The 461,373-nt window shown below is 40.6% G+C and carries 381 protein-coding genes, 4 tRNA genes and 1 riboswitch (1 of these 386 only partly in view); of the genes, 219 read left to right on the top strand and 166 right to left on the bottom strand.

Going from position 1 to position 461,373, the window contains the following annotated elements; translation table 11 throughout:
* A protein-coding gene (locus V2H41_RS09445) for a Cthe_2314 family HEPN domain-containing protein (RefSeq protein WP_330974904.1) crosses the window boundary here: on the top strand, positions 1 to 601 show its 3' portion. Its footprint begins 116 nt before the window's first position; only the last 601 of its 717 coding nucleotides appear in the window; its start codon lies beyond the left edge, outside the window; it ends in the stop codon at positions 599 to 601.
* A gap of 218 nt (positions 602 to 819) precedes the next feature.
* On the opposite strand, the gene V2H41_RS09440 is transcribed toward V2H41_RS09445, so the two are convergent.
* Positions 820 to 1,146, bottom strand: coding sequence for a DMT family transporter (locus tag V2H41_RS09440; RefSeq protein ID WP_330974903.1), 327 nt, complete (start codon positions 1,144 to 1,146; stop codon positions 820 to 822).
* Positions 1,147 to 1,196: 50 nt separating this feature from the next.
* The gene (locus V2H41_RS09435; protein ID WP_330974902.1) at positions 1,197 to 2,570 is read right to left on the bottom strand and encodes an aldehyde dehydrogenase; all 1,374 of its coding nucleotides are present in this window, start codon (positions 2,568 to 2,570) and stop codon (positions 1,197 to 1,199) included.
* A gap of 138 nt (positions 2,571 to 2,708) precedes the next feature.
* Between V2H41_RS09435 and V2H41_RS09430 the strand changes: the two genes are divergently transcribed.
* A complete protein-coding gene (locus V2H41_RS09430) occupies positions 2,709 to 3,149 on the top strand; it encodes a nucleoside deaminase (RefSeq protein WP_330974901.1) in 441 nt (146 codons plus the stop codon).
* Positions 3,150 to 3,194: 45 nt separating this feature from the next.
* Here V2H41_RS09430 and V2H41_RS09425 read toward each other — a convergent pair whose 3' ends face one another.
* Both V2H41_RS09425 and V2H41_RS09420 read right to left on the bottom strand, forming a co-directional pair.
* Positions 3,195 to 4,667: a RagB/SusD family nutrient uptake outer membrane protein gene (locus V2H41_RS09425; RefSeq protein ID WP_330974900.1), complete on the bottom strand. Its 1,473-nt coding sequence runs from the start codon at positions 4,665 to 4,667 to the stop codon at positions 3,195 to 3,197.
* A gap of 48 nt (positions 4,668 to 4,715) precedes the next feature.
* Positions 4,716 to 7,907, bottom strand: a complete 3,192-nt coding sequence (locus tag V2H41_RS09420) for a SusC/RagA family TonB-linked outer membrane protein (RefSeq protein ID WP_330974899.1) — start codon at positions 7,905 to 7,907, stop codon at positions 4,716 to 4,718.
* 234 nt (positions 7,908 to 8,141) lie between these two features.
* Here V2H41_RS09420 and V2H41_RS09415 point away from each other — a divergent pair, with 234 nt between their 5' ends.
* Positions 8,142 to 8,747, top strand: coding sequence for a superoxide dismutase (locus V2H41_RS09415; protein WP_330974898.1), 606 nt, complete (start codon positions 8,142 to 8,144; stop codon positions 8,745 to 8,747).
* A gap of 91 nt (positions 8,748 to 8,838) precedes the next feature.
* On the opposite strand, the gene V2H41_RS09410 is transcribed toward V2H41_RS09415, so the two are convergent.
* Positions 8,839 to 9,525: an SIMPL domain-containing protein gene (locus V2H41_RS09410; protein WP_330974897.1), complete on the bottom strand. Its 687-nt coding sequence runs from the start codon at positions 9,523 to 9,525 to the stop codon at positions 8,839 to 8,841.
* Positions 9,526 to 9,776: 251 nt separating this feature from the next.
* Here V2H41_RS09410 and V2H41_RS09405 point away from each other — a divergent pair, with 251 nt between their 5' ends.
* The 4 genes from V2H41_RS09405 (at position 9,777) to V2H41_RS09390 (ending at position 13,830) form a co-directional block, all read left to right on the top strand.
* On the top strand, positions 9,777 to 10,997 hold the full coding sequence (locus tag V2H41_RS09405; protein WP_330974896.1) for a beta-ketoacyl-[acyl-carrier-protein] synthase family protein: 1,221 nt from the start codon (positions 9,777 to 9,779) through the stop codon (positions 10,995 to 10,997).
* 101 nt (positions 10,998 to 11,098) lie between these two features.
* On the top strand, positions 11,099 to 11,356 hold the full coding sequence (locus V2H41_RS09400) for a phosphopantetheine-binding protein (protein ID WP_330974895.1): 258 nt from the start codon (positions 11,099 to 11,101) through the stop codon (positions 11,354 to 11,356).
* Positions 11,357 to 11,548: 192 nt separating this feature from the next.
* Entirely contained in the window at positions 11,549 to 12,586 is a 1,038-nt protein-coding gene (locus tag V2H41_RS09395) for a glycosyltransferase family 2 protein (protein ID WP_330974894.1), read from the top strand.
* Complete coding sequence (locus V2H41_RS09390) at positions 12,583 to 13,830, top strand: glycosyltransferase (RefSeq protein WP_330974893.1); 1,248 nt, start codon at positions 12,583 to 12,585, stop codon at positions 13,828 to 13,830. The genes V2H41_RS09395 and V2H41_RS09390 overlap by 4 nt, the downstream gene beginning before the upstream one ends.
* A 93-nt stretch (positions 13,831 to 13,923) precedes the next feature.
* Here V2H41_RS09390 and V2H41_RS09385 read toward each other — a convergent pair whose 3' ends face one another.
* The 3 genes from V2H41_RS09385 to V2H41_RS09375 form a co-directional block, all read right to left on the bottom strand.
* Positions 13,924 to 14,649, bottom strand: a complete 726-nt coding sequence (locus V2H41_RS09385; protein WP_330974892.1) for an RluA family pseudouridine synthase — start codon at positions 14,647 to 14,649, stop codon at positions 13,924 to 13,926.
* 98 nt (positions 14,650 to 14,747) lie between these two features.
* Positions 14,748 to 15,095, bottom strand: coding sequence for a gliding motility protein GldC (gldC, locus tag V2H41_RS09380; protein ID WP_330974891.1), 348 nt, complete (start codon positions 15,093 to 15,095; stop codon positions 14,748 to 14,750).
* Positions 15,096 to 15,139: 44 nt separating this feature from the next.
* Positions 15,140 to 16,177 (bottom strand): glycosyltransferase family protein, encoded by a 1,038-nt coding sequence (locus V2H41_RS09375; RefSeq protein ID WP_330974890.1) that lies wholly within the window; start codon positions 16,175 to 16,177, stop codon positions 15,140 to 15,142.
* A 109-nt stretch (positions 16,178 to 16,286) separates the two neighbouring features.
* On the opposite strand from V2H41_RS09375, the gene V2H41_RS09370 reads away from it, so the two are divergent.
* On the top strand, positions 16,287 to 16,970 hold the full coding sequence (locus V2H41_RS09370) for a DUF4290 domain-containing protein (protein ID WP_330974889.1): 684 nt from the start codon (positions 16,287 to 16,289) through the stop codon (positions 16,968 to 16,970).
* A 114-nt stretch (positions 16,971 to 17,084) separates the two neighbouring features.
* On the opposite strand, the gene V2H41_RS09365 is transcribed toward V2H41_RS09370, so the two are convergent.
* The 13 genes from V2H41_RS09365 to V2H41_RS09305 form a co-directional block, all read right to left on the bottom strand.
* Positions 17,085 to 17,471 carry a DoxX family protein gene (locus V2H41_RS09365; RefSeq protein ID WP_330974888.1) on the bottom strand — a complete coding sequence of 129 codons (387 nt, stop codon included), beginning with the start codon at positions 17,469 to 17,471 and terminating at the stop codon, positions 17,085 to 17,087.
* A 113-nt stretch (positions 17,472 to 17,584) separates the two neighbouring features.
* Positions 17,585 to 18,058, bottom strand: a complete 474-nt coding sequence (locus V2H41_RS09360) for a cytochrome C oxidase subunit IV family protein (protein WP_330974887.1) — start codon at positions 18,056 to 18,058, stop codon at positions 17,585 to 17,587.
* Between the two features lie 64 nt (positions 18,059 to 18,122).
* On the bottom strand, positions 18,123 to 19,007 hold the full coding sequence (locus V2H41_RS09355; protein WP_330974886.1) for a cytochrome c oxidase subunit 3: 885 nt from the start codon (positions 19,005 to 19,007) through the stop codon (positions 18,123 to 18,125).
* 14 nt (positions 19,008 to 19,021) lie between these two features.
* Positions 19,022 to 19,597 carry a cytochrome c oxidase subunit 3 gene (locus V2H41_RS09350; protein ID WP_330974885.1) on the bottom strand — a complete coding sequence of 192 codons (576 nt, stop codon included), beginning with the start codon at positions 19,595 to 19,597 and terminating at the stop codon, positions 19,022 to 19,024.
* Between the two features lie 39 nt (positions 19,598 to 19,636).
* Entirely contained in the window at positions 19,637 to 20,533 is an 897-nt protein-coding gene (gene cyoE / locus V2H41_RS09345; RefSeq protein ID WP_330974884.1) for a heme o synthase, read from the bottom strand.
* A gap of 81 nt (positions 20,534 to 20,614) precedes the next feature.
* Positions 20,615 to 22,426, bottom strand: coding sequence for a cytochrome c oxidase subunit I (locus V2H41_RS09340; protein WP_330974883.1), 1,812 nt, complete (start codon positions 22,424 to 22,426; stop codon positions 20,615 to 20,617).
* A 39-nt stretch (positions 22,427 to 22,465) separates the two neighbouring features.
* On the bottom strand, positions 22,466 to 23,518 hold the full coding sequence (locus tag V2H41_RS09335; RefSeq protein WP_330974882.1) for a cytochrome c oxidase subunit II: 1,053 nt from the start codon (positions 23,516 to 23,518) through the stop codon (positions 22,466 to 22,468).
* A gap of 67 nt (positions 23,519 to 23,585) precedes the next feature.
* The gene (locus V2H41_RS09330) at positions 23,586 to 24,845 is read right to left on the bottom strand and encodes a quinol:cytochrome C oxidoreductase (protein WP_330974881.1); all 1,260 of its coding nucleotides are present in this window, start codon (positions 24,843 to 24,845) and stop codon (positions 23,586 to 23,588) included.
* Between the two features lie 30 nt (positions 24,846 to 24,875).
* Positions 24,876 to 25,496 carry a c-type cytochrome gene (locus V2H41_RS09325; protein WP_330974880.1) on the bottom strand — a complete coding sequence of 207 codons (621 nt, stop codon included), beginning with the start codon at positions 25,494 to 25,496 and terminating at the stop codon, positions 24,876 to 24,878.
* Between the two features lie 60 nt (positions 25,497 to 25,556).
* Complete coding sequence (locus tag V2H41_RS09320) at positions 25,557 to 26,144, bottom strand: DUF3341 domain-containing protein (protein ID WP_330974879.1); 588 nt, start codon at positions 26,142 to 26,144, stop codon at positions 25,557 to 25,559.
* A gap of 141 nt (positions 26,145 to 26,285) precedes the next feature.
* A complete protein-coding gene (gene nrfD / locus V2H41_RS09315; RefSeq protein WP_330974878.1) occupies positions 26,286 to 27,734 on the bottom strand; it encodes an NrfD/PsrC family molybdoenzyme membrane anchor subunit in 1,449 nt (482 codons plus the stop codon).
* 102 nt (positions 27,735 to 27,836) lie between these two features.
* Positions 27,837 to 31,055 (bottom strand): TAT-variant-translocated molybdopterin oxidoreductase, encoded by a 3,219-nt coding sequence (locus V2H41_RS09310; protein WP_330974877.1) that lies wholly within the window; start codon positions 31,053 to 31,055, stop codon positions 27,837 to 27,839.
* A 144-nt stretch (positions 31,056 to 31,199) separates the two neighbouring features.
* Positions 31,200 to 32,486: a c-type cytochrome gene (locus V2H41_RS09305; protein WP_409966483.1), complete on the bottom strand. Its 1,287-nt coding sequence runs from the start codon at positions 32,484 to 32,486 to the stop codon at positions 31,200 to 31,202.
* 483 nt (positions 32,487 to 32,969) lie between these two features.
* On the opposite strand from V2H41_RS09305, the gene purN reads away from it, so the two are divergent.
* The 3 genes from purN (at position 32,970) to V2H41_RS09290 (ending at position 36,015) form a co-directional block, all read left to right on the top strand.
* Complete coding sequence (gene purN / locus V2H41_RS09300) at positions 32,970 to 33,536, top strand: phosphoribosylglycinamide formyltransferase (RefSeq protein ID WP_330974876.1); 567 nt, start codon at positions 32,970 to 32,972, stop codon at positions 33,534 to 33,536.
* A 74-nt stretch (positions 33,537 to 33,610) separates the two neighbouring features.
* Complete coding sequence (locus V2H41_RS09295) at positions 33,611 to 34,393, top strand: hypothetical protein (protein WP_330974875.1); 783 nt, start codon at positions 33,611 to 33,613, stop codon at positions 34,391 to 34,393.
* A 35-nt stretch (positions 34,394 to 34,428) separates the two neighbouring features.
* Complete coding sequence (locus tag V2H41_RS09290) at positions 34,429 to 36,015, top strand: N-acyl-D-amino-acid deacylase family protein (protein WP_330974874.1); 1,587 nt, start codon at positions 34,429 to 34,431, stop codon at positions 36,013 to 36,015.
* 645 nt (positions 36,016 to 36,660) lie between these two features.
* Here the strand turns inward: V2H41_RS09290 and V2H41_RS09285 are convergent.
* From V2H41_RS09285 to V2H41_RS09255, 7 genes are all read right to left on the bottom strand, one after another.
* On the bottom strand, positions 36,661 to 37,209 hold the full coding sequence (locus tag V2H41_RS09285) for a hypothetical protein (protein WP_330974873.1): 549 nt from the start codon (positions 37,207 to 37,209) through the stop codon (positions 36,661 to 36,663).
* A 243-nt stretch (positions 37,210 to 37,452) separates the two neighbouring features.
* Positions 37,453 to 37,881, bottom strand: a complete 429-nt coding sequence (locus V2H41_RS09280; protein WP_330974872.1) for a pyrimidine dimer DNA glycosylase/endonuclease V — start codon at positions 37,879 to 37,881, stop codon at positions 37,453 to 37,455.
* Positions 37,882 to 37,988: 107 nt separating this feature from the next.
* Positions 37,989 to 39,557 (bottom strand): hypothetical protein, encoded by a 1,569-nt coding sequence (locus V2H41_RS09275; protein ID WP_330974871.1) that lies wholly within the window; start codon positions 39,555 to 39,557, stop codon positions 37,989 to 37,991.
* A gap of 719 nt (positions 39,558 to 40,276) precedes the next feature.
* Positions 40,277 to 40,945, bottom strand: a complete 669-nt coding sequence (locus V2H41_RS09270) for a TapB family protein (protein WP_330974870.1) — start codon at positions 40,943 to 40,945, stop codon at positions 40,277 to 40,279.
* A gap of 77 nt (positions 40,946 to 41,022) precedes the next feature.
* A complete protein-coding gene (locus V2H41_RS09265; protein ID WP_330974869.1) occupies positions 41,023 to 41,892 on the bottom strand; it encodes a pirin family protein in 870 nt (289 codons plus the stop codon).
* A 124-nt stretch (positions 41,893 to 42,016) separates the two neighbouring features.
* Positions 42,017 to 42,601, bottom strand: a complete 585-nt coding sequence (locus tag V2H41_RS09260) for a Crp/Fnr family transcriptional regulator (protein WP_330974868.1) — start codon at positions 42,599 to 42,601, stop codon at positions 42,017 to 42,019.
* Between the two features lie 24 nt (positions 42,602 to 42,625).
* On the bottom strand, positions 42,626 to 44,656 hold the full coding sequence (locus V2H41_RS09255; RefSeq protein ID WP_330974867.1) for an alpha-ketoacid dehydrogenase subunit alpha/beta: 2,031 nt from the start codon (positions 44,654 to 44,656) through the stop codon (positions 42,626 to 42,628).
* A gap of 140 nt (positions 44,657 to 44,796) precedes the next feature.
* Between V2H41_RS09255 and V2H41_RS09250 the strand changes: the two genes are divergently transcribed.
* Complete coding sequence (locus tag V2H41_RS09250) at positions 44,797 to 45,855, top strand: DUF4421 family protein (RefSeq protein WP_330974866.1); 1,059 nt, start codon at positions 44,797 to 44,799, stop codon at positions 45,853 to 45,855.
* A 1-nt stretch (position 45,856) separates the two neighbouring features.
* Here V2H41_RS09250 and V2H41_RS09245 read toward each other — a convergent pair whose 3' ends face one another.
* From V2H41_RS09245 to V2H41_RS09235, 3 genes are all read right to left on the bottom strand, one after another.
* The gene (locus V2H41_RS09245; RefSeq protein WP_330974865.1) at positions 45,857 to 47,131 is read right to left on the bottom strand and encodes a M16 family metallopeptidase; all 1,275 of its coding nucleotides are present in this window, start codon (positions 47,129 to 47,131) and stop codon (positions 45,857 to 45,859) included.
* A gap of 72 nt (positions 47,132 to 47,203) precedes the next feature.
* Positions 47,204 to 48,445, bottom strand: coding sequence for a M16 family metallopeptidase (locus V2H41_RS09240; RefSeq protein ID WP_330974864.1), 1,242 nt, complete (start codon positions 48,443 to 48,445; stop codon positions 47,204 to 47,206).
* 49 nt (positions 48,446 to 48,494) lie between these two features.
* Positions 48,495 to 49,781, bottom strand: a complete 1,287-nt coding sequence (locus V2H41_RS09235) for an aspartyl protease family protein (protein ID WP_330974863.1) — start codon at positions 49,779 to 49,781, stop codon at positions 48,495 to 48,497.
* Between the two features lie 300 nt (positions 49,782 to 50,081).
* On the opposite strand from V2H41_RS09235, the gene mqnC reads away from it, so the two are divergent.
* The 3 genes from mqnC to V2H41_RS09220 are packed head-to-tail and all read left to right on the top strand — an operon-like array spanning position 50,082 to position 53,031.
* A complete protein-coding gene (mqnC, locus tag V2H41_RS09230; protein ID WP_330974862.1) occupies positions 50,082 to 51,206 on the top strand; it encodes a cyclic dehypoxanthinyl futalosine synthase in 1,125 nt (374 codons plus the stop codon).
* 50 nt (positions 51,207 to 51,256) lie between these two features.
* Positions 51,257 to 51,691, top strand: a complete 435-nt coding sequence (locus V2H41_RS09225) for a carboxymuconolactone decarboxylase family protein (protein WP_330974861.1) — start codon at positions 51,257 to 51,259, stop codon at positions 51,689 to 51,691.
* Between the two features lie 56 nt (positions 51,692 to 51,747).
* Positions 51,748 to 53,031: an NAD(P)/FAD-dependent oxidoreductase gene (locus V2H41_RS09220; RefSeq protein ID WP_330974860.1), complete on the top strand. Its 1,284-nt coding sequence runs from the start codon at positions 51,748 to 51,750 to the stop codon at positions 53,029 to 53,031.
* Positions 53,032 to 53,108: 77 nt separating this feature from the next.
* Here the strand turns inward: V2H41_RS09220 and V2H41_RS09215 are convergent, their stop codons facing one another.
* A complete protein-coding gene (locus tag V2H41_RS09215; RefSeq protein ID WP_330974859.1) occupies positions 53,109 to 54,686 on the bottom strand; it encodes a beta-N-acetylhexosaminidase in 1,578 nt (525 codons plus the stop codon).
* A 334-nt stretch (positions 54,687 to 55,020) separates the two neighbouring features.
* Here V2H41_RS09215 and V2H41_RS09210 point away from each other — a divergent pair, with 334 nt between their 5' ends.
* The 10 genes from V2H41_RS09210 (at position 55,021) to V2H41_RS09165 (ending at position 68,714) form a co-directional block, all read left to right on the top strand.
* The gene (locus tag V2H41_RS09210; RefSeq protein ID WP_330974858.1) at positions 55,021 to 55,698 is read left to right on the top strand and encodes a response regulator transcription factor; all 678 of its coding nucleotides are present in this window, start codon (positions 55,021 to 55,023) and stop codon (positions 55,696 to 55,698) included.
* Position 55,699: 1 nt separating this feature from the next.
* Positions 55,700 to 57,037, top strand: a complete 1,338-nt coding sequence (locus tag V2H41_RS09205; protein ID WP_330974857.1) for a sensor histidine kinase — start codon at positions 55,700 to 55,702, stop codon at positions 57,035 to 57,037.
* An 87-nt stretch (positions 57,038 to 57,124) separates the two neighbouring features.
* A complete protein-coding gene (locus tag V2H41_RS09200; protein WP_330974856.1) occupies positions 57,125 to 58,384 on the top strand; it encodes a TolC family protein in 1,260 nt (419 codons plus the stop codon).
* A 1-nt stretch (position 58,385) separates the two neighbouring features.
* Complete coding sequence (locus tag V2H41_RS09195) at positions 58,386 to 59,486, top strand: efflux RND transporter periplasmic adaptor subunit (protein ID WP_330974855.1); 1,101 nt, start codon at positions 58,386 to 58,388, stop codon at positions 59,484 to 59,486.
* On the top strand, positions 59,483 to 62,578 hold the full coding sequence (locus tag V2H41_RS09190) for an efflux RND transporter permease subunit (protein WP_330974854.1): 3,096 nt from the start codon (positions 59,483 to 59,485) through the stop codon (positions 62,576 to 62,578). Before V2H41_RS09195 ends, V2H41_RS09190 begins: the two co-directional genes overlap by 4 nt.
* Before the next feature lie 190 nt (positions 62,579 to 62,768).
* On the top strand, positions 62,769 to 63,350 hold the full coding sequence (locus tag V2H41_RS09185) for a (2Fe-2S)-binding protein (RefSeq protein WP_330974853.1): 582 nt from the start codon (positions 62,769 to 62,771) through the stop codon (positions 63,348 to 63,350).
* On the top strand, positions 63,347 to 64,324 hold the full coding sequence (locus tag V2H41_RS09180; RefSeq protein WP_330974852.1) for an FAD binding domain-containing protein: 978 nt from the start codon (positions 63,347 to 63,349) through the stop codon (positions 64,322 to 64,324). The genes V2H41_RS09185 and V2H41_RS09180 overlap by 4 nt, the downstream gene beginning before the upstream one ends.
* Before the next feature lie 95 nt (positions 64,325 to 64,419).
* Positions 64,420 to 66,636: a xanthine dehydrogenase family protein molybdopterin-binding subunit gene (locus V2H41_RS09175; RefSeq protein WP_330974851.1), complete on the top strand. Its 2,217-nt coding sequence runs from the start codon at positions 64,420 to 64,422 to the stop codon at positions 66,634 to 66,636.
* Positions 66,637 to 66,852: 216 nt separating this feature from the next.
* A complete protein-coding gene (locus V2H41_RS09170; protein ID WP_330974850.1) occupies positions 66,853 to 67,347 on the top strand; it encodes an asparaginase domain-containing protein in 495 nt (164 codons plus the stop codon).
* A 95-nt stretch (positions 67,348 to 67,442) separates the two neighbouring features.
* On the top strand, positions 67,443 to 68,714 hold the full coding sequence (locus V2H41_RS09165) for a TCR/Tet family MFS transporter (RefSeq protein WP_330974849.1): 1,272 nt from the start codon (positions 67,443 to 67,445) through the stop codon (positions 68,712 to 68,714).
* On the opposite strand, the gene V2H41_RS09160 is transcribed toward V2H41_RS09165, so the two are convergent.
* Positions 68,704 to 69,063, bottom strand: a complete 360-nt coding sequence (locus V2H41_RS09160) for an arsenate reductase family protein (RefSeq protein ID WP_330974848.1) — start codon at positions 69,061 to 69,063, stop codon at positions 68,704 to 68,706. The two genes, V2H41_RS09165 and V2H41_RS09160, sit on opposite strands and share 11 nt — an antisense overlap.
* Before the next feature lie 252 nt (positions 69,064 to 69,315).
* On the bottom strand, positions 69,316 to 71,010 hold the full coding sequence (locus tag V2H41_RS09155; RefSeq protein ID WP_330974847.1) for an OmpA family protein: 1,695 nt from the start codon (positions 71,008 to 71,010) through the stop codon (positions 69,316 to 69,318).
* A 257-nt stretch (positions 71,011 to 71,267) separates the two neighbouring features.
* Here V2H41_RS09155 and V2H41_RS09150 point away from each other — a divergent pair, with 257 nt between their 5' ends.
* The 3 genes from V2H41_RS09150 to V2H41_RS09140 all read left to right on the top strand — a co-directional run bounded on the left by V2H41_RS09150 (position 71,268) and on the right by V2H41_RS09140 (position 73,145).
* On the top strand, positions 71,268 to 71,864 hold the full coding sequence (locus V2H41_RS09150; protein ID WP_330974846.1) for a NifU family protein: 597 nt from the start codon (positions 71,268 to 71,270) through the stop codon (positions 71,862 to 71,864).
* Positions 71,865 to 71,949: 85 nt separating this feature from the next.
* Positions 71,950 to 72,582, top strand: coding sequence for a nicotinamide riboside transporter PnuC (gene pnuC / locus V2H41_RS09145; protein WP_330974845.1), 633 nt, complete (start codon positions 71,950 to 71,952; stop codon positions 72,580 to 72,582).
* Positions 72,579 to 73,145: an AAA family ATPase gene (locus V2H41_RS09140; RefSeq protein ID WP_330974844.1), complete on the top strand. Its 567-nt coding sequence runs from the start codon at positions 72,579 to 72,581 to the stop codon at positions 73,143 to 73,145. Before pnuC (V2H41_RS09145) ends, V2H41_RS09140 begins: the two co-directional genes overlap by 4 nt.
* On the opposite strand, the gene trxA is transcribed toward V2H41_RS09140, so the two are convergent.
* From trxA to V2H41_RS09120, 4 genes are all read right to left on the bottom strand, one after another.
* Entirely contained in the window at positions 73,142 to 73,435 is a 294-nt protein-coding gene (gene trxA, locus V2H41_RS09135) for a thioredoxin (protein WP_330974843.1), read from the bottom strand. The genes V2H41_RS09140 and trxA overlap by 4 nt on opposite strands.
* A gap of 58 nt (positions 73,436 to 73,493) precedes the next feature.
* Positions 73,494 to 74,192 carry a monofunctional biosynthetic peptidoglycan transglycosylase gene (gene mtgA, locus V2H41_RS09130; RefSeq protein WP_330974842.1) on the bottom strand — a complete coding sequence of 233 codons (699 nt, stop codon included), beginning with the start codon at positions 74,190 to 74,192 and terminating at the stop codon, positions 73,494 to 73,496.
* A gap of 89 nt (positions 74,193 to 74,281) precedes the next feature.
* Positions 74,282 to 74,917 carry a LysE family translocator gene (locus tag V2H41_RS09125; RefSeq protein ID WP_330974841.1) on the bottom strand — a complete coding sequence of 212 codons (636 nt, stop codon included), beginning with the start codon at positions 74,915 to 74,917 and terminating at the stop codon, positions 74,282 to 74,284.
* Positions 74,918 to 74,957: 40 nt separating this feature from the next.
* Positions 74,958 to 76,490: a GH3 family acyl-acid amido synthetase gene (locus tag V2H41_RS09120; RefSeq protein ID WP_330974840.1), complete on the bottom strand. Its 1,533-nt coding sequence runs from the start codon at positions 76,488 to 76,490 to the stop codon at positions 74,958 to 74,960.
* A 548-nt stretch (positions 76,491 to 77,038) separates the two neighbouring features.
* Between V2H41_RS09120 and V2H41_RS09115 the strand changes: the two genes are divergently transcribed.
* The 3 genes from V2H41_RS09115 (at position 77,039) to V2H41_RS09105 (ending at position 80,495) form a co-directional block, all read left to right on the top strand.
* The gene (locus tag V2H41_RS09115) at positions 77,039 to 77,809 is read left to right on the top strand and encodes an inositol monophosphatase family protein (RefSeq protein WP_330974839.1); all 771 of its coding nucleotides are present in this window, start codon (positions 77,039 to 77,041) and stop codon (positions 77,807 to 77,809) included.
* Between the two features lie 114 nt (positions 77,810 to 77,923).
* Positions 77,924 to 78,955 (top strand): thiamine-phosphate kinase, encoded by a 1,032-nt coding sequence (gene thiL, locus V2H41_RS09110; RefSeq protein WP_330974838.1) that lies wholly within the window; start codon positions 77,924 to 77,926, stop codon positions 78,953 to 78,955.
* A gap of 52 nt (positions 78,956 to 79,007) precedes the next feature.
* On the top strand, positions 79,008 to 80,495 hold the full coding sequence (locus V2H41_RS09105) for a S41 family peptidase (RefSeq protein ID WP_330974837.1): 1,488 nt from the start codon (positions 79,008 to 79,010) through the stop codon (positions 80,493 to 80,495).
* Here V2H41_RS09105 and V2H41_RS09100 read toward each other — a convergent pair.
* Positions 80,489 to 81,313: a nitrilase family protein gene (locus V2H41_RS09100; RefSeq protein ID WP_330974836.1), complete on the bottom strand. Its 825-nt coding sequence runs from the start codon at positions 81,311 to 81,313 to the stop codon at positions 80,489 to 80,491. The genes V2H41_RS09105 and V2H41_RS09100 overlap by 7 nt on opposite strands.
* Positions 81,310 to 81,786: a regulatory protein RecX gene (locus V2H41_RS09095; RefSeq protein ID WP_330974835.1), complete on the bottom strand. Its 477-nt coding sequence runs from the start codon at positions 81,784 to 81,786 to the stop codon at positions 81,310 to 81,312. The genes V2H41_RS09100 and V2H41_RS09095 overlap by 4 nt, the downstream gene beginning before the upstream one ends.
* Before the next feature lie 181 nt (positions 81,787 to 81,967).
* On the opposite strand from V2H41_RS09095, the gene dnaN reads away from it, so the two are divergent.
* The 7 genes from dnaN to corA all read left to right on the top strand — a co-directional run bounded on the left by dnaN (position 81,968) and on the right by corA (position 89,630).
* A complete protein-coding gene (gene dnaN / locus V2H41_RS09090; protein WP_330974834.1) occupies positions 81,968 to 83,083 on the top strand; it encodes a DNA polymerase III subunit beta in 1,116 nt (371 codons plus the stop codon).
* A 221-nt stretch (positions 83,084 to 83,304) separates the two neighbouring features.
* Entirely contained in the window at positions 83,305 to 85,578 is a 2,274-nt protein-coding gene (locus tag V2H41_RS09085) for a S9 family peptidase (protein WP_330974833.1), read from the top strand.
* Between the two features lie 140 nt (positions 85,579 to 85,718).
* Positions 85,719 to 86,117 carry a putative signal transducing protein gene (locus tag V2H41_RS09080; protein WP_330974832.1) on the top strand — a complete coding sequence of 133 codons (399 nt, stop codon included), beginning with the start codon at positions 85,719 to 85,721 and terminating at the stop codon, positions 86,115 to 86,117.
* 88 nt (positions 86,118 to 86,205) lie between these two features.
* Positions 86,206 to 86,736 carry an SRPBCC family protein gene (locus tag V2H41_RS09075; RefSeq protein WP_330974831.1) on the top strand — a complete coding sequence of 177 codons (531 nt, stop codon included), beginning with the start codon at positions 86,206 to 86,208 and terminating at the stop codon, positions 86,734 to 86,736.
* Between the two features lie 111 nt (positions 86,737 to 86,847).
* The gene (locus V2H41_RS09070) at positions 86,848 to 87,672 is read left to right on the top strand and encodes a sterol desaturase family protein (RefSeq protein WP_330974830.1); all 825 of its coding nucleotides are present in this window, start codon (positions 86,848 to 86,850) and stop codon (positions 87,670 to 87,672) included.
* 62 nt (positions 87,673 to 87,734) lie between these two features.
* On the top strand, positions 87,735 to 88,463 hold the full coding sequence (kdsB, locus tag V2H41_RS09065) for a 3-deoxy-manno-octulosonate cytidylyltransferase (protein WP_330974829.1): 729 nt from the start codon (positions 87,735 to 87,737) through the stop codon (positions 88,461 to 88,463).
* 60 nt (positions 88,464 to 88,523) lie between these two features.
* Complete coding sequence (gene corA / locus V2H41_RS09060) at positions 88,524 to 89,630, top strand: magnesium/cobalt transporter CorA (protein ID WP_330974828.1); 1,107 nt, start codon at positions 88,524 to 88,526, stop codon at positions 89,628 to 89,630.
* Between the two features lie 14 nt (positions 89,631 to 89,644).
* On the opposite strand, the gene V2H41_RS09055 is transcribed toward corA, so the two are convergent.
* The 4 genes from V2H41_RS09055 to V2H41_RS09040 all read right to left on the bottom strand — a co-directional run bounded on the left by V2H41_RS09055 (position 89,645) and on the right by V2H41_RS09040 (position 93,245).
* The gene (locus V2H41_RS09055) at positions 89,645 to 90,148 is read right to left on the bottom strand and encodes a DUF2480 family protein (RefSeq protein WP_330974827.1); all 504 of its coding nucleotides are present in this window, start codon (positions 90,146 to 90,148) and stop codon (positions 89,645 to 89,647) included.
* A gap of 105 nt (positions 90,149 to 90,253) precedes the next feature.
* The gene (locus V2H41_RS09050) at positions 90,254 to 92,392 is read right to left on the bottom strand and encodes a peptidylprolyl isomerase (RefSeq protein WP_330974826.1); all 2,139 of its coding nucleotides are present in this window, start codon (positions 92,390 to 92,392) and stop codon (positions 90,254 to 90,256) included.
* A gap of 167 nt (positions 92,393 to 92,559) precedes the next feature.
* Positions 92,560 to 92,790, bottom strand: coding sequence for a 4a-hydroxytetrahydrobiopterin dehydratase (locus V2H41_RS09045; RefSeq protein WP_330974825.1), 231 nt, complete (start codon positions 92,788 to 92,790; stop codon positions 92,560 to 92,562).
* A gap of 11 nt (positions 92,791 to 92,801) precedes the next feature.
* On the bottom strand, positions 92,802 to 93,245 hold the full coding sequence (locus V2H41_RS09040; protein ID WP_330974824.1) for an IPExxxVDY family protein: 444 nt from the start codon (positions 93,243 to 93,245) through the stop codon (positions 92,802 to 92,804).
* A 135-nt stretch (positions 93,246 to 93,380) separates the two neighbouring features.
* On the opposite strand from V2H41_RS09040, the gene feoB reads away from it, so the two are divergent.
* On the top strand, positions 93,381 to 95,498 hold the full coding sequence (feoB, locus tag V2H41_RS09035; protein ID WP_330974823.1) for a ferrous iron transport protein B: 2,118 nt from the start codon (positions 93,381 to 93,383) through the stop codon (positions 95,496 to 95,498).
* A gap of 92 nt (positions 95,499 to 95,590) precedes the next feature.
* Here the strand turns inward: feoB and V2H41_RS09030 are convergent, their stop codons facing one another.
* Positions 95,591 to 96,928, bottom strand: a complete 1,338-nt coding sequence (locus V2H41_RS09030) for an OmpA family protein (protein ID WP_330974822.1) — start codon at positions 96,926 to 96,928, stop codon at positions 95,591 to 95,593.
* A gap of 236 nt (positions 96,929 to 97,164) precedes the next feature.
* On the opposite strand from V2H41_RS09030, the gene V2H41_RS09025 reads away from it, so the two are divergent.
* Positions 97,165 to 97,608 (top strand): viral A-type inclusion protein, encoded by a 444-nt coding sequence (locus V2H41_RS09025; protein ID WP_330974821.1) that lies wholly within the window; start codon positions 97,165 to 97,167, stop codon positions 97,606 to 97,608.
* Between the two features lie 45 nt (positions 97,609 to 97,653).
* Here V2H41_RS09025 and V2H41_RS09020 read toward each other — a convergent pair whose 3' ends face one another.
* Positions 97,654 to 98,238 carry an adenylate kinase gene (locus V2H41_RS09020; protein WP_330974820.1) on the bottom strand — a complete coding sequence of 195 codons (585 nt, stop codon included), beginning with the start codon at positions 98,236 to 98,238 and terminating at the stop codon, positions 97,654 to 97,656.
* Between the two features lie 268 nt (positions 98,239 to 98,506).
* Here V2H41_RS09020 and msrB point away from each other — a divergent pair, with 268 nt between their 5' ends.
* The gene (gene msrB / locus V2H41_RS09015; RefSeq protein WP_330974819.1) at positions 98,507 to 98,977 is read left to right on the top strand and encodes a peptide-methionine (R)-S-oxide reductase MsrB; all 471 of its coding nucleotides are present in this window, start codon (positions 98,507 to 98,509) and stop codon (positions 98,975 to 98,977) included.
* A 5-nt stretch (positions 98,978 to 98,982) separates the two neighbouring features.
* Here the strand turns inward: msrB and V2H41_RS09010 are convergent, their stop codons facing one another.
* Together V2H41_RS09010 and V2H41_RS09005 are read right to left on the bottom strand one after the other, a co-directional pair.
* Positions 98,983 to 100,146 (bottom strand): PepSY-associated TM helix domain-containing protein, encoded by a 1,164-nt coding sequence (locus V2H41_RS09010; RefSeq protein ID WP_330974818.1) that lies wholly within the window; start codon positions 100,144 to 100,146, stop codon positions 98,983 to 98,985.
* An 18-nt stretch (positions 100,147 to 100,164) separates the two neighbouring features.
* Positions 100,165 to 102,633, bottom strand: a complete 2,469-nt coding sequence (locus V2H41_RS09005) for a TonB-dependent receptor (RefSeq protein ID WP_330974817.1) — start codon at positions 102,631 to 102,633, stop codon at positions 100,165 to 100,167.
* Between the two features lie 160 nt (positions 102,634 to 102,793).
* Here V2H41_RS09005 and V2H41_RS09000 point away from each other — a divergent pair, with 160 nt between their 5' ends.
* The gene (locus V2H41_RS09000) at positions 102,794 to 104,119 is read left to right on the top strand and encodes a Gfo/Idh/MocA family protein (protein ID WP_330974816.1); all 1,326 of its coding nucleotides are present in this window, start codon (positions 102,794 to 102,796) and stop codon (positions 104,117 to 104,119) included.
* Positions 104,120 to 104,125: 6 nt separating this feature from the next.
* Here V2H41_RS09000 and V2H41_RS08995 read toward each other — a convergent pair whose 3' ends face one another.
* Complete coding sequence (locus V2H41_RS08995) at positions 104,126 to 105,286, bottom strand: aldose epimerase family protein (protein WP_330974815.1); 1,161 nt, start codon at positions 105,284 to 105,286, stop codon at positions 104,126 to 104,128.
* A 220-nt stretch (positions 105,287 to 105,506) separates the two neighbouring features.
* On the opposite strand from V2H41_RS08995, the gene lysS reads away from it, so the two are divergent.
* Positions 105,507 to 107,030 carry a lysine--tRNA ligase gene (gene lysS / locus V2H41_RS08990; RefSeq protein ID WP_330974814.1) on the top strand — a complete coding sequence of 508 codons (1,524 nt, stop codon included), beginning with the start codon at positions 105,507 to 105,509 and terminating at the stop codon, positions 107,028 to 107,030.
* Between the two features lie 134 nt (positions 107,031 to 107,164).
* The gene (locus tag V2H41_RS08985; RefSeq protein ID WP_330974813.1) at positions 107,165 to 108,808 is read left to right on the top strand and encodes an FMN-binding glutamate synthase family protein; all 1,644 of its coding nucleotides are present in this window, start codon (positions 107,165 to 107,167) and stop codon (positions 108,806 to 108,808) included.
* A 107-nt stretch (positions 108,809 to 108,915) separates the two neighbouring features.
* Here the strand turns inward: V2H41_RS08985 and V2H41_RS08980 are convergent, their stop codons facing one another.
* Both V2H41_RS08980 and V2H41_RS08975 read right to left on the bottom strand, forming a co-directional pair.
* Entirely contained in the window at positions 108,916 to 110,202 is a 1,287-nt protein-coding gene (locus V2H41_RS08980) for a glycoside hydrolase family 88 protein (RefSeq protein ID WP_330974812.1), read from the bottom strand.
* 70 nt (positions 110,203 to 110,272) lie between these two features.
* Positions 110,273 to 112,219 (bottom strand): heparinase II/III domain-containing protein, encoded by a 1,947-nt coding sequence (locus V2H41_RS08975; RefSeq protein WP_330974811.1) that lies wholly within the window; start codon positions 112,217 to 112,219, stop codon positions 110,273 to 110,275.
* 91 nt (positions 112,220 to 112,310) lie between these two features.
* On the opposite strand from V2H41_RS08975, the gene V2H41_RS08970 reads away from it, so the two are divergent.
* Positions 112,311 to 113,198 (top strand): dienelactone hydrolase family protein, encoded by an 888-nt coding sequence (locus V2H41_RS08970; RefSeq protein ID WP_330974810.1) that lies wholly within the window; start codon positions 112,311 to 112,313, stop codon positions 113,196 to 113,198.
* Between the two features lie 47 nt (positions 113,199 to 113,245).
* Here the strand turns inward: V2H41_RS08970 and asnS are convergent, their stop codons facing one another.
* On the bottom strand, positions 113,246 to 114,685 hold the full coding sequence (gene asnS, locus V2H41_RS08965; protein WP_330974809.1) for an asparagine--tRNA ligase: 1,440 nt from the start codon (positions 114,683 to 114,685) through the stop codon (positions 113,246 to 113,248).
* Between the two features lie 419 nt (positions 114,686 to 115,104).
* On the opposite strand from asnS, the gene rho reads away from it, so the two are divergent.
* Entirely contained in the window at positions 115,105 to 116,850 is a 1,746-nt protein-coding gene (rho, locus tag V2H41_RS08960; protein ID WP_330974808.1) for a transcription termination factor Rho, read from the top strand.
* 98 nt (positions 116,851 to 116,948) lie between these two features.
* Positions 116,949 to 117,656, top strand: a complete 708-nt coding sequence (locus V2H41_RS08955; RefSeq protein WP_330974807.1) for an NUDIX hydrolase — start codon at positions 116,949 to 116,951, stop codon at positions 117,654 to 117,656.
* A gap of 18 nt (positions 117,657 to 117,674) precedes the next feature.
* Here V2H41_RS08955 and V2H41_RS08950 read toward each other — a convergent pair whose 3' ends face one another.
* Both V2H41_RS08950 and V2H41_RS08945 read right to left on the bottom strand, forming a co-directional pair.
* Complete coding sequence (locus V2H41_RS08950; RefSeq protein ID WP_330974806.1) at positions 117,675 to 117,986, bottom strand: YtxH domain-containing protein; 312 nt, start codon at positions 117,984 to 117,986, stop codon at positions 117,675 to 117,677.
* Between the two features lie 120 nt (positions 117,987 to 118,106).
* Positions 118,107 to 120,269, bottom strand: a complete 2,163-nt coding sequence (locus tag V2H41_RS08945; protein ID WP_330974805.1) for a S46 family peptidase — start codon at positions 120,267 to 120,269, stop codon at positions 118,107 to 118,109.
* Positions 120,270 to 120,861: 592 nt separating this feature from the next.
* On the opposite strand from V2H41_RS08945, the gene nadA reads away from it, so the two are divergent.
* A complete protein-coding gene (gene nadA / locus V2H41_RS08940) occupies positions 120,862 to 121,872 on the top strand; it encodes a quinolinate synthase NadA (protein ID WP_330974804.1) in 1,011 nt (336 codons plus the stop codon).
* 1 nt (position 121,873) lies between these two features.
* Here the strand turns inward: nadA and V2H41_RS08935 are convergent, their stop codons facing one another.
* Genes V2H41_RS08935 through V2H41_RS08925 form a run of 3 tightly spaced genes read right to left on the bottom strand, consistent with a single transcriptional unit; the run spans position 121,874 to position 124,644 of the window.
* Positions 121,874 to 122,590 (bottom strand): 3'-5' exonuclease, encoded by a 717-nt coding sequence (locus tag V2H41_RS08935; protein ID WP_330974803.1) that lies wholly within the window; start codon positions 122,588 to 122,590, stop codon positions 121,874 to 121,876.
* A gap of 5 nt (positions 122,591 to 122,595) precedes the next feature.
* A complete protein-coding gene (locus tag V2H41_RS08930) occupies positions 122,596 to 123,678 on the bottom strand; it encodes a mannose-1-phosphate guanylyltransferase (protein WP_330974802.1) in 1,083 nt (360 codons plus the stop codon).
* 3 nt (positions 123,679 to 123,681) lie between these two features.
* Positions 123,682 to 124,644 carry a KpsF/GutQ family sugar-phosphate isomerase gene (locus V2H41_RS08925; RefSeq protein ID WP_330974801.1) on the bottom strand — a complete coding sequence of 321 codons (963 nt, stop codon included), beginning with the start codon at positions 124,642 to 124,644 and terminating at the stop codon, positions 123,682 to 123,684.
* Positions 124,645 to 124,888: 244 nt separating this feature from the next.
* Here V2H41_RS08925 and recQ point away from each other — a divergent pair, with 244 nt between their 5' ends.
* Together recQ and V2H41_RS08915 are read left to right on the top strand one after the other, a co-directional pair.
* On the top strand, positions 124,889 to 127,153 hold the full coding sequence (gene recQ, locus V2H41_RS08920) for a DNA helicase RecQ (RefSeq protein ID WP_330974800.1): 2,265 nt from the start codon (positions 124,889 to 124,891) through the stop codon (positions 127,151 to 127,153).
* 74 nt (positions 127,154 to 127,227) lie between these two features.
* Positions 127,228 to 127,300 (top strand) — tRNA-Phe (locus V2H41_RS08915).
* 282 nt (positions 127,301 to 127,582) lie between these two features.
* On the opposite strand, the gene mnmG is transcribed toward V2H41_RS08915, so the two are convergent.
* Together mnmG and ybeY are read right to left on the bottom strand one after the other, a co-directional pair.
* A complete protein-coding gene (gene mnmG / locus V2H41_RS08910) occupies positions 127,583 to 129,451 on the bottom strand; it encodes a tRNA uridine-5-carboxymethylaminomethyl(34) synthesis enzyme MnmG (protein WP_330974799.1) in 1,869 nt (622 codons plus the stop codon).
* Positions 129,452 to 129,650: 199 nt separating this feature from the next.
* On the bottom strand, positions 129,651 to 130,088 hold the full coding sequence (gene ybeY, locus V2H41_RS08905; RefSeq protein ID WP_330974798.1) for an rRNA maturation RNase YbeY: 438 nt from the start codon (positions 130,086 to 130,088) through the stop codon (positions 129,651 to 129,653).
* 50 nt (positions 130,089 to 130,138) lie between these two features.
* Here ybeY and V2H41_RS08900 point away from each other — a divergent pair, with 50 nt between their 5' ends.
* Together V2H41_RS08900 and nadD are read left to right on the top strand one after the other, a co-directional pair.
* Positions 130,139 to 130,369 carry a FeoA family protein gene (locus V2H41_RS08900; protein WP_330974797.1) on the top strand — a complete coding sequence of 77 codons (231 nt, stop codon included), beginning with the start codon at positions 130,139 to 130,141 and terminating at the stop codon, positions 130,367 to 130,369.
* An 8-nt stretch (positions 130,370 to 130,377) separates the two neighbouring features.
* Complete coding sequence (gene nadD / locus V2H41_RS08895) at positions 130,378 to 130,950, top strand: nicotinate (nicotinamide) nucleotide adenylyltransferase (protein ID WP_330974796.1); 573 nt, start codon at positions 130,378 to 130,380, stop codon at positions 130,948 to 130,950.
* On the opposite strand, the gene V2H41_RS08890 is transcribed toward nadD, so the two are convergent.
* The 3 genes from V2H41_RS08890 to fabG all read right to left on the bottom strand — a co-directional run bounded on the left by V2H41_RS08890 (position 130,938) and on the right by fabG (position 133,632).
* Positions 130,938 to 132,179 (bottom strand): chromate transporter, encoded by a 1,242-nt coding sequence (locus V2H41_RS08890; RefSeq protein ID WP_330974795.1) that lies wholly within the window; start codon positions 132,177 to 132,179, stop codon positions 130,938 to 130,940. The two genes, nadD and V2H41_RS08890, sit on opposite strands and share 13 nt — an antisense overlap.
* A gap of 90 nt (positions 132,180 to 132,269) precedes the next feature.
* Entirely contained in the window at positions 132,270 to 132,830 is a 561-nt protein-coding gene (locus V2H41_RS08885) for a DUF5715 family protein (RefSeq protein ID WP_330974794.1), read from the bottom strand.
* A 46-nt stretch (positions 132,831 to 132,876) separates the two neighbouring features.
* The gene (fabG, locus tag V2H41_RS08880) at positions 132,877 to 133,632 is read right to left on the bottom strand and encodes a 3-oxoacyl-[acyl-carrier-protein] reductase (RefSeq protein ID WP_330974793.1); all 756 of its coding nucleotides are present in this window, start codon (positions 133,630 to 133,632) and stop codon (positions 132,877 to 132,879) included.
* Positions 133,633 to 133,882: 250 nt separating this feature from the next.
* Here fabG and V2H41_RS08875 point away from each other — a divergent pair, with 250 nt between their 5' ends.
* Complete coding sequence (locus V2H41_RS08875) at positions 133,883 to 135,004, top strand: formimidoylglutamase (protein ID WP_330974792.1); 1,122 nt, start codon at positions 133,883 to 133,885, stop codon at positions 135,002 to 135,004.
* 74 nt (positions 135,005 to 135,078) lie between these two features.
* Complete coding sequence (locus tag V2H41_RS08870) at positions 135,079 to 136,611, top strand: M28 family peptidase (protein ID WP_330974791.1); 1,533 nt, start codon at positions 135,079 to 135,081, stop codon at positions 136,609 to 136,611.
* 213 nt (positions 136,612 to 136,824) lie between these two features.
* Here the strand turns inward: V2H41_RS08870 and V2H41_RS08865 are convergent, their stop codons facing one another.
* Positions 136,825 to 137,799: a deoxyhypusine synthase family protein gene (locus V2H41_RS08865; protein ID WP_330974790.1), complete on the bottom strand. Its 975-nt coding sequence runs from the start codon at positions 137,797 to 137,799 to the stop codon at positions 136,825 to 136,827.
* A 130-nt stretch (positions 137,800 to 137,929) separates the two neighbouring features.
* On the opposite strand from V2H41_RS08865, the gene V2H41_RS08860 reads away from it, so the two are divergent.
* The 5 genes from V2H41_RS08860 to V2H41_RS08840 are packed head-to-tail and all read left to right on the top strand — an operon-like array spanning position 137,930 to position 141,177.
* Positions 137,930 to 138,223, top strand: coding sequence for an autorepressor SdpR family transcription factor (locus tag V2H41_RS08860; protein WP_330974789.1), 294 nt, complete (start codon positions 137,930 to 137,932; stop codon positions 138,221 to 138,223).
* 11 nt (positions 138,224 to 138,234) lie between these two features.
* Positions 138,235 to 138,888, top strand: a complete 654-nt coding sequence (locus V2H41_RS08855; protein WP_330974788.1) for an SdpI family protein — start codon at positions 138,235 to 138,237, stop codon at positions 138,886 to 138,888.
* Positions 138,889 to 138,925: 37 nt separating this feature from the next.
* Positions 138,926 to 139,861, top strand: a complete 936-nt coding sequence (locus V2H41_RS08850; RefSeq protein WP_330974787.1) for an alpha/beta hydrolase — start codon at positions 138,926 to 138,928, stop codon at positions 139,859 to 139,861.
* A 3-nt stretch (positions 139,862 to 139,864) separates the two neighbouring features.
* Positions 139,865 to 140,458: an acyl carrier protein phosphodiesterase gene (locus V2H41_RS08845; RefSeq protein ID WP_330974786.1), complete on the top strand. Its 594-nt coding sequence runs from the start codon at positions 139,865 to 139,867 to the stop codon at positions 140,456 to 140,458.
* 47 nt (positions 140,459 to 140,505) lie between these two features.
* Positions 140,506 to 141,177 carry a DUF2911 domain-containing protein gene (locus V2H41_RS08840; RefSeq protein ID WP_330974785.1) on the top strand — a complete coding sequence of 224 codons (672 nt, stop codon included), beginning with the start codon at positions 140,506 to 140,508 and terminating at the stop codon, positions 141,175 to 141,177.
* A 147-nt stretch (positions 141,178 to 141,324) separates the two neighbouring features.
* On the opposite strand, the gene V2H41_RS08835 is transcribed toward V2H41_RS08840, so the two are convergent.
* Positions 141,325 to 141,780 (bottom strand): hypothetical protein, encoded by a 456-nt coding sequence (locus tag V2H41_RS08835; protein ID WP_330974784.1) that lies wholly within the window; start codon positions 141,778 to 141,780, stop codon positions 141,325 to 141,327.
* Between the two features lie 564 nt (positions 141,781 to 142,344).
* On the opposite strand from V2H41_RS08835, the gene V2H41_RS08830 reads away from it, so the two are divergent.
* The 3 genes from V2H41_RS08830 to V2H41_RS08820 all read left to right on the top strand — a co-directional run bounded on the left by V2H41_RS08830 (position 142,345) and on the right by V2H41_RS08820 (position 145,656).
* Positions 142,345 to 143,484 carry a cystathionine gamma-synthase gene (locus V2H41_RS08830; protein ID WP_330974783.1) on the top strand — a complete coding sequence of 380 codons (1,140 nt, stop codon included), beginning with the start codon at positions 142,345 to 142,347 and terminating at the stop codon, positions 143,482 to 143,484.
* 122 nt (positions 143,485 to 143,606) lie between these two features.
* The gene (locus tag V2H41_RS08825; protein WP_330974782.1) at positions 143,607 to 144,878 is read left to right on the top strand and encodes a Fic family protein; all 1,272 of its coding nucleotides are present in this window, start codon (positions 143,607 to 143,609) and stop codon (positions 144,876 to 144,878) included.
* The gene (locus V2H41_RS08820; protein ID WP_330974781.1) at positions 144,871 to 145,656 is read left to right on the top strand and encodes a TIGR02757 family protein; all 786 of its coding nucleotides are present in this window, start codon (positions 144,871 to 144,873) and stop codon (positions 145,654 to 145,656) included. Before V2H41_RS08825 ends, V2H41_RS08820 begins: the two co-directional genes overlap by 8 nt.
* Positions 145,657 to 145,712: 56 nt before the next feature.
* On the opposite strand, the gene V2H41_RS08815 is transcribed toward V2H41_RS08820, so the two are convergent.
* Positions 145,713 to 146,384, bottom strand: coding sequence for a sterol desaturase family protein (locus tag V2H41_RS08815; protein ID WP_330974780.1), 672 nt, complete (start codon positions 146,382 to 146,384; stop codon positions 145,713 to 145,715).
* A 140-nt stretch (positions 146,385 to 146,524) separates the two neighbouring features.
* On the bottom strand, positions 146,525 to 147,823 hold the full coding sequence (locus V2H41_RS08810; RefSeq protein ID WP_330974779.1) for a serine hydrolase: 1,299 nt from the start codon (positions 147,821 to 147,823) through the stop codon (positions 146,525 to 146,527).
* Between the two features lie 89 nt (positions 147,824 to 147,912).
* Here V2H41_RS08810 and gcvT point away from each other — a divergent pair, with 89 nt between their 5' ends.
* The 4 genes from gcvT to V2H41_RS08790 all read left to right on the top strand — a co-directional run bounded on the left by gcvT (position 147,913) and on the right by V2H41_RS08790 (position 154,146).
* Positions 147,913 to 149,001, top strand: coding sequence for a glycine cleavage system aminomethyltransferase GcvT (gene gcvT / locus V2H41_RS08805; RefSeq protein ID WP_330974778.1), 1,089 nt, complete (start codon positions 147,913 to 147,915; stop codon positions 148,999 to 149,001).
* A 68-nt stretch (positions 149,002 to 149,069) separates the two neighbouring features.
* Complete coding sequence (locus V2H41_RS08800; RefSeq protein ID WP_330974777.1) at positions 149,070 to 149,795, top strand: 2-phosphosulfolactate phosphatase; 726 nt, start codon at positions 149,070 to 149,072, stop codon at positions 149,793 to 149,795.
* 259 nt (positions 149,796 to 150,054) lie between these two features.
* Positions 150,055 to 153,792: an SNF2-related protein gene (locus V2H41_RS08795; RefSeq protein WP_330974776.1), complete on the top strand. Its 3,738-nt coding sequence runs from the start codon at positions 150,055 to 150,057 to the stop codon at positions 153,790 to 153,792.
* A 75-nt stretch (positions 153,793 to 153,867) separates the two neighbouring features.
* Positions 153,868 to 154,146, top strand: a complete 279-nt coding sequence (locus V2H41_RS08790) for a hypothetical protein (RefSeq protein WP_330974775.1) — start codon at positions 153,868 to 153,870, stop codon at positions 154,144 to 154,146.
* Here the strand turns inward: V2H41_RS08790 and V2H41_RS08785 are convergent.
* Both V2H41_RS08785 and V2H41_RS08780 read right to left on the bottom strand, forming a co-directional pair.
* Entirely contained in the window at positions 154,139 to 154,855 is a 717-nt protein-coding gene (locus V2H41_RS08785) for an anti-sigma factor family protein (protein ID WP_330974774.1), read from the bottom strand. The genes V2H41_RS08790 and V2H41_RS08785 overlap by 8 nt on opposite strands.
* Before the next feature lie 6 nt (positions 154,856 to 154,861).
* A complete protein-coding gene (locus V2H41_RS08780; RefSeq protein ID WP_330974773.1) occupies positions 154,862 to 155,413 on the bottom strand; it encodes an RNA polymerase sigma factor in 552 nt (183 codons plus the stop codon).
* 127 nt (positions 155,414 to 155,540) lie between these two features.
* Here V2H41_RS08780 and V2H41_RS08775 point away from each other — a divergent pair, with 127 nt between their 5' ends.
* From V2H41_RS08775 to V2H41_RS08755, 5 genes are all read left to right on the top strand, one after another.
* Positions 155,541 to 157,511, top strand: a complete 1,971-nt coding sequence (locus V2H41_RS08775; RefSeq protein ID WP_330974772.1) for a PKD domain-containing protein — start codon at positions 155,541 to 155,543, stop codon at positions 157,509 to 157,511.
* Entirely contained in the window at positions 157,499 to 160,114 is a 2,616-nt protein-coding gene (locus V2H41_RS08770) for a CHAT domain-containing protein (protein ID WP_330974771.1), read from the top strand. The genes V2H41_RS08775 and V2H41_RS08770 overlap by 13 nt, the downstream gene beginning before the upstream one ends.
* A 62-nt stretch (positions 160,115 to 160,176) precedes the next feature.
* Complete coding sequence (locus V2H41_RS08765) at positions 160,177 to 161,253, top strand: hypothetical protein (RefSeq protein ID WP_330974770.1); 1,077 nt, start codon at positions 160,177 to 160,179, stop codon at positions 161,251 to 161,253.
* Between the two features lie 420 nt (positions 161,254 to 161,673).
* Positions 161,674 to 162,180, top strand: a complete 507-nt coding sequence (locus V2H41_RS08760) for a hypothetical protein (protein ID WP_330974769.1) — start codon at positions 161,674 to 161,676, stop codon at positions 162,178 to 162,180.
* Positions 162,181 to 163,590: 1,410 nt separating this feature from the next.
* Positions 163,591 to 165,162: a hypothetical protein gene (locus tag V2H41_RS08755; protein ID WP_330974768.1), complete on the top strand. Its 1,572-nt coding sequence runs from the start codon at positions 163,591 to 163,593 to the stop codon at positions 165,160 to 165,162.
* Here the strand turns inward: V2H41_RS08755 and V2H41_RS08750 are convergent, their stop codons facing one another.
* From V2H41_RS08750 to V2H41_RS08710, 9 genes are all read right to left on the bottom strand, one after another.
* A complete protein-coding gene (locus tag V2H41_RS08750) occupies positions 165,163 to 166,218 on the bottom strand; it encodes a Gfo/Idh/MocA family oxidoreductase (protein WP_330974767.1) in 1,056 nt (351 codons plus the stop codon).
* Between the two features lie 48 nt (positions 166,219 to 166,266).
* Positions 166,267 to 166,719 (bottom strand): ribose 5-phosphate isomerase B, encoded by a 453-nt coding sequence (gene rpiB, locus V2H41_RS08745; RefSeq protein ID WP_330974766.1) that lies wholly within the window; start codon positions 166,717 to 166,719, stop codon positions 166,267 to 166,269.
* Positions 166,720 to 166,730: 11 nt separating this feature from the next.
* The gene (gene tatC, locus V2H41_RS08740) at positions 166,731 to 167,594 is read right to left on the bottom strand and encodes a twin-arginine translocase subunit TatC (protein WP_330974765.1); all 864 of its coding nucleotides are present in this window, start codon (positions 167,592 to 167,594) and stop codon (positions 166,731 to 166,733) included.
* 135 nt (positions 167,595 to 167,729) lie between these two features.
* The gene (locus V2H41_RS08735; RefSeq protein WP_330974764.1) at positions 167,730 to 168,977 is read right to left on the bottom strand and encodes a hemolysin family protein; all 1,248 of its coding nucleotides are present in this window, start codon (positions 168,975 to 168,977) and stop codon (positions 167,730 to 167,732) included.
* A gap of 84 nt (positions 168,978 to 169,061) precedes the next feature.
* A complete protein-coding gene (gene gmk, locus V2H41_RS08730) occupies positions 169,062 to 169,637 on the bottom strand; it encodes a guanylate kinase (protein WP_330974763.1) in 576 nt (191 codons plus the stop codon).
* A gap of 89 nt (positions 169,638 to 169,726) precedes the next feature.
* A complete protein-coding gene (locus V2H41_RS08725) occupies positions 169,727 to 170,620 on the bottom strand; it encodes a bestrophin family protein (RefSeq protein WP_330974762.1) in 894 nt (297 codons plus the stop codon).
* 38 nt (positions 170,621 to 170,658) lie between these two features.
* Positions 170,659 to 171,963 (bottom strand): UDP-N-acetylglucosamine 1-carboxyvinyltransferase, encoded by a 1,305-nt coding sequence (gene murA, locus V2H41_RS08720; RefSeq protein ID WP_330974761.1) that lies wholly within the window; start codon positions 171,961 to 171,963, stop codon positions 170,659 to 170,661.
* 101 nt (positions 171,964 to 172,064) lie between these two features.
* A complete protein-coding gene (locus V2H41_RS08715) occupies positions 172,065 to 172,607 on the bottom strand; it encodes a DUF420 domain-containing protein (protein ID WP_330974760.1) in 543 nt (180 codons plus the stop codon).
* Positions 172,579 to 173,397 carry an SCO family protein gene (locus V2H41_RS08710; RefSeq protein WP_330974759.1) on the bottom strand — a complete coding sequence of 273 codons (819 nt, stop codon included), beginning with the start codon at positions 173,395 to 173,397 and terminating at the stop codon, positions 172,579 to 172,581. The genes V2H41_RS08715 and V2H41_RS08710 overlap by 29 nt, the downstream gene beginning before the upstream one ends.
* A gap of 222 nt (positions 173,398 to 173,619) precedes the next feature.
* On the opposite strand from V2H41_RS08710, the gene V2H41_RS08705 reads away from it, so the two are divergent.
* Complete coding sequence (locus tag V2H41_RS08705; protein ID WP_330974758.1) at positions 173,620 to 174,867, top strand: PQQ-dependent sugar dehydrogenase; 1,248 nt, start codon at positions 173,620 to 173,622, stop codon at positions 174,865 to 174,867.
* An 83-nt stretch (positions 174,868 to 174,950) separates the two neighbouring features.
* Entirely contained in the window at positions 174,951 to 175,979 is a 1,029-nt protein-coding gene (locus V2H41_RS08700; RefSeq protein WP_330974906.1) for an SDR family NAD(P)-dependent oxidoreductase, read from the top strand.
* A gap of 42 nt (positions 175,980 to 176,021) precedes the next feature.
* Here the strand turns inward: V2H41_RS08700 and V2H41_RS08695 are convergent, their stop codons facing one another.
* The 6 genes from V2H41_RS08695 to V2H41_RS08670 all read right to left on the bottom strand — a co-directional run bounded on the left by V2H41_RS08695 (position 176,022) and on the right by V2H41_RS08670 (position 180,987).
* The gene (locus V2H41_RS08695; protein WP_330974757.1) at positions 176,022 to 176,795 is read right to left on the bottom strand and encodes an outer membrane beta-barrel protein; all 774 of its coding nucleotides are present in this window, start codon (positions 176,793 to 176,795) and stop codon (positions 176,022 to 176,024) included.
* A gap of 94 nt (positions 176,796 to 176,889) precedes the next feature.
* Entirely contained in the window at positions 176,890 to 179,196 is a 2,307-nt protein-coding gene (locus tag V2H41_RS08690) for a TonB-dependent receptor plug domain-containing protein (protein ID WP_330974756.1), read from the bottom strand.
* Positions 179,197 to 179,210: 14 nt separating this feature from the next.
* A complete protein-coding gene (locus V2H41_RS08685; RefSeq protein ID WP_330974755.1) occupies positions 179,211 to 179,603 on the bottom strand; it encodes an MGMT family protein in 393 nt (130 codons plus the stop codon).
* Positions 179,566 to 179,766, bottom strand: coding sequence for a C1orf53 family protein (locus V2H41_RS08680; RefSeq protein ID WP_330974754.1), 201 nt, complete (start codon positions 179,764 to 179,766; stop codon positions 179,566 to 179,568). The genes V2H41_RS08685 and V2H41_RS08680 overlap by 38 nt, the downstream gene beginning before the upstream one ends.
* On the bottom strand, positions 179,747 to 180,457 hold the full coding sequence (gene trmB / locus V2H41_RS08675; protein ID WP_330974753.1) for a tRNA (guanosine(46)-N7)-methyltransferase TrmB: 711 nt from the start codon (positions 180,455 to 180,457) through the stop codon (positions 179,747 to 179,749). The genes V2H41_RS08680 and trmB overlap by 20 nt, the downstream gene beginning before the upstream one ends.
* Positions 180,458 to 180,498: 41 nt before the next feature.
* Positions 180,499 to 180,987 carry a SixA phosphatase family protein gene (locus V2H41_RS08670; RefSeq protein WP_330974752.1) on the bottom strand — a complete coding sequence of 163 codons (489 nt, stop codon included), beginning with the start codon at positions 180,985 to 180,987 and terminating at the stop codon, positions 180,499 to 180,501.
* Positions 180,988 to 181,166: 179 nt separating this feature from the next.
* On the opposite strand from V2H41_RS08670, the gene V2H41_RS08665 reads away from it, so the two are divergent.
* From V2H41_RS08665 to V2H41_RS08655, 3 genes are all read left to right on the top strand, one after another.
* Positions 181,167 to 181,346 (top strand): hypothetical protein, encoded by a 180-nt coding sequence (locus tag V2H41_RS08665; RefSeq protein WP_330974751.1) that lies wholly within the window; start codon positions 181,167 to 181,169, stop codon positions 181,344 to 181,346.
* A gap of 301 nt (positions 181,347 to 181,647) precedes the next feature.
* Positions 181,648 to 184,893, top strand: a complete 3,246-nt coding sequence (locus V2H41_RS08660) for a SusC/RagA family TonB-linked outer membrane protein (protein WP_330974750.1) — start codon at positions 181,648 to 181,650, stop codon at positions 184,891 to 184,893.
* A 69-nt stretch (positions 184,894 to 184,962) separates the two neighbouring features.
* A complete protein-coding gene (locus V2H41_RS08655) occupies positions 184,963 to 186,678 on the top strand; it encodes a RagB/SusD family nutrient uptake outer membrane protein (protein WP_330974749.1) in 1,716 nt (571 codons plus the stop codon).
* 74 nt (positions 186,679 to 186,752) lie between these two features.
* Here the strand turns inward: V2H41_RS08655 and V2H41_RS08650 are convergent, their stop codons facing one another.
* Positions 186,753 to 188,600: an amidophosphoribosyltransferase gene (locus V2H41_RS08650; protein WP_330974748.1), complete on the bottom strand. Its 1,848-nt coding sequence runs from the start codon at positions 188,598 to 188,600 to the stop codon at positions 186,753 to 186,755.
* 145 nt (positions 188,601 to 188,745) lie between these two features.
* Here V2H41_RS08650 and V2H41_RS08645 point away from each other — a divergent pair, with 145 nt between their 5' ends.
* Positions 188,746 to 189,858: a DUF3667 domain-containing protein gene (locus V2H41_RS08645; RefSeq protein ID WP_330974747.1), complete on the top strand. Its 1,113-nt coding sequence runs from the start codon at positions 188,746 to 188,748 to the stop codon at positions 189,856 to 189,858.
* A 2-nt stretch (positions 189,859 to 189,860) separates the two neighbouring features.
* Here V2H41_RS08645 and V2H41_RS08640 read toward each other — a convergent pair whose 3' ends face one another.
* From V2H41_RS08640 to alaS, 5 genes are all read right to left on the bottom strand, one after another.
* Positions 189,861 to 191,033: a TlpA disulfide reductase family protein gene (locus V2H41_RS08640; protein WP_330974746.1), complete on the bottom strand. Its 1,173-nt coding sequence runs from the start codon at positions 191,031 to 191,033 to the stop codon at positions 189,861 to 189,863.
* Between the two features lie 36 nt (positions 191,034 to 191,069).
* The gene (gene gatB, locus V2H41_RS08635) at positions 191,070 to 192,521 is read right to left on the bottom strand and encodes an Asp-tRNA(Asn)/Glu-tRNA(Gln) amidotransferase subunit GatB (protein WP_330974745.1); all 1,452 of its coding nucleotides are present in this window, start codon (positions 192,519 to 192,521) and stop codon (positions 191,070 to 191,072) included.
* 191 nt (positions 192,522 to 192,712) lie between these two features.
* The gene (locus tag V2H41_RS08630; RefSeq protein ID WP_330974744.1) at positions 192,713 to 193,660 is read right to left on the bottom strand and encodes a PDZ domain-containing protein; all 948 of its coding nucleotides are present in this window, start codon (positions 193,658 to 193,660) and stop codon (positions 192,713 to 192,715) included.
* 107 nt (positions 193,661 to 193,767) lie between these two features.
* Complete coding sequence (locus tag V2H41_RS08625; RefSeq protein WP_330974743.1) at positions 193,768 to 194,661, bottom strand: ion transporter; 894 nt, start codon at positions 194,659 to 194,661, stop codon at positions 193,768 to 193,770.
* A gap of 88 nt (positions 194,662 to 194,749) precedes the next feature.
* Positions 194,750 to 197,389: an alanine--tRNA ligase gene (alaS, locus tag V2H41_RS08620; protein ID WP_330974742.1), complete on the bottom strand. Its 2,640-nt coding sequence runs from the start codon at positions 197,387 to 197,389 to the stop codon at positions 194,750 to 194,752.
* Positions 197,390 to 197,577: 188 nt separating this feature from the next.
* Here alaS and V2H41_RS08615 point away from each other — a divergent pair, with 188 nt between their 5' ends.
* Together V2H41_RS08615 and V2H41_RS08610 are read left to right on the top strand one after the other, a co-directional pair.
* Entirely contained in the window at positions 197,578 to 198,321 is a 744-nt protein-coding gene (locus tag V2H41_RS08615; RefSeq protein ID WP_330974741.1) for a MerR family transcriptional regulator, read from the top strand.
* A gap of 44 nt (positions 198,322 to 198,365) precedes the next feature.
* Positions 198,366 to 198,881, top strand: coding sequence for a thioredoxin family protein (locus V2H41_RS08610; RefSeq protein WP_330974740.1), 516 nt, complete (start codon positions 198,366 to 198,368; stop codon positions 198,879 to 198,881).
* A gap of 11 nt (positions 198,882 to 198,892) precedes the next feature.
* Here V2H41_RS08610 and V2H41_RS08605 read toward each other — a convergent pair whose 3' ends face one another.
* On the bottom strand, positions 198,893 to 199,972 hold the full coding sequence (locus V2H41_RS08605) for a mechanosensitive ion channel family protein (protein WP_330974739.1): 1,080 nt from the start codon (positions 199,970 to 199,972) through the stop codon (positions 198,893 to 198,895).
* Positions 199,973 to 200,069: 97 nt separating this feature from the next.
* On the opposite strand from V2H41_RS08605, the gene V2H41_RS08600 reads away from it, so the two are divergent.
* From V2H41_RS08600 to V2H41_RS08530, 15 genes are all read left to right on the top strand, one after another.
* On the top strand, positions 200,070 to 200,948 hold the full coding sequence (locus tag V2H41_RS08600) for an LpxL/LpxP family acyltransferase (RefSeq protein ID WP_330974738.1): 879 nt from the start codon (positions 200,070 to 200,072) through the stop codon (positions 200,946 to 200,948).
* A 50-nt stretch (positions 200,949 to 200,998) separates the two neighbouring features.
* Positions 200,999 to 201,415 carry a hotdog family protein gene (locus V2H41_RS08595; RefSeq protein ID WP_330974737.1) on the top strand — a complete coding sequence of 139 codons (417 nt, stop codon included), beginning with the start codon at positions 200,999 to 201,001 and terminating at the stop codon, positions 201,413 to 201,415.
* Between the two features lie 11 nt (positions 201,416 to 201,426).
* Positions 201,427 to 202,068, top strand: coding sequence for a hypothetical protein (locus V2H41_RS08590; RefSeq protein WP_330974736.1), 642 nt, complete (start codon positions 201,427 to 201,429; stop codon positions 202,066 to 202,068).
* The gene (locus tag V2H41_RS08585; RefSeq protein WP_330974735.1) at positions 202,068 to 202,487 is read left to right on the top strand and encodes an acyl-CoA thioesterase; all 420 of its coding nucleotides are present in this window, start codon (positions 202,068 to 202,070) and stop codon (positions 202,485 to 202,487) included. The genes V2H41_RS08590 and V2H41_RS08585 overlap by 1 nt, the downstream gene beginning before the upstream one ends.
* A gap of 120 nt (positions 202,488 to 202,607) precedes the next feature.
* Complete coding sequence (locus V2H41_RS08580; RefSeq protein WP_330974734.1) at positions 202,608 to 203,738, top strand: beta-ketoacyl synthase N-terminal-like domain-containing protein; 1,131 nt, start codon at positions 202,608 to 202,610, stop codon at positions 203,736 to 203,738.
* A gap of 94 nt (positions 203,739 to 203,832) precedes the next feature.
* A complete protein-coding gene (locus V2H41_RS08575) occupies positions 203,833 to 204,918 on the top strand; it encodes a class I SAM-dependent methyltransferase (protein ID WP_330974733.1) in 1,086 nt (361 codons plus the stop codon).
* 52 nt (positions 204,919 to 204,970) lie between these two features.
* The gene (locus tag V2H41_RS08570; protein ID WP_330974732.1) at positions 204,971 to 206,248 is read left to right on the top strand and encodes an NAD(P)/FAD-dependent oxidoreductase; all 1,278 of its coding nucleotides are present in this window, start codon (positions 204,971 to 204,973) and stop codon (positions 206,246 to 206,248) included.
* 6 nt (positions 206,249 to 206,254) lie between these two features.
* Positions 206,255 to 206,887, top strand: a complete 633-nt coding sequence (locus tag V2H41_RS08565) for a beta-ketoacyl-[acyl-carrier-protein] synthase family protein (RefSeq protein WP_330974731.1) — start codon at positions 206,255 to 206,257, stop codon at positions 206,885 to 206,887.
* Positions 206,874 to 207,146 carry a phosphopantetheine-binding protein gene (locus V2H41_RS08560; RefSeq protein ID WP_330974730.1) on the top strand — a complete coding sequence of 91 codons (273 nt, stop codon included), beginning with the start codon at positions 206,874 to 206,876 and terminating at the stop codon, positions 207,144 to 207,146. The genes V2H41_RS08565 and V2H41_RS08560 overlap by 14 nt, the downstream gene beginning before the upstream one ends.
* A 23-nt stretch (positions 207,147 to 207,169) precedes the next feature.
* Positions 207,170 to 208,387 carry a beta-ketoacyl-[acyl-carrier-protein] synthase family protein gene (locus V2H41_RS08555; protein WP_330974729.1) on the top strand — a complete coding sequence of 406 codons (1,218 nt, stop codon included), beginning with the start codon at positions 207,170 to 207,172 and terminating at the stop codon, positions 208,385 to 208,387.
* Between the two features lie 123 nt (positions 208,388 to 208,510).
* The gene (locus V2H41_RS08550; RefSeq protein ID WP_330974728.1) at positions 208,511 to 208,864 is read left to right on the top strand and encodes a hypothetical protein; all 354 of its coding nucleotides are present in this window, start codon (positions 208,511 to 208,513) and stop codon (positions 208,862 to 208,864) included.
* 166 nt (positions 208,865 to 209,030) lie between these two features.
* Positions 209,031 to 210,122, top strand: coding sequence for an efflux RND transporter periplasmic adaptor subunit (locus tag V2H41_RS08545; protein WP_330974727.1), 1,092 nt, complete (start codon positions 209,031 to 209,033; stop codon positions 210,120 to 210,122).
* 83 nt (positions 210,123 to 210,205) lie between these two features.
* On the top strand, positions 210,206 to 213,304 hold the full coding sequence (locus V2H41_RS08540; protein WP_330974726.1) for an efflux RND transporter permease subunit: 3,099 nt from the start codon (positions 210,206 to 210,208) through the stop codon (positions 213,302 to 213,304).
* A gap of 100 nt (positions 213,305 to 213,404) precedes the next feature.
* The gene (locus V2H41_RS08535; protein ID WP_330974725.1) at positions 213,405 to 214,874 is read left to right on the top strand and encodes a TolC family protein; all 1,470 of its coding nucleotides are present in this window, start codon (positions 213,405 to 213,407) and stop codon (positions 214,872 to 214,874) included.
* Between the two features lie 61 nt (positions 214,875 to 214,935).
* Positions 214,936 to 216,969 (top strand): family 10 glycosylhydrolase, encoded by a 2,034-nt coding sequence (locus V2H41_RS08530; RefSeq protein WP_330974724.1) that lies wholly within the window; start codon positions 214,936 to 214,938, stop codon positions 216,967 to 216,969.
* 62 nt (positions 216,970 to 217,031) lie between these two features.
* Here V2H41_RS08530 and V2H41_RS08525 read toward each other — a convergent pair whose 3' ends face one another.
* Positions 217,032 to 218,396, bottom strand: coding sequence for a TrpB-like pyridoxal phosphate-dependent enzyme (locus V2H41_RS08525; protein ID WP_330974723.1), 1,365 nt, complete (start codon positions 218,394 to 218,396; stop codon positions 217,032 to 217,034).
* Between the two features lie 163 nt (positions 218,397 to 218,559).
* On the opposite strand from V2H41_RS08525, the gene V2H41_RS08520 reads away from it, so the two are divergent.
* Genes V2H41_RS08520 through V2H41_RS08510 form a run of 3 tightly spaced genes read left to right on the top strand, consistent with a single transcriptional unit; the run spans position 218,560 to position 220,716 of the window.
* Entirely contained in the window at positions 218,560 to 219,594 is a 1,035-nt protein-coding gene (locus V2H41_RS08520) for a beta-ketoacyl synthase N-terminal-like domain-containing protein (protein ID WP_330974722.1), read from the top strand.
* Positions 219,588 to 220,352 carry a polysaccharide deacetylase family protein gene (locus tag V2H41_RS08515; RefSeq protein ID WP_330974721.1) on the top strand — a complete coding sequence of 255 codons (765 nt, stop codon included), beginning with the start codon at positions 219,588 to 219,590 and terminating at the stop codon, positions 220,350 to 220,352. The genes V2H41_RS08520 and V2H41_RS08515 overlap by 7 nt, the downstream gene beginning before the upstream one ends.
* Positions 220,342 to 220,716, top strand: coding sequence for an ApeI family dehydratase (locus V2H41_RS08510; RefSeq protein ID WP_330974720.1), 375 nt, complete (start codon positions 220,342 to 220,344; stop codon positions 220,714 to 220,716). The genes V2H41_RS08515 and V2H41_RS08510 overlap by 11 nt, the downstream gene beginning before the upstream one ends.
* Before the next feature lie 20 nt (positions 220,717 to 220,736).
* Here V2H41_RS08510 and V2H41_RS08505 read toward each other — a convergent pair whose 3' ends face one another.
* Genes V2H41_RS08505 through V2H41_RS08495 form a run of 3 tightly spaced genes read right to left on the bottom strand, consistent with a single transcriptional unit; the run spans position 220,737 to position 223,425 of the window.
* Entirely contained in the window at positions 220,737 to 221,324 is a 588-nt protein-coding gene (locus V2H41_RS08505; RefSeq protein WP_330974719.1) for a TetR/AcrR family transcriptional regulator, read from the bottom strand.
* A 44-nt stretch (positions 221,325 to 221,368) separates the two neighbouring features.
* Positions 221,369 to 222,379, bottom strand: coding sequence for a zinc-binding alcohol dehydrogenase family protein (locus tag V2H41_RS08500; RefSeq protein ID WP_330974718.1), 1,011 nt, complete (start codon positions 222,377 to 222,379; stop codon positions 221,369 to 221,371).
* 32 nt (positions 222,380 to 222,411) lie between these two features.
* Complete coding sequence (locus V2H41_RS08495) at positions 222,412 to 223,425, bottom strand: aldo/keto reductase (protein WP_330974717.1); 1,014 nt, start codon at positions 223,423 to 223,425, stop codon at positions 222,412 to 222,414.
* A 202-nt stretch (positions 223,426 to 223,627) separates the two neighbouring features.
* On the opposite strand from V2H41_RS08495, the gene V2H41_RS08490 reads away from it, so the two are divergent.
* The 3 genes from V2H41_RS08490 to V2H41_RS08480 all read left to right on the top strand — a co-directional run bounded on the left by V2H41_RS08490 (position 223,628) and on the right by V2H41_RS08480 (position 226,137).
* Positions 223,628 to 224,416, top strand: coding sequence for a carboxylesterase family protein (locus V2H41_RS08490; RefSeq protein ID WP_330974716.1), 789 nt, complete (start codon positions 223,628 to 223,630; stop codon positions 224,414 to 224,416).
* A 214-nt stretch (positions 224,417 to 224,630) separates the two neighbouring features.
* Positions 224,631 to 224,843, top strand: coding sequence for a hypothetical protein (locus tag V2H41_RS08485; protein ID WP_330974715.1), 213 nt, complete (start codon positions 224,631 to 224,633; stop codon positions 224,841 to 224,843).
* A 205-nt stretch (positions 224,844 to 225,048) separates the two neighbouring features.
* Positions 225,049 to 226,137: a metallophosphoesterase gene (locus tag V2H41_RS08480; RefSeq protein ID WP_330974714.1), complete on the top strand. Its 1,089-nt coding sequence runs from the start codon at positions 225,049 to 225,051 to the stop codon at positions 226,135 to 226,137.
* Here V2H41_RS08480 and V2H41_RS08475 read toward each other — a convergent pair.
* Genes V2H41_RS08475 through V2H41_RS08465 form a run of 3 tightly spaced genes read right to left on the bottom strand, consistent with a single transcriptional unit; the run spans position 226,127 to position 228,627 of the window.
* The gene (locus V2H41_RS08475; RefSeq protein ID WP_330974713.1) at positions 226,127 to 227,158 is read right to left on the bottom strand and encodes a beta-ketoacyl synthase chain length factor; all 1,032 of its coding nucleotides are present in this window, start codon (positions 227,156 to 227,158) and stop codon (positions 226,127 to 226,129) included. The genes V2H41_RS08480 and V2H41_RS08475 overlap by 11 nt on opposite strands.
* A gap of 7 nt (positions 227,159 to 227,165) precedes the next feature.
* Positions 227,166 to 228,356: a beta-ketoacyl-[acyl-carrier-protein] synthase family protein gene (locus V2H41_RS08470; RefSeq protein WP_330974712.1), complete on the bottom strand. Its 1,191-nt coding sequence runs from the start codon at positions 228,354 to 228,356 to the stop codon at positions 227,166 to 227,168.
* A 7-nt stretch (positions 228,357 to 228,363) separates the two neighbouring features.
* Positions 228,364 to 228,627 (bottom strand): phosphopantetheine-binding protein, encoded by a 264-nt coding sequence (locus V2H41_RS08465; RefSeq protein ID WP_330974711.1) that lies wholly within the window; start codon positions 228,625 to 228,627, stop codon positions 228,364 to 228,366.
* Between the two features lie 166 nt (positions 228,628 to 228,793).
* Here V2H41_RS08465 and V2H41_RS08460 point away from each other — a divergent pair, with 166 nt between their 5' ends.
* Together V2H41_RS08460 and V2H41_RS08455 are read left to right on the top strand one after the other, a co-directional pair.
* The gene (locus V2H41_RS08460; RefSeq protein WP_330974710.1) at positions 228,794 to 229,408 is read left to right on the top strand and encodes an SCO family protein; all 615 of its coding nucleotides are present in this window, start codon (positions 228,794 to 228,796) and stop codon (positions 229,406 to 229,408) included.
* Positions 229,409 to 229,413: 5 nt separating this feature from the next.
* Positions 229,414 to 229,845 carry a Fur family transcriptional regulator gene (locus V2H41_RS08455; RefSeq protein ID WP_330974709.1) on the top strand — a complete coding sequence of 144 codons (432 nt, stop codon included), beginning with the start codon at positions 229,414 to 229,416 and terminating at the stop codon, positions 229,843 to 229,845.
* 92 nt (positions 229,846 to 229,937) lie between these two features.
* Here the strand turns inward: V2H41_RS08455 and V2H41_RS08450 are convergent, their stop codons facing one another.
* Positions 229,938 to 230,288 (bottom strand): phage holin family protein, encoded by a 351-nt coding sequence (locus tag V2H41_RS08450; RefSeq protein WP_330974708.1) that lies wholly within the window; start codon positions 230,286 to 230,288, stop codon positions 229,938 to 229,940.
* Between the two features lie 136 nt (positions 230,289 to 230,424).
* Between V2H41_RS08450 and V2H41_RS08445 the strand changes: the two genes are divergently transcribed.
* From V2H41_RS08445 to V2H41_RS08430, 4 genes are all read left to right on the top strand, one after another.
* Positions 230,425 to 231,336 (top strand): diacylglycerol/lipid kinase family protein, encoded by a 912-nt coding sequence (locus V2H41_RS08445; RefSeq protein WP_330974707.1) that lies wholly within the window; start codon positions 230,425 to 230,427, stop codon positions 231,334 to 231,336.
* A complete protein-coding gene (locus V2H41_RS08440) occupies positions 231,333 to 231,953 on the top strand; it encodes a ribonuclease HII (protein ID WP_330974706.1) in 621 nt (206 codons plus the stop codon). Before V2H41_RS08445 ends, V2H41_RS08440 begins: the two co-directional genes overlap by 4 nt.
* 94 nt (positions 231,954 to 232,047) lie before the next feature.
* Positions 232,048 to 232,377, top strand: coding sequence for a hypothetical protein (locus V2H41_RS08435; protein ID WP_330974705.1), 330 nt, complete (start codon positions 232,048 to 232,050; stop codon positions 232,375 to 232,377).
* Between the two features lie 133 nt (positions 232,378 to 232,510).
* Positions 232,511 to 232,777 (top strand): hypothetical protein, encoded by a 267-nt coding sequence (locus V2H41_RS08430; protein WP_330974704.1) that lies wholly within the window; start codon positions 232,511 to 232,513, stop codon positions 232,775 to 232,777.
* 19 nt (positions 232,778 to 232,796) lie between these two features.
* Here the strand turns inward: V2H41_RS08430 and V2H41_RS08425 are convergent, their stop codons facing one another.
* The 5 genes from V2H41_RS08425 to mutL all read right to left on the bottom strand — a co-directional run bounded on the left by V2H41_RS08425 (position 232,797) and on the right by mutL (position 238,639).
* Positions 232,797 to 233,684: an NAD kinase gene (locus V2H41_RS08425; RefSeq protein WP_330974703.1), complete on the bottom strand. Its 888-nt coding sequence runs from the start codon at positions 233,682 to 233,684 to the stop codon at positions 232,797 to 232,799.
* A gap of 7 nt (positions 233,685 to 233,691) precedes the next feature.
* A complete protein-coding gene (locus tag V2H41_RS08420; protein WP_330974702.1) occupies positions 233,692 to 235,158 on the bottom strand; it encodes a POTRA domain-containing protein in 1,467 nt (488 codons plus the stop codon).
* A 70-nt stretch (positions 235,159 to 235,228) separates the two neighbouring features.
* Positions 235,229 to 235,888: a CBS domain-containing protein gene (locus V2H41_RS08415; RefSeq protein ID WP_330974701.1), complete on the bottom strand. Its 660-nt coding sequence runs from the start codon at positions 235,886 to 235,888 to the stop codon at positions 235,229 to 235,231.
* A gap of 30 nt (positions 235,889 to 235,918) precedes the next feature.
* Entirely contained in the window at positions 235,919 to 236,701 is a 783-nt protein-coding gene (locus tag V2H41_RS08410; RefSeq protein WP_330974700.1) for an alpha/beta fold hydrolase, read from the bottom strand.
* Between the two features lie 90 nt (positions 236,702 to 236,791).
* Positions 236,792 to 238,639 (bottom strand): DNA mismatch repair endonuclease MutL, encoded by a 1,848-nt coding sequence (gene mutL, locus V2H41_RS08405; RefSeq protein ID WP_330974699.1) that lies wholly within the window; start codon positions 238,637 to 238,639, stop codon positions 236,792 to 236,794.
* 285 nt (positions 238,640 to 238,924) lie between these two features.
* Between mutL and V2H41_RS08400 the strand changes: the two genes are divergently transcribed.
* The 10 genes from V2H41_RS08400 to V2H41_RS08355 all read left to right on the top strand — a co-directional run bounded on the left by V2H41_RS08400 (position 238,925) and on the right by V2H41_RS08355 (position 255,706).
* Positions 238,925 to 241,852, top strand: coding sequence for a serine hydrolase domain-containing protein (locus V2H41_RS08400; RefSeq protein ID WP_330974698.1), 2,928 nt, complete (start codon positions 238,925 to 238,927; stop codon positions 241,850 to 241,852).
* Positions 241,853 to 241,870: 18 nt separating this feature from the next.
* Entirely contained in the window at positions 241,871 to 242,911 is a 1,041-nt protein-coding gene (locus V2H41_RS08395; protein WP_330974697.1) for a hypothetical protein, read from the top strand.
* Positions 242,871 to 245,282 carry a hypothetical protein gene (locus tag V2H41_RS08390; RefSeq protein WP_330974696.1) on the top strand — a complete coding sequence of 804 codons (2,412 nt, stop codon included), beginning with the start codon at positions 242,871 to 242,873 and terminating at the stop codon, positions 245,280 to 245,282. Before V2H41_RS08395 ends, V2H41_RS08390 begins: the two co-directional genes overlap by 41 nt.
* Positions 245,283 to 245,352: 70 nt before the next feature.
* Positions 245,353 to 245,426 (top strand) — tRNA-Ile (locus V2H41_RS08385).
* A gap of 557 nt (positions 245,427 to 245,983) precedes the next feature.
* Positions 245,984 to 247,072 carry a mandelate racemase/muconate lactonizing enzyme family protein gene (locus tag V2H41_RS08380; protein WP_330974695.1) on the top strand — a complete coding sequence of 363 codons (1,089 nt, stop codon included), beginning with the start codon at positions 245,984 to 245,986 and terminating at the stop codon, positions 247,070 to 247,072.
* Positions 247,065 to 247,829, top strand: coding sequence for an SDR family NAD(P)-dependent oxidoreductase (locus V2H41_RS08375; protein WP_330974694.1), 765 nt, complete (start codon positions 247,065 to 247,067; stop codon positions 247,827 to 247,829). Before V2H41_RS08380 ends, V2H41_RS08375 begins: the two co-directional genes overlap by 8 nt.
* Before the next feature lie 882 nt (positions 247,830 to 248,711).
* A complete protein-coding gene (locus V2H41_RS08370) occupies positions 248,712 to 250,454 on the top strand; it encodes a DUF4091 domain-containing protein (protein ID WP_330974693.1) in 1,743 nt (580 codons plus the stop codon).
* Positions 250,455 to 250,912: 458 nt separating this feature from the next.
* Positions 250,913 to 253,642 (top strand): TonB-dependent receptor, encoded by a 2,730-nt coding sequence (locus tag V2H41_RS08365; protein WP_330974692.1) that lies wholly within the window; start codon positions 250,913 to 250,915, stop codon positions 253,640 to 253,642.
* Between the two features lie 151 nt (positions 253,643 to 253,793).
* Complete coding sequence (locus V2H41_RS08360; RefSeq protein ID WP_330974691.1) at positions 253,794 to 254,933, top strand: hypothetical protein; 1,140 nt, start codon at positions 253,794 to 253,796, stop codon at positions 254,931 to 254,933.
* Positions 254,934 to 255,400: 467 nt separating this feature from the next.
* Positions 255,401 to 255,706, top strand: coding sequence for a hypothetical protein (locus V2H41_RS08355; protein WP_330974690.1), 306 nt, complete (start codon positions 255,401 to 255,403; stop codon positions 255,704 to 255,706).
* 42 nt (positions 255,707 to 255,748) lie between these two features.
* On the opposite strand, the gene V2H41_RS08350 is transcribed toward V2H41_RS08355, so the two are convergent.
* Positions 255,749 to 256,960, bottom strand: a complete 1,212-nt coding sequence (locus tag V2H41_RS08350) for a hypothetical protein (protein ID WP_330974689.1) — start codon at positions 256,958 to 256,960, stop codon at positions 255,749 to 255,751.
* Positions 256,961 to 257,142: 182 nt separating this feature from the next.
* Between V2H41_RS08350 and V2H41_RS08345 the strand changes: the two genes are divergently transcribed.
* From V2H41_RS08345 to V2H41_RS08315, 7 genes are all read left to right on the top strand, one after another.
* A complete protein-coding gene (locus tag V2H41_RS08345) occupies positions 257,143 to 257,565 on the top strand; it encodes a discoidin domain-containing protein (RefSeq protein ID WP_330974688.1) in 423 nt (140 codons plus the stop codon).
* A gap of 67 nt (positions 257,566 to 257,632) precedes the next feature.
* On the top strand, positions 257,633 to 258,493 hold the full coding sequence (locus V2H41_RS08340) for a bifunctional helix-turn-helix domain-containing protein/methylated-DNA--[protein]-cysteine S-methyltransferase (RefSeq protein ID WP_330974687.1): 861 nt from the start codon (positions 257,633 to 257,635) through the stop codon (positions 258,491 to 258,493).
* Positions 258,480 to 259,082, top strand: a complete 603-nt coding sequence (locus tag V2H41_RS08335; protein ID WP_330974686.1) for an alpha-ketoglutarate-dependent dioxygenase AlkB family protein — start codon at positions 258,480 to 258,482, stop codon at positions 259,080 to 259,082. Before V2H41_RS08340 ends, V2H41_RS08335 begins: the two co-directional genes overlap by 14 nt.
* A 127-nt stretch (positions 259,083 to 259,209) precedes the next feature.
* Complete coding sequence (locus tag V2H41_RS08330) at positions 259,210 to 259,785, top strand: DUF4256 domain-containing protein (protein WP_330974685.1); 576 nt, start codon at positions 259,210 to 259,212, stop codon at positions 259,783 to 259,785.
* 118 nt (positions 259,786 to 259,903) lie between these two features.
* Positions 259,904 to 261,421 carry a glucose-6-phosphate dehydrogenase gene (gene zwf / locus V2H41_RS08325; protein ID WP_330974684.1) on the top strand — a complete coding sequence of 506 codons (1,518 nt, stop codon included), beginning with the start codon at positions 259,904 to 259,906 and terminating at the stop codon, positions 261,419 to 261,421.
* Positions 261,422 to 261,600: 179 nt separating this feature from the next.
* Positions 261,601 to 262,875, top strand: coding sequence for a DNA polymerase Y family protein (locus V2H41_RS08320; protein ID WP_330974683.1), 1,275 nt, complete (start codon positions 261,601 to 261,603; stop codon positions 262,873 to 262,875).
* Between the two features lie 110 nt (positions 262,876 to 262,985).
* Positions 262,986 to 264,278 (top strand): Na+/H+ antiporter, encoded by a 1,293-nt coding sequence (locus tag V2H41_RS08315; protein ID WP_330974682.1) that lies wholly within the window; start codon positions 262,986 to 262,988, stop codon positions 264,276 to 264,278.
* A gap of 64 nt (positions 264,279 to 264,342) precedes the next feature.
* On the opposite strand, the gene V2H41_RS08310 is transcribed toward V2H41_RS08315, so the two are convergent.
* Positions 264,343 to 265,029: a zinc metallopeptidase gene (locus V2H41_RS08310; RefSeq protein WP_330974681.1), complete on the bottom strand. Its 687-nt coding sequence runs from the start codon at positions 265,027 to 265,029 to the stop codon at positions 264,343 to 264,345.
* Between the two features lie 553 nt (positions 265,030 to 265,582).
* Between V2H41_RS08310 and radA the strand changes: the two genes are divergently transcribed.
* The 4 genes from radA (at position 265,583) to V2H41_RS08290 (ending at position 271,406) form a co-directional block, all read left to right on the top strand.
* Entirely contained in the window at positions 265,583 to 266,974 is a 1,392-nt protein-coding gene (gene radA, locus V2H41_RS08305) for a DNA repair protein RadA (protein WP_330974680.1), read from the top strand.
* 36 nt (positions 266,975 to 267,010) lie between these two features.
* Positions 267,011 to 267,718, top strand: coding sequence for a ComF family protein (locus tag V2H41_RS08300; RefSeq protein ID WP_330974679.1), 708 nt, complete (start codon positions 267,011 to 267,013; stop codon positions 267,716 to 267,718).
* A 74-nt stretch (positions 267,719 to 267,792) separates the two neighbouring features.
* Positions 267,793 to 268,314 (top strand): glutathione peroxidase, encoded by a 522-nt coding sequence (locus tag V2H41_RS08295; protein ID WP_330974678.1) that lies wholly within the window; start codon positions 267,793 to 267,795, stop codon positions 268,312 to 268,314.
* A gap of 155 nt (positions 268,315 to 268,469) precedes the next feature.
* Complete coding sequence (locus V2H41_RS08290) at positions 268,470 to 271,406, top strand: M16 family metallopeptidase (protein ID WP_330974677.1); 2,937 nt, start codon at positions 268,470 to 268,472, stop codon at positions 271,404 to 271,406.
* 83 nt (positions 271,407 to 271,489) lie between these two features.
* Here the strand turns inward: V2H41_RS08290 and gnd are convergent, their stop codons facing one another.
* Positions 271,490 to 272,944 (bottom strand): decarboxylating NADP(+)-dependent phosphogluconate dehydrogenase, encoded by a 1,455-nt coding sequence (gene gnd / locus V2H41_RS08285; RefSeq protein WP_330974676.1) that lies wholly within the window; start codon positions 272,942 to 272,944, stop codon positions 271,490 to 271,492.
* A 146-nt stretch (positions 272,945 to 273,090) separates the two neighbouring features.
* Here gnd and V2H41_RS08280 point away from each other — a divergent pair, with 146 nt between their 5' ends.
* Entirely contained in the window at positions 273,091 to 274,728 is a 1,638-nt protein-coding gene (locus V2H41_RS08280; RefSeq protein ID WP_330974675.1) for an amidohydrolase, read from the top strand.
* Between the two features lie 2 nt (positions 274,729 to 274,730).
* Here the strand turns inward: V2H41_RS08280 and V2H41_RS08275 are convergent, their stop codons facing one another.
* Positions 274,731 to 275,765 (bottom strand): endonuclease/exonuclease/phosphatase family protein, encoded by a 1,035-nt coding sequence (locus V2H41_RS08275; RefSeq protein WP_330974674.1) that lies wholly within the window; start codon positions 275,763 to 275,765, stop codon positions 274,731 to 274,733.
* Positions 275,766 to 275,948: 183 nt separating this feature from the next.
* Between V2H41_RS08275 and V2H41_RS08270 the strand changes: the two genes are divergently transcribed.
* The 5 genes from V2H41_RS08270 to V2H41_RS08250 all read left to right on the top strand — a co-directional run bounded on the left by V2H41_RS08270 (position 275,949) and on the right by V2H41_RS08250 (position 283,189).
* Positions 275,949 to 278,462 (top strand): TonB-dependent receptor, encoded by a 2,514-nt coding sequence (locus V2H41_RS08270; protein ID WP_330974673.1) that lies wholly within the window; start codon positions 275,949 to 275,951, stop codon positions 278,460 to 278,462.
* Between the two features lie 14 nt (positions 278,463 to 278,476).
* On the top strand, positions 278,477 to 280,519 hold the full coding sequence (locus V2H41_RS08265) for a DUF5689 domain-containing protein (protein WP_330974672.1): 2,043 nt from the start codon (positions 278,477 to 278,479) through the stop codon (positions 280,517 to 280,519).
* Positions 280,520 to 280,629: 110 nt separating this feature from the next.
* Positions 280,630 to 281,520, top strand: a complete 891-nt coding sequence (locus V2H41_RS08260; RefSeq protein ID WP_330974671.1) for a DMT family transporter — start codon at positions 280,630 to 280,632, stop codon at positions 281,518 to 281,520.
* A gap of 158 nt (positions 281,521 to 281,678) precedes the next feature.
* Positions 281,679 to 282,368 (top strand): UDP-2,3-diacylglucosamine diphosphatase, encoded by a 690-nt coding sequence (locus V2H41_RS08255; RefSeq protein WP_330974670.1) that lies wholly within the window; start codon positions 281,679 to 281,681, stop codon positions 282,366 to 282,368.
* On the top strand, positions 282,365 to 283,189 hold the full coding sequence (locus V2H41_RS08250; RefSeq protein ID WP_330974669.1) for a hypothetical protein: 825 nt from the start codon (positions 282,365 to 282,367) through the stop codon (positions 283,187 to 283,189). The genes V2H41_RS08255 and V2H41_RS08250 overlap by 4 nt, the downstream gene beginning before the upstream one ends.
* Positions 283,190 to 283,197: 8 nt before the next feature.
* On the opposite strand, the gene V2H41_RS08245 is transcribed toward V2H41_RS08250, so the two are convergent.
* Genes V2H41_RS08245 through V2H41_RS08235 form a run of 3 tightly spaced genes read right to left on the bottom strand, consistent with a single transcriptional unit; the run spans position 283,198 to position 288,868 of the window.
* Entirely contained in the window at positions 283,198 to 287,040 is a 3,843-nt protein-coding gene (locus tag V2H41_RS08245) for a 1-acyl-sn-glycerol-3-phosphate acyltransferase (protein WP_330974668.1), read from the bottom strand.
* 50 nt (positions 287,041 to 287,090) lie between these two features.
* Complete coding sequence (locus V2H41_RS08240; protein WP_330974667.1) at positions 287,091 to 288,305, bottom strand: DUF2062 domain-containing protein; 1,215 nt, start codon at positions 288,303 to 288,305, stop codon at positions 287,091 to 287,093.
* Between the two features lie 32 nt (positions 288,306 to 288,337).
* Positions 288,338 to 288,868: a hypothetical protein gene (locus V2H41_RS08235; RefSeq protein ID WP_330974666.1), complete on the bottom strand. Its 531-nt coding sequence runs from the start codon at positions 288,866 to 288,868 to the stop codon at positions 288,338 to 288,340.
* A gap of 158 nt (positions 288,869 to 289,026) precedes the next feature.
* Here V2H41_RS08235 and V2H41_RS08230 point away from each other — a divergent pair, with 158 nt between their 5' ends.
* From V2H41_RS08230 to darH, 5 genes are all read left to right on the top strand, one after another.
* Positions 289,027 to 289,515, top strand: coding sequence for a hypothetical protein (locus tag V2H41_RS08230; RefSeq protein WP_330974665.1), 489 nt, complete (start codon positions 289,027 to 289,029; stop codon positions 289,513 to 289,515).
* The gene (locus V2H41_RS08225) at positions 289,515 to 290,438 is read left to right on the top strand and encodes a hypothetical protein (RefSeq protein ID WP_330974664.1); all 924 of its coding nucleotides are present in this window, start codon (positions 289,515 to 289,517) and stop codon (positions 290,436 to 290,438) included. The genes V2H41_RS08230 and V2H41_RS08225 overlap by 1 nt, the downstream gene beginning before the upstream one ends.
* A 120-nt stretch (positions 290,439 to 290,558) precedes the next feature.
* On the top strand, positions 290,559 to 291,707 hold the full coding sequence (gene darB / locus V2H41_RS08220) for a dialkylresorcinol biosynthesis protein DarB (RefSeq protein WP_330974663.1): 1,149 nt from the start codon (positions 290,559 to 290,561) through the stop codon (positions 291,705 to 291,707).
* A gap of 128 nt (positions 291,708 to 291,835) precedes the next feature.
* Positions 291,836 to 292,237 (top strand): flexirubin biosynthesis protein DarG, encoded by a 402-nt coding sequence (gene DarG, locus V2H41_RS08215; protein WP_330974662.1) that lies wholly within the window; start codon positions 291,836 to 291,838, stop codon positions 292,235 to 292,237.
* A 69-nt stretch (positions 292,238 to 292,306) separates the two neighbouring features.
* On the top strand, positions 292,307 to 293,386 hold the full coding sequence (darH, locus tag V2H41_RS08210; protein WP_330974661.1) for a BtrH-related acyltransferase DarH: 1,080 nt from the start codon (positions 292,307 to 292,309) through the stop codon (positions 293,384 to 293,386).
* A gap of 54 nt (positions 293,387 to 293,440) precedes the next feature.
* Here darH and V2H41_RS08205 read toward each other — a convergent pair whose 3' ends face one another.
* From V2H41_RS08205 to katG, 4 genes are all read right to left on the bottom strand, one after another.
* On the bottom strand, positions 293,441 to 294,160 hold the full coding sequence (locus V2H41_RS08205; RefSeq protein WP_330974660.1) for a TerC family protein: 720 nt from the start codon (positions 294,158 to 294,160) through the stop codon (positions 293,441 to 293,443).
* A 15-nt stretch (positions 294,161 to 294,175) separates the two neighbouring features.
* The gene (locus V2H41_RS08200) at positions 294,176 to 294,793 is read right to left on the bottom strand and encodes an HAD family hydrolase (protein ID WP_330974659.1); all 618 of its coding nucleotides are present in this window, start codon (positions 294,791 to 294,793) and stop codon (positions 294,176 to 294,178) included.
* Between the two features lie 46 nt (positions 294,794 to 294,839).
* Positions 294,840 to 297,686: a DNA polymerase I gene (polA, locus tag V2H41_RS08195; protein WP_330974658.1), complete on the bottom strand. Its 2,847-nt coding sequence runs from the start codon at positions 297,684 to 297,686 to the stop codon at positions 294,840 to 294,842.
* Between the two features lie 198 nt (positions 297,687 to 297,884).
* Positions 297,885 to 300,152, bottom strand: coding sequence for a catalase/peroxidase HPI (gene katG, locus V2H41_RS08190; RefSeq protein ID WP_330974657.1), 2,268 nt, complete (start codon positions 300,150 to 300,152; stop codon positions 297,885 to 297,887).
* Between the two features lie 441 nt (positions 300,153 to 300,593).
* Between katG and V2H41_RS08185 the strand changes: the two genes are divergently transcribed.
* Together V2H41_RS08185 and V2H41_RS08180 are read left to right on the top strand one after the other, a co-directional pair.
* On the top strand, positions 300,594 to 301,397 hold the full coding sequence (locus V2H41_RS08185) for a glycosyltransferase family 2 protein (protein ID WP_330974656.1): 804 nt from the start codon (positions 300,594 to 300,596) through the stop codon (positions 301,395 to 301,397).
* An 8-nt stretch (positions 301,398 to 301,405) separates the two neighbouring features.
* Entirely contained in the window at positions 301,406 to 302,215 is an 810-nt protein-coding gene (locus tag V2H41_RS08180) for a glycosyltransferase family 2 protein (protein WP_330974655.1), read from the top strand.
* Here V2H41_RS08180 and V2H41_RS08175 read toward each other — a convergent pair.
* Positions 302,212 to 303,396 carry a glycosyltransferase gene (locus V2H41_RS08175; protein WP_330974654.1) on the bottom strand — a complete coding sequence of 395 codons (1,185 nt, stop codon included), beginning with the start codon at positions 303,394 to 303,396 and terminating at the stop codon, positions 302,212 to 302,214. The genes V2H41_RS08180 and V2H41_RS08175 overlap by 4 nt on opposite strands.
* 100 nt (positions 303,397 to 303,496) lie before the next feature.
* Between V2H41_RS08175 and V2H41_RS08170 the strand changes: the two genes are divergently transcribed.
* Genes V2H41_RS08170 through V2H41_RS08145 form a run of 6 tightly spaced genes read left to right on the top strand, consistent with a single transcriptional unit; the run spans position 303,497 to position 309,035 of the window.
* The gene (locus tag V2H41_RS08170; protein WP_330974653.1) at positions 303,497 to 304,720 is read left to right on the top strand and encodes a glycosyltransferase; all 1,224 of its coding nucleotides are present in this window, start codon (positions 303,497 to 303,499) and stop codon (positions 304,718 to 304,720) included.
* Positions 304,721 to 304,765: 45 nt separating this feature from the next.
* Positions 304,766 to 305,401: an LON peptidase substrate-binding domain-containing protein gene (locus V2H41_RS08165; protein WP_330974652.1), complete on the top strand. Its 636-nt coding sequence runs from the start codon at positions 304,766 to 304,768 to the stop codon at positions 305,399 to 305,401.
* 53 nt (positions 305,402 to 305,454) lie between these two features.
* A complete protein-coding gene (locus tag V2H41_RS08160; RefSeq protein ID WP_330974651.1) occupies positions 305,455 to 306,183 on the top strand; it encodes a type III pantothenate kinase in 729 nt (242 codons plus the stop codon).
* Entirely contained in the window at positions 306,176 to 307,576 is a 1,401-nt protein-coding gene (locus tag V2H41_RS08155) for a BamG family beta-barrel-assembly machinery protein (RefSeq protein WP_330974650.1), read from the top strand. The genes V2H41_RS08160 and V2H41_RS08155 overlap by 8 nt, the downstream gene beginning before the upstream one ends.
* Positions 307,577 to 307,621: 45 nt before the next feature.
* On the top strand, positions 307,622 to 308,167 hold the full coding sequence (gene lptC / locus V2H41_RS08150) for an LPS export ABC transporter periplasmic protein LptC (protein ID WP_330974649.1): 546 nt from the start codon (positions 307,622 to 307,624) through the stop codon (positions 308,165 to 308,167).
* 28 nt (positions 308,168 to 308,195) lie between these two features.
* Positions 308,196 to 309,035, top strand: coding sequence for an SDR family oxidoreductase (locus tag V2H41_RS08145; protein WP_330974648.1), 840 nt, complete (start codon positions 308,196 to 308,198; stop codon positions 309,033 to 309,035).
* Between the two features lie 231 nt (positions 309,036 to 309,266).
* Here the strand turns inward: V2H41_RS08145 and lptB are convergent, their stop codons facing one another.
* Positions 309,267 to 310,040 (bottom strand): LPS export ABC transporter ATP-binding protein, encoded by a 774-nt coding sequence (gene lptB, locus V2H41_RS08140; RefSeq protein WP_330974647.1) that lies wholly within the window; start codon positions 310,038 to 310,040, stop codon positions 309,267 to 309,269.
* 77 nt (positions 310,041 to 310,117) lie between these two features.
* Positions 310,118 to 311,635, bottom strand: coding sequence for a GH3 auxin-responsive promoter family protein (locus V2H41_RS08135; protein WP_330974646.1), 1,518 nt, complete (start codon positions 311,633 to 311,635; stop codon positions 310,118 to 310,120).
* Between the two features lie 334 nt (positions 311,636 to 311,969).
* On the opposite strand from V2H41_RS08135, the gene V2H41_RS08130 reads away from it, so the two are divergent.
* The 10 genes from V2H41_RS08130 (at position 311,970) to V2H41_RS08085 (ending at position 325,714) form a co-directional block, all read left to right on the top strand.
* Entirely contained in the window at positions 311,970 to 313,541 is a 1,572-nt protein-coding gene (locus V2H41_RS08130; protein WP_330974645.1) for a glycerol-3-phosphate dehydrogenase/oxidase, read from the top strand.
* Between the two features lie 137 nt (positions 313,542 to 313,678).
* The gene (locus V2H41_RS08125; RefSeq protein WP_330974644.1) at positions 313,679 to 316,957 is read left to right on the top strand and encodes a SusC/RagA family TonB-linked outer membrane protein; all 3,279 of its coding nucleotides are present in this window, start codon (positions 313,679 to 313,681) and stop codon (positions 316,955 to 316,957) included.
* Between the two features lie 11 nt (positions 316,958 to 316,968).
* Positions 316,969 to 318,537: a SusD/RagB family nutrient-binding outer membrane lipoprotein gene (locus V2H41_RS08120; protein WP_330974643.1), complete on the top strand. Its 1,569-nt coding sequence runs from the start codon at positions 316,969 to 316,971 to the stop codon at positions 318,535 to 318,537.
* Between the two features lie 27 nt (positions 318,538 to 318,564).
* Positions 318,565 to 320,184: a DUF5689 domain-containing protein gene (locus tag V2H41_RS08115; RefSeq protein ID WP_330974642.1), complete on the top strand. Its 1,620-nt coding sequence runs from the start codon at positions 318,565 to 318,567 to the stop codon at positions 320,182 to 320,184.
* Between the two features lie 10 nt (positions 320,185 to 320,194).
* Positions 320,195 to 320,677 (top strand): glycerophosphodiester phosphodiesterase family protein, encoded by a 483-nt coding sequence (locus V2H41_RS08110; RefSeq protein WP_330974641.1) that lies wholly within the window; start codon positions 320,195 to 320,197, stop codon positions 320,675 to 320,677.
* Positions 320,678 to 320,715: 38 nt separating this feature from the next.
* Positions 320,716 to 321,090, top strand: coding sequence for a glycerophosphodiester phosphodiesterase family protein (locus tag V2H41_RS08105; protein ID WP_419784738.1), 375 nt, complete (start codon positions 320,716 to 320,718; stop codon positions 321,088 to 321,090).
* A gap of 104 nt (positions 321,091 to 321,194) precedes the next feature.
* Positions 321,195 to 322,685 carry a glycerol kinase GlpK gene (gene glpK / locus V2H41_RS08100; protein WP_330974640.1) on the top strand — a complete coding sequence of 497 codons (1,491 nt, stop codon included), beginning with the start codon at positions 321,195 to 321,197 and terminating at the stop codon, positions 322,683 to 322,685.
* 61 nt (positions 322,686 to 322,746) lie between these two features.
* Positions 322,747 to 323,454, top strand: coding sequence for an MIP/aquaporin family protein (locus V2H41_RS08095; protein WP_330974639.1), 708 nt, complete (start codon positions 322,747 to 322,749; stop codon positions 323,452 to 323,454).
* Positions 323,455 to 323,861: 407 nt separating this feature from the next.
* Positions 323,862 to 323,960: riboswitch (TPP riboswitch) on the top strand.
* A gap of 49 nt (positions 323,961 to 324,009) precedes the next feature.
* Positions 324,010 to 324,639 (top strand): nicotinamide riboside transporter PnuC, encoded by a 630-nt coding sequence (gene pnuC / locus V2H41_RS08090; RefSeq protein WP_330974638.1) that lies wholly within the window; start codon positions 324,010 to 324,012, stop codon positions 324,637 to 324,639.
* Positions 324,620 to 325,714, top strand: coding sequence for an acyl-CoA dehydrogenase family protein (locus V2H41_RS08085; protein WP_330974637.1), 1,095 nt, complete (start codon positions 324,620 to 324,622; stop codon positions 325,712 to 325,714). The genes pnuC (V2H41_RS08090) and V2H41_RS08085 overlap by 20 nt, the downstream gene beginning before the upstream one ends.
* On the opposite strand, the gene V2H41_RS08080 is transcribed toward V2H41_RS08085, so the two are convergent.
* Together V2H41_RS08080 and V2H41_RS08075 are read right to left on the bottom strand one after the other, a co-directional pair.
* Positions 325,701 to 327,932: an FUSC family membrane protein gene (locus tag V2H41_RS08080; RefSeq protein ID WP_330974636.1), complete on the bottom strand. Its 2,232-nt coding sequence runs from the start codon at positions 327,930 to 327,932 to the stop codon at positions 325,701 to 325,703. The two genes, V2H41_RS08085 and V2H41_RS08080, sit on opposite strands and share 14 nt — an antisense overlap.
* A gap of 24 nt (positions 327,933 to 327,956) precedes the next feature.
* Positions 327,957 to 329,051: a mandelate racemase/muconate lactonizing enzyme family protein gene (locus V2H41_RS08075; protein ID WP_330974635.1), complete on the bottom strand. Its 1,095-nt coding sequence runs from the start codon at positions 329,049 to 329,051 to the stop codon at positions 327,957 to 327,959.
* Positions 329,052 to 329,166: 115 nt separating this feature from the next.
* Between V2H41_RS08075 and V2H41_RS08070 the strand changes: the two genes are divergently transcribed.
* The 3 genes from V2H41_RS08070 to V2H41_RS08060 all read left to right on the top strand — a co-directional run bounded on the left by V2H41_RS08070 (position 329,167) and on the right by V2H41_RS08060 (position 333,611).
* The gene (locus V2H41_RS08070; RefSeq protein ID WP_330974634.1) at positions 329,167 to 329,616 is read left to right on the top strand and encodes an SET domain-containing protein; all 450 of its coding nucleotides are present in this window, start codon (positions 329,167 to 329,169) and stop codon (positions 329,614 to 329,616) included.
* Between the two features lie 70 nt (positions 329,617 to 329,686).
* Positions 329,687 to 330,694 carry a GTPase ObgE gene (gene obgE, locus V2H41_RS08065; RefSeq protein WP_330974633.1) on the top strand — a complete coding sequence of 336 codons (1,008 nt, stop codon included), beginning with the start codon at positions 329,687 to 329,689 and terminating at the stop codon, positions 330,692 to 330,694.
* A gap of 208 nt (positions 330,695 to 330,902) precedes the next feature.
* Positions 330,903 to 333,611, top strand: coding sequence for a family 78 glycoside hydrolase catalytic domain (locus V2H41_RS08060; RefSeq protein WP_330974632.1), 2,709 nt, complete (start codon positions 330,903 to 330,905; stop codon positions 333,609 to 333,611).
* An 87-nt stretch (positions 333,612 to 333,698) separates the two neighbouring features.
* On the opposite strand, the gene V2H41_RS08055 is transcribed toward V2H41_RS08060, so the two are convergent.
* A complete protein-coding gene (locus V2H41_RS08055; RefSeq protein WP_330974631.1) occupies positions 333,699 to 335,852 on the bottom strand; it encodes a PspC domain-containing protein in 2,154 nt (717 codons plus the stop codon).
* 15 nt (positions 335,853 to 335,867) lie between these two features.
* On the bottom strand, positions 335,868 to 336,194 hold the full coding sequence (locus tag V2H41_RS08050) for a PadR family transcriptional regulator (protein ID WP_330974630.1): 327 nt from the start codon (positions 336,192 to 336,194) through the stop codon (positions 335,868 to 335,870).
* 180 nt (positions 336,195 to 336,374) lie between these two features.
* Here V2H41_RS08050 and V2H41_RS08045 point away from each other — a divergent pair, with 180 nt between their 5' ends.
* Complete coding sequence (locus V2H41_RS08045; protein ID WP_330974629.1) at positions 336,375 to 337,352, top strand: 2-hydroxyacid dehydrogenase; 978 nt, start codon at positions 336,375 to 336,377, stop codon at positions 337,350 to 337,352.
* A gap of 30 nt (positions 337,353 to 337,382) precedes the next feature.
* Positions 337,383 to 338,042 carry a YceH family protein gene (locus V2H41_RS08040; protein ID WP_330974628.1) on the top strand — a complete coding sequence of 220 codons (660 nt, stop codon included), beginning with the start codon at positions 337,383 to 337,385 and terminating at the stop codon, positions 338,040 to 338,042.
* 2 nt (positions 338,043 to 338,044) lie between these two features.
* Here V2H41_RS08040 and V2H41_RS08035 read toward each other — a convergent pair whose 3' ends face one another.
* The gene (locus V2H41_RS08035; RefSeq protein ID WP_330974627.1) at positions 338,045 to 339,262 is read right to left on the bottom strand and encodes a glycoside hydrolase family 10-like protein; all 1,218 of its coding nucleotides are present in this window, start codon (positions 339,260 to 339,262) and stop codon (positions 338,045 to 338,047) included.
* Positions 339,263 to 339,295: 33 nt separating this feature from the next.
* Positions 339,296 to 339,751: a MarR family winged helix-turn-helix transcriptional regulator gene (locus tag V2H41_RS08030; protein WP_330974626.1), complete on the bottom strand. Its 456-nt coding sequence runs from the start codon at positions 339,749 to 339,751 to the stop codon at positions 339,296 to 339,298.
* Between the two features lie 139 nt (positions 339,752 to 339,890).
* Between V2H41_RS08030 and V2H41_RS08025 the strand changes: the two genes are divergently transcribed.
* The 19 genes from V2H41_RS08025 to V2H41_RS07935 all read left to right on the top strand — a co-directional run bounded on the left by V2H41_RS08025 (position 339,891) and on the right by V2H41_RS07935 (position 363,749).
* Positions 339,891 to 340,790: an aldo/keto reductase gene (locus tag V2H41_RS08025; protein ID WP_330974625.1), complete on the top strand. Its 900-nt coding sequence runs from the start codon at positions 339,891 to 339,893 to the stop codon at positions 340,788 to 340,790.
* Positions 340,791 to 340,863: 73 nt separating this feature from the next.
* Positions 340,864 to 340,937 (top strand) — tRNA-Asn (locus V2H41_RS08020).
* Between the two features lie 299 nt (positions 340,938 to 341,236).
* Positions 341,237 to 341,839: a TetR/AcrR family transcriptional regulator gene (locus V2H41_RS08015; RefSeq protein WP_330974624.1), complete on the top strand. Its 603-nt coding sequence runs from the start codon at positions 341,237 to 341,239 to the stop codon at positions 341,837 to 341,839.
* A gap of 6 nt (positions 341,840 to 341,845) precedes the next feature.
* Positions 341,846 to 343,186, top strand: a complete 1,341-nt coding sequence (locus tag V2H41_RS08010; protein WP_330974623.1) for a TolC family protein — start codon at positions 341,846 to 341,848, stop codon at positions 343,184 to 343,186.
* Positions 343,187 to 343,200: 14 nt separating this feature from the next.
* Positions 343,201 to 344,277, top strand: a complete 1,077-nt coding sequence (locus tag V2H41_RS08005) for an efflux RND transporter periplasmic adaptor subunit (RefSeq protein WP_330974622.1) — start codon at positions 343,201 to 343,203, stop codon at positions 344,275 to 344,277.
* 42 nt (positions 344,278 to 344,319) lie between these two features.
* Entirely contained in the window at positions 344,320 to 347,472 is a 3,153-nt protein-coding gene (locus V2H41_RS08000; protein ID WP_330974621.1) for an efflux RND transporter permease subunit, read from the top strand.
* A gap of 385 nt (positions 347,473 to 347,857) precedes the next feature.
* Complete coding sequence (locus V2H41_RS07995) at positions 347,858 to 348,058, top strand: hypothetical protein (protein ID WP_330974620.1); 201 nt, start codon at positions 347,858 to 347,860, stop codon at positions 348,056 to 348,058.
* A gap of 64 nt (positions 348,059 to 348,122) precedes the next feature.
* Positions 348,123 to 348,725, top strand: coding sequence for a YciE/YciF ferroxidase family protein (locus tag V2H41_RS07990; protein WP_330974619.1), 603 nt, complete (start codon positions 348,123 to 348,125; stop codon positions 348,723 to 348,725).
* Positions 348,726 to 348,807: 82 nt separating this feature from the next.
* Positions 348,808 to 349,206, top strand: a complete 399-nt coding sequence (locus tag V2H41_RS07985) for a hypothetical protein (protein ID WP_330974618.1) — start codon at positions 348,808 to 348,810, stop codon at positions 349,204 to 349,206.
* A gap of 216 nt (positions 349,207 to 349,422) precedes the next feature.
* A complete protein-coding gene (locus tag V2H41_RS07980) occupies positions 349,423 to 350,349 on the top strand; it encodes a hypothetical protein (RefSeq protein WP_330974617.1) in 927 nt (308 codons plus the stop codon).
* Between the two features lie 6 nt (positions 350,350 to 350,355).
* Positions 350,356 to 352,338 carry a TonB-dependent receptor domain-containing protein gene (locus V2H41_RS07975; RefSeq protein WP_330974616.1) on the top strand — a complete coding sequence of 661 codons (1,983 nt, stop codon included), beginning with the start codon at positions 350,356 to 350,358 and terminating at the stop codon, positions 352,336 to 352,338.
* Positions 352,339 to 352,377: 39 nt separating this feature from the next.
* Positions 352,378 to 353,241 carry an MbnP family protein gene (locus tag V2H41_RS07970; protein ID WP_330974615.1) on the top strand — a complete coding sequence of 288 codons (864 nt, stop codon included), beginning with the start codon at positions 352,378 to 352,380 and terminating at the stop codon, positions 353,239 to 353,241.
* A gap of 63 nt (positions 353,242 to 353,304) precedes the next feature.
* Positions 353,305 to 354,324, top strand: coding sequence for a cytochrome-c peroxidase (locus V2H41_RS07965; RefSeq protein WP_330974614.1), 1,020 nt, complete (start codon positions 353,305 to 353,307; stop codon positions 354,322 to 354,324).
* Between the two features lie 165 nt (positions 354,325 to 354,489).
* Complete coding sequence (locus V2H41_RS07960) at positions 354,490 to 356,040, top strand: sodium:solute symporter family protein (protein WP_330974613.1); 1,551 nt, start codon at positions 354,490 to 354,492, stop codon at positions 356,038 to 356,040.
* Positions 356,041 to 356,309: 269 nt separating this feature from the next.
* Entirely contained in the window at positions 356,310 to 356,576 is a 267-nt protein-coding gene (locus V2H41_RS07955) for a ligand-binding sensor domain-containing protein (protein ID WP_330974612.1), read from the top strand.
* A gap of 156 nt (positions 356,577 to 356,732) precedes the next feature.
* Positions 356,733 to 358,823 (top strand): sulfatase-like hydrolase/transferase, encoded by a 2,091-nt coding sequence (locus V2H41_RS07950; protein WP_330974611.1) that lies wholly within the window; start codon positions 356,733 to 356,735, stop codon positions 358,821 to 358,823.
* A gap of 116 nt (positions 358,824 to 358,939) precedes the next feature.
* Entirely contained in the window at positions 358,940 to 361,303 is a 2,364-nt protein-coding gene (locus tag V2H41_RS07945; protein ID WP_330974610.1) for a glycoside hydrolase family 2 TIM barrel-domain containing protein, read from the top strand.
* 121 nt (positions 361,304 to 361,424) lie between these two features.
* Positions 361,425 to 362,147: an alpha/beta hydrolase gene (locus tag V2H41_RS07940; RefSeq protein WP_330974609.1), complete on the top strand. Its 723-nt coding sequence runs from the start codon at positions 361,425 to 361,427 to the stop codon at positions 362,145 to 362,147.
* Between the two features lie 81 nt (positions 362,148 to 362,228).
* Entirely contained in the window at positions 362,229 to 363,749 is a 1,521-nt protein-coding gene (locus tag V2H41_RS07935) for a sulfatase-like hydrolase/transferase (RefSeq protein WP_330974608.1), read from the top strand.
* Positions 363,750 to 363,783: 34 nt separating this feature from the next.
* On the opposite strand, the gene V2H41_RS07930 is transcribed toward V2H41_RS07935, so the two are convergent.
* The gene (locus tag V2H41_RS07930; RefSeq protein WP_330974607.1) at positions 363,784 to 364,866 is read right to left on the bottom strand and encodes an N-acetylmuramoyl-L-alanine amidase; all 1,083 of its coding nucleotides are present in this window, start codon (positions 364,864 to 364,866) and stop codon (positions 363,784 to 363,786) included.
* Positions 364,867 to 365,051: 185 nt separating this feature from the next.
* Between V2H41_RS07930 and gndA the strand changes: the two genes are divergently transcribed.
* The 3 genes from gndA to pgl are packed head-to-tail and all read left to right on the top strand — an operon-like array spanning position 365,052 to position 368,735.
* Positions 365,052 to 366,449 (top strand): NADP-dependent phosphogluconate dehydrogenase, encoded by a 1,398-nt coding sequence (gndA, locus tag V2H41_RS07925; RefSeq protein ID WP_330974606.1) that lies wholly within the window; start codon positions 365,052 to 365,054, stop codon positions 366,447 to 366,449.
* A 46-nt stretch (positions 366,450 to 366,495) separates the two neighbouring features.
* Positions 366,496 to 368,019: a glucose-6-phosphate dehydrogenase gene (gene zwf, locus V2H41_RS07920; RefSeq protein WP_330974605.1), complete on the top strand. Its 1,524-nt coding sequence runs from the start codon at positions 366,496 to 366,498 to the stop codon at positions 368,017 to 368,019.
* Positions 368,016 to 368,735 (top strand): 6-phosphogluconolactonase, encoded by a 720-nt coding sequence (pgl, locus tag V2H41_RS07915; protein WP_330974604.1) that lies wholly within the window; start codon positions 368,016 to 368,018, stop codon positions 368,733 to 368,735. The genes zwf (V2H41_RS07920) and pgl overlap by 4 nt, the downstream gene beginning before the upstream one ends.
* 25 nt (positions 368,736 to 368,760) lie before the next feature.
* On the opposite strand, the gene argH is transcribed toward pgl, so the two are convergent.
* From argH to tsaB, 8 genes are all read right to left on the bottom strand, one after another.
* Complete coding sequence (gene argH, locus V2H41_RS07910; protein ID WP_330974603.1) at positions 368,761 to 370,101, bottom strand: argininosuccinate lyase; 1,341 nt, start codon at positions 370,099 to 370,101, stop codon at positions 368,761 to 368,763.
* Positions 370,102 to 370,216: 115 nt separating this feature from the next.
* On the bottom strand, positions 370,217 to 371,290 hold the full coding sequence (locus tag V2H41_RS07905; RefSeq protein ID WP_330974602.1) for a M20 family metallo-hydrolase: 1,074 nt from the start codon (positions 371,288 to 371,290) through the stop codon (positions 370,217 to 370,219).
* Positions 371,290 to 372,114: an acetylglutamate kinase gene (gene argB / locus V2H41_RS07900; RefSeq protein WP_330974601.1), complete on the bottom strand. Its 825-nt coding sequence runs from the start codon at positions 372,112 to 372,114 to the stop codon at positions 371,290 to 371,292. The genes V2H41_RS07905 and argB overlap by 1 nt, the downstream gene beginning before the upstream one ends.
* A gap of 74 nt (positions 372,115 to 372,188) precedes the next feature.
* Positions 372,189 to 373,166: a Rossmann-fold NAD(P)-binding domain-containing protein gene (locus tag V2H41_RS07895; protein WP_330974600.1), complete on the bottom strand. Its 978-nt coding sequence runs from the start codon at positions 373,164 to 373,166 to the stop codon at positions 372,189 to 372,191.
* 161 nt (positions 373,167 to 373,327) lie between these two features.
* On the bottom strand, positions 373,328 to 374,488 hold the full coding sequence (locus V2H41_RS07890) for an aspartate aminotransferase family protein (protein WP_330974599.1): 1,161 nt from the start codon (positions 374,486 to 374,488) through the stop codon (positions 373,328 to 373,330).
* 94 nt (positions 374,489 to 374,582) lie between these two features.
* Entirely contained in the window at positions 374,583 to 375,227 is a 645-nt protein-coding gene (locus V2H41_RS07885) for a rhodanese-like domain-containing protein (protein WP_330974598.1), read from the bottom strand.
* 20 nt (positions 375,228 to 375,247) lie between these two features.
* Positions 375,248 to 375,586, bottom strand: a complete 339-nt coding sequence (locus V2H41_RS07880) for an ArsR/SmtB family transcription factor (RefSeq protein ID WP_330974597.1) — start codon at positions 375,584 to 375,586, stop codon at positions 375,248 to 375,250.
* A 78-nt stretch (positions 375,587 to 375,664) separates the two neighbouring features.
* On the bottom strand, positions 375,665 to 376,324 hold the full coding sequence (tsaB, locus tag V2H41_RS07875) for a tRNA (adenosine(37)-N6)-threonylcarbamoyltransferase complex dimerization subunit type 1 TsaB (RefSeq protein ID WP_330974596.1): 660 nt from the start codon (positions 376,322 to 376,324) through the stop codon (positions 375,665 to 375,667).
* Between the two features lie 125 nt (positions 376,325 to 376,449).
* Here tsaB and V2H41_RS07870 point away from each other — a divergent pair, with 125 nt between their 5' ends.
* Entirely contained in the window at positions 376,450 to 376,830 is a 381-nt protein-coding gene (locus tag V2H41_RS07870; RefSeq protein WP_330974595.1) for a RidA family protein, read from the top strand.
* Positions 376,831 to 376,832: 2 nt separating this feature from the next.
* Here the strand turns inward: V2H41_RS07870 and V2H41_RS07865 are convergent, their stop codons facing one another.
* The gene (locus V2H41_RS07865; RefSeq protein ID WP_330974594.1) at positions 376,833 to 377,438 is read right to left on the bottom strand and encodes a trimeric intracellular cation channel family protein; all 606 of its coding nucleotides are present in this window, start codon (positions 377,436 to 377,438) and stop codon (positions 376,833 to 376,835) included.
* Between the two features lie 58 nt (positions 377,439 to 377,496).
* Here V2H41_RS07865 and V2H41_RS07860 point away from each other — a divergent pair, with 58 nt between their 5' ends.
* The 3 genes from V2H41_RS07860 to V2H41_RS07850 all read left to right on the top strand — a co-directional run bounded on the left by V2H41_RS07860 (position 377,497) and on the right by V2H41_RS07850 (position 379,868).
* Complete coding sequence (locus V2H41_RS07860) at positions 377,497 to 378,276, top strand: enoyl-CoA hydratase/isomerase family protein (protein ID WP_330974593.1); 780 nt, start codon at positions 377,497 to 377,499, stop codon at positions 378,274 to 378,276.
* 99 nt (positions 378,277 to 378,375) lie between these two features.
* A complete protein-coding gene (locus V2H41_RS07855; RefSeq protein ID WP_330974592.1) occupies positions 378,376 to 378,984 on the top strand; it encodes a hypothetical protein in 609 nt (202 codons plus the stop codon).
* 113 nt (positions 378,985 to 379,097) lie between these two features.
* Positions 379,098 to 379,868, top strand: coding sequence for a glycoside hydrolase family 25 protein (locus V2H41_RS07850; RefSeq protein ID WP_330974591.1), 771 nt, complete (start codon positions 379,098 to 379,100; stop codon positions 379,866 to 379,868).
* A gap of 4 nt (positions 379,869 to 379,872) precedes the next feature.
* Here the strand turns inward: V2H41_RS07850 and V2H41_RS07845 are convergent, their stop codons facing one another.
* The 3 genes from V2H41_RS07845 to V2H41_RS07835 all read right to left on the bottom strand — a co-directional run bounded on the left by V2H41_RS07845 (position 379,873) and on the right by V2H41_RS07835 (position 382,574).
* On the bottom strand, positions 379,873 to 380,781 hold the full coding sequence (locus tag V2H41_RS07845) for a hypothetical protein (protein ID WP_330974590.1): 909 nt from the start codon (positions 380,779 to 380,781) through the stop codon (positions 379,873 to 379,875).
* An 89-nt stretch (positions 380,782 to 380,870) separates the two neighbouring features.
* Positions 380,871 to 381,476, bottom strand: coding sequence for an L-threonylcarbamoyladenylate synthase (locus tag V2H41_RS07840; protein WP_330974589.1), 606 nt, complete (start codon positions 381,474 to 381,476; stop codon positions 380,871 to 380,873).
* 72 nt (positions 381,477 to 381,548) lie between these two features.
* Positions 381,549 to 382,574, bottom strand: coding sequence for a 2-oxoacid:ferredoxin oxidoreductase subunit beta (locus tag V2H41_RS07835; protein WP_330974588.1), 1,026 nt, complete (start codon positions 382,572 to 382,574; stop codon positions 381,549 to 381,551).
* A gap of 87 nt (positions 382,575 to 382,661) precedes the next feature.
* Here V2H41_RS07835 and V2H41_RS07830 point away from each other — a divergent pair, with 87 nt between their 5' ends.
* On the top strand, positions 382,662 to 383,048 hold the full coding sequence (locus V2H41_RS07830) for a c-type cytochrome (protein ID WP_330974587.1): 387 nt from the start codon (positions 382,662 to 382,664) through the stop codon (positions 383,046 to 383,048).
* A gap of 1 nt (position 383,049) precedes the next feature.
* Here V2H41_RS07830 and V2H41_RS07825 read toward each other — a convergent pair whose 3' ends face one another.
* Both V2H41_RS07825 and V2H41_RS07820 read right to left on the bottom strand, forming a co-directional pair.
* A complete protein-coding gene (locus V2H41_RS07825) occupies positions 383,050 to 384,843 on the bottom strand; it encodes an acyl-CoA dehydrogenase family protein (protein ID WP_330974586.1) in 1,794 nt (597 codons plus the stop codon).
* A gap of 52 nt (positions 384,844 to 384,895) precedes the next feature.
* Positions 384,896 to 385,336, bottom strand: a complete 441-nt coding sequence (locus V2H41_RS07820) for a MarR family winged helix-turn-helix transcriptional regulator (protein WP_330974585.1) — start codon at positions 385,334 to 385,336, stop codon at positions 384,896 to 384,898.
* 147 nt (positions 385,337 to 385,483) lie between these two features.
* Here V2H41_RS07820 and V2H41_RS07815 point away from each other — a divergent pair, with 147 nt between their 5' ends.
* Positions 385,484 to 386,614 (top strand): glycosyltransferase family 2 protein, encoded by a 1,131-nt coding sequence (locus V2H41_RS07815; RefSeq protein WP_330974584.1) that lies wholly within the window; start codon positions 385,484 to 385,486, stop codon positions 386,612 to 386,614.
* Between the two features lie 54 nt (positions 386,615 to 386,668).
* Complete coding sequence (locus V2H41_RS07810) at positions 386,669 to 387,745, top strand: ABC transporter permease (RefSeq protein WP_330974583.1); 1,077 nt, start codon at positions 386,669 to 386,671, stop codon at positions 387,743 to 387,745.
* Positions 387,746 to 387,782: 37 nt separating this feature from the next.
* On the opposite strand, the gene cysK is transcribed toward V2H41_RS07810, so the two are convergent.
* Together cysK and epsC are read right to left on the bottom strand one after the other, a co-directional pair.
* Positions 387,783 to 388,694, bottom strand: coding sequence for a cysteine synthase A (cysK, locus tag V2H41_RS07805; protein WP_330974582.1), 912 nt, complete (start codon positions 388,692 to 388,694; stop codon positions 387,783 to 387,785).
* 30 nt (positions 388,695 to 388,724) lie between these two features.
* Positions 388,725 to 389,558, bottom strand: coding sequence for a serine O-acetyltransferase EpsC (gene epsC / locus V2H41_RS07800; protein ID WP_330974581.1), 834 nt, complete (start codon positions 389,556 to 389,558; stop codon positions 388,725 to 388,727).
* Positions 389,559 to 389,765: 207 nt separating this feature from the next.
* Between epsC and V2H41_RS07795 the strand changes: the two genes are divergently transcribed.
* The 4 genes from V2H41_RS07795 (at position 389,766) to V2H41_RS07780 (ending at position 392,394) form a co-directional block, all read left to right on the top strand.
* Complete coding sequence (locus tag V2H41_RS07795) at positions 389,766 to 390,437, top strand: DUF2461 domain-containing protein (protein WP_330974580.1); 672 nt, start codon at positions 389,766 to 389,768, stop codon at positions 390,435 to 390,437.
* A gap of 107 nt (positions 390,438 to 390,544) precedes the next feature.
* A complete protein-coding gene (locus tag V2H41_RS07790; protein WP_330974579.1) occupies positions 390,545 to 391,069 on the top strand; it encodes a YceI family protein in 525 nt (174 codons plus the stop codon).
* A gap of 114 nt (positions 391,070 to 391,183) precedes the next feature.
* Complete coding sequence (locus V2H41_RS07785; RefSeq protein ID WP_330974578.1) at positions 391,184 to 391,507, top strand: DUF4157 domain-containing protein; 324 nt, start codon at positions 391,184 to 391,186, stop codon at positions 391,505 to 391,507.
* Positions 391,508 to 391,599: 92 nt separating this feature from the next.
* On the top strand, positions 391,600 to 392,394 hold the full coding sequence (locus tag V2H41_RS07780; protein WP_330974577.1) for a glycerophosphodiester phosphodiesterase: 795 nt from the start codon (positions 391,600 to 391,602) through the stop codon (positions 392,392 to 392,394).
* A gap of 43 nt (positions 392,395 to 392,437) precedes the next feature.
* On the opposite strand, the gene V2H41_RS07775 is transcribed toward V2H41_RS07780, so the two are convergent.
* The gene (locus tag V2H41_RS07775; RefSeq protein WP_330974576.1) at positions 392,438 to 393,220 is read right to left on the bottom strand and encodes a biotin--[acetyl-CoA-carboxylase] ligase; all 783 of its coding nucleotides are present in this window, start codon (positions 393,218 to 393,220) and stop codon (positions 392,438 to 392,440) included.
* A gap of 78 nt (positions 393,221 to 393,298) precedes the next feature.
* Between V2H41_RS07775 and rsfS the strand changes: the two genes are divergently transcribed.
* The 5 genes from rsfS to uvrB all read left to right on the top strand — a co-directional run bounded on the left by rsfS (position 393,299) and on the right by uvrB (position 399,101).
* Entirely contained in the window at positions 393,299 to 393,700 is a 402-nt protein-coding gene (gene rsfS, locus V2H41_RS07770; RefSeq protein WP_330974575.1) for a ribosome silencing factor, read from the top strand.
* A gap of 60 nt (positions 393,701 to 393,760) precedes the next feature.
* Positions 393,761 to 395,812 carry an ATP-dependent zinc metalloprotease FtsH gene (gene ftsH / locus V2H41_RS07765; protein WP_330974574.1) on the top strand — a complete coding sequence of 684 codons (2,052 nt, stop codon included), beginning with the start codon at positions 393,761 to 393,763 and terminating at the stop codon, positions 395,810 to 395,812.
* A gap of 3 nt (positions 395,813 to 395,815) precedes the next feature.
* Positions 395,816 to 396,460, top strand: coding sequence for a LutC/YkgG family protein (locus tag V2H41_RS07760; protein WP_330974573.1), 645 nt, complete (start codon positions 395,816 to 395,818; stop codon positions 396,458 to 396,460).
* An 18-nt stretch (positions 396,461 to 396,478) separates the two neighbouring features.
* The gene (locus V2H41_RS07755; protein ID WP_330974572.1) at positions 396,479 to 396,919 is read left to right on the top strand and encodes a gamma-glutamylcyclotransferase family protein; all 441 of its coding nucleotides are present in this window, start codon (positions 396,479 to 396,481) and stop codon (positions 396,917 to 396,919) included.
* Positions 396,920 to 397,061: 142 nt separating this feature from the next.
* Positions 397,062 to 399,101, top strand: a complete 2,040-nt coding sequence (gene uvrB / locus V2H41_RS07750) for an excinuclease ABC subunit UvrB (RefSeq protein WP_330974571.1) — start codon at positions 397,062 to 397,064, stop codon at positions 399,099 to 399,101.
* Between the two features lie 91 nt (positions 399,102 to 399,192).
* Here the strand turns inward: uvrB and V2H41_RS07745 are convergent, their stop codons facing one another.
* The 6 genes from V2H41_RS07745 to V2H41_RS07720 all read right to left on the bottom strand — a co-directional run bounded on the left by V2H41_RS07745 (position 399,193) and on the right by V2H41_RS07720 (position 410,380).
* The gene (locus V2H41_RS07745; RefSeq protein WP_330974570.1) at positions 399,193 to 400,467 is read right to left on the bottom strand and encodes a sugar MFS transporter; all 1,275 of its coding nucleotides are present in this window, start codon (positions 400,465 to 400,467) and stop codon (positions 399,193 to 399,195) included.
* 102 nt (positions 400,468 to 400,569) lie between these two features.
* Positions 400,570 to 403,212, bottom strand: coding sequence for an MGH1-like glycoside hydrolase domain-containing protein (locus V2H41_RS07740; RefSeq protein ID WP_330974569.1), 2,643 nt, complete (start codon positions 403,210 to 403,212; stop codon positions 400,570 to 400,572).
* Between the two features lie 168 nt (positions 403,213 to 403,380).
* Positions 403,381 to 407,004 carry an efflux RND transporter permease subunit gene (locus V2H41_RS07735; RefSeq protein WP_330974568.1) on the bottom strand — a complete coding sequence of 1,208 codons (3,624 nt, stop codon included), beginning with the start codon at positions 407,002 to 407,004 and terminating at the stop codon, positions 403,381 to 403,383.
* 63 nt (positions 407,005 to 407,067) lie between these two features.
* Positions 407,068 to 408,279 carry an efflux RND transporter periplasmic adaptor subunit gene (locus V2H41_RS07730; protein WP_330974567.1) on the bottom strand — a complete coding sequence of 404 codons (1,212 nt, stop codon included), beginning with the start codon at positions 408,277 to 408,279 and terminating at the stop codon, positions 407,068 to 407,070.
* Positions 408,280 to 408,305: 26 nt separating this feature from the next.
* A complete protein-coding gene (locus tag V2H41_RS07725; protein WP_330974566.1) occupies positions 408,306 to 409,709 on the bottom strand; it encodes a TolC family protein in 1,404 nt (467 codons plus the stop codon).
* An 11-nt stretch (positions 409,710 to 409,720) separates the two neighbouring features.
* Positions 409,721 to 410,380 carry a TetR/AcrR family transcriptional regulator gene (locus V2H41_RS07720; protein ID WP_330974565.1) on the bottom strand — a complete coding sequence of 220 codons (660 nt, stop codon included), beginning with the start codon at positions 410,378 to 410,380 and terminating at the stop codon, positions 409,721 to 409,723.
* A 178-nt stretch (positions 410,381 to 410,558) separates the two neighbouring features.
* Between V2H41_RS07720 and V2H41_RS07715 the strand changes: the two genes are divergently transcribed.
* On the top strand, positions 410,559 to 411,152 hold the full coding sequence (locus V2H41_RS07715) for a DUF502 domain-containing protein (protein ID WP_330974564.1): 594 nt from the start codon (positions 410,559 to 410,561) through the stop codon (positions 411,150 to 411,152).
* Between the two features lie 10 nt (positions 411,153 to 411,162).
* Positions 411,163 to 411,723 (top strand): UbiX family flavin prenyltransferase, encoded by a 561-nt coding sequence (locus V2H41_RS07710; RefSeq protein WP_330974563.1) that lies wholly within the window; start codon positions 411,163 to 411,165, stop codon positions 411,721 to 411,723.
* Positions 411,724 to 411,744: 21 nt separating this feature from the next.
* Here V2H41_RS07710 and V2H41_RS07705 read toward each other — a convergent pair whose 3' ends face one another.
* The 4 genes from V2H41_RS07705 to V2H41_RS07690 form a co-directional block, all read right to left on the bottom strand.
* Positions 411,745 to 412,197, bottom strand: a complete 453-nt coding sequence (locus tag V2H41_RS07705; protein ID WP_330974562.1) for a protein-disulfide reductase DsbD domain-containing protein — start codon at positions 412,195 to 412,197, stop codon at positions 411,745 to 411,747.
* Between the two features lie 41 nt (positions 412,198 to 412,238).
* Complete coding sequence (gene purQ / locus V2H41_RS07700; RefSeq protein WP_330974561.1) at positions 412,239 to 412,952, bottom strand: phosphoribosylformylglycinamidine synthase subunit PurQ; 714 nt, start codon at positions 412,950 to 412,952, stop codon at positions 412,239 to 412,241.
* Between the two features lie 145 nt (positions 412,953 to 413,097).
* Positions 413,098 to 414,087, bottom strand: a complete 990-nt coding sequence (locus tag V2H41_RS07695; protein ID WP_330974560.1) for a hypothetical protein — start codon at positions 414,085 to 414,087, stop codon at positions 413,098 to 413,100.
* Positions 414,088 to 414,180: 93 nt separating this feature from the next.
* A complete protein-coding gene (locus V2H41_RS07690) occupies positions 414,181 to 415,755 on the bottom strand; it encodes a hypothetical protein (protein WP_330974559.1) in 1,575 nt (524 codons plus the stop codon).
* A gap of 250 nt (positions 415,756 to 416,005) precedes the next feature.
* Here V2H41_RS07690 and V2H41_RS07685 point away from each other — a divergent pair, with 250 nt between their 5' ends.
* Positions 416,006 to 417,976 carry a KUP/HAK/KT family potassium transporter gene (locus tag V2H41_RS07685; RefSeq protein WP_330974558.1) on the top strand — a complete coding sequence of 657 codons (1,971 nt, stop codon included), beginning with the start codon at positions 416,006 to 416,008 and terminating at the stop codon, positions 417,974 to 417,976.
* An 8-nt stretch (positions 417,977 to 417,984) separates the two neighbouring features.
* On the opposite strand, the gene recJ is transcribed toward V2H41_RS07685, so the two are convergent.
* Complete coding sequence (gene recJ / locus V2H41_RS07680) at positions 417,985 to 419,682, bottom strand: single-stranded-DNA-specific exonuclease RecJ (RefSeq protein ID WP_330974557.1); 1,698 nt, start codon at positions 419,680 to 419,682, stop codon at positions 417,985 to 417,987.
* 34 nt (positions 419,683 to 419,716) lie between these two features.
* Complete coding sequence (locus tag V2H41_RS07675) at positions 419,717 to 420,679, bottom strand: polyprenyl synthetase family protein (RefSeq protein WP_330974556.1); 963 nt, start codon at positions 420,677 to 420,679, stop codon at positions 419,717 to 419,719.
* Between the two features lie 198 nt (positions 420,680 to 420,877).
* On the opposite strand from V2H41_RS07675, the gene V2H41_RS07670 reads away from it, so the two are divergent.
* On the top strand, positions 420,878 to 422,515 hold the full coding sequence (locus V2H41_RS07670) for an OmpA family protein (protein ID WP_330974555.1): 1,638 nt from the start codon (positions 420,878 to 420,880) through the stop codon (positions 422,513 to 422,515).
* A 558-nt stretch (positions 422,516 to 423,073) separates the two neighbouring features.
* Here V2H41_RS07670 and V2H41_RS07665 read toward each other — a convergent pair.
* Positions 423,074 to 424,369 carry a hemolysin family protein gene (locus tag V2H41_RS07665; protein ID WP_330974554.1) on the bottom strand — a complete coding sequence of 432 codons (1,296 nt, stop codon included), beginning with the start codon at positions 424,367 to 424,369 and terminating at the stop codon, positions 423,074 to 423,076.
* Positions 424,370 to 424,385: 16 nt separating this feature from the next.
* Entirely contained in the window at positions 424,386 to 424,985 is a 600-nt protein-coding gene (locus V2H41_RS07660) for a phosphatase PAP2 family protein (protein WP_330974553.1), read from the bottom strand.
* A gap of 436 nt (positions 424,986 to 425,421) precedes the next feature.
* On the opposite strand from V2H41_RS07660, the gene V2H41_RS07655 reads away from it, so the two are divergent.
* The 7 genes from V2H41_RS07655 (at position 425,422) to V2H41_RS07625 (ending at position 431,098) form a co-directional block, all read left to right on the top strand.
* Positions 425,422 to 427,020, top strand: coding sequence for an LTA synthase family protein (locus tag V2H41_RS07655; protein ID WP_330974552.1), 1,599 nt, complete (start codon positions 425,422 to 425,424; stop codon positions 427,018 to 427,020).
* A gap of 205 nt (positions 427,021 to 427,225) precedes the next feature.
* Entirely contained in the window at positions 427,226 to 428,617 is a 1,392-nt protein-coding gene (gene glmM / locus V2H41_RS07650) for a phosphoglucosamine mutase (protein ID WP_330974551.1), read from the top strand.
* A gap of 98 nt (positions 428,618 to 428,715) precedes the next feature.
* Positions 428,716 to 429,072, top strand: coding sequence for a 30S ribosomal protein S6 (gene rpsF / locus V2H41_RS07645; RefSeq protein WP_330974550.1), 357 nt, complete (start codon positions 428,716 to 428,718; stop codon positions 429,070 to 429,072).
* Positions 429,073 to 429,076: 4 nt separating this feature from the next.
* Positions 429,077 to 429,340 carry a 30S ribosomal protein S18 gene (gene rpsR, locus V2H41_RS07640; RefSeq protein WP_330974549.1) on the top strand — a complete coding sequence of 88 codons (264 nt, stop codon included), beginning with the start codon at positions 429,077 to 429,079 and terminating at the stop codon, positions 429,338 to 429,340.
* 122 nt (positions 429,341 to 429,462) lie between these two features.
* A complete protein-coding gene (rplI, locus tag V2H41_RS07635; RefSeq protein WP_330974548.1) occupies positions 429,463 to 429,909 on the top strand; it encodes a 50S ribosomal protein L9 in 447 nt (148 codons plus the stop codon).
* A gap of 217 nt (positions 429,910 to 430,126) precedes the next feature.
* Entirely contained in the window at positions 430,127 to 430,462 is a 336-nt protein-coding gene (locus tag V2H41_RS07630) for an RNA recognition motif domain-containing protein (protein WP_330974547.1), read from the top strand.
* A 117-nt stretch (positions 430,463 to 430,579) separates the two neighbouring features.
* On the top strand, positions 430,580 to 431,098 hold the full coding sequence (locus V2H41_RS07625) for a hypothetical protein (RefSeq protein WP_330974546.1): 519 nt from the start codon (positions 430,580 to 430,582) through the stop codon (positions 431,096 to 431,098).
* Positions 431,099 to 431,440: 342 nt separating this feature from the next.
* Here the strand turns inward: V2H41_RS07625 and V2H41_RS07620 are convergent, their stop codons facing one another.
* Positions 431,441 to 432,355 (bottom strand): S66 peptidase family protein, encoded by a 915-nt coding sequence (locus V2H41_RS07620; protein WP_330974545.1) that lies wholly within the window; start codon positions 432,353 to 432,355, stop codon positions 431,441 to 431,443.
* A gap of 32 nt (positions 432,356 to 432,387) precedes the next feature.
* The gene (locus tag V2H41_RS07615; protein WP_330974544.1) at positions 432,388 to 433,413 is read right to left on the bottom strand and encodes a S66 peptidase family protein; all 1,026 of its coding nucleotides are present in this window, start codon (positions 433,411 to 433,413) and stop codon (positions 432,388 to 432,390) included.
* Positions 433,414 to 433,560: 147 nt separating this feature from the next.
* Between V2H41_RS07615 and metG the strand changes: the two genes are divergently transcribed.
* From metG to V2H41_RS07595, 4 genes are all read left to right on the top strand, one after another.
* Entirely contained in the window at positions 433,561 to 435,648 is a 2,088-nt protein-coding gene (gene metG, locus V2H41_RS07610) for a methionine--tRNA ligase (protein WP_330974543.1), read from the top strand.
* A gap of 128 nt (positions 435,649 to 435,776) precedes the next feature.
* The gene (locus tag V2H41_RS07605) at positions 435,777 to 439,703 is read left to right on the top strand and encodes an AsmA family protein (RefSeq protein WP_330974542.1); all 3,927 of its coding nucleotides are present in this window, start codon (positions 435,777 to 435,779) and stop codon (positions 439,701 to 439,703) included.
* A gap of 125 nt (positions 439,704 to 439,828) precedes the next feature.
* On the top strand, positions 439,829 to 440,953 hold the full coding sequence (locus V2H41_RS07600) for a cysteine desulfurase family protein (RefSeq protein ID WP_330974541.1): 1,125 nt from the start codon (positions 439,829 to 439,831) through the stop codon (positions 440,951 to 440,953).
* A gap of 136 nt (positions 440,954 to 441,089) precedes the next feature.
* Entirely contained in the window at positions 441,090 to 444,428 is a 3,339-nt protein-coding gene (locus V2H41_RS07595) for a vitamin B12-dependent ribonucleotide reductase (RefSeq protein WP_330974540.1), read from the top strand.
* Positions 444,429 to 444,545: 117 nt separating this feature from the next.
* Here V2H41_RS07595 and V2H41_RS07590 read toward each other — a convergent pair whose 3' ends face one another.
* From V2H41_RS07590 to V2H41_RS07580, 3 genes are all read right to left on the bottom strand, one after another.
* A complete protein-coding gene (locus V2H41_RS07590; RefSeq protein ID WP_330974539.1) occupies positions 444,546 to 445,229 on the bottom strand; it encodes a gluconate 2-dehydrogenase subunit 3 family protein in 684 nt (227 codons plus the stop codon).
* A 68-nt stretch (positions 445,230 to 445,297) separates the two neighbouring features.
* The gene (locus V2H41_RS07585) at positions 445,298 to 446,977 is read right to left on the bottom strand and encodes a GMC family oxidoreductase (RefSeq protein ID WP_330974538.1); all 1,680 of its coding nucleotides are present in this window, start codon (positions 446,975 to 446,977) and stop codon (positions 445,298 to 445,300) included.
* Between the two features lie 187 nt (positions 446,978 to 447,164).
* A complete protein-coding gene (locus V2H41_RS07580) occupies positions 447,165 to 447,587 on the bottom strand; it encodes a hypothetical protein (protein WP_330974537.1) in 423 nt (140 codons plus the stop codon).
* A 185-nt stretch (positions 447,588 to 447,772) separates the two neighbouring features.
* Here V2H41_RS07580 and V2H41_RS07575 point away from each other — a divergent pair, with 185 nt between their 5' ends.
* Both V2H41_RS07575 and aat read left to right on the top strand, forming a co-directional pair.
* A complete protein-coding gene (locus V2H41_RS07575; RefSeq protein ID WP_330974536.1) occupies positions 447,773 to 448,066 on the top strand; it encodes an ATP-dependent Clp protease adaptor ClpS in 294 nt (97 codons plus the stop codon).
* 30 nt (positions 448,067 to 448,096) lie between these two features.
* Complete coding sequence (aat, locus tag V2H41_RS07570) at positions 448,097 to 448,741, top strand: leucyl/phenylalanyl-tRNA--protein transferase (protein WP_330974535.1); 645 nt, start codon at positions 448,097 to 448,099, stop codon at positions 448,739 to 448,741.
* A 15-nt stretch (positions 448,742 to 448,756) separates the two neighbouring features.
* Here the strand turns inward: aat and V2H41_RS07565 are convergent, their stop codons facing one another.
* Positions 448,757 to 449,488: an esterase family protein gene (locus V2H41_RS07565; RefSeq protein ID WP_330974534.1), complete on the bottom strand. Its 732-nt coding sequence runs from the start codon at positions 449,486 to 449,488 to the stop codon at positions 448,757 to 448,759.
* Between the two features lie 77 nt (positions 449,489 to 449,565).
* Here V2H41_RS07565 and V2H41_RS07560 point away from each other — a divergent pair, with 77 nt between their 5' ends.
* Positions 449,566 to 450,345 carry a class I SAM-dependent methyltransferase gene (locus V2H41_RS07560; protein WP_330974533.1) on the top strand — a complete coding sequence of 260 codons (780 nt, stop codon included), beginning with the start codon at positions 449,566 to 449,568 and terminating at the stop codon, positions 450,343 to 450,345.
* Positions 450,346 to 450,354: 9 nt separating this feature from the next.
* Here V2H41_RS07560 and V2H41_RS07555 read toward each other — a convergent pair whose 3' ends face one another.
* The 4 genes from V2H41_RS07555 to V2H41_RS07540 all read right to left on the bottom strand — a co-directional run bounded on the left by V2H41_RS07555 (position 450,355) and on the right by V2H41_RS07540 (position 455,669).
* On the bottom strand, positions 450,355 to 451,563 hold the full coding sequence (locus tag V2H41_RS07555; protein WP_330974532.1) for an anthranilate synthase component I family protein: 1,209 nt from the start codon (positions 451,561 to 451,563) through the stop codon (positions 450,355 to 450,357).
* Positions 451,564 to 451,632: 69 nt separating this feature from the next.
* Positions 451,633 to 451,956 carry a hypothetical protein gene (locus tag V2H41_RS07550; RefSeq protein WP_330974531.1) on the bottom strand — a complete coding sequence of 108 codons (324 nt, stop codon included), beginning with the start codon at positions 451,954 to 451,956 and terminating at the stop codon, positions 451,633 to 451,635.
* Positions 451,957 to 452,034: 78 nt separating this feature from the next.
* On the bottom strand, positions 452,035 to 453,297 hold the full coding sequence (locus V2H41_RS07545) for an adenylosuccinate synthase (protein ID WP_330974530.1): 1,263 nt from the start codon (positions 453,295 to 453,297) through the stop codon (positions 452,035 to 452,037).
* Between the two features lie 125 nt (positions 453,298 to 453,422).
* Positions 453,423 to 455,669, bottom strand: a complete 2,247-nt coding sequence (locus V2H41_RS07540) for a RelA/SpoT family protein (protein ID WP_330974529.1) — start codon at positions 455,667 to 455,669, stop codon at positions 453,423 to 453,425.
* A 207-nt stretch (positions 455,670 to 455,876) separates the two neighbouring features.
* Between V2H41_RS07540 and V2H41_RS07535 the strand changes: the two genes are divergently transcribed.
* Positions 455,877 to 455,958, top strand: a tRNA-Leu gene (locus V2H41_RS07535).
* An 81-nt stretch (positions 455,959 to 456,039) separates the two neighbouring features.
* Complete coding sequence (gene tig, locus V2H41_RS07530) at positions 456,040 to 457,428, top strand: trigger factor (RefSeq protein ID WP_330974528.1); 1,389 nt, start codon at positions 456,040 to 456,042, stop codon at positions 457,426 to 457,428.
* A 428-nt stretch (positions 457,429 to 457,856) separates the two neighbouring features.
* On the opposite strand, the gene V2H41_RS07525 is transcribed toward tig, so the two are convergent.
* A complete protein-coding gene (locus V2H41_RS07525) occupies positions 457,857 to 461,078 on the bottom strand; it encodes a ligand-binding sensor domain-containing protein (protein WP_330974527.1) in 3,222 nt (1,073 codons plus the stop codon).
* Between the last annotated feature and the right edge of the window lie 295 nt (positions 461,079 to 461,373).

Raw genomic sequence — 461,373 nt, 5'->3', positions numbered from 1 at the left:
CCCTGCATTGTTTGATTATTTTTTTCAAAATAAGCCATTAGATAAAGCGCAACAAGAAGAAGACGTATTCTGGTGGGCGAATTGCTTTAACAACAAATTAGGAAAACTAAGAGAAACTTACGTATATCTTCAAACTCATTATTTAAGACTTCAAAACGTTCAAGACTGGAACACAGAAAAACATTATACAAATCAATTTTTACTTGAGTATTATATCGAGATATTTTATTATTTCTATTTTTCAGTTAGGGATGTTTTGGGACAATTAATAAACGTTACACAAAACTTGAAATGCGAAGAAGATAAAATTCGCTTTAATCAAGAATTTATAAAAAAGATACCTTCTGAGGAAATAAAAATTGCACTTACCGAGTTTATAGAATCAACAAAAGATTCTTATAACATTAGAAATGCCTTTAATCACAGGTTTACACCAACTCTTATAGATAATAGAGCTCAACAAAGAATAAAACAAGAAGGGAGAAAAACCGCGTATTTCCCTGCGAAAGAAATAAAAATTGAACAATTTATAAAAGATATTGATAATTTAATGCAACAACTTAAATTATTAATGGATAAGCTTACTCCGTTAATCAAATAACATTACAAAGGGTTCCCTATATAGCGATAGGTGATTATTATAATTTATAAATGATATTTTCTTTATAAGAAAATCTTTAACACTATTCAAGTCTTCTTTTATTCTTGAATTCAGAATAATATTTTAATCAAATAATCATCATTCTTCAAATTGAATATTATCAGACTTAAAATATTTATGCCTGTATTATAGACAAAAACTACTATAATAATCTTGTATCAATGCGATACCGCCTTTAAACCCACTACACTGGCAATAAGGGTTGCAATAAAGAACAGTCGCCAAAACGTGGCCGGTTCCTTAAATATCAGTATACCGATAATGGCCGTTGTAACAGCTCCGATACCGGTCCACATGGCATAAGCCGTACCAATAGGAAGTTTTTGTGTGGCAATGTATAACAGCACCATGCTAATGGTTAAAGACACTAAAAAGCCGATAAGCCATAGTACAGACTCCTTGCCTTTGGTTTGATTGGCCATACCTAAACAGGTGGCAAACAAAGCCTCAAACAATCCGGCTACGATGAGAATTATCCAGTGCATAGTTACTTTATTAAAAACGGAAAGATATCATTTGTTTTTAAATCGCTCCGTTATCTGATGAGCTTTTTAAATATGCCGATCTTTCCTTGATAAGGTGGATAGGCAAATGTCGGATCGGGCCATGTAGCTGCTTTTAGCACCGCCTTTTGATGGCTGAACGTCTCGAAAGAATAGGCGCCATGATAACGTCCTATGCCGCTATTGCCCCTACCCCCAAAGGGCAAGCTCTTATTTAAATAATGTCGAGCTACCGTATTTACACAGGCCCCACCCGAGGGAACCTGCTGTAACCAATCATCGGCTTCTACTTTATTATTGGTAAATACATAAAATGCTAGTGGGTCGGGATTCTGGCGAATAATTTGTAAAGCCTCGTTATCATCGTTATAAGTTAGTATTGGTAAGATGGGGCCAAAAATCTCTTCTTGCATAATGGGTAAACTGGTATCCGTAACTTCTAGCAATGTAGGCGCAATGTAAAGCAGTTCTTCATTATGCGTACCTCCAGCAAGCACTTTGCCTTGATGCAGGTATTGCATCAGACGACTGAATTGTTTTTTACTCACAATTCGGCCATAATCATAGCTTTCAACTGGCTGTTCACCATAAAATTTATTGATCGTCTCTTTCAACAAAGCCACTAATGTATCTTTAACCGATTGGTGCGGCAGCAAATAATCCGGCGTAATACACATCTGACCTGCATTGGAAAACTTAGCCAATGCAATGCGGCGTGCCGCTAATTTCAAATCGGCATTTGGGGTCACTACGCAGGGGCTTTTACCGCCCAGCTCCAATGTTACAGGAGTGAGTTGTTCTGCCGCAAGACGATAAATAATTTTTCCAACAGCAGTACCTCCGGTATAAAAAACATGGTCAAACTTAAATTGCTGCATCATTTCCGGAATCACTGCTGCACCCTCACCCGTAACGTAAGAAACATAGTATGGCTCAAATGTTTCGGCAATAATCTGCTGCATCACTGCTTCCGTTGCCGTAGTAATTTCGCTAGGCTTAAGTACAATGCAATTACCCGCAGCAATAGCGCCTACCAAAGGCAGAAACAGTAATTGAAATGGGTAGTTCCAAGGAGCAATAATCAATACTACACCCAACGGTTCATACATCACATAGCTTTTGCCGGGCATATTGATGAGATTAGTACTTACCCTTCGGGGTGCTGCTAAATCGTCTATCTGTTTTAAAAAATAATTAATCTCCGAAAGCACTAATCCTGTTTCAGAGAACCACACTTCTTCCTTGCTTTTCTTTAAATCTTTATATAAAGCCTCATTCAGCGCTCCTTCATATTGGAGAATTGATTGCCTTAATTGTTTCAGCTGTTGCTTTCTGAATGCAATAGGGCGGGTTGCTCCACTTAAAAAGTATTCCCGCATTTTATTTAGCTGCAATAAGGAGCTCATAGCTATTTTTATTTAAGTGCGATGCCATACATCGCTATTGTTTTCAACCTATTTTTGTTTGAAGTTAAAACACAATCATCAAAACAAGCGAAATACATCGCCTTTTAACATTGTGATGTAAGCGTTCAAACGATACTCATGTATACCGACGAATATTTTATGCGGCTGGCTCTTAAAGAAGCCAAACAGGCGCTGGAGGAAGAGGAAATACCCATTGGTGCTATTGTAGTACAGGATAATAAAATACTGGCACGAGGTCATAATATGACCGAAAAACTAAATGACGCCACCGCACATGCTGAAATTATTGCACTTACTGCTGCATTCAGCAATATGGGTTCGAAATATCTGCCTGATGCAACTTTGTATGTAACAGTAGAACCCTGCGTCATGTGTGCCGGGGCTTTGTATTGGAGTAAAATAAAACGAGTGGTTTGGGGCGCTTCGGATCCTAAAAATGGTTTCTCACGTGTAAAGCCCGGGGTATCGCCTTTTCATCCCAAGACCGAAGTTGTTTCAGGCATCTTGGAAACTGAATGTGTGCAACTCATCAAAGAGTTTTTCAGAAATAAAAGATAAAGCCATCCTTAAGGGATGGCTTTATGGTATTTAGTATAACCTGAGTTAATATCCCGAGTTTTGTTGTTGTCCGATAGCCGGATTGGCGTTGATCTCACCGATAGGAATAGGTAGAATGGTTTTCTCAAATGTTCTGTCTATTGTTTTAGGGCGTGTAGGGATTGTAATGCCCAGAATTTCATCATTGAAAGTAATGGACTTGTTCAGACGCAGCATGTCGAAGTAACGCTGGCCTTCTGCAAACAACTCCTTACTTTTTTCATCCAAGATCATATCTAAAGTAATAGTTCCGGAGGTAGCAGCAGGTAGTGCAGGAGCTCTTTTTCTGATTTCGTTGAGATAGCTAGCCGCTTTTGTTTTATCAGTAGGTAGCGCCGCTTCGGCTGCTATCAGATACATTTCTGACAGGCGAATTACTTTTATATTAACTGCCGTAGAGGTAGATTTTCCATCACCGGCTAAGTCCGTACTTCCACTGTATTTATAACATGATCCAAGTCGTGGATTAGATGAAGTAGAGAGTTCATCGGCGGCCATAATACCCCAACGTACATCGGTAGGATCTTCATTCAAACGTGCAAGGAAATAATCACTAGCCCCGAAAAAGCCCAATGCACTAGTACTTCCATGACCTTTTCTTCTTAAATAAAAACCTAAAGAAGCGGTGCCTAAATCAGCTTCTGTAGGCAGTACAGCCAACTCAAAAATAGACTCGGAACCAAACTGTGTTTTCCAAGAAGCCACCCAATCGGCTGGAGTGTATAGGCTGTAGCCTCCATTTTGGATGACATCCTCTGCTGCAGCTAATGCTTGACTGTAATTACCCATGGTAAGATATACCCTGGCCTGGATAGCTCTATTGGCATAATAGTTAATGAATCCGTTGTTTTTGGCCTTAGGCAATAAGGGTGCTGCGTCGGTTAAATCTTTAATGATCTGATTGTAGTTTTCTTCAACCGTAGCGCGTAAGGGTTGCGCCGATGCTTCCAAGGGGGTAGTTACATTAGGCACACCATAAGAAGACTTATCATAAGTATACGGCTTTCCGTAAATACGCACCAGATCAAAATACATCAATGCCCTTAAAGTTAATGCTTGTCCTTTGTAAACATCGAAGTTTTCGGTAGAGCCTTCATTCTTCAGCTTTTCAATATTAGCCAGCAAGCTGTTCGCCTGCAAGATGTTGTTATAAATAGTCGACCAAAATCCGCCATAGTTATTGGTATTGGCCGTATGGTTGAAGGTGTACAATGCATCCAGCCCCCTTCCCTGCGAGTACAGGGTAAGGTCGCCGCCTTTGGCATCTCCATACATGAAGAAGTTACGACCGTAATAATTTGAGCTGAGCAGATTACGCATCATACCGGTGACCATCACTTTGGCATCGGCCGCTGTACGTACCGATGTAGGTGCGCTTACAGAGTTGGTAGGTGTTACGTCCAAAAAACCCTTGCCACAGGAAGACAGTAACACGGTTGTTACTACCAAAGCAAGTATGTGTATAGTTGATTTTTTCATTATCGTGTCTTTTATAGTTTGGGGAATCATGGTTTCTGAATTTTATTATCAAAAACTAACTTCCAAGCCGAATGTATAGGTTTTGGTAAACGGCGTTTCCCAACCCCTAGTAGCATAATTGTTTACTTCGGGATCTGCTATTTTGTATTTTGAGAAAGTAAGCAGATTGGTGGCGTTAAAGAACACACGCAGATTATTAGCACTAATTTTATTAATCCACTGTTTTGGAAGACGATATGCCAAAGTAAGATTCTTCAGTCTTAAGAAAGTGGCGTCGTGTAGCTGACGAGTACTATACTGCATGGGATCGGTAAGGTCGCTACCACTCAGCATGGGCATGGTACCGGATTTGTTGTCATGAGTCCACATATTCTTATAATAGATCTCCGATCTGATTCTTTCCCAGTAATACCCATCGTCGGCAACATCCTTATATGCGCCATCATACAGTTTACCTCCCAGTTTATAGATAAAATTCAGATTTAAAGAAAGTCCCTTCCATTCCAAATCGGAAGTAATGCCTCCGAATAAATCAGGAATACCACTTCCAATAATGATACGATTGGCTTTACTGTAAGAATAAGTGGCACCACGTCCGTTAAAGACGAAGTCTCCTGCTGTAGGGTTATTAGGATCGTTTACATACCAAACGTTACGTCCATTTTCAGGATCTACTCCGGCCCATTCGTACCCATAAAAAGCCAGCGTTGACTCGCCCTCGCGATAAATAAACTGGGCGCGGGCATCGCCACCGGTAGGATCATTCCAAATAATATCCTGGCCCTTATCAGCTCCAGGTTGCTTATATAGTTTTACTACTTTTGATTTCAGTGTAGTGGCGTTTAATCCTACATTCCAACGCCAATCAGCGTTTCGGACAATATCAGCTCCTAGTGCAAACTCCCATCCGCGGTTATTGATTTCTCCGATATTTCGGAGTGTAGAACCAAAGCCCGTTACCATGGAAATAGGTACATCCTGAAGAAGATCTTTTGAATTGCGGTTGAAGAACTCTATAGAACCGGTAAGCCTGTGATTCAGCAAACCAAACTCCAATGCTATATCGGTATTATAGTTGGTTTCCCAGGTGAGGTTTTCATCGCCGATAGAAACAATGCTACCGCCGGGTAACTCCATGTACCTGTCTGTAAAACTGGTCAAAGTTCTCCATCCATAATTGGCCGAAGGAACTGTACCATTAATCCCGTACGAACCTCTCAATCTAAGATCGTTGATTATTTTATTGTTGCTAAGGAAAGATTCTTTGGCAATATTCCATGCAGCACCTACCGACCAAAAGTTAGCCCATCTATTAGCCGGTCCAAAACGGGAGCTACCGTCTCTTCTGAACGACGCAGAAAGGAAATATCTTTCGGCATAATTATATTCTGCACGAGACAATACTGATTGCATATTATAACCCCAACTATATGCATTGGCCGTGGTTTGACCGGCAGTAACCACCGTAGGTAGCGTGCTGGAAGGCAAATTGGTTCCCGAAGACCGCATATAGTCGGTCACATTTTTTTCCGCTTCATAACCGGCCAATACATCTAAGTGATGCTCATTGAAGCTTTTGTTATAATTCAAAGTAGTGGAGGATACCATTTTATTATAAGTAGTGGACATCTCATTAACACTACCGTTGGTATTTACTCCATTATAGTGAACTGCACTATAGTAAATATGCTCTCTTACATTTGAATTATTGTAAGAGAAAATTGTTTTACCTGTAAGTCCGGGTAAGATGTATACCGATAAAGCTTCTACCACCGATACATTCAGCTTACCAGATGTATTATCCCATTCGTTATCGTAGAACAGGTTGTTCTGAGCCAAGCTTCCGAAACGATCGGTAAATGGCAATTCGCTTTTATAGTCGGTAGGCCAGTATAAAGGCCAAAGTAGGTTTCGTGTTTGCATGAAGTAGTTGGCTGTGGTATTGCGAGTATCATTGTAGCCGGATACGTCGTCCTTGCTGATACCGATATTACTGGAGAGTTCCAACAGCCTTCCGATTTTTTGGCTTACATTCAGACGTCCGCCTATACGCTGGAATTCATTAACGCGTATCCTACTTTTATCCTGTGTAAAAGACAGAGAACTGTAATAGGTAGTTTTATCATTACCACCGCTTACCGAAAGATCGTTGGTGGTATAATACCCCGTTCTGAATAAGGCTTTTTCCCAATCAAAATACTTTCCTTCGCGGTTTTCCAATCCATCGGTCATTCCTTTAATCATTACATTTTGATAACGACCGGGACCTGCTGTTTCGAAATAATAACCGTGTTTGTTAAATCGAGAGTTTAACCGACTTAGGGCATCGTTGGTAGCGTATGCTTCATCTCTACCTCCCGTAATGTTATAATCAAAAAACACCTGATAAAGCATGTTTACTTGTGCCTGTACGTCCGCAGCTTCATAGTTATCGGTAGCCCAAGAAGGAGAAAAACCATGCGATGTTTTAAAGCTGATGGTAGGTTTTCCGGACTTACCTTTTTTGGTAGTAATAATTACTACCCCGTTGGCAGCCCTAGAACCATACAAAGATGCCGCTGCCGCATCTTTTAGTACTGTAACCGATTCGATATCATCGGGGTTAATGCTGGACAAAGCGTTATTATTACTGGTGTATATATAATCGCCCATTTGCCCTACGGCACCGGAGACTACCGGAACTCCATCTACCACAAATAATGGCGAGTTGGAAGCATTCATAGAACCGATTCCGCGTATGCGGATAACAGGGGCGGTTCCCGCCTGACCTGAACTTTGGGTAACCTGTAGACCCGGAACTTTTCCGTTCAAGGCGTTTTCAAAAGAAGTTAGCGGGTAATCCTTAATTTTTTCCGCGGTAACGTTTACTGCCGAACCGGTAAAAGTACTTCGCTTAGCTGTACCGTAGGCTACTACAAAAACCTCATCCATTTGAGTTTTTGCACTTTCCACCAACACGACCTTCAATAACGAGCGAGAACCCACTGTGACAGTGGTGGTGGTATAGTCTACCGCCGAAACCTGTAATACAACCGAGGAGCCCGATACTGTAATGGAAAATTGTCCATTCTCATCGGCAGCTACTACATTATTGGTACCTACCTGCTGAACAGTGGCCCCTGGAATGGGTGCTTCTTGTTGATTCACTACTGTTCCTGTAATTTGTCGTGTTTGAGAAAATGCTAATACAGGAAAAAAGAGTAGAAAGAGGAATAGAGGCGCAGTAAGAATGTTTTTCATGAGCGCAAGGTTTTGTTTACGATATGTTAAATTTAATATAATAAGCTGAAAAAACCTGCAAAATCTTGTACTATCTTGCAATGATTATTGCAAATAATTATCATTCATCGCTTAATATATATAGAAGCTGGCTGAATTTTTGTGCTGAATATGAAAACCTGAGAACTATAAGCGTTTAAATTTGTAGTATTTACATAAGGTATTTATTTAATCACTCTAAAACTTATAAAGATCATGGCATTTACATTACAGCCCTTGCCCTATGCTAAAGATGCATTAGAGCCTTATATCGATGCTCAAACGATGGAAATTCATCACGACAGACACCATCAGGCATATGTGGATAATCTGAATAAGGCCATTGAAGGGACAGAGCATGCTGAAAAATCGTTAGAAGAACTGGTAAAAAATGCCGGAAGTATTTCCGCTGCCGTAAGAAACAATGCCGGCGGGCACTGGAATCACACTTTCTTTTGGGAAATATTAACTCCGGGTGGTGCTAAAGAACCATCAGGTGCACTGGCTGCTGCCATCAACGAAACTTTTGGTTCATTAGACGCACTGAAAGAAAAAGTAAACACAGCCGGAGCTACCCGTTTCGGAAGTGGTTGGGCTTGGCTAATCGTTAAAGACGGTAAGCTGGAAGTAACTTCTACTCCCAACCAAGATAATCCTTTGATGGATGTTGCAGAAGTAAAAGGTACTCCTATTCTGGGTATTGATGTGTGGGAACATGCTTATTACCTGAAATATCAGAACAAAAGACCAGAGTATCTGAAAGCTTTCTGGAATGTAGTAAACTGGGACAAAGTTGCTGAAAAATTTGAAGCGGCTAAATAAACGTTAAAACGTTTATTATATGACCTACTGAGAAAAGCCGGCATGTATCGTATGCCGGCTTTTCCTTTATGCAACTAATAGTTTCAAGGATTTATAATATTTCAAAGCGGCATAATACGCGAGCCTCTACCTTTAAACTCTCAAAGTTAAGGTCTGCAGCATCTGCAGCTTCTTTGGCACGGGCAGCATACATCACCGTATTGGCATATATCGGACGAGCCATAATTTCCTGTTCTTGTATGTACAGCGCCCTTCCTGCCTTTTGTCCGATAGTATTGCAAAGCAGTGATGCTTTCTCTTTTGCAGCCTGAATGGCCTTTATTTTAGCTTCTTGCCGATATTCCTCTATTTTTGAGCTTTCCAGCTTTTCAATAGAAGCATTGGAAATGCCTATTTCTTCCAGCGCCAAAAATACCTGCCCTGCAGTTTTACCATCTTTTACAATAATCTGGTATTGCTTGTTCAGCAAAATATCTTTTGATAAAAACCCGGTTTTAAGATTACTGGTTAGGTCTTTAATCAACACATCCTTTTTGGTATCAATTCCCAGCTCCTGTAGTTTTTGTAGCATTTGTTTTTCCTGAACACTCAATGCGTTCTTGTTTTTACTATCCTTTTCGGCCAGCACCACCTGAATATATATTTTGTCAGGGATGATTTCAATCTCCGATGTACCTGTTACTTCAATGTAATTTTTATCGATAAAATTTTTTTCGCCAATTTGTGCAAATGCACTTATCGAAAATAAAACAGCTAAAGCAGTTAAAACTTTTTTCATCAGATTAAAATTTAAATTGTACTAATGGAATTATTTTTCAATAAAGACGAGGCGAAAACATAAATTGCATACTTGTTTACAAAACTTTAGGCTTTGGCCATTATTATCATAAATATTCCTAAATTCTTAATTTGCTTGCAACCCTGTCTTTAGTTGTGAATATTACACAGATAACAAAATTTAGGGAGTTGTCAAACAAAGCAGCTGCTTTTACTATATGGTACGAATTAAAATAATATACATTTGTATTTATGAATAGAGTGGTGATTACCGGTATGGGGATTTATTCCTGCATCGGGAAGAACTTAGAAGAAGTAACAGCATCGCTTAAGGCAGGAAAATCAGGAATTATTTTCGACCCTGTGCGAAAAGAATTTGGATATCGCTCTGCATTGACGGGTTGGGTAGAGCGACCATCTTTAAAAGGGTTGTTGGACAGGCGTTCGCGCATCATGCTACCCGAAGAAGGCGAATACGCTTACATGGCTACTGTAGAAGCGTTGCGCAATGCGGGTATAGATGAAAACTATATTGCAGCTGCTCAACCCGGGATTTTATACGGCAACGACAGTTCTGCAAAGGCTGTTATCGAATCTACCGATTTAATTCGTGAGAAGAAAGATACCATGTTGGTAGGTTCGGCCGCAGTATTTCAGACGCTGAACTCTACCGTTACCATGAACCTAGCCACTATCTTCAAGCTCAAAGGCATTAATCTTACGGTAAGTGCCGCCTGCGCCAGTGGTTCACATGCCATAGGCCTGGCATATATACTCATCAAGATGGGTTTGCAGGATTGTATAATTACCGGTGGAGCCCAGGAAATCAACCACCTTTCTATGGGTACTTTTGATGCACTGGGAGCTTTTTCGGTGCGCGAAGATATTCCGGAACAAGCTAGTAGGCCTTTTGATAAAGATCGTGACGGACTCATTCCCAGTGGCGGAGCTGCCACAGTGATTCTCGAAAGTCTTGAAAGCGCTCAAAGACGGGGCGCCAACATTATTGGGGAAGTTTTGGGTTATGGTTTTTCTTCCAATGGAGAACATATCAGCAATCCCACAGTAGAGGGACCCGTAAAATCACTTACAATGGCTTTGAAAGAGGCGGGTTTGCAACCCCACGATATCGATTATATCAATGCCCATGCCACCAGTACTCCAGCGGGAGATGCTAGCGAAGCACTGGCCATTCATAAAGTTTTTGGAGATTGTAATACTCCCATAAGTTCCACCAAATCAATGACGGGACACGAATGCTGGATGGCCGGAGCCAGCGAAATAGTGTATTCATCTCTCATGATGCAACATAATTTTATTGCACCTAACATCAACTTTACAAAACCCGACGAGCAAACCCGACATATCAATATCATAAAAAATACTACAGAAAAAAATATAAATGTATTTTTGTCCAATTCTTTCGGGTTTGGAGGAACCAATTCTACCCTGATTGTCAGGAAATGGAGTTAACCCTTTATTCTTTATCTATATCCCAACTGAGATAATGAAAAAAGGACGCCCATTACTCGTTACAAATAAGCACAATAACTAAAGGCGAAAATGTGGTAAATATGAACATGCAGGAAATTATAGATATATCCAACTCATTTTTAGTAGAGGAGTTTGAGGCTGACGCATCACTCATCAAACCAGACGCCAACCTGAAAGAGGTTTTAGACTTAGATAGTCTGGATTATATTGATTTGGTAGTTGCATTGGAAAATCATTTCCACTTTAAAGTGCAACCGGGCGATTTTGCTCCTTTGGTTACTTTCCAAGATTTTTACAATTACATTCAGGCACAGATTGAGAAGAAAGTAACTGCATAATGCAGTTACACTGCTGATCCTCGACTTTATAGAAGTATCGGAATTCCTTTGCCGGCTACTGTTTTCGTGTGTTGACGCGTAATACAAGAGTGTATACTAATTCGACCGGAAAAAGGAATACTTTTTGAATAAGCATAGTGTAGTTTATCTTTACCTAACAGCTTTACATCCCATATACAATTTAAACTCTTGATGACCGCCTCATTACAAACACCTTTGGTATCGGTTATAATGCCGGTATATAATGTTGAAGACTATTTGGCGGCAGCAATAGAAAGTGTATTACAACAAGATTTTCCTTCTATCGAACTAATACTGGTAAACGATGGCAGTACCGATACGTCGGATATCATTTGCCGACACTATCAGCAAAAAGATGAGCGCATTACATATCTATATCAGAAGAACAGTGGTGTATCCATAGCCCGCAATTACGGGCTATCACATGCTAAAGGTGCTTACGTGTTCTTTATGGACTCGGATGATACCATTGACAAGAACTTCATACGCTCCTCATACGAGATCGCTCAACAAAACGATAGTGATATTGTAGTAATTGGTGAGTACTTTATGAGAAGATTGCCCAATCCTCCGGCACTTCCCACATGTGCTCAATTGATTCGCCTGTCTTTTCTAAACCAATACCCAGATATTCGTTTTCCCGAAGGCATACAACCTTGTGAAGATGGTCTCTTCTCTCATCAATTATTGGCACTTACTCAGAAAGTAGCAGGAAACCCACAAGGAGTATATTATTATCGACAACATGAAAAACAAAATCACCGCGCTATCAATAAAAACACAGAAAAAGTAGTTCTTCAAATACCACGCTGGTTGGAGCTTTTGGAAAATTTCTATACCCAACACGCATTATTTGAAAGCCGCGCCTTACATCTTGCCCGATTCATAGAACATGAACCGTTTGAATTCAGATATATCAGCATGCCCTTAAACGCGGCGCAGAAGGCGTTTTTACACGAACTGCTTAAAACCTTCATGCATAAAAATGTTTTCCCATATTTAAAAAAACAAGAGCTAGCTTCGCTCTCAAAGCCGTTTTTAGCATTTCTCAAAGCCGACACACATCAGCAATTTGACCGCTATTATGCCCGATATAAAATCCGAAGAAGAAAATTGAAAAGGTGGTACATATTTCTCGCAGAATTCGTCTTTATTAAAAAACTGAAAATAAAACTGAGGGAAAACATCCGCAAAAAGTTCGATGAATGAAAATTGTGCTTATACAACACAGAGCCTTTCTTGATGGCTCGGGAGGAACTGAAAAAATTTGCACTTTTTTAGCTAACCAATTTGCGGCTGCCGGACATAGTGTTACTATTGCAACCTATGACGCCAATACAAATGGTAAGCCTTTCTTCCCGTTAAATGAGAATATACAGGTTGACAATATTTATAGCACATCCATTATTCAAAAAGTCGCAAAACCTATATACAATTACAAAGGCAACAATCCACTGTTTTGGATAAAACATAAATTGAAGAAAAAATATGCCAAAGCTTATAACTATTTTCTGTATAAAAAAGTAAACGGGCCAGATGGTTTGTATACTTATAATCTTTTGCAACGTGCCCAAGCCTGGAATCGTTATCTGCAACAGCTGCATCCGGATGTAATTATTACCATGTCTATCGAAACGCTGCTGGAAATTACCTATCAGCAGCATTATGATGCCGTTATCATCAACTCTACCAATGGTAGGCCCGATTATGATTATACAGACTTATTGTGGTATCGAAGTCGGCAAGAGATGCAGCTTCTAAAAGAAGCTTATAAGCATCTTTCTGCTATACAAGTATTGTTTGATAGCTATAAACAGTTTATACCTGATTCCTTTACGGGAAAAAGTTATGTCATACCCAATCCCGCACCTCAAATTCCTGACGAACACATCGTCCATCATACGAAAACTAAAGAGCGTTATAAAATTATTCAAATAGGCTCTTTAGTAACAGATTGCAAACAGCAACATCTCTCTATAGAGGTATTTTCAAAAATTGCGCATAAATATCCTCACTGGGACCTTTACTTTTGGGGACAGGGGCCCGATTATACATCTTTGAAAGAAAAGATTGCTGCTTTAGAGATGGAAGACCGGATTCATCTTATGGGGCTCACAGATGATCCTCTCTATGAATTATCTAACTCCGATATTTTTTTATTCCCCAGTAAATATGAGGGACTTCCATTAGCATTGCTGGAAGCCATGTCTGCAGGACTCCCTTCATTAGGATTTGCTTCCTGCTCAGGTGTGAACGAATTGATCCAGCACGGTGAAAACGGTTTCTTGGCTAATGATATCATTGAAATGCAACAATATCTTGAACTATTAATAAATGATGCTCAGCTACGCGAACGTATGGGCTTTAATGCACACAACAAAATGAAAAGTTTCAGTGCCGACATCATTAGCAATAAATGGAAGACTTTGCTTGATGAGGTTACGGGTAGATAAAGTGTCTGTAGTAAATGTTTTTTATAAAAAAAGATCCAAACTTATCGAAGTTTCTTTTTTGAATAAAGGCCGATGATCTCCATAGAAATTCACTTACTGCCGCCATTTCTCCAGTTGCTTTAGGGTAGCTGTTAAATCCTTGTGTAAAGGAGCTTCCAAGGTTATAGCCTTCCCCTGCAAATCTTCTATTGTAAGCTGATAGGCGTGTAGCGCCAATCTATTGAGCAAGGGCTTTTCTTCCAATGCATCCTTGCTCAGTTTAAACCTGTTTTTGATGGAGGAAAGTAAGATAGGTTGTCCGTCTCCGTAAATTTTATCTACAGCCAACGGATGCCCCAATTCTTTGGCGTGCACCCGAATCTGATGTGTACGCCCCGTGTGTATCTGAAACCAAACCCAGCTATATTGTTTAAAATCTTTCAGCACTTTATAATCGGTACGTGCAGGTTTGCCCCGACGATGTACCATCATAGTGCCCCGTTTGCTCGTGTTTTCGGCAATGGGAACATCAACAACGCCATCTGTTTTTGCCAAAGAGCCCAGGAGCAGTCCCAGATAAATTTTTATGGTTTTACGATTTTCAAATTGCAGGCTGAAGTGTCTATGTGCCGCAGCATTTTTAGCAAAAATTATCAAACCACTAGTATCTCTGTCAAGACGATGCACGATATAAACTTCAGGATATCGTTGTTGCAGTATATCCTTAAGGCTCTGTTCTTTTGCTTCCCTGTCGGGAATGGAAAGCATGCCCGAAGGTTTATTGAGCGCTATCAGGTCCTCGTTTTCGAATATGATTAAATCCTGCAGTTTGTTCTTCAATTGAGTAACTTTTTTACAGTCTATACAAGGTTGCTACCAACCATCAGGGTAGAAAATATCCCGTATGCTTGCGGTAAAACAAGGGTATATACGCAGGTTTAGCCAGCTTTATTCTGTTCCAGCTGAATGGTCTGAAATTTTTTATAAAATTCTCTTGCAAAATTTTTGATATCGTTTACCTGCTCTGTATACTTTGTTGCCCTTCCGTAGGTATCAGCCATCGTCATAAAGGTCTGATAAAAAAAGTTAGCCATTTCATCCACCATCATATCCTTGGTCCATAAATCGATACGTAATGCGGCTTTATCAGCACCATCCCAGAAAGAAACCATCATTGCCTTTGCTTTTTGAGGTCTGCTGGCCGTACTTTCAGTAGCACTCCACTCAATTGCATCAGGAATGCGGTTCTCGTCCATTTTCACATCAATGGTTATCGTAGACTTCATTATTTCAAAATTTAATGTGCAAAAGTAAGTATTTATCCTTGCCGCTATGTATTTGTTAGCACTTGTTTTAGTGCCTTTATAAAGCTTTCCTCACCATATGAACTCTTGCGTCCGGCAATACGTTTTGCTAAACTTTGTCGGTAGGTTTCTCCTTTGTACATCAGCATCAGCATATCACCGATAGCATCATGGTTTGAGTCTAAAGGATACACCACTATATCGCCGTACATATCTTTTAAGGCTTGTGTAGGAAGGGCTATTGCAGGGGTGTTTACCTGAAAAGCTTCTTCTACAACCACCGGAAATTTTTCTTCTTTGTCCACACTCACAAGTGCATAAGCAGCGGCTATTTTTTCATATAGTTGTTCATCATCTGTTATTACCACATCGGCTCGGTATTTATAGGTGGAGATCAGCTCCAGAGCCATATTCATAATGGTTTCGTCTCCGAAACGCACCACAATCATGAGTTTCCAGCTGCTTTGCTGCATCTTCTTCAATCGGGAAAAGGACTTTAGTAACAGTATTAGCTTTTCTTTACTCCAATCAAAATCGGTGGCTATAAAAAACTCAAGTCCTTCGGTAAATTGTTCTTTTATATGTTGTTGCTGCACATCATCAGGCAATATTTCGGGGCCGGTTACAAAACCTTCGGCCAGAAATATTCTTGATGCCAAAGTCGGCAGTTGTGTTGAAAATTCGGTTTTTAAGGATACGGTCGTCAATCCTATGGCCTCGGCCCGAGACCAATCTTTTTCCTGAATCTTAGGGTTGTGTGTCGATATCAGCAGCACCTGCTTTAATGGTATAGAGGTCTTCAATGTACGGGTAAAACTGATAAAAACAGAAGCATTTTGTGCGCGTAACCACTTATCATTCTTCATTTTAAGAAAAAGCCCCTGGATGGGAGGAAAGGTTGTGGTGGTTACGTTTTTCAAACTATTTAAACCATAATCTTCATTATTGGGGGCAATAAATTTTTCTGTTGGCAAAGCTTTTGCCAATGCACCGAAAAGTGTTTTTTCTAAATATCTTTGATATGCATCGCCCTTATGATACTGGACGTCTAAAATAATAGCCATTAGTAATAAATAAGATGATTTTCCTCTATCTTTGCCCAACAACTGCAAAGGTATAGTACTACACAAGATTTAGTTGCAGATACATTTTTTGCTTCATCCAAAATTTTTTATGGAATATAATACAACGAGAAATCCCCTGGCTATGCGCGAGTATGGCAGGCATGTTCAAAAAATGGTAGAGCACATCCTGACCATTGAAGACCCCGAAAGAAGACAAAAAAACGCAGAAGCCGTAATAGAATTGATGGGATTTTTAAATCCGCACCTGAAAAATGTTGAAGATTTCAAGCACAAGCTTTGGGATCATCTGTTTTTAATATCGGATTTTAAACTGGACGTAAAATCGCCTTATCCCATTCCTACACGAGAAACGCTAAGAGCAAAACCTAAGCCACTTCCTTACCCTAAACGTTCATCCAAATTCTCGCATTTAGGTAAAAATCTGGAAGATGTGATTAATAAAGCGCTGGAAGAACAAGATCCGGAAAAAAGACAGGGTTTTGCTAATACCATCGCTTACTACATGAAATTGGCCTATAATAACTGGCACAAGGAGATAGTGCATGACGATGCTATTCAAGCCGAATTAAGCAGTATTACCAGAGGTAAGTTAGAGTTTACCAATACTCCGTATGTAAAATCATTCCGTCAGCAGGAAGCTAGCAACAAAAACAACAACTTTGGTAAAAAAACCAAGTTTCAGCAACAACAACGTAATGGCAATGGCAACCGTCGCAACGGCAATAACGGTAACAACGGAAACAACGGCAATTACAAGAAGAAAAGATTTTAACTTAATATAGATAAAGTTTGTAAGCAAAAACGCCTACTTTATAATTTATGATAAAGCAGGCGTTTTTTTTATTTACTAAAAGAAATGTCACTTTCTCAACAAAGCACCAATCATCTATTTCAGCTCGTAGCGTTCATTCTTTTCATACAACCATAGTAAAAACATTAAACAGATCGCATGGACCAGTTGGGCCTGAATAGCCCCCCAGTTTTCAATCATGCTACTACCGAAAATCAACGTAGTGATTAAAATAATGGAAGCTGCAATGGTATATCGGGGTTTATAGCCTAATATTAGCAATACCCCCAGCAACGCTTCTGCAAACGGCAATATATAACTATACGGTATGAGTAATATTGAGGGTATTCCTGATGGCTCCATTTCCTGCACCATCCAATTGCTGAATGCCTGAAGTTTAGGAATTCGTACCAGCCCATGTCCTAAAAATGACATGGCGATGGGCAATCTAATTATAAAGAAAAACTGTTTACTGAGTGCCATACTTTCTTTTTTGTAAATATAAGAAGTTGTGATGCTCATGTATTTTCCCCTTCAAAATAAAAAACGGCTATGCAGTTTATGCATAGCCGTATTATCTTAAAATTAATACGATCTTACTTTTGAGGTTGCTCAGCAGCTGGAGGTGTATGTGGCTGAGGCATAGTGGTTTCTTCGTGATGTTTATCGTAAGTATTACGAAGATTTTTGTAAGAGTTACCGTCGGATAGAAACGCAATAATAAACCATATAAACAACAACAACGGAACCACTATAGTAAGTATGAAATTACGTATCTCATCGCCTAGGTGCATAAATACGGCTACAATGTAATACGCTTTAGCCAGCGTAAGGATACATACCACACCTTTCAAAAATAAAATAAATGCAGGGCTAGGTGTGCCGTTTAAAAACAGTTTATATATCAGCAATCCTATCAGCAACTCTACCACAGTTACAATAGAAAGAATGATAGTAGTTCTTTTTACGCGGCGGTAAAAACTTTTATCATCGTGATGTTGATGAAAAGTTACTTCAGGATATGCTGCTGAAGGAGAAATATCTTTAGTAGGATCGTAATGTTGACTCATAATGCTGTTTTATATTACTCGGATCACAAAATTTTTATCATTCAGATTAGCTTGTTAAGCCCTATTAAATCAGGTAGAAGCATAAGAACACGAATACCCACACTAGGTCTACGAAGTGCCAGTATAATCCGGCTTTTTCAATCATCAGGTAGTGTCCTTTTCTTTCAAACACATTTGCTCTAGTCATCAGCAGCATAATAATATTGATAATTACACCACTGAATACGTGGAACCCGTGGAAGCCGGTAATCTCGTAGAAGAAACCACCAAAAGCTACAGGGCCGGGTTTACGCACGTGGAAATCGGAGCTACTGCTGAGCAATTGAATCAGTTGCTCTTTAGGCGCCTTCATTAGTTCGGCATGTGTTTGAGTAGATAAATGATGTTCTTCTACCAGCTTGGCAAGAACATGTGTATCGGTATTCTGCAAAGCAGCTACAACTTCCTGACCGGCAACCAGCTCACCCCAAGGGTTGCGCTTGGTAGTTTGCCCAATCAGCTCAATTTTACCATCAATCAATGTAGCATGCTCTCCTGTGATAAGGTGATGCCACTCCCATGCCTGACAGCTGAGGAACGCTAAACCACCTATGATAGTCCAAATCAACCATTTTTCAACTCCTTTTTTATCCCTGTTGTGTCCGGCGTGTACAGCCAATACCATGGTAACCGAACTGATAATAAGGATAAAAGTCATCACACTCACAAATGCCAGAGGCAGGTTTGCGTGGCCGGCTCCAGGGAAAGCGTTGAATACAACGTTAGGATCGGGCCAGTAATTATGGCTGAATCTGATGGTACCATATGATATAAGGAACGCGCCAAAAGTGAAAGCATCGCTCATTAAAAAATACCACATCATCACCTTTCCGTACTCTATATTAAACGGGCTTTTACCGCCGCTCCACCATTTAGTACGATGTGTGTTTACTGTTGCTTCGTGTGCCATTCCTTAATAAAGTTTTATCCAACAATTATAAAAAAGATTAATAAATATAACCACAATATATCTACAAAGTGCCAATACATGGCCATTACTTCCGATGGTATAGGACTATATACTTTTATTTTACCAATAAAAGATCTGATAACCATTACAGCCATTGCTACTACCCCACCCAGTACGTGTAGAGCGTGCAATCCGGCAATAACATAGAAGAACTGTCCTGCACCGGAAGATCCTCTAAATCGAACATTCTGTTCCCATAGCTCGGTGAATCCGATAATCTGGCAGATAACGAAGCCAATTCCCAATACAAAGGTGATGGTCAGTAAGGTGCGGTACTTACTCATGTCCCGATCCTTGAAGGCCCTTACAGCCATTTGCACGGTAAGGCTACTTGCCAATATTACCACAGTAGAGATCCAAAAAATTCGAGGTAACTCAATGGTTCTCCACCCGGTGAGATTGCTCTTTACAATGAACGCACTGGTAAGACCGGCGAACATCATAATGATGCTTGCCATTGCAACCCATAAAGTAAATTTATGGGGGTGCAATTTCTTATGCTGTTCGTTGCTCATTGTAGTTTGTAACATTCTTTATTTCCTCTTTACGTTGTAGGATGTATGCTCCTTCTAAGCTTTTGCCAATAATAATGCTAAGAGTATTACTGGTAGATATAGGTAGCTACCAAACATCACTTTCCGTGCACTCGCTACATCCATTTTGTTATATAATATCACACTACGCACGATCATAAATATGTTGGCGAGTATGACGAATATCAATGCGGTAATTCCTTTAGTCCCTGCAGTAGTACTAATGCCTGTAAAAAAGGGAGCTAATGTTACCGGCACCATTAGTAAAGTATATACCAATGTTTGTAATGCCGTGAATTTTGTGGGCCCCTTGTCACTGGGCAACAGTTTAAATCCAACCCTACTATAATCCTGATGTGCCACCCAAGCTATTGCCCAAAAATGAGGGAACTGCCAGAAAAACTGGATACCAAACATGATAATTCCCCCTAACCAGGCAATCTCCTGTCCGGGAAGAAATCCAGCTACCCATCCAATAAGACATGGTAAAGCCCCCGGCACAGCACCTATCAATACGGCTACAGAATTTATCTTCTTTAGCGGAGTATATACAAAAGCGTATAAAAACAAGCTGAACGCAGCCAACAATGCCGCCGTCCAGTTAAAGTAATACCCCAGAATAAACACACCTAAAGCTCCAGTAAGTACTGCAAATCCCCAACCTTGCTCAGGCGTAATACGCCCGCTAGCAATGGGTCTTTTGGCAGTTCTTTTCATCAGCGCATCGGTATCCTTCTCCACAACCATATTGATGGTATTCGCGCTGCCTGTAACCAGCATACCACCTGCAAAGAACAAAATAATCCGCCACCAATCAATCAACACCCCGGGTACCAGCAGATAACTAATTACACTGCTGAAAACCACCATTATACTTAAAGAGGGCTTAATAAGTAATATATAATCTTTTAAGCCTGCTCTTGATTGTTCCAATTTATTATTTATTAATGGTTCGTAATTATAGCCTATTCCGAAACAAACTGGCTGTTTCGTTTTATGGACAATTCATTGCTATTAATGCGAACTTTCTTTTTCTCCTATAGGCTCTGTTTGAGGAATAAAATCTCTTCCGTCTTTACCGTAATCGTAAGCCCAACGATGCACTTCAGGAATTTCGCCTTCCCAGTTGCCATGGCCAGGACGAATAGGAGTGGTCCATTCCAGTGTTGTAGCACCCCATGGGTTTTGAGATCTTACTCTTCTGCCCTTATATATTGAATAGAAGAAGTTGAACACAAACAGAAGCTGTATAGCAAATACCAATACGGTCACTACGGTAATCATAGCATCCAAGCTATCGAATTGGCTAAAGCTTACCCAGCTACTCTTATCCAAGTATCTTCTTGGCATACCGGCTAAACCTTGATAGTGCATCGGCCAGAAAATCAGGTAAGCACCAACCAGTGTTACCCAAAAGTGAATATAACCTAAAGTGTTATTCATGTAACGGCCGAACATTTTCGGGAACCAGTGATAAATACCTGCAAACATTCCAAAGAATGCCGATACCCCCATCACAATGTGGAAGTGTGCAATTACGAACATGGTATCGTGCAGGTGGATATCGATGGTTGAGTTTCCTAAGAATATACCGGTTAGACCTCCAGAGATAAACAGGCTCACAAAACCTATTGAAAACAACATAGCAGGAGTGAAGCGAATGTTACCACGCCATAATGTTGTCAGCCAGTTAAACACTTTGATAGCTGAAGGTACCGCGATAAGCAGTGTCAGCAATACAAACACCGATCCAAGGAAAGGATTCAAACCGGTTACGAACATGTGGTGTGCCCATACTAAGAATGCCAATACACAGATACCAAACATAGAGAACACCATCGCCATATAACCGAAGATTGGTTTGCGCGCGTTGATAGACATTACCTCTGATACCAATCCCATGGTAGGCAGAATGATAATGTATACCTCGGGGTGACCTAAGAACCAGAACAAGTGCTGGAACAGGATAGCGCTACCTCCTTCATTAGGTAAGGCTTGTCCGGCGATGAAGATATCGCTCAGATAGAAGCTGGTACCCAGATGACGGTCAAACAGTAGCAATACCACACCAGACAACAACACAGGGAAAGATAATACACCCAGTATTGCAGTGAACAATAGCGACCAAATTGTCAGTGGCAAACGGGTCATTGACATACCCTTGGTACGCATGTTCAAAATGGTTGCAATGTAGTTGAGACCACCAAACAGCTGAGATATGATAAACAGGGCCATACCGGCAATCCAATAGTCCATACCGGCTTTGGATCCCTCAGATGCCTGTCCTAACGCACTCAAAGGAGGATAAATAGTCCAACCACCGGAAGCAGGGCCAGTTTCGATGAATAAAGAAGCCAGCATTACCACGCTTCCTGCAAAGAAGAACCAGTAAGAGAGCATGTTCATTATGGGCGAAGCCATATCACGTGCTCCTATTTGCAGAGGAATGAGTAAGTTGGCAAAAGTTCCACTCAATCCGGCAGTAAGTACAAAGAACACCAGCACGGTACCGTGCATCGTAGTTAATGCATAATAGAATTCAGGTTTAATGCGTCCACCCTCAGCCCATTTTCCAAAGAAGGTTTCCAGAATGGGAAATGTCTGATCCGGAAAACCCAATTGTAACCTGAATAACACCGAAAACAGCCCGCCAATGATTGCCCATATAATACCAGTAACCAAAAATTGCTTAGCAATCATTTTATGGTCCTGGCTAAAGATATACTTTGTAATAAAAGTTTCTTTATGATGTGCATGCACATGGTGATCAGCCGCGTGATGGCCGATGCTCGCTGTTTCCTGGTAGGTATGTAATGTATCGCTCATAACAATATCTTGATTTCGGATATTAAAGGTATAACTAAATTATTTGTTCTCGTCTGCAATGCTAGCTACTGCTACAGCCGCTGTGCTATCTGCCGCAGGCTCTTGCTTATCCAACACGGCTATCTGATACTGAGGCTTTTGAGTAGCCATCCACTGATCATATTCTTCTTGAGTTTCTACAATAATTTCTCCGCGCATTGCAGTGTGACCCGCACCGCACATTTGATCACAGGCAATTTCAAACACAAAATTTTCATTACCTGTTTCTTCTATCATTTGTTTAGTGGTTTTCAACGGAGTAAACCACAGTGTAGTAGGCGTACCTGGTACAGCATCCATTTTCAAACGGAAGTGCGGCAAACCTACACTATGTATTACGTCTTTCGAGCCAATGACCAGCTTTACGGGTTTACCAACAACTAAGTGCAGCGGACCACCCGAAACAATGTCGTCGTGAGTAGCTACATCATCCCAGATTAAACCCAAAGAGTTGTCCTGACTCTCATCAATATATTTGTAGTTTTTCTTACCCAATACGCCATCTTTTCCGGGATAGCGGAACTCCCATTTAAACTGACTACCGGTAATTTCCACAGTAGCAGCATTTTCAGGAGCCGGACCTGTAATCTGGAACCAATATACCAGACCAAATGCAATTAATATGGTGAGCACAATCGCCGGCACTACGGTCCACAACATTTCCAGCTTATTGTTATGCGGGAAGAAGTAAGGTTTTCTATTTTCTCTCTCTTGATATCTGAAAGAATACCAGAATAACAGAATTTGAGTAACAAAGAATACCAGACCAGTAGCAATTAAAGTGTAAGTAAGCATTTTGTCCACTTTAATTCCATGGTCAGACGCCGCCGTTCCTAGTTTCAGGATTTTGTCGCCCAGCGTATGATGCGCCCAATACACACCAAACAGACCTACAAACAGGAAGATCAATAACAGTACCGCATTGATGCGATTGCTTTGCTTCCTTGTTTTTTCCTCACCCTGAATTATCGATACAAACTCAGTCGCCCTCGCAATCTGAACGGTGATAATAAACCCTAATACTAAAATCACTACTAATAAAAAGGTATGCATACTATGTGTTGTTCTGTTATTATCTAAATATTTTTATTACTCAAACACTCAAAATTTTAAGCACCAATTATGTATGGTGGATAACGCTTTCCTTGATGAAAGGATGGTTTTTCACCTCTAACGGATACTTGCTTAAAGTGCGACCTACTACCAGCATAATCAATCCCACAAAGAACAGCGCAATACCCATATCGTAAACAATTGCAGGTACTTTGTCCGGAGATACTGCAGGGAATACCATTTGATAGAAGTCTAACCAATGGCCAAACAGAATAATCACGGCTACAAAAGTCACAATTGTATAGTTACGCTTGGAGTCGCGGCTCATTAAAATCAGAATAGGAGCCACAAAGTTAATAATGAGCATTGTCCAGAAGATACCGGCATAATGACCAGGTCTTTCTGCATTGCCAATTCTGTTTATAAAGTAAATGGTTTCCTCTGGCTGGTTACTATACCAAATGAGCATGAATTGAGAGAACCATAAATACGTCCAGAAAATAGAGAATGCAAACATGAATTTTCCTAAATCATGCAGGTGCTCTTTGGTTACTGTAGCCAACAAACCATTGTTTTTAAGGAACACTACATAGAGCGTCAACAGAGCCATGCCTGCTACAAAAGTACTGGCGAAAGTATACCAGCTGTACATTGTACTGAACCAGTGTGCATCAATACTCATCAGCCACAACCAAGGTAATGAAGACATAATGGTTAAGGCAAACACCACAATATACAATGCAGCCACTACAGTGTTATCCCAAATGAACTTCTTTTTCTCTTCTAAAGTTCTGGGCGGATTCGTATCCAGACTGCGAGAGCGCTGACGCATTTTCCAACCCAAGAAAGACCAGAAGATTACGGTAAATAAGGTTATGACAGTATAGAAGGTCTTATTCAAGAATCCTTTCTTAAAATTAAGTATCTCGTCATGTTTTACATGCTCTGTATCGGTCCAGTGATAAATTACATGGTTGTCGCCGAATACAATAGAAAGTAATATTACTGCAGCAATTACACCAATCACCGGTACGGCGGACGATACAGCTTCAGTAACTCTAGAAAATGCAAGCTGCCAAGACCCCCACGCCAACGTAGTGGCACACATAAAGAACATCGCGGCATTTACTACCAGCAGGAAGTAAACACTATTCTGCAATAAGCTGGCCCAGAAGCGTGCATGATTTCTGTGCGCTTCTTCTTCACTAGCTGCAGCACCATGCGTAGAAATATATAATGCGATAGCTGTAATCAATCCTACTGCTATTAACGCATACGCAATAGTGTTATATTTTTTTGTAGGTATAAACTTTTCTACTGTTGACATCCCTATTCTATATTAAATAAGTTCAAATAATTATTTCGATTCAGTACTCTCGGTCGAAGCGTTGGCTGGTGCTGACGCTGCTGTTTTAGATTTGATATATGATACAATTTCCCAGCGTTGCTTAGGCGTCAATTGAGAAGCATAGCTACCCATTTGCCCTTTACCATATGTAATGGAGAAATACATGGTGCCGGGAGCCATAGCTACCATTTCCGGATCTTTAAAGTTTTTCGGAGCAGCTGTGTAAGGTCCTTCTCCTCCGTTAAACAGCGGACCATTACCGTCCAGATCTGCACCATGGCAAATTCCACAGTGGATGAGGTAAAGCCGCTCAGCTTCTTTCAGGTCAATCTTGGCACCTGCAGTATCCAGAGGATTCTTCAGGTAAGCTGACTGTGCATAACCTGCCGAATCGTTTTTCAGATTAAAGTAAAAAGCAACATCATCATTTCTGGATATGGTTCCAGGTACAGGCTTTCCATCATAGTGCGCGCCCGATTCTTTTAATCTTTCGCCTGCAGGGGCATATGTTTCATATGCCACACTATAGAACATGTCGGGCATATACGCATACCCGGGGTCCTTACCTGCGCCACAACCTGCAGCCATCGCGCCAAGCATCACAACTGCTATGTAAAAGAATTTGTTCATATTAATTATTCGATTCTTGAAACTTAATTTTTTTATTACCTCCATTAACTTTCAGCTGTCTTATACTTGTGGCACTTTTTTACCAAAACGCACGGTTTCTCTATCGTAGCGACCAATCCACCAATCAGCTTCGCGATGCTGCACCTCTACGTCCTGTGCTCCTACACTTTGTAAAAAAGCAATGGCTTCAGCTTCATTGGTTTTATCAGTACACTCAATTGCCATGGTGAAAGTATCATCTGTGCTACGCGGATTAAAATGATCTTTCTTCACAAAAGGAGCCAACTGACACAACCAACAGAAGGTAAGTACCATGCCCACCGCTGCAAATAATACGGTTAACTCAAACGTAATTGGAATCCACGCCGGCAACGAGAAGTGAGGCTTACCACCAAAGTTGAGGGGCCAATCACGTGTCAGCATCCAGGTAATAAATCCCAGAGCAGTGGAAGTACCGGTAATACCATAAATAAACCCGGCAATGTGAAGGTCGGTATCCTTCAGTCCCATCGCTTTGTCCAGTCCGTGAACAGGGAAGGGGGTATACACATCGTGTATTTTATATCCCGCACGACGCACTTTGGTCACAGCGGGGAACAACACCGCTTCGTCGTAAAAATTACCTACAACAAATTTTTTAACGTTCATATATTATTTGTTACTGGTTTGGGGTTACCGGATATTGATTCAATACCGTTTTCCAATCCTTTGTCTAATTGATAACCTTTCAAAAATCTATCCTAACTTTTTCATCGTTTTATGCACGCCTCACAATTCCAGCAGGAACTATTAATGATGATGTGCATGCTCCTTCACGAATTCGTCATATTCTTGACCTTCTTCTTTATCCATTTGCGCTTTGTAGCTATCACCGCTGCGTTTCAGAATGCTCTTAATTTCTGCAATGGCAATAACCGGGAAGAATTTGGCAAATAAGAAGTAGCAAGTAAAGAACAGACCGAATGTACCCAAGTAGAAGCCGATTTCCCAAATAGTAGGAGTATAGTAAGTACTCCAAGAACTTGGTAAGAAATCGCGATAAATAGAGGTAACGATAATCACAAATCTTTCGAACCACATACCAATATTTACCAGAATACTCATGAAGAAGGTCACCAGCAGATTACGTCTCATTTTACGGAACCAGAAAATCTGTGGCGAAATCACGTTACAACCCATCATGAGCCAGTAGCTCCAGCCGTAAGGGCTGCTCAGGTTCACACGGTTTTCTCTAAATACAAACCACTCGTATGGAGAAGCACTATACCATGCAATGAATAGCTCGGTTAGGTAAGCGATACCCACAATCGAACCTGTCAACACGATAATCTTGTTCATTACATCGATGTGCTCTATTGTAATGTATTCTTCCAGATTCAGTACTTTACGGGTAATGAGCAGCAGGGTCTGTACCATTGCGAAACCACTGAATACCGCACCCGCAACGAAGTAAGGAGGGAAGATAGTTGTGTGCCAACCCGGAATTACCGAAGTTGCGAAGTCGAACGATACGATAGTGTGTACTGAAAGTACTAGTGGCGTAGACAAACCTGCCAATACCAATGACAGCGCTTCGTGTCTTTGCCAGTGCTTAGTACTACCGGTCCATCCAAAGGATGCCAGACCGTAGAAGAACTTTCTCCATTTCAATTTGGCACGGTCGCGGAGCGTTGCCATATCGGGCAATAAACCGGAGTACCAGAATAACAGTGATACGGTAAAGTATGTAGAAATTGCAAATACGTCCCAAAGCAACGGAGAGTTGAAGTTTACCCACAGCGGACCGCGAGTGTTAGGGTAAGGTAATACGAAGAACGCGTTCCACACACGACCCATGTGCCATATAGGAAACTGTCCCGCACACATTACCGCAAAGATGGTCATCGCTTCTGCGGCACGGTTTACACCGGTACGCCAGCCTTGGCGGAAAAGCAATAGGATGGCCGAAATCAGGGTACCTGCGTGACCAATACCTACCCACCACACGAAGTTGGTAATGTCCCATCCCCAACCAATTGTTTTGTTAAGGTTCCACTGGCCGATACCATATACGACATCCATATAAATCGATACCACACCGAAGCCTAATAATCCCAGGGAGATGATAAAACCAATCCACCAGAGCTTACTGGGTTTGGCTTCTACGGGACGGCAGATATCTTCCGTTACATCATGGTAGGTCTTATTTCCTTCCACCAATGGCGCCCTTGCCTGCGATTCGTATCTGAGTAATGACATAATACTTTATAAAATTCTAATTCTCAATATTTATTTTATCGTCTTGCTAGGTCTTTCGACCATCTCCCGCTATTCCAAAAACCTTCGGAGACACTGCGGATATTAATGGTGTGCTCCTTCGGCTGCAGCTTCATGTTTTTCTGAAGCATGGCCGGCTTCTTTATGATCGCTGTCACCGTGATGATCGTCGCTCGCTATAATCTCGTCTGTGTTTCTGATTTTCGCTAAGTAGTTCACGTTAGGCAGCACGTGCAATTGCTCCAGTACATAGAAGGTGCGCAGCGGATTGTTTTCACGCTCTTTGCTGATAGCACTTTCTGGATCGTTTACATTTCCGAACACAATTGCATTAGCAGGACAAGCTGTTGCACAAGCAATTTTCACGTGTTTATCGCTCAGCGGCTCACCGTTCTTCTTGGCATCCAGTTTGCCGTGTTGTAAACGCTGAATACAGAATGAGCATTTTTCCATCACACCTCTTGAACGCACTGTTACATCAGGGTTCAGCACCATGCGAGTAAGCTCATCATTCATGTAGAATACAGCCGGATCGAACTTACCTACCAGCTTCTGATCTTGGTTATTCGGGAAGCTGTCTGCTCCGGTATAGTCTAACCAGTTGAAGCGACGTACCTTGAATGGACAGTTGTTGGCACAGTATCTAGTACCGATACAACGGTTGTAAGCCATTTGGTTCAGCCCTTCGTTACTGTGGTTAGTTGCAGCTACCGGACATACGTTCTCACAAGGAGCGTTGTCGCAGTGCTGACACATTACCGGCTGGAATACCACGCCTTTCAGTTCGTTAGGATCGTTTTCGTCAGACACATAGTAGCGGTCGATGCGCAGCCAGTGCATATCGTGATAACGTAGCACTTCGCTCTTACCTACCACAGGTACGTTATTTTCTGCATGACAGGCTATAACGCAGGCACCACACCCGATACAAGCGTTCATATCGATGCTCATACCCCACTTGATGCCTTCTGCACGATGCTCTTTATAAAGTGTACCTGCTTTTACGAAGTCTTCGCGGGTAGCGCCTTTTTTGCCTGTAAATGTTTCGTACAGTTTATCTGCGTGATCTTTGAACTGATTTTTATCTTTCAGAAAGGTGGCCATTGTGGTTTCTCTTACCACTTCCACACGACCTTCGTAACTGTTGTGAATTTGAGTTTGAGCCAGCTTATATTTCTTTCCTGTATTGGTAAGCTCGGCATTGATGGCAAAATGATTAACGGTAGTACCGTTGAAGGATGCTAACGGATATACATCCACACCCAGTTTGCCGTCTTCTTTATTCTCATCTACATAAGTAGCACCTAAGGTAGTAGTACGGCCGTAACCTAATGCTACTGCAATAGTATCGGCATCCATACCAGGAACTACGATGATGGGTAACTCCAGTTCTTTTCCGCCAACTTTTACATTAATAATCGGTTTGTGCGGATAGTATTCGTAGTCGTTGCTCTTATAGTCGATCTTGAGTTCATCTGCGATAGCTACAGAAATCATAGCGTAGTTGTCCCAAGTAATCTTGGTAATAGGATCGGGCAACTCCTGTAGCCATGGGTTGGCCGGATGCGTACCGGCACCTATCGCATTGCTTTGATATAATACAACTTCTTTTTGAGTGGATTTAGGTGCGGCGTTGATAGCAGCCACTGCAGCTTCAAGACCACTAGCGCTGTAAGAGCCGGCGGATGCACCGGTAGACTCGGTTTGCCATACACCATCCTGCAGACATTTGATATATGCAGTTTCTCCTCCTAAACGACTAATCCAATAATTTCTGAAGTAATCTGCATATGTTTCGGATTTTCCGGCCCATACTAACAGGCTTTCCTGCCATTGTCTGGTTTTGAACAGAGGAGCAATGGTTGGCTGCATGAATCCAATTTTACCGGGAGCAGCTTCACCGTCACCCCAACTTTCCAGATAATGATGGGTCGGCACTAAGTAGTCGCAGTATGCAGAAGTTTCGTCTTGTTTTTCGTTAAAGGAAATTTTCAGTTTTACTTTAGCCAGCGCTTTTTTCACGCGCTCCTGATCGGGCCATGTATATACAGGGTTGGCACCATAAATGAGCAGCGTACCCACTGCACCATTTTCCATTTCGGTGAGCAGATCAGCAAAGTCTTTATCGATACCTTTACGATAGTTTACGGGAGCTGACCAGTCGATAGTAGTGCCGTAAGCTCCAATGGCTGCGTTGATGGCATTTACTACCACCTGAACGTTTACATCATTGCTGCCGCAAACCACAAGGCTTTGGCCTTTATTATTCAGAAGGTCTTTTGCAACCTTTTCAATTCCTGCTTTCAGTTTCGGGTTAGCAATGGTAGGAGCACTTATTCCTGGAACGCCTACCGCTGCCGCTAAGGCTAAAGCTACCAAACCGGTTTCGGACTGACGGTGGTTGAATCTTTCGTCAGCATTAGCACCGGTAAGGCTTAAGAAGCTTTCGAACTGGTAGTGCTTACTCATTTGCGGATTGTTCTCATCGATTTTACGATTCTGAACATATCCCTGCTGAAAGTCTACGGGGCTCAGCCATGTACCTAGGAAATCTGCACCCAGGCTTACTACTACTTTGGATGCATTTTCAAATCGGTAAGAAGGAATAGCTCTCTTGCCGAAGCTGATTTCGTTAGCCAGCAGTAATGCTGAGTAAGACACTGCGTCGTACTGAATATGTTTAAAGTTCGGGTAAGCGGCTTTGAAATCATCGATTACCTTGAGGGCAGAAGGAGAGTTGATGGTGCTGGTGAGCAATACCACTTGTCCTCCTGCGGCCTTAATAGCCTCGATAATATTTTTATCTAATGCCTCAAAAGTGGGCACTTCGTTTAATTTATCACCTACGCGATGCTTAGGGTGCGTGATTCTGTATTTATCGTACAGGTCCAGCACCGAAGCCTGAATACGAGGAGTGGTACTACCTTTTGTGAAAGAAAGGTCATTGCCTTCTATCAAAATAGGTCTTCCATCCCGTACACGAGCTAATACAGGCACTACATCACCATCTTGTACAAATGTTGTTGCGTAGTACTGCGCCTCGCCCGGCACAATATTTTCGGGCTTGAAAGCGTAAGGAATGGCTTCGCGCACTTTTGTTTTACAGCTGGCCGCGAGCGTAGCAGCCGCAGTGCTAAAACCAAGGTACTTCAAAAAATCCCTACGTGGGGTCTTTGCATCTAATAAACCCTTACTATCAAAATCTTCGAAGGGAAGTTCATCGCGAAATTCATCACGTACCCTCTTCTGAAAATTTTCAGGGTCATTGATTTCTCCGAAACCTTGCCAGTACTTATTACTCATATTACCCTAATCCCTTAAGGGACTTTTAAACTCCAGGTTTGCATTTTTTAGGCAGCGCCTGGAGATAGTTAAAAAATAATTCTGTTTTATACTGTTTATATATATTGTATCACCCTCCGCTTCATTACACCGAAGCGGCCGGAATTAATAGTGACATTTCTGACATTCAAGACCACCGATATCTTTCACTGTTACACTATCCATTTTTCCGGCTTTGATATCGTTGTGGAATCTTTCGTAAATGCTATAAAACTGATTGCCTGTTGCAGAGTCAACGTTGAAGTTCACTTTTGTTTCTCTGTGACAGTTCACACACCAGCCCATGCTCAGCTCAGAGAACTGTGCCACTTCATCCATAGCGGTAATTTCGCCATGACAGGTCTGACACTGTACGTTTCCAACTCTCACGTGCTGGCTGTGATTGAAATAAACGTGATCGGGTAAGTTGTGAATTTTTACCCAAGGAATAGGCTTAGCTTTTGAAGGATCCCAGTCGTTAGGATTATTAGGATCGAAACCTGCGTATTCGTACAGTTTCTGAATTTCACGGGTACCATCCACCACATTTCCGTGTCTGTCCTTCAGCTCAGGACCGGTATACTTCTGAATGGTTTTATGACAGTTCATACACACATTTACAGAAGGTATAGCTGCGGTTTTGCTTTCCCAGGCATTACCATGACAGTATAAACAGTTGATCTGATTGATACCTGCGTGAACTTTGTGAGAATAGAAAATAGGTTGCTTAGGCTGATAATCAATTTGTCTATTAACATTGATCATGGCCTTGGTGATGTAATAACCACCGATGATAAACAATACGATAGCTACAATAGCAATGTAAGTCTTATTGCGATATATCGGAAGTGAAGGAGCTGATTTTACACCTTCTGCTTCACGGGCAGCTTTTTGCAGGTTGTAGTTTACATATATTAATACTAATGCAACGAGGGCTAGTATCAGCGATACAACGCCATACATCAGGTCGTTTTGGGTAGAAACGCCGGAGCCTGCAGCCGCACCAGCACCTCCATCTTTAGGAGTATCTAATTTCCCAGAGGCTTTTGCATCAACATACGCCAAAATGCTTTCTATCTGATCATCAGTAAGATCCGGGAAGGTAGTCATAACAGTCGGGCTGAACTTAGACGCCTCAACCGCTTTTGGATAACCAGATGCGATCAGCTTTTGGTTATTTCTAATCCACTCGAACAATTTTCCTCTGTCTTCCCAACGGTCTTGTACCCCAGCCAGTGCCGGTCCGGTACTGTTAGACTTCATATCACCTGAGTGACAGCTCTGACACTTGCTTATATACAAAGTCTTACCCTCCTGAATATCGCCACCCTGTCCAAAAACCGGGGCCACGGACACTAAAAGCGCTATTACAAGTGAGGTTAGTTGGTTAAATAAACACTTATTATTATTCATAAAACACATAAAATCTAAAATGTGGAAAAAACCTCTGATTGACTGCAAAAATAAGGCTCCACGTTAACATTCCAGCAACAATTTGAAAATTTTTTAAACCCGCATCCAGACTGCATTTCAGCGAATTTTGAGGCTTTTTTTAAAAAATTGAAAAATGAATTGTCATTTAAAAGTCATCTATTTTTGCCACCAAAAGATGTGAATATCTCTTTTTAGATGTCTTGATATTGTCATATTTTACAATATATTAACAGTTTTTAACGATTTTCCTCGAACGAAAAAACTTTAGAAAAAACAGTTATTTATTTTTTACCTGAATTTCAATAAATAATTCGCAAATCTTAAATGGATTTTTCAAAAACCCACTTGCTATCGGCCACAAATAGCCACTTTTGCCATTTTTGGGCATTTTCATAAAAATTTGGGGAAAGAAATCATGGTTTTCGGCAGAATATCTATATATATGCATTCATTTTGCAATTTATGAGTAAGAAACTAGCCATTTTCGCCAGCGGGGCAGGCAGTAATGCCCAAAAAATCATCGATTATTTCAAAAACAGCTCTACCGCAGCGGTCACATTAATATTGTGTAATAAACCGGGTGCAGGTGTTTTATCGATAGCCGAAAGGGAGGGGATTGAACATGTATTGATTGAAAAAGCGCAATATAAAATCGACGGCTATGCCTCTTTTTTAAAGGAAAAAGGGATAGATTTTGTAATTCTTGCCGGTTTCTTGTGGAAAATTCCACAAGCCCTTATCGATGCGTATCCTAATCGCATTGTAAATATTCACCCTGCTTTGCTACCCAAATACGGAGGAAAAGGCATGTATGGTGTCCATGTACACGAAGCTGTAATCAAGAATAAAGAAAAAGAAAGCGGTATAACCATACATTATGTAGATGAGCATTACGATCATGGAGACGTTATTTTTCAGGCTAAATGTACGGTAGCGCCTGATGATACACCCGAAACACTGGCTCAAAAAATTCACCAACTCGAACACGCTCATTTTCCACGCGTAATAGAATCGTTAATTACGAAATAAAGACCGAACTTTCATCAGTTTTTTACCAAACTATTTGCAATTTCTTTGTTTGTTTTGACATCTTATTGGTGCTCTTGAAAAGATTTGCATACATATTATTCCTACTGATGGGGTTGGGCCTAGATGCAGATGCCCAAATTGTCATCCGAGGTACCGTGTATGATAGTACGGGAATGTACCCGGTGCAGTCGGTATCGGTATTAGCTACCAGTGGAGTGGGAACTATTACCGATGCCAATGGGGATTATGAAATAAAGGTATCCGAAAACGACTCCATCTGGTTTAGCTATCTGAATAAACCCACACGTAAGTTTCCCGTAAGAACCATTAGCACCCCATATGCATTTGATATATCACTTCAAACCTTTGTTACGCTGTTGCCGACTGTGAAAACTCGCAATAGATATTATAGACAGGACTCGATTCAAAATCGGCAAGATTATGCCAAAATATTTAATTACGAAAAACCAGGGCTTCGGGTAAGCTCGTTGAACGACGGATCCGTAGGTTTCGATCTGGATGCCCTTATCAGTTCTTTTCAGTTTAAGAAAAACCGGCGTATGCAGGCATTCAGGGACCGGTTGATAACACAAGAGCAAGAAGCTTTCATCAGACACCGGTTTAACAAAGCCCTTATCAGGAGAATTACACAGGCTACAGACGACAGTGTGATTACGGCATTTATAGAAATGTATTTTCCATCCTATCTGTTTACTTCTACAGCAAGCGATTATACATTCCACAAGTACATCAAGGATTCTTACAACCGCTTTCTTCAGGGATTACTGCCGCCGCCGCTCTGGCGAGAAGGTGCTACTTCGGAAGAAGATTTGATCCTTTACAGAAAGGAGGATTAATTGCAGAAACCCGCGATTCTTTTTAAATTGCAGGTATGCGCTACATCAAAATCACCCTCCTGTTCGTTATTACTTCACTTACAACTTACGCTCAAACCTTCTGCGATGTTCTTATCAAAAACGGAAAAATCATCGATGGTACCGGCAACAATTGGTTTTACGGCGACGTTGCTATCAAAGATGGTAAAATACTAGACGTAGGAAGAAGTCTTCAATATATCACAGACAAAACCATCGATGCTTCAGGACTGATTGTAGCACCAGGCTTTATTGATGTGCATACGCATATCGAAGGTGATGATGCCAAAAACCCCACGGCCGACAACTTTATTTATGATGGAGTAACCACTGTAATAGCCGGCAACTGCGGTTCCTCCAACGTGCAGGTAGGAAAGTACTTAAACTGGGTAGATTCTTTTAAGCTATCCATAAATGTGGCCACACTTATTGGACATAATGATGTGCGTAGAGCGGTGATGGGTAGAGCCAATCGAGATGCCACACCCGAAGAGCTGAAAAAAATGGAAGCACTCGTAGAAAAAGCTATGCAAGAAGGCGCAGTAGGCCTGTCTACCGGGCTCATCTATATCCCCGGTACGTATGCTAAAACCTCCGAGATCCTGGCATTGGCCAAAGTAGCGGCAAAATACAACGGCATATATGCATCGCATATACGTAACGAAGGCGACAGAGTGGTGGATGCCATCAACGAAGCGCTACATATAGGACGCGAAGCGAAAATACCGGTACAGATCTCTCACTTTAAACTTAGTGGACAGCAAAATTGGGGGCGTAGCAAGGAAACAATACCGTTGGTAACAAAGGCGCGCAGCGAAGGTATTGAGGTTACCATAGACCAGTATCCTTATACTGCCAGTAGCACTTCCATTAGCACTTTGCTACCCGGTGCCCTACTTGCCGATGGGCAGGACAGCATAAGAGCTCGCTTACAAAGACCCGAAGTAAGAAAGCATGCCACTGAAGTAATGTTGAAAAATCTTAAAAAAAGAAAACTGAAACACTTCAGCTATGCCGTAATTGCCTATTACAAGAATGACACTACTTATAATGGCAAAAGCATAGAAGAAATCAATCGTATGATAGGGCGCAAGCATAAGGCCAAAGAAGAAGCTCAAACCATTATGGATATTGCAATGAATGGTGGTGCCAGTGCCGTATTTCATGGCATGAGTGAAGAGGATGTAAAACGCATCATGCAATACCCCTTTAACATGTTTGCTAGCGATGCCTCTATACGTTTGTTTAATGTAGGCATGCCACACCCCCGCGGTTATGGCACTAATGCACGTGTGCTGGGCAAGTATGTAAGAGAAGAAAAGGTGCTCACGCTGGAAGAAGCCATTCGCCGTATGACATCGCTTCCGGCACAAAAGTTTCAGTTAAATGATCGTGGCCTTATCCGAAAAGGAATGGCTGCCGATATTGTCATTTTTGATGAAAAAACGGTTACGGATAAAGCTACTTTTCAACAACCGCATCAATATTCCAAAGGCTTCCACTATGTGTTGGTTAACGGTGTGATTACGTTGGAAAACGAAAAACACACTGGAGTCCGCGCCGGTAAAGCATTGTACGGACCGGGAAAGAACCCTGTTTGGTGAGAAATGAAACAGATTGTATAGGTACATTATTAATTGCTGCCTAGCACAAGATTGCGACAATAGAGACCTTTTATTTATGATCGTTATCCACCAACGCGTTTAAAAAAATCCCCAAATAATAAAAAAGAACTTCTATTACTATTCTCAGTAAAATGTTCTCAATGATTTTAAGATTAACGTTTTGAAATAAGTCTTAGATCTCCAATAATTCGGTGGGTAAGTGAAAGTAGTAATGATTATTCGCAATGCATCCTAGTCGCGAATGTTGCTGCTTTGAAACGACAGATACGCGCTACCCAACTCAGCAGCCTCCAGAAAACAGCTCAATAAGCATTGCTCTCAATGGAGAAGTTTCCTTTTTGGATATCCAGCTGGGTGCAATCACCCATACAATTGTAGCAGCAAATGTTACGAAAGCGTGCAACATCAATACTATCTTTTAAGGTTTCATCAATAACTGTCGAAGAGAGTTTACTCACATGAGCTGCAGTGATTCATAATACATACACCTAGCCGATCCAGGATTGGCAAGGACGACTATTCCCTCTAGTTTCTGAAAAAACGCAATGATATACTTGATGGCTTAAGCCATTCGAGAGGCTTCATGGGTAAATGAAAGCAAACTGTTAGCAAATGTAGAAGGCCTTACAATAATCTGATTTTAAAAAACTGGTCAGCGAGAATTAAGGCTGAGCTGACAAACATGACAATTAAGGTGTTCGCGAGCTGGAATTTCCAGCTTAGATGATATTGCTTCGATATTCTCCGAACCATTAAAAATAAAAGCACACAAACAATTATCGGCAATGTGAAGGTGCCCCATCCCAGATAAGCGCTGATACGCCCCTCATCATTAGGGTTGATACCATTCATCAGTCCTGCTAGGAAACGCATGTAGCATGCTGTGAAAAGCAACAAGTATCCATACTTATCCCATTTTTTGTTTTTGAGCAATAGGAAAACAATCCATCCCTGAAGCAGCGTAACAGCGGGACCTGTAGCAGAGATAATGACTCTATGTAAGTCGTTCGGCTTATTATCGCCTAAGGTCGAGCTCGCATTTAGATACATCGCTGTGTCATATCCCAAAAGCTCGCTTGTAAGCCAGTGTGCAAACTCATGAAATGTCCAGGTAAAGAATACAACAATAATTCCGATCAGAATATATTTTAACGTGATTCGAGTGTCGTTCATTCGGCTTCTTATTTTATTGTTATTACATGCCAGGGGTACGGCATGGCCAAAGCGGGAGGGGGTATTTCTTCCGAAAGAACGTCTGCCGAATCCTAATTTTTATCGAAAACAGGGAAAAGCCGGATATAAAATTTGCTTAAATGAGAGGGTTGGATAGTGAGATAAAAAATAGATGATACCGATTATTTCATTTGCCAAAACCCATATTGCCCACAAGCATACACGGTGTGCGTAATTATATTGTTAGATTATTTCCCACGCTTCTATGCCGCCCTTGACAACTTTAAACATAGGATGGGGGTCGATTTTACTTATTGCTTTTACGAGATCAGATCTTTGAGGATCACGCACATTAAGTTTTCGGAGTAAGTGCTCTTTTTCATATTGCAATTGCCCGCTGGTTACTTTCATTAAAGAAGATGAAAAATTCCAGTCAATCTTTTCTTTGTCAAATGTATACCCTCTACGCGTTGCCTCCTCATATACGGTTGCCAAATATTGGTTTATTCTATCTAATGGATGGTCAGATTGTTTAAATCTGATAAGTTGAGGGTGGTTTCGGTATCCTTTGGTTCGGCCTTCAAGAACGTGCTTGGCAAGAATCGTTTCCCGCCATAATGCCACAAGCCCTTTTGTATCTAAATATTTTGGATGAACCGACCAGATTCGCATATCTTTTTATGTCTTTCATTATTGAAAATGTAGATTGATAAGACGAGGGAGGAAAAATAGATATATATCAGCATATTTATTATGACAAGCTTTGTGATACAAGTATATTATTGAATTGCACTTTTTCCTATTATTAATTTTAATTGATTAAAGGTTTCTGTATCATTTATATTTTGCCAATATTTTTCAAAAGCTGGTTGAAAACGGTCAAAGAGACCTTTTCGTTCTTTATATATTATTAATCTTTCTTTGTCGCAAATTCCGAACATTGAAGACTTCATCATTCTTGCATAAGATAATGCTTGATTATAGGATTTTGTTCTTTCAATATTCGAACTTATATCAAATTTCGCTTCTATAATCAGAGGAGCGTTCTGAAAATATAATTCCCCTTTAGGAAGAAATACAAAATCGGGAACTGCTTTTAAGTTTCTTCCTACTTTTTGAGACAATTGTCTTGTCCAATCCCCTTCTGTATATCCTAATTTCGTTAGTAGTGGAATCAGTAGTTTTTCTTCCACATCTTTTTCGTTTTTAATATCACCTTCGATTTCCAAGTTGGGCTTGTACAATTGTGGCAAGAGAGAAATATCAAATCCCTTTTCAGATAATAATCGTTGAAGTTCTTTATAATCTTTGGCCGTAAATTTTACTCCATTTACTCCTTGAAAGTTTTTCCTTACAATTCCAAGCTGCGAAAAATATTGGTCTGCTTTTAGCTCGTTAAGTGTTATGGGAGAAATCAGAATTCCACTTGTAACTCTTGTTCTACTGTTATAATAATTGAATGGAGTATAAACTCCGTCCATATCTGATCGCCAAATGGATTGAATACAACTATACGGGGAAAGAACATACATTATAATAATGTCGCCCCGTTTAGTGTTCTCATTACAAGTCCAAATGGCTTTTGCATCTTTAATTGGATTTTTCAAGAAATTTTTATAATCTTCTTTACAAGCACCAGTTAGCCAAATGTTAGTTGGCTCGGGCATTTCATCTTTAGTTTGATTATCTTCTAATAGCATAAGTGCAAAATCATAAATACAAGCACATGTTTCTTCTGCTGTTAGATCATGCTGCTTTGAAAAAGCATAAATATTTTTCACCAGCTCTTTATAAAATAACAATCTTCCTCTTTTATCTGGTTTTGTGGGAAGTTCTGGCATTGAAATTTCCAATACATCAAGAATTCTCATGAACACATCAAATCGTTCTCGAAAAAGTATTGGAAAAAAAACATTTGGATATAAGTAAAATAAGGCCAGAGAAAGCTCTGGAAGAATGGAACAAAGAGACTTATAGTTTTGCTTATGTAGATATATTATTCTATCCTTTTCCTTATAAAGGCGTCTTTCTTCCTCATTTACCTCTACTTCTGAAAGTTCAATATTATCAATTAACCTTTCATAATAATCATCGATCCCTTCATTCTCTTTTAGCTGCAAGTTATCAGCCCAAATACACATTAGTATGATACAAAAATTATTAATGCAAGAGTTTAGCATCCTTTCTTTATTATACCCTCCAACTTGCTCACCTAAATATTCGACATAATTTTTAAAAACTTGCTCTGCCCAATTCAGCTCATCATCTTCTTCATGTACGGTAAATAGTTTAATCACACTCTTTCCTCTGTCTGAATTTTTGTATAAACTCCAAATGTTTTTGTTCATTATACGTAAATTTTTATTTACAGTTTTAACTATAGGAAAAATCTTTGTATAACATCATTCTCTACGAATTTAACAAATTATCATACATTTCAACTACAATTCTAGTTGAGTAAAAAGCTGATTGTATTACTCTTATCTAATTTTCCAAATTTTATTTTACTAGCGACAAAACCTTCACTATACAATTTATCTATTGCCGAAAAACGACAGAGATATGAAAGCTTTTGGTAAATGAAATACAAAAACTTCTACTGGATCTTTCAACATCAACTTTCCCCTACTACCACAAGGTAATAGCCATGCAAAGACATCAAAGATTTTCGCTATGTATTGGTTAAGGTATGGCGATTTCTCGAAAATGTAAACTCACAATAACGAGGGGACTTTAAAATAGGATAGCAATTAAGTGCTAGATGTATGATAAAAATTGCCTGGGTATAGGGAAGAATAGCCGGAAAGCAATGTAATTACTGAATGGCTATTCCACCGGAATGATGACGACCTCCGGTCGTACCACAAAAACCCGATCAAATAGCTTTCATAAAGTGTCTAAACATATTCTTCATCACCTATACCCATGAGCAACTACCGAACTCCATAGGCATTAATGGTTTGGTTAAAGTGAACAACAGATACGGGTTTCGAAAATCTCAACCCAGCATTTACAAACCTATCCTTAGAATAACAAAGCTTTTACTGTATAAAATTACAAATATTTTTTATTCTATAGACAACAATTCCTGCGTACCGGACTTAGAGCTGCTTTTTACCACCCCAAAACCCGGAACGAACCACTCGGTCATATCTACGTTTACTGGTATTGATATCCCCATGGTAATCACCATTTTAGCGTTGTAAGAAATTTTATATGCATCCCAAGATCCGGCCTTGGTAGTTACTCTTTCTTTATCTAAAACTTTTCTGTTGGTTACCTCCATGGACAATTTGGCACGCATGCCTTTTTGCATGGTTACATCCATATCAAACTTTCCGTCTGGTAGAGTTTGGCCAACTTTTATATTACCGGGATACTCGAGGTAGGAAATTTTTCCGTCTACATCAGCATCTTTAAACTGTTGCATTTGCGAGCTAGTAACCAATGTTTTCATATCCAACATCAGCACACCATTCTTACACTGCATATTTCCTTGCATAGCCACAATCGACTTTCCCTTTTTATCAAAGGCTTCGGATTTTATTTTAGAAGTGACAACACCGCCGCTATTACTTACATCCAACACCTTATAAACAAATCTTCCGTTTTCTTTTCCACTTTTGTCAAAAGAGCCCATGGTGATGGTTTTATTATTTTGCATATAATAATAACCGCATTGGGCATAAGCATTCACACCAATGTACAAAATTGCAAGCAGAAATATAAGTCTCATATCCTGAAGTTTTAAAGCTGCAAAATACATACAGCTTTACACTCCGGCAATCCCTCGAATAGGCGATAGACGCAGGCTTAGGCAAGTACGCCGTAAGCACCGCGCTGAAACTCTTTTATCGCTTCCACTATTTCATCCTGCGTGTTCATTACGAACGGACCGTAACTGGCAATGGGTTCTTCTATAGGGGTACCGCTCAATAATAAAACCACTGCATCGGTATCGGCTTTAATCTCTACTGATGTTCCGTCGTTATTAAACAAAACAAAATCGTGTTGATGTACTGGGCGATCATTTACTGTTACATTTCCCTCCACCACCAGTAGGGCGGTATTGTGCGTTGCAGGAATGGTAGCCGATACCTGTCCTTTTGCATGCAGCTTAATGTCAAAAAGGTTTACAGGTGTATAAGTAGTTGCCGCACCATTCTGACCGTTGAAACTCCCGGCAATTACATTTACTTCTCCACCATCATTGGGTAATAAAACTTTGGGAATGCGGTCTGCAGTCAAAGCCTGATAATGCGGATTTACCAACTTGTATGCTTTAGGTAGATTTACCCAAAGCTGAACCATCTCAAAAATGCCTCCCTCAGCCGCAAATTGTGCATCATGATACTCTTTATGCAGCAGGCCTGAGCCGGCAGTCATCCACTGCACATCACCCGGATGTATCACACCACTGTTGCCGGCACTGTCATGATGGGCCACACTGCCTTTATATGCTATAGTAACTGTTTCAAATCCTTTGTGAGGATGTGCATCCACGCCTCGGGGTGTATCTGTAGGCGAGAAATAATGCGCCGCGGCAAAATCCATCAGTAAAAATGGGCTCAACCTATGTTGCTCTATGCCTCCCCTGGGAATATAATTGTAAACTCTAAAACCATCTCCTACCATTCCGGCATGCCTGGGTCTTGAAACTACTTTTTCTATTGTCTTTTTCATCGTCTTAAGTTTTAAACAAAGCTACCCACATGCCTTACCCCCATACAATAATCTGGATTAAGCAAAAAGCTTAATCTAGATTAATGATTACAGCGAACAAAAAGCTCACAAGATTGTTTTAGGGCTATTTGCGCTTCATAGGCTGGCTAAGCATTTTGCTAAAAAACTCCGGTGTTACACCTATGTACGAAGCAATATATTTCTGCGGCATCGACTGAATAAGAGAAGGATATCTTTTGCAAAAATTACTGTAACGTTCTGCAGCGGTAAGACTGAGGGCATCGATGAGTCTTTGTTGAAAAGTAGCCAGTGCTCGTTCTGCTAGTATTCTAAAATAACGCTCCAAGGCAGGTATTTTCTCATACAGTTGTTCTTTGTCATGTTGGCTGATCCATACTATTTCGCTATCCTCTATGGCTTCTACATTTAAGGTGGCGGGTTCGTCATAGAGGACGCTGCGCATATCACCAATCCACCATCCGGCCGGAGCAAACTGGATAATATGTTCATTACCGTTTTTATCAATAGCATAGCTGCGCAAACAACCACTGCTCACAAAAGACACCTGCTGCTGCATGTCTCCTTCCAAAAAAAGAAAATGCTTTTTTTTCACCTTCTTTTCTTTCAGAAAACTTTTCAAAACAGCAATGTCGTCTTCACTCAATGTTACGTGTTTTGAAATGCTTTGTATCAACAGATCATATGCCATAGTAATGATTTTATTAAGCTAGCATTAATAAGCCAGCAGTTCATCCATACATTTTTCAAGTCTTGCTACAGCCATAAAATTCTTTTCCAATGCTTTGTTAAACGGTACAGGTGTATCTAGCGAAGCACAACGCATTACCGGAGCATCCAACATATTAAAACAGTGTTCTCCAATCCAGGCGGCAATCTCCGCCCCGATGCCTCCCGTCAGTGTATCCTCATGCAAAATTAGTACGCGGCCTGTTCGGGCTGTCGTATTTCTGATGGCATCATAATCTAGGGGCAGCAAGCTTCTCAAATCCAATATCTCCACATCTACTTCGGGGTGTGCTTCGGCATATTGCTGCGCCCATATAACACCCATGCCGTAAGTAATAATGGAAACATCTTCTCCGGATTGCACCAAACGTGCTTTTCCGATTTCCACTTCATAGAAGGCGTTGGGCACCCGCTCGGTAAGACTGCGATAAAGGGCTTTGTGCTCAAAGAAAAGCACCGGATTGGGATCATTGATGGCTGCTATTAGTAATCCTTTAGCATCACGTGGAGAAGCGGGATACACTATTTTTAATCCGGGAACATGGGCAAACCAGGCCTCATTGCTCTGACTATGAAAAGGGCCAGCCCCCATACCGCCGCCAGTAGGCATGCGCACCACCACGTCGGCCGGTTGTCCCCATCGATAATGAATTTTTGCAAGATTATTTACAATTTGATTAAAGGCCATGGTTACAAAATCGGCAAATTGCATTTCCACTACCGACTTGTACCCCTCCAAAGCCAATCCCAGTGCGGCTCCTACCACACCACTCTCGCAAATGGGTGTATTGCGAATTCTTTTTTTTCCAAAGATGTTCACTAGACCCTCAGTAACCTTAAAGGCTCCGCCATATTCTGCAATATCCTGACCCATGATGATGAGCTTTTCATGCTCTTTCATGGATTGAATAAGACCTTCCTTTATGGCATCTATAAAACGTTTTTCCGATGCATCATTTTCATCCACATTCAGTAATTCTTCACTTTGCTGATGTGGATAGTACACTTCATCCAGCTCAAGTTTTGTATCAATAACGAAGTAAGATTTTTCTTTTTCCGCTGCAGCCAGTTCTTCTTCTATCTGGGTTTTAATTTCATCCCGCACAGCCTGCAGACCTTCCTGCGTAATGATTTCCTGCTCTTGCAAATACTGTTCAAAATTGTTAACGGGGTCTTTTTGCTGCCACAGCTCAAATAAGGAAGATGGTACATAATGCGTGCCACTAGCTTCTTCATGGCCACGCATGCGAAAAGTCACACACTCTACCAGATAAGGTTTTTGGTAGGTGATACAATATTCCCTCACGCCTTTGATGGTATCGTATACTGCCAGAATATTGTTACCGTCGATTCGTACGCCCTCCATGCCATATCCTTTGGCCTTGTCTACCAAATGCACACAGCGGTATTGCTCATTCGTAGGAGTGCTTAAGGCATAGCCATTGTTTTCCACAAGAAAAATGACTGGCAGGTCCCACACTGCTGCAATATTGAGAGCTTCATGAAAATCGCCTTCGCTGGTTCCCCCTTCGCCCGTGAAAGCTAAAACAGCTTTGTTTTGTTCTGCCAGCTGATAAGCGAGCGCTACCCCATCCGCCACTGCTAGCTGAGGCCCCAGATGCGAAATCATGCCACAGATATAATGATCGCTGCTACCGAAATGAAAGCTACGTTCTCTTCCTTTACTGTACCCGTCCTGCTCGCCCTGCCACTGCTTAAAAAGCTTTCGTAAAGGCATTTGTCGGGTGGTAAATACACCCAGATTACGATGTAGTGGCATTATCCACTCATCCTGTTGCATAGCCATTGTTGCTCCCACAGCGATAGCCTCCTGACCGATACCACTAAACCATTTGCTTATTTTTCCTTGACGTAGCAAAATGAGCATTTTTTCTTCTATAAGGCGGGGGTATAACAGACTTCGATGCAACTGCAGCAACTGCGCATTGGACAAGTCTTTTCGGTCGAAAAACATATTACAAACGTAAGTTTTTTTATCGATAGCAAATATTAGCATTTTGAACACTTACCTGATGTGAACCTTCACACCCCAAGACTTTTCGATAGTGTGCCCATACGGCTATCTCCGTTCCTCTAAGTAAAATATTTTTTAATACAGAACCGAAAATATTATTGTAATTTGTGATACCTTATCATATGAAGAAGTTTATTATTGCATTCCTAAACCTAGCGAGTTCCATTGCAACATACGCACAATATCAAGCCGAACGATACGATACCAGTTATTATGTATCTTATCGAGATAAACTTACGCTGGGGCCATTATTGGCTAAAAAAAATACGGCGTTCAAAATGAATGCTAGTGAATCGAATGCATTAAGATACTTCTCTAACAATCCCTCTCGGATAGGATTATATGCCAATCACGATTTCTTAGCGCTATCTGGTACTATAGGTGTAGGTCGTCTGGACCCATCTAGTTCCAAAGACAAAGGAAAAACTAAGCAATTAAATCTTCAGCTCAGCTTCACAGGACGTAAGGTGCTAGCAGATATTTATATTCAGCGTTATAAAGGTTTATATGCCAATATCACCCATGCCGACATCGGCAACAGTGGGAAATATTATGTACGTCCTGATATCGCCACAAGCCTTTATGGAACCACAATTACTATTATTGACAATAACCGCAGATTTACCGCACAGGCTCCTTTCTTACTGGATTCGCGACAAAAGAAATCGGCCGGCTCGTTATTGTATGGAGGTGAAATTTATTATGGTAATGCTACTGGCGACAGCGCATTTATTCCTTCACAACAAGCAGAAGACTATCCTCACTCCGATATACACAAAATTCACTTTATCACAATAGGACCTGGCGTAGGCTATGGCTATACTTTCGTGACAAAGCAATACCTTTTTCTTACAGGTATGCTTTCTTTAAATGGAGATATTAGTTATATCACCGAACACAATCTCAACAATGAAAAGCACACGGGATGGAAATTCAATCCTAATTTAAAAATGAAAGCAGCCGCCGGCTATAACACAGAAAAATGGGGTATATCGCTATCGTACGTTTCCAATCGCATCTTCTTTACATCAAAAGAAATAGATGCGCGCTATCTGAATTATAACGATAATTACAAGCTGATGTATGTACGCAGAATCAATGCAGGCAAAACCATTCCTAAAATAACCGGTTTTGCCAAAAATATAATCAATAAAGTAGGCTTGGGTTTTCTGGTAAACTAGCTTATATCACTATCAATTCGTAAAAATCTTCCGGTATCAGATACTTTTCGGCGGTCTGCTGTAATGTTTTAGCAGAAATGGATTTGATATGGGAGATATATCTATTAAAGTAATCATTGTCCAGTTCATTCAATATAATATTTTTCCATCTTCCTATGATCTGAAACGGACCATCCAAATCGCCCAGAATAGTCCCCATCATAAAGTTCTTTACAAGCATCAATTCCTCTTCGTCAATAGGCTCTTCCCTCAATCTATGCATTTCTTTATACACTTCCTCGATGGTGGCTTCGCTTACATCCCGACCGGCCTCGGTAGTAATCATCCAGCCATTCTCTTTTCTATTGCCCAGCAGATAGCTATGAATACCATAGGTATACCCTTTGTCTTCGCGAATATTCATCATCAATCTACTCCCGAAAAAGCCACCAAACAGTACATTTAATACCTGAGCATTTAAAAAATCAGGATGATGTCTGTTGCCGAAAGGTCGCGCCATACGTATAGATCCCTGGCTGCTGTTGGCATCATTTACTACGCGATGCTTTTTTTCCTGTGCTGGTGTTGCAGCATGCACTATGGTATTAGGGGTTGCGTTTTTAAAATCTCCAAAATACTGGTTCAGCACTGTTGAAAGATGAGGGGGCAGTTTTCCGGCAATAAAAATTTTAAAAGAACCTTCTTTATAATATTTATTGTAAAATGCAACTAAATCATCTCTGGTCAGTTTATCAAAATCCTCATGACGGCTGAAGCGACCATAGGGGTGCTCTCCTCCAAACAGATAAGCATCAATTAGCCTTCCTGCCACGAAACTGCTTTTTTTCAGATTAATGTCTAATTTTTGCTTCATGTTTTGAATGGCAATATCCATTTCTGTTTGCAGTAAGGCTGCTTCGGAAAGAATTTCGCGCACCACAGGTAAAAGCATCTCTGTATGTTTGGTAAGACAGTGCAGTGTAAGCGTAGCAAACTCCGCTCCGCAATGACGGTTTAAATAAGCACCGTAGTACTCAAAATGTTCGTTGATTTCAAGTGCCGATTGTTGATGCGTACCGTTTTTCAGCAAATAGTTGGTAACAGCTGCCACCAGATTTTTCTGCTCATACCAATTACCCGCGTCAAATACCCATTCGATTTGCAATACCTCCTCCGTACCTGCATCTATCGCATACACTTCCACACCATTATTTAAAATATACTTCTGATACGGCTGTAATTGCAGATTAAAATTAACTGGATGCACAATCGTGGGCGCTACAGATCTATTCAGCATGAGCAAATATTTATTTTCAAAAATTAGAAATATCGATAACAACTGTCATGAAAGAACCGCTTTTCAAGCTTTCTATCTATTTTTTGCCAGATAATAAAGCGTACTACTATTGGAGTCTCTGAAAACCTTATTGGCAGTTTCATGAATATCCGACACGGTTACGGAGGCATACTGTTGCAACTCCGTATTCATCATGTTGGCATCACCTAGTAGTTCGTAAAACGCTAGGCTGGAGGCACGATTTAACACACTCATATCTTCGAAAGCCAGCATGCTTTCTGTTTTGTTTTTTACTTTCTGTAATTCTTTATCGGATATGATCTGTTCCTTAAACTCCTTTAGAATGGCTTCAACAGCGGCTTCGGCGGCTTTAATGTCTACCCCTTTCACTAGCTTACCTTCGATACAAATGATGCCAGGGTCCAAACTCCCGAAATGGTAGCATTGTATGTTTACGAAAAGCTGCTGTTCTTTTACTAATTTTTGATAAAGCCTAGAAGACTCGCCTCCGCCCAAGATATCGGTGATTAGATCCGCCACATAATATTCTTTATTCAGACGCCCGCCAATATGCCAGCATTTATAAAAAGCATCTAGCGGTACATCGGCTGTTACTTCCAACCGACGGGCTTCGGTTTGTTCCGGCTCTTGCGGAAGTTGACGCACATATTTTTCTCCCGATTCAATATCACCAAACCATTTTTCCGCTAATCGTTTTACTTCCTCCACATCAATATTGCCTGCCACTACTAGAATAGCATTTACCGGACGATAATGCTTAAAGAAAAAAGCTTTTACATCGCTGAGCTGTGCCTGCTCAATATGAGCCAGCTCCTTGCCTATGGTCATCCAACGGTAAGGATGCTGTTTATAAGCCAACTCTCGCATTTTAAACCAGGCATCGCCATAAGGCTTATCTAGATAATGCTCTTTAAACTCTTCGCATACCACCTTCCGCTGTACTTCCAAGCTTTTTTCGCTGAAGGCTAGCGAAAGCATACGGTCGCTTTCCAGCCAGAAAGCTGTTTCAAGATTTTCGGCCGGAAGCTGTATATAGTAATTAGTAAGATCGTTGGTTGTATAAGCATTGTTTTCTCCTCCGGCCATTTGCAAAGGCTCGTCGTACACCGGAATGTTTACCGAACCTCCGAACATTAGATGCTCAAACAAATGCGCAAAGCCCGTGCGCTGAGGATCCTCATCTCTAGCCCCCACATCGTACAACACGTTCATCACCGCCAGAGGGGTGGATTTGTCTACATGCGCTATCACACGCAAACCATTGCTTAAAACAAATTTTTCAAATTGAACCATGCAGCGAAAGTAGTTTTGATTTTTGAAACAGTCAAAACCCTCCTAAAGTTCATTCTAGCGGTGGGGTGGTATATAAATCGCTGCCCGATTTTATCCGAATTTTTTCTCTGAAAGTATTGGGAATGCTTTGATTGGAGATATATTTTCCATTCAGGATGTTGATAATTTTCATTTTTTTCATTTGTAATTCATTGTTCCTTCTAATAAGAATATTAATGATACCATAAGTGGATTGCAGCATCTGCTTCATTTCATTCAACGTCATCCCGAAACGATTATTCACGGCAATCACCTCATCCCCAGCCTTAAGACCTGCCCGATCCGCGGGCGAACCATTAGGTATATCACCGATTATAGGTCTACCGTCGATCAGATATAACTCCAAACCCGAATAAGCATAATCAAATGGATCTCGAAAAAACTTATTAGGGGTGATGTAAATCTCTTTTTTATTATAGTTTAGAATACAGTTAAATCTACGGAAGATATCGTTTCCAATTAAGCCACCATATGTGGGGTAGGAAGTGATATTGTGGGTATCATCGAAAATATTTAAGGGCACATATCGGAACTTATACGGACCAATTCTTAACTTTTTCATTACGCTGATATACATGTCTACCTTACCTCCAAGCCCCTCACCTTGTTTTAGGTACTTCCGTCTCTTCTTTTTAAGAAAGGCGCTATCTTCCATATATTTCTTGGAAAACAGTACGGTAAGGCCAGCCCCAATATCATACAGATAATAAAACTGACGTTTTACATGATCTTTAACCTGGGACTGTAAATAGGGAAGCGTATTTAATTGTGGTTGCAATAAATAGCCTCCACGTGGATATTTTATACTACCATTGGAACAAAATGTTATTTCTTGCTTTTCATAATCTATTTTTAGGATAAACCGGCTTAATACAGCATACCCAACAATGCCGTCAATTTTTTCCCCATACAATGCCGAAAGGATCTCATAATCCACTACATGAAAATTAAGACTGTCAATCTCTAGACCATTAACGGTTAGCTTTCTGTTCTTGAGCACGCCCACTTTTTGTACACCACCAACCCCTCGAACCAGACGCTCCGGAGCCGGTGGCTCTATACCCAACTCGCGTACAGTGGTAGAATCCAGCGATATACCACCACTTCCGGTATCCAATATAAACAACAGCGAGTCCTTTTTATCGTCTAACAGGGCTTTAAAACAAATGACACCTCCCGTAAATTGTATAAACTTAATAGTGGTGAGTTCCTGACTAGACGGCTCTTCGAAGGAATCCTGTGCGGCTACCCGGAAAAACAGTACAATCAAGGGCAAACTGGTAAAGAGTATTTTCATTAGGTAAAACAATCCGATTAAAATTACTTCTTTTTATAAAAGCGCCTATTCATTTATGATGAAAGGAATGCTAAAGGGCTCACTGTACCTGTTCAAACGAAGCAACTTACCCGTAAATCCTTAATACTCCGATTATTTACAATGATAAAAACAAATAAAGCGCTTCGATGGTTATTATTAACAATATTAAGAACGGAGCGGTGCCTTCCAGTGTTGCAAAATTATCTATATCGTTGATGTTGATGAGAATGAAATGCTTTATCATTCATTTCGTACCTTAGCCTATAATTTACTCCGCATATGGATTTAGAGGATCTTTATAAAAAAGCGTTGAATTTTGAGTTTCTAAGTGTAGAGGAAGGTGTATTCCTGTATCACAACGCCCCGCTGAGTGAGCTCATGTATGTAGCAGACGAGCTGCGTAAAATACAGGTACCCCATGGAAAAGTAACCTGGCAGATCGATCGTAACGTAAATACAACCAATGTTTGTATCGCCAACTGTAAGTTTTGCAATTTTTTTCGCATTCCCGGACATCCTGAGGCTTATATAACCGATATGGACACCTATCGCCAAAAGATTCGAGAAACCATCCAATACGGAGGCGATCAATTGCTACTGCAAGGAGGCCACCATCCCGAGTTAGGATTACAATTTTATGTAGATACGTTTCGTGCCATAAAGGCCGAATTCCCTGATATCCGCCTACACGCTTTAGGGCCACCCGAAATAGCACATATCACCAAACTGGAAAAGAGTACTCACCGTGAAGTGCTGATGGCTTTGAAAGAGGCCGGATTGGATTCTCTTCCCGGAGCGGGAGCGGAAATATTAGTAGATCGGGTACGTCGTCTTATCAGTAAGGGAAAATGTGGGGCGCAAGAATGGCTAGACATTATGCATGAAGCGCATAAGCTGGATATCACCACCTCTGCAACCATGATGTTCGGCCATGTAGAAACTATAGAAGAACGCTTTGAACATTTAGTGAAAATACGCGAAGTGCAAAGTCGCAAACCCGAAGGCACCAACGGATTTCTGGCTTTTATTGCCTGGACATTTCAGGATGTAGATACATTGTTGGCACGTATTAGAGGTGTACACAATCTTACCACTGCAGAGGAGTATGTGCGTATGGTAGCACTGTCACGCATTATGCTACCCAATATTAAAAATATACAGGCTAGCTGGCTAACCGTAGGAAAAGCTACAGCGCAGGTATGTCTCCATGCCGGAGCTAACGATTTCGGTAGCATTATGATTGAGGAGAATGTAGTAAGTGCTGCAGGTGCACCACACAGGTTTACCTATAAAACCATTCAAGAAGCTATTCGCGAAGCCGGCTTTGAACCACAATTACGCAATCAGTTGTACCAGTGGCGTGAAATTCCTGAAACCATACAGGAACAGGTAATCGATTATTAGCCAACACTGAGAAAAGATCAAAGATCATTATAAGTAAAAATATAAAGAATATGCGTATTGATTATGGAACTGTGGCTCCCGAGGGATATAAGACTTTATTGGCGATGTATGGCTATTTAAAGCACACAGCATTACCAGCATCTTTACTACATATTGTTTATTTAAGAGTATCGCAAATCAATGGTTGCCCTTATTGCATAGATTTACATTGGAAAGACGCCATCAACAGTGGGGAAGACGCACGTAAATTAAATGCGATAGTAAAATGGAAAGACATGCCTTTCTTTTCCAAAAAAGAAAAAGCAGCTCTAGCCCTGGCCGAAGCAATGACGATATTAAAAGATCAAGAAGTGCCGGAAGCTATTCTTAACGAAGCGCGTCAGCATTTTAATGAAAAGGACTTAGTAGACTTAAGCTTTGCTATAGCACACATGAATATGCTGAATCGTGTAGCAATAACTTTTCACAAAGTTCCCGAAAAATAATCCGACGGTATTTATTACTGTGGGGTTCAATAAATATTAAAGTAATAAACATTCTTATGGCTGATGCTATTAAAAAAGTGGTGGTTGTTGGCGGTGGTTTCGCCGGCGTTAATTTCATAAAGAAACTGGCCAAGAATCCTGCGTTCGATATTACGCTGGTGGATTTGAATAATTATAACTTCTTTCCACCTTTATTATATCAGGTGGCAACAGGTTTTCTGGAGCCCTCCAGTATCAGTTATCCGTTCCGGAAATTTCTGAGAAATAAATCCAATGTACATTTCCGGATGGGAGAGATGAAAAAAGTTCTTCCTGCTGAAAACAAAATTATTCTTTCGAATGGAGAGCTGGAATATGATATACTGGTAATAGCCACGGGTGCTGTTACCAATTTTTTTGGTATGGAGAACGTAAAGCGGTATGCCATTCCAATGAAAACATTGAGTGATGCGCTGGCTATGCGTAACCTACTACTCAACCGCTTAGAAGAAGCGTCCCGCACTACAGATATTGATTTAAAACGAAGATTGCTCACTACTGTGATAGCAGGCGCCGGACCTACAGGTGTAGAGGTGTCTGGTATGTTTGCCGAAATGCGGCAGACTATTATCCGTAAGGACTATCCCGAACTAGGTAAAGGGCTAAGCGAAATTATTTTGGTAGATGGTGGTCAAGCAGTACTGTCTCCCATGTCTGAATCTTCACAGAAATACTCCAAAGAATCTCTGGAAAAGCTGGGTGTGAAAGTAATGCTGAATACCAGAGTAAAGGATTTTGACGGAGAAGAAGTAACCCTCTCTGACGACACGGTTATCAAAACCAAAAATCTGATTTGGGCCGCAGGAGTTTCTGCCGTTGCTTACGAAGGTATCCCCGAAGAAAGCATTGGTCCCGGAAAACGAATGTTGGTGGATGAATACAATAAAATTTTAGGCACCGAGAATATTTATGCGATAGGAGACACCTGTCTTCAAACTTCAGACCCCAATTTTCCTAAAGGGCATCCGCAGGTAGCTCAAGTAGCCATACAACAGGGTAAATTATTGGCTAAAAATTTAACCAAACCCGCATCCGAAAGAACCCCGTTTAAATATAACGACAAAGGCTCTATGGCTATCATCGGCCGTAATAAAGCAGTTGCGGATATTCCTAAGCCAAAATTTCACTTCAACGGATTTTTGGCATGGGTAGTATGGCTATTCATACACGTAATGTCGCTGTTAACAGTAAAAAATCGGTTAAGAACTTTCACCAACTGGGTGATTGCTTATTTTAGCAAAGACCAATCGTTCCGTATGATTATTCGTCCCGAGGATAAAGAAAAAAATCTTTCAACCTAAACGACTTTTCTTCATATACATATTATGAGAAATGCTCCGATATTGACGGAGCATTTCTTTTTATCATAATAACAACTTTATAAACGCATATTGAAGGGATCGAAATAATGAATCTTTTCTTTTTTATACAAATCAAAATGTTGTTTTAATTTCCTAACAAATGCATCGTAGTCTTTCTTATCGGTCGGGGTCCAGGCCGCTTCTGATAAAGCTGCAATTCTCGGGAAAAGCATAAAATCCAAACGGTGCGTATCGGCAATGGTTTCAGTCCACAAGTTGGCCTGTATGCCCAATACTTGACGATAATTAGCGTCATTAATTACTGATAGATTGCGAGCGTTAAAATCATACACCCCTTTCAAGGAGCTATAAGCTTTACCCCATTTGCGCCCAATGGAATGCGTGCTATCTTGCACAAAATCGAAATATAAAGGAATGCGTGGACAAAGCACCGCACTATATCCTTTCCTCAATGCCGTATCCAGCTGGTAAAGTCTGTCGTGTCGCCACCAGAATACAATCGTTCTGTCTCGGGAAAAATTCATATTGGCTACTTCATCCCATGCCAACAGTTTTGCATTCATTTTAAAAACAGAGTCGGCCATTCGCTGCATGAAATATTGTTCCACCTCCAGCACATTGTTGAGCTTATTTTGGGCCATCAGCTTTTTTACTTCCGGATCAGACAGCCATTGTTGATTGCCAAAGCTTACTTCATCACCGCCCAAATGCAACATCCCTGAAGGGAATAAAGCATTTACCTCTCTCAGTATATCAGTGAGATAGGAATAAGTAGCCTCCTTACCGGGATGAAAAGTAAAATTGGGATATTTTTCACTACCTCCACCGCTAAACTCAGGATAGGCACGATTGGCAGCAGTGGCATGTCCGGGCATATCAATCTCGGGTATTACTGTAATATTTCTTTCAGCAGCATAACGAACGACTTCCGCAATTTGATCCTGTGTATAATATTGAGCCGGCGTATTGGGATCGGTGTGTGAACCTACGCCTCCTACCAGAGCCAATCGTGGATATTTTTTAATTTCTATACGCCAACCGGGCTCATCTGTGAGGTGCCAATGAAAACGGTTCAGCTTATACAAAGCCATCCAGTCTAAAATAGATTTTACCTTATTAATACCGAAAAAATGTCTTGACTCGTCCAACATGAGTCCGCGCCACGCATACAACGGAGCATCTTTAATATTCCATCCGGCTAAGACAATTTTTTGGTCTTTTTTACTACCTGAGGCTGCTAACTGTAACAAACTAGAAATTCCGTTAATTACTCCTGCGGTAGAATTTCCTGTAATAATTACTTTTTTATCTGTTACGGATAATAGATATCCTTCTTCGTTGGCCGTAGCATTATTACTTAAGCGCAATTCTACTACATCGGCAACAGGGGTAGTGGGCGTGGGGATTAACGGTATCGCAAACATATGCAGCATGCGAAACTGCAAATAGCCGGCAGCAGATCTTAGTTCCGGTTTTTCAATAAATAACTTAGTCTGTGAGCTAATGATGAAGCTATCTTTTGTTTTAACAGCTTCCAGTGGTTTTGGTATAATAGGGCATTGTTGTGCCGATATATTATTATAATACACTATCAGCAAACAAGCGAAAACGAAATGGAATATCGGTTTCAGCATATCGGTTCAATTATGAATAGATGTTTAGAAAACATTTCATTGGCAATACATCGTCAAAGTAAACGATTTTACTTGTAGGTATATGTAAAAATTGTTGCGCCCCATTGAAACATTTATTATTGCGCTTACCTCTCGGGCTTTACTATGTATGCTTTTTTGATGGAAATTATTTTGAAATTATAAGATCCTTTTATCAATGAAAATTTATTTTCTTTAAAGAGGGGCCAGTACTTTTATTAAAAAATTAATACTTTACCATTTTCAAAAGAATAAATATTTGTCAATTTTGAATAAGTGCAAATATCTACTGTTTTAAATAAGTTGAATAATAATTATGCAAATATTGATTGTTGAAGACGACAGAAGGATAAGTGATTTTTTAGTAAAAGGCCTTGAGGAGGTCGGTTATGTAATTACTTTATGCAAATCGGGCGAAGAAGTCCTTCAGCAATATCTTTCTCTGAGTTTCGATTTAATGATTATAGACGTAATGCTGCCCGGTATTGATGGTATTCAATTGGTACAAACTATACGGTATAAGAAAATTTTCACCCCAATTCTTATGCTGAGTGCATTGAATAGTGTGCTAGACAAAACCACCGCCTTAGATAGCGGTGCAGATGATTATATGACCAAACCTTTTCATTTTGATGAATTGCTTGCACGCATAAAAGCACTCACACGAAGAAATCAATACGATCAATTAGACACCTCAAAGCATATACAAGATTTTGGGCCTATTCAAATCGACACTCACCAATATAAGGTGCACTTAAATCAAAACCCAGTCGACTTGTCTCCCCGCGAATTCAAATTACTTAAATATTTATGCGATAATTACGGCAAAGTGGTTACTCGGCAGCAAATTCTAAATGCAGTATGGGGCATTCATTTTGAAAACCCTTCAAACGTTGTAGATGTTTACATTTCTTATCTGAGAAATAAACTCGAATCTAAGCAAAAATTTATCCACACGGTAAAAGGAATAGGCTATCTATTTAAGGTAGAATAATATGAAATTAAAACAACGGCTTTCCTTATATGCAGTTATCTTGTTCAGCATCCTTATTATCGGGGTATCGGCAATTATTTATTTTTCTTTTGCAGCCGTAATGGAACGTAAAGAAATGCAGGGATTGGAAAGCAAAACCTTATTGGCAGCTTTATACTATCTGGAAAAAGACGAATTATCTATTGGAGATCATGAAAACATCAAAAGTCAGCTTTTAAAAAAAATATCACGTAAAAACATTGCCATCTTTGATAGTCTATACCATCAGGTATATGGAGATATGTCTCCCACATCCGACATTCAACGACAGTTTATTGATCAGATCAGAGAGAATAATAGTGAACATTTTGCAACAAAAGATTTTTTTTATCACGGAATATATTATCAAGACAATCAGGGTAATTTCATAGTTATTGCTCGTGAGCCTAAAACAGAGTTTAAAACGCAGCTACAAAGTCTTTTCCATATTTTGTGGGTGGCTTCGGCTATTAGCATCCTTATTATTTTTTTCATCGCCAGATATTTGAGTAAATGGGCTTATGCCCCCATTATTAAAATCACTAAGCAGATTAAAAATCGTGATGCACAAAATTTTCATCAACCCATTAAAGTTGAAAAAACATATCAGGAGTTACAAGACCTAGTAGAAAACTACAACTACCTAGTCAACCGTATATCTGAAACTTTTTCCGTACAAAAGAATTTTATCGACTATGTTTCTCATGAATTAAAAACACCTATATCCGCTTTACTAGGAATACTAGAAGTAACTGGACAAAAAGCACGATCAGCACAGGAATATCAAATTGTATTACAAAAATCAAAACAATACGTACACGATCTCGAAGATGCATTAAACAATATGCTTCTTTTATCAGGTGCAAACCCTTCTTTTGAATTTACTACAACTCGCATAGACGAAATTATATGGAAGGTTATTGAAAACGCAGTTATACATCATCAAGCCAAGATTGAAGTGAATATGGCTGTCGAGGATCAATCGATGCTCGAATTGAAAGGAAATGCTAAACTTTTAGAAATTGCCTTAACAAATATTGTTGAAAACGCTATTAAATACTCTCACAATAAACCTATTCAATTTAAACTTTTGATAGTTGACCAAAAATTACATATTTATATCATCGATCGCGGAATAGGCATACCTGAAAAAGATTTGCCAAATATCACACGCAATTTTTATAGAGCAGCAAATGCCAAAAATCATAGAGGCAAAGGAATTGGCCTTTCATTAGCTAATATTATATTCTCACTACATCATATCGGGATGGCTATTCACAACGAGCCAGAAGGAGGTACTAGGGTTACATTAATTTTCTAACTAAATTCTAATCCGCTTTCAATATATTTTTAATGCAGCTCCAAAATTCCTTTAATCTACCATAGATAGTTTTGCAAAAAACTGTCTATGGCGCGTTTCGCTCTTTTGGTGATTAATATTATTTTATGCTACAAGGTACTATGGGCTCAAGAATATTCACTACGTGATCTACAAAACGCTTTAACCGAGCATAACTTACAAATACGCGAACAATCTTTAAACATTGAAAAAGCCGCTGCAGAATTACAACAAGCCAAGGCCCATGAGAATCCAACTTTATCCTTACAAGAGGTAAACTTTTGGAAAACTTTCGATATAGAATCTCAACGTAGACTATTTGGTAACTATGGGAAATATCAACAATTTGGTATTGAGCTAGAACAAAAAATAGAAACCGCAGCTAAACGCAAAAAGCGCATTCAGGTAAATACCCAAGCACTACAAACACAACACATACAAAAAGATGCTTTAACAGCTCAATTACAGTACGAACTTAGAGTTGCTTATTACACATACTACATCCTAACGAAAAAAGAAAAAGTAAATGCAAGTTTATTAAATGAAATTAGCCGTCTGGTAGAAAAATATCAAAGACAGTATAACAATCGAAATGTTCTGTTGCCAGAATTAATGCGTGCCCAAAATACTTTCTCACAGTTACAAAAAGAAGCATTTTCAGCGGAAGAGGAAAAAAAAGAACTGCTTAATGAATTAAAATATTTAACCGGATTAAACACTTTGTCAGAAAGCAACATTGTTTTTGATACTTTATCACTTAACTATACCTCACGTATCCCCTCCAACGTATTGGAATTGGCACTGCAAAATAATCACGTCTTAAAACATCAAACACAAATGCAACGACTTGCTGATGCTAACATTGCACTGGAAAAAGCAATGGCTGTACCCAGTGTAACACTTCTAGCAAATTATGACCGTGGAGGAAATATCATGAAAGATTTTGTGGGATTCGGCATTTCGATTGATCTACCCATTTTCCATCGCAACAAAGGCAACATATTAGCGGCCCAACACCAAAAAGCTATTGAGGAAAATAAATACCAGAGCATTGTAACGCAACTGGAACAGCAAATTAATAATTGCATTACACAAATAAAAAAATGGGAACAATATCTATCACAATACTCCAATAACTTTCTTAAAGACGATTATCAAAGTATACTAGCACAGTTCTGGCAACGCTTGCAACAAAAACAAATTACATTGACACAATATATCGATTACATAGAATCTCATCAATCAACAGCTATTGCTTATTGGGATGCCGCATTAACATACTTAAAATTGATTGAACAGTTACAACTTCTCGTAGGAAAACATTTTTAATATGAACAAATGGTATATCATAACAGGAATCATCTGCGGGATGATTATATGCTTCTCTTGTAAAGGAAAAGTATCTAAAATAGATGATTCTATCACTACTGTTTATTGCTTAACTGAAGAACTAAAGAAAACAACAGCAATTGCCCCTGTATCCATTCAGCCTGTACATGAACAAATAACTATGTCGGGCAAAATCGAATATAATGAAAACGACTTGCTGATATATCGATCATTACTAAAAGGAACTGTTGAGTCTGTAAACTTCGAACTAGGAGATTACGTTCATAAAGGTCAAGTGTTGGCAACCCTACATTCGGAAGAAGCTCAAGAGCTATTTCAGCAAAAAAGACTCTACGAAACGCAAGTCGAAATGCTAAAAAACGAACTGCAATTATCTAATGATCTTTTGAGAGATGGTTTATCTGTAAAAATCGATGTACTGAAAACAAAGCACGAACTCGAAATGGCAAAAATCTCGTTACAAAAGGTACAACAAACCTTGGCCATGTATCGAGTTAGAAAGGACGGATACTTTGATATTATATCTCCTCAAAATGGGTACATCATTCAGAAAACCATTAATCGAGGGCAAAATATTACACCTGAAAGCGAACCTCTTTTTTCGATTTCTAATTTAAAGCAAGTCTGGGTGATGGTAAATATTTATGCCAGCAATCTAAGAGAAATTAAAGTGGGAGATACAGTGAAAGTAAGAACCGTCGCATATCCTGACGAAATATACATTGGCAAAATCGATAAAATATATAATGTTTTTGATGATGACGAACATGTTTTGAAGGCCCGAGTAGTTCTTGACAATAAAAACCTACAACTCATGCCAGGGCTAAGCGCCGATATCATCGTGAATAAACGAACTGTTCTAGACAGTGCTTTAGCTATTCCTCAAAGTGCTGTTATCTTTTATAACGATAGGGAATATATAATCACCCATAAATCGGATTGTGATTTAAAAGTTCGCCATGTCCATAAAATAGCCAGCAATGATGAATATTATTATGTAAAGGAGGTGTTGGATCCCGACGAAAGAGTTGTAGTAACGAACGTTTTGTTGTTGTTTGAGGAGCTAAAAAATAAGGCATGAAAAAACTGGTACAACATATAGTCACTTTTTCACTGAGGCGAGCCTCATTAATCTTGTTCTTAACTTTTGCCTTATTATGCTATGGTATTTATTCCTTAAAGAATACTACCATTGAGGCATTCCCTGACGTGACCAATACACGTGTAAGAATCATTACACAATGGCCTGGTCGAAGTGCTGAGGAAGTTGAAAAATTGGTCACACTTCCAGTCACCAAGGAAATGAACACCATTCCCCAAAAAAAACAAATTCGCTCGGTATCTCTGTTTGGTTTATCCGTGGTGACAGTACAGTTTGCAGATACAGTTGATGATTTTTACGCCCAACAAAATGTTGCGAGCAAAATTGGAAAAGTAGAACTACCGGATGGTGCGTCTTTTAGCATAGAACCGCCTTCGGGAGCTACGGGCGAAATATTTCGATATATTATTAAAAGTAGTCTGCCTCTAAAAGAAACAACAACTCTTCAAAACTGGGTAATTGAAAGTGAGCTGTTGAGTGTACCGGGCGTAGCAGATGTTATTAGTTTTGGTGGAGAAGAAAAGATTTATGAAATACGTATCAATCCTACCGAATTAAAAAACTTTGATCTTTCTCCTTTAGATGTTTATGAAGCAGTATCTAAATCCAATATCAACGTAGGTGGAGATATTATTCAGCAGGGAGAACAAGCATATGTGGTTAGAGGTGTAGGACTTCTCGATAAATTAGAAGACATTAGAAATATTACTATAAAACTAAATGGCTCTACTCCCATTCTGATCAAAAATGTCGCCGATGTTGTAATGTCAAGTAAACCTCGTCTGGGACAAGCAGGGTTTAACGAAATGGACGATGTAGTAGAAGGCATTGTCGTTATGCTGCGAGGGGAAAACGCATCTGAAGTAATCAAACATCTAAAGGAGAAAGTCAATTTACTAAATGAACAGCTATTACCCGATGGTGTTAAAATCGTTCCCGTCATCGACCGTACCATCTTGGTATATAGCACCGTCAAAACAGTTTCGCGCAACTTAATCGAAGGCATTTTACTAGTAGCGTTAATTGTTGGTATCTTCCTTAATAATTGGAAATCCACTTTTATTGTTGCTTCTGTAATTCCTTTATCTTTTTTGTTTGCCATTATTATGCTGAAGTGGCAGGGCATGCCTGCCAATTTGATTTCCATGGGAGCTTTAGATTTTGGACTGCTATTAGAAGGAACTTTAGTAATGGTAGAAACAATTTTTGTTTCGCTTGCCGCCATGCAGCGAGCACTAGGTGCTGAGCGGTTTGCCAAAATGAGCAAGTCAGGTATCATTCGCAAACAAGCGAGCTCCGTAGCCTCATACATATCCTTTGCCTTATTGATTTTAATCGTTGCTTTATTACCTATTTTCTCCTTTCAAAAAGTAGAAGGCAAAATGTTCATTCCCTTAGCTTATACTTTGAGTTATGCCTTGTTAGGTTCTTTATTATTAAGCTTAACATACGTGCCCGCAATGTGTAAATATTTGTTCAATCAAAATATAGAAGAAAAAGAAAACATAATAACTCGGTTCTCTCATCAGCTTATTTATTCACTCCACCTACTTTCTTTTCGATATAAACGACTAACTCTTGGAGCTTTTTGTATATTGCTTCTTATATGTATTGTACGTTTTTTAAATTATGGTACCGAATTCTTGCCGCAACTTAATGAAGGTGCAATCTATATTAGAGCGACTTTACCTAATAGTATTAGCCTAACTACATCAACTCAGCTCACTAAAGAAATGAAAGAGCTAATGCTTGCCAATTGTGAAGAAATTGATTTCATTCTAACCCAAACCGGACGACCTAACGATGGAACTGATCCTACAGGCTTTTTTAATGTAGAGTTTCATGTCCAATTAAAAAACGAAAAATCATGGAAGCGTAAAATTACCAAAGCCGAAATTGTACAAGAACTAAGAGAACTATTATCTCAATACCCGGGAATCAATTTCGGCTTCAGCCAACCTATTCAAGATAATGTTGAAGAATATGTAGCGGGTGTAAAAAGCTCTTTGGTAGTCAAAATATTTGGAAACGATCTGGAAGAACTCGAAAACCAGGCGCATAAAGTAGCAAACATCATACGTACTGTAAATGGTATTACTGATGTAAACGTTTATAAAAACATAGGCCTGCCAGAATTGCGCATTCAACTACATGATTCTAAAATGGCAAAATATGGTATTCAGACGTCCGATGTGCAAGCAGTTATCGCTATGACTATTGGTGGTCAAGCTGCGAATAAATTTTATGAGGGGGATCGGCATTTTGATATCGTGTTACGCTTTCAAGAAGACTATCGCAATTCGCCAGAAAAAATTGGCAATATTCTCATTCGTACCTCCAATGGTAATAGTATTCCATTAAAGGAAATCGCTTCTATTGGTTATAAAACAGGACCTGCCTTTATTTATCGCGAAGGAAATAGTCGTTATAGTGCTGTAGGATTTAGCATTCAAGGACGAGATTTAGGTAGTACGATTGCTGAAGCCAAGGCTAAAGTTGAAAAAAGAATGGTATTACCTAAAAATCAACACATGGAATGGGCCGGAGAATTTGAAAGTAAAGAACGCGCCACCAAACAATTAATGACAGTTATTCCAATATCATTGATATTGATATTAATCTTATTATATAGCAACTTTGGAAACTTGCGCGACACGATTCTATCGTCAATAACATTGCCTTTTGCTTTTATAGGAGGTTTTCTGTCTATTTGGATCACACAAACCATTTTTGGTATATCTGCAGGTATCGGCCTAATTATATTGTTTGGAGTAAATACCATTAACGCGCTTATTTTGATCACTGTTATGAAAGAATACCTTAAGAAAAATTCCTTATTAGATGCTATTACTAAAGCCGTTCAGTCTAAAATTCGACCTGTATTAATGATAGCTCTAATGGGCTCAATGGGATTACTACCTGCAGCTATGTCAAACAGTATGGGATCTGAAATTCAAAAACCCTTAGCAATAATGATTGTTGGAGGAATGCTGATAAGTTTAGTTTTATCGTTTACAGTCATCCCTATTTTGTTTTATTATACCTATCGAAAAATAACTTCTCCCAAATAAAAAAATTGGTTCTAATACCTTACAAATTTTAAAATAAATCAGGTATTCCAAGATTTTACACAGCATTCATTTTCATTAACGCATTTCTTTTTTCCAACAAAGCCGCTTGATATAAGCGGCTTTTTAATTATATTTATGCAATCGAAAATTTCATAAAGACAATCTAGGTCTTTGTTTAATATCTGCTCATATGAAAAGTTCGCGTCGTTCTTTCCTAAAAATATCGGGAGCATTAGCAGCCTTGGCTGCATTACCTTCTTCCGTAAAAGCTTTTTATAAGGATGTTAAGAACTTTATCATCCCTCCCAAACATACAACGCCAATAAGCATTACGGTTAATAAAAAAACATATAAAGTAACCGCAGATACTCGAACAACGCTGTTGGACCTCTTAAGAGAGCAGCTACATCTTACAGGAGCTAAAAAAGGCTGTGACCATGGACAATGCGGAGCCTGTACAGTTCATATCAACGGCAAACATGTTTTAAGTTGTCTCACACTGGCTGCACAAGCAGCTGGCAAGGAGGTTACCACCATCGAAGGCTTGGCCGAAGGCGATAAGCTGCATCCCATGCAAAAAGCATTTATCGAATGCGATGGCTTTCAGTGTGGCTATTGTACCCCGGGACAGATTATGTCGGCTGTAGCCTGCGTAAACGAAGGCCATACCAAGTCTTTGGCCGCCATCAAAGAGTTCATGAGTGGTAATCTATGTCGTTGCGGAGCCTATAACGGTATTGTTGAATCAATTCAAAAAGTAGCCGCATTATGAGACCTTTCAGCTTTAACAAATCAGCCAATATTACCCAGGCGTTAACGATAAAGAAAGACAATACGCAATTTATTGCAGGTGGCACCAATTTGGTGGACCTAATGAAGAAGCACATCGCACAGCCTGAGAATTTGATAGATATCACCGATGTGCTTTCCGATAAAATAGAAAACACTGATAATGGCATACGCATCGGCGCTATGGTGCGCAACAGTGCTTTAACCACAGATAACAAAATTCTTTCTGACTATCCACTCATCGCTAAAGCCGTGTTTGCCGGTGCATCCGCACAAATTCGCAACATGGCCAGCACCGGAGGTAATTTGTTGCAACGCACGCGTTGCCCTTATTTCTACGACGTAAGTACTCCCTGCAACAAACGAACGCCGGGCTCAGGCTGCAGTGCGCTCCAAGGTGATAATCGCATGAGCGCTATCATTGGTTACAGCGAGCATTGTGTGGCGGTACATCCTTCTGATTTATGTGTAGCGTTGGCGGCTTTAGAAGCACGCGTAAATATTATCGACAAAAAACAAAAAGCATCCGTAATTCCGTTTAAAGATTTTCACCGTTTGCCGGGCAGCGAACCGCATCTGGATCACAACTTACCGTCACATGCCTTGATTACTTCTATAGACATAAGTCGCAATCCATTTAACAAACATTGTGCATACTTAAAGCTGCGCGATCGCGACTCTTATGCATTTGCATTGGTATCCGTAGCAGCAGCCTTGCATATTGAAAGTAACAAAATCATGGAAGCCCGCTTAGCATCGGGAGGTGTAGCGCATAAACCTTGGAGATGGTTAGCTTCCGAAGCTTATTTAAAAGGCAAAGAACCAAGTATTGAGCACTTTGCAAAAGCGGCTGCCATTGCAGCCGACGAGGTAAAACCGCTAGCAGGCAATGCATTCAAAGTGCCGTTGCTGAAAGGCGCCATTGAAACAGCTTTGCAAAATTGTTTACGTAATTAATTTTTTATGAAGCCAGCTTCGTGCACGCATGTAGCATCGTTGCGTCGCACACTTCAGCTGCAACAATACTTATCGGCAAAAATAAAAATTGAACTATGGCATTCTTTGATGAACCATTCGATATAGTCCCTAGCGAAGGAAGAGTAGAAGGCATTGCCAAAGTAACCGGCAAAGCCAAATACGCTGCAGAATACAATATAGAGGGACTGTGTTATGCCGTATTGGTAGATAGCACCATTGCATCAGGAACTATAAAAAGCATCCATACAGAAAAAGCTAAACAAGTAGCAGGAGTCTTAGACATCATTACACATCAACATAAACCTTTTGTACCAGGTTTTGCCGACGAAGTCAAAATTAAAGAAACACGTTTCGGCTTACCCGTGTTTCACACTGATAAAATTTATTTCAAGGGGCAGCCCATTGCCATGGTCATTGCCGAAACCCTCGAAGACGCTACATATGCAGCCTCTCTCATTACAGCCGAATATGAGTCGGCTCCTTTTAAAGTAGATTTCGAAAAAGAACATCTCCATCACCCTCTGGTCGCAGCCGGAAGAGAACGGGGGTCTATGGATGCATGGAATAATACACCTCTTGTGATAGAGGCGGAGTACAACATAAAAGCAGAAGTGCATAACCCCATGGAAATGTATGCGACCATTGCACATTGGATATCGGACAATCAACTTAAACTCTACGATAAAAACCAGGGTGTAAACAACGTGCAGCGCACTTTTGCACGAGTCTTTAATATTCCTGAAAAAAACATTGAAGTAGTGAGTGAGTATGTTGGAGGAGGTTTTGGTTCCGGACTACGTGTGTGGCCTCATGCCATTGCGACGGCCATGGCTGCAAAGCAAGTCCAGCGTCCTGTAAAGCTAATGCTGACTCGTCCGCAAATGTTTTACTCGGTAGGATATCGACCGGCTTCATGGCAAAAAGTGAAAATGGGTGCCGACGAAAAAGGCAACATCATCGGCGTATGGCATGCCGCTAAGCATAGTACTTCGGTGTATGAAACCTTCACAGAAGGCATTACACGTGTAACCAGATTGATCTATAAATTCCCTAATCTGAAAACAGAATCTGCCGTTGTACCCTTAAACCTTTCCACACCTACATGGATGAGAGGTCCAGGTGATTGCACAGGAGCCTTTGCTATTGAAAGTGCTATAGATGAACTGAGTTATAAATTAAACATGGACCCTGTGGCGCTTCGTTTGCAAAATCTGTCTTTAGACAAAAATCCCGATAATGGCCTGCCGTGGTCTACTAATTATCTTAATGAATGTATCGAAAAAGGAGCAGCACTCATCAATTGGTCACAACGAAAAGCTCAGCCCCGAGCCCTCAAAGAAGGCGATTGGTTTATTGGTTATGGTATGGCTTTGGGCATGTGGAATGCCGGACGTAATAATGCCAGCGCAGGTATAGAAATGCAGCAAGACGGCAGCATTACGGTTCAAACAGCTATGACAGACATTGGTACCGGTACCGCTACAGGCATGTATAACATTGCTCATGAAAGCACCGGTATTCCTCGCAATAAAATAAAAGTAGAACTAGGACACTCCTCACTACCGCCAGCACCCAGTCAGGGCGGTAGCACAGGTTTATCTTCGATAAGTGGAGCTGTAGTGGCGGTATGTAATGCCTTGAAGCTAAAGTTAGCTGAATACGCAGCGGCCATCAATGAAAAGTATAAAACCGCAACCGAAAAAGATATATTACTCGGCGACACCGGCATTTCTTACCAAACACCCAATAACGAATTTGTTTCCTATCAGCAGTTATGGGCTCAACATAATCTTAAAACTATTTATGTGGAAGCTAGCTCCGGTCCTGGGGAAGAAAGAAGACAGTACGCCTTCTGCTCGGGCGCAGCTCACTTCTGTAAAGTAAAAGTACATCCTTCCACAGGAAAAGTGAAAATAGAAAGAATGGTTTGTGTGGCCGATGGAGGTAAGATTGTGAATGAAAAAGCAGCCGCCAATCAGATATCAGGAGCCGCAGTGGGCGGAATAGGAATGGCTTTGATGGAAGAACAAATCGCAGATGCCAACCTAGGAGGTTTGATAGGCCACGATTTTGCCGGATATCATTTTCCGGTAAATGCCGATGCACCTATTATTGAAGTAGCTTTCATTGGAAAACCGGATGCAAACATTAATCCTACAGGTGCAAAAGGATTGGGAGAAGTAGGTATCATAGGTGTTGCTGCAGCCATTGCCAATGCTATTTACAACGCTTCCGGCAAACGATTGAGAGATTTGCCCATTACGCCAGATAAGGTTGTTACAGCTTCTTAATGCCTGTACTACTAACAAATTATCTCAGCGTTTTATTTTTTCAAAATGTTAAACGGATATATATAGTTTCCTGTAGCTTGCTATAAACAACATTGAATGAATTATAAGAATTCATATCTTTTCTTTTATGTCGTTCAGCAACTAAAAGTATATTCATCAAAGAAATGAGACGTACCCACTAAACTTCACTACTTTTGATGCCCAAATTATTAGGATATGGCGGTCAGAATATTTATAACAGGAGGAACTTTTGATAAGGAATATAACATGCTCTCCGGGCAGCTATACTTTAAAGATACTCATTTACCAGAGCTGTTGGAAAAAGGTCGTAATACTGTTCCTGTTGAAATACGCACCCTGATGATGATTGACAGTTTGGAGATGACCGATGAAGATCGTGAGCTGATTGCTTATCAATGCGAGCAATGTGAAGAAACACAAATCATCATTACACATGGCACCGATACTATGGATAAAACAGCCAAAGTGTTGGCTGAAAAAGTAAAAAACAAAACGATTGTAATTACCGGCGCCATGATTCCTATTAAGTTTGGAAGCTCCGATGGATTATTCAATCTAGGAAGTGCATTAGCATTTGTACAAACACTCCCTCACGGTGTTTATGTAGCTATGAACGGCCGATACTTTAACTGGGACAATGTTCGCAAAAACAAACAAACCGGCGTTTTTGAAGAACTAAGAAAGGCCTGAGTGCAATAAATTGCTACTATGCCTTACATATCTTTTCTTATGGCAAGCAATTCTTTGCTTTCTTTTCTGCATCTTTGCAGGCCTAATTTTTTCTTATGAAAAGCTCTAGTAATGCCGCTATAGGATTTATTTTTGTCACCCTTACAATTGATGTTATTGGCTGGGGATTGATTATTCCTGTTATGCCACAGTTATTGGTAGAACTCAAACATATCCCTCTTAACGAAACAAGCCGCTGGGGTGGATATCTCGTATCTGTGTTTGCTGCAATGCAGTTTTTATTTGCACCGTTGATGGGCAATCTCAGCGACCGCTTCGGAAGAAGGCCTATTATTTTGCTATCACTACTGGGATTTTGTATAGACTACATTATTCTGGCACTTGCCCATAACTATGCATTACTTTTTGTAGGTCGTGTACTGGCGGGCATTACAGGAGCTAGCTTTACTGCAGCAAGTGCTTATATCGCTGATATCAGCACTAATGAAAACCGTGCAAAAAACTTCGGTCTTATTGGTGCAGCTTTTGGACTGGGATTTGTACTGGGTCCGGCATTGGGTGGATTGCTCGCCGGATGGGGCATAAGAGCTCCGTTTTATGCTGCCGCAATTCTTTGTTTTGTAAACTTTCTGTACGGCTTCTTTGTGTTACCCGAATCTCTGAAACCTGAAAACCGTAGACCTTTTGATTGGAAAAAGGCCAATCCGATAGGTTCTCTCAAGTTTTTAAGAAAGTATAAAACCATTAGCGGTCTATTTGTGGCTTTCGGCTTCATGTTTCTAGCTTCTCATGCCGTACAAAGTAACTGGAGCTATTTTACTATGTACGTATTTAATTGGACCGAAAAACAGGTGGGCATTTCACTTGCCTTGGTAGGTGTATTAGCCGGTGTAGTACAAGGAGGTTTGATCCGGTACGTCAATCCCAGACTGGGTGATGAAAAAAGTGTGTATACAGGCATGCTTCTTTATGTATTAGGCCTCATTCTTTTTGCACTTGCTACGAAGAGCTGGATGATGTATGCATTTTTAATTCCTTACTGTTTAGGAGGAATAGCTGGACCAGCCCTACAATCTATCATTACCAAGCATGTGCCGGCTAACGAACAAGGCCTACTGCAAGGAAGCCTAACCAGCATCATGAGTCTTACCTCTATATTCGGTCCGTTAATTATGACCGGATTATTTAACTATACAACTCAGGAAGATTCTCTTATTCATTTTGCCGGTTCTCCATTCTTACTGGGAGCTGTTTTCATGCTGATTTGCGTAACAATATGTCGATCCGTATTGCAAAAAGAACATCGCGAAAATCCAGAGTTGGCCAAACATTTCGAGGAGCCCTCAGAGACACCTGTTATACACTAAGGGCTTCTTTAAGTGCCTGTATGGTTTTCTTTTCGCTACCAATAAAAATACGGTCATCCAGAATTACAACAGGACGCTTCAAAAAAGTATCGTATTGAAGAATATAGTTTTTGTAATCTTCTTCGGTAAGCTTTTTATCTTTTAAGCCTAGCTCTTTATATTTCAAAGAACGGCGGCTGAAAAGTTTTTCATAAGAGCCTGCCAGCTTTTGCATATGCTCGAGTTGTGCAGGGCTTATTTTTTGTGTACGGATATCCTGTAACTCAAAGCCTGTTGCTTCATTGATATTAGCATCTTTCATTATTGCTGCGCAAGTACTGCAGGTAGACAGATAATAAATCTTCTTCATGCCCCAAAGATAATTGTTGCCCATGGTGTACAAAAAACAAGGCTGCTTCAGTTACGAAACAGCCGACAAAGGATAATAGAACAGTTTAATGGTAATATTTTATTTCTGTATAATTATTTTCAACAAATCCATAAACATTCAAAACAATACGCTCAGTTCGGTAAGAGGATGCATTGCTATTGCATCTTCTCAACTTTTGAGTTTTTATTTAAGTTTTCTTAAAGAAGGGAGGTAACGAAATACCTCCCCGGTTTATGGATTGTTTGGACAGATTATTTTCATTTCGGTGCGACGGTTCAGCTGATGCTCCTCTTCACTACATGGCACACCATCTTTGCATTTATTAAGCAATTTGCGCTCTCCATATCCCACCGGAATCAGTCGATCGCGGGAAATTCCCTGTGCAACCAAATATTCTACGGCTGCATTAGCGCGATTTTGTGATAAGGTCATGTTATAACTGTCTGAAGCTCTCGAATCGGTATGGGAGGCTAGTTCCACTTTTACCTCAGGATTGTCCTTCATGAATTGCGCCAGTTTATTCAGTTCCGGTTTGGCATCTTCACGGATAAAGTATTTATCCAAATCGTAATGAATATTCTTTAGTGTAATTGCTTTTCCGCAATCGGTTTTTTCCATGCACACTTCGAGTTTTACAAAGAGTGTCTTATTTCTGTCGAAATGGTTGGTTGTTATGGTTTCTGTCTGAGAAAAGTAGTTGTTCTTTTTTGCATACACATCGTAAGTAGCGTTCTGCAATGCATGAAAAACAAATCCTCCTTTATCATCTGTATTCGTATTTTTTTGTTCTGCAACAGCTTTATTAATCAGTACTACCGAAGCGCTAGTTAACGGATGAGCTGCATTACATTCAACAACTATACCCCTCAGTATAAATCGGTCATCAGCGTATACAATTTCCTTATGAACATTGCCGTTGGTTTTAAACTCTGATTCTAGAGTTACGGCTCCTTCCAAATCCACCTCATACAATTTTCCGCTTATAGCATATTTTCCGGGTTTGATATTATTAAATATCACCACGCCATAGCTATTGGTGGTACCCGTACCCATAATTTCCCCATGTATATTCTTTACTATTACATCCGTATTGGGTAATACCTCTTTGGTGTACTTATCCCTCGCGGTTACTGTAAGTGTATACACATCGCAGTTATGACATTCAGGCTGAGGAACGGGTTTGGGCTGCGAACGACGTTTTGGAATTCTGACACTGATACCTGCAAATGCCCCCAACGAACTTATGTCACAATTACAAGGATTGTTTCGAACAAGAGGGTCGGGTTGCTTAGGGTCCGCTTTAACCGGCACATAGGCGGCAGTAAGCCCATAGTTAGGATCAGTAAGCTCATTTACCTTAAAATGATTCAGGTAATAGGCACCAGCATGCAGGCCTATCGCTGGAGAAAAATAATAGTTGAACTGCAGTTGCGCTTTAGCCGAAAACACCGACCGGTCATCATATCCGGCATGAAAGTTTAATAATTGGGTAGGTGGAGCAGAAGCCACTTCGGTATAACCGCCTTTTACTGTTCCAAGTCCAGCGCGCAAGAATAACTCTGCCGCAAAGTTGCGCGTAGGTTGATATTTAAATGAGGGACCCACCCCATAAAACATTCGGGTGATTTTGTCCTGGGTTAAAACCGATGCCGTACCGGCAGGATACGTGCTTTCTGGTCGATTTTGGATGTAATCGAAATCTCCACCCAACCCAATCCATCTCCAATAATAATTGATGGAGGCGCCGGCTGCCATTCCACCTTTATAAACTATGTAGGGTGTGTTATTATTGTTGTAAAAGGGTTTTATATCATACCCTCCGCGAAAAGAAGCAAACCAACCGGAGGTCTCTTTATCTGAAATCTGCCCCTTTGTTTGTAATAACGAGGCAAATAGTATTATAGGTATAAGTACAATCTTTTTCATAACAATCTGTTTTAAATCTGTTTCATTCTTTACTCTATTCATCATCCAGAGTCTTGTTTATAGGTATATCAGTACTAATAACCCTTTGTTACCCCCCTTTTGCTAAAACTTTTTATTAAGAAGGAATCTTTGTAACCTCATCCTCGTATACTTAATGCCTTGAAATGATGGCAATTAGAACCGCTTTGGGGAGTCAGTACGGATTTCCAACCTTTCCCCGAAAGATTTGTTATCTTTGTGTATTAATTTTTTGAATTATGATAAAGACAGGAAACCCAGTAATCAGTATCTATACGGAAATGACACCCAACCCGGAAACAATGAAGTTTGTCGCCAACAAACTTTTGTATCCCGGAAAAAGCATTGATTTCCCAGATGCGGAAAGTGCAAAACCTTCTCCGCTGGCCACTGAATTATTCGGTTTTCCTTTTATCAAGGCTGTATTTATTGCCAGCAATTTTGTTACTCTTACAAAAACTCCCGATGCGGAGTGGATGGATGTTACTCCCTCTATTCGTCAATTCTTAAAAGACTATCTCGAAGAAGGAAAGCCCGTTATTAACGAAGATGAAATTGTAGAAGTGAAGAAAGAGGGTAGCAATGAGGTTTTAGCCGACGACGATGATGTGGTAAAACGTATTAAAGAACTGCTGGAAAACTATGTAAAACCTGCTGTAGAAATGGATGGCGGTGCTATTCAGTTCAAAAGCTATAAAGATGGCGTGGTAAATTTGATGATGCAGGGTAGCTGTAGCGGTTGTCCTTCTTCTATGATCACGCTAAAAGCCGGTATCGAAGGAATGATGAAGCGTATGATTCCTGAAGTGAAGGAAGTAGTGGCAGAAGCTGAATAATATATTTCTATATAAAAATATTTTGAAGTCGTGCACATTGTTGTACGGCTTTTTTGTTTGTTATATTTGAGAAAAATTAAGCCTTTTGCCTGTCCAGGAAATCTTCAACCAATTTATTGACGGACTCAGAGCAACTACTTTACCTGAGTATATTGCAGTAATTGCAGGCATTACCAGCGTTTGGTATAGTAAAAAAGAAAATATATGGGTATATCCTACCGGTCTGCTCAACACCAGTATTTACATCTGGCTCAGTTTCAAATACCACCTGCTCGGTGAAGCATCGGTAAACTTTTATTACACCATCATGAATATATATGGATGGTACTTGTGGACAAGAAAAGATGCCGCTCAAAAGCCAGTACTCGCTATAAAGTTTTCTACTCGCAAAGAGTGGATCAAAGAACTGCTCTTCTTTGCGTTCTTCTATTGCGGTATTTACGGGGCGTTGGTATTTCTGAAAAAAGAGTTTGCGCCCGGAGCCATTCCTTGGGCAGATGCCTTAGCTTCGGCAAGCGCATTTACAGGAATGTGGTTAATGGCTAAAAAGAAGGTAGAAAGCTGGTATTGGTGGATTATTACCAATATCTGCGGAATGCCTTTGTATTTCGTAAAGGGATTAGTATTTACCAGTGTTTATTATTTTATATTACTGCTTATCGCCCTCGGTGGATTGCAGGAGTGGAAAAGAAAAGCAGCACAAAACAACGCAGAATGATTAAGAAGATTGTTATAGTAGGCCCCGAAAGTACCGGAAAAAGTACACTTTGTGAGCAGCTAGCAAAACACTTCAATACCCTATGGTGCCCCGAATATGCTAGGGAATATCTGCTCAAGAACGGTACTAATTACAGTTTCGACGATCTTGCCGATATTGCCCGCGGGCAACTTGCACTGGAAGAACAGCATATCGCACAAGCCGAACGAATAGCAAAAGATCGCCTTTCATCTACCCATCCTGTTCCTCTCTTTATAGATACAGATATGTATGTGATGAAGGTGTGGTGTGAGTTTGTGTTTGGTAAATGCCACAAATTTATTCTTGATGAAATTGTAGCAAGAAAATACGACTTGTATCTGCTATGTAATACCGACCTGCCGTGGGTAAAAGATGAATTAAGAGAATATCCCGATCTGAAAACACGAGAAACACTCTTTTACATCTATAAAGATTTGCTCATAAACCAACAGACGCCGTGGGTGGAAATAAAAGGTAGTCATGAACAACGTATTCAGATGGCTATTGAGGCTGTAAGCCGATTACTGGCTACCGTTACTTAAACGTGTTGTCTGATAACCTTTTCCAGTTCCTCTAGCGAACGTACTCCTGACTGACGCCATACCGAACGACCATTTTTAAACAGAATTAATGTGGGCACGCCCTGTATCTGATATTGCTGAGCAGCTTGCGGACTTTTATCCACATCTACCTTAATAATCGTGGCAACATCCCCAATGCGGTCTTTGAGCTCTTTTAGCATGGGCGCCATCATTTTGCAAGGACCACACCATTCTGCAAAAAAGTCTACCAATACGGGCTTATCTTGATTGATAATTTCCTGAAACGTCATTAGAATTATTTCTTATTGAATAAATCAAGCAAAAAACGGACCACGAGAAAACCCATAACTATTGTTTATTACTAATGATGGCCTGAATATCTCTGTCGGGTCTCAGAAAATTCATCTGTTGCAATATCTTTTTGCTGCGCGAGGATACATATGAGCTCATGGGCTTTATCTGATATTTTTTTGGACTAGGCAATATGGCTGCAATAGCCGCAGCTTCTCGTGCTGTAAGGTCACGAGCCGGTTTATTAAAATATCGCTGGGCCGCCTCCTCGATCCCGAATATTCCTCTACCCATTTCGGCTACATTCAGATATATTTCCAGAATGCGTTGTTTTCCCCAGATGCGTTCAATCATAAACGTAAAATAAGTTTCCAAGCCTTTCCTGATCCAGCTTCTACCTTGCCATAGGAAAACATTTTTGGCTGTTTGCTGGCTGATAGTACTACCGCCTCGCACACGCCCCGGTTTCTTTTTGTTATACTCAATAGCTTTTTGAATACTTCGCCAGTCAAATCCGCTATGATCGGGAAAAAGTTGATCTTCCGATGCAATAACAGCTAGCTTGGCTTCTTCAGAAATATCTTTCAGCGGCACATACTCTTTTGTAAGGCCTTCTCCATTCATCCAGCTTACAATTTGCGTAATGGTAATAGGAGGGTTGATCCATTTTAAGGCAACAATATATGCAAGTTGTAAAATGAAAAGAACGATGAATAGTCTTTTAAAAAACCTCCATATCCATTTTATACTTTTCATCGAACGTAATTTAAATTAAATCTGATTCTTGCTATAGCAACTTTTATGTTTTGGTATCCCTTATCTCAGATAGACGTTTAAAACAGCTATTAGGTTGTAGTTTTATAAAAAAGCAGCCCTATAATTAAAGCAATGGAAAAACCAATGAGTATGATTCCATTTATCCGATTAATAAGTTGAATGTTATGTGGTGTAAGACGATTGCGAATTTTTCCTGCCAACATTACTTTAGTAATATCGGCCGCTAATACCAGCAGCAGACAGGTTGTAAAAATGGTAATTCTTTCCTGAATAGTATGACTGATAAAAGAGGTAGAAGCTGTGAGCCAGAAGAGGAATACGGAAGGGTTCAAAGTGTTCATCAGGTAGCCGGAGAGAAACATTTTGGCGTAATCGCGTTTTCGGAAGTGAATTTGCTCGGCCTTGCCCTCTTCGTTTATTTTCACCTTTTTGAAAAAAAGAAAATATATACCGATTCCCATCAAAAAAGAACTTCCGATGATGCCTATGATCTGTTTGTGTTCCACCATCACTTCAAAAAGTGCGGAGAACGCATTGCTTATAAAGGCCAGAGAAATATCGCTCATTGAAACGCCGGCAACAAAAGCAAGCCCTCCTTTGTGCCCAACATTGATGCTATGCTTGATGATGGAAAACAATACGGGGCCTACCGCAATACTTAACAGTAATCCCAGGGTTAATCCTTTTAGTAAGGCTTCAATCATACTCCCGGCAAGATTAGTAAAGTTTTTTTATCCCATGATGTTAAATTTTTCCGGTCGACAGAAACTTATCCCAACTTTGCAACAGATTGCCTTTCATAACCCGGGGGAATTTGTTTTGACTACCCAATTTGCCACGAAGCTCCATAAATTTTAAAAACTTCTCTTCAGGCAATATTTCTATAAACACGTCTTTAAGAGCGCTGGCTCTTTCTGTAGCATAGTCATCATTGATAGACTTGAGCGTATTGTCAATAAAAGTGAGCAGCTCCTGCGGGTCTACGGGGTCATCGGTAGCGATGTACCACTTATGAGCAAAATAGTTTTTATAGGGAAAGCCGGTTACTGTATACTCCGGAATACTGATGTTGAAATGATTGTTGGCTTCTTCAATAGCGCGATTCATGTTTTCTACACTCAGGTGCTCACCTACCAAACTCAGGAAATGTTTGGTGCGTCCAGTAATAATGAGCTCACACCGCCGGGTATCGAGAAAGCGTATCGTGTCGCCTATTAGATAACGCCAGGTACCGGCATTGGTACTTAACAAAATGGCGTATTCTTTTTCTTCTTCTATTTCATTTATAAGAACGGCTTTGGCATTAGGAAGCAAATTACCATCTGCATCAAAGTTGTTGCTGTCGAAAGGAATAAATTCAAAGAAAATATTATTGTCAGTAATTAGCTGCATGCCTTGTGCATGTTCGCGCATTTTATAGCCTATAAATCCCTCGCTGGAAAGATAATTCTCTACATATACAATAGGCTTGCCTAACAATCGTTCAAAGGATTTCTTATACGGCTGAAAAGCTACACCTCCATGTACGAACACCCCAAAGTTGGGCCATATTTCGTGTATGTTTTTCAAATTGTACCTTTCTATAATCATTTCCATACACATCTGGCACCAAGCTGGTACACCTACGATATAGCCAATATCCCAATCTCGAGCATGTTCTACTATTTCATTGAGCTTTTCATTCCAGTCGCGTAAAGCAGCAATACGCCCTCCGGGTTTATAAAATGTCTGAAACCAGAACGGACGTTTTTTAGCCAGTATCCCACTGAGATCGCCGGCATACCATCCTTTATCGCTTTTCTGCAGATCGGTAGCACCACCAATTATCAGAAAACTTTTACGCAGCGACTTTTTGTTGGCCTCCTGATAGGTAAATACGCTGATAAGTTGTTTAAGATAATTAATAGTATTGCTGCGTAAGAGATCTTTAGTTACGGGAATATATTTACTTGAGGCTTCGGATGTTCCGGAGCTCAATGCGTAGTATTCTATTTTACCGGGCCAGGTAACATCGGGAACACCGTCCAATGTTTTTTTCCACCATTCATTGTAAATCTTGTTATAATCATGAATGGGTACCGATTGCTGATACGCTCTTTCTATATCCTTACTCAAAAGGATTTTATCAAATTCATACTTTTGGCCAAATTCGGTAAATCTTGCCTTTTTAAGTAGCTTTTTAAGAACTTTTCGCTGCTGTCTGCTTACATCACCATTAGGAAGGCCAAAGACCTTCGCAATCGTTCCCGGTAGTTTAATATCAATAATTGAAGCCATAATACATTCCCTGCTATCCCTGCAAAACTGCAATATACGACTTTGTAAAAAATGAGTGTTTGTAAGCTTTTTATGTTCCTCCTAAACAGTATTGCGGAGTCTAATTTATGAAAAAATGGCATTTGTTTCTACTATCAGAATTTGATGAATAGAAAAACTCAGTAGAAACAGGAATAGGCGAGGAAATATTTCAGCATCAATAAAAAATACCTAAAAAACCATCATCAGGCCATATATGATAAGCCCCAGAAAACAGGTGAAGATCCCCAGTAAAAATACCTTTAACAGAAACAATTGACGATCTGTTTTAAATATGTCACTCGAGCGCAGCTGTTTTTCCTTTTCCATCATTATGTGCAACCGTTTTGATAAAGGTTTGTTAGTTATAATATGTGGTGAGAGCTTTACCAATTTAGAGAAAATAATTACGTTTCAAAGAAACAATAAATTTTGTCTAAAGGAAACGGGATTTTTCCCCTTTCTTAAGGGAAGATACTACACATACAGTAAACCAAGCGATATAGTAAATCAATGTTATCTTTGCCCTTATGCTAAAATCAGTATTACATGAAGCCGTTATGGCCGGTGCGGAACAGGTAGTAAAATATTTCAATCAGACTTTTGATATCAAGTACAAGGAAGGTCGTAACAATCTCGTTACAGAAGCCGATGAAGCCTCAGAAAAAGCGATTATCGAAGTCATAAAAAAAACCTATCCCGATCATCATATTTTAACCGAAGAAAGTGGCGATCTGCCCCAACAGTCTGAATATAAATGGATTATTGATCCCATAGATGGAACCATCAATTTTGCCCACGGCATTCCTATCTACTGTATTTCAGTGGCGGTGGAAAAAAGCGGCGAAATGATTCTGGGAATGGTGTACAATCCTCATATGAACGAGTTGTTCTTTGCCGAAAGGGGAGGCGGTGCTACGCTTAACGGAAAACCCATTAAAGTGAGTAGCGAAACCGACGCCATGAAAAGTTGTCTGGTTACAGGATTCCCTTATACTTATATCCACGAGCAAAACGGGCCTCTGCAGGTTTTCGAACGTCTTATTACCGAAGGAGTGCCGGTGCGTCGTTTAGGAGCTGCCGCCATAGACCTTTGCTGGGTGGCTTGTGGCAGATTGGATGGTTTTTACGAACACAGATTACAACCCTGGGATAGCGCAGCAGGATTTCTGATTGTTGAAGAAGCAGGAGGTAAGGTTACCGATTTTGATGGAAACCCTTACAGCCCTTACCAACACCGGATTTTGGCCACCAATGGTCTGATTCATGAACAAATGTTGAAGGTGATCCACAATCAGTAAATAATTCTAACGAAAAAAGAAAACTTAGATAAAGTTATCAGCGCTTCGTAATAATTATTGTATACAATCCTACATTTGATACACGCATTAGAAGCGACTTTTATACACATATATATGAGTGAACAAAGAACTGAAATAGCCGATTTGGGAGAGTTTGGTTTAATAGACCACCTCACCAAAAACATCGAATTGCAAAACGCTTCTACACTGGTGGGAGTAGGTGATGATGCTGCCGTTATTGATCATTTCGGTAAGCAGACCGTCATCACAACCGACCTGTTGCTGGAGGGTATTCACTTCGACCTGATGTATACGCCATTGAAACATCTAGGTTATAAAAGTGTCATCGTAAACCTGAGCGATGTATATGCCATGAATGCCACTCCTACTCAAATTACACTAAGCATTGGCGTTAGCAATCGCATGAGCCTTGAGGCTTTGGAAGAGTTTTACGAAGGCGTATATGTGGCCTGCAATAAATATGGAGTGGACCTCGTCGGAGGCGATACCACAACTTCTCAAAAAGGGTTTGTAATATCCGTAACCGCTATTGGAGAAGTCACTCCTGATACATTTGTAAAACGCAGTACTGCTAAAAAAGGAGATCTAATTTGTGTGTCGGGAGATTTGGGAGCCGCTTATCTTGGCTTGCTGTTTCTGGAAAGAGAAAAAAAGATATTTCTGGAAACACCATCCGTACAGCCAGATTTAGAACAACAAACGCATGTAATCGGACGCTTATTAAAACCCGAAGCACGAAAAGACATTGTGGAGTTTTTTGCAGAAAAACAAGTTGTTCCTACTTCTATGATCGATGTAAGCGATGGCCTTAGTTCCGAAGTTTTACACATCTGCAAGCAAAGCAATCTGGGGTGTGTATTATATGAAGAAAAAATTCCCATTGCGGAAGATTCCCGATTGGCAGCGTTTAAGTTTGAACTAGATCCAACTTTATGCGCTCTCAGCGGCGGTGAGGATTATGAGCTTTTATTTACTGTAGCGCAGGATGATTATGATAAAATAAAAGATAACGATCAAATCAGCATTATTGGATATATGGCCGATATAGAAGAAAGTTGCCATATCATCACCAAAGGCGGAGCCAAACACAAATTAGTAGCACAGGGCTGGAACCCGATTCAATAAAATGATTCTTTTCGTTGTTGATGTTTTTATCCGACGGATTATTGACCCGCCTATGTTAGGGCAAACATATTTTTATCGATGGTGCGGTCTGTTGCTGCTAGCAGTATGGGTTTGCTCCTGTTCCCCAACAAAAAAAACTTTTCATCCTGCCCAAAAATACAGCGCAGCCGCATTACAGGAAGATTATACTTTGTTCCAAAATATATTGGAAGAAAGACATCCCAGCCTATATTGGCACAGCTCCAAGGCATATATGGACAGCGTATTTGATGCTGGTCGAAAACTGATTACTGATAGCCTCACCGAACAAGAATTCAGGAAAATACTCATGGCCGTGTCCTCTCAGATTCAGTGCGGACATACCACCGTAGAGCCTTCCAAAAGCTATTCGAAGTACTTCCAAAAGAATAAACCTCCCATTAATTTTCCTCTTTCCATCAAAACCTGGAACGACACAGCAGTGGTAGTAGCGTCCCGACTCAAAAATATTCCCATCAATTCGGGCGACCTGATCGATTCCCTTAATGATACTCCGGTAACAGCGATCATTGATACAATGTTTCGCTTTGTTGCCGCGGACGGTAATAATCCGGTAGCAAAAAGTCAACGAATCAGCTTCGATTTCGGTAATCTGTATGCCCTGCTGTATGGCACAAGGTTTATCCGGCATCTGAGTTTCAAAGATTCAACCGGTCAACCTCACCGCTTTTATTTTAAACCTATTGCTGCAAAGAAAGACTCGCTTGATGTAAAACCGGCTTCTAAAACCCCAAAAATTTCCCGCAAAGAAAAATTGAAACAAGCACGTTCTTTTGAGATAAAGGCAGCAGAGGGATATGCCATTATGGAGCTCAACAGTTTTTCGGAAAAGCTACAGCTCCAATCCTTCCTTCGGCGATCATTCAAAGAACTGCATAAAACAGGTATACCTCATTTGATTCTTGATCTACGTTTGAACGGAGGCGGAAGACTTAGCAATGCTAATGCTTTGTTGAGATACTTGACCGACCATTCCTATAAACTCGCAGATTCTATCTACGCCATTACTTCAAAGTCCGCGTACAGCAAATACATCGAAAAGGATTTTTGGAATAAACTGATTATCAAATTAGGCACCCAAAAACGCAATGGCAAACTGCACTATACCCATCTTGAAAAACAGGTGTTCAAACCTAAAAAGAAATATCATTTCGACGGACAAGTGTTTTTGCTGAGTGGCGGTTTTACTTATTCAGCCAGTACTATTGTGTTGAATATCCTGAAAGGACAATCCAATGTGCAAATTGTAGGCGAACCATCGGGTGGGGGTGCTTATGGCAATACGGCCATGCTTATTCCGGATGTAACATTACCGCACAGCAAAGTGCGTTTTCGGTTGCCTCTCTTCCGTATGGTAGTGAATAAAAATGCAGCCCTAAAAGGGCAAGGTGTACCGCCCGATGTATTTGTAGGGCCAAGCCTTGAAGCCATCCGACGCAGAGAAGATTACAAAATGAAAAAAGCCATTGAACTGATTAAAAATGCGCAGCACGTTCAATAAATCTTAAACTGGTCCGCATCTTTCCAAAATGGAAACTTCTGGCGCACCGTATTCAAATGTTCTTTATCCAGCGTAATAGTGAAAATATCTTCTTCGTCCTTTTTATCATACAATATGGCTCCCAATGGATCCACCACCATACTGTTTCCGGAGTAATGGATACCCTTGCCATCAGTACCCACACGGTTAACGCCTATTACATAGCATTGATTTTCTATCGCACGCGCCTGAAGAAGCGTTCTCCAAGCATGTACACGCGTTTCGGGCCAGTTGGCTACATATACTAGCACATCGTATTCGGGCGCTATCTCCTGTCGGGGTGTTTGTGAGGCTATAACCTGACGTGCCCAAACCGGAAACCGCAGGTCATAACATACCTGCAGATTCAGCTTCCAGTTGTTTACAGATGCTATTAGTCTTTTTTCACCAGCAGTATAGGATTCATCTTCTCCAGCAAAGGCAAACAAATGCCTTTTATCATAATATCCGTACTGCCCCGTAGGTAACATCCATATGAGACGGTTATAATAGGAGTGTTTATTCGCCCCAAAGTCTTCTTTTATTATCAAACTTCCCGTCAGCACTACTTTTTTCTGCGCAGCCATTGTTTTCATCCAGGCAACGGTAGGACCATCCATGGTTTCCGCAAGAACGGGAGCATTCATACTAAACCCTGTAGAAAACATTTCGGGGAGGATGATTATATGCGTTTTTTCCTGAAGGCCTTCTATCTTTTGCTGCAGCTTGTTCAGATTGGCCGCCTTATCTTCCCATGCCAATGCTGTCTGAATGAGTGTGACCGTTAGTTTGTCTTTCATGATAAATTCTTAAAAAGTTCATTAATCAGGGCCGGTTCATACCCTTTCTGTATCAGATAATCCGATACTTTTCGCATTTTTATAAAGCGATTACGTTCCCGGTTCAGGCTGCTCCATTTTTCCTCAAAAAGCCGCTCCAGTGTATGCATGTATGCTTCCTCATCTATTTCTTTCATAGCCACTGTGATACAATAATCGCTGATATCCTTTTGTCGCAATGCCTGAATAATCTTGTTGCGTCCCCATTTTTTAATTCGAAAATGGCCGCCGGCAAACTGCTTTGCAAATCGTTCTTCGTTCAGGTAGTTTTCTTCGATGAGAGTGGCAAGAATTTCATCGTGGTCTTTTTTACGCACATCGAGTTCATATAGCTTATTAATCACATCTTTATGGCAGCGTTCGGCATAGGCACAGTAGTGCCTGAGTTTTTGCAATGCCTGTTCCCTAGTCAGCTGTTCGCCATAGTTGCCCATCCATTAACTACTTTTAACCCCCTATCTCCGTATTGAAACGCTGTGAGGGAGGTGAAAGATACAAAGCTTTTGAGTTGGGAGCGCTCCAATATTCTGAAATAATTTATATTGCGTTAAATCTTTTTTATAGTAGTTTCGCTGCACCCCAAATCGGGGCAAAAATTATAAAATTTTTATTCGGATGAAATTTATCGCATCATCAAACGCGTTGCTTAAACAGCTGCAAAACCTCTCAGGCGTCATCAACGCAAATACCGTTTTACCGATATTGGAGGATTTCCTTTTTGAAATCGAAGCCAATAAGCTTACCATTGTCGCTACGGATCTGGAAACAGTGATGAGAACCGAAATGGAAATTGAGGCTAAGGATAGCGGAAGAGTATGTATTCCGGGAAAAATTCTGATTGATTCATTAAAAAATATTCCGGATCAGCCGCTGACCTTCACCATCGATAAAAATTTCGGAGTGGAAATAACCAGCGATAGCGGTAAGTATAAAGTAATGGGTGAAAACCCCGATAATTTCCCGAAAGAACCATCAGCAGATGATACTACCTCTTTCAAAATGACTGCTTCTGCCTTAGTAACGGCAATTAACAAAACCTTATTTGCTACTAGCACCGACGATTTGCGCCCCGCGATGACCGGCGTATTTTTCGAACTCAGCAAAAACGGTGTACAGTTTGTAGCTACAGACGCTCACAGATTGGTGCGTTATAAACGTAACGACGTAGAAGCAGCAGGCAACGACAGCTTTATTGTTCCACGTAAACCGTTGAACCTACTGAAATCGGCTTTGCCCGACAATGACGACGAAATCATCCTGAACTATAATAGCAACCACTTCTTTGTTACACATGGCTCCACCCGATTGAGCTGTCGCTTGATAGATGCGCGTTTCCCCGATTACAAAGTGGTCATTCCTGCCGAAAATCCATACAGATTAACTGTAAACAGACAAGAGTTTCTAGGAGCGCTGCGCCGTGTAAGTGTATTCAGTAACAAAAGTACTTATCAGGTGGCCTTAACCATCAGCGGCAGTGAACTACAGCTAGCAGCACAAGATGTTGACTTCAGCTTCGAAGGTAATGAGCGCATGAAGTGTCAGTACAATGGCGAAGACATCCAAATTGCTTTCAATGCTAAGTTCCTGATTGAAATGCTCAACAGTACACAAAGCGAAGATGTATACTTGGAACTTAGCACACCTACTAAAGCAGGGCTTATCAAGCCTGTTGAACAGGACGAAAATGAGGACCTGTTGATGCTGGTAATGCCACTTATGCTGAATCAATAAAAATAGGTTTAAAAAGGCAATGTACAGTAGTACATTGCTTTTTTTAAAACGTACCCGGGATTATTGATAAATACACTAACCTATTTTTCGACTGGATTGAGTTATTCATTCAGATTCTATTGATAAAAGATTTCAAAAGCCAAAACACCGAGCTGTGTGAACCCCACATGGCAATGAGTTTTTGCATCTTTGCATTTACAATAATTCGAAAAAATTATATTATGTATAAACATACAATACTGATTATGGCCATTGCAATTGGTCTTTCACAGGAGCTTATGGCACAAATATCCGGCACCTGGAAAGGAACATTAGAAGGAATGGGTCAAAAGATAGAAATGACCTTTAATGTAGAAGAAAATAAAGACGGAACACTAGCGGCTAGCTTGGATATTCCCGCTCAGGGAGCAACAGGGTTGCCACTGGACAAAGTAGAGTTTAAAAACCCTGAAGTGACCTTAGGGCTCTCTCAGTTCGGTATTACTTACAAAGGAGTATTGAAAGGAGAGGTTATAGAAGGAAAATTCTTTCAAAGTGGTGTAGAAATTCCTTTACAGTTGAAAAAAACAAAAAAAGAATTGCCAGGAGATCCATCGCTACCTTCTTCTGAAGAAGAAATTCAGAAGTTGATGGAAATGGATAAAGGCTCTTACAAATATTCCGTAGAGGATTATTTCAGAAAACCTAAATCCTCGCAGTTTCAGCTATCGCCCAATGGAAAATATCTTTCCTACATGGAGAAGGACGAAAACAACAAAAGACATGTATATGTGAAAGAGATTGCAACGGGCAAGGTTACGCGGGCCATTGAAGAAAAAGATGAGCTTATTAAAGGATATGGATGGGTAAACGATAATCGACTTTTGTATGTAATGGACAAGGGTGGCGATGAAAACTATCATCTCTATGCAGCCAATTTGGACGGGTCACAAACCATTGATCTGACTCCATTCGAGGGCGTACAGGCTAATATTATCAGCGCTTCCAGAGATTATAAAGACTTTATCATTGTGGGCCTAAACAAGGATAATAAACAAATTCATGAACCCTATAAGATCAACGTCAACACAGGAGCCATCGAAAAACTATTTACCAATGAAGACCCGTTGAACCCTATTGCCGACTATGTATTCAATCGCTTCGGGGAGCTGAAGGCTTATTATAAAATGAAAGATGGTATCAAAACGCAGTTATATTACCGTCTGGATGGAGAAAAAGACTTTAAGCTGATTACAGAAAGCAACTGGTATGAGGGATTCTCTATTTTAGCTTTTAATTATGCAAGTGGTAATAAAGACGAAGCGTATGTATTGACCAATCTTGATTCAGACAAAAGCAGGATTGCACTATACGATTTTAAAACACAAAAAATCATTAAAGAAGTTTTCGCACATCCCAATTACGATGCAAGCATTTTAAGCCTTTCCCGAAAAAGGAATTGGGAGCTAGATTATTATGGTTATGAAGGAGAAAAAGTAGAAATTATTCCGGTAAGTGAAACCTTTAAGAAGATTCACCAAAATCTTTCAGCGCAATTTAAAAACTATCAGTTCAATATTGCAGGTAAAACTGATGAAGAAGATAAGTACCTGGTGATTGTACAGAGCGATAAACTGTACGGCAGATATTATATCTACGACACAAAGTCGGGGAAGGCCGAGTTGCTATACGATCTGATGCCGCAGCTGAACGAAGCGGATATGGCCGAAATGCGACCGATAACCTTTAAAAGCAGGGATGGACTTACCATTCACGGATATATTACCTTGCCTAAAGAAGCATTGCAGGGTAAGAAAGTTCCGGTAATTGTAAACCCCCATGGCGGACCACAAGGCATTCGTGATAGCTGGGGTTTCAATCCCGAGGCGCAACTGTTTGCTAGCAGAGGGTACGCAACCCTTCAAGTGAATTTCAGAATTTCGGGAGGATATGGTAAAGACTTCTTGAAAGCCGGATTTAAGCAAATCGGTAGAAATGTTATGGCCGATGTAGAAGACGGTGTACAATACATTATTAAACAAGGCTGGGCCGATAAAGACCGCATTGCCATTTATGGGGGCTCACATGGAGGATACGCAACCCTTATGGGTATGATTCGAACCCCGGAGCTCTACCGTTGTGGTGTAGATTATGTAGGAGTATCCAATATCGAAACCTTCTTTGCATCTTTCCCCGAATATTGGAAACCTTATACCGAAATGGTAAAAAGCATTTGGTACGACCTAGATAACCCTGAAGAAGCTAAAATTGCTAAAGAGGTTTCTCCCGTATATCAAATCGATAAAATCAAAAGACCCCTCTTTGTGGTACAGGGTGCCAACGACCCCCGAGTAAAGATTGCCGAATCGGATCAAATCGTAAAGGCCCTGAGATCAAAAGGATTCAATGTGCCTTATCTTGTAAAATACAACGAAGGACACGGATTCTATAAAGAAGAAAACCAAATTCAGTTCTATAAAGCAATGATGGGCTTCTTCTATCAGAATTTAAAATAGATGCAATAAAAGCGATGTATAAAAGCAGGAACAAAGATTCCTGCTTTTTTTTATTCAATTAAAACGGGGTTATCAGACTTTTTAGAAACAATCCACTCTACTTCGCTCAATTCATTGAACAAATTTTCTTAAATTTAGTCATGGACTACAAGGTGGCTGCAGTTTTTGATAATTATATCAGCGCACATCTGGTCTTAGGACGCTTGCAAATGGAAAATATCAGTTGTTGGTTAAAAGATGAAAATACCGTAACTGTTGACCCGATTCTCACCAATGCTGTAGGGGGTATTAAACTACTGGTAGCGGAACCTCAGCTGGAAAGAGCGTTGAACTTGATTCGCCAAAATCGAGAAGCGTATCAGTTACGAAATGCATGTCCCAAATGCGGTTCATTGAATATAGAGGTAGTAAGCACACCTCGAAGCATCCGTAACTGGCTAGGAACAATTGCAAACATTCTTTTAAATGTAGGAGCGCCGTTGCCGATCAAAAAAGTGAATCACTGCTTCGACTGTAATCACGAGTATGACATAGCATAAGCATTTTCCTGCCAAAAGACAAGTGAAAGCTTTATGGCTATTTTTATTTTTGAATACCCCTTTTTCTTACATTTTCAATTTGGGTGCTATGAAATTTTTAAAACGCTTGCTCTTTGTATTACTGGCCATTATCGCCCTAGCATTGATTGTGGCGCTATTTGTGAAAAAAGAGTTTTCGATTTCCAGAGAGATTGTCATTAACAAACCTGTATCCGAAGTTTTTGGCTACGTAAGGTATATTAAAAATCAGGATCATTACAGTGTATGGAATCAGCTAGATCCTAGCATGAAAAAAAGATTCACCGGAACTGATGGTACTCCGGGATTTATTTATGCTTGGGATGGCAATAAAAACGCAGGAAAAGGCGCACAAGAAATAAAAAATATTATCGAAAACCAAAAAATCGATATTGAGCTCCGGTTTGAGGAACCTATGCAAGTCACCAATATGACTACGATCAGTACAGAGGCCGTTGCTACCGATAAAACCAAAGTAACCTGGAGCATGTACGGTACTAGCGCCTATCCTTTTAATCTGTTGAATTTATGTATGGATGCCATGGTAGGAAAAGACCTTCAAAAAAATCTGGAAAATCTCAAAGCTGTTCTTGAAAAATAAAAGTGTTGCTGCTACAGACATAAACCCGGCCCATCATATTTATGACCGGCCGGGTTTAATTATTCCGTAACTTCAATACGAAAATGCTGTAGGCTTTTTAAAAACGATTGTATGGATCGGATTATCGCCTATTTCTCCACCTTGGAACAACGTCCGCTGGAGCGCATGGCACTGCTGGTAGCAGGCTTGTTGTTCTTCTGGATTCTTGAGGGAGCCATTCCTTTGTTTCGATTGAATTATCGCAAAAACAAACTGCAACATGCATTAGTGAACTTTGGCTTTACGGTAATGCATCTGATTATTCACACAGGGCTTGCTGTTTTCATCGTTATGTTAAGCGACTGGTGCAAAGCAGCTAATTGGGGATTGGTATACTGGTTGAATGCGGGAGTGGGCGGCGCCATCGCCATTGGTGTGCTGGCGCTTGATTTTAGCAGCTGGCTAGTGCATTGGGTTATGCATAAAAATGCCTATTTATGGCGTTATCATCTTATTCATCATAGCGATAATAAAGTAGACGTTACTACAGGATTAAGACATCATCCAGGCGACAGTTTGTTACGTGGTATTTTCTTTTTGTTGCTGATTTTTGTAAGTGGTGCGCCTATGTACAGTGTGATGATTTATCAAACGCTCGTTGTTGTAACCACAGCATTTACTCATGCCAACATTAGTCTGCCCCCACTGCTGGATAAATCATTAAGCTATATACTAGTGTCTCCCAATATGCATAAAGTACATCATCACTGGAAGCAGCCTTATACCGATAGCAACTATGGAGCGGTGTTTTCGATTTGGGATCGTATGTTCGGTACATTCTCCTCTTTAGAGCCTTCACAAATTCGCTACGGATTGGATCGTTATTACCCTAACGAAAAAGATGAAGATTTTATCAGCCTTTTAAAAGATCCTTTTATCAGAAAAAACGAATCTTAAGCAATGTTACCAACTATGTTCATGGTTCCGTTGCCACTCATAATTTTCCCTACTTTTGATATATGAGTAAAGTAATTGCGATGATTCCCGCCCGTTATGCAGCTACGCGATTTCCTGCCAAGCTGATGAAAATGTTGGGTGATAAACCCGTCATCACACATACTTATGAGGCTGCTGTAAATAGTGGTTTATTTCATGATGTATATGTGATTACCGACAGCGATATTATTTTCCAAGAAATCAGTTCACGAGGCGGTAAAGCCCTTATGAGTCGGGAAGAACACGATAGTGGTACAGACCGCATTGCCGAAGCTGTACGCTCTCTCGATGTGGATGTAGTGGTAAACGTGCAGGGCGATGAGCCTTTTATTCAAAAAGAGCCTTTAGAAAAATTGGTGCGCTTATTTGAGAATCCAGAAGTAAAAGTAGCCTCTTTAATGCGAAAAATGGATAATTCGGCAGATGCTTCGAACCCCAACATGGTAAAAGTGGTAACGAACAAGTACAACAAAGCGCTGTACTTCAGCCGTAGTATGATTCCGTATCAACGAGATGCGAATACAGAGGTTCATTACTATCTGCACATTGGTGTATACGCATTTCGCAAAGCGGAATTATTGCATTTTACTACATTGCCCAAAGCACCATTAGAACAAATTGAAAAACTGGAGCAGCTACGGTTTTTATATAACGGTATAGATATTTACATGGCCGAAACTGATTATAAGAATATAGCGATTGATACGCCTGAAGATCTGGAAAAAGCGCTACACTTGATAAGCAGCCAGTAATGCAATGTGAGGAAGGAGTACTGTTTTTACTTCAACAACATAGTTAAAAAAACAAATATTATGCGTCCGGAAAAATATCTGAAGTACCTCTTTCTCCCCAACTTATTAGAACTTTTCAGTACTGAACGTACCAAAGAAATACTTTCCGTCAATCCTACTATTGTACCTGTGCGGGAAGAAGCTACCAACGTTATCATTACTGCGTACGTTTATAATAAAGAGGATATTCGGGAGTATAAAAACATATCTGTTGAAGAGGTATTAACACTGAAACAGGATAATCATATAGTGTGGATAAATATCGATGGCTTGCGTAAAGATGATGTGGATAAGGTGGGAGAGTGTTACGGTATTCATCCGCTGCTTAGAGAGGATATCCTCAGTCTTCATCAGCGCCCTAAAATGGAAGAGATTGATGATATTCTTTTCTGCCTGACGCATATGTTGTATTACAACGAAGAACGAAAATCGGTGGGGTATGAGCAGATTAGCCTTGTACTGGGCAAAAATTTCATTATTACCTTTCAGGAAGATCCTACCAGAGACATGTTCACTTCATTAAGGGAGCGGTTAAAACTTCCTACCAGTAAAACCCGCGGGAAGGAAGCCGATTACCTGTACTATACGCTGATGGACACCATCGTGGATAATTATTTTATAGTGATGGATAAGTTGCGCGATAGTATTGAAGACTTGGAGGAAGAGATCATACGTCATACCACCAAACGCTCACTGGCACATATCAATGCCTTGCGCAAAGAGCTCATCGTTCTAAAACGCAGCGTGTTTCCCATGAGAGATGTTGTCAGCGGCCTTATTAAAAGCGATAGTGATTTGCTTACGGAGTTCAACGAGCGATTTTATAAAGATGTTTACGACCACATCATACAAGCTATAGATTTGGTGGAAAACTATCGCGATATGATAATGGGACTACAGGACCTGTATATCAATAACGTAAATCTAAAGATGAACGAAGTGATGAAAGTAATGGCTATCGTAACCTGCTTATTAGCGCCGGCAACGGTTATAGGTGGCATCTTTGGAATGAACTTCACCAATATTCCGATGTCTGACTTCCACTGGGGATTTTGGATTGCTGTGGCCGCTATGCTGCTGATTCCTGCATGGATGTTGTTACTATTTAAGAAACGAAAATGGTTTTAATACTGCCGCAACAATTATTTTCTTTTAAATACAGGAACTGTACTGCAAGGCTCGCCATACATAAGGCTTTTTACAACAGGTAATAGTACTCGGGTTATTTCTGCATAAGCAAATGCATCAATAGATACATCCCCGCAGCCTTTTATCACTACGCGCTTATCTGAAAAGGATGCTGTGTCCAGATTATTAATATTATGCAATAGGATGCGTTTTTTCAGCTCTTCTGCATCTCCTGCAGCTACATATTGTGCAACAGGCTGCAGATAGCTTACAATAAGCATGTATGCCCAATGAGGAATAATAGCATCGGCCGTACAAATGATTCCCACATTTTTTCCGGCATATTGCTGCCAATCGTGTTGCTTCAACGCTTCACGGAAATCCTTTTCTTTCAATATCATTTCCATAAACAAATAATCCTTGATATCGAAAAGAACGATTTCCTCCTTAGGCAAATATTCCTCAAGATTTAAAGTAATGATGCCACTTTCAGCTACCTTATTTCTGATAACATCCATACGCTAAATTAACATATATGCCGGCAACTTGTTCAATCTGTAATAAAAGCAAAATCCCGACACTGTGTCGGGATTTTGGTATATCACACTATTACAATTGTATTATTAATAGAACTTAGCCCGGTAGTCTTTAATAGAGGCAGCCTCTTTAAGAGCCTGGAAGGTTTGATACTGCGCCTGCTGTTTGCCTTGCATGTAACGCATTTTTCGAGTTTCTTCTACATTAGCAGCTTCTACGGGTGTTGCAGTCAGGTTATCAATTCTTACTACATATACACCTTGTGTACCTGCAATAGGCTCATTTACTACTTTGTTCACATTTTCCTTATTAAAGGCGGCTCCGATAACCTTCGGTTCAAAACCGATTGACTGAGCAAACTGACCGCTGAAACGAAGACTGTCGGCCACTTCAATTGGCTTTTTCAGTTTTTCGGCTACAGCTTCAAGTGTTGTAATCTTGCCTATTTTCTGAGAGATAAGCTCAGCTTTTTTCTGGTTTATCAATAAAGGTTCTACCATGAATCTTGCTTTATCTACGCTCATGGTCCCTTCTTTATTCACTTCGGTAACAATGGCTACAACATAGTAGTCACCTACACGCTCGGGCTGAACAATTTCTCCCAGTTTTGCATTATAAATACTTTTCACAAAGGTGCGGGATGCCCCCAAACCGGGAACAAAAGATGCGGTTGGTGCAATATCCTGAGCAACAGATCGGTAAACGCCTTTTTCTTTCTGCAATTTATCCGCAGCCTCTTCGAAAGATTTTCTGTCTTTTACCTGTGCTGCAAATTTGGTAGCCTGGCTGTTAGCAGCCATATCGGTTTCGGCACTTGCCTCAATAGGCTTGTTCAGATATGCAATTTTATAACCAGTACTGCTACCTTTTTGAGAAAGAATTTCTATATAGTGATATCCGTAATCTGTTTTTACAACCCCTTTTGCTCCTACTGGATTGGTAAAAATAAAGTCGTTAAACTCTGGAACCATTTGTCCGGAAGGCACACCATCATACACCCCACCGTTATTCACACTTCCTAGATCGTTAGAGAATTTTACAACAAGAGAATCAAAATTGGCTCCGTTGCGAATGGCAAGTGCAATGCTATCGGCCAGTTTTTTGGCGGTAGAATCATCTCTGATTGGAATTTGCTGACCAGTTTGCGGATCCATTTGCATTGTACCTACCAGTATATGTCTGATTTTTACGGTATCAGGAATATTTCTTTGTGCCACCACTTTAGCCAGCACATAATTACCGGCATCAATGTAGGGTCCATAAATATTGCCTATGCCAACTTTAAAAATGGAATCCTTCATAGGCACTTGAATGCGATTAGCGCTGATATAACCATCGTAATAGTTATTGACCCCCTGATTTCTTAGGAAAGCTTTGACATCTGTTACGCTATCAAAAGCTGGTTTAAGCGCTAAAAGACTTTCACGAATTTGAGCACTATCGGCAGCACTAGGCTCTGCATTGAAAGCTACATAGCTAATACTGCGACTTTCAGTTTGCTTGAACTCTTCTTTGTGTTTGTCAATGTATTTCTGAATGTCTTCATTAGTCACTTTTACTGTAGAGTCCGGAATGCTGCTATAAGGTTCCCGCACAAAAGAAATTTTGGAAAGCAGACTGTTTTGTGCGTTTTCCTTTTCAATCATCCATTTTGGAAAGTTGATGCTTGTAGTGAAGAGTGCATCAAACTTCTCGGCCAAACGCTGGAATGCCATCTGTTCCAGAAAAGCATTTAGCTGCGCTTTTTGCTCTTCTGTTCCTTTGGTTTTTATTTGATTAATTTGTTGCTGAGCCAGCGCCGGATTATAACGTCCAGTTTGCGGATCCTGGAAAGCTTGAAGCAGCTCCTGAGGAGGATTGGATCCAAATAAAATATCGTTCAATTCTTTTTTACCTACATCGATACCCAGCTTACCGGTTTCCTGATTCAGCAAAATTCTTGCAATTTCGCCATTCCAGGCTTGTTCCAGTGCCTGCTGGGATACAGCCTCTCCGGAGCCCATTCCTCTTTGTTGCAACATCATAGTTTGTTGCTCCACCTGGATTCGAAAGCGGTCGTAGTCTATTACTTCGCCGTTTACTTTACCCACGGTCGTTACATCGCCTCTAAATAAAGTTCCGCCATTCTCAAAAGCAAGCATTATTACAAATACAATAAGCGCAATGGCAATGATTACCGCCATTACCTTGGCGTACTGGTCCTGGATTTTCTGTATAATCGACATAATATATTACTATAAAGGACGGCAAAAATAGGGTATTTGAAAATATCAACAAATTGTGGAAAAATAAGATGGGGCGTTTTGAACAATGATTTTGGCAATTTCTTTAATTCCGTCGCCACAGTATGCTCCAAAATACAGTGAGATAAAGAGTAGGGGCTTCCAAAGCTTTACTGTAATTGGTCAATTTTCTCTGCGAGCAATCGGTCTTTTTCGGTAATGATATCACCAGCATCATGTGTGCTAAGCCATATTTCTACCGTATTATACACATTTTTCCACTCCGGATGGTGGTTCATTTTTTCGGCTTCTAGCGCCACCCGCGTCATGAAAGCAAAAGCTTCGCTGAAGGTTTTAAAAGTAAATTTTTTAAACAGCTTATTGTTTTGCTCCTGCCACATGATGATGATTTTTAAAAGATAAGATATTCTTTGTTTTTGATTTTTTCATTGGTAAGCTCAGTTACCAGCTGTACTCCCGGAATGCTGCGAAGCATGATTTTTATCTGATCTAGATAGTCCTCTGTTACCGTATCGTTCTTCATCAGCCACAAAAAATCCAGATTTTTAAACTCCGGCAACAAGTACTCTCCGTCATATAAATTATTGTACAGATAATGGCACAGTGCACTATGGGGCTCGCGATATTCGTATACAGAGAAGAAATAGGTTCGTTTTTTTCTTACCAGCTTTATTTCTATATCGTGATTGATGCGAAAATTAAGGCCCAGCATATTGTTGAGGTTCCAGCAAAAACGGTAATCCTTTACGGTAGTTACTATACCTAACAGCTTTGTTTCGTCAAAAAAACTGTCAATGATGTTCTGGGTATCTAACTCTAATTTCACGCTGGCCATTCTTGTATTATTTTGCGAGCGAATTTTGAGGTAAAGTTAGAACAAATACACGGGCGGAGGGACTTAATTTGCATAATTCTCCGTAATTCGTAAACATTATTACCCTTAAGGCGGTTATTTTTGCGATTTTACATCTTGAAGACTATAAACTTACATATCGCTTTAGCAGGAAATCCCAATAGCGGCAAAACTTCGCTATTCAATGCGCTTACCGGACTTAACCAGAAAGTGGGCAACTTTCCGGGTGTTACAGTTGATAAAAAAACGGGCATCACCCAAATTGGTAATCGCGCTGCTACGGTTATTGACCTGCCGGGAACCTATAGCTTGTATCCACGTCGTTTGGATGAAGAGGTGGCATACAAAGTGATTATTGGACAAGACCCACACATCCATCCCGATGTAATTGTGGCTGTGGCCGATGCGAGCAGCTTGAAAAGGAACCTCCTGTTTTGCACCCAAATTATCGACTTGAAACGTCCGGTAGTTGTTGCATTAACCATGACCGACATCGCCCGCAAAAAGGGTATACAAATCGATATTAATGAAATGGAGCGGGAGCTGGGTGTGCCGGTTGTGGCGGTAAATCCGCGCAAGAATAAAGGAATTGATGCCTTAAAAAAAGCAATAGAGCTGGTTTCGGGCAATCTATACAAACCCACACCTCGCAACTTTATTGATGTCTCCTCTTTGGCCCCTGAAGCCATAAGGCGAGTTCAGCAAATTTTGCCCGGAGTGGGCGAGTACGAAGCCGTACATTACCTTATCAATCATGAAACCTTTGCACTGAACAATGATGTTCAAGAGCAGATTGAACAAACAGAAAAAGATTATCAGTTCAACCCCACACGCACACAGGCCGAAGAGATTCTACAACGTTATACAAGAATCAATCATATACTGAATGTGGCGGTAACCTTCCCCGATCCGCAAAAGCAATCCAGAATGACAGAAAGGCTGGACAATATATTCCTGCATCCTTTCTGGGGATATGTGATTCTACTGGGAGTATTGTTTCTGCTGTTTCAGTGTGTTTTTTTGCTGGCATCCTATCCTATGGATTGGATTGATAGTGGCACGGCCGCATTTAGCAACTGGCTGAGCTCGATATTGCCTGAAAATAACTTCTCGGACCTGCTAATTAATGGACTCGTTGCCGGACTGGGAGGCATTGTCATTTTCATTCCGCAGATTATGATTCTGTTTGGGCTAATTACCATACTGGAAGACACCGGGTACATGGCACGCATCAGTTTTCTTACTGACAGAATCATGCGTTCCGTAGGATTGAATGGTAAAAGCGTTATGCCAATGATTAGCGGCTTTGCCTGTGCGGTGCCGGCTATTATGAGTGCACGTAATATCGAAAATCGTAAAGAACGCCTGCTTACCATTCTGGTAACACCTTTAATGAGTTGTTCTGCCCGGCTTCCGGTGTATCTGATTCTAACGGCCATCGTTATTCCTCGAACCTATATTGCCGGCTTTATCAGTGTGCAGGGGTTGGTGATGATGGGACTGTATTTAATAGGTATTGTATTTGCCATGCTGGTAGCTTATGTGGCCAAATGGTTTGTGAAAATACAAGAAAAAAGCTTCTTCATTCTTGAGTTGCCGGTATACCGTGCTCCTCGCTGGAAGAATGCCTTCCACACAATGATTGAAAAAGCGAAAATTTTTGTGTTTCAGGCAGGTAAAGTTATTCTGTTAATCAGCCTTGTGTTGTGGTTCCTAAGCTCTTTTGGACCTAAACAAAAAATGGAGCAGGTACATCAGCAATACGAGCAACAACTGGCTCAACCCGGAGCCGACACCACGCTTATTGAGGAACAATACGGAACAGCCAAGCTGGAGAACTCTTACGCCGGCCTTATGGGTAAGGCTATAGAACCTGTTATTCGTCCTCTGGGTTACGACTGGAAAATTGGTATTGCACTCATTACTTCCTTTGCCGCTCGGGAGGTTTTTGTGGGTACAATGGCCACATTGTACAGTGTGGAAGATGACGGCGAGGAAAACCTTGCCTTACAGCAAAAAATGCAACAAGCGACCTTCAGCGATGGGTCCAAAGTGTTTACGCTAGCAACCGGAATTTCCTTAATGCTCTTCTACGTTTTTGCAATGCAGTGTATGAGTACACTGGCCATTGTAAAAAGAGAAACCGGCAGTTGGAAATGGCCCCTCATTCAACTGGTATACATGACCGGTCTGGCCTATATCGTTAGTTTTATCGCCTATCAGTTATTGAAATAGTTTTTTGTCGATACTAATTTTTCGTTTCTCCCTTAACAAAAAAGAGCGGGTGCAATACCCGCTCTTTTAATGAAGTTAATGGCTGGGATGAATTACATTTTGATAAATTCTACCCGTCTGTTGTTTGCTTTACCTTCCGGAGTATTATTAGGACTTACCGGTTCAGACTCTCCTTTTCCATCGGTTACCATTCTGCTCTCGCTGATACCAAATTTAGAGACCAGTGTGCGTTTCACCGATTCGGCTCGACGTTTGGAAAGTGCTAGGTTAGATGCATCATCGCCATCACTATCGGTATGACCTACGATTTTCACTTTCACGCTTTCATTTTCCTGCAATACATTGGCAATCTCTTTCAGTACTCCATAGCTTTCAGGCTTAATTTTATCACTATTTACATCAAATAAAATTCCAGTAGTAACAAATTTTCCTTCAGTTATCAATTTGTTTCTTGTATCAGGTGCGCCCACAGCGACGCGCAGATTGCTGATGAAGAATGCTTGGTCGTCTTTCCCTGAGCCATCGTTTCTGAAATAAATGGAATTAATTACCGCTCCATCATTTAATGCTCTAGGAATATCCCAAATTTTTACATCATTAAGATATACTCTTACTCTTCCTTTTTGACGCCAGATGCTAACATGCGCAAACAAATCCCTTCCCATGGATTTAAACACGCTCTGCTCTGCATCATTCTTTATAATTTCTTTTCCACCTCCAAAGCTGTGAAATACGGTTCTTCCTTTTTGACCGCCGGCACTAGTAGGATGAAACGCCACTTCCACATTGGCTTTGGGCTCGGCTCTATTGCCAAATCTTTTGAATAGACGCCAGTTGGCTCCTACATTAGGCTCGCTTGTGAAACCCACAATGAAAAACCCGTTGTAAAAGCTGAAATTGGGTGAAGCGACCAGATCAAACTCAACAGTAAAGTTCTCCGGCAATTTTTTAACAAACTCCGGATAAAACACTACTTCGCTAGATGTTTTTAAAAATTTCGAAGATTGATCTCCCAAACGTACTAATTCTCCGGACCCGTTCGTATTCCACTTTGCAGGAAAATCTCCCAATGCGTCTTGGCTAAAATCTTCAACAACAATAACTTTTTCCCCAGGAACAAAATCAAATTTTCCGGATACCGAAAAATCGTCATTCCCGCTTGATGAAGAACCGCCTCCGTTACTCCCCTTGTTTCCAGAGGAGCTTTGCTTACTGGTTCCTTCGTCGTTGTTACTATTTTTTGACTTTTTCTTGAAAATATTTCCGATGCCTTCTTCTACTTTATTCAAGCCTTTATCAATTCCCTGATCGATGCGATTATTCACCCTGTTTTCTGCAGCCCTTTTAGCTTTAACTTTCGGATCGAAAATTTGTCCGTACAATACGCTTGTACAACAAACAAAAGACAGAAGTAATAATAGTGCTCTCATGTTATTTATTTTAATTATTTTTATTTCCAACAGGAACGGTGTTTAGTCAGAAAATTTTTATATAAACCTTATTATTAAATTAAGGTCTTTACATTTGCTTTAATACAATATAAAAGTATAGCTAATACATCAAATAAACCTTACAATCACCTGAATTAGGGATATGTAGTATATGGCTATTTTTGCTTTTCATTGGGAAAAGATTAGCCATTGTAAATCGTAAAAAACCATATTAGATGAGAAAATTCGCGTTGGCCATTTTTGTTTGTGCTTTTCTATCCTGTGAGAATCAGTCTTCCGGAGACAACGATAGCGATATGTCTTTATCAGATAGTCTTCTTTCAGAAGTTCTGGCCGGACACGACGTAGCTATGCCAAAAATGGCAAAACTAAATCGGTTGCTAAAGCAGGCACAATCGGAGTATGATTCGCTTAAAAATCTCCCGCGTACAGAAGTGCATAAAAAAAGAATGGCATTGTTAGACAGTACTATAAAAGACCTAAACTATGCCGATGCCGCCATGAACGAATGGATGGACGGCTTTAAGTACGACTCATTAAAGAATGATGAAACCCAACGCCAAGCTTATTTGAGAGTGCAACTGACCTCGGTAAATAAAATGAAGGATGTTGTACTTTCCAGTATCGCCAAAGCCGATTCGGTATTATCTAGTAAATAACTGAATAGAAAAAATAAAGCCCGCGAGTTGCGGGCTTTTATGCTTTTATTGCTTAGCTGTTGCGGAATCTATTTCCTTACACAGTGCATCAAAAATTTCGTCTATCGAACCTTCACCAAAGATTGGCTTAAATTTACCTTGCTCTTTATAATAAGCCGCTACTGGAGCGGTATCGTTGCTATATACTTGGAATCGCTTTCTGATTACTTCTTCACTGGTATCATCGGACCTTCCAGAGGTTTTTCCTCTTTCGAGCAATCTTCTTACCAACTCGTTTTCGTTTACCTCCAATGCTAACACCAGATTAATTCCGGTAGCCTTTTCCACCAATAGCTTATCCAAAGCTTCTGCCTGTTTAAGTGTACGAGGGAATCCGTCAAATAAAAAGCCGGTGGCTCCTGTATTTTTCTCTAGGCAATTATTAATAATGCTTATTACGACCTCGTCAGGTACCAGCTGACCACTGTCCATTATTTTTTTGGCTTCAAGTCCCAGCGGCGTCTGATTAGCAATTTCGTTTCTTAACAGATCGCCGGTGGAAAGATGTACCAGCTTATATTTTTCAATTAATTTTTGTGCCTGAGTGCCCTTACCACTACCGGGCGGTCCAAATAGAACTAAATTAAACATTTACGCAATTTTAATTTGATGTAAGTGAACAAATATACTGTATCATCGGATAATTTCATTAGTTGATGGACCTTTTATTGTAATTTTATTATATAAATAGGTTTTTTCTATACAATTTCTAATAATAAGATTTAATGCAAAACTTTTTTCAATTCGGATTTGTTTAATAAATATGAAATCGTCTGCGATTATATTGATTCTTATAGGTTGTTTTTTTCATCAATGCCAATCGCAAACGAAATCTTCTCATCCTAAAGACACAACCATCATGGATAAATCAAAAAATCCGGTTTACTCCCGTACCGATACTACCCCGGTAAAACTGAGTAATGAAGAATGGCAGAAGATTCTATCACCGGAGGTGTATTACATAGCTCGACAAAAAGGTACGGAACGTCCTTGGACCAGCAAATTTGAGAATTTTAAAGAGGTAGGTACTTATTATTGTGCCGCCTGCGGCAATCCCTTATTTAAAAGCGATACTAAATTTGATAGCGGCTGTGGCTGGCCTAGCTTTTATGAGCCGATTAGCAAAAACAGTGTAATCTATCTGGAAGACCGCTCGCATGGTATGATTCGTACCGAAGTACAATGCGGTCGCTGCCAAGCGCATTTAGGACATGTATTTGACGACGGTCCGCCCCCAACCGGATTGCGCTATTGTATCAATGGCGTTATTCTCGACTTTGAAAAAGCGCAGGATATCGAAAAAGAATACAAACAACAGAAAAAGTCTTAAGCACTTTATGGTGTCACACAATAGTTTTGTGGGAAATCCTGTTTAGCAATAGACAGGATTTTCTTTTTTCTTCTACCGTACCAGATATAAAACCCGGTAACAGGAAGGCTGGCTGCAATCAAACTTGCAAAAAACACCAGCAGTTTGCCCGGAAAGCCCAGTATGGCCCCCACATGAATATCGTAATTCATCCGCTGAATCTTATCGGCCAAAGAAGCATCCTTAAACTTGCCCGCCCAAATACCTTCTGCAGGCAATTCCTTTCCGGTGTATTGGTCATAATGATAAAAATCGACGTTATAATAACTGTCCAAATTATGGTTAACAAAGCCTTCCAATGCATCTGTTTCATCTTGTGGAAACACAATCCCCACCTTATTGTCGCTTCGTTTTTGCTGCATTAGCTCCAGCCATACAGTATTAACAACTTGTGAACGATCTGCCGAAAGAGCCAATGCGCTATCCGATACAGGATGCTCATGAGGAGGCATCGTTTGGCCTCCGGAAGAAACAAAATAAACAGAGCGGGCAAACCACTGGAATCCCATAATTAGTCCGGTAATGGCAAGAAAAATAGCCACCCAGGTCATATAAAATCCTAGCACGTTGTGCAAATCGTAGTTTTTCCGTTTCCATCGGGTGGAGGGCTTCCACTTAAATTTAAACCGCTGACGAGCTGCCGCTTTGTTTCGCGGCCACCACAACACTACACCTGTAATCATCAATATCAGAAAAATAAGCGTAGCTGTTGAAACGATAACTCTTCCCGGCTTTCCCATCCACAATTCGTAATGGCCCATGGTAATAATGCGAAAGAAGTCTTTTCGCATATTCTTCACCTTCTGCACATGGCCAGTGTAAGGATTAATGAAAACCTGATAGTAAACGCTGTCATCATAATAATAAGCTAAGGCCGCATCGCGAGGACCCAGATACTCGAGTATTATAGTTTCTTTTCCGTTCAGATACTTATCCACCGAATCTTTCAATACAGTAGGAGGTAGATATTTTGTTCCCGGATTTTCTACATATCTAAACTGCTCCACCGCACGAGTGATTTCTCGCTCAAATGCAATCAAACAGCCGGATATTCCCAACCAGAAGACAATAAGGCCGGAAGCGAGTCCCAGCCATAAATGAATTTTTCCTATTGCCTTTTTTATTCTCATCTCCTACACCTATTCAGTTTAAAATCTATACGTTACGGATACTCTAAAGTTTCTGGGAGGGTCCACCTGCCAAGAATAAGCTGCTACATTATAATCGGGATAATTCCAGTACTGGGTATAATAAGAGCCGCTGTACAGATATTTATCCAGAATATTAAACACATTGGCGGTTACGGATACTTTTTTACAACTCCAGAATAGTCCACCATCCAGTTTAAAATAATCGCCCATATTGCGTTCGGGATGATCCATGCTATAGCCCCATCCTACACGTCCAGCTAGATAAGTAAATCCTCCATTGATGCCGAAGCCTTTAAGCGGTCCTCTTTGAAGAGTGTAGGTGAGCCAAGTGTTTACCGTATTTTTTGCAAAACTGGGAACATATTCACCCTTTTTAAGCGTGGTAACTCCTTCGGCCACTTTGGTCACTTCACTGATTGTATAAGCATAGTTAGCGATAGCAGTAAATCCGGGAAGAATTTCTCCTCTTAAGTCGAACTCAAATCCTTTCGCCTCTTTCTCGCCAATTACAATACTATAGTTTTCGTTAGCGGCATTGGAGGGATCTGCCGTAAGCTCGTTTTTCTTTAGGATACGATAGGCAGCAAGTGTGGTATTCCATTTTCCGCCAAACCAGTCTTTTTTAATACCCAGCTCTATATTATTACCCGTAATGGGTTTGGCTGTTTCGCCGCTGCGCAATATTCCGGATTGCGGGGTAAATGCTTGGTCGAACAAAGTGTACACATATGCATTTCCGGGCAGAGAGTAGCTGATACCTGCACGTGGAGTAAAATGTGCTTTCTGATAAGGTGCTCCACCCCACTGATATTGTTTTAAATAGCCAAAACGACCGGCCAGCGTTACACGCAGTTTATTTTGAAAAAAGCCTAACTCATCTTGTGCATATCCGCTAACATACTCCTGCCCCATAGTGCCGCCACCGGCTTTGGCGCGCTGAGATAAAGGAAGCGAACGATCGAATTGCGGATATCCGTTGGCAGGAGCTCCATAATCGGGATTATTTACATCAAATGGCTTATCAGGAGTGTCGAGAGGGAAGGACTGACTCCAATCGGCTTCATAATCCTTTTTCCCAGCATCAATCCCTAACAACAGTCTGTGACGAATGGCGCCAGTTTGCACTTCACCGTTTACAAAAGCCTGTCCTAATTTCATATTGCTGCGTGCATCCCAAATACCATAGCCTCTGATTATTTGGTTCGGGCTGAGTGTTCCATCAATTACGCCATCATAATCCAAATCATAGTCTCCGGGTCCTACGGCTGTAGGCCAGCTATTGCCCCCTGTTTGATCGTAATAAAAATAAGCCCCTTGAATAGTCAGCTTCCAGTTTTGAGCCAATTGTTGCTGATAATTGAGATAGATGCTGTGATCATTGATTTTGGAAGGTTCTGTTCCAGGCTGCGCCAGTGTAAAGTTTCTGGGCAAAGAAGCAAAACCATTGGGAGAAAATACGTAATAGGATCCTACATCTGTCATCTTCGCATGCTGGAGTGTATACTCTAGTGTCAGCTTTGATTTCTCAGAAAATGCATAACTGAATACGGGAGCCACAGATATACGGTCGTTATGCTCAAAGGGACGGAAAGAGCCTTTTTTCTGATAAGCACCGTTAAAGCGGAACAACAGTTTTCCATCGGCAGTCAACTTTCTATCCAGATCAATCGTTCCTCTGTACAAATCGTAACTGCCCACCGCAAAGGACACTTCTCCTTTATTCTCTCCAGTAGGTTTTTTCGTAACTACATTGTATAACCCTCCCGGTTCACCGGTTCCCAGCATGAATCCTGCTGGGCCTTTTACAAATTCCACGCGCTCTACCATGCTCATGTCTTCTGTAAGAGGGCCCCAAGAAGAGTTTACCACATTAAATCCGTTGCGAAAAGCCTGCACACGCGAACCACGCATATTTACGTTGGTATATAAATCACCCCAGTGCTCCGCACGAAGTAATCCGCTAACATTCCGCAACAATCCGTCGCTGGTGCTTATAATCTGCTGTTCTGACAATACTCTTCCAGTAATCACCTGTACATTTTGTGGTAACTCCAGTAAAGGAGTCTGCACGCGTAAGGAGCTTGAGGCTGTTTGTGTATGCAGCCCGTTTTTGCGTCCGGTTACAATAACCTCGCTTAACTCCCGAGCATTTACTCCAAGCACTATGGATATAGAAGTGGTAGCTCCTTCTGTAACAACAGCTTCTTTTTCCACATCATTATATCCCACCAAAGAAACTTTCAAGGTATAATTTCCCGGATTCAGTTTGTTAAAGCCAAAGCGGCCTCTAGCATTGGCCGCTGTTGCGTAATCTGTTCCCACAATCACAATCGTCACACCTTCTGCGGGTTGATTATCTTCGGTAACAACAGTCCCTGTAATTTTTCCAAATCCTGTTTGAGCGAAAACCTCCAAACTAATTAGTGATATCCACACCAAAGCCAAAAAGTAAACTATGTTTCTCATGAATCATTTATTTGAGGCGCAAAAATAGCAGCACTCATCTTCGTCATATTTACGAAATGCGGAAAAAATCATAATTCTTAGTAACTGTTGACAGTTTTCTGACAAATAAGACGTCTTATGACATTGACATTGTTTTTATATATTTGAAAAAACGATTTGCATGAATAGCCGTAGAAAATTTATTTATCAGACATCAGCGCTTGCCCTTGGGTCGTTAGCCCTTCAGTCTTTCAATTCCAAAAATTTTTCCTTCATCAATAAGAGCGCTTCGGATGCTATTAAGATTGGCGTTATCGGAATAAAAGGTATGGGGTGGTCCAATACGCAGTCCATCCTAAAAGTGCCGGGGACCCAAATTGTAGCACTATGCGATGTGGATAAATCCGTTCTGGATGAAAGGATGACGGAGCTGCAGAAAAAAAACATTGATACCAGCAAAATCAAAACTTATGGTGATTACCGAAAGCTCCTGGAAAATAAAGACGTGGATGTAGTAATCATTGGTACTCCGGACCACTGGCATGCTCTAATGATGATTGATGCCGTAGCTGCAGGAAAAGATGTATATGTAGAAAAGCCTGTAGGTAACTCTATTGAAGAATGTAAGGCCATGGTGGCGGCACAAAAAAAGTACAATCGCATTGTGCAGGCCGGACAATGGCAACGCAGCCAGCAACATTTTAGAGAGGCTGTTGAATTTGTTCAAAGCGGCAAACTGGGTAATATCAGGACCGTGAAGGTGTGTTGCTATCAAGGCTGGATGAAACCTGCACCTGTGGTACCTGACAGTGCTCCTCCTCCCGGTGTAGACTATAAAATGTGGCTGGGCCCGGCCAAAACAAGGCCCTTCAACAGCAGTCGCTTTCATTTTAACTTCCGCTGGTTCTGGGATTATGCAGGAGGATTGATGACGGACTGGGGTGTACACTTAATGGACTACGCACTTCTGGGTATGAAAGCATCACTTCCCAAAACAGTAAGCGCATTGGGAGGAAAATTTGCCTATCCCGAACTGGCACAGGAAACACCCGATACACTCACCGCACTTTATGAGTTTGACGGCTTCAACATCATCTGGGACCATGCCATGGGTATTGATAACGGCAATTACAACCGCGACCACAGCATCGCCTTTATCGGCAACAACGGAACGCTGGTACTAAGCCGTGGTGGCTGGGAAGTGATTGAAGAAAAACGCAGCGAAAACAAAGTGCTGGTACCTTTCAAAGGCAGGTCTGACAACGGATTGGATAAGCACATGGAAAACTTTGTTGAGGTGCTGCGCTCTCGCAAACAATCAGACCTGAACTGTTCCATTGAAGCCGGAGCCCATATTGCCACTGTGTGTCAAATTGGAAACATCGCTTTCAGAAGTGGCCAGAAATTAGTGTGGGACAAGGCCGCAGGTAAGTTTACTGATGAAAAAATCAATCAGCAATACCTCATGGCTCCTTATCACAACGGTTACAAACTGCCTAAAATTTAATCAGGCTTACTGAGTAAGCAGCTGATAAATCGTTACAGACTGAAATTGCTCACCAGGGGATAAGAGCGTTGATGGAAAGTTGGGATGATTGGGTGCGTCCGGGAAGTGTTGGGTTTCAAAACAAAATGCTTCCCGGGCATTAATAGGTTTTCCGTTACGATCCTTATCTACACCTTTCAAAGTGTTTGCGGTAAAAAACTGTATCCCGGGCTCGGTAGTAAAAACTTTCATTAATATCCCGGTTTTGGGACTGTAGGCTGTTGCGGCCAATTCGGGTGTTTTACCGCCTTTTTGTTTGTTCAAAACAAAATTGTGATCAAACCCACCTCCATATTTTAATTGCGGATGAGGTGCATCTACTACACTGCTGATAATAGTGGGCTTTCTTAAATCAAATGGAGTATTGGTTACCGGTACAATTTCTCCGGTAGGAATCATCGCTTCGTTAACGGGTGTGTAATGATCCGCATTGATATATACCTGATATCCGGTTACCGAACCTCCTCCTTCGAGATTAAAATAGCTATGATTAGTAAGATTTAGAACAGTCTTCTTATCCGTTTCGGCAGTATAGGCAATTTTTAACTCATTTTGATCATTGAGCGAAAAAGTTATCTGCACTTTTAGATTTCCTGGAAATCCGTTCTCCCCGTCTTTTGAAAGATAGGCAAGGGTTACTGCGCGATCTGACTTTTCCACCCAGTCCCAAACCTGTTCGTTAAAACCATTGGGGCCTCCATGAATATTGTTCCCGTTATTGTTGAGTGGTAGCTGATAGGTAGTGCCATCTAGTGTAAATTGTCCTTTTGCCATACGATTGGCATATCTTCCTACAGTAGCTCCATAATTTCGGCCCACAGCCTGAATGTATGCATCAATCGAATTAAATCCCACTACTACGTCTACAGGGTTTCCTGTTTTGTCGGGAACAATGACACTTACCAAACGTGCTCCAAAATTGGTAATGGCCACCGTCATGCCCTTCTTATTTTTCAGAAAAGCAATCCCGGTTTTTTTACCATTTATTTCTTTTTCAAACTTTTGAGGATTGAGATAAGGATGGGGTACGCTTTGCGCATGCATCACTAATGTCCACAACAAACTGGCTAAAACGCCTGATAAACGCAATATAAATCCGGATTTTACGGCAAGCAATTTATTTTTCATATCGGCAATATACACAATCGCATTTACAAGAACCTGCAATATCTATTTATTCTGTTCTCTCACTGGCTTGTCCACAAAGAATTTTATCAAAATTGTTGATGTTGAGAATGTTATACGCTGATAAAGGACTTCTTTTGCCACAAAAGCACTTGGAAAAATCCGATTCCGTCAAAATGTTAAATACCAGCTATCTTTGCAGCCTATTTGAATTTAAGAGTATATGAGTGTGCAACAATTATCGGAACAAGAAATTATCAGAAGAGAAAAATTGCAAAAATTAAGGGCTGCCGGTATTGATCCTTATCCCGCACCCTTATTTCCGGTAACTCACTATTCCGAAGATGTTAAAAAGAACTTTTCTGAAGAGACGAAAGATCAGTTCGCGGAAGTAAGTGTCGCCGGCCGTATCATGAGCATCAATGATAAGGGCAAGGTGTTTTTTATAAAAATTCAGGATAAACAGGGCATTTTTCAATTATACGTAAAACGGGATGAGCTATATCCCGGTGAGGATAAAAGCGAGTGGGATACACTGGTAAAGCACGGATTGGATTTGGGTGATTTTATCGGAGCTTCTGGATATGTATTTATTACTAAAACCGGAGAAACCTCTCTGCACACAAAACAACTTACGCTTTTGGCCAAATCTTTAAAACCGTTACCGGTTGTAAAGCGCGATGAGCAGGGAAATGTATTCGACGAAGTCACCGACCCAGAATTCCGTTATCGTCAGCGTTATGCCGATTTGGTTATTAATCCTTCGGTAAAAGAAGTTTTTGTAAAACGCACAAAAATGATCAACTCCATCCGCGAGTTTTTGAACGAACGCGGAGCTTTGGAGGTAGATACTCCGGTTCTACAATCTATTCCGGGTGGTGCTGCTGCAAGACCATTTATTACCCATCACAATGCCTTAGATATTCCTTTCTATCTGCGTATTGCTAATGAATTATATCTAAAACGCCTGATTGTGGGTGGCTTTGACTGGGTATACGAGTTCAGCCGCAACTTCAGAAACGAAGGAATGGACCGTACGCACAATCCAGAGTTTACCGTTTTGGAATTCTATGTGGCCTATAAGGATTATTTCTGGATGATGGAAACTACCGAACAACTTTTGGAAAAAGTAGCGCTGGATGTGAACGGTACCACCGATGTTACTGTGGGTGATAATACTATTTCTTTCAAAGCACCATTCCCGCGTGTATCCATTTATGATGCTATTAAAGAGCACACCGGCATTGATATCAGCAATATGGATGAAGCCGCATTGAGAAAAGTTTGTAACGACTTAGGCATTCATGTGGATAATACCATGGGTAAAGGAAAATTGGTGGACAAAATCTTCGGTGAAAAATGTGAACACCACTACATTCAGCCCACATTCATCATCGATTATCCTGTAGAAATGAGCCCACTTACCAAAAAACACCGTTCAAAAGCCGGACTGGTAGAACGTTTTGAGCTGATGGTAAACGGTAAAGAGATTGCCAATGCATACAGTGAGCTGAACGACCCACTGGAACAACGCGAGCGTTTCGAAGAACAGGCAAAATTGCTCGAGCGCGGCGATGAAGAGGCCATGTATATCGATTACGATTTTTTGCGTGCTCTGGAATACGGTATGCCTCCAACTGCGGGAATCGGTTTTGGAATCGACAGATTATGTATGTTGATGACCAATCAATCATCGATACAGGATGTACTATTCTTCCCTCAGATGAGACCCGAAAAGATGGATTAATCAAAAGTGCTTCGGATAATACTAAAAAGCACTCTTTAACCGGAGTGCTTTTTTATTTTTACATTGATTGCTTGCTTCAACGTTTGAGAAACATTTAATCTCTACATTCGTTGTATAAATAAATATCTTTTATCATGAGACGAATATTTGTCATTGTATCCGTTCTCTCCATTATCATTTCGCTTTTACTGTCGATTTATATCAGTAAAAACTGGTATGTGGTCTTTGCTGCCGTGTTTGTGCTTTCGTGCTTAGGCTATTACGACATGTTACAAACGCGCCACAGTATCCGCCGTATTTATCCGCTATTTGGCCGGCTGCGTTATGTAATGGAAGAATTGCGCCCTAAGATTTATCAGTATTTCATTGAATCGGATATTGACGGTAGACCCTTGAACAGAGTGGATCGTTCTACCGTGTACCAACGTGCTAAGCTGGACAATGACACCATGCCCTTTGGTACACAGCTGGATGTATATGCACCGGGGTATGAATGGATTTGTCATTCCGTAGCTCCAGTAGATTTTAAGCAGCTGGACCATAATCCGAGAGTTTTGTTTGGAAATAAAGATTGCAAACAACCGTATAACGGAAGTATTCTCAATATTTCTGCCATGAGTTATGGTTCGCTGAGCTCCAATGCTATTGAGGCGATGAATGGCGGCGCTAAAATTGGGGGCTTTGCTCATAACACCGGCGAAGGAGGTCTTAGTGATTATCATTTAAAACAAGGCGGAGACTTGATTTGGCAAATAGGTACCGGTTATTTCGGCTGCAGGGATGAACATGGTAATTTCTCTCCGGAATTATTTGCCGAAAAAGCAAAGATTCCAAACGTGAAGATGATAGAAATAAAAATTTCGCAAGGCGCCAAACCGGGCCATGGGGGTATTTTGCCGGCGAGCAAAAACACACCCGAAATAGCAAGAGTTCGTCATATTGTTCCGGGAACAACGGTTGAGTCGCCCCCCTATCATACTGCATTCTCTTCTCCGAAGGAGCTCATACAATTTATCAAACAACTAAGAGAATTATCGGGCGGAAAGCCTGTTGGATTCAAATTATGTATCGGTCATAAGAGCGAGTTTATGGCAATTTGCAAGGCTATGATAAATGCCGATACTTATCCTGATTTTATAACCGTAGACGGGGGAGAGGGAGGAACTGGTGCGGCTCCGCAGGAGTTTTCTAACTATGTAGGAGCACCTTTATTAGATGGTTTGGCTTTTGTGGATGATGTATTAAGAGGATTAAACATCAGGCATCACATAAAAATTATTGCATCAGGAAAAATTACTACCGCCTTCCATATTGCACGGGCTGCAGCCTTGGGGGCTGATGCCTGCAACTGTGCACGCGCTATGATGCTGGCCGTAGGTTGTATACAAGCGCTGTTGTGCAATACCAACCGGTGTCCGACCGGCGTGGCTACACAAGATCCAAAACTTACGAAAGGCTTAGTGATAGACGATAAAAAATATCGTGTAGCTAATTATCATAAAAACACAGTGAAAGCCTTTGTAGAACTAATGGCTGCCGCCGGATTGAGAAGCATGGATGATATCACACGCTCGCACGTGTACAGAAGAGTATCGCTTACCGCCATGTACACATTCGAAGAAATATTTCCATCGGTAAGAGAAGGATGTTTTCTCGAAGGTGATATACCCGAAAAGTATAAAAGAGACTTCTTAATGGCCGATGAAAATCATTGGGGTGTACATTCTGTGGGAAGCTGGAGCGAAGCTACTGGTTATAACAAGATAACTGCGGGCTAATATCCTATAAACTTTAAGGTATCCGGAAGCATGTGGTTTTTGATATAGTTAGGACCACAAAGCTTCCGGATTTTTTATATTGTTTTTAATCTCTCCGATGTTAAATATTAAAAAAGTTTCTGCCCTTTTAACAATTTATCATATCGGTGTAAGGCTTCGAGGAAGTAATAGTCGGCATATACCAAGGGAACATCAATTTCAGAATTATGCGGAATACTCCCAACACAATGTTTTAAAATAAAATTGCCATTGGTTCCGGGTTTAGCCCTGTATGCATCCGAAGACAAGGAACGCAGAATTTTCACGGCCATGGCTTTATACTGCTTGCTTTTCGATGCATCCGCATAAGTACTTAATTCAAGCAATGCAGAGGCTGTTATTGCCGCGGCCGATGCGTCTCTGTACAAGACAGAAATATTTCTTGCATTGGAGCGAGCTCCAGGCGTAAACCCTTGTTCATAAGCATTAAAATCCCAATAAGGAATACCATCTTCTGGCAAGTTCTTATTATTGACAAAATAATCGGCCAATCCTATAGCTTGATTTAAAAAGCGCGGATCACCCGTTTCGCGATAAGTCATCGTAAAGCCATAAATAGCCCAGGCCTGACCCCGACTCCAAGTAGAATTGTCGGCATATCCTTGTGCAGTTTGCTTGGTAAGCACTTTGCCGGTTGTACTGTCGTAACATACTACGTGATAAGAACTGTTATCAGGTCTGAAATGATTTTGCATTGTTGTTTCAGCATGTTTAATTGCTATTTTTCTGAAATGGTCATCCCCCGACACCTTGGAAGCAAAAAACAGCATTTCCAAATTCATCATATTATCAATAATCACAGGAAAATAAAATTCATCCGTATTATGCCAAGACCTAAATACATTCCACGATTTAATAGAGCCTGTGGTTTCATTAAATCGCGTACTTAAAGATTTTGCTCCATTGATGAGCAACTGCTTATATTTTTCATTTTTGGTTATTCTGTAAGCATTGCCATAGCTACAGTACATCATGAATCCCAAATCATGATGTCTTGTAAAAGTTTGCAGGGGTTCCAATTTTTCGGTCCATTTTAAAGCTTCGGCCTTTAACGTCTCGTCTTTTGTGTGTTCATATACATACCACAAACTGCCGGGAAAGAATCCCGATGTCCAATCGTACATATTTGTGGTAACTAATTTTTCTTCTTTATTTATCGTGCGCGGATAAGCCCCTCTTTCTGCATCGAATTTTTCATTAGCCGTCTTCAGTAGTCCTTTCAGCATTACGGAAGCATGTGAAAAGTTTTCCTTCACGAACTCATCAGCTAATGCGGTTTGGGATTGCTTTTTTGCAACACAAGCAGAAAAAACAATAACAAAGGATAATGCAATTACAATCGTTTTTTTGTACATATACTGTATTGGATTTTTTTATAAAAAATTGCGGCTTTTGTAAAAAGCCTATCTGTTTTCTTGGTTTGGGTTATTTATTTTTTTGAATCGTATAAACATATTTTCCTTTTATGTGAGTGGATTTGGCTACTAATTTTATCCGATATAACTCCTTACCCCAGACAGAAGAAAGCTTCTTATCTGTAAGTTCGATTGTATCCACTTCCACATCAAATTGTTGATAAGGATAGTGCAGTATTACTTCTTTGCCTTCTTTACGTAAGCTGATAATTCCTTTTTTAACGGTATCCGGTTTTGCAGCTACAAGAAAGTTGATGATGTGAGGTTGTTTTGTTGTTGTAAGTTCAAAAGCATCTTCTATCTTCAATTCTTTGGAAGACAAAGTATACGTTCTATACCATGTTTTAACTGCTGCTTCTTTTGGATAAGCCTTACTAATATCTAAACTAAATCTATTATAGCGATTATCAAAACGGGCATCAGAAGATTTATAGTTTGCCCCGTTAAGCTGAGCAAACCCATTAATAGTGGGCAAATTGTGATAATTGCTTTGCATCGTCCAGATAGAATATCGCTCACTGCCGAATGTTTGTCTCATATAAGTACCCACGCCGGCATCCACAAAAAATGGAATCGTATCTACATATAAAGAAAAAGTTCCTACGTCGTTGTGATTATGGCTTTCATTATTATGTCCTCCTTTTGCAGCTAGAAAATAGTGGACGTTTTTAACATATAAAAATTCGGTTTGCGGATACCATGTATAAGAAGCCGTAGGCAGTGAAGGCGCTGTATTGATCACTTCTTTATTATGAGCAATACTTTCAAGTATGCGAAATACATCTCTGAATTCTTTAGGCTTTAAATTATCTCTACTTTCTTTTATTAGATAGGATGCAAAGGCTGTCATTTCCTTACTATTCACGGCTTTTCCATAGCGATAAATAAGCGCTGCATCGCCGCCGCCTCTTGCCGTAGCATCCGCAAAGTTCACAACCCAACCATTCCCCACATAGCTCCGACAAATGTATTCTCCCATATTTTTTATTAGCGGTTCATGAAAAATCGATATTTGTCCGCCTGTAATGTTGTGTAGGAATTGTAAATAATCATATAGCTTGCCTGCAGCGTGTCCCCAATACGAAGGTCCTTCTTCACAGGCGCCATCTTCATGAACATAATTTATGAACCGGTCTACGGAACGCATGGTTTTATACACCGCCTGTGCCAGTTTTTCTTGATCTTCTTCCATTAAAGCAAAAGTTTGGAGCACGTTACTATTGCACCACACATTCCAATTATTCACCAACTGCGATGGATTGGTACTAAAGCCCATCCACCAAAAGCGATCGGTTTCCATATAAGGATCTAAAACCCGCTTTTTAATTTCAAATCTTATACGTTCGCTGATGAGTTTGTTTTCTTTATCAAATTCTTCTTTCAAAAAATAGTGAATCCAGGACAGCATAGACCCTACATCTCCTACAAACAGATCGATTATGTTCTGCTGATGATCGGGAAACCTTTTATTATTGCCCTGTTGTAAAGAAAGATGGGCCGATAAAGACCATGTAGTCATTTCACAAAGAGCAAACACACCATTGATAAGCTGATCCATAAATCGCTTGTTACCTTCAGCCATTTCTGCAAGAAATAATGTAGATATGGCTTTGAGGTTTTTATTAAAAGGTTCTTCCATTATCGTACGCGAACCGCTTCGAGAATATTCCAAATAATCCGTAGCCTTAACAATAAGCCACTGATAGGTCAAATATTTTTCCCCTTCTTGGATGAGCTCTTGTTTATAATCTCCTAAAAAAAGATTCCAAGCATTCCGGTCGCGATATGCGGGATAGGGCATCCACTTTTCTTTAGCAAGTAATACTTTTTTTACAAAATTTACATCGCCTTGTTGTTGTAGCAAATTACGAGGTTCGCCGGCTTGCACACGTCCGGTAATCCATACTAAAAGGCAAAGCAATACGCAATTTCTTTTAAAAAAGTAGAGTAAATTCACAATAAAATCTTTTTAGGAAAGTTCTTAAAGATAAGAGATTATACCTCTCAGGATTATTTCAAACGTTTGCTTTAATTAAAAACCCTTCATTATGGCCGACATCAAAAAAGAAGATATTAAACAAGAAGTTTTTGATCTGTACGATGACTATGCCCACAATCGTATAGATAGACGCGAATTTGTTCAAAAGCTTTCCCTGTACGCAGTAGGAGGGCTTACCGTTTCTTCGCTCATGAGTTTTTTAATGCCTGATTACAAGAACCGCACGCAGGTTAAGGCAGATGACCCGCGCATTCAGGCGGAATATATCACCTATGCTTCTCCCAAAGGTGCCGGTACAATGAAAGGCCTGTTGTGCATGCCTTCTGATGTTAAAGAAAAATTGGCGGGCGTAATTGTAGTGCATGAAAATCGCGGACTGAATCCTTATATCGAAGATGTGGCTCGAAGAACAGCTCTTGCCGGATTTGTGGCATTAGCTCCGGATGCTTTAACACCATTAGGCGGATATCCGGGTAATGATGATGAAGGTCGCGCCTTGCAGGCTAAACGTAACAGAGAGGAAATCTTAGAAGATTTTATCGCCGGATACGATTATCTAAAAAAACATCCGAAATGTACAGGGCGTATAGGTGTGGTAGGGTTTTGTTTTGGCGGATGGGTGGCTAATATGATGGCTGTGCGTGTTCCGGATTTGGGAGCAGCTGTTCCTTTTTACGGAGGACAGCCTAAGGACGAAGATGTTCCAAAAATTAAAGCTCCTCTACTCATTCATTATGCAGAATTGGATACTCGGGTAAATGAGGGATGGCCTGCTTATGAAAGCGCACTTAAGGCGCACAATAAGGAGTACACAATGTATATGTACCCTAAAGCCAATCATGGGTTTCATAACGATACCACACCACGCTACGATAAAGAATCAGCCGAGTTGGCGTGGAAAAGAACAATAGACTTCTTCAACCAAAAACTAAAATAGTGTGGTCTTTGCCACACTATTTTTTATTATTTAAAACCAACTCTTTTTTAAAACTCAGCGTTCTTAGGTGTTCTAGGGAACGGTATTACATCACGGATATTGTTCATCCCGGTAACAAACTGAATCATACGTTCAAATCCCAGTCCGAAACCAGCATGAGGAACTGTTCCAAATCTACGGGTATCTAGATACCACCATAGTTCTTCATCGGGAACGTTCATATCCTTCATTTTTTTCAGCAGCACATCCAGTCTTTCTTCACGCTGCGAACCGCCAACGATTTCACCAATACCCGGCGCCAAAATATCCATTGCGGCTACTGTTTTTCCGTCATCATTCATGCGCATATAAAATGCCTTGATTTGGGCCGGATAATTCATCAATATCACAGGTTTTTTGAAATGTTTTTCTACAAGATAACGTTCGTGCTCGCTTTGCAAGTCCATACCCCATCCTGTAATAGGATACTGGAATTTCTTTTTCTTATTATAATTACTATTCGCCAGAATGTCGATGGCTTCGGTATAGGTTAATCTTTCAAACTGATTGTTTAGCACAAATTCTAGTTTTTCAATCAATCCCATTTCCGAGCGTTTGTCCTGGGGTAACTGCTTTTCTTCATCGGCCAAACGCTTAGCCAGAAAGTCCAGATCCTCAGCATTATGATCCATTACGTATTTTATGATGTACTTGATGAATGCCTCGGCTAAGTTGGCATTATCTTCCAAATCATAAAACGCCATTTCCGGCTCTATCATCCAAAACTCCGCCAAGTGACGTGTAGTATTGCTGTTTTCGGCTCTGAAAGTAGGGCCAAAAGTATAGATCTCGCCCAGTGCTGTAGCTGCTAGTTCTCCTTCCAACTGGCCACTTACTGTAAGATTGGTCGATTTTCCAAAAAAATCTTCTTTAAAATCTACCGATCCGTCTTCGTTGCGAGGTGTATTATCGAAGGGTAATGTGGTTACTCTGAACATTTCTCCTGCACCTTCAGCGTCACTAGCAGTAATGATAGGAGTGTGTATGTAGACGAATCCTTTTTCGTTAAAAAACTTATGAATTGCAAAGGCCAATGCATGACGTACGCGAAATACCGAAGCAAACGTATTCGTACGAAAACGCAAATGCGCAATCTCTCTCAAAAACTCCAAAGAATGTTTCTTTGGTTGTAGAGGATATTTCTCAGGATCGCTATCTCCTAGTATTTCAATAACTCTCGCTTTCAGCTCCACTTTTTGTCCTTTACCCAAAGAGGGGACCAGCGTTCCTGTTACCTTCAAAGAAGCTGAGGTAGTGATTCTTTTCAGAAGCGATTCTTCGAACTGGCCCAATTCTGCCACTATTTGTAGATTGGTATTGGTACTTCCATCGTTCAATGCAATAAATTGATTATTACGGAAAGTACGCACCCATCCCATTACCGTAACTTCCTGCTCCTGAGGTTCCTGTTGTAGCAGCTCTTTTATTTTAATCCTCTTATTGAACATTTGCTTTTATTTTGGGCGGCAAAGATAATATTAATATCCTCCACCTTGGCCTGTATTTATATTATTTGGACGAGAAAAATTACATTAACAAGGAATAATTTTTAGAAAAAATATATCAAAATAGGCAAAAAATTTGTTTTCTTGTTAATTATGCGTTCTATTTTAAACGATATTATCAAGAGAAGCCACACCAAGTGTTAAGCCTTTTTAATAACTTAAAAAAAGTCAAAATTTTTTATATGTTTTGTTTTTTTTGATAAAAACACATTATTTTCGCAGCAGAAATGACCTACGGCTTGTGATCATCTCTGCTAATTATTGATTTCCATTTCAATAAGATTCACCTAAAACAATTTTCATTATTTTTTATTGTTAATCAGCATGCGAAAGCCGGTATTTGATTAATTAAGTTTACCCCTATGTATGATATTTTACAATTGAACGACATGCTCGTTCCGGAATTGTTGGACATTGCCAAACAGTTAAATATTCCTGATGCGAAAAAACTGACGAAGCAAGAGCTTGTATACCGTATCCTTGACAGCCAGGCGATAGCGGGTTCTAAGGAAGAAACAACTGAAACAAAACCGAAGAGAAAACGCATCGTAAAAGCTACCACTTCAGTAGGAACGGAGGAAGCTTTTGTGGAAGACGAAGGAACTGACACACAGGAAGAAGAAACCAAAGAAAAGAAGGCCAAAGCGCCAGCTAAAAAAGCTAAAGCTGCGGCTAAAAAGAAAAAAACTACAACGAAAAAAGAAGAAGAAGAAACTGTAGCAGAATCCGAAGAAAAAGAAACCAAAAAGAAGAAAGAGGAAAAAACCGAGGTAGAAGAAGCTACTACCGAAGCATATAGCGAACAAGAAGATGAAAATGAAGGGAAAGATTTCTCTTTCGATCCAGCTACGCTTTCTTTTATTGAAAAAGCCCTAAAGGCCACAGAAAAATACGCCAATCCGACTCCTGTAATTATAGACGAAGTAGCTCCTCAACCCAGCAAAGCGAAAAAAGAAAAAGAGAAAGAAAAAGATGCTGCTTTCAATGTAGAGTTTGATGGTGTGATTTTGAGCGAGGGTGTGTTGGAGATGATGCCAGACGGATATGGTTTTTTAAGATCTTCTGACTATAACTATTTATCCAGCCCTGACGATGTATATGTATCTCCTTCACAAATCAAATTATTTGGATTAAAAACAGGTGATACTGTACATGGAGCTGTTCGTCCTCCGCGCGAAGGCGAAAAATATTTTGCGCTCTTAAAAGTGGATACCATCAACGGTAAGAGCCCGGAAGAAGTGCGCGACCGCGTACCTTTCGATTATCTGACACCACTATTCCCTTACGAAAAATTAAACCTCTTTACCAGACCGGAAGATTATTCCACACGCATTATGGACCTCTTTACCCCCATTGGTAAAGGACAAAGAGGTTTGATCGTAGCTCAGCCCAAAACTGGTAAAACCATGTTGTTGAAAGCAGTAGCAAATGCTATTGCCCAAAATCACCCTGAGTGTTACTTAATGGTGGTACTGGTAGATGAAAGACCTGAAGAGGTAACCGATATGGAAAGAAGCGTGAAAGCCGAAGTTATTGCTTCCACCTTCGACGAGCCGGCCGAAAAACACGTAAAAGTGTCTAACATGGCCTTGCAGAAAGCTAAAAGACTGGTAGAATGTGGACACGATGTAGTGATCCTGCTCGACTCTATCACTCGTTTGGCAAGAGCTCATAATACCGTATCGCCCGCTTCAGGAAAAGTACTAAGTGGTGGTGTGGAAGCCAATGCCATGCAAAAACCCAAACAGTTCTTTGGTGCCGCCCGTAAAATTGAAAACGGAGGTTCTCTTACTATTCTAGCTACAGCCCTTATCGATACCGGAAGCAAAATGGATGAAGTGATCTTTGAAGAATTCAAAGGTACCGGTAACATGGAACTGCAGTTGGATAGAAGACTGGCTAATAAACGCATTTACCCTGCAATTGATCTCACAGCGTCTTCTACACGCCGCGACGATCTGTTGCTTGATAAGGACGTGCTGCAAAGAATGAATCTGCTTCGCGTATATCTGGCCGATATGAAGACAGAAGAAGCGATGACAGAACTCTTAAAACGCATGAAGGGCACCAAGAGCAATGAAGAATTCCTTGCTAGCATGAACTCATAAGTCTTAATATTAATATAAAAAGGCTGGTTCTTTCTCAAAAGTTCCAGCCTTTTCCTTTAGCTTTACTACTTATAAGCTTTTATTTACTAATTACTTCGATGAGAAAAAAATATTCCGTAGGCACTAAAATGAAGGTTGCCGTGGATTGTATCGTTTTCGGATTTGACGGTAACCGATTGAAAATACTACTAATAAAAAGAGGATTTCAACCCGAAAAAGGTAAATGGAGTCTGATGGGTGGTTTTGTGAATAAAGATGAAAGTGCTGAAGATGCTGCCAAAAGAGTCTTGAAAAAACTTACCGGTCTGGATGGTATTTATCTGGAGCAGTTTCACACCTTTACGCGTCCGGATCGCGACCCGGTACAGCGTACCATATCTATCGGTTATTTCGCACTGATCGATATTAATAAATACAAAGACTCATTACACGATAACTTTAAAGCACATTGGTTCCCTATAAAAGAATTTCCTTCTCTCATATTTGACCATAATGAGATGGTGATGATGGCTCAAAATAGGCTGCAATATAAAGCTGCATCACATTCTATTTTATTTGAGTTATTACCCGAAAAATTCACCATCCCTATGTTACAAACACTTTTCGAGGACGTGTTTAACACTGTCTTCGATAAAGGAAACTTCAGCAGAAAGATGCTCTCTACCAACCTTCTTATTAAACTAAAAGAAAAGGATAAAAGTAATTCTAAAAAGGGAGCCTTCTACTACAAGCTGGATAGAAAACACTATCAGCAGAACTTACACAAGATATTGAAGCTGGTACCTAATCCCAACGATTTACTCTAAGTACGTATCATAAGCCGATTAGGCACCTGTAGCAGATGACTGTTCTTCGGTATCGGGGTTTTCCTTTTTCCCGAAAATATCATTAAACCATTTTTCGGCTTCAGGAAAATACTCTTTCATAGCTTCTTTTCCTTTAGAAGCTAATTCTGAAAAATAATCTTTTGCTTGTTCTGCGGTTTTACCGGCCTCTTCTTTAAGCTTATTGGCCTTTTCCTTCAAATCATTCATCATTTTTTCTTTTTCTTCTTCGCTCATATTGGCATATTTTCCAGCCGCAAAACCTGCCAATGCACCTAGAATAAATGTAGCTATATGTTTGTTGTTTACCATAGTACGAATATTTTATACAAGTTAAAAAAATCCTGAGAAATTGCAAGCACACTAGTGTATAAACAAAAAGCCTGCCCTTTTTTATGAGCAGACTTTTTACTATTGCTTTTAAAATTCGATTTATTTTTTGGCAGTAGGATATACCAGCTTCATTTCCTTTATTAAATGATCGGCACCGGCAAATTTATCTATAATGAAAAGTACATAACGAATATCTACCATAATATTTCGGCAGATGGAAGGATCATAATTAATATCACTCATCGTACCTTCCCACACGCGGTCAAAGTTTAGTCCTATCAAATTTCCATAAGCATCAAGTGCGGGACTACCACTATTTCCTCCTGTAGTATGATTGGAAGCAATGAAACATACTGGCATTTTACCATTAACGCCATATATGCCATAATCCTTCTTTTTATGCAGTTCTATCAGCTTTTGGGGTACATCAAATTCATAATCTCCGGGCTTATATTTTTCCATCACACCATCTAAATAAGTATAATAATCATATTTCTTACCCGACGGGGAGTTATATCCACTTACATTACCAAAAGCCACTCTTAAAGTACTGTTAGCATCGGGATAAAATGTTTTATGAGTAAATGCATCCATCTGTGCTTGCATATACAAGCGCTGTAACTTATTGATATCAGCCTGAATTTTATTAACCTTTAACGCAACATCATTATCATACATATTTGCGATTTCAATAAGCAATTTGGCCGCAACATCTGTATTTAATGCATCATACAATCGTTCGGGCTGATTTGTTAAAGCATCCATTACTTTTTGCTTATCGGCAAATACGCTTTTGCTATAAACATCGTCAGCCCATTTAGCATAATCATTATATTGATGATATTGCTCTTTGGCATAAGTAGCTACATAGCTCGGTTCTTGCTTTTCTATGTAAAGTTGCATCATAGCAGCAAAGAGCTCCTTATCTACATTAATATTGAAATCTTTCCAAAATTTTTCAAACCAGCTAATGTCAGCGGCCAAAGCTTCTGCATAACCCTGTTTGTCTTTTCGCGATTTTAATGCACGTATTTTGTTGACAACTGTAAATAATTCTACTTTACTAGTAGTTTCTAAATAATAATCGCGCGCTAGTGCATAAGGTTTTATCTCCTTATGCTTTTGAATCAGCTCGGGTAATACTTTACCATATTTAGTTTTTAATGTAGGATTTTTCTCCAGCAATGCTGTAAATTCTTTTTCGTAGTTCAATTTTTTCTGAACTGCATTAGTAGTAGTAAGCCCCAATACTTCGCCTTGCCATTTCTTCCAAGCATTACTGATTCCGGCATATTTCGATGCATATTGAATCTTTATTGCCTCATCACTACGCATGTATTTATCAAGAATAGATAAGGCTTTATCTCTTATTGAAATTTTAGCCGGATCATACACTGTCATAATTTGTTCTACAGCTTCACTAGGCAAATACTCGGAGGTGCGACCCGGAAAACCAAACACCATTGTAAAATCACCTTCCTTTACACCACTAAGCGAAATAGATAAAAATTTTTTTGGCTTATAAGGAACATTTTCCGGACTATATTTTGCCGGCTTATTATCTTTTCCAGCATAGATTCTGAATAGACTGAAATCGCCCGTATGGCGCGGCCACATCCAGTTGTCTGTATCTTTTCCAAAGTTCCCAATAGAGGAAGGAGGTGCACCTACCAATCTTACATCATGATAGGTTTCGGTAACAAACAGGTAAAATTTATTTCCTTCAAAGAAAGGACGCACATATGCATCCTGATAAGTTTCTTTTTTAACATTATTCAATAACCCACGAACATTTCTAGCTATTTGCGACTGACGTTCGTTTTCAGCCATCGATTCAGATACATTTGTTAGTACCTGAGCAGTTACATCATCTATTCTTACAATAAATGTTACAAACAAGTTCGGGTTGGGTAATTCTTCGGCATAATCTCTTGCCCAAAAACCGTCTCTTATAAAATTTTTATCAATAGTAGAATGACTCTGAATAGCACTGAATCCACAGTGATGGTTTGTCAACAATAATCCTTTGTCCGATATAACTTCTCCGGTACAAAATCCTCCAAAGCTCACTACGGCATCTTTCAAACTTGCCTTGTTAATACTATAAATATCACTAGGACTCATTTTCATACCCAGCTCTTTCATTCTTTTAGCATTAAGTGCTTCTAGAAGCTGAGGCAACCACATACCTTCATCTGCCTTTGCTACTGAAAAGAGTAATACGCAGATGAACACTGATAATATTCTTTTTACGTAAATCATAACTTATGTAATTAAGATGTTTTTTACAGAACAGGGTAACAGATATATATTGTGTCGTTCCTAATTTGTGTTTTTAGGACTTCATTATTGTGAAAAATAGCCCATTAACCAAAAATTTCTCCCCAAAGATATGTGAATAGCAATGGATTTATGTGGATAACCCTGCGTGAAACGTTTATATGAAACATAATTGTTGGGTTATAAATTTTAAAATATTGTGGAAGCCCTTTTAGTCGGTGAGTTACTTTAAAATTATACTATCGGATATCCACATCAATCCGTAGTGAAGCAAAAATTTTTTATGTACATTAATGATATCCACATAATTGTGGAAAACCTTCCAAAATAAGCAAGATCTAATACCTTTCATGTTAATTAGATGTCAAATTGTGTGGAAAACAATTAACTTTTAAATTTGTAATAGAACTAAAATGGAAGTTATCCACTAATTCACAGCCGTAATAGTAATAGGTTTTTTTTTAAAAAAATAATAAAATAGTTATTAATAGTGTTATAATAGCAATCGCAAAAATTTGTTTCCGAAAATTTGCCATTGCATTGTATCATTGCATATCGAATTTAAATTTTTATCATGGAATCAGCTATCTTGGAAACAGCACAGCAGGAATTGGACGTAAAGGGATTTTTGGATATTGAGGTAGATCCAACGCTGGATTTATTTGAAGAAATTAGCAAATTAAAGAAGGAAAAAAATGCAGTTATTCTAGCGCATTATTACCAGGAAGCTGATATTCAAGATATAGCTGACTACATTGGCGATAGTCTAGGATTGGCTCAGGAGGCCGAGAAGACAAATGCCGATATGATTGTTTTTGCGGGTGTGCATTTCATGGCCGAAACGGCAAAAATTCTCAATCCAACTAAGAAAGTTGTTATTCCCGATTTTAAAGCCGGTTGTTCACTGAGTGATAGCTGTCCTCCTCCCATGTTTAAGTTGTTCAAGGAACAACATCCCGATCATGTTGTGGTAAGTTACATCAACTGCAGCGCCGGTATTAAAGCGCTGAGCGATGTAATTGTTACCAGTAGTAATGCCCGCATTATTGTGGATAGTTTTCCAAAAGACCAAAAAATAATTTTCGCTCCGGATAAGAATTTAGGAGCCTACATCAATAAAGTTACAGGTCGCAACATGTTGTTGTGGAACGGTGCATGTATTGTGCATGAAATATTTAGTCTTGAAAAAATCGTAAAGCTGAAACAACAGCATCCGAATGCTAAATTTATTGCCCACCCCGAGTGTGAAGAGGAAGTGTTGAAGCTGGCTGATTTTATAGGTTCCACAACAGGATTATTGAAGTACACTATGGAAAGTGATGCAGATGAATTTATCGTAGCTACCGAAACCGGTATTCTGCATCAGATGGAAAAAGCCAGCCCGCATAAGAAATTTATACCTGCTCCTCCGGATAATGGCTGTGCATGCAACGATTGTCCACACATGAAGCGCAATACATTGGAAAAAATATACCTGTGTATGAAATATGAGCTTCCCGAAATTACAATGGATGAAGAACTGCGTCTGGCAGCTAAAAAGCCTATTGACAGAATGCTAGAAATAAGTAAGCAAGCCGGATTGTAATTTATTTGAATTCTATATTAGTATTTTCAATTTGTTTTTCTCCGTTAAAACGTAGAAATATTTGCGCAGTTGTAATTACGTCTTTCTGACAATAAGTTACAATGCGGTCAATATCTTTTTCCTCGTAATATACTTTGGCTACCATACTGCCATCGATATCATCTTTGGGTGTGCTAATACCTAAAGTGCGGGCTAGCAGATTTAAAGATGTATAACTTTTGTAATCACCGAATTTCCACATTTCCATGGTATCGAGATGATTTATCTCCCATGGTTTTTTACCGGCAATATTAAGTAGTACGGGAATAGGAAGATTGTTTATAATTAATCTTCTACAGATATAAGGAAAGTCAAATTCTTTACCGTTATGTGCACAGAGATATTTGGGTTCATTACTGCTCCATCGGTTTAGCATTTCTGTAAAATCTGCTAGAATCTTTTTTTCATCATCTCCTGCAAAGGATTTTATAACCAGCTTTCTTTCATTCTCCGATCCATGTATTATTCCACAACTGATGCAAATAATTTTTCCGAATTCGGCATAAATACCTGCTCGTTCATATATAGTTTCGGAGGTTTCGTTTTCATAGTTTTTTAAAAGAAAGCTTGCTTTAGTATCCCATAGTTTTTTCCACTCTTCATCCAATAATTCATAACTGGCTTTTTGCGGAACAGTTTCCACGTCCAGAAATAATATGTTTTGTATTGGATAATTCATGTCTGTTATAGATATTTATCTCCTTTGGTTCTTTTTACTTCAGCAACGTAATCTTTAATTTCTTGTTCTTTATCTTTCTTGCAAATTAAAAGTACATCTTCGGTATCTACAATTATATAATCCTCCATACCCTGCACAAGTACTAATTTTTTTTCAGGAGCATGAATCACAGAATTGTGAGTATCAAATACAATTACATCACTACCTGCCACTGCATTTCCAAAATAATCTTTTTCCATATTGGCATAAGCACTGTTCCATGTTCCCAAGTCGGTCCATGTAAAGTCGGCCGGGATAATGTATACATTGCTCGCTTTTTCCATAATTCCAAAATCAATGGAAATGCTTGGACATTGTGAGTATATTTCTTCTATTATTTTTTCTTCTGCGGGAGTATTTAATTTTTCTTTTTCACTATAGAATAGCTCGTATATTTCCGGTAAATGTTCTTCAAAGGATTTGATGATGGTTTTACATTTCCATGTAAAAATGCCACTATTCCATAAGAAATCACCACTTTTAATAAAAGCTTTGGCTAATTCCAAATTAGGCTTTTCAGTAAATGTTTTTACTTTATAAATACCAGGCGCCACTTCTATATCTTCATGTTGAATATAGCCGTACCCTGTATTGGGATGTGTAGGTTTGATGCCGATGGTAGTAAGCGCATTAATATGGGATACAAAATCCAGCGCTTTGTTAATCACTACCGAAAATTTCTCAAAATCGGGAATATGATTATCAGCAGGTGCCGCAATCATTACAGCATCTGGATTTTTTTCATGAATTTTAAATGCAATGTAAGCAATACAAGGTGCCGTATTTTTTCTGAAAGGTTCGGCAACAATGTTTTCTTTTGGTAATGAGGGCAGCTGTGATGCTACAATATCTGTATAATCTTCTGAAGTAACTACATAAATATTTTCAGTAGGTACAATTTTACTGTAACGTTCGAAAGTAGCCTGTATGAGGGTTTTTCCGGTGCCTAGGATATCCAGAAACTGTTTGGGGTATGAAGTTCTACTTTTTGGCCAGAAGCGGCTTCCGATACCGCCGGCCATTATAGCTACATAATTATTTTTATTCATGACTTATATCAATCCTTCTTTTAGTAAATCGTGAATGTGAATAATACCAGAATATTTTTTATTGTCGGTAACAACCAATTGGGTGATGGCGTTTTTCCGCATTATATCTAGGGCTGTAATGGCCAATTCATCCTTTGAAATATGTTTTGGATGTATGGTCATGATGTCTTTCGCTGATATATGTTCAATATCGGTATTTTTTTTCAACATTCTTCTTAAATCTCCGTCGGTAATTATTCCAACCAGATTTTGTTCCTCATCAATAACGGCAGTAACACCCAGTCTTTTTTGTGTCATTTCTACAATAACTTCTTTTAAAGACTGATGGGGGTACACAGCCGGTTTTTCATTGTGAACAAATACATCGGCTACCCGTAGGTACAATTTTTTGCCTAGTGTACCACCTGGATGAAATTTAGCAAAATCTTCATCCTTGAAGCCTTTTATTTCCATAAGACACACGGCTAGGGCGTCGCCTATTACCAACTGAGCTGTAGTACTGGTTGTAGGGGCCAGGTTGTTGGGACAAGCTTCATTAGGTACTGTGGTATTTAAAAATATATCTGCCTGCTTAGCCAAATCCGAATGTTCATTACCACATATGGCTATGAGGCTATTGCCAAAATTTTTAATGAGTGGAATGAGCGCTTTTATTTCAGGGCTGTTTCCACTTTTGCTAAGAATCATTACTACATCCCCTTCCTGTATAATCCCTAAATCGCCGTGTAAAGCATCTGCGGCATGCATGAAAATAGACGGTGTTCCTGTAGAATTAAAAGTAGCAACAATCTTCTGGGCAATAATAGCGCTTTTACCAATGCCGCTTAAGACAATACGGCCTTTGCAATTGAGTAAAAGTGCTATAGCTCTTTCAAAGTCATCATCGACGAACTTTTGAAGAGTTGCTACTGCAGCAGCTTCCTGTGCTATAACACGCTGTGCAATATCCTTACAATTGGGTTTCATACACAAGGGTAACAAAAAGCAAAAGTATTGGTTTATATGTCAATTCCGAAAGGTTTATCCACCTTATTTCAGAGGATATAAATTAAGGTTGGAGATAATAAAATTTAACCAATTTTGCTTAGTAGAGTTCCTTTAAGAGCAGTAACTTAGCAACCCCCAAAAAGATTATTTTTTTTTTAATAATATCTGGCGTATCTTTTTTACGCATGATTTTGCTTAAGTTAAAATACTGAATATAGATAAAATGGGTGTCAAAAGTGGAAAAGCTGCCCCAAAAAAAGCCAAAAAAGAGCCTGGGCAGGCTGCGAAGAAGACAAAGGTTGATTTGCACGAAGCGCTGCAGAAATACTTTGGTTTTAAACAATTTAAAGGAAAACAGCAGGAAATAATAGAATCTTTACTGTCTGGTAAAGACACTTTTGTGATTATGCCAACAGGAGGAGGTAAAAGCCTGTGTTATCAGCTTCCGGCTATGATATCGGACGGCGTAGCCATTATCGTATCGCCTCTCATAGCCTTAATGAAAAACCAAGTGGATCTGGTAAGAGGATATAATAGCAATGACGAGATTGCACACTTTTTAAATTCGACTTTAACCAAAAAGGAAATAAAGGCTGTTCATGACGATTTGATTTCCGGAAAAACCAAACTTTTATATGTGGCTCCGGAAACACTAACAAAACCCGAAAATCTTTCATTCTTCAGCGATCTGAACATTTCTTTCTTTGCGGTAGATGAAGCGCATTGTATAAGTGAGTGGGGACACGATTTTAGGCCGGAATATCGCAGACTGCGCGAAATGATGGATAAGATTAATCCTAATTTGCCGGTTATCGCTCTCACCGCTACTGCTACACCTAAGGTTCAGAGTGATATTATTAAGAATCTCGATCTTAGAGAACCCAACATATTTATCTCTTCTTTCAACAGGGAAAATCTTTATTATGAAATCATTCCCAAAATCAAAAAATCTCAAACACACGAAAGCATTGTGCGCTTTATAAAGGGAATGAAAAATAAAAGTGGTATTATTTATACCCTTAATCGCAAAACTACTGAGGAACTAGCCGATATTTTACAAGCAAATGGTATCAAGGCGGTTGCTTATCATGCGGGGTTGGATGCCAAATTGCGGGCTAAAAGACAGGACGATTTTCTAAGTGAGGATGTCCAGGTGATTGTGGCCACTATCGCTTTTGGTATGGGAATCGATAAGCCCGATGTACGGTTTGTGATACATTATAATATTCCAAAGTCGATCGAGAACTATTATCAAGAAACCGGTAGGGCAGGACGCGATGGATTAGAAGGAAAATGTATTCTTTATTACTCACATAAAGACGTAAGTAAGCTAGAGCACCTTATGCGGGATAAGCCGTTAAGTGAAAGAGAAGTAGGTGCACAATTAATAAATGAAACCGTGGCATATGCCGAGAGCGGCGTGTGTAGACGTAAAGTAATACTCAGTTACTTTGGCGAAGAGTTTCCGCAAGAAAACTGTGGAAACTGTGATAATTGTAAAAATCCAAAGGAGAAGATAGAGGCCAAGGAAGATGCTGTCATTGTATTAAAGGCTATCAAGGAGCTGGGTGAAAAGTTTGCTACAGATTATATGGTCACTATTATCACCGGCAAGCTAACACCTCAGGTTAAGATGTTCCGCCATGAAGGACTTTCCAGTTTTGGTATCGGTAAGGAAAAAAATGCACATTTTTGGAACTCGCTTTTCCGACAAATGATTTTAGAAGGATTGCTGCGCAAGGATATTGAAGAATATGGTGTATTGAAGATAACCGATAAGGGAGCAGCGTTCCTCAAAAAACCAAAATCTTTCAGCATTGTCCTGAACAATAATTTTGAAGAGGCCATGGGAGATGATGATGAAGGTATGGATAATGTGGAAGATGGAGCGGTTGTAGATGAGCGTCTTTTTGAAATGTTAAAAGAACTGCGGCAGAAAGAAGCTAAAAAAATTGGACTCGTTCCCTGGGTTATTTTCTTGGAAACATCTCTGCAAGATATGGCAACACTGTATCCTACAACTTTACAGGAGCTGGAAAAATGCCAGGGTGTTAGTGGTGCTAAAGCACGTCGTTACGGAAAGCCCTTTGTGGAGTTGATTGCTCGGTATGTTGAAGAAAACAACATAGTAAAACCCGACGATTTCGTGATGAAGAGTGTTGTGAATAAAAGCGGTGATAAAGTGTATATCATTCAACAAACCGATAAGAAAATTCCTTTGGAAACAATTGCCAAGAATAGAGGGTGGGAAACTGCTGAACTGCTAGAAGAAATGGAAACCATAGCTGCCAGCGGTACTAAACTCAATATCGGTTATGCCATCGATGAGATGCTTGATGAGAATGAGCAGTATGAAATTATGGAGTACTTCAAAACTTGCGAAACCTCCTCTCTTGAAGTGGCACAAAAGGAATTGGCAGAATTCGATTTCAACTGGGAGCAGTTAAAAATTATGCGTATCAAATTCCTTAGTGAGTATGGTATGTAATCCTGCAAGAAATTTTCATAAAAAATAGATTTTTAATTAAAAACCTTTATTTTTGCTGCCCCGTTAAAACGGTCGGTGCGGTAGCTCAGTTGGTAGAGCAAAGGACTGAAAATCCTTGTGTCGCCGGTTCGATTCCGGCCCACACCACAACCCTTGCTAATCGGCAAGGGTTTTTTATTTTCTTATTTATTTATTCGTTTTATTCTTAGAAAGGCCGATAAAAAATCCCGTTTAGCTTTATTGATTATCCTATCATACTACGTTAGCAATAGGAAAATTCAGGAAGGGGCGAAGAGAAATTATTTATAATTAATATATTATTATAATTTAATATAATACTATTCTTTATAAGAAGGGATAAAAATACCTAGAACATCAGCAATGAAAATATAGTATGTTCTAGGTATTAGTAATAGAAAACAAAGGGGCTTATCTACCCATGTACACCATTAAAATTTGTATATCACTTGGGTTAATGCCAGGGATACGGGTAGCCTGACCTAAAGTACGCGGCTTTACTTTGCTTAATTTTTCGCGTGCTTCGTTGCCTAAAGAGCTGATTTTTGTATAATCAAAGTTTTCAGGAATGACCAGATTTTCCATCTCGCTCATACGTGCCACAATTTCTCTTTCTTTTTCGATGTAAGTCTGATATTTTACTTGTATTGCAGCTTGCTCAATTTCTTCTTTATTGTATTTTTTAAGAGCTTCTCCAAGAGCGGGCACAGCCTGTGCCAAATCTTGCAATTCCACACTAGGTCGGAGAAGAATTTTATCAGCTTTTTGCTTTTCTACAATTTCAGAAGAGTTGATGTGTTTTAGGAATGGATTGATATCCTCGGGTTTGAAAACTGTGCTTTTTAGAATAGCAATAATGTTAGCCACGTTTTCGTTCTTTTGGGTCACTCTTTCCATTCTCTCTTCACTGGCCAAGCCTAATTTGTAACTGATGGGAGTTAAGCGTGCATCTGCATTATCTTGTCTGAGCAGGGTACGATATTCAGCACGGGAAGTAAACATTCTATAAGGCTCTTCAGTACCCTTGCTGATAAGGTCATCTATCAATACGCCAATGTATGCTTCACTTCTTTGTAAGACTAACCCATCTTTTTCCTGTACTTTAAGATGCGCATTAATACCGGCCATTAGGCCTTGGCATGCCGCTTCTTCATACCCGGTTGTACCGTTGATTTGCCCAGCAAAGAATAAGTTGTCTATCAACTTCGTTTCAAGTGTATGTTTAAGCTGTGTAGGTGGGAAGTAGTCGTATTCGATTGCATAACCCGGACGAAACATTCTTGCATTTTCAAAACCCGGTACATTCCGGAGGGCTTCATATTGTACTTCTTCTGGTAAAGATGTAGAAAATCCATTCACATATATTTCTACAGTATTCCATCCTTCGGGCTCTACAAATAATTGGTGACGATCCCTCTCTGCAAAGCGATTAATCTTATCCTCGATGCTGGGACAATATCGGGGACCTACACCATCTATTCTACCGGTAAACATCGGGCTCCTGTCGAATCCGGTTTTTAAGATATCATGCACCTTTGTATTGGTGTAAGTAATCCAGCAGCAACGTTGTTGTTTGGGGTTAAGTTTAGGAGTATCAGTAAATGAAAAGCCTATTATTTCTTCATCTCCGTTTTGGATTTCCATTTTGGAATAATCCAAACTGCGACCATCAATTCTAGGAGGTGTTCCAGTCTTTAACCTATCACTTTCAAATCCTAGTTCCACTAGCTGCTCCGTAATACCACTAGCTGCTTTTTCAGCCACACGACCACCGCCAAACTGCTTTTCCCCTATATGAATTACACCATTCAGGAAGGTTCCATTGGTTAAAACAACTGTTTTTCCTTTAATTTCATGCCCCAATCCGGTAATAACACCGCATACACGCTTATCTTTTACTAATAAACCTTTCACCATATCCTGATAAAAATCCAGGTTAGGTGTTTGTTCCAGCATTTCCCTCCATTTTGCAGAAAAAAGCATTCTATCGCTTTGTGCACGAGGGCTCCACATAGCCGGGCCTTTAGATCGATTCAGCATTCTAAACTGAATCATAGTATGGTCCGTCACAATCCCTGAGTAGCCGCCCATTGCATCAATTTCACGGATAATCTGACCTTTTGCAATACCTCCCATTGCAGGATTACAGCTCATTTGGGCGATAGTTTGCATATTCATGGTTACCAATAGGGTCTTGGAGCCCATATTGGCAGCAGCCGCTGCTGCTTCACAACCGGCATGTCCGGCACCAACTACTATAACATCATATTCTGGAAACATAAGGGTGCAAAAGTAACAATTATTAAAACGACTGCAGCCTCCTATGTGTGAAATGACAATATTAATACGATAAACTATGTTTCACGTGAAACAGAACGAAATTTTGAAGAGAGTTTAAGGTTCCACGTGGAACATAATAAGTAGTTTGAAAAACAAAGTGTTTCACGTGGAACGTAAAGTAAAAATGTATTTTGAAAGATTAAGAAAGGTAGGTTTTTAACCATTGTTCCTCCATCGATCTCATTTGAGCTTGATCTTCTAAGGTTTTATCCTTATAACCTATGAGATGTAACACGCCATGAAAAATTACACGCAATAACTCTGTGTTTTGCGGCACATTAAAAGCTTTCGCATTGTCTTTTACCCTGTCTGTGCTGATATAAATATCAGATACCAGATTTGGAGAATTTTTTTCTGAAAGATCGAACGTTATAATATCAGTATAGTAATCGTGATTTAGATTTGTTTGATTTATGGAAAGAAGTTCTTCATCTGAGCAAAACACATAATTTATTTCAGCTCCGGTTTTTCCAACCTTGCGTAATTGCTGTATCAAAAAATCTTTTAGTCGCCTTCTTTCTTTTAAAGTAATAGGCTTCTGAAAGCAAAATCGAATAGAAAAATTTTTTAACGACATGTTCCAAAATTCGTAAACAAAACACAAACAACAATGCTTAGCTTTGCATTATGGAATTATTATTGTCTGATTTAGAACCGGGCCAGATAGCAACTATCGTGAAATTTACTACCGAGGAAATTTTTTTGAAGTTAATGGAAATGGGGTGCTTGCCGGGCGAAAAAATTGAAGTAGTACAAAAGGCATTGTTCAATGACCCTATGTCTGTTTCTGTGGCGGGCTATCTGCTAAGCCTTAGAACAGATGAAGCAAAACATATTGTTGTACATACTGGCGAATAATAACCCTAATGAAAATCGGACTTTATTTTGGTTCCTTTAATCCTATCCATCACGGCCATCTCATCATTGCAAATCATATCTTGAATGAAGAATGGGTAGAACGTGTATGGTTTATAGTATCTCCTCAAAACCCATTCAAAGAATCTGCATCTCTGCTCAACGAAAATCACCGCTATCATTTAGTCAATCTAGCTATTGAGGGCGATATTCGAATGAAGGCCAGTGATATTGAATTTACTTTACCGCGACCTTCTTACACAGCAATTACTCTAGCACATCTCACTGAAAAATATCCACAGCACGAGTTTGCTATCATTATGGGTGGGGACAGCTTCCAAAATATACATCGTTGGAAAAACGCCTCTTACATATTAGAAAATTATGAAATATTAGTATATAATCGACCAGGTTTTGATATTTTTGTCGATTCTACATCAAAAGTAAAAGTATTGGAGGCTCCATTACTTGAAATTTCTGCTACGCATATTAGGCGTTTAATCAAGGAAAGAAAATCAGTAAAATACCTTTTACCCGACAACGTTATTGAAGAAATTGAAAAGGGCGGCTATTATAGAAAATAACCCAATGCAATACTTACTGCTACCAGAATGGGTGGTGGAACGCGAGTAAATATCAGCGCAAAGGCCGAACCGAGAATGATGGCAATATTCCAAAATCCCAAAGTGCTTCCGTCAAACAATATCACATCCTTCAGAATGTAAAAAGTAGAACCAATCATAATACCTAGTACGGCAGCATTAATACCTTCGAGAGATCGATAAATTACGGCATATTTCTTCAACATATTCCAAATAGGAAAAAAGAAAAGCACCAGCAATGCACTAGGAAGAAAAATGCCAATCATTCCAATCACTCCTCCCAGAATTTGCATAGATGGTCCCATGTCTTTCAGGGCTAGTCCGCCCGAATAGGAAGCAATGGAAAAAACCGGACCCGGTACGGCACGCACAATACCGATACCGGTAAGCATTTCCTTTTTTCCTATTTGTATAACATTAGGGTTTTTGTTTTTCACTGCTTCAGGTCTTACGCTAAACTGTTCATACATTATCGGCATCAACACATTTCCGCCACCGAAAACCAGACTGCCCATACGATACGTATGTTCGAATAAATTGATAGGCTTGCGATAAGTCCAGTCGTTTTTACGCGCAGTTTCACTAAGCACACCCGCAATAATGAAAATAATTGCAAAGAGCCAGATGTTCCACCATCTGATTTTTCCGGGTTTGGTGTCTGTTTGCGGTATACGCTTGCGACTCAGATTGGTGACAATTCCACTGGCAATAATAAGAATAGGAACTATATAGGGCTTGCCAAAGAATAGAAATGTAGCAATGGCGGTAATTACAGCAATTACTCCGGTTATCAAATTTTTTACGGAGTAAGGTAAAGAGCTGATACAGGCAAAGATTAGAAAGCCTGCCGCCATGGGTACTATAAATTTAAAAATATCTGTGTGCCGAGATGAACCTTCGATATACTCTACAAAAAAGGAAAGCGCACACATGATAGTGCATGCAGGTAAAATCCATACAAGCAAGGTTAATATAGCCAGTACTGGACCTCCTCGTTTAAACCCAATTAATGTAAGCGTTTGAGTAGAAGAAGCTCCGGGTAACAGCTGGCAAAAAGCAGTATACTCCATCAATTCCTGCTCAGTAATATACGGCCTTTGCTTTACAAAAGTTTTCATCATCATTGCCAGATGCGCTTGGGGCCCACCAAAAGCCGTAAGGCCGTGTATGAAAACCAGCTTTAAAAATTCTAAGTGCCGCAAATACAACATGAGCGCGGAAAAAAATGAGTTGTGATGAATATTGTTTTTAAAGATAACGGATAAATATGAATCTAATTTCGCAAATATGAATAATAATTGCTATCTAACAGTAATATGAAAACATTTTTCGCGGTATTCTTTAATAAAGTACAGCTTGCCCTGTTTTTGATATTCGGTCAGAATGGTTTCCAACAATTTTTCCAATCGCGTATTGGGAGCTTTACGATTATTGAATCTTATATAAGAAATATCAAAAGAACAGCCGTAATTATGGGAGCTGGGTTTGGTAGTAACAGCATTAGTATTTATACGCGATAATCGTTTCTGATCATATAATGTACGCGTAACCGATGTAACTGTAAAAGTTTTCTTTTTGCTTCTTGTATAAAAAGTATTGCCGAGGTCTTTCAAAACTTTATAGGAGCGAGGGGTAAGGTAAGGTTTGCTATGTGTAAGTCTTGCAATAGTATAGCCACGATGCACACCTACTTTAACCAGCTTTTTTTTACTTACAAGAGCGTTTAGCTGAGAATTGTTCTGTATAAGTGGTATACCAGATCTCTGTGCGGCCTGAAGATGAGTATCATATACTGTTTGACCTGCTGCGTTGTATAGAACTAAAACAAATAACGGAAGTAGTAAGCGTTTTTGAAATTTCATTAATTTGATTCGAGTTTCTGGCAAAAGGGCAGCCAGAAAGACTGCCCTAAATATTTAATCCGCCACAGGCGCTAATCGTCTGACCCGTGATATAACTACTCAAGTCCGAAGCTAAGAACAGCGCCAGATTGGCAATGTCCTCAGGTTTTCCAAATCTGTTAAGAGGAATGTCTGCTAAATATTTTTCTGCCCCGGAATTTTCATTCAGATAGCTGGTCATATCGGTTTCTATAAATCCGGGAGCGATGGCATTACAACGAATATTCCGGCTTCCCAATTCTTTCGCCACGCTTTTGGTAAAACCAATAATACCTGCTTTACTTGCCGCATAGCTAGCTTGACCGGCATTTCCCATTACCCCAATTACAGAGCTCATGTTAATGATGCTGCCGCTTCTGGCTTTCATCATGGGTTTTAGAACCTGCTTGGTCATGTAGAAAACGCTGTTCAGGTTGGTATTTAATACTTCTTCCCATTGTTCCGGGCTCATCCGAAGCAAGAGATTATCGCGAGAGATACCGGCATTATTAACGCAAATATCTATTTGTCCGAATTCACTTAAAACATCAGCAACCAAACTTTCACACTGCTCAAAATTGCCCGCATTGCTTTTATAGGCTTTGGCTTTTACGTTAAGTGCTTTCAGTTTTTCTTCAAGGGCCGCTGCACGCTCTGCACTGCTATCGCTTACATAAGTAAAGGCCACATTTGCGCCCTGTTCTGCAAATTTTACGGCAATGGCTTCGCCAATTCCGCGGGCTGCACCGGTTACGATGGCTACTTTGTTTTCAAGAAGTTTCATGTAGTGATGAATTTTTGTGCGCTGCAAAATAAGTAATTATTTGTATGTAGGCGGTAATTAGCGGCAGATATTGAAATTATATCACTGCATTGAGAAGGGTTTGGAAGATTGTTTAATTTTATAAAAGAGTCATTACATCACTAATGCGAAATGATTTATATAACGGTGTCTTCTGTTTCTGCAAGGTAGTGTAATGTGTTGTGCAACAGAATATCCGTTATTTATTTTAAATTAAAGCTATCTTGCACACATGTCAATTCAGGATTTTTTAGTACCGGTAAACATACTGGAAATTACCGGCGATGAGCGTTACAAGCCCGGACAGCTGGGAGATACCATTAATATATATACCGAAACGTTTCCCGATGTGGAACAAGCCGAACTTATAATTGTGGGTTGTGGAGAACAACGCGGAGGCGGTATCATTGGTTCGGTTTCACAGGCTCCAGATATGATCCGAAAAAAATTTTATCAGTTGTTTTATTGGCATGAAAAAATAAAACTAGTCGATATTGGTAATATTCAACAAGGAGCTTCTTACAACGATACGCTTGTGGCCCTACAAATGGTCATTAGCGATCTCACTGCTCTGGGCAAAACAGTGATTATATTGGGCGGCTCGCACGATCTAACCCTTTCGCAATACAATGCCTATAAGAGCGCAGAACAGCTGGTAGAAGTAACAGGTGTTGATGCCTTAATTGATCTGGATATGGAGTCTCCATTCAAAAATGATAATTTTTTGATGGAGATGTTTACCTCAGAGCCTAACTATGTGAAACATTATAACCATATCGGTTTTCAAAGCTATCTGGTTCATCCCGGTATGTTGCAAACGCTGGACAAACTGAAATTTGATTTTTATCGGGTAGGACATGTGAAGGAAGATATGGATGAAGTAGAACCGGCGATTCGTAGCAGCCATATTTTTTCTTTTGATATCAATGCGATTGCTAATGCTTATGCGCCAGCCAACCTGCTTACACCCAATGGCTTTAACGGTGAAGAAGCTTGTAAGCTAATGCAGTATGCCGGAATGAGTAGTAATATGCAGTCTATCGGTATTTATGGATACAATCCGCAACAGGACAGGGAGGAACTTACCGCAATGCAAATTGCCCACATGTTATGGTATATTATAGATGGGCGACATCGTCGAAGCAAAGAGGCCGACATCAGCGATTTGGATAATTTCAACGAGTTTCAAATTGCATTTTCTGAAATTGAAACCTCTTTTCTGCAAAGCAAGAAAACAGGAAGATGGTGGATGCAGCTTCCTAACAAAAACTATATACCCTGCAGTTATAAGGATTATTTAATGGCGAGTAGAGATGAAATTCCTGAACGTTGGTTTAGAGCGCAACAGCGGTAATGGGCTATAATTATTGATGAACGGTAACAATTGGTTGGGCGTTTTTTCTACATTTACATTATAATTTTAAATATATGGTTAAGCAATTCTTATTGATAACATTAGGTTTTGTAGGCCTAAGTGTACAGGCTCAAAAAACAGCCGATCCAGTTCCCTTTGCTAAAACGATTACCGAAAAAGATCTGCAAAAGCATCTTACCATCATCGCCAGTGAAGAAATGGGCGGACGCGATACGCCCTCTCCAGGACTGGAAAAAGCAGCTCAATACATTGAGCAACAGTTTAAGGCTTTCGGGTTAAAACCCGGCAACAAGGGTTGCTTCAGACAACCCTTTATTCTGGAAAAAGACAGTGCTACACATTTAAAGCTGGAAATGGGAGAGGCGTCATTTAGGCCTTATGTAGACTTTGCTCCTTGGATTAGTATGCCACAACAGGCTTCTCTACGCTTCTCAGAATATGTATTTGTAGGATATGGAATTGTAGATGAAAATCGCGATGACTATAAAGATGTGGACGTAAAAGGCAAATTAGTTGTATTTCTCAACGGTCAGCCCGAAGGGTTTCGATCTAATAAACCCCGCAGACAATCTCCTGTATTTATTTCTAACAAGATTGCCAATGCCAAAAAGAAGGGGGCCGCTGCGGTGCTAATTATATCCGAGATGCTGCCATCGCGACAAATACTGGACATGTACCGTCCCAAAAATGAGCAGGCCGTATCAGAAGAAAATAGCGCCATCCCTGCCTTCTATATTAATGATAACGTATTGACTCGTAAGGGCTACACAATCAATCAAATAAAATCTCTTGTTGGCAATCAGGTAATAGATCCCATGATTGAAGAAGCCCAGGTAAATATTGAATACAAATCTGGAAAAGTAACAGCTACCGTAAGCAATGTTATTGGTATCGTAGAAGGTACGGACAAAAAAGACGAATATCTCTTTGTGACCGCACATTATGATCATGTAGGAACAGATGAAAAAGGTAATATTTATTATGGTGCAGATGATGATGGTTCCGGTACTGTTGCTGTAATGAAAATGGCCGAAGCTTTTGCTAAAGCCAAAAAAGCCGGAAAAGGACCTCGTCGTAGTATAGCATTTATGCTGGTGTGTGGTGAGGAGAAAGGTTTGTGGGGTTCAGAGTATTATTCCGATAATCCCATTTATCCACTTGAGAAAACAACCGCTAATCTGAACATCGATATGATTGGACGTATCGATACCGAAAGATTAAGCGCTGATACACTAAACTATGTATACGTAATTGGTCATAATAAATTAAGTACCGATTTGCAGCCAATTTTGGAAGGGATGAATAATAAATACACCAAATTGGTACTGGATTATAAATTCGACGATCCCAATGATCCACATAGGATTTATTATAGAAGCGATCATTACAATTTTGCCAGAAAAGGCGTTCCTATTTTATTCTTCTACGATGGCATGTTGCAGGCTGATTACCACAAGCCTACCGATACCGTGGATAAAATCAACTTCCCACTATTAGCTAAAAGAGCACAGCTGGTGTTTTATACAGCCTGGGATATGGCCAATAGGGATGAATTGCTGAAACGCGATCTGAAGTTAGATCAATAGCGAATCCTTTTAAAAAGCATATTATTAAAAGCCCGGTTACACCCGGGCTTTTATGTGCGTATATAAAAAGTGAAGAGATTTCAACAATAACGATACAGTTAAACGCTGTGAATAAATATTACTTGCAATAAAAAAGTTTTTACCAAAAAATGTAATAAAAAAACGGTTCCCAAACATTTGGGAACCGTTTTAAAAAGTATACTAACACAAATTTTACCAACCCAAAACCCAAGCGAAAATCAACGGAGCAACAATTGTTGCATCGCTTTCTACAATAAACTTGGGAGTGTGAATATCCAGTTTACCCCAGGTAATTTTTTCATTAGGAACAGCACCACTGTATGAGCCATAGGATGTAGTACTGTCGCTGATCTGACAGAAATAACTCCAGAAAGGAACATCTTCCCAACCCAGATCTTGATACATCATGGGTACTACACATATGGGGAAGTCTCCAGCAATGCCCCCTCCAATTTGGAAGAAGCCTACACCCTTGCCACCGCTGTTAGCGCGGTACCATTCTGTCAAGTAAACCATATATTCGATACCGGTTTTAACAGTGCTGGCCTGGAGTTCGCCTTTGATAACATAGCTGGCAAAAATGTTTCCTGTTGTACTGTCTTCCCATCCCGGACAAACAATAGGAAGGTTTTTTTCTGCAGCAGCTACGATCCAGCTGTCTTTAGGATCAATTTCATAATACTGCTCCAGCTCTCCACTAAGGATAATCTTATACAAATACTCATGTGGAAAATACCGTTCGCCCTTGGCTTCTGCTTCTTTCCATTGTTTTACCAGATGGCTCTGCAAACGACGGAATGCTTCTTCTTCAGGGATACAAGTATCGGTAACCCGATTATAATGATTTTCCAATAAGTCCCATTCATCTTGCGGCGTCAGATCTCTGTAATTAGGTACTCTTTTATAGTGCTTGTGTGCCACCAGATTCATTACGTCTTCTTCCAAGTTGGCACCAGTACAGGAAATGATATGTATCTTATCCTGCCGAATCATTTCTGCCAGCGATAACCCTAATTCGGCTGTACTCATGGCTCCGGCAAGTGTCACCATCATTTTTCCGCCCTCCAGCAAATGTGCTTCATAAGCTTTGGCGGCATCCATCAATGCGGCAGCATTAAAATGTCTGTAATGATGCTGAATAAAATTAGAGACAGGTCCTTTACTCATGATATAAACTTTTTTTATTCGCCTTCAGATCACAAAACTGTGAGACAATGCGGATGACAAAAGTACTGTTTATACCACAAAACATAAAACCTCAAAAAAGGATTGGTTTTGTGAAAAAATATTTAGATATTTGTCTAAATATATAAATGTTGAAGTGACGATTAATACTGTTTTCAAAGCGCTGAACGACGCCACCCGCAGGGAAATATTAGAACTACTGCGAAAAAGAGATATGACTGCGGGAGAGATTGCCGACCATTTCAGTATTTCAAAACCCAGCATTTCCCATCACCTGGAATTACTGAAGCAGGCCGATTTGGTGGTATCTGTCAAGAAGGGGCAATTTGTAGAGTATTCTCTGAATACGACCGTCATAGACGAAATGCTAAAATGGTTGATACAACTAAAAGACAATCGGAAATAAAACATACCAATATGAAACAACTGTTGAAAATGCTTTTATGGGTAGTTTTTATGGCACCATTGATATATCTCATGAATATATGGAATGAACTACCTGAGCGCGTACCACTCCATTTTGATATAAATGGAAATGCCGATAGATATGGCAGCAAAACTGAACTGGCTGCGATAGTAGGTATAATGGTTGTGGTAAGCATACTAACTACACTACTTATCAGAAATATCCACCGTATAGATCCTAAGAAGAAATATACAGCCGATAGTTTGAAAAAAATGAAAGAATTATCCGTTATCATGGCTGTATTTTTATCTGCACTTGCAGCGGCAATTATTTACAGCGCCTCCAATGGTACTACACTTTCAACCGGAAAGTTTATCTTTATAGGAGTAGGATTATTGTTTGCAATTTTGGGCAACTATATGTATAATATAAAGCCGAATTATTTTATAGGCATCCGAATTGCAACCACACTTGAAGATGAAAATAACTGGAAAGCAACCCATCGTTTAGCAGCTCCGCTATGGCTTGCAGGAGGCGTATTGATTGTACTGCTGGCATTGGTGCTCCCACTAAAGCCAGCTTTGTATGGTATGGGTATTGTGTTTCTGTTGATTATTATTGTGCCCATTGCATATTCTATTTATTTATACAAAACAGGTAAGTAGTTTTAAAAACAGTACATTCACTTTTTAATACCATACTATGAAAAACTTTTTATTATTCTTTTCACTGATACTATGTAGTGTAGCATTTGCACAATACAAGGAAGACTCTCTTACTTTACACACATCCTCTGGCGATTTATATGGAAGTCTCATTGTTCCTGCCAATACCAACTCATTCGATGTAGTCATCATTCAACCAGGATCCGGACCTACCGACAGAAACGGAAATAACCCAATGGGTGTAAAAGCCAATAGTTATCGTATGCTGGCCGATTCGCTGGCAAGATACGATATAGCCACATTGTTAATTGATAAGCGCGGTATTGCTGCAAGCGCTAAATCTTTTACAGATGAATCCAAAATAGTTTTCGAAGATTATATAAAAGATTTAGAAGAGTGGTCACAATTGTTAAGAAAGGACAGCCGGGTGAAGCAGATCGTTTTAGCCGGTCATAGCGAAGGCTCTCTGATTGCTATGGTAGCCGCGCAACGAGTAAAAGCTGATAAATATATTTCCATTGCCGGCCCTTCCAAACCCATTGATGAAATTCTCAGTTGGCAGTTGAAACAACAAGCGCCAGCATTAGCATCCGCTGCCGATTCTATTCTACCACAATTGAAAAATGGACAAACTGTAGCAAACATTTCTCCTGAGTTGAATATACTATTTAGACCTAGTGTACAGCCATATCTCATTTCATGGATGAAGTATAATCCTTGCGAAGAAATCGGTAAATTGACCATCCCCGTGCTAATTATTCAAGGAACAACTGATTTGCAGGTGCAGCAAAGCGAAGGAGAAGCTCTTCATACTTGCAATAAACAATCGTCTTTATCAATGATCGAAGAAATGAATCATGTTTTAAAAAAAGCAACAGGAAACAGAATAGCACAAGCCGCGTCCTACAGTAGCCCCGATTTGCCCATTCCCCAGCAATTGGTTGCAGATATAGTAACATTCATTAAGAAATAATATATGAACTATTTGGCACATGCATATTTATCCTTCAACCATGAACAGATTTTACTGGGGAATATGATCAGCGATTTTGTAAAGGGCAAACAACAATATAATTATCCCCAATCTGTTCATAAAGGGATTGTATTGCATAGAGCCATCGATGCATTTGCCGATATTCATGCTGCAACTAAAGAGGCTAAAACTGTTTTTAAAAAAGCCTATCGTTTATATAGCGGAGCGTTTATTGATGTAGTAAACGATCATTTTCTTGCTTTAGACACCGCAACCTTTACCAAAGACTCGCTGTTCGAGTTTTCCCAAACAACGTATCATCTTTTAGAAAAACAAGAAGCTGTTATGCCCGAAGCTTTCCGGCGCATGTTTTTCTATATGCGTAGCCAGAACTGGCTGTATAGTTACAGAACAAGAGAAGGAATTTATCAAAGTTTTGGTGGCTTAGTAAAAAGAGCCGCATATTTGCATGACAGTTCGCAGGCTGTGGAAATTTTCGAGCTGCATTACGACTTCTTGAAGGAATGTTTTGATGCGTTGTGGCAGGACATGAAACCCTTTGCCCGCTATACTTTTGAAACGTTATTGCAGCAATAAAGAATTAATAATATTTATTAGCAAGAAACATTTGTAAAATCTTTAAGATGAAGAGTCTTTCGGTTGCTGTTTTGTTTTTATGGATACTCGTTTCCGGTTGTAAGGAAAATAGTAAGACTGCCGCTGAAAATATGGATGCGGAACAACAGGTGAAGAATGATAGTATTGCTAACTTAACACCTCAGCGGCCCCAACCGCTACAACAAACAGAAGAAGAACCAGGAATTTATGCAGAAGTAGACCTTTCTCCAATGGATATGAGTTATTATCCGCATAAATTTCCGCAATTAAAAATGGCAGGTTCCGGAGATTCCCTACCCGTGATGAGGGTAATATATAGTCGTCCTCATTTGCAGGGGCGTAATCTTTTTGAAGATATAATAAAGTTCGGTGAAAATTGGCGTTTGGGTGCCAACGAAGCTACAGAACTCGATATATTTCAACCGGTTACTATCGGAGATAAAAAACTAGCCCCCGGTCGTTATACATTATATGCTATTCCCAAAGCAGGCTATTGGACAATTGTGGTAAACGAAGAGCTGGACATGTGGGGATTAAAGCAAAACGAAGCCAAAGATTTAGTGAGAGTGCAGGTACCGGTTACTTACTACAATCCGCAACTGGAATATTTTACTATGGTTTTTGAAAAAGCCGATTATGGAGCGAACCTGATAATTGCATGGGATGATGTTGTAGCCAAGCTTCCTATTAAATTTTAGAACAGGCTTTAACACTTTTAAAAGAGTAAGACATTTCTTATGTAAAAACAAAAAGGGAGGAGATAAGAATACCCCCTCCGTATAGTTTTACATGAGAAAAAAAAGTTCATATTTGTCTTATGAAAGACAAAAAGTGTCTATTCTAGGCTATTTTTTGGTGGAATCCCCTCTTTTGTATTTTCCGGCAAGTTCTAGATCCCCGTTGCTATTAGCATTGAGATGGATATAATGACTGTTATCCTTTAATACAATTTGGTATTGAGTCCCAAATTTATTGGATATTTCTGTTACACCAAAAATTTCTTTTCCTAAATATTGATTTTTAACATTATAAAGGATGTTTGCTGGCAATTCGCTTTCCCCGTAATAACGAATGGTCTGCACCAGTCTTCCTTTTTGATCAATAGTAACCCGGGTTTTAATAGACGCCAGCGTGAAAAATGCTTCATACTGTTTTCCTACGTTGTTCCATGTAACATTACTAGCTCCTTTAAAAAGCTCATTAAACGTTTTCACCACTTTTTCGTTGTCGGGAAGATTTATGGAAGCAGCGTTGGCAGCAACGCTAACAAATAATACAGCAGACAGAATTAAGGCTTTCATCTCTTAAAAGTTTAAAGGTTGTTTAATTGTTTTTTGTTTATTGTAACACAAACATACTTCAGCAAGGCTCCTTCAGTCAAGTGTTTACTGGTAAAACCCCTGTAAATACTCGGTGAACGACGTTTTTTCGACCGTGAAAAGATATTTTTATCATCACCGATGTGTGCTTGTATAATCAAAGAGCGCTCCTTGTTCATTGTAAAGGTAAAGCCGGCAGTTACCTATATACAAGCGAAATGAGGACCAGCGGTATGCTGAGCTTTGTTAAACAATTTTAAAGAATAAGAATTCGTTGTTTTTTCTCAACGAACGGTTTTATTGTTTTTTAAACGGCAACAAAACAAAATCAGATTTTTTATTATGATTTTGATTTTTGGATGCACGGTTATAAGAGCTCTTCACAAAACCATTTATGCTCATTGACATTTCTTATACGTGAGAGAAGGCTCAAATGTTACACGTTAAAACCGAAAAAATTTTGAGAATGTAATCAATTAACATTTTTGTAGAGGTTATTCGGGTTGCTATTTTTACTACCTTCAATGTTCTTAAAAGAATAATGAGATGAATCGCGATACTAAAATCATTCATGCCGGGGTAGAGCCAGATCCCTCTACCGGAGCTATTATGACTCCCATATTTCAGTCTTCCACATTTGTGCAGAGTGCCCCTAATGAACACAAAGGATATGATTATTCCCGTGCCGGAAATCCAACGCGTACGGCATTGGAAAAAGCTTTTGCCGAATTGGAAAATGGTAAATATGGTTTGGCTTTTAGTAGTGGGGTAGCTGCTACCGATGCTGTATTGCGACTGTTGAAACCGGGAGATGAAGTGATTGCTGCAAAAGATATGTACGGAGGCACATACCGATTGTTTGCTACGCTCTGGGCCGATTTTGGTATTAAGTTTATTTATGTTGATACAACGGATGTGGCTAATGTGGAAAAAGCCCTAACTCCCAACACCCGAATGTTATGGGTGGAGACGCCCACCAACCCACTAATGAAAATTACCGATATCGAAGCGATGGCTGCTCTTTCTCAAAAAGCCGGGGCATTGCTCGTTGTGGATAATACATTTGCTTCGCCCTATTTGCAGAACCCATTAGATTTAGGAGCTGATATTGTTATGCATTCTGCCACAAAATATCTGGGTGGCCATAGTGATGTGATTATGGGTGCGCTGATGATGAACAGCCAAGAGCTGCGCGATAAATTATATTATATTCAAAAAAGCTCCGGAGCGGTACCCGGACCCTTCGATTGCTTTTTGGTATTAAGGGGTATCAAAACGCTACACGTACGCATGCAGCGGCATTGCGAAAACGGAAGAAAAGTAGCACAATTTTTAAAAGCTCATCCCAAAGTAAAAAATGTGTATTGGTGCGGATTTGAAGATAGTCCCGGATATCAAATAGCCAGAAAGCAGATGCGTGATTTCGGTGGAATGATGAGCTTTGAATTAAAAGACGCCTCCATCGAAGCGGCCTTGAAAGTTTTAAAGGGAACCAAAATTATAGCCCTAGCAGAAAGTTTGGGTGGAGTCGAGTCTTTAATCAACCATCCTGCCTCCATGACGCACGCTTCTGTTCCCCGCGAAGAAAGACTCGCCAACGGCTTAAGCGATTCGCTCATGCGTTTGAGCATTGGTATCGAAGATGCTGAAGATTTAATTGCCGATCTGCAGCAAGCTATCGGGTAAGATCGTTATAAAAGAGGATGCTTGTTATTATAAATAATGCACCGCATTATTACAGGGCTTTGCTGCTCTAAAAGTGAAGCAAACCAGCTAATTTTGCATTTATTTGCCCATATTTATCAATAATGGAAGGAGAGAATCATAGATCAACGATAGAAGATCCATTACGTTTGTTTATTCAAAACTTAAATAATAATTACGTTCATTGGGATAAGTTCAAGGATATGCAGTTGCCCCTTTCTGGAAACAGAGAGGAGATTTGGCAACAAGTGGTGAAAGAGAGAGAACAGGGCTATACTCGAAAACTATATTATCACAATCAGCATATTTCTTGGTGGCTTAGCAATGCCTTGGAGGCTCAGCTACATCGCATGGATATTGATCTGGCTGGAGGGCGAGGGATGGATGTATTGTTAGAAAACAAGCAAACCCATCGGCACAAAACTCACGCCTTACTCGAAGAAAGCATTACCTCTGCATTGCTGGCCGGCATTTCCGTTTCTAAAAAAATGGCTAAGGAAATGCTGTTGAAAAAACGTCCTCCTCAAAATACCGAAGAACAAGTCTGTGTAAATATTTATCGTACTTTACAGTTTGCTTTTTCACAAAAGGACGAAGTGCTCACAGAAGCGTTGTTGCTTCAGATACATCAAACACTTACTAAGGACACCATTAAGCAGAAAGGTATTGGACGCTATCGTACCAATAATAAGGTAGATGAAAGCTTGATTGATGGGGCAGCCGGATACAAACCACCACAAGCAGCCCAGCTGAATCAACTCATGTCTGTTGTATTTGAGTTGTATAATAATGATCAAACACCCTTTTTTATTCATCCATTGGTAAAAGCTGGCATTCTTCATTACCTCATCCTGAGTATTCGTCCATTCAAAGACGGCAACGGACGAATGGGGCGCATTCTGGCACAAATGTATCTGCTGAAAAAAGGCTATTGGGTTGCTGAGTTTTTATCAGTGTCCAATGTAATATCCAAGTTGCGCACCCAATATCATAAAGCGATTGTACAGTCGCAGACCGATGGAAACAATATTGGATATTTTATCCATTTTTATATTCAGTCGCTTCAAATGGCCTTGCGTTCATTGAAGGATCTTGTACAACGCATCACTAAAGAAAAGTCGGAAAGTGCTGCCGTCAAGCTGCCGGGTTATAATGAACGTCAAACCGCCGTAATACAATGGCTGAAAGAAGATGCCGAAAAAGTTGTTACTATTCGTGAACTGCGTTCGGTATACGGTATTTCCAAAGAAACAGCTCGTACCGATTTGATTGCGCTGGTAAACAAAGGCTGGATTAAGTATTATCATATCAACAAAAAAACTTACGCCTTCGTCAAAGGCGATCAGTACGAACAACTGATGCAAAACAATGGATAGCGGACTCAAGGAGTTTTTGGATAAAAAGGCTGCCCAATACGAACAGGCCGGTTTCATAAAAGACGACCCTATTTGTATACCGCATCGGTTTACGAAAAAGCAGGATATCGAAATTGCCGGATTCTTTGCTGCCATTTTAGCCTGGGGAAATCGTAAGAGTATTATCAACTCTTGCGATCGGTTGCTTCATGGGATGGATCATGCGCCCTATGATTTTATCATGAACTTTGAAGAAAGTGATTTACGTCCTTTTGTAAATTTTGCGCATCGTACCTTTAATGCTACAGACCTTTTTCATTTTTTCGATTTTTTGAGATGGCATTACAGAGATCGCGGGGCAGCTACTCTTGAAACGGCATTCACTGCGTTCATGCAAAAGGACGATGAAAATGTAGAGCAGGCGCTTACCGACTTTCACTATTCTTTCTTTAATGAAAAACTTTTTCCCGACTTCCCTCGACGCACGGTAAAACATATTGCTTCGCCTGCTAAAAAATCGGCATGCAAGAGATTGAATATGTTTTTAAGATGGATGGTACGTAGCAATAAAAAGGGTGTCGATTTTGGTATTTGGAAAAACATACAACCTTCTCAGCTGGTGTGTCCTTTAGATGTGCATGTGGAAAGAGTAGCTAAGCACTTTCAGCTATTGCAACGTACTCCTAATGATTGGCAGGCTGCAGTAGAGCTGACGAGAAATTTAAAACAACTCGATGCAAAAGATCCTGTAAAGTACGATTTTGCTTTATTTGGATTGGGCGTAATAGAAAAATACTGAAGGGTAGTATCGTCCTTCAGTATTTTATATATGAAAAGAAAAATGTGTAATGTTGTTTATTTTCTTTTTTTCTCAAACATCAACTCTTTTACCTTTTCCTTATCTTCTTTTTCTTTTTTCAAATCAAACATGGTTCCAAACACATGGTCCCATAATGTACTGCTCACCCCAAAGCCCTTGCTTTCGTCTTTGTAGTGATGCAAGTGGTGGTTACGCCACAAACCTTTCATCCATTTAAACGGCGGGTTCCAGGCATGAATGGCATAGTGCATGGTTCCGTACATCAGATAACCGAGGATAAACCCGGGGAAGAACATGAAAGCATGCTGGCGCATGATCAGGTAAAATATGCTGAACAAAACCGATGCAATGATGATGCTGGGAACCGGAGGCATAAATAAACGCTGCCTATCGCGCGGATAATGATGGTGATTACCGTGCAGCACATAAGAGATTTTCTGAATAGTAGGATTATCACTCACCCAGTGGAAAATAAATCTGTGGGCTAGGTATTCAAAAAAAGACCAGAAAAACATGCCACAGAAGAAGATTAAAAATACGAATCCGGTTGAAAAGTGTAAATGCGTAGCACTGTAGTATAGCATATATGTAATCACCGGAATATACATGCCCCAAATCACCAGCGGGTGGGTTTTGGTAAGCATTTCCAGATAGTCATTCTTAAAAAGTCGGGCCTGCCCTTTGTTATGAATCTTATCAAATTTCATAGCACAAAAATATAGTAAAACTTGTCTACTCTGTTTAGGTTTAAGAAAACGCTAAGATCTTCAAAATTTGTTTGCTTATATATGACAAAAATTTGTCCGAAATGTTGATTTTTATCAATGATGACATTCGCGTACTTAGTTTAATCGTATTTCAGCTTCCATTGTTCCAGATTGGGACGATGAGACCGTTTTCGCTGAAGCTCATATTGATAAATTTTTTCACCTACCTCTCGAAAAAACGGGTATCCTATTTCTTTGTATTCGTATTTATTGTCGTTTAATACACCGTCGCTGTTTACATAAATATTTCCACTGAGCATAAACTCCACATTATTTTTGAAATCTACGATATAGCATACATCTGTAAGAAAACCATGGCTCCAGCCGGTTTTATTAAAGCTGCGGATGTAATCCGGAATTTTGCGTTCTCCGTCTCTAAAGAAGAAAAACTTGGTATAGCTATCGAAAAATGCAGAGGTATCGTATTGGGGATAACGGCTCTCCGAAGGCTTTTCAGACATATACTGATATAATTTCTGATAGTCATCTTCCGTTAAAGCAAATCTGCGCTGCGGTGCTACCGACTGTGGAAATAGTATTGAACGCATCATCAGCAGCAAATCTTCCAGAGTAGCTTTGTTGTGCATGGTAAAATCATAGGGTTCGTTGATGATGTTATCATCGGCGTCCCAGTGAGCATGTCCCATTAGTATTTTCTTACTGAAATCAAACTGGGCCTTACTTGTGGCTGGAGGCTGTGTATAAATAGTGTGTCCGTCTTTTACAAAGCGAATTTGATTGGTGTGTTTGTTTTCTTCAAAAGTCATTTTCACAAAACGGCGCGTAATACGCATGTCTTTATATCCTTTAGCCCAAAGCGTTTCGTTAAGATATTGTTGTCCGCAAAACTCATAGAGGCGGTTATAGGCATCATTGTCGCTTACAACAAAAATCTTTTTAATATAGTGGTCGATAAATGGCAATCCTGTAGGAGAGGTGCTGTCTTCGATTACGGCAGTTTGGCCGCTATAACTACTATCCGTAAGCATCGCGGTATATTTATCTATGCCTTTCTGTTTCAACGAATTAATTTTTTCCAACGCAACCAGTGCCGTGGGTAGCTTTACCATAGAGGCGGGGTAGAAATACCTCTCATTATCGACATTTAAGTAATAGTTGGTAAAATGCGGCTGATTGTTAGCATCGCGGTCAATACGGGTATAAATAACCTGATACCGATACTCCTCGGGCCGGTCCAGCACGCTTTGTAAAAGCGGTGAAGCCTGATTCCTCAAAAGGTCTTCCAACCACTTGTCGTTTTTAACCTGAGCGTTAGTGTTCATTGTCATTAAAAATACAAAATAGAAAAGGAGTAGTAGATAGGGGTGCATTTCCATTGGATACAACATTTGTACAGGGCTGTCGGCATTTTTTTTCATAGGTAAAAGATAAGTCAGAAAACTGAAATGCAAATCAGAAATAGCAATTACCTTTAGCGCGCGAAAAAATCTTTCTTAAAAAAGAACCGATGAAGTCAACTCCGTTTACACAAAAGCATATGGCGTTGGGAGCAAAAATGGCTCCTTTTGCTGGGTACAACATGCCCATCAGCTACAGCAGTATTAATGAAGAACACCATACCGTACGAAAAAACGCGGGGGTTTTTGATGTAAGCCACATGGGCGAATTTATTCTAAAGGGCGAGAATGCCTTACCGCTTATTCAGCGTTTGACAACTAATGATGCATCAAAGCTAAAAAGCGGACAGGCACAATACAGTGCCCTGACCAACGAAAAGGGCGGTATTATTGATGATTTGCTGGTATACTGCATCGAAGAGAATAAAGTATATATGTTAGTGGTGAATGCCGCGAATATTGAAAAGGATTGGAACTGGATTGTCCAGCACAATACAGAAGCTCCTGCAGAAATACACAATATCTCTGATAAAACAGCACTGCTGGCGGTGCAAGGGCCTATGGCTACTGCTATACTGCAACCTTTGACGGACTTGGATATTATCAATCTTAAATATTATACATTCACGAAAGGCAAATTTGCTGGTGTAGACAATGTATTAATAAGTGCCACGGGATATACCGGAGCCGGCGGTGTGGAAATTTACTTTGAAGATAAAGATGATGCAGCCGAAAAAATCTGGAACGCTATTTTTGAAGTGGGCACGCCGAAAGGGCTGAAGCCAATAGGATTGGCCGCGCGCGATACTCTTCGCTTGGAAATGGGATATTGTCTGTATGGCAATGACCTGGATGATACCACCACACCACTGGAAGCTGGCTTAGGATGGATTACGAAATTTACTAAAGACTTTACCGCTAAAGAAATACTGCAAAAACAAAAAGCCGAAGGTGTACAACGCAAACTCATTGGTTTTGCGCTGGTTGACAAAGGTATTCCTCGCCATGGCTATGAAATTGTGGATGATACAGGTAGCACCATTGGTGTAGTAACATCCGGAACGCAATCTCCTACTTTAGGCAAAGCCATTGGATTAGGCTATGTACAAACTGCTTTTGCCGAAATAGGTACTCGTATTTTTATAAAGGTTCGTGACAAGCAGCTCGCCGCCGACGTAGTAAAGATGCCGTTTGTCTAAGAAACGACTGAATATTGAATAGACAAACGTTGTTTGTGCTTTTAGATATTAAAATCTGGTAATTCTGTATGAGTGAAAAACCTACCCTTTTTACTTCTTTGTCTCCGGCGTTATTGCATTTATACGATTTGACGGATGCTGTTGTAGTAATCATCGATGTATTTCGTGCAACATCTACCATAGCATCGGCTTTATATAACGGCGCTCAGTATGTGATACCTGTAGATGCAGTGCCTGCGGCAATTGAAATAGGTAAGAAAGTAAACGGCATTGCTGCGGGTGAGCGTGATGGAAAGTTAGCCGAGGGGTTAAGCCACGGCAACTCTCCGCTTGAATACACTCCCGATTTTATTGGTGGAAAAATACTAGTGCTCACTACTACCAACGGAACCAAATTGCTGCATATGGCTCTAGCTAATGGTGCAGATGATATCGTTACAGGTTCCTTCCCCAACCTGTCTGTAGTTTGTAACTATTTAATTCATAAAAAGAAAAATGTAGTGTTGGCCTGTGCCGGTTGGAAAGATCGCTTCAATATGGAGGATACGCTTTTTGCTGGGGCTGTAATACATCGTGTTAAAGAACACTTCACCATTCATTGCGACAGCTCGTTTATGGCAGAAGGACTGTATGCACAGCACAAAGGTCATTTGTTGGAATTTTCAAAAAACTTTACGCACTATCATCGCCTTGTAAACCGGTTTGGATATATTGATGATATTGAGTTTTGTCTTACAGAAGATATCGCCAATGTGTTGCCGTTATATCAGGATGAAAAGTTGATAAAAGGATAACACCGGATTTTCGCAAATAGCTCAATAGGATACATTCCAAAAGGGAAAAATCTGTAAAGGTACTACATTCTCTGCATCAGTTTTCCTAAAATAAAATATTCCTTAAAACATTAGGAAGAGCGGAAATCTTTCTTTTATTTTTGCCGATTGACCTTTCTAAGAAGGTCTGTTTTGTTTTCTCATAACTAAAAAGATACGTGCCCGAAAAAGGATAGATCGTTCTTGGCAAAGAGCGGGTACACAAGGCAGGGCAAGGATTATGGCATTACCGCATATTTTAAAATACGTTTATACCAACGGCACTGATGAAGTAATCAGACGCGGAAAAAAAACGCATGCCTTGGGTTTTGCAGAACTGGTAGAGTTTGATAAGCTAACCGGCAATCTCTCTTTTCGTGTTAAAGATGATACCTACAGCAGCTTTTATAAAGTGTACATACAGAAGTACAGCGACCCTAAGCTGATTTCGCTTCGTTGTACGTGCCCATATAACCTAGGTGATATCTGCAAACATGAAGTAGCCGCATTGTTTCAGTTGCAAGAACTATTAGACAAAGGCCAGTTGGGCGAAGATGTATATTATGACCAACGTCATACTGTTGTAAAACTTCGCAACCTAGATTTACGTTCTTTGCGACTACTGTGCAGTAATGAAACTTTTAATGAAGCCGAAAGATATCTGCAAAAGCATAAAGCCAAAATTGTTTCGGCTAAGGATGAAACAGTAAAGGCTATTGTAACACTGGGCGAGCAAGAATATACTGTGGTCATCCGCAAAAATGAAGAACGCAACTTCGATACCAGCTGTGATTATGAAGACACAGAATATCCGCTATGCCTGCCCAAGGTAATTGTGTTCATGCAGCTGATTAAACAACACGGTCCCAATTATTTCGATACCATTCGTAACCGTGATGTAGAAAAAAACAAGTTGTTGGAAGCTTACGGATATTCGCTTGCCGATGACCTAAAGGGGAAGTTTGAATTTGTTTTTAAAGACGGAAAGCCCTTTTTACGTGTACTCGATCCGAGTATTAAAAGAATCACTCCTTCTGCCGATGGTTCCAAACCCAAGCCGGTGCAGCCTAAGCAAGAAGCTGTAGCTGAATCGGAAGTAACCACGGAAACTTCTACCATTACCCGCCGTCTGGGGATTGTCTTTAATTTTAATAAAAAAGAATATCCTTATTTCTCGGTGGAAGTTGTTTCGGGAGAGGCCGATGAAAATCAGAATCAGTTTGTCGGAAAAGTCGAAGTACTGGATATCTCTAAGTACATCGACACGACCACGTTTAATGAAAAAGATATTTCGCTTCTGAATACAGTAAGAAAACTTCAGGATACGGAAGTAAAAAAATATATCACACGAAACACACCGTTTGAAAATCTTTTAGACGAGCAAGAAGGAAAAGAGGATAAAAAGCTAATAAACGAATACCTGTTACCACGCATTAAAAAACTTTTGTGCGAGCCTGGGGAAAATCCCCTGGTGTACGTATTACCACAAGGGAAAAAATTTATAACACAAAATCTGCAAAGCGTAGACGCTATCGACACGCCCGTTTCTCTGGAGTTTTTCATCGACAAAGAGGGCGATACCTATACTTGCGAATCGTTGATTCGCACCAAAGGCATTGTACACGGGCTTGAAGAAAACGAGGCGCCATCACCACTTATCTATTTGTATAATCACGAGATCTTTGCCATGCCCGATGCAGACGCTGTGGAGCTGGTACAACGCTTTTTACCAGATGGTAAGATCCGCATTTCAAAAGCAGAATGGCCTCAGCAATTGCATGAGTTTGTGCTGCCCCTGGCAAAAGAATATAAGACCGATTTTGATACATCACTTTTACAGGTAATAAAAGGTGTAGATCCGGAAATAAAACTTTTCCTTGCCGAAAAAGGAGAATATCTTGTTTTCACGCCTGTGTTTTCTTACAATGGACATGAGACCAGTACCGCAGGAAGACAAGTTATGCTGATTCCTGATCAGGAAAAAATCTTGGCGATTCATCGTAATCGTGATAAGGAAAATGCTTTTGTTCAAAAACTCCAAAACCTGCATTCCAACTTTATCGTAAATGAGGAAGATGGTACACTTGCTTTGAAAGGCAAGGAGATTTTAAAAGAAAACTGGTTTTTTCTGTTTGTGGACGCGATGAAAGAAATGCAGGTTCCTGTATTTGGTCATGAGGCGCTTCGCAACTTCAGGTTTAATACAGCCAAACCGCAAACCAAAATATTTATCAGCAGCAATACCGATTGGTTCGATGCCAAAGTGGATATAATGTTTGGCGACCAACGTGTTTCCATTGCTGAAGTAAAGAGGGCTCTGGCAGCTAAGCAACAATATGTGCAGCTGGGTGATGGTACATTAGGTATCTTGCCCGAAGACTGGATTAAGAAATATGCTTTACTATTCAGAGTAGGAGAAGGGAACAATAATAAGCTGAAGCTTTCTCAATATCACAGAAGTGTTATTGACGAGCTGTATGAACTGCGCAATGAAGAAGAGTTGCAGTTTGAACTAGAAGAGAAATACAACCGCCTGAGAGATTTTGATAAAATACCGGAAGTAGAACCTCCAGAACAGTTACGGGCTGTATTACGACCCTATCAGCTAGCCGGTTTCCAGTGGCTGAATTATCTTAATAAGGTAAACTGGGGTGGTATTTTAGCAGACGATATGGGTCTGGGGAAAACGGTACAGGCTTTATCATTCTTGCAGTATTATAAAAATCAGCATCCCAACATGAAAGCCATGGTGGTATGTCCCACTACGCTTATCTACAACTGGGAAAATGAAATTAAAAAATTTACGCCGGAACTTACTTATTATATTCATCACGGTGCTGCCCGCACCCGCAATACGGCGGATATTTTACAATACGATATCACCATTACCACGTACGGCACATTGCGCAGCGATATTAAGTTTTTCTTAAACCTTCAGTTTGATTATCTGTTGCTCGATGAAAGTCAGGCAATCAAAAATCCGGCTAGCAAGGTTACACGTGCTGCATCGTTGCTGAACGCAAAGCATCGTTTGTGCATGAGCGGTACGCCGTTGCAGAACAATACCTTCGATATTTACGCGCAGATGAATTTTCTCAACCCCGGTATGCTGGGTAGCATCGAGTTCTTCCGTCAGGAGTTTGCTATTCCTATCGACAAGCTGGGTGAAGCCGATAGAAAGGAACACCTGCGAAAGCTTTTGTATCCTTTCATTTTAAGACGTACAAAAGAGCAGGTAGCTAAAGACTTACCCGAAAAGCAGGAAATGATTTTATGGTGTGAAATGGGTGATGAGCAACGTCGCATTTATGATGCCTATAGAAATGATTATCGAAATAAGATTTTAGGGTCGATAGATACTCAAGGTATTGCTAAATCGCAACTAACCATTCTACAGGGGTTGTTAAAGCTGCGTCAGATTTGCGACTCACCGGCGATCTTAAACGAAGATGAAGTTTTTGAAAATCACTCCATCAAAATTGAAGAGCTTGCCCGCGAGATTACCGAAGACATGAGCGATCATAAAGCACTCGTCTTCTCTCAATTCCTGGGAATGCTGGGCCTGATCCGTAAAAAACTCGATGAGTTGGGTGTGAAGTACGAGTATTTCGACGGAAGTACATCTGCTCCCGAACGCGAAAGAGCGATTCAAAACTTCCAGACTAATGATGAAGTACGCGTATTCCTTATTTCACTGAAAGCCGGAGGGGTAGGTTTGAACCTTACTGCAGCGGACTATGTGTATATTGTGGATCCCTGGTGGAATCCGGCAGTAGAACAACAGGCAATAGACCGTACGCATCGTATTGGTCAAACCAAGAATATTTTCGCGTATAGGATGATTTGTAAAGACACGATAGAAGATAAAATTCTACAACTTCAGGAAAAGAAAAAGGCGTTGGCCAAAGATCTCATCTCTGACGAAACCGGATTTGTGAAATCGCTTACCAAAGAAGATGTAGAGTATTTGTTTAGTTAATTCGTCTGAAGCATATATACTATAATGTCTACTTGTGCGTTATGGTATAATAAAAGTCCTTTTATTTGAGATCATATGAAATTCAGAAGACTGATATCGTTATTGATTATAGCTGCCATATTAATTGCCTTTTTTACCAATCCTAAAGAGGCCGATTTTTATAGTTTTATTCAGCCCACACTGGGTAAAACGGGATCTCCTCCGCTGATTGAGTACAAAAGCCATCTGATTTATTCCGAGGGCGATGTAACTTATTTCAATCCTACATCTATTGATGGAAAAAAAATAGCGGCTGCTACTAAAGAAAAATACATTGGTCTTTTCGGCAGATTCTGGAAAACACAAACTAATTAAGCTTCCTGATAATTTTCTGAGCTTTTTTGTAATAAGGGGAGTGTTCGCTCACCTGTTGAGCATATTTTAAGGCAGTATCATTACGCTGCAGTTTATATGCTGCCAGCGCAGTAAAAAATGCAGCATCTTCCTTATATGCCGAAACTCCCTCGCTCAGTCGTTCCAGAACGGGTAGTGCGATTTCGTATTGAGCGGTTTTTATGAGAGCAATTGCATAAAAATATTGGATAGTTGCATCCTCCGGATTGTGCTCGGCTTGTTGTTTTAACAAAGGCAATGCTTTTTCATATTCGCCTTTATTGAACAGTTGTGCGCCCTCGTTCGATAAATCTTCGGCTCCTCTCACCACGGCTTGGGGCATTATGGGAACCTGATAATTGTCGATTCCTCCTGGAATGGACAAGAAAATAATAAGGATAGCCGCCGCTGTTGCCGCTGCAATAATATATTTCTTAAAGGACACCACTTTACCTTGCGGTTTTCTTTCAACTTTAAAATATTTGCGGGTAAGCGGAGTAAGTATATTTTTTAATTCCTGTGTTTTTTCATCTGCAGAAAGTTGTTTTTGGAGCACACGTTCGGTGTAAAGCCAATCTTCATAATCTTTTCTCAAAGCCTCATTGGTTTGCAGCTCGGCTTCAAACGCAGCACGCTCTTCCTGCGTCATCCAGCCCTCCAGATATGCTTCTATTTTTTCAAAATTGTTCATGCTGCATTATTTGTGGTTTCTAACAAGGTTAATCAGTTCGGCCATGCACAGCGATTTCTTTTTACGGAGATATGCATAGCTTACGCCCATTTGTTCCGCGAGTTGTTGTTGGGGTATTTGAGAATAGCTGGCCACAATGATTTCTCGACAACGTTCACTTATTTTTTCTAGCATCTCTAGTACACGCTGTTCTTTCTCGAATGTGTCGGCATACAGAGTGGTTGCGCTGTCATCGCTCGCGGCTATATGCGTATATCCGTCATCGATGCTTTTTGTTACCCCGCGTCGGGCATTTTTTTCAACAATATTGATCCATTTGCGCTTACATATCAGTAGAAGAAAGGCCTCCAAAGGGCAGGTCAATACGAAGTTGTCATCTTGAGCTAGCTTATACAAATCAATCAGCGCTTCTTGAAAAACGTCTCCCGCTTCTTCTTCCTTAGCTCCTTTTGAAATCAAATACGCTCTAATACCCGGAGCTGTTTTGCTATAAATTTCTTCGATAAGCCGAGCATCGTGCTTTTTAAGAGCCTCTATGTATTTATGGTCGGTATGCAAAAGCTTGATTTTGTAGCTAGCAATGTAATAAATATTTTTTAGCGCTGCGTTTTTAATCTAAATTTATACACGCTATATCAGGTAACATTTTGTCAATTTTTTTGATATACCAGAAAATACTGTTCCAGTGAGATATATTATTGCGACTTTACTGTATATAGCATTATGCAGAAGTGCTATAGCACAGCAGGCCGATAGTACCATTATTGCTAACATGGATAGCACCAATAAAGTGTCCTTTTCCATAGCATTGCCTCCACTCACTCAAATACCGGGAGCTCCAGAACCTTTTTATACTTATCTATGGGACTTTGGTGATGGACACTTCAGTACTGCCGAAAGTCCAGAACATATTTATGCCAAAGAAGGGGTGTATGATGTATATCTGTACGCAGTGAATAATTATGACGACGGAAAAAAACCCCAGCGAAAAAAGCAAAGGGTTGAAGTCAAAAAACCAGCCCCGCCGGGTTCTTTCATTGCTTCTGCTGCAGAAAGGGATTTTTTTAAGGCCAATGGTATTTTTGAGCTGAAGTATAATTGTATGGCCAAGCCCGACGATACTATGGTGCTAATAGCAGGGTGGCGTAATACGGGGCCGGAGCCTGTTAAGGGTCGGTTTTATTTATTGCTAAATGAAAAACAGTTTGAACAAACCTGTTTTGATACATCAGAGTTCAGAAGTTATGATTATACATCTCCATTAATGGCGTATAACAAAGACACTGATTTCCCCTTTGCGTTGCAATCGGCTTTACTGGTTACAGAGAGCGGGAGTCCAGCCTCTAATTTCAGTAAAACAGTAGAAGCAGAGGAAGCTTCTTCGCTTTTGTCCAGTACTTTTTCTTTATATAAAAGCGTCTTTACTGCCGATGTTAGGAATATCGATGCGGGGCAAACGGCATTTTCATTTCTACAACTGTATGTAACCCCCGATATGTTGAAGGATACCAATGCTACGCTTACCATAACCGGTGTGTATGTTCCTGAAAAAGGACAACCGGTAATGCATAAGTTGAACATCCCTGTAGTAAACTCGCACGATCCCAATAAGATGAACATTAAGGGAGGGCGCATCAGTTATCGCTTTTTGAAAAAATATAAACCCCTACATTATAAGGTTCGTTTTCAAAACAATGGAAAAGGGCCTGCCCGAAAAATTGCACTGGATATAGACTTAGCTCCAGTCCTCAATCCTGAAACTATACAGATTACCGATATGTCACCTTTCTGTCCTCCCTGTGATAGTCTGGCTGCCGTAAAACGCGGTTGCTGGGAGCTTCAGAAAAAGGAAAACGGGGCCATCTTTACTTTCCATGGCATTTACTTGCCTGGAACCAACCAGAAAGGTGTAGAAGATAAGGACAGTACTAAAGGATTTCTGGAGTTTAGTGTAGTTACCCGAAAGAAATTAGAAAACAAACCCTTTAAGTCGCGTACGGCAATTTATTTTGATAAAAACGAGCCGGTAATTACTAATTATGCCACAGGTCGTTTCAAGAAAAGCCCCTCGCCCATTTTTATGGCGGGATATGAAAAGGCTTTTGGCAACGACGCCAAGGTAAGCGATGGTATCGTAACAGGAATCGGGATAGCCCCACTGGCACCGTATCTCCCCTATTTTCAGACAGAGTTGTATTATAAAGCTGCGGTACGTACTACTACCACCAGAATCTCTGTTCAAGAAGAGGGCTCTATTTTTATTGATTCGCTTATGAAAAGATTGGGGTACGATAGGATAGATTCGTTACAAACTACCAAAATCAGTCAGATTAAACTAATACCACTGCAGTTGCGATACAACATCAACGATTATATTTCTATCGGAGCCGGGGCTGTTGTGACGGCGGATATTGCCGGAGAGATAGAAGGAAGTAAAACGTATCATCTATTAGTAGTAAACGATCCTAATGCTCCACGAAATCCATATACCCTTTTCAATAAAGAAAAAATTAAAGCTTTCAGTAACTGGCGCGCCCGTCCGTTCTTTGACCTGCAATTAGGAAAAGTAAAACTGGGCCCCCATATAGGTTTTAGATATTATTACAACGGTAAAAACAGTAGCTTTGGGTACTTTTATGCAGGATGGCGATTGTAAAACAAGCAATACGACAGTGTAAGAAGCCTTTGCTTTTGGCGGGCACTGTGATAATGCTGTTCTTTATTTACGCCACTACTTTTCAAGACCTGATTTTCAAAGATTACAACGAACTTAAGACACAAGACGCACTAACGGACTATTTGAATCTGGCTTTTGACCAAATAGATGAAGCTCCTGTTTTGGCCAATAAAGCAGATTCTATTGTTGCCAAAATTTGGCGAAGTCCTATCACCGATGAGGAAAAATTAGCCTACTATCATTTACTCACCAATATCGCGTATCATTTGCTGCAAAGCGGGCAGATACAAGCTTCTACTCGGTGGTACGAGCAAGCATATGCTTTTTATCGGCAAGAAAAAACCAACGGTACTTTGGTGCAAGAAATGGAGGTAGAGGAATATGTTTGCAAGCCTTTGGGAAATAATTATACGCGCATTGGAGATTTCAGCAAAGCCATCCTCATACAACAGACGGCTATAGCTTTAGCCATCGAAAACGGTAAATATGAAATGCTACCGGCTTTGTATGCCAATATGGCCACTACACACTTGAATATGCAGGAGTATGAAGTGGTACAGGAAATCTGCAACAAGGGAATTAGTGCTTTACAGCAAAACGATGGGACCGCTGTATTGCTATACAACTTGAAAGCCCAAGCCTATCTGGAAATGCAGCAAAAAGATAGTGCCCGTTTATGGAACGAAAAAGCACTTCGTTTTAATTCATCCAATATCAATAATAACTGGATTGTTACTTCTTTAATTGATCGTGCACATATTCTTACTGTTGAAGACAAGCAGTCAGAAGCTTTAGGCTATTTGCTTAAAGCTTGGTCGCAGAACGATTTGCTGGCTACACGAGAAAGAGCTAAGGTGGCCAACGAGATAGGCATTTGTTTACTTTCGTTGCATCGTTTTGTCGAAAGCAAAGACTGGTTTTCTCAAGCTTTAAATAACTTTAAGTTAGACACCTTAGGCTTATATCCTGATTATACAGTTACTGCATCCATGTTTGGATTGGCGAAATGCTATGAGCAACTGCACGATATAGACAGTACATCTTATTGGTATGAACAGGCGGTGCTGAACGATTATTATACGCAACAGCTCATTGACACTTGGTTGTTCAGCGAAGGAAGTATTTATTTCAATGAAACCAATACAGAGCAAGCCATAGCATGGAATCATTCTTTATACGATGCCACAAAAAAAGAAGCCTATTTAATAAAAGCCTTATGGCTTGCTGAGTTGTCAAAAGGACGAAAGCTGATGTATGAGCAACAACGTACGAGGCAGTGGCAATCGGACAGTAGTGTCACCACCTATTTGTTTGAAGCGCTTCGGGAGGACTATTTTTTGTTGGCACAAACAACCGATGAAGAACAAAAGACGCTTATTAAAAAGCGTATCGCCGAAAAAGAGTATCAGCTTAGTTTGAAGGGAAACGTATTTGCTCAGTCATTATCTGCACCATCTTATCAAAAATTCGTAGACTGGCTTAATGAGATTCGTAGAGATAACACCGTAATTAGCTATTACTCTGGTAATCGTTCATTGTATATTGTTTCTGTATCAAAAGAGGACGTTAGTCATACCGTCGATACCACGAGCAGCTTCGCTGATATTTACGACTTTGTAAATACTTATTTTTATGAGGGGCCGACTGCGTTTAATAATAATCCGTATGCATATGCAAAAGCTTCTCATGCTTTGCTTCAAAAATACCTTCCTGGCATTGGTATAACTAATAACACGTCACTTATTGTATCTCCTGCGGGAGCGCTGCATCTGTTGCCGTTGGAAGCCCTCTGTTTATCAGAAAATACATTTACCTATTTAGGGTTGCAGCAGGCAGTGAGCTATCAATATTCTTTATTACAGTTGCTCAATGCACATTCCGATGAAGTATGCGCAGTTATTAATGCTTTTGCTTTTGAAAAGCCACATCTAGGGTTTCCGGCATTGCCTTCTTCAAAAGATGAAGTTGATTTTCTAGCAAAACATTTTAAAACCCAAAAATATGCTGCGGCAAAGACAGCAAATAAGGTTTTTTATGATGCGCTAAACAGTAACGACATTATACACTTGGCATCCCATGCTGTGGCGGATGATAATACCCACCAGCCTTATATTGTTTTAAAGGAAAAGCTGTATCTGGGACAGATACAATTTAACACAGCCCGATGTCCATTGATGGTGCTAGCCGCTTGTGAAACAGGAAAAGGAACAATGATACAACATGAAGGCATGCAGAGTTTGGGACGTTCGTTGCTTAGCAAGGGTGTAGGAGGTGTGCTTTCGTCGCGCTGGGCAGTAGATGATGCTGCAACGAAGACACTAATTCAGCATTTTTATAAAGAACTTGAAAAAGTAAAAACACCGGCACAGGCTCTAAAAAATGCACGCATCGCGTATTTGAAAAATCATACTCATGTGGCTGCTCAAAACCCCTGGCTGTGGGCTGCGTTTTATTATCAAGGGGTGAATCAGCCCATTATACTTCAGTCCAAAATACCTTATGGATACATTGTCATCGCCGTCGCAATGCTACTAGTTGGCCTATTTTTTATACGCCAAAAAAAATTTTTGAAAAGGGGGTAACAAATGTTTCAAAGTGTTGATATACCCATGAACAACATTTTGAAACATAAAACTAGAATCCCATGAAAAAGATATTATTATTGGCAGCGATAGCGGCAACTGTGATAGCCTGTAAAAAGAGCGATACACCCATCATGCCGGGAGCAAATGATAAAGCATCGGCCCGCATGATGGACGAATTCTTTAAAAAATACGCCCCTAAAGAAGAGGCTTTTGTATTGGATGCAGCAGCCGGCGGTACCATCACATTAAGTAGTGGAACTACCATCACTTTTCCGGCTGGCGTATTTAGAACAAAAGGAGGGGCTCCCGTAACCGGCAATGTAAATATTTCCGCAAGAGATATCCTAAAGGCCTCAGACATGATTTTGGCTAACCGTCCTACGCTTACTTCGAGCGGAGAAATGCTGGAGTCTTTCGGAGAAATCATTGTTCGCGCCAGACAAAATGGTGAAGACTTAGTGCTTGATGCCGTAAAACCTCCGTCTGTTGTAGTACCCATTGGTCTTGCAAATGCTAATGGCGAACAACCTCAAAGAATGGAAGTTCCGATGTGGGAGGGAGATACAGTTATTACCTATACTGTATCCGGACATAATCATGAAAATCAGCTTGTTACCGGTACAACACAAGTGTCCGTAAACCGCGGTATTGTTTGGGATCAAATTCCTGGTGTCGGCTTTGCTTCTGCAACATCTACTATCTTCCCGTTAGATAGGCTGGGTACCTGGTTGAATTGTGATGCATTGTATGTCGATCCTCGCCCGAAAACTACTGTATTGGGCTACTTTGGGGATAAATTTAACTGGGAAACCGGCAATAATTATACATCCAATGATCCTACATTATTGTTCTTTAAAACCAAGAATACTAATACGCTCATAAAGTTGTACAATGTAATTCTGTATCCGGCTCCTGGTAAAGAGGGCTTGTTAAGTTATCAAAACTCTATTCCGGTGGGTCAGGAAGGTACATTCCTTGCAATGAGTGCCAAAGACGGAAAGTTCTATGCTGAAATGCGCGATGTGACTATTCCTACTCCGGAAAGCGGTAAAAACTATGTTGCATATACTTTTAATCTGACAGAAGTGTCCGAAAGTCAATTGTTGAATTTGATTGACCAAATGAGCACCAAATAAACAATATATCCTCAACCCGAATCTCAAAAAGCTGCTGCAAAGCAGCTTTTTTTGTTGTCATTTATTCGGACATGAAGAGGGAATAATAAAATTGATGATTAATGAAATTAGATGCCAACAGTGTGTTGCGTTGTTCATTCTCTTATTACTTTTTAACGGTGTCAGGTACGAAAATTATATTACCATATGCAAATATGGTGTTGTAGGCCTTTTGCCTATTCAAATCTGATAGAGTCAAAAAAGATTGGGAACCGTAATAGAGTTTATTTTTCTTATCATCATTACTTTAAAAGCATTTTAAATACTTCCTTTCTCAATAATACATTCTTTCTCAGTCGAGATTCTCTAATAAACAAAGTCTCATCTGATATTAACTTATCGCTCGATATTTAAAGAGTATTGCTATCAATTTCTTCGCTGATGAATATTACCATATCGGGCAGGTATGGTAACAGATACAGTAAAATAAATGAGCAGATATATAATAATAAAATCACACAACTGGAGCTTGATTTTTCCTTGAAAAGAAATTGGGCTAAAAAGTACTATATTAAGTTTTATAGCAATGCCAATCTTAATTTTTCTTACTCAAATCAGATGAAACCGATAAGCGGTTTTAACGGTAAAATTTTAAACATCAAGAATGCACTTGGGCAGACATTCATGGTTGATAAAAAAATGAACATAGTGCTTCTTGCAGAGAATTATGTAAATAATATCTTCTCTTCTTATCAAAATAATCTCAGCTTCTTCGAGTTAAAGTCGAATTATAATATCAATAAAAAATGGAGCTGCGGTCTTGTGTTTTCCAATATAACTTACGAAAAAGGTTATAGTCATTTTATCAATACTCCATTAGTGCAATCCTTTACTCACGTTCCCCTTATTCCCAGAAGCATTCTTATAAGAGTAGGCACTAATTTTTAATGCTATTATTAAAGAGGTCGAAATTCTACCCAAAGCGTATCTTTTCTAGCGTATCTGGGCCTTCGGGTTAGGGGATATGCGCACTATTAAAAAGTAAAAGCGGATATGGCTTCTATTATAAATCTTTATGTTAAGATTATGGGTAGATGGAGAGATGGGCTTAATTTCTTGGCTAAGTTGTTTCAAGCAAAGTTCCAAAAACAAAAAAGGTCCTTCCGTAGACACGGACTGACCTCTAACGATTGCTTGCCATATGAAAAAACTTAAAAAACTTCTTTCTTGTAGATTCGCTTACGCCTGATTCTTGCACTTTATCTTTCTCTCGGTGTTGAATCTGGCACAAAGTTACCACGCTTTATGGCCTGCTCAAAACCAACTTCTGCTTGATTTTGATATATTCAAGCTCTTAATATTTTTATAAAAGCCAATACAGTACTGTGTTTTAGGAGTTTTTATTATTTATGTCCAAGGTTTATTTAAACAGAATAATACACTGAAAAATGCCCTGTCCAATGCTGCTTTCGAAACCGGCAATAATGTAAAAAAGATATTTTTCAACAAAATGAAGAGAAGGGGCTAAAAACAAAAAAGGTCCTTCCGTAGACACGGACTGACCTCTAACGATTGCTTGCCATATGAAAAAAACTTAAATCCTAATATCTTTAAAAGCCTTGCGCTTTTGTTGCACAAAGATACAACGGATACAGTGTGCGTATTAATAAGTTAATGTTAATTTTTAGACATCAAACCCTTAAAAAATCACCCACAAATCAGTCCTGTATTGTATTTCAGGCTGTGTCTTTAATTATGTCCAACCACCTGTTCAAAAGGTGGGATGTTGATCTAAAACAAGAAAAATTGCCATTTTTTTGAAAAAAAGCATTAAAAAAAAGTTAACTGATATTAAAAATTATTATACCTTAGCAGAACCGAATAATAAAAAACATCGTTTTAGATGTTTTTAACGAACATTTTCTGAACGTGGGAAATGTTTATGACGACCTCTAATTGATTGCCTCTGACGATTGCCTGCTTATGAAAAGGTAAATGTACTGTTCCGGGTTTCATCCCGGATTTTTTATTTTGAAAGCTGATAAAACTCCCAAAACAAAAAAGGTCTTTCCGTAGAAACGGACCGACCTCTAACGATTGCTTGCCATATGAAAAAACTTGAATCCTAGTCTTGCCTTATTCTTTTTCTTTGCTGCCTGTACGCTCGTTTATCAGAATCACAACACAAATTTACGCTGTGTTTTTATGCTTTCATTTACATCTTTTCGCCTTAATTCGCATATCAAACAGCAGTTTTCATTGTTGAAACCCTTGTATTTCGGCCAATTTTGAGGAAAACTTCCATTATATCTACCATAAATTATTGTTTTTGTTATTAAGAACTTTAAATTTGTTTTAATGCCGAAGAAACCAAGTGACATTCTGTTTCAGCTGATCCGCTCTTTAGAAAAGGCGGAGAAAAGGCATTTTAAGCTCTATATCACCCGCAGTTCTGGAAATGAGGACCTTAAGATTATCAAACTCTTTGATATTCTTGATAAGATGAGCACTTATGATGAAGCGGTGTTGCTGAAAAAAATGAAGAATGTTACAAAACCGCAGCTGGCTAATCTGAAATCCCACCTATACAAGGAAGTACTAGCCAGTCTTCGGCTACTGAAAAGCAATGATAGCCTTGACCTTCAGCTGAATGAGCTATTCGATACGGCCCATATTCTTTATAAAAAGGGTTTATTTTTCCAAAGCCTTCGGGCTATAGACAAGGCCAAGGAGGTAGCTCGTAATAATCAGAAGTATTTCTTTTTACCCCTCATTCTATCGCTGGAAAAACGTATTGAGGCTTTGAACGTAACTGATACCTTCAAGAGCCGCATAGAAGCGCTTTCCGAAGAGGCTAACGAAGCCAACCAAAAGGTAGATATGATTACCCGTCTGTCTAATCTGTCATTGCAGATGTACGGCTTCTTTATCGCCAATGGTCACGCGCGGAATGAGGAGGAAGAGAACAAGGTGAAGAAGTTTTTCAGACAGTCGCTGCCTACGGGTTCTGCCGAGCAAAAGGGTTTCTACGAGCGGCTGTATTATTATCAAAGCTATACTTGGTATGCGTTTATACGTCAGGACTTTTTGATGTACTATCGTTATGCCCAGAAATGGGTGGATCTGTTTAAGGAAATGCCCAACATGCAGCGCGTGGAAACTGGCCACTTTATTCGGGGCTACCACAGCTTACTGAATGCGCATTTCGACCTCCGAAATTACCGCGAGCTAAGCCGTGTGCTGAAAGAGTTTGAAGCATTTTCACAAACGAAACGTGTGCAAGACAATGAAAATTTTACGGTTCAATCCTTTGTATATATTGCCAGCGCCAAAATTAATTTTTACAATATTACGGGGCTTTGCGAGCAAGGCCTCAAGGTGATTCCGGAAATTGAGCAGAAGCTGAAAGAGTATGAGCTTTTCCTCGACAAGCACCGCATTATGGTAATTACGTACAAAATTGCCATGTTGTACTACCTGTCGGGGGATTATAGTACCAGTATTGATTATTTGCAGCGGATTATCAACGATTCTTCCGATTTACGTACCGATTTGCAATGTTATTCGCGACTGATGCACCTGCTGGCGCATTATGAGTTGGGCAATCTGGAGCTGATGGATTCACTCACGCGCTCGGTATTTCGTTATATGTCGCGCATGAAGAACCTCACCGTTATAGAAGAGGAGATGTTCCGGTTCCTGCGCAACTCCTTCAAGTTTTCGACCCGTCAGTTGAGACCGGAATTTGAAAACTTTCTCCAAAAAGTAAAACACCTGGAGGGCGACCGCTTCCAGACGCGTTCCTTTGCTTATTTGGACATTATTTCATGGCTGGAAAGTAAAGTGGAAGGACGGCCCATGCGTGATGTCATTCATGACAAATACAAGAAAAGTAAGCGTAGCCTGGACCCGTCCGAAGAAACACCTTAACTAGAGCGTTATAACCCTTTTTTCCGCACTGCTCTTTAAAGCTGCTTCAATAATACGCATGGTAAGCACGGCCTGCGATGCCGGAACCGGATTGGGTGCTCCGTTTACCAGCGCTTGGTATACATCCTCATAATAATCCATGTAATTACCCATGGTAGAGCGGGTTTCTTTGCGTACGGGCTCTCCGTTGATTATTGTATGTAGTATACCATCATGCCCTTGCGGGGTAGGAATCCAGGTGCCCAACGAAGGAACCTCGTCGGCCATTAGGCGGGCTTCTTGCAGGTCAGAGCGTTGTTGCATGAACGTACCGTTTTCCCCTTGTAGAATATAAGCATAGTACTGTTCACGTGCAAATACAGTTCCTTTGATTCTTACCCTGAAAGGTCGCGGATAGTACAACAATACTTCGAAGTAATCGTTGGCAATCATGTCTTTCCGCATGGTGAATACATCGGCAAACACGGCTTCAGGAAATCCAAACAGTTGAATGGCCTGATCAATTAAATGGGCTCCTAAATCGTGCAGGTTGCCGGCGCCGGGTTTATCGCCCTCTTTATGATCCTTACCGCTATGTCCGGGACGATAGCGGTCATAGCGAAGTTCGGCTTCTTTTAGCTCGCCTAGAAGATTTTCGCTCACTACGTCTTTCAGCGCTTTAAAGTCGCCGTCGTATCTACGGTTTTGATATACGCTTAGAAAAAGGTTTTTTTCTTTTGCCAGATCATCCAGTATTTGTGCTTCCTCTGCTGTTACGGTAAAGGGCTTTTCAACAATCACATGCTTTCCTGCGTTTAGGGCGGCTTTGGCATATTCGAAATGCGTCTGCACCGGTGTATTTACCACAATGAGTTCAATATCCTTATCGGCCAGTAGCTCCTCGAAAGAGCGATACAGTTTGGAATCAGGGTATTTTGCCCGCGACTCATCGCGGTGCCTTTCCACAATAGCGCTTAGGTTAAATAAAGGATGCGCGTGTATAAAGGGAGCATGAAAAATCTTACCACTCATACCATATGAGCAAATACCTGTATTGATGATTCTGTTATTGAGCATGATATAATATTATAATAATTGACAGGAAATTGTAGAAATAGCCGATTATTAACAGGAAATTTTATTTACCCGATTAGCATGTCGACCTCCTTCGAAAGCTGTTTTAATGAAAACATCAATCATTTCTTCAGCAACGCTTTCCGACACGAACCGGGCAGGAATACAAATGACATTAGCATTGTTGTGTTTTCTGGCAAGGGCGGCAATTTCTTCGTCCCAGCAGAGTGCGGCCCTAATTTCCTGATGCTTATTAGCAGTAATAGCAACGCCATTCCCACTGCCGCAAAGCAGAATACCAAATGAAAAAGCCCCACTAGCTACAGCTTCGGCAACAGGATGTGCAAAGTCGGGATAATCGGCAGATTCCGCCGAATGTGTTCCAAAATCCTTAAAGGCCAAGCTCTTGCCCTCCAGATATGAGATCACAAATTCTTTCATCTCAAACCCTGCATGGTCCGAGCCTATGGCAATGGGTTTCGTAAGATCCAATGTTGTTTCCATTACATGTGGTTTTAGCTCCATTCTTCAATGGATTCAGCGTTTGCTGCTGCTTTTTTCTCTCCGCGGGCGGCCAGAGAAATGCTGATTTCAAAAAGCATATATAACGGCATAGCCACTACGGCAAGACTGAAGGGGTCGGTAGTGGGAGTAATAATGGCCGCTGCTATCAAAATTACAACAAATGCATGACGTCTGTATCGGCGGAGTGTTTTGGAGGTGATGATGCCCGCTCTTGACAAAAGCAGGATTAGTAAAGGCAATTGAAATAGCAAGCCTATACCCACTGTAGTATAGAGCAGGTTTTCCAGATAATCTGAAAATGTAGGGCGGATATCAATCATCTCACTCAGCTTATAGTTAAAATAGAAATTAACCATAAGCGGTGTTAGAATAAAATATCCGAAAGCTACCCCTAAGAAGAATAGCACCGAAACCCAAAAGATGATGCCGCGGGTCTGGCGCTTTTCTGTATCGGATAAAGCGGGTTTCACAAACTGCCATAACTCCCAAAATACATAGGGAAATGCTAGGATAAACCCACCGATGAAGGCTACCGTAAACGATGCAATAAACTGTCCGGTTAGTGTTGTTTCCTGAAATCGAATGGGTGTATCATTATTAAAACAAAGCGCTTCGCCCACACCTACTGCATGGCCGGTACGGCATAACCATTCGATGGAGACAAAGCTGGGCTTAGTAGGCCCGAATACGATATCGTCTACAAAAAAATCGGCAAACACAAACACCATAACGGCACATATCACTACGGCAATAATCGAACGTATTAAGTGCCAGCGCAGTACTTCCAGATGGTCTACAAAAGACATTTCATCATTGCCGTTGCTCCGTTTATTAAAAAAGTCCATCAAAGCCATAGTACGCAAAAATAAGTACGCAAAGATGCGGTATAATTACCGATTTGGGATGAAGTAGTGATATTTTTTGCCCCAAAGGAAGTTTTGGGGCAATTGGTGAGGGGAATGATGGCTTATCGGATATGTTATAATACCCTATTTCAGCTTTTTAAGCTTGACCATTTCAATTCTGGTGTGGGTTACTTCCAGAATATCGAACTCATAGTCGTCGATAATAATACGTTCTTTCTGATTCGGGATGGTTTCGTGATGGGAGATGATATAACCCGAAAGAGTTTCGGTTTCGTGTCCTTCGAATTTGAGATTGTATTTTTTTTCCAGATAATCCAGCTCTAATCGCCCGGAAAAAATGTATTCTCCTTCTCCTACTTCCTTTTCTACAAACTTGTCGGTATCATACTCATCTCTTATATCACCGAAAATCTCTTCCAGCACATCCTCCATGGTAATAATACCTGCAGTACCTCCAAATTCGTCCACCACCCATGCAATGCTTTTGGCTTCATTACTGAATTTGTAAATGAGGTCTACCGCATTCATGCTTTGGGGAACCGCAATAATATCTATTAGGATACTTCTAATATCTGTGGGTTTTTTGAAAAGGTCCAGTTGATGTACGTATCCAAGAATATTATCGATAGAGTCTTCGTAAATGATGATACGGGTGCGCTTAGTTTCTGCAAACTTCTGAACCAGTTCGTTGATAGGAGTTTTTGCATCTACTCCAATAATCTCCTTACGAGGTACCATGGACTGCCTGATTTTTATATTAGGCAGTTCCTGGGCGTTTTCAAGCAGTTGGGCACTGGTATCTGCCTTGGTATTATCCTTCATGCCGTCGGAGAAGACAAAGCGCAATTCGTTTTTGCCCAAAGGGGATTGGTTTTTATCCAGTCTTACATTGAATACATATTTTAAAATCCAATTGGATAGATGAAATAAACCGCGTACAAAAGGAGCAAACAGCGAAAAGAAAAGGTTCATTATAAAGGAGAATCCGCTTAAAAGAGCATCACTTTTGGCACGGAACAGCGCTCTCGGAAAGAACTCGGCTATGATTAATACGATCAACGCGTTCAGCAGTATTTCCAATACGATTTGTGTGCCTCGTGAGTAAATGTGCAACTTTTGCCAAAGTGGCTGAGTAACTTCTGCAGTAAGTAATACAAAAATGGTTAAGGCAATAATGTAACCTACTATTGCCACACCTAGGAATACGGCAGGCGCGTCGATAAAACGACCCAGACGTAAGCCTGCGGCGGTTTCCTGCTTACGTTTTAACTCTATGTTTAATCTGCTTGCGCTGTAAAAAGCCATTTCTATCCCCGCAAAGAACATCATAAACAGTAGCGCTGCAAGCCAGGCAATAAGGGTTCCGTCCATGTCCTAAAGATACAAAAGGGGTTTTATATTAAAATCCAGCTCTCATAAATTATTAAAGACGAAAGGAACTGTCTTTTGCAACCATTATTTGTTCAGAAATTCACTAACTAGTTTTTCCGCTTCTTCACAAGCTTCTTGTAAATCGTCGTTTACAACTATATGATCGAAATGATGGCTGAAAGACATTTCATATTCGGCCTTATTGATACGGGTTTGTAAAGATTCTTCAGTTTCTGTACCGCGACTGGCCAGCCTACGTGCTAGCTCTCTTACGGATGGAGGCTCAATAAAAATCGATAGGGTACTGTCAGGATATTGTTGCTGGATGTGGATAGCGCCTTTAACATCAATATCCAAAAGCGGACATTTTTTTTCTTTCCAGAGGCGTACTAATTCTGTTTTCAAGGTACCGTAATATTTGCCTTCGTACACCATTTCCCACTCCACAAATTCGCCGCTTTGTATTTTTTGCTTAAATGCGTCTATGCTGATGAAGTAATAGTCTTTACCGTCCACTTCATTTTCGCGCGGGCTGCGTGTAGTGGCAGATATAGAAAAAGACAACTGCGGAAAGCGTTCCAGCAGATATCGGGTAATGGATGTTTTACCAGCTCCGGAAGGAGCCGTTATAATGATGATTTTTTTATTAGCAGAAGCCATAGCACAAATTACGGTATTTGCACCCGGAGTAAAAAATTTGAATAATGGGTTTTTCTGAAAACAAGTCGTTACCCGGTTTTTGAAATTGATTATAAAATCTCTTCCACACTTTTGCGGATATTTTCAGACATCTTATAGGTGGGTAGATCGTTTTCGTCATTGCCAAATGGGTCTTCAATTTCTTCGGCAATCAGCTCGAGGCTGGTCATCACATAAGCAATCACTACCACCACCGGAATTACCCAGTAGCCCAACTGAAATACATAACCCCAAGGCAATGTAAGCAGATAGATTAGAATAAACCTTTTAATAAACACTCCGTATGAGGACGGAATGGGTGTATTTTTAATGCGCTCGCAAGCACCGCAGATGTCGGTAAACGATTGCAATTCATTGTTTAAAAACAATAATACTTCGCCGCTGATCTTTCCATCTCGATACAGCTTTTTTACATTCTCATAAATTAAACCTGCTACCTGATTGGGAACATGTTTCTCTGTATCGATAGATTGGATAACCTTTCGAGTTTGTGCATCTTCATCAAAGAGCATTATGCGGGTACGTTCTTTCTGCAGATGTTGATGCAATGCTAATGCATATCCCGGGATGAGTGTTTTGAATAATGTTCTTTCTTCTTTTTCATCTTCTTTTAATACAACGGATAGTTTCAGCGCTAGATTCCGGGAATTGTTCATCAATGCACCCCACAGTTTTCGGCCTTCCCACCAGCGGTCATACGCGGTATTCGTTCTAAATACCAGCACTAGCGAAATAGCGAAGCCCAGCAACGAATGCATGATGGGAATATTTTTCAGCACACTTTTATCTAACTCCGACAGTTTCCAATACTCCAGCTCCAAGTACGCAATGAAAAAAGAATAAATGGCTATTACAAGCAGGATCCACCATAGTTTTCGCAATACATCGGCTCTGGTTACTCTGAACAAAGTATGTAGCCAGTCCTTGGTATTGTAGTAACGCATGTAAAAATGGATTTGTATTAATAATACCTGCTTTGTTTTTATATCCTCTTAATATCCGCTCCTAAAGCTTGTAATCTGGTGTCAATATATTGGTACCCGCGATCAATTTGTTCAATATTCTGAATAGTGCTTTTGCCTTCGGCGCTTAATGCGGCAATCAGCAAAGCCACACCCGCTCTGATGTCGGGGCTACTCATGGTAATGCCTCTGAGCTGTGTTTCGCGTTCCAGTCCGATAACAACAGCACGATGCGGGTCGCAAAGAATGATTTGTGCCCCCATTTCTATTAGCTTATCTACAAAAAACAGGCGGCTTTCAAACATTTTTTGATGGATAAGTACACTGCCTCGTGCTTGAATGGCTGTTACGAGTACAATGCTTAGAAGATCTGGTGTAAAGCCCGGCCAAGGATGATCGTAAATGGTAAGTACACTGCCATCGAGGTGGCGCTGAATGGTATATAGCTCCTGAGAGGGAATGTAAATATCATCTCCTCTAAACTCCATTTCAATACCCAGTTGACGGAATTTTTCGGGAATGATACCTAAATCGTTAATGCTCGCATTTTTGATAGTGATTTCGCTTTGCGTCATTGCGGCCAGGCCAATGAAAGAACCCACTTCAATCATGTCGGGAAGCATGGTGTGCTCGGTACCATGAAGATAATCGACGCCTTCAATAGTAAGTAGGTTACTGCCAATACCGCTGATTTTAGCACCCATGCGGTTCAACATTTTGCATAGCTGTTGTACATAAGGTTCGCAAGCAGCATTGTAAATAGTAGTAGTACCCTTGGCCATAGTAGCTGCCATAACAATATTGGCAGTTCCTGTTACCGAAGGTTCGTCTAATAACATGTAGGTTCCCTTTAGTTCATCGGCGGTAAGATGAAAGAAGCCGTCCTCAGCATTATAGTTGAACTGTGTACCCAGTTTCTGAAATCCGATGACATGTGTGTCCAATCTTCTACGGCCGATTTTATCACCACCTGGTTTGGGGATAAATGCTTTTTTATAACGTGCCAGCAGTGCGCCAGCCAGCATAACACTACCGCGTAATCGTCCGCTTTTCTTTTTGAATTCGGGACTATGTAGATAATCGATGTTTACTTCATCAGCCTGGAATTTACAGGTGCTTCTGCTTACACGATTTACTTTCACGTTCATATCGGAAAGCAGTTCTATCAGCAGGTTCACGTCCAGTATATCGGGGATGTTATGAATCGTTACTTCCTCCGGAGTGAGCAGTACTGCACTAATAATCTGCAATGCCTCGTTTTTTGCACCCTGAGGAACAATGGTTCCTTTCAGTCGATTTCCTCCATTTACTTCAAAAACGCTCATCGGTGTTTATTATTTGGTATCGAAAACGAAGATAATAGAAGATGTTATAATCCCTATATCTTCTTTAAATATTTATAGCACTTCAAACGAAGGTCTGAGCATTATGTATAATAAGGGCTAATCAAGATGTATACCAATACTCCGGTAATGGCTACATACAACCACAGAGGCCAAGTAATACGTGCGATTTTTTTATGGCGTGGATATTCTCCTATAAGCCCACGATAAGCTGTATATAAAATAAATGGAAGAATAAATCCGGCTAAAGGAATATGTGTGAAAAGAATGATGTAATAGAATGTTTTTATGGCTCCGGTACCTCCAAATTTAGTGTCGCCGGCTAGCAGGTGATGACAAATATAGCTTACCAAAAACAAGATGGACAATACCATCGCCCACATCATAATTTTTTTGTGTAAGGCATAATTTCTTTTTTTAACGGCAATTAATGCGGCAATAAGTAGGATAGTCACCGCAGAATTGATGACAGCGTTAATTTGTGCAAAGATGTGAACATCAAAACCTACATTTACATTAAGCTGAACACGACCTAAAGCAGCAACCACCAGAAACACAATTATCGAAAAACTTATAATAAGCCAATTGGCTTTTGTATCATTTTTTTTCCAAGTAGGAGTTAGCATTACTCTTGTTTTTAAATAATATCATAAATAGGCCTACTGCAACAGCTGCTATAACAAAAAAGATAGCTAATGATTTTACAGGAAGACCACTCTTTTTATTACTATCTTTCTCAAGTGTAAGTAATACTGCATCGCGGGATAAGCGTTTCAGGTCTTTTTCTTCCAAACCATGATAATAACCCCGAATATGACGATTGCCGTCGATGAGTACAAAATGATCGGTATGGATGAAAGCGGTATCAACGCCCTTGCCATCTACTATACCCAGTTTGAAATCATTAAGCGCAAGGTCGTAGATAATTTGTTTATCGCCGGTGAGTAAATCCCATTGCTCGGGATTTACTTGAAAACGATCTGCCCATTTTTTCAATTGGGGTACCGAATCTCTTTCTGGATCAACGGAGAAAGATAAAAAACGGATGTTATAATTGGTTTTATCGCCCACTCTTGAAGCATTGGTAATAGCAGATGCTAACTCCTTCATGTTGGAGGTAAGTTTGGGACAAATAGTAGGGCAGTGTGTAAAAAAGAAGTCTGCGATAATTACTTTACCTTCATAATCGCTCAATTTTACTTCTTTCCCCAGTTGATTCGTAAGCGTAAAGTCTGGTATTTTGTGCCAGATGGTATCTTCAATTAGTTTTCCGTTTTCTAGGCGGGTTACCGTACTATCGGGCATATAGTAACGAGGCATGGATAGCGATTCGCTGCTATAATGTTTGACGATAAAGTAACAAACCAACGGTAATAAAGAAGCCAATAAAACTGCGTATAGTCCTCTTTTGCTCAATTTTATTATGATTTAATTTTATCCAATGTTTTGACAACATAGAATAAAAAGGTGCTGCAAAATTCGTAAAATAAAGGATAGGCTGTGCTTTTTTTATTTTTGTAAGACAACAAGCATCGTCTTGCCCGGTTATTCGTATATTGCCACATTCTGAACATATTAACGAATGATAAAACAGATTGTTCTCTGTTCATTTTATTAATTATTGCTTAAATTTTTTTTATGCGTCTTACATTGAAATATATACTGCCTGTCACAGCGCTAATGGGCAGTCTCTACGCTTGTAATGGCAAATCTTCGGCTGATCAAACGAAGCCTGATGCGGAATTACCCAATTTACCTCCTGTGGAAACCAATCCGCCTAATACAGATTATAAACCGGCCTTCGAAGGACAAACTCGAGCTCCCGGCATGAAAACAACCACTGAGTTGGATATACAGATTTTAACAGAAGATCTGGTAAATCCTTGGGGTATTGCGGTATTGCCCGACGGAAGATTACTTATTACAGAAAATGGCGGTACCATGCGTATTGCTACAACTAAAGGAGAACTTTCTGCTCCTATTGTAGGATTACCACCTGTAAATTCAAACGGACAGGGAGGTTTGCTGGGATTGACCATCGATCCTGATTTTAGTAACAACCGCATGGTGTATTGGTGTTTTTCGGAAGATATTGATGGCGGAACTCTTACGGCGGTAGCCAAGGGTCGTTTATCTGATGATGAAAAAACAATAGAGAACCCTGTAGTGATTTATCGTGCTACACCGGCTTTTGCAGGTACTTTACATTATGGCGGCAGAATATTGTTTGATAAGGACGGCAATCTCTTTGTTAGTACCGGTGAAAGATCCGATCTGAAAACAAGACCTAAAGCGCAGGATTTGAGCACAGGGTTGGGCAAAATTGTACGTATCACGAAAGAGGGTAAGCCTGTAGCAGACAATCCTTTTATCAATACACCCAATGCCATGCCCGAAAACTACAGCTATGGTCATCGTAATGTTCAAGGCTTGGCCATACATCCTGTAACGGGCGATTTATGGAACTGTGAATTTGGTCCCCGAGGTGGCGATGAAATTAATCGCATTGAGCCGGGCAAGAATTACGGATGGCCTACCATTACTTATGGTATTGAGTACTCTGGAGAGGCTATAAATAACGGGCTTACGCAAAAAGAAGGAATGGAACAGCCTGTATATTACTGGGATCCGGTGGTATCGCCCAGCGGTATGACCTTCTATAGCGGCGATCTGATACCGGAGTGGAAGAACAACTTGTTTATCGGTTGTTTGAGTGGCTCTCATATTCTGCGACTGGATATCCGAGATAATAAAGTAGTAGGAGAAGAAAGATTACTCACCGGCCAGCAACAACGTTTCAGAGATGTTCAGCAAGGAAAAGACGGAGCCTTGTATGCTGTATGTGATGGAGCACATGGTCGTCTTTATCGCATCGGCAAGAAATAACTACACATCCTACTGTTAGCATCCACATAAGCTGCATCGAGACAACGAGCGCCTGTAAAGATGCAGCTTATCAATCTTCTTAAATCGCTATTTTCGCGCAAAATCATACGGGTATAAGTCAGGCATCTAAAATATTAGTAACCGGAGGAACCGGTTTTTTGGGAGCCTATATTCTTAAAGAATTGGTTCAACAAGGCTATAACGTTCGAGCGATAAAGCGTTCGTCGTCTCGACTACCTTTTTTTATAGATGCCGAAGTTCTCCGCAAAGTAGAGTGGGTAGAGGGTGATATTCTGGATGTGATTTCTTTAGCAGATGCGATGGAGGGTGTCGATACCGTAATCCATTGTGCAGCGATTGTTTCGTTTCACCACTCTGATCGTTCCCAAATGTATCGAGTGAATGTAGAAGGTACAAAGAATGTGGTAAATGTTGCGCTGGAGCAGCAAGTGCAGCGCTTTGTATACATCAGTTCTGTTGCTGCTATCGGGCGCAAAATAACTGGTACCGTAGTAGATGAATCCGCCAAATGGGAAAATAATAAGGCCAACACGCACTATGCCATAAGTAAGTTTTATGCAGAACTGGAAGTATGGCGAGGGTTTTCCGAAGGATTGCAAGGAGTGATCTTAAATCCGGCTACTGTATTGGGATATGGTGATTGGAATCAAGGCAGCTGTGGCCTTTTCAAAAGCGCCTACAACGAATTTAAATGGTATAGCAGAGGTGTGAATGGCTTTGCGGATGTAGAAGACGTAGCCCGGGCCACTGTAGCTTTAATGGAGAGTGATATTACGGACGAACGGTTTATTATATGTAATGACAATTGGCCATTTAGAAAATTGTTTGACACAATGGCTGATTGCTTCGGGAAAAAACGACCATCGAAAGAGGCAACTCCTTTTCTAGCTGGTCTGGCGTGGAGACTGGAAAAGGTAAAATCAATAGTTACCGGAAAAAAACCATTACTAACAAAAGAAAGTGCAAAGGTTGCCAACAGCTTCACAAGATTTAGCAATGAGAAACTATTAAAAGCGCTGCCCGGTTTCAGTTATCGTCCTTTGGAGGAAACCATAAAAAGAGCGTGTAAAATGTATATGCAAGCGAAATAAAAAAGCGGCCATTCGGCCGCTTTTTGCTTATGAAAAGCTCTTTTATAAGCCACTAAACGTTATACCAATCGTATAGGGGCGCAACTGCGGTCCTGCTCCAGTTTTGAGCACAGAGGTCAGCTGATAAGTACCAAATAAGCTGAGATGTCCGTATCCCACACGAGCAGTTCCTACAATACGAGTTGTGTTGAAGTATTGTTTGTTAGCCTCTTTCAGGAGGTAGTTGGGATAGGATGTCGGGGTGGTAATACGACTGCGTGTACCCCCTCTTAACATCGTACCCACTTTTACACCTACGGCTGCCTTAAAACTTTTATCTGTGTTTTCGGGATTTGCCGTATAACGAAGTTCGAGAGGAACTTCCAGATAAGTAGTTACCACCTTAGTTTTCTTAATACTTACATTGGCGGTATCTAAAAATCTCATGGTGCTTGTTCTTCCTTTTACGTCTGCAAAAACATCATCCAGGAAAACATGATCCGAACCAACACCTAACCCAATGGCTGCACTTAGTTTGGGAGAAGATTTGAACGGGAAGTCAAACATGAAATAAACATTCACACTGCGGGAAAAACCTCTTGTAGGAATACTATCAGGGGTATTTGCCCAATTGGTATATCCCAACTGAACCATAAAGTGATCGCTGGCTCGGTTGCTAAGATTGTATTTTTTCTTTGGTTTTTTTGCAGGCTTGTTTACTTCAAGAGTTGTCTTTTCGGTTGTATCTCTCAACTGAACAGACTGTGCAGTTTCATCTTGCGCAAACAGACAGGCTGTTATCAATAATGAGAGGGTAGCAAATAGAATTTTCTTCATAATATTATTAAGATTCGCGCAAATATATTTTTATTTCGGTTAAAATTAGGTTAATGCCGCTAAATCATAAAAATTAAACCTCGATAATCTGCTATTATTTCAACGAGCATTGAATACCTCCCTGTAACCACCTTCCGGGCATTACACTCCCTAGAAGATCACTATATTGACGATTAAAGATATTATCTGCTTGGAAGAAAATACCCAGCTTTCTCGGAAGGATATGGTATAAAATGCTTCCGTTCAGTACAAAATAGTCTTTATTTACATAGGCATTAATACCAGCCGCCTCTTGCGGGTTGCGGTTTTTATATAATCCTGTGAAACTAAGTGTAAGATTGCCCACCGTGTATACTGCATTGAAATTGCCCAAGAACTTCGCATGGGAAGAAATATAAAAGGATGGGGCGCTTTCGGTGCTTTTGCTATACAACCATACCATGCCTGCATTCAATGTGAGGTGATGATTTTCTGCAAACTGCTCCAGATATCGGATATCTGTCTCAAAACCGGATGTATTCACTTCTGCAATATTTTTTGCAAGTGCATACATGCCCGAAGGATCCAAATTGTCTTTTCTAGGCATATCTTCGTAAGTGGTGTTTACCCAATCAATCAGCTTGCTATGAAAGCGTTGAAAAAAGGTGGTGGATAATTTCAGGCGCGATTTAAAAAACCAATCAAATCCTGCTTCATAAGTCCAAGCGGTTTCGGGTATTAGCCCTGGATTACCAATGCTACCGCTGGTCACAAGAGGTTTATTGTAGTTGCTATATCGTTCTGTAAAGTCTGCATCACGAATAGTACGACCTCCACTGGCTCTAAGCTGTAAGTTTTGAATATGATAAGAAGCATTTAACTGGGGAAGTATTTCTGCGTTATGGCTACCAATCCATTCTATCCGCAAAGATGGCATCAAATTAAATTGCGGACCTATTTTTTGAATGAGGCCTGCGAACGGAGCAGCGGTATTCAAAGAATGATCACCTCTATCGTTGGAAATGATGGATTTATTCTGAAAATTAAATCCTGTAACCAGAGAAGTGTTTTCTCCTAATTTCTGCTGATACAGTAATAAGGCTTGCAGTAATTTGGAAATATTTTGATTGGGAGAAGCGGCACTATTGTAGGCGTAAGTGTCGTCCAGTTTTTTGTATCCTACGTTTAAGCTCAATTCTGAACGATTTTTTTTGTAATGAGCCTGCAATTGATGCCACCAGCTGTTTACACGCTCCGTTGCAGTGTCAGAAGCAAAAGTGGTATAAAAGTTTTGTGCAGCAAAGTGGCGACGGTCTAGTGCTGTTCTTGCCGAAAGACGCCAATAATCATTCAACTGATAACCAATACCTGCTGAGGCAGATGTATTATGAAAAAATCCGTTGATACCTCTTTGAGGAACGCCTGTGGAATGATTAGATAAAACACCAGCGTCAATAATCAGACGGTCCTTTTTGTAAAAGCCTCCCACATTGGTGTTCACAAGATGATGAGCACCTGCGCCCACACGTGCGTGTATTGCCTGTGCATTAGCATTAGATGCAGATTGAGCTGTTTTGGTAATGATATTAATGACGCCTCCTACGGCATCTGCACCATATACTGCAGCAGAAGCGCCTTTTAATACCTCGATGCGTTCAATTTGTGCCGGAGTAATGGGAATGTATGCGGTAAAATGTCCTGTATTGGGATCATTGATACGAAGTCCGTCTAAAATAATTAATATCTGCTGAAAGGTTCCTCCGCGAAGGCTGATATCACTTTGTGCACCTTGTGGACCGCGCGATTGTACTTCTATACCAGGTAGATATCGCAACAGTTCATCAAGTGAATGTACTGGCAAAGAAGCTATACTTTCTCCAGAGAGGATAGTGATGTTGCGTCCGGTTTCCGAACTTCTTTTTTCAATAAGAGAAGAGGTAATGGTAACCGGGTCTAGTGTTTGTTCCTGTGCATAAAGCCCTTTGAATAAAATACATCCAATCAGTGTAATCCATACTTTTTTCATGTGCTGTTTTGTTATGAGGGTTGTAAAAAATAAAAAGGCTGAAAGCGACTGTACAGCCACTTTCAGCCTTCGTGAGTATATAAAATCGTTAATACCGACTATCGTTTCACAATCAGTTTTTTTTCTGCAAACCACAGGAGCCAGTAATGCCAATTGTAAGGATGGAGGATTCGTTGGCTCTTCGGGTGCTTCTACAACGTCTGTTTTTAAATCAATAGTAATGCCCTTGGTGGTGGTAGCAATAGTATTTTGCTTACGCAAAAGCGTATCGGCAACGACGCCTTTTACTTTGCCGATGGTAATATGTTTTCCGATGCTATGGAATGCCGCATACGATTTGCGTCTCCAACCTTTAAAGCGTAATGATGGTGATTGTATTTTTTTCTTTGAAAACATGAGGCAGCGCAAATTTATAGTTCTTCCATAGGATCCCAGAAATATTTTTTAAAATGTATTACCTTATTATTTTTTACAACGATGCCTTCTTTTTCTAGTAGCTCCTGCATCAGAGTGGGTGTTTTAAAAGCATGCCTACCTGATAGAACTCCACTACTATTTACGACGCGGTGTGCGGGAACTTTGGGTGCTGCATTACTGCAGTTGCTTAATGCCCATCCTACCATGCGTGCGGATTTTTCCATGCCAAGGCTTTGAGCAATAGCACCGTAAGAAGTAACCCTTCCTTTAGGTATTTGCCGTACAATTTCAAAGACCAGTTGAGAAAAATTATGGTCCTTTTTTCCGGAGGGTGTAATGCTTGGTAATTTACTGTTCGGGGTTTTTATTTTTCTGTTTTCTTTCATTAAGCAAGAGGGTTCTTCTAGGTTCAGGAACAGCTTTATAATCGTATGGGCAATGCAGACATCCATTGCCACAACAATAGCCGCGGCGTAAATGATAGAGTTCGGTAAATACTACCTGCCCCTTATCATTGATGTAAGTATACTCATCCTTCATTGAGCTCATATCTGATGGCTTCTTTAAGTTGTAGGTCCATTTCTGTGCCGGCCAATTGCTCGGGCAATGAAAAGCATAGGTAATGTACCCGGTTGCTTTGTGCAATATCCAGCGACTCGTAATAAGTTTTAATCTTCAGCTCTTCGCTTCGTTCTTGCCATTGATACAGATCGTCAACATCGGTATGTGTAATGCACTGATACATGTTTAACACCTCTTTGGTAAACCGATATAAATTAGGACTGTCGGTTTTCAGGTGAATCTTCCCGCCCGGTTTCAGAATCTGCTTATATATTCTTAAAAAGCGAGGATGGGTCAATCTTTTCTTTGCTCTTGAATAACGGAGCTGAGGATCAGGAAAAGTAATCCATATTTCCTCTACTTCGTTAGGAGCAAAGAATTGCGCTAGTTGTTCTATTTGTACTCTTAAAAAAGCTACATTATTCAGGTTCTCAGCCAGCGCTTTTTTAGCCCCTACCCACAAACGGTTTCCCTTGATATCTACGCCAATAGTATTGATGGTGGGATTTAATCGGGCCAGCCCTAAAGCATATTCGCCTTTACCACAAGCCAATTCCAATACTATAGGATTGGAATTATTAAAATGTTTATTCCAGTTTCCTGCCATATTTTCAGGGAACTGTAAAACGTTTGGAAATGTTTTTAACTCTGCGAATCTAATTAGTTTTTTATGAGCCATCCTTTTATATTATTGCACTTATCATTGAGATGCCGCCAAAGTTAAGGTGTTGGCAAAAGAACTTCAACCAAAGTTTTGTTTGCTGCTTCGAACTGTGTCCAATCGTCGCAGTGGGCCTTGATGACGGCTATGCCTGCAGGAGGGAGTATTACAGAATATGAATGGGTTACACTACAACTGAAATGTGTCACACCGGGATTATGGCCCACAATGGCAAGGGTTTGCACTTCATCCTGAACGTGGTAAAGGGTTTCCACAATGTGGGAAGCATCGCTCAGATATAATGAATCGAAGTATTGAATGCGGTCGTCTTCAACCTGATGAATAAGCGCGAATATTTTTGATGTTTGACGTGTTCTTTCAGCAGAACTTGAAAAGATTTTTTCAATTTGATAGTTTTTTTCCAACAGCCTCTTTGCCATGTTTTCAACTTCTAGTATTCCCGAACTCGTCAATTTTCTTTTGCTATCTAATTCTCCGAACTTCTTTTTTTCCGCCTTACCATGACGAATAACAATCAATGTTTTCATAAAAATGAAGGCATTTGCTAAAAGATACGCTTCAAATATATCCCATCCAAATTTGTTGCTATCAATTTTTTAAAACATGATGTTGAACAAGTTTTTGATGAATTTAGCAAAACCGATTTTTTTGTATTGAATTTGTTTTATATTTACTGTGATTACTTAACCTTATCCTCTACGAAGCCATGAAAAAAACCACTCACCTCTTTATTGCATGTACTTGCCTTCAACCTAGTTTGAATTGTCAAACTCAATTTCAAAAAAATGCAGCCATTGCTATTACACCGCTGCAACAAATTCTTTCTAAATCATTCGTGCTCGATGAAGAGCGACTGGGTGCTACAGTAAAAGAAGCCCCGCGCTAAAGAGTTGCATATATCATCTCTTGTTCATTCCTTTTGTACTAATTAGTCACTTTTAATTTAAAAGTAGCCATATGAAAAAAGTAATACACGCTGTCGTCGTGTGCATATGCCTTTGTACATTGGTATATGTACAGGGTGTAGTTCTTAACTATACAAGCGAGATATGCCATGAAAACACACAACTTGTTGCTGATATTGTCGTCTGCCTCACATACCCTGTAATATCGGTGGTGACGTAATCGCACGACCTCCCCATTTCTAGTGTTCTTGTCAATTGTTTAACTATTCTAAATGTAATCGTATGAAGCGATCTATGCACGCTATTGTCGTGTGCATTTGCCTTCTTTTTGGAGTTGGCTATGCGCATGCCCAATCTACTACCATTAATGGTGTAGTAACCGATGATAAAAAACAGTTACTTCCAAATGTGTCTGTACTTATTAAAGGTACTAACAACGGCACCGTAACAGATAACAACGGGAAGTTTACCATTAATGCCTCTAAAGGTGATGTACTCGAATTTTCTAGTGTTGGATATAAGGTAACAACTTATACTGTAGGCGATGCTACGGAATTGGATATTGTTCTTATTCCTGAAGTAGAAAATCTGGTAAGTGTTGTTGTGGTGGGATACGGCACGCAGCGAAAAAGAGATTTGACAGGTGCCGTTTCAGTAGTAAATATGAATGACTTGAAAAAGCAGCCCTCCGCCAGCCCTATAGAGGCTTTGCAGGGTAAAGCCACAGGTGTGCAGATTATCAATGATGGTGCACCAGGTGCCACACCACAGATACGTATACGCGGCTTTAGTACCATCAACAATAACGATCCTCTATATATTATTGATGGAATGCCTTATGAAGGTAAACTTAGCTGGCTTAACTCCAATGATATAGAAAGCATGCAGGTATTGAAAGATGCTTCTGCGGCTTCTATCTATGGTGCCCGCGCTAATAATGGGGTGGTTATTATCACTACGAAGAAAGGAACTAAAGGAGCACCCAAAGTTTCCCTTGATATGTATTATGGTATGCAAAGCCCCAACAGAAGCCGATTTCCTAAATTTCTAAATCCGCAACAGTATGCAGAATATGTATACAAGCGTTTTAAAAATGCAGGAGAAACTCCTGGCACCCTTGAAACTACAGGCTCTAATTATGGTACGGATCCCAATAACCCTACACTACCCGACTATCTGTTGGCAGGCAGCAAAACCGGGCAGCTAATTACTCCGGAAGATGCCGACCCTTCCAAATACAACTATGTTATGGATCAAAGCCAGTTTTATCAAATCACTCGGGCCAATAAAGAAGGTACCAACTGGTTTAGAGAAATCACCCGGAATGCGCCTATGCAAAATTATCAGCTTAGTGTACAGGGAGGGGGCGAAAACTCCACCTATGCCATCAGTGGAAGTTACTTTAAACAGGATGGAACCTTTAAGTATACAGGTTTCGAAAGATATACGGTACGAAGCAATACCAGCTTTACATTTCTGAATAACCGTGTTACTATTGGCGAAAACATGCAATACTCTTTTACTAAAGGAGTGGGCTTTGGAGTAAATGTAAATACTGCCGGCTCCTACCAGGGAGAAGGGTCGCCAATAGGATGGGCTTATAGAATTCAAACCATTATTCCTGTGTATGACATTAAAGGCAATTTTGCAGGTACACGTGGAGATAAACTGGGAAATGCTGATAATCCACTGGCCGTATTGTATCGTGCAAAGGACAACGTGGGTAAAAGTGGACAGTTTTTTGGAAGTGCCTTTGCTGATGTTAAGCTATGGGAAGGTTTAAACTTTAGAACTACTTATGGTATTCGATATGAAACATATAATGGAATATCCATTGAGTATCCTAATCCTGAGCGCTCGGAAGGAAGTTTTACCAACAATAAGCTTACCGAAACTCATGGCTATAACTCTGAGTGGACCTGGACCAATACATTAACTTATAAAAAATTGTTCAACAATCTGCATAATCTCACGCTCCTCGCAGGTACAGAAGCTGTGGAATCGGACTGGCGTGAGCTGCGAGGAAATGGTAGCGACTTTTTTATTGCAGGAGATTTGAACTATTATTATCTGAATACTGCTGCAACTACCAATGCAGGAAGCCAAGGATCAATTGGTGCATTATACTCCATATTTGGTCGAGCAGATTATGGTTTTGCAGATAAATATTTGGTTTCCGCAACCTTACGTCGTGACGGCTCTTCCAACTTTGGAGCGAACAATCGCTATGGTGTTTTTCCCGCGGGGAGCGTAGCCTGGCGTTTGTCCAAAGAAAACTTTATGCAATCCGTTTCATGGGTGAAAGATCTTAAATTGAGAGCAGGATTTGGCGTTACGGGTAACCAACGTATTCCCACATTCCAGTACCTGCGTCGTTATGCATCTTCCATCAACAGTTCTTTCTATCCTATTACAGGTGGTGATTTGGCTAGTGGATTATGGACCAGTAATTATGATAATCCCGACATTAAATGGGAAGAGCTGAAATCGTTAAACGTAGGATTGGATTTTACGCTCTTTGGTAATAAAATTGATGGTGCTATAGACTGGTTCAATCGTAAAACCACCGGTGTGCTATATCCGGTACCCCAACCTTCGGCAGCGGTGGGAACAGGAAGTTCGCCATATATCAACTCCGGTACTATTCAAAACAAAGGATTTGAAGTGTCTCTGAATTATCACTATATGGGTAATGGCGGAGACGATGCCTTTCAATTTGATATTGGCGCTTTCTTCTCAAAATATACCAATAACATTATTGAGCTGGCACCTACTGTAAAAGAACAGCCTTATTTGACCCTCAGAGGTGTAACCACTTCTGTATTGAAAGCGGGGGCTCCACTAGGTGCTTTTTATGGATATAAAGTAATAGGGCTTTATAAAAGCGAAGAGGAAATTGTCAATAGTCCCTCCTATGACGGAGCTCGTGTGGGTGGATTTAAATTTGCTGATGTATCGGGCCCGGATGGGAAGCCAGATGGTGTAATTGATGGATTTGACCGTACTGTTATCGGTAACCCACATCCAGACTTCATTTATTCCTTAAACTTTAATGCTTCTTACAAGCGTTTTGATATAAGCATGTTCTTTAACGGATCGCAGGGAAATGATCTGTTTGACTTAACCCGTCAGTATACCGACTTTTATGCTTTCCCCGGAGCGGTTAGTGTTCGAACATTAAATGCATGGGATCCGGTAACCAATCCCAATAGCCAGATGCCTTCGCCTCACTCCAAAGCACCCACTATTGAGTATCAATCATCGAGCTATTATGTACAGGATGGCAGCTTCTTCCGTATGAAAAACTTACAGATTGGTTATACATTTCCTGCTGAGAAAATGTTCAAAGGACGCATTTCCCATCTTCGCTTATATGCAAGCGCAACAAACCTTTTTGTGATTACTTCCTATAGTGGTATGGATCCCGAAGTAAGTCAGTATTCATCCACATTTACCGCACCCGGTGTAGATATGGGTGTGTATCCCGTTCCCCGCCAGTATTTGCTGGGGCTCAACGTTACTTTTTAATTTATGTGATGCGTTTGCATCATGAGTGTTCAAGGTATAAGATCTGAAAACCACTAAAAAAATTTTGCAATGAAACGATTATTAACATATCTGATACTTTTAGCTGTAGCAGGGGCCTCCTGTGGAAAAAGCTTTTTAGAAAAAAGTCCTCAGGGACAACTTACCGAGGAGCAACTCAATAGCACCAAGGCCGTGGAGTGGTTATTAATAGGTGCTTATGGCCTTATGAATGGAAACCGTGATGGTACCTGGGGTAACTATGCCTCTGCACCTAGTCAGTGGCTTTTTGGAGAAGTGGCTGCAGACAATGCACATAAGGGGAGCGAACTGGGCGACCAGGCCGTCATGCTAGATATAGAAAAGCATATGCCCATTAGCGTAAATGAGCATCTTTCTACCATGTGGAATAATTACTATGAAGGAGTCATCCGTTGCAATACCACCTTACGGCAGTTAAAGGTGCTACAGGAATCAGGCAGTAGCGATGTATTCTCCGAACAACGCGCTAAAGAAATAGAGGCTGAGGCACGCCTACTGAGAGGCCATTATTACTTTTTCCTGTGGCGGGTGTTTAAAAACATTCCTTATATCGATGAGACAATGTCTACTACCGATGCTGCCAAGGTTCCCAACAATATAGATGTGCTACCGAAAATTGAAGAGGATTTCAAATTCGCGGCTCAGACATTAACCGCTCAAAAACCTAAAAACGAAGTGGGAAGAGTGGACGGTATTGCAGCGAAGGCATACCTTGGAAAACTGTATTTGTATCAAAAAAATTTTTCCGAAGCTCTCACTTTGTTCAAAGATGTCATTGACGCCCGACCTGATCTGGAAACGCTACCATTCCTGAACAATTTTGATGTAAAAACCGAAAACGGTCCCGAGTCTATTTTGGCGGTACAGCATGTCATCAACCCTGATGGTTCAGGAGATAACGGCAATGTGGGCGATATGCTGGGGGGCTTATACGGCTCCGCACCTGTAGCTTGTTGCGGATTCTTTAATCCCAGTTTCGACCTGGTAAATGCTTACAAAGTAACGTCTGATGGATTGCCCATGCTGGATAATTCTTATCGGAACAATCCGTATAAGTCAGATTTTGGTCTTTCGGGAAATGATAAGCTGAATTATCAGTTGAATCAATCTATTGCTTTTGATCCTCGGGTGGACTATACAGTAGGCCGCAGAGGCGTTCCCTATCACGATTGGGGTATCATGCCCGGCGATGCATGGTTGCGGGACCCTTCGTTTGGTGGCCCCTTTGTAGGATATAAACATATGATTGATAAAGCGGACTTTCCGGGTAATGTGGCCAGTGGCGCAGAACAAATCACTTCGCTCAATGTAAATATCATCCGCTTGGCAGATGTATACTTAATGGCTGCTGAATGTGCTGCAGAAACCAATGACCTGGATTATGCACTCCAGCTCGTGAATAAGGTACGAAACCGTGCCGCTCAATTACCGGTGAAAATGGTAAATGGTAGCCCTGCAGCGGCTTACAAGGTAAATCCTTATCCATCATTCCCGAATAAGGAGTATGCTTTAAATGCTATCCGCTTTGAAAGAAGGCTGGAGCTGGCTCTCGAAGGGCATCGATTCTTTGATCTGGTGCGCTGGGGCATCGCCAAACAGGTGCTGGAGTCTTATTCGCAGTTCGAGGGAAGTCTTATTGCCGTTTACGGTGGGCTGACCTTTGAAGATAGGGATACTTATTTTCCTATCCCGCAGGATCAGATCGACCGCAGCGGTGGCGCATTAATTCAAAATACAGGATATTAATAGCTGTGTTCTTAGTAAAACAAAAATCCACGAGCAATAGACTCGTGGATTTTTTTATGATAACACACAACGAATTAATAGCCTCGTTCGTTTTTGCCTTCCATAAAATTCATGAAAGCTTGGTTCACTACTCGGTTACCACCCGGGGTAGGATAGTTGCCTGTAAAATACCAGTCGCCCAGATTATTGGGACAGGCTTTATGAAGGTCTTCAATGCTTTGGAAAATCACCTGTACAGGAATGTTCAAATCTTTTGGGGTAATCATCTCGGCAATTTTCTGTGAAATCTCTTCTGTAGTGCTACGCTTATAAAGTTGTTTTACCACATTCTCTGTATGTAACAAACCTTTTGCTTTCAGGTCTTTACATTTTTCCCAAAGTTCCTGTAATATGTGTTCTTCACCACGGTCTTTCAATATTTCAACTGCAGCGTTGAAGGCAATGAAATCGCCCAGTTTGCTCATATCGATACCGTAACAATCCGGATAGCGGATCTGTGGTGCTGAAGAAAGGATGATAATTTTTTTCGGCTGAAGACGGGCCAGCATCTTGATGATGCTTTGTTTGAGTGTAGTACCACGTACAATGGAGTCATCGATTACTACAATTGTATCAATGCCGGGTCGAACGGTTCCGTAGGTCACATCGTATACGTGCTGTACCATTTCGTTACGGCTGGCGTCTTCGGTAATAAAGGTGCGCATTTTTACATCCTTAATAGCAATTTTGCCTACCCGGATGCGCCTATTGATCATTTCGCTTAGCTTCTCTTCATCGAAGTCTTTACCCCAGCTTAAAATGCGCTCGATTTTTACTTTATTGAGATACATCTGCATTCCCTTCTGTAGGCCTAGAAAAGCCACTTCGGCAGTATTGGGAATGTATGAGAAGATGGTATTTTTTAAATCAAAATCGATGGCCTTCAATACCTGTTCGCTCAGGTTAAAGCCCAATGCTTTTCTTTCTTTATAAATTTTTTCATCGCTACCGCGTGAAAAATAAATGCGTTCAAAGCTACAGGCTTTGCGCTCTTTAGGCTCTGTTACTTCCGAAACTTCGTACTGACCGTCTTCATATACGATTAATGCGTTGGCTGGCATCAATTCTTTTACCTCGTTTTCGCCCACATTGAAGGTGGTGCGAATAGCTGCTCGCTCAGAGGCTGCAACGATTACATCATCGTCAATATAATAATAGCAGGGTCTGATACCGTGCGGATCTCTGAACACAAATCCTACGCCGTCTCCGGTAATACCTCCTACCACAAATCCTCCGTCGAATTGTGGGATTACATCCTTTAATAACTGTTTGATATCGGGTTTAGCTGGTGATTGTTCATCCGCTTCCACTAATCGTTTGTGCACGATTTCCATCATGGCGGCCAAGTCGCTTTGTTTCTGGAAGGGACCCGGTTCTATTCCCAGTTTCTGGAACAGCTCTTCGGTATTCACCAAATTAAAATTACCCGCCAATGCAAGGTTGCGGGTAGTAATGGTGTGTCTTTTTATAAAAGGATGACAAAACGCTACATTATTTTTTCCCTGAGTGCCATAGCGCAGATGTCCCAACAACAGCTCTCCCAGAAACTTCACATGCCCTTTCATCAGGCCAGGATGGTTCACAATATCAGGATTGTACTTAGCGAGCTCGTTTACTTCTTCTGCGATGGTTTGGAATAGAAGGGAAATGGCCTGTGGTTCAGCGCTTCTGATGCGATGCATGAAGGGATGTCCGGGCTCCACATTCAGCTTAACAGCAGCTATCCCTGCCCCGTCCTGACCTCGGTTATGCTGTTTTTCCATAAGAAGGTACAGCTTGTTAAGCCCCCACATTACTGTACCATATTTCTTTAAATAATGGGAAAATGGTTTTCGCAGTCGGATAAATGCTAAACCACACTCGTGTTTAATTGGATCGCTCATAAATTGGAAAAGAGATGCAAATTTACGAGAATAGTTCCGAATGAAGTGTGAATATAACTGCTCTTACAGAATAAACTTTTGCAATTGAAGCAAAAATGACGATAATCGACTATTTTCACTGCGTCATTTAGGTCTGTTAAATGTTATGCGTCATCATCTGAGAAAAGAGAAACAATGCCTTAACTGCGGGCAAGAAGTGGAAGAGCGTTTCTGTACCCATTGCGGGCAGGAGAATATTGAGCCTCACGATTCTTTATGGCATTTGATCGCGCATTATTTTCAGGACCTTGTACATTATGACAATCGGTTTTGGCATACATTCAAGAATCTTTTTACACAACCCGGTTTTGTTGCCAAGGAATATTTAGAGGGAAAGCGAGTAAGAAATCTCAAGCCTATTCAGCTATATGTATTTGCTTCTACGGTATTCTTTATCGTATTTTCTTTCGTAAAACATACCGATTATAAACCCGGAACCGATATCCGTGATTTTCGCAAACGGCTGTACAATCTTGAAAGGGAGAAAGAATATCTTAAAGACTTTCCACAAGCTGTTTATGTGGACTCTGTAGCCAATGCCATCAAACAGCAGCAACAAACACTGCGTTTAAAAGACGAAAATACAACGGCCGATTCGGCGCTAAAGCAAACTCTGAAAGAGCTACAGGATGAGGGCATATCACTTGGCGGGGATGCATTTAAAGTGCAGATTAGCAGAGATTCGGCAAATAAGAAGGCTTCGGGAGTAGGTAAAAAACGTGGCTGGTTGTCGAGAAAACTAAAGGATGTAAAAAACCAAAAGCTACAGGAGCAGTATGAGGGAGATGAAAAGAGAATGATTGTGGATTTAGTGGAAAATCTTAAGAAAAAACTTCCACTAATATTTTTCCTGAGCCTTCCTTTCTTCGCGTTCTTTTTATGGTTGTTACACCGCCGTAAAACCAAAAAGACCTACGTTGAAAACTTTATTTTTTCGGTGTATCAATATGCTTATGTATTCGTAATAGGCCTTTTTACCATACTACTGGGGTATGTGTTTGAAAAGATATTCAGTAATCACGTGGCCGAAACTCTTACCAACTGGCTCAATGTGGCAGTGTTTGTGTACCTTTTCCTGTACCTCACTTTTTCTATGAAGCGGTTCTTTGGTCAAAGCTTCCGAAGAGCCTTCTTTAAACAACTCATAGTGTGTTTTCTCACCTCGGTATTGGTAGGTTTTTTAACTGCAGGGGTGTTATTGGTGTTGTATATTTCTTAAGTTTATTGCAACACTTCTGCTAGTTTCTTTTCTAATTCAACTCCGCGCAGGCCCTGCGCCAGCACTTTACCGTCGGGATCGAGAAGTACATTAAAGGGAATGCCGTCAAAGCCGTATAAATCCACAACTGAGGACTCCCAAAATTTAAGGTCGCTAACATGCAGCCAAGTAAGTCCGTCGTCTTTGATAGCTTTTTCCCACGCTTCTTTGGTCTGGTCGAGCGAAACACCCAGAATAGTAAAGTTTTTATCCTTAAATTTATTATATGCAGCTACTAGGTGGGGGTTTTCTATACGACAGGGACGACACCAGCTAGCCCAAAAATCCACCAGCACATATTTCCCTTTTAAAGAGCTCAGTGCTAAAGGTTTGCCGTTGATATCGGGCAATACAAAATCCGGCGCCTGTTTCCCTACCCAGTTGCTTTTATTCAAGCGTTCCATCTCGGCCTGCATACTTTTATGCAGACTCGCCAATCCGCTATGATTGGGGTTTTTCTTTACTAAATCGGCAATAAGTGCGGTTACTTGCTCATTATTCAAGGGTTCTAAGCCAAAACCCGGATTATTGGCGGTAGATTGATAGTAACCCAGCTGAAACATGGTCAACGCTACATTATCCGATTTTTTCATTTCGCTAAGGGTATACTCTTTTAAGGTGGATGCATCGTTAGCGATAGCCTGTTTCAGGAATTCGATTTCACTTTCCGAAGCTTTGCTGTTATGGAGGCTGTCTACCTGTTTTAATCTGGTAAAGATGCTTTGCAGTTTTTCATTAAAACGGGTAGTAAAAGTTTTCATTGCCTGGCTGGCCGGAGAGCCTTTTACTTCGTATTTTTCGGAGAACAAATTATTTTCTTTACTCATTTCCACTTCTACTTCTACTTTGGGGTGGTCATTGATAACCGCTACCACAGGGTAGAAATTCTGATCTATCCGTATATTGTAAATGGCCGACTCCGAAGACGGGGCTTGAAGCGAGAATGTTCCGTCGGGTGATAAAGGAGCAGAGTCTACAATAACCGGATCCATAGTGCCCACAGGTACTTCTTCCAGATATAGCATTTTTCCGGTAGCATTGCTGATTTTTCCCGACAGGGTAAATGTATTTTTAGATTTATTATCGCAAGCGACTAATAATAAGGCAGCTACCGCTGCAAATAATATCTTTTTCATTATTGCTGATTTTAGTTCAGTGTGAATGAACTATGTTTATTGTTTAAGTTTTTCAAGAATCATCTGGTTGGTTTTTTTAGGATCGGCTTTTCCTTTAGTGCGCTTCATTACTTCTCCTACAAATAAAGAAATCAATCCTTTTTTACCTTTTTTATAGGCAACAACTTTATCGGCCAATTGTTCCAATACTTCATTGATTACAGGTTCTAACTCAGCAGAGTCGGACTGCTGAATCAGATTGTTTCTTTCTGCCAGCACGGCAGGATTTTCCTGAGGATTTTGCAGCAGCAATTGCAACAGCTTGGTGGATGCTGTAGAGAAACTCAATTTTCCTTCCTCCACACATTGGATTACAGCTGCAATTTGTGCAGGAGGAATTGGGAAAGCATCAATTTCTTTTCCGTGATCATTTAGCCAGCTTTTGATGGGTCCCAGCATCCAGTTGGCAGCTGCTTTATAATTTTTTGTATGTTGAATAACAGTTTCAAAATAGTCGGCAAAAGCCCTTTCTTCAGTCAGTACTTGCGCATCGTAATCGTTGAGCTTATATTGTTCTTTATAAATACTAATTCGCTCTGCTGGTAAAGCGGGAATAGATTGACGAATGTTTTCGATAAAATCATCCTTAAGATCAAACGGAGTCAAGTCGGGGTCGGGGAAGTAGCGGTAATCTTCCGCATCTTCCTTGTCGCGAATGGCGAATGTGGTACCGGTGTTGGCATCAAAACTGCGCGTCTGTTGTCGGATGGTTTCTCCGTTCTCCAGCATTTTTATGAGTCGTTGACTTTCGAAATCAATGGCGCGTTTTACATTGCGAATAGAGTTGAGGTTTTTGACCTCCACTTTGGTACCCAGTTGGGTATCGCCTTTACGCCTTACGGAGATATTGGCATCACAACGCAAACTACCTTCTTCCATATTACCATCGCACACTCCTAGGTATCTTACCAGTTTTCTCAACTCGGTAAGATAGGCAAACGCTTCATCGCTACTACGAATATCCGGCTCGGTTACGATTTCGATTAGCGGTGTTCCTGCACGGTTATAATCTACGGCAGTACTATACTCGCTCACATCGTGCAAGCTTTTACCGGCATCCTCTTCAAGATGGATGCGGTTCAAACGAATATTTTTTTCTCCCTGTGCTGTTTTAATGGTGATATAACCATTTTTACAGATGGGTGTAGTATGCTGTGATATTTGATATCCCTTGGGCAAATCGGGATAGAAATAATTTTTACGAGCAAAGTAATTTTTTCTTTCTATCTCGCAATGGCAGGCGAGCCCCATTTTGATGGCATGACGAATCGCCTCCCGATTCATTTTAGGTAATGTGCCGGGATGCCCCAAAGTAATAGGACTTACGTGTGTATTGGGTTCGGCACCAAAAGCGATGCTGTCGCCACAAAATAGTTTGCTCTGCGTGAGCAGCTGGGCATGCACTTCAAGCCCCACCACAATTTCGTATTGATTGTATTCCGGATTCATGAATGGCCGTAAAAATAAGACGGATTTCTTATTTGAAATTTTAAATCTGGAAAATATCAATATTTTAAGAGATAGATAAGCAAAAAGCCCAGAGATTTTGACTCCGGGCCTCACTAACCCCATTAATACCATCCAGATATAATCTAACAAACAACGTACACAACACGGTTTTTGTTTAAAATAGAAGCATATTATAGGGTCGCTGTTTTAATTTTTTTGCTGAGATGCACTTCAACATTTTCGGTACGTCCGTTTCGATCTACTTTCAGCTTTAATGTATCCCCGCTACGACTTTTTCGCATTTGAGCGAGCATGTCGTCCGTGGTGCTGATGGTATTGCCATTCGCTTCTTTGATAATATCACCTTCTTTCAGGCCTGCTTTAGAAGCATCTGAATCTTTTTGCACTTTGATGATTTTCACGCCGCTACCTTTTTCTAAGTCTTGTATTTCAATACCTAGTTTGGGGGTATTGTCAGAAAAGCCTCGAATTATAATATTTCTAGAACCATCTCTAAGATTTTGAGGGATGCGGTCGAAAAGCTCACGCATTTCTATGCGCGGAAAACCTTCAAAGGTCATTGCTTGAGGCGCTTTCCATTTGGTGAGCGTGGCGGTGACAGTATTTTTTTTGCCATCTCTGATGTAGGAAATATTCACTTTGTCGCCCGGTTCTTTGTCTTTTAATGCTTTGGACAGCTCGTCAGGCGTAGTGATTTTTTCAGAGTCCACAGCTACAATAATGTCCCCCACTTTTAAGCCTGCTTTTTCTGCAGCACTTTCTTCATTTACAGAAATTATTTTAGCGCCTTCCTCTACTTTTTCGGTCATTACCCCCAACATAGCCTTATTTGTGGATGGTAAGGAGAAGCTCCTGACATTGAAATCAGCTGACGGCCACTCGCGGTAACTGTCTAAGTCTTTTATCTTGATGCGTTTTACAGTTATTTTACCATTTTCATCATCCTTCAGGGGTTTGCCATTGACGATGATTTCTTCTCCATCTACAACAATATTGAGTTTTTCTTTATCATTACCTTTTTTAGTAATGATAATGCGTTCAGCTTCCTTGCTTTCCTTTTCCTGAGCCAAGAGGAACCCGGGCATAGCTAGCATGGTAATTAGGAATATTTTTTTCATTGTACAAAATTTTAGATCTACGTCGATTTTCGTATTTCAAAGATAGGGGAATTTGTATAATACGAAGTGTTTCGGAATTGTTAAAAGCCGTAGGAGTTGTGTTAAACTTATTTCTGCTTCATATTGTCCGATAGTGGGGTACCACAAATTTTGCAGTAAAGCGCATCTGATGCGTTGTTTTTATTATGACAGTGAGGACAGGTGCGTGAGGCATTATCCATGTCTCTGTACTTAGTAACCACTGCTGCCGATAGCATTCCGGTAGGTACGGCAATAATGGCATAACCCAGAATCATGATAAAAGATGCAATCATTTTGCCTCCAATAGTCATAGGGGCTACATCTCCATAGCCTACGGTGGTAATCGTCACAATAGCCCAGTACACACTTTGCGGAATACTGCTGAATCCGGGATTATATGGGGATTCTATTACATACAGCAAGACGCCTAGAAACAAGGTGAGTAGTACAATGAAAAACAGAAATACCAAGATTTTATTGAAGTTGCGCAATAGCGCCAGCATCATGTAGCGGCTTTCGTCCAACAGGCGCACCATACGAAAAATGCGAAATATACGCAGGAGCCTGAAGCAACGGAATGCCATCAACATATGCCAGTTAGGGAGGAAAAATTCCATATACGAAGGCACAATGGCTAGAAAATCGATGATTCCGTAAAAACTGAGTGCATATTTTTTTGCATCCCGTACACAATAGAGTCTTAATAGGTATTCAATGGAGAAAACGATCAGAAAAACATAATCTATAATGTCGAATACTTTATCATATGCAATGGAGATGGATTCAACGCTTTCTAGAATGAGCAGTATGATACTGGCAAAAATGAATAGAAATAGGCCTACATTAAAAAGTCTGCCAGCACGCGTGTTATTCTGAAAGATGACTACATACAGCTTATGTCTGAAACTATTTTTGTCTTTGGGTGCATTATGGTCCTGAACTACATCGTGTCTGTCGGGGATAATATGGAAAAGAGACATAACCCTGAGTATTTTACTTTAAAGGTAATTCTTAGAAAAGAAAAACCTCACGTTTAAAGCGTGAGGTTTATATAGAGTCCGTTTTTTATTACTGAAGGAGATTTCTTACAGTATCGATAACTTGTTGCAGGTTCCCTACTTCCTTACCGCCCGCAGTAGCCAGCGTTTTCTGACCACCACCTCCTCCGTTAACCAGCGGAGCTACCTGCTGTTTGATAATCTGCCCCGCATCGAGATTTCTGGCAGCTACCACATTTTCAGCAATGCTGACGGCTACAAAAGCCTTGCCGCCAATATTGGCACAGAGTACTACCACGAAATCCTTCAACTGATTTTTAAGGTCGAGGCATAATCTTTTTAATGCGTCAGGATTGCTTACTTCTACGATATCTCCTATGAAGTTGATCTGATTGATGATTTCGTCTTTGCGTAGCAATTCGTTACGAATACTAACCAACTCTTTTGCTTCCAGGCGCTCTACTCTTTTTTCGAGAGTGGCTTTATCTGCAATAAGCTTTTCAACAGCCTTAATGGGATCACTAGTCTTGAGCAATTCGGCAAGCGCCTTATTCTGCGCCAGCTTATCATATACATATTGCAGTGCTGCGGGCCCTGTTAATGCTTCAATACGACGTACGCCTGCTGCCACAGCCGATTCGCTGGTAATAACAAACAGGCCAATCATACCGGTATGAAGAACGTGTGTTCCTCCGCACAGCTCTGTTGAAAAGCCGGATCCGATGCTTACGACCCTTACGATATCGCCGTATTTTTCTCCGAACAATGCCATGGCTCCCATTTGCAGGGCTTCATCTTTAGGCATTTCTTTGATGATAACCGGCAAGTTTTCTCTAATCTTGTCGTTTACTATACGTTCAACCTCCCTAATTTCTTCATCGGTGATTTTGGCGAAATGCGACACATCAAAGCGAAGTATATCGGGCGATACTAAAGAGCCCTTCTGATTGACGTGCGATCCTAGTACCTGTTTTAAAGCACTGTGCAACAGATGGGTGGCAGTGTGGTTATATGCCGCATATAGTCTTTTTTCTGCATTCACTACAGCACGCAATGGCTGCGAAACATCCGAAGGCAGTTTATCGGTAAAGTGAATGATAAGATCGTTTTCTTTCTTAGTATCGGTAACAGGAATTTCTTCGCCGTTCTCAAAAATCAGTTTTCCTTTATCTCCCACTTGACCTCCGCTTTCGGCGTAGAAAGGAGTGATATCCAATACCAGCTGATATTGTTCTTTGCCCTTAGCCGAAACCTTGCGGTATTTGATCACTTTTGCTCCTGCATTCAAATCTTCGTATCCTACAAACTTTACCGGCACTTCCGCTGCCACCTGTACCCAATCCTGCGTATCAATGGCAGTAGCGGCCCGCGAGCGATCTTTTTGCTGTTTCATTTCATTTTCAAATCCCGCTTCATCCACCTTCAAGTTGTTTTCGGTGGCAATCAGCCGTGTAAGGTCAGCAGGAAAACCGTAGGTGTCATACAGTTCAAAAGCATCTTTACCATTAATGATTCCGCTTTTGGCAGAGGCCGCAATAATATCATCCATTCTTCTAAGGCCTTTCTCCAGCGTGCGTAAGAAAGATTCTTCTTCTTCTTTAATTACTTTTTCAATAAAGGCCTGTTGTTGTTTTACTTCAGGGAATACCTGTTCAAACTGTGCGGCAATCAGTTTTACCAGCTGATATAATAAAGGCTGCTTGTAATCTAGATAAGAATAGTAATAACGAACGGCACGACGCAGAATGCGACGGATCACATAACCCGCTCCGGTATTGGAAGGTAACTGTCCGTCTGCAATAGTAAAAACAATAGCCCGAATATGGTCCGCTACAACTCTTAATGCAATGGCTTGTTTGGTGCTGCTTTCGCCCAGCAATCCACCAGATGGATTAGGCAGCGCTACCATTTTTTCTATCTCTGCAATAGTACCGGTAAAGATATCGGTATCGTAGTTACTGTTTTTACCCTGTAGAACACGCACCAGACGCTCAAATCCCATTCCTGTATCTACATGTTTAGCAGGTAAAGGCTCTAGTGAGCCGTCTTTCTTTCGGTTGAACTGGATAAATACGTTGTTCCAGATTTCGATCACCTGTGGATGGTCGGCATTAATCAGCGTTTTGCCATCAATCGCTTTTCTTTCTTCATTCGAACGGCAGTCTATATGTATTTCGGAGCAGGGGCCACAGGGACCTGTATCGCCCATTTCCCAGAAATTATCTTTTTTCTTGCCTTTGAGGATGCGATCCTTGCTAATCCATTTGGCCCATTCATCGTAAGCTTCTTGGTCGAACGGTAACCCTTCCTGCTCATCACCCTCAAATACAGTTACGTATAAACGATCCTTATCAATTTTATATACTTCGGTAAGAAGTTCCCAACTCCATTCGATAGCTTCTTTTTTAAAATAATCGCCAAAGCTCCAGTTTCCCAGCATTTCGAACATGGTGTGGTGATAAGTATCCACGCCAACTTCTTCTAGGTCATTGTGCTTTCCACTCACACGCAGGCATTTTTGTGTGTCGGCCACACGTGGATGCGGGCTTTGTTTGTTACCCAGAAAATAGTCTTTAAACTGATTCATCCCCGCATTGGTAAACATCAGGGTAGGGTCGTTTTTTACCACAATAGGAGCCGAGGGCACAATGGTATGGCCTTTGCTCTTAAAAAAATCAAGAAACCGTTGTCTTATTTCACTGCTGGTCATTGTACTATTTTAGGCCTGCAAAGATACGGTGCAGCCGTGGTATGATGGTGAATTAGAACATTTATTAAAATGTTTTGCGTAGTTTCATACAAGTACTACAATATACGGAATGTTAAATCGTTTAATAGAAAATAAAGAAAAGGTCATTCATTATATTTTTGCATAATACAGACTTTGATAAAGCAATCATGTCAAAAAGCAAATCACAAACGCAGGGAGCTTTTTCCTTTCTTGATGAAGTAGAGAAGGTAGAACCGCAACCTAAGCCCAGGAAGCACGTATTAAAACCTCCGGCTCAGATTGTGATTGAAACCGACGACACCCCTTCACCACACATCGATGATACGGCATCGATGAACGAATCACTGCCTGTGTCCCAGGTGTCGGACAGTGCTGAGCCTTCCCTTGAATCGAAACATACTGAAGTGTTGCGTGCACAAGATGATACCACTGAGTTGAGCAGCGCTGATGTGGCCAAGCCATCAGAAGCGTCAAGTACCGAAACTGAGGCGGAACTCGAAGAGCCGGGCGAGGTGAGGAAAAATACGCGAGGGCGTAAATCTGCTAAAGAGCACAGTATTGCAGCAAGCATGGTAGAAATACCGGAGGATGAGGTGCTGTTCTCTAAGCAATATTACAGTATGGGGGAGGTAACGGCCATGTTCAAGGAAAGCCACTCGCTGATACGCTATTGGGAAAGTGAATTTGATATTTTGAAGCCTCGGAAAAACGGTAAGGGCGATCGCTTTTTCCGTCCGGTAGATATAAAAAATCTTTATCTGATTTATGACTTGCTGCGGCGCAGAAAGTTCACTATTGAAGGGGCTCGCGAGTATTTGAAAAATGATAAAAAAGCAGAAAATAAATTCGCCGCTATTCAGTCTTTGCAAAAAATAAAAACGTTTTTACTGGAATTGAAAGCATCTTTGTAGAGTACAAAAATTGCGACCACAGGAATATTAATTAGTGAATGTTAATGAGATACCTGCTTGTAACTTTATTTATCGGGATAAGTGTTTTGAGTGCGAAAGCACAACAGTATGAAGTAGTAAAAGACCGTACGGGAAAGAATTTGCTCAAAGGATTTGTTACTGACAGTATTTTACGTGCAGATACAATCAATTATAAGTGGTTTGGAGAACATCAAGCGGCGTATACACCGCCAGAAACTGTTGTAAAAGCGTTTGCTGATACGAAAGACAATGTATCTATCTTAATATTCTTTGGTACTTGGTGTGCCGATTCGCACTATGTGATTCCCCGGTTTTATAAAATCTTGGAGCAGGTCGGGTTTGATAAAAATCGGCTTACTGTATTTGCATTGGATAGAACCAAAAAAGACAATGCACATTTTGCCACCAATATGAATATCGCGCATGTCCCTACCATTATTATTTTAAAAGATGGAAAAGAACTAGGCCGTGTGGTGGAATACGGTCCCTCCGGAAAGTTTGATGAAGAACTGGCTACTATTTTGAAGAAAGCTATGTAAAGGGCTTTTCATTAAGTATAACTTACATTGGTAGTTCTACCACAAACATGTATACCCAATTCCTTCATCAATTGTAATATATCTACATTAATGGCATTTTTTAGTACCGGAAAACTACTCACTTCTGCTGTGCTAGCATAATAGTCCGAAACAATAATAATAGCATTGGAGCTGATGTCATTAATATATAAACTGAAGGTGCGCACATTGTGTTTTTGGAATATCTCACGAATACCCTTGAGTAGCTCCTGCACTTTTTCTAAGGGAGTCTCCGGTTCTATTTCCAGTTTAATATCTCCACGGAAAAGTGTTCTATTGGTGAGGTTATCTAGTACACTATCCACCATTTGTTTGTTAGGAACTGTAATGTAAGTTTTGGCATCGGTGCGAATGCGAGTGCTGCGCAATCCAATTTTCTCTACCACGCCGCTAAAGTTGCTGCCCTTCACACTGTCGCCCGTTTTAAAGGGTTTATCAAAAAATATAATAAATGAAGCGATAAGGTTTTCCAAACTTTCCTTCAAAGCGAGAGCAACGGCAGCTCCTACGATACTTAATCCTGTTACCAATCCTTTTACATCGTAGTGAAAGACATATTTCAGCAATAGCAAGCCACCTAGCAAACCGATGAGTACTTTAATAAAATCTTTGAAGAAGTAAACCAATTGATGGCTGCCAGAATCACCCTGTTGCAGATAGCGCTCTTTTAAGAGAATAATAATGAAATCGACTGTTTTAATGAGAAGTCGGGTAAAAGTGATAATAATAAGCGCTGTTCCCATCATCCGAAGCAGCTCATGCAGCCGTATTCGATAAATTTTGATATCCAGAGCTTCTGGGAAGTTCAGTTTGTCTAATGCAGCTACCGTAATAAACGTAGCGATAAATAATCCCAATGGTTTTGCAATGAGGCTTTTAAAAGCCACCTTGTCCAGATTTCTATATCTTTTTCTTAAAAGAAAAAAGAAAAAAGAAGCTACATAATGAGCAATGTATCTTTTAAATAAAAACACAATAAGAATCAACGTCCCAACGATACAGTAACTTTGTAGCGTATTATCTAGATATGTTTGTTGGAGAAAATCCTTCATTTTTAAAAATTATAATCAAAACTAAAGAGTATTAATTAAAAGTATCCCTTAGCTTTTTCTTTGTTTTATACCTTTAGCCCAAAGTTTAGAGCAATATATGGCAGCATGGGAAGGAAAATCCAAAGGTAATAAATTAGGCTATGGCATATTTATCGCGTTATTAAAATATGCCGGAGTGCTGCCTGCATATATTTTATTAGTTTTTGTGGCCGGTTATTATTATCTGTTCAGCTGGAAATCGTCCCGAGCTATCTGGTATTATTTTAGAAAAAGACTCAATTTTTCATTTTTTAAATCATTATTAAAACTGTACAGCAACTATTACTGGTTTGGTCAGGCCATTATTGATCGCATTGTTATGATGGCCGGCATTAGCAATCGATTTACTTTCAATTTTGATGGCGAAGCACATTTGCATGAGATGGTGCGTCGGGGAAAAGGAGGCCTGTTGTTAAGTGCGCATATCGGAAATTGGGAAATTGCAGGGCACCTTTTAAAAAGACTTCAGACGAAAATCAATATCGTCATGTTCGATGGTGAACACGAACAGCTAAAGCAGTATCTGGAAAATACTACCGGACAAAGGAATGCCAATATTATTGTTATTAAAAACGACCTATCACATATTTACGAGATCATAGAAGCGTTGAACAAAAGTGAGCTCGTGTGCATGCACTCCGACAGGTTTCTCCCCGGAAATAAAACTTTTGATGCCATGTTTCTTGGCGAGAAAGCCCGTTTTCCTCAAGGACCATTTCTGCTGGCATCTAAGCTGGAAGTACCGGTATCATTTGTGTTTGCTTTAAAGGAAACGCTATATCATTACCACTTTTTTGCCACAAAAGGAGTGATATATAAAAACATTTCGGGAAATACACCTCAGCATATATTGAATGCTTTTACCGAAGCGATGACCGAAAAGGTAAAAGCTTACCCGTCTCAATGGTTTAATTATTATAACTTCTGGAGGGCATAATATCAGTAAGTTTATTTACTTTTAGCCTCCTCAATCTAAACAAGATTATTGTGAGCCTGACCGTAGATATTTTATCCTGTATTCCTCAGCGTTCACCTTTTGTGATGGTGGATACATTAGAAACTTGTGATGAGAACGGAGCTACTACTTCATTTCTCATAAAGAAAGAAAATATTTTCGTGCAAGACGAATGGCTTACGGAGCCAGCGCTTATAGAGAATATTGCGCAGACGGCGGCAACCAGAGTAGGATATTTATGCATGCAAGAGCAAAAACCCGTACCTGTTGGTTTTATAGGCGCTGTACAAAATTTAAAAATATTTCGCTTACCCAAAATTGGGGATGTGCTCTTTTCTAAAGTTGCTATAAAAAAGCAGATCTTTAACGCCACAATTATTGAAGGAAGCATATCTGTGAACAACCAGGAAATTGCTTCCTGTGAAATGAAAATTTTTATAGATCCTTAAAACCAAATTGTATGAAACGTGTTTTTGCTTTTGTTTTAGTGGCTGCTTTTTTATCTGCGAGCTTAACATTAGAGGCGCAATCCTTAAAAGATGTTTTTAATGATAAGGATGTTCCTATTTTTTATTATGGAATAGATTTTACTAAAGCAAAACTTATTAACGACCCATCGGCTAATACGCGTGATATTGTAGAGAGACAATTTGCCGCCATCAATGCACTAATGATTAATGAGCCAAAGAAATATGATATTGCAGGTGCATTCAGAAGGAAAGAGTTAGATACAGACTTAAAATATACTGATAAGCGCAATGAAAAACGTGATCCGGATGATATCTTATCTTCCAACACCGGCGACTACAATCATTTGAGTGAGTCGGACATTAGTACTTTGATAAAAGGATTTGATGGAGGAAATAAATCTGGGGTGGGATTGCTCTTTATTGTCGATGCTATGAGCAAAACCAAAAAAGCTGTTTCCCTATGGGTAACTTTATTTGATATTAAATCCAAAAAAGTATTACTTACAGAACGTATGGAGGGTGCGGTGAGTGCAGGCTTTACTTTTAGAAACTACTGGGCAAGTGGTTTTAAGAAGATTATAGACCAAATTGAAAAAAAGAAATATAACGAGTGGAAATCAAAATATAAATAATGCCGGAGCTGAGCCACACTATCAAAATATTAGTTCGTTTCAACGAGGCTGACCCTTTGGGCATCGTGTGGCACGGCCATTATATTCGTTATTTCGAAGACGGGCGCGAAGCTTTTGGGAAAAAATACGGCATTAGCTACCTGGATTTTTTTCAGGAAAACGTAGTGGTTCCAATAGTGCATGCCGAGTGTAACTATAAAAAATCGCTGAAGTTTGGAGATACGGTAATTGTGGAAACAACCTATCATCCTTGTGAAGCGGCTAAGATTATTTTTACATACAAGCTTTACAGAGAGGCCGGCAATAGCCTTGTTGCTACTGGAACCACTACTCAAGTTTTCTTGGATAAAGATACTCAAACGCTATTGCTTAACACCCCCCCATTCTTTGATGCGTGGAAAAAGCAGCAGGGTATATAAATTTTTTATGCCTGAAAAGCCAGTCCTACCGTTTTTTATTAATATTATTGTATCCGCTGCAAAAGTGTTACTTCTTTAATATTAATTTGTAACACGCAAACTTTTGAGCGGGGAGGAGTAATGAAACCTGTTTATGTCATTGCAAATAATATTATTTCGCCACTGGGCGATACTACAGAAAAGAATTTTTCACTGTTGCGGCAGGGGGTAAGCAGTGTGCGGTTACATGAAGCTGGAAATAGAAGCCCTATTCCTTTCTATGCTTCCTTATTTCCGGAAACCTTCTGGCAGCACCATCACACAACATTTACTAAGTTCGAATATCTGCTTGCTCAATCTGTAAATAAAGTATTGGAACAGGCTTCGGTAAATCCTGCTCATCCCAAAACAGGACTTATTCTTTCTTCCACCAAAGGCAATATTAGCCTGCTAGAAGAAAACGCTATTACTCCGCAACTGAAAGCGAAAATTAGCTTTACACAGTCTGCGAAAAAAATTGCAAAGCATTTTGGTTTTATCAACACTCCTGTGGTGATTTCGCACGCTTGTATTTCGGGTTTGGTGGCTCTCATTACGGCCAAAAGAATGTTGGAAGCAGGTTTGTACGAGAATGTAGTTGTAGCGGGAGCAGATATTATCACACGCTTTATTTTGTCGGGATTTCAGTCTTTTCAAGCTGTGAGCGATGCGCCGTGTAAGCCTTTTGATGCCAACAGAAATGGCATCAATTTGGGGGAAGCTGCGGCTGCGATTGTTTTATCCGTACATAAGCCACTAAATGATGCCCCCATTCTGTTGGCTGGAGGTGCGGTAAGTAACGATGCTAATCATATTTCTGGACCTTCGCGCACAGGTCAGGAATTATTCTTTGCCATCAGCAATGCTATGCAAGAGGGTGCGGTGAGTGCAGCCGATATTGGCTTTGTTTCTTTACATGGAACGGCTACTGTGTATAACGATGATATGGAAAGCAAAGCTATTACACTGGCAGAGCTGCAGCAGGTTCCTGTAAATAGTATTAAAGGATATTATGGACATACCTTAGGTGCTGCGGGATTGTTGGAAACAGTTATCAGCATTTGCTCTTTGCAGGAAAATATAATGATTCCAACCAAAGGATATTCCACACCGGGCACAGCACAGCAAATGAATGTTTGCACTGTTTTGCAGCCCATCGAGCAGGAAGCCTGCCTAAAAACCGCATCGGGTTTTGGCGGATGTAATGCAGCGATTGTCTTAAAAAAACAATGAGCAACATTGCCGGATAATATTAAAATTAAGATAAACGATTAAGCTGAATTCATAAAAAGTGTTGGAAAATACCCAGAGAAAATAACGGAACTAAATGGCACATCTTTACAATAAGGACAAACGAACTGCTTTGGAGGCAAAACATCTTGCGCAGCTCATTGCTCATGGGCCTATCGTATTTCAGGTGGCAAAAGTGCTAAGAGACAAAGGTATTCTGCGCATTATTGAAGAGGCCCGTACGGGCATTACGCTTGCTGATATTACTGCAAAAAGCGAGCTTTCGGAATATGGAGTGCGCGTGCTGCTCGAAGCAGGTTTAGGCATGGAAATGATAACAGTGGATGAGGAGGGGAAATATTATCTTGCCAAAACCGGATATTTCATATTACATGATGCCCTTACCAATGTAAACATGAATTTTGTGCATGATATCTGCTATAAAGGTGTGTATCATTTGGAGGAAGCTATCGAAACCGGTAAGCCGGCCGGATTGAAGGAATTAGGAAATTGGAATACCATATATGAAGGTCTTTCTCAATTACCATCACAACAGCAGAAAAGCTGGTTTGAGTACGACCATTTTTTTTCTGATATTGCTTTTCCTCGTGTATTGAAACATGTATATAAACCAGAGAATCAGATAAAAAAGTTACTGGAAATAGGCGGCAATACCGGAAAATGGGCATTAGCTTCTACACAGTTTGATAAAGAAGTTAAAATAACCATTGTGGATCTGCCGGGGCAGGCTGCAATGGCCAAGAAAAATATTGAAGCCCTAGGGTTGAGCGAGCGAGTGGATTTTTACCCGGCCAATGTGTTGGATGAAAATGTTCAGTTTCCTACAGGTTATGATGTGGTTTGGATGAGTCAATTCTTGGACTGTTTTTCTGAAGAAGAAATTGTGAGCATCCTACAGCGTTGTGGTAAGGCGATTCACGAAGAAGGCGCTATTTATATTTTGGAAGCATTCTGGGATAACCAGCGTTTTGAAACGGCAGCATTTTGCTTACAGCAGCTCTCCATCTATTTTACGGCCATTGCCAACGGCAATAGCCAGATGTACGACAGTCGTGTATTTAAAAAATGTATCGAAAAAGCAGGTTTTGATATCGTCGAAGAAATTGAAGGTATCGGATTAAGTCATACCTTGCTAAAGTGTAAAAAGAGACAGTTGCATTAAAACGCTTTAATCCGAACATTGAAACGTTAAACTCCTAAATAACCATTAAACAATGCAATCCGAACAAACAGATGTACTCGTTATAGGAGCTGGTCCTGCCGGTACTGTTGCCGCCGCCCTAGTAAATAAAGCGGGTTTTAAAGTAAAAATTGTAGAAAAGCTAAAATTTCCTCGATTTGTAATTGGCGAGAGTCTTTTGCCCCGCTGTATGGAATCATTAGAAGAAGCGGGATTGCTGAACAAAGTGCTGGAACAAGGATTCCAACGTAAAACGGGTGCAAAGTTTGTTCGAGATGGAGTGGTCTGTGATTATTCGTTTGCCGATCAGTTTACCAAAGGTTGGGACCATGCCTATCAGGTAACTCGTGCCGACTTTGATAAGGCGTTGGCCGATGGTGTACAGGAACAGGGTGTAGAAGTGGAGTATGAAACCGAAGTAAAGGCTATTGATTTTAAGGAAGATGGAAGCTCTGTTACTACTGTGGCAGATGCTACAGGGAATACCAAGCAGATAGCAGCTCGTTTTATCATTGACGGCAGTGGATATGGCCGGGTGATTCCCCGTTTGTTTGGATTGGACAAACCGTCGAATTTACCTCCGCGCAAAGCCGTTTTTGTCCACATAAAAGATGTAAAACGACATATGGATGATGAGCCCGACAGAATTACCATTGTAGTGCACAAACCCGATGTGTGGGTGTGGGTGATTCCGTTTTCTACAGGAGTAACATCTGTGGGTTTTGTAGGAACGCCGTCGTTCTTTGATAAATATACCGGCACTCTTGAAGAGCAGATGCGAGGACTTATTGCCGACGAACCCTATGTCGCTCAACGCATGGAAGGTGTGGAGTTCTTATGGGAGCCAAAGGTATTGCAGTCTTGGTCTACCACTACGCAAACATTCTATGGGAAAGGCTTTATACTTACAGGGAATGTAACAGAGTTCTTGGATCCTGTTTTTTCTTCAGGGGTGACATTGGCTACGGTATCCAGTCAGCTGGCGGGAAATCTAGTGATAAGGCATCTGAAAGGCGAAAACGTAGATTGGCATAAAGAATATACCGAAGTGATGATGCAGGGTGTCAATACATTCAGAAGTTATGTAAACGGATGGTACGATACTACATTACACACAATATTTTTTGCTAAAGATCAAGATTCTAATATTAAGCGTAAAATATGCTCGGTATTGGCCGGTTATGTATGGGATTTAGAAAATGATTATGTGAAGTATCATGATACCGCGTTAAGAAAACTGGCTAAAACTATTCATCTGAGAGACAGTATTTCTTACATTAACAACGGGTTTAAAGACTCTGAAAAAAAATAAGAAGCATTGTTACAAGATAGCAGCGTGCATATTACCTCCTTTTGTAAGATTCGAAATCATAAGGTTTGGAGGAATGAGGAGTTAATTTATGAAAGGAAAACAGAGGGGACAGATATTCTGCAGGACATGTATGACCAGCTGACTCTAAATTATCCGAAGTTTTTCAAAATGGATAATTTATGTAAGCTAGGAACGCTGGCGGCACATGTATTGTTGCATCATTTACGTTTAGAAAACTATCAACCGGAAGACATAGGCATCGTATTATCTAACAGCAATGCCAGTATTGAGGCGGATGTAAAGTATTATGAGTCGTCAAAAGCCTATCCTAGCCCAGCGCTCTTTGTATATACGCTGCCCAATATTGTAATTGGAGAAATAAGTATACGATACGGATGTAAGGGAGAAAATGCATTTTTCGTAAGTGAGCAATTCGATGCAAGGCTACTGCATTTTTATGTTATGGACCTATTACGGCATCAACGTATAAAAGCCTGTATTTGTGGTTGGTCCGATGTTGTAAACGATACAATGGAGGCCTGCCTTTTCTTTGTTGAAGTAGGAAATCATAATGGCGTTAACTTTACTGCCGAAAACATAGATAAATATTACAAACAAGATTTGAATGGAAAGGAATGAGCTGATACAGCAGTTGAAAGAGCAGATTATAAAACAACTGAATTTGGTTGATAAAAAACCTGAAGATATCGGAGACGATGATCCGCTGTTCGTGGAAGGATTAGGTCTTGACTCGATCGATGCTTTGGAACTAATTGTATTGCTACAACAGGAATACAATATAAAGCTGAATAATGCAGAAGAAGGGCAAAGTATCTTTCGTTCTGTAAGTACCATGGCCGATTATATTCTCGAACGTCAGGCAGGATCAGCCAACTAAAAAAACTTTTCGAAACAGCAACCATGGAGAGTCAGCCAAAATCCGTTGGAAATGCCGTGTATGTTGCAGGTACAGGTGTAGTTTCAGCAATTGGAAATAATGTACAGGAAAATCTGTCTTCACTGATTTCCGGCAAAGCCGGAATCGATGCCATGCAGCGCCTGCACTCGGTGCATAAAGGAGCATTGCCTGTTGCAGAAGTTAAACTGTCCAATGCGGAGCTGGCCGAGCGTACCGGGTTGTCCGAACGGATCAGTCGTACGGCTCTATTAAGTACACTGGCTGCAATGGAGGCTGTCGAAAACGCTGGAATTGATATAAAAAAATGGCGTACCGGATTCATTTCTGCCAATTCAGTCGGCGGAATGGATAAAACGGAAGATTTCTTTGAAGGATTTTTGACGAATTCCCATGCCGGTCGTCTGCATCAGGTTGTAAATCACGAATGCGGTGCCATTACCGAAATTACTGCCGATGTATTGGGCATAAAAGATTTTGTAACCACTATAAGTACGGCCTGTTCTTCTTCGGCCAATAGTATTTTTCTAGCGGCGCGTTTGATAAAGCAAGATAAGCTGGATGTGGTAATCGCCGGAGGTGTGGATTCGTTAACGCGGTTTACGCTGAATGGTTTTAATACATTGATGATTTTAGACAACCAGCCTTGTCAGCCTTTTGATGAAAACCGTCGAGGATTGAACTTAGGAGAGGGCGCCGGATACGTGGTATTGATTTCGGAAACAGTAGCTGCAACTTTAGCAAAGAAACCTTCGGTTGTTCTTAGTGGATGGGCCAATGCAAACGATGCTCATCACCAGACCGCCTCTTCTCCTGAGGGAAAAGGAAACTTGCTGGCAATGAAAAAAGCACTTGAAAAAGCCGGTTTGCAACCCTCGCAGATAGATTATATCAACCTTCATGGTACTGGTACCAACAATAATGATATTGCAGAGGGTACTGCCATAAAAACTTTATTTCAGGAGCCTTATCCTTCTATGAGCTCCACCAAATCATTCACCGGTCATACGCTGGGAGCCAGCGGTGGCATTGAAGCGGTTTTCTCTACGTTGGCTATTGAACAAGGCCTTGTCTTTCCTAATCTACGCTTCGAAACACAGATGAAAGAACTACCCTTCACTCCTGTTGTAGAGCTGCAACACCGGCCATTACAACACGTGCTTTCCAACTCTTTCGGGTTTGGGGGGAATTGCAGCAGTTTGGTTTTTAGTAAAATTGTATGAACAATTGAGCTAAAAATTCTAACGTTATTGAGAAAACTAAGCTTGTGCCGACTCGCATTTTATTAGTACCTTCGCGCAAAATTTGATCCTGTAGTATAAGCATCGTACGATATAGATAGAGCCATGAGAGGGCGTTGGTTAAAAATATTGTTGTTTTTATTTACCGGTTTTGTCAGCGCTTTAAATATTTTACAGGCAAGCGACTCACTAACCGGATGTGTAGAAAACGACGACGTATCGTTTCATGTTTCTGTCGTTCAAAAATTACAAGATGCTGATGGCGATGTTCTTGATGCCATAATTGTTCAACAACGCATTCGAAATTATTTTCAATTTAATGCTATTCATCAGAATAGCGGGGCCGATTATCTGAATGCATTGATAATCGGAAATAAATCACTGCAGCATCCGGTATATCACTCTAAGCCGCAACAGAAAGCCGGATATGGTATTTTATACTTGTATTATCTATACTGATATCTCTTCCATTTTGAAGTTTCTTGTTTAGAACCGTTTATTTCGGGATTGTCTATTCTCTTCATTTTAGCTAAAGATTTGTTTGCCATTCGAAAAAGAAGATGCGTTCTTTTTGTGTCTTCGAGTGGAGGGATTTGTTTTTATCATCACTTAAAAGTTCTATAAAATGGAATTGAGATATATAGTATATATAGTATTTATCAGTATAGTAATTGCTGCGTGCTCATCAAATGCTACACAGACTTCTTCCGAGTTAAGAGATTTTCCTGTCATAAGAGTTGAACCCAGAGATACTGTAATCAGCAAAACGTATGTGGCAAATATTGAAGCTGCTAAAAATGTTCGGGTACATGCAAGAGTAAGTGGCTTAATTAAAGCCGTATTAGTCAGTGAAGGGCAACACGTGCAAAAAGGGCAGCCACTTTTTAAAATCAATGATGATGTATTGCGTGTGGAACTTGAAAAAACTAATGCAGCTTATCATGCGGCCGAAGCGGCTGTAAAAATGGCTCAGGTGGAGCTTTCGCAGATAAAAGCCTTATTCGATAAAAAAATAGTTGCCAAAAGTGAATTGGATATTGCCCAAGCGAAATATGAATCTGCCTTGGCTCAAAAGAATCTGGCGAAAGCTGAACAACACGCCATTCAGCAAAAAATAAATTTTACAACCATTACTGCTCCTTTCAACGGTGTGATAGATCGTATTCCTTTTAAAGAAGGAAGTTTGGTTAATGAAGGTGATTTACTTACTACCATTTCCGACCTATCCCATGTTTATGCGTATTTTTCTATTCCGGAAGATGAATATTTCGAGCTTTTAGGTAATAATGAAAGTATTTTTGCTCAGCGGATTCAATTACAGCTACCTAATGGAGAGGTGTATCGTTATAAGGGAGAACTGCATAAGGCTGAGAGCGAAATTGACCGCATTACAGGTTCTATTGCTTTTAAAGCAAAATTTTCTAACCCAGATGGGTTAATCAAACACGGAACATCCGGAAAACTACTTCTTTCCAAAACTCAAGAAAAAGCCATTCTAGTTCCACACAAATCTGTTTTCTCCATTCAGGACAAAAACTATGTGTTTCTTGTAAGCCAAGACAATAAAGTAAAAATGCACCATGTAGTTTTAGGCGCAACACTTGATGGGGTTTACATTGTGGATGCCGGCCTGAATGGTAACGAGCTCATTGTATATGAAGGAATCCAAACCCTTCGCGAAGGCGATGTTATAAAACCCAAAGCTTATTCTTTTTAATAATTGAGCGAATGAATAGTGTTTCTGAAAGCGTCAGCGGCGCTTTGCATTTCCTTTTTTTTAAGTAAAACTGAAAGTAGACGATGATTCAAATGTTTTTGAGACGGAAAGTCCTGTCTCTGGTGATCTCCATATTCATAGTATTAATTGGATTATTGGCGCTGTTTCGCTTACCGGTTACGCAGTTTCCGGATATTGTGCCGCCTTCGGTTGTCGTGAATGCTACGTATACGGGGGCAAATGCAGAAGTTGCTGCAGAGGCAGTAGCCTTACCGTTAGAACGCGCCATTAACGGTGTGCCGGGAATGACCTACATGACCACCGTTACCAGCAACGATGGTAAAGTGATGATTCAGGTATTCTTTGAAGTTGGTACTGATCCTGATGCTGCGGCAGTAAATGTGCAAAACCGAGTTACAACCATATTAGACGAGCTACCGGAAGAAGTAACACGAGCGGGAGTAACCACGGAAAAAGAAGTGAACAGTATGCTGATGTATCTCAATATCATCAGTACAGACTCTACCATGGACGAACAGTTCATTTACAACTTTACCGATATAAACATTTTGCAGGAATTAAAACGCATCGATGGTGTCGGTAGAGCCGAGATTATGGGTCAAAAGGAGTATTCGATGCGTGTGTGGTTGCATCCCGACAAAATGCTGGCGTATAATGTATCTACCGATGAAGTAATCAATGCACTTCAGCGACAGAACGTTGCTGCAGCTCCAGGAAAAATTGGTGAAGAGTCAGGAAAAGAAAGAACGCAGTTGCAGTATGTTCTTAAATATACCGGAAAGTTCTCCACTCCGGAACAATATGAAGAAATTCCTATTCGCTCACAACCCGATGGTTCGATTTTAAAATTAAGCGATATAGCCAATATCGAGTTCGGCGCACAAAGCTATGGAATGATTTCAAAAACCGATGGAAGTCCTTCGGCCTCCATCATGCTGAAACAAAGACCGGGATCCAATGCTAGTGATGTAATTGAGCTGGTAAAGGAAAAGATGGAGGAACTTAAAAAAACTTCTTTTCCGCCAGGCATGGATTACAATATGGCTTATGATGTTAGCCGATTTCTGGATGCTTCTATCCATGAAGTAATTCGTACGCTTATCGAGGCATTTATTCTAGTGGCTTTGGTTGTATTTATCTTCCTACAGGATTGGCGTTCGACGCTGATTCCTATATTAGCAGTTCCTGTTGCATTGATAGGTTCTTTTGCTTTTATGTCCTTAATGGGATTCTCCATTAACCTGCTTACTTTATTTGCATTGGTACTGGCAATAGGAATCGTAGTGGACAACGCAATCGTAGTGGTGGAAGCTGTTCACGTAAAAATGTCTGAAGGTAAGTTATCTCCACCCGAAGCCACTGCTGCCGCAATGAAAGAAGTTGGAGGAGCTATCATCGCCATTACGATTGTTATGTCGGCAGTATTTATTCCTGTGGCGTTTTTATCGGGTCCTGTGGGTGTGTTTTACCGACAGTTCTCCCTTACATTAGCAGTATCTATTATTATCTCCGGTATTAATGCGGTGTCCTTAACCCCTGTTTTATGTGCTATACTGCTGAAGCCTCATAATAATCACTTAGCACAAGGCGTTCTTGGAAAGTTCTTTGCTGGCTTCAATAAAGCGTTTGATGGACTTACAGTTAAATTCAGTCGTTTTCTAAGAAAATGGGCTCCCAAAAAATCGGTGACTATATTAGCTACAGTACTATTGATTGTTCTCACTGTAGGAATGAACAAGCTCATCTCTTCTGGCTTTATTCCAATGGAAGATCAGGGAATGATATATGTAAGCGTCACCACTCCTCAAGGAGCCACCGTGAGCCGCACAGAGGATATACTCACACAGATTACCGAAATCAGTAAGAAAAATCCCGCAGTTGATAATATAACTACATTGGCCGGCTTCAGCATCGTAACAGAGATAGCTGGTGCTAATTATGGTATGGCGATGATTAATCTGAAACCATGGGGAGAACGCTCGGTATCTGTAAACGATGTTATTGCTGAGCTCAATCAGAATGTACGAAATATTACAGATGCCAAGATTGAAATATTTGCCCCCCCCACTGTTCCTGGTTTTGGTAATACAAGTGGTTTTGAATTACGGCTCAATAACCGTAGTGGTGCATCAATAAGTGAAATAAGTGAAGTTGTGCAGCAATTTGTGGATTCTCTCAACAGCAGCCCGGTGATACAGGGAGCCTTTACCAGTTTTGATGCGAGCTACCCTCAATATCTCATTCACGTAGATTATGACCTAGCTGCAAAAAAAGGAGTTTATGTAGAAAATGCTATGCGCACCTTACAAACCTTTCTCGGAAGCTATTATGCTACCAACTTTATTCGCTTTAAACAGATGTACAAGGTAATGGTGCAGGCCGATCCACAATATCGAAAAAATGTCAATGATATTTTGAGGCTATATGTAAAGAACGAGCATGGAGAAATGGTGCCATTTTCTACTTTCTGCAAAATCGAACCTGTGCTAGGGCCAGACGTACTTACTCGTTATAATATGTATACATCGGCCATGATCAATGGCGAAGCAGCTAAAGGATATAGTAGCGGCGACGCTATAGCAGAAGTAGAGCGCATTTCTCGAAATACTCTTCCCCGTGGTTACAGCATCGAATGGAGTGGAATGACCAGAGAGGAAATTCTGTCCGGAAATCAAACATTATTCATCTATGCTATTGTATTGATTTTCGTATACCTATTACTAGCGGCACAATACGAAAGCTTCTTGTTACCATTTCCAGTATTATTGAGCCTACCACCTGGTATGTTGGGTGCGTTAATGTTTTTGAAGCTAACAGGACTAGATTATAACATTTATGCTCAGGTAGCACTGGTAATGTTGATAGGGCTTCTTAGTAAGAATGCTATTCTGGTGGTGGAATTTGCATTACAGCGTCAAAAAGAAGGTGTTGCAGTACTACAGGCGGCCATCGAAGGAACCAAATCTCGATTAAGACCGATTTTAATGACATCCTTTGCTTTTGTAGCCGGATTGATTCCGTTGTGTATAGCCACGGGCGCTGGGGCTATGGGTAATCGTAGTATCGGTATTGCTGCGGCAGGAGGAATGATTATAGGAACTGTTTTCGGACTGTTAGTGATTCCGGGATTATACTATCTATTTGCTTCCCCAAAAAAATAGAGAGCAACAAATGCTTAGATAAAAATTAACGATTTCAAGAATAAAAGATAGTTGCCTTAAGCCAGAATTTTTTAAAACAAAAACTCGGAAAGAATAAAACATGAAACGTAATGTTTATACATATATTGGAAGTGCCTATTGTATACTGTGGATGGGTACAATGGGGTGTAAAACACCACAAGTAGCCCAAATTCCACAACTGAAGGAGATTCCTTCTCATGAAACTCAAACTACTACACAGGATATTCCTGACTTAACATTAAAACAATTTTTTAAAGATGATTATTTAATACAACTATTGAAGAAAGCACAAAAAAACAATCCAGACATTCATATTCTCCAACAAAATGTTTGGATTGCGAGTACAGTACTACAACAAAGTAGAAAAGCATTCTTTCCTATTTTAAGTATAGATGCCCTAACTTCTGGAACTAAATATGGTAAGTATACCATGGAAGGTGTAGGAAATTTTGATACAAACCTATCTGATAATATCGAAGAAGATCAGAAAATTAAAACTAATCCTACGCCCAACCATTGGCTGGGTTTAAAAACAAGTTGGGAAATTGACTTGTGGGGTAGATTGAAACAACTGAAAGAATCGGCTCAAATGCAATATTTTTCTACAAAAGAAGGGCTACGGCTGATGCAAAATGAAATTCTGGGACAAGTTGCCGATTTATACTTTGATTTGATTGCACTCGATAATAAAGAAAAGATTTTGCAAAGAAACGTTACTCTGCAAAACGAAATTCTGAACATTATTAAAATACAACGTGAGGTGGGTAAGGTTACCGAGTTGCCGGTAAAGCAGTTTCAGGCTAGCGTTGTGAATAGTGAGGCCCATCTTGAAGAAGTACGCGCTGAAAAAATCAGAACAGAGAGAGCGCTGCTGAGTCTAATAGGTGAGTACGAAGGAGATATATTATTCGACACTACATTTAAAAATATTTCTCATGAATGGCTTACGCATTTGAGACATCTGGAAGATTTGATTCACAAGCGTCCTGATGTACAGCAAGCATATTATCAGTTGCAAGCCAGTCATGCAGACGCCAAAGCAGCCCGTTCAGCTATGTTACCTCGACTAGAATTAGGCGGCTACTGGGGGCTAAACTCTTTTTCTGCAGCTACCTTTATTAATCCGGCATCAATGGCTTGGCAATTATTAGGAAACATAACAATGCCTGTTTTTCAACAAAAACAATTAGCAAGCCAGTTTGCTATTCGCAATTACGAACAACAGATAGCATTCTATAAATATCAGCAAGCTGTTACGCGTTCTTACAATGAATTACAATCAATTATTGGCCAAGCTCGACAATATGAAAAAATTTTGGCATTAAAACAACAAGAAAGTCTTTATCTTGATTCGGCCATTCATATTTCAAACGATTTATATACCACGGGGTTTGCAAATTATCTTGAGTTGTTAACATCTCAAAAAAATAAACTGGATGCAGATTTACTTTTAGTGGATTATCAGCTACAGCAAGCAAAGCTATATGTATTATTATTTAAAGCTCTGGGAGGGCTAATGCTGCGCGATGAAGAGGATAAACTGTCATAGGCTATTAGCGCTTTTTTTTAATAAAAACGATAAATTTAGCCTTTACTTTAAGCATATGCACATGAGATACTTCCCCCTAATCGCCTTTTTGTGGCTGATGGCTGCAGGTTGCGCCTCTTCGGGCAAAACAAAAAATAAAGAAGCATCTATTGCGGTTCAACATTCATCAGCCATACCTTCGGCACCTAGAGAGTTTCGTGCCGCCTGGGTAGCTACGGTAGCGAATATCAACTGGCCGAGTAAGCCCGGACTCTCTACTGCACAGCAGCAGCAGGAAGCTATTGCGTTGCTTGATTTTCTTAAGGCCAATCATTTTAATGCTGTGATTTTTCAAGTAAGACCGCAGGCCGATGCCTTGTATAAAAGCTCGTTAGAGCCGTGGTCCTACTACCTCACCGGAGAGCAGGGAAAAGCTCCCGATCCGTATTACGATCCGCTGGAGTTCTGGATTGAAGAAGCGCACAAGCGCGGATTGGAGCTGCATGTATGGCTAAATCCTTATCGAGCCCACCATGTTTCAGGCGGACCAGTAAGTGAGCATTCTATTGTAAAGAAAAAGCCCGAGTTGGTCGTACATCTTAAAGAAGGTTACTGGTGGTTCGATCCTTCATTGAAAGAAACACAAGATCATGGAGTAAACGTGATAATGGATATTGTAAAACGATACGATATTGACGGTGTACATTTTGACGACTATTTTTATCCTTATCCTTCCTATAATAATAACGAAGACTTTCCCGATAGTGTAAGCTGGAAACGTTATCAACAATCAGGCGGCACCCTTTCTCGAGGAGATTGGCGCAGGGAAAGTGTCAACAAATTTATTCAGCGTGTGTACACAGAAATAAAGAAAGAGAAGAAGCATGTAAAATTCGGACTAAGTCCTTTTGGTATCTGGAGACCGGGTTATCCAGAGTCGGTAGAGGGGTTTGATCAATACGATGTTTTATATGCAGATGCCAAATTATGGTGGAATAAAGGATGGGTGGATTACTTCGCTCCCCAACTGTATTGGCCTATTACACGGTATGGACAAAGTTATCCCGTATTATTGGGATGGTGGGCACGTGAAAATACGATGAAAAGACACTTGTGGCCAGGCATTAGTGTAGGAAGAGATACCAGCGTACGTAACACAACAGAGGTGTTAAATCAGATTATGATTGCTCGCGGCATGTTGCCTAAAAGTAGCGGTGTGATTCATTGGAGTATTTCTTCTGTTACCAGAAACCCCGGTTTAACAAAAGCCTTGAAGGAAGGTCCGTACCAAAAACAAGCTTTAATTCCTGCCAGTCCTTGGCTTGATAATCAGCCCCCGTTAGCACCTTCCGTTACGTTAAGTAAAACAGCAGACAGTGTGACCGCTTCTTGGACGCACAGTGATCCTAATGACGTTTTTCTTTGGGTTGTATATTGCAAGTATGGAAGTAAATGGGAGTATCAGATTCTTAGTAAGATAAATAATACAGTAACATTATCTGCTGTAAAAGATGGACAAACACTTAATGGCGTTGCTGTTTCGGCAGTAGATCGCTGTGGCAATGAAAGTGAAAAGCATGAAGTATTCCCCAATGTTGTACGAATTATGCCACGAAGTAGCTGGCATGCCAGCACTCCAAAACCCTATAAAAAGCACCAGCCTGTGCGTATTACTGTTCATCACGAGGGAGGTAAAGTATTGGCCGATACGGCTGATGCAACCATTAGATTGAAAAATGTTCAGACGTGGTGTATGGGGCCCGATCGCAACTGGGCGGATATTCCATATCACTATTTAATTGCTCCTGATGGCACTGTATACGAAGGGCGCGATCCGTTAACTGTTGGAGAAACGAACACAGAATATGACCCTACCGGTCATCTGCTCATTTGTTTTCTGGGAAATTATGAACGTCAGGAGCTAACGCCGCATTTAGTGGATGTTCTTACTAATTTAATTGTGCATTTCTGCATAAAATACAACATCAGTCCCGATAATATTGCCACTCACCGTGACTATAGTAAGATTACAAATTGTCCTGGGAAAAACATTTACCCATATTTTCAAAATGGAACGATTGTGAACCGAGTGAAACAACTTTTACAAAGAGCATGACAAATGCAGATAATAAAAAGCGAGCCGTTAAAGCTCGCTTTTTATTTGAATAAGCTGCGACATTATCCTATAACAGGAGTATCCAGTGCTGCCAGTGATTTTTGAATGTCTTCGTCTGTAAGTTCATGACGTACAATTTTACCTTCGAAATAATCCTGATAGGCTTTCATATCAAAATTACCATGTCCGCAAAGGTTGAATAAAATGGTTTCGCTTTTGCCTTCGCGTTTGCAGCGCTCCGCTTCTCGGATAACTGTGGCGATACCATGTGTAGCTTCAGGAGCAGGAATGATACCTTCGGCTTTAGCAAATTTGATACCGGCTTCAAAAACCTCAACGTTATCGTGTGCCTGAGCCTCGATCAATCCATCTTTCAGTAACTGACTTACGATGGCTCCTGCTCCATGATAACGCAATCCCCCCGCATGAATAGGCGCCGGCACAAAATTGTGGCCTAACGTATACATAGGTAATAAAGGAGTCATGCCTACAGTATCGCCAAAATCATAACGGAATACACCACGCGTAAGTTTCGGACAAGAAGTGGGTTCGCTAGCGATACAACGAATTTTTTTGCCTTCATCAAAATTGAGACGTAGGAACGGGAAAGAAAGGCCCGCAAAATTGGAGCCTCCCCCGAAGGGTGCAATCACCACGTCTGGTAAATCTCCTGCTTTCTCCAGTTGTTTATAGGCTTCTAGTCCGATAATGGTTTGATGCAGCAATACATGGTTCAATACGCTTCCCAATGCATATTTGGTGTCTTCGCGCTGGGCCGCCATTTCTACTGCTTCAGAAATTGCAATGCCTAAAGAGCCGGGACTGTTAGGGTCTTCTGCCAAAATCTTTCTGCCCGCTTCGGTAAACTCAGAAGGAGAGGGAATTACTTTAGCGCCCCAAGTATTCATCATTACTTTTCGATAAGGCTTGTGTTCGTAAGAAAGCTTTACCATATACACTTCACACTCTAGGCCGAAAATATTGCAGGCAAAGCTCAAAGCACTACCCCACTGGCCGGCCCCCGTTTCGGTGGTAATGCGCTTTACGCCTTCTTTCATATTGTAATAAGCCTGTGGTACGGCCGTATTGGGCTTGTGTGACCCTGCAGGACTTACTCCTTCGTATTTATAATAAATTTTTGCAGGAGTATCTAAAGCTTTTTCCAGTTCATATGCACGGAATAAGGGAGTAGGTCTCCAGATGCTATATATATTGCGAACTTCTTCCGGAATGGAAATCCATTTTTCAGTGGAAACTTCCTGCTGAATTAGCTCTTGTGGAAAAAGCGGCGCCAGTGCTTCAGGACCGATAGGCTCTTTTGTACCGGGATGAAGAGGAGGTAAAGGCTTGTTGGGCATGTCGGCCACAATGTTGTACCAGTGTTCCGGAATCTCCTGTTCCGAAAGTGTAATTTTTCTTGTTTTCATATGAAATAATCGTTATTTACTATTTCTATCAAATATATTTGATTATACTCAAATAGTGAGTATGGATACCAGATTTATGTTAGAACAACAATATCAAGGAGGGTATAGATATTATTCGTGTAACTAGCGGCTTTATTATAAATTCGCAGCATATCTTAGCATCATGTCTTTACAGCAACCCGTTTATATCAATGCGGCCTATGCCGTGTCACCTCAGGTTTCGTTTGAGCAAATGCTGCAGGAACCCGTTCGTTATAATGGTGATCGGTTAGCGTGTGTGGAGCCTGATTATACAAAATATGTAGACGCGAAATTGATTCGCCGCATGAGCCGTATTATCAAAATGGGCGTTGCGGCTGCATCAGAAGCATTGCAGCAAGCCGAAATTAAAGAACCCGATGCCATTATTACCGGTACTGCTTACGGTTGCTTAGCCGATACGGAGCAGTTTCTTTCTCGAATGGTAGAGTTCAAAGAAACCTTATTATCACCCACAGCTTTTATTCAATCTACGCATAACACTGTGGCAGCACAAATTGCACTGATGCTACAATGCCACAGCTACAACAATACTTATGTGCATCGTGGCGCCTCTTTCGAATCGGCATTGACTGATGCGCGCTCTTTATTGGAAGAAGGCGATGCAAAGTATGTGCTGGTAGGTGCTGCAGATGAAATCATTGATAAAAGCCACGCTATTTTAAAGCGTTTTGGGTTGTACAAAACTTCGGGTGATAATCTCTCCCTCATAGGCAGCGGTACTAAAGGAACCATGGCAGGAGAAGGGGCTGCATTTTTCGTATTAAGTACAGATAAACAGAAAGGAAAAGCAGTAGCGCTTTCCGCATTTGAAAATCTGTATAAACCCCAAAGAGATGCTGCGGACATTATTAGTAATTTTTTAGCTCAGCGTGAGTTAGCACCTTCGGCAATTGATCTGGTGATTATGGGTAATAACGGCGATGAAAGAGAAGATCGGCATTATGAAGCCATACAGCAGCAATTGTTTTCGGATCATACAGTTATAACGTATAAACAGTTTTGCGGAGAATATCCTACAGCTGCGGCTTTTGCAGTGTGGATGGCTTATTGTATTATAAACAGAGGTGTTTATCAAAATAAGCCCGTAAAACGTGTGCTGATTTATAATAACTACATGCAGCATTATCCGGTGTTGTATCTTTTATCTGCATGCTGAATTTCAGAAATACAACAGTTGCATTTGCAGTAGTACTAATATTGCTTATCACCACAAATGTTGGTTGGGGATGGTATTTATTGCTGTTGGTAGTATATCTCTCTATTCTTTTTTACGGCAGCTATTCGATTCACTCGCAGTTTTTCGTAAAAACCATCTGCAGCGGTAGTACAAACGAAAAAAAAATTGCCATTACCTTCGACGACGGTCCGCAACAACAGTTTACCCCACAGATTCTAGAGCTACTCCTAAAGTACAATGTGAAAGCCACATTTTTTTGTATTGGTAAAAATGCTGCATCTCATCCGCTATTATTAAAGCAGATATATGAACAAGGCCATCATATCGGCTCGCATAGTTATGCGCACGGATTTTGGTTTGATTTGCTTACTGCTCGGCAAATGCAGGCCGACTTGCAGCAGGTACACGAACTTTTCCAAAAAGAGTTGAGCGTAAATATAAAATGGTTTCGTCCACCGTACGGTGTTACCACACCTCCTATGAAAAAAGCATTGCAGCAAATGAATTATACGGCGATAGGGTGGAGCGCAAGAAGTCTGGACACGATGATTCAAGATGAAGAAAGGTTGTTTTTAAGATTAAAACGATTTTTAAAACCGGGAGCCATATTTTTGTTTCACGACTGCAGTGCTATAACAGTACAGGTATTACCACGTTTTTTGGAGTATGTGCAAGAACAGGGATTTGAAGTAGTACCATTGTTTAATCTCATAAATTTGCCGCCTTATGCTGATTGAAAATTTATACACGCTGGATAGTTATACTCACGAAGGAAATAAAATTATCGCCATCATTACTATTAATGCCACACATAAAATATTTGCCGGTCATTTTCCCGGCCAGCCGGTACTTCCGGGCGTGTGTCAGCTACAGATTGTAAAAGAAATGCTGGAACGAGGTGTAGGCAAACCGTTATTGCTATCTGAAGCCGGCGTGTGTAAATTTTTGCGGATGATTGATCCTGAAAAAACCAATCTACTTACGGTGACAATAGACTACAATGCCAGCGCAGCTGACATCGGTTGTAATGCTGTTATCAGCAGTGGGGAGGTGGTTTATCTAAAAATGAACGGCAACTTTAAAGTACTTTCCTTATCCTGAAGGTCTTCACAGTAAAGACATTATCTTTTGATGCCGCCAATCAGGTGTGCTACCATGTTCTCTTCTATCTCTTTTGCAGAATGACTTTTTGCACTACGATGCCAGAATTCCAATCCTCTTACAGCAGACAGAATATTCAATACTACTACATAAGGCATTATAGGCTTTAATTCTCCTTTATCAATGCCCTCCTGCACGATCGCTTCCATACGTTTTACATACTCTCTTCTTGCTTGTGCAAACAGATTAAGTTTGTCCTTTTCGAGATGCATCCATTCGTTCACCATTACGGAGTACTCTTCGAAATGATGAATCATCATGTTGGTGTGGAAGCGTATTAAAGATTCGATCTTTTGCAGCGAAGTGCTATTGTTTTTGTCGATATTGATTAGATGGTTTTTGCACAGTTCTGCTACGCCGGTGATGATCTCTTCCAAGATTTGAGCCTTGGACTGAATATGGTTGTACAGGCTGGCTGCTTCAATGCCGATTTTCTCTGCCAGATCGCGCATGGAGCTGGCAGCAAAACCTCGTTCTCGAAACATTGTTGCCGCCGTTTTAAGAATGAGTTCCTTTTTTGCAGACCTTTTGCGATCAACGGTATCCATAGGCCAAAACTAACTTTTTTATACCAATGAAGTCAATGAAATTATTACAAATGCACCATGGCTTTAATAACGCCTGTTTCTGGGCGTAACCAAGATTCAAAATGCTCCTTCACTTCGTCGAAGGTTACAGTATGTGTTATATAATTTTTCGGATTAATTTTTCCTGCTTTCAGGTTTGCAATTACAAATTTAAAATCTTCTTTGGTAGCGTTGCGGCTGCTCATGAGCGTAGTTTCTCTTTTATGAAATTCTGGATGACTAAAAGAAAAAGCTTCTTTTTGTAAACCGATCAGCACATAATTACCTCCGTGGGCTAGATAATGAATGCCGTTATTAATGGCTTTGAGGTTGCCTGTTGCATCAATAACTGTAGTAGGCATATCATTGTTAGTGAGTGCTTTTATTTGTTCCAATGCATTATTGTCCGTTGCATTGATCGTAGCATGTACACCAAGCTGCTCTTTACAGAACTTCAGTCGGGTTTCATTAATATCTAATGCAATCACTTTTGCGCCGGATACGGCAGCTAACTCCATCGTTCCGATACCTATGGGTCCCGCACCGATTACGAGAACAAAATCTTCGGGTTGTAAACCCGCTCTTCTCACCCCATGTGCACCAATAGCAAGTGGTTCTACCAGGGCTAACTCATCATAATTTAAACCTTCGCCGTGGATGAGATATTGGGTTGGGACTGATATGTATTCTTTCATACCGCCGTCGATATGCACACCAAAAACGTTGATTTGTGCACAACAGTTGGGTTTACCGCGACGACAGGCAATACAGCTACCACAACTAAAATAGGGCATAATCGTAACAGCGTCTCCTATTTTGAATGCTGTATCATCACACGCCACGATTTCTCCAGAAAGCTCGTGGCCTAAAATGCGTGGGTAGCTGAAAAAAGGCTGAGTACCTTCGTAGGCGTGCAAATCGGTACCGCAAATACCTACACGTTTTATTTTGATGATTGCATGATTTTTTATGGGTTCCGGTTCTGGAATTTGTGCGTATTCAAATTGTCGAGGAGCGGAGCAGATTAATGTTTTCATTTTTGTCTTTTGCGCAATATTTTTATAAGGAATTATAAATAAGGATAATCTTCATCGATCAGGCCATCTTCTTTCATTCTGTTCCAGAAATCTCTCGGAATTTCAATATTAGCCATAGCGATGTTTTGTCTTACCCGATCGGGATTACTACTGTTCAACGCAATACTTTTTATTCCCGGTACATGAAGGGCAAAGTAAATAGCTGCTGCTGCTGGTTCGACATTGTAGGCTTTACACAGTGTAAAGAACCGATCGCGCCAGTCGTAATACTTTTTATGTTCAGGAAGATCTTTATTCAGCTGTACATAATTGAAATAATCACTGCCCATCAGAAATCCGCCGTGAAAAACTGCGGAATTGATAATCGTAATACCTTGTTGATGCAGCCAGGCTATAAAATCTATCAATTCTTTTGGATGGCTATAAATTGTATAGCTATTGGCTATCATTACCCAATCCAGCTGAATATCTTTTGATATCAACTGTATGGCTTTCCAGTCTTTGGCACCAATGCCTACACCTGTTACCATTCCCTTATTTTTCAATTCGACCAAGGCCTGATAAGCTTCAATGATATCATTGTATCGTTTTTTATAATCGTTTTCGTCCTTAGCTGCTGCGAGGTATTCATCCGGGTCATGTACCGAAACTATTTGTGCCCTATAATCACCCAATAGTTCATTCCCCTCTTCAAAACAGCGTAAAATGCCTTTGTAACTGATGTTTTGTTCCGCGTCATGGGTGAGATTGTGCCAGATACCTCGTTCAAACATAGGTTCGGGTGTGGTTAGAGGTTTTCTTACCCAAGCTAGTTTATTGCTGATAAGTACTTTGTTTTTCTCAACCGCTAGCTCTTTTAAGCATTTGCCCAGTGATTCCAGAGCCAAGCCGGCGCCATATTTACCGGCACAATCAAACATGGGTGTCCCCTCACAAGCTTCTATATAAGCAGCCACAATGGCCTTTTTTGCATCATGTGGTAGTTCTCTGTAAAGATTGCCCAGTAGACTGGTTCCGGATATCACCTTAGGTATATCGATATTCATATAACTACGTGCTCAGATTTTGTAAGTTGAGAGATTCCCACAAAGATAATTGTCTGAGAATGTTAAGACCGTATGAAATTGGGAATATTCGTATAATTATGCAGAATGCAAATTAAATTGCAATAACCACCGAAAGAATCGGTACACTGTTTGCCTTAAGAGTAATAGGGTGATATTTATTTCGATTATCAAAATTTGAAATATGAAAAAGATTGCATTGCTACTAATCCTTCCTTGTTTGCTGTTGTCATGGACTGGATTACAGGCTCAGCAGTTTGAGCTATTTGAAAAACATTCTTTTGTTCAGGGAAGCGACACCTTACCTTATCGTGTGTTGTTACCTGAAAATTACGATGCCAGCAAGAAATATCCGCTGGTGCTGTTTTTACACGGGGCGGGAGAACGTGGTAGTGATAATGAGAAACAACTCACTCATGGAGCAGCATTATTTCTCCAAAAAGAAAATCGTAGCCAATTTCCGGCCATCGTTGTATTTCCGCAATGTAGTAGAGCGTCCTTCTGGAGTAATGTAAAAATAAGCAGTGATGAAAACGGCCGTCGCTTTGACTTTGAGGATGGTGGAACGCCTACAGTAGCTATGAAACTTGTAATGGGATTGCTAGAGCAGTTAATGGTGCAGTATCCTATTCAAAAAAAGCAGGTATATGTAATGGGATTAAGTATGGGAGGTATGGGAACCTTTGAACTGGTAAACAGAAAACCCGATTTGTTTGCTGCTGCAGTACCTATCTGTGGCGGTGCTAATCCTATTATTGCTAAAAATTTAAAATCGGTAAAATGGTGGGTGTTTCACGGAGCAAAAGATGATGTTGTACCACCGAAATACTCTGAAGCAATGGTGACTGCTATGAAGAGCCAAAAAGTAGATGTTAAGTTTACGTTATATCCGGAAGCTAATCACAATAGCTGGGATGCCACATTTGCCGAACCCGAGCTACTTCCATGGCTTTTCAGCTGTAAAAGAAAATAACGAACCAACACTCCTAAAATTTGTTATATGGGTAAGAAATGCCCTATGAAAAAAGACGCTTATGTTGATGGTTTGATGCGTTTTTTTAAGTAAATTTGGTAGGGCCTGACTCCGATATATGCCTGCATTATCATATATCGGTTTTTGTGATAAACCATCCTTATTTCTTGTTTGCTGAGTAAGTTATTTTGTTTATCGTGTAAAGATTTATTGAATGAAGAAGTATACAGTATTGGGATTAGCGATTGTATTAGGACTGGCAGCTGCGGCTGTTGCTAAAGAGGTTTGTGAAAGACGCAGACGTAGGGCGTTTGAAAGACTTTCTGCAGCTTCAGAAGAAGGATATGAGCTTGCTCATGATATTATCTTTCCCGATAAGTATCCTTCAAAGCGTAATAAAAAATTGCGCTACGGACCGGTTTTTTAATTGGTGAATGTTTATTAAAATCCATTATACCCTAATCTGAAACAGATATATTCCCCGATTGCAGCCGTTTACGAAAATTTATTGTTGTATTGCTACGGATTTTCATTGAGAAAGAATGAGCTATGGTTTATAGCTGGGGCACTGGTATAGCGAGCAATGTGCAAACGAGGTGCATTATTAAACCGAGGGGTTCTTATTTTTGATTATGCGTACGCTCCTGCAGCAGCTGCTCCGAAAACCCATTCTTTGGCTTTCCGAAAAGTTCTCTTCTCGGCCGGATAAAGACAGGATTTATCATGCACTTTCAAAGCTGTATAACGATATTATTGAAGATCCAGGCAAGAAAGGACCTTTTATTCCAATAGACCCGTTTAGAGACCGCTTTATTATTTTTTCAGATCAGCATAAAGGTAATAGAAATGGTGCAGACGATTTTGTAGCATCCGAAAAAAGCTACATGGCAGCTTTGGAGTATTATGAGCAAAAAAAGTTTTGTTTTATAGCACTGGGAGATAGTGAAGAACTTTGGGAAAACCTTTTCTGGCAAGTAAAGAAAGCATATGCCAATACTTTTGAAGCCGAAAGAAGGTTTTTAGAACGTAAAGCATTCATTAAGATCTTCGGAAATCATGATTTGTATTGGGCGAACGATCCTTTGGCTTCCTTAGAATTGAGAACGATTTATGGTAGTGAAGTGCCCATATATGAAGGGGCCGTTTTGCAGATGGAGGTGAAGGGAAAGCCTCTGCATATATTTTGTACGCATGGGCACCAGGGCGATTCCAATAGCGACGGTAGCTGGTTTGCCAAGTTTTTTATAGCCCGCATCTGGGCTCCGCTACAGGCATTTTTGCGGATTAATCCCAATGAGCCATCGAACGATGCGTATAAAAAAACGATTCACAATGAAATTATGTATCAATGGAGCGCTACGCAACAGAATATGATACTCATTACGGGACATACCCATCAACCCGTTTTTGAATCGTTAACACATCTGGAGCGCCTCCATCGGAAAATGAAGTTTGCCGAATCGCAACAGGACGAGGATGCGCTTGCCAAAATCAATGATGAAATAAAGAAGTATGAGAGGCGGTTTGATACGCTTGATGAAGATTACACTAAAATTGTACCCACCTATTTTAATACAGGCTGTTGTTGTTATTCGGATGGTGATATAACGGGAATAGAACTGGAAGAAGGTTATATCCGCTTGATAAAATGGCAAAACAAAGCAGAACCTCCTTCACGCATCATCCTTGAAGAACGACTGTTGGCCGATCTTATCCAGTAACCAGCATTAAGCTGTGCTGTTTGCCGTGATAGTGGTTGTATAATAGAAAGTTTTTAATGGGAATATCGGTCCCTTTTCTTTTGTAAAAATGAGTAGGAAGGGGTTGTTGTGTTTGCAGCATGTGACAAGCCAGCCACAAACCGTATGCTATAGCTGTGGGGTACTCTCCTACAATGTGTTTAAATCGAATAATAGGGATGAAAGTGTCTAATATTGCTTCGCAATGTTCATAAAACGGTAACGCGCGAACATCTCCGTTTTCACCGCTGATAAAAATAGTTTCATTTAGGGCTACATCATGCTGTTTCAAAAAATCAGCCACGCGCTGTTGTACATATGTAGCATCAGTAGCATGAAAAAACTCTATGGCGGATACTCGTGCCACCGCATTGTGGGGCACACCGCTCACCATAAACATGGTGGCTCCTTCTCCGGCAATGGTAGCGGGCAATTGGGCCATGTACAAGTTTTCATTGGTAAGTCTGGTATCATACCACCCTCCCAGCGTTTCAATGTTATAATTATAAGATGAAATTTCATCTACGCCCCCCAGCAAATAAGATGTTTGAGGATTGTCTTTTATCAGCATAAACGCATCTAGCAATGCATTCTCAAAGGACAATCCGTTATGCACATGAGTAGCATTATAGTTTTGATTTTTGGTAATCAAGCTCAATTGTCCAGCAATGGCATTGGGCGTACCTTGTACAAAGGTACCTGGAGTTAGCAGCCCTTCTTCGAAATCTATTATCTGATTTAAAAATTTAATGCAGTCTTCCATGCCGCCATTGGCGGTTCCTATGATAATGCCATTGGGTTTATTATCTTTTATCAGCGGCAGTCCGGCGCCAATACCAATCCTTACCGATTTGCTCATGCGGCGCACCATGCCCGGCGGTACACCTTGCAATACGGGTTCTTGGGCAAGATATTTACCATCTTGCGACGGTACAATATGTTCCAGATTGACGTTTTCGTCTTTTTGTTGTGGCGATATGCAGGTATATTGATGAATATACATGTACTGTTTACAATTTTGAAAATATCAAGGATGTACAATTGCCGCCAAATCCAAAAGAATTAGACATTACGTGCCGCAAGGGTTGCTTTTGATATTCTCTGTTAGGAACCAATCGGGTAGTAGGTATAGGCTCTTCAAAATTTAAGGAAGGATATACTTCTTGATGATATAGGCTCAACACACTATACACTGCTTCCACAGCTCCGGCCGCTCCGAGGGTATGTCCAGTGAAAGACTTAGTGCTAGCAAATGCAGGAGGCTTTTCGAAAAGCCTTATCATTGCCACACTTTCCGTTTCGTCGTTGTTTTCTGTAGCCGTTCCGTGGGCATTGATAAAGTCAATATCAGCAGGTTTAAGTCCTGCAGTAATTAGCGCTCTCTGCATGCTAAGATAGGGGCCGTCTCCTGTATCGGATGTAGAGGAGGGGTGAAAAGCATCATTACTGTTGCCGTAGCCTTTTATTTCGGCATAAGCCTTTTTATGCTTTGCGGCTTCTTCTTTTTCTAAAACAAGAAAAGCAGCAGCTTCTCCTAGGTTTAAACCCTTTCGATGCGCATCGAAGGGGCGGCAGGGAGCATCCGATAATATCATTAAAGCATTAAATCCGTTGATAGTGAATTTAGATAAGCTGTCTACACCTCCTACAATGGCCCTTTCGGCAAAACCATGCTGAATCAAGCGGGCTCCGTACATAATAGCATTGGCCGAAGAGGAGCAGGCTGTATTAAACGTATTGATGACCCCGCCAATAGCATAGTATTGTTGTAATAGCGTGGTGTTAGCGCTGTTAGAGTAGGCGTGTATATATGCCGAACCTTTACCATCTTTCCGATTGGCATCTTCGTACATAATATCCGTTAGACACATACCGCCCACCGTACAGGCATTTACAAGTGCCGTACTTTTTTCTTGCAGTAAGTCTTCGGAGAGGGCGGCATCGGCAATGGCTTGTTGTAAGGCATATAAGGCCAGTAAATCGGTTCTCGTAATACCCGGCTGAGAAATATTCAGTTGAGCAGCAAGCTCCTCTGTAGCATGCTTTACTTCTGCCAATGGTAAAATATCCACAAATCGGGACTGCACATAGGTAGCTTTCCCAATACCACTTTGCTTATTGATAAGGGCATGGCGGTTGGCCGCTGCCGAATCGCCGACAGCTGTGATAAGTCCCATTCCTGTAACAACAACCCTGCTCAATGGAAAATTATTTTGTGCGATGCTGCTCAATATAATCGACCATTGTGTTTACGCTGGTAAGAACTTTACGGCCTTCCTTGGGGTCCTGAATATTGATGCCGTATTCTCTTGATAGCATAACAATCAGTTCTATCGAATCGATAGAGTCGAGCCCGAGGCCTTCTCCAAACAAAGGTTCGTCATCTTTAATATCAGCAGGATTTACGGTATTCAGATTTAAAAACTTGACAATCTGTTCCTTGACCTGCTGTTTCAGCGCTTCTCTTTCCATATTATTTTTTTATAATGTCAATCCTCAAAAATAACAACTTCACTACAAATCCTTTCAATTATTGATCTAGTAATTTCAATATATATGCCGATTTTCCAAAAAGTTAAAAAGAATGGCTACTTGACAACTATGTGGTAACTTTGCAGCATAATTAAAAGCAATCGAAGTGCGTAAGAAACTTATTTATTATCTGGTATTTTTTTCGGGTCTAACCGTTATTTTTTATGCTATAGTGTCCTGGCTTATACCGGGTTATAACGACAGAAAACTGGAACCCATAAGCATTGTACAACCTTTTAGCTTTACCAATCAGGATGGAAAACCGTTTACCAATAAAGAGGTAGATGGGAAAGTGTACGTGGCTGAGTTTTTCTTTACTACTTGCCCGGGTATATGCCCAATGATGAACGATAATATGAAAAAAGTGTATGCCGAGCTGAAAAACGAACCCGATTTTTTAATTCTTTCCTATACATGTGATCCGGATACCGATACCCCCGAAAGGCTAAAAGTGTACTCTGATTCGCTGAATGTGGATACCCAAAAATGGGTTTTTCTTACAGGCAGGAAAGACAGCTTATACAACATGGCTCGCTTTAGTTATTCAATAGATGATGTAAATAATAATCTGGTAAGCATAGAGGACGACTTCATACATAGTCAGTTTTGGGCATTGGTAAATCGCAAAGGCGAAGTGATTGCTATTTATGATGGCCTAAAACAAAAAGAAGTGAATGCGCTGATAAAAGATGTTCGCAAAGAGCTTACACGAAAGTTATAGCACTTATGAAGAATGATACTGCATCCATATTGAGAGCAAGTAACCTCAGCGTTACACCGGGAAGGCAGAAGATATTGCAGTTATTTCTCGATAGCGATGGGGCACTCGCTCATTCAGATATTGAAAAAGGTACAGGAGAACATTTCGATAGAGTTACCATTTACCGCACCCTACAGGCATTTGTGGAAAAAGGACTCATTCATGTTATTCCTTCTACAGATAATTCAGTGAAATATGCTTTGTGTAGAAACGAATGTACCGAGGGCCATCATCATGACCATCACATACATTTTGTATGCGAACGATGTAATACTACCTATTGTTTAGATAATGTGATAACGCCGCAAGTGCATTTGCCCGAAAGCTATATTCTATCACAAGTGGAAGTTGTTGCTAAAGGTATATGTAAAGATTGTGCTGCAATAAAAAAGCCCTGATGTAGAAACATCAAGACTTCTGATTAATGTTTTGACTGTTTGCAAGCTAGAATATTTTAAAATGACTGCCAAAAATTTTCAGCAGCCTTTTGTTAATTTTTAGAACCACCTCCCAAAAGCGAATATAAGATGGAGGAGCCTATCGATAGTAAAATACTGAATGCCAGTGCCCACCAAAATCCATCTACCTGAGCTCCATTAAAAAAACTTTCTGCTAGCATTACCATTAATGCATTAATTACTAGTAAAAATAACCCCAGCGTAATCATCGTCACCGGAATGGTTAAAATTACTAGAATGGGCTTTACAATAGCATTCAAGAGTGCCAAAACCAGCGCAAAAAGTGCTGCTGTTTTCATGTCTTTGAAATGCACGCCGCTCAAAATACCCTGCAGCAAATAGGCTATAACCCCGGTAATCAGCACTTTTAAAATGAAGTTCATTTAACTTAGTTTTAGAGTATAAAGATAAATACTATCGCTGAATGATTTGATATTCATCTTTTCACATTAAAAGAACAAACGTGTGCCCACGTAAACGAGCCCCACATATATATCGAATATAAAATACATTTGCACCGTGCATCGTAAGATTATATATATCATCAATCCGATTTCGGGTACACGTTCAAAACAACGTGTTCAAAACATCATTGCGAAGGAAACGGCAAAGGCAGGCATCGATTTTCAATTTATGCCTTCGGTAGCCAGCGGGGATTATTCTTATATCGAGCAGATAATAATTGAAGAAGGTATTACCGATGTCGTCATTGTAGGAGGAGACGGAACTGTAAGTCAGGTGGTTGATAGTCTGATGCATTTGCCCATTCAGTTTGGTGTCATCCCATGCGGTTCGGGAAACGGATTGGCTTTTAGTGCCGGCATTCCTAAAACGCCACACAAAGCACTGGATGTGATTTTTAATAATCAGGCCCATCGTGTGGATGGCTTCCGGGTGAACAAGCATTTTGCTTGCATGTTATGCGGCATTGGCTTCGATGCACAGGTAGCGCATGATTTTGCAAAAGCCAATCAGCGCGGACTTACAACGTACATAAAAAAAATATTTACCAATTTTTTTTCAGCTAAAGCCTATTCGTTTAAGATTAAGCTTAAGAATAAGAGTTTTTCTACCAGTGCCTATTTTATCAGTATCGCTAACAGTAATCAGTTTGGCAATAATTTTACCATTGCTCCTAAAGCATCGCTCAGCGATGGCTTGCTGGACGTCGTTATCGTTACTGACCAGCCTAAGTTTACGCTGTTGTACAATACGATTAAACAGGTTGGTGGGCTAAATTCTTTACAGGCGAAAGAAAGTATCGATGCCAACAAAGGCGTGATTTATTTTCAGACGGATGAATTAACGATAGAGAATATCGATAATGCGCCGGTGCATATTGATGGTGATCCTGCGGAAACGCAATACAAATTGCATGTGGTTATACAGCCCGATTGTTTTAAATTGCTCGTAGGAAAAAAATCTATATGAAAAAGAATGCAGGTGTAACATTGCCCAACCGTTATCAACAAGGAGTACTCGACGCCGGATGTGATGAGGCGGGTAGGGGCTGCTACGCCGGACCTGTATTTGCAGCTGCAGTTATTTTACCCGAAGATTTTTATCATCCATTGCTAAACGATAGCAAACAAGTATCAGCGAAGGTGCGAGAAACGCTGAAAACTTATATAGAAGAACATGCGCTGTCCTACAGTGTGGCCATGGTAGATGTAGATGAAATTGATAGTATTAATATCCTTAAAGCATCTCAAAAAGCCATGCATCTGGCATTAGACGGACTACATATACGCCCTGAATTTATTTCGGTGGATGGTAATTATTTTATCTCCTATCAAAACATTCCACATCAGTGTATTGTGAAAGGCGATGGCCGCTATGCGCATATAGCAGCAGCCAGTATTTTAGCTAAAACCTATAGAGATGCATATATGTGCCAACTGCACGAGCAATTTCCGCAGTACAACTGGTACGCCAATAAAGGATACGGTACTGCCGAGCACCGAAAAGCCATAGAAGACAACGGGCTCTCCATTCATCATCGCAAAAGTTTTCGTATTACACCATCTCAATTAAGTTTTTTCGAGTAAAATTTCGGACAGCTTTAGGTTTTAGGGTATTTAGGCAAAATATTTGAAGTGGAAAAGATTGTCGTATTTAGTTACCTATTAAAAACACTGTAAGATGAAAGCATTTTTAATGATTGCCTTCTTAGGTTTTGCTACGAGTACGGTGTGGGCTCAGTCTGCAGAGAAATCTTCCTCCGAAGAAACAAAAGCTGAACCTGCTAAAAAGTCGGAAGATCCAGAAAGTCGGCATGAGAAGAAAAAATCGGCCATGCGACGTTTCGGTGAAGCGCAGCGTGATTTTTGGAAGACGGAGCATGAAAAACGTGTAGCCGAAAAAGAAGCAAAAGAAAAAGGTGAGACTGTAAAAAAGAGCGGTCCTCCTAAGCCTCCTAGTCCTTTTAAGAAAAAGAAAAAAGAAAAAGAAGCTGCTGAAGAAGACGAATAATTCTTTGAGTATCAGCTAATGCCCGTCCAACGCAGATGGGGAGGCATATACAATGCAACCATACAGATAATTATACCTGTCTATAAGTAGGAAGGATAAAACATTTATTAGTTGATTGGTAAAATTTATCGGTATGAAAAAACTTATAGTAATCGCATCGGTTGTATTGGTTACGCTGATTTATAGTGATGCATTTTCGCAAGTAAGACCTCCCTTGCCGCCTCATCCTCCACATCCGCACAAGGTGATTCACAAACATCATAAAAAGATAGCGAAGGCGCATAAGCATCATATAAAAAGAAAAGTGCATCCTCCACATCCGCACTATTATTCCAACAAGTATTATCGCACCCATCCCCAAAGGGTAGTAGTTATTAATCTACCTCCCATAGTGCTGTAAAAAACTGATGCTGGACAAATTAGGGATAAGGGTTTCTTCTATCAAGTCCCCAGATGAGCTTGGTTTGAATGGTATGCAAGAAATTGTTCTCACTTAAGCGAATCAGATTTACGGAGAACTTTTCTTTTCGTACGGCTAGAGAAACGTTTTTGGAAATAATTTCTTTACGAGAATCCAGCGCACAGATAATTTCGTCCCATCGGCTCTCGATTTCAAAAGAAATAATACTGTTATCGTTCACTACCAGCGAGCGCACATTGAGGTGGTGTGGGGCTACAGGTGTGATGACAAAGTTTTCAGAGTCTGGAAACACAATAGGTCCACCACAACTTAATGAGTAACCTGTAGAGCCCGTAGGCGTAGATACAATGATGCCGTCGGCCCAATATGTATTGAGCAGCTCACCATTGATGTAAGTGTGAATTTTCAGCATTGATGCAGTATCGCGTTTGTGAATGGCAAATTCGTTGAGACCAAAGGGGATATCGCCAAAAATGGGGACATCTGCATCTACATGTATGAGTGTTCTTTTTTCACTGATATAAGTGCGAAGCGCCAGCGCTTTTATAGCAAGGGCCAGATTATCGCGTCCTATGCTAGAGAGGAAGCCCAATCTGCCAAAGTTAATTCCCATTATCGAAATGGGTTTATCCTTAATCAGCGTGATGGTATCTAGTAAAGTACCGTCTCCTCCCAGTCCTATAATAAACTCCACATCACTGTCAAGGTCTTCCGATACGGTAAAAGTAGGTGTGCGGTCGCTCAGGTTCAAAGGCTCTTTTAGTTCTTCATACAGGGGTTTATAAAGCACATACTTGAGTTTGTAATGCCTCAGTTCTTCGAAGAATGTTTTAACATCCTCGTATGTAGAGGGGGCGATGCCTCTGCTGTATACCGCTACTTTCATTCCTTGATTAAAATAATGTCTTCTTATGTAAAAATAACCCGTTTTGTCCTAATTGGTTAAACGAAAACTCAAACTTAAAAGTAAAGTCGTTTACGGTCCATAGATCAAAGCCTACACCTCCACCCAGCAACAATCGATTGGGCAGTCTGTTATCACCCGGTTCGGGATGATACACATAACCGGCATTGCCGTAAACTTTTCCATATATCTTTAATGGGATCAAACGGTCGGTAAGCCATCTGAGGGCTGGAATACTAAAACTGAAATTAGTAAGCTGTTTGAAAAGCGTCACATTTACGAGTCCTCCGGCTACACCGTCCACCACATAAGGTTCATAGCCGCGCAGGTTCATATCGTTATAGCCCAGAATTGGTAAATTATAATAAGGTTGTTTGAAGGGAAACTTTACTGTACCTAATGCTGAAATATTGTAAAAGGTTCGATATCCCAGATGCCAGTAGCCTTGCGCCTTAGCCGTAATTTGCCAGAGGTTGTGTTTGGAATTTACTCCTTGCTTTGTAACAAATAACTCGCCTGCATGACCGCTGGTGGGGTAGGGTATATAATCCAAGTTTTGGTAGAGAAGCCGGTAGTAAAACTCCGGATACCAAACTTTCTTTGCTCCGTTTTTAAAATAATTGGGATTGGTGATAAGAACGGAATCTCCCACTCGCACCACATTGTAACCAAAGCCAAAAAAGTGTTTAGTGAAAAAAGCAGGACGATAGGTTGCCTCAACGGTACCTTTGAAAAAGTTGCGGATATAATCGGCGGTATCTTTTATAAATAGCTGTTTATCGTTAAGAGTAGTGGCATTGATTTCATGCGTTTTCCCAAGCGATAGATTAATGCTGGCACCCCATTTCATGTCTTTATCTACATAGGGTGTAGTATAGCTCAGTAATAGTTGTCGTGTATAACCGGTAATCAGAAAAAAGCGCAGTTTGTCGTTGTTTCCGGTAAGGTTATCATAGTTCAGTTTAATACCATAATCAAGTCTTTGAATACTGGCTGAGTTTTCAAAAAGCCATTCGTTCAAGTTGCGGTCGATAGGTTTTACATAAGGAATTGGATAGATATACCATTTTTCCTTTACAAAAATGCCTACATCGATATTGGCATCCTCAACATTTTTTATGAATACTTCCGCACGGTGGAAAAGCGTGGTATTCATGATTTGTATTTTGGACTGCGCAAAGATTTCGGGCAAGTGGTATAAGCGCACACTATCGCCTTCCTTAAAAGGTAGCTCGCGAAGTAATATGGCCGGACGTGTGCGTTTATTGCCCTCGATGATGATACTACGAACGTAAAGTTGCTTATCGCCAATGATATCTTTTAGACTGTCGAGACTAAAGCTGTTAGGTGCAATGGGAGAAGGATTGCTTTCAATATCTTCCTGGTGTTCAATGCGTGTAGTATCCTCCTGAGCAACAACTGTTGTACAGGTGCCGAAAATTATTAAGAGCCACAACAAATATTTTTTAATGTTAATAAAATGCATGCTACCTCACAGATCTTCAGTGATACTTACTGGTGGTGCATTAAACGTTGAGATAACTCATCAAGTTCTCATAGTTGCTCTTCAGCTCATTGGCATACAGCTCTTCACCAAAATAGTATTTTACTTGATAATCGTATCGCTGAAAGGTAGCGACAATATCCGATACTTCAAGCTTATTTACCTTAAGCGTAATGAACATTTTTCCTGTTTCCTTATCTCGGGTAGTGTTGAGTTGCGTAATCTGGGCATCGTTAGACTCTACAAGCCGTGTAATTTCTGAGAAGGAGTATTGTATGGAGTCAATTTCCAGAACAATAAGTGCGCCGGGCTCTTCCAGTTCCATAAATCCGGCAACTTCTGCTAGTAGTTTGGAAGATTCTACAACCCCTTTAAAATGATGGTCTACATCAGTAACCGGCAGGATGCTCAGGTGTGACGTTACTGCCAATGACACGGCTTTTAACAGATGGTCATTGACATTAATGGATATTTGGATGAGTTTGTGTGCGATATCCTTAATGATCTGGGTTTCATCGGCGTTCAGTAGGGTTTCCTCGCGTATCAATCCTACGAACTCCTCATTTTCCACCACCGGAAGTTCCTGTACATGGCATTGGTACATTTGTTCCAGAACATAATCTACCCTGTCAGACAACCGGATCTGAGGTAGTTGTTCGTAGGATAAATTATTTACTAACATAGTGCCTTTTTTATTATAAGACTAAAATCTTCAGGCTTCTGTTGCAATCGCGGAGTGTTTTTTTAGGAAATTAAATAATATCCGGTTGAATTCGTCGGGAACTTCCATCATGGGGGCGTGGCCACATTTGTCTATAAAATGCAGTTCGCTATTGGGCAACAACTTATGAAACTCCTCGGCTACAAAGGGAGGCGTTACATTGTCGTTTTTTCCCCATATCAATAGGGCCGGAATTTGAATATTTTGTAATTCCTTTTCAAGATTGTTGCGGATAGCACTTTTGGCTAGTGCAATAATCTTGATAACCTTGAGGCGATTGTTGGTGATGGAAAAAACCTCGTCTACCAACTCTTCGGTAGCCATAGCCGGGTCATAGAAAGTATACTCTGTTTTTTTGCGAATATATTCCCTATCGCCTCTTTTGGGGTAGCTATCCCCCATGGCACTTTCAAAGAGTCCTGAGCTACCTGTAAGGGTTACCGTTTTCACACGATTTTTGTTTTCGTATTTCAACAGGTATACTAGCCCTACGTGGCCGCCCAATGAGTTACCTAGTAGATGAATATTTTTATAGTCCCTCAGTTCGATAAACTTGTGCAGATACTTGGCTAAACCGCTTACGCTGGTATGCAAAATATCCATATCCAACAGCGGAAGCATTGGAACAACTACCTTATTATAACGCTTAAAGAAATGAATAAGCTCGGTAAAGTTGCTCAATGCACCAAAAAGACCATGCAACAACACGAGGGGTTGTCCTTCTCCTTCCTCAATAAAACTGAATTTGTCGTGTTGTTTTATTTCGTATTGCATCTATAGTATCATTATCGCTGCTAATATATTGATTTTAATAATTGCTACACCAATTACTAATTTTTTTGTCCGAAGCAGCTAAAATAGACATTAGCGCCCAAACATGCGTTCTATCTGTTCTTTTTTAAACTCCAGATAAATGGGATTGCCATTAGGAGCAATATTGTATACAGAGCAGGCAAAAAGATTTTTTAGTAATTGTCTCATTTCCTGTTCGGTAAGTCGGGTACCGGTTTTTACTGCACGTTGTCGGGCCAGCGAGCGAATCAGTTTTTCTCTTTGGCTGAGTTTAAGCTCACTGTTGAAATGTTTGTATTGCTCGATGGTAAAATCGATAATCTGTTTTTCTTGGCCCGGCTCCAAGTCGGCAGGGGTACCTTGGATTACAAAACTATTTTTCCCAAACGGCTCTATAAGATAACCCAAAATTTTGAAATGTGGCAGCAATTCGTTGAGAATGACGGCATCGCTGGGCGTAATATCCAATGTGATAGGAAACATACTCCTTTGTACCGTAATGGGTTGCTGCTCCGAGGCTAGACTCATCTGTTCGTACAATACTCTTTCATGTGCTGCTTGCTGATTTACCAGCAAAAAGCTTTCCGTGGTGGGAAAAAGGATATACGACTGTAGTACTTGTGCCAATTCCGTATTTTCATCCACAGTAAAACCCGAACTAATTGGGGGGCTGATGAATGTGGGTGCGGAGTTTTCTTCTTGATGGTCGAAAAAAACAGGCTTTTTTTGAATAGGCTCGTAAAAATCTTTCCAGTGCTTTAGCTCCGAGGCGGAAGGTCTGTCGATAAAATGAGCCTGATTTTTTTGCGTAAACCCTTTATAAAGCGGCGAAGTTGTGACGATTTCTTTTTTGTCCTGTGTAAAAGGTTGTGATACCGAAGGTAGTTGCTGAATAGAGGCGTCTAGATCAAAATCAAGCGTAGGCGTGATACTGAACTGTGCTAGCGCATGTTTTACGGCTGCTTGCACAAAGGCGTATACAATTTTTTCGTCCTCAAATTTTATTTCCTGTTTGGTCGGATGCACGTTTACATCTACCTGACTAGGATCAATATCGATAAACAGCACATACATGGGAAAACTGTCTGCCGGAATCATTTCCTGATAGGCCGACATCACCGCATGATTCAAATAAGCACTTTTGATGAAGCGGTTGTTGACGAAGAAATATTGATCGCCCCGTGTCTTTTTAGCGGTTTCGGGTTTGCCCACAAAACCGTGAATATTCATATAGTCTGTTTCTTCGTTTACAGCCACCAGTTTGGCATTGTAGCTATTACCTAGCAGTTGTACGATACGCTGCTTCAGGCTGCCTTTTTCCAGATAAAACAGTTCTTGTCCGTTAGAAGTAAGTGTAAACCGAATTTCAGGAAAGGCCATGGCTACCCTTGTAAACTCCTCTACAATGTGCCGCATTTCGGCCGCATTGCTTTTTAGAAAGTTGCGTCGAGCCGGAATATTGAAGAACAGGTTTTTCATGGCAATATTGGTGCCTTTGGGTGTGGCTACCGGTTCCTGCCTTTGTACCACGCTGTTTTCAACTTCTAGTAAAGTACCGGCCTCGTCTTCTTCGCGACGCGTTTTAAGGGTAACTTGAGCTACGGCTGCAATAGAAGCCAATGCCTCGCCCCGAAATCCCATTGTTTTGATATGAAACAGATCGTCGATGTTCTTAATCTTGGAGGTAGCATGCCGTTCAAAACACATACGAGCATCGGTTTCGCTCATGCCGCAACCATTGTCAATAACCTGCAATAAGGTTTTGCCGGCTTCGGATACAATCAGCTTTATTTCCGTAGCGCCTGCATCTACAGCATTCTCCAATAGCTCTTTTACTGCACTGGCAGGGCGTTGAATCACCTCGCCGGCAGCGATTTGATTGGCAATATTATCGGGTAATAAAACGATTTTGTCAGACAATGTCTTTACAATTTTGAACAGACGAAGGTACGAGGAAAATACAAAAGCGAAAACCTTCTGCAGCAAGTTTTAAATGAATTGTAAGAAAAAGTACAGAGAATACATTTAGCGATAAAAATATTACTCTATACAGAAAAGAAATCTAAAAAAATTTTCTTGCCTAACGATCCTTATAATTTTTTGACACATGTCGCTAGACGTGTTGAAATAGTAGAATGTACTCTGCATTTCCTCTCATTTTATAAATATTAGGCGTTACATTTGTAATGCACCTATAAAATAGTAATGATGAAAAAGTTTGGTTTGTTTTTGCTGGCTACAGCCTGTTCTTTTTTTTCCTATGCACAAAATGATGCCGCAGCTCATAAGTGGGTGGAAGAAACCTATAAGAAATTGACCAATGAAGAACGCATCGCCCAACTGATTATTATTAGGGCTTATTCCAATAAAGGGGTAGAGCCTAATGTAGTTAACAGTATTAAGAAATATAACGTAGGTTCAATTTGCTTTTTTCAGGGAGGTCCGGTAAGACAGGCAAAACTGACCAATTATTATCAGAGCATTGCCAAAACTCCTATTCTTATTACTATCGATGGTGAGTACGGTTTAGGTATGCGTCTAGACAGTGTTACACAATATCCTTATGCTATGACGCTAGGTGCCGTCGCTGATCCTTCGCTGGTATATCGTACAGGTAAAGCCATCGGTGCGCAGCACAAACGTCTAGGAGTGCATGTAGACTATGCTCCAGTAGTAGATATTAATAATAATCCCAATAATCCTGTTATCGGCTTTCGCTCATTTGGAGAAGATAAATATCGTGTTGCCAAAATGGGTGTGGCTTATATGAAGGGAATGCAGGATGCCGGCATTATGGCTTGTGCCAAGCATTTTCCCGGACATGGTGATGTAGATGTAGACTCACACTTGGATTTACCAGTGATTAATAAATCGCGTGCCGAACTAGACGATATGGAGCTGTATCCTTTCCGTGAAATGATTAAGGCTGGCGTACAAAGTGTAATGGTAGGGCATCTTTCTGTACCTTCTATTGAAAAAGGAAAAAACCGTGCTACCTCTATTTCGGCTAATGCTGTAAACGGTATTCTCAGAAACGAATTAGGCTTTACCGGGCTTACTTTTACCGATGCCCTAGAGATGAAAGGTGTGGCAAAATTCTTTCCTGGTGGCACCATTGCCGTGGAGGCGCTGATTGCCGGTAATGATATGCTATGCCTGCCCGAAAGTGTAGAAGGAACGATTAATGCAGTGAAAGAAGCTATCAAGCAGAAACGCCTTTCTTGGAAAGACATTGAAGCTAAAGTAAAGAAAGTATTGAGGGCAAAATATAATTTAGGCTTGGCTCATCAGCAGCCCGTAGTGCTGGACAATTTGCTAGCAGACCTAAATGCAGAAACCAATGCTATCAGACAGGAAGTGGCCAAAAACGCTTTGACACTATTGAAACTTACCAATACTACTACCTTCAGAAATGAGTTTTTCTCTTGGCCTTTAAAGAAGGATCGTAAGATTGCTTATGTGGGATTCGGTACAAAGGAAAACAAAGCTCTGGGGGAGCGTTTGAAAAAAGATTTTAATGCTGATGTGTTTTATATCAAATACAACGAGCCTGCTAGTAAAGGAGGCATGGTGGTAAAAGCAATTGAGGAAGGGAAGTATGATGATGTGATCATCGGTTTTCATGATCTTACCTTGAGAAATACCAAGAACAACAATTATGGCATCACTCAGGAAGCACTGAAAAGCTGGTATGCATTGAATAAAACCAATGCTATTACTCTGGTGTTTGGTAACCCACTGGCCATAAATAGCCTCTGTGGAGCCCAATCTTTAGTAGTATGTTATGAAGATGATGATATCTTTCAAAATGTAGCGGCAGACTGGCTTCGCGGCGACTTTGTCGCTCAGGGGTCGTTGCCGATGAGTGTGTGTGCCTATAAAGCCGGCGATGGAAAAATTATTACAAATCCCGAAACGGCAATATTAGAGCCTATAGGCGACGAGCGTTTTGCTGAAGTTGATTCGCTGGCACAAGCTGGCATCAATAGAAGAGCTTTTCCCGGATGTGTAATACTTGCTGCCAAAGACGGCAAGATTGTTTATCACAAAGCTTTCGGAAACTATGAGTTCGAAAATGCTCCTGCTATGCAGCTCCACAGTATTTTTGATCTGGCTTCGGTTACTAAAATATCGGCAGTAACGGTATCCATCATGAAACTGGTGGAAGAGGGAAAGGTAGATTTAAAAAAAAAGCTGAAGGACTATCTACCGTTTACTCGAAAAACGAACAAAGCAGATCTGACTCTGGAAAACATATTGCTGCATCAGGCCGGTATGGTACCTTTCATTCCTTTTTATAAAGCCACCCTTGATGAGGATGGCAATCCTAGAACTGATCTTTATCGTTCTGCTCCGGAGCCCGGGTTTACCACACCTGTAGCTAGAAACCTTTACATACGCGACGACTGGAAGGATACCATCTGGGCGAGTATCTTGCAAAGTCCTGTTGTACCACAGGGTAGAAAGTACGAATATAGCGATAACGATTTTTGGTTTCTGGGAAAAATTGTGGAAACCGTATCCGGAAAGGCATTGGAAGAATACGTTCGGGATAATTTTTATATTCCGTTGCACATGACTACTACAGGGTATCGCCCTTTGGAACGTTTTCCTCTCGAACGAATTGTACCTACCGAAATAGAGTATGGTTTTCGCAATCAATTGATTCATGGCACAGTACATGATGAAGGCGCAGCTTTGGGAGGTGGTGTTGCTGGTCATGCAGGTTTGTTTTCCAGTGCATACGATCTTGGTAAACTGTATCAGATGTTATTGAACGGAGGAGAGCTGAACGGCCGTCGTTTTCTGAAATGGGAAACCATACAAAATTTTACGGCTTATCGTAGCAGCATCAGCCGCAGAGGCTATGGTTTTGACAAGCCCGAAAAAGATAATGACACTCGCCAACGTCCCTATCCAAGCCAGCTAGCCTCACCACAAACTTATGGGCATACAGGGTTTACCGGCACTTGTGTATGGGTAGATCCTAAGTATAACATCCTTTATGTTTTCCTTTCCAATAGAGTGTATCCTTCACGCAATAGCCAAGGCCTAGTTATCGATGGTAAAGATATTCGCGGCCAAATTCAGGATGCTATTTATCGGGCACTTGGTGTAACAGGAATATCCTAAGTTATTATAGGATGACAGATGAACAAGAGCCCTGCCATAAAGATACTTGCTGCTATTATTATTGTATGTATTATCGGCAGCTGTAGGCAGCATACTCGTCATGTGGAGCCTGCATTTTATTACTGGAAAAGCCAGTTTCAGCTATCTGGATTTGAAAGACTTCGTCTCGACAGCTTGCAGGTAAGTACACTTTACGTGAAGTTATTTGATGTGGTGTGGGATGAGCTTGCACAAAGGGCTTCGCCCGTTGCAAAGCTTGTAGTAAGGGATACCGGTTTTCTTAAAAATATCAATATTATTCCTACGGTATTTATCACCAATGAGGTTTTTTATAAGCTGGATAGTACTGCAATTCGAGTGCTGGCGCGTAATGTCACTTCGCTCATAAAAAAATATCAGCAACTGTACCGATTGACTACTTTTAAAGAAGTGCAAATGGACTGCGACTGGACTACTACCACTAGGCGCAAGTATTTTTATTTTTTAGAGGAAATAAAGCGGGAGTACTCAGAGCCGGAGCTATCTGCTACCATACGTCTACATCAGGTAAAATACACCGGCTCTGCGGGGATTCCTCCGGTACAGAAAGGTTTGTTGATGTGCTATAATATGGGTACACTACAGCAGAGCGATGCGGTGAATTCCATTATTAGTGTAAAGGAGTTTCAGCAATATGCAGGAGCTATAGATACATATCCTTTACCGTTAGATATTGGTCTTCCACTTTTCGATTGGTATGTGCTGTTTCGCGATAACAAATATGCCGGACTCTTTATGTCTATCAAACCTTCATTATTAAGCCGGTTTCGTCAAACAGATAAAAACCTTTTCGAAGTAATAGAAGATACGCTAGTGGATGGGCGACGATTGAAAGTCGGCGATAGGCTACGTTATGAAAACAGCAATATTGAAACCGTGCAGGCCGTTGCCTCCTTGCTAAATAAAAAATTGAAAGCTTCCCGATTACGTGTGGTACTGTATCATTGCGATTCAGTAACTTTAAGTAAATATCCATCGCATGAGCTGGAAAGTATTTACCGCAGTATGCAGCATTATTAGTGCTGCGTTGATATCTGTTCCTCAGAATATCATCGGATGCGGAGGCGGCATAGATCCCTATGATTATTATATCAGCTTTTTTAACCAATACGCTACATCACAAATTCGCTATAGACCTTTCTTTTATACGAATGAACTGTTTTTGTTCGATTATAACGAGCCGGTAAATACGCAAGAAACGCTGGTAAAGGAATGGGTATCATTTACGGGTAATACAGTGCCTGAGAAAGATGTGAGAGCTTTCATCATGAAATTTCCTGCAAAAGACATTCATACCCTGTATTATCATATTGAAAGAAAAACGCCCCCGACGCTTCCTGATTCAATTAGTCGCAATGGTATGTCGCAATTTTTCCTCAAGAAAAAAGACTTGGAAGCGCTCGGATATATTTTGTATGCGAAAAAAGTAGAGCCTCATGTATTGCCTACAGATGAGTGGGAACCGGTAACGCGCGATAGTATTACTATGGACAAGCTTATCAAAAACGGATTGCAACTATATAAAGTGGCAAAAACAGATTTGTTCAGGTTGAAATATGGTTATCAGATTGTCCGACTCGCGCATTACAATAATCATTATCAGGATGCCATTAGATACTATGATGAACTGGTGGCGGGCAATCCCGAGAAGAGCATCCTGCAGCCCATGAGCCTTGCTTTAAAGGCGGGAGCTTTGTTCCGATTGAAACAGCATAAAGAGTCGGCTTATCTCTTTTCCAAAGCCTTTCACATGAGCCCGGTGAAAATAGTTTCTAATTATTACGGTTTTAACTGGGCTGTGGTCAAGGAGGCGGACAGAGCATCATATCTATCATTGTGTGGCAACGATAGGGAAAAAGCAGAGATGCTTTCGTTGTTTGCGCTGCAGACACCTGAACCAGATTTGAATACACTGAAATCCATTTATCGTCTTTGGCCATCGACTGATATATTTTCTACGCTTGTAGTAAGAGAAATCAACAAATATGAAGAAGATTACCTAACGCCGCGCATGAGCAAGGAATACGAGGATCAGTTAAACGGCATTTATTATTATTACTACTACTATTACACCCCAGCCGAGCGCGATAGTCTTTTACATATCAGACAAGAACCTTTAAGAGATTTTGTGAACTTTCTGCAGCACATTGCAACAGAGAAAAAGGTGAAGGACCCGGCGCTCATGTATCTGGCTGCCGCGCATGGAGCGTATATGCTGAAGGATTTTGCTACTGCTAGATCACTATTAACCAAAGCAGGACAAATGTCTTTGTCTCCTCGCTTGAAAGACCAATGGATGCTTACCAATCTGCTGGTAACTATTAGTCAGCAGGAAGTCATAGATGCGGCTTTTGAGGCCAATATACTGCCCTCAATAAAATGGTTGTATGAAAAAGCTTCAGAAGGAACGCGAAGAACTTCCGAGGGGGTGTTGTTGTATGAAAGCAACTCCGAACCCGCACAATGGTATCGCTTTTACAGAAACTTGATGATGGATGTGCTGGCTAAAAGATATGAAGCACAGGGCGATCGTGTAAAAACTTTGTTGGCCATGGGCTCCTCTGAAAGTCTGGGTATTGCAGGGTATAAGAGTGCCATCAGCTATTTGCGTAATTCTTTTGATAGCCCGCAAGCTGAAAAGCTTTATGATTTTTTGAGCGGTAAACAGTTTACGCCATATGAAGCATTTCTGGTAGCTAACAATACTATAAAGCTTGCCGATGTTCAGGAGTTTGTAGGTACGGCTTATTTGCGCGAATATCATTACGATAAAGCCGTGAGCTGGCTGCAGCAGCTGCCTCAGCAAAGAATTATTGAGAAAAATCCGTTTATCGATTTATGGTTTGACAGGGAAGAGCGTCTGCCCGGAGATACGGTAACCACTACTCAACTCGCTTACGCCCTTGAAATGAAAAAGCTACATGAGCTTGCTAAAACTGATAAAGCCAATGCAGCACAACATCTGTACAAAATTGCATTAGGACTTTACAATGTAACTTACTACGGCTATGCCTGGAATCTGGTGGAATATTTTCGCAGTGGTTCAGATGGCTATTTCGTTCCCCCAAATGCTACTCCTTTTCAGCGGGAGTACTACACGGCTGCTACGGCCGAATCTTATTTTAAAAAAGCACTGGAGGCCAGTGCAGATCCCGAGTTTAAAGCCAAATGCTTGTTTATGATGGCGCGCTGCAGTCAGAAACAGGTGGCAAAACCGCGTTATGGAGATTACGCGGATTACGATACATATGAAAAGCTAACTGATCGATATTATTTTGATTTCATGAATAATAAATATTACAGCTTATTGAAATCCCAATACGGGCAAACCGCATTTTATAAGGAGGCGTTGACGCGCTGTTCCTATCTTAGAGATTTTGTGGGGAAATAAAAATTTTTCTATACTTTTGCCCTCCTCTTAAGCAAAAGTTCTTTTTTAGAATTTGCCGTTTTTCGGCATCGGTCCTATAGCTCAGCCGGTTAGAGCACCTGACTCATAATCAGGGGGTCCCTGGTTCGAGCCCAGGTGGGACCACGATGGAAAGCCCCAGCGTTTGTTGGGGCTTTTTTTATGGATGTAGGCTATTATGACTTATGATATTCTCTAAATCAGCAGTGAGGGTACATCGGTTTTACTCAGACGCCATGAGAGGCAAGACTTCAGCATCATAATAATACCTTTTATGCCCAATCATTTACGGCCAACATACAAGAAGGGAAGCTTTTCTTTTTCAATCGTATGAGATATCTTCAGTCAAATCTTAAAGATAGAGGAGCATATTAAGCGCATTAAACGCAGAAAGTATCTTCCGAGTTTGCAGCGATAATTATAATAACCATTCTAGGCAACTTCAAACGATGGGATAACTTTATCCTTGGCCTCACAAGCCAAACTTTCCTGTATAATTCACGCAGGAAAATTAAAAGGTTTATTATTAAGATAATCGCTCGCTAACGAAGTCTTTTTTCACACGTACATTTCTTTACATCGAGATGATGAAAATAGGAGAGGCTATATTCTTCAAGGGCTAATAATAATTTATTGAAAGCCTTGAGAAGGGCTGTATTATATTTGCTGCCAAAATATCCATTATGTATACGATTATAGATTATTCTATATATACAGCCAAGGCAGAGCTTCCTTATAATATAGCCGATGCTACGCATACGCTTACCGAACTTTCCTTTATCGTATTGCGCATACAGGTATCGAATGGAGTTATTGGTGAGTCGTATTTGCTGAGCTTTCAATACAGTCCGGAGGCCATTGTTGGGGCATTAAAAGATATTGGAAGTCTCGTTGTAGGTGAGCAAGTTCATGATACCATTAAAGTTTTGAAAAAAGCAGATGAGGCGAGTGAATACTTTGGCAAAGAAGGTATAAATCGCTGGGCACAAGGAGCATTTAATATTGCAATGTGGGATGCTTGGGGTAAAATACTGGGTCAGCCGATATGGAAATTGTGGGGTGTATCGGTAAATAAAGTGCCTGTATACGGAAGTGGAGGTTGGTTGTCTTATTCGATTGAGGAGCTGATAGCAGAGGTGAAGGCTTATAAAGATAGAGGTTTTAAAGCTGTAAAAATAAAAGTTGGTAAGCCAGACTGGAGAGAAGACCTAGAAAGGTTGCGACTGGTGAGGGAGGCTGTCGGAAATAATGTAGATATTATGATGGATGCCAATCAGGGTATGACGGTGTCCAATGCTTTATTGCTGGCAAGAGCTGCCCGCGATCTAAATATTCAGTGGTTTGAAGAACCCATAGACCATACAGACTTTCAGGGATATCAGTTTTTGCGAAACCAAGCAGGAATTTCTTTAGCTATGGGTGAGCGGGAATACTCGATGGTTCCGCTACGTGAGCTATTAATAAGAAATGCCATTGATATATGGCAACCCGACATCCTTCGTTTGGGAGGGGTAGAAGGTTGGAAAGCAAGTGCTGCACTGGCACAGAGTTACGGCATCCCTGTTTTGCCACATTATTATAAAGACTATGATGTTCCTCTTTTGTGTACTATACCTAATGGGGTAGGAGCCGAATCGTTTGATTGGATAGATCCGCTTATTGATTACCCTCTGGAAATTAGCAATGGTATGGCAAAGCCTCGTACAGAACCGGGATGGGGTTTTCAATTTAAAGATCAATTCTTGACCCAAATATTTAAGTATCGTGAATAAGCTTGAGCTACTTTTCTCATTAAAAGGAATTACCATTATTGTAACCGGTGCATCAAGTGGGCTGGGACTAGATCAGGCTATTACACTGGCCGAATGTGGTGCGAGGGTATATGCCCTTAGTCGTACTGGGAACATCAAAACAAGGCAGGAAAGAGAAATACCGGATAATCTGATATTTAAGAAACTCGATGTAACGGATAGAAGTGAAGTAAGCGCTGTTTTCAAAGAAATAGGCGACCAGCATGGTATTGATGTGCTGGTTAATAATGCAGGTATTACCAAAAGGACGAGAGCAGAACACGTCACTGCAGAAGATTGGGAAGCCATTCATCGGGTAAATACCGATGCTGTATTTTATTGTTGTCAGGCAGCTTATCCCTATTTGAAGAAATCCAAACATGTGGGGCGCATCATTAATATCTCCTCCATGGCTTCTTATCTGGGCTTTTCAGAAGTAGTTCCTTATAATTCAAGTAAATCGGCCGTATTAGGTATTACGCGTGGCCTAGCCGTTGAATGGAGTGCAGACAATATCTTGGTAAATTCTGTGTCGCCTGGCTGGTTTCCTTCTGAAATGAACCTGCAGGTAATGGATGCGGACAGAAAAGAAAAAATTTTATCACGGATGCCTTTGCATCGTTTTGGCAAGCCTATCGAATTGTCTGCAATGATTTGTTTTCTAGCTTCTCCATCCGCTACTTATATTACCGGTCAAGATTTCAGTGTAGATGGTGGGGCACTTGCTTTTGGATACTAAAGTAAATCATTATTAAGCAGCAATAGTATAGACTCTTTTATTAGCATTTCTACATCTTTTCTGTATAGTATCCCCCAATCTTCTCGAATGTTACTGGCTGCTCCGCAAATAACCCCATTATGCCGAAGTTTCTGTAGAATAATTCTTGATGAATGTGGGCTTGAGAACGACTTACAGACGTTTCTACTATCTGCCGTGACCACGGTATGGATGAGAGTAATATCTTTTATAATAGTCTATGTGTTTTTATTTATAATGTTGTAATAGCGCCGTCTTTTCACGCCTTCTTGGAGAACCATAGGAGAGTTGGAGTATGCCCCTTTGCTTTTTTAATTTATAGCTGAAAAATCTTTATGAATTTTTGATAGGAAAATGGAAGCTCGACTATCAATCAGAGCAAGAACCGGGTGATGCTGTGTAGTAATCAATCGAATAATAAAATGGATGCTTTACTGAATTAATTATGAGCAATTGTATTAAACATTCGAGACATCTTTTTTAATTCAGAAAAAGAAGAAAGATTTTAATAGTCAGCTCTCTGGCGTTCGTTTTGCTTATGAACTTCTATTTTTACTACAAATCTGAGTTGCATTTTAAGTTCTTTTTTGCGAGTATATAAAAAAGAAGATAAGGGAGGCTTTCATAAGATTAACGGGGTGCTTTTATGTAAATAAAAAATGCGTAGAAAAGTTCATCCATGAAAGTGAAGGAATATAAAATATTTACATGCAGCCCCCACCGTGCAAACGTTAGCACAGTAATTTGTCTTGTAAAAGTTTTTTTGCCCCTACGATTTCTGCTATCTTTCAATTTGATCTGGATTGCCTGAAGAATAGCCATCCAACCTCTGTATTGCTTTGTTAAATCGATAATTTTTGAGTCATGAAAATTCTGAAAATCGGGATACTGACGATTTTTTTAAATCTTTTCGTTGGCGCCCTCGCGCAGGATGTGAGTCTAAAACTGCAAAAATCTATAAAACTTACGGAAGCAGCCCGTTTACAACGGTGGCAGCAACTGAAACAACCCGTGTGGGTTGGTTTTGGTACTACGGCTATTCGTTATCAACAAGACATTCCTCCGCTGGAAACGCTTCAAAACAGCTGGAGCGCAGCGGCATGGAAGAATGAAAAAGTTCACACACAAATTGTAGTGGCTTCAAAAAAGAAACTGGAGCGCATGAGCATATCCACAGAAGATTTAGTGCATACTACCGGACATCGTATTCAAAGTGAAAATATCACAGTGGGATTTGTGCAATACGTGCTGACTGATGAATTCGGCAATGGATGCGGACGCCGTAAGTCAATGGATTTTGATTCTTCGTGGGTGGCAGATATTATCAATACCGAGCTTACACAGATTGCGGTAGCAAGTTATAATACACAACCTATATGGATATCGATAAAAATTCCGCACAATGCACGGAACGGGAAGTACAGCGGTTTCATTACCGTAAAAGCCGATAAAGATTATCGCTTACCGATTACTATAAACGTTATCAATCGAACATTGCCTTCGCCACAGGACTGGTCGTTCAGATTGGATTATTGGCAACATCCGGCAGCCATTGCACGCGTGCATCAGGTGCCGCTTTGGAGTGATAAGCATTTTGAGTTGATGCGTAAATATTATACCATGCTCGCAGAGGCCGGCCAAAAGATTATTACGGCAAGCATTGTAGAGGAACCCTGGAATCATCAAACCTATGATGATTTTCCGAGTTTGATTCAATGGACTAAAAAAGCTGATGGTACGTGGAAGTACGATTACTCTCTGTTTGATAAATATGTTGCTTTTGTGATGAGCTGCGGTATCAACAAGCAGATTAATTGTTATAGCATGGTTCCATGGAAAATAGCTTTTAAGTATTATGACGAAGCTTTACAAAAAGATACTGTCTTCACTGGTAAAATCGGCACTCCCGAATACAACGAGTTCTGGCGCAACATGCTTACCGATTTTACTGCTCATTTAAAAGCAAAGGGATGGTTTAACATTACTACCATTGCCATGGATGAACGTCCGATGGAGTCCATGCAAGCAGTGATTAGATTATTAAAGTCCATCGACCCCGAATGGAAGGTTTCGCTGGCCGGAGATTATCATGCCGAAATTGAAAAAGACATTTTCGATTACTGCATTGCTTCTAAATGGCAATATCCGGAGGAAATACTGAGAAGCCGTAAACAACAAGGTAAAGCGAGTACTTGGTATGTATGTTGTACTGAAAAGTACCCCAACATGTTTACTTTTTCACCGCCTGATGAAGCGGTATGGGCAGGTTGGTACACGGCGGCTACTCGTATGGATGGATTTCTGAGATGGGCTTTTAATAGCTGGACCAGAAGTCCACTTACCGATAGTCGGTTCATCACCTGGCCGGCGGGCGATACTTATCAGGTTTATCCCGGTCCACTTACTTCTATTCGTTTTGAAAAATTGATAGAAGGTATACAGGATTTTGAAAAAATCAATCAACTTCGAAAAATGTATCAGCAGCACGGCGAAACAACGAAATTAAACCAACTGGAAGCTGCTTTGCAAACTTTCAAAATAGAACGATTATCAAAAGAATCGTCCCGACAGATGATAGAGCATTACAAGCATTTGTTAAATGAATAAATTAATATCTGACAGATCCTATACCCTGAAAAATTAGAATGGTAACTATATACGTGTTGGGACAAACAGATTATGAAATAAGCCACTTAAAATAGTGGCTTTATTTTTACTACTTCTTTTCAGTCTTTTTTACTCCCTTTCCAGTCGTGCTAATCTTCACCATATCTTCAAATGAGCCTTCAAACTTTACTTTAGGCTCGTAAGTTTCTGCACGTTTTTTAGGAGCTTTCTTTTTTGCTGCTTTTGCCTTAATAATTCCTTAATATTGGTTGGGGGTAAAAAAGGCTGATAGGTTAATAAATTAACGTGTGGTAAAGCGCAGAACCTCCTTCATCTATATTCATTTATTCACTTCTTTTAACTCGTTAATCTTAAGCTAACATTGGCGTTACAATTTGGTAATATGGCCGTAATAATGTGTTAACACAGCATGTTCACCTTTGCAGCAAATTTAAAGTGTGAAAAGAATTTTACTCGGCTTGTTTTTGTTAGTACTCGTTGTTTTTGCAACCGCCGGTCAGGCGCAAGGCCCCGTTAAGTTTAGCGGACAAGTGAAAGATACAGTTTCTGCAACACCCGTCGCCGGCGCTACCTTGACGATAACAGGCGCTGGCACTTTCAATACGCAAACAGATAGCCTGGGGCGTTTTGTTTTCAACATACCTGCCGGTAATTACAACCTGTCCGTTTCCAATGTTGGCTACGTAACTTATACTGAAGCAGTGGTAATAAACAATCAGGACAATGCTTTTAAAGAAATAAACCTTATAAAAGATAATAAGACCCTGCAGGGAATTGTTGTTACTTCAAAAGTCAATCGGGAGTCGGAAACCAGGCTGCTTACCGAGCAAAAAAAGGCGGTAGTAGCGATACAATCTATCGGAGCGCAGGAGCTTTCGCGAAAAGGTATCAGCAATGCTGAAACCGGCGTTACAAAAATTTCAGGTGTTTCTAAACAGGATGGATTAAAGAATGTATTTGTGCGCGGATTGGGCGATCGTTATAATTCCACTACGCTTAACGGGTTTGCCATTCCTTCCGAAGACCCGGAGTTTAAGAATATTTCACTGAGCTTTTTCACCAACGATATGATCCAATCCATAGGGGTAAACAAAGTATTTACAGCTTCTATGAATGGTGATGTGGGCGGCGCACTTATTGATATAAGATCTAAAGAACTTACAGGCAGGTCTGAACTACAGGTAAGCCTGTCATCCTCCATAAACAGCCAGGTACCGGGTAGCAGCTTTTATCTTCCGGACGGTGTGAATAAGCTTGGATATTCTTTTGCCTCCAAAGGACCCGCCCAAAAAGACCAACAATTCATTACAGATTATTCCGCCTTTAACACTTCGCTTGATCCTATAAAGAAAAGCACACCGATCAATAGCAGTATTGCCATTTCCGGCGGGAAAAAATTCTCGAACCGGCATAGCTTTTATCTTGTCGGTGCCATGAACAATACTTTTCAATACGAGGAAGGCGTAACACGCTTTATTACTGCAACCAATCCTCAGGATCCATACAGGGATTTAACCTATCAGCAATCCGAAAGAAATGTTTCTCATCTTTTAATGGGCAATCTGCAACTCAATTTTGAAAAAGGAAAACTGTTTTATAATTCTATGTATATGCATACAGGATCGGCATATGCGGCAGATTTTTATGGTAAAGAATCCGAAATTTTTCAGGTAGCACAGGACTATAACTATGAGGGGCTTATCAGGCGTCTGCAAATCAATGATAATACTCTTTTTATTAATCAGTTGATGTGGAGCGGAAACTTTTCTGACAGGTTAACCTATAATATAGGAGCCGGCGTCAACTACATATCCGGCGAAGAGCCTGATCGCAGAATACTAATGTTTCCTTCCATTGGCAACGGAATGGTACAACTGGCGGCAGGAGAAGGCAGAAACCAGCGGTTTAACAGCATGATAACCGAAACAGCTGTGCTGCCCAAAGTAAATGTTCAGTATAAACTTTTACCTAACAGTGAAAAGGTTTCTTATGTTGAATTAGGGTATGATGGAAGAATCAGTTCTAAAGATTTTTCAGCGCCGATATACAATCTTATATGGGCCGGAGGACAAGCCAATTCCCCTAAGTTTGACCGGAATAACATAGAACTTGATCAATATTTTAATCAGGAAAACTTAACCAATGGCTCTTTCCGCGTTGAACATTTCAATGATAAATACGATGTTAAGCGAAACAACCATGGAGCTTATATTGACCTGGTGCATCAGCTAAACGGCAAACTCACTTTGAACGCCGGGCTAAGAGCCGACAATATTTTTACCAAAATTAATTACGAAGTAAACCGCGGAGTAAATATAGGCTCAAACACCATCGAAGGATTCTTCTTTTCGCCCAGTTTAAATGCAAAGTATGAACTAAACAGCGAGCATCAGTTAAGAGCAGGTGTAAGCCGCACGTTTACGCTGCCGCAGGATAAGGAAATATCTCCTTTTATTTATTTGGGTATTGATGGAAACGAGAATGGTAATCCTAACCTGGAAGTTTCTACTAATTACAACTTTGACCTTAAATGGGACTGGTATATTTCTAATAGTGAAATGCTGACTTTAAACGGATTTTATAAATACATCGTGGATCCTATAGCCAGGGTGGATCAGGGCAATTCTGCAGGGTTAAGAACTTATGATAACGTATCTGATAACGCTGTTGCTGCCGGTGTGGAACTTGAGCTGCGCAAGCAAATACTGTCGCTTGCATCCAACAAACACCGCTTTAGTTTAGGCATGAACGGATCCTATATTTATACAAACGTAAAGCTGGACCCACAATTTTTTGTACAAAACACATCGTCTCAGCTCGAAGGAGCAGCACCCTATATTTTAAATGCCGATGTAACGCATAATCTGACAACGGATAAATTAAAGATGACCTCCACGCTGGTGTTTAATTATTTAAGCGACAAAGTGCATACCATAGGTACACGTGGGTATAACAACCTTATTGAAGAAAGTGTATCTACCTTGGATTTTGTAAGCCTGATAAACGTTAATAAACATTTAGGGTTCAGTTTTAAAGCAAAAAACTTATTAAACCCCGATTATAAACTTACCAGGAAAGGTGCTACAGAAACGAATATCCCCGCGGCGATAATACGCAGTTATAAGAAAGGTATGACATTCGATTTAGGGGTATCCTACAAATTTTAGTGCATTTCACCAGTGTGCCTGTTTAAATAACAATGATTCATTTTTAATTTTTTGGAAATTATATTTTAAATCAAGGGTTAACAATTTGTTCATGGTGTGATAACATTCTGTTGTTATACCTGTGATAATTTCGCCCAATAAAACGTAAATTATGAAAAGAATTCTCTTGAGCGTGGCTGTTGCAGCCTTATTCTTAGTATCGTGTGATAAGGACAACGACGATCCTACTCCAAAGCCAACTGCAGAAAACCTGAGTGGAAATATCTCTACAGATATGACGCTGGATGCGAGTATTACATACACATTAACAGGTACTGTGAAAATATTGAACGGCGGTAAACTCAGAATTCCTGCCGGCACCGTTATTAAAGCTGAAAAAGGGTTTGACAAATATATCCTTGTAGAGCAGGGTGGTCAGATATTTGTAAATGGTACGGCCGATAAACCTGTAAAAATGACTTCTGCTGCTGCAACTCCTGCTCCCGGCGACTGGGGCGGCTTAATTATCAACGGTAAAGCAAAAATTTCCGGTCCTTCAGGTACAACGCCTACCGGTACTACCGAAATCAACCCTGAAGTGCCTTACGGAGGCAGCGATGATGCTGATAATTCCGGTACGCTACAATATTTGATTTTGGAATACACCGGTGCAAAATCTTCTGCTAATATTGAACACAATGGTTTAACGCTTAACGCCGTGGGCAGCGGTACAATAATCGAAAACATTTACATACCTTATACTGCTGATGATGGTATAGAATTTTTTGGAGGTACTGTAAACGTAAAAAATTTACTGGTTGTAAATTCTGATGATGATATGTTTGATGGAACACAAGGCTGGCGCGGTACATTGGACAATGCTTATGGTGTTTGGGGAACAACATTTACAAGTGACGAAGAAGATCCTCGTGGTATAGAGTTTGACGGCAACTTAGATGGTAATACTCCCGCAGATATAAACCAGTCTAACGGTACTTTCAAAAACATTACCATTGTAAGCAAAGCGGCAAATATTGAAATGCAGGATGCCGTTAAAATAAGAAGAGGCGCCACAGCCACTATTACTAATCTTTTGATTAAAGGCACTAAATTTACAGACCTTATTGACCTGACAGATGGAAAAGGTACTGCTAACGTGGCAACCAATATCTCGTACAAAAAAGATGTTACTACGATATCAGGTAAAGAACTGAATAATACCGGCGTAACTGGTGCTACTGTAACTGCTAATACAACTAATACAGGCGCTAATACTTCAGTATTTGCCTGGACAGGGTTTACTGATTTCTAAATGAAGCTGTATCATATTTATAAAAAGAGTGGTCATAAAAGATCACTCTTTTTTTATAGATAGTTTTCTTATAAGCATATAAAGGAGCTGTATCAAAAGTTCAACTGGAACATTTGCCTGGAAATAGGTGAGCATTCCTGTTCAATGACTATTTTCTTCGGCTTTTCCGTTTTCCCCGCTATAAATATCTTTTGCCCCAACCTCTTTTTGCGCTATAACTTCATATTGCCAACTGTTGCACTTTTTAACAGAAGATCGTTATATAGAGAAAATGATTACAAGATGTATTTAAGAACAATTTTTGCTACTATTCATTGTATCTTGTAAAAAGCGGTCCCGGAGAGGACTTCGGATAGGCGTGAGGCAGAAGAGATTGCCGCAAAAAAAAATATTCTTGAGTTTTTTACGCTATGGGAAGTTGGAGGAGGCTGGACTCCTGTTAAAACCGGAATGAAATTGGGTATGAAATGACTATTGCTTTAAACCGTGACCAGTCCTTTATTAAACAAATTAAAACCGGGTCAGGTATCATTATACTTAACGGTGATTTTAAAGATACCACTATCAACAACCTTCCTTTTGTAGTACTGCATTTTCAAAATCTGTCCGATTCAGGAATACCAGCTACTGTCAGCTATCATTTAATACAGGCTTACGGAAATATTTATGATGACCGGGAATTGTTAGAACGGAGTGGCGTAGATAGTAGTGGGCTTGTATCATCCCCGTTCTCGATCGATGGCGCATATTTTTCTTACCGTAAAGAAAAATAGTATTTTTATACTGAAAAGCCGGTAATATACAGAAGAGGAGAGTTATAGGTGTTGGGGTATATAGACATACACGATCGATGATTGCTGTTGTGCATACTTTAAAGGGATTTCACCCACTTTCAGCTCCTCCTCCTGTGGTGTAGGCTCGCAAAACGTGTATTGTTCGCCATTATAAGCTATAGTAGTTCCGATCGGAGTATCAAATTTTACGGCAACAGTTACATGTTCAGGATATGCCACCACTATCATAGGTAGATTGTACAGCTCCTTTACTAAAAAATAAAACAAGCTCACGCGGTCTTCACAATCGCTGTTTTCGGCCAGCAAAGTTTGTTCCGGCGTAAATCTTCTGTCTGTGCCATAGGCTTTTGTATCCGGCTCGTAAACGAAGGCATAGCGTACAAAATGCAATAAATAATCAATACCATCCGTAGTGCTAAGCGCCTTCACTTTGTTTTTAAGCAGAGGCAGCAGCGATTCTTTTGTTTCTTCGCTTACCGGCACATTCAGCCGCATATCATAGTCTACCACCGGGTAATTTTTGAATATCGTTTTTACATTGGGATTTACTTTTATCCTGAAAAAATATTCATTATGAGGCATGCTGAAATTGAGCTTTTTGACCACATAATCGTTTTTACTGAAATGGGGCAGTTTGGATATTCTGTAGGAAAACGCTTTCAGCGGAATATCAGGATCCTGTTGCAGGGAAAGCTCTTCAAACTCTTCTCTTTCAAAATCAAATTGCCCGTCGTAATCGTGGTAATTGATGCAGATATAGGCTTTATTATTTCTTACCCTGAATAACATGTTATAGATATTGTCATCCGACTGTATGAAAAAAACGATTTTAGAAGGATTAATGGCAAGTATAGGATCGTACCCTGATCTATACATCAGGAAGAATTTGTACAGTGTGTACTGCCAGTAGTTTTTTGTTTTAGGACTTAAAGTTTCGGCAATACGGCGTACCAGTTGGTAGTACATCCAATCATCTGGCTGTTGTGTCAGCCTGTAGGTGGCCAGCGCTTTAAAAACTTCCGTAAAATCGGCGTTATCCATTAGCGATATAAACCGGCCAGCATTTGCCCCGCTGCGGTCGTTATCATTAAACTGCTGAAACATGCTTTTATTAACACTGTATTGCACCGGAGCTCCATAAAAATCAAAAGCAATAAGCTTTGGCTCTTTTTGCGCTGCTGTAATATATATACTTGTCAGTAATAACCATATGGTGCAAACACCCTTTATCATTTTCTATAAAGTTACAAAGGATAACAATTATTTAATATTAAATTTTGGGGCAGACATAAAAGTCATCGGCATTTTCTCCGAAGGCACTTTTTTAAATGTTAAAACTGCTGTTGCAATAAAACCATTAGCGGACGGAAACGTCTATAAAAAACGATCAAAAAGGAGAAACAGTAACCGAAGAGTTGACTATACCTAAAAACAACTGGAAAATTATAAAAACCAGTAGCGAACAGGATAAGCATACAGCCCTGATGTCCATCGATGAAAACAAGCAAACGTGGTGGCATTCGAGGACTTCAGGAAATGGACATTATATCACTATTGATTTAGGGGCATCTTATTCTTTAAAAGCATTTGCCTATACGCCACAGCAAGTGCATGCACAGGGTATGATGGCAAAAGGTGTAGTGGAAGTAAGTGAAGATGGAAGAACATGGGCTACGGCCGATAGTTTTGAATTCGGCAATCTGATTAATGATCCCAGTACCAGGAAACATATATTTAGCCAAGTCGTAACTGCTCGTTATGTGCGTATTACCGCCACGGAAATTGCTGGTGGCGATAACACATTGGCAATTGCCGAACTCGACTTTTTTGAAAAATAAAATTTAGCAAGAATCGGATTTTATAATTGTTGTGGTATGCTGACCTTTGCATTAAAGTATCTGAACCATGGATGTTCAATCTCATATAAATTATCAAAGGATAGCTGAGGCGATACAGTATCTGCGAGAGAATTTTAAATCACAGCCCAATCTCAATGAAGTGGCAGCAAAAGTGCACCTCAGCCCTTCTCATTTTCAGCGGTTGTTCACCGAATGGGCAGGTACCAGTCCCAAGAAATTTTTACAGTATATCAGTGTAGAATATGCCAAGAAAATACTGCAAGAACAACAGGCTAGCCTGGTGGATACGGCTATAGCAACCGGACTTTCCAGCACCAGTCGTTTGCACGACTTATTTGTAAATATCGAAGGCATGACTCCCGCCGAATATAAAAACGGAGGAGCACAGCTTGTCATAAATTATAGCTTTGCCGAAACCCCTTTCGGTAAAGTAATTGTGGCATCTACACATAAAGGGGTTTGTTATATGGCATTTGAGGAGGATGAAAAAAAATCCTTCGAAAGGCTTAAAAGCAAGTTCCCCAACGCTACTTATCAAAAGCAGACAGATGTCTTGCAACAGAACGCTTTGTCGGTTTTTCATAGCGATTGGAGCAAATTGCATGAAGTAAAATTACATCTGCGCGGTACCGGTTTTCAGTTAAAAGTATGGGAAAGCTTGCTCAAAATACCCATGGGCACTTTGGCCACATATGGTACCATTGCGCAACAGATAGGCAACCCTCATGCCTCGCGCGCTGTAGGTACTGCCGTAGGGAGCAATCCTGTAGCTTTTCTCATCCCCTGTCATCGCGTGATTCGCTCTTCAGGTGTTTTAGGCAATTATATGTGGGGCGCAACCCGAAAAGCAGCTATTATTGGCTGGGAACAATCCAAAACCAATGAACCGCAACATGAAGCTATTTGAAGGAAACTATACCCATGAAAACATTTTGCCAAAAGAAGGCTTGGTGCGGTATTACGGCACTGTACTTTCAAAGCCGGAAGCCGACAAATATTATCAGCAATTATTGCAAAACATAGCATGGAAGCATGATGAAGCTGTTATTTACGGAAAGCGCATTGTTACTAAACGCAAAGTAGCTTGGTATGGTTCGGAGCCTTTTGCCTATACCTACTCCAAAACCACAAAATATGCGCTTCCTTGGACAGCAGAGCTGCAAGCATTAAAAACTTTAGTAGAAGCCATCACCCACGAAACCTATAATTCTTGCTTGCTGAATTTGTATCACAATGGTGAAGAAGGAATGAGCTGGCATCGCGATGCAGAAAAGGACTTAAAAAAAGATGGAGCTATTGCTTCGCTGAGTTTAGGCGCCCCACGCCGATTCGATTTTAAACATATTCAAACAGGAGAACAAAGAAGTTTGATTTTAGAACATGGAAGTTTACTGGTAATGGCCGGCCCTACACAAACCTATTGGCTGCATCGGCTTCCTGTAACTAAAAAAGTAACTACACCACGCATTAATCTAACATTTCGAACGATTGAATAACCTTCTTTCCTCAAATTAAGCTTACTCCCCACTGAATTTAAGTATCTTTATGCGTCTGTAGCAGTGATGGAAAAGTATTCTTTCTATCACACGCATAACAAATTTATTATTTGATTGTTTTTTATTTATGGCTTCATCGGAAAAGAATAAAAAAACATTATCGGCTCAGCAGCGCGATGAGCTGATAAGTCTATTAAAGGCAAGATTCGAAACCAATATGAGCCGACATAAAGGACTGAAATGGGAACAGGTGCAGGAAAGGCTGGAAAAGAATACTGAGAAGCTGGCTATATTGTATGAAATGGAAATTACGGGTGGGAAACCGGATGTTGTAAAATATGATAAGAAAACAGATGCTTACATATTTTACGACTGTGCTGCGGAAAGTCCCGATGGGCGGAGGAGTCTGTGTTACGATCGTGCAGCGCTTAGCTCCCGAAAGGCCAACAAGCCTCAAGGAAGTGCTGTGGAGTTAGCCGAATCTATGGGAATTGAAATACTGACCGAGGAACAATATCGCGAGCTACAAAAGCTAGGCAAATTTGACCAAAAAACTTCGAGCTGGATTAAAACCCCTCCGGAAATCCGTTATCTCGGAGGTGCCTTGTTCTGCGACCGTCGTTATGACAAAGTGTTTACCTATCATAATGGAGCAGCATCCTATTACAGTTCTCGCGGATTCAGAGGATGGATAAATGTATGATTATGAAAAATTGAGTTTGCAAGCATTGTTTAGTGGATTTTTCAAATTCCCTGCGGACAGCTACTTTTGCACGGCCGCTATAATGCTTGGCAAAGAGAATTAAAAGATAAACGATATTATGCAAAAGAATAATAACAGTAAGAAGCCCGAACCTACCATACTATTTATATTTGGCGGCAGCGGCGATTTGAATCAGCGTAAATTAACTCCGGCTTTGTTTAATCTGAGTATAGATGGCTTTATGCCGGAAAAGTTTGCCATTATTGGCACCGGGCGCACCGATTACGGCAATGAAAAATTTCGCGAACATTTATTAGGCGGTATAAAAAAGTTTTCCCGTCGTAAGGAGAATCCTCCGGGTAGCTGGGAAAGTTTTTCTGCGCATATTTCTTATCTGCGGATGGATGTAGATCGCCCCGAGTCTTATCTGCCCATCAAACAAATCATTGCCGATTATGAAGCAGAGTGGGGACTGTCGGCACATGTAATTTTCTACCTAGCGGTAGCTCCGCAGCTGGTTCCGGAAATTACCACTAATTTGTATAATCTACAGCTGAATAAAGAGAAAGAAAAACTGCGCATTGTAGTAGAGAAGCCTTTCGGACATGATTTGAAGAGCGCGCAGGAACTCAACAAGCTGCTCACAGATATGTTTGATGAAAGTCAGATTTATCGCATCGATCATTATCTGGGGAAGGAAACCGTACAAAACATTCTGGCATTTCGTTTTGCCAATGCCCTGTTCGAACCTATATGGAATCGTAACTATATCGACCATGTACAGATTACCGCAGCCGAAACTGTAGGTGTAGAAGACAGGGGCGGGTATTATGAGCGATCTGGTGCTTTGAGAGATATGGTACAAAACCATATTCTGCAACTGTTGTGTATGGTAGCCATGGAAGCGCCCGTATCATTTGAAGCGGATGAAATCAGAAATAAAAAAACCGATGTTCTCAACGCCATTCGTCGGATAAAAAAAGAAGAAGTTCAGCAATACGCCGTACGCGGTCAGTATTCCGCTGGCTGGATACAGGGCAAACAAGTAAAAGCCTACCGCGAAGAAAAAGGCGTAGATCCGCAATCTCCGGTAGAAACCTTTGCTGCTGTAAAGTTTTATATCGATAACTGGCGCTGGCAGGGCGTTCCGTTTTATGTGCGTACTGGTAAATATTTGAAAGAAAAAACCACTCTTATTACCATACAATTTAAGGATGCGCCTAAATATGCATTTCCACCCGAAGCTTCAGAAACTTGGCGCGCCAACAGGCTTACCATGAGCATTCAGCCCGAAATGGATATCCGGCTCCGTTTTCAGGCCAAACGTCCAGGCCAGACCATGTCGCTGAATCCGGTAAACATGGTGTTCAATTATAAAGACACTTATCACGAAGAACAGCCGGAGTCTTACGAAACATTGCTGCTGGATGCTATGATTGGTAATCCTACACAGTATATGCGCGGTGATCAGGTGGAGATAGCTTGGCGTGTAATCGAGCCTATTTTGGAGACATGGGAACAACGACCTCCGGTAGATTTCCCCAATTATGCGCCCGGAAGCTGGGGACCGGAAGATGCCGAGGCATTGATTGCCAGAGATGGCAGGAACTGGATTATGTTGCCGCCCCGACAATAAGAGGTCTTCACAACAGTTGTAATAACATATACGAGCTTCAGAACCCCTTCGTTCCGAAGCTCTTTTTTGCAGCAAAATGCTAAAATTTTTAGTATTTTTGGTATATGGCAGTGGTGTCTTTTCGAAGAAACGCAAATTCGTTGCATGGAAATGGCCGTTCATTGATTATGTATATAGATATGAACAGCTATTTTGCCAGCTGCGAGCAGCAGCTGCAGCCGCATTTGCGCGGAAAGCCCATTGGTGTATGTCCCTACGAGGGGCCGAATGCGGTGGTCATTGCCGCTTCGCGGGAAGCTAAGGCTATGGGTATCAAAACGGGCATGCATGCATCCGAGTGCAAAGCTCTCTGTCCCGATTTCATCATGGTACCCACACGACCCTTTTATTATCGCCGCATTCATGTAGAGATTATGAATATTTTGCGTTCTTATTGCGATGCAAAACATGTGATCCCCAAAAGCATTGATGAAGCTATTGTGGACCTCACGCATTATACTTACGTATATAAAGATGTAATGGCCTTGGCCCAACAAATTAAAGAGGATATTCGTACAAAAATCGGTACTTACATAACTTGCTCTATAGGTATTGCTGCCAATGTGTTCTATGCCAAGCTTGCTACGGAAATTCAAAAACCCGATGGATTGATTCATATTACACCGGAGAATGTAGATGGCTATCTGAGCCACTTAAAGCTTACGGATATTCCCGGCATCGGTGAGCGTAGCGCGCAGCGTTTGAATCGAGCAGGAGTTTATACCACCATAGCACTACGCAACGCCTCGGAATCGTTGTTGCGAAAAGTGTTTGGAGGTGTGGTAGGCAACTATTGGTATTATCGGTTGCACTTTAAGGAAGTAGATCTCTATACTTCGGACTATAAGCATATGAGTGCGATGCGCAGCCTTTCTTTAAAAAACCGCTCCAGTTATGAAGCTTTACGCTCTATGCTGATTTCGTTGTGTACTTGGCTGGAACAACGAATGGTAAAACAGAATGTTTTTTGCCGCGAACTTAGTTTTTACGCTCATTATTACAATGCACCCGAGTGGAAAGTACATATTAAACTGCTTCAGCCCCTGCAGGATGCGATGGAGATGCTTCAATATATAGAACATCGTATCAGCGAATATGAAAAATATGGTGGCTTGAGAGTATTGCGTAATGATATGATGGATATGGGTGTTGTAGTTGGTAATTTTATAGCTTCGGATGAAGTGCAGTATGGTCTTTTCGATAATAAAATGCAGGCGGACAGATTACGAAAAGTAATGTATACCATCAAAGATCAGTACGGAAAAAATATGGTGCGCAAAGCTTCTGAAACAATTGAATCCGGCCAAATGAAGGATGCGATTGGTTTTGGCTCTGTAAAGGATTTATATCAGAGCATTGATGATAAGATGTTCAATAATTTTTTATTAGAAGAAGATAAAGAAATGCTGGGTTAGGCTTCATCAGCTTTTAAGAAGCTATTCTACTATTTTACGGTTTACTTTTTCTTTTTAAGCAAAATAATTATTGTAGTTTTACTTATAAAGCCTTATTCACCACTTCTTATATGCAATATTATACGGTTATTCTTATCATCATGTCGCTGATGTTAGGAGCATCGGCTTTTGCGGAGAAACTTAAAATACCTTCCCCTATATTTTTAATTGTAGTAGGCATGGTCTTGGGTTTTATTCCTGCAATGCCTCTGGTGGATTTGAATCCAGAAGTTGTCATGCTTTTGTTTCTGCCTCCATTATTGTACGATGCGGCTTTTAATATCTCATTCAAGGATTTTCGTACACATATTAGTACGATTAGCACATTGGCAATAGGATTAGTATTTATTACCACGGCAGGCATTGCCATTGTAGCATATTGTCTGATACCTTCTCTTACCTGGCCTGTAGCATTTGTATTAGGGGCCACACTTTCTGCAACAGATGCGGTGGCTGCAATAGGCATTACTAAAGGGTTAGGATTATCGCACAGAACGGTTTCTATACTGGAGGGAGAAAGCTTGGTGAATGATGCTTCGGCGTTAGTAGCTTATCGATTTGCAGTAGCCGCCGTAACGGGCGTTGCCTTTGTGTGGTGGGATGCATTGCTGGATTTTGTATTGGTATTGACGGGAGGTTTTTTGATAGGGCGGATTATTTCAAAACTACTGGAAAAAGTATTGTATTATTTCCGGGATAACGATATGTTGGTCATCAGCCTCACTTTGCTGATGCCCTTTGTTACTTATTTGGTAGCGGAACATTTTGATGTATCGGGTGTGATTGCTGTTGTGGTACTAGGTTTACAGATGTCACGTTTAAGTAAGTCTAATTTCCCGGAAGCATTAAAACAACGCTCTCGTCATTTTTGGGATGTTATAATCTTCCTCCTGAATGGCCTGATATTCGTGTTGATAGGGTTGGAGTTTCCTTGGATATTAAGAAAAATACATGAAACGCATATCTGGCATTATATCGGTATTGCAGCCATCATTACCGTAGCTACTTTCATTATTCGTTGGGCACATGTGTATTTGCAGCAACGTAGTTTGCGCAAGTCCTATATGGGTAAATATCGCTGGCGTCGTGTAAGTAAAGATGCATTGCTAGATTCTCAAACCAGTTTGATAATCGCTTGGGCTGGCATGCGTGGTATTGTTTCTTTGGCTATAGCATTGGGATTGCCACTATATCTAGATAATGATGCTCCTTTCCCAATGCGGAATGAAATTATTTTTATTGCTATTTCTGTAGTGTTGCTTTCTTTATTGGGACAGGGCATCACTCTGCCTTGGGTGGTGAAGAAAGCGCGTGAATGGAATAAACCGACCGTAGTAAGTGAAGAACGATACGAATTGGAATAAGCATATATAAAAAAAGAATAGTGCTTGTACAAGCACTATTCTTTTGTATAATAATTATTCTTAATTAATCTCTTCTTCCCAGATAAATCATAATATATTGAACCAAGGTTACTACGGCTGCCAAGGCGGCCACCACATAAGTAGTTGCAGCCCATTTTAAAGCATCTTTAGCCATGGGGTATTCTTGAGTAGTAGTAACATTGGTCCCCTGCAACCAAGCGAGAGCTCTTCGGCTGGCATCAAACTCCACCGGTAAGGTTATTACACTAAACAATACGGTCACAGCCATCAGTAGGATTCCAATCAGCAATAAAGTGGTATTTCCAGAAGCGGCCATCACTAGACCGGCTAACAATACCCAGTTTACAATCATGGAACAAAATTGTACCGCTGGTACCAATTTACTACGCATTTCCAGTGGTGTATAAGCTGTAGCATGCTGTATCGCATGTCCACATTCGTGAGCAGCCACAGCTGCTGCCGAAACGCTTCTACCTTCGTATACTTCAGGACTCAGATTTACCGTTTTTTTAGTAGGGTCATAGTGGTCGGTAAGAAAGCCGGGTGTGGAAATTACCTGAACATCATATATGCCATTTTCACGCAGCATTTTTTCGGCTATCTCCTTGCCACTCATCCCATTAGATAACGGAATGCGGGCGTACTTATTAAACTTACTCTTCAGAATCATGGATACAACCATACTGATTCCCACAAAAATCATCGATACTAGGAAAATTGATGGAGTCATAGTACAAACAGAATTTTAACTTTTGATAATCAAATAAGACGCCACACGCAAATTACATTAAAAATGCGACTTTTTGTCATGCAACGAATTAATTTAAGAGATTTTTAGCCAAAACGGTATTATTTGTTAATAGATGAAAATCAATTTTTTGTGAGCGTTATCGGCCTTTTTTCTAAAGCAATTTGAGGCAGACTGAAGCTGAAAAGGGAGAATTTCATTTTTTAATCTTAATCTCAATTTGTACCTTAGTAGCAGAATTTAATGGGTTAGTAAGTAAAAGGGCCGAGCGTTAGCGAGGCCTTTTTACTTTTAGCAGCTTTCTATGTAAGGGAAAACAATAGCGCCATTTTCTTTTATATATATCCTTCCTTATTGTCTTTATTGATAATTGAATTGTGGGGACTTCTTTACTTTCCTTCCTGTGTGATATTTATCTTTTTAAATCTGTCAGATCTTAAACGTTGTTCTCTTTTTATTAGATAAGTTTCAGTCTTTCTTAATTCCCTCAGGCAACAAATCCTTCAATACCTACCCTATTCGTTAATTTTGTTGGATGAGTAAAATAAAGAAATCATTCTTTTGTCAAAACTGTGGATATGAAAGTGTGAAATGGTTGGGGCAATGTCCGGCTTGTGGAACATGGAATAGTTTTGTGGAAGAAGTCATTGAAAAGACCAACGGAAAACAAAACTGGAGCGACTATACATCATCTACTAAAAATCGTACAAGCAAAGCTGTTTCTTTATCTGAAGTTACAAGTAGCGAAGAAAAACGTATTATCACTCCAGATACAGAACTAAATAGAGTTTTGGGAGGAGGCATTGTTGCCGGCAGTATTACACTGGTAGCCGGCGAGCCAGGAATCGGAAAAAGCACCCTGTTTTTACAGAATGGCTTATTACTCTCGAACTATAAAGTACTTTATATAAGTGGCGAAGAAAGTGAGCAACAAATAAAGATGCGGGCCGACCGTTTATTCAATGGCAATGCATCCTTGGATAAAAATCATTTCTTTTTGCTTACAGAAACTTCTACACAGGTTATTTTTCAGGAAATCAAGAAGCTAAAGCCTGATATTGTTATTGTGGATTCGGTGCAGACGTTACAATCGCCCTTGATCGATTCTTCGCAGGGCAGCATCTCTCAGATTAAAGAATGTGCTGGAGAATTTCAACGGTATGCCAAAGAAACCAACACCCCTGTATTTCTCATAGGACATATTACCAAAGAAGGAGGTATCGCCGGCCCTAAGATACTGGAACATATGGTAGATGTGGTGTTGCAGTTTGAAGGCGACCGGCATTATGCTTACCGTATTCTGCGTACACTTAAAAATCGCTTTGGCAGCACTAGCGAATTGGGTATTTATGAAATGACCGACAAAGGAATGCGTGGAGTTACCAATCCCAGCGAAATACTTATTACGCAAAAAGAAGAGCAATTAAGCGGTATTGCCATTGCAGCCACCATAGAAGGTGCTCGACCATTGTTGATAGAAGTGCAATCGTTAGTGACACAGTCTGTTTATGGGACACCACAACGTACGGTTACTGGGTTCGACTTACGCAGACTTCAGTTGCTGCTGGCAGTGTTGGAAAAACGTGGCGGCTTTCATTTCGGTGTAAAAGATGTATTTTTAAATATAGCCGGAGGCATTAAGGTAGAGGACCCTTCCATCGATCTTGCGGTATTATGTGCTTTATTATCTTCATACGAAGATGTACCGCTCCCGCAGAACATCTGTTTTGCCGGAGAAGTGGGTTTGAGTGGCGAAATAAGGGCAGTGCATAAGGTGGACCAGCGCATTGCTGAAGCCGAAAAGCTGGGATTTGAAAAAATCATTGTATCCAAATATAACCAATCGATACGCCAAAATCAGGCAAAGTTTAATATAGAAGTAGTAGCAATGGGACGAGTGGAAGAAATCTATCAATATCTATTTTAGATACTTCCACAAACGTGTTGTGAAAATTTGTAGACTATGAAAACGCTGATGCGCACCATTGGCGATGCAGTGTTGCATCTTATTTATCCGCACATCTGTGCCGGTTGTGGTACAGATACGCTGCCTTCGGGAAGCAGGTTATGTATTAAATGCCTACATCAATTGCCAGTAACCCACTTTGAAGTTCAAATTAACAATCCTGTGGAGAAAATCCTGGCAGGTAGAGTACGATTTGAGCGGGCTACGGCACAGTTTTATTTTCATAAGAACGCTTCATTGCAGCGCATGATGCATCAGTTTAAATACAGAGGAATCAAAGATATTGGTCATCAGTTAGGGACAATAATGGGGCATCAACTTTTGCATAGCGGGCGCTTTGATGATATAGATATTTTGATTCCAATGCCGCTTCATGAAAGCCGGGAGCGTAAAAGAGGGTACAACCAGGCAAAAGTATTATGTGATGCCATTGCTCAGGTGTTAAATAAACCTGTTATTGAGAATGCAGTACAACGTGTAGTAGCTACGGATACTCAAACAAAGAAAGATCGGATAGCACGCTGGCAAAATATGTCCAAGAAATTTAGTCTTATAAATGCTGCTGTTTTGGAAGGTAAACATGTATTGCTGGTAGATGATGTGATTACTACAGGGGCCACTATAGAAGCCTGCGCCGAGGCGCTGTATACAGCAAAAGGAGTGCAACTAAGTATTGCAACTTTATGCTATGCATCATATATTTAAAAAATGGGATTTGTTTCCTAACTTTATAATCTCAACTTCACCGCTTCTTAGGTAAGAGGCTAAAGATAATTTTTATGAAAACCGTACTTGTTTGTTTGTTATTAGCCGGCACCCTGTTTATCGCAAGGTCGATATATGATTTTAAAGTGGATGGTCTTACCGGGGGCACTATCAATTTTGCAGATTTTAAAGGAAAAAAAATTCTGATCGTCAATACAGCTAGCAAATGTGGCCTTACTCCGCAGTATGAAGAGCTGGAACTGTTGTATAAAAAGCATAAAGACAAACTGGTGGTGGTAGGATTTCCTGCGAATAACTTCCGCGAGCAGGAGCCTGGTACTAATGAGGAGATCGCGGAGTTTTGTAAAAAGAACTACGGCGTTACTTTTCCTATGGCTGCTAAGATTTCTGTAAAAGGAAATGATATAGCACCCATCTATAAATATTTGATAGAAGAGGCAAAGAAAAAAAAATTGGAAAACCCAGTTACTTGGAATTTTGGCAAGTTCTTAATTAACGAAAAGGGTGAGTTAATTGCCACTTTTTCTCCAAGAACCAAACCTATGAGTAAGGATATTCTGAAGTATTTAAACTAAATATTCAGAGCCTTTAAGAAAAACCCCGATAATCTATACCTAAAAACTAAAATGCATAAATCTATGCGTACCTACACTTTTTAAGAACGGAGAATAAAATCTTCAGAAGGGTGTATGGCACTAAGGCAACTATTAAAGAGCATAAACATATATACATGAAAAAAGGCACACTGTTTCTTTTACTGTTTACCTTTTTATACCAGACTGCGTGGGTTCAAAATAAATACGTTTGGAAAGAAGGTAAATCCGGCAATTACACGTATAAGTATGTGGAAGGCGATCCATTGAATGTTCGTATCTACACTTTATCCAATGGTCTTACGGTTATGTTGAGTCCCAATAAAAAGGAGCCTCGCATTACCTATCGTATGGCCGTAAGAGCCGGTAGTAATACCGATCCCAAGGATCATACGGGATTGGCACACTATCTAGAGCATATGCTCTTTAAAGGAACCGATAAGTTTGGTTCGCTTGATTGGGCTAAAGAAAAACCGCTTCTAGACAGTATTGATGCACTTTACGAGCTGTACAATCATACCACAGATTCGGCAAAGCGCAAAGCTATATACAAACAAATCGACGAAGTATCGGGGCGAGCTGCTAAATATGCCATAGCTAATGAATATGATAAAATGATGAAAGCTATGGGATCGCAGGGTACCAATGCACATACATGGGTGGAGGAAACTGTTTACGATGAGGATATTCCTTCCAACGCGGTAGATCGTCTACTTGCTGTACAGGCAGAACGCTTCCGCAATCCCATACTTCGTATTTTCCATACCGAGTTGGAAGCTGTGTATGAAGAAAAAAATCGCACACTGGATAATGACTCCTGGAAAGTATCGGAAGCGGTGCACGCGGGACTTTTTCCTACTCATAACTACGGGCAGCAAACCACCATTGGCACTATTGAGCATCTGAAAAATCCCTCGTTAAAAGCCATTAGAGAATACTATCAACAATACTATGTGCCCAATAATATGGCTGTGATTATGGCCGGAGATTTTGACCCGGATGAGTTGATCAAGAAAATTGATAAGGCCTTCAGCTATATGAGGCCGAAGCCTGTAAAAGAATATAACCCCGGTCCTGAGCAGCCTATAAAAGGGCCAGTGATAAAAGAAGTATTTGGTCCCAGCGCAGAAAACTTGACCATTGCTTTTCGAACCGGGCCATACGGTACTAGAGAAGATCTGCTTATAAAAGCCATCGATCGTATACTGGCTAATGGTAAAGCCGGACTGCTGGATCTTAATCTTAATAAGCAACAAAAAGTACTGGGAGCAGGCTGCGGTATTCGTCAATACAAAGATTATGGAGTATTCACTTTCTATGCATCACCCAAACAAGGGCAGACCTTAGACGAAGTAAAAGCCTTACTGCTCGCACAGATTGACTCGATAAAGCAAGGTAAGTTCGATGATAAGCTTTTAGATGCCATAATTGCCAACTATAAGCTTAGCGAACTTGAGGCTCAGGACTACAATGTATATCGTACCAGCTTAATGGTGGATAATTTTATTAAAACCAAAGGAAGCGGATGGAATATTCGTGTGGCAGAGCTGGATGAAATGAAGCGAATAACTAAAAAAGAAATTGTTGATTACGCTAATCAATTCTTCAGAGACGATAATTATGTAGTAATTTATAAAAGAAAAGGGGAGGATAAAAGTATCGTAAAGGTAGAAAAACCGCCTATTACTCCTGTTGAAACCAATCCGGATAAGCAATCCGACTTTTTGAAGCAAATCAATAGTATGCCCCTTTCATCTATTACTCCTAGATGGCTGGATTTTAATGTCGATTTGCAGAAAGGGCAGATAGACGATATGGAGCTCCTGTATGTACCTAATAAGCAAAACAGTCTTTTCGATCTGTATTTTCGGTACGAAATGGGAAGCTGGAATAACAAGAAACTGCCCATTGCATTGAGCTATTTGCAATATTTGGGTACAGATAAGTATTCTGCGGAAGAGATTACTAAAGAGTTTTATCAACTAGCTTCTAATTTTTCGGTAAGAAGCGGAACAGAGGATTCTTACATACAGCTAAGCGGCCTGAACGAGAATTTTGAAAAATCGCTGCAGTTATTAGAGCATCTTATCAGAAACTGTAAACCCAATGAACAGGCGCTCGCTGAGCTGAAGAATCGCCTGCAGAAATCTCGTGCTAATGCCAAAACCAATAAGAGTAGCATTTTACAAGGTTTGAACAATTACGCATTATATGGACCTTCAAATCCATTTAATTATACATTAAGTGATGAGGAGCTAAATAATCTTACCGCTGAAGAATTGGTACAAATTATACATAGCCTACCCAGCTTCAAGCCGCAAGTGATGTATTATGGCCCTATGTCTACCGCTGATTTGACGGCACATATTAGAAAAGCTCATCCCAAACCTGCATCATGGGCTACAGTACCACCTAAAGCAAAATTCACTCGTGCAGAGCAAACTGAGAATAAAGTATTTCTGGCTTATTACGACATGGTGCAGGCCGAAATGACTTGGGTGCGCAATTTGGCTCCTTATGATTTTAATAAAGAGGCGGTAGTGGATTTGTTCAATAATTATTTCGGATACGGTATGGGTTCGTTGGTATTCCGTACCATTCGGGAATCCAAAGCATTGGCCTATTCTACATATGCACGTGTAACAACACCTTCCAAAAAAGAAGACCCCTATTATATAGTGGCCTATGTGGGTAGCCAGGCTGATAAATTGCCAGAAGCGGTAAATGCAATGAATGAGTTATTAAATCAGCTTCCGGAAAATGAAAAGTCTTTTGAGGATGGGCGTGTCAGTGCTTTAAAAGATATTGAAACGGAGCGTATTCAAAAGACCGACATTCTGTTCTCTTATCTGGCTACCAAGCGTAAAGGTCTTAATGATGATCCTCGCAAGGCAAAATACGAGAAGCTAAAAAAATTAAAATTTGAGGACATCAAATCGTTCCACAACAATTATCTGGCTAATAAACCATATAGCTTTGCTATCATCGGAAGCGAAAAAAACATGAGGCCTGAGGAACTTTCAAAATATGGAACTGTGAAAGTGGTAAGTTTGGAAGAACTCTTTGGATATTAATAAAAAGTAATGTGAAAATGTTAACGGCCCTTTGCTTTAAGCAAAGGGCCGTTCTTTTATGGGGACAACTAAGCTGAATACTATTAAACCACATAGGTGGTAGAAGCTGTATCCCCGCCTCTTCCTGTCCAGTTGGTGTGGAAGAATTGACCTCGGGGCTGATCTACTCTTTCATAAGTGTGAGCTCCGAAATAATCACGCTGTGCTTGCAACAGGTTGGCTGGCAGTCTTTCTGCGCGATAGCCGTCATAGTAGTTAATGGCAGCGCTCAGACAAGGAACCGGAATGCCGTTTAACATAGCTGTTGCAGTAACAGTTCTTAAACCTTCCTGACAAGCTTGCATTTTTTCGGAGAAATAAGGATCGAGCAATAAGTTTACCAAATTGGGATCCTTATCAAATGCTTCTTTGATGTTGCCCAAGAAGCGCGAACGAATGATACAGCCACCTCTCCACATCAGGGCAATATTGCCGTAATTCAGTTCCCAGCCATATTCTTTGGCGGCAGCACGCATCATCTGGTAGCCCTGTGCGTAGGAGATGATTTTGGCGGAATATAATGCATCACGTAACTGTTCTATGAATTTTTTCTTATCACCGGTAAATGTTGGTTTTGGACCAGCCGTAAGCACTTTAGATGCTGCAACGCGTTCGTCTTTGATTGCAGACAAACATCTTGCAAAAACTGATTCGGTAATTAATGTGAGGGGAATGCCTAGCTCCAGAGCTACGGTTCCGGTCCACTTACCGGTGCCTTTTTGTCCTGCTGTATCTAGGATTTTATCAATAAGCGGTTCTCCGTTTTCTTTATATGCTAAAATATCACGGGTGATTTCAATAAGATAACTGTCAAGCTCGCCTTCATTCCACTCCTTAAACACTTCATGCATTTCATCGGTCGACATGCCTAAAAGGTCTTTCATGATTTGATATACTTCACAAATCAGCTGCATATCGCCATATTCAATACCATTATGTACCATTTTCACGAAATGTCCTGCACCACCGTCTCCTACCCAGTCACAGCAAGGAGATCCGTCATTAACTTTAGCCGCGATGCCTTGAAAGATAGTTTTTACCTCAGGCCATGCGTTTTTAGAGCCGCCGGGCATGATGGAGGGCCCCAGCAAAGCACCTTCCTCACCGCCCGATACTCCGGTACCGATGAAGTATAAGCCTTTGCTTTCTACATACTTCACCCTTCTTTCGGTATCGGGGAAGTGAGAGTTGCCTCCGTCTATGATAATATCACCTTTTTCAAGATGTGGTAATAGCAAGTCGATAAAATCATCTACGGGCTTGCCGGCTTTTACCATTAGCATAATTTTACGTGGTGTTTTCAGTGAGGCTACTAGCTCCTCTATGGAATGAGCTCCTTGTATGTTTTTTCCTTTAGCTCTTCCGTTTATGAAGTTGTCAACTTTATCTACTGTACGATTGTAGGCAGTAACGCGAAAACCCTTGCTTTCCATATTCAAAATAAGGTTTTCACCCATTACTGCCAGGCCTATAACACCTATATCTGATAATTGCGCCATAGTTTGAAGAGGTTAAATGTGATATAAAATTTTTTATCAATAAAAATAAAGTGCTCAAACTTACATGAAATTTTTCATCTTAACTTACAGCCTAAAACAATTTCGGCATGCTGACCCAATATTTACCACCGATAAATTTGATCTTTATGCGACAGATTTTAATATGTTTAATTCTGTATATAACAATGACTACTGGTTGTACATCTAAACAACAGGCAGATCTTTTTGTTTACAATGCCACCATATACACCGTTGATCCTGCTTTTAGCAAGGTGTCGGCTATGGTGATAAAAGACGGAAAGATTCTTGCAACTGGCGATAAGGATAAGCTTCAGCATCAGTATGAGTGCAAGGAAATGCTGGACGCAAAAGGAAAGTACATTTATCCTGGATTTATCGATGCCCACGCGCATTTTATTGGGTATGCACAATCTTTAATAGGAATTGATTTGGTAGGCACCCAAAGCTGGGATGAAGTACTGCAGAGGGTTGTAAATCTTGCGGACACTCAGGATAAAAATAGTTGGATTATAGGGCGAGGGTGGGATCAGAACGACTGGCAAGAAAAAGAGTTTCCTACTAATGAAAAGTTGAATGAACTATTTCCCGATAGACCGGTTTATCTTATACGGATAGATGGGCATGCCGCAATTGCAAATAACAAGGCTCTGGAAATAGCGGGCATACAGCCGGGAGATACGATTAGTGGCGGTTCTTTTTTAACCCATCAGGATAAGCTCACGGGTGTTCTGATTGATAATGCGATGGATAAAGTGGTGGCCCATATACCCGAACCTACTACGATTCAGCTGGAGCGCGCATTGCTGCGCGCGCAGCAGAATTGTTTTTCTGTAGGCTTAACAACCTTGCATGATTGCGGATTAAATTATGAAACAATAGAAGCGATCAAGTCTTTGCAAGATAAGCGTACGGTAAAAATCAGACTGTATGCGTTACTCAGCGATAATAAAAAGAATTATGATTATTTGTTGCGCAACGGCATTATTAAAACTTCCCACTTGCATGTAAGAGGATTTAAACTATTCTCCGACGGAGCTTTGGGATCGCGGGGTGCCAGTCTTCTGGAGGATTACAGTGACCAGCCGGGATGGAAAGGATTTTTATTGAGTAATGCAGAACATTTTGATTCCATTGCAGCATTGATTGCCCAACATAATTGGCAGATGTGTACCCATGCTATCGGCGATAATGGAAACAGAATGATGTTGCAGATTTATGCTAAGTATCTTAAAGGGAAGAACGATCTCCGCTGGCGTATTGAGCATGCCCAGGTGGTAAATAAAGACGATTTTCACTATTTTGGAGATTATAATATTGTTCCCTCTGTACAACCTACGCACGCTACTTCCGATATGTATTGGGCGGGTGACAGATTAGGAGTAGAAAGATTAAAGAGCGCTTATGCCTATAAACAACTATTGGAACAAAATGGCTGGATTCCGCTAGGCACCGATTTCCCGGTGGAAGATATTTCTCCCTTCAAAACCTTTTACGCCGCTGTAGTACGCAAAGATGCACAGGGTTTTCCTGAGACCGGTTTTCAAAAAGAGAATGCTTTAACCCGAGAGCAGGCTTTGCGTGGCATGACAATATGGGCTGCAAAGGCCGCATTTGAAGAAAACGAAAAAGGAAGTTTAGAGCCCGGAAAGGTTGCCGATTTTGTGATACTGGATAACGACCTGATGCATGTTCCAGAGCATGAACTATTACAGTTAAGAGTTTGGCGCACTTATTTGGGCGGTGCTATGGTGTATTCTCGATAATATTATTGTTTTTTTAGTAAAACGATATAAGTAGGGAAATGATCGCTGTATCCACCGCGATACACATCCCCATTGTAAGAACGTTTGGGATACCCTTTGTATCTGCCTGTATTCTCAATCAGGTAATCGGCTTTAAAAATATTGTTCTTGTAAAAGAAAAAACCTTGTCTCTTTTTGTCTAAGAATGAAGAAGAAATAATAATCTGATCGAACAAACTCCAAGCATCTTGATAGGCAAGAGTACCTATTCCTTTTTTGTACAGCGTAACCCAAGGATTGAACAACTCATCCTGCTGGAGTTTATTGACTTCACCCCCTGCCTTAAGTCCCTTTGTAATACTGTTATTATTAGGATCATCATTTAAGTCGCCCATCACTACAATTTTGGAGTCTGGATTGATAATGAGCAAAGAGTCGATAATATACCGAACGGTGCGCGCTGCAGCCATACGCGCCGGGGCGGATCGTTTTTCTCCGCCTGCTCGGCTGGGCCAGTGATTGACAAAAACATGAATCGGCTCTCCATCAAGCTTGCCTTTCACCCAAAGAATATCTCGTGTAAATATTGCCTCTTTCGATCCTTCAGGGATTTTTACAAAAAGTGGGCGACTTTTCTCCACTTTAAAATATTTCGGATTGTATAAAAGTGCCACATCAACTCCCCGTGCATCGCGCGAGTCGTAATGTACATATTTGTAGTTGCGAGATGCAATAAGAGGATGACGGACAAAAGTGTCTAATACAAATTTGTTTTCAATTTCAGCAACACCTAGAAGTGCCGGCCCATCGGGATTAATATCTCTACCTATTTGAGATACTACTGTAGCTAGTTTGTTTAGCTTATCATTAAACACCTGGCTTGTATAAGCTTTGCTACCACTAGGTGTAAATGCTATATCATCATGGCTACCATGAAAGATAGTATCATAAAAGTTTTCGAAATTGTAAAATGCAATGACAGCAGATTTATAAGCACTTTGTGCAGGCAGCAAAATGGCGCGAAAGCCAATTATCAAAAGCAATAATCCTTTTTTCATGTATGATTTATTTTTTTATACAAAATTATTTATATTTGTGTTAGTGGCTTATAACTACATTAGGAGTTTAATAGTTGATTTTCTCTTACCCTATGAATAACATCAGCTATGATTAAACACCTGTTATCAACGTGCGTGCTGCTTTTGTTTTTATACCCATGCCCTGCACAAATTACTCCTGCAGTGGACAGTGTATGGATTGTGGATTCTGCCTATCAGGATATTAGAAGCGAGTTGCAAGAACATATTCCTACTATTACTTTAAGTGATGAAGAAATGGAGGAAGGAGGAAATGCTACAGTGTCTTCCATTTTGACAGCCGGACGAGATCCTTTTCTTGCAGCGGCTGCATTTAATTTCAGTGTACTTCGCTTTAGACTGAGAGGTTATGAAAGCCACGGCGACGCCATTTTTATTAATGGAATTGAATTCAACGGCTTGGAAAATGGTTATGTGCCTTATTCTTTATGGGGAGGACTAAATAATGTCATGCGGATGCAGCAAAATGCATACGGATTACAAGCCAATGAATTCACTTTTGGTGCGCTAGCTTTAAATACCAATGTGGATTTGCGAGCTGCAGCTCAGCGAGTACAGACTCAAATTGGATATGCACTTTCGAATCGCAATTATAGACATCGTGTTACTCTTAATCATGCCAGCGGATTTAATAAAAAAGGCTGGGCATACAGCTTTGCACTAACTGGTCGCTATGCTCCCGAAGGATATATTCCTGGAACTTATTATGAAAGTGCCTCTTATTATGTTGCGGTAGATAAACGTATAAACCCACGCAATACTTTTTCATTTATTGCATTTGGCGCCCCTACTGAAGTAGGACGGCAGGGCGCATCTGTACAGGAAGCAATGAACCTTGCAGGAACAAATTACTACAATCCTTCCTGGGGCTGGCAAGGCAGCAAAAAACGTAATGCTAATGTGCTACAGGGTTTTCAGCCTGTGTTTATCGCAATGTATGAACATCGGCCTCATGAAAAAGTACACTGGCTTACCAACGTGGCTTATTTATTTGGCAAGAGAAAAACCAGCGCATTGGATTGGTATAATGCTCCTGATCCACGTCCTGATTATTATCGTTACTTGCCCAGCTATTATATGCAGGACAACCCAGCTCTGTATGTATCCTTATATTCTTTCTTTATTAACAATCCTGATGCACTCCAGATTCAATGGGAAAAACTTTATGAAGCTAATCGAGGAAATTTGCGCACCATTCCTGATGTAGAGGGTATACCGGGCAATGATATTACTGGTAATCGCTCCGTGTATATTTTATCCAATCGTGTAAACGACCAACAACGCATAATTGCCAATACGATATATAATTTAAAACTCAGTAGTATTAGTACTTTTACCGGAGGCGCCAGTTATCAGCAACAGATAAATCATTATTATCAGGAAGTAAAGGATCTGCTAGGCGGTGATTTCTGGGTAAATATTAATCAGTTTGCCGAACGGGATTATCCCAACAATATCGACGTGGTGCAACATGACTTGGATCGTCCTAATCGTCTTGTAAAGGAAGGGGAACAATATGGGTATAATTACAAGATAACACTTAGTCAGGCTGCGCTTTGGGCACAACTACTTTTTGTTTTTAAAAAACTCGATGTATTTGCCGCCGGAAAAATTTCCCAAACTGCTTTTTTTCGTACGGGTTTTAATCGCAATGGTCTTTTTCCGGAATCTTCTTACGGAAAGTCTTCGGTACAAAATTTTTTTAATCCAGCAGTAAAGGCGGGTGTTACATATAAGATGAATGGCCGCAATTATTTTTTCATTAACGGAACTTACAGAACCATACCACCCTTTTTTGAAAATGCCTACATATCGCAACGTACTAGAAATGATGTACAAGAAGGCTTGAAAAGCGAAACGATTATTTCGGGAGAAGCCGGATATAAATTGAGTGCTCCTCGTGTAAAACTGAGTATTACGGGATATTATACAAAAAACACTGATGGGGTGGATGTGCTTTCGTTTTATCACGACCAATATCAGAGCTTTGTCAATTATGCTTTAAGTGGAATTGACAAAGTTTATTTTGGGGGAGAGCTTGGGGCAGAGATTAAGTTGAGCTCTACTGTAAGCTTTAATGGAGCGGCGTCGGTAGGGAGTTATTATTACGACAGCCGTCCCCGTGCCATTATTACTGCCGATAATAGTGCTGCAATGTTGGGTAAGCAGACCATTTATTTAAAAAACTATCGTATTGCCTCCTCTCCTCAACAAGCATATAGCGCCGGATTCTTCTATCGTTCTCCAAAGTTCTGGTATGCAAGTATTACGGCGAATTATTTTCAGAATATGTGGTTATCCCTCAATCCTATTCGTAGAACGGCTGAAGCGATTGCTGATACGGAGCCGGATAATCCCGTGTCGGAAGCTATTAAACAAAGCATATTAGCGCAAGAACGCTTTGAGGATGTTTTTACGATAGATCTTTTTGGGGGATGGAATAAACTGCTTCATAGGAAATATTACATCAAGAATCGTCGTACCTATCTTTTGTTTACAGTGGGAGTAAATAATCTGCTTAATAATAGAAACCTTAAATCCGGAGGCTTTGAACAGCTACGGCTAGACTTCGAAGAGAAAAACGTTAATAAGTTTCCGCCTAAATATTACTATGCATACGGGATTAACTTTTTTGCCAGTATCGGTTTGAGGTTTTAATAAAACGTATCACTATGAAAAAACTTTCTTTTAATAAAAAAGCAATAGGATTGCTAGGATGTCTTTTACTGATCATTGCATCCTGTAATCGAAAATTTGATGTTCCTCCATCTAATGCTGATCCGGAAATAGATGTGACAATGACGATTATGGAATTAAAAGCACGCTATACGGCAATAGGCGACTTTAAACGCATTGATGAGGATGAAATTATTTCGGGTGTAGTAATTGCAGATGATGCATCGGGCAACTTTTATAAACAAGTCGTTATTCAAGACGAAACAGGAGGACTCCCTGTGCTGTTGGAGGGAAACAATCTGTACACACAATTTCCGGTGGGTCGTCGTATTTTTCTAAAGCTAAAAGGACTGATGCTGGGTGATTATGGCGGTACCATTCAACTCGGCATTGATTCTTCACGATCGGACGACGGCCGTTTTCTAAATCTGACCGGTATTCCTCAAGCCATGTTTGATCAGTATATTATTAAAGGCTCGTTTCATAATACCATCATACCTAAAGTTGTAAAGCCTTCTGATTTTACAAAAAGTTTGAATGATCCGTTGTTGAGTACGCTAGTGCAAATAGAAAATGCGGAGTTTAAAGATGCCGATATTAATAAAACTTATGCAGATCCTTCTAAAAACACCAGCGCGATAAATTTTACAATTAATACTTGCGATAGACAAAGTATCGTGTTGCGCAACAGTAGTTATGCTCGCTTTGCAGGAATAAATGTTCCGGATGGAAATGGTGTGCTGATTGGGGTGCCCTCGGTATTTAATGGCACGCTACAAATCTTTATTCGGGATACAGCAGATGTACAGTTTTCGGGAATACGTTGTAGTGGTCAAGCACCTATACCTACCTTAATGACTATTGAAGAAGTAAAAGCGTTTGCTGGAGGCGACTCTTCTATTCCTGCGGGTGTTTATATCAAAGGAGTTGTAGTATCTGATACAAAAAATGAAGCAGCAGGAAACTATCGTTTGCAAGATGCAACAGGAGCTATTCAAATACGTTTTGCTAATGCAAGTGTAAACCCTAACGCCTCTTTGGGCGATTCATTAACAGTAACGGTGGGAGGGCTGTCGCTAAGCACATTCAACGGTGGTTTGCAGATTAGTGGTGTGACAGTATCCGAAAAATCAGGAGCAGGTATTATTACACCTAAATCGACTACCATATCGGAAATAATAGCTAATAACCGCACTTGGGAATCATCGGTAGTAACCATAAATAATGTTTTCATTACAATACTCGAAACGAATAGCACCGGTACCAACTATCTGATAACAGACGCCACCGGATCGCTAAAGTCTTTTGTGAGAAATACGGCAGAAATTGTAATGCCCGCTTCGGCAGAGCGTATTACGGGTTATGTGTCCATCTACCAATCTACACCTGATGCAGCATTGGAAACACAACTTACATTACGCCGTCAAGAGGATATTGAAGGCGGTTTTGGAGGAGCTTTTGCTGCAGTGTATACTTTTAACGATGTTACTAACACTTCGGGAGCAGCTGATCCTACTCCCTCACCAGCTGTAGATGGATTGATGTTCGGTTCCTTTACTGCTGTAGGTGTTAGTGCTAACTCTTCAGCAAGCGGAAGATTTTCTTTCACGGGATGGCCATTGGGAGCTACAAATGGTTCGGATAACTTTACAGGAAACCTTGATACTACACGCTATTACGAGGTGACCATTACTCCCGCTGTAGGGAGACAAATGGATCTTTATAAAATTGCCTTTACGTTACAGCGTTCGGGAACCGGTGTAAGACAGGTCGCCGTTCGATCCAGTATAAACGGATTTGCCGATAATTTGCCTGTAGCTATTGATCCACCTAATAGTAATTTAACCGTGGTGGACGAAAAGGTTGTTCAAATAAGCGATGCGGCCACTACTGCGCAGAATGGATGTGTTGTAGTTTTAGATGCTACGTATACCAATATTACCACAGCAGTCACCTTTAGATTTTATGGTTTTAATGCGGAAAGCAGTGGTGGAACATTTAGTATTGATAATGTTCGTATGGAGGGGGTGGTGAAATAAATACTTTAGTGGGCCGTTCTCCTAAGGTGCGGGTTAACAAAGGCTGCTTGCCAAAGGGCAATGCGGCCTTTTTGGTTAATGCTTTTGGGTGTACCTTCGCACGGTTTAAGATGAATACGAAGATCTCCTGGCTGTTAACCGGCCTGTTATTTACCATATTGTGGTCCTCTGCGGCAACTGCAACGAAAATTGCGTTGTTGGATGCCCAACCTTTGGTTGTTGCTGTATGCAGATTTGGCATTGCCGCATTGCTGATGCTTTTTATAGCACATGGTATATTACGACAAAAGTTACCCAATCGTATAGAACTAAAACAATTAGCCATATACGGTTTACTGAACATCACTATCTATCTGGGCATTTATGTTATAGCTATGAAGGAAGTGACAGCGAGTATTGGGGCGTTAACCATAGCGGCAAGTCCGGTATTTATCAGTTTTCTATCGGTATTTGTGTTGAAGAAGCCAATCAGCGTTCAAGTGTTATTGGCATTGCTCATTTGTTTGTTCGGTTTTGTTGTTGTAGCCTGGCCGTTGTTTGACGGGGTATCGGTTACCGTAAAGGGATTGATTTTACTTGTTAGTTGTATGTTTTCCTATTCGGCAGGGACAATTTATTTCTCGTCTAAGAAATGGGACGGACTGCATTTGCTCACTATTAACGGCTGGCAGACATTATTGGGCGGTATATTTTTATTTCCGATAATGTTGATTACTTATAAGTCAGGGGCCAATCATTTTGATAAAAACTTCTGGATTGGTATCATTTGGTTGGCTACACTGGTTTCGGTGGGGGCGGTATGGCTTTGGCTGAAGCTGATTAAAGAAGATGCTGTAAAAGCCGGATTATGGTTATTCCTCTGTCCTATATTTGGTATTATTATAGCTGCCATTTTAGTAAAAGATCGCATTAGCTGGCACACCTTTGCAGGCGTGGCTTTAGTATTGTCAGGGCTAGCACTAAGTCAGTATGAAAAAAGAACAGAAACACCCATGGAATAAACCTGCAATTCTATACTATATTTGTTTTTAATTACGATTCGATATTCAATAAACGCTATTACATCACCTTGCAGACGAAGAAGAACATATACTTTTTATCGGACTTTCATTTGGGTGCACCTTCATATGAAGCAAGTCGAATTAGAGAAAAAAAGATAGTGGCGTTTCTAAATGAAATAGCCGATGGTGCTTCCGAAGTATTTTTGGTGGGGGATATGTTTGACTTTTGGTATGAGTATAAATACGTAGTCCCAAAGGGTTATTTACGTTTGTTAGGGAAACTGGCCGATTTGTCTGATGTAGGTGTAAAGCTTCATTTTTTTGTGGGCAATCACGATATGTGGGTGAGCAGTTATTTTCAGCAAGAGCTTGGTATGGCGGTTTATTTTGAACCGAAAGAATTTGAATGGAGCGGTAAAAAATTTTTAATCGGCCATGGAGATGGTTTAGGTCCGGGAGATAAGGGGTATAAGCGCTTGAAAAAAGTATTTCGCAATCCTGTGAGTCAATGGTTGTTTGGTGTACTGCCTCCACAAATAGGCATTGGCATAGCCAATTATATGAGTAAAAGAAGTCGTATTAAAACCGGTAGCTCCGAAGATGTGTTTTTGGGTGAGGACAAGGAATGGTTGGTTCAATATTGTAAAAGCAAGTTGGCTGAAAAACCCTACGATTATTTTATATTTGGTCATAGACATCTTCCGATAGATTTTAAGTTGAGTGAGCAAAGTCGTTATATCAATCTGGGAGACTGGATTAAGTTTTTTACATATGCGGTTTTTGATCATGAAGATGTGCACTTGCTGACATATCATAGTGATCCGTCTAAAATCAACCGTAATTATTGAAAAACGCACTTTACATATTACTCTTTTGTTTGTTCAGTATCTACTGCTTTGCGCAACAGTTTCCGGGAGGGCAAAAAATAAAAACTATTCCCGGCAACTATGTTTCTTTCTCCATCGATAATCTGGATAACATTTATCTGGTAAGTACTTCTAATCAGCTTAAGAAGCTAAGTGCCGTAGGCGATGAGGTTTCGGTGTTTAATGAGATTAAAAAATTTGGAGAAGTAACATGGGTAGATGTTTCTAATCCGGTAAGATTATTGCTTTACTACAAAGGTTTTTCTTCTATTGTATTATTGGATGGTATGCTAAACCAACGAGCAGCAATAGATCTGCGTCGGAAAAATCTTTTTAATGTTTCGGCCATAAGCTTGTCTTACGATAATAAAATATGGCTATACGATGAGATGGATAACAAGCTGAAGAAAATAGATGAGGAGGGGAATGTAATTTTTGCAACAGCGGATTTTAGACAGCTTTTTGATAAGGCCCTTAGTCCTATAAGAATATTCGATCAAAGTCAATACGTTTATCTTTATGACTCACTGCAGGGTATTTATGTTTTTGACTATTACGGTACCTATAAAAGTAAGATAGATATTGTTCGCTGGCAGCATGTATCTGTTAGTGATAAAATTATTTATGGTACTTATGATGGAAAATTATGTCAATACAATACTGCTACGCTGAAACTATCAGAGTGGCCAATTCCCGAGGCTTTTCGAGGATACAAACAGATTTTCAAAAAGAATAATAAACTGTATGCTTTGGGAAATGATGGCTTAGAAATTTATCTACTTAACGAAACCGCTTCTTTTTGATAAATTATTTAAGGTTTTCTCAGTACCCATATTACATTAGAAGTATATTTTGTATGATCTATGCGTTGTATTGCTATTTGCTTGTTTTTAGCAATATTTTCAATGCTTTTGCCTGATAGATAGTAAAGCGCATGTGTGGTTTTATTGAATGAAAATATTTTGGTAGACAGTTGCTCTGTGAGTTGGGTTCCTTTGTGTTTTCTTTTCAGGTCAATATCTCCATCGCGTATGATGAGTACACCGTTAGGCAACAGCGCGTCAATAGCTTTTTCAATCACTTGTTGTTGTTGTTCGGGATGGAGATAATGCAGTACATCACTTATGATGATGCCGTTGTATTTATCCAACTTAAATGCGGCAATGTCTTCACAGACAAAGTTTACATCTTCTGTTCTACTGAAACAGTGTTGTGCTGTATCTATTTTTTCTTCGTCATAATCTACTCCTGTAAATTTTCTTTTACCTTGACTGGCCCAATGCAAGATATAACTCATAAAACCATAACCACAACCCAGATCCAGAAATGTTCCTTCTTCCGGTAGTAATTCATGGAAAGGTTGGTAATAGTTTTCCAGTCTTAATTTTACTTTGAGATACCATTCCAGTACAGGGCCTTTGTAGATATAATTGAAGAATAAATGTTCTTTGAAATATTCAGGCTGCTCCAATTCTTTAGTTAAAGCTTCATGTTGTTGTTTAAAATATCGAGAGATAGATTTTGTTCTTTCTTGATAAGTGTTGCCCCAAGTACGGTCTTCATAGCTGATGCGGGGTAGATATTTAGCAGTAATAGGGCCATTTTTCAGCAAATAATCTCCTTTTGTCATGGTGTACCCTAACCCATGAAAAAGAATCGGAACAATATCCAGTTTTAACTGTTCGGCAAGATAAAAAGCCCCTTTATGGAAACGTTTCATCGGTGGATGTGACGTGCGGGTTCCTTCGGGAAATACAGCTATGGAATAACCTTGTTCTACTTGTTTGCTCAATAGATCTATACTGTTCTCTATACCGTTAGCAACCGGGTAAAAATCTGCCATCTTAACCGCCCATCCAAATACCGGTGATTTCCACACCCAATTATTGGTTAATAAAATAAGTTTGGGATTAAGCATGGCCATTTGCAAAATGTCTAGAAAAGATTGATGATTGGCTATTACAACAGCAGGTTTCTCAAATTTTTCGTTATACGGATTGATTTGCCGTTTTCTAAAATTGCCCATGATATAGAGCACAGACATACAGAACTTCGAAAGCAAATAGTGATATACTGCTTTACCCTTTTTTCTTCCCAGGAGGTTAAGCTTGATAAGAAAAATACCGATGATAGTAAGTAATATGCTTACAAAACCAAAATAGCAAAAGGAAAAAACAGAGCGGCTCCAACTCCAAATAGTCCACGGATGGAAACCTTTTTGTATACGATTCTTGATAACTATTGAAAAGAAAAACGGAATCAATATTTGCGCCATCAATACCACACACAAAATGCCAGTAACGGAAATAAAAGCAATGGAGCGTAACGCAGGATGTTGGGCGAATATGAGTACACCTAATCCCGTAATAGTAGTAATGGCAGAAAGTAATATAGATGATTTATAGGCAGCTAGATTCTTTTTGCCTGTTTTGTACTCATTCAATAAACCGTCCATTACAAACAGGCTATAATCATCTCCCAAACCGAATATTAATGCGGAGATGATAATATTTACAATGTTGAATTGAATGTTGCAGATAGCCATAATACCCAATATCCAAATCCAGCTAAATAGCATGGGGATAAAGGTCATCAGCATCAGTTCTATTCTTCCATAAGTGAACAGCAATACTCCAGCAACAATTAAGGAAACTATCCATGCGATGCGATTGAAATCTTCATTCACAATTTCTGTCAATCTTTCGGTAAGGTACTGTCTATCTAAAACTGTGACATGAGGTAATTGTTCCAGTTGGGAGATGGTCTTTGATTTGTATTGCTCCGGAACCTTTACTAAAGTGACGACCGAGGCCAGTTCTTCTTTCTCCGAAATATAATCATCCAAAAAACTATTGCGCAGGCTTTGCAATTGAGAAAACTGTATTGGCTGGTAATCTTTTTCAATCAGTGCTCTGAAATTATTAATACCATCTTCAGTAAAGCCGTTTTTTGGTGCTAGCGAAGTAAGCTCTTGCAGTACTGCCTGTTTTTTAGAATCACTCCAGAATGTTTTCCATTGTTGTATTCTTTGCTGCTGCAGGGTTGCAGACACAAAAAGATTGGCCACTCCCGAGCTACTGTAAACGATGCCCTCGTTTTTAAGAGTATGTATATGCTGCTGCAGGGCTTCGTTCTTCTGCAACGCTTCATTTAGGTCATTTCCTTCGCTTACTATGTAAATAGATTTTAAGGCAGCACCACTAATACTGTTAAGTTTGTTTTCTGCTGCTTTAACTTTCTCGGACATGTAATTCAGCTGCGTCATATCGGGCTCAAAAGATACTTTACCAGCAAATCGGTAAAGAATAATAGTAATAATGAAAATCGCAGCAACCAACCATTTATTATGCTCAAAACGAATGGAGGAAATCTTGTCGAGCCAGGTAGGACGAGGCGTAGCATTATATTTATGGGTAGTAATAAAATGCGGTAGGAATATTAGAGAGCATAGGGCGGCGCCAATCAAACTAAAACCACCAAACAACCCCAAGTCCTTCAACATGTCTGAAGTGGCATATTGCAGACTAAAGAACCCCAGAATAGTTGTTGCGCTTCCGATGGTTAACGGGAATGAAAGATCGGCAATAACCTTTCTTAGATCTCCGGTATGGCGATAATGATTAATAACATGCAATGAATAGTTGACCGCAATTCCCAGCACCAGCGAACCGGTGCCCAACGCAATGACTGAAATACTACCCTTTATAAAACAAATAGCAGCCAGCGCCAGCGAGGCTCCATATACCACCGGCACCAAAATGAGCAAGGGCGCTCTTTTCTTTCTGAAGTAAAAACCCAAAAATAAAACGATTAACAGTACGGTGATGCCCTGAGTTAATAGCGTGTCTTGTCTTAATTGTGCAGCATTGCTCTGCGATACTACTGCTGCTCCAAAATATTTTGTATCGATATTACCAAACTGCGATTGTGACAGTGAGTCCGTGATGCGATCTATAATTGAGAAAAAATCTTTATTAGCTCCGGTGTTTCCGGCAGGATAAGCCGGAGTGATAAAGAGTAGTATTGTTTTTTTATCTCGTGTGACGAAATGATTGTTGTGTAAAGTAAAATTATCTTCGTATTGTAGTTGCTGTAGTTTCTTTAATGCTAGAAAAGAAATACCCGAAGGATCATTGAGTACAACATTCTTTATAGGTGCAGGACCGGGAATACTTAATATAGAACTACTTCGAGCTAGTGATTTGGTTAGCTCGGGTGCTTGTAGTAGTGTATCTATTTTTTTATAATCATCTTCTGTAAGAAAAACCGGAAGATGATGCTGCATGGTTTCAAAAAGAGTATACGTGAAATCCTCGTCAATTTTATAGCGTAGATTTTTGATGTAGGTACTTGCTTGGTGTTGCAATGCTTCTGCAAATGCATCGGCATAAGCAACCAAGCTATCAGGCTGTGTGGCGGCAGTGTCTTTTACGGAAGCCATCACTACTAGCTTGTCTGCAAATTTGGAATTCTCAAAAATCTGGGTAAGTTTTTCCGTTTTATGATCTTTCGGAAGAATGGCGTAAATATCCTCTACGAATTTAATTCTGGAAGCAAAGAAAATAAAAACTGCCAGTGTAGAAAAAAAGGAGCAGTAAAGAGCAGTCTTGTTCTTTCTAAAAAAATCAAATATCGATGTAAATATCTTTTGCATATAGCCGTTGCTTGAAGTCCGATGGTGTGAGCAATCCTAATACTGCCGTGTTAAGAATAAGTACGCTTTTTTAATTTGCGGACTTTCAAAAATAAAAATGTAATCAACCCAAACAGTATTCCGATTATGATGGCAAGAACCATGCTTCCGTAAATATACTGTTCTATATTCAGCCAAATTTTGGTAAGTGTCAACTCCTTGTTGAAAGAAATGTCTACCGCTCTGCCCCCCATAAAGGGTTTGCCTAGTTTATAACTTAGGAAAACGATAACGGGAATCAAAGGTGGAATGCTAATGTGCACAGCGAGTACAAATAAGGCTTTATTCAGTCTAAACAGATGTGCCAGCGCAATGCCTACTAGTAATTGAAATCCCCATATGGGTACAATACCCATAAAGCCTCCAAAGGCTGTGGAACAGGCTTTTACGATATCGGGCTCTCCGGGTTTTAGCAACAAATTTTTAAGTTCTTGTCGCCAGTTTTGCTTGGTAAACCGACGAAAGAAATTGCGTGGCCAAATGTAGCAAAAGCAGATGGTTACCAAAACTGTATTTACAATACTGATACGTGTAAAATCTTTAAAAGGCCTGAAATGCGAAATCCTTTCGTCTTTTGGAGGGTAGTATACAGTGATGGGTACCGATACTACCTTTACTCCTGCCCATGCAAGCCGCACAATCACTTCAATTTCGAACTCATATTTGCGCGTAAAGAACTTCATTTTTTTTAGAGCCTGGAGCGGGTACAATCTATAACCCGTTTGAGTATCGGGTAGCGCAATGCCCGTTTCCACCTTATACCAGAAATTGCTGAACTTATTGCCAAAGCTACTTTTTCCGGGAACATTGTCTGCTGTATCCATATTGCGCGCTCCCATAATCAGTGCCGGTCCTTCTTCTTGGAGTTTATGAATAAAAACCGGAAGATCTTTGGCAAAATGCTGCCCATCGGAGTCAATAGTAACGGCATAATCGTATTGCAGCTCTAGCGCTTTTTTGAAGCCGGTGCGCAATGCCATTCCTTTCCCTGCATTGGGGGTATAGGATACAATAGTAATATTGTCAAATTCTCTGAGAATTTGTTCCGTATTATCAGTAGAGCCGTCGTTTACAACAATTACATTATGTGTGTATTGCAATACATCGCAGATAACAGATTGAATGGTTCTGGCGTTATTATATGTAGGAATAATAACGCAGACCCTTAAATTATTAAAGGTATTTCTGATATCCTGATAATATGTAGATGGAGCTATCTTTTCCAAGCTCCAAAAATAAAGCTTGCAAAAGTATAAAACTAAAAAGTATATCGCACCGCCACCCCTAAGGTGCCTATCTGAAGCGGTGAAAATGAATCCGGAGCAGATAAGTAAACGGTCGGTCGCCAGTCTGCTGTAAGATTGAGCGGTGTATTTTTAAACTTGTAGTCAATGCCGCATGTTCCGAACAAGCCAGCACCGAATCCTTCATAAAAATTGTTTTTAGAAAAAATATGAAATAAGATTAAACCACCGCCGGCAAACCAACGTAGATGTTCATTTGTAGCAGTTTCAATATCTACATGATACTGATAAGCGCCTGCCAAGCTGATACCGGGAGAAAAACTTTGCCCCGAAGTGCCAGGTACATACATGTTGCGACCGCCAAATCCTAGGTTGAACTCTAATGCATCGTGATTAGCTAAAAAGCTTTTATAAGATAATGCTAGCACATCATAACCTATATAGGTGTTGAACCGAACACCTACAGCATTTTTGTAACCATTTTGAGCACAGAGAAAATTTGTTAATAACAAAAACAGTGCAACCGGCAGAAGAGTTTTCTTCATCTTCATAATAATGGAGTGTTTTTGTATTTAAGGGGCTAATGTAAAATATCCCACAAGGGGAATATTTAATACAATGTTTAATAGAGGGCCAGTGTGCTTTTCACACTCTTCAGTAAATAAAAAATACTTTTATTTTATAAATTTACGCATTTTTTAAAATGAATTATTGGAAATTACTTGTAACTGTTTTTTTCTTTTTTCTGATAAATAATCCTACATTAGAGGCTCAGGGATTGGATCGGACAAATTTGTATAAAGCGTTGGAAACAGGACAATCTGAAGCGATTGATCATCAATTGTCAGTGTTGAAAGATATAAAAGGAAACGACAAAACTGCTTTTGAGGGCGCTTTACTGATGCGTAAGTCTGCTTTATTAAAAGTTCCGGCTCAAAAGCTGAATACGTTTAAGCAGGGGCACAGACAACTGGAATTGGCAATCCGGGCAGAACCCAAAAATGTGGAATATCGTTTCTTAAGGTTGATGATTCAGGAGCATGCACCTAAAATGCTTCATTACAAGGGGAATTTATTAGAGGATAGTCAACTAATTGCTAAGGGGTTCAAATCTTTACAACCAACATTAAAAGCTATTGTATTGAATTATAGCAAAACCTCAAAAGCTCTGCCAGAAAGCTCTTTAAAATAATGGATAAGAATGTATTAGCAGTTTATTATACCCAGTCGGGGCAGTTAAAGCAAATATTAGATAATTTTGTGCAGCCTTTTATAGACGCTGGACATACAGTGGAGTTTTTGGAAATAAAACCCACAAAACCATTTCCTTTTCCTTGGCCGATAGCCGATTTTTTTGATACAGTTCCGGAATCCGTAGAGGTAATTCCTACTTCGTTACAGCCTTGGGAAACAAAGCGCAATCAATACGATTTGGTGATTTTGGGTTGGCAACCGTGGAACTTATCGCCCAGCATTCCTTTTAATTCCATCATGCAGGATGAGAAGTTCAAGGCAATTATTAAGGATACCCCAGTTATTACCATCAGCGGGTGTCGCAATATGTGGATTAATGCTCAGGAAAAAAATAAAAAACTGATCCATGCGGCAGGCGCACGTCTGGTAGGAAATATTGCACTGGTCGACAGACATCTCAATCATTTGAGCTATGTAACGATATTTCACTGGTTAGGTACTGGACGTAAAGACAGAAAATGGGGGATATTTCCCAAACCTGGTGTATCTGATGAAGATATTCGGGGTGCATCGCGGTTTGGTGAGGTTGTGAAGGATTTTCTTCAGAAAAATAGCTGGGATGGGCTTCAGGAGAGCTTGCTGCAACTAGGTGCGGCTCGTGTCAAATATTCCCTAATGTTTATTGAGCGTAAGGCAGGAAAGATTTTTCAGAAATGGGTGAACATCATTAATAAATACCCTCAGAAAAGGAAAAAAATACTTGTACTATATAAATATTATCTTGCCATTGCATTACTGGTAGCATCACCCATAATATTATTGGTAGATTTATTATTTTTCAGGGCATTTTTACAAAAAAGAATCAAGAGGCAAATGGAATATTATAGAGGCGTTGCTTATCATCCTGAAATTCACGCGTAAAGCTGTTGTTTTTTTATTTTAATTATTTGTTATTCGTAAATCAGTTATATTGGGCGGTGAAATAAAGGAGTTTTCTTGCCTAAATTTCATTCCTGATTATTTTAAAAGAGAAAAAAGAGTATGTCATTAAACGAAGTCTATATTACCCGTACCTCACATTATTTTCCTAACCAACCTGTAGGAAATGAGGAGATGGAAGAGTATCTGGGGTACATCAACGGAAAACCCTCCAAGTCGCGTAGAATTGTATTAAGAAACAATGGGATTACTAACAGATATTATGCTTTGGAGAAAGGTGGAAAGGTTACCCATACCAATGCCCAACTCACTGCAGAAGCTATAAAGGAACTTTTTAAAGACGACCCAGAAGGGTTCAAATCGGTAGATGTGTTGGCTTGTGGTACATCCTCACCCGATCAGATCATGCCCTCGCATGCAGTAATGGTGCATGGTTGGTTGCCTGAATTAGGTAAGCTGGAAGTAGTTTCCCCAAGCGGTGTATGTTGCGCCGGTATGCATGCATTAAAGTACGCTTACATGGCGGTGAAAACCGGAGACGCCCAGCATGCTATCGCTACCGGTTCGGAGAGATTTTCTGCTTCTTTAGTCGCCCACCAGTTCGAGGATGAAGTGCATAAGTTGGAAGAGTTGGAGCAAAATCCATATATCAGCTTTGATAAAGAGTTTTTACGTTGGATGCTGTCTGATGGTGCATCCGCCTTCTTGTTAAGCAATAAACCTAATCCGGAAGGATTAAGCTTAAAAGTGGAGTGGATAGAAGGACTTTCCTATGCCGATGATATGGAGCCCTGTATGTATTGTGGTGCTGAGAAGTTAGAAGACGGTACGCTGAAAAGCTATCTGGAATTTACACACGAAGAGCTGGGCGAAAAATCCATCATGAGTATTAAGCAGGATGTCAAGCTGCTAAGTCCCAATATCGTTCCGTTGGGAGGACGCCCACTGCCCGAGCTTTTCGAAAGAAGAGGGCTTAATCCGGATGATATTACCTGGTACTGTCCACACATGAGCAGCAACTTCTTTAGAGATAAGATTTACGAAGAGCATTTGAAATTAGGCCATCATATACCTTACGAAAAATGGTTCGTGAATTTGAGCTATGTAGGAAATGTGGGGGCCGCATCGGTATACCTAATGGTGGATGAACTGCTGCATAGTGGAAAATTGAAGAAAGGCGATAAAATATTTTTACTCGTTCCCGAAAGTTCAAGATTCAGCTATATGTATGCGCTACTTACCGTAGTATAAAGGCATATAACAATATTTAGAAAAGGTGGAGGCTTACAGCTTTCACCTTTTCTATTAGTAGGAGAAAACCTTAAATTCGTAGGAGAAAAGCAGGTTTGTTAAAGAATTGCTTTCTGAAATACAGTAAAATGAAAAAAGAGGAAATACCGCAGGACAACGGAGCATTGGGGCGTATTGCCAAAGAGGTTACCTACGTCATTGATGAAACAGGTAATTACACTATTGGTAAAAGCACAGGCTGGGAAGTAAAAACCGAAGCGTTAAATGTGGCCTGGAGTGAGGTAGAGAAGAAGATTGAAGCGGCACGCCAAAAAGTATTGAATGGCGAGGCTAGTCCTATCTTGTATTTCATGGAAAAAAAGATAATGGATATTTCTATTTTATCTTCCTATACCGGTTTCTGGAAATGGACCGTAAAGCGTCATCTAAAACCTTCTGTATTTAAAAAGCTATCAGATCAAAAGCTTCAGAAATATGCGGAAATATTTGAAATAAGTATTGATGAACTGAAAAATCCATTTGGGAAATAATTGTTGTGCCGAATGGAGCTTTGTTCATAGCTTTACCGCTTCTTAAGCATTAAAAAACTTACAGCAATTTTGGAAACAAGTCATCAAGCACATCATACTGAAGAATCTTTGGATAACCTGCATAGTGGTTTTCATCATATGCAGGCGGCGCATTGTGAAAATGGCGTTACAACGGCATTACTAAAGCATTACGGTATTCATAAGCTTACCGAGCCCTTGGTTTTTGGTATTGGATCCGGATTGTTTTACATTCAATTGCCTTTTATGAAGGTAAACGGAGGTCCGGCGATTTCCTTTCGTACCATGCCTGGACTGATTTTTAAAAGAACCTGTACAGCGTTAGGTGTTCCTGTTACACGTAAGAAATATACTTCTCCACAGAAAGCTATGCAGGAACTGGATGAACGTCTGGCACAGGGTAAGCCTACTGCGTGTCAGGTAGGAGTGTTTTATCTAACTTATTTCCCAAAGGAATATCGCTTCCATTTCAACGCTCATAATTTGATAGTTGTAGACAAGCAAGGCGATAACTATATCATTAGCGATCCCATCATGGAAACCTTGGTTTCCATGACCAGTTACGAATTACAGCGTGTGCGTTTTGCCAAGGGCGCATTTGCACCACGCGGGCAGATGTATTATCCGGGGGATAACCTAACCGAAGCTACTGATGAGCAGATTCGTAATGGTATTATTAAAGGCATTAAACGTAACTGTCGCGATATGCTGCTGATTCCCGGCTCCTTTGCCGGTGCAAAGGGTATTGCATACACCGGACGGCAGATAAAAAAATGGAAAAATAAACTCGGTGATGACAAAGCGCGCGCTTATTTGGCCCAGCTCGTGCGTATGCAAGAAGAAATTGGCACCGGGGGTGGTGGATTTCGTTTTATTTACGGGGCTTTTTTGCAACAAGCCCATGCTTATCTTCCTATCGACGAGTTACTCGATGTGTCACAACAAATTACTGTTACCGGCGATAAATGGAGGGGTGCTGCTATACAGGCTGCTGGTATTTATAAAGGACGCCTCGGCTCTCAAGCAGACTACGACGATATGGGAAACCGACTCATCGAAATTGCCGAACTGGAGAAAAAAGCCTTTAAAAACTTGCAAAATGCAATTAAAAAGGCAAAATCTTTAGTTTAGTATAGATGGAGTAGCGTCAAGTATCTTACCGATCGTTTCCGATAAAACATCTGATTATTGTTTTGGCGCATCCTGCGAAGAACTGTTTCTTCCAATTGTTTTCATTTGTATTAAATCAACCAGGAATGAGAATCCCATGGCAAAGTAAATATAGCCTTTGGGAATTTTTATTTCGAAGCCTTCAGCAATCAGTGTAAAGCCAATCAGCATCAAAAAGCAAAGCGCCAGCACTTTGAAGGACGGATGCCTACTGATGAAGGATGCGATAGGTTTAGACGCCACCAACATAATGCCTACTGTTACAATAACGGCGGTGTACATAATCCACAACTCATTTACCATACCTACCGCGGTAATAATGGAGTCGATGGAGAAAACCACATCCAGTATGATGATTTCTGACAGAAATTTTCCGAAGCTACCCGATTTTATCTGAGTGGGTGCATTAGGATTTTCCTGTTCGGTCTTATGATAAATTTCTTTAGTGCTTTTATACAATAGGAAAATACCTCCTGCAATCAGAATGAGCTCTTTCCCTGTAAATGGCATTCCGAAGAGGATGAACAATGTTTTATCCAACTTCAGAATCCAAGAAATGATGGCCAGCAAAATGAGGCGCATTACCATTGCCAAACCTATACCCCATAGACGCAGTTTGTTACGTTGTTGTTCAGGTAGTTTATCTGCAAGGATGGAAATGAAAATAATATTGTCTATTCCTAGCACTACTTCAAGCGCAATCAACGTAATAAGTGGAATAATAGCGTCAGCCATACAGAATACATTACGTTAATAATTATCGTAGTCAATATTTTCAATAAGCATGCCTGGTTGTAGTAGAACGGTTTTTATGCCCAGTTTTTCTGCATTGGGAAGATTGCCGATTGTATCATCTACAAAAATCGTTTCTTCGGCTTTAATACCTGCATCGTTCAGCACAAATTCATAAGCATCAGTGTTAGGTTTACGTAACCCGATGCCATGCGAGTAATAGGCCTTAGTAAAGAAGCTTTCCAGCGATGGATAAGATGTTTCTTTGCGAAGCTGTGCTGAGAAATAATCGTAATGAATGGCATTGGTATTGCTCAACAGATATAAGTTGTATCGTTCTTTTAGTTCTGTAAGAAATTGCAGACTACTTAATCGGTAATTTAATAGCAAGGCATTCCAAGCATCTCTTATCTGCTCATCGGTAATAGGTTGCGGAGCTTGATTTTTTATCTGTTTATAAAATTCTTGAGGAGTGATTTTTCCTGTTTCTAGATTTTGAAAAAGCGCATTAGCATGATGTTGCGAAAACATGTCGTCGAAATTGCTAAATCCCAACGCTTCAAAAGCTTCAAAAGTTTTTTTGAAATCTATATTGTAGATAACACCTCCAAAGTCGTAAATAATATTCTTAATCATAAAACGAAGATAAGGCAAATGCGTTTGGTGGATTGTTGAATCTATGTTAATGCGCTTCCAGCCAGTTTTCTCCTTCGCCACATTCTGCTATTACCGGTACTCCATGAGGTAGATTTAATGCAGTTTGCATATTTTCAATAACCAGCGGCTTTAGTTCATTCACTTCATCTTTTCGAGCATCAAACACTAATTCGTCATGCACTTGCAAAATCATTTTGCTTTTCATACCTGCCTTTTTCATTGCTGCATGTATTTTTTGCATTGCCAGTTTAATCATGTCTGCTGCGGTACCTTGTATAGGAGAGTTGATGGCATTGCGCTCGGCAAAGCCTCGTACCGTAAAGTTGCTGGAGTTGATATCTTTTAGCCAGCGCTTTCTTCCCATTAGTGTTTGTACATATCCGTGTTCGCGCGCGAAATTGATGGTATCGTCCATATAGCGCTGAATACCGGAAAATTCTTTTTTATAACTATCAATGATGGCTTTAGCCTCGGTTCTTGAAATGCCTAAGTTATCCGCCAACCCAAAAGCGCCTTGACCATAAATAATTCCGAAATTGACGCTCTTAGCTTTGTAGCGCATTTCTTTGGTAACTTTTTCTGGCGACACATTAAATACTTTAGCAGCCGTGGCTGTGTGAATATCGGAGCCGCTTTTAAAAGCAGCTACCATGTTTTCATCGCCACTAATACCAGCCACAATGCGCAACTCTATCTGGGAGTAGTCTGCCGAAAGTAGTATGTGATTTTTATCGCGTGGAATAAAAGCTTTTCTTATTTCTCTTCCTCTGTCTGTGCGCACCGGAATATTTTGCAGATTGGGATTATTGCTAGCCAACCTTCCCGTAACGGCTACCGCTTGGCCGTAAGTAGTATGTACGCGTCCGGTTTTAGGATTGATCAGTTGTGGTAAGGCATCCACATAGGTGGATTTTAGTTTGGTCAATTCTCGATAGGCAATAATTTCTTCAGCAATGCTGTGTCCTTTGGCCGCCAGTTTTTGAAGGACCTCTTCGCCGGTTTGGTACTGACCTGTTTTAGTTTTTTTTGCCGAAGCATCTAGTTTCAGTTTTTCAAACAAAACTTCTCCCAGTTGTTTGGGCGATGCCAGATTAAAACGCACGCCGGCTATTTCAAACACTTTTCTTTCTGCCTCTGCCGCCGCTTTTTCCAGCTCTAGCGAATAGGCTTTTAAAAATCCTTCATCAATGCGCACGCCTTCGTATTCCATATCCATCAGCACTGGTACCAAAGGATTTTCCACTTCATGAAAAACACGCTCTACTTCTTTTTTCTTGAGCAAGGGAGTGAAGACATTTTTCAGCTGCAGGGTGATATCGGCATCTTCTGCAGCGTAGTCTTTAATCTTTTCCAGCTCCACCTCTCGCATACTTTTTTGATGTTTGCCTTTTTTGCCGATGAGTTCTTCAATATGTATAGGTTCGTAACCCAGATATTTGGCACTAAGCTGATCCATACCGCGTTTACCATCGGGCTCTATAACGTAATGCGCCAACATAGTATCAAAGAGTTTTCCGGCAAACTCTACTCCGTACCATTTCATGATGAGGAGGTCGTATTTCAAATTCTGCCCTACCCAGGTTTTTGAAGGATCTTCGAATAAAGGTTTGAATGCTTCAATAAGCTGTTCTGTTTCCTTACGCTCTGGAGGGCAGGGTACCCAATAAGCCATTCCAGGCATAACCGAAAAGCTCATCCCTACCAGCTCTGCAAGGTTGGCGTCGATATCCGTTGTTTCGGTATCAAAGCATATTTCGTCGTACTTGCTTAATTCTTGAACCAGCGATTGTACAGCTTCTTGTCCGATGACGGCTTTGTAATCGTGGGGTACATCGGTAATTTTTTTCAAAGAGGAAAAGGCAGGAGCGTCAGCTTCCTCTTCCATTACAGGTGTAGCTGGGGCTGCGCTTGTTTCTCCCCCAATAATATTTCCAAATAAATCTATCTGTACACCTTTACTTGTAGTACTGGATATGGTAGACTCGGTAGGCGCCGTAACTTCTTCACCCAACAATCTTTTGCCCAGGGTTTTGAATTCCAGCTCTGCAAATATTTCTCTCAGTACCTCTTTATTCCATTCCTTTACCCGAAAGGTTTCTTCATGAAAATCGATGGGTACATCGGTAATAATGGTGGCTAACTTTTTGGATAATATCGCCAAATCTTTTCCTTCTTGTACTTTCCGTCCTAATGCTCCCTTGATATGTTCGGCATTGGCCAGCACGTTTTCCAATGTACCATATTCGGCCAATAATTTGGCAGCTGTTTTTTCACCTACACCTGGAATACCGGGAATATTATCCACTGCATCACCCATGAGCCCTAACACATCAATCACCTGCGAAACGTTTTGAATATTCCATTTTGCACAAACCTCTTCGGGCCCTAATATCTCTGCTTCACTACCTTGATACCCCGGTTTGTAAATTTTGATTTTATCCGTTACCAGCTGGCCATAGTCTTTATCGGATGTTACCATAAATACTTCAAACCCCTGTTCTGCGGCCTTCTTGGCTAAGGTGCCGATAACATCATCGGCTTCATATCCGTCTTTTTCTACACAGGGAATATTAAAGCCTTCAATTATGCGTTTGATATCCGGCACGGCAATCAATATATCTTCAGGTGTTTCTTGGCGGTTTGCTTTATAATCAGCATAATCGGTATGACGTTCGGTCGGTTCATGCGTATCAAAGCAAACAGCCATGTGCGAAGGCTTTTGTTTATTGAGCAATTCCACCAATGTGTTGGTGAAACCAAATTGGGCGTTGGTATTTTTATTCTTACTGGTAATACGCGGACTACGAATTAAAGCATAGTAAGCCCGGAATACCAGTGCATAGGCATCTAATAAAAACAGCTTTTTTTCCATATCTGCTAAGGTAGTGAGATTTGTGCTTCAGGCCGGATACAAATGGTGTTTTGTATAGATTTTATGATACAGGCTGTAGTGCTTCTATCAGCGTAATTGTGTCACTCACTTTATTTGTGGTGCATACCTCATCACAAAAAGGCGGCTCGTATATACGAGCCGCCATGCTTCCAAAAATCATGAAAAAATAGAAGACTGTTATTGCTTAACATCAAATCTGTCCAGATTCATCACTTTGTACCATGCCGCAATAAAGTCTTTCACAAATTTTTCTTTTGCATCATCGCAGGCATATACTTCAGCTACAGCTCTCAGTTCAGAGTTAGAGCCAAAAACAAGATCTGCACGTGTTCCGGTCCAACGTAATTCGCCTGTCTTACGGTCAAATCCTTGATACAATTCTCTGTGAGAGCCTTCTACCACTTTCCATTCAGTAGCCATATCCAACAGATTTACGAAGAAATCGTTGGATAGTACGCCTACACGATCAGTGAAGACACCGTTTTGAGAGCCGTCGGTATTGGTACCTAGTACGCGTAAACCACCTATTAATACAGTCATTTCAGGAATGGTAAGTGTCAATAGCTGTGCTCTGTCGATAAGGGCTGCTTCTGTAGAGAATGGGGTATATCCTTTTTTAAAATTGCGGAATCCATCTACTTTTGGCTCTAGGAAGGAGAAGGCCCATTCATCGGTTTGTTCTTGTGAGGCATCGCCGCGGCCTGGCAGGAAAGGCACCTTGAAGTCGAATCCTGCAGCTTGAATCGCTTTTTCCAACCCTACATTGCCTGCCAGCACAATGATGTCGGCAAGAGAAATATCGATACCGGCGTTATTGACATCGGTTTTTACGATTTCCAATGCTTCGAGTACTTTGTTCAGCAATGCGGGATTATTTACCTCCCAGTTACGTTGTGGTGCCAGACGTATGCGGGCACCGTTGGCACCACCGCGTTTATCAGATCCACGGAAAGTAGAAGCCGACGCCCAGGCTGTAAATACCATTTCAGAAACGCTTAAGCCTGTAGCTTCTATACGGGCTTTTACTTTGTTAATTTCATCTTCAGTCAGGTTGTAATTGCCTGCGGGTACAGGGTCCTGCCAGATTAAATCTTCTTCCGGTACTTCGGGACCTAGATAGCGCGATTTTGGACCCATATCGCGGTGTGTCAATTTGAACCAAGCTTTGGCAAAGGCATCGGCAAATTCATCCGGATGTTCAAGATAACGACGTGCAATTTTTTCGTATATGGGATCGTAACGCAGCGCTAGGTCGGTAGTAAGCATGGTAGGTTTTACCTTTTTGTTAGGGTCGTGTGCATGTGGAATGATTTCTCCCACATTTTTTGCAACCCATTGATGCGCTCCGGCAGGAGATTTGGTTAGCTCCCATTCAAAACCAAACAGATAACTTAAGTATAAATTAGACCATTCGGTGGGTTTGCTGGTCCAGGTTACTTCCAGTCCGGAGGTAATAGTATCGCCTCCTTTACCGGTACCATAGGTGCTTTTCCATCCCAAGCCTTGTTCTTCAAGGTCGGCAGCTTCGGGTTCTTTGCCTACATGATCGGCAGGGCCGGCACCATGCGTTTTTCCGAAGGTATGACCACCTGCAATTAAGGCAACGGTTTCTTCATCAGTCATACCCATTCTGGTAAAAGTGTCACGGATGTCTTTGGCAGAAGCCACAGGGTCAGGATTGCCATCGGGTCCCTCAGGGTTTACATAAATCAGTCCCATTTGCACGGCTGCCAATGGGTTTTCTAGGTTTCTGGAATGTATCTTTCCGTCTGCATCATCCTCCGACACTAGTACGCCTTCACCTTCAACGCCTGCTGAGCCATGGGCGTATCTTTTGTCGCCTCCCAGCCAGGTAGTTTCAGAACCCCAGTATACGTCTTGATCGGCTTCCCAGGTATCTTCACGCCCTCCACCGAAACCAAAAGTTTTTAGTCCCATTGATTCTAAAGCTACATTACCGGCAAGAATCATAAGATCTGCCCAGGAAAGCTTGCGTCCATATTTTTGTTTTACCGGCCAAAGCAATCTTCTGGCTTTATCAAGGTTTACGTTATCGGGCCAACTATTGAGTGGGGCAAAGCGTTGTTGTCCGCGACCACCGCCGCCGCGGCCGTCTTGGATACGATAGGTTCCGGCACTGTGCCATGCCATACGGATGATTAAGGGTCCGTAATGACCGAAGTCGGCAGGCCACCAGTCTTGAGATGTGGTGAGTACTTGCTTAATGTCTTCTTTTACGGCATTTAAATCTAATGATTGAAAGGCTTCGGCGTAGTTGAAGTCTTTATCCATAGGATCGGATAACGAAGAATGTTGCCGAAGAATGTGTAATCTTAATTGATCAGGCCACCAGTCTTTATTTTGTGTTCCAGTGCCTGCAACACCTTTGTCCATGCTTCCGTTGTGGAAGAGACATTTGCTGATGTCATTTGCATTTTTTTCCATTGTTGAACATTTATGTATGTGCAAACAAACTTAGAACAATAGTTCTATAAGAAAAATCGATTAATTCTATTTTGCTATAAGTATTATCTATGAAGATGTATCTATAAGTTTATAGAAAGGGTTGGATATTGACGTTTTTTAAAGAATATTTATATATCATTGCAACTTATTATAACCTATAGGAAATATGTATATCTGCTGGGCGTTTATACTATTGCCTTATCCTATTTAGCCTAATGTTTAATGGATAAACAAAATGACTAACAAAAGGACCTCTCCAATTAAAGAAGTATGGTGTCAAAATATTAAAATGGAGTTAATGTTTCCCTCGGTGTTGCGCTCCTGATGTTTGTTACGTTCCATAATGTGGAAAGATTTTTGCTGAATGGTAATGTCGTTTAATAAGATTGATTAATCATTAAATCAGAAGCGTACCCAGTAATGGCGATGAAAAAAATAAAAAGTACTTCTTTAGTTATATCCACCTACAATTGGCCCGCAGCCTTGAGGCTTTGTTTGCAAAGTGTTATGAACCAATCTGAGTTACCTGATGAGGTAATTATCGCAGATGATGGTTCGGGGTCTGAAACCAGAGAGTTGATCGAGTCTTTTCAAGAAAAATTCCCTGTGCCATTAATGCATGTATGGCATGAGGATAAAGGGTTTAGAAAAACTGTTATTCTTAATAAGGCCATCAAACAAGCTTCGGGAGCGTATATTATTCAGGTTGATGGCGACGTAATTCTGCATAAGAACTTTATTGCTGATCATATTTTTCTAGCCGAAGAAAATTGTTTTGTACGTGGTTCGAGGGGTATGCTCACTCCCGATAAAACAAAGCAGCTCATTAACGGTAATGCGGAGGCTAGGCTCCACAGCTTATCGTCGGGTATTTTAAATAAAATGAATGTGCTTCGATGCAAGTGGTTGGCCCCTGTTATTGCGAGAAAAAGCCTTTCTTCCAAATCCGTAAGAGGCAGCAATCTTGCATTTTGGAGAAAGGATTTTGAAATGGTGAATGGATATAATAATAATCTTATTGGCTGGGGACATGAGGATGAAGAACTGGCAACAAGATTTACGAATAAAGGTATATACAAAAAGGTGGTAAAACTGGCTGCTGTGCAATATCACTTACATCATAAGGAGGCCTGTCGAAAGAACGAGCCGCTCCATGCAGAATTTGTATTGCGTATAAGAAGAATAAATACCATATATTGCGCTAACGGACTTAATCAAATTTAATCGCAATAATGGCAACAGCGGCAAACCAGGCTAATATATCACTGATTGTCTCTACTTATAACTGGCCCGAAGCCTTGCGTCTTTGTCTGATGAGTATTCGGGCACAATCCATGTTACCTAAGGAAGTTATCATTGCTGATGATGGTTCTGGAAAAGCTACAGAGCAATTAATTGATGAGTTCCGTAAAGACTTTCCTATACCGCTGATACATGTATGGCAGGAAGACAAAGGCTTTCAGCTAGCACGTATCCGTAACAAGGCTTTTGCAAAAGCTTCGGGCGATTACATTGTACAGATTGACGGCGATTTGATACTACATAAAAGGTTTATTAAAGATCATTTCGATTTTAAAAGAGAAAATTGCTTTGTTACGGGTAGTAGGGTAATAATGTCGCCCGAACTGTCTGAAAGGCTTTTGAAGAAAAAAGATATTAAGGTTTCTGTTTTAAGCAAGGGAATTACCAATGTATTTAATGGCTTGCGTATTCCATTTCTTTCCCGTTTAATGCATGGTTACAGGCAAAACGACATTATGTATGTACGAGGCTGTAATATGGCTTTCTGGAAGAAGGATCTTATTACTGTAAACGGATATGATGAGTCTTTTGTAGGTTGGGGGCGCGAAGACAATGATATTGCTGTGAGGTTGAATAACGCCGGTGTACAGAAACGTACCATGAAATACGCCGGAGTAGTATTTCATATTTATCACCCTATGAAGTCACGCGCTGATCTGGAAAAAAATGACTACCTGCTACGAAAAGCAGTGGAGGAGGGAACGATTCTTTCCTCGTTGGGAATAAGCCAATATCTTTAAGAAGTTTGAGTAATTCCAAATATATTATCCAGCCGTTGATAAGCTTGTTCCTTTGCAAAGAATAAATCGAAGGTGGCCGATGCCATATGGCTTTGACGCTCGTAAAAAGCCGTATCATGCAACAATTGTTGGATAGCGGATGCAAACTGCGTGGCATCATTCGTTGCAATGCAACCATTATTTACTTTATTTAACAAACCATCCAGTCCTCTGTGATTACATACAATAGGCAGACCAAAGGATAATGCCTCTACCACTTTTATCTTAATACCGGTTCCCGATAACATAGGGCATATGGCTACTTTCGCCTGAGTGTAATAATCAGCCAAATCGTCTACAAACAATATTTTTTCTACGTTAGGGTAGTCATCAATATAACGTATAATCTTACCAATTACACAAATTTTTATATCTGATGGTAACAATGGATACACCTGTTTGAAGAACCACTCTGCTGATAGCTGATTATGTCTGATATCGCTCGCCACATAAATGATATCGTATTTTTTATCCTTGAAATCACGTCGTACAGAAGGTTTGTCCAACATAGTTTGTACAAGGCGCACATCATTTTTACAAAACTGACTGAATATATAATGTTCTTCGGTAGATACGGTCCATATCATATCAAACCACGATAATCTTCTCATTTCTTCTTTAAACGATGCGCCAATGTCAAAGTTTTTATGATGCTGATGTTGGGAAGTAAAGAAATCGTGCGTATCAATAATTGTGGTAGCACCTTTTAAATAAGGATTATTATGAATTAACGATGCACAAGTTACGTAGTTGATCAGCACGAAATCGTAACTGTTTTTTTTTAAAATATTATCGAATTGTTTTTGATAATAACGTGTAATGTGGTCGTATATGGGGGCTTTATAAAAGCCAGCCTTCTTTTTTATGAAGAATTCGGGAAGTTTATGAGAAAGAAAATAACGTAATATATTTTTTTTTGAAGGTTTACGGTCTAGCACAAATAACCTGTCTGCAAGTCCTGTTTGTTGAAAAGTGGCTATATCGCTATCAGACCACATACCCCATTCTCGATCACTCACAAAATCCACAGCGATGTCTCTTTCTTTAAAATATTGCAAAAGTTGTAGGCTCCATGTCTTATTGCCATGATTTTTGCTTAAAGGGTTGTCAAGCATCTGGTACAGGACTCTCTTATTGCTCATGCGCCAAAGTTAGCCATGAATAAGACATTTCACAGTCTGAAATGCTGATAAAGATGTTAATTTATTGATTGTTGAAAAACACAAGTTATTTGTGTTGCATTTGCTCATTATATTACGTTATATACTAGTGTTTGTGTTTGATGATTCCATGAAAGGTATTAAAATTTTGTATTTTTTCCCATATCCTATTGTAAATAGAAATCACGGGAACGTTACACGCGCGATTCAGTTTTTACAATATTTTGAAGCCCGTAAAAACCATATCAGTGTTGACTTCGTGACGGAAGAGCATAATTATGTAACGGATGAGAAAGAAAAGATGGAGCTTCTTTTCCCGGGGCTTCGTACATTCTTTTTGCAACGTAAGCACGATAAAAGCAACTATTTAAGATATCTTATTAAGGGAAAAATTCCGCATATTATTAATAAACGCCAACAGAAAAAGTTTCATACACATATTCCCTCTGAAGTAACGCATCGTGCCCGACAACAGTTTGATGAAATTCTGAAAGCCAATAGTTATGATGTGATTATCATCAGCTATGTGTTTTGGGCTTCACTAATACGAAATAATCCATACATCGGAAAGGCAAAGCTGGTGATGGATACACATGATTTAATGACCGGTCAGTATAAAAGCAGGGAAGGTTTTCGGTTGGGGGCTACATTTGAAGAGGAGATGAATATCTTGAATGAATTTCATGAAACCTGGTCTATCTCCACTGATGAACTGTATTTATTTTCGCAGTTTGCACCAAAATCAAAACACTTCTTTGTGCCGGTGATGTTTGAAAAAAAGCCGGTGGCAGTAAGTGAAGACAAACCCTACGACCTCATTTATGTAGCCAGCGATAACCCTTGCAACCAGAAATCGGCGAAGTGGTTTTTTGAAAAGGTATATCCCTTACTTCCTCAACATCTAAAGATTTGTGTTATCGGCGGCATCGTAAAGTTTATTCCCGACTTACCTAATGTACACAAAGTGTTTTTTGCCGAAACATTGGATACTTACTATCAGCAAAGTAAGATTGCCATATGTCCTATGCTGGAAGGCACTGGTGTAAAAGTGAAAGTGGTGGAAGCTTTTTCCTTCGGGCTACCTGTTGTATGCACGCTAAGAGGGCTGGACGGGTTGCCTGCGAAAAAACACAACGGCTGTCTGATGGCAGCGGATGAAGCCGCATTTGTGAAACATATTCTCAATCTGCTGGAAGATGCGACACTTTATAATAGAGTGCGCGAGGAAGGGATCGCTATGATCGAAAAGTATTTCGATAAAGAATCGGTATATCGGGAATTGGATGAAATATTAGGAATTGCTTAAGTTGCATAACGGAATGAGCGCTTAAAAAGCCATTACTTTTGCACTATGACCAATTTTATTCCCATTTTTCCGTTGCAACTGGTAGTGTTCCCAGGTGAGCATCTGAACCTTCATATATTCGAACCGCGTTATCAGCAGCTCATTACAGAGTGCTATCAAGCAAAAAAGCCGTTTGGAATACCGGTTGTTATTGATAAAAAAATACAGGATTATGGCTCACTGATACATGTACAGGAGATTGTAAAGATCTACCCCAATGGGGAGATGGATATAAAAACCACAGCAGAAAAAGTTTTTCGTGTTCTGGAAGTAATCCCCTCGGTGCCGGAAAAATTATATTCAGGTGCTATCGTTAACTATTTGCCCAATGATTGGGAGGGCAGCAAGTCTATGATGAAAACACTCATTCAGCGGATGAGGGACTTTCATGCTAGATTGCAGGTGGAAAAACAGTTTTACAAAAGCGAAGAAGAGCTCACCTCATTCGATATTGCCCATCATTCGGGACTTACTTTGTGGCAGGAGTACGAGCTATTGCAGCTTACCAGCGAACGTCAGCGCCAGGAGTATTTAAAAAAGCATTTTGAAGCGCTTCCGGCTATTGAAGAAGCTCAAAAAATCAGAGAAAAAATTCAAATGAATGGCCATTTCAGATATACAGATGGGTTTGAAGTAAAATGAGTAATTGAAAACTTTACCTTCTGATTTTCAACTTTTCTACCTACTTTCACGTCATGTCCGTTACTATTTGTTTTGATTTTGGAAACACCCGCAAGAAGGCCGCCATTTTCGAAAACAGCGAAATTGTAAAGGTGCTGAACTTGCAGGATGATGCGTCTGCAACTATCGAATCCCTCATAACTACTTATAAACCAGACAATTCTATTTTATCCTCTGTAGTACAGCACAACCCTGAAATAGAGGATATTCTGAAAAGAAATACCCGATTTCACTTGCTCGACCATACTTCAAAGCTGCCCTTTACTACGCCGGCCAAGCATCCTGAAACTATTGGTGCCGATAGGTTGGCTTTGCTGGCTGCCGGTGTGCATTTTTTTCCGGGAAAAAACTTATTATTGATTAGTCTTGGAACCTGTATTACCTTAAACTTTATCAATAAATACAAAGAGTTTTTGGGAGGTTCTATCTCTCCGGGGCTGGAGATGAGGCTCAAGGCTTTAAATCATTATACTGCCAAGCTGCCTTACACACCTCCCAGAGCTGATGTTCCCCTCATTGGTTATGATACGGATTCCAATATTCTGTCGGGTGTGATCTTGGGAATGGCTTATGAGCTGGACGGATTTATAAACGAGTATAAGGCTCGGTTTAGCAACTTTAACGTGGTATTAACCGGTGGCGATGTGCAACATTTGGCATCACACATTAAAAACAGGATATTTGCCGACCCTGATTTAATATTTAAAGGCTTATATGCTATTAGTGAGATTAACAATGCTTAGGAAATTACGCTGTTCTAAAAGCCAGGCATTAGCGGTTCTTAGCACTTTGCTTTTTTATAATGCACTGGCGCAGGACAATTCGCCATATTCAAGATACGGACTGGGAAACCAAGTACCTACCACCAATGTGGCTAATCGGGGTATGGGGGGTGTAGCTGCTGCTTATAATGATGCTTATACCGTAAACTATGCCAACCCGGCGAGTTATGCCTTCTTTTCTTCTTTTCAGGAAACTAATTCCCGAAAGTTAAGTTCAGGAAGGGTAGCGTTTAATATTGGAGCCGACCTTCAAAGCCGCACTCTTACAGACAGAGATGCGCAGTCGAAATTCAGTTCTCCCAATATTCTTTTTAGCCATGTTATGATGGGAGTTCCTGTGCGAAAGAACTGGGGATTGGCGTTCGGATTACGTCCGCTTACCAGCATCAATTATAAAATACAGAATACAGGGGTGATGCGCGATCCCAATACCAACTTGCCCATCGACTCCTTTACTACGGTATATGAAGGGCAAGGAGGCGTATATCTAGCTTCTTTGGGAACCGCAGTGAAATTTAAAACCGGAAAATCGCAATATTTAAGCTTAGGAGTGAACGGAGGTTATATGTTTGGCCACCGTGATTACAGCACCCGACTTTCATTTATCAACGACTCCATCAGATATTCCAGTGCCAATTACGAGAATAAAACTTCAATTGGCGGACTATATTTTGATGCAGGGCTGCAGTATCACTTTAAAGCAGGCGAGGATTTGTATGTAGGGTTAGGTGCTTACGGTAATTGGAAACAAAAAATCAACACCTCCCGCAATTTTGTAGCCGAAACATATACTTATAACCCTAATCTGGGTAATGTACCGATTGATACAGCTTATTCCTCCAGCAATATCAAGAGCAATATTCTATATCCCTCCAGTATTACCGGAGGATTTACGATACAGAAACTACCAGGCATCGATGCCAATGAGGCGGGGTGGATCGTAGGAGCAGATTTTACCTATAATAATTGGAAGGAGTTTAGAAGCGAAGGACAAATTGATACCGCTGTAAAAAGCAATTGGCAGGCCAAAGTAGGTGCTGAGTTTCACCCGATACCCAAGAAAAGCTACCTGAGTCGTACGCTGTATCGAGTGGGTTTCTTTACGGGGCCGGATTACATCTATTTGAGACAAAAGACCCTGCCTACACTAGGAGTTTCTGTGGGAGTAGGATTGCCTATTGCCAATTACAGTCCTCAAGCACGCTATCAGGCCAGCATGGTTAATCTAAGTTTTGAATTTATAAAGCGCGGTAATAACGATAATATTTTAAAAGAAAATTTATACCGCTTGTCGCTAGGTTTTTCCCTTACTGATCTGTGGTTTATCGGAAAAACTAAGTATTTCGAGGATTAAGCAATGCGCTTATTGTATCTTAGCACCAACTTTAACAGCATAGCCTTGAGATACTTTTTCATTTTTTTGGGTGCATTGTTGATGCTTTCGTGCGAAAACAGCGAGAGCGATATTCAGGCGCTTAATAGAAGATCTGTTCAAAAAGATGAAGCTCGGAAAGTGGAAAGCTTTTTATCTCAGGGGGGACAGGTAAAAGCCCGTCTTATCACTCCTGTAATGCTGCGTGTGAATGCCGATACTCCGTATGTAGAATTTCCTCAATCGCTTCATGTAGATTTTTATAACGATAGCAAAATTGTTGAAACACGACTGGATAGCAAATACGGTAAATACTATGAAAAACTGAATAAGGTTTACCTGCGTGATAGTGTGGTAGTGGTGAGCATCAAGGGCGATACGCTTCTCTGCGAAGATTTATGGTGGGATCAGAACAAAGAAATATTTTACACCGACCTTCCCGTATTGCTGAAATCTCCTGCGCAATATATTCCGGCCAAAGACGGACTGGAGGCGACACAAGACTTTAAGAAGATTACTTTCAAAACTGTTCATGACAGCCGTCTCGTAACCGAGGAAGGCACATTGCCATAAACAAATTTTCAAGCTAACTATAGAAAACATGTCTCTAAAAAACAAAACGGCGCTAATTACCGGTGCCAGCCGGGGTATTGGAAGAGCCATTGCCTTGCGTTTAGCCCAGGAAGGCGTCAATATCGTAATTGCCGCTAAATCTGTGGCCGAAAATGAAAGACTTGGGGGTACCATTTTTTCCGTTGCTCAAGAACTGGAAGCCATAGGAGCTAGAGCCCTACCCGTACAATGTGATATACGTAATGAATCGATGATAAATGACTGCGTAGCAAAAGCTGTGGAAACTTTTGGTGGGATTGATATTGTAGTGAATAACGCTTCAGCTATATCGCTGACGGGTACGGAAGAAACGCCACTGAAGCGGTTCGACCTGATGCATGATATAAATGTTCGGGGAACATTTTTAGTGACTCAGGCTTGCCTGTCTTATTTGAAAAAATCCGATCACGCCCATATTTTAACGCTGTCACCTCCTGTCAATATCAAATCTCAATGGTTGGCTCCTCATGTAGCCTATACCATTAGTAAGTATAGCATGAGTATGATGGCCTTAGGCTGGGCTGAGGAATTTAAAAATATCTCCATCGCATCCAATGCATTATGGCCCCGTACCACTATTGATACCGCTGCGGTACGCAACTTATTGGGCGGTGAAAAACTAGCTCACATGAGCCGTAAACCCACTATTATGGCCGATGCGGCGTTCTTCATTTTGCAACAGCCTCCTGCAGAGTGTACGGGAAACTGCTTTATCGATGAGGAAGTGCTGCGACAAAACGGCATTACCAATTTTGAGGAGTATGCGGTAGTGAAAGGAGCCTCGTTGTATAATGACTTATTTATAGATGCACACCCTAAAAGCGAATAAAATGGCAAAAGCGCGCAAAACTGGTTAATAAATTGATAAAAGATTGGAGAAAGCTATCTATAGTAGAATTTTGATTTTATCTTTGTCCTTTATAATTTTGCCCAAGGGAAGCCCTTGACTATAGGGAGATGCATTAATTTTGTATTTTTCGTCATACTAAGGCTGGAAAAAAGTCTGTTTTAACCATCGATCACAAATGGTTGAAACAGCTTTTTTATTTCTATACTATACCTATTGGGGTTCTTGGGTATTGATTTTTACCTCTTCGTACAAATAATCTTTACGTTTCAGTTCAAAATTTCGTCCCAAATAAAGTTTGCGTACTTGTTCATTGGCAGCGAGCTCTTCGGCAGTACCTTTTTCGAAAATTTTTCCATCAATCAGCAAATAAGCTCTGTCGCAAATGGAAAGTGTTTCGTTTACGTTATGGTCAGTAATAAGTATGCCGATATTTTTATATTTCAAGCGGGCAACAATGCTTTGGATGTCCTCCACGGCAATGGGGTCGATTCCGGCAAATGGCTCATCAAGTAAAATAAATTTAGGATTTACGGCTAGTGCGCGAGCAATCTCCGTACGTCTTCTTTCTCCCCCGCTCAATACATCCCCATTGCTTTTACGAACATGCTCCAGACGGAACTCCGCAATCAGTTCTTCCAATTTTTTCTTCTGTTCTTCTTTACTCAGTTTGGTCATCTCCAGTACTGCCGCAATATTATCTTCTACGCTCAGTTTTCTGAAAACAGAAGCTTCCTGTGGCAGATAGCCGATGCCCATCTGCGCACGTTTGTACATAGGCAATTTGGTAATGTTCTCATCATTCAGGAATACATCACCTTCATCTGGCTTAATCAACCCCACTACCTGATAAAAGGAAGTAGTTTTTCCGGCTCCGTTAGGACCTAACAATCCCACGATTTCTCCCTGATGCACTTCAAAGGATACGTTGTTTACAACGGTGCGTTGCCCGTAACGTTTCACCAGATTTTGAGTTCGAATTGTCATTTGCATGGGTTACAAAAGTAACATGCTAATTTGATAATTAGTCAAACAACAGCTGTTAAAATAAAGCGACTTTTTAGTTAGGAGCATGACGATTGCATTTTAAGAATCTCTTCCACATAAGTGCGATCGTTCGAAAGACGCGGAACTTTGTGCTGTCCACCCAATTTGCCTTTTTGTTGCAGCCATTTGTTGAAGCTACCTTTAGGTATATTGTGGACAACGGGCATGGATAGTGCTATGTTTTTATAACGTTTGGCTTCGTAATCGCTGTTAGTGTTTTGTAATGCAGTATCTAGTTCTTTAACGAATGCATCAAAGTTGTCGGGCTCTTTTTCAAATTCGATCAGCCACTCATGGGCTCCACTAGAGTCGTTGGAGAAGTAGACGGGTGCAGCTGTATAATCATTTACAATGGCGCCTGTTTTTTGGCAAGCAATGCTAATGGCCTTATCACTGTTATCAACAATCACCTCTTCGCCAAAAGCGTTGATATAATGTTTGATCCTTCCGCTTACTATAATCTTATAGGGATTTAACGAAACAAAGCGGATGGTGTCGCCCAGCAGATAGCGCCATAGCCCTCCATTGGTACTAATGACAAGTGCATAGTTAGTATTCAGGTCTACATCTTTCAACCCAATTGTTTGAGGATCATTTTTGCCATATTCACTCATAGGCATAAACTCCAGAAAGATGCCATGATCTGTAAAGAGTAACATGCCTTCATCACCAGGTTTTTCTTGGGCGGCAAAAAAACCTTCGCTGGCGTTGTAGGTTTCCAAATAATGAATTGGTTTTCCTATCAGGGTGTGAAATTGTTCCTTGTAGGGTGTAAACGATACACCTCCGTGAATATACAACTCTAGAGAGGGCCATACTTCCGCTATAGTCTTTTTGCCGGTTAGCTCCAATAAGCGTTTAAATAAAATCAACGTCCACGTAGGCACACCACTAATGGATGTTACATTTTCGTGCATGGTTTGCCGAGCCATTTTTTCCAATTTTTCCTCCCATTTATCCATTAGCGCTATGTCCAAATCCGGTGTGCGGAGCCAATTACCCCAAAATGGGCTGTTCTGTAACAGTACGGCACTTAAGTCGCCATAGCGTGCTTCATCGTTAAGCGGATTGATATTGTGGCTGCCACCCAATACCAGTCCCTTTCCCGTAAGCATATTGCTCTGTGGGTTGAACATATAATATATGGTCAACACGTCTTTAGCCGCTTTATAATGGCAATCCCCCAAACATTCTTCACTTACTGGAATGAATTTGCTCTTATCACTGGTAGTGCCACTGCTTTTGGCGAACCAATAGATAGGGCTATTCCATAAAACATTCTGCTCGCCTTGCATAATTCTTTCAATGTAAGGCTTCAGATCGTCGTATTCATTGATGGGAACAGCTTTTTTAAAATCCCTGATATTATAAATGTGATTGAATCCATGCTTACGGCCAAATTCGGTATACTGGGCTGATGTAACCAAATTTTGTATAACCTCTCTTTGCGAATCAATAGGATGACTACGCCAGGCTTCAATACGCCAGTGCCGCAAGCGAGCAAGGGATGATATTGCCGGACTTAATAGTGCCATGAGTATCGCAATATTAATGCATAAAACTAAACATTAGAAATGAAAAACTATTGAGCTATAATTTAATAAATCGTAACGCCAATATTTAAATAAATGAAAGAAATTTAAATCCTTTTTTATAAAATTTAACCTCCCTAGCGACTATAATCGACATGTACAAAAAAATGCTGAAAATTAGATTTTTGTTAAAAAAAAACCATAATAGAGGATAATGTTAGTAATTTTCTAACTGCTGGCTGTAATAATTTAATATTTATGAATTGTTTTGATTTTTGCGAAAAATGATTAGATTTGATTTCGAAATATTTCGATTTTTGTAAAACGAAATTGATCGATGCAACACTTATTAAATAGAGAGGAAATATTAAAAAGGCTTGCTCAAAATCAAGAGAACTGGGATGTTTTTGTAATTGGCGGAGGGGCCACTGGCCTAGGTGTTGCATTGGATGCGGTTTCTAGAGGATATAAAACTTTGCTTGTAGAACAAGCGGACTTTGCGAAGGGTACCTCTAGTAGAAGTACCAAGCTGGTACATGGTGGTGTAAGATACTTGGCCCAGGGCGATGTAAAATTAGTGCGTGAAGCATGTATCGAAAGAGGGCTACTGCAGAAGAATGCTCCGCATCTGGTAAAGAATCAAACTTTCGTAATACCGATATATAATTTCTGGGATAGAATAAAATATACGATTGGCTTAAAAGTTTACGATTGGATTGCCGGTAGATTGTCGTTAGGGAAATCTATATTTATTTCCAGAGAGGCAACGATAAATGCTTTACCCGGTGTAAAACAGGAAGGGTTGATTGGCGGGGTGTTATATCATGATGGTCAGTTTGATGATTCACGCCTAGCGATCAATTTGGCGCAGAGTATTGCAGAGAACGGAGGTGTGGTAGTGAATTACATGAAAGTAGTGGGTCTTCGAAAAGACGATAGCGGCTTCATGTCTGGGGCCACTATGGTGGATGTAGAATCGGGGCAAACTTACAGTGTAAAGGCTAAGGCTGTTGTGAACGCCACTGGGGTATTTGTAGATGGTATTTTAAAGATGGACGATCCGGATGCAGAACCCACCGTAGTTGCAAGCCAGGGAATACATGTTGTCGTTGATAAAAAGTTTTTACCATCGCAGCATGCGCTCATGATTCCCGAAACCAGTGACGGACGTGTATTGTTTGCAGTGCCCTGGCATAATGAGGTGGTAATCGGAACTACTGATACGCCGGTAGGAGAACCTAGTCTGGAACCAAAGGCGTTGGAAAAAGAAATCGACTTTGTGTTGCAAACGGCTGCAGGATATCTAACCCAACCCCCTACACGGAAAGATGTATTGAGTGTGTTTGCAGGGCTTAGGCCACTTGCTGCCCCGCAGAAAGGTTCTCAGAAAACTAAAGAAATTTCGAGAAGCCATAAGATAGTAGTCTCTCCGTCGAACCTGTTTACTATTATCGGTGGTAAATGGACCACCTTCAGGAAGATGGGAGAAGATATGGTGGATGCCATAGAAAAACAGTTAGGCTGGCCGCATAAGAAAAGCCAAACGAGTCATCAGAAGATTCACGGATTTGTAGAGCAAATCAATTGGGATGACCCTCTTTACTACTATGGTAGCGATATGCCATTATTGAAAAACAACATAAATGGTACGGCCAATAACTGGTTAAGTGAAAGTTTGAAAATTCATGAAATGCAGGTGCGCTGGGCAGTGCGTAATGAAATGGCTCGGACTGTAGAAGATGTTTTGGCCAGAAGAACCAGGGCTTTGTTGCTGGACGCTAAAGAAAGCGTACGCATCTGCCGGAAGGTTGCTGAAATAATTGCCAGTGAATTAGGAAGAAGTAACGATTGGAAGGAGAAACAGATTAACGATTATGAAACGCTTGCGAAAGAGTATCAGTTAAGTTAATTGACACAACGATTGCTGTTTACATCAGCTGATTATTTTATTGTTATCGATAAATGATAATATCGTTAAGAATGTTTGGCTTGCTTTCCGGAGAAAGGTAAAATTCTTTTTTTGCGAAAAACTTAAATCAAATAGCAATGATTCTTTTTCTAAAAACTGCAGTGAGAAAGGCCAGATTGGCTCTTTTATTGCAATTGCTTGTTATGCTGTCGGCAGTTGCTTTTGCCCAGCAAAGAACAATAACTGGTGTGGTTATAGGCAGCGATGATAAACAGCCTTTACCCAATATCAGCGTTCAAGTGCAGGGAACTTCGCGGGGCGTAATGACTCGTGAAAATGGTTCATTTACTATTCAGGCCAGTACAGGCGAAACGCTGGTATTTACCGGTGTGGGGTACAAAGCCCTGAATATAGTATTAAAGAATGAATCTAATCTTTCCATAACACTCGAGCGTGATGCCGGAAGTATGGAAAATGTAGTAGTAACCGCTTTGGGTATTACCCGACAAGAAAAATCCTTGGGTTACGCTCTTACCAAAATTGATAGCTCACAGCTTACCGAAGCGGTGGCTTCCAACTGGACTGATGCGCTTTCCGGTAAAGTAGCGGGATTGGACATGGTACGCTCCGGCTCTGGTCCTGCAGGCTCCAACAAAATTATTTTGCGTGGTGAAAACAACCTTACCGGTGAAAATGAAGCGCTGATTGTAGTGGATGGAGTGGTTATTAATAACAGTAGTGGACGTCGTTCGGCCAATGCGTCAGACAACGTATACGCTACTAACAGTGATAACCTACCTGCAGACTATGGTAGCTCACTCAACGACCTTAACCCTCAAGATATCGAAAGTGTTTCGGTGTTGAAAGGTCCGGCTGCGGCAGCGTTGTATGGACAAAGAGGCGCCAATGGTGCTATTATCATTACCACCAAATCTGCAGCAACCAAGAAAAAGGGTCAGTTGAGCGTTCGCTTTACTTCAAATGGTTCTTTAGAATCTGTTAACCGCTATCCCGATCTTCAGTATGAATATGGTCAAGGTCTGGGAGGTGCTGTTTATTATTCTTACGGAGCTAGTGAAGACGGTTCTAGCACCAGCGGTACCAGTTCTGCATATGGTCCTCGTTTTAATGGACAATATTTCTATCAGTACGATCCTGTAACACAGGCTAGGGGAACAGAAAGAACACCATGGATACCCTACGATAATATCAACGATTTCTGGAATGTAGGAAATAACCTGTCTAACAACCTCACTCTTGATGGTAAATTCGGAACCACTTCACTTCGCTTGTCTGGTGGTCTTCAAAATAACTCATGGATTGTTCCGAATACCGGTTTTGTGAGAAAGTCATTAGCGTTATCATCTACTACAGATATTACTAAAAAAATAAAATTCTCCATTAAGGCCAACTACGGTAACAGAAAGAGTGACAACTTGCCAGCTGCGGGTTATGGTAACCAGTCATTGATGTATTGGTATATCTTCTGGCAACCGAATGCTGACCTCAACTGGTTGAAAAATTACTGGGAAATCGGTAACGAGTATAAAAAAATCGAATACCCCTATAGTTCATTCCCAGAGAATCCTTATGCTATCGTAAATGAATTTATCAACAAAACCAACAGACATAATGCTACCGGAAGTGCTCAAATCAACTATCAAATAACTCCGGAGTTAAGCTTCATGCTGCGTGGTAATATTGACTGGATGAAAGATAACCGCGAGCAGGATCGTCCATATGATGCCGGTTCGCGCTTGCCTTATGGTTCTGTGAGAAAGCAGGATATTCGTAGCTGGGAAAAGAGCTTTGACTTCCTGTTCCGATATAATAAGGACATAAAAAAAGACCTGAACTTGGGTTTAACTTTCGGGGGTAGCCAGCTGAGAAACGAGTACAACAAGTCGGATGTAAGAGCTGATGGTTTGCATATGCCTGATTCCTTATTGATTCGTTTGCCTGATTCCGTACTTACATCTCCTTATCCGGCAATCTACGATTATAAATATGCCATGCATAATTTGGTATATATTCCGGATACCAGCCGATATCAGATCAATAGCTTGTACGGTATTGTTAACTTAAGTTATAAGGACTATCTATTTGTAGAACTTACCGGAAGAAACGACTGGAATAGTGTGTTGGCAACAGCCAAAAGAACGGATAATGTAGGATTCTTCTATCCTTCTATTAATACTAGCTTTGTGCTGTCTGATGTTGCTAAACTGCCTTCTTATATTAACTATGCAAAGATTAGAGCATCACTGGCTCAGGTAGGTAGTGGTTCTACCACTCCTTATCGCACGGCATATACTTATCCGTTGGCACGTAATGGTACCTATCCTGACAGTGCTTTAATAAACCCTCGAATTTTGCCTAATGAAAACTTAAAACCACTGAAGACTACCACTTTTGAACTGGGTACGGAAATACAAATGTTCAAAAGAAGATTAAGTCTGGACGTGGCAGTATACTGGGGCAAAACCAACAATCAGATTCTTACTAGAACCGTTGACCGCTCATCAGGATACGATGCGGCTGTAATCAATGCCGGTCAGGTAAATAACAGCGGTGTGGAAGTAGCAATTAACGGTAAGCCTATTGTAAGGAAAAACGGCATTAATTGGACAATGTTTGCCACATTCTCTACCAATAGAAACAAAATTGTTTCCATGCCGGATAGTGCGGTATTGTTAAGAGCTGGACAAATAGCCAGCGGCCAGATTGTAGCTTCGATAGGCGGTAGTATGGGCGATGTGTATGGCTTAGGATATCAGCGTAGTCCGGATGGACAGGTAATCTACGATCCTACTACCGGATTCCCTAAAGTTACCGAGGAAATCATCTACTTAGGAAATACCACTCCTAGATACAAAATGAGCTTGGGTAATACGCTAAGCTATAGGGGACTTAGCTTGAAAGTATTGTTCGATGCACAATTGGGAGCTGTTTCTTACTCCTTGACACACTACAAGATGGTGGAACAGGGTAAGCTGAAGGTAACATTACCCGGACGCTATAACGGTATAATCGGTAATGGTGTGTTGGAGGTATTTGATGCTGATGGTAACGTAGTAGGATACAGAAAGAATGATGTGGTAGCTATAGACATCGATGAGTATTACAGATATCACATGGGAGCCTATAATGCAGAGGGTAGCGTATTTAAAACAGATTTTCTCAAATTCCGAGAAGCTAGCCTGATATACAGTCTCAGACCCAAATTATTGAAGAAGATTGGACTGAAATCTGCGTCAGTAGGTATCTACGGTCGAAACTTGTTTATTTGGTCTCCATGGCCCATGTTTGATCCTGAGTTTGGTACACTTAGCGGTACTGATATTGTTAGAGGTTTTGAAGTGGGGCAATTCCCATCTACCCGCACTGTAGGTTTTAATTTATCCATTGGACTTTAATCTTTAAAGAGATGAAAAAGAAATTATTTATAAGCAGCATGATGGTGTTGATGCTATCAACATTGTATTCATGTAAAAAAGGGTTTATAGAATTAAATATCGACCCTATTAACATTCTGCACACTTCTCCGGATCGATTACTAACTCCGGCTTTAGTAGACGGTATATGGCCCGGAATGAATCGTAACCGCAACTTTAACAACGAGCTTATGCAGGTTACGGTAAACATGAGTGATGGTGATAATACTGTGTTCAGATACGCCTTCAGGTCCAATGTATCGGATTATTTGTGGAACAACTGGTATGTGTATCTGAATAACTTCAGAGATATTTACAACAAAGCCAGCGAGCCAGATCAACTTAACAAATCTTATCAGGGTATTGCACTGATTTGCGAATCATGGCTCTTTGCCAACCTTACAGATACTTATGGCGATATTCCTTATTTTGAGGCGCTACAAGGTAGAGACGGTAATGTGCAGCCAAAATTTGACAGACAAAAGGATATCTATTTAGATCTTTTCAGAAAACTGGAAGAAGCAAATCAACTATTGGCAGAAAATCAAGAAATCAAAGCTTCCAGTGATCCGGTATATGAAGGGGATATTCACAAATGGAGAAAATTCGGAAACTCCTTGTATCTACGCTTGTTGCTGCGCATCTCAGGTAAAGCCGAAGTGCAAGCTGATTGTATTGCAAAAATTAAGGAAATTGTAACAAATCCCGCCCAATATCCCATTTTTGAAAGCAATGCAGATTGTGCAAACATTTTATGGAACGGAGGACAAGACACTACTGATCCGTTCACTAACCCTTATCTGGTAAATGTAAGAGCTCAGGACTTCAGAGCTCCGGCTATCTGTAGCTTCTTTATTGATCCACTAGTGGCCTGGACCGACCCACGATTAGTGTCAGGAACTCCTTACGGTCATGGTAACATTGGACGACTGGGTATTGCTCAAGCCTCAGGTGGGGGATGGGCTGGTGTTTCCAGTGGCTATCTGCCTGGACAGGGAGAGCCTAAGGGTTGTTATTTCCAAAGCTATGATAATACCAGCACAGGAGGTGAGCGCTCCTTACAGCAAAACCGCCTGACCGGAATTATTATGCAATATTCAGAAGTTCAATTTATCTTAGCAGAAGCTTGCTTAAAGGAGTGGATAGAAGGAGATCCCAAAGACTATCTGTATCGGGGAATTGCAGCTGCCATCAACTACTGGGTGCCTAACTTCCCTGAAAGCCCCACATCAACTAACTTTAATACATATTTGGGTACTTTGTCTGAAGGTGGTTATTTGTGGGATGATAATGCTTCTTTTGAAGACAAAATGGAGTTGATTCACAAACAGAAATATTATGCGTTATTCCTTACCGATCTGCAACAATGGTTTGAGTATAGACGTACCGGTCACCCGATTTTACCAAAGGGTCCCGGTTTGCAAAACGGAGGTGTAATGCCGGCTCGTATGGTATACCCGGTATATGTACAATCGGCCAATCCTACCAATTATAGAGAAGCCGTACAGGCTCAGGGGCCCGATCAAATCAATACCGAGGTTTGGTGGCAAAGAAAACCCTAATTGTATCAACAATAAAAAAATATTGAGATGAAATCTTTATTGAAACTACTTTTATTAATCTGTATCGCCGCCGCCATAAACGGTTGTAAAAAAGGCGGGTACGGTAACTATCCGGGAGGTGTGCCTTATGATGTAGTTGCACTACTGGATGTGCGCACTATCTACCACGGAGAGGACGTGACCCTTACTAGGGATCTGATGTTTGGAGGTTCGAAAATAGGTGTAGTGGTAATATCAGATCATGCCGAGGGTAATCTTCCTCCAGGTTTATTGGTGGTTCAGGACAGCCGACGTCTGGATCTGTTAAGAGGTATCTCTATTGAGCTCGGACCGGCTGCAGCAAATTATAAGCCCGGTGATTCTTTGCTGATTGATGTTTTAGGAGGAGTACTTACTCGTAAGGATGGGATATTGATGATCACGGGTCTTTCCGAGTCCCATATTGCTAAAAAAGGCAGGGGAGTAATTAATGTAAATACCGTCAATATTGCTCAACTGCTGGCCAAACCGGAGGATTACGAAAGTACGCTGTGTATTCTAAACAAGTCAAGCTTTAATCCAGCTCCACAACCCGGTGATGTTATCAGTGGTGCAAAAGTTATTAATGATGGCTTTGCCAACGTAACCCTGTATACTGATCCTGGTGTGAGCTATGCTAATATGGCTCCTTACGGTCTTGGAGCCTATGTGGTGATACCTTTCGGTAAGCCAGATGGCTCACTTGAAGTACGTACGCGCAACGCAGATGATATGCTGAACATGGGATCTTCTGCGCAGGATATTCTGATTACCGGCATTATGGCAGACCCTAAAGGCAGTGATGGTGGTCAGGAATATGTACAGTTGATGGCTACCAAGGATATTGATTTTTCTGTAACTCCTTATAGTATTGTAGTGTGCAATAATGCGGGAGCTTCAACTCCGGCTCTGGATGCCGGCTGGGCTACCGGTGGGCAGCGCACTATTAAGTGGAATATCACCTCAGGGGTAGTGCCTAAAGGTAAATTCTTCTATTTCGGATTCCAAGGTAGAAAAATTAACGGTAATGCAGGTACCCCCTTCCCTCCGGATGCAATTTTCATTCAAAAAACGTATAGTACCTCCAGCGGATCTACCAACGCAGGCGATGGCGGCTTAGTGCGTCCTAGCAATTTCGGAACTTCAGGTCCTTTTGCTAATAGTGGTAACGCCTCCGGTGTAGCTATATTTAAAGGAACCACTGTTACTGAGCAGTCAGTTCCTGTGGATGTATTGTTTATCGCATCAGGGGGAGGAGCTTCTATTTACGATCCTTCTCTGAACCCGCCTCGCGGCTACAGAATTTGTAACAACGACTGGTACTCTATGTACTCTGTTGTGATAAATCCTGAAACTTATAAACCGGAAACCATTCCTTACTTATACTATCGCTCTCCAGGTAACACTACATTTATGCCGTATGCGACTAATGAACGGCACCCAACCGCAGCTACCGATGCCAGCCTGTTTAATATGATGGGTGGTGTGTATAATGTGACATTGGGTAGATGGACTACTGCTCGTAAACAAACAGTAGTAGAGCTGTTCCAGGTTGAAACAGACGGATTCCCACCGGCTACTATTGACGATATCGAAAAGCATCCAAATGTAACTAGACTGGAAGAATAAAACTAATGGAATGGCATTTGTGCTAAAAGGGAGACGATTCATCGTTATATGGCTACTAAACTGCATGGCTTTCGCGGTATATGCGCAAAAGGGATTTGACTCCCAGGCGCACCGCGGAGGCCGCGGTTTAATGCCTGAGAATACCATTCCAGCTATGTTGGATGCCATAGATCGCGGCATTACTACGCTGGAGATGGATTTGCAGCTTACAGCAGACCGTAAAGTGATAGTATCGCATGACCCTACCTTTAACAGTAATTTTGTTACATCCCCGCAGGGAGATACTCTTACACGTGAGGCTGCTCGCAAAATAGTATTGTATCAGCTGACATACGACTCCATTAAGAAATACGATGTAGGGCTGAAGTTCAATCCTGAATTTCCACGTCAAAAGAAAATGAAGGCGTCAAAGCCTTTACTTTCTGACTTACTAGAGGAAACGGAGGCCTATGCTAAGAAAAAAATAGGACCGTATATTACAATATTGAAATAAAATCACGTCCCGCTTCAGATGGAAAATACTATCCTGATTTGGAGACCTTTATCGATCTGGCAATGGATGTGATCAATAAGAAGAAGATCGCTGACCGAGTGGTAATACAAACTTTTGATACACGCGCACTGCATATTTTGCATCGCAAATATCCTCAATACGCATTATCGTATTTGATAGACGCAAAAGAAAAACGCTCTGTTGATGAATTGATAAAATCACTAGGTTTTATACCTGCCGCACTAAGCCCTCACTATAGTATTGTAACCGATAACATGATAAAGGATTGTCGTAAGAGGGGCATGCGTATTATACCATGGACGGTGAATGATCTGGATGAAATGAAAAGGCTGAAAGCGATGGGAGTAGATGGAATTATTAGCGACTATTCTGATTTGTTTGCTCAGTTGTAAATTTTTATCTTGAGAAACGAATGACTATTAGAATAGATATTTTAATTGCGATTAGCTTGTATTCACTAACAAGAGCCAGTATATTGGCCAAATAACCGATTGATATGTCAAAATATATTCTATCTTTTGATGCAGGTACTACTAGTTCGCGTGCCATAGTATTTGATAAGACAGGTAATATTGTTGCTGTTGCTCAAAAAGAATTTACACAGATATTTCCTCAGCCCGGTTGGGTAGAGCATAATGCTAATGAAATATGGAGTACACAAATTGGTGTTGCTGCAGAGGCCATTACAAAAGCTGGTATAGCACCTACTGATATTGCCGCTATAGGTATTACTAATCAGCGCGAAACCGCAGTAGTATGGGATCGTAATACATCGGAGCCTATATATAATGCTATTGTTTGGCAAGACCGACGTACCAGCGACTATTGTGATCAATTAAAGGCTGATGGTACTGCCGCTATCATCAAAGAAAAAACCGGCCTGGTTACCGATGCTTATTTTTCCGGTACAAAAGTCAAATGGATTCTGGATAATGTAGAAGGGGCTCGCGCCAAAGCGGAAAAAGGCGAGCTCTGCTTTGGTACTATTGATACTTGGCTTTTATGGAAGCTTACCAATGGTCAGGTACATGCCACCGATGTAACCAATGCATCACGCACCATGATTTTCAATATTCATACTCTGGATTGGGATGATGAATTGTTGAAGATTATGAATATTCCGCGTAATATGCTGCCCGAAGTGCGCTCCAGCAGCGAAGTATACGGACATACACAACAGTTGCTAACATCTGCGCAAATACCGGTTGCCGGTATTGCAGGAGATCAGCAATCGGCACTATTCGGTCAAATGTGTATACACGAAGGCATGGTGAAGAATACTTATGGTACCGGATGCTTTATGCTGATGAATACCGGTACTAAACCTGTAGAGTCTAAAAATAATCTACTTACTACCATCGCCTGGAAAATTAATAATAAAGTGTATTACGCACTGGAAGGAAGCGTGTTTATTGCGGGTGCTGTGGTACAATGGTTACGCGACGGACTGAAACTTATTCAGAAATCTTCCGATGTAGAAGCTTTGACAGCTACAGAAAATGATAATGGAGGCGTGTATATGGTACCGGCATTTACAGGCTTGGGCGCGCCTTACTGGAATCAGCATGCTCGAGGAATTATTGTAGGCCTTACCAGAGGCTCCAGCGACGGGCATATAGCACGTGCCGCTGTTGAAAGCATAGCATACCAAACTATGGATGTATTGAAGGCAATGGAGTCTGATGCAGGCATTACCATTAAAGAGGTGCGCGTGGATGGGGGCGCTACTATCAATAATTACCTCATGCAGTTTCAATCCAATCTTCTGAATACAAAAGTGGTAAGACCCACTGTTACTGAAACTACGGCGTTGGGAGCGGCTTATTTAGCAGGTCTGGCCACCGGTTTTTGGAAGGATATCAATGAAGTGCAGGCTTACTGGAAAGAAGAGCGTGTGTTTGAACCCAGCATGAAAGACGAAGTACGAGCTACATTACAGAAAGAATGGGCCCGTGCTATTAAAGCCGCACAAGCTTGGGCAGAGTAAGAAATCGCTGCGATGCTTTTGGCAATTGGATAATTAGTTCCTTAACCTTTAAATGCTCCATATGAATATTTTTACCAGTGAATTAATCGGCACCGCCATACTTATTCTGTTAGGTAATGGTGTGGTAGCTAACGTACTGCTAAATAAAACAAAAGGCAATAATGGCGGATGGATTGTGATAACTTTTGGATGGGCCATGGCTGTGTTTGCGGGAGTGTTTATTACGTCCGCGCATAGTGGAGGACATCTTAATCCAGCTGTTACTATTGCCATGGCTTATTTAGGAAAAATAAGCGCTTCTTCTGTAGGCCAGTATATAGCCGGGCAAATGCTGGGTGCTATGTTAGGCTCCTTGCTAGTATGGCTGTCTTACAAACAGCATTATGAGCAAACGGAGGATACTGGTGCTAAGCTGGCAACTTTTAGTACCGGCCCCGCAATTCGCAACCCTATCAATAATCTGATTACCGAAGCCATTGGAACCTTTGTATTGATATTCGGAGCACTGTTTTTGTCCGCACCGGCCAGCAGTGTGGGTTCGTTAGAGGCGTTACCTGTGGCTTTGATTGTATTAGCTATAGGTTTAAGCTTGGGTGGTCCTACCGGATATGCTATCAATCCGGCAAGAGACTTAGGTCCTCGTATCATGCATGCTATTTTACCACTTGGTAAAAAAGGAAGCAGCGATTGGTCTTATAGCTGGATTCCCGTTCTGGGTCCAATTATTGGAGGATTATTAGCTGCGATAGTTTTTGATTTATTAGTATAAGAAACTTTTTGTGGTAGTATACTCTCGGGCATTATTTTCTCAACGATAATTCGGAACCAGGAGTATAAAATGATGAGGTGTAGTCTGAATGTCAGGCTACACCTCATTTATTTTGCATATTCCCATGCTGCTACTTCATTGGTATTAATAATAGATGTTGGGGGAAACTTGCCAAAGCACACATGGCCCCCTTTCATGCTCGATAAGCTCGTTACCCAAATGTGCATGATAGATAAAATAATAAGGCCTTACGGGGCCTACATGTAATGTCCATTTCAATTTTCAATTAGTCCAATATGATTAAAGTATATCCTGCTGTAAATCATTTTTATCTTGTCAAAGCTTCTTAAATAAAATATAAAACCTTATACGATATTTCTTCTTACAGTATTTTTCATCCTATATTTGTGCTGCTCATGGGGTGCCTTAATATAACGGGCTGAGATTATACCCAAAGAACCTGATCCAGGTAATGCTGGCGTAGGGAGTTGAAGTATCTTCTGTCTATTATATTATCCAGACATCCCTGTGAGTTGTCTATAACAACAGGGAATTATGAGCATTCAGCATTGGATTTCTCTTTTTTGGGAGCAGCTTAAAGCCGTACCATTATTGGAATGGATTGGCGTGAGCTTTGGTGTGGCCGAAGTATTGTTGGCTAAAGCTAATAAAGTATGGTTATATCCTTGTGGCATTATTGCCGTACTTATCTCCATTTATATTTTTTTTCATGCCGGGTTGTATGCCGAAAGTGCATTACATGTCTATTATTTTGTGATGAGCGTGTACGGCTGGTGGCGCTGGCAGAAAGGGAATAATGCTTTAACACATATTACTCGTGCCAATCGATCGGATTGGCTTGTGACTACAGGAATTGTAGTGGTTGCATTTTTTGTGCTGTATTTTGTACTTATACAGTTTACTGATTCTACCGTTCCGATTTTTGATTCGTGGGTGAGTGCCACTGCTTGGGCTGGAATGTGGTTGCTTGCAAAACGCAAGATAGAAAATTGGATATTGCTCAATATCAGTAATGCTTTTGCCATACCGCTTTTGATTTATAAAGAATTGCCTCTGTATGCCCTACTAACATTGTTTCTTTTTATTGTAGCTATACTGGGTTATAGAGATTGGAGTAGGATTTTGAAAAAACAAAAACAAGTTCATGAGTTTAGTTTTGAATAAGGAAGAAGTCGCTCATTTGAGAACATTATGTCAGAAATCTGAGAAAGCAGGCGCTTTAACCCCCGCGCTTTTAAATATCATTTATGAGAGGCAATGGTTTAAACTTTTCGTGCCTAAACACTTGAATGGTTTGGAGCTGAGTCTTCCTGAGGCATTGCGTGTTGAGGAAGCCTTGGCTTACGTGGACGGAAGTCTGGGCTGGACCGTAACCCTTTGTGCAGGAGCCAACCTGTTTGTAGGATATATTGAAGAAGATACTGGCGCCAAAATTTTCAGTAAAAAAAATGTATGCCTAGGAGGAAGTGGTGCCGTGAACGGCGTTGCCCGCCTGGTGAAGAATGGATATATCATCAATGGATGTTGGAAATATGCTACAGGGGCTCCACATCTTACTCATTTTACAGCTAATTGTATTATTGAAAAAGACGGCAAAACTGTACTTACAGAGCAAGGGCAACCATTGGTACGTTCTTTCTTCTTTAAGAAAAACGAGGTAGAGGTTTTGGAAGACTGGAATACTATAGGCCTCAGGGCTACAGCCAGCCATAGCTTTAGGGTTAAAGATCTCAAGGTAAAACCTGAGCGAAGTTTTATTATCGATACCGCGCATACTACATTGAAGCATGATATTTACCACTATCCATTTATGTCTTTTGCAGAAACCACCATTGCTGTAAATACCTTGGGTATGGTAAATCATTTACTGGAAGAGACCAACAACATATTACTGCAGAGGTTCGAACTTAATCGAATTAATAAATTGCAGTTCAAGGAGGCGAAAACAATCCTTCGGGTCCATCAGCAAAAAATCAATAAGCTTGCGACTGATTTTTATAAAATAGCTGATCATTCTTGGGCAGAACTACTGCAGAAAGGAAGATTGAGGCAATCACGTTTGCTCAGTGTACGGCATAAAAGTCGCCTTTTAGTACAAACCTGTAGACAGGCTGCTGCAGAAATATTACCTTATTGCGGATTATTTGCAGCCAACGAAAATACGGAGGTCAACAAAATATTTAGAGATATATTTACAGCTAGCCAGCATGGGCTTTTGACTTTCTCTACATACCGTTAGATGCAAATCGTTTGGCCAACTTCTTAATGTCTTCGGCTATACGACTGATGAATAAAAACTGATCGGCAACGGGTTTAAAGGTGGTCAGCATCTTTCGCGTTTCCGTATCAATGATCCCTTGTTGTAATTCTCTTCTTCGTTTTTCGATCAGTTCGTTCAGTTCGTGTTTCAGCTCCATTGGAGCATCATTATGTTTTGATTCCTGAATTTCTTTCCCTTTGTTTTCGATTAAGGAGATAGACTCATTAAGATCGGCGATGATATCGTTCTTGATGGCACTAAAATCCTCATGAGGAAATACATTAGAAAATCCTTTAGTCATGGCTGCCAAGGAAACAATGTGCGAGTTGAGGGTGTAGACGAGCACCACCATCTGGTGGATGCGTTTAATATCGCCCTGTTTGCTCTTAGGTTCGTTCATCATCCGGGTAAACCCTCCGGACAAGTTAGCCTGCTCAATGAACGCATCTTTTCTCCGGATATTATAATCTCTTTCATTTAACTGCCCTGTGGCAAAAATTCCGGCCACAGTTTCGAAATAAGCTTTGGTGGCAATAAGTGCTTTTACCATATAAGTACTGATTTGTCTTCTTTCCCAAGAAGGTACCAGTACATACGCCGCCGTAAGCGCAATAATCGATCCAACAGTAGTATCAATCAGTCTACTTTTGAAAATTTCATAAAAACGATGGCTGTTTAGCAGATAAAAATAGATCATCACATAAGCGGTCATGAATATTACGCTTACCAGATATCGGGTACGCATGAAGCTATAGGTGATGATCATCAGCACAATCATGGCAGCAAACTTGCCATTTTGTGTGGGAATAATAAACAATAATCCTAGTCCTATTAAAGCTCCTATAAAAGTACCTATCAGTCTGTGATAGTTTCTTTGTCGGGTTACACTATAAGTGGGTTTTAAAATTACAATGATGGTTAGCAAAACCCAGTAGCTATACTGCAATTTAAGCGCATGCGCTACGATATAACCCAGCAGACAGGCTATGGTAACACGGATAGAATGACGAAAAGTATTGGACTTTAAAGAGAGATTCTCTTTTAGAGTTTGAATATTCAAATCCGTCTTGTTAACGAAATATTGATAATCGTCGGATAACTTGTACTTCTGAACTTTTTTGATGTCATATCGAGTATAATGATGCAGGGTGTATATGCGCAATGTAATATCTTCTACCGACTGTAATAGTTTGCGCATGTTTACGATGGCGTCGAATGACTCGGGCTTTCGGTAATCATTGGCAAAATTTTCAAATCGCTCTTTAAGCACTCTTAATTCGTTGTTCAGCCTTCTGGATGCGCGTGTAGGCCTTCCACTTTGTACAGCTAAGCCGATAAGATGCAGTTCATCCACAATTACATCAATCACACGCCTGAAATCTTCTAGAATGCCACTTTCATCAAAGCGTTTATGCATGGACTGGTAATTGTAAAACGTAGCAGCAGCTTTTTCAAAAAGGTCAATCGATTCTAAAAAGATTACTAATAAGGTTCTGCTGGTAATGGTAGACTCTTTGACAATGCTGCGGCTTTTGAACATCATCTCACGCAGTAGACTTTGCTTGTCTTCAATCTGCTGCTGCTGTTCCATTAATCGCTTATATATGCTGTCATAATCAGCATTTTTATCATAAAACAGCGCCCGAGTAGCAAAATAATCTCCTATGGAAATAATACAATCCCCAAGCGCCTGTTGTATTACTTTATAAGGCCTTACACCGAACAAAGCCAAACTCAGTATCATATACCAGCAACCGCCGGCTACTAATGTGACACTGTGCATTAATACCTGGGAGTTTTCCATGTGGAGATCCAGATTAATCACCATAATAAGCATACCCGCAAATCCCACGGCATTGACACGAGCCCCATACACTCCGATCATGCTGAGCATAAAACAAAAAAGCAAAATTTCGAAGCCCAGTAGTATATGGTACTGATTGATAAATCCGGTTATAAGAGATATCAGGAAGATGAGTCCTATCGACGCCAACATACCATTTCGCCGTTGGCCGATGGGGCCGGGAATATCCGAAGTACTTACGGCTAGTGCTCCCAGTGAAAGGATTAATCCCGTCTGAAGCCTATCAAAATAATTACACACAATAACAGGGAGCGTAATACCAATGGTAATACGAATAGCCTCATTAAAATAGTAGCTGTTGACAAACTTGCGATATTCTTTTATATAGTCCACCGGTCAAAAAAATGATCAGTTATTCTAAGTTAAAAAGTTCGCCGATAATGTAGCTCCGATCCCGGGTGTTTCAGGAACCTCTATCACGCCTTTATCTTTATATCGGATACCTCCTTCCACCGGGTCTTCATTAAACATAAGGGCTGTGTCAAAATCGTAATACACAATATTGTCGCTGCATAAGGCTAGATGGGCAAATGCACTCATCGCAATACGTGATTCCAAAAAAGCACCTATCTGAATTTCCATATTAGCAGCCTCGGCAAGCTGTATCATTTGTAAAGCTTTAAAGATACCTCCGCTTTTTCCCAGTTTGATGTTGATACGGTCACAAGCTTTCAGGTCTATTAGTCTTTTCACATCGTGGGAATCACAACAGCTTTCATCGCTCATGATAGGAATAGGACTCTGCTTTCTAAGTTCGGGCAACTTCATAAAATCCCAGCGTGGTAAAGGTTCTTCGCAGTGTTGAATATTGAAGGGCTCCATCGCTTTAAGCGCCTCCACCGCTTCCTCAAACTGCCAACCTTGGTTGGCGTCGATTCTCAGGGGAATATCATAGCCTACTGCCTCTCTGATTGCTCTGATCCGTTCTACATCTGCTGCCCCGCCTTTGCCTATTTTAACTTTAATTACGGGGAAGCCAGCTTCCTTAATTTTTAGCGCGTCGGCAGCCATTTGTGCGGCATCACCCACACTAACGGTATAATCAGTGGCAATTGTTTTGTTTTTTCTTCCTCCTAGATATTGGTACAATGGTTTTCCTGCTTGCTGTGCAGCAATATCGTAAAGCGCCATATCAAAGGCACTTTTGATGCTGTTATTTCCATATATCAAACCATCCAGCTCATTAATGCGCTCTTCTATCTGCAAGGCATCTTTGCCTAGCCATAGTTTTTCAAAATACTTTCCTACAACCAGGCCAGTGTCGGCGCTCTCTCCGTTAATGCTCATGAAAGGGCTACACTCTCCCCATCCGGTAATACCTTCAGTCGTATGTATTACTACTACTACATTGTCGGCACTATATAGAGGTCCCAGAGAGATAACAAAGGGTTTTTTTAGGGGAATGGAAATTTTATGTAGCTCAATACCGGTGATGATGGCTGATTTCTGCATGCTCTAAAAATACATAATAACTGACGAATAATATTCGAAAGATTGACCTTAATACATAAATAATTTTTACTGCAAATTGCAATTGCAATATATTCGCACAGCATTTCTGAAAACTATGAGTCTTCCTGCAAAGTACTTAAAGGTGAAAACCTCCACTATTCCTAACGCTGGTAAGGGGTTGTTTGTATTGGTAGATGTACCAAAGGGAACGATTATCACCGAGTATGTAGGACGTAAAACAACCTGGGCCGAGGTTGAAGACGATGTGGATAATCCTTATATTTACTATATTGACGACGATCATGTAATAGATGCTAAGGATGATGTAAAATCTTTCGGCCGCTATGCTAATGATGCTCAGGGACTCACTCGTGTACCTGGCCTGAGAAACAACGCTATTTATTACGAAGATGGCGACCGGGTTTTTATAAAAGCAGCCAAAGATATTCCTGCCGGTAGTGAAGTATTAGTACCCTATGGCAAGGATTATTGGCGGCAAGTGAAGGAAAATATAAAAATCGAACAGGCAGAGCAGAAGAAGAAAGCTTCCAAGAAACAACGCTAAACACAGCTCAACACATATTCTCATCTGAGCTTTATACTTCCCGACCTATCTTTGCCCTAAATATTCGGAAGTGGAGAAAAGTAATTTTGTTGATCAGATACGTATTTTTTGTCGCAGCGGACATGGCGGTGCGGGCATCAAACATTTCTTAAGAGATAAGTTTAACTCGAAGGGGGGACCTGATGGTGGCGACGGTGGTCGCGGCGGTCATATTATATTACGAGGAAACAGAAACCTGTGGACATTGCTGCACCTGCGTTATCACAAAAATGTTTTGGCCGAAGACGGCGAAAACGGCGGCCACAACAATCGTACCGGACGCAACGGAAAAGATATTATACTGGAAGTGCCGTTAGGTACTATAGCCATGGATGAAGAAACCGGCGAAAAGGAGGCAGAAATACTGGAAGACGGGCAGGAGGTAATATGGTTGCCTGGAGGTAAGGGCGGATGGGGCAATACACATTTTGCTACTGCAACCAATCAGGCTCCTGAATATGCACAGCCGGGATTACCCGGTGTAGAGGGTTGGAAAATTTTGGAGCTAAAAGTATTGGCCGATGTAGGGCTGGTAGGCTTTCCAAATGCGGGCAAATCTACGCTCTTATCTGTTATAACCGCAGCCAAACCTAAAATTGCAGATTATGCATTTACCACTATTACCCCTAATTTGGGAATTGTACAGTATAGAGATGGAAGAAGCTTTTGTATGGCCGACCTGCCGGGTATTATCGAAGGTGCAGCCGAAGGACGAGGCTTGGGACATCGGTTTCTAAGACATATAGAGCGCAATCCCGTTTTGCTCTTTCTCATACCGGCAGATAGTTCCGACCATCGTAAAGAGTTTGAAGTGCTTTTGAACGAGCTAGAACAATACAATCCAGAACTGCTGCATAAGGAAATGTTGATAGCTATTAGTAAGAGCGATATGCTGGATGATGAACTTCGCGAAGCAATTAGTAAAGAAATGCCGGAGCACATTCCTCACATGTTTATTTCTTCTGTTACACAAACCGGTCTCACCGAATTGAAAGATGCATTGTGGAAGGCGCTGAATAAGAAAGAAGCGGAGCTTTAATTTTCTTAATATGCAATTTAACTATCATGTGCATGACAGTACATGATAGTTAAATAATTGTACCTCTTAACTTTAATCCTTACAATTGTTTGCCTGAGATGGAGATTGCTAATTCCATGTGCTTATCGTAAATGGAGCGTATGAAAAACCTAGGGAGTGCAAACTATGCCTTACCTATGTTTCCCATGACTGTTTAAACCATCGTAATATGAAACGAACCCTTTTATTATGCACACTTAGCTTGTCGTTATTGACAGGTTATGCGCAGTTATCTGTTAATCATCTTTTGACGGAGAACCTTAAAAATCCCATAGGGCTTGGAGAAACACAACCCCGCTTTAGTTGGCAGATTCAATCCAAAATAAGGAATACTCGACAAACTGCCTATGAAATAAAAGTATTGGAGGGAAAACAAGTAATATGGAGTTCAGGTAAAGTACAGTCCGACTCTTCCGTACATGTAGCATATAAAGGGAGCCCTTTGCGTTCCGATACACGATATGAATGGCAGGTAAAAGTATGGGACAATCATGGAAAAACATCTGCCTGGAGTGCGCCGGCCTATTTTCATATCGGATTATTAGATACTCTTGAATGGAAGGCAGAGTGGATTCAGGCGGCATTTAATGAAACGCCAGAAAATCGTCCGGCACCACTACTGCGAAAAGAATTTACGCTTAATAAAAAAGTAAAGTCTGCTACAGCATACATTACATCCCATGGTCTGTATGAAGCCTACTTGAACGGTCAGCGGATTGGGGAATATTGGCTCACTCCCGGATGGACCTCTTACAATAAGCGCTTACAATATCAGGCCTATGATGTAACTGGCTTACTACAAAACAATAAAAACGCTATAGGTGTGATGCTGGGCAATGGGTGGTATCGCAGCATATTGGGCTGGAGGAACAATGGAGATCTTTACGGTAATAAACTGGCACTGCTCCTACAAATCAACATTACATACACCGATGGCAGTAAGGAGATTGTAGCTACAGATGGTACCTGGAAATCGGCTATCAGCGAAATTCTTTATTCCCAAATCTATAATGGAGAGATTATTGATGCCCGCAACAAAAAAGAAGGATGGACAAAATCGGGATATAACGATGCGGCCTGGTACGGTGTAAATGTGTTGAAAGAGTCGAAAAGTGTGCTGATTGCCACCGTAAATGAACCTGTAAAAAAGCAGGAAACCTTCAAGCCTATAAAGATATTTACCACTCCGGCAGGTGAGCAGGTAATCGACTTTGGACAAAACTTGGTAGGCTGGGTAAAATTGAAAGTAAAAGGAAAGCCAGGCGATCGCATTGTGCTTTCGCATGCAGAGGTTCTCGATAAAAAAGGTAATTTTTATATTGAGAATCTGCGAGCTGCTAAGGCCCAAGCTGTATATATATTAAAAGGCGAAGGAGAAGAAACCTTTCATCCTTACTTTACCTGGTACGGGTTCAGATACGTGAAGGTAGAAGGTTATCCGGGTGAATTGAGGCCCGAAAATTTCGAAGCTGTTGCCTTGTATTCGGATATGGAAACTACAGGAACTTTTACCACTTCTCATCCGCTTATCAATCAGCTGCAGCATAATATTCAATGGGGGCAAAGAGGTAACTTTTTGGATGTTCCTACCGATTGTCCTCAGCGCGATGAAAGATTGGGTTGGGCCGGTGATGCGCAAGCATTTTCACGCACGGCTGCCTTTAATATGAACGTTAATAACTTCTTTGCAAAATGGCTTAAAGATGTAGAAGCCGATCAGATAGACGGAAGAGTGCCCCAAGTAATACCCAATGTATTGGGCAATAATGCCAACAGTGCGGGCTGGGGCGATGCCGCTACCATTGTGCCATGGAATATGTATTTGGCTTATGGCGACAAGCGTATTTTGGAAAGACAATATAACAGTATGAAGGCTTATGTGGAAAGTATACGTCGTACAGCCAAGGACGATCTTTGGAACTCTGGATGGCATTATGGCGATTGGTTATTCTACAGACCTTTTGATGACAATGACGGCAAAAGTGCTGTTACCGATAAATATCTTATAGCACAGTGTTTTTATGCGCATTCTACTCAATTGCTGATTAATACAGCTCGGCTTTTAAACAAGCAGGAAGATGTCGCCGAATATTCACAGTTGCTGGATCGTATTAAGAAAGCGTTCAATCGTGAATATGTTACACCCAGTGGCAGACTAGTTTCTAGTACGCAAACTGCCTATGTGCTGGCACTGCAATTTGACATGCTGCCGCAAGAGCTCCGTCAGCAGGCAGCAAAACGCTTAGTGCAAAATATTGAGAGCTACAATAATCATCTTACCACAGGATTTCTGGGAACGCCCTATCTCTGTCATGTGCTAACCAAGTTTGGATATGACAGTGTTGCTTATAAGCTGCTATTGCAGGAAACTTACCCTTCGTGGTTATATCCGGTGAAGATGGGTGCTACCACTATCTGGGAAAGATGGGATGGTATCAAACCCGATAGTACTTTCCAGAATCCAGGTATGAACTCATTCAACCACTATGCTTACGGTGCTATTGGAGACTGGATGTATAGAAAAATGGCCGGAATAGATACTTATGAAGATGGAGTAGGCTATAAGCACATTCAAATTAAGCCACATGTGGGAGATAAGTTTACATATGTATCTGCATCCTTGAAAACCTATTATGGTACCGTAAGCAGCACTTGGAAAAGTGAGAATGGCAAGTTTATACTTACTATTGAGATACCGGTAAACACTAAAGCCACCATTTTAATTCCTGCAGCAGAGGTAGCTGCCATTACCGAAAGTGGCAAGTCGCTGAACGACGTATCTGACGTTGAAGTTGTAGGTAAAGAAGATAATTATGTGGTAGTGAAAACTGGTTCGGGACTCTATAGTTTCGAAACTAATGATATAACAGGGAAGTGACGAGCTAAGTAGTTTAACTGAACGCGAAAATCATAAGAAGAAGGGTTGGCTATTATGGTCCAACCCATCTTGTTTTTGGATATGATGTTATTGTTCTAATTTTTTTCTCAACTCTTCGATTTCTTTCTGTTTACGCTCCAGTTCTTTTAAAAGCTCCTGCTTCTTAATATCTTCTACAGAAGGACTTTGATCGTATTTATATACGTGTGTTGAGGAATCGTCTACAGCTGGTGGAGCCGGAGGTGGAGGTGGTAATGGTTTTGCATATAATTTATGGTTGGGTTCATTATTATTAATGCCTTTCCATCTATAGTTTTCTTTATTGGTATCGTAAGATGTTTCAGAATCATCATCAGTAGCAGTGCTTTTTAATATACCATCGCTCTGCATGATATAATCTGTATTGACGCGCAAGGATCTAAAGTTGTTATACACCAGCTTGAATTTTCTATTCCATCGCCGGTTGTTATTGTGGTTGATGTCCACTTTACTTAATTTACTAAATACCGATTCGTCTATATAAATCTTTTTACCCACGGGAACCTTTACTTGTACTGTAGCACTTTGAAATCTGTATTTACTATTTTTATCGACAGCAATACCCGGAGCCAGATCTATAATACTATCGTGTATAGACAAATCATACTTGATGTGTTTAGCGCGCTCTACAGCATCAGTCTTATCTTTTCCAATCGCATTTTTGATGATGTTGATATGGAATAAGCTATCATCGCTTTTTTTAAAGTCGAAGCTTACAGTAGAGATCATTAAAGTATCATTGTGAATACTAATGCCCTCCAGATGGCCGGTGGGTGTATTCAGCCAACCAAAGTTGCCTTCGTACCTCAGCTTGGGTTCAGTCACTGTAAAGATAAGTCGGTCGCCAGACGGAGTGGATGCAAATGCTGTTTCTTCCACAGCTTCGGTTTTCCTAAAATCGCGGGAGATATTAGCAAAGAAAAACATCATGCAAATCCAGCCAATGGCCCATAAACCGCTGAAGGTCCATTTCAAATAATCCCCCGGTGTATGTATGTTAAAGATTCTTCTGCATAACCATACTACTAAGCCCGCCGCCGGCGCTCCTATAAACAATATTAAAGATGCCCATGCCAGCCATTTTTGAGTATCACTGGTCCATAAAAAGTCCTGAAAAGGTTCAAACGCTACTCCACTGAAAAGAAACGCTAGGAAGATGACCATGAGTGTGATGGCAATAATGCTTACCATCAAGATGAAAAAACCTTTAATAATCATGGAGAGCACATATCCTAGCCCTTGGCCACCTCTGCGTGCTGTATAAGCAAATTGTTTCTGGGCTCTTTGTCCGAATCTTTCTGCAGAATCTTTTACCTCATTGCCCCAGTTTTTCAAACGCTCATTTACATCTCCCATGGAGTTCTGTATGTTTTGCTTGATAGTATTAATGTCGATATGCTCGCCTCGCATCTCCATTTTTTGATATGGAGTGGTAGCTTCGGGTAAAATGATCCACAATACGATGTAAAGAAAAATAAAGGTACCGGTGAGACCACTGAACAATAGGGGAAATAGATGGTGACTTCCATGCCATCCAAAGGCATTAATGCCCTGCAAAAAACTTAGCATAGCTGGTATAGCCAATACCCAGCGCACAATACTGGGGTTGATATTGAAGTAAGCACTAATACCACTGGCCACGCCTCCCAACCATTTATTGTCAGGATCGCGGTACATTCTTTTGCCTTTGTACACGTCCATGCTTCGAGCTGGCAGAATTACCCACAGCACCAGATAAATAAAAATGCCTGTTCCAAAACCACCAAAGGAAACAATGGCAAAGATTATCCGCACTAATGTAGGGTCAATATTTAACCAGTTGGCAATACCGCTACATACGCCCCCCAATATTTTATTATTTTGATCTCTATATAGGCGACGTTTTTCTCCAAAAGAAAAATCAGATTCCTGCTCCTTTGTGCCGGTGTTTTTGGTGGCATTCGCATCAAAATCTTCCGGTCGGCCTAGTGTGGCAATCAGTTCCTCCACGTCAGCCTCAGTGATATGCGGGGCTCCGTTCTTCAGTTTTTCCTGCATCAGCTCGGCGAAGCGAGCTTCAATATCTGCCACAATCTCCTCTTTGCCTTCCTCGTTCTGAAAGTACTGTCGAAGGCTATCCATATAAGATACCACTTTTTCGTATGCGGTATCTTCTATAGCGATATTGCTGCCTCCGAATGTTACGTTTATTACTTGCTTCATTTTTGGTGGTTTTATTTATGAATGGGTCAGCGTATTTACGGCTGCTGAAAGTTCATCCCAAGTTTGTTTTAATTCTTTATAAAATTCGTGACCTTTTTCCGTTAGTGAAAAATATTTTCTGGGAGGTCCTCCTGAGCTTTCTTTCCAGCGATAAGTAACCATTTCTGCGTTTTTTAATCGTGTCAGTAAAGGATATAATGTGCCTTCCAGAATAGACAAGCCTGCATGCTTCATTCTCTCTGCTATCTCACTGGGGTAAAGCTCTTCTCTCTTTATGATGGAGAGTATACAATATTCTAATACCCCCTTTCGCATCTGGCTTTGTGTGTTTTCGATATTCATAAAGACTACTGATGTATAACAAAGATACCTGCAATCGTTAGTAGTGGGCAATACAAAGTACTTTGTGTGGCACAAAAACTCGGTGAATGGCATAAAAGCAAGGGCGAATAACTGCAAGCTGAAGAATTGATTGTATGTTTACAGTTCACAAACCAGTTTTTAACACAAATATTGCAGCATATGAAAGTGTTTGTTACAAAAGCAATCCCTGAAGTTGGCATCAACCTGATGAAAGAAGCCGGCATTGAAGTAACGGTACATGTTGACGACAGACCGCTGCACTCAGAGGAGATGATTGCTGTATGTCAACAATATGATGCAATGATGAGTGTAGGGTTTAATAAAATAGATGCGCATTTTCTGGAGCGGTGCCGACATCTTAAAGTTATTTCTCTTTTTGCTGTAGGATATGATAATGTAGATATACCCATGGCTACGCAATTGAAAATACCGGTGGGTAATACTCCCGATGTGTTGAGCCGGGCTACTGCCGATACTGCATTTCTGCTTATGTTGGCTGTAAGTAGAAAGGCTTTTTATAATTACAGAAAAATATTGGATGGTAAATGGAAGGGATTTGAGCCTGTAGCGGATTTAGGAATTGAGTTATACGGAAAAACGTTAGGCATTTTCGGACTAGGAAAAATTGGATTTGAAATGGCTCAAAAGTGTAAGGCTGCTTATGGCATGAACATCATCTATCATAATCGCAATCGCAATCTGCATGCAGAAGAGGTTTTGGAAGCAAGGTACGTGAGCTATGATGAGTTGTTGGCCGAAAGTGATGTGTTGTCGCTTCATGCCAATCTTTCCGAATCGAATAAAGAGATTTTTAATAAAGGAGCATTTGCAAAAATGAAGCCCACGGCAATCTTTATCAATACCGCCCGCGGTGCTTTACACAACGAAGCGGATTTGAAAGAGGCGTTGGAAAAAGGCCTCATTTGGGGTGCCGGGCTAGACGTTACCAATCCCGAGCCGATGGATCCTTCTAACCCTTTATTAATGATGCCTAATGTATGTATCTTGCCACATATAGGTTCGGCCACTCAGGAGACACGCGATGGTATGGCTATAATGGCTGCCAAAAATGTAATAGCAGGATTAAAAGGAGAAAAACTTCCTACTATCGTCAACCCCGAAGTGTATGAAGGATAGCACCTTATTGAAAAGAAATGATATGTTGATATGGAACCAATCGATATAAAATCTTTACCCCAGCTCGATGCTGAAGAAATTCGCGTACTAGGTGCCTTGATGGAAAAATCAAGAACTACACCCGAGTATTATCCGATGACATTAAACGGACTCACTGCCGCCTGTAATCAGAAAACCTCCAGAAATCCTGTGGTTAATTATGATGAGCAAACTGTAGCGCTTTGCCTGGACAGACTGAAGCGTAAAAATCTAGTATCAACTGTTACGGGAGGCACCAGTCGGGTTGTAAAGTACAAACACAATATTGCGGTAAACTACGAATTCGCTCCGGATGAAATAGCTGTGCTGTGCCTATTATTTCTGAGAGGACCGCTTACTCCCGGCGAAATCAATAGTAATTCCGGTAGGTTATACGAGTTTGAAGGATTGGCTGAAGTACACAGTGTTCTTGAAAAATTGGCTACTGCTCCCGTACCGTTTGTGAAACAACTGGAGCGGCAACCCGGACAGAAAGAAGCTCGCTTCATGCATCTCTTCGGTGAGGCATCAGTTGTGGAAAGCTATATAAAAAATACTCCTGTTGTTGCAACGGCAGCTAATAGTCTTGAAGAACGATTAACTACAGTAGAACAGGAGCTGGCAGCTTTAAAAGCTGAGTTTTATGATTTATTAAAAGAGTTGAAAGGGTAAATTTATTCCCATGCCGGTCTTTTCGGTAGCCAGGGCATATCCGGCACTTTGGCAGGTTCGCGATAGTAATTGTTTCGAAGCGAATCGTTCCAGCCGTTGGGATTGCTTTTGAATACGCGACTGCTGTAGTACACACTGCCATGTATACCCGGCGTACTGCGTACAATTTTAATCTGATCGGGCAATTGGGTAGGCTTTTTCCAGTTGGCACTGTTCTCCAGCGCACGATAGATGCCATGTCCTATGTATACATGTCGTCCGAAGCTGTGTGCCGCCCACCAGCTTACCATTTTTTCGAAGGGAATGAGTGGATCGTTGATCTCGCGATATAACTGCGGCGTTACATAATCGATCCAGCCCTTGCGCAGCCATAATAAGATATCTGCATATAGATTATCATAATTAGTAAGTCCTGCTTTGGTATCGCTGCCTTGCGTATCATCCTTCAGATTGCGCCAGACTGCAAAGGGACTGATACCGAATTTTACATAGGGCTTAACGGATTTGATGGCGATATTGATATGTTTAATAATTGAGTCCACATTGCTTCTGCGCCAGTCGGCTTTACTGAGTGTGGTGCCAGATGCCCGATAATCATGATCATCTGGAAAATCCTTACCGCCTACAGGGTAAGGATAAAAATAATCATCCATGTGAATGGCATCTACGTCATATCTTCTTACAATATCTTTAATTACGTTTACCACAAACTGCTGTACTTCCTTGTTGGCCGGGTTGAAGTAACGAGTATTTCCGTAAGTAACATACCAGTGTGGGTTCTTTCTAATATTGTTTTCAGGGGCAATAGAAGATTTACCTATCGAAAATTCCGCACGATAGGGATTCAACCAAGCATGAAATTCCATGCCCCTTTTGTGAGCTTCTTTAATCATGAAAGCAAGCGGGTCGTAAAAAGGAACAGGGGCTCGGCCTTGTACTCCTGTAAGCCATTGGCTCCACGGTTCGTGAGGAGAAGGGAAAAAAGCATCACCGCTAGGGCGCACCTGTACAATTACAGCGTTCATGCCGTTGCGCTGGTGCAAATCTAATTGACGAATGTACTCTGCCTTTTGAGCTTCTGCACTGGCATTTTGAGGAGGCCAGTCGATATTCATCACAGTGGCAATCCAAACCCCTCTGAATTCGGAGTGGGGTTGCGCGTAGAGAAAATGTACCAAAAGGGCTGAACAAAGTAATAGGACTGTTTTACGATTAAGCATAATCGCAAAAATAGCCAGTTGCTCCCAATGAAATCAGGATTTGGAATTAATTTTATCCAGTAGCTTATTTAGCTGGTTTACTTCTCTTTCCGTTAGTGCATTTAAATATACCGCCAAGCTGTTGTCCACATTGTCCAATTTCTGAAGCAACTTCAATCCTTTGGCCGTGATGCGCACTTCTACCAAACGGTTATCGGCATGACAGATTTTTTTCGTAACCAGTTTTTTTAACAGAAGCCGATCAACAATACGACTGGTGTCGCTCATCTTATCAACCATCCGCTCTCTTATTTGTTGAGTGGATAGTGGTGTAGGATTGCTGCCTCGTAAAATGCGTAGTATATTGTACTGTTGCGAGGTAAGATCGTGTTTTTTAAATTGATGATTGAGGAAAAACTCCAGATTGCGACATGTGTATATTAAATTTAGAGCAAGCTTCTGATAGGGGTTAGTGAATTTAGTTTGTTGGATTTTTTGTTCAATAGTCATAGATGATATCTTTTTTATTCCTACTAAAGGGAGGGGACTAATGTAGGTTAAATATAGATATTTCCTGATATAGTTTTGTTGTTGTAGGTAAAGAATTGCGGCAGGTTATTTGCAGGTTTATGAACAAAATTGATATATAATGAAGTATCATCAGCTTGGTAAATCGGATATTGAGGCTTCTGTGATAGGCTTTGGATGTATGTCTCTGTTGAAAAGCTCTCGCCAGGAGGCAGAGGCATTGATACATCGCGCTCTGGATGCAGGCGTAAATTATTTTGATACTGCCGACCTTTATGATAAGGGAGAGAATGAGCAGCTCATTGGACGCTTGCTGAAACCTGTGCGTGATAAGGTGATTATTGCTACCAAGGTAGGTAACCAATGGCGAGAAGATGGGAGTGGTTGGGACTGGAATCCACGCAAATCTTATATACTCAGTGCAGTGGAAAAAAGCTTATCCAGACTGAATACGGATTATATCGATTTGTACCAACTTCATGGAGGAACTATAGAAGATCCTATTGAAGAAACTATTGAAGCTTTTGAGCAGCTGGTGCAGGAAGGGAAAATACGTTATTATGGTATTTCTAGTATAAGGCCCAATGTGATTCGCAAGTACGCGGCGCTATCTAATATTCAGAGTGTAATGATTCAATATAGTGTGCTGGACCGTCGGCCGGAGGAAGAAATGCTGCAATTACTGGAACAACACCATATTAGCATAGTTGCACGGGGCGTTCTGGCGCAGGGACTACTGGTAGACAAACCGGCTAAAGACTATCAAGGACATACCGCCGCAGGTGTGGCACAGGTTCAGCAAACCATGAATAGCCTGTTACAAGAAGGTTACAATAAAACCGCATTGGCATTACACTATGTCTTAAGGTCCGCGGTGCTGGCCTCGGCGGTCATCGGCTTCCGAACACTGCATCAGCTAGAGGATGTGCTGGGGGCTTTAGAGATGGTGGTGCCCGCCGAAATTCTGGAAAAATTGGGTCATCAAGTGCCTGCAAAGCAGTATACAGACCATCGTTTATAAAAAATTTTTTGCAGGTGTTGGAAATGAATTAGAAAAACCCTTATTTTTGCTGCCCCGAAAGGGAAGGCGATATTCCTCCTTAGCTCAGCTGGTTAGAGCATCTGACTGTTAATCAGAGGGTCGCTGGTTCAAGTCCAGCAGGGGGAGCGATGATAATCAGGCAGTTACATATGTATGTGACTGCTTTTTTTGTGTCAGCTAGGCTGAATTAACAACTAACTCAACGCTCTAAAACAGGGACTCTTTAAAATATTTTCTAGGCGCTCCTTTCCTAATTGGCTTTAAGATTTCCATGCTGATATTCTCTGAATATGAACCTCTTATTGCTGTCTTAGAGATTGTCATCTGCTAAATTTTCGTAAAAAATTACATTAATAAACCCTAAAATTTATCTTTTTTGTACTTTTGACTTTTCAATTAAAAAAGTCAAATAGTAAAAAGTTTAAATGGAAACACGCAAAGAGCAAATCATTCAGGCTGCTATCAAGCGGTTTGGTCATTTTGGTTATCAGAAGACCACGCTTTCCGAACTGGCCGATGATTTACATATTACAAAAGCTAACCTCTATTACTATTACGCCGATAAACTGGCCATTTTTAAGGATGTAGTACGGGCTATTGTGGAGGAGGTTTTTATGAACGAGCAGGTCATTATAGCAGCTTATGAAGGTGGTTTTATGCAAACCTTTTTTGCGGTACTGGACGCCCGCGCCGCTATGCATAAGAAGTATGTAATGTTTCAAACCCATGAAATGGAAGAGGTGGTAAAAGGCGGTGGTTTAAAAGATGTGATGAAGGAAATATCGGACAAAGATGTGCAAAGTATTCACTCGTTAATTACGAAAGGTATCGAAAGCGGGGAGATTGCTTTGAAAGATCCTGTGGATGCAAGTAATAAAATCGCTGAAATCTTGAGAAGTATTTCAATAGCACATAAACTGGAAGATTACCTGACACACTTGCCCAATCCCGAAAAGATTGACAGCGTGCTCGTGTGTCAGAAACAAATGCTAGAATTCATTTTTGAAGGAAAATTTTTAACTCGTTAGTTGATTATGAATCTAAAACGCGTGATGATTTTGCTGGCTGTGATTTTTTCCGTGCCAGCAGTGGAAGCTCAGGAAGTCCTTACCCTAAAACAGGCTATTCAATATGCCTTGGAGCACAAAGCAGAAGCTCAAAAAGCTAAACTGGATGTAGAAAATGCACAGTACTTGATTGACGAAACTAAGGCTAGTGCACTACCTCAAATTACCGGATCTGGGGGGCTTACTTACAATCCGCTTCTACAACAAAGCGCCCTTCCCGGCGAATTGATTGGGCGTCCGGGTGAAATCGTGATGGTTTCTTTCGGACAGAAATGGCAGACCAACTCAGTGGTAACAGTAAATCAGCAGCTGTTTAACCAGTCGGTTTTCACCGGACTGAAGGCTGCTCGTACTACCCGAGAGTTTTATCAGATTAATAAAGAGCTTACCGATGAGCAATTGATAGAAAAAGTAGCTAATGCTTATTATCAAGTATTTCAATTGCAATTGCAAAAACAAACGGTGCAAACCAATCTCGAAAATACCCGAAAAACCGGAGCGGTGATTAAGGGTTTGGTAGATGCAGGCCTAGCCCGGAAGATAGATCTGGACCGAACTAATGTGGCGATTAACAACCTGGAAGCCACATTGCAGCAAATCCAAAACTCACTTACGTTGACGGAGAATGCCCTAAAGTTCGCAATCGGTATGGACATGGATAAGGAAGTTGTGTTGCCTGAGGAAACATTCGACATTAATGCAAGCATACTGATGCAAAGCGGTAATGTAAACGACCGTACCGAAATTAAAGTGCTCGAAAAACAAATTGAACTGCTCACATTAAACAAGCAGGCCAAGAAGGCTGCCTACTATCCTACCTTAAGCTTCAACGGTAGTTTGGGGTATCTGAATATGGGTTCCAGCTTTCCCATATTTGCTAATTCCGATAAGGTAAAGGGGTCACCCTATTCCTCATTAGGATTGAACCTGTCCATACCTATTTTCAATGGTGGTGCAACCCGTGCTCGTATTAATCAGGCGGAGGTGGATTTGAAAAAAGCCAAGGTACAGATGGAGGATACCAAATTGGCACTGAGCCTGGCTAATGAAAACGCAAGGGCTCAAATCAAAAATAGCCTGCTCACTGTAGATGCTAATCGTAGAAATGTACAGATGGCAAAAGAAGTGCTGGATAATACCAAGAACAACTATAAGCACGGTCTGGCTACACTTACGGAAGTACTGGATGCCGAAAATGCATATGCCGATGCGCAGAATAATTTGAATACATCATTACTGAATTATAAGATTGCTGAAATACAGTTCATCAAAGCCAACGGAAATTTAAAATCATTATTAAACGACTAATAGTCCAAATAGATATGAAGAGCAAGAAAAAATCCATCGTAAGAGTATTCGTTACCCTAGCAGTAATGGTAGGCGTGTTGCTGGGTATTATGAGTATCCTCAACAAAAACAAAGCTGCCAACCAAGCGGCTACTGCTGAAGTGGCTAAAACTAACCCCGCCGTAGCAGTGCGCGTAGATACTGCTGCAGTAAGAAAATTAGATATTAGCCATACTGCCAACGGAATTTTTATTCCTAAGCAGGAAGTAAGTGTGGGGGCTGAAACCGGCGGAAGAATCGTAAGTGTGTCGGTGAAGGAAGGAGACTTTGTGAAGGCAGGACAGACACTGGCCATTATCGAAGGTAATAAGCAAAACGTAAATGTGGCTAATGCACAGGCGAACCTAGAGAACGCCAAAATGAATTTGGAGCGTTATGAAGCTGCATTTGCAACAGGCGGTGTTACACAGCAACAGCTGGATGCTATGCGCTTGCAGTACGAATCAGCTTTGAATAATTTAAAGTCTGCTAAACTGATTGCAGGGGATGTAGCTATACGCACATCAGTATCGGGTATTGTAAATGCCCGAAAAATAGAACCCGGCAGTTATGTTAATCCAGGAACGATTGCTTTTGACATCGTAAATATCAGTTCTGTAAAACTTAGAGTACATGTAGATGAAAAGAATGTCATCAACCTGAAAGTGGGACAACCCGTTCAGGTAACCGTAAGTGTAATTCCTGATAAAACATTTACCGGAAGAATCACTTTCATAGCACCTAAGGCTGAAGGCGGATTGAACTTCCCGGTAGAGGTGGAAATTCCCAATCCTAGCAATGAACTGCGTGCCGGTATGTATGGTACCGCTCACTTTGGCAAAGGACAGATGGAAGACGTATTGGTAGTGCCGCGTGCCGCTTTTGTAGGTAGTGTAAGCGATAACAAAGTATTTGTGGTTGAAAACGGCAAGGCGGTGGAACGTAAGGTTCAGTCTGGAAGAAGCTTTGGCGATTACATCGAAATTATTGATGGTATTAAAGCCGATGAACAAGTGATTGTTTCAGGTCAGGTAAATCTATTTAATAATACGCCGATACAGATTATTAAGTAAGTGTTCGAAAAATTGATGATTCATCGCTGGAAAATTTAAACAATGAAAATATCTGAGATTTCTATAAAACGGCCCAGTGTTATTATTGTGTTGTTTATCATACTAACGCTGGGTGGTATCTTTTCCTACACTCAGTTGGGATACGAGTTGGTGCCTAAGTTTGAGGTAAACGTAATTACCATTCAGACCGTGTATCCCGGTGCTTCTCCTACTGAGGTGGAAACATCCGTGACGAAGAAGATAGAAGATGCGGTCTCCTCTTTGGAAAGTATTAAAAAGATCGAATCCAAATCGTTGGAGAATGTTTCGCTGGTAATGATTACGCTGAATGCCGGTGCTGATGTGAACTTTTTGCTCACGGAAGCGCAACGTAAAATCAATACCGTGTTGAATGATTTGCCGGATGATGTAGATGCGCCCACACTCTCCAAGTTCTCTTTCGATGATGTAGCCATCATGAGTTTATCAGTAACATCTAATCTTACTGAAAGAGAATTGTATGATCTGTTAGATAATAAAATTCAGCCGGTATTTGCTCGCATCAATGGGGTGGCCAAAGTAGATTTAATTGGTGGAGAACAGCGCGAAATTCAAATTAGTGTTGATCCGGATAAGCTGCAGGGGTACGGGTTGTCTATAAATCAAGTACAGCAGATTGTTGCTGCATCTAACCTCGATTTTCCTACCGGGAATGTAGCTACACGCGAAAACAGAACTACGATTCGTCTGGCCGGTAAGCTGGTCGAGCTGGAGGAACTGCGAAATCTTCCGATAACGACACCAAGTGGAGCCACTATATTCCTTAAAGACGTAGCTGATGTGCAGGATGGCGTGAAGGAGATAGAAAAAATTGCTCGCGTAAATCAGGAGAATACTATATTGCTACAGGTGTTTAAGCAGTCAGATGCCAATGCCGTAGCCGTATCGGAAGCGGTACAAAAAACCATCGGCCAAATTGAGAAAGACTATTCTATATACGGCGTAAAGATCAATATCGCCAACGATACGTCAAGGTTTACGTTGAATGCTGCCAACAATGTTATTCACGACCTAATGCTTGCGATTGTGCTGGTAGGGTTTATTATGCTCTTCTTCCTACACAGTCTGCGCAATGCTGCTATTACTATGGTGGCTATTCCGCTATCGCTAATTGCAACTTTCATCGGATTGAAGTTAATGGGATATACTCTTAACCTGATGTCGTTGCTGGGACTTTCCTTGGTGGTAGGTATTCTGGTGGATGATGCCATTGTGGTGATTGAAAATATTCACCGTCACATGGAGATGGGTAAAAATAAAGTGCGTGCTGCATATGACGGTGCTAAGGAAATTGGCTTCACGGTTACTGCTATTACTATGGTAATTATTGTGGTGTTCCTACCTATTGCACTGTCCACAGGGTTGGTGGCTAACATTCTGGCTCAATTCTGTGTAACCGTGGTGATATCTACCTCCTTGTCACTGCTCGTATCGTTTACCGTCGTGCCCTGGTTGTACTCTCGCTTCGGTAAGCTGGAGTTAATCAGTGAGAAATCATTGCTGGGGAAAATCATTCACGGATTTGAGAGAGGATTAAAATCCTTTACGCATTGGGTATCGGGAATTTTAAAATGGTCATTGCGTTCGCGCTTGAATAAAATACTCACACTGCTGGTTGCATTGATATTATTCTTCGCTTCGGTATCGCTGGTAGGTAATGGATATATAGGAAGCGATTTCTTCCCGGCCAACGATAGAGGGGAGTTTTATGTGCAGTTTGAATTGCCAAAAGATGCATCTATCGAAAAGACAAATGAACTGACTCGAAGGGCTGAGAACTATATCCGTCAAAAACCCGAGGTAGAGGATATGATTACCATGGTAGGACAGGCATCGGACGGATTGATTTCAACTACTGGTACGCGTTATAAAGCAGAAATACACGTAAAGTTGAAAAAAAGTTACAAGGGAAATTCGAAGGTATACTCAGCAGTACTGAAGCGTGAACTGGAAAATGTATTGGTGGATGCCAAAATTAAAACAGTAAATGTGGGATTGATGGGTGCCGAACAAGCACCATTGCAAATGACCTTTATAGGACCTTCTGTGCAGGATGCTGAAGAGATGGCCGTAAAAGCGGCAGACCTCTTAAGAACCATCCCTGGTGCTACAGGTGTAAAGCTTACCTCTGAATCAGGAAATCCGGAGATAACCGTAAAAGTGGACCGTGATAAAATGACGGCACTTGGATTGAACATCGCTACAGTGGGGATGGCTATGCAAACGGCATTTTCTGGTAACACCGATAATAAGTTTACCATCGGTGATAATGAATATGATATCAATATTCGATTTGCAGAATCCGCTCGTGCGAATATTGATAATGTAAAATCATTGAAATTCTTAAACAATCAGGGTATTCCTATTGCGCTGGAACAATTTGCTGAAGTAGGGTATGGCTCCGGTCCTACTTTGTTGGAGCGCCGCGATAAATCTCCGGCAGTATCTGTACAAGGGCAGGTAATAGGTGTACCACTAGGTACTGTAGCTGCACAATGGGAAGAAAAAATAAAACAGCTGGATAAAAAACCAGGAGTAGTGTATATCTGGGGTGGAACGATGGAGAATCAGCAGGAAGGATTTGGAACACTGGGAGTAGCACTTATTGCTGCGATTCTGTTGGTGTATTTGGTGATGGTAGTATTATACGATAGCTTCCTGACACCTTTTATTATTATCTTCTCGGTGCCACTATCATTTATAGGAGCATTATTATTCCTGGCTCTGGCTAATCAATCACTGAACATCTTTACCATTTTAGGTATTATCATGCTGATTGGTTTGGTAACCAAGAACGCTATCCTGTTGGTAGACTTCGCCAATCATCGTAAAGAGCAGGGCGATAATACCCATGATGCTCTGGTAGCAGCCAATCAGGCGCGTTTGCGTCCTATCCTTATGACAACTATTGCGATGGTAATTGGTATGGTGCCTATTGCCATTGCTCAGGGTGATGGTGCGGATGTAAACAGAGGGTTGGCCATTGTGATTATCGGAGGGTTATTATCTTCTTTATTCCTTACGCTGGTTGTAGTGCCGGTTGTTTACTCTATCTTCGATAGTTTGAAACGCCGTTTTGGTAAGGAAAAGAAAGTGGATTATGCCGCTGAAATGGTAGCAGATTATGTACCTCTGGATACACACAGCACACACTAACATGAGATAATAATCAATTTTATCTAGCAATTAGCTTTATTGAAACGCTCCCGGTTATTCGGGGGCGTTTTTTTACTTACGAATACTGGTTTTGTATTAAGATCACTCATAAAATCTGTTAAAAAGATATGAATAAAATTAAATGGCATTCTTCTTGTATAATACAAGTTGGATGCATTCTTAACAAGCTTAAATAAGGTTTATTTGTCAGTATGGATTTAAAAGATTATCTTCATATGAATTAGAGCTAATCATTTGTCTGAATTTCATATTCCGCTCCTTATTATTTAGGCTGTAAGAATTGTCCTCCTTTTTAGTAGTTCAGCTCATAAGAAGATGTCCTCTATAGGATAAATGTATTTCCTAAACTCTTAAAAACATTTATATGCTGAAAATATTAAGTGCTGACAAGGAGGTCATATCTGCCAATATACATTTTACCGCAGATGCCATTATATTGTTGAATAATTATATAACTAACGGAAAAGATATTCTCTTGGAAGAATGGGAATGGTATCAGGAATTGCGCAGCGGCGTAATGTGTTATATTATTACCAATCTAAAGCAGCAAGATTCCTCACTGTAAATTATATTTTAAATATTATAGTCCTCTTGGTTCAAGACAGTAGTGTGAAATATTAGCTTTTATTTTGAAAGCTATAAAATTCCGCAGTCAATTATCTCTCAACTTTTTTATTTTAAACTTTAAATATTTATTTATGCCTCAAAGAAAAGCACCTGCAAAAAAAATAGCTGCAAAGAAAGATGCCGCACAAGAATTATTAGAATTTTTTGAAGACGGACTTAAAGATATGTATTGGGCAGAAAAAGCCCTTTTAAAAGCATTGCCTTTGATGAAAGTTAATGCTTCCTCGGCAAAATTGAAAACTGCCATTGATGACCACATTGCCGAAACCCAACAGCATGTGACACGATTGGAAGAAGTGTTTGCAATACTAGGTAAGAAAGCCAAAGCTGAAAAGTGTGACGCTATGGATGGGTTGCTAAAGGAAGGAAAAAGTATTCTTAAAGAAACTGAGCCGGGAGCAGTAAGAGACGCGGGTATCATTGCTGCCAGTCAAAAGGTAGAGCATTATGAAATTGCAACTTATGGTACACTGGCCACTTATGCTAGTCAATTAGGTCATAAAGATGCTGTCAGTTTATTAAAATCAACTTTACAGGAAGAAAAGAATTGCGACAAGTTGCTTTCTAAGATTGCTGTATCGGAAGTGAACATAAAAGCTAAGTAGCAAATCTAATTTAGTTAATAAAGTCTTCAGGGAATAATTCTTTTTTGTACCTTTGCACTCGCAAGGTCCAAAGTGTTATTCCTTGAAGTATTTATATAAAATAGCAACAGTATTTGTAATGGTCATTATGCTTATCAGTGTAATGAGAAATACCGTGCTGTATGCAGTTTATGAATATAACAAGGCTTTTTTTATTGATCTTTTTTGTGTAAATAAGAATCGACCTCAATTGCAATGCAACGGTCATTGTAAGCTGGCACAGATGCAACGTGAAGAAACTGAGCAGAAAGCCAGTGAGATGCTGAAACAATTGCAGTTTGAAACAGTTGTTTTTTGCTCTGTACGTATTGTGTCTATTGAGACTCAGTTGCCGTTTGATAAAAAATATAATTATTCGTTATATCGAAGCCCTCTCTATTCTTTTCTCTATACAACTGCTGTTGTAAAGCCTCCGGAATCTTCTCTCTCTATACAGGCATAATTTATTCATTCATCTTATAGCATTGGCGTTATAGTTTGTGCTGTACTATGTGTTTTAGGTATTTATTACCCATGCTATACGGAACTGCTTTTCGTATACGTTGCCAAAACACTGGAGTGTTGCGGTTATCGGATTATTACCATTGCCGAATGAATAAATAATGCTAGTACGTTGACCTGACGCTTTATTACACAATTCTCTTGATTGATTTTCTTTATGAAGAATGGAATACTCATCTCAGGTGTAGTATGCCTGTTGCTATTGTCTTGTACCAAGGCTAAGACGGACTATGAAGCGGAGAGAAATGCAGAGGTGCCGGTATATTATGATTTCAAGGAAGCGGCTTTATTGCATACTGATAATTACGTAGTGCATATTGAAGCTTTGAACGGTAAATTTTATAAAGGATATAATCCGATTCGCGTAAGAATTGCTGATACTTCGAATGACCAAACTGGCCAGATTTCGAGCATTGCTTTTTTCCCTTTTAAAGAAAATAGTGATGGCTCTCGGATATCCTGTCCGCATCAATATCACTTGCAATATCATTCTGATAGTAATTATTTTTCAGGATATGTAGTGTTTGTAGACGAGGATCGTCCTAATGAAAGCTCGCAGCTTTATGTAAGCTTTACTACTGATAATAAATCACATTATGCAAGCGGAAAGGTGAAAGTGCTGGAGCAACCTAATAAAAATTTAGGCATGACGGCTTTTGTTGGGAATGATGATATAAAATATCTTATTGCGCTCGTATCTCCATACAAACCGAAAGTGGGAGAAAACGATCTAGTAGCTGGGATATATCAATGTAAAACAATTGATTCTTCCTCGGTTGATAGTTTTCCTTTTCCTGTACAGTACTATTATACTGAAGTGACGGGATACAAGCTGCTTTTAGATCCCCGTATGCCTGAGCCTTCGATGGGAAATCATTCTTCGCCTAATAATGAGGATTTAATACAGCTGGACGACGGATTGTATCATGGTGTGGTGAACTATACTATGACAGGCAATTGGACGCTGAATTTTATATTACTCAATCCATCTGGGAATGTAGTAAAGGGAATGGAAGTTTCTAAAGATTTCACCCCCGGTGTGGAAGGCGCGAAAAGTGAACTACATATTGACATTTTATTCTGATATTTCATGAAGGCCCTACATATTGCTTTAGTGATATTAATAATTACGACGGGTATTAAGGCTCAGGAGCCTGCGCAGGATGATACAACAAGGGTGCTGGAGGAGATTAAAATAAAAGCTGCTAAAAGAAATATACATGCAGATATAAAACAGTCCACATCTATTGATGAGTATCTGGCTGCTTCCGAGCAAGTAAGTTTTATTAAGCGAGGAGCTTACGCGTGGGAGCCCCTGTTGAACAATATGACAATAGAGCGGTCCTCCATTACTATAGATGGTATGCACATATTTGGAGCCTGTACCGATAAAATGGATCCTGTATCTACCTATTTGGAGAGTAATAATCTGTCATCGATTGATATTCGTTCAGGGCAGGAAGGAAATATGCATGGTGCTACAATAGGTGGTAACATTGATTTTAAAAGAAAAGTAACACCATTTGGTCTTTTGAAAAAGTGGAGCGGGATCTATCAAACGGGTGTAGAGTGGAATAATAAGCAGGTGTTTAATTTATTAAACTTATCCTATTCTGGAAAACGATTTGTGACGGATGGAAGCATAGCCTATCGGAAAGCCGGAAACTATTATGATGGAAATCAGGAGGAGGTTCAACATTCTCAGTACAGCAAGCTGAATGCTTCGGCCGGCCTGGCTTATAAAACATCGGAACTGTCTTCTATTAGACTGGATGCCATATTTGATGTAGCCAAAGATGTAGGTTATCCGGCACTTCCAATGGATTTATGGCTTTCTAGAGCAATCATTACTTCTGCCACTTACAAGCAGTTATTTGAGAAGGGTAGCATCAGATCTTGGAATACAAAGCTATACTTTAACGCAGTAGAGCATTATATGGATGATACGAAGCGTCCTGAAAACTTAGTACATATGGATATGCCGGGATGGAGTACAACTTATGGGATGGTTTCTAATCTTCAGCTGGAGCATAGAAAGCTAGTTTCGAATATACAGTTTAATGGATACAATAATCTATCGATTGCCGAGATGCGTATGTATCCTCAAGATAGAAGTAAGCGAACTATGTTTGCCTATAGCTGGCCTTGGGTAACGACGACATACGGAGGGGTCTCTGTAAATAATGTATGGATGCGGTCGGAGAATACGATGCTACGCTTTGGAGCTTCGTTAGGATATCATTACAATTATTCGCGTTATGTGGAGTTTAACAGAATCTTTTATCCACATGCTTCCCAAAAGAATAAGCGAATATTGACAGGTTTACATGTAGGATATGAAAAGAAGTTTAATGCTTTTGATTTCTCTTTAGGTGCTGGATACGGCCAACGGGCTCCTTCGGTTTCGGAAGGGTATGGCTATTACATCTACAATAGTTTTGACAGGTATGATTATGTAGGTAATCCTAATTTGAAAAATGAAATATCTTATGAAGTTAACGCCGGTGTAGGTTTTCAAAAGGAAGAATTACATCTTTCTATTAAGACAAATTATTTCCATATCCGCAATTATATAGTGGGCAAAGTATTGAGTATTGGCAGTCCTATGAATTATCAGTCCGTGGGGGTAAAGGCCTACTCTTCATTGAAGTATGCACGTATTTTCAATGCAACTGCACATCTGCGTTATGATATCTGGAAACATCTGCATTGGGAAAGCAGCATGACCTATGCACGTGCTACCGATAATACAGGTACCAATTTGCCATTTATAAGACCGCTTCATTATAATACTTCTCTGATGTGGATGCGTCACCATTTTCATATCAAAACAATGTTGCAGGGAGATTTTGCACATGTCAATTATAGTCCCGAGTATGGAGAGCGTAGTAAGCCTGCATATATGATCTGGAACATTGCCGCTGATTACGCTTTTGCATTACATGATATCAATGCTGTGATACAACTAGGAGTAGAAAATCTGCTAAATAAGCAGTATTCCACTTATGCTGATTGGGGGAATATTCCCAGAATGGGAAGAAATCTTTTTATGTCATTGAAACTTGCATTATAAGAGCAGAAAGATTGTTTAACGAACAAAATAATATTAGCCATGAAAAATTATAAAATGAAATTCTTGATAGCACTGCCATTGCTGCTGTTGTTAGCGTGTAGTAAAAAGGATGCGATTGTTGCTAATGATGTAAGGTTGCATTTTGTGAATACATTTAAAAATACTCCCATTGTTTTAGGAGATGCTAGCTCGGGGCTTGCTACAATCAACACATCCAAGGAAGGACAGCAGCATGGATTTACTGAAATTAAATATGTAGTAAGTAATATTCGATTAGTTAAAATCGATGGTACAGAAATACCTTATTATATTAATGATCTTGATAAAGGTGCAGCTGTTATCAATCATGCCAAACCCGAAACGAATGAGTTTGTTTTATATGATATTCCGTCCGGAACGTATAAACAACTGAAATTTGGACTAGGTGTAAAAAGCGAGTTGAACACAATAGATCAGGTGAGATTCCCTAAGTTTTACGCAGCTGCCGGAGCCAACGATACCGAAATGATGTGGGAATGGGGTACCGGATATCGCTTTGCAAAGCTGGAAGGATTTTATGATGTCGATCATAAAAAGTTGTCTATTCACACTGGCAGCACTATTGAAGGAGAAGAAGGAGCTTATACACAAGGTGTAGATGCATACAGGGATATCGAGCTCGATTTGCCTGTTGCTGCGGTAGTAGGTAACGCCGCTCCAATAATTACTATAAAAGCTGATTTCGATAAACTTTTAAGTGGAAACATTCATACAATCAAGCTCAGCTCCGGAACCGGCATGGATGATAATGCTACTCCCAACAGGCATACATCTGTACAGATGATGCGATTTGTCGAAAACATGGGAGGAAACGGAACTACCGATAAAATGGGGATGTTTTCCGTGACTACTGTTGAACAATAAGCTATATCATGCTGTAGGCATCATGCCAGCAGCATTTTCTAATGTGTGAATAATATTTGCAGGATGAGGCAATTGCTTATAGTTTTTGGTGTGTTATTATGCCTTTGGTGTTGTTCCAAGAACAAACCTGATGCTGATGACGATAATCCCTATATCAAATTACCTATCCCGGATTATTTTCCTGACTTTAATACTTATGTTGTGGCTAATAGGCCTACAAAGTACGGTGTAATATTGGGCGAGCGTTTATTTAATGATAAGAGATTTAGCGTAGATAATTCGATATCCTGTGCCAGCTGCCATAAGCCTGAAAATGCTTTTGCCGACAATAATACTAAGGCAATAGGTGTGTATGGAAGAGTGGGATTACGCAATGTACCGCCTATTCAAAATATGGCCTTCATGAAGTTCTATAATTGGGATGGTAGTATTCTGCAATTGGAAAAGCAGCCACTTATACCTATTATCACAAAAGAAGAAATGAATTCGTCGATTGTGGAAGTTATCAATAAGATTCAGAATGATACGGATTATCAACATCTGTTTCGTAAAACATATGGAGATACTTCTGTAACGCCTGATCGAATATATAAAAGTATTGCACAATATCTATACACCCTGATTTCTGCAAATAGTAAATATGATAAAGTGATGCGTAATGAGGCTATGTTCACAGCGATTGAAGCGAGAGGATATCATGTATTTCAACAGAAGTGTGAAAGCTGTCATAGTACTGTGCTGTTTACCGATCAAAGTTTTAGAAATGTTGGTTTCCCCATAAATCCTAATGAGAATGAAACAGGCCGGGCTAGAGTGACAAAGGATATGAAGGATTTTATGAGTTTCAGAGTTCCCTCTTTGCGAAATGTAGAATATACGGCACCCTATGGAAGTTTTGGACAGTTCCCAACTTTAAGGAGCGTATTAGATTATTTTGATGGCGGCGTTCTGGACACTGAAAATCTGGATCCCTTTTTAAAAAATAATAACAGGCGCATACCATTGACGGAGCAGGAAAAGGAAGAACTTATTGCTTTTTTGAAAACATTAAGCGATCCTGGATTCATAACAAAGACACAGTAGCGTCGAGATATTTTTACATTCAATGATATATTGCAAGAAAAGATCTCCTTATTGAGCTGAGTTGCGAGTGATATAGTAATATTCTATATAGTTTTGATAAAATTGTACATGTGCGCGACCACCGTATTTAGTAAGTTTGTGAAGAATTGCTTGTAATTTGTCAGTATGGAAAATTTACCTTTTGTAGATCTTTTGGTGATTGCGGTTTATATGCTTGCTATGGTATATATAGGATATGTTTTTTCTAAAAGAAATAAGACAGAATCGCAGTTTACCAAGGCTTCAGGGAGGATTCCAGGTTGGGCAATAGGCCTTTCGTTATACGCTACATTTTTGAGCAGTAATACTTTCATCGGAGTTCCCGGAAAAGCATTTGGCTCTAACTGGAATGCTTTTGCTTTTAGTTTGTCTATGCCGATAGCAGCGCTTATTGCAGCAAAGTATTTTGTTCCTTTTTATCGTAATACAGGAGAGGTTTCGGCGTATACTAATCTCGAAAGAAGATTTGGTCCTTGGGCACGTACTTATGCCGTGATATGTTTTATTCTAACACAGATTGCGCGAATGGGCTCAATCTTTTTTGGTCTGTCGCTTACATTGCAAGCATTGACTGGATTTGATATTAAAACCATCATGCTGATTACCGGTATTTGTATTGTGTTATATACGGTAATGGGTGGTATTGAGGCGGTAATTTGGACAGAAGTCATACAAGCTATTTTGATCACAGTAGGCGCCTTATTGATTCTATATTTACCAATACAGCATATTGAAGGCGGTATTGGTAAGATTTTCGAAATCGGTATGACGGATAAAAAATTCAGTTTAGGCAGTTGGAAGTTTGGTTTTACTACTTCTACATTTTGGGTAGTGCTGGTATATGGATTTTTCATCAATCTGAACAATTTTGGAATGGATCAGAACTACGTGCAACGATATCACACGGCTAGCACTTCTCGTGGAGCTACAAAATCCATTTGGCTTTGTGTATGGATGTATATTCCAATATCATTATTGTTTTTTGTTATCGGCAGCTGTTTGTATGCGTATTATCAAACCAATCCCGCCTTGTTGGAACCGATAAAAATTCAAGCTGCTGCGGAGCGATTAGGTAATAATGTTGCTTCTGGCGAAATCGCAGCTTTGGCACAAACTTTAAAACCTGAGGATTATGGAGACAAGGTAATGCCGCATTTTATGGTAACTATGTTGCCTGGGGGAATATTGGGCCTGATTATTTCAGCTATACTTTCGGCTGGGATGAGTACCATTAGCTCGGGAATGAATGCTTCTGCTACTGTATTCTCAGAAGATATTTACAAAAGATATTTTAGAAGAAAAACCACTGATAAAGAAGGGCTTCGTTTATTACATATTGCCACTGTAGTATTTGGTTTGCTCGGTATGTTTGCAGGTGTGTTAATGATAGGCATTAAAAGTGTATTGGATATTTGGTGGCAACTCTCAGGCATTTTTGCCGGAGGTATGCTTGGATTGTTTTTATTAGGAATAGCATCCAAGCAAACGAATAATCAGGCGGCATTTATTGCAACGCTTGTTGGTATATTGGTTATTTTATGGATGACTTTTTCTTATTTGATTCCCGATCAATACTCCTTCCTGCGAAATCCGCTGCATGCTAATATGATTATTGTAGTAGGTACGTTGGTGATATTTTTGGTAGGGATCGTGATGGGGAATACTAAGAAAAGTTAGTGAGATGCTTCCCTAGTAATATATTACTTGTCACCAATCGTTTGATGTTTTCATTCTGTTTTTCCCACATACCAATTGATATATTTCAGAAAACTTAATGAATGTAGAAAGGTATTTCGTACATTCGATGTGATAAATTTAGAGACCTCTTACATATGGCTTGCTTATAGACCTATAAGCTAACGATGGCTGCTATTGCTATGAAGTATATCCTATTTTCAAAGATCAGGAAAACCCCGTCATTTTTAGTGCTTTGCCTATTCGCTGCAATGATTGCATCAGCACAAGGTACGGGTAATACCCTTTTTAGGCAACTTTCAGTAAACGATGGCTTATCGCATAGCGATGTAACTGCGATGGTACAAGATCATTCCGGTTTTCTTTGGTTCGGTACTCATAATGGATTAAATAAGTATGATGGCAAAACGGTACAAGTTTTTAAAAATATTCCCGGCGACACCAGCAGCCTTCCTAATAACCGCATTACCGTAATACTTCCCGATGGAGATGGTCACCTTTGGATAGGAACAGAGTGACAGGGTTTAAGTATTTATAATGAAAAATTTGAAAAGTTTACACGAGTATCACTTTTCGCAAGCAACAAATCTGCAGAAGTTGCATGGATTAGTGGTATATGCATTGATGACAAAGGAACAGTGTGGGTAGCTACCAAGCGAGGCGATTTATTCGCAATGGAGATTCGTAATGAAAAAGTGAAAATTAAGAGTCATATTTTGGTTCGTGCGGCAAATAATAAACCGCTTATTATTAATTCAATGATATATGGAGCTACACGTTACTTATGGTTAGCTACCAACAAAGGAATATATATTTACAACATATCTTCTAAATCCTTTTCCAAAGTTCCGGCGTCAAACAACGATATAAGTGTGGGAAAAATAATGCTAGATAATAACGGCATTTTATGGGCCGGACGAAAGGATGGCGTCTTTCGGCTGGAGGGGTGGAATCAAGCAGGACTTCTGCCTGTATTTAAGAAAGTGCAGCTGCCAGAAGCAATTACACAAGTTGAGTCGCTTTTCCAAGATCGAAGAGGTTCCATATGGGTGGGTACGCTCAAAAACGGTGTATTTCGCCTCACTATGCCTTTTTCCGCTTTAAATAATGGTCCTCAGTGGAAGGCAGAACATGTAATAAAACAGATTAATAATACAAGTTTCATCGGAAGTATTATTAATATTAAATGTTTTTTTGAAGATAAATATGGAGTACTTTGGATTGGTACAGCTGGAGGAGGGGCTATCTATACTAATCTAAAAACTCCTAAGAATGTATGGGATGCATCAGGAAAGAATGCAACCTACAAAGATAGACCAGATAAGAGTAAACCTTTCTTTGCAGTATTTAATACCGGAATTACCCACATGAGCAGAGTGGCTACCCGCACCACAGAAGGCCGTTCTTCTAGAAGTGTTCCTATGGATAAGGTTATTGTACCTCCTTATATACCTGATTTGCCTGAGGTGCGTGATGATATTTCTTGGAACATGGATGCCGTAAAACGCATGGATGCTTGGGTTGGACAGCAGCTTAAAGAACTTGAACAAAGCGGTGAAGCTGATAATACTATTATTTTCTTTTATGCCGATCATGGAGGAACCGTGCCGCGCGGTAAGGCTTACGTCTATGAGACTGGAACATTGGTGCCGTTCATCGTTTATTTTCCTCCGCGTTGGAAACATCTGGCCGGAACAACCATACCGTCGGTAAGTGATCGTCTCGTTTCATTTGTCGATTTAGCGCCTACTGTATTAAGTCTTTGTAACGTCTCCATTCCTGATTTTATGGTGGGAGCTCCTTTCTTAGGCAAAGCTGCCAATGATGCTCAAAACCTGCGTCAATATATTTTTACGTTTCGTGCTAATCAAGGCGATACTTATGCGCCATCGCGCGCTATAACCGACGGACGTTATAAACTCATCTGGAACTATCAGAGCGCATATCCCAATGGTACACGGCAAGATTATCAATGGCAAATGCCGGCCCAACAGGCATGGGATAAAGCTTTTATGGCAGGAACAATAAAAAACCCTTTGCATCTTAAATTTTGGGAACCTGTAGAAACTTTTGAATTATACGATATTCAGAAGGACTCTTTAGAAACAACAAACCTAGCTTCATTACCTGCATATAAGGATGCGCTGAATACTTTGAAAAAGGCATTACAGTCAATGTTGCGAGAGCAAAAGGATCTAGGATTTATTCCTCGAGAATATAGACGTGTGCTGCAAAAAGAGGGTGCTTTGTATGATGTTGTTAGAAAAGCTAAGATTGATGTATCAAAAGAGATCAGCGCAGCAGAAATTGCATCATTAAAAGACCCCAAGCAGCTAGCAACATTGCTACAATTTCTGAGTGATAAAGATCCGGTAGTGCAGTATTGGGGAGCAAGTGGTATTTGTGGATTGGCTAAGATAGGATTAATAAAAAATGTTCCTAAAGCTGCTACAAATGTATTGCAGGATACCTCTGTGATTCCTGAAGTGAAATGTATGCTTGCCGAAGCTATGGTTTATGCCGGAGATACCCAGCGTGGCCTTGATTATTTGCTTCAACAATTGAAGGACGGTTTTGGTCCAGCAGCAGCTTGTCTGCAAAATGTTGGCGTTAAAGCCACACCGTTGGTAAAAGAACTACAACAGTTACTGACTTTAAAATCGCAACCACCCAAACTGAAATTTTATATTCGATCAATATTGATTAATTGCGGTGTATTACCTTATGATCGTTTGTATGATGCAAATGAGAAAATAGAATCTTAGCTATGCGACAATTGACTTGCAATATATATTGGAAACTTTTAGCAGTCTGTGCATTTTTATTGGTGATAACTCCGATAAATAAATGCCACGCACAACGCGCTGGAGGTTCCCATACCTTGAACTTTGATTTTGATTGGCGTTTTCATCTCGGAGATATAGCTGGGGCTTCAGAAATGTCTTATGATGATGCTTCATGGCGTCAGCTTGATTTACCGCATGATTGGAGCATCGAGCAGCCGTTCGACCTAGATAATCCTTCAGGATGGCGTGGGGGGTATCTACCCGGTGGTATAGGTTGGTATCGCAAAACCTTTGAATGGAAAAAGCAGAAGGACTCCCATGTAATGATTCAATTCGATGGCGTTTACATGAACAGCGAGGTATGGATAAATGGTCATTATCTTGGTAAACGTCCTTATGGATATATTAGCTTCGAGTATGATATTACGCCATATTTAAAAACAGGGAAGAATGTTATTGCTGTAAAAGCAGATAATAGCAGACTACCTAGCGGTAGATGGTATACCGGTTCCGGGATTTATCGTCATGTATGGTTGCGCGTCACAGGAGCGATTTATATTCCGCAGTGGGGCACTTATATTACTACTTCTAATGTTTCGCCTCAAAAAGCGGATGTTCATATTCAAACAGAAATACAGAACAAGTCTAATGTAGCACGCGTAATTAGATTGCAGACGGATATCTTCTCATCTGATAATAAAAAAGTGCTGACTCAATCTGAACGCGTAACTGTAGATACGGGATTAACCAATTGGCGCCAGAAAATGGTTTTACCTAATCCGCGCTACTGGTCGCCCGAAACACCTGAAATATATAAAGTAGTACACCGAATTATTTATTCCGATAATAAAGAAGAATCATATATATCCTACTTTGGTGTACGTACTATTGAAGTGAATGCTAAAGATGGGTTCGTATTAAATGGAAGAAGAATAAAGCTGAATGGTGTCTGTAATCACCATGATGCAGGTCCTGTAGGCGCAGCAGTTCCGGAAGATGTATTGTATCGACGTTTGAAGTTATTAAAAGCAATGGGTTGCAATGCTATCAGAACAACTCACAATCCCGCAGCACCTGAGCTTTACGCAATGTGTGATACGTTGGGCATAATGGTACTCGATGAAGCGTTTGACGGGTGGGATAAACCTAAAGCTCCGTATGATTATGGATTATATTTTAAAGAATGGTGGAAAAAAGATCTTACTGATTTTATCAAGCGCGATCGTAATCATCCTTCTATCATTATGTGGAGCATCGGCAACGAAGTGCCTAGATTCAATGTAGAACTGCAAAAGCACCTAGTTGAAGTAGTGAAAAGTTTAGATACTACGCGTCCTGTAACACAGGCCCGAAGCGGTGAGGGCCGGTATGTAGACGTTGTCGGCTTTAATGGCGAAGGAGAAATGCCCGGTGTACTAGAAACTTTTCACCAACAACATCCCGATAAACCCTTATTAGGAACCGAAATAACACATACCTTACAAACCCGTGGTGTTTACTATGCTCGTACATCCTATCGCACACGGGATTTCCCTGCCCCTTGGGAAGAAGGTGTAAAATGGGAAGATTTTAAGTCGAAAGTTTTTCCAATACCGGATTTATCTGAGAAGGAGGTATTTAAGAAGCAGTCGATTTTTTATCAATCTTCGTATGATAATGCAATTGTACGTATTGGAGTGAGAGATCAACATAATCGTACCGAGGCCTTTCCTTTTTTTATAGGTACCTTTAGATGGTCAGGTTTTGATTATTTGGGTGAAGCTGCTATTCAACCGGCACGTACTGCCAATTTTGGAATATTGGATTTATGTGGTTTTCCAAAGGATCATTATTACTTGTATCAAAGTTTATGGTCGTCTACTCCTATGGTGCATTTATTGCCTCATTGGACACATCCCGGAATGGAAGGCGTAACAATACCTGTAGTGGCGTATTCTAATGCACCCGAAGTGGAGCTATTATTGAATAAACGTTCTCTGGGAGTGCAAACAATGGACATGTCAAGACAATTGGTATGGATGGTGCCATATGAACCCGGCACTTTGGAGGCTGTTGCACGTAAGGATGGGAAAATAGTAGCTAAAACCAGTGTGACTACTGCAGGTGCTCCTGCAGCTATCCGACTTATTCCGGATAAACAACAAGTTGTTGCCGACAAACGTAGTGTTATTCATGTGGAAGTGCAAATTACCGATGCCCAAGGAATAATGGTTCCTGAAGCAAATAACCTGGTAAAGTTTAAGTTGAAAGGTCCCGGAAAAATAATAGGCGTTGAAAATGGCGATATCATCGACTTTTCCTCAATGAAAGCTGAAGAGCGGAAAGCATTTAAGGGGAAATGTTTGGTTATGATTCAGACTACTCTTGAGCCGGGTAATATAGAGCTTACTGCAACCTCAGATGGTTTGAAAAGTCAGACAATAACATTTTCTTCCCTTTCAAAAAGCAACAAAAAGTAAAATACTAATAATGCGGAAGTATCTGTTTTTGACTCTTTGTGTATTACAATTTCTGATAACAAATGCTCAGAATAACGTAAAGGAAGTTGTGTATAAGACTGTTGATACAACACAACTGATAATGAAATTATATTATCCTGATGATTTTAAGCCCGAACAAAAACGATCGGCTATTATTTTCTTTTTTGGAGGAGGTTGGGTAGGCGGCACGATAGATCAGTTTAAGCATCAAGCACTTTATTTAGCCTCCCGAGGCATGATAGCTATAACTGCCGATTATAGGGTGAGAAGCCGTCATCATACAACCCCTTTTGAATGCGTTAAAGACGGTAGGTCGGCTATTCGTTATTTAAGAAAGCATGCGGCAGAATTGGGTATAGATCCTGACCGCATAGTTGCCGCCGGTGGATCTGCCGGAGGACATGTAGCGGCAGCTACTGATCTTATAGAAATTGATGAAGCTACTGACGATATAAGCATTAGCGCGCGTCCTAATGCATTGGTACTATTTAACCCCGTATTTAATAATGGTCCGGATAATTATGGTTACAAGATATTTGGAGACGACTATGTGCGCATTTCTCCTTACCATAATATCAAGAAGGGAGCCGCCCCTACCATTGTTTTTTTAGGAACTAAGGATAAACATATCCCTGTAAAAACAGCAGAAGACTATCAGAAAAAAATGCGTGCAATAGGGAATAGGTGTGATTTATTCTTATATGCGGATCAACCCCATGGTTTTTTTAATTACAGAGAAAAGGGAAATAAATACTATGAGGAGACGCTTATGGTAACTACACGATTCCTTATAGAACTGGGATTTCTTCCCGCCAACAAATGATAACAGTGGTAAAGGAATAATTTGTGAGAAAGAAATAATAAACTCTGTAAAGCAACTTCTTACCATTGAAATAATTCCAAAATGAGAATCATATTCACTTTTCTATTAGGCTTAGCAACGATTGTTTTATCCGCACAAAACACTACAAAGCCAAATATTGTATTGATTTATGCCGATGATATTGGTATCGGCGACTTTTCCTGCTATGGAGCAATTGCCGTTAAAACACCTAATACCGACAGGCTTGCCAAAGAGGGTATTCAATTTATGAATGCGCATTCGGTGGCCTCTACCTGTACGCCATCGCGCTATAGTCTCTTTACAGGCGAATATGCATGGCGCCGAAAAGGAACAGGTATTGCAGCCGGTGATGCCGGAATGATTATCAAACCGCATCGGTACACATTGGCAAAAATGTTCAAACAGGCCGGATATGTTACGGCTGCGGTAGGAAAATGGCATCTGGGATTGGGAGAGGAAACCGGTAAACAAGATTGGAATGGTCTTATTACGCCAGGACCTAAAGAAATTGGGTTTGACTACTCTTATATCATGGCGGCTACCGGCGACCGTGTACCATGCGTGTATGTGGAAAATCAACGAGTAGTAAATCTTGATCCTAAAGATTCTATTCAGGTGAGTTATGTGAAGAACTTTCCCGGCGAACCTACAGGAAAGGATAATCCTGAACTCTTGACCAAATTGAAGCCAAGTCACGGACACGATATGAGCATTGTAAACGGCATTTCCAGAATCGGATATATGAAAGGAGGTAAGTCGGCGCTTTGGGAGGATGAATCCATTGCAGACAGTATCACCACCCATGCCGTGCAGTTTATTGAGCAAAACAAGTCAAAACCTTTCTTTTTGTACTTTGGAACAAATGATATCCATGTACCACGCTATCCGCATCCTCGATTTGTAGGGAAAACCGATATGGGACCAAGAGGAGATGCCATTGTTCAGTTTGATTACTCAGTAGGGGAAGTTATCAAGGCGCTGGAAAGATGCGGTATCAGAGAAAATACCATTATCATTCTTACAAGCGATAACGGCCCCGTTGTGGATGATGGCTATCAAGACGAGGCAGTGCAGCGGCTCAAAAATCATAAACCTTGGGGACCATATCGCGGAGGCAAGTATAGCAATTTTGAAGCAGGCACAAGGGTACCCTTTATCGTGAACTGGGGCAATAAGCTTATTCCCCAAAAGTCCGAAGCATTAGTATCGCAAATAGATATGCTGGCATCTATGGCTCGATTGACAGGAGTGGATATATCTTCTGTGAAAGAACTGGATAGTGAGGATCAGCTGGATGCTTGGCTCGGACGTGACCGCAAGGGAAGAGAATATGTTATCGGTTTTGGTGGATCATTAACGGTACTAACACATGACTGGAAATATATAGAGCCTAATAAAGGACGCGTTTATAATCCGCTCACCAATACGGAGTTGGGTAATAATAGTGTGGAACAGTTATATGATATGCGTAAGGATAGAGGGGAGTATGATAATGTAGCGGAAGAGAACAAGATTATCGTAGGAATGATGAAAGAAATTTTACGAAAGGAAAAAGCAAAGGGAGTAGGTATGGACTTATAACCTACTCCCTTTTGCTCAAACTATAAACCCGAATTTATCTGCTGATATATTTTTTATAAATACTATAAAGCACTTTCTTGTCGTAATCCGTTAGTGATTTTGAAGTATCGTTTTGGATGTAGTGAGCTTTAAAGGCCCCAATTGCTGCGGCGGGATTACTAATATCATATCCGATGACACGCAGAGCCATAATGGGGTTGAAATCTGCCGGAGGTGTTTGTAAATTGTAAGGATCGTACCAGTAACCAAATCCGGCATCAGCCAATCTCTTCCATGGGAAATACTTACTGGGATCCTGCTTTCTTCCAGGCGCTATATCTCCATGCCCGATAAAATTGGCCTGTGGAATTCCATATTGTTCTTTAAGATGGCCTAATAATTTTATCAAGGCTGTAATTTGAGCATCAGGATAAGGTTCGTTTCCATTGTTGTCAATCTCTATACCCAGACTACACGAATTCATGTCCGTTACGCCTCCCCAGCGACTGTTGCCGGCGTGCCAAGCCCGAACATAATCATTCAACATTTGATATACTGTGCCGTCGCGTCCTACCACATAATGTGCACTGGTTTGGGTGCGCGATATAGAAAACGTAAATAAAGTTTGCTCTGCAGAATTTTGTGCGGTATGATGCAGAATTACAAAATTGGGTTTTCTGATATTAAAATTCACCGATGCATACCAAGGTGCATTTACAGCCGGATTCTTCTTTTGTGAAGGGTTGAGGCTTATTTGCTTAATGATTTCATCAATATTCTTTTCGTAAGTAGGTTTGGCATAATATTGTATGCTATCTGTTATGAACTTATAATACTCACGGGATCTATATGGTAGCTGGGATGAATTAGTTGCTGTTATTGGTGGAGGTGTATATGTAGGTTGTGGCCTTTCAAGCCTGCTATTCGTATTGGGTTCTTCTGTTGGACGATTATTACGGGTTATCTGTTCAGGTCTTTTAAAAACTGTTTGATTTTGCTGAGGGGCAGGACTAGTTTTCTCTACCGGCTGCTGTTGTGGAGTTTTTTGGGTAAGGACATTTGTTTTTTTCGGCACTGAACTACCACAGGCACACAAAAAAATCGTAAGAATAGCCGGTAATACTTTTTTTATAAACATTCTGTAATAGTCTTTCTTTGTTACTGTTCCTTTAACTTTTCTTAAATTAGTCCTAAGATATATCCGTTCTTAATGTGAAATTAACGAAAAACATCGTAACGGTATAACCGATAAACAAAATTGCGAAATAATAGAGAATATTTTAAGATTTCATTAATGCAATCTCCCCATAAAAAACACAATTTATGAAAGCACAATTTGGCATGATCGGATTAGGCACTATGGGCCGCAATCTGGTCTTGAATATTGCAGATCACGGCTTTGCCGCATGTGGCTATGATCGCAATGAAGAGCAAGCGCAAAGATTGATAGCTGAAGCAGGCTCTCGTCCGGTAACAGTAGCTACTTCATCGGAGGATTTGCTGAACCAATTGCAAACACCAAGAATTGTCATGCTTCTGGTACCCGCAGGAAAAGTAGTCGATTTGATAATCGAAGAATTATTACCCAATCTGGAGAAAGGAGATATTCTAATCGACGGAGGTAATTCGCATTATGTCGATACACAAAGGCGCTTTGACATTTTAAAAGACTCCGGAGTGCATTTTATAGGCATGGGTGTTTCCGGCGGTGAAAGCGGTGCTCGTTTCGGTCCCAGTATGATGCCCGGCGGAAATAAACAAAGTTATGAACAGGTGAAAGAAATTCTAGAGGCTATTGCTGCTCGCTACAACGGTGAGCCTTGTGTGGCTTATATGGGAAATGGAGCTGCAGGTCATTACATAAAAATGGTGCATAACGGAATTGAGTATGCTATAATGCAAATGATCAGCGAAGTGTACGGTCTGCTCAAAAAAATGGGATTGTCAAATGAAGCATTACATGATCTGTTTAGTGCTTGGAACGAAGGCGAGTTACAATCCTTTCTAGTAGAGATAACAGCCCGGATATTTAAAACAAAAGACCCCGAGATCGGCAACGACCTAGTAGATATGATTCTCGACAGAGCCCAGCAGAAAGGTACCGGCCTATGGACTTCACAAAGTGCACTGGAGTTGAGCGTGCCGACACCTACTATTGATGTTTCCGTCACGCAAAGATACCTCTCGGCTTTAAAGGAAGATAGGGTGCAACTCGCTCCTTTGTATCAACATACTTACACGCCTGATGTGGATCTAGAAGTATTAAAGAATGATTGTAAAAATGCACTTCATTTTGGTTGCATAATGGCTTATGCACAGGGATTATCATTACTAGCAGCAGCCTCCCAAGCACATCAGTATGCTATTGATATACCCACAGTAATAAAAGTGTGGCGAGCGGGTTGCATTATCCGATCCGCTTTGTTGAACCAATTGTATGAAGCTTATGAAAAAGATGCGAATCTTAAAACCGTAATTGGTTCGGATCTGTTTGTGCCCTTACTTACCGAAACTCGAAAAGGATTGGTAAACTTTCTTAAATCTAGTATGGATGTAGGGCTACCAGCGGCAGCACTTGCATCGGCTTTGTACTATTTTGATGCCTATGTTCAAGAACGTCTTCCGGCTAATTTAATACAGGCACAGAGAGATTACTTCGGTGCGCACACCTACGAAAGAATAGATCAACCGGGTAGCTTTCATACGGATTGGAATGTGTAAAATAAAGCATACATGATGTTCTCGCTCATACCTAAATTATTATTACATGAATTTGAAAAACACACCTGCTAACATTGTTATTTTCGGAGGCTTTGGAGATTTAGCCTGGCGCAAACTGATCCCGGCTTTTTATAACCTTTTTATTCATGATTATATGCCTAAACAGTTTGCTATATATGCCGTACATTACCAGGGATTGCCCGAAGGTGCATATGAAAAGCATATGCTCGAGGGCGTGAATTTATTTTCTCGGTCAGGCAAGGCCAAAAAGGAAGAATGGAAACGCTTTACTGATCACTTATACTTTTTTCAAGGCGATTTTACCCTTGAAGATACTTACACACGTCTTAAAGAAAAGCTTGAAGCCAACGATGCAGAATGGAAAACGAGGGCTACAAGGCTTTTCTATTATTCTGTAGCGCCTAATTTTATCGAAACCATATCCTCATTTATATCGCAGTTCAATATTGCTGATAACAGACAAAAAGATCGCCTAGTAATAGAAAAGCCTTTCGGAACAGACCTCGCTTCAGCACGCGCATTGAATGAGCTGTTGAATAAATTGTTTTATGAAGATCAGATTTATCGTATAGACCATTATTTGGGTAAAGAAGTGGTTCAAAATATTGTAGCCTTCAGATTTGCGAATCATATATTCGAACCCTTATGGAATAATAAGTACATAGAACAAATTCAGATTAGTGTTACAGAAACGGTAAGTGTAGGAACGAGAGGTAGTTACTATGATAAAAGCGGGGCATTGCGTGATATGGTGCAGAACCATATGTTGCAGCTGCTTTCCTTGGTAGCCATGGATTGTCCGGGTAATTATGATGCTGAAAGCATTCGTCATCAGAAAGTGAAAGTGCTAAAGAAAGTGAGACCTTTTAACTCCGCCAGTGTGGCCCAACATGTGGTGAGGGCGCAATATACCAAAGGGGTTGTAAACGGAAAGCCTCAAGTAGGTTATAAGGAAGAGAATAATGTTTCTCGTAAATCTACTACCGAAACTTACGTATCTTTAAAATTGTATATTGATAATACAAGGTGGAAAGGAGTGCCTTTTTATCTGCGTACAGGAAAGTGTATGGATAAACAAGCTTCTGAAATTGTAGTGCAGTTTAAGGATACTCCGTACAAGATTTTTAAGGATGATGTTGTGCCCAACCGTCTTATAATCAGTATTCAACCTCGACAGCGCATCAGTCTGCTTTTTGAAGGGAAGGTGCCGGGATTAGAAATGAAGCTGATGCCGCTCGAAATGGACTTCAGCTATAAAAGGTCTTTTACAGATGAAGCACCGGAGGCTTACGAAACTTTATTGCTGGATGCCTTACATGGCGACGCTACGCAGTTTATTCGTGCAGATCAGGTAGAAACGGCATGGGCTATTGTCATGCCCATTCTGGATAATTGGGTAAAAGATAGCAGTGATATGAAAAAATACAAAGCTGGTAGCAGTGGACCTGTAGAAGCGGAGAATCTTTTTTCCGACGGAAAGGTAAAATGGCTTTCTTTGCCGGAAGAAATACTAGAACAACCAAAAAGTAGAAATAAAAATAAGAGATGAAACATTTAAAGTTAGTTTGGGAAAACGCAGAAGCACTGAGTGTAGCCGCTGCGCATTATTTTGTCGAAAGGTGTGCAAAGCATATTGCAGAAAAAGGAAGTTTTTCCGTATCGCTTTCGGGAGGCAGTACGCCTAAGCGATTGTATCAATTGCTGGCTACCCCAGCATTCTCACGAAACATAGACTGGAAAAAAGTTTTTCTTTTCTGGGGTGATGAACGTTTTGTACCTCACACACATGAGGAGAGCAATTATAAAATGGTGAAGGAGGCTTTACTGGATCATGTAAAAATCCCTAAGAAAAATGTATTTGCCGTTCCTACCAAAGGCGAAGCAAAAGATTGTGCCCTCCAGTATGAAAAAACTATTCAACAGGTTTTAGGCAAACAAATGCAGATAGACCTTACACTACTCGGCATGGGAGATGATGGACATACTTCTTCATTATTTCCAGGAACGGATGTACTGAGCGAAAAGAAGAGATTTATAAAAGAAGTGTGGGTAGAAAGCAAACAAACCTTCCGCATCAGTTCTACTTATCGTTTTATCAATAACAGTAAGGAAGTTATGTTTTTAGTAGCAGGTGCGGCTAAAGCTCCTGTACTGAAGTATATATTTGCCAAAAATGCTAAGGCAAAATACCCCGTGCAAGACGTAAATCTGAAAAAAGGAAATGCCATCTGGATGCTGGATGAAGCGGCAGCAGGGCTAATATAGCGGATTAAAAAACTGCTCCGGGAACTTAATCCTGGAGCAGTTTATTAATAGCTTGGTGAATTTTTTCAAATTCAAAGACCGCAATGGCTTGTTCCATTAATTCTCTGATTTCCGCATTACAAAGATTATATATAGATCCTTCGTGCGGATTTTTAACTTCTAATTGTTCCGGAGCTTGATAAGTACCGTCTTCCACGGAACGCCCCACTTGAACATATGCATCTCTAAAAGGCACTCCCTGCATTACCAGCTGATTCACTAGATCTACAGTAAACAGATATTTGTATTTTTCATCCTTCAACAGGTCTTCTTTGATCTCAATATGGCTCAGCATTAAGCCTGCCATATCGATACAGTCTTTCAGCGTTTTAAATGCCGGGAATAAATGCTCTTTTAGTAATTGTAAATCGCGATGATAACCCGAGGGTAGATTGGTGGTCATCATGCTGATTTCATTAGGCAAGGCCTTGATGCGATTGCAATAAGACCTGATGAGTTCAAAGACATCGGGATTTTTTTTATGTGGCATGATGCTACTACCTGTGGTAAGTTCGGCGGGAAAGCTTACAAAACTAAAATTTTGGTTCAGGTATAGCGTCATATCCATACTCAAGCGTGCCAAGGTATCCGCTACGTTGGCTAATGCTTGTGCTACAATTCTTTCTGCCTTGCCGCGTCCCATTTGGGCATATACTACATTATAATTGAGTGATGCGAAGCCTAGCAGCTCGGTAGTCATACGGCGATTGATAGGGAAGGAAGATCCGTACCCCGCTGCAGAGCCTAAGGGGTTGCGATTGACTACATCAAAAGCCGCTTTCAATGTTGTAACATCATCTACCAAACTTTCGGCATAAGCACCAAACCACAAACCAAATGAAGAAGGCATGGCCAATTGCAGGTGGGTATAACCCGGATATAAGTGGTTTTTGTATTTTTCACTTTGAGCCTGTAGCAATTCGAATAATGAAAAAATGGATTTTACCAACAATTCAATTTCGCTACGTAAAAACAGCTTGATATCTACCAGTACCTGGTCATTACGGCTGCGTGCACTATGTATTTTCTTGCCGGCATCACCCAGTTTTTGGGTGAGCAATAATTCTACTTGCGAATGGATATCTTCAACCTGAGCATCCAGCTTAAAGTTGCCGGCTTGAATATCTCTGTAAATTTCTTTTAAGGCTGATTGAAGTTTTTTTAGGTCATCTTTGGGTAGAAGTCCTACCGACTCCAACATTTGTATATGCGCCAACGATCCTATTACATCGAAGGGCGCTAAATACATATCCATTTCACGATCCTTCCCTACGGTGAAGACTTCTACTTCCTTAAGTGCTTGTATATCTTTCTGCCAGAGTTTCATAACTTGAACTTGTATACCGACGTAAAGCTAAATGCTTATTGTCTGAGGTTGTTTATGGAAAACGTTCTTTTTATTTTGTAAAGGTATAAAGTTGCCAACAATGCTGCTAAGCTATTTATTGGTTTAGTGTCAATCGAATCAGTTCAATGTATTCCTTTATGCCCTGTTCTATTTCTGCTAAATAAATAAATTCATCTGCGGTATGACTTCTGGCACTGTCTCCCGGACCTATTTTAAGAGCAGGGAAAGGCATCAGTGCTTTGTCCGATGTAGTGGGCGATCCGTAATAAGTTTTCCCCATCGCCAATCCGGCTTTTACTACCGGATGATCCAATGAGATGGATGTTGAGCGTAAACGCGTAGAACGAGGCTGCACCTCACTTTGTACATTTTGACGTATCTCCGCGAGTACTTCTTCGAAAGTATAGAGCTCATTAACCCGTACATCTACCACATACTTGCAAATAGCGGGCACTACATTATGCGCTTTATTCTCGGTTTCGATGACGGTTACCGACATTTTATTGGGCCCCAACAACGAAGAAACCTTACTGAACTGGTAGTTCTGAAACCATTCAATGTCTTTCAAAGCTTTGTAAATGGCATTTTCGCCTTCGTTACGGGCTGCATGTCCAGCCTTGCCGCGGCTGGTGCAATCCAATACCATTAGACCACGTTCTGCTACGGCCATCTGCATGCCGGTAGGTTCTCCTACTATTGCGAAGTCTATGGCCGGTAAATCCTTGATTAAGCTTTCAACACCGTTATAACCCGAAATTTCTTCTTCCGCGCTTGCGGCCAGAATAATGTTATAAGTTAAATCTTCTTTATCGTAGAAATATTTAAATGCTGCAATGAGCGAAACTAAACACCCTCCTGCATCATTACTTCCTAATCCGAATAATTTACCATCTTTCTCAATAGGAGTAAAAGGATCTAAAGTATAATGAGAGTTGGGTTTTACTGTATCGTGATGAGAGTTCAACAACATGGTTGGCTTAGCAGAATCGAAGTGTTTATTCCGCGCTACAATGTTGTTGCCGTAGCGTGAGGTAGTAACTCCCCACTGCTCAAGATGCGATTTAATGATAGTGGCGGTCTGATCTTCTTCCTTACTAAAAGAAGGAGTTTGAATCAGCTGCTGTAATAAGTCTACGGCTTGTTGATATAATTCTTTCTCAAAACTCATTATTGAGTAATTAAAGTTCCTTCGGTGGAGGTGGTTGTATTTTTAATTAAATCCTTAGCGTCTCCAATTAGTACTTCGCTCACTCCGGCATCTATGGCAGCAAAAGCGTTATCAATTTTGGGCAAGATACCCTCAAATAACTTGTTTTCATTGAGCAGTTGCTGATATTTTTCTTTATTGATGTTTCGAATGACCGAATTGTCGTCGTTAACGTCTTCCAGCACGCCTTTCTTTTCAAAGCAATAAATGAGTCGTACTTTGTAAAATTGAGATAGGCTCACTGCTATCGCAGAAGCAATAGTGTCGGCATTGGTATTTAAAATATGTCCTTGTTCGTCATGCGTGAGCGGCGCAAAAACAGGAGTAAAGCCCTTTTCCAGCAAATGTTTGAGATTATCGGCTTGTAGCTGCTGTACATCAATATCTCCTACCCAACCAAAATCTACCGGTGAATCGTTGATGATTTTTACAGGGCGTTTTGTAGCGGGAATAATGTTGGCATCGGCGCCGGTTAAACCAATGGCGTTGGTGCGCAGTGCTTGCAGTTGGGCTACTATTTTTTTATTCACCAAACCACCGTATACCATCGTTACCACATCTATAGTGTTATCATCGGTAATACGGCGTCCATTAATGTATTTCGATTCAATACCTAATTGTTCTCCTATTTTAGTGGCAATTTTTCCTCCGCCGTGTACCAATATTTTAGGAGCGTTAACGGCAGCAAAATCTTTCAAGAAGGCAGCAAGCGCGGTTTCGTTATCAATCACATTGCCGCCGATTTTTATGACAAAAAGTGTTTCTTGCTGTGTATTTACATTCATTCCCGAACTCATCATTATACTTTTATCATGAATGATTTCATGAGGCTTTACAAGTTTAATTGTGGGCTAAATCTTTATTGAAGTTGTAACAACTCTGACAGTACAGCTTGTGCAGCCCATACACGATTGCCGGCTTCCTGCGTTACAATACTATTGGGACCATCCAATACCGCACCGCTGAGTTCTACATTACGACGCACGGGTAGACAGTGCATTACTTTAGCATTATTGGTCAGTTGTAGTTTTTCGGGTGTTAACATCCATTCCGGATCACTATTATAAATCTTACCGTAATCGTTATAAGTGCTCCAATTTTTTACATACACATAATCAGCGTCTTTCAGTGCTTCGTTTTGGTCGTAAATAATGGGAGCGTTTCCGGTAAATTGCTTGTCAAGTTCGTAGTCTTTGGGATGTGTAACTACAAAGTCTACCTCGTTCCAAGCGTTCATCCATTGTGCAAAGCTATTGGCTACACACTGGGGTAAGGGTTTTACGTGTGGAGCCCAGGTTAGCACTACTTTAGGACGCTTACCTTCATTAAAGGGAGTATAAGTTTCTTTTATGGTCACCACATCGGTCAAGCTCTGCAAGGGGTGAAGCGTTGCACTTTCCAAGCTCACTACGGGTAGGCCGGAGTATTTTATAAACTGATTAATATAAAGCTCACTGTAATCGTCTTCTTTATTCACCAGTGAAGGGAAGGTACGAATAGCCAGAATGTCGAAGTACTTTCCGAAGATGGGTGCGGCATCTTTGATGTGTTCTACGGTTTTTCCGTTCATGATAGCATCTTCTTCGAATTCCAACTGCCAACCCTCACTCCCTACGTTGAATACAATAGCTTCCATCCCCAGATTCTGCGCTGCAATTTGCGTACTTAATCGGGTGCGCATGCTCGGGTTTAGAAATAAGCAGCCAATACGTTTATTTTCTCCCAGTTGTTTGTCGATAAAAGGATTGGCTTTGTAGTGTAATGCCTTATCTGCAAGGGCATTAATATCAGTAACGTCGTGTGCGCTGATGAAAGTATTGCTTTTTAGTAATGACATTTTCTAAATACAATTTCAATAGGTGATGTATAAAGCTCGATTTGGTGTAAAATTACCATTCAATTATATAAATATGGTTCGCTGGTGCAGCGAACCATATTGTATTCTTTGCAGATATATTGCCGATGATGAAATCTGCTTTGCTATATATCAATAGAAATCTATGCTTGCGCTGTTGCTGCTTCTTTGAGCGCGGCGATTTCTTTTTTAAGTGCGTCAATGAACTGCTGGGCATCCTTTTGTTTCAATGCCAAAGAAGGTAATAAACGAATGACATTAGGCTTGGCTTCGCCGGTAAATATTCTTTGATTGGTCAACAGGTTTTTTCTCAGTGGTGCCAATTCTTCCGGTACATCAAAGCCTATCATTAATCCTCTGCCGCGAACATTTTTTAGTTCGGGAATTGCCTTTAATTCATTTTGTAAATAGGTGCCCACTTCGGCCGCATTTTCCATGAGCTTTTCTTGCTGCATTACTTCCAGAACGGCCAATGCCGCTGCGCAGGCCAGGTGATTACCTCCGAAAGTAGTGCCCAGTTGAAAATGCTTGGGCTTAATGTGCGGGGCAAGAATAATAGCACCGATGGGGAATCCGTTGCCCATGCCTTTTGCCATAGAATAGATATCGGCATTTACGCCGGCATAATCATGGCTGAAAAACTTACCGGATCGACCGTAACCACACTGTACGGCATCTGCAATAAATACCGCACCATATTGATCGCACAAACGGCGGATAAGTTGCAGGAAGGATTCTGTAGCAACATTAATACCTCCAACTCCCTGAATGCCTTCGATGATTACAGCAGCAATTTCATTGCCATGCTTCGTAAAATGTGCTTCCAAAGCTGCTTCATCATTAAACGGCAGAAAAGTTACATTGTCTGTTTCGTTCACAGGTGCCACGTAGTTTTTATTATCGGTGACCGATACAGCTAAAGACGTGCGCCCATGAAAGGCTTTGGAAAACGCAACTACTTTCTTACGTCCCGTATGGAACGAAGCCATCTTCAGTGCATTCTCGTTGGCTTCGGCACCTGAGTTGCACAGGAACAATTGATAGTCTTCCTTGCCGGATACTTCTCCCAATTTTTTAGCCAATTCTACCTGCAAAGGATTCTGAACGGAATTGGAGTAAAAAGCTACTTTCTCCAGCTGATCTTCTATTCGTCGTACCCAGTGCGGATGTGTGTGTCCGATGCTAATTACAGCGTGTCCACCGTAAAGGTCTAAATACTGATTGCCATCACTATCCCATACATAAGAATCTTTAGCTTTAACGATAGTGACATTGTTGAGCGGGTAAACGTCGAATAGATTCATCTTTTTAATTTGGAAAGAATGAAAAAATGCCCCTGATTAGTGGGGCACAAAATTACTAAAATATTGTTGGGCAAGCCGAAAATAATGTGAGTGATTAGTTAAGCATGCCAGGTTCTTTTTCGATGACGACATTTGGCTGTTGCTCCAGTGCTTGCCATCCTCCTATTACTACCCGCAAATTGTGAAATTCATGACGCTTAAGCAATGATGCAGCCAGAAATACTTCTTCGTCATTATTGCCTACTATATAAATATTATCGTGATCATCAATAGCAGAGAGACGCACCACATCGGTCATATCGGCCAGCGGCAGGTTGACAGACTCTTTTAGATGGCCACTGGCAAAGGTTAAAGGCGACCTGATGTCCATAATAACTAAGTTATCATCGTAAGGAAGATCCATCATGAGTTCATCTGCTTCTACATCTATGATAACATCTATGGGGTTTTGGGCATCCAGCCAAGATGCAAAACCGTGCTCCAGAAAACCAGCAATATTTTTAAACCCGGCATCCTGAATTAGCTTTAGGCTACTATCTTTTTCTTCGGGATAGCATACAACTAGTAAAGGCTCCTTTCCTTTAAAGAATTCGTAGTAGTCCTTGAACTTGATTCCTGATGCAACAAGAATACTATCTTTTATAAAGCCCTGTTTGAAATCCTTTACATCCCTAAGATCTACTATAGTGCAGCCTTGTGCAATATATTCCGCAAAAACATTCGCTGTAAGGGCTTGCATTTTTAAAAAGTATAATTTAATTAAGCTAATAACTCGTTTACAAATTTGTTCAGCTGCTTCATACGTTCCGTATTTACGGTGTAGTAAATAAACTTGCCGTTTCGCTCTGTTTTTACAAAGTCGGCTTTGCGCAAAATAGCTAGATGCTGAGATGCAACCGATTGCTCAATGCGTAATTTGACATAAATCTCTGTAACAGTTATTTTTTCCTGACTATCAATCAGTTTCAATATCTGCTGCCTGAGCTTGTGGTTGAAGGCACGAAGAATTAGCGCAGCTTTTTTCACAGCTAGTGTGTCTACTGTCAGTTGCTCTTCAGACTCATTTTTTTGCGTAAAAGCGATTTGATAGTTGCTCATTATAACCTATATGTTTAGGGGTTAGGGGATAAAAATAAAACTATATTTCGATATGTTAATATTTACGTGAATACATTTTTAATTGCCTGCTATATATGCATCCTTGACGTAGTAAGGCTGCTCATACGCAACATCCGCGAACTTTTTTTCATTATACAATCGAGTGGACAGCGGAATCATGTCATATGCATCGATATTCTTATATATAAAGCTAGCGTGATTATTTTCGATAATAGGTTCCAATTTCCGGGCTCCATTGCCTGTAAAAAGAATATGATGTGCACTGAGGGTGTCTGCGAAACTCTCCGCAGTTAAAATTGTTGCAAAAGGCTCCCTGTAAATATCCATATTTTTTTTAAATAATGCTGTAAACACCTCCATGCGGCGGGCATCAATCATAGGACAAATCAGTTCTTTTGCTGCTCCAGCCACAGCATAGGCCATGATTTCCAATGTATTAATGCAGATTAAAGGAACATTTAAAGCATAACACAATCCTTTTGCCGTAGCCAAGCCTACACGCAAACCGGTATAGGAACCGGGACCGTTACTTACTGCAATAGCACTAAGCTGTTGAGCTTGTAAATCGCTTTTTTTTAAGGCATTGTGTATAGCGTCGTGGAGCCATCCGGCTAGCGAATTACGCTCTTCATTTTTATCGAAAGCGATTACATCTTTGCCCCTGCAAATACAAAATGATCCCTGATCTACAGATGTATCGATATTTAATATTATCATTATACAAAAGAAATGAATAAAATCGATTGATTGAACTCTATATATAAATTTTTTTCTATAACGCAAACTATTGGGTAGAAGTTTATCTTCGTGCAAGAGAAATCTTAAAAATTTTTTAAATAGCTATGGAAAAATCTATTATAAACACCTCTGCAGCTCCGGCACCTATCGGTCCCTATAATCAGGCTGTTTTCGCTGGTGATACACTCTATATTTCCGGACAAATATGCTTGGATGCCGAAACCGGTGAACTTAAAAATGGCTCTTTAGAAGAAGAAACCCATCAGTGTATGAAAAACCTGAAAGCGATATTGAATGCAGCGGGATTGGGATTTGAAAATGTGGTGAAATCGACCATATTTATTACTGATATGAAGCAATTTTCGACCATAAATGAAGTTTATGGCCAATATTTCTCTGATAATTTCCCAGCACGAGAAACGGTTCAAGTGGCTGCGCTGCCGAAATTCGTGAATGTAGAAATCAGCATGATTGCCGTTCGGTAAGCCTATATCTCAGGAAGCATAAGCCGTCTTCTTTTGGAATAAATTCTTATAGCTACAACCAGCACTACACAAATAACAAGATCGAGATTGGTGGTGGTGCTGAGGTATTTGTTGAGAAGTATAAAAATAATACCTCCTATAGCGCAGGCGGTGGCATACAATTCACCCCTGCGCAAAAGCACGGGAGGGTAGCCGCAAAAGATATCAGCAATCAGTCCGCCAAAGGTGGCTGTTATTACACCCATAATTAGGCTATAAAGCTCATTAGCCCCGTTCTGAATTGCTACTTCGATTCCTGCCGCGGTGAATAATCCCAGCCCAATAGCGTCTGTAAAAAATATAGTACGGCGGAAATTATTCAATCGATCTTTTACCAGAAAAGTAACGGTTGTGCCTGCAAATACCAGTGTAAAAGCCAGATTATCGTTGAGCCAAGTAAGGGGTCTTACTCCCAGTAATAAATCTCTCAAGGTTCCACCTCCATAAGCCGAAACAAAAGCTACTACCAGTCCGCCGAATACATCAAGACGAGCTCCGCGCGCTTTAAACGCTCCGGCAAGGGCAAATACAAATATTCCCAGATAGGTTATTACCGAAAGAAATGTCACTAAGCAAAGTTATACGCTCCGTGGATATTTATTTAGATTTGTGTAAATACTGATTCCAATGAAATATAACACCTTACTGATTGATGTGGAAAACGACATCTGCACGATAACCATCCATCGCCCCGAAAAGCTCAATGCTTTAAATGCCGAGGTATTGAAGGAGCTAGACCTGGCAATTGACGAAGTAATGCAATCCTCAGATATTCGCTCGGCGATCATTACGGGTAGTGGAGAAAAGGCTTTTGTAGCCGGTGCCGATATTTCGGAGTTTGCATCTTTAGATGCAGCAAGCGGAGAAGCGTATGCAAGAAGAGGGCAGTCGTTGTTTGAGAAAATAGAAAACAGTTCTAAAATAATAGTAGCTGCCGTGAATGGTTTTGCATTAGGAGGCGGTTGCGAGCTAGCTATGGCTTGTCACTTTCGAGTTGCAAGTGATAATGCTAAGTTTGGGCAGCCCGAAGTAAATCTGGGGCTGATACCGGGATTTGGAGGTACACAAAGACTTACGCAGCTGATAGGCAAGGGACGCGCGCTGGAACTGCTTGTAACGGGAAATATGATAGATGCTATTACGGCATTTAACTATGGATTAGTAAATCATGTAGTGTCGCGTGAGGAGTTATTGCTTAAAGCAAAATCAATACTAGCCGTTGTAAACGCTAAAGCGCCACTGGCTGTGGCTCGTTGTATTACGGCTGTTCAGCATGCTTACGAAGGAAATAAGCAAGGCTACAGTTATGAAGCCCGGGAGTTTGGCAAACTGCTTACTACAACCGATGCCAAAGAAGGTACCTCCGCATTTTTGGAAAAAAGAAAAGCTTTTTTTCAGGGTAAATAATTACTATACAATTTGTTCCCATTTACTCTTCATGTGTAAAGCATAAAGCACCTAAAAATGGAATAGGATTTGCATCTGTATTATTTAAAAGCACAACTAATGATGCCAATCCGCAATAATGGGTGCTATTGCTTTACTTTGGAAACTATCGATACCGTCGATATTTTCACTAAAGTGATGTACAAGCAGCTCATTGTACATAGTTTAAATCATTTTATCGACAGCAAGGGGCTGGTAGTGTATGGATGGTGCCTTATGACCAATAAATTATATGTGATTTGTGAGGCACAAACCAATAATTCTATCAAGGAAATAAAAGAACGTTTTGTAGAATTTACCCGCGAAAAAATAGTTGAAGCCGTAAAAGAAGAAGATACTCCACGCAATCAATGGATACTAAGGCATTTTCAAAACCTTACTTCTCCCTTGGGTAATACATCGGTATTATCATGCTGGGGTGAGGTAAGAACGATAGCCCAAATTAATCTTCGTCATCCCAATATCATGGCGGAGCATCTGGAGTATATACATATATTACCCGTAAAGGAAAGAATTGTTCAATACCCTGCCGATTATATCTATAGTTCGGCAAGAGACTATGTTGGGTTACCCGGCCTTGTTAAAGTCACCAAGCCCGCAGCCGTAGAGCAGGAATTATATGAAATAGAAAGTCGCAAAAGTGGATTTAGAAGAAGTTACAATTATTAAGGTCGCTACTCTTATTCATTTTATCCCTCGAGTCGTTCCTTCTACTATCCATTCCTATGCCCTGCATGCATGTACTATATTTGTAGTGTAGTAAAAATCTGTATTCATAGTATATGGCTCGTAGAAGGCGAGATGCAAATTATAATGGTCTGAAGTTGATAGCCGTGACGCTTTTTATAGGCCTATTAGTTATATGGGTTCTACGCTGGGATCATGCTCGCAGGGTGAAGTTTGCGCACTATGAAGCCTTTGGCATTGACTTACCGGTTCTTTATTCCATACATGGAATTGATGTTTCCCGCTATCAGAAGGAGATTCGCTGGAATATGGTAAAAGCAATGAATGTTGAAGGTGTAAGGATTGAATTTGCTTTTATGAAGGCTACAGAAGGTGAAGGACTCACCGATAGGTATTTTAAATACAATTGGAGACAAGCTAAAAAGCAGAAGATTACACGAGGAGCGTATCATTTTTTTCTGCCGGGGCAAGACCCAATTAAGCAGGCCAAACATTTTATCTCACGTGTAAAACTCGAGAAAGGCGATTTGCCACCTGTGCTGGATGCCGAACAAGCAGGCGTTTTACCTGTGAATGTATATCGCGCAAAGATCAGACAGTGGTTGCAAATGGTAGAAGCACATTATAAAGTAAAACCTATTATTTATACAAGCGCCGAGTTTTATAAAAAATATATGGGGCCTGAGTTTGATGAATATCCTTTGTGGGTGGCACATTATTATGAACGGAAAAGTCCACGTATCAATCGTACGTGGACTTTCTGGCAACATAATGACCGTGGGAATGTAAACGGTATTAATGCTTTTGTGGATTTTAATGTTTTTAATGGCGACTCGGCCACCTTTCAACAATTGTTATTGAAGTAATTTTTTACTTTCTCATAGGATAAAATGAAAGGCCAATGGAGAATATGAAGTTGCGAGATTCCACATTGTAGGTTTCGATATCGGGATAATCGACATATCTGCCTTTCTTAGTTCGTGAAGTAAATGGGTCCGATGCAAAGTTGAAACCAAAATCCAGTTTTAACCACTCATTGTTTCTAAAACCCGTTTGTAATAATACCGATGGTTCGAACAGTCCGAAAGTATGATTGCGGGCATGCTCATAACCTAATGAAATTTCTTCTTCGGTGGTATAATTGGTTTTAATATTGTTTAACTTTAATAAAGAAAATTTGGGAGCTATCGCCATGCGTAGATAATCGTTGAAGAAGAAGTTGAAGGAAGGAGTAAGATAGTATTTAATTAAATCTGCTTTGTAAGAGCGATATCTGGCTGCATCGTAAGGTAGCCCATTATCATCCGAAGACATACTTCCGAATCCCACACCCAACACACCGTTAAAGAAAACTTTTTCACTTTGCCCTATGGGTGTGAAAAAGCCAGCCCCAATGTCAAACATGCGCCTGTGATAGTTTACTTTACTGCGTGAACTAATTTTTAGGTCGTCATTATCGTACTTATCTTGTTCACGGCGATACATAGCGCCTGCTGTAATCATGAAGTGGTTGGTTACGGCTACGGCAGCCTGTCCGTCAAAACCCAATGAATGATCCAATGTTTCTCCCGTATCATTGTCATCAATCTTGCTGAATATTTTTGCGGGGTTACCAGCTCCTGCCACAGAAAATTTAAAATCTCCCTGTTCTTTAAAAAAAGCTGCATTGTGTACGGCCGGAGAATTGATGTAGCGCGGGTTAGAGCAAGAGGTAAAGAAAATTACAGCTGTTAAAACGAATAATACGTGATTCAGCAAAAAACGCCTTATGTTGTTCATGGTTAATGGTTTTACACATGCAAAGAAAAGAATAAATATATGAAATCAAGGAACCCAAATGATTGAGCAGTCCTGAAAAGCTCAAGGGCTTAAATCCATTCGCCGGCACCTTCTCTAATTACTTCAAAGCTATCATCAACACAGTTTACAATGGTAGAGGGTACACTACCGCCGATTCCACCATCAATTACAATATCTACAATGTTCTTATATTTTTCATAAATCAGTTCGGGATCGGTATAGTCTTCCACAAACTCTCCGGGCAAAGAAGTACTGAGTATAGGATGTCCCAATTCTCTTACAAGAGTTAAAGCTATTTTATTGTCAGGCACACGAAGACCGATGGTGTCTTTTTTGCTTTGCAGAATTTTCGGAACCTGTTTGCTAGCCGGTAAAATAAAAGTATAGGGACCGGGTAAGCATTCCTTGAGTTTACGGTAAGTGGTATTGGAAATTTGACGGGCAAAATCGCTGAGATGACTCAGATCACTACACACAAATGATAGCTGTGCTTTTTTAGGGTCGATATGTTTGATGCGGCAGATTTCTTGAACGGCTTTCACCTGATAAATATCACAGCCCAATCCGTAGATAGTATCTGTAGGATATACAATGATGCCTCCTCTTTTCAGCACATCAACTACCTGTTGTATCAGACGGTCCTGGGGATTTTGTGGATGAATGCGTAACAACATATCGCAAAATTTGCCAATGTTAAAAGGATAGAGGATAAATGGTCTTAGTCCTGTTAACTATAACAGCTAACTTTATGCCACTTCCCAGGTTTCCTTGCCACGCAACAGTGCATTTAAGTCCGGAGCTTTGCGGGCAATGGCATCTTCAATCTGCAGGGCCATCATTTCTTCATAGCAAGGTCTGTCTACAGCATAAAATACCCCAAAGGGTCTGGGTAAATGCCCATCCACGTGCGGATCATCAAAAATACGCGTGAGGATTTGTGCTTTGTAAAGGTCTTGCTCATCATGAATCCACAAATCATCGGCACTGTAATTTTCTCCCAAGGTGACTACTACGGGTTTAAGTCCGTCCAAGCGAATACCTTTGTTTCTTTCGGCACCGAAAATCAAGGGCTGGCCATGTTCTAGGAATAAGGTTTCATCGGCCTTAGTTGATTTTTCGGTGAAGATTTCGAATGCTCCGTCGTTAAAGATGTTGCAGTTTTGATAGATTTCAAGGAAAGAGGCTCCTTTGTGCTGATGAGAACGTATCAGCATCGCTTGGAGGTGCTTGGGGTCGCGATCCATGCTGCGAGCCACAAACGTAGCGTTTGCTCCCAGTGCTAGTGCTGCAGGATTAAAGGGATGGTCAATACTTCCAAACGGCGTTGATTTGGTAATTTTATGCTCCTCAGAGGTGGGGGAGTATTGCCCTTTAGTCAATCCATATATCTGATTGTTGAATATCAACAGATTTACATCTAGGTTGCGGCGCAGCAGGTGAATAGTATGGTTACCACCGATGCTCAATCCGTCGCCGTCACCGCTTACAATCCACACGCTCAGTTCGGGGCGCGACGCTTTCAAGCCTGTAGCAATGGCCGTAGCACGCCCGTGAATCGAGTGCATACCATATGTATTCATATAGTAAGGAAAACGGCTGCTACAACCGATTCCTGAAATAAATACAATATTCTCCTTTGGTATGCCGAGATTCGGCATAATTCTTTGTACTTGAGCTAAAATGGAATAGTCTCCACAGCCAGGGCACCAGCGTACTTCCTGGTCGGTAGCAAAATCCTTGGCTGTTAATGTAGGTGCTAAAACTTCTGACATCTTAATTAAATCGCGTGCAAAGGTACGACTAAAAAAAGTATTGTTTCTTATATTGACATTTGTATGACTTTTTGAGTATTTTGCCGTATGAGGAAGCATAAACTACCTATGGCCATCCTGCTCATATGCGGTTTCATTGCATTGGGGTTCGTAAACAGTTCTAAAGAACGGAATCTGAAAGTATTACCCGCCGATATCAGCGATGAGCGATTGGACAGCCTAATGCAAACCTATAATAAAGGCCTAGGGGTGACCTGTGACTTTTGCCATGTACATGAAATCCAAAACGGTGATACGATTTGGAATTTCGCTTCGGATGATCATCCTGTGAAGGAAGAGGCGCGCCGTATGATACGCCTGACCATTGATATCAATAAAACTTATTTTAATTATGACCCGAAGATGCACCCTGCGTATTTAAACAAGGTGAGTTGCAACTCCTGTCATAGAGGTAATGCTTATCCGGAGGAATAGCTTACAGGAAATATTTTTCTGCTTCAATCATTGCATGGGCAATTCTTCTACGCGCATCTTTTGTATTTACCGGATCAGCTTTGGTGAAGCGTTTGAGACCCATTAAAATCATGCGTTGTTCGTCGCCTTCGGCAAAAGCATTGATGGCGTCTTTTCCTTTTTTATTGAGTTTATCGGCCGCATCATATAAAAATGTACGCATAATGTCGATATAAACCGATGCATGGGCTTCACCTTTTGCTTCTACTATCTTCATTACGCGTAACAGTACGCTCTCGGCATGGAAGGTTTCAATAGCCATATCGGCTATGTTCATCAGTATTTCCTGTTCGTTTTCGATTTGCATCATCAGCTTTTGCACTGCGGCGCCGGCCACCATCAGTATGGCTTTTTTGAAATTGGCGATTAACTTTTGTTCGGCGGCAAAAAGGCCTTCATCCTCTGCGCCGAAATCGGGAATACTCATGAGTTCGCTCTGCACTTGCATGGCTGGACCCATTAAATTCAAGCGTCCTTTCATGGCACGCTTCAACGTCATGTCCAGAATAAGTAGACGATTGATTTCATTGGTGCCTTCATAAATTCGGTTAATACGGCTGTCTCGATAAGCGCGAGAGATGTTGTATTCGGCACTAAATCCATTACCGCCATGGATTTGCACGCCTTCGTCAACTACGAAGTCCAGCAATTCACTACCGTATACCTTCAGGATAGCGCATTCTATGGCATATTCTTCCGCAGCACCTAGTAAGGCTTCGTTAAACGGTTTACCTTCGGCAAGAAGTTGTTTTTCCAGATTGTCAATCCATTTAGCGGTACGATAAAGGGCCGATTCGGCCGCAAAGATGCGAATAGCCATTTCGGCGATTTTATGTTGGATAGCACCAAAGTTGGCAATGGGCTGTTTAAACTGTTCGCGGGTTTTGGCATATGCTACGCTGGTTTGAAACGCTTTTTTGGCGCCACCTAAAGCCGCTGCACATAATTTGAGTCTGCCGATATTAAGAATATTGAAAGCAATTTTATGGCCTTTGCCAATTTCACCCAATACGTTTTCCACAGGCACTTTCGCATCTTGGAAATATAATTGCACAGTGGAAGAGCCTTTAATGCCCATTTTTTGTTCTTCGGAGCCTTGAGTAAAACCCTCCGTATCGCGTTCTACAATAAAGCCGGTGAATTTATCGCCGTCAATCTTTGCAAATACAGTATATACTTGTGCAAAACCTCCATTGGTAATCCAGCACTTCTGTCCGTTGAGAATATAATATTTACCGTCCTCACTCAGTTTTGCAACGGTTTTGGAGCTGAGGGCATCACTGCCCGCATTAGGCTCTGTCAAACCGTATGCACCGGCCCATTCGCCCGTAAGTAACTTAGGAAGATATTTTTGCTTTTGCTCTTCGTTTCCAAAGTAAAGAATGGGTAATGTGCCAATTCCTGTATGTGCTGCAATGGCAACGGAGAAAGAATGTCCTGCACCTAGATACTCGTTAATAATGGTCGAAGTGACAAAATCTTTTCCTAGCCCGCCGTATTCTTCAGGGAAAGAGGCTGCTAGCAGTCCCTGTTCGCCAGCCTTTTGCACCAAAGAGGCCATCAGGCCTTCTTTCATACTATCAATTTCATCCAGTCTGGTCAATATCTCCGTTTCTAGAAACTGAGTACACATGTCGCGAATCATCAGTTCTTCTTCATTAAAGTCTTCACAGGTATAGGTGGCAGCTGGCTGAGATGTTGTGATGAGCCATTCAGCTCCTTTTATAGGGGCAGTGTTTTCTGTAGTGGTACTCATGATGAAGTTTTTTTATTGTGATGAACAATATGCATGAAATATAGATCAGAAGCTACTTCAGGTTTTCGTATACCTGTTTCAATACCACTTTACACACTTCAATATGGGCGGCACTGACTCCTTCTAGTGCTTCATCTACTGTTTCAGCGGCAAGCTTGTAACAGATGTCCTGCAGGTTTTTTGCTTTTTCGGTAAGTACAATCAGGTTTTTACGCCTGTCCGTAGCAGCTGTAATGCGCTTCACTAGTCCTGCTTTCTCCAAATTGTCTACCAGTCGTGTCATGCTCGGCTTGTCTCGAAAAGTAGCCTTACAAAGCTCTTGCTGACTTATGCCATCTTCTTTCCATAAGTGATACAGTACGCTCCATTGTTCTATAGTAACATTTACGCCAGCATTATTAAACTTCTTTTGCAATCGTCGGGCAATGGCTGTGCTGGCAACACCTGTTATGAAGCTGTATAGCTCACTTTTCTTAAATTGGTTGTTTGGCATATAGTTGTTTTAGCAACTAATTAAAGTTAATAACATTTCCTTACAGCAAAAAGCGAAACTTGATTTATTGATTTTGCTTAAGAATCTGCCTTCTTTGAAATGTGTTAGGATGCCGAATTATTACCGTATACCTTTAGTTTTGTAGAGATGATATACTGGGTAGGCATTATATGGTTGTTATTTGTGTTTTATGCTGTTGTAATATTTTATTACAATCGTGTATGGCGTAAAGTGAAGGATTTTGTACCAGCAAATGCAGCTCAGGGTGTTCGCTTTTCGGTGATTATTCCGGCGAGAAATGAAGAAAAGAACATAGGGCGATTACTCGAAAGCCTAAATCGGCAGACATACCCCCGAGAGTTTTTTGAGGTAATTGTGGTAGATGACCATTCGACCGACAAAACAGCTGAAATCGTTCGCAGTTTCGAACATGTTAGACTTATTCAATTACAGGACGATGGCATCAATTCTTATAAAAAGAAAGCCATAGAAACCGGAATTGCAGGGGCCAACAATGAATGGATTGTATGTACCGATGCCGATTGTAAGGTGCCACTCCAGTGGCTACAAACATTTGCATCTTTCATCGTCGAAAAAAATCCTGTATTTATTGCTGCGCCTGTAACTTTTTTTCCCTTTGCCTCCGAACAGAATAAAATACTACATACTTTTCAAACCCTTGATTTCTTGACCCTTCAGGGCATTACGGCCGCATCCGTATCAGCACGTAAGCATAACATGTGCAATGGAGCCAATCTCGCGTATAAACGACAGGTGTTTTATGAAGTGAATGGTTTTAGGGGTATCGATAATATTGCATCGGGAGACGATATGTTGCTGATGCATAAAGTATGGAAGCAGTATCCCGATGGGGTTCATTATCTGAAATCAGAGCGTGCTATAGTGGAAACCGAGACGGCCCCCACATGGAAAGCATTCTTTAATCAGCGTATACGATGGGCCAGTAAGACGAAAAACTATGATGACAAAAGAATTATTGTAGTACTAGTATTAGTTTACTTGTTTAACTTGTCTTTTCTGATACTGCTGTGTGCTTCCTTTTTCAATCCTTTTTATTTGTATGTGCTGATTGTTTTATGGATATTGAAAACTGCAGTGGAGTTTCCTTTTGTGACAGCCGTAAGTAAATTTTTCGGTCATGAAAATTTGATGAGATCCTTTTTCATTTTTCAACCCCTCCATATCGCATATACAATTATTGCTGGTTTTTTAGGAAGTTTTGGAAAATACGAATGGAAAGGACGAAAGGTGAGGTGATATTTTTTAAAGATGGATGCACAGCGAACGGCAATTTGAAATACATTTGGCATAATGAGGAGTTTTTTCAATAGTCCCACATGGCGAAGGCTTAAAAAAAACAAAGGAGCTCTCGGGGGGCTGATTGTTATCATTATTTCCGTAATCGTTGCAGTTTTCTGCTATTTCATAGCACCGGATGCATCTCCGTATGCTAACAGAATTATTTTGGAAATAGGCGGACAAAAGCCCGGATTTGAGAAACCTTTTCTGTTGGTTAGAAAAGAAAAGCCCCAACAGGTGAGTTTTTTCAAAAGATTGGTGTATGGTAAGCCCGATGTATACGATTATATTCCTATCAATAGTTTTTCCGAAACGAAAGATAGCGTTATTGCATTTAGGTATATAGATGAAGATGTAAGTGAACGAATAAGCTACGCCAAAGTGGAACTGGCTGTACGCCCCGTGGTTACACATACTTATTGGCTGGGTACCGATAGTTATGGAAGGGATATTTTAAGCAGACTTATTGTAGGCACGCGTGTAAGTTTGAGTGTGGGTATGATTACGGTACTCATTTCAATCAGCATTGGGCTGGTATTGGGTTCGCTAGCCGGTTTTTATCGTGGCTGGGTGGATGAAGTAATCATGTGGTTCATTAATGTCATTTGGAGTATTCCTACGCTGTTACTAGTATTTGCGATTACGCTTGCATTGGGTAAAGGTTTTTGGCAAGTGTTTATTGCAGTGGGACTAACCATGTGGGTGAATGTGGCGCGACTTGTAAGGGGTCAGGTGTTGGCCGTTCGTGAACTTGAATATGTGGAAGCCGCACGCGCGTTGGGTTTTAGGGATATGCGTATTATCGCAAAACATATTTGGCCCAATATTGTAGGGCCGGTATTGGTAATTGCAGCTGCTAATTTTGCTTCGGCAATAGTTATTGAAGCCGGCCTTAGCTTTTTAGGAGTAGGGGTGCAGCCTCCTATGCCTAGTTGGGGGCTTATGATAAAGGAAAACTATAATTTTATCATTACTCAAAACCCTATGCTGGCGCTGGCGCCGGGCTTTGCCATCATGTTATTGGTGCTTGCGTTTAACCTTTTGGGTAACGGATTACGTGATGCACTAAACGTAAAAGGACGTTTATAAAAAACGGATGGCTATCTCATCCGTTCTCCATTCGATACTAAAATAATCCATCCGTACTTAAATATCTTTCTCCGGTATCGTAGTTAAAAGTGAGAATCCGCGCACCTGGGGGAATTTCGGGAAGTTTTTTAGCTATAGCCGCCAATGCCGCTCCAGTAGAAATTCCGGCCAGAATGCCTTCCCGCTTCGCTAGTTGGCGGGCATAGTCAAAGGCTTCATCTTTTCCTATAGTGATCGCTCCGTCTAATATTGTAGTATTAAGAATTGCCGGAATAAATCCTGCCCCGAGTCCCTGAAGAGGATGCGCCCCAGGCGCCCCTCCGCTGATGACGGGCGACAGCTCCGGTTCTACTGCAAATACTTTAAGATGGGGGAATTGCTTTTTCAATATTTCAGCTACTCCTGTGATATGGCCTCCGGTACCAACCCCCGTGATGAGATAATCAAAACCTTCGGGAAAATCATTTAATATTTCCTGCGCGGTTGCTTTGCGATGTATTTCGGTATTCGCTTCATTATTGAACTGCTGGGGAATCCAAGCCTGAGGAATGGTGTTTGCCAATTCTCTAGCTTTTTCAATGGCTCCTGTCATGCCTCTTTCGCGAGGGGTCAATACAAACTCGGCACCGTATACACTCATGAGCTTTCTACGCTCCACGCTCATACTTTCGGGCATTACCAGTATAAGTTTGTATCCTTTTACGGCGGCCACCAATGCTAGGCCAATACCCGTATTACCACTGGTAGGTTCGATAATTACAGAATCGTTCTTCAACCAACCTTTTCGCTCGGCATCTTCAATCATGGATAAAGCGATGCGGTCTTTAATACTACCTCCAGGATTTGCTCTCTCCAGTTTCATCCAGACCTCATATGCGCTGTCGAAAAGTTTAGAGATTTTTACGTGAGGGGTATTGCCAATGGTCTGTAATATATTTAGAGCTTTCAATTTCTTTTATGGTTTGAAAAAGTGAATAGGTTAAATCACGAAATTCAGCACGTTATCATCGGGAGGAAGCATATCTTTTACGCTGATTTCACTTTTATGATATACAACTGAGTTGCTAGGCACGCTGCTGGTCAGCCATACGTTACCACCAATAATGCTGTCCTTGCCGATAATAGTATTGCCGCCTAAAATCGTAGCACCTGAATAAATCACTACATTATCTTCGATGGTTGGGTGTCGCTTCTGGGTGGCAAGTTCTTTTTTTACGCTTAGCGCGCCCAGTGTAACACCCTGATAGATTTTAACGTTATTTCCGATAATGGTGGTTTCTCCGATTACCACACCGGTTCCATGGTCTATGCTAAAGGAATGACCGATGGTAGCACCCGGATGAATATCGATACCGGTTTTGCCGTGTGCGTATTCGCTGAAGAGGCGCGGAATAACGGGTACTTTGTGTTCGTACAGTTCATGAGCCAATCTGTGTACGGCAGTAGCATAAAAGCCGGGATAGGCCGCCATTACTTCTTCCAGCGATTTTGCCGCAGGATCCGATTGCAATAGTGCTTCAGCATCCTTCAGCAGCATTTCATAAATCGAAGGTAAAGCGTCGAAATAGGCTTCCGTAACATGTTTTACACGTACGGGGTCTTGTATCACATCCTTCAGCAGGTCGGCAAATCTTGCCTGCAACGATTCAAACTGTTCTTTTAACTGAGCTTCGCATTTATGATCGATATCATTGGGGAGAAACAATAGTGTATATAGCTCATCAATAAAGTGCTCTACCGCACCTTTATCGGGAAAGCCGGAAAAGCATTTAGCGTTTCTCTTAAACAGGGATTTTATAAAATCTTCACTCATGAGTATCCAGTTAACACATCAGACAAAAATAACTCATTGAAGGCGAAATCGAAAATCAACACGATTCGGGCTTTTGCAGATAATGGTTGCCTAGCTGATAAAAAGATGATGTTTTATTGCAATTTGTCAAAAAGGTTACACATCATTGGAGGGCAGGGGGTAATGCCACATCCTTGCTGCAAATATGCCTAAATTAGCAAGAAAGGAATGTCCATGCTACAACCTTCAACCTTACAATTTTTTAAAAACCTAAAGAAGAATAACAACAAAACGTGGTTTGATGCGCATCGCGCTGCCTATGAAGCTGCTCGGGAAGATTTTGCCAGCTTTATCGATACCATTATTCAGCAGTTTAGCAAGAAAGAACCTTCCATTGCCCATTTGAGAGCTAAGGACTGCATGTTTCGCATCAACCGTGATATTCGTTTCTCAAAAGATAAAAGTCCTTATAAAACTAATTTTGGGGCTTATATCAATAATGAAGGTCGGAAGTCTGTAACAGCAGGTTATTACTTTCATCTGGAACCAGGAGAGAGTTTTGTAGGGGGTGGTATGTGGATGCCTCCTTCGGATGTGTTGGCGAAGGTGCGTCAGGAAATTGATTATAATTTTGCAGACTTTGAAAGGATTATTAAGTCTCGAAAATTTAAAGAAGTATACGGGGGATTGTATGCGGAGGAAGGGCAAGTGCTTAATCGGGTTCCTAAAGGCTATGAGGCCGATAATCCTGCTGCAGCATATCTCAAGCATAAAAGCTTTATTGCCCTTTCAAATATAAATGATGCCGAACTTACCGATAAGAGTCTTGTAATAAAGGTGATAAAGGCTTTTGAAGTGCTACAGCCATTGAATCTATTTCTGAATAGTGCATTAGTATAGCTCCTTCCTATCATCATCATCAAATAAATAAAAAAGAGGAAACTTAATCTACATTAATGGGCTCGGAGTATTTGGGCACTAGTTTTGTGGTTTAAAAATAAAAGATTATGGCAACTTGGACAATAGACCCCATGCACTCCGAAATCGGATTTAAAGTAAAGCACCTAGTAATATCTACTGTGTCTGGCAAGTTCAAAACATTTGAAGGTAAGGTGGAGGCAGAAAAAGAAGATTTCAGCGATGCGAAAGTTACCTTTAGTGCAGATGTAAACAGCATCGACACTGGTGTAGAACAAAGGGATCAGCATTTAAAATCTGCAGACTTCTTTGATGTGGAACAATATCCTAAGCTCAGCTTTGAATCTACCGCTGTTACTAAAAACGGAGATGAATATGAACTTACGGGTAATCTGACATTGAAGGGTATTACAAAGTCTATAACCCTGAAGGTGGAATTAGGCGGGGTTGGTCCCAATATGTACGGACAGACCGTTGCAGGCTTTGAAGCAACTGGGAAAATCAATCGTAAGGAATTTGGCCTTACCTGGGATGCAGTTACCGATAACGGTGGGGTAGTAGTGAGTGACGAGGTAAAGGTGGTGGCGAATGTAGAATTGGTTAAACAAGCTTAGTTTTTTAATCCGTATGGATATAAAGAGAAAGGGCTGCTACAAGGCAGCCTTTTTGCTATGCCACCATTTGAGCTGTTCCTGCTATCTTCGTAATACAGGAAGTAAAAGCGGTTTATGAAAGTTTTTACGATAAAAGAAAACTCTTTTTGGGCACGACTCGCCGGATTAAAGCTGCGTACCAAGGCTATGGCTATGGTATTAGGACATTGCATTCATTTGTACGGTGTGTCTAAGGAAGAGTTTTTAAGTAATAAACGTTGGCTGCGGCATGAGCTGAAGCATATAGAGCAGTACGAACGATTGGGCTTCATACGCTTTATTATTACCTATTTATGGCAAACAGTGCGTGTGGGGTATTATCGATGCGGTCTAGAATGTGAGGCACGGGAAGCCGAAGAGGATGCTACTATTCAACGGCGATTCATTTTGAAGTACTGATTTCAATTAGTATTTTGCCGTAAGAAAAACTTAAATTGCCGACTAGTTTTCAACAAGGGATAATCTGCTTAAAAACAATAATTGTTATTCATATGAAAAAACTAGTATTCTTTTCCTTAGCTGTTGCAATGGTAGTGGCAGCATGTTCTTCCTCTAAATCCTCAAAAAAACTTGCAATCAAACCGTTTGCCAATAAGGTGGTAGCGCATCGCGGTGCGTTTAAAAATACCGGAGCTCCTGAAAACTCCATCGCCTCTCTTAAGGCTGCAATAGAACTAGGTTGTGGCGGGACCGAGTTTGATATACATATGACTAAAGATGAAGTGGTGGTGGTAAATCACGATCCGCAGTTTATGGGTCTTCCCATCGAAACTTCAACCTATCAAGAGCTGTTGACGAAAACATTACCCAACGGTGAAAAAATTCCTACACTTGAGGCGTACTTGAAAGAGGGTTTAAAGCAGGATAAGACCATTCTGGTTGCGGAAATCAAACCTTCAAAAATCAGCAAAGAGCGTTCTTTAAAACTTGCGGAGAAGGTGGTGAATATGGTACGCGAATTGAAAGGGCAAGAACAGGTGGTATATATTTCTTTCGACTACGATGTTTGTAAAAAGGTAAAAGCGATGGAACCGCACACCTCGGTACAATACCTGAACGGAGATGTGCCGCCAGAAAAACTCAAAGCTGATAATTTGGATGCTGATTATAATTTCAAAGTATTTAAGAAAAATAAAGATTGGATTGCTAGAGCTAAAAAACTAGGAGTTCTTACCAATGTATGGACAGTAAATGACGAGAAGGATATGGATTACTTTTTGGCTCAGGGTATTGACTATATCACTACCAATGAACCGGAATTACTGTTGAAGAAATTGGGCAAATAGGAAGTGTGTATTTTATAAAAAAATATTGGGTTATGGATGTAGCTTACTCCATAACCCATTTTATTTCTCCAAAATTGAATCGAAGTTCTTTATCGGTGTTCACTACCAGTTGTCCGTTAGATAATACTTCTTTAATAACTGCTTCAAACTGTTGGTTCTCTTTTTCCAAATACACTTTTTCTCCCTTTTTATATAGCAGATTATTGTAATGGATGAGTGCTTCGGAAGGGTTCGCTGCAAACTCATTATAAGCTTGTAATATCTGAGCAGCCAATAGTTTGGCCAGTTCGAGGCAATCGTAATTTCTGCCTGTAATTTGTTTTAGTGATACCGCTTTACCCCTCAGTTCGGTTTCGAATTCGGTTTGATTGATATTAACACCAACACCTGCCACAGCCCATTTCCATTCACTTCCGTTGATGATATTTTCGATTAAAATACCTCCGACTTTCCGGTCTTTAAAGTAAATGTCGTTGGGCCATTTTATGGTAAGGTCACTATTGGCATATGTTTCCAAAAAATTCCGTACGGCTACTGCCACAATGGCTATTAGTGCAAACTGGCGTTGTATTCCGATTTTTTGAGGGGCCAAAATGATACTGAGATGAATGTTTTTCCCTTTTTGGGACTGCCAGGAGCGGCCTCTTTGTCCTTTGCCGGCATATTGTTCGTGAGCAAAAACCGCTGTGCCGTGGCGTACGATTACCTGACGCTCCGTCAGTTTTTCCTGCTTTAAAAGGCTCAGGGCATAATTATTGGTACTATCTACCGATAAAAGTTCAATTATAAAGGGGAAAGGGCAATTATCTGCTGATTGTTGTACCAATATTCTTTATTTTTGGACAAAATAAGTAAGTTTAAGTATTAACAAACCACATCTACTTTAAAAAAATATAATCTCATATTGGAACCATTAGCTTCCCTAAAAAAACGTAAAAAATTCATATCGGTTAGGCTCACTAAAAAATCTAAGATATTTAAAACAATTCTGGCCGCAATTCTGGAGAAAAAAGGCGAGAATGTGGTATCACTCGACTTGCGAAAAATACCAGAAGCGGTGGCAGATTTTTTTATTATCTGTGAAGCCTCCAGTGGTCCGCAAATACGGGCAATTACGGATAATATTGAAGAAAAAGTAAAGGAAAACTGTCTGGAGAACGTCTTTCACAAGGAAGGTCATCAACATCTGCATTGGGTAATTATGGATTATGTGAACATTGTAGTGCATGTGATGCTTCCGGAGACAAGAAAATTTTATAATCTTGAGGAAATGTGGAGCGATGCCGTGATGGAAGAACATAAATAATTTTTTAATAATAGCATAAACTTTTTAAGGTTTTAAACCTTATATATCAAATAGGTAACAATGGCGAAGCAGGAAAAGAAAATGAATCCGTTTTCTCCAAATAATAAAAATGCCAATCCGGGCGATCCTAAAAAAACGCCCCGGTTCGGTGGCTACTGGGCTTTTATCATCATACTAGCCGTAATGCTAGGTTTGCAACTGTTAGGCCCTATGGGTTCTGTCGGTCGGCACGAGATTACGCTATCCGATTTCCAGGAAATGGTGGCTCAGGGCGATGTGGAGAAGCATACGGTAATTACCAATAAAGACGAAGTGCGCGTTTGGATTAAAAAAAGTGCGCTTTCGAAGTATCCCAATATCGATAAGCTGACGTTGAGTAGTGGCAGTGCAGCTCCGCATTTTTATTTTAAAATTATCGATGGGCCCACATTTGTAAAGCAGATGGATGACTTTTATAAAGATCATCCTGAAATACCCAAACAAATACCCAATACCGATGCCGATAGTGATTTTCTAGGAAAGCTTATCAGCTATCTGCTGCCATTTGTGCTTTTATTGGGTGTATGGCTGTTGTTGATGCGCAAGATGAGTGGTGGTGCCGGTGGCCCAGGTGGTCCGGGCGGAATTTTCAGCATCGGTAAGTCCAAAGCCATGTTGTTCGACAAAGGCACAAAAGTTAATATCACTTTTGCAGATGTTGCTGGTTTGGATGAGGCGAAGGTAGAAGTGATGGAAATAGTAGACTTTCTGCGCAATCCTAAAAAATACACCAGCTTGGGCGGTAAGATTCCTAAGGGGGCATTACTGGTAGGTCCTCCCGGAACCGGAAAAACTCTGCTGGCAAAAGCAATGGCGGGTGAAGCACAGGTGCCTTTCTTTAGTCTAAGTGGTTCAGATTTCGTGGAAATGTTTGTGGGGGTAGGAGCTAGCCGTGTGCGCGACCTGTTCAAGCAGGCTCGTGAAAAAGCTCCTTGTATTATTTTCATTGATGAGATTGATGCCATCGGACGAGCTAGAGGCAAAAACGCTCTGATGAGCAACGATGAAAGGGAAAGTACCTTAAACCAGATGCTGGTCGAAATGGATGGTTTCGGCTCCGATTCAGGCATTATTGTACTAGCAGCTACCAATAGACCTGATGTACTGGATTCAGCGCTACTGCGTCCGGGAAGATTTGATAGACAAATTTCTATCGATAAACCGGATCTGGCAGGACGCGAAGCTATCTTTAAAGTGCATTTGAAGGATATTAAGACATCTCAGAATCTGGATATTCACAAATTGGCCGAACAAACACCCGGATTTGCCGGAGCGGATATAGCTAATGTTTGTAACGAAGCCGCATTGATCGCCGCTCGTAAAAACAAAAACGGCGTTGATATGGAAGATTTCCAGGATGCAGTAGACCGTGTAATAGGCGGACTAGAAAAGAAAAACAAAATTATTTCTCCAGAGGAAAAGAAAATTATCGCCTATCACGAAGCCGGCCATGCCGTGTGCGGATGGTTCCTGGAGCATGCTTATCCGCTACTGAAAGTAACGATCGTTCCGCGGGGTACAGCGGCTTTGGGTTATGCACAATACACACCGAAGGAACAATATCTATACAATACCGATCAGCTGACAGACCAAATGTGTATGACGTTGGGTGGACGTGCCAGCGAAGAAATCTTCTTCGGTAAGATTTCAACTGGAGCACAAAACGACTTGCAGCAGATTACACGTATGGCGTACAGTATGGTAACCATTTATGGTATGAATGAAAAAATAGGTAATGTAAGTTTCTACGATCCACATCAGGAAAATGCATTTACCAAACCATACAGTGAAGAAACTTCGAAGCTGATTGATGAAGAAGTACGGAGTCTGATAGACAAATGCTACAAACGTACCAAGGATTTGTTGATAGAGAAAAAGGCAGAAGTAGAAAAGCTAGCAGAAGCCTTACTGGAACGAGAAGTATTGTTCCAAGCCGATGTAGCTGCGTTGATTGGCCCACGGCCTTACGAGGAAAAGAAATTGCTGGATGAAGAAGGCGAACATGCCGCATCAGGAGAAATTTCTGCCGGTGTGCCTCCTTATGACAGCGATGTTACCAACCAGTCCATGTAAATTATGATACCCAACAAGAAAGATAGTGTATTAAAGAAGATAAAAGAAGCGTTGGTACAACCTATTTTATTGCCCTTCCCTAAAAGCGAAGGGCAATCTTCGGTTTATACCCCCCTTACTCAGGAGATTGAAGTTGAGTTTGCCGAGCGCTTTACCGATTTGCAAGGAAAATTTATTTTTTGCTTGGATGAGCAGGATCTGGCAGTCCAATTAAAAGGATTGCTGGCCCAGAAAAATTGGTCATCCATTTACTGTATTGATGAGCAGATTAAGCAGCTAGTGGGAAATGGCATTGATTTTGGCGCCTCTTTTCAAGAACTTAGTAATTGTGATGTAGCCATTACCGGTTGCGAGTTTCTGGTGGCCAGAACCGGAAGTATTGTAATGAGTGCTGCCGAACAAAGCGGACGGCGTACTAGCGTATATGCTCCGGTACATATTTGTATTGCGAGAACGAGCCAGTTGGTATACGATGTGAGAGATGCATTGGAAGGTATAAAGCAGAAATATAATGATCGAATTCCTTCGCTGATAACATTCGCTACTGGGCCTAGCCGTACTGCTGATATTGAAAAAACATTAGTGGTAGGTGTTCATGGTCCTAAAGAGGTATATGTATTTCTTATTGATGATAAACCGCTGGCCTAAGCATATCAAATTGTTTTTATGTCAACACAAAGTGAGTATCTGTTTGTATACGGTTCCTTGCTGAGCGGATTTAAAAGCCCGGCTTATGAATACATTGCCCGATATTTTAATCTTGTGGGCACCGCAACAGTGGTGGGTACTATTTACGATATGGGCACATTTCCTGTAGGTACCCCTCATGACACAGGCCGTCTCATAAAAGGCGAGCTTTACAAAATAAGGAATCTCAAAGAACTGTCTTTTGCATTTGCTCAGCTGGACGATTATGAGGGGATGTTTGTTGATGAAGAGGAAGAATATGATAACAACTATGCCAGAGCACTCACTGAAGCTACCTTGGAGACTGGCGAAAAAGTAACCACATGGGTATACTGGTATTATAAAGAGGCGAAAGATCTTCCTATTCTGGATATTGATAATATGCTAGATTATCCCGGCATTGAGGGTATTCCTTTATAAAGCAACCGATATTCTCAAGAACATATAGTACTTATCCCGGCTATATACTTTTATTAGCTTCAACAGACTACATGAAGGTGTGGATGATGCATCCATATTCAATATTTTATCCTTTAATTTTGAAGATTAAATTTTTACAACATTGCCGTTTAAACTACACGCACCATATCCGCCGGCAGGTGATCAGCCATCAGCCATTGCACAGCTCACCGAAGGTGTGCTGCGGGGGGAGAAGTATCAAACCTTATTGGGTGTAACCGGAAGTGGGAAAACTTTTACCATCGCCAATGTGATTCAGAATACACAGCGTCCCACACTAGTGATTACGCATAACAAGACATTGGTAGCACAATTGTATGGTGAGTTCAAACAGTTTTTTCCAGAAAATGCTGTAGAATATTTTGTATCCTACTATGATTATTATCAGCCTGAGGCTTACCTACCTGTAAGTGATACATACATTGAAAAAGACCTCGCCATCAATGAAGAGCTGGATAAACTTCGATTAAGAACCATTACCAGTTTATTGAGTGGTAGAAGGGATATTATTGTGGTCGCTTCGGTAAGTTGTATATACGGCGCAGGGAATCCTCTGGATTATGAAAACAATATAATTCGCATTCACCGGGGACAAACCATTTCCCGTCAAGGATTTCTACATGCCCTAGTAAATTCTCTATATACACGCACTACGATTGAGTTTAACAGAGGTACCTTCAGAGTAAAAGGCGATACGGTGGATATTAATCTACCTTATCTTGACCATGGCTATCGTGTTACCTTTTTCGGCGATGAGATTGAAGAGATAGAGTCTATTGAAGTAACTACGGGAAAGCGCATTAGTACAATGGAAAATGCGGCTATCTTCCCGGCAAACATCTATGTGGCTTCCAAAGACATCATTCAACAGGTAATTTATGAAATACAGGACGAGATGGAAGCCCAAGTAGAATATTTTAAAAATAATGGAAAATATATAGAAGCCCAACGGATTAAAGAACGCGTGGAATATGATTTGGAGATGATTAAAGAGTTGGGATATTGTAATGGTATAGAAAACTATTCCCGTTTTTTTGACAGAAGACCTCCGGGAACACGCCCGTTCTGTTTGTTGGATTATTTTCCAAAGGACTATCTGATGGTAATTGATGAAAGCCATCAGACCTTACCACAGATTAGCGGTATGTATGGCGGAGACCGAAGCCGTAAACTTACACTGGTGGATTATGGGTTCAGAATTCCTTCAGCGCTTGATAACCGCCCTTTAAACTTTCATGAGTTTGAGAGCTTGCAGAATCAGGTGATTTATGTTTCTGCAACGCCGGATCAATACGAGTTGGAAAAAACCGGTGGTGTAATCGTGGAGCAGATTGTGAGACCTACCGGTTTGTTGGATCCTCCTATTGAAGTACGTCCGAGTGTAAATCAGATTGACGATCTACTGGATGAGATTGATAAGCGTGTGAAAAAAGGAGATCGCGTATTGGTAACAACACTTACCAAACGCATGGCGGAAGAGTTGGATAAATATCTACATCGTATTAATATCAAGTCTAAATATATCCACAGCGAAGTGGACACGTTGGAGCGTGTAGAAATTTTGCGTCAGTTACGGTTGGGTGAAATTGATGTGTTGGTGGGCGTCAATCTACTACGTGAAGGACTCGACCTCCCCGAAGTAAGTCTGGTGGCTATTCTGGACGCAGATAAAGAAGGATTTTTACGTAATGAGAAATCGCTGACACAGACGGCGGGTAGAGCTGCGCGTAACGCCGACGGTCTTGTGATTTTTTATGCCGATACTATTACGGGTAGCATGCAGCGTACTATTGATGAAACTAACCGCAGACGTGAAAAACAAATTGCGTATAATATTGCTCATAACATCACTCCCCGCACCGTTAAAAAGTCAAAAGAGGATGTATTCAAGCAAACAAGCGTGCTGGAAATAAAGGGGTACGATGCTCAATCTCCTAAAGCTGCCGGAGCGGTTGAGGGTATGGTAACCGTTGCAGCTGAAGAACAAGAAGTATATAAAACCATTCCTCAACTGGAGAAGGCTATTGCTCAAACTAAAAAGCAAATGGAGAAAGCAGCCAAGGATCTGGATTTTATGGAGGCTGCCAGATTAAGAGATGAGATGTTCAGGCTTCAAAGGGAACTAGAAGCGATGAAACAATAAAACAATAATTGTTTGATAATGCACACGATAAAAAAACACAAGGTTTTGAGCCTTGTGTTTTTGTTTCAAAAGAAGGGATCAGTATTTCTCCTTACACGGTTTTACCGATTTTATTTCCTTTTACAGCGAAGAAAAGAATGAATGCATAACAGGGTATTAGTATCCAGAAAGCTTGTTGCATTCCTACACTAGTACTAATATTGGCCCATAATTTTGGAATGATAGCCCCACCCGCAATACCTACTATCAATAAGGCAGAGCCTGTTTTTAAGTATTTACCTAAGCCATCGATGGATAGGGGCCAGATAGCAGGCCACATAGGAGCATTGGCAAATCCTAAAAGGGCTAAACACAATATTGAATATTTTCCCGGCAGGAATATTACTCCCAAAGAAAACAGTATGCCGAGAAAAGCGGCGATTTTTAGAGCCGTATTCTGAGAAATAACTTTGGGGATGAGCATGATACCTAGGATATACCCTACAAGCATACCGATCATAGTGTAAGTGGTAAAGTGCTTAATAACATCTACAGGCATGCCCAATCCTTCCTTACCATACAATTGAATAATATCGCCGGCTATTACTTCTGCACCGACATACAGGAATATTGATGCAAAACCTAACCACAAATAAGGGTAAGAAAATATGCTGGGTCTATCTTCTCCTGCATGGGTAGGATTGGTTTCTGCTTCGTTCTTGATGTCGGGCAGCGAAGAAAACCTGATAGCGATAGCCAACGCTACAAAGCATGCTGCAATAATGATATAAGGTGTTACGATTTTTGAAGCTAGCTCATCCAGCAACAGATTTTTTTGATCTATAGGAAGACTACTTGCGTTTTCATATTTTTCCATACCGTTAAGTAGAACTGCACCCATAATCAAGGGCGCAATGGCTCCTGCGGCTTTATTACATACACCCATTACACTAATACGTTTAGCCGCGCTCTCAATAGGCCCTAGTATGGTGATATAAGGATTTACCGCAGTTTGTAGTAACGCAAGCCCGATACCTATAATGAATAATCCTGTAAGAAACGTACCGAATGTACGACTGTATGCAGCCGGAATAAATACTAAAGCACCTACGGCCATTATCAGCAAGCCTATAATCATCCCTTTTTTAAATCCAGTTTTTCCCAACACCCATGAAGATGGGAAGGCCATCACGGCATAAGCAATATAGGTGGCAAATGTTACCAGTACAGCCTGATCTGGCGTAAGCTCACAGGCTTGTTGCAGATAAGGGATCAGGGTGGCATTTACCCAGGTAACAAAACCAAATACGAAAAACAGGGCTCCAATGATAAGGGTGGGAATTAAGTAGCTTTTTTCCTTGCCGGCAGTTGTTGCAACTTCTGTCATATAGAAATAATTGGTTTAGTAATTTGTCCGATTAGTTATAAACAGTAATAAAAATACTGTAACTAATTGATGTAGCCATAAAATAGACAAACGGTTGCGCAACTATCCTGCGTCTTCTTCAGCCAGTTCATTAATCAGCTCTGCTACTAAAGCTGTCCAGCCCGTTTGATGACTGGCTCCCAAGCCCCGCCCGGTATCTCCGTGAAAGTACTCATAAAATAAGATGAGTGCTTCGTTGCCGGGCTGTTTATAGAACCAGTTATATGGTCCATAAATGGGCCTGTTTCCTTCCTCATCTTTTTCAAACAAACTGATAACACGTTTGGCGAGTTCTGTAGATACCTGGAAGAGATTAATGTGATTACCCGAACCTACAGGATATTCTACTAGTAATGAATCGTGATAGAATTTTCCGAGTCTTCTTAATGACCGGATGATGATAAAGTTGATAGGTATCCACACCGGGCCCCGCCAGTTGGAGTTGCCTCCAAACATATCCGAAGTAGAATCGCCGGGATCATATTGAATGGAATGTACTTGATTATGTATGGTTACCGAATACGGATGTTGCTCATGGTACTTGGATAATGCCCTAATACCTCCAGGTGACAGAAATCCATCTTCATCCAATAGTTTTTCAAGTAATGCTTTCAGCCGGTCGGGTTGTACCAAGGAAAACAACAACTCTTCTCGATCGCCCAATTCCTCTTTGGGCCAGAAACGATTATTTTTTAAACGATACTTTTTGTACCATGCAAATCGCTTGGCAAAATCAGGAAGCTTTTCGAATACTTCTTTTTTGATGGTAGATACGGCATACAAAGATGTAAGTCCTACTATCGATTGAATACGTAATGGTTGCGGGGGTGCATCGCGCATACAAAGTACATCGTAAAAGAACTGATCTTCTTCGCTCCAAAGCCTATGCTCATTTAAAGCTTCTGCTATTAAAATAAAGTGTTCGAAGAATTTTGTTGCGGCATCTTCAAAGCTGGAATCTACCATGGCTATTTCGAGAGCCATATCCATCATACTTAAGGCGTATACCCCCATCCAGCTTGTACCATCAGCTTGCTCTAGTTGTATTTCGCCCTTATCATGAATGCTCCGATTGAATACTCCAATGTTGTCCAACCCCAAGAATCCACCTTCAAAAATATTATCCCCTTTAAGATCTTTTCTGTTAATCCACCAAGTGAAGTTGATAAGCAGTTTATGGAATACTTTTTTAAGAAAATCGATGTCGCCTTTACCTCTTCTTCTTTTTTCTATTTCATAAATCTCCATGGCGGCCCATGCTTGTACTGGAGGATTTACATCGCTGAAGTTCCACTCATAAGAAGGTAATTGCCCATCAGGCTTCATATACCATTCGCGCATGAGTAACAACAGTTGGTTTTTGGCAAATACAGGATCAATGGTTGCCATGGCTATGCACTGAAAACTCTGATCCCATGCTGCATACCAAGGATATTCCCATTTATCGGGCATAGAAATGATGTCCTGATTTTTCAGATGTTTCCATTCACTGTTTCTACCATGTTGTCGCTCAGGAGTAATAGGGGTAATGCCATCCGACTTCGACAACCATTTTTCTATATCGTAATGATAGTATTGTTTGCTCCATAATAAGCCGGCCAATGCCTGACGCTGAATATTTAACAGCTCTTGAGAAATGTTTTTAGGCAAAACTGCTGCGTAAAAATCATCAGCTTCACGTTTTCTTATCTCAAAGAGATGGTAGAAGTGATCATCAAAAGGTGTTTCAATATATTGCTCCGATAGTCTGCAATGTATGTGAATTGTCTCTCCGGCGCCTACAGTATATCTATAAACAGGAGCAAACTTGGTTCCTGATTTGCGTTCACGCAGCTCGTTTATATGCAGGCCATTGATGATGGCTTCATGAAAAGCATCTTTGGTAAAAATACTTTCATTAGGCGATCCCTGCAGCTTCATCATGTTTGTTTCATTATCGGTGAAGAGGGCATCCTGTGCATCTTGGTAGTAGAAGTAGTAATTCCCTAATCGTGGATGGGTTGCGTAAATGGTATTGGTTCCTGCAGGGGAAAGATTAGGCTTTGTTTTTAAACTACCATGGGGTGCCCATCTGTTATAAAACCATAAAGTAGGTAATACCGTGATGGGAGCAGCTTCTTTATAGCGATTAGTAATACTAATTCTTATGGCAATATCGGTGCTATTATTTTTGGCATAGGTGACATATACATCAAAATATTGATTATCGTTGAAGATTCCTGTATCTAAGATTTCGTATTCGGGATCATGTTTGCTACGCTTTTTGTTTTCCTCCCTCAGTAAGTCGTAAGGAAAGGCTTGTTGGGGATATTTGTATAAGAACTGCATGTAGTAGTGCGTTGGAAGATTATCCAAATGATAATACAGCTCTTTTACGTCTTCGCCATGATTACCTTCGTAGTTACCTAATCCAAATAATCTTTCTTTTAGAATTTCATCTTTCCCATTCCACAACGCAACGGCAAAACACAAATTTTGAAAATAGTCTGAAATACCCGCCAGTCCATCTTCTCCCCATATATAAGTGCGAAAGTGTGCATGGTCGAAAGGGAAATACCCCCAGCTATCACCATATGGGCTATAATCTTCACGAACAGTTCCCCATTGACGATCACTTACATAGGGTCCCCATTTTTCAAGAGGTACAGGCTTTTTAGCGTTTTCGGACAGTCTTTTGTGCTCTTCCGTCATATACTCAATATTCATTCGAAAAACTTATTTTAATCCTTTTAGATGAATAACGGTGGCACAATAATATAAAAACTAATGCTAATCCAAAGTAATTTATGTATTTAATGCCGGAATAAGTGAGCAAGTAGCAGTAAATAAAAAAGAGGCCACGTGGGCCTCTTCAATAAAACGATGATGAAATAATTATAACCAGCTGCCGATAAAGGCTTCGTTTACATTGGGATCCTGAGATAATCTTTTCCTTCTAGAGGCTACTTTTCTTTTTTGTATCCACATGGTTCTAATCATCAATGGAATGAATAGTAGTATAAAAGGTGGAATACCCAAGAACGAAATCCACTTTCCTCCGTATTGCTTGCGCATGGGGCGTTTTAGCCTTTCTGCAATCAAATACATACTTGGTACCATGAACAAGGTCATGAAGAACGCAAACAGTAATCCGAAGATTATAGTCCATGATAGCGGTTTCCAGAAGGTTACATTATCTCCACCGAAGAAGATTCTCGGATTAAGTTCGGAGAATAATGTATAGAAGTTAATATTGAAGCCTACTGCCAAAGGTATCAATGCCAGTATGGCGGCCATCGCTGTAAGCAATACCGGAATAATACGGGTTTTACCGGCTTGGATAACGGCTTCTCTTGTTTTCAATCCTCTTGCGCGTAGTTCATCGGCGAATTCGATTACAAGGATACCGTTTTTGATAACAATACCAGCCAGACCTAAGATACCAACACCGGTCATTACTACGGATACTGTGAGTCCTGTAAGGGTAAATCCTAAGAGTACACCAATAATACTGAAAACAATCTCTGTAAGAATAATAATTGGCTTACTCATGGAGTTGAACTGCCATACCAGTACCAGTAAAATCAGTCCCAGCGCGATTAACAAAGCCTTGGTGAGGAAAGCTCCTGTTTCTGCTTGTTGTTCCCCTTCACCGGTTTGTTTAATGGTGACATCATCTCCAGTTATTCTAAATCCTTGTATCGCTTTGGCGATTTGTGCGTTTACTGCAGTGGGAGTATATCCTGAAAGCACATTACTTCTTAAAGTAATCACCCGTTTCTGATTTTTGCGCTGCACGCTACCTAGGGTATTGGTATAATCTACATTTACCAAAGAGCTGATGGGTACGCTCTTTACCTGACCGGTAGCCATATCTCTAAATGTAATATTCATATTTAAAAGATCGGTGAGACTTTTTCTTTGCAGCTCATCACTACGGATATAGATTTTGTACTCGTCTTCACCATCTTTTATTTTACTGGCTTCGTTACCGAATAAGGCAGTACGTAGATGCATACCAATCTGCGCAGAAGAAACACCTTCTCTTAAAGCCCTTTCTCTATTTACGGTAAGACTAATTTCCGGGCTGGCTAGATCCACATTCATCTTCAATTCTTCTACCCCTGGAATCTGAATACTATCCAGATAGTTTTTAAGGTCCACTGCAGTTTTGATCATATCATCAAATTGCTCACTGGCCACTTCAATATTAATCGGTGGTTCAGTGGGCGGGCCATTTTGTTCTTGCTCTACAGAAATCTCTGCACCGGGTATATTTTTAATGGCTGCACGAATCTTATCCAGATAAGGAGCCGTGCTCTGGCCATGTCGTTTTTCGTATTCCACAAAGGATACTTGTATACGACCCAACTCGCTTCGCGTACTTCTATCACCACTATTGGGGTCTGCGGCACCTACGGCTACGTTTGCAATTACACTTTCAACAATAGGATTAGTTTTATTGTTGGCGTAATCGATATCCAAAGCTTCATTCACTTTGCTTTCCAGATATCGCGTAATGGAATCTGTATATTCCACATCCGTACCGGTAGGCAACTTCAGATACACATATATATAGTTAGGATCGGATTCGGGGAAGAACACTACCTGGGTTCTGCCCACTGCCGAAGATATTCCGAATATTATAAATGAAAAGACGAGCAATCCAAAAGCTCCTAGCAACAGCCATACAGGACGCCAGCCATTAACCGCCCACTTTAATAACGACTCATAATGGTTCATGATCCAAGGTAATACACGGTTCTGGAATCTATGTACCCAGTCGTTAAAGAAATAGGTGTTGAGCACCGTAAGGATGGCTAGGAAGAGCGATATATTACCGATGAAGAACAAGAAACTACCATTGGGTCCTGCCAAAAATCCTAACAGATCAAAGAAAACTCCAATGGCTATCATTGCTATAAATGACTTGGAGCGAAATACGTGAGATTTCTTTTTGACCGTATGATCTTCCGGATGATTCATGAAGTCCACCGCAAATACTGGGTTCATGATAAAGGCTACCAATAATGATGCAGCCAATGTAAATATGAGCATCAGCGGCAGATATACCATGAACTTACCGATAATACCCGGCCAGAACAACAGCGGAAAGAAAGGTGCTAAAGTAGTAAGCGTACCAGCAAGTACCGGAACAAACACTTCTCCGGCGGCCATCATCGCTGCTGTTTGAGAATTGATGGCTCCTTTGGCTTCTACAAATATGCGGTGGGTATTTTCTATCACCACAATAGCGTCATCCACAATAATACCCAGTCCAAAGAGTAGTGCAAACAACACCATAAAGTTTAGCGTGATGTTGCTTCCAATTATTACTTCACCCAACGGAATGAACATAAAGGCTACGAACATACTCAGCGGTACGCTCAGCGCTACGAAGAACGCATTGGTCAGCCCCATAAAGAACATCAGAATAATCAGAACCAGAATAAACCCGATTACAATAGAGTTTACCAAATCGTTAAACGAGGTGCGTGTGGAAATACTCTGATCACCTGTGATCACAACATTCAAATCTTTGGGGAAGACTTCCTCTTTCATCTCTTCAGCGAGCTGCTTAACGGCATCGCTGGTTTCGATAAGGTTTTCACCACTACGTTTTACAATGTTGAGCGTTACAACGTTTTTCCCGTTAAGACGCGCGTAGCTTTCTGTTTCTTTGATAGTATCCTTGATGGTGGCAATATCTTTCAAATATATAGGCTGCCCATTGGTATTACGCAGAATGACTTGTTCAATATCAAAGGCATTCTTAAACTGCCCCTTTAATTGGAGCGTGCGTTTCATGTTGCCCACTTCGAGCAGACCACCACTAATGTCCATATTTTCATAGCGGATGGCATTAGCAATATCATCGAAGGTAACTCCGGCCGCCTGCATGCGGGCATTATCTACATTTACCTGAAATTCTCTTTCGGGGGCACCCACCATGTCAACACGGGTAATTTGCGGAAGTTCTTCCAATTTATCTTTTAGTTTGTCCGCATATTCTTTCAAGCGTACACCATCATAGTCCCCGCTCAGGTTCACATACATGATGGGAATTTCAGAAAGGCTTACTTCAAGTGCCGTGGGTTCCTGTGTAAGATCGGTAGGTAGGTCCTGTTTGGCCTTATCAATCGCATCCTTCACCTTCTGCAAGGCCACATCAATTTTTACATCCGTACCAAATTCTACCTGAATTGCCGAGAAGTCTTGAACGGAAGTACTGGTTACCTTACTCACTTTTACTCCGGCAATACCCTTTATCTGTTTTTCGATAGGTTGGGTTACCAGATTCTCCATATCTCTGGGAGAGTTACCCACGTATATAGTGGAGATGTATACAGTAGGTATTACCACATCGGGAAAGCTTTCCTTAGGCAAGGTTACAAAAGTGGTAGCACCAAATATGGATACAAAAAGAATAAGCAGATACACCGTGGTGCGGTTTTTCACCGCCCACGACGTTGGCTTAAACTCTTTAAACTTTTCGTTGAAATTTTCCAGAACACTCATACGAGGTTGTTTGAAGTTTTGACTTTAGTTTTCTCAGAATGACTGCCAAGCAGTCTTAATGTGTTATTGTAAGGGAGAAGTAGTGATTTTTTGACCTTCATACAGGCTTTGAAAGCCTTCGGTTATCAGCTGATCACCTACTTCAAGTCCTGATTTGATTTCCAATCTGTCACCATATAGTTCTCCTGGAACCACACGTTTCTTACGCACTACCAGTTTGTTGTTTTCCGAAACCGCTACCAGTACAAATTTTCCATTCTGGTCGGTTTGAAGCGTATTTACGGGAATCGTAACGGCATCGTTCTTACTGTAATCTAGTATTTGCACCTTCGCAATCTGATTAGCTCGAATAGCAGGATCAGCAGGAATAGAGGCCTCTACATAAAAGCTTCTTGTTGCAGGATCAATCATCTTGCTTACAACGGTTGCTTTTGTTTTGATTTGTTTATTATTAGATTCCGGTAAGGTTACAGTAATGGGGGTTCCTTCTTTAATGCGACCCAGATAATTCTCAGGAACATTTACCAGCAAACGCAATGCAGATGTGTTTACAATAGATACTTGAGGACCTGAAGCGCTCACTCCTGTAAAAAGTTCGCCCACACGTACGTTCAGCTGATCAATGATTCCATCGATATCTGCAGTAACGTTAGTAAAGCTCAATTGCTCTCTGGCGGCACTTGCTTGTGCTTCCGCTGCTTTCAGTTGGGCGGTGAGCTGATCCACTGTAGCCTTAGCCTGAATTACCTGCATTTCGGCGCCGATGTTGTTATCCCACAGGTTTTTTTGACGCTGATAGGTTGTGCGGGCTAGTTCCAGTTGTGATTTTACGGTAGCTACTTGTTGTTCCGCAGCAGCAACTTGCTGACGGGCCACGGCATCGTCCAGCTTCAAGAGTGTTTGACCTTTGCGAACTCTGTCACCCTCTTTGACATAAATAGCACGAACAATACCTCCTTGCCCATTACGGGGCGCTACGTATGCGCTTTTCTGTGCATCGATACGGCCTTGAAGATCGATATAATGATCAAAGGCATCTGCACCTATTTTTTCTATTGTTACCAGTTTGGCTTTTTCAAATGTAGAGTCCAGAGCTGCAATCTCATCATGTAGTTTGTTGATTTGATCCGTTATTTTCTTTTGCTCAAGTTTCAGTTTTTCAAGCTGAACTTTTTTATCATTGAGCTCGCTGTTTTTCTCCTTTTTGCCTCCTCCGCATGAAACGAGAAGGGCTGTGCTTACTCCAATTACGGTTAGTTTTATTATATGTTGCATAAAACGGGTTTTAGTTTGTTATAAGGTTAAAGTTTGCCGGATGCTTTCAGGAAGTCAACTTTTGCAATAACTGCGTTATATAATGCGTTATAATAATTTGTCTGTGCGGTTTGCAACTGAATACGTGCATTATCAATCTCCAGCTGACTACCAGTTCCTACTTCATATTTCTTTTTTGTTTGCTGATATACTTTTTCTGCCAGCAGCATATTTTGTTTCTGATAATCCATATCGGCAATGGCAGATTTAAAAGTATTGATAGCAGATTCTCGTTCTTGATCTATGGTTAGCTTTAAAGCTTCGATCTGGTTTTGAGTTTGCCTTAAACGTATTCTTGCCTGTGCGATTTTGGCATTGGTAGCAAAACCAGTAAAAAGAGGCACATGTAGATTGAGGGCAATTGAGCTTGCTGTAAACCACATGCCGTTCATGGTTCTTTTCAGCGTATTTTCCATCGCCATTTTCATATAGTTTCCAGATAAGCTAAGAGTAGGAATTTTACTGTACTGATAGCGTTGAATGTCGTATTGATTGAGTTTTTCTCCCAGCAATGCACTCTGAAAATCTTTTCTCTCAGCGTAGTCGAATGACATGGCTTCCAATACTCCGTCTCTGATGCTATCATCGGTCAGCGTATCGGTAAGATATAGCTGATCTTGCATGGGCATACCAATGAGCATTTTCAGTCCTAAATAGCCGTTGTTAACACTGTTAACGATTTGAGCGCGTTGGGATTTCAGATTAGTGATTTGTACATCCAGCCGATCTATATCAAGTTTTTCAGCAAAACCGTTGTCGTACATGATTTTAGTATCATGCTTATTTTTTTCTAGCAAGGCCAGATTGGAATCCAATAATGCAATTTGCGTTTTGCTAAGTATAAGCTGGTAGTATATCTTAGTTATATTCAGCTTGATTTGTTCGAAAGTAACTTCGGCTGCCTTTTGCTTATAATCGATCAACGTTTTGCGCGCTTGTAGGCCTGTAAATACCTGTCCGTCGAATAAGATCTGACTCAGTGATACGCCTGCATTGGAAGTCCACTTGGTGCCAAACTGTGCATCGATAAATCCATAATCGGCATTGGGATCTTCATCAATGGGTTGACCACTTCCATCGCGTACATCCAATTCTTTCAGTACACCGATGATGGCGGGTGCAAAGAAGTTTGGAAAGCGCTGCACGGCAACATTGGGATTGTAGGTGATATTGCCATTTGCGCTGATCTGGGGATATGCCATTCCGGTTACTTCTCTGTTCACTTGTTGCTGGAGATCGATATCCAGTAAGGCATTTTTTACCTGTACATTATTTTTTTCGGCGTAAGCCAGTGCCTCCTCCAGTGAGAACCGGTGAACCGTCTGCGCCTGGTTCGTTTCTGCAAGTGCAAATAGCAAAAACGCTATCAAGGCCCATTTAGCTTTTTTCATCAGTAAGGGTTTTAAATCTTTGGTTTTTTATATTTCTCTATCAACTTAATTCCTTTGGGTGTTGCAAGTCCGTGCAAAAAGAATAGAGATAATTCTTTTTGTAGAGAGATAACATCCATGTCTATGTCCTGTACAAATTGTTGTTGAAACTGCAGGCTGAGTGTTTCAATCCGAAACCAACTAATAAGGCTGGGATTAATATCTTTCTTAAATAACTCCTGCCTAACTCCTGTTTCAATACCTGTTTTAAAGAATTTGTACAGATACTCTTTTCTAAATTTTTCAATTTTTTTCTGTGCTGCCGGATAGTATCGCTGGATATCGAAAATCAATACCGGGTTTATTCGTACCATACTTTCTGTGAGGACTGCTGTAACCAGAAAGCATTCATGTATTGCATTTTCGGCCAGTTTGCGGCAATTTTCACAAGCGACACTACTGTTTTTCAGTAGCATATCAACGGTGTCTTCCACCAGGCTTTCTTTATCAGCATAATATAGATAAAGCGTTTTTTTACTCATTCCCAAGGCTTGCGCAATGTCATCCATGCTTACACGACGCATACCCAGCTGCATAAAGAGATCGCAAGCCGCTTCTCTTATTCTTGCCTTATTGTCAATGATCATTACCATATTGAGGCGCGAAACTATGGAAACTTTTCTAGTTGCCAAAGTTTCCCACGGTAATTCTATAATGTACAACCTCTATTAATGACGATTGCGAAACTAAATTACTTTAAGGCGAAGGAGGAAATATTTTAGGTGAACGGTAGATATTTTCCCGTGAATGGCAATTTTCTATTACTTAGTCACATTTAAGTATCATGATAAGATGTGCTATCTTGCATATATGGCAAACTATAGAAAGCAACCGTCAAAAGACACTTTGTTGAAAAAACTGTTTCGTTATTTCATTCAGGGGCTGGTTATTTTGGCTCCCGTGGCGATTACGGCCTATATACTTTATATAGTATTCGACTGGGTCGACGGTCTGTTAAGGCCGGCCGTATTTACCACTCCAGGAGTTGGTTTTATCCTCATTATTGCTTTTATCATTCTCATAGGGTGGATGAGCAGCTATTTCATTATGGGTAGCGTGATCAATTTTTTTGATCACTGGCTGGAACGTACGCCCGGGATCAGTCTTATATACAAAGCCATAAAAGATTTTTTTCAGGCATTTGGTGGCGAAAAAAAGAAGTTTACCAAAGCTGTACTTGTTAATGTATTTAATAATGATGTATGGATTATCGGTTTTCTCACCGATGAGGATATGGAAAAGTTCAATATGGGGCAGGATATGGTAGGGGTATATGTACCGCAGGCCTATAACTTTGCGGGACAATTGTATATTCTGCCAAAGGAGCGCATACGACCTATCGAAAATTTGACAGCCGGAGAGGCGATGAAATATACCGTTACCGGAGGTGTGGCAGAAAGCTAAATCGTGTATTATGAAGAGAAAAATTGTATTAGCGATAACCGGAGCCAGCGGATCTATTTATGCTGCTCAAATCATCGGCAAGCTGCTGAGCATACGAGAACAATGGCAAGACCTGTCCGTAGTAGTTACGGATAATGCTAAGGAGGTATGGAAAGTGGAGATGGGAGAAGATTTTGTGGAGCAGGCCGGTGTAACCTATTTTCATAAAAATGATTTCACGGCTCCATTTGCATCGGGAAGTGGCCAATATGATACCATGATTATCGCACCCTGCTCTATGGGAGCACTAGGTCGTATTGCTCATGGAATATCGAACGATCTTATTACACGGGCTGCAGATGTGGTACTTAAAGAGCGTAGAAAACTCATTTGTGTAGTACGGGAAACACCCTACAGCCTCGTTCACATTAAAAATATGGAGCTAGTAACTTTAGCCGGAGGTATTATATGTCCTGCAACACCTTCTTATTATAGCCTACCTAGAACTATTGATGAACTAGCGGCTACGGTTACAGATCGTGTATTAGACCTAGCAGGTTTTGATATCAAAAGCTTCAGATGGGGGAAATAAAACAGAGCAAAGCTCCGTGCGTTAACCCAAACTCACATTAAAGGAAACTTTTTCCGGAGGTAAGCACTGCTTGTCATCACAGGTCTGGAAGGTAACATTGCCTGAAACATTGGTTTTGGCAGGTGCCTTCAGAGTGACTTTTTGTACAAAGGTGACGCTGTTGGAGTATTGGTTAGCGGTTACTTTCAATATTGGATCTTGATATTTTTCCAGTTTACCTACTTCAGCCACATTGCCCTTCAACACCACCAGTGGATTGTTTACAAAAACAAACTTGGTAGGGATAGCTATAGCACCCTTAGGTTGTGTTTGTGAATACAAATGCCAGCCGTTTTTTATGGTTGCGGTCATGTGTATTTCATATTCCTTGTCAGAAATTTTCTTGCTTGAAAATTTCCAGCTAACAGGTTTAAGTTGCGCATAAGTGGCTGTCAATGTGAATACAGCGACTATTGCCAGTAAAATGTTTTTCATTGTTCAAAAAAATTAATATATCCGTATTACAGATACATTTTTTAGAGTACAGGTTGCGCGGCCATTAGTAAGGAAGTAAGAATTTTTTTCCCATCTTCATTACCCAATGCGGCACTGCAGGCTCTTTCTGGGTGCGGCATCATGCCAAATACGTTACGGTTTTTATTGCAAATGCCTGCAATATTTCTTACAGAACCGTTGGGGTTTGCTTCGGGAACTACTTCACCTTTTTCGTTGCAATAACGGAAAATAATCTGGCCATTGGCTTCTAGCTCATCCAATACTTTTTCATCGGCATGATAGCGTCCTTCGCCATGCGCGATGGGTATTTTATATACCTCTTGATATACCGCCTCATCGCCCATAATAGTTTCTTTGTAGAAACCATCAGGCTTGAGATATAGGTTTTTACAGATGAATTTTTGTTTTTCGTTGCGTAATAACGCTCCTGGAAGCAGTCCGGATTCGCAAAGAATCTGAAATCCATTACAGACACCCAATACTTTTCCACCTGCATGGGCAAATTCTATTACCTTCTGCATAATGGGGCTGAACCGGGCAATGGCACCACAACGCAAATAGTCTCCGTAAGAAAATCCTCCAGGGAGTACGATACAATCGTCTTTAGTAAAGGCGCTCAGATCTTCGCTTTTATGCCAAAGCATGATTACTTCCTGTTGAAGATCAACAGATAAGGCATCCTGCATATCTCTGTCGCAATTGGAACCCGGAAAAACAACTACTCCAAATTTCATTCGTATAACTTTTGTCGGTTTTTAGAATGGAACGTAATATGCATCTCCTTAAAAGGGGAAATGACGTTGCCATTTCGGAAATATGTACAAAGGTAACAGCGTTTCGCGTCACAAACAAACGCAGATAGCTATCGACGGTATTTTTTTACCAGATTTGGCTATAAAGTTGAGCAGCAATGATAAAGGCGGCGGTAACCCAGAAAGCAATAAGAGGAAATTGCTTCACTTCTGTATTTAGATAGCCATATCCGTGAAATGCAGCAACAGGTACTAGAATAGGTACTATATTTTCAAAAGAGTTATCTACTTCAAAAAGAGCAATGAGCACTGCTATTACCAGATACCATAGGAAAAGATACCAGCCTTTACGGATATGAGCTAGCATTTTATCAGCATTGATTTGTACATAATAAAATCCTGCCAGCAAGGGCGCCAGTAATAAAAATAATGCACCTGCATGCCAGAGCGAGAGGCTGATTTTAGTAGAAATAAAGGATAAATGGAAGAAATACTCGGGAACATTAAAGTTATCTGTCAGAAAAAGATATGCTGCATAAAAATAATAAGGCATAATGATGCCCAATAACAGTATTATCCATTCTGTAATACGAAACGGACGCAATACTAATAGAGCGATGAAGCCCCACAACAGAAAAATAATAGAAGGCAAAAACAAAAGCGAGGCCACACTAATTAATAGGCCGGCATTAAACATATGACTTTTGGCGGAGCCTACATGATAAGATCTGAATAATAATCGAAATGTTAGTAACATCAATACCGATGCCAGTAGGTTGGATGAAAAAAGATTGAAAGCGGGTAGGAAAGAAGTAATAAGTATATAAGCCATGCCTATCAGATAGTTGGCTTTATTTACGAATCTGTCCGTATTGGTAAAGTTTACTAGAATGAACGCAATGAGGATATTTAAAATAAAGGCTAACGATGCAAATACAAAAGCGCTATCTCCAGAATTTTGTTGGATGAAAGAGACCAGATAGCGATATAGGTCGCTATCGCTGTCTTTAATGATAAAACCTTTACTTGAAAAGAAAACAGGAAGTTTCAGTAGTACTCCTACAATAATAAGCAGTATAATATTGCCCGGTGCTTTTTGCCTGAAGATGCCTGTCATGTCTAGTTGAGATATTATGTGCAAAAGTAGATATAAAAAACAGCTATTGCTGTTTTTCAGAAGCAATAGCTGTGTCTTGAGCGTTAATAATGCTTATAAGCTTAGTTTAGCAAAACCAATGTTGTTTTTAAGTGCATAGGGAATAATAACTTCGTTTGATTCGATTTGTTTGGCATATCGGGGCATGAAGTTCATACGTTTTTCTTTAGCCTGTATTCCTCCGTCTTTAGTTAGCGAACCATCGTTACTGATAATAATGTTTTCCAACACAGATAATTTTCCTGAGTTGTTAATGAGGAAATGCATATTATCGCCAGACGGCACAATCTGATAGGAAATAGTTGCGTCGGTATTGGATTCGCTTTGCGATTTGACGATAACTTCATCCCACGTTTTATCTCCATTTTTATCAAAAGAAACTAAGGCTACATTTCCTGCATTGAACTCCACATTTCTGCCTCCCCATGCTGGGCCCCAATAGCCCCACCAGTAGCTGCGATAGAAGAAGGGTGAGTAGAAAGAATAGGGCCACCAGAACGACCAGCGACTCCACCCCCACCCCCATGTAGGACCCCAAAAGCCCCAAGGACCAGGTCCCCAGTAAGGAGCACCCCAGAAGCCCCAACGATCCCAATTATTGGTGTTATAAAGGCGTTCGGAGCCGATAGTGAAGCTGCCGTCTTTGTGTACTATGATATTATTAATGAAAAAGTCATTAAATGCATTTTTGGTATTGGACCTACCTTTTGCTCTTTTCTTCAGATCATCACTAAAGAGAGTGGTTTTTTCAAAAGCCACGCTTCCGTCCTTTTGATCTAGTGCAGCTACGTATAAACCTTCAATATCCCCTCTTTTATGCGTACTGAAAAAGGAGGCGAGTAAATAACGCCCGTTCATGTCATCCACCATTAGTTTAATATCGTCGAGGAAAAGGTCGCCGATATTTAGTGGATACTCTTTATATGTATCTGCACCGGCTGGCTTTACTATTAATGAGGCGTCTACTATATTGCCATCATTATGGCGATTATATTTTACAAATGCATAACTGCCGTCATTGGCAATACTGTGCCCACTTATATAATCTCCTTTATATTCCATGGGTAAGGAGAACTGGCCTTCGGAGATGGGCTGAAGATTTTCATCAAAGAGTTTTGTAGAGACTTTGTAAAGTTTACGGTCTCTTTTGTTAATCTTAAAAACCATCAGTTTGCTGTTGTCATTGCTGGCAACAGTGCTGTAAATTTTATTATCGGTTTTATAAGCAATCATGGTTGTGTCCAGTATTATTGGTTCGTCCAGTATACGTCCGTTAGGATGTATGGTAGCTGCTTTCAGATATACCACATCCCCTTCTTGATGCTGGAACAACAGATAGTACTGGCGAGGTCCTGCAAAAAAAGCCACATCTAATAAGGATTTGCGATTAGGTAAAATCGTTACGGGGACTTCTTCCAATAGATGCATATTGGCATCATACACGCTGATGCGATGCTTATCATTGCGCTCTTTGTATACAAGATAATTGTTGGCAGCCTTACCTAATATCTCAAAATTCATCTGCAGCACATCGTTCGGATTGATGTCTGCATATACCACATGCTGGCCTAAAGCCATCTGTAGGCTGCAGAGGATCATTATGAATACGGATAAAAATTTTGTTCTCATATGTATATCGTTTAATGATAGTTAGATTTGTGAAAATTAGGACCATGAGTTGGGACTACAACTCAATAGTTTTACTATGTAAATTTACAAATACAATGAGTATCAATGTCAAGTAAAATGCAACTTTGAAAATTATAACTTTTCTTTTCAAAAAGAGGTGATGGAATACAAGAAAATGAAGATTTTTTCGTTTTATCTGATTTTGAACAAACTTTGTAGTTTGTTTTTCTAAATAAATGACTCGTATATAGTGAAACCTCACAATAATAAGGCGACAGCAGCGGGCTTACTCATAGCACTAGGTATTATTTTTGGCGACATAGGAACTTCTCCTTTATACGTTTTTAACGCAATTATAGGGAATCGTCAGGTTACGGAAGAGTTGATTATCGGAACCCTATCCTGTATTATCTGGACGCTCACCCTTCAAACTACCATTAAATATGTAATGTTGATTTTAAAGGCGGATAACCGTGGTGAAGGGGGTACGTTTGCTCTTTATGCTTTGGTGAGGCGGCGCAGAAAATGGTTGGTGTTTCCAGCCATGATTGGAGGTGCGGCTCTTATGGCTGACGGGATCATTACGCCACCCATGACGGTCACCTCAGCAATAGAAGGGTTGCAGATATTGCCGGCGTTGAAACACATTTCCACGACCACTATTATGTGGATTGTGCTGTGTATACTCACCGTATTCTTTTTTCTTCAGCAATTTGGTACAGCATCCATCGGTAAGATTTTTGGTCCGATAATGTTTATATGGTTTACGATGCTGGCTGTTTTCGGCGCTTTACACATTACGGATGATATCAGCATTTTTAAGGCTTTAAGTCCTTCTTATGCCATTGATTTTCTCGCGCATTACCCCAAAGGGTTCTGGTTGTTGGGCGCCGTATTTCTTTGTACTACCGGTGCCGAAGCATTGTATAGCGATTTGGGACATTGCGGGCGTGAGAATATCAGGATCTCTTGGATATATGTAAAAATTTGTTTGTTGCTCAATTATTTCGGGCAAGGAGCTTTTCTGCTTTCGCATTATAATAAATTAACGATTACCGACGATGTGAAGCAGTTTATTGGCATCCATGCTTTTTATAATCTGATGCCCGAGTGGTTTATTGTTCCTGCTGTAATTATTGCTACCACTGCCGCCATTATTGCCAGCCAGGCTATGGTATCTGGAGCATATACGCTGATTAGTGAGGCTATGCGTCTGAACTTGTGGCCCAAACTTCGCATCAGATATCCGTCAGAAGCCAAAGGGCAGTTATTTATTCCTGCGGTGAATGCTATTTTGTATATCGGTTGTGTATTTGTGGTGTTGTATTTTCAGAAGTCATCAAGAATGGAAGCGGCATATGGGTTGGCCATTGTGATCACTATGATAGCCACCACCATGCTTTATAGTAATTATCTAGTATTGAAGAGGGTGGCCAAAGGGTGGATTTATCTCTTTTTAATCGGTTTTTTGGTTGTAGAGGGTGCCTATTTGATTGCGTTGTTAGATAAGTTTCCCCGGGGGGGATATATTACTATTATGATTGCCGGAATTATGTTTGCGATAATGTATGTGTGGTACAGGGCACGTAAGATCAAAAACCGGTATGTTGAGTTTGTGCGTATCGAGAATTATATCTCCAAGATTCAGGAATTAAGCCATGATAAGAGCATTGCCAAATATGCTACACACTTAGTATATCTTACCAGTGCAGATAATCCCAAAGAAATAGAACATAAGGTTGTTTACTCCATATTAACTCAAAAGCCTAAGCGTGCCGATATCTATTGGTTTGTGCATGTGGATACGGTAGATGAACCGTATACCTCAGAGTACAAGGTAGAGCATATCATTCCCAATGATATTATTCGCATCGATTTTCGGTTGGGCTTCAGAATACAGCCAAGGATTAATCTTCTCTTTAAGAAAGTGGTTGAAGACCTGGCGCACAACAAAGAAGTGAACATCATGAGCCGATACGATAGTCTTGCCGGAAACAATATGGTAGGGGATTTTCAATTTGTGGTAATGGAAAAACATCTGAGTTCAGACAATGAATTGCCATTCATGGAGCGATTGATAATGAAACTGCACTTTATTATTAAACATATCAGCTTATCAGAAGAGAAAAGCTTTGGGCTAGACCAGTCCAATGTAACCGTAGAGAAATATCCTTTGATAGTAGCGCCTGTGACCAATATTAGGCTCACTCGTATCGAATAGGATGTTGGCTAATTTTCGTACGGCTTTATATCTTCCACGCGTAGTTGTAGATTTTTTTGTCCGTTCCACTCGTTTTCATCCACCTTAAATACAATATCAAAGGGTTGACCACTCTGGACTATCGGAAATTTATCAGCCATATTGAAACCAATGCCCACAAATGTTGCATTATCTTGTCTTACCACTAAGCGTAAATGCTTTTCTTTTACAATTCTGCTATGACCAAAATCTTGTACACCGCGAGCCAAAAAAACCGGTGTCATATTTTCAGGGCCAAAAGGCTCCATTTGTTGTAAAATGTTATAAAACTTATCGGAGATTTCTTTTAGTTCTACTATGGCATCTATGAGGATTTCAGGAATTAGTAGATCTTCCGTAATGGTGGCAGCTACCACTTCTTCAAATTTATCTCTGAATGCATCGATATGGTGTTTTTCCAGGGTAAGGCCGGCTGCAGCATAATGACCTCCATAAGAGATTAGATATTCTCTGCAGGCGTGAATAGCTTCATACAAATTAAATCCGGGAACGCTGCGGGCGCTTCCGGTAGCATAGTTACCGTTTTCAGTGAGGACTACTGTGGGGCGGTAATGATGCTCAATTAGTCGTGAAGCTACGATGCCCACAACACCTTTGTGCCAATGTGGTTGATACACTACTGTAGACTTGCGGTGAACCCAGTCTTCGTTCTGCGCAATCAACTGCAAGGCTTCGGTAGTAATATTGAGATCACTTTCTTTTCTTGTATTATTATCTGTATGTAATAATCTTGCATATTCCAAAGCCTCCTCGTAAGAAGACGCTATAAAGAGTTGTACCGCTTTGGTAGCATCATCCATTCTGCCGGCAGCATTTACTCTGGGGGCTATAAGAAATACCAAATCGCTGATGCGTAACGGCATTTTCGCCTGGCTTAGAGTTGCTAATGCTTTGATACCGGCGTTAGGATTTTCATTTGCTTTTTGCAATCCGAAAAAAGCCAAGACACGGTTTTCACCGGTGATGGGTACAATATCTGCTGCAATGGCTGTGGCTACGAGATCAAGATATTCGTAAGCTTTTGCTGTTGGCAACTGTAGTTGCTGGCAAAGGGCGCAGATCAGTTTAAACCCCACGCCGCATCCGCATAATTCCTTGTAGGGGTAGTTGCAGTCTTTTTGTTTAGGATTTAAAACTGCTACAGCATTGGGTATTTTTTCATCGGGAAGGTGATGGTCGCAGATAATGAAGTCAATACCTAGTGTGTTGGCATAATCGATAAGCTCAACGGATTTGATGCCACAATCGAGAGCTACTACCAAAGTATAATTATGCTCTTTTGCATAGTCAATACCTTTTTTACTAATACCGTATCCTTCTTTGTGGCGGTGAGGGATGTAAAAACCTACTTCGGGATATAAGCTTTTTAAAAACCGGTACATACAGGCTACTGCCGTAGTACCATCTACGTCATAATCACCGAAAACGAGAATTTTTTCTTGCTGCGTAAAGGCTAGTTGTATGCGATCCACCGCTTTTTGCATGCCTTTCATCAACCATGGGTTGTGAAGATGTGACAGTTGCGGGCGAAAAAAGTTTTTAGCGTCCTCGAAAGTTTTGATGCCCCGTTGTACCAGCACTTTACATAAGTTGCGATTAATTTTAAGTGCTTCCTGTAATGCCGACACCTCTTTTTCATCGGCCTGTAATATATTCCAGCGCTTCATTAAGGTCTTATAAATGGGGGATTTACAGGTGAACTTAATATTTTCTTTCGGTGACGTAATTTACTAAATCTTCCAAACCTTTCCGGAATTCATTGTCAGGACATTGTTGCAGTATATCCAAGGCTTCTTTTTTGTAGTCATACATCTTCTGAGTGGCGTACTCAATTCCTCCGGTACTTTTTACGGTTTCCAGCACCCATTCAATTTTCTTTTTGTCGTTATTATTGTTTTTTACAATGTTGATGATTTTTCTACGGGTAGACTGGTCGCAGTTATTAAGCGTATAAATTAGCGGTAGCGTCATCTTCTTTTCCTTGATGTCGTTACCGGTAGGTTTGCCTACGTCCTCGCTTGCATAATCGAATAAATCGTCCTTTATTTGAAATGCAATACCGGTTTTTTCTCCAAAATTGCGCATAAGGTCGGCATATTCTTGATTTTGAGAAGAAGACCATGCTCCAGCACTACAAGCAGAAGCCAGTAGCGAGGCGGTTTTGTTGCGAATAATTTCGTAATAAATTTCCTCCTTAATATTCAGCGTTCGGGCTTTTTCCAGTTGGAGTAATTCTCCTTCACTCATTCTTCGCACAGCGTCCGTCAGGATATGGAGAATTTCGTAGTCATTGTTTTCCAGCGAGAGAATGAGGCCTTTAGCCAGTAGGTAGTCTCCTACTAACACCGATGCTTTGTTTTTCCATAAGGCATAAACCGAAAAAAAACCTCTTCTTTCCAGGGAGTCATCTACCACATCATCGTGTACCAGAGTGGCCGTGTGCAGAATTTCTACCAGCGATGCAGCGCGATAGGTAGATTCGGTGGTGGGTCCAAATAGCCGAGCGGATAAGAAAACAAACATCGGTCGTATTTGTTTTCCTTTTCTTTTCACGAGATATCGTAAAATGGAGTTTAAAAGCGGCGTTGAGCTATGTACAGCGTTTTTAAACCTTTCTTCGAAGCTCTCAAGTTCAGTTTTAATAAGTGAAACGGGTAAATTCATAATGTTAATTCTAACAAAGTAAGGGATTTATAAATATTTACGCGTTATTATTTTGTTTTATTTCTTGTTTAGTGCTCTCATTTGTGTACCTCAAATATTAATTTTTTTTTGGTTAAAATTTGTTTATTAAATAAATGGCTCTAAATTTGCTTCTTATTAAGAATAAGAAAAAATCATTTTAAATCTTAATCCTTAGTTATGACAAGCAAAAAGTACACATTACTTGCGGGCATTAGCTGCCTGATTGCGTCTGCCGGGCTTGCCCAGGTAAGTCCAACGCAACCATATACTGCCCCTCATCCAGTATATGGAACATTTTCTGTAACTGATCAAAATTATTACAACAAAAAACAACTGGCTCAGCACAATGAATTTTTGGTAGGGAACCAAGATTACCCTGGTAAACCTAAGGATATGTGGGAGTTAGGTATTAAGGGTGGATCTTTCTCTATTCCTTTAGCTGACGTTGATCCAAGATATTTACAGTCTTTCGGTTTCGGTGGACACATTCGTAAATCTTTAGGACATGTAATGTCTTTAAGATTAGAGTATGTGTATGGTGTAGCTAAGGGATTGAACTGGAGACCTTCTACTGGCTATAGTGCTGCTGGGCAAAAATCTCCATGGTATAATAGTTACCAAGGTTCTCCGGTTTACTACAACTATAGAACCAAAGCACAAGACCTGTCTTTACAAGCTTTATTTAACTTAGGTAACATTCGTTTCTACAAAAATCAAACAGGTGCTACTATCTATGCTTTAGCTGGTGTGGGTATCAATACTTTCCATACTGATGTTAACGCATTAAACGGAAACTCTCCTTATAACTTCCCTTCATTGGGTGATGATTATAGCAACCGTAAAGATCAAATTAAAAGAATTAAAGATCTGCTAGATGGTTCTTACGAAAGCCCAGCTGAAGTAGATCCTTCTAAAAAATGGAGTAAAACCTTTGCAGGTTACTTAACTCCTTCAGGAACAGTAGGTGCTGGTATCGCGTTCCGTCTGTCTCCTCGTGTAAATCTGGCTATTGAAGATCGTTTGATCTACACTGGTTCAGACATGCTGGATGGTGTACGTTGGAGCGAGCAAACCCCAGACTTAACTCCTGATAAAGACTGGTTCAACTACCTGTCTCTGGGTCTTAACTTCAACTTGGGTAACAAATCTAAGAGAGTTGAGCCTCTGTACTGGCTGAACCCACTGAACTATGCTTACGGAGAACTGCGTAGAGTACCTGAAATTGTTCTGCCTGACTCTGATGGTGATGGTGTTATCGATCAGTTCGACCAAGAGCAAACTCCTCCCGGTTGTCCTGTTGATACTCACGGTGTAAGCCTTGATACAGACGGTGACGGAGTTCCTGATTGTAGAGATAAAGAGTTGATTACTCCAACATATTGTCAACCTGTTGATGCTGACGGTGTAGGTAAATGTCCTTGTCCAGAAGGATGCGCTCCTGCAGTTCCTGAGTGCGCTACTCTGTTAGGTGCTTTACCAAGCATCCGTTTCGCTCCTAACTCTAACAAACTTTCTTCTGACGCTACAGCTGCACTGGCAACAGTTGCTGCTAAACTGAGAGCAAATCCTGGTTGTAAAGTAGTTGTAGTTGGATACTGCGCTGCTACTAAGCGTCAACAACAATTAAGCTGGGATCACGTAAATAAAGTGATTACTCACTTAGTTGAGAAAGAAGGAATTAGCAGTGACAGATTTATCTTCAGCTCAGGTCAAGAAGGTGGCGACTGCGATACAGTTGACATCCGTGCTGCTGCACCTGGTGAAGATGGACCTAACACTGTAGCTCCTCCTCATCCTAATCTTCGCAAAAACTAATACAACTTTTTGCTGTGATAAAATGGCCCCTCCTTTTGGAGGGGCTTTTTTTTTAAGCACTATATGCACTATACTTAGCCATTAATAAGTCTTAATATCCTGCTTATGTACGGAGTTCTGATAAATTGATGATGTTCCAGAAATTGTAATCAATATCCTAGTTGTAAGTTTTTATTACGAGAGGGACGTGTTATTCTACATAGACAGTGTGGACTTAAAAGAGGCTAGGAGAAAGTCTCTTTTTTTAAGAGATGCTAGCTTCAGCTAGCCCGGATATGATTTTAACTGGAGAAGGAAAAAGGTATAAGCAACTCGAAAAAGGATGTTATATTAGATTGATTGTATGTCAAGTACTTGGAAATTGTGTTTTAGGACTTATAGGAACATTCATTTCCCATACCCCAATGTTCTTAAATGAATATTAGTTTATGTGGGTGACCTTCCAATAAGCAGGGCGATGTTGTAAGATCTCTCTTTGAAAATGAAATGCGACACAGAAGTGGTATTTCGGTGTTGTATCATTAATTAGAAATGAGCAATAAGCTTAAGAGCCATCAATTAATCCTCCTCCATTTCACTGCGTATTTGATCGCTGATATTTACCAATACTTTGTCGATACGGTGACCGTCCATATCAATAATCTCAAAATCAAATCCATTCCAGCTGAGCTTGTCCGATACTTCTGGAATACGCTTTAGTTTGTGCAGAATAAAACCTGCAATGGTGTCGAACTCTTGTTCTCCTTCGTTCATCCAATCCGCTTTATCAAAGTAGGACAGGAAATCATAAAACGGAAGTTGACCATCAACCAGATAGGAGCCATCTTCGCGTTTAATAACTTCATATTCGTCATCATCTTGTTGAGGCATATCGCCTATAATAGCTTCCAAAATGTCCTTTAAGGTAATCATGCCTAGGACACTTCCATATTCGTCTACAATGAAACAGGAATGGAGTTGCGACTCTTTGAACTTTTCCATTACTTTAAATGCTGTGTTGTTCTCCGGAACAAACAGCGCCGGTCGCATTATGTCTTTGAATTGAACATTATTTTTATTGACATATATATCCTTTAGGGAAACAACACCTTTAATGTTATCCAGCTCTCCATCACATACCGGATAGATCGAATGAGCGTCCTTTAAAATTTTCTCTCTAATGGTTTCTTCGGTATCGGTAATCTTAAACCATACAATATCACTGCGATGCGTCATCAGTGATGTAATATTTCTGTCGCTAAGATGAAATACACGCTCAATAATTTCCTGTTCGGTTTCTTCCAATGTACCTTGTTCCGCTCCCTCATTGATCATCGCCTTAATTTCTTCTTCGGTAACATGGGTTTGATCAGGTTTGATATTAAAAATCTTGCTAACAAAACCGGTGGATTGTGTAAGTAGCCAGATAAAAGGATAGGTTATCCAGCTCACTATTCGCATAGGAGCAGCTACAAATTTGGCAATTTGCTCAGGAGCTGCAAGACCAATGCGTTTGGGTATCAGTTCCCCAAATACTAGGGAAAAATAAGTAATAACGATTACGACCAGTGTAGTAGCAACCCCCTTACTATAGGGTGCCAGAAAAGGAATTTTTTCTATAAATACTACAATATCTCCGGTAATCTTTTCTCCTGAATAAATACCGGTCAATATACCAATAAGTGTAATACCGATTTGTATAGTGGAGAGAAAATGATCGGGATGATTGGCTAATTTCAGTGCTTCTGCGGCCTTTTTATCTCCTTTGTTGGCTTGAGCTTCCAGTCGCACTTTTCTCGCTGACACTAAGGCAATTTCCGCCATCGAAAATAGTCCATTGAGCAAAATCAATAAGGCTATTATGAATAGTTCCATTAAAATTTATAGTTAATTACTTATCGAAGATAGTAAATCCAAAATTCTTCTTGAATAAATACCCTCCGAGGCTACCAATCAGTATGCCCAACAGAGAACCACAGAGTACATCAAAGGGGTAGTGCACACCCACATAAATTTGAGCGAACCCGATGATCGCAGCCCAAATAAACAATACCCATGCGTATTTGATGTAAGAACTTAAAGTAGTATAAAGAAACGTGGCTACAGCAAAATGATTGATGGCATGATTGGATACAAAACTAAAGCCACCACTGCATCTACCTAATACCATACGCACTTTCCCAAGCATTTCAGGATCGTTGCAGGGGCGCAGGCGCTCAAATGTTTCCTTAAACAAGCGGGCTCCTACTAGATCGGCACAAGCCACAACGGCAAGAAAAAAGGCTAGCCACCACCATACCGATTTTTTAAAGTTGATAATGCCAAAAGCTACGATAAATAAATATAGGGGGCCCCAAAAGAAAGGATTTCGCATAAGGGGCATGATATCGTCGAAGAAATTATTGGCGAAACCACTGTTAATGTACTCAAATAATTGCCGGTCTGCTTTGACCAACCAGTCAGGAAAGGGGATATAACAATAACTGTCCATGGAGCACAAAAATACTAAGAACTCCTGCATTTAATGAGGGTCGGTTTTATAACTTGTTAAATTGTAATAAAATGTAAAGTTTTACAGTGCAACTTCATGTTTTTGTGCGTGCGACAGTCCACTAAATTTTTAACCCTGCAGCTACTAAATTTCTCTAAGTTTGTTATGTGTTAAGCAAGTTGCAAATCCCAAAAACTATTGTGTGGGTTATCAACATCATGATGATGTTGTGGGTGGTATTTACAGTGTTTCGGCTGGCGACATTCATTGCTTTTAAGCCTACGTCGCTAACGTTTAATCAATGTCTTCCTTCGTTTTTATTGGGTTTACATTACGACTTAAGATGGATTGCGCTTTTAGTACTACCGGTAGTATTATTTAGTATACGCCCTTCGCTTTCTCCTTATTATTCCGATCGGAATAAGCTTTTTTGGACTTGGTATCTTGCTGTGGTTATTTTCATTGTTTTGTTTTTTTTATTGCAGATTTTATCAGTTTTTCCTACAATGAAACACGTTTGGATGCTGGAGCCATGAATTTTGTGGAAGATCCCGGCATTTCACTGCATATGATTTGGCAAACCTATCCGCTGGTATGGATATTGGCAGGATTGGTATGCGCATTGATATCGGTGCAATGGGCTTTGAGTAAAACATATGGTCGCATCGAGGATACTATTCAAAACAAAACTGTTGAGTACCGAAAGGGGCCTTTTATCATTATGGCAGTGGTGTTAGCTGTATTTGTGTATGGTCGTGTACATAGTAAACCTTTAATGTGGAAAGACGCTTTTGCTTTAAAAGATGGATTTAAAGCTTATTTAGCATTAAATCCTTTGCAAAATTTTGTAGCTACTATGCGGTTGAGAAAGCCTGTACAAAATGAAAGTCAAGCCCGACAATACTTTCCCTTGATTGCAGAGTTTCTACAACTTTCCGAGCCTGATGTTTTCAATTATAAAAGAACCATCGCTCCCCGAAGCGGTGCTTTGAAAAGCAAACCCAATGTAGTACTGGTTATTTGCGAGTCTTTTAGCATGTACAAAAGCACGATGAGCGGAAACCCTTTGAATACGACACCGTATTTCGATTCTCTATGCAAGCAAGGTATTTTCTTTGAGCGATGTTTTTCGCCGCATTTTTCAACAGCGCGGGGCTTATTTGCTATTATTACCGGAATACCCGATGTGCAGCTTTTCAAATTTTCTACAAGAAACCCCGCTGCACTGAATCAGAACACCATTATCAACAACTTTGAAGAATATTCAAAGCATTATTTTTTAGGAGGAGATCCAAAGTTTAATAATTTCGAAGGACTGTTGCAGAATATAAAAGAGCTGAAACTCCATACCGAAGAAAATATCCATGCTTCGCGATTGAATGTATGGGGCATCAGTGACAAGGATCTTTTTCTGGCAGCTAATGATGTATTTAAAAAAGAAAAGAAGCCTTTTTTCGCTATTGTTCAAACCTCTAATAATCACCGCCCCTATACCATTCCGGTTTCGGACACAGACTTTGTATCTATAACGGTATCTAAAGACTCATTGAAAAAATACGGCTTTGAACCCATGGAAGAGCTTAATGCTTTCCGCTATTCCGATTACTGTTTTAAAACGTTTATTGAGACAGCAAAAAAAGAAGATTACTTTCATAATACCATTTTTGTTTTTATTGGAGATCACGGAGTGGCGGGGAATGCGGATGCTGTATATCCTGAGGCATGGACGCAGCAAAGGCTCACCGACGAACACGTCCCTTTATTGTTTTATGCTCCCTACTTGCTGGAACCGCAAAGGCGAAGCGAAACAGTGTCGCAAATAGATGTTCTACCCACTATTGCCGGACTGCTAGCAAGGCCTTATGTGAATACTACATTGGGAAGAGATCTACTTCATCCTGCGAAAAAATATGATATGGCTTTTATTACCAATACAGTAGGCAAGATTGGCGTGGTGACCAATGAGTTTTATTATACCAAAACGTTGGGGCTAGAAGATCGAGAAATGGTGCCTGTAACTGATGCTCCGGTATAGTATTCGAAAACACAGGCCGACTCAATACAAAATACTCTGGATCAATTAACTAATGCATTTTATCATACTGCACAATATCTCTTGCTAACCAATAAACAGCGCTAGCCGTTAAGCCTAGCGTTAAATATTTTCTATAAAGAACAATTAATACGAGCCAGCTACTTAATTTTGCAACCCAATTTTCAGTATTAAACTTAGGTAATATATGCCTCTTATAAAAAGTATTTCAGGAATTCGAGGAACAATTGGCGGAAAGACAGGTGAAACCTTATCTCCAGTAGATGTGGTGAAATTTACAGCTGCTTTCGGAACAATCTTAAAAAGGAAATCAACTGATAATAAACCAGTTAAAGTAGTTATTGGTCGTGATGGACGTATCAGTGGTCCTATGGTGAGTAGTCTTGTTCAAGCTACTTTGAGCGCCCTAGGCATCGATGTGGTAGATTTAGGTCCAAGCACTACTCCTACAGTAGAGATAGCGGTTCCTCTGGAACAAGCCGACGGAGGTATTATTCTTACCGCCAGCCATAATCCTAAAGAGTGGAATGCCCTCAAACTTTTAAATGAAAAAGGGGAGTTCATTTCAGCTGAAGTAGGACAAGAACTTTTGAAGATTGCAGAAGCAGAAGATTTTGAGTTTGCACAGGTAGATAAACTAGGTAAGATAATTCCTGACGACACCTATTTACAGAAGCATATTGATGCTATTTTGGCGTATCCACTAGTGGATAAAGATGCTATTAAGGCTAAGAATTTCAAAGTTGTTGTGGATGCCATTAACTCTACCGGAGCCATTTTTGTACCGGCCTTGCTCAAAGCATTGGGTGTTGAAGATGTGATAGTATTAAACAGCGAAGTAACTGGAAAATTTGCTCATAATCCCGAACCTTTACCACATCATCTCTCCGAATTGAGCAGCGTAGTGGTGAAGGAAAAGGCACACCTGGGTATAGCGGTAGACCCCGATGTAGACAGACTATGCTTTGTGTGCGAAGACGGCAGTATGTTTGGAGAGGAGTACACGCTGGTTGCTGTGGCCGACTATGTACTGTCAAAAAGAAAAGGAAATACGGTTAGCAACATGAGCAGTACCAAGGCGCTCAAAGAGATTACACTAAAGCAAGGCGGTGAATATTTTGCTTCGGCTGTGGGTGAGGTAAATGTGGTAAAGAAAATGAAAGAAGTGAATGCCGTTATCGGTGGAGAAGGGAATGGAGGTATCATTGTTCCCGATTTTCATTATGGTAGAGATGCGCTGATAGGTATAGCCCTGTTTTTGTCTCATCTGGCGCACCATAAAGGCAGTATAAAATCATTAAGGGCTTTATATCCAGATTATTTTATTAGCAAGAACAAAATAGAACTGGAGAATGGAGTGGATGTAAAAGCTATTTTTGATATGATAAAAAAGAAGTATGCGAAACATCCTATTAATGATGAAGATGGGTTAAAAATTGAGTTTGACGATGATTGGGTGCATCTACGCACTTCCAATACCGAGCCGATTATCCGTATTTATTCTGAAAGTGATTTTGAGAGTAAGGCCAACAATATTGCCCATCGTTTGATGGAGGATATTAAAGAGGGTATGAAATAATACCTAAAATAGCTATTTCAGTTAAAAATACTATCTTTGCAACCCCTTAGCAAAATCTAAGGAAAGTGTTTTTATTATTTAATTAAATTTTAAGGGTAATGAACAATTATGAATTGATGGTGATTTTTACCCCGGTTTTAAGCGAAGATGAGTTTAAAGCTGCCCAAAAAAAGTATACCACTTTGGTAACTGAAGCTGGAGGCTCTATCGTTCACGAAAATCCATGGGGATTAAGATCACTGGCGTATCCTATCCAGAAAAAAACCACTGGTTTATACTGGGTATTGGAGTACAAAGCGCCATCCGACTTCAATGAAAAGCTGAAGATTCAGCTGTTACGTGACGAGAATGTTCTTCGTCATCTTTGCACTAAACTCGACAAATACGCCGTTGAGTATAATGCAAAAAAGGCAAGTGGCGTAAATACAGGAACCGAAAAAGCAGTGGAGGCTTAATACTATGGCAAAGAATGAAATTAAATACCTTACCGCCATTAGAAGCGACAAACGCGTAAAGAAATTCTGCCGTTTTAAGAAATATGGCATTCGCTATGTGGATTACAAAGACGTAGAGTTTCTGAAAAAGTTCCTGAACGAACAGGGTAAATTATTACCAAGACGTATTACCGGTAATAGCCTGAAATTTCAACGCAAAGTTTCCGCTGCTGTAAAGAGAGCACGTCAAATGGCCTTATTACCGTACGTTACAGATCTTTTAAAATAGTAGAGTAGTGCATGACCCTGTCATGGACTTTTCTAATGCATTAATTAGTAACCTTCCCTAATCCCGCTCTGACGGGTGACAGTCACCATCGATTGGGTAAAAGGGAGCTAAAAACAAAATCAATGGAAGTAATTTTAATTCAGGATGTAGATAATCTGGGTGCTGCTAACGAAGTAGTTACCGTGAAAAATGGTTACGCACGTAACTATTTGTTACCACGCAAGTTAGCCGTAGAAAGTACTCCTGGAAACAGAAAACAATTGGAAGAGCGGCTGAAACAAGCCAGAAAGAGAGAAGAAGCTTTACTGGCTACTATTAATGAAGTGATCAGCAAGCTGAAAGAATCTCCTGTAAAAATTGGTGCTAAAACTGGTACTTCAGGAAAAATATTTGGTAGCGTAACTAACTTGCAAATTAGTAGAGCCATTCGCGAGCAAAAGGGTTACGAAATCGACCGTAAAAAAATCACTATTCTGAATGAGGTAAAAGAATTAGGTACTCATAAAGCAGTAATTGATTTCGGAAACGGTCATTCTACCGAGTTAGATTTCGAAGTAGTTGCTGAATAATAAGTTAAGCAGAAATTCTAAGTAATTGAAACGCCCTGAAAGTTCAGGGCGTTTTTATTTAAGTTTTCAAAAATTAAATTAATTGACAATACCGCATAAAATCCACTATATTTGTAATAGATTAGGTGATTTTCAGTAATAAGGTTCCATGGTACGTTAATGTTCATCGGTCTTGTCTACTGTCTCACTTCTCTTTAATTTTTTAAATTTTTCACTAATGAACATTTACGTTGGTAACCTGAGCTGGAATCTTAATGATCAGGACTTAGAAAACTTATTTACTCCTCACGGTAGTGTATCGTCTGCAAAAATCGTTTTAGACAAATTCACCAATCGTAGCAAGGGCTTCGGTTTTGTAGAAATGCAGAACGATGAAGAAGCACAAGCCGCCATTGACGCACTGAATGGTACTGAAGTTGACGGAAGAAACATTGTAGTAAACGAAAGCCGTCCGAAAGAAGGAAATGGAGGTTATAAGAAAAGAAGTTTTGGTGGCAATAGCGGGGGCTTTAGAAAAGGCGATTTCCGCGGCCGTAACGATTATAATTATTAAGGAAATCCATTGTATGGCATTATATATGCAGAGGCTCACAGATAGTGAGCCTTTTTTATGCCCGTTTAAACAACTAAATTGTCTACATTTACGACAACTAAATAAAACTTTATTTCTATGAGATTAAAATTAACCCTAACCATTGCATTTGTGTCCTTAACCTCAGCTCTATTTGCTCAAAGTACTTATAAGCAGGCCATTGGAGCTCGAGTGAGCCCGGCTTCAAGTTATGATGTATTTGCAGCTTCTTATAAGGTTTTTGCAGTTGGCAATGGCGCATTTGAGTTTAATCTGGGGATTGGTGGAGACAGATATCATCATCATGAGCATCGCTATCGTTCCACTGCAGTGAGCGCTTCAGCTGCCTACCAGCACCACTTCGATATTAAACCTGTACCGGGGTTGAAATGGTTCGTAGGGGGTGGAGTAACTATACTGCACACCTCTTCTAAATTTGATGATTATAAAGGAGTAAGCGTAGGCTTATTCCCAACAGGAGGAGCCGATTATAAATTCCCCAAAATACCGCTGAATGTGTCTGCAGATTGGCGTCCGACATTTCTGGTGGCTAGAACGGATCAGTATGGTAGATTTATCGGAGACGGTTTTGGCGTCTCGGCTCGATACACATTTTAAGTATAATTTTTTTAAGGAAAAATTAAGGCTGCCGGAATCTTCTGGTGGCCTTATTATTGTGAGATAGTTGTTAAATAAAAGAGATTTATGAATTTTATGTTACAACATTGATCTTGATAAAACTCAATGAGTTGTAGATTTTCAATAAATTGATAGTAGGAGGGTAGAAATTTTGAAATTTGTTAAAAAAAATAAAAAATACGAAAGTTTTCTATTTTTTGATGGGGGCTGTTTGTGTGTGACTTAATTATTATGTAACTTCGGACTGAATTTTCATAGGATAAGGTTTAATGGTTAATGGTTTTTGATGAAGTCCCCAACATTTCTTATGTTGGGGATTTTTTATTCCTTCAATACAACTTTTTGGCTGTCAACTTTTAATGTATAAGACACACCTATTTTCAGTGCATAGTTTTCTGGGTCGTGACTTACGGGAAAATTAAAACATACCGGATAGTCGTATTCTTTAATCAGATCGTAAATAATTTGTTGTACCTCGGCCCCAAATGGACGCTCGGTATCTCCAACTTCTGTAAAGCCTCCTATTATAAGGCCTGCAAGTTTGTCCAGCTTCCCACTGCGCTTTAATTGAAACATCATTCTGTCGATAGAATATTTCTGCTCACCAATATCCTCAATAAACAGAATACGGCCTTTGGTTTTTATCTCCGAGGGTGTACCGATGGTATTTACCAATAATGCCAGATTTCCGCCTACTATCGGCCCTGCTGCTTCTCCTTTTTTGTTCAGCACATGCGAGGAGCATGTATAATGTGCCGGTTGGCCTTCTAGAGCTTCTTTTAAAGATTGTACATAAGGACTGGTATAGCCTCCATCGTTGAAAGCTGCGGCCATGGGTGCATGTAACGAAGAAATACCGTAATTAGCATAAAGGTGACAATGAAAGATCGTTATATCACTGAAGCCAATCACCCACTTGGGTTTTTTCTTAAACTTTTTAAAATTGATTTTATCGATAATTCTCCCCATGCCATAACCGCCCCTGCCGAATAGAATGGCCTGTACTTCATCGTCATCGAGCATTTGCTGTAAATCTCGCAGTCGTTCTTCATCAGTTCCGGAGAAATAGGTTTCGGACTTACTACCCAGAGTGCTTCCTACTTTCACTTTGTAACCCCATTCTTCTTGCAACACCCGAATGCATTCGGCTGCTTTTTCAAAAGCCATATAGCCCGAAGGACATACAATACCGATGGTGTCGCCGGGTTTGAGATAGGGAGGTGTTTTAATGCCCATGCTGCCTTTCTTTATAATGATGGATAAAGTGCTTAAATTTCTTTGAGTGTAGTACCGCTTTCTGAAACAGAAAGCTCATATGGTACACCGCATTTGAGTGCAAAATTATCTATTTGATGGCCCACCGGAAACTCGAAACATACGGGGTAGCGATACTCCTTTACTTTGGAAGCTATAATCTCGTAAGTGGAATAACCAAAGTATTCGCCTGGGTCATCCTGTTTGGTTTTTAAACCGCCAACAATCAGCCCAGCTAGGTTGGTTAATTTACCGCTGCGTTTTAAATTCCAAAACATACGATCAACGCTGTACAAATACTCTCCGGTATCTTCTACAAACAATATTTTGCCATCGGTATTAATGTCTGAAACAGAACCGGCCAAGCTTTCAAGCGTTTTTAAATTACCCCCTACAAGTATGCCACGAGCTGTACCGGTGCGATTAAAGTTGTTAGACGGCGCCGAATACTGAATTTTTTCGCCGATTAAAGCTTTCTGAATGGAAAGGATAGTTTCTTTTTGCAAGGGACTGGCATCATCCCATACTCTTGGAAAGCTGTTACACATTTTCGAGTGAATAGTAGCGATGCCCAAATTCCTCTGTATGTGAGAATGCAAAACAGTTATATCGCTAAAACCAATAATCCATTTAGGATTGGATTTGAATTGGGTCCAGTCAATTCCGTCCACAATTCTTACAGCACCATATCCTCCTCGGGCACACATGATGGCTTTTACCTGTGGGTCGTCCAACATTTGCTGAAGGTCCTGCAGGCGCTCCGCATCGGTCCCGCCAAAAGTATAATTGCGTTTTCCGATGGTATACCCCACGCGTATTTTAAATCCCCATTGCTGCATCAGTGTGGCTGCGGGAATAATGTCTTCACGTGTAATGTAGCCTGCCGGAGAGGTTATGCCAATAAGGTCTCCAGGTTTCAAATAGGGAGGGATAATAGGGGCGTACTGCGATACTGACAGGGGAGACCTTGCTCCCACTTTCGAAAAGGAAAGGGATGCCAGCACCGCTGCGGCCGTGGTGATAAAATTTTTTCGGTTCATATTTGCTAAGATAGGAAAGTTGAAAAGTATAAAAGGTGTCATTATATGAAGCCGTTACAATAGTATTAGGTATGGGATACATATATTCTCATCACCTTACCTAATTATAGCTATTTTTGCAGGTTAATTAAAAGTTTTAGTGCGATTATGACTGATTATAAAAGAGTATTGGTAACTGCGGCTTTACCGTATGCCAATGGACCAATACATATCGGACACTTGGCCGGTTGTTATATCCCGGCAGATATTTATGTGCGTTATCAGCGCGCGCAAAAAAGAGATGTAATCTTTGTAGGCGGAAGCGATGAACATGGGGTGCCCATTACTATTCGAGCGATGAAGGAAGGTGTATCGCCTCAGGAAATCGTGGATAAGTATCATGAGTTGATCAAACATAGCTTCCAGCAGATGGGTATTTCTTTTGATATTTATTCCAGAACTACAAGTCCTGTACATCATAAAACAGCCTCTGACTTCTTCAAAAAATTATATGATGACGGCATTTTTGAAGAAAAGGAAACGGAGCAATATTATGATGAGAAAACCCATACCTTTCTTGCCGACAGATATATCACCGGTACCTGCCCGGTGTGTGGAAACGACGGGGCTTATGGGGACCAATGTGAGAAATGTGGTAGCTCCTTGTCGCCCGATCAGCTTATCAATCCTCGTAGTACACTAAGTGATGCTATTCCGGTAAAAAGAAAAACCAAACACTGGTATTTCCCATTACAGAAGTATGAAGACTTTTTAAGAAAATGGATTCTAGAGGGCCATACCGAATGGAAAAATAATGTATACGGGCAATGTAAAAGTTGGTTAGATAATGGCTTGCAAAGCCGCGCCATGACCCGCGACAGCAACTGGGGGATTAAAGTGCCGCTGCCCAATGCCGAGGGGAAGGTGTTGTATGTATGGTTTGATGCACCTATCGGTTATATTTCAGCCACAAAAGAACTAACCGATAAATGGGCCGACTATTGGTGTAAGGAAGATACCAAGCTCGTACATTTTATAGGAAAAGATAATATTGTCTTCCACTGCATCATTTTCCCGGCAATGCTCAAGGCTCACGGTAATTTCGTATTACCGGATAATGTACCTGCCAATGAGTTTTTGAATATCGAAGGAGATAAAGTATCTACCAGTCGCAACTGGGCTGTGTGGGTGCACGAATATATAAAGGATTTTCCCGGCTGTGAGGATGTGCTGCGTTATGTACTTTGTGCGAATGCGCCGGAGAACAAAGACAACGATTTTACTTGGAAGGATTTTCAGGATAGAAATAACAATGAGCTGGCAGCTATTTTTGGCAACTTCGTAAACAGAACCTTCGTACTCATGCACAAATTGTGTGGAGGGAAAGTGCCTAAGCTACACACCAATATTTTGGATGTTTTGGACAGGCAGCTTATTGCCGATATCGAAGCTGCAAAAGCTAAAGTAGAAAATGCGTTGGAGGGTTTCCGATTCAGAGACGCTCTGTATGAAGTAATCGATCTCAGCCGCAAGGGCAATAAATATATGCAGGAAAAAGAGCCCTGGCAGGTAGTAAAAAAAGTTGCAGAAAATCCTGAAGCACAAAAAAGCATCGATAACTGTTTACATCTATGCCTGCAGCTAACCGCCAACTTAGCTATCTTAATCAACCCCTTCCTACCAGCCACTGCTAAAAAAATGCTGCATATGATGAAAGTGGTGGACCGAATACTGGATTGGGAAAATGCCGGCAAAATCAACCTGCTCAGCGTGGGATATGCACTGCGCGCTCCAGAGATTCTCTTTAGAAAAATTGAAGATGCCGAAATACAGGCTCAGATAGAAAAACTAAGAGCCGGCAGTGTGGCTGCAGAAGCAGCTCAAAAAGTGGCTGTTGCCACTCCGGTATCATCGACTCCAGCAGTAAAGCCGGTGATACAGTACGATGATTTTGCAAAACTCGATTTGCGCACCGGGACCATTGTAGCTGCTGAGAAAGTGGAAAAAGCGGATAAGTTATTAAAGTTGGAGATTGATTTGGGATTCGAAAAGCGTACCATTGTATCTGGCATTGCACAGCATTATGATCCCGCTACCATTGTGGGCAAAAGAGTTGTAGTAGTAGCCAATTTGGCTCCTCGAAAGATGCGTGGTATTGAGAGTAATGGAATGATTCTGATGGCGGAGGACGCAGACGGCTCGTTGCAGTTTATTGCCTCCGATAAAGAGGTTCAAAATGGAAGTATTGTAAGTTAGTTATTCTACAAAGCATATTTTACTAAAAGGTCGAATAGTTCAAAATATTCGACCTTTTCTGTATTTTTAATACTAAGAAAAACAATGCGAACCCGTCAAACCGGTTAATCATTACCAAATAAATACTTTTGAAGACAAGGATTAACTTACGCGAGTTAAAATTAAGAAGGCTGCGGTTTAAGCGGATAACGTATCGTTCGGCGCTCATCTTGCTGGGAATTGTTGCAATGGTAATTCTTGCCTTTAATTTTTGGTTTATTGATCACGCCAAAGATGCGCTGGAGCAGATTGTATACAATCAATCCAAAGGAAAACTTCGCCTCAAAGTAAGTAAGTTTAAGTTCAATTGGGTTACCAATAAAATTGAGCTCGAAAACGCATCCATACACAGTACGGATACCACGGCTGCAACCAGCTATTCGGTAAATACAGAGCGGATATCTATTAAGGCTCGCGGTTTTTTGCCTTTGCTTATCAAAAAGGAGATTCTTATCGATTCCATCCGTTTAACGGCTCCTAATGTAATATTTACCCGACATGCTCCCAAGAAACATACTCTCAAACATAAAGACACTACAGTAGACAATAGCTTTTCTGTTGCACAAGAAATGGGGCGTATTTCTAATTCGATTACGCAGGTGATAAATGTATTGGAGGTGGATAAATTTAGGCTAGACAGTGGAAGCTTTTCGCTTGTTAATAAAACCAAGCCTCATGAAACTCCCTTTACAGTTACCAACATTTACATACAGTTGGATCATTTGCAGTTTGATAAAGTTAATACAAGTAAAAAAGCACAGGAGAAAATCAGTTTTACCGAAAACATAGCGGTCCGCACCCATGATCAGAGTATCGTTTTTCCCGGTGGAAGACATTTTATTGCTTTCAAAGACTTTCGGGTAAATCTGCAAAACAAGCGGGTAGAATTTGATAGTTGCACATTGCGGGCTATAAAGGGAGATAGTTCACAAACTTCGTTTCGTATATTTTTTGATAAACTGCAACTAACCAATATCAATTTTGATTCTTTATACAGCACAGAAACTATTATTGCCGACTCCGTATTTTGTGATAGTCCAGAAATATATTTGGATATAGATAGCGATGTTAAAAAGCACGTAGTTAAGAAGGAGAAGAAAAAACGTGTGGAGCGCATAGATGCTTTGATGCAGCAGTTGTTGGGCGATATTAAGCTTAATTATGTAGGCGTAAAAGAAGCCGCTATTCACGTAAACACCATTAAGAAGGGGGTAACAAACACCTTTTCTGCTAGCGATAATAACTTCGAAATATATGATCTCTTAGTGAAGCATGATGAAGAGAAACCTATCCGGCTTCGCAAGTTTGTAATGTCGCTACATGATTATGAGACCTCATTGAGCGACGGTCGGTATGCTATTGCTTTCGATAGTATCGGTTTCGAAGATGATCTCATCAATCTGAGTAAATTTTCTTTCAAAGAATTTCATAAAGGCAAGACGGTAAAAAGCCTTGCGATGCCTACGTTTCAAGTACGAGGTCTATCATGGGAGTCGTTGTTATATGAAAATATTTTTTCAGCCAATAGCGCCAATTTTATTAATCCTATAGTGGATTATACCATTACAAGGAGAAAGCAAAAGGCCAGGAGAGGCAATCTGTTTGAAACTCTGAACAGCGTAGATGATGTGATGGATTTGAAAAACCTGCGTATTGAAAATGGGGAGATTACCCTTCGTCTCAGCAGAGGCGGAATATTGAGTTTACACAATGCCAATCTTGATTTAAGAGCCAATGAGCTCACGAGTGCTAATCGTATTAAAAGCGTACAGCGCTCGGTAAATGCACTTCATTTTGAAAAAGGTATTTTTAAAAAAGGAGCGCTGACGGCACAACTTACTAATGTTAATTTATCAGAAAATAAAAGCGGTCTTACTGCGAGCTCGTTAATACTCCAGTCAAAAGATATAGATGCAAAAGCAAATCATATAAGTCTGGGTACGGTTATTCTGGATAGTGCTACTAATAGTATTATAATTGATGGTGTAAAGTGGGCAAATGCTAGCCTTGTAATGAATCCTTCGGAGCATTCGCTGCATCAAAAGTCAAAATCGCAGAGGAAAGCCACGTCTATAGTACTGCGGAATATTCATACTTCCAATACCCATTTGGATGTTGCTTTAAAGCAGCATACGATTAGCGGTAAGTTAAATACTCTACTATTAAAGCAATTTGTGAAGAATGAGGCAGGTAAGCCGGAGATTAGGGGTATGAGCGTAGATGGTAATGATCTGCTGTTTACAGGACCGGATATACGTGTGTCGGTAGATAAAATGGATATTGTGGATAATCAGCATAGTGTATTGACCAATATTCAGTTGTCCAAAATCAATAATAAAGATTCTATACTTGCTACCATTCCCCGATTTGCTATTATTCCTAATATTACGGAATTTATCAGCGGTGATCTTAAGTTGAGGGGCATAGAAATTACCGACCCTATAATTCATGCAAAACTAGGGCGGAAAGATTCCACAACCTCTACCGAAAAGAAGCAAGCACCACAGATTGTTATTGGATCAGCATTTATACAAAGACCCGATATTAAAATATCTTTTCAGGACAAACAGAATGCTTTTAGCCATGTGAGTTGGGATGGAAAGAGAGAAAACAGTTATTTGAAATTGACCAACCTAAAGTCCACCGATGAGATTCCCGTAAAGGCTGATCAGATTAAAATGTTCCTGACGCATTTCGAATTTGTCAATGCCAAAGGCAAAAAAACCGCTACGAATGATAACAAGCTGAATCTGGAGTTTAATGATGTTGTAGTGGAAAAAAATAAGGATAAACTGATTGACTGGCGTACAAATGTCAACATTCTCTCTCTCGACAGGTTATACTTCGATAGTCTCGGTAAAAACAATGCTGAATTGATGCTCGATAAAGGTGATGTGCACAATATTGTATTGAACTCAAAGTATATTAAAAATATCGGCAGTGTGATTGCCAACAGCGCAAACCTTCAAGTAAATGCAGTCAGCGGTAGTTTTCTTACAGGGAAAAATGAATTGTATTGGCATGGATTTGCTGTGCAGGATCAGATGTTCAGCGTAGACTCGGTGTATTTTACTCCCAAGCAGTCGGTTGAAGCGTATCGTATATCCAAAGCTTTTAATGAGGATTATTTAAGAGTACGTACCGGAAAAATCAGTGGCGGACCGGTAGACATGGAAAAATATGGCAATGATAGCATATTGAATGTCGGCAGTATTGCTTTAAATGATGTAAACCTCTTCACTTTCAAGGATAAAACACAACCCGACACTGTAGTCAAATACAAACCCCTGCCTGCCGAAATGCTGTTACACCTTAAAAATAGTCTGCATATCGATAGCATACGGCTGAAGAACATGCAAGTGACTTATTGGGAAATCAATCCTAATACGGATACTTTAGGCGTGGTTACTGTTGCAGATTTGAATACAGTAATTTCGAATATCAAGAATTACAATATTCAGCCTGATGACAGTATTTATATTTTAGCTACCGCTCGGATATTAGATCAATTGCCGGCTACACTACAGGTAAGCCAATCTTATAGTGACACCACAGGGTATATGCGAATGCAGCTCAATGCCGGCTCAATGGATTTGGCTCATTTCAATACCGTATTGGTTCCCTTAGTAGCCGCTAAAGTTTTTGATGGGCATTTAAACAGTCTCAATATTCAGGCCGTAGGTACAAATGAAGCGGCGGCGGGAATCGCACGCATGAATTATCGAGGGTTAAATGTAGGCTTACTGAATAAAAAAGATCTTCCCAATCAGACATTTCTGAATAAGCTGATCAGCCGCATTGCTATGATATTGGTGGTTCGGCGTAATAATAGTAATAAAGCATCTTTAGTCTTTTTCGAGCGCTGGCAGGATAAGTCACCTATTAATTACATCATCAAAACATCTCTCGAGGGTATTAAGTCCAGTATAGGCTTGCCAGGAGCAAAGAAAAAATTGAGAAAGTATAACAGAAAAGCTGCTTCCCATCAAAAAATAGATAATCCGTTGAAAAAATAACATTCACGACAGCATATTTGCTTGGTAAGGTTTTTACTTTCAGGGTGTTGTGAATTTTTCATCTTGGGTTCATTTGACGTATCTATTTATAATAACTTTGCCGGCGCAAGTTTTGTTATTTGTTTATGCAAAGAATTTACTTAGATAATGCCGCTACCACACCGCTCGATAAGGATGTGCTAGACGCAATGCTACCCTATATGACAACACACTTCGGAAATCCTTCCTCTATTTGCTCCTATGGAAGAGAAACCCGCCTAGCTGTGGAAAATGCTCGTAAAACAGTAGCAAAGCTGTTAAATGCTCACCCCGGGGAAATTTTTTTTACAAGCGGTGGCACTGAAAGCAACAATATGGCAATCTTAACAGCCATTCGTGATTTAGGTTGCAAACATATTATTACATCACCTATCGAACACCACGCAGTTTTACACACTGTAAGTCATTACGCCACAGGCGATATTACCAGTAGTTTTGTAAAACTGTTACCCGACGGTCACATCGATTTGCAAGATTTGGAATCGCAGCTGGCGCAAATACCAAAGAAATGCTTGGTTACCCTCATGCACGCCAATAATGAGATCGGCAATCTTTTAAGTATCAATGCAGTAAGTGCCTTATGCAAAAAATACAATGCTGTGTTTCATTCTGACTGTGTACAGACTGTAGGACACTATCCCATCGATCTGAGTCGTATACAGGTGGATTTTATTTCGGCTTCGGGGCATAAGTTTCATGGCCCGAAAGGTACCGGAATTCTTTACATCAATAATAATGTGCAAGTAAAGCCTTTGATTCACGGCGGCGGGCAAGAGCGTAACATGAGGGCCGGCACCGAAAATGTATACGGAATTGTGGGTTTTGCTAAGGCGCTGGAGCTGTCGATGGAGCGTTATGAAAAGGATTCGGCATATATTAAATCCTTAAAGGACTACTTGATTGAGCAGCTACAAAAGCATATTCCTAATATAAAGTTCAATGGGGATTATAGCGGTAGTAGTCTTTACACTATCGTAAATGTCTCTTTCCCAGCCACGCCAAAGTCCGAGATGCTGTTGTTTAATTTGGATATAAACAACATCTGTGTTTCGGGGGGGAGCGCCTGTAGCAGTGGAGCTAATCAGGGCTCGCACGTAATCAATGCCATCAGCAAAGACCCCGACCGGGTAGCCATTCGTTTTTCATTCAGTAAGTATAACACCAAGGAGGAAATTGACCAAGTAATTGAGAAGATTAAAGAGCTTTTATAGGCTTTTAAGCTTCTTTCAAGGGGGGTAAAATTTCTTTTCCACATTTGTGCATATTTATTATTCGGAATCTTCTGCGAGAAGGGATAAATTCGTCATAGTCTGATCCATTATCTGGTAACTTCTAAAACATTTCATGATGGCAATTAAAAATCCCGCTCTCAAAGGCCTTGTATTCTCCCGAAAATTCACCAAGGAAGGCGTGAATCCTTTCGATATGTTTAAGTATGACTACCGCACTTCGGTTATTAAAAACCCTAGCGGTGAGGTCGTTTTTCAGTTGGATAATGTGGAAGTTCCAGAACACTGGAGCCAGATTGCTACAGATATTCTTGCTCAGAAATATTTTAGAAAGGCTGGTGTTCCTCAGCCTGATGGCTCTTTGGGAAGGGAGACCAGTATTAAGCAAGTGGCACATCGTATGGCACATTGCTGGCGCAAATGGGGCGAGCGCTATAATTATTTTGCGAGTGAAAAAGATGCGCAAATCTTTTACGATGAGCTGGTATATTCCATATTAAATCAATCTTGTGCACCCAATAGTCCCCAATGGTTCAATACTGGTTTGCACGAAGCATATGGTATCACAGGTAAGCCACAAGGGCACTACTATGTAGATCCTAAGGATCAGCAATTAAAAAAATCTACTTCGGCTTATGAGAGACCGCAACCGCATGCATGTTTTATTTTGAGTGTTGAAGATGACTTGGTGAATGAAGGCGGTATTATGGATTTGTGGGTACGCGAAGCCCGTATTTTCAAATATGGTAGCGGAGTGGGAACTAATTTTAGCAATATACGTGCAGCGGGTGAAAAGCTTAGTGGAGGTGGAACATCTAGCGGGTTGATGAGCTTTTTGCGTGTGGGTGACCGTGCTGCCGGAGCTATTAAAAGTGGAGGCACTACTCGTAGAGCGGCGAAAATGGTGTGCCTAGATTTAGATCATCCCGAAATAGAAGATTTCATTAACTGGAAGGTTAAAGAAGAGGATAAAGTAGCTGCATTAATTGCAGCCGGTTATCCTAGTGACTACGAGGGCGAAGCTTATCGTACCGTGAGCGGGCAGAACAGTAACAACTCGGTGCGTATTCCTAATACGTTCTTCAAAGCATTGGCAGAAGACGGCGACTGGGAGCTAAAAGCCAGATGCGACGGCTCGGTAATGAAAAAAGTAAAAGCCAGAGATCTGTGGGAGCAAATAGCTTATGCAGCGTGGCGTTGTGCCGATCCGGGAACACAATACGATACCACCATCAATGAATGGCATACCTGCCCCGAGGGTGGACGCATTAGGGCCAGCAACCCTTGTAGTGAATACATGTTTTTGGACAATACAGCTTGCAATCTGGCAAGTGTCAACCTGCGCAAGTTTTATGATGAAAACGAGAACCTCTTCGATGTGGAGGGGTTTGAATATACCTGTCGTTTGTGGACGGTTGTGCTTGAGATATCTGTGCTGATGGCACAATTCCCATCAAAAGAAGTAGCACAACTTAGTTATGATTACCGCACCTTAGGTTTAGGCTTTGCTAACTTAGGTAGCCTGCTAATGGTAAGTGGTATACCTTACGACAGCGAGGCTGCTAGAGGCATTGCCGGTGCCATTACGGCTATTATGACTGGAGTGGCTTATAGTACTTCCGCCGAAATGGCATCTATATTGGGGCCATTCCCTCGTTTTGAAGAAAACAGGGAGCATATGATGCGCGTGATGCGCAACCACCGGGCAGCCGCCTACGATGCTACCGAAGCGTATGAAGGGCTGGAGATAAAACCTTGTGGTATCAATGCCACCCACTGTCCGGATTATTTGCTGAAAGCTGCTACCAAAGCTTGGGACAATGCTGTGAAACTGGGTGAGCAGTATGGCTACAGAAACGCACAGACTACTGTAATCGCTCCTACCGGCACTATTGGGCTGGTTATGGACTGCGATACTACCGGAGTAGAACCTGATTTTGCTTTGGTGAAATTCAAAAAACTAAGTGGCGGCGGATATTTTAAAATCATCAATCAAAGTGTACCACTAGCGTTGCGTACCTTGGGCTATTCTGAAAAAGAAATTGAAGATATTGTTCATTATGCAAAGGGGCATGCCACACTAAAAGGAGCTCCTTACATTAACGAAGAAAGCCTGGCAGCTAAAGGCTTTACTAGAGCCGATTTGGATAAACTCAATGCAGCAATGGGTACTGCATTTGAAATAGGTTTCGCATTTAATGTGTATACATTGGGTGAAGAATGTATGCAGCGCCTGGGCTTTAAACCAGAGCAATACAACGATTTTGGCTGGAGCATGTTAGACGCATTAGGCTTTACTAAGGAACAGATTGATGCTGCTAATACCTATGTATGTGGTACCATGACCGTAGAAGGGGCTCCGCATCTGAAAGAAGAGCATTTGCCAGTATTTGATTGTGCTAATAAATGCGGTCCTTTAGGTAAACGCTATATTCATGCGCATGGTCATATCCGTATGATGGCAGCCGTACAGCCTTTCCTTAGTGGTGCCATTAGTAAAACTATCAATCTCCCCAATGAAGCAACCGTTGAAGAAATTGCTGATGCTTACAAGCTAAGCTGGGAGCTGGGACTCAAAGCCTGTGCATTATATCGTGATGGTTCTAAGCTCAGTCAGCCGCTCAGTAATAAAAGTGATAAGAAAAATAAAACTGAAGATGTCGTAGAGCAAAAAGAAGAACCCGTTGCCGAAAGTAGTATCATAGATTTAGGTAAGCTTACCATTGATGAGCTGCTGGAAGAGGTAAATAAACGCGTGCAGAATAGTGCCGATACCAGCCTTAAAAGGCAGCTGGCAAGAATTGTGGAGCGTAGGACCTTACCTGCAAAACGTAGGGGGTATACGCAGAAAGCCAAGATTAACGGGCAAACATTATTCTTACGTACAGGAGAATATAGCGATGGAACATTGGGAGAAATCTTTATCGATATGGCGAAGGAAGGTGCCACTATGCGCAGCCTGTTGAACTGCTTTGCGATAGCCGTTTCCATCGGCTTACAGTATGGTGTACCTCTCGAAGAGTATGTAGAGAAATTTGTATTTACTCGTTTTGAACCTTCCGGAATGGTGCAGCATCCTAACATTAAGTCTACAACATCTATAGTAGATTTTATATTCCGTGCTTTGGCATATGATTATCTCGGACGCACGGATTTGGTACATGTTTTGGATCAGCCTGGAAACCGGATTGCAGATGGAGAAGAGGGAGAATGGAGTGAAGATTCACCTACTATTGGTGAACGTACTTATGAAATGAGTGAAGTAAGAGTGGTAGCTGCTGCACCTAAAGTAGAGGAGAATGGTAGTGCTATGTCGCAGGGATTAGATGCAGTAAACGTAGCTGCTAAAAATATGCAGTCTGATGCCCCCGCCTGTAATGTGTGTGGACATATTACTGTAAGAAGTGGAACCTGCTACAAATGTCTCAATTGCGGTAATAGTTTGGGTTGTAGTTAGAACAAAAAAGAATACCTTATTACGATAAGGTATTCTTTTCTTTAAAATATATAAACACTATGTGACGTATATACAACCTTAGTTATTGTCACATAGTGTTTCTTATTTTCTGTTGTACTAAGTTGCCCAAGCTTTATCTCCTTTGTTATAAGGGATACAGGGTTCGTATTTACCGGGTATCGCTACATAGCGCAGGGCTTTGGTCGCACCTGGTTCTGATGTAAAGAAGCCTAAAAGCGTTAATTCTTTCATCATTCTGAAATAATGACGCGGTATTGAGGCCTTATCGTATCCAAAGTTGCCCTTTGCTCTTTCCAGAGAGTCTTTAATAGCTTCTTCTTTATCCAAAGCTTCTTTCTTAGCTTTATACTCGGGCGTTTTGGTGTACTCTTTTGCCTCCTTATCTAGCATGGTCAGCAACTCTTTGCGTTGCTCGGGTTGTATTTGCATAAAACCATTGCCGTATTTTTCTTTGCTAAGTGCCTCGATTTTCTTCATGCCTTCTCTGAAAACTTTTTGCTCTTCGGGGCGATAGCAATCACGAACCATTACATTCATAAATTCTCCTACTTTGGCATCTTTGGCACCAGGAGTATCGGTTCGGGGTATGATGGTTTCGGCTATTTCATCCAGATAAGCAATTTCTTCTTTAGTGAAGAAGTCGGGCAATGTCTTAGCTCCGGCTTCGGCTGCATCTTTGTTGGCGGCGGGTTTACAGCCGTATTGCAGAAACATTTCTGCGCCGAGTACTGTACCTCCCAATAAGAGGGCAACCCTTTGTACTGCTGTTCTTCTGTTCATGGTAATTTATTTGAAATGACAGCGTATTGAATTTTACTCTTTTCGTTGTCGAATGTTATATAAATTTATTAAAGGTTTCCTTTCTTTAATTCACTTACCGCAAAGTCTGCAGCTCTTGCTGTAAGCGCCATATAGGTAAGTGATGGATTAACGCAGGAGGCACTTGTCATGCAGGCACCATCCGTTACAAATACGTTCTTACAATCCCATACCTGATTGTTGCCGTTCAGTACTGATGTTTTGGGATCACGACCCATGCGCGCTGTACCCATTTCATGGATTCCCTGACCGAACCCGTAAACATTATCGTAGGTTTTTACGTCTTTCAGTCCGGCTGCTTCCAACATTTCAGCAGCATCGTTCATCATATCGATGCGCATTTTCTTTTCATTTTCTTTGATTTCAGCATCGATATTCAAAACTGGTAAGCCCCATTTATCTTTTACGTTTTTATCCAGTGTGACCTTGTTTTCATGATAGGGCAATATTTCACCGAAGGCGCCGAGACCTAATGTCCATGGTCCGGGTTCGCACAGCGCTTCTTTCAGTTCTGCTCCTACACTTAATTCGGCGATGTTGCGTTGCCATCCCTGGCGGCTGGCGCTACCTTGGTAACCAAATCCACGCAGATAGTCTCTCTTGTCGTTACCAATATTTCTAAACCTTGGAATATAGATACCGCCGGGTCTGCGTCCGAAGTAATATTTATCCTCATATCCCTCAGCTTTGCCTGATGCACCGCAACGGAAATGGTGGTCCATCAGATTGTGGCCTAACTCGCCGCTGCTACTACCCAATCCCTCAGGCCAAATATCGGTAGCCGAGTTCATCAGAATCCAAGTGGAATTGAGTGCAGAAGCGCAGAGGAAAACTACTTTAGCGTAGTACTCGTAAGTTTGGTTTGTTTCGGCATCAAGCACTTCAACTCCTTTTGCTCTCTGAGTGTCTTTATCGTAAATAATTTTGGTTACAATAGAGAAGGGGCGCAATGTAAGATTGCCTGTTTTCATTGCAGCCGGTAGTGTAGAGGATTGTGTACTGAAGTAAGCACCAAAAGGACAACCCAACCAGCATTTATTGCGATATTGGCAGGCACTGCGACCTTCTAATGGGCGGGTAATATTGGCTATGCGAGCATTGGTAATAATGCGCGTACCATTGAAATGTTTTCTTACTCTTTCTGCAACATCTTTTTCCACGCAATTCATAGGCATGGCCGGCATCAGTTCTGCATCAGGAAAACCTGGGAAGTTTTCATTGCTTCCGTTGATTCCAGCAAACTTTTCTACATAACTATACCAGGGCGCAATGTCTTTGTAGCGTATGGGCCAATCCACTGCAATACCTTCACGTGCGTTAGCTTCAAAATCTATATCGCTATGACGATAGCAATGACGTCCCCACATGAGAGAGCGACCTCCTACATGATAGCCACGATACCAGTCGAAGCGTTTCGTTTCTACATAGGGGCATTCTTTTTCATTTACCCAATAGTCTAGGTTGGTTTCGTTAAGTGGATAGTCTCTTTTTAATACTGGATAGTTTTGAATCATTTCCTGTGTTCTGCCTCCGCGATGAGGAAAGTCCCAGGGATTTTTATTTGCATTCACGTAGTCCTGAACATGTTTAATGTCCCGACCCCTTTCGAGCATGATAGTTTTCAGGCCTTTTTCAGTGAGCTCTTTAGCTGCCCAACCACCTGATATGCCACTGCCTACGACAATAGCATCATACGTGTTATTCGCCATATGGAATCGTTTAAATAGTTTTCGTTAAAAAAAATTCAAGCTTTTGGTGCAAGCAGGTTTTAAAGATATTTAAAAAAAATGATTGCTCTATACAATTTAAAAAAAGTTTAAAGAGCCTTTATGAAAAAACCGGGCTATTAGCCCGGCTTTTTTTATTGATGTCTATATAGACAAATATTTTATATGTTTAATCTCTTTCAAAAATATATACATCTCTGCCCGTATCAGTGTTACGTTGCAGTGTCATTTTTTTAAAAGTACCTGCGAGGTTTTCCTGAATCTTGTATTCCACGCCATCGTAAATGAGGGTTTTAGTATCTACAAAAGTATAGTTTACGTCCAGTGCAGGATTGTGTACACCCTCTGCATCATAGTACTGTACTTTTCCGTTTGATTTAAATTCTGCATATGCTGAGCCGGGAGTAAGATTCTCATCCAGTAAAGGAGTGGATGAATTTCCTACATAGGTTAAATGGCGAACATCCCATTTGCCGATTCTAGCATTATTAATTATTGCATCCAAGCCCAACCCATCACGGGTTTTACTACATGCACTAAAAAGTATAATTGCAAGGATTGCCAAGAGAGCTAGTGTAGGACGATTTTTCATTAAAAAAGTTTTTTGTAGGGTTGAGGAATATTCATATTTATTGATAGGGTGCAATATGCATGCCAAAGACTACCATTATCCTATGTAATTGATATATAAAAGTTGTAAATATTTATAAGTCGATACGTCTTTTGTTGAACCTGAGGGGGGTACAAGTCTATTTTTAAATGCTATATCTTTGTCTTATGCAAAACAGCACTGATACAAGGTTTTCGGAAAGTACAGATGTACTTGCTGTACCTACTTCATCGTGCCAGTTGATAGTGTGGAATGACGATGTAAACACCTTTGACTGGGTGATTGAAACGCTCATGGATATATGTGGGCACAGTTATGAGCAGGCGGAGCAATGTGCATATATTATTCATTTTAAGGGTAAATATGCTGTGAAAGAGGGTGAGTATGAAGAATTGAAGCCGATGTGCGATGCCATCCTCGACAGAGGTATTAATGCTACCGTAGAGGAAGTGGTATCTTAAATCAGGCTTTGATTTGGAATTGATTGCTCTATGCCGTTATTTGCTCTTGACGAGTCGTTGTATTTTCCTCCCGTGCATCTGGCCGAGCCCGACGGATTACTGGCGATGGGTGGAGATTTGTCCGTAGAAAGATTATTATTGGCCTATCGTTCGGGTATTTTCCCTTGGTATAGCGAGCCACCTATCTTATGGTGGTGTCCCAATCCTCGTTTTGTCCTTTTCCCATCTGAATTTAAAGTCAAAAAAAGTCTGAAGCCCCTTTTGAATCGTAATGCATTTGATTTTACCATCAATCGTGCTTTTGAAAAAGTAATTGAACATTGTAAAACCGTACCGCGTCCGGGACAGGATGGTACTTGGATTCGTAAGGAGGTGGTGCGTGCCTATACGCAGCTGCACCAACTAGGGTATGCTCATAGTGCCGAAGTTTGGAAAGATGGACAACTGGTGGGAGGGTTATACGGAGTAAGACTGGGAAAGGTGTTTTTTGGCGAAAGTATGTTTAGCTTGGTAAGTAATGCTTCTAAGTATGCGTTTACCAAATATGTGCAGCAGCTGGTTGCTGAGGATGTACAATTGATCGACTGTCAGGTATACACCGAATATTTGGAAAGCTTTGGGGCACGTATGATTGATGGTCAGGAGTTTCAAGCTTTATTGAAAAAATGGATTTGATTTTTGGATAGTTTGTTAAAACTTGTAATGCAATACGGTTGGTAGCATTTCTCGCCAGGTTGGCCAGTCGTGCTTGTATTGTTCGCCCCAGTTTTGAAAATCATAGGCAATTCCTTTTTGGTATAGGATGCGTGCAAACTCTCCGCCAGCTTTAGGGTCCTCGTAAGCTCCACTTCCGGTGAGGATATGAATATGATTACTTTTACGGATGGTTTCCAAAATATGATGGTCGGTGAGATTAGGCATATAATGCCACGGACTATTGAAATACACACTATCGTCCATATAACCATCGCTGTAATAGGTAAGATCATACACGCCGCTCATAGCAATAACACCATTAATAAGATCGGGTCGTTTTAGAAATAAATTCATACTGTGCAGTGCACCAAAAGAGGCTCCGCTTACAATAATAGGGGTCTGGCTACTGGTAGCATTTTTAATGTAAGGAATTACTTCATTGTAGATATAATTATTCCATTGATCATGCCGGATCGATTTTTCTTGGGGGGGCATATGCTGATTCAACCAGCTTTCGTTATTTACACTGTTTACAGAAAATACTTTGATGGTACCAGCTTCGATAAATGGCCGCAGTGCCTCAATAAGCTCAAAGCGTTCATATTCGAGATAATCTGCTGCTGCCGTGGGTACCAGTAATAATGCAAAGCCATAATGTCCATAGGTTACAATGGGCATCTCTTTATTCAGCGAAGGACTATACCATCCAAAGATGTCTCTTTTCATGTAAAACTTTTTTCTAAAATAAAATATTTTACCGATAGTGTTGAATATTTATATTTTTGAAGCCTTATTACAAACGGATGAAATTAATACAAACAGCAGAAAGGGTTTCGCAATTAGATGCTTCTGATAACTATGTTTATCAGCGCTCCTTACTGGCTTATGCAGAAGCCGCCAATATGGTATCGGGTAATGTTTTGGAAATAGGAACGGGTAGCGGCTACGGTATTGAGCATATTGCCTCAAAAGCAACTCGATTTGTAACGATTGATAAATTTCAGAACGATAATATTCCGGAACTGGTGGCTAAACACCACAACATTGAATTCATTAAGATGAGTATTCCTCCATTAGCCGGAATAGCCGATAATACTTTTGATTATGTAATTACCTTTCAGGTAATCGAGCATATTAAGAACGATAAGCTTTTTGTAAAAGAGATTCAGCGGGTGCTTAAACCTGGCGGCAAACTTATCGTTACCACACCCAATAAGAAAATGTCACTTACTCGCAATCCTTGGCATGTGCGTGAGTACACGGTAGATGAGCTGAAGAAATTACTGCTACAGGATTTCACATCTGTTCAAGCACTCGGTGTGTATGGTAATGATAAAGTGATGGAATATTATCAAGCCAATAAAAAAGCAGTAGAAAGAATTACTCGCTTTGATATTTTTAATCTTCAATACAATTTACCGCGCTGGTGTTTGCAAATACCTTATGATATCCTGAACAGATGGAACCGTAAAAAAATGCTTAAAAGCGATAATACACTAGTCTCCAGTATTCAAATGAGCGATTATTTTCTGTCAGAAGTAAATGATGAATGTTTGGATTTATTTTACATAGCGGAGAAATAGCAGTTGCTTTTATTCGTTGCCCAAAATGCTTTTGATTGCTTTGGCTTTCAGCATGCATTCTTCCCATTCTTTTTCGGCATTGCTGTAAGCTGTAATGCCGCCTCCGGTTTGGAATGAAAGATAGCCGTTAGATTCGTTATACATCATACTACGGATTACTACATTAAAATCAAAATCCCTCTCGGGAGTAAAATATCCCAACGCCCCTGAAAAAATACCCCTTTTGCTTCTTTCATATTGATCGATGAGCTGCATGACTTTGATTTTAGGTGCACCCGTCATGGAACCCATGGGAAAAGTAGCATTAATGATATCCATAAAACGTACATCATCCTGCAATGCCCCACTGATGGTGGAAATCATTTGATACACTTGCGGAAAACTATATATGCCGAAGAGTTCATCCACTTTTACGCTACCCTCCTTACAAATGCGCGATAGATCGTTACGCACCAGATCTACTATCATTACATTTTCGGCTTTATCTTTTTCACTTTGCAGCAGCTGTTGTTTTTCTGTAGCTGTGCCGCTGATGCGCTGCATAGTACCTTTGATCGGCTGACTAATGATATGTTGGCCATTTTTTTTCAGAAAGCGCTCGGGGCTGGCACATAATAGCCACTTGTCATTTGTTTTATACAGTCCGGCAAAGGGATTGGGGGATAGGGTATTGAGTTGGGCGAACAGCGTAATGGGATCCAACCTCACACCTTCGGCAAAAAATTCCTGACAGAAATTAATTTCATAACAATCGCCTCTATGAATGTGTTCCTGCAGGCGTTTAATGATATGGAGATATTCTTCCCTCGGTATTTTATTTTGTACGGGTACTGATAGGGTTGTAGTACCGGTATGAACGTTCTCGGAGTTTTCAATAGCTTGAAATACGGCCTCAGGATCGCTTCCGATAATTTCCAAAACCTCTTTTTTCAAAATCAGCAGTACTTCTGGTTCAAAAAAGAAGATGTCAGGAAATTGTATGTGATCAGCTTTAAAGGTGTGGCTTGTTCTTTCAAATGTGATTAATTCGTAGCCCAAATGCCCCAATAACCAGGAGGGTCTCTGATTTAGAAATAGTTCGAAACCGGGAAGGGCGTCAATACCGGAGGATTGATATTGCCGTACGGCTCCAGCACCTATTAGCCATTGGTGGTGGCCGGTATAATGGTTGCTGTCTAAAAAACAAAAAGTGTTGAACTTTCGAAGCCAATTCAACACCTTTTGTTTAAAAACACTTATATCGTTAACTGTAAAAGTGCTTTGCAATGGTTTTAGTAAAAGAGATTATTAAAAGTCGTCTTCCTCGTCATCATCGAAGGTTGGATCGCCAAACAAATCTTTGAACTCATCATCCAAGCCGAAGTCATCGTCATCATCAAATGACTTTTTACCTCTGCCGGATTTACCTTTCGACTTTGGCAAATCGAACTCCTCAAAGTCTTTATCCCAATCGTCATCTTCTTCTACCTTATCCCAATCATCAATTTCGTCAATGTCATCTTCATCATCAAATTCTTCTTCCTTTTTCGATTTCGGGGAAGCTTTCTTTACAGGCTTCTTTTCGTTAAAGGTCTCTTTGTCACTTAATTTAGATTTATTTGACTTTGCCATAATCTAAAAATTATACTGTAAATTTTATTCGAAGTTTTTAAATCGCCAAATTTTTTAATTTTCTTTTTTTGAAAAAAATTACAGAACAATTAGCTGGTCTCTTTCGGGCCCGTTGGAGATATATTTAATAGCTACTCCCAGATATTCATTAATAAATTTAATATAGTTTTTGGTCTTTTCGGGCAGCGAATTATAGTCTTTTGCCTGACTGATATCGGTGTTCCATCCTTCGAATTTCTGATATACAGGAACGTAGTGGTCCAAATCGAGGCGGAAAGGGACTTCCTTAATTTCCTTACCACGAATGCTGTATGCAGTACATACCTGTAGTTCTTCAAAGGTATTGAGCACATCAGCCTTAGTCATTACAATTTTGGTAACACCGTTGATCATGCAGGCATAGCTAAGGGCAACCAGATCAATCCATCCGCAGCGGCGTGGACGCCCGGTTGTAGCACCGTATTCATTACCAATATCGCGAAGCTTTTGTCCGTCGGCATTTTCCAGCTCGGTAGGGAAGGGGCCACTACCTACTCGGGTGCAATAAGCTTTCGTAATACCTATAACATCTTTCACGTGCTGGGGTGCAATACCCAAACCGCTGCATACGCCTGCGGTAATAGTATTGGACGAAGTAACAAAGGGGAAGGTCCCGAAGTCAAGGTCCAACATGCTGCCCTGAGCACCTTCGGCCAGTATTTTTTTGCCTTCTTGAATAAGCTTGTTGATGAAGTATTCTCCGTTTACAATATTGAGTTCTTTGAGGAATTCAACGGCTTCGAAGAATTCTTTTTCGTCGTTGGAAATATCTTCTTTATAGTGGTAGGTATCTATAATTACCTGATGTTTTTGGCGTAATTGATCATATAGCTCTTTAAAATCGTCGCGTAAAATATCACCCACGCGCAATGCATTGCGGCCGGTTTTATCCATATATGCTGGGCCGATACCTTTCAATGTAGAGCCGATTTTGCTTTTGCCTTTTGCCTGTTCGGAAGCTTTATCCAGTGCCCTATGGGTGGGCAATATAAGGTTGGTGCGTTCGGCAATAAAAAGGTTCTTTTTAAGATCAATTCCGAAAGCGGCTACGTTCTCGCATTCTTTTTTTAATGTGATAGGGTCCAGTACTACACCATTTCCGATGATATTGATTTTATCTTCATAAAAAATTCCGGAAGGTATTTGATGCAATACCAGTTTTTTGCCATCCTTGTATAAGGTGTGTCCAGCATTGGGACCACCTTGGAAGCGGGCTATCACATCATAATCTTTAGCAAAATAATCTACTATCTTACCTTTCCCCTCATCTCCCCATTGAAGCCCTAAAATAACATCTACCATCTGCCTTGTTTTTGGTTAAAAAATTGAAGTGCAAAAATAAGGGTTCGTGTTGCGAAAAAAGAAATTATCGGCCTTGGAAGCCGAAAAATATAAAGGGTGCTCTTGAAGTAAAGGCTCAGCGGCTTTTATTTGGATATGTCCTCTGTATCGTACCGCGAGACCGACTCTACGCCATCCACCTCTCCCAGTCTTCGCACCAGCTCGTCCAGCTCTTCCTTGTCGTGAACGAATACCTTGATGTTTCCTTCGAACAGGCCTTCCTGAGCCTCAATGGTAAGGGCGGCAATATTGATTTTGAGTTCGCCCGAGATGAGGTTGGTAATCTTGCTTACCATACCTACATCGTCGATACCCACAATTTTGATACCGGTGAGGAAGGAAATTTCCTTATTCTTCGCCCATTTAGTTTTTACAATCCGGTGGCCGTAGTTGGCCATCAGTTTAGGTGCATTGGGACAGTTGGTGCGGTGAATGGTAAGGCCTTTTCCAGTAGTAACAAAGCCAAATACGTCATCACCGGGAATGGGTTTACAGCAGTTGGCCAAAGTGTATACAATCTTGTCGCTGCTTTCCCCGAAGATAATTAGTTCGGCATCTTTAGCCGGAGTAGGTAATGGTGGAGCGCTCTCTGTTTTAGATTCGGCCGGTTTAGGTGGGGCCGGAGCTTCCAACCTGTCACCCATAACCTTAAAGTCTTTAAGTTCTTTAAGGTCGATATTTTTTATAGCAATCTGATAATACAGCTCAAGATTGGAGTTCAGCTTATAGTACTGGGCTATAGTTTCTACATTGCCCGGATACATGGGAACTCCCATAGCTTCCAGTTTGCGATGCAATGTGTATTTGCCTTCTTCTCCGATTTTCCTTTTCTCCTCTTTAAGCGCCTCCTTAATTTTGTTTTTAGCCTTGGCTGTAATGACGAATTTGAGCCAGTCTTCCGAAGGTGATTGTTTATTACTGGTGATGATTTCGACCTGATCACCGCTGGATAGCTTGTAGCTGATAGGCACCAGCTTGTGATTGACCTTAGCGCCGATGGTTTTGGCACCAATAGCCGAGTGTATGGCAAAGGCAAAATCCAGCGCACTACTACCGGCAGGCAACATTTTGATATCGCCTTTTGGGGTGTATACATAAATTTCTTCGGCTAGGAAGCTGGTTTTAAAGTCCTGCAGAAAAGCCACGCTATCGTCGGCGTCTTTACTGTTCAGCGCTTCCCGTATCTGTTGGAACCACTTATCAAAACGGTTTTCGCTTTGCGAGCCTTCTTTATATTTCCAGTGTGCGGCCAGCCCTTTCTCGGCAATCTCGTTCATACGGCGGGTACGAATCTGTACTTCCACCCATCGCCCGCGTGGTCCCATTACGGTAGTATGCAATGCTTCATAGCCGTTGGATTTAGGATTACTTACCCAGTCGCGCAAGCGCTCAATCGACGGCGTATATTCATCAGTAATGAGTGAGTAAACTTTCCAACAGTCTTCTTTTTCTTTTTCCGGACTGCTGTCGAGAATAATTCTGATGGCAAAAAGGTCGTATACTTCTTCGAAGGATACGCCTTTCTTTTTCATTTTGTTCCAGATGGAGTGAATGTTTTTGGGCCGACCAAATATTTCGAACTTAAAATTGTTTTTTTCGAGTTTTTCTTTAATCGGTTTGATAAATTCATTGATATAACGCGTTCTTTCGCGCTTGGTTTCGGCGAGTTTTCGGGCGATTTCTTTGTAGGTATCAGGCTCCAAATATTTCATGGCCAGATCTTCCAGCTCGGTTTTGATGGCATACAGTCCCAAGCGGTGTGCCAGCGGAGCAAAAATGTACACGGTCTCGGAGGCAATTTTCAGCTGCTTTTCGCGCTTCATGCTGTCGAGTGTGCGCATATTGTTGAGCCTATCGGCCAGTTTGATAAGAATTACCCGGGGATCATCGGTAAGTGTGAGTAAAATTTTCCTGAAATTTTCTGCCTGTGCCGAAGCTTTTACATCTATGACATTGGAGATTTTGGTTAGTCCATCTACAATGCGTGCAATCTCCGATCCAAACTCGCGTTCAATATCTTGAAGGGTAACATCGGTGTCTTCTACGGTGTCGTGCAATAGGGCGCATATAGTGGAACGCACTCCAAGGCCAATTTCCTCTACACATATTTTAGCTACGGCTATGGGGTGTAAAATATAGGGTTCGCCACTTTTGCGACGCATGCTGCTGTGAGCTTCTGCAGCCATTTCGAAAGCAGAACGTATGAGGTCTTTATCGCCCGGTTTTAGTTTGTCTTTTAATAAACGTAACAGGGAACGGTACTCGCGTAAAATGAGCTTTTTTTCCTCTTCCTCGGTAAGATTGTATTTGGGTTTTTGCTCTATTGTCTTCATTATCAATATACTCTCCTAGTCCGATATCACTTCTTAGGTATACAAGTGATTATTATATAAATATACGATTCTTTACGTGTAAAAACAACACGTTTGAGCGGCCTCTGATTGCTTTTTTGCGCTAGCCAAAAAAACCTTCGACGAAAATATTAAATTATCGTGTTTAATCTTCAATAAATCCATTACCTTTGCACCCCGAATCGTTAACCGGATGTGGTGAAATTGGTAGACACGTCAGACTTAGGATCTGATGCCGCAAGGTGTGGGGGTTCGAGTCCCTCCATCCGGACTAGAAAAGTTTAATGTTTGAGGTTTCCGTTTACCAACAAGCCTTAAACCTTAAACTTTTTTATTAAACTATTATTATAACATGGCTACAATTACAAAAGAACCTATTGGCCAGTTGCACGAAAAGATCAGTGTAAAAGTAGATAAGGCCGATTATCTCCCAGGTTTTGAAAAAACTTTAAAAGAATATAGTAAGAAGGCAAATCTGCAAGGCTTCCGACCCGGAAAAGTTCCCGCAGGTCTAATTAAAAAAATGTATGGCCCTTCTTTGTTTACCGACGAGGTATTACGTTCTGTAGATAAAGAACTGATCAATTATCTGCAAAATGAGAAAACTGAGATCTTTGCTCAGCCGCTTCCATTGAATGTGGATATTGCTCAACTGGATGTAAACAATCCTGGTGAATATAATTTTGAATTTGAAATAGGGTTAAAACCCGAATTTGAATTGGCAGATTTGGCAAAAGCCGATATTACAGCCTACAATATTGATATTACCGACGAAATGATTAATGAGGAAGTGGAAAGATTGCAGAATCGTTACGGTAATATGGTGGATAAAGAAACGGTTTCTGGTGAAAACGCTGTAGTATATGTTAGTTTTATTGAAACCGACGCAGCAGGTAACGAAGTGGAAGGTGGTTTGAAGAAAGACAACTCTTTCCTCGTAAAATATTTTGCCGCAGCCACACAAAAAGAGTTGATGGGTAAGAAAGCTGGTGATAGCATACAAGTTGCTATTGGTGAGGCTTTTGAAGAAAAAGAGTGGGATTATGTAGCCGGAGATCTGGGATTGAACAAGGACAGCGAAGAAGACAAAAAGAAAACTTTTAAGCTTGCCATAACTAAGGTTGCAGAACTCGAAAAAAGAGCATTGGATGAGGAGTTCTTCAAACAACTTTTCCCTGAAGGGGATGTAAAAACTGAAGAAGAATTCCGTGCTAAAGTAAAAGATCAGATCTTCAATTATTGGGCTGCTCAAAGTCGCAATCAAATTCATGATCAAATCTTCCACAGCTTGGTGGACAATACTAAGATTGAATTTCCTGAGGCATTCCTGCGTAAATGGTTGTTATCTCAAAATAGCGAGAACGGCCAGCCTGCCAAAACTGAAGAACAGGTAGAGCAGGAGTTACCTACTTTCCTGAATCAGCTGAAATGGACTTTGATCACTGAAAAAATTGTTAAGGTTCAACAAATTGAGGTGAAGCCCGAGGAGGTAAGAGAATTTGCGAAAGCTCAGCTATTTAGCTATATGGGAGGTGCGGTACCTAGCGAAGAAGAACCCTGGGTGAAGGATTATGTAGACAGAATGATGAATGATCGCAGGTATGTTGAGGATGCTTACTCTCGTATTCAGTCTCAAAAAGTTTTTGAATGGGCTGAAAAACAAATAAAGCCAAAATCCAAGCAAGTAAGTGCGGAGGAATTTAATAAAATGGTTGAAGAGCATCAGCACCATCATCATTAATAATGCAGTAACATATTTTGTTGATATAAAGGCGCTTATTATAAGCGCCTTTTTTATTAGCCCCTATCCTTAGTAGTTACTTTAGAACTTCATTAAAAAATTGCCCCGGGTAAAAACCCAGGGCGTTATAAACCTAACCTAAACTCTAATATTTTACTGCATTATCATCTCTAAAGGGACTGATTATTATTAAACTTTTAAATAGAAAATGTATAAAGTTTAAAATCAATTAATTTGTGCTGTTTGTTTATTGTAAATTGCAATTAAATTTTTACAAACTACCAATATTTACAAGCATTTAGTCTTGGCAAATTTATAAAGTACCTGTGCAAATTTCTATAGTATCTATTATAAAATCTTTCTTCTGCGTATCAATTTTTTTCTTCTGCGTATCAATTTTGTCAAAATCTTCATATAAATTGAATAGTTTATTTATTCTCGAGGGATTGTGGTATTGTGAGAATAAATATATTGTAGCTATCGGATACCTCCAGAACTAATGAACCTCTATGCAGGGTAGCCAGTGAGCGAGACAGTGCAAGCCCGATGCCGGTTCCCGGAAGATTTCCTTTGGGATTGAGCCGGGCAAAGGGTTCAAAAATCTTTTCCCTGTTTTCTGGAATGATTAAATCTCCATCACTGGCTACACTAATTTCAATCTTATCTGGGTCAGTAGAACGTTGTACTTTAAGAATAATTTGACTTTTACCATACTTGAGCGCATTATCTAGAAGGTTGCTAATGATTTTTGTAAGCGCTTCTTTGTCAGCATATATATGTGTTAATCCTTTTTCTATTATGGATTTGAAAGCAAATTGTTTTTGTTTTATAACTGGGTCAAAAATAAAGTACACCGATTCTAGGAAGGGAGTTAGTTCCAGCCGCTCGGGTTGGATTTGCATTTGAGCGCTTTCTGTTTTTTTAAGGGTGAGCAACTCATTGATCAGATTGAGAGATCGCTGTACACCTTCTTCCATAATATTAAGATACTTCTGTGTACGGGGACGATCTTCAGTGTCTATCTTAGCCATTTCTAAGGGGGCCTTCAGCAGCGTGATAGGAGCTTTGATTTCATGTATAACATGCGTAAAAAACTCTGTCTTTGACGCATAAATTTCTTTTTCTCGTTGAATTTCATAGAGTAATTTGTTTCTCTTCTGCCGTTCTGCTAAGTTTCTTTTATAATATTTCAGACTGGTGTAGGTGAGCAGGAAAAAAAGCACGACGTAGGTTAAATAAGCCCAGGTTGTTGCATAAAAAGGATTTAAGATAGTAATATGCAATACTCTTTCGTTGTCCTGCCAGATGCCTCTGTTATCTGTGGCTTTTACTTTAAAAGTGTATTTCCCGGGTTTTATGGCGATAAAACTAACATTGCGCTTATCTTTAATGTAATACCAGTTATTGTCTAAGCCTTCCATTTTATACGCATATTGTATACCATCGGGAGCTGCATAACTGAGTGCTGCAAAATCAATTTCGAATGAGGACTGCTTATGTGTAAAAGTGATAGAATGTGTTAGTGATGCGGATTGCTTTAATGGACCTTTATTCGGATTAATAGTAAGGGGGATATTCAGCATCGTGATTTCAGTTATGTAAAGCGGCGGCTTGTAAGTGGAAGTCTTTATATTATCGGGATTTACTCTTATAATACCTCCATGTGTTGCAATGTATATATCGCCGTTTCGTGCTTTGTAAGAGCTGGCATAAGCAAATTGTCCTGCAGAGAATTCTTTTATCTGTTCAAAGCGAGACAAAGCCATAGTGGCCGGATCTAACATGACTATTCCGGCTGCGGTTGTGACCCAAAGTTTGCCATAATTGTCTTCGGCGATAGCGGTAACAATATCTGATGGTAGTCCGTGTTTGCTGGTATAGATGTAAGTTTTCTTCGTATGTATATTAATGTTTATCAGACCGTTACCTGTTCCCAACCAGATAGTGCCATCGCGGGAGACTAGTAATGCGGAGTTGATGCTGGTGGGTAAAATATTTTTTCCATCGACCATTACCTTTACCTCCCCTTTTAAGTTTTGTTTTTCGTTGTAGAAAAACAATCCATGTGTTAAGCCCCACACTGTTCCATCGGGTGTTTGTGTGATCACGTTGTAGGGTGTTTGCTGGGGAAAATGATCAGACCTGGTAAAGCGTTTGGTGCCTTTGTCGAATTGGAAAATACCATCTGCAGTACCTACCCATATCGTTTTTCCATTTAAATCCACATGGAGTGACATGATTCGGTTGCTTTTTAAGTCGTTGGTTCCAGTTCCTGCCGTATAGTGTTCTACGATGTTTTTACTCCTTGTATCCAATGCTTGCAGCCCGTATAACCATACTCCCAACCATAATTTACCCTGATCATAAACCATTCCTAAAAGATCTTCTCCGGAGAATGCGCCTTGGTGAGGAGTTTGGGAAAAATATTCAAAGCGACGGGTATGTGGGTCAAAACGGTTTAGCCCTTTAGCACTGGCAATCCATATATGGCCTTGATCGTCCTCAGTGATGTTAGTGAAATTTTTCCCCCACAAACCATGTGAAGAATGAAGATTAGCGGTATATACTTCAAAGGCGTTACTTACGGGAGGGTAGTAGCTCACGCCATTGTGATATGTGGCACACCAGATACCTCCTTCAGCATCTTTAAGTAGCCACCACACATAATCATCAGCCAAGGAATTTCTGTTTTCCGGGCTTTGTAAAATCCTATTTTGGTATGAGCCGTTGCTATCCAGTATATATATACCTTTATTAGTTGCCACCCAGAATTCATTGGGGTACACCTGTTGAAAATCACGAACTGTGATATTGGTACTTTCCCCGAAGCTTAAACTTACCGGTTGTGCTTTTTTCTGTTGGATATCGAAAGCGGTAACACCTTTTAAAGTACCTACCCACAAGGTGCGATCATCCTTTTTAAATATCCTAATAATTCGTCGGGTACTTGCAGGCTGAAAGTGAGTACTTACAGGGAAGAAAATGAAACGACGTTCAAAAGGCATCCACAAACCTAGCTCTCCGTTTTCGGTGCCTACCCACATTTGGTGATTGTCGGTTACGATGATATCGGTATACTTTTGATTCTGGTAATTAGGATATTTTATGGCTTCCCTTGTTAAAGGATCGCATTCATACAAATTATTATAAAGGGATAGCCATACTTTTCCGGTTTGGTCTTCGGCCATCCGGTGTACCACACCTTCGGGAACATTTTTAACCGGATCCAGAAGTTCCGTGGTATCGTTGAAGATAAAAAGGCCTTTATTGGTGGCTAACCATAAACTACCATTACTGTGCACTAGTAGTTCCCATACATATAGGGGACCCTTTATTTTATTGTTATTGCTTATAGTGTTGAATTTTTTAAAGGCCTTACCATCAAATCTGTTAAGGCCATCGGCAGTCCCCATCCATATAAAGCCTCTTTTGTCTTGCTGTATGGTAAAAACGGTGTTATTGCTTAAACCATTATTTGTATTAAGGTTTTTAGATATATATTGCTGTGCATGAATATTTTGTATTTGGAGTGTAAAAATCAATCCAATTATGGGATGAATTAGGCGACTAAAAAACAGACGGCAACAATCAATCATTATTATTTTATCTATATTATTACTTATATAATATTCAAAAATATTAAAATTCATTAGTTTAAGCTATTTTACTTAGGGGCTTTCAAATTTTATCTCAAAATGTGCTGTTTCTTTGCTCTGTATATATATTTCTAAATATATTTCTAACTTCTGTCTATCATTTTCCACATGAGATATTGCAAGAATTGCCTAAGAATCTAGCTTCGTTCCCTATTCAATTATTTAATTTAAGTTGCCAGTTATGTTAATTTCTCAAAAGTATATGCGATAACAAATAAAGCGACTTTAATCAGAAAGCCATTTTTTGTTACAGCATGCACTTTTCTGAGCATTTTTTCTTTAATCATAC

Source organism: Niabella digestorum, from assembly GCF_036409055.1.
Lineage (GTDB): Bacteria > Bacteroidota > Bacteroidia > Chitinophagales > Chitinophagaceae > Niabella > Niabella composti.
Note: the sequence above shows the minus strand (reverse complement) of the source record. Positions and strands in the feature narration are given on the sequence as shown.

Coding starts and splice junctions, on each gene's coding strand:
- V2H41_RS08490 (WP_330974716.1), top strand. CDS start 223,628: ATGAAAAAGATTGCATTGCTACTAATCCTTCCTTGTTTGCTGTTGTCA.
- V2H41_RS09040 (WP_330974824.1), bottom strand. CDS start 93,245: ATGGCCAGCGTGAAATTAGAGTTAGATACCCAGAACATCATTGACAGT.
- recJ (WP_330974557.1), bottom strand. CDS start 419,682: ATGAAGCGCTGGAATATATTACAGGCCGATGAAAAAGAGGTGTCGGCA.
- V2H41_RS08185 (WP_330974656.1), top strand. CDS start 300,594: ATGGCGATGAAAAAAATAAAAAGTACTTCTTTAGTTATATCCACCTAC.
- V2H41_RS08335 (WP_330974686.1), top strand. CDS start 258,480: ATGAAGCTATTTGAAGGAAACTATACCCATGAAAACATTTTGCCAAAA.
- V2H41_RS09435 (WP_330974902.1), bottom strand. CDS start 2,570: ATGAGCTCCTTATTGCAGCTAAATAAAATGCGGGAATACTTTTTAAGT.
- V2H41_RS09180 (WP_330974852.1), top strand. CDS start 63,347: ATGAGACCTTTCAGCTTTAACAAATCAGCCAATATTACCCAGGCGTTA.
- V2H41_RS08225 (WP_330974664.1), top strand. CDS start 289,515: ATGGATAAGAATGTATTAGCAGTTTATTATACCCAGTCGGGGCAGTTA.
- V2H41_RS09365 (WP_330974888.1), bottom strand. CDS start 17,471: ATGGCACTCAGTAAACAGTTTTTCTTTATAATTAGATTGCCCATCGCC.
- V2H41_RS09400 (WP_330974895.1), top strand. CDS start 11,099: ATGAACATGCAGGAAATTATAGATATATCCAACTCATTTTTAGTAGAG.
- V2H41_RS09120 (WP_330974840.1), bottom strand. CDS start 76,490: ATGGCTTCAATTATTGATATTAAACTACCGGGAACGATTGCGAAGGTC.
- V2H41_RS08115 (WP_330974642.1), top strand. CDS start 318,565: ATGAAATCTTTATTGAAACTACTTTTATTAATCTGTATCGCCGCCGCC.
- V2H41_RS08955 (WP_330974807.1), top strand. CDS start 116,949: ATGAGAAAAAAATATTCCGTAGGCACTAAAATGAAGGTTGCCGTGGAT.
- nadA (WP_330974804.1), top strand. CDS start 120,862: ATGGAATCAGCTATCTTGGAAACAGCACAGCAGGAATTGGACGTAAAG.
- V2H41_RS09330 (WP_330974881.1), bottom strand. CDS start 24,845: ATGTCAACAGTAGAAAAGTTTATACCTACAAAAAAATATAACACTATT.
- V2H41_RS08415 (WP_330974701.1), bottom strand. CDS start 235,888: ATGTTAGTAAATAATTTATCCTACGAACAACTACCTCAGATCCGGTTG.
- V2H41_RS07725 (WP_330974566.1), bottom strand. CDS start 409,709: ATGAAAAAAGCTAAATGGGCCTTGATAGCGTTTTTGCTATTTGCACTT.
- V2H41_RS08695 (WP_330974757.1), bottom strand. CDS start 176,795: ATGAAGAAAATTCTATTTGCTACCCTCTCATTATTGATAACAGCCTGT.
- V2H41_RS07970 (WP_330974615.1), top strand. CDS start 352,378: ATGAAAAATTATAAAATGAAATTCTTGATAGCACTGCCATTGCTGCTG.
- V2H41_RS08950 (WP_330974806.1), bottom strand. CDS start 117,986: ATGGTAAACAACAAACATATAGCTACATTTATTCTAGGTGCATTGGCA.
- V2H41_RS08440 (WP_330974706.1), top strand. CDS start 231,333: ATGAAAAAGAATGCAGGTGTAACATTGCCCAACCGTTATCAACAAGGA.
- V2H41_RS09155 (WP_330974847.1), bottom strand. CDS start 71,010: ATGAAAAAGATTGTACTTATACCTATAATACTATTTGCCTCGTTATTA.
- V2H41_RS07630 (WP_330974547.1), top strand. CDS start 430,127: ATGAACATTTACGTTGGTAACCTGAGCTGGAATCTTAATGATCAGGAC.
- V2H41_RS09095 (WP_330974835.1), bottom strand. CDS start 81,786: ATGGGCAACTATGGCGAACAGCTGACTAGGGAACAGGCATTGCAAAAA.
- kdsB (WP_330974829.1), top strand. CDS start 87,735: ATGAGTAAAGTAATTGCGATGATTCCCGCCCGTTATGCAGCTACGCGA.
- V2H41_RS08995 (WP_330974815.1), bottom strand. CDS start 105,286: ATGAAAAATAAATTGCTTGCCGTAAAATCCGGATTTATATTGCGTTTA.
- V2H41_RS09020 (WP_330974820.1), bottom strand. CDS start 98,238: ATGTTTAATTTAGTTCTATTTGGACCGCCCGGTAGTGGTAAGGGCACT.
- V2H41_RS09370 (WP_330974889.1), top strand. CDS start 16,287: ATGGAATATAATACAACGAGAAATCCCCTGGCTATGCGCGAGTATGGC.
- V2H41_RS08580 (WP_330974734.1), top strand. CDS start 202,608: ATGAAACCTGTTTATGTCATTGCAAATAATATTATTTCGCCACTGGGC.
- polA (WP_330974658.1), bottom strand. CDS start 297,686: ATGGAAAAAAAGCTGTTTTTATTAGATGCCTATGCACTGGTATTCCGG.
- V2H41_RS07955 (WP_330974612.1), top strand. CDS start 356,310: ATGATTGCATCAGCACAAGGTACGGGTAATACCCTTTTTAGGCAACTT.
- V2H41_RS09055 (WP_330974827.1), bottom strand. CDS start 90,148: ATGGATGTTATCAGAAATAAGGTAGCTGAAAGTGGCATCATTACTTTA.
- DarG (WP_330974662.1), top strand. CDS start 291,836: ATGAAAAAAGAGGAAATACCGCAGGACAACGGAGCATTGGGGCGTATT.
- V2H41_RS08785 (WP_330974774.1), bottom strand. CDS start 154,855: ATGAACAATTTTGAAAAAATAGAAGCATATCTGGAGGGCTGGATGACG.
- V2H41_RS08480 (WP_330974714.1), top strand. CDS start 225,049: ATGCGTACGCTCCTGCAGCAGCTGCTCCGAAAACCCATTCTTTGGCTT.
- V2H41_RS08395 (WP_330974697.1), top strand. CDS start 241,871: ATGAACAAGAGCCCTGCCATAAAGATACTTGCTGCTATTATTATTGTA.
- lptB (WP_330974647.1), bottom strand. CDS start 310,040: ATGACAATTCGAACTCAAAATCTGGTGAAACGTTACGGGCAACGCACC.
- V2H41_RS07815 (WP_330974584.1), top strand. CDS start 385,484: ATGATATACTGGGTAGGCATTATATGGTTGTTATTTGTGTTTTATGCT.
- V2H41_RS07745 (WP_330974570.1), bottom strand. CDS start 400,467: ATGACAGAAGTTGCAACAACTGCCGGCAAGGAAAAAAGCTACTTAATT.
- alaS (WP_330974742.1), bottom strand. CDS start 197,389: ATGACCAGCAGTGAAATAAGACAACGGTTTCTTGATTTTTTTAAGAGC.
- V2H41_RS08350 (WP_330974689.1), bottom strand. CDS start 256,960: ATGATAAAGGGTGTTTGCACCATATGGTTATTACTGACAAGTATATAT.
- V2H41_RS09160 (WP_330974848.1), bottom strand. CDS start 69,063: ATGAAGAAGATTTATTATCTGTCTACCTGCAGTACTTGCGCAGCAATA.
- V2H41_RS09140 (WP_330974844.1), top strand. CDS start 72,579: ATGATTAAGAAGATTGTTATAGTAGGCCCCGAAAGTACCGGAAAAAGT.
- V2H41_RS08815 (WP_330974780.1), bottom strand. CDS start 146,384: ATGAAATTTGATAAGATTCATAACAAAGGGCAGGCCCGACTTTTTAAG.
- V2H41_RS08575 (WP_330974733.1), top strand. CDS start 203,833: ATGGCACATCTTTACAATAAGGACAAACGAACTGCTTTGGAGGCAAAA.
- V2H41_RS09100 (WP_330974836.1), bottom strand. CDS start 81,313: ATGAAAGACAAACTAACGGTCACACTCATTCAGACAGCATTGGCATGG.
- V2H41_RS08850 (WP_330974787.1), top strand. CDS start 138,926: ATGAAAAACTTTTTATTATTCTTTTCACTGATACTATGTAGTGTAGCA.
- zwf (WP_330974605.1), top strand. CDS start 366,496: ATGAATTTGAAAAACACACCTGCTAACATTGTTATTTTCGGAGGCTTT.
- V2H41_RS09225 (WP_330974861.1), top strand. CDS start 51,257: ATGCGTATTGATTATGGAACTGTGGCTCCCGAGGGATATAAGACTTTA.
- V2H41_RS07540 (WP_330974529.1), bottom strand. CDS start 455,669: ATGAAGACAATAGAGCAAAAACCCAAATACAATCTTACCGAGGAAGAG.
- V2H41_RS09185 (WP_330974853.1), top strand. CDS start 62,769: ATGAAAAGTTCGCGTCGTTCTTTCCTAAAAATATCGGGAGCATTAGCA.
- rpsR (WP_330974549.1), top strand. CDS start 429,077: ATGGCAAAGAATGAAATTAAATACCTTACCGCCATTAGAAGCGACAAA.
- V2H41_RS08830 (WP_330974783.1), top strand. CDS start 142,345: ATGAATCGCGATACTAAAATCATTCATGCCGGGGTAGAGCCAGATCCC.
- V2H41_RS08810 (WP_330974779.1), bottom strand. CDS start 147,823: ATGAAAAAAAATGCCGACAGCCCTGTACAAATGTTGTATCCAATGGAA.
- trmB (WP_330974753.1), bottom strand. CDS start 180,457: ATGGCTCATAAAAAACTAATTAGATTCGCAGAGTTAAAAACATTTCCA.
- V2H41_RS08450 (WP_330974708.1), bottom strand. CDS start 230,288: ATGAACTTCATTTTAAAAGTGCTGATTACCGGGGTTATAGCCTATTTG.
- V2H41_RS07790 (WP_330974579.1), top strand. CDS start 390,545: ATGGCAACTTGGACAATAGACCCCATGCACTCCGAAATCGGATTTAAA.
- V2H41_RS09045 (WP_330974825.1), bottom strand. CDS start 92,790: ATGTGGCAGGAGCAAAACAATAAGCTGTTTAAAAAATTTACTTTTAAA.
- V2H41_RS08025 (WP_330974625.1), top strand. CDS start 339,891: ATGAAGTATCATCAGCTTGGTAAATCGGATATTGAGGCTTCTGTGATA.
- V2H41_RS09080 (WP_330974832.1), top strand. CDS start 85,719: ATGGACTACAAGGTGGCTGCAGTTTTTGATAATTATATCAGCGCACAT.
- V2H41_RS09280 (WP_330974872.1), bottom strand. CDS start 37,881: ATGCGAATCTGGTCGGTTCATCCAAAATATTTAGATACAAAAGGGCTT.
- V2H41_RS08070 (WP_330974634.1), top strand. CDS start 329,167: ATGAGTCTTCCTGCAAAGTACTTAAAGGTGAAAACCTCCACTATTCCT.
- V2H41_RS08110 (WP_330974641.1), top strand. CDS start 320,195: ATGGCATTTGTGCTAAAAGGGAGACGATTCATCGTTATATGGCTACTA.
- V2H41_RS08390 (WP_330974696.1), top strand. CDS start 242,871: ATGAGCTGGAAAGTATTTACCGCAGTATGCAGCATTATTAGTGCTGCG.
- purN (WP_330974876.1), top strand. CDS start 32,970: ATGAGTAAGAAACTAGCCATTTTCGCCAGCGGGGCAGGCAGTAATGCC.
- V2H41_RS08360 (WP_330974691.1), top strand. CDS start 253,794: ATGAAAAGAATTCTCTTGAGCGTGGCTGTTGCAGCCTTATTCTTAGTA.
- V2H41_RS08755 (WP_330974768.1), top strand. CDS start 163,591: ATGCCGAAGAAACCAAGTGACATTCTGTTTCAGCTGATCCGCTCTTTA.
- gatB (WP_330974745.1), bottom strand. CDS start 192,521: ATGAATCCGGAATACAATCAATACGAAATTGTGGTGGGGCTTGAAGTG.
- V2H41_RS09175 (WP_330974851.1), top strand. CDS start 64,420: ATGGCATTCTTTGATGAACCATTCGATATAGTCCCTAGCGAAGGAAGA.
- V2H41_RS08930 (WP_330974802.1), bottom strand. CDS start 123,678: ATGAATAAAAATAATTATGTAGCTATAATGGCCGGCGGTATCGGAAGC.
- glpK (WP_330974640.1), top strand. CDS start 321,195: ATGTCAAAATATATTCTATCTTTTGATGCAGGTACTACTAGTTCGCGT.
- gmk (WP_330974763.1), bottom strand. CDS start 169,637: ATGGCTTCTGCTAATAAAAAAATCATCATTATAACGGCTCCTTCCGGA.
- V2H41_RS07550 (WP_330974531.1), bottom strand. CDS start 451,956: ATGGCAAAGTCAAATAAATCTAAATTAAGTGACAAAGAGACCTTTAAC.
- V2H41_RS09415 (WP_330974898.1), top strand. CDS start 8,142: ATGGCATTTACATTACAGCCCTTGCCCTATGCTAAAGATGCATTAGAG.
- V2H41_RS08825 (WP_330974782.1), top strand. CDS start 143,607: ATGGAAGGAGAGAATCATAGATCAACGATAGAAGATCCATTACGTTTG.
- V2H41_RS08010 (WP_330974623.1), top strand. CDS start 341,846: ATGAATCTAAAACGCGTGATGATTTTGCTGGCTGTGATTTTTTCCGTG.
- mqnC (WP_330974862.1), top strand. CDS start 50,082: ATGGATTTAGAGGATCTTTATAAAAAAGCGTTGAATTTTGAGTTTCTA.
- V2H41_RS08500 (WP_330974718.1), bottom strand. CDS start 222,379: ATGAAAACATTAATCTGCTCCGCTCCTCGACAATTTGAATACGCACAA.
- V2H41_RS09275 (WP_330974871.1), bottom strand. CDS start 39,557: ATGAACAAAAACATTTGGAGTTTATACAAAAATTCAGACAGAGGAAAG.
- V2H41_RS08045 (WP_330974629.1), top strand. CDS start 336,375: ATGAAAGTGTTTGTTACAAAAGCAATCCCTGAAGTTGGCATCAACCTG.
- V2H41_RS07580 (WP_330974537.1), bottom strand. CDS start 447,587: ATGAAAAATCGTCCTACACTAGCTCTCTTGGCAATCCTTGCAATTATA.
- V2H41_RS09255 (WP_330974867.1), bottom strand. CDS start 44,656: ATGCTAATATTTGCTATCGATAAAAAAACTTACGTTTGTAATATGTTT.
- V2H41_RS09310 (WP_330974877.1), bottom strand. CDS start 31,055: ATGAGTAATAAGTACTGGCAAGGTTTCGGAGAAATCAATGACCCTGAA.
- asnS (WP_330974809.1), bottom strand. CDS start 114,685: ATGTTCAATAAGAGGATTAAAATAAAAGAGCTGCTACAACAGGAACCT.
- ftsH (WP_330974574.1), top strand. CDS start 393,761: ATGGCGAAGCAGGAAAAGAAAATGAATCCGTTTTCTCCAAATAATAAA.
- V2H41_RS08495 (WP_330974717.1), bottom strand. CDS start 223,425: ATGAATATCGATATACCTAAGGTGATATCCGGAACCAGTCTACTGGGC.
- katG (WP_330974657.1), bottom strand. CDS start 300,152: ATGGAAAAAAATGCAAATGACATCAGCAAATGTCTCTTCCACAACGGA.
- V2H41_RS08655 (WP_330974749.1), top strand. CDS start 184,963: ATGAAACGATTATTAACATATCTGATACTTTTAGCTGTAGCAGGGGCC.
- V2H41_RS07850 (WP_330974591.1), top strand. CDS start 379,098: ATGGCTCGTAGAAGGCGAGATGCAAATTATAATGGTCTGAAGTTGATA.
- pnuC (WP_330974638.1), top strand. CDS start 324,010: ATGAGCATTCAGCATTGGATTTCTCTTTTTTGGGAGCAGCTTAAAGCC.
- V2H41_RS08865 (WP_330974790.1), bottom strand. CDS start 137,799: ATGAGTAAAGGACCTGTCTCTAATTTTATTCAGCATCATTACAGACAT.
- V2H41_RS09085 (WP_330974833.1), top strand. CDS start 83,305: ATGTATAAACATACAATACTGATTATGGCCATTGCAATTGGTCTTTCA.
- V2H41_RS07695 (WP_330974560.1), bottom strand. CDS start 414,087: ATGACAGGCATCTTCAGGCAAAAAGCACCGGGCAATATTATACTGCTT.
- V2H41_RS09115 (WP_330974839.1), top strand. CDS start 77,039: ATGCTAAAATCAGTATTACATGAAGCCGTTATGGCCGGTGCGGAACAG.
- V2H41_RS07980 (WP_330974617.1), top strand. CDS start 349,423: ATGAAGAATGGAATACTCATCTCAGGTGTAGTATGCCTGTTGCTATTG.
- epsC (WP_330974581.1), bottom strand. CDS start 389,558: ATGAGTGAAGATTTTATAAAATCCCTGTTTAAGAGAAACGCTAAATGC.
- V2H41_RS08735 (WP_330974764.1), bottom strand. CDS start 168,977: ATGGACGGAACCCTTATTGCCTGGCTTGCAGCGCTACTGTTTATGATG.
- V2H41_RS08555 (WP_330974729.1), top strand. CDS start 207,170: ATGGAGAGTCAGCCAAAATCCGTTGGAAATGCCGTGTATGTTGCAGGT.
- V2H41_RS09025 (WP_330974821.1), top strand. CDS start 97,165: ATGAGAAAATTCGCGTTGGCCATTTTTGTTTGTGCTTTTCTATCCTGT.
- lysS (WP_330974814.1), top strand. CDS start 105,507: ATGAGTGTGCAACAATTATCGGAACAAGAAATTATCAGAAGAGAAAAA.
- V2H41_RS08455 (WP_330974709.1), top strand. CDS start 229,414: ATGAAGAATGATACTGCATCCATATTGAGAGCAAGTAACCTCAGCGTT.
- argB (WP_330974601.1), bottom strand. CDS start 372,114: ATGAATGTAAATACACAGCAAGAAACACTTTTTGTCATAAAAATCGGC.
- V2H41_RS08435 (WP_330974705.1), top strand. CDS start 232,048: ATGAAAGCATTTTTAATGATTGCCTTCTTAGGTTTTGCTACGAGTACG.
- V2H41_RS08845 (WP_330974786.1), top strand. CDS start 139,865: ATGAACTATTTGGCACATGCATATTTATCCTTCAACCATGAACAGATT.
- V2H41_RS08295 (WP_330974678.1), top strand. CDS start 267,793: ATGAAAACCGTACTTGTTTGTTTGTTATTAGCCGGCACCCTGTTTATC.
- V2H41_RS09010 (WP_330974818.1), bottom strand. CDS start 100,146: ATGAGAATAAAAAAGGCAATAGGAAAAATTCATTTATGGCTGGGACTC.
- V2H41_RS07705 (WP_330974562.1), bottom strand. CDS start 412,197: ATGAAAAACATTTTACTGGCAATAGTCGCTGTATTCACATTGACAGCC.
- V2H41_RS08525 (WP_330974723.1), bottom strand. CDS start 218,396: ATGAAAACAAGAAAAATTACACTTTCGGAACAGGAGATTCCGGAACAC.
- V2H41_RS08165 (WP_330974652.1), top strand. CDS start 304,766: ATGACCAATTTTATTCCCATTTTTCCGTTGCAACTGGTAGTGTTCCCA.
- V2H41_RS08535 (WP_330974725.1), top strand. CDS start 213,405: ATGAAACGTAATGTTTATACATATATTGGAAGTGCCTATTGTATACTG.
- V2H41_RS08870 (WP_330974791.1), top strand. CDS start 135,079: ATGGTTAAGCAATTCTTATTGATAACATTAGGTTTTGTAGGCCTAAGT.
- V2H41_RS08330 (WP_330974685.1), top strand. CDS start 259,210: ATGGCTTCATCGGAAAAGAATAAAAAAACATTATCGGCTCAGCAGCGC.
- corA (WP_330974828.1), top strand. CDS start 88,524: ATGCGTCCGGAAAAATATCTGAAGTACCTCTTTCTCCCCAACTTATTA.
- V2H41_RS07760 (WP_330974573.1), top strand. CDS start 395,816: ATGATACCCAACAAGAAAGATAGTGTATTAAAGAAGATAAAAGAAGCG.
- V2H41_RS08310 (WP_330974681.1), bottom strand. CDS start 265,029: ATGACTCCATCAATTTTCCTAGTATCGATGATTTTTGTGGGAATCAGT.
- V2H41_RS07810 (WP_330974583.1), top strand. CDS start 386,669: ATGAGGAGTTTTTTCAATAGTCCCACATGGCGAAGGCTTAAAAAAAAC.
- darB (WP_330974663.1), top strand. CDS start 290,559: ATGTCATTAAACGAAGTCTATATTACCCGTACCTCACATTATTTTCCT.
- V2H41_RS09290 (WP_330974874.1), top strand. CDS start 34,429: ATGCGCTACATCAAAATCACCCTCCTGTTCGTTATTACTTCACTTACA.
- V2H41_RS08970 (WP_330974810.1), top strand. CDS start 112,311: ATGGCCGACATCAAAAAAGAAGATATTAAACAAGAAGTTTTTGATCTG.
- tig (WP_330974528.1), top strand. CDS start 456,040: ATGGCTACAATTACAAAAGAACCTATTGGCCAGTTGCACGAAAAGATC.
- V2H41_RS09285 (WP_330974873.1), bottom strand. CDS start 37,209: ATGAACGACACTCGAATCACGTTAAAATATATTCTGATCGGAATTATT.
- V2H41_RS08265 (WP_330974672.1), top strand. CDS start 278,477: ATGAAAAAACTTTCTTTTAATAAAAAAGCAATAGGATTGCTAGGATGT.
- V2H41_RS08430 (WP_330974704.1), top strand. CDS start 232,511: ATGAAAAAACTTATAGTAATCGCATCGGTTGTATTGGTTACGCTGATT.
- V2H41_RS08935 (WP_330974803.1), bottom strand. CDS start 122,590: ATGAATTATCCAATACAAAACATATTATTTCTGGACGTGGAAACTGTT.
- V2H41_RS08645 (WP_330974747.1), top strand. CDS start 188,746: ATGCGTCATCATCTGAGAAAAGAGAAACAATGCCTTAACTGCGGGCAA.
- V2H41_RS09235 (WP_330974863.1), bottom strand. CDS start 49,781: ATGAAAATACTCTTTACCAGTTTGCCCTTGATTGTACTGTTTTTCCGG.
- V2H41_RS07620 (WP_330974545.1), bottom strand. CDS start 432,355: ATGGGCATTAAAACACCTCCCTATCTCAAACCCGGCGACACCATCGGT.
- V2H41_RS08465 (WP_330974711.1), bottom strand. CDS start 228,627: ATGGAAAGAGAAGCGCTGAAACAGCAGGTCAAGGAACAGATTGTCAAG.
- V2H41_RS09390 (WP_330974893.1), top strand. CDS start 12,583: ATGAAAATTGTGCTTATACAACACAGAGCCTTTCTTGATGGCTCGGGA.
- V2H41_RS07585 (WP_330974538.1), bottom strand. CDS start 446,977: ATGGCGAATAACACGTATGATGCTATTGTCGTAGGCAGTGGCATATCA.
- V2H41_RS09150 (WP_330974846.1), top strand. CDS start 71,268: ATGATAAAGACAGGAAACCCAGTAATCAGTATCTATACGGAAATGACA.
- V2H41_RS08380 (WP_330974695.1), top strand. CDS start 245,984: ATGTATACGATTATAGATTATTCTATATATACAGCCAAGGCAGAGCTT.
- V2H41_RS08290 (WP_330974677.1), top strand. CDS start 268,470: ATGAAAAAAGGCACACTGTTTCTTTTACTGTTTACCTTTTTATACCAG.
- argH (WP_330974603.1), bottom strand. CDS start 370,101: ATGAAACTCTGGCAGAAAGATATACAAGCACTTAAGGAAGTAGAAGTC.
- V2H41_RS09205 (WP_330974857.1), top strand. CDS start 55,700: ATGAAATTAAAACAACGGCTTTCCTTATATGCAGTTATCTTGTTCAGC.
- V2H41_RS08800 (WP_330974777.1), top strand. CDS start 149,070: ATGAGTGAAAAACCTACCCTTTTTACTTCTTTGTCTCCGGCGTTATTG.
- V2H41_RS08315 (WP_330974682.1), top strand. CDS start 262,986: ATGCAATATTATACGGTTATTCTTATCATCATGTCGCTGATGTTAGGA.
- V2H41_RS07565 (WP_330974534.1), bottom strand. CDS start 449,488: ATGAAAAGAGACATCTTTGGATGGTATAGTCCTTCGCTGAATAAAGAG.
- V2H41_RS08980 (WP_330974812.1), bottom strand. CDS start 110,202: ATGTACAAAAAAACGATTGTAATTGCATTATCCTTTGTTATTGTTTTT.
- V2H41_RS09000 (WP_330974816.1), top strand. CDS start 102,794: ATGAATAGCCGTAGAAAATTTATTTATCAGACATCAGCGCTTGCCCTT.
- V2H41_RS08765 (WP_330974770.1), top strand. CDS start 160,177: ATGAAAAAGATATTATTATTGGCAGCGATAGCGGCAACTGTGATAGCC.
- V2H41_RS09325 (WP_330974880.1), bottom strand. CDS start 25,496: ATGAACAAATTCTTTTACATAGCAGTTGTGATGCTTGGCGCGATGGCT.
- gcvT (WP_330974778.1), top strand. CDS start 147,913: ATGAAGTCAACTCCGTTTACACAAAAGCATATGGCGTTGGGAGCAAAA.
- V2H41_RS07840 (WP_330974589.1), bottom strand. CDS start 381,476: ATGTTGTTACGCATTCATCCACAAAATCCCCAGGACCGTCTGATACAA.
- V2H41_RS07730 (WP_330974567.1), bottom strand. CDS start 408,279: ATGCAACATATAATAAAACTAACCGTAATTGGAGTAAGCACAGCCCTT.
- V2H41_RS08125 (WP_330974644.1), top strand. CDS start 313,679: ATGATTCTTTTTCTAAAAACTGCAGTGAGAAAGGCCAGATTGGCTCTT.
- V2H41_RS08715 (WP_330974760.1), bottom strand. CDS start 172,607: ATGCTAACTCCTACTTGGAAAAAAAATGATACAAAAGCCAATTGGCTT.
- V2H41_RS09420 (WP_330974899.1), bottom strand. CDS start 7,907: ATGAAAAACATTCTTACTGCGCCTCTATTCCTCTTTCTACTCTTTTTT.
- V2H41_RS09170 (WP_330974850.1), top strand. CDS start 66,853: ATGGCGGTCAGAATATTTATAACAGGAGGAACTTTTGATAAGGAATAT.
- V2H41_RS07675 (WP_330974556.1), bottom strand. CDS start 420,679: ATGAATTTACCCGTTTCACTTATTAAAACTGAACTTGAGAGCTTCGAA.
- V2H41_RS08840 (WP_330974785.1), top strand. CDS start 140,506: ATGAAGAGTCTTTCGGTTGCTGTTTTGTTTTTATGGATACTCGTTTCC.
- V2H41_RS07690 (WP_330974559.1), bottom strand. CDS start 415,755: ATGAGAACAAAATTTTTATCCGTATTCATAATGATCCTCTGCAGCCTA.
- V2H41_RS09405 (WP_330974896.1), top strand. CDS start 9,777: ATGAATAGAGTGGTGATTACCGGTATGGGGATTTATTCCTGCATCGGG.
- V2H41_RS08550 (WP_330974728.1), top strand. CDS start 208,511: ATGAGAGGGCGTTGGTTAAAAATATTGTTGTTTTTATTTACCGGTTTT.
- V2H41_RS08820 (WP_330974781.1), top strand. CDS start 144,871: ATGGATAGCGGACTCAAGGAGTTTTTGGATAAAAAGGCTGCCCAATAC.
- V2H41_RS07715 (WP_330974564.1), top strand. CDS start 410,559: ATGGCAAACTATAGAAAGCAACCGTCAAAAGACACTTTGTTGAAAAAA.
- V2H41_RS08000 (WP_330974621.1), top strand. CDS start 344,320: ATGAAAATATCTGAGATTTCTATAAAACGGCCCAGTGTTATTATTGTG.
- aat (WP_330974535.1), top strand. CDS start 448,097: ATGCCGTTATTTGCTCTTGACGAGTCGTTGTATTTTCCTCCCGTGCAT.
- V2H41_RS09340 (WP_330974883.1), bottom strand. CDS start 22,426: ATGAGCGATACATTACATACCTACCAGGAAACAGCGAGCATCGGCCAT.
- V2H41_RS08890 (WP_330974795.1), bottom strand. CDS start 132,179: ATGTTGTATTTGCGGCACTTAGAATTTTTAAAGCTGGTTTTCATACAC.
- V2H41_RS09195 (WP_330974855.1), top strand. CDS start 58,386: ATGAACAAATGGTATATCATAACAGGAATCATCTGCGGGATGATTATA.
- V2H41_RS07845 (WP_330974590.1), bottom strand. CDS start 380,781: ATGAACAACATAAGGCGTTTTTTGCTGAATCACGTATTATTCGTTTTA.
- V2H41_RS08760 (WP_330974769.1), top strand. CDS start 161,674: ATGAATATTACCATATCGGGCAGGTATGGTAACAGATACAGTAAAATA.
- V2H41_RS08625 (WP_330974743.1), bottom strand. CDS start 194,661: ATGTCTCTTTTCCATATTATCCCCGACAGACACGATGTAGTTCAGGAC.
- V2H41_RS08835 (WP_330974784.1), bottom strand. CDS start 141,780: ATGAAAGCCTTAATTCTGTCTGCTGTATTATTTGTTAGCGTTGCTGCC.
- V2H41_RS07575 (WP_330974536.1), top strand. CDS start 447,773: ATGCAAAACAGCACTGATACAAGGTTTTCGGAAAGTACAGATGTACTT.
- nrfD (WP_330974878.1), bottom strand. CDS start 27,734: ATGTCATTACTCAGATACGAATCGCAGGCAAGGGCGCCATTGGTGGAA.
- V2H41_RS09125 (WP_330974841.1), bottom strand. CDS start 74,917: ATGATTGAAGCCTTACTAAAAGGATTAACCCTGGGATTACTGTTAAGT.
- V2H41_RS08690 (WP_330974756.1), bottom strand. CDS start 179,196: ATGTTTTCAAAGAAAAAAATACAATCACCATCATTACGCTTTAAAGGT.
- V2H41_RS08605 (WP_330974739.1), bottom strand. CDS start 199,972: ATGAAGGATTTTCTCCAACAAACATATCTAGATAATACGCTACAAAGT.
- V2H41_RS08540 (WP_330974726.1), top strand. CDS start 210,206: ATGATTCAAATGTTTTTGAGACGGAAAGTCCTGTCTCTGGTGATCTCC.
- V2H41_RS07880 (WP_330974597.1), bottom strand. CDS start 375,586: ATGAGCAACTATCAAATCGCTTTTACGCAAAAAAATGAGTCTGAAGAG.
- recQ (WP_330974800.1), top strand. CDS start 124,889: ATGGGTGTCAAAAGTGGAAAAGCTGCCCCAAAAAAAGCCAAAAAAGAG.
- V2H41_RS08370 (WP_330974693.1), top strand. CDS start 248,712: ATGAAAATTCTGAAAATCGGGATACTGACGATTTTTTTAAATCTTTTC.
- V2H41_RS08075 (WP_330974635.1), bottom strand. CDS start 329,051: ATGCAGAAATCAGCCATCATCACCGGTATTGAGCTACATAAAATTTCC.
- V2H41_RS08200 (WP_330974659.1), bottom strand. CDS start 294,793: ATGATTAAGAATATTATTTACGACTTTGGAGGTGTTATCTACAATATA.
- V2H41_RS09220 (WP_330974860.1), top strand. CDS start 51,748: ATGGCTGATGCTATTAAAAAAGTGGTGGTTGTTGGCGGTGGTTTCGCC.
- ybeY (WP_330974798.1), bottom strand. CDS start 130,088: ATGTCGTTAAAAAATTTTTCTATTCGATTTTGCTTTCAGAAGCCTATT.
- V2H41_RS08945 (WP_330974805.1), bottom strand. CDS start 120,269: ATGATTTACGTAAAAAGAATATTATCAGTGTTCATCTGCGTATTACTC.
- V2H41_RS08355 (WP_330974690.1), top strand. CDS start 255,401: ATGACTATTGCTTTAAACCGTGACCAGTCCTTTATTAAACAAATTAAA.
- murA (WP_330974761.1), bottom strand. CDS start 171,963: ATGAGCGTTTTTGAAGTAAATGGAGGAAATCGACTGAAAGGAACCATT.
- V2H41_RS09305 (WP_409966483.1), bottom strand. CDS start 32,486: ATGAATAATAATAAGTGTTTATTTAACCAACTAACCTCACTTGTAATA.
- V2H41_RS08320 (WP_330974683.1), top strand. CDS start 261,601: ATGAACAGCTATTTTGCCAGCTGCGAGCAGCAGCTGCAGCCGCATTTG.
- V2H41_RS08260 (WP_330974671.1), top strand. CDS start 280,630: ATGAATACGAAGATCTCCTGGCTGTTAACCGGCCTGTTATTTACCATA.
- V2H41_RS07930 (WP_330974607.1), bottom strand. CDS start 364,866: ATGTTTATAAAAAAAGTATTACCGGCTATTCTTACGATTTTTTTGTGT.
- V2H41_RS09350 (WP_330974885.1), bottom strand. CDS start 19,597: ATGTTACAAACTACAATGAGCAACGAACAGCATAAGAAATTGCACCCC.
- V2H41_RS07860 (WP_330974593.1), top strand. CDS start 377,497: ATGAAATATAACACCTTACTGATTGATGTGGAAAACGACATCTGCACG.
- V2H41_RS08590 (WP_330974736.1), top strand. CDS start 201,427: ATGAAACGTGTTTTTGCTTTTGTTTTAGTGGCTGCTTTTTTATCTGCG.
- V2H41_RS08230 (WP_330974665.1), top strand. CDS start 289,027: ATGAATTATTGGAAATTACTTGTAACTGTTTTTTTCTTTTTTCTGATA.
- V2H41_RS08145 (WP_330974648.1), top strand. CDS start 308,196: ATGTCTCTAAAAAACAAAACGGCGCTAATTACCGGTGCCAGCCGGGGT.
- V2H41_RS08160 (WP_330974651.1), top strand. CDS start 305,455: ATGTCCGTTACTATTTGTTTTGATTTTGGAAACACCCGCAAGAAGGCC.
- V2H41_RS08245 (WP_330974668.1), bottom strand. CDS start 287,040: ATGCAAAAGATATTTACATCGATATTTGATTTTTTTAGAAAGAACAAG.
- dnaN (WP_330974834.1), top strand. CDS start 81,968: ATGAAATTTATCGCATCATCAAACGCGTTGCTTAAACAGCTGCAAAAC.
- mtgA (WP_330974842.1), bottom strand. CDS start 74,192: ATGAAAAGTATAAAATGGATATGGAGGTTTTTTAAAAGACTATTCATC.
- V2H41_RS08005 (WP_330974622.1), top strand. CDS start 343,201: ATGAAGAGCAAGAAAAAATCCATCGTAAGAGTATTCGTTACCCTAGCA.
- V2H41_RS08900 (WP_330974797.1), top strand. CDS start 130,139: ATGGAATTATTATTGTCTGATTTAGAACCGGGCCAGATAGCAACTATC.
- V2H41_RS08515 (WP_330974721.1), top strand. CDS start 219,588: ATGCTGAATTTCAGAAATACAACAGTTGCATTTGCAGTAGTACTAATA.
- V2H41_RS09030 (WP_330974822.1), bottom strand. CDS start 96,928: ATGAGAGCACTATTATTACTTCTGTCTTTTGTTTGTTGTACAAGCGTA.
- V2H41_RS09375 (WP_330974890.1), bottom strand. CDS start 16,177: ATGGCTATTATTTTAGACGTCCAGTATCATAAGGGCGATGCATATCAA.
- rpiB (WP_330974766.1), bottom strand. CDS start 166,719: ATGGAAACAACATTGGATCTTACGAAACCCATTGCCATAGGCTCGGAC.
- mnmG (WP_330974799.1), bottom strand. CDS start 129,451: ATGTTTCCAGAATATGATGTTATAGTAGTTGGTGCCGGACATGCCGGT.
- V2H41_RS07995 (WP_330974620.1), top strand. CDS start 347,858: ATGCTGAAAATATTAAGTGCTGACAAGGAGGTCATATCTGCCAATATA.
- V2H41_RS09410 (WP_330974897.1), bottom strand. CDS start 9,525: ATGAAAAAAGTTTTAACTGCTTTAGCTGTTTTATTTTCGATAAGTGCA.
- gnd (WP_330974676.1), bottom strand. CDS start 272,944: ATGGCGCAATTATCAGATATAGGTGTTATAGGCCTGGCAGTAATGGGT.
- V2H41_RS07795 (WP_330974580.1), top strand. CDS start 389,766: ATGTCCATGCTACAACCTTCAACCTTACAATTTTTTAAAAACCTAAAG.
- V2H41_RS08770 (WP_330974771.1), top strand. CDS start 157,499: ATGGCGATTGTAAAACAAGCAATACGACAGTGTAAGAAGCCTTTGCTT.
- V2H41_RS07735 (WP_330974568.1), bottom strand. CDS start 407,004: ATGAGTGTTCTGGAAAATTTCAACGAAAAGTTTAAAGAGTTTAAGCCA.
- V2H41_RS07710 (WP_330974563.1), top strand. CDS start 411,163: ATGAAGAGAAAAATTGTATTAGCGATAACCGGAGCCAGCGGATCTATT.
- V2H41_RS07965 (WP_330974614.1), top strand. CDS start 353,305: ATGAGGCAATTGCTTATAGTTTTTGGTGTGTTATTATGCCTTTGGTGT.
- V2H41_RS08035 (WP_330974627.1), bottom strand. CDS start 339,262: ATGCTTAATCGTAAAACAGTCCTATTACTTTGTTCAGCCCTTTTGGTA.
- V2H41_RS09320 (WP_330974879.1), bottom strand. CDS start 26,144: ATGAACGTTAAAAAATTTGTTGTAGGTAATTTTTACGACGAAGCGGTG.
- V2H41_RS08560 (WP_330974730.1), top strand. CDS start 206,874: ATGGAAAGGAATGAGCTGATACAGCAGTTGAAAGAGCAGATTATAAAA.
- V2H41_RS09165 (WP_330974849.1), top strand. CDS start 67,443: ATGAAAAGCTCTAGTAATGCCGCTATAGGATTTATTTTTGTCACCCTT.
- V2H41_RS08665 (WP_330974751.1), top strand. CDS start 181,167: ATGAAAAAAACCACTCACCTCTTTATTGCATGTACTTGCCTTCAACCT.
- V2H41_RS09270 (WP_330974870.1), bottom strand. CDS start 40,945: ATGAGACTTATATTTCTGCTTGCAATTTTGTACATTGGTGTGAATGCT.
- V2H41_RS08790 (WP_330974775.1), top strand. CDS start 153,868: ATGAAATTCAGAAGACTGATATCGTTATTGATTATAGCTGCCATATTA.
- V2H41_RS08855 (WP_330974788.1), top strand. CDS start 138,235: ATGAAACAACTGTTGAAAATGCTTTTATGGGTAGTTTTTATGGCACCA.
- V2H41_RS08650 (WP_330974748.1), bottom strand. CDS start 188,600: ATGAGCGATCCAATTAAACACGAGTGTGGTTTAGCATTTATCCGACTG.
- V2H41_RS07975 (WP_330974616.1), top strand. CDS start 350,356: ATGAAGGCCCTACATATTGCTTTAGTGATATTAATAATTACGACGGGT.
- thiL (WP_330974838.1), top strand. CDS start 77,924: ATGAGTGAACAAAGAACTGAAATAGCCGATTTGGGAGAGTTTGGTTTA.
- V2H41_RS08750 (WP_330974767.1), bottom strand. CDS start 166,218: ATGCTCAATAACAGAATCATCAATACAGGTATTTGCTCATATGGTATG.
- V2H41_RS08120 (WP_330974643.1), top strand. CDS start 316,969: ATGAAAAAGAAATTATTTATAAGCAGCATGATGGTGTTGATGCTATCA.
- V2H41_RS08095 (WP_330974639.1), top strand. CDS start 322,747: ATGAATATTTTTACCAGTGAATTAATCGGCACCGCCATACTTATTCTG.
- V2H41_RS09265 (WP_330974869.1), bottom strand. CDS start 41,892: ATGAAAAAGACAATAGAAAAAGTAGTTTCAAGACCCAGGCATGCCGGA.
- trxA (WP_330974843.1), bottom strand. CDS start 73,435: ATGACGTTTCAGGAAATTATCAATCAAGATAAGCCCGTATTGGTAGAC.
- V2H41_RS07940 (WP_330974609.1), top strand. CDS start 361,425: ATGAAATTATATTATCCTGATGATTTTAAGCCCGAACAAAAACGATCG.
- V2H41_RS08600 (WP_330974738.1), top strand. CDS start 200,070: ATGGCAGCATGGGAAGGAAAATCCAAAGGTAATAAATTAGGCTATGGC.
- V2H41_RS08670 (WP_330974752.1), bottom strand. CDS start 180,987: ATGAAAACATTGATTGTTATTCGTCATGGTAAGGCGGAAAAAAAGAAG.
- V2H41_RS08685 (WP_330974755.1), bottom strand. CDS start 179,603: ATGAAAGAAAACAGAAAAATAAAAACCCCGAACAGTAAATTACCAAGC.
- msrB (WP_330974819.1), top strand. CDS start 98,507: ATGGATAAATCAAAAAATCCGGTTTACTCCCGTACCGATACTACCCCG.
- V2H41_RS08175 (WP_330974654.1), bottom strand. CDS start 303,396: ATGAGCAATAAGAGAGTCCTGTACCAGATGCTTGACAACCCTTTAAGC.
- V2H41_RS09335 (WP_330974882.1), bottom strand. CDS start 23,518: ATGCATACCTTTTTATTAGTAGTGATTTTAGTATTAGGGTTTATTATC.
- V2H41_RS07615 (WP_330974544.1), bottom strand. CDS start 433,413: ATGAACCGAAAAAATTTTATCACCACGGCCGCAGCGGTGCTGGCATCC.
- V2H41_RS08425 (WP_330974703.1), bottom strand. CDS start 233,684: ATGAAAGTAGCGGTATACAGCAGAGGCATCGCCCCCTCTACATACGAG.
- V2H41_RS09210 (WP_330974858.1), top strand. CDS start 55,021: ATGCAAATATTGATTGTTGAAGACGACAGAAGGATAAGTGATTTTTTA.
- V2H41_RS07560 (WP_330974533.1), top strand. CDS start 449,566: ATGAAATTAATACAAACAGCAGAAAGGGTTTCGCAATTAGATGCTTCT.
- tatC (WP_330974765.1), bottom strand. CDS start 167,594: ATGGCTTTGATGGACTTTTTTAATAAACGGAGCAACGGCAATGATGAA.
- V2H41_RS09395 (WP_330974894.1), top strand. CDS start 11,549: ATGACCGCCTCATTACAAACACCTTTGGTATCGGTTATAATGCCGGTA.
- V2H41_RS08505 (WP_330974719.1), bottom strand. CDS start 221,324: ATGGATACCGTTGATCGCAAAAGGTCTGCAAAAAAGGAACTCATTCTT.
- V2H41_RS08055 (WP_330974631.1), bottom strand. CDS start 335,852: ATGAAGCAAGTAATAAACGTAACATTCGGAGGCAGCAATATCGCTATA.
- V2H41_RS08060 (WP_330974632.1), top strand. CDS start 330,903: ATGAAACGAACCCTTTTATTATGCACACTTAGCTTGTCGTTATTGACA.
- V2H41_RS08130 (WP_330974645.1), top strand. CDS start 311,970: ATGCAACACTTATTAAATAGAGAGGAAATATTAAAAAGGCTTGCTCAA.
- V2H41_RS09360 (WP_330974887.1), bottom strand. CDS start 18,058: ATGAGTCAACATTACGATCCTACTAAAGATATTTCTCCTTCAGCAGCA.
- V2H41_RS08155 (WP_330974650.1), top strand. CDS start 306,176: ATGCTTAGGAAATTACGCTGTTCTAAAAGCCAGGCATTAGCGGTTCTT.
- V2H41_RS07960 (WP_330974613.1), top strand. CDS start 354,490: ATGGAAAATTTACCTTTTGTAGATCTTTTGGTGATTGCGGTTTATATG.
- V2H41_RS08475 (WP_330974713.1), bottom strand. CDS start 227,158: ATGTATATTCATCAATATACCTGCATATCGCCACAACAAAAAGACGAA.
- V2H41_RS07935 (WP_330974608.1), top strand. CDS start 362,229: ATGAGAATCATATTCACTTTTCTATTAGGCTTAGCAACGATTGTTTTA.
- V2H41_RS07780 (WP_330974577.1), top strand. CDS start 391,600: ATGAAAAAACTAGTATTCTTTTCCTTAGCTGTTGCAATGGTAGTGGCA.
- V2H41_RS09245 (WP_330974865.1), bottom strand. CDS start 47,131: ATGCTGAATAGATCTGTAGCGCCCACGATTGTGCATCCAGTTAATTTT.
- metG (WP_330974543.1), top strand. CDS start 433,561: ATGACTGATTATAAAAGAGTATTGGTAACTGCGGCTTTACCGTATGCC.
- V2H41_RS07905 (WP_330974602.1), bottom strand. CDS start 371,290: ATGAGTTTTGAGAAAGAATTATATCAACAAGCCGTAGACTTATTACAG.
- V2H41_RS08410 (WP_330974700.1), bottom strand. CDS start 236,701: ATGCAATACGAAATAAAACAACACGACAAATTCAGTTTTATTGAGGAA.
- V2H41_RS07890 (WP_330974599.1), bottom strand. CDS start 374,488: ATGAATCTATTCGACGTTTACCCGCTCAACAATGTCACTATCGTTAAA.
- glmM (WP_330974551.1), top strand. CDS start 427,226: ATGCCTCTTATAAAAAGTATTTCAGGAATTCGAGGAACAATTGGCGGA.
- radA (WP_330974680.1), top strand. CDS start 265,583: ATGAGTAAAATAAAGAAATCATTCTTTTGTCAAAACTGTGGATATGAA.
- rho (WP_330974808.1), top strand. CDS start 115,105: ATGTATGATATTTTACAATTGAACGACATGCTCGTTCCGGAATTGTTG.
- V2H41_RS07820 (WP_330974585.1), bottom strand. CDS start 385,336: ATGCCAAACAACCAATTTAAGAAAAGTGAGCTATACAGCTTCATAACA.
- V2H41_RS09430 (WP_330974901.1), top strand. CDS start 2,709: ATGTATACCGACGAATATTTTATGCGGCTGGCTCTTAAAGAAGCCAAA.
- V2H41_RS08180 (WP_330974655.1), top strand. CDS start 301,406: ATGGCAACAGCGGCAAACCAGGCTAATATATCACTGATTGTCTCTACT.
- V2H41_RS08630 (WP_330974744.1), bottom strand. CDS start 193,660: ATGAAAAAAATATTCCTAATTACCATGCTAGCTATGCCCGGGTTCCTC.
- gldC (WP_330974891.1), bottom strand. CDS start 15,095: ATGAAGTCTACGATAACCATTGATGTGAAAATGGACGAGAACCGCATT.
- V2H41_RS09075 (WP_330974831.1), top strand. CDS start 86,206: ATGAAATTTTTAAAACGCTTGCTCTTTGTATTACTGGCCATTATCGCC.
- V2H41_RS08610 (WP_330974740.1), top strand. CDS start 198,366: ATGAGATACCTGCTTGTAACTTTATTTATCGGGATAAGTGTTTTGAGT.
- V2H41_RS08340 (WP_330974687.1), top strand. CDS start 257,633: ATGGATGTTCAATCTCATATAAATTATCAAAGGATAGCTGAGGCGATA.
- V2H41_RS09200 (WP_330974856.1), top strand. CDS start 57,125: ATGGCGCGTTTCGCTCTTTTGGTGATTAATATTATTTTATGCTACAAG.
- V2H41_RS09250 (WP_330974866.1), top strand. CDS start 44,797: ATGAAGAAGTTTATTATTGCATTCCTAAACCTAGCGAGTTCCATTGCA.
- V2H41_RS08615 (WP_330974741.1), top strand. CDS start 197,578: ATGTCAAAAAGCAAATCACAAACGCAGGGAGCTTTTTCCTTTCTTGAT.
- V2H41_RS07825 (WP_330974586.1), bottom strand. CDS start 384,843: ATGAGTACCACTACAGAAAACACTGCCCCTATAAAAGGAGCTGAATGG.
- V2H41_RS09260 (WP_330974868.1), bottom strand. CDS start 42,601: ATGGCATATGATCTGTTGATACAAAGCATTTCAAAACACGTAACATTG.
- V2H41_RS07625 (WP_330974546.1), top strand. CDS start 430,580: ATGAGATTAAAATTAACCCTAACCATTGCATTTGTGTCCTTAACCTCA.
- pgl (WP_330974604.1), top strand. CDS start 368,016: ATGAAACATTTAAAGTTAGTTTGGGAAAACGCAGAAGCACTGAGTGTA.
- V2H41_RS08485 (WP_330974715.1), top strand. CDS start 224,631: ATGAAGAAGTATACAGTATTGGGATTAGCGATTGTATTAGGACTGGCA.
- rpsF (WP_330974550.1), top strand. CDS start 428,716: ATGAACAATTATGAATTGATGGTGATTTTTACCCCGGTTTTAAGCGAA.
- nadD (WP_330974796.1), top strand. CDS start 130,378: ATGAAAATCGGACTTTATTTTGGTTCCTTTAATCCTATCCATCACGGC.
- V2H41_RS08925 (WP_330974801.1), bottom strand. CDS start 124,644: ATGAAACCCAATTGTAAGGATATTGCACAGCGTGTTATAGCACAGGAA.
- V2H41_RS07600 (WP_330974541.1), top strand. CDS start 439,829: ATGCAAAGAATTTACTTAGATAATGCCGCTACCACACCGCTCGATAAG.
- V2H41_RS08135 (WP_330974646.1), bottom strand. CDS start 311,635: ATGGCACTATTAAGTCCGGCAATATCATCCCTTGCTCGCTTGCGGCAC.
- V2H41_RS08660 (WP_330974750.1), top strand. CDS start 181,648: ATGAAGCGATCTATGCACGCTATTGTCGTGTGCATTTGCCTTCTTTTT.
- V2H41_RS08875 (WP_330974792.1), top strand. CDS start 133,883: ATGTCAATTCAGGATTTTTTAGTACCGGTAAACATACTGGAAATTACC.
- V2H41_RS07835 (WP_330974588.1), bottom strand. CDS start 382,574: ATGTCAGAAGTTTTAGCACCTACATTAACAGCCAAGGATTTTGCTACC.
- V2H41_RS08085 (WP_330974637.1), top strand. CDS start 324,620: ATGAGTTTAGTTTTGAATAAGGAAGAAGTCGCTCATTTGAGAACATTA.
- V2H41_RS09425 (WP_330974900.1), bottom strand. CDS start 4,667: ATGAAAAAATCAACTATACACATACTTGCTTTGGTAGTAACAACCGTG.
- V2H41_RS07545 (WP_330974530.1), bottom strand. CDS start 453,297: ATGGTAGATGTTATTTTAGGGCTTCAATGGGGAGATGAGGGGAAAGGT.
- V2H41_RS09355 (WP_330974886.1), bottom strand. CDS start 19,007: ATGGCACACGAAGCAACAGTAAACACACATCGTACTAAATGGTGGAGC.
- V2H41_RS08520 (WP_330974722.1), top strand. CDS start 218,560: ATGTCTTTACAGCAACCCGTTTATATCAATGCGGCCTATGCCGTGTCA.
- V2H41_RS08640 (WP_330974746.1), bottom strand. CDS start 191,033: ATGAAAAAGATATTATTTGCAGCGGTAGCTGCCTTATTATTAGTCGCT.
- tsaB (WP_330974596.1), bottom strand. CDS start 376,324: ATGATAATATTAAATATCGATACATCTGTAGATCAGGGATCATTTTGT.
- V2H41_RS09215 (WP_330974859.1), bottom strand. CDS start 54,686: ATGCTGAAACCGATATTCCATTTCGTTTTCGCTTGTTTGCTGATAGTG.
- V2H41_RS07590 (WP_330974539.1), bottom strand. CDS start 445,229: ATGAACAGAAGAACAGCAGTACAAAGGGTTGCCCTCTTATTGGGAGGT.
- V2H41_RS07670 (WP_330974555.1), top strand. CDS start 420,878: ATGACAAGCAAAAAGTACACATTACTTGCGGGCATTAGCTGCCTGATT.
- V2H41_RS08885 (WP_330974794.1), bottom strand. CDS start 132,830: ATGAAATTTCAAAAACGCTTACTACTTCCGTTATTTGTTTTAGTTCTA.
- V2H41_RS08585 (WP_330974735.1), top strand. CDS start 202,068: ATGCCGGAGCTGAGCCACACTATCAAAATATTAGTTCGTTTCAACGAG.
- V2H41_RS07870 (WP_330974595.1), top strand. CDS start 376,450: ATGGAAAAATCTATTATAAACACCTCTGCAGCTCCGGCACCTATCGGT.
- V2H41_RS08545 (WP_330974727.1), top strand. CDS start 209,031: ATGGAATTGAGATATATAGTATATATAGTATTTATCAGTATAGTAATT.
- V2H41_RS07830 (WP_330974587.1), top strand. CDS start 382,662: ATGAGGAAGCATAAACTACCTATGGCCATCCTGCTCATATGCGGTTTC.
- V2H41_RS07755 (WP_330974572.1), top strand. CDS start 396,479: ATGTCAACACAAAGTGAGTATCTGTTTGTATACGGTTCCTTGCTGAGC.
- V2H41_RS08040 (WP_330974628.1), top strand. CDS start 337,383: ATGGAACCAATCGATATAAAATCTTTACCCCAGCTCGATGCTGAAGAA.
- V2H41_RS08400 (WP_330974698.1), top strand. CDS start 238,925: ATGATGAAAAAGTTTGGTTTGTTTTTGCTGGCTACAGCCTGTTCTTTT.
- V2H41_RS08300 (WP_330974679.1), top strand. CDS start 267,011: ATGAAAACGCTGATGCGCACCATTGGCGATGCAGTGTTGCATCTTATT.
- V2H41_RS07785 (WP_330974578.1), top strand. CDS start 391,184: ATGAAAGTTTTTACGATAAAAGAAAACTCTTTTTGGGCACGACTCGCC.
- purQ (WP_330974561.1), bottom strand. CDS start 412,952: ATGAAATTTGGAGTAGTTGTTTTTCCGGGTTCCAATTGCGACAGAGAT.
- V2H41_RS09050 (WP_330974826.1), bottom strand. CDS start 92,392: ATGTCGATTATACAGAAAATCCAGGACCAGTACGCCAAGGTAATGGCG.
- V2H41_RS08985 (WP_330974813.1), top strand. CDS start 107,165: ATGAGACGAATATTTGTCATTGTATCCGTTCTCTCCATTATCATTTCG.
- V2H41_RS08725 (WP_330974762.1), bottom strand. CDS start 170,620: ATGCGTTACTACAATACCAAGGACTGGCTACATACTTTGTTCAGAGTA.
- V2H41_RS08275 (WP_330974674.1), bottom strand. CDS start 275,765: ATGAAAAAAGGATTATTGCTTTTGATAATTGGCTTTCGCGCCATTTTG.
- V2H41_RS07855 (WP_330974592.1), top strand. CDS start 378,376: ATGATGCCAATCCGCAATAATGGGTGCTATTGCTTTACTTTGGAAACT.
- gndA (WP_330974606.1), top strand. CDS start 365,052: ATGAAAGCACAATTTGGCATGATCGGATTAGGCACTATGGGCCGCAAT.
- V2H41_RS07740 (WP_330974569.1), bottom strand. CDS start 403,212: ATGAATATTGAGTATATGACGGAAGAGCACAAAAGACTGTCCGAAAAC.
- V2H41_RS08680 (WP_330974754.1), bottom strand. CDS start 179,766: ATGAGCTCAATGAAGGATGAGTATACTTACATCAATGATAAGGGGCAG.
- V2H41_RS09190 (WP_330974854.1), top strand. CDS start 59,483: ATGAAAAAACTGGTACAACATATAGTCACTTTTTCACTGAGGCGAGCC.
- V2H41_RS08235 (WP_330974666.1), bottom strand. CDS start 288,868: ATGAAGAAAACTCTTCTGCCGGTTGCACTGTTTTTGTTATTAACAAAT.
- V2H41_RS08205 (WP_330974660.1), bottom strand. CDS start 294,160: ATGGCTGACGCTATTATTCCACTTATTACGTTGATTGCGCTTGAAGTA.
- V2H41_RS08050 (WP_330974630.1), bottom strand. CDS start 336,194: ATGAATATCGAAAACACACAAAGCCAGATGCGAAAGGGGGTATTAGAA.
- V2H41_RS07885 (WP_330974598.1), bottom strand. CDS start 375,227: ATGCAAGCCCTTACAGCGAATGTTTTTGCGGAATATATTGCACAAGGC.
- V2H41_RS09240 (WP_330974864.1), bottom strand. CDS start 48,445: ATGGTTCAATTTGAAAAATTTGTTTTAAGCAATGGTTTGCGTGTGATA.
- V2H41_RS07950 (WP_330974611.1), top strand. CDS start 356,733: ATGGAGATTCGTAATGAAAAAGTGAAAATTAAGAGTCATATTTTGGTT.
- V2H41_RS08030 (WP_330974626.1), bottom strand. CDS start 339,751: ATGACTATTGAACAAAAAATCCAACAAACTAAATTCACTAACCCCTAT.
- V2H41_RS08510 (WP_330974720.1), top strand. CDS start 220,342: ATGCTGATTGAAAATTTATACACGCTGGATAGTTATACTCACGAAGGA.
- V2H41_RS07595 (WP_330974540.1), top strand. CDS start 441,090: ATGGCAATTAAAAATCCCGCTCTCAAAGGCCTTGTATTCTCCCGAAAA.
- V2H41_RS08280 (WP_330974675.1), top strand. CDS start 273,091: ATGCGACAGATTTTAATATGTTTAATTCTGTATATAACAATGACTACT.
- V2H41_RS07895 (WP_330974600.1), bottom strand. CDS start 373,166: ATGTCATTACTAAAAAGCAATACTTTCATCAGCGCACACGACGTTACT.
- zwf (WP_330974684.1), top strand. CDS start 259,904: ATGCAAAAGAATAATAACAGTAAGAAGCCCGAACCTACCATACTATTT.
- V2H41_RS08705 (WP_330974758.1), top strand. CDS start 173,620: ATGCGTCTTACATTGAAATATATACTGCCTGTCACAGCGCTAATGGGC.
- V2H41_RS09440 (WP_330974903.1), bottom strand. CDS start 1,146: ATGCACTGGATAATTCTCATCGTAGCCGGATTGTTTGAGGCTTTGTTT.
- V2H41_RS08795 (WP_330974776.1), top strand. CDS start 150,055: ATGGCATTACCGCATATTTTAAAATACGTTTATACCAACGGCACTGAT.
- V2H41_RS08530 (WP_330974724.1), top strand. CDS start 214,936: ATGAGATACTTCCCCCTAATCGCCTTTTTGTGGCTGATGGCTGCAGGT.
- rplI (WP_330974548.1), top strand. CDS start 429,463: ATGGAAGTAATTTTAATTCAGGATGTAGATAATCTGGGTGCTGCTAAC.
- V2H41_RS09005 (WP_330974817.1), bottom strand. CDS start 102,633: ATGAGAAACATAGTTTACTTTTTGGCTTTGGTGTGGATATCACTAATT.
- fabG (WP_330974793.1), bottom strand. CDS start 133,632: ATGAAACTTCTTGAAAACAAAGTAGCCATCGTAACCGGTGCAGCCCGC.
- V2H41_RS07660 (WP_330974553.1), bottom strand. CDS start 424,985: ATGGACAGTTATTGTTATATCCCCTTTCCTGACTGGTTGGTCAAAGCA.
- V2H41_RS09070 (WP_330974830.1), top strand. CDS start 86,848: ATGGATCGGATTATCGCCTATTTCTCCACCTTGGAACAACGTCCGCTG.
- V2H41_RS07525 (WP_330974527.1), bottom strand. CDS start 461,078: ATGAATTTTAATATTTTTGAATATTATATAAGTAATAATATAGATAAA.
- V2H41_RS08570 (WP_330974732.1), top strand. CDS start 204,971: ATGCAATCCGAACAAACAGATGTACTCGTTATAGGAGCTGGTCCTGCC.
- V2H41_RS09105 (WP_330974837.1), top strand. CDS start 79,008: ATGTTAGGGCAAACATATTTTTATCGATGGTGCGGTCTGTTGCTGCTA.
- V2H41_RS08015 (WP_330974624.1), top strand. CDS start 341,237: ATGGAAACACGCAAAGAGCAAATCATTCAGGCTGCTATCAAGCGGTTT.
- V2H41_RS07665 (WP_330974554.1), bottom strand. CDS start 424,369: ATGGAACTATTCATAATAGCCTTATTGATTTTGCTCAATGGACTATTT.